422 protein-coding genes, 7 tRNA genes and 2 pseudogenes (2 of these 431 running past the window's edge) are annotated in these 457,299 nt (G+C 63.4%); 229 read left to right on the plus strand and 202 right to left on the minus strand.

The window, feature by feature from the left end:
• From FIU94_RS09330 to FIU94_RS09375, 10 genes are all read right to left on the minus strand, one after another.
• On the minus strand, positions 1-204 hold the beginning of the coding sequence (locus tag FIU94_RS09330; RefSeq protein ID WP_152465547.1) for a DUF927 domain-containing protein. It extends 2,325 nt beyond the left edge of the window; only the first 204 of its 2,529 coding nucleotides appear in the window; it begins with the start codon at positions 202-204; the stop codon falls past the left edge of the window.
• On the minus strand, positions 201-572 hold the full coding sequence (locus FIU94_RS09335) for a CHC2 zinc finger domain-containing protein (RefSeq protein ID WP_254702496.1): 372 nt from the start codon (positions 570-572) through the stop codon (positions 201-203). The genes FIU94_RS09330 and FIU94_RS09335 overlap by 4 nt, the downstream gene beginning before the upstream one ends.
• Before the next feature lie 818 nt (positions 573-1,390).
• On the minus strand, positions 1,391-1,702 hold the full coding sequence (locus tag FIU94_RS09340) for a transposase (RefSeq protein WP_152465548.1): 312 nt from the start codon (positions 1,700-1,702) through the stop codon (positions 1,391-1,393).
• Complete coding sequence (locus tag FIU94_RS09345) at positions 1,699-7,539, minus strand: DEAD/DEAH box helicase (protein ID WP_152465549.1); 5,841 nt, start codon at positions 7,537-7,539, stop codon at positions 1,699-1,701. The genes FIU94_RS09340 and FIU94_RS09345 overlap by 4 nt, the downstream gene beginning before the upstream one ends.
• Positions 7,532-9,571 (minus strand): hypothetical protein, encoded by a 2,040-nt coding sequence (locus FIU94_RS09350; RefSeq protein WP_152465550.1) that lies wholly within the window; start codon positions 9,569-9,571, stop codon positions 7,532-7,534. The genes FIU94_RS09345 and FIU94_RS09350 overlap by 8 nt, the downstream gene beginning before the upstream one ends.
• Positions 9,572-9,573: 2 nt before the next feature.
• Positions 9,574-11,031, minus strand: a complete 1,458-nt coding sequence (locus FIU94_RS09355; RefSeq protein ID WP_152465551.1) for a hypothetical protein — start codon at positions 11,029-11,031, stop codon at positions 9,574-9,576.
• A gap of 165 nt (positions 11,032-11,196) precedes the next feature.
• Positions 11,197-12,192 (minus strand): hypothetical protein, encoded by a 996-nt coding sequence (locus tag FIU94_RS09360; protein ID WP_152465552.1) that lies wholly within the window; start codon positions 12,190-12,192, stop codon positions 11,197-11,199.
• Positions 12,193-12,610: 418 nt separating this feature from the next.
• The gene (locus tag FIU94_RS09365) at positions 12,611-13,009 is read right to left on the minus strand and encodes a hypothetical protein (protein ID WP_152465553.1); all 399 of its coding nucleotides are present in this window, start codon (positions 13,007-13,009) and stop codon (positions 12,611-12,613) included.
• 14 nt (positions 13,010-13,023) lie between these two features.
• Positions 13,024-14,349, minus strand: coding sequence for an AAA family ATPase (locus FIU94_RS09370; RefSeq protein WP_152465554.1), 1,326 nt, complete (start codon positions 14,347-14,349; stop codon positions 13,024-13,026).
• Between the two features lie 128 nt (positions 14,350-14,477).
• Positions 14,478-14,765, minus strand: coding sequence for a hypothetical protein (locus tag FIU94_RS09375; protein ID WP_152465555.1), 288 nt, complete (start codon positions 14,763-14,765; stop codon positions 14,478-14,480).
• Between the two features lie 228 nt (positions 14,766-14,993).
• On the opposite strand from FIU94_RS09375, the gene FIU94_RS09380 reads away from it, so the two are divergent.
• The 3 genes from FIU94_RS09380 (at position 14,994) to FIU94_RS09390 (ending at position 16,838) form a co-directional block, all read left to right on the plus strand.
• Positions 14,994-15,443: a helix-turn-helix transcriptional regulator gene (locus FIU94_RS09380; RefSeq protein WP_152465556.1), complete on the plus strand. Its 450-nt coding sequence runs from the start codon at positions 14,994-14,996 to the stop codon at positions 15,441-15,443.
• On the plus strand, positions 15,424-16,518 hold the full coding sequence (locus FIU94_RS09385; protein WP_152465557.1) for a site-specific integrase: 1,095 nt from the start codon (positions 15,424-15,426) through the stop codon (positions 16,516-16,518). The genes FIU94_RS09380 and FIU94_RS09385 overlap by 20 nt, the downstream gene beginning before the upstream one ends.
• A gap of 223 nt (positions 16,519-16,741) precedes the next feature.
• Positions 16,742-16,838, plus strand: a tRNA-Ser gene (locus tag FIU94_RS09390).
• A gap of 374 nt (positions 16,839-17,212) precedes the next feature.
• Here FIU94_RS09390 and FIU94_RS09395 read toward each other — a convergent pair.
• From FIU94_RS09395 to FIU94_RS09405, 3 genes are all read right to left on the minus strand, one after another.
• The gene (locus FIU94_RS09395) at positions 17,213-18,997 is read right to left on the minus strand and encodes a TRAP transporter fused permease subunit (RefSeq protein WP_152465558.1); all 1,785 of its coding nucleotides are present in this window, start codon (positions 18,995-18,997) and stop codon (positions 17,213-17,215) included.
• Between the two features lie 70 nt (positions 18,998-19,067).
• Positions 19,068-20,027, minus strand: a complete 960-nt coding sequence (locus FIU94_RS09400) for a TAXI family TRAP transporter solute-binding subunit (RefSeq protein ID WP_152465559.1) — start codon at positions 20,025-20,027, stop codon at positions 19,068-19,070.
• Between the two features lie 102 nt (positions 20,028-20,129).
• The gene (locus FIU94_RS09405; protein ID WP_254702497.1) at positions 20,130-23,165 is read right to left on the minus strand and encodes an ABC transporter transmembrane domain-containing protein; all 3,036 of its coding nucleotides are present in this window, start codon (positions 23,163-23,165) and stop codon (positions 20,130-20,132) included.
• Positions 23,166-23,263: 98 nt separating this feature from the next.
• Between FIU94_RS09405 and FIU94_RS09410 the strand changes: the two genes are divergently transcribed.
• Positions 23,264-23,650 carry a DUF3307 domain-containing protein gene (locus FIU94_RS09410; protein ID WP_254702498.1) on the plus strand — a complete coding sequence of 129 codons (387 nt, stop codon included), beginning with the start codon at positions 23,264-23,266 and terminating at the stop codon, positions 23,648-23,650.
• Between the two features lie 21 nt (positions 23,651-23,671).
• Here the strand turns inward: FIU94_RS09410 and FIU94_RS09415 are convergent, their stop codons facing one another.
• The gene (locus FIU94_RS09415; protein WP_172975878.1) at positions 23,672-26,239 is read right to left on the minus strand and encodes an AAA family ATPase; all 2,568 of its coding nucleotides are present in this window, start codon (positions 26,237-26,239) and stop codon (positions 23,672-23,674) included.
• A gap of 323 nt (positions 26,240-26,562) precedes the next feature.
• On the opposite strand from FIU94_RS09415, the gene FIU94_RS09420 reads away from it, so the two are divergent.
• From FIU94_RS09420 to FIU94_RS09430, 3 genes are all read left to right on the plus strand, one after another.
• Positions 26,563-29,850, plus strand: a complete 3,288-nt coding sequence (locus FIU94_RS09420) for a CHASE domain-containing protein (protein WP_254702499.1) — start codon at positions 26,563-26,565, stop codon at positions 29,848-29,850.
• 134 nt (positions 29,851-29,984) lie between these two features.
• Positions 29,985-31,643, plus strand: a complete 1,659-nt coding sequence (locus FIU94_RS09425; RefSeq protein ID WP_152465561.1) for a PAS domain-containing sensor histidine kinase — start codon at positions 29,985-29,987, stop codon at positions 31,641-31,643.
• A 19-nt stretch (positions 31,644-31,662) separates the two neighbouring features.
• A complete protein-coding gene (locus FIU94_RS09430; protein ID WP_152465562.1) occupies positions 31,663-32,031 on the plus strand; it encodes a response regulator in 369 nt (122 codons plus the stop codon).
• Between the two features lie 95 nt (positions 32,032-32,126).
• Here the strand turns inward: FIU94_RS09430 and FIU94_RS09435 are convergent, their stop codons facing one another.
• From FIU94_RS09435 to FIU94_RS09450, 4 genes are all read right to left on the minus strand, one after another.
• Positions 32,127-32,486 carry an Hpt domain-containing protein gene (locus FIU94_RS09435; RefSeq protein ID WP_254702500.1) on the minus strand — a complete coding sequence of 120 codons (360 nt, stop codon included), beginning with the start codon at positions 32,484-32,486 and terminating at the stop codon, positions 32,127-32,129.
• Positions 32,483-33,460: a PleD family two-component system response regulator gene (locus FIU94_RS09440; protein WP_152465563.1), complete on the minus strand. Its 978-nt coding sequence runs from the start codon at positions 33,458-33,460 to the stop codon at positions 32,483-32,485. Before FIU94_RS09440 ends, FIU94_RS09435 begins: the two co-directional genes overlap by 4 nt.
• Positions 33,461-33,642: 182 nt before the next feature.
• A complete protein-coding gene (locus FIU94_RS09445) occupies positions 33,643-34,485 on the minus strand; it encodes an NAD(P)-dependent oxidoreductase (RefSeq protein WP_152465564.1) in 843 nt (280 codons plus the stop codon).
• A gap of 34 nt (positions 34,486-34,519) precedes the next feature.
• Positions 34,520-35,722 (minus strand): FAD-binding oxidoreductase, encoded by a 1,203-nt coding sequence (locus FIU94_RS09450; RefSeq protein ID WP_152465565.1) that lies wholly within the window; start codon positions 35,720-35,722, stop codon positions 34,520-34,522.
• 249 nt (positions 35,723-35,971) lie between these two features.
• Here FIU94_RS09450 and FIU94_RS09455 point away from each other — a divergent pair, with 249 nt between their 5' ends.
• The 6 genes from FIU94_RS09455 to FIU94_RS09480 all read left to right on the plus strand — a co-directional run bounded on the left by FIU94_RS09455 (position 35,972) and on the right by FIU94_RS09480 (position 41,075).
• Positions 35,972-36,514 (plus strand): sigma-70 family RNA polymerase sigma factor, encoded by a 543-nt coding sequence (locus FIU94_RS09455; protein ID WP_152465566.1) that lies wholly within the window; start codon positions 35,972-35,974, stop codon positions 36,512-36,514.
• On the plus strand, positions 36,511-37,203 hold the full coding sequence (locus tag FIU94_RS09460; RefSeq protein ID WP_152465567.1) for an anti-sigma factor: 693 nt from the start codon (positions 36,511-36,513) through the stop codon (positions 37,201-37,203). Before FIU94_RS09455 ends, FIU94_RS09460 begins: the two co-directional genes overlap by 4 nt.
• A 311-nt stretch (positions 37,204-37,514) precedes the next feature.
• Positions 37,515-37,913 (plus strand): DoxX family protein, encoded by a 399-nt coding sequence (locus FIU94_RS09465; protein ID WP_254702501.1) that lies wholly within the window; start codon positions 37,515-37,517, stop codon positions 37,911-37,913.
• Between the two features lie 53 nt (positions 37,914-37,966).
• Positions 37,967-38,947 carry a membrane dipeptidase gene (locus FIU94_RS09470; RefSeq protein ID WP_152465568.1) on the plus strand — a complete coding sequence of 327 codons (981 nt, stop codon included), beginning with the start codon at positions 37,967-37,969 and terminating at the stop codon, positions 38,945-38,947.
• Positions 38,944-40,587, plus strand: a complete 1,644-nt coding sequence (locus tag FIU94_RS09475) for a hypothetical protein (protein ID WP_152465569.1) — start codon at positions 38,944-38,946, stop codon at positions 40,585-40,587. Before FIU94_RS09470 ends, FIU94_RS09475 begins: the two co-directional genes overlap by 4 nt.
• The gene (locus tag FIU94_RS09480) at positions 40,563-41,075 is read left to right on the plus strand and encodes a hypothetical protein (protein ID WP_152465570.1); all 513 of its coding nucleotides are present in this window, start codon (positions 40,563-40,565) and stop codon (positions 41,073-41,075) included. The genes FIU94_RS09475 and FIU94_RS09480 overlap by 25 nt, the downstream gene beginning before the upstream one ends.
• 78 nt (positions 41,076-41,153) lie before the next feature.
• Here FIU94_RS09480 and hrpB read toward each other — a convergent pair whose 3' ends face one another.
• A complete protein-coding gene (gene hrpB, locus FIU94_RS09485; protein ID WP_152465571.1) occupies positions 41,154-43,562 on the minus strand; it encodes an ATP-dependent helicase HrpB in 2,409 nt (802 codons plus the stop codon).
• A 79-nt stretch (positions 43,563-43,641) separates the two neighbouring features.
• Between hrpB and meaB the strand changes: the two genes are divergently transcribed.
• The gene (meaB, locus tag FIU94_RS09490) at positions 43,642-44,613 is read left to right on the plus strand and encodes a methylmalonyl Co-A mutase-associated GTPase MeaB (protein ID WP_152465572.1); all 972 of its coding nucleotides are present in this window, start codon (positions 43,642-43,644) and stop codon (positions 44,611-44,613) included.
• 58 nt (positions 44,614-44,671) lie between these two features.
• Here the strand turns inward: meaB and FIU94_RS09495 are convergent, their stop codons facing one another.
• The 3 genes from FIU94_RS09495 to fsa all read right to left on the minus strand — a co-directional run bounded on the left by FIU94_RS09495 (position 44,672) and on the right by fsa (position 47,160).
• The gene (locus tag FIU94_RS09495) at positions 44,672-45,622 is read right to left on the minus strand and encodes a tyrosine recombinase XerC (RefSeq protein ID WP_254702502.1); all 951 of its coding nucleotides are present in this window, start codon (positions 45,620-45,622) and stop codon (positions 44,672-44,674) included.
• On the minus strand, positions 45,619-46,326 hold the full coding sequence (locus FIU94_RS09500; protein WP_152465573.1) for a DUF484 family protein: 708 nt from the start codon (positions 46,324-46,326) through the stop codon (positions 45,619-45,621). Before FIU94_RS09500 ends, FIU94_RS09495 begins: the two co-directional genes overlap by 4 nt.
• A gap of 180 nt (positions 46,327-46,506) precedes the next feature.
• Positions 46,507-47,160 (minus strand): fructose-6-phosphate aldolase, encoded by a 654-nt coding sequence (gene fsa, locus FIU94_RS09505; protein ID WP_152465574.1) that lies wholly within the window; start codon positions 47,158-47,160, stop codon positions 46,507-46,509.
• Positions 47,161-47,278: 118 nt separating this feature from the next.
• Between fsa and FIU94_RS09510 the strand changes: the two genes are divergently transcribed.
• The 6 genes from FIU94_RS09510 (at position 47,279) to FIU94_RS09530 (ending at position 53,934) form a co-directional block, all read left to right on the plus strand.
• Positions 47,279-49,474 carry a primosomal protein N' gene (locus FIU94_RS09510; RefSeq protein ID WP_152465575.1) on the plus strand — a complete coding sequence of 732 codons (2,196 nt, stop codon included), beginning with the start codon at positions 47,279-47,281 and terminating at the stop codon, positions 49,472-49,474.
• 165 nt (positions 49,475-49,639) lie between these two features.
• Entirely contained in the window at positions 49,640-49,780 is a 141-nt protein-coding gene (locus tag FIU94_RS20875) for a hypothetical protein (RefSeq protein WP_172975879.1), read from the plus strand.
• Positions 49,781-49,981: 201 nt separating this feature from the next.
• Complete coding sequence (locus FIU94_RS09515; RefSeq protein ID WP_152465576.1) at positions 49,982-51,214, plus strand: MFS transporter; 1,233 nt, start codon at positions 49,982-49,984, stop codon at positions 51,212-51,214.
• On the plus strand, positions 51,214-52,608 hold the full coding sequence (locus FIU94_RS09520) for an MATE family efflux transporter (protein WP_254702503.1): 1,395 nt from the start codon (positions 51,214-51,216) through the stop codon (positions 52,606-52,608). The genes FIU94_RS09515 and FIU94_RS09520 overlap by 1 nt, the downstream gene beginning before the upstream one ends.
• Positions 52,608-53,480 (plus strand): 50S ribosomal protein L11 methyltransferase, encoded by an 873-nt coding sequence (locus tag FIU94_RS09525; protein ID WP_152465577.1) that lies wholly within the window; start codon positions 52,608-52,610, stop codon positions 53,478-53,480. The genes FIU94_RS09520 and FIU94_RS09525 overlap by 1 nt, the downstream gene beginning before the upstream one ends.
• Before the next feature lie 109 nt (positions 53,481-53,589).
• Positions 53,590-53,934: a hypothetical protein gene (locus FIU94_RS09530; RefSeq protein ID WP_152465578.1), complete on the plus strand. Its 345-nt coding sequence runs from the start codon at positions 53,590-53,592 to the stop codon at positions 53,932-53,934.
• Between the two features lie 126 nt (positions 53,935-54,060).
• Here FIU94_RS09530 and FIU94_RS09535 read toward each other — a convergent pair whose 3' ends face one another.
• Positions 54,061-54,279, minus strand: coding sequence for a DUF1127 domain-containing protein (locus FIU94_RS09535; protein ID WP_152465579.1), 219 nt, complete (start codon positions 54,277-54,279; stop codon positions 54,061-54,063).
• Positions 54,280-54,609: 330 nt separating this feature from the next.
• On the opposite strand from FIU94_RS09535, the gene ruvC reads away from it, so the two are divergent.
• The 14 genes from ruvC to FIU94_RS09605 all read left to right on the plus strand — a co-directional run bounded on the left by ruvC (position 54,610) and on the right by FIU94_RS09605 (position 67,225).
• Positions 54,610-55,116 (plus strand): crossover junction endodeoxyribonuclease RuvC, encoded by a 507-nt coding sequence (ruvC, locus tag FIU94_RS09540; protein ID WP_152465580.1) that lies wholly within the window; start codon positions 54,610-54,612, stop codon positions 55,114-55,116.
• On the plus strand, positions 55,113-55,775 hold the full coding sequence (ruvA, locus tag FIU94_RS09545; protein WP_152465581.1) for a Holliday junction branch migration protein RuvA: 663 nt from the start codon (positions 55,113-55,115) through the stop codon (positions 55,773-55,775). The genes ruvC and ruvA overlap by 4 nt, the downstream gene beginning before the upstream one ends.
• Before the next feature lie 49 nt (positions 55,776-55,824).
• Entirely contained in the window at positions 55,825-56,844 is a 1,020-nt protein-coding gene (ruvB, locus tag FIU94_RS09550) for a Holliday junction branch migration DNA helicase RuvB (RefSeq protein ID WP_152465582.1), read from the plus strand.
• Between the two features lie 34 nt (positions 56,845-56,878).
• Positions 56,879-57,502, plus strand: a complete 624-nt coding sequence (locus tag FIU94_RS09555; RefSeq protein WP_152465583.1) for a hypothetical protein — start codon at positions 56,879-56,881, stop codon at positions 57,500-57,502.
• Positions 57,499-57,897 carry a YbgC/FadM family acyl-CoA thioesterase gene (locus FIU94_RS09560; protein WP_152465584.1) on the plus strand — a complete coding sequence of 133 codons (399 nt, stop codon included), beginning with the start codon at positions 57,499-57,501 and terminating at the stop codon, positions 57,895-57,897. The genes FIU94_RS09555 and FIU94_RS09560 overlap by 4 nt, the downstream gene beginning before the upstream one ends.
• A 119-nt stretch (positions 57,898-58,016) precedes the next feature.
• Positions 58,017-58,712 carry a protein TolQ gene (gene tolQ, locus FIU94_RS09565; protein WP_152465585.1) on the plus strand — a complete coding sequence of 232 codons (696 nt, stop codon included), beginning with the start codon at positions 58,017-58,019 and terminating at the stop codon, positions 58,710-58,712.
• 3 nt (positions 58,713-58,715) lie between these two features.
• Positions 58,716-59,186 (plus strand): protein TolR, encoded by a 471-nt coding sequence (tolR, locus tag FIU94_RS09570; protein WP_152465586.1) that lies wholly within the window; start codon positions 58,716-58,718, stop codon positions 59,184-59,186.
• Between the two features lie 3 nt (positions 59,187-59,189).
• On the plus strand, positions 59,190-60,344 hold the full coding sequence (locus FIU94_RS09575) for an energy transducer TonB (RefSeq protein WP_152465587.1): 1,155 nt from the start codon (positions 59,190-59,192) through the stop codon (positions 60,342-60,344).
• A 126-nt stretch (positions 60,345-60,470) separates the two neighbouring features.
• The gene (gene tolB, locus FIU94_RS09580) at positions 60,471-61,793 is read left to right on the plus strand and encodes a Tol-Pal system beta propeller repeat protein TolB (RefSeq protein WP_152465588.1); all 1,323 of its coding nucleotides are present in this window, start codon (positions 60,471-60,473) and stop codon (positions 61,791-61,793) included.
• Positions 61,794-61,880: 87 nt separating this feature from the next.
• Positions 61,881-62,408 (plus strand): peptidoglycan-associated lipoprotein Pal, encoded by a 528-nt coding sequence (gene pal, locus FIU94_RS09585; protein ID WP_152465589.1) that lies wholly within the window; start codon positions 61,881-61,883, stop codon positions 62,406-62,408.
• A 16-nt stretch (positions 62,409-62,424) separates the two neighbouring features.
• Positions 62,425-63,246 carry a tol-pal system protein YbgF gene (ybgF, locus tag FIU94_RS09590; protein WP_152467000.1) on the plus strand — a complete coding sequence of 274 codons (822 nt, stop codon included), beginning with the start codon at positions 62,425-62,427 and terminating at the stop codon, positions 63,244-63,246.
• Between the two features lies 1 nt (position 63,247).
• Entirely contained in the window at positions 63,248-64,510 is a 1,263-nt protein-coding gene (gene tilS, locus FIU94_RS09595) for a tRNA lysidine(34) synthetase TilS (protein ID WP_254702504.1), read from the plus strand.
• A gap of 113 nt (positions 64,511-64,623) precedes the next feature.
• Entirely contained in the window at positions 64,624-66,537 is a 1,914-nt protein-coding gene (ftsH, locus tag FIU94_RS09600) for an ATP-dependent zinc metalloprotease FtsH (protein ID WP_152467002.1), read from the plus strand.
• 106 nt (positions 66,538-66,643) lie between these two features.
• The gene (locus FIU94_RS09605; protein ID WP_152465590.1) at positions 66,644-67,225 is read left to right on the plus strand and encodes an MOSC domain-containing protein; all 582 of its coding nucleotides are present in this window, start codon (positions 66,644-66,646) and stop codon (positions 67,223-67,225) included.
• Positions 67,226-67,433: 208 nt separating this feature from the next.
• Here the strand turns inward: FIU94_RS09605 and FIU94_RS09610 are convergent, their stop codons facing one another.
• Positions 67,434-68,204 carry a hypothetical protein gene (locus tag FIU94_RS09610; protein ID WP_152465591.1) on the minus strand — a complete coding sequence of 257 codons (771 nt, stop codon included), beginning with the start codon at positions 68,202-68,204 and terminating at the stop codon, positions 67,434-67,436.
• Between the two features lie 226 nt (positions 68,205-68,430).
• Between FIU94_RS09610 and FIU94_RS09615 the strand changes: the two genes are divergently transcribed.
• Entirely contained in the window at positions 68,431-70,107 is a 1,677-nt protein-coding gene (locus FIU94_RS09615) for a formate--tetrahydrofolate ligase (protein ID WP_152465592.1), read from the plus strand.
• A 116-nt stretch (positions 70,108-70,223) separates the two neighbouring features.
• Positions 70,224-71,126, plus strand: coding sequence for a bifunctional methylenetetrahydrofolate dehydrogenase/methenyltetrahydrofolate cyclohydrolase FolD (folD, locus tag FIU94_RS09620; RefSeq protein ID WP_152465593.1), 903 nt, complete (start codon positions 70,224-70,226; stop codon positions 71,124-71,126).
• 64 nt (positions 71,127-71,190) lie between these two features.
• On the opposite strand, the gene FIU94_RS09625 is transcribed toward folD, so the two are convergent.
• The 3 genes from FIU94_RS09625 to FIU94_RS09635 form a co-directional block, all read right to left on the minus strand.
• Positions 71,191-71,610, minus strand: a complete 420-nt coding sequence (locus FIU94_RS09625; RefSeq protein ID WP_152465594.1) for a PaaI family thioesterase — start codon at positions 71,608-71,610, stop codon at positions 71,191-71,193.
• 8 nt (positions 71,611-71,618) lie between these two features.
• Positions 71,619-72,281 (minus strand): ligase-associated DNA damage response endonuclease PdeM, encoded by a 663-nt coding sequence (pdeM, locus tag FIU94_RS09630; RefSeq protein ID WP_152465595.1) that lies wholly within the window; start codon positions 72,279-72,281, stop codon positions 71,619-71,621.
• Between the two features lie 114 nt (positions 72,282-72,395).
• Positions 72,396-72,926 carry a winged helix DNA-binding protein gene (locus FIU94_RS09635; RefSeq protein ID WP_152465596.1) on the minus strand — a complete coding sequence of 177 codons (531 nt, stop codon included), beginning with the start codon at positions 72,924-72,926 and terminating at the stop codon, positions 72,396-72,398.
• A 121-nt stretch (positions 72,927-73,047) separates the two neighbouring features.
• Between FIU94_RS09635 and FIU94_RS09640 the strand changes: the two genes are divergently transcribed.
• The 4 genes from FIU94_RS09640 to FIU94_RS09655 all read left to right on the plus strand — a co-directional run bounded on the left by FIU94_RS09640 (position 73,048) and on the right by FIU94_RS09655 (position 76,213).
• Positions 73,048-74,139 (plus strand): LLM class flavin-dependent oxidoreductase, encoded by a 1,092-nt coding sequence (locus FIU94_RS09640; protein WP_172975880.1) that lies wholly within the window; start codon positions 73,048-73,050, stop codon positions 74,137-74,139.
• Positions 74,139-74,627 (plus strand): flavin reductase family protein, encoded by a 489-nt coding sequence (locus tag FIU94_RS09645; RefSeq protein ID WP_152465597.1) that lies wholly within the window; start codon positions 74,139-74,141, stop codon positions 74,625-74,627. Before FIU94_RS09640 ends, FIU94_RS09645 begins: the two co-directional genes overlap by 1 nt.
• A gap of 355 nt (positions 74,628-74,982) precedes the next feature.
• Entirely contained in the window at positions 74,983-75,570 is a 588-nt protein-coding gene (locus tag FIU94_RS09650) for a DUF1629 domain-containing protein (RefSeq protein WP_152465598.1), read from the plus strand.
• Entirely contained in the window at positions 75,557-76,213 is a 657-nt protein-coding gene (locus FIU94_RS09655; RefSeq protein WP_152465599.1) for a DUF1629 domain-containing protein, read from the plus strand. Before FIU94_RS09650 ends, FIU94_RS09655 begins: the two co-directional genes overlap by 14 nt.
• Positions 76,214-76,399: 186 nt before the next feature.
• Here FIU94_RS09655 and FIU94_RS09660 read toward each other — a convergent pair whose 3' ends face one another.
• The 14 genes from FIU94_RS09660 to FIU94_RS09725 all read right to left on the minus strand — a co-directional run bounded on the left by FIU94_RS09660 (position 76,400) and on the right by FIU94_RS09725 (position 91,168).
• On the minus strand, positions 76,400-78,853 hold the full coding sequence (locus tag FIU94_RS09660; RefSeq protein WP_152465600.1) for a ligase-associated DNA damage response DEXH box helicase: 2,454 nt from the start codon (positions 78,851-78,853) through the stop codon (positions 76,400-76,402).
• 114 nt (positions 78,854-78,967) lie between these two features.
• Positions 78,968-80,275, minus strand: coding sequence for an ATPase (locus FIU94_RS09665; protein WP_152465601.1), 1,308 nt, complete (start codon positions 80,273-80,275; stop codon positions 78,968-78,970).
• A gap of 72 nt (positions 80,276-80,347) precedes the next feature.
• Entirely contained in the window at positions 80,348-80,842 is a 495-nt protein-coding gene (locus FIU94_RS09670; RefSeq protein ID WP_152465602.1) for a prepilin peptidase, read from the minus strand.
• Positions 80,843-80,846: 4 nt separating this feature from the next.
• Complete coding sequence (locus tag FIU94_RS09675) at positions 80,847-81,695, minus strand: lipopolysaccharide assembly protein LapB (RefSeq protein WP_152465603.1); 849 nt, start codon at positions 81,693-81,695, stop codon at positions 80,847-80,849.
• Between the two features lie 39 nt (positions 81,696-81,734).
• Positions 81,735-82,265 carry a tetratricopeptide repeat protein gene (locus tag FIU94_RS09680; RefSeq protein ID WP_254702505.1) on the minus strand — a complete coding sequence of 177 codons (531 nt, stop codon included), beginning with the start codon at positions 82,263-82,265 and terminating at the stop codon, positions 81,735-81,737.
• Positions 82,266-82,315: 50 nt separating this feature from the next.
• A complete protein-coding gene (locus tag FIU94_RS09685) occupies positions 82,316-83,302 on the minus strand; it encodes a type II secretion system F family protein (protein ID WP_172975881.1) in 987 nt (328 codons plus the stop codon).
• 9 nt (positions 83,303-83,311) lie between these two features.
• Positions 83,312-84,274 (minus strand): type II secretion system F family protein, encoded by a 963-nt coding sequence (locus tag FIU94_RS09690; RefSeq protein ID WP_152465605.1) that lies wholly within the window; start codon positions 84,272-84,274, stop codon positions 83,312-83,314.
• A 44-nt stretch (positions 84,275-84,318) separates the two neighbouring features.
• Positions 84,319-85,752: a CpaF family protein gene (locus FIU94_RS09695; RefSeq protein ID WP_152465606.1), complete on the minus strand. Its 1,434-nt coding sequence runs from the start codon at positions 85,750-85,752 to the stop codon at positions 84,319-84,321.
• Positions 85,753-85,775: 23 nt separating this feature from the next.
• Complete coding sequence (locus tag FIU94_RS09700) at positions 85,776-87,017, minus strand: AAA family ATPase (RefSeq protein WP_152465607.1); 1,242 nt, start codon at positions 87,015-87,017, stop codon at positions 85,776-85,778.
• A gap of 288 nt (positions 87,018-87,305) precedes the next feature.
• Entirely contained in the window at positions 87,306-88,001 is a 696-nt protein-coding gene (locus FIU94_RS09705) for an OmpA family protein (RefSeq protein ID WP_152465608.1), read from the minus strand.
• Complete coding sequence (locus FIU94_RS09710) at positions 87,988-89,424, minus strand: type II and III secretion system protein family protein (protein ID WP_152465609.1); 1,437 nt, start codon at positions 89,422-89,424, stop codon at positions 87,988-87,990. The genes FIU94_RS09705 and FIU94_RS09710 overlap by 14 nt, the downstream gene beginning before the upstream one ends.
• A 232-nt stretch (positions 89,425-89,656) precedes the next feature.
• Positions 89,657-90,514, minus strand: a complete 858-nt coding sequence (gene cpaB, locus FIU94_RS09715) for a Flp pilus assembly protein CpaB (protein ID WP_152465610.1) — start codon at positions 90,512-90,514, stop codon at positions 89,657-89,659.
• A 175-nt stretch (positions 90,515-90,689) separates the two neighbouring features.
• Entirely contained in the window at positions 90,690-90,872 is a 183-nt protein-coding gene (locus FIU94_RS09720) for a hypothetical protein (RefSeq protein WP_152465611.1), read from the minus strand.
• A gap of 110 nt (positions 90,873-90,982) precedes the next feature.
• A complete protein-coding gene (locus FIU94_RS09725; RefSeq protein ID WP_152465612.1) occupies positions 90,983-91,168 on the minus strand; it encodes a hypothetical protein in 186 nt (61 codons plus the stop codon).
• 395 nt (positions 91,169-91,563) lie between these two features.
• On the opposite strand from FIU94_RS09725, the gene FIU94_RS09730 reads away from it, so the two are divergent.
• On the plus strand, positions 91,564-92,394 hold the full coding sequence (locus tag FIU94_RS09730) for a lytic transglycosylase domain-containing protein (RefSeq protein ID WP_152465613.1): 831 nt from the start codon (positions 91,564-91,566) through the stop codon (positions 92,392-92,394).
• Between the two features lie 67 nt (positions 92,395-92,461).
• On the opposite strand, the gene FIU94_RS09735 is transcribed toward FIU94_RS09730, so the two are convergent.
• The 6 genes from FIU94_RS09735 to tldD form a co-directional block, all read right to left on the minus strand.
• Positions 92,462-92,752, minus strand: coding sequence for a GNAT family N-acetyltransferase (locus tag FIU94_RS09735; protein ID WP_152465614.1), 291 nt, complete (start codon positions 92,750-92,752; stop codon positions 92,462-92,464).
• On the minus strand, positions 92,745-93,368 hold the full coding sequence (locus tag FIU94_RS09740; protein ID WP_152465615.1) for a CoA transferase subunit B: 624 nt from the start codon (positions 93,366-93,368) through the stop codon (positions 92,745-92,747). The genes FIU94_RS09735 and FIU94_RS09740 overlap by 8 nt, the downstream gene beginning before the upstream one ends.
• Entirely contained in the window at positions 93,368-94,072 is a 705-nt protein-coding gene (locus FIU94_RS09745) for a CoA transferase subunit A (RefSeq protein ID WP_152465616.1), read from the minus strand. The genes FIU94_RS09740 and FIU94_RS09745 overlap by 1 nt, the downstream gene beginning before the upstream one ends.
• A 159-nt stretch (positions 94,073-94,231) precedes the next feature.
• Positions 94,232-96,820: a type I DNA topoisomerase gene (gene topA, locus FIU94_RS09750; protein ID WP_152465617.1), complete on the minus strand. Its 2,589-nt coding sequence runs from the start codon at positions 96,818-96,820 to the stop codon at positions 94,232-94,234.
• A 322-nt stretch (positions 96,821-97,142) separates the two neighbouring features.
• Entirely contained in the window at positions 97,143-98,300 is a 1,158-nt protein-coding gene (gene dprA, locus FIU94_RS09755) for a DNA-processing protein DprA (protein ID WP_152465618.1), read from the minus strand.
• Positions 98,301-98,423: 123 nt separating this feature from the next.
• Positions 98,424-99,845 carry a metalloprotease TldD gene (gene tldD / locus FIU94_RS09760; RefSeq protein WP_152465619.1) on the minus strand — a complete coding sequence of 474 codons (1,422 nt, stop codon included), beginning with the start codon at positions 99,843-99,845 and terminating at the stop codon, positions 98,424-98,426.
• A gap of 179 nt (positions 99,846-100,024) precedes the next feature.
• Between tldD and coxB the strand changes: the two genes are divergently transcribed.
• The 9 genes from coxB to FIU94_RS09805 all read left to right on the plus strand — a co-directional run bounded on the left by coxB (position 100,025) and on the right by FIU94_RS09805 (position 107,606).
• On the plus strand, positions 100,025-100,951 hold the full coding sequence (gene coxB, locus FIU94_RS09765; protein WP_152465620.1) for a cytochrome c oxidase subunit II: 927 nt from the start codon (positions 100,025-100,027) through the stop codon (positions 100,949-100,951).
• A 126-nt stretch (positions 100,952-101,077) separates the two neighbouring features.
• Positions 101,078-102,013, plus strand: coding sequence for a heme o synthase (cyoE, locus tag FIU94_RS09770; protein WP_152465621.1), 936 nt, complete (start codon positions 101,078-101,080; stop codon positions 102,011-102,013).
• On the plus strand, positions 102,013-102,198 hold the full coding sequence (locus FIU94_RS09775; RefSeq protein WP_152465622.1) for a cytochrome C oxidase assembly protein: 186 nt from the start codon (positions 102,013-102,015) through the stop codon (positions 102,196-102,198). Before cyoE ends, FIU94_RS09775 begins: the two co-directional genes overlap by 1 nt.
• On the plus strand, positions 102,198-102,773 hold the full coding sequence (locus tag FIU94_RS09780) for a cytochrome c oxidase assembly protein (RefSeq protein WP_152465623.1): 576 nt from the start codon (positions 102,198-102,200) through the stop codon (positions 102,771-102,773). The genes FIU94_RS09775 and FIU94_RS09780 overlap by 1 nt, the downstream gene beginning before the upstream one ends.
• A gap of 18 nt (positions 102,774-102,791) precedes the next feature.
• Positions 102,792-103,604, plus strand: coding sequence for a cytochrome c oxidase subunit 3 (locus tag FIU94_RS09785; RefSeq protein ID WP_152465624.1), 813 nt, complete (start codon positions 102,792-102,794; stop codon positions 103,602-103,604).
• A gap of 94 nt (positions 103,605-103,698) precedes the next feature.
• Positions 103,699-104,370 (plus strand): SURF1 family protein, encoded by a 672-nt coding sequence (locus tag FIU94_RS09790; RefSeq protein ID WP_152465625.1) that lies wholly within the window; start codon positions 103,699-103,701, stop codon positions 104,368-104,370.
• A gap of 4 nt (positions 104,371-104,374) precedes the next feature.
• Entirely contained in the window at positions 104,375-105,763 is a 1,389-nt protein-coding gene (gene thrC / locus FIU94_RS09795; RefSeq protein WP_152465626.1) for a threonine synthase, read from the plus strand.
• On the plus strand, positions 105,760-107,022 hold the full coding sequence (locus tag FIU94_RS09800; RefSeq protein ID WP_152465627.1) for a pitrilysin family protein: 1,263 nt from the start codon (positions 105,760-105,762) through the stop codon (positions 107,020-107,022). Before thrC ends, FIU94_RS09800 begins: the two co-directional genes overlap by 4 nt.
• Entirely contained in the window at positions 107,022-107,606 is a 585-nt protein-coding gene (locus FIU94_RS09805; protein WP_152465628.1) for a GNAT family N-acetyltransferase, read from the plus strand. Before FIU94_RS09800 ends, FIU94_RS09805 begins: the two co-directional genes overlap by 1 nt.
• 15 nt (positions 107,607-107,621) lie before the next feature.
• Here FIU94_RS09805 and FIU94_RS09810 read toward each other — a convergent pair whose 3' ends face one another.
• Together FIU94_RS09810 and FIU94_RS09815 are read right to left on the minus strand one after the other, a co-directional pair.
• Positions 107,622-108,098 carry a hypothetical protein gene (locus tag FIU94_RS09810; protein ID WP_152465629.1) on the minus strand — a complete coding sequence of 159 codons (477 nt, stop codon included), beginning with the start codon at positions 108,096-108,098 and terminating at the stop codon, positions 107,622-107,624.
• 192 nt (positions 108,099-108,290) lie between these two features.
• Positions 108,291-109,610, minus strand: a complete 1,320-nt coding sequence (locus tag FIU94_RS09815) for a serine hydroxymethyltransferase (RefSeq protein ID WP_152465630.1) — start codon at positions 109,608-109,610, stop codon at positions 108,291-108,293.
• A gap of 124 nt (positions 109,611-109,734) precedes the next feature.
• On the opposite strand from FIU94_RS09815, the gene FIU94_RS09820 reads away from it, so the two are divergent.
• Positions 109,735-110,562, plus strand: coding sequence for an MBL fold metallo-hydrolase (locus FIU94_RS09820; protein ID WP_152465631.1), 828 nt, complete (start codon positions 109,735-109,737; stop codon positions 110,560-110,562).
• A 37-nt stretch (positions 110,563-110,599) separates the two neighbouring features.
• Positions 110,600-112,021, plus strand: a complete 1,422-nt coding sequence (locus tag FIU94_RS09825; protein ID WP_152465632.1) for an FAD-binding oxidoreductase — start codon at positions 110,600-110,602, stop codon at positions 112,019-112,021.
• Between the two features lie 12 nt (positions 112,022-112,033).
• On the opposite strand, the gene FIU94_RS09830 is transcribed toward FIU94_RS09825, so the two are convergent.
• The 4 genes from FIU94_RS09830 to FIU94_RS09845 form a co-directional block, all read right to left on the minus strand.
• Complete coding sequence (locus FIU94_RS09830; RefSeq protein WP_152465633.1) at positions 112,034-113,314, minus strand: Glu/Leu/Phe/Val dehydrogenase; 1,281 nt, start codon at positions 113,312-113,314, stop codon at positions 112,034-112,036.
• A 63-nt stretch (positions 113,315-113,377) separates the two neighbouring features.
• Positions 113,378-113,908 (minus strand): adenine phosphoribosyltransferase, encoded by a 531-nt coding sequence (locus FIU94_RS09835; protein ID WP_152465634.1) that lies wholly within the window; start codon positions 113,906-113,908, stop codon positions 113,378-113,380.
• Positions 113,905-114,534 (minus strand): LysE family translocator, encoded by a 630-nt coding sequence (locus FIU94_RS09840; RefSeq protein ID WP_152465635.1) that lies wholly within the window; start codon positions 114,532-114,534, stop codon positions 113,905-113,907. The genes FIU94_RS09835 and FIU94_RS09840 overlap by 4 nt, the downstream gene beginning before the upstream one ends.
• Before the next feature lie 135 nt (positions 114,535-114,669).
• Positions 114,670-115,542: an S-methyl-5'-thioadenosine phosphorylase gene (locus FIU94_RS09845; protein WP_152465636.1), complete on the minus strand. Its 873-nt coding sequence runs from the start codon at positions 115,540-115,542 to the stop codon at positions 114,670-114,672.
• Positions 115,543-115,708: 166 nt separating this feature from the next.
• Between FIU94_RS09845 and FIU94_RS09850 the strand changes: the two genes are divergently transcribed.
• The gene (locus FIU94_RS09850) at positions 115,709-116,821 is read left to right on the plus strand and encodes a glycosyltransferase family 2 protein (protein ID WP_152465637.1); all 1,113 of its coding nucleotides are present in this window, start codon (positions 115,709-115,711) and stop codon (positions 116,819-116,821) included.
• A gap of 197 nt (positions 116,822-117,018) precedes the next feature.
• Positions 117,019-118,620, plus strand: a complete 1,602-nt coding sequence (locus FIU94_RS09855) for a SulP family inorganic anion transporter (protein ID WP_152467005.1) — start codon at positions 117,019-117,021, stop codon at positions 118,618-118,620.
• A 54-nt stretch (positions 118,621-118,674) separates the two neighbouring features.
• Here FIU94_RS09855 and rsgA read toward each other — a convergent pair whose 3' ends face one another.
• Together rsgA and FIU94_RS09865 are read right to left on the minus strand one after the other, a co-directional pair.
• Entirely contained in the window at positions 118,675-119,748 is a 1,074-nt protein-coding gene (rsgA, locus tag FIU94_RS09860) for a ribosome small subunit-dependent GTPase A (RefSeq protein WP_152465638.1), read from the minus strand.
• 232 nt (positions 119,749-119,980) lie between these two features.
• A complete protein-coding gene (locus tag FIU94_RS09865) occupies positions 119,981-120,586 on the minus strand; it encodes a flavin reductase family protein (RefSeq protein ID WP_152467006.1) in 606 nt (201 codons plus the stop codon).
• 76 nt (positions 120,587-120,662) lie between these two features.
• Between FIU94_RS09865 and FIU94_RS09870 the strand changes: the two genes are divergently transcribed.
• Complete coding sequence (locus tag FIU94_RS09870) at positions 120,663-121,166, plus strand: GNAT family N-acetyltransferase (protein WP_152465639.1); 504 nt, start codon at positions 120,663-120,665, stop codon at positions 121,164-121,166.
• Between the two features lie 45 nt (positions 121,167-121,211).
• A complete protein-coding gene (locus FIU94_RS09875; protein ID WP_152465640.1) occupies positions 121,212-121,979 on the plus strand; it encodes an EcsC family protein in 768 nt (255 codons plus the stop codon).
• A 24-nt stretch (positions 121,980-122,003) separates the two neighbouring features.
• Here FIU94_RS09875 and modC read toward each other — a convergent pair whose 3' ends face one another.
• Genes modC through modA form a run of 3 tightly spaced genes read right to left on the minus strand, consistent with a single transcriptional unit; the run spans position 122,004 to position 124,494 of the window.
• Positions 122,004-123,092 (minus strand): molybdenum ABC transporter ATP-binding protein, encoded by a 1,089-nt coding sequence (gene modC, locus FIU94_RS09880; protein ID WP_152465641.1) that lies wholly within the window; start codon positions 123,090-123,092, stop codon positions 122,004-122,006.
• On the minus strand, positions 123,089-123,778 hold the full coding sequence (gene modB, locus FIU94_RS09885) for a molybdate ABC transporter permease subunit (protein ID WP_152465642.1): 690 nt from the start codon (positions 123,776-123,778) through the stop codon (positions 123,089-123,091). Before modB ends, modC begins: the two co-directional genes overlap by 4 nt.
• Positions 123,775-124,494, minus strand: coding sequence for a molybdate ABC transporter substrate-binding protein (modA, locus tag FIU94_RS09890; RefSeq protein ID WP_152465643.1), 720 nt, complete (start codon positions 124,492-124,494; stop codon positions 123,775-123,777). Before modA ends, modB begins: the two co-directional genes overlap by 4 nt.
• A 172-nt stretch (positions 124,495-124,666) precedes the next feature.
• Here modA and FIU94_RS09895 point away from each other — a divergent pair, with 172 nt between their 5' ends.
• From FIU94_RS09895 to ptsP, 5 genes are all read left to right on the plus strand, one after another.
• Positions 124,667-125,098, plus strand: coding sequence for an NUDIX hydrolase (locus FIU94_RS09895; RefSeq protein WP_152465644.1), 432 nt, complete (start codon positions 124,667-124,669; stop codon positions 125,096-125,098).
• Between the two features lie 75 nt (positions 125,099-125,173).
• Entirely contained in the window at positions 125,174-125,617 is a 444-nt protein-coding gene (locus FIU94_RS09900; RefSeq protein WP_152465645.1) for a DUF1178 family protein, read from the plus strand.
• Between the two features lie 11 nt (positions 125,618-125,628).
• A complete protein-coding gene (locus FIU94_RS09905) occupies positions 125,629-126,273 on the plus strand; it encodes an SDR family oxidoreductase (RefSeq protein ID WP_152465646.1) in 645 nt (214 codons plus the stop codon).
• Positions 126,274-126,443: 170 nt separating this feature from the next.
• Entirely contained in the window at positions 126,444-127,682 is a 1,239-nt protein-coding gene (locus FIU94_RS09910) for an aspartate kinase (RefSeq protein WP_152465647.1), read from the plus strand.
• A 168-nt stretch (positions 127,683-127,850) separates the two neighbouring features.
• Complete coding sequence (gene ptsP, locus FIU94_RS09915; protein WP_152465648.1) at positions 127,851-130,097, plus strand: phosphoenolpyruvate--protein phosphotransferase; 2,247 nt, start codon at positions 127,851-127,853, stop codon at positions 130,095-130,097.
• A gap of 809 nt (positions 130,098-130,906) precedes the next feature.
• Here ptsP and FIU94_RS09920 read toward each other — a convergent pair.
• From FIU94_RS09920 to FIU94_RS09935, 4 genes are all read right to left on the minus strand, one after another.
• The gene (locus tag FIU94_RS09920; protein WP_152465649.1) at positions 130,907-131,308 is read right to left on the minus strand and encodes a hypothetical protein; all 402 of its coding nucleotides are present in this window, start codon (positions 131,306-131,308) and stop codon (positions 130,907-130,909) included.
• Positions 131,309-131,615: 307 nt separating this feature from the next.
• Positions 131,616-132,749: a CaiB/BaiF CoA-transferase family protein gene (locus FIU94_RS09925; protein WP_152465650.1), complete on the minus strand. Its 1,134-nt coding sequence runs from the start codon at positions 132,747-132,749 to the stop codon at positions 131,616-131,618.
• Positions 132,749-133,972 (minus strand): acyl-CoA dehydrogenase family protein, encoded by a 1,224-nt coding sequence (locus FIU94_RS09930; protein ID WP_152465651.1) that lies wholly within the window; start codon positions 133,970-133,972, stop codon positions 132,749-132,751. The genes FIU94_RS09925 and FIU94_RS09930 overlap by 1 nt, the downstream gene beginning before the upstream one ends.
• A complete protein-coding gene (locus FIU94_RS09935) occupies positions 133,972-135,522 on the minus strand; it encodes a class I adenylate-forming enzyme family protein (RefSeq protein ID WP_152465652.1) in 1,551 nt (516 codons plus the stop codon). The genes FIU94_RS09930 and FIU94_RS09935 overlap by 1 nt, the downstream gene beginning before the upstream one ends.
• 113 nt (positions 135,523-135,635) lie before the next feature.
• On the opposite strand from FIU94_RS09935, the gene FIU94_RS09940 reads away from it, so the two are divergent.
• From FIU94_RS09940 to FIU94_RS09995, 12 genes are all read left to right on the plus strand, one after another.
• Positions 135,636-136,583 (plus strand): LysR family transcriptional regulator, encoded by a 948-nt coding sequence (locus tag FIU94_RS09940; RefSeq protein WP_152465653.1) that lies wholly within the window; start codon positions 135,636-135,638, stop codon positions 136,581-136,583.
• A gap of 119 nt (positions 136,584-136,702) precedes the next feature.
• Positions 136,703-137,629: a tripartite tricarboxylate transporter substrate binding protein gene (locus FIU94_RS09945; RefSeq protein ID WP_172975882.1), complete on the plus strand. Its 927-nt coding sequence runs from the start codon at positions 136,703-136,705 to the stop codon at positions 137,627-137,629.
• A gap of 8 nt (positions 137,630-137,637) precedes the next feature.
• Complete coding sequence (locus tag FIU94_RS09950) at positions 137,638-138,087, plus strand: tripartite tricarboxylate transporter TctB family protein (RefSeq protein ID WP_152465655.1); 450 nt, start codon at positions 137,638-137,640, stop codon at positions 138,085-138,087.
• Between the two features lie 26 nt (positions 138,088-138,113).
• Positions 138,114-139,619: a tripartite tricarboxylate transporter permease gene (locus FIU94_RS09955; RefSeq protein WP_152465656.1), complete on the plus strand. Its 1,506-nt coding sequence runs from the start codon at positions 138,114-138,116 to the stop codon at positions 139,617-139,619.
• Positions 139,620-139,910: 291 nt separating this feature from the next.
• Positions 139,911-140,660 (plus strand): MBL fold metallo-hydrolase, encoded by a 750-nt coding sequence (locus FIU94_RS09960; protein ID WP_172975883.1) that lies wholly within the window; start codon positions 139,911-139,913, stop codon positions 140,658-140,660.
• A gap of 22 nt (positions 140,661-140,682) precedes the next feature.
• Positions 140,683-141,336 (plus strand): recombinase family protein, encoded by a 654-nt coding sequence (locus FIU94_RS09965; RefSeq protein ID WP_152465658.1) that lies wholly within the window; start codon positions 140,683-140,685, stop codon positions 141,334-141,336.
• A 137-nt stretch (positions 141,337-141,473) separates the two neighbouring features.
• Positions 141,474-141,794: a hypothetical protein gene (locus FIU94_RS09970; protein ID WP_152465659.1), complete on the plus strand. Its 321-nt coding sequence runs from the start codon at positions 141,474-141,476 to the stop codon at positions 141,792-141,794.
• A gap of 489 nt (positions 141,795-142,283) precedes the next feature.
• Positions 142,284-143,153 (plus strand): hypothetical protein, encoded by an 870-nt coding sequence (locus FIU94_RS09975; RefSeq protein WP_152465660.1) that lies wholly within the window; start codon positions 142,284-142,286, stop codon positions 143,151-143,153.
• Complete coding sequence (mobC, locus tag FIU94_RS21005; RefSeq protein ID WP_254702506.1) at positions 143,147-143,635, plus strand: plasmid mobilization relaxosome protein MobC; 489 nt, start codon at positions 143,147-143,149, stop codon at positions 143,633-143,635. The genes FIU94_RS09975 and mobC overlap by 7 nt, the downstream gene beginning before the upstream one ends.
• Positions 143,629-145,173 (plus strand): relaxase/mobilization nuclease domain-containing protein, encoded by a 1,545-nt coding sequence (locus FIU94_RS09985; protein ID WP_152465661.1) that lies wholly within the window; start codon positions 143,629-143,631, stop codon positions 145,171-145,173. The genes mobC and FIU94_RS09985 overlap by 7 nt, the downstream gene beginning before the upstream one ends.
• Complete coding sequence (locus FIU94_RS09990) at positions 145,157-145,783, plus strand: hypothetical protein (RefSeq protein WP_254702507.1); 627 nt, start codon at positions 145,157-145,159, stop codon at positions 145,781-145,783. The genes FIU94_RS09985 and FIU94_RS09990 overlap by 17 nt, the downstream gene beginning before the upstream one ends.
• Positions 145,783-146,841: a type IV secretion system protein gene (locus FIU94_RS09995; protein ID WP_152465662.1), complete on the plus strand. Its 1,059-nt coding sequence runs from the start codon at positions 145,783-145,785 to the stop codon at positions 146,839-146,841. Before FIU94_RS09990 ends, FIU94_RS09995 begins: the two co-directional genes overlap by 1 nt.
• A gap of 504 nt (positions 146,842-147,345) precedes the next feature.
• Here FIU94_RS09995 and FIU94_RS10000 read toward each other — a convergent pair.
• From FIU94_RS10000 to FIU94_RS10020, 5 genes are all read right to left on the minus strand, one after another.
• A complete protein-coding gene (locus FIU94_RS10000; RefSeq protein WP_152465663.1) occupies positions 147,346-149,007 on the minus strand; it encodes a response regulator receiver domain in 1,662 nt (553 codons plus the stop codon).
• Positions 149,000-151,966 carry an ATP-binding protein gene (locus FIU94_RS10005; RefSeq protein WP_152465664.1) on the minus strand — a complete coding sequence of 989 codons (2,967 nt, stop codon included), beginning with the start codon at positions 151,964-151,966 and terminating at the stop codon, positions 149,000-149,002. Before FIU94_RS10005 ends, FIU94_RS10000 begins: the two co-directional genes overlap by 8 nt.
• Before the next feature lies 1 nt (position 151,967).
• Complete coding sequence (locus FIU94_RS10010) at positions 151,968-153,002, minus strand: DNA cytosine methyltransferase (RefSeq protein WP_152465665.1); 1,035 nt, start codon at positions 153,000-153,002, stop codon at positions 151,968-151,970.
• Positions 153,003-153,166: 164 nt separating this feature from the next.
• On the minus strand, positions 153,167-153,418 hold the full coding sequence (locus FIU94_RS10015; protein ID WP_152465666.1) for a hypothetical protein: 252 nt from the start codon (positions 153,416-153,418) through the stop codon (positions 153,167-153,169).
• Between the two features lie 25 nt (positions 153,419-153,443).
• Positions 153,444-153,833: a helix-turn-helix domain-containing protein gene (locus FIU94_RS10020; protein ID WP_172975884.1), complete on the minus strand. Its 390-nt coding sequence runs from the start codon at positions 153,831-153,833 to the stop codon at positions 153,444-153,446.
• Positions 153,834-153,990: 157 nt separating this feature from the next.
• Here FIU94_RS10020 and FIU94_RS10025 point away from each other — a divergent pair, with 157 nt between their 5' ends.
• Positions 153,991-154,173, plus strand: a complete 183-nt coding sequence (locus FIU94_RS10025; RefSeq protein ID WP_152465668.1) for a hypothetical protein — start codon at positions 153,991-153,993, stop codon at positions 154,171-154,173.
• Positions 154,174-154,483: 310 nt separating this feature from the next.
• Positions 154,484-155,512: a tyrosine recombinase XerC gene (locus tag FIU94_RS10035; protein ID WP_152465669.1), complete on the plus strand. Its 1,029-nt coding sequence runs from the start codon at positions 154,484-154,486 to the stop codon at positions 155,510-155,512.
• Positions 155,513-155,908: 396 nt separating this feature from the next.
• Here the strand turns inward: FIU94_RS10035 and FIU94_RS10040 are convergent, their stop codons facing one another.
• The 7 genes from FIU94_RS10040 to FIU94_RS10065 form a co-directional block, all read right to left on the minus strand.
• A complete protein-coding gene (locus tag FIU94_RS10040) occupies positions 155,909-156,817 on the minus strand; it encodes an HNH endonuclease (RefSeq protein WP_152465670.1) in 909 nt (302 codons plus the stop codon).
• A 328-nt stretch (positions 156,818-157,145) separates the two neighbouring features.
• On the minus strand, positions 157,146-157,814 hold the full coding sequence (locus tag FIU94_RS10045) for a HEPN domain-containing protein (protein ID WP_152465671.1): 669 nt from the start codon (positions 157,812-157,814) through the stop codon (positions 157,146-157,148).
• Positions 157,811-158,857 (minus strand): DUF262 domain-containing protein, encoded by a 1,047-nt coding sequence (locus FIU94_RS10050; RefSeq protein WP_152465672.1) that lies wholly within the window; start codon positions 158,855-158,857, stop codon positions 157,811-157,813. The genes FIU94_RS10045 and FIU94_RS10050 overlap by 4 nt, the downstream gene beginning before the upstream one ends.
• Before the next feature lie 332 nt (positions 158,858-159,189).
• Positions 159,190-160,197 (minus strand): tyrosine-type recombinase/integrase, encoded by a 1,008-nt coding sequence (locus tag FIU94_RS10055; protein ID WP_172975885.1) that lies wholly within the window; start codon positions 160,195-160,197, stop codon positions 159,190-159,192.
• Positions 160,190-160,471 (minus strand): hypothetical protein, encoded by a 282-nt coding sequence (locus tag FIU94_RS20880; RefSeq protein WP_172975886.1) that lies wholly within the window; start codon positions 160,469-160,471, stop codon positions 160,190-160,192. Before FIU94_RS20880 ends, FIU94_RS10055 begins: the two co-directional genes overlap by 8 nt.
• Positions 160,472-160,771: 300 nt before the next feature.
• Positions 160,772-161,023: a hypothetical protein gene (locus FIU94_RS10060; protein WP_152465674.1), complete on the minus strand. Its 252-nt coding sequence runs from the start codon at positions 161,021-161,023 to the stop codon at positions 160,772-160,774.
• 209 nt (positions 161,024-161,232) lie between these two features.
• Positions 161,233-161,306: transfer RNA gene (locus FIU94_RS10065), tRNA-Cys, on the minus strand.
• Between the two features lie 217 nt (positions 161,307-161,523).
• On the opposite strand from FIU94_RS10065, the gene FIU94_RS10070 reads away from it, so the two are divergent.
• The 3 genes from FIU94_RS10070 to FIU94_RS10080 all read left to right on the plus strand — a co-directional run bounded on the left by FIU94_RS10070 (position 161,524) and on the right by FIU94_RS10080 (position 164,748).
• Entirely contained in the window at positions 161,524-162,177 is a 654-nt protein-coding gene (locus FIU94_RS10070; RefSeq protein ID WP_152465675.1) for a protein-L-isoaspartate O-methyltransferase, read from the plus strand.
• 56 nt (positions 162,178-162,233) lie between these two features.
• Complete coding sequence (locus FIU94_RS10075) at positions 162,234-163,661, plus strand: TolC family outer membrane protein (protein ID WP_152465676.1); 1,428 nt, start codon at positions 162,234-162,236, stop codon at positions 163,659-163,661.
• Between the two features lie 73 nt (positions 163,662-163,734).
• The gene (locus tag FIU94_RS10080) at positions 163,735-164,748 is read left to right on the plus strand and encodes a hypothetical protein (RefSeq protein ID WP_152465677.1); all 1,014 of its coding nucleotides are present in this window, start codon (positions 163,735-163,737) and stop codon (positions 164,746-164,748) included.
• 6 nt (positions 164,749-164,754) lie between these two features.
• On the opposite strand, the gene FIU94_RS10085 is transcribed toward FIU94_RS10080, so the two are convergent.
• Positions 164,755-166,212, minus strand: coding sequence for a cobyric acid synthase (locus FIU94_RS10085; RefSeq protein WP_152465678.1), 1,458 nt, complete (start codon positions 166,210-166,212; stop codon positions 164,755-164,757).
• Positions 166,213-166,354: 142 nt separating this feature from the next.
• Positions 166,355-166,675, minus strand: a complete 321-nt coding sequence (locus FIU94_RS10090) for a DUF6280 family protein (protein ID WP_071972485.1) — start codon at positions 166,673-166,675, stop codon at positions 166,355-166,357.
• A 219-nt stretch (positions 166,676-166,894) separates the two neighbouring features.
• On the opposite strand from FIU94_RS10090, the gene efp reads away from it, so the two are divergent.
• A complete protein-coding gene (efp, locus tag FIU94_RS10095; RefSeq protein WP_152465679.1) occupies positions 166,895-167,458 on the plus strand; it encodes an elongation factor P in 564 nt (187 codons plus the stop codon).
• 57 nt (positions 167,459-167,515) lie between these two features.
• On the opposite strand, the gene FIU94_RS10100 is transcribed toward efp, so the two are convergent.
• Positions 167,516-168,295 carry a folate-binding protein YgfZ gene (locus FIU94_RS10100; protein WP_152465680.1) on the minus strand — a complete coding sequence of 260 codons (780 nt, stop codon included), beginning with the start codon at positions 168,293-168,295 and terminating at the stop codon, positions 167,516-167,518.
• Between the two features lie 64 nt (positions 168,296-168,359).
• Here FIU94_RS10100 and FIU94_RS10105 point away from each other — a divergent pair, with 64 nt between their 5' ends.
• Positions 168,360-169,037 (plus strand): TIGR04283 family arsenosugar biosynthesis glycosyltransferase, encoded by a 678-nt coding sequence (locus FIU94_RS10105; RefSeq protein ID WP_152465681.1) that lies wholly within the window; start codon positions 168,360-168,362, stop codon positions 169,035-169,037.
• Between the two features lie 474 nt (positions 169,038-169,511).
• Here the strand turns inward: FIU94_RS10105 and FIU94_RS10110 are convergent, their stop codons facing one another.
• Positions 169,512-171,368 carry an ABC transporter ATP-binding protein gene (locus tag FIU94_RS10110; protein WP_152465682.1) on the minus strand — a complete coding sequence of 619 codons (1,857 nt, stop codon included), beginning with the start codon at positions 171,366-171,368 and terminating at the stop codon, positions 169,512-169,514.
• A 140-nt stretch (positions 171,369-171,508) separates the two neighbouring features.
• On the opposite strand from FIU94_RS10110, the gene FIU94_RS10115 reads away from it, so the two are divergent.
• Positions 171,509-172,717 carry an alanine--glyoxylate aminotransferase family protein gene (locus FIU94_RS10115; protein ID WP_152465683.1) on the plus strand — a complete coding sequence of 403 codons (1,209 nt, stop codon included), beginning with the start codon at positions 171,509-171,511 and terminating at the stop codon, positions 172,715-172,717.
• An 11-nt stretch (positions 172,718-172,728) separates the two neighbouring features.
• On the opposite strand, the gene rpiB is transcribed toward FIU94_RS10115, so the two are convergent.
• Genes rpiB through FIU94_RS10130 form a run of 3 tightly spaced genes read right to left on the minus strand, consistent with a single transcriptional unit; the run spans position 172,729 to position 174,567 of the window.
• Positions 172,729-173,178: a ribose 5-phosphate isomerase B gene (rpiB, locus tag FIU94_RS10120; RefSeq protein ID WP_152465684.1), complete on the minus strand. Its 450-nt coding sequence runs from the start codon at positions 173,176-173,178 to the stop codon at positions 172,729-172,731.
• A 51-nt stretch (positions 173,179-173,229) separates the two neighbouring features.
• On the minus strand, positions 173,230-173,412 hold the full coding sequence (locus FIU94_RS10125; RefSeq protein ID WP_152465685.1) for a hypothetical protein: 183 nt from the start codon (positions 173,410-173,412) through the stop codon (positions 173,230-173,232).
• A 51-nt stretch (positions 173,413-173,463) separates the two neighbouring features.
• Positions 173,464-174,567: a pyridoxal phosphate-dependent aminotransferase gene (locus FIU94_RS10130; protein ID WP_152465686.1), complete on the minus strand. Its 1,104-nt coding sequence runs from the start codon at positions 174,565-174,567 to the stop codon at positions 173,464-173,466.
• A gap of 108 nt (positions 174,568-174,675) precedes the next feature.
• Between FIU94_RS10130 and FIU94_RS10135 the strand changes: the two genes are divergently transcribed.
• On the plus strand, positions 174,676-175,464 hold the full coding sequence (locus tag FIU94_RS10135; protein WP_152465687.1) for a crotonase/enoyl-CoA hydratase family protein: 789 nt from the start codon (positions 174,676-174,678) through the stop codon (positions 175,462-175,464).
• 78 nt (positions 175,465-175,542) lie between these two features.
• On the opposite strand, the gene FIU94_RS10140 is transcribed toward FIU94_RS10135, so the two are convergent.
• Positions 175,543-178,476 (minus strand): valine--tRNA ligase, encoded by a 2,934-nt coding sequence (locus FIU94_RS10140; RefSeq protein WP_152465688.1) that lies wholly within the window; start codon positions 178,474-178,476, stop codon positions 175,543-175,545.
• A 460-nt stretch (positions 178,477-178,936) separates the two neighbouring features.
• On the opposite strand from FIU94_RS10140, the gene FIU94_RS10145 reads away from it, so the two are divergent.
• On the plus strand, positions 178,937-181,234 hold the full coding sequence (locus FIU94_RS10145; RefSeq protein WP_152465689.1) for a xanthine dehydrogenase family protein molybdopterin-binding subunit: 2,298 nt from the start codon (positions 178,937-178,939) through the stop codon (positions 181,232-181,234).
• Positions 181,212-182,252, plus strand: a complete 1,041-nt coding sequence (locus FIU94_RS10150) for a DUF2235 domain-containing protein (protein WP_152465690.1) — start codon at positions 181,212-181,214, stop codon at positions 182,250-182,252. The genes FIU94_RS10145 and FIU94_RS10150 overlap by 23 nt, the downstream gene beginning before the upstream one ends.
• Positions 182,253-182,285: 33 nt before the next feature.
• Here the strand turns inward: FIU94_RS10150 and FIU94_RS10155 are convergent, their stop codons facing one another.
• Together FIU94_RS10155 and metF are read right to left on the minus strand one after the other, a co-directional pair.
• Positions 182,286-182,768 (minus strand): PaaI family thioesterase, encoded by a 483-nt coding sequence (locus FIU94_RS10155; RefSeq protein ID WP_152465691.1) that lies wholly within the window; start codon positions 182,766-182,768, stop codon positions 182,286-182,288.
• Between the two features lie 62 nt (positions 182,769-182,830).
• Positions 182,831-183,697 carry a methylenetetrahydrofolate reductase [NAD(P)H] gene (gene metF, locus FIU94_RS10160; RefSeq protein ID WP_152465692.1) on the minus strand — a complete coding sequence of 289 codons (867 nt, stop codon included), beginning with the start codon at positions 183,695-183,697 and terminating at the stop codon, positions 182,831-182,833.
• 97 nt (positions 183,698-183,794) lie between these two features.
• Between metF and FIU94_RS10165 the strand changes: the two genes are divergently transcribed.
• Positions 183,795-184,700 carry a LysR family transcriptional regulator gene (locus FIU94_RS10165; protein WP_152465693.1) on the plus strand — a complete coding sequence of 302 codons (906 nt, stop codon included), beginning with the start codon at positions 183,795-183,797 and terminating at the stop codon, positions 184,698-184,700.
• Positions 184,701-184,754: 54 nt separating this feature from the next.
• On the opposite strand, the gene FIU94_RS10170 is transcribed toward FIU94_RS10165, so the two are convergent.
• On the minus strand, positions 184,755-185,795 hold the full coding sequence (locus tag FIU94_RS10170) for an NADP-dependent oxidoreductase (RefSeq protein ID WP_152465694.1): 1,041 nt from the start codon (positions 185,793-185,795) through the stop codon (positions 184,755-184,757).
• A 153-nt stretch (positions 185,796-185,948) separates the two neighbouring features.
• Between FIU94_RS10170 and FIU94_RS10175 the strand changes: the two genes are divergently transcribed.
• On the plus strand, positions 185,949-186,734 hold the full coding sequence (locus FIU94_RS10175; protein ID WP_152465695.1) for an inositol monophosphatase family protein: 786 nt from the start codon (positions 185,949-185,951) through the stop codon (positions 186,732-186,734).
• Here FIU94_RS10175 and FIU94_RS10180 read toward each other — a convergent pair.
• Positions 186,731-187,126 carry a GFA family protein gene (locus tag FIU94_RS10180; protein ID WP_254702508.1) on the minus strand — a complete coding sequence of 132 codons (396 nt, stop codon included), beginning with the start codon at positions 187,124-187,126 and terminating at the stop codon, positions 186,731-186,733. The two genes, FIU94_RS10175 and FIU94_RS10180, sit on opposite strands and share 4 nt — an antisense overlap.
• Positions 187,123-187,866, minus strand: a complete 744-nt coding sequence (locus tag FIU94_RS10185; RefSeq protein WP_152465696.1) for a rhomboid family intramembrane serine protease — start codon at positions 187,864-187,866, stop codon at positions 187,123-187,125. Before FIU94_RS10185 ends, FIU94_RS10180 begins: the two co-directional genes overlap by 4 nt.
• A gap of 71 nt (positions 187,867-187,937) precedes the next feature.
• On the opposite strand from FIU94_RS10185, the gene FIU94_RS10190 reads away from it, so the two are divergent.
• Entirely contained in the window at positions 187,938-188,582 is a 645-nt protein-coding gene (locus tag FIU94_RS10190) for a hypothetical protein (RefSeq protein WP_152465697.1), read from the plus strand.
• Positions 188,583-188,586: 4 nt separating this feature from the next.
• On the opposite strand, the gene putA is transcribed toward FIU94_RS10190, so the two are convergent.
• Positions 188,587-192,009: a bifunctional proline dehydrogenase/L-glutamate gamma-semialdehyde dehydrogenase PutA gene (putA, locus tag FIU94_RS10195; RefSeq protein WP_152465698.1), complete on the minus strand. Its 3,423-nt coding sequence runs from the start codon at positions 192,007-192,009 to the stop codon at positions 188,587-188,589.
• Positions 192,010-192,117: 108 nt separating this feature from the next.
• Between putA and FIU94_RS10200 the strand changes: the two genes are divergently transcribed.
• The 3 genes from FIU94_RS10200 to FIU94_RS10210 all read left to right on the plus strand — a co-directional run bounded on the left by FIU94_RS10200 (position 192,118) and on the right by FIU94_RS10210 (position 193,306).
• Positions 192,118-192,594 (plus strand): Lrp/AsnC ligand binding domain-containing protein, encoded by a 477-nt coding sequence (locus tag FIU94_RS10200; protein ID WP_152465699.1) that lies wholly within the window; start codon positions 192,118-192,120, stop codon positions 192,592-192,594.
• Between the two features lie 30 nt (positions 192,595-192,624).
• The gene (locus FIU94_RS10205; RefSeq protein ID WP_152465700.1) at positions 192,625-193,179 is read left to right on the plus strand and encodes a tetratricopeptide repeat protein; all 555 of its coding nucleotides are present in this window, start codon (positions 192,625-192,627) and stop codon (positions 193,177-193,179) included.
• A 40-nt stretch (positions 193,180-193,219) separates the two neighbouring features.
• Positions 193,220-193,306 (plus strand) — tRNA-Leu (locus tag FIU94_RS10210).
• Between the two features lie 137 nt (positions 193,307-193,443).
• On the opposite strand, the gene FIU94_RS10215 is transcribed toward FIU94_RS10210, so the two are convergent.
• The 7 genes from FIU94_RS10215 to FIU94_RS10245 form a co-directional block, all read right to left on the minus strand.
• Complete coding sequence (locus FIU94_RS10215; RefSeq protein WP_152465701.1) at positions 193,444-193,812, minus strand: hypothetical protein; 369 nt, start codon at positions 193,810-193,812, stop codon at positions 193,444-193,446.
• Position 193,813: 1 nt separating this feature from the next.
• On the minus strand, positions 193,814-194,740 hold the full coding sequence (locus FIU94_RS10220) for a Hint domain-containing protein (RefSeq protein WP_172975887.1): 927 nt from the start codon (positions 194,738-194,740) through the stop codon (positions 193,814-193,816).
• Between the two features lie 744 nt (positions 194,741-195,484).
• Complete coding sequence (locus FIU94_RS10225) at positions 195,485-196,417, minus strand: carbohydrate kinase (RefSeq protein ID WP_152465703.1); 933 nt, start codon at positions 196,415-196,417, stop codon at positions 195,485-195,487.
• A 4-nt stretch (positions 196,418-196,421) separates the two neighbouring features.
• The gene (locus tag FIU94_RS10230; RefSeq protein ID WP_254702509.1) at positions 196,422-197,075 is read right to left on the minus strand and encodes a phosphoribulokinase; all 654 of its coding nucleotides are present in this window, start codon (positions 197,073-197,075) and stop codon (positions 196,422-196,424) included.
• An 11-nt stretch (positions 197,076-197,086) separates the two neighbouring features.
• Positions 197,087-197,851 (minus strand): ATP-binding cassette domain-containing protein, encoded by a 765-nt coding sequence (locus FIU94_RS10235; protein ID WP_152465704.1) that lies wholly within the window; start codon positions 197,849-197,851, stop codon positions 197,087-197,089.
• Positions 197,851-198,912, minus strand: coding sequence for an ABC transporter permease (locus FIU94_RS10240; protein WP_152465705.1), 1,062 nt, complete (start codon positions 198,910-198,912; stop codon positions 197,851-197,853). The genes FIU94_RS10235 and FIU94_RS10240 overlap by 1 nt, the downstream gene beginning before the upstream one ends.
• A 104-nt stretch (positions 198,913-199,016) precedes the next feature.
• A complete protein-coding gene (locus FIU94_RS10245; protein ID WP_152465706.1) occupies positions 199,017-200,036 on the minus strand; it encodes a sugar ABC transporter substrate-binding protein in 1,020 nt (339 codons plus the stop codon).
• Between the two features lie 164 nt (positions 200,037-200,200).
• On the opposite strand from FIU94_RS10245, the gene FIU94_RS10250 reads away from it, so the two are divergent.
• The 4 genes from FIU94_RS10250 (at position 200,201) to FIU94_RS10265 (ending at position 206,614) form a co-directional block, all read left to right on the plus strand.
• The gene (locus tag FIU94_RS10250; protein WP_152465707.1) at positions 200,201-201,388 is read left to right on the plus strand and encodes an ROK family transcriptional regulator; all 1,188 of its coding nucleotides are present in this window, start codon (positions 200,201-200,203) and stop codon (positions 201,386-201,388) included.
• 19 nt (positions 201,389-201,407) lie between these two features.
• Complete coding sequence (locus FIU94_RS10255) at positions 201,408-202,100, plus strand: D-lyxose/D-mannose family sugar isomerase (protein WP_152465708.1); 693 nt, start codon at positions 201,408-201,410, stop codon at positions 202,098-202,100.
• A gap of 228 nt (positions 202,101-202,328) precedes the next feature.
• Positions 202,329-203,489 (plus strand): efflux RND transporter periplasmic adaptor subunit, encoded by a 1,161-nt coding sequence (locus FIU94_RS10260; RefSeq protein WP_152465709.1) that lies wholly within the window; start codon positions 202,329-202,331, stop codon positions 203,487-203,489.
• The gene (locus tag FIU94_RS10265) at positions 203,486-206,614 is read left to right on the plus strand and encodes an efflux RND transporter permease subunit (protein WP_152465710.1); all 3,129 of its coding nucleotides are present in this window, start codon (positions 203,486-203,488) and stop codon (positions 206,612-206,614) included. Before FIU94_RS10260 ends, FIU94_RS10265 begins: the two co-directional genes overlap by 4 nt.
• A 99-nt stretch (positions 206,615-206,713) precedes the next feature.
• Here FIU94_RS10265 and FIU94_RS10270 read toward each other — a convergent pair whose 3' ends face one another.
• Both FIU94_RS10270 and katG read right to left on the minus strand, forming a co-directional pair.
• Entirely contained in the window at positions 206,714-207,718 is a 1,005-nt protein-coding gene (locus tag FIU94_RS10270; RefSeq protein ID WP_152465711.1) for an aminoglycoside phosphotransferase family protein, read from the minus strand.
• Between the two features lie 96 nt (positions 207,719-207,814).
• Positions 207,815-210,046: a catalase/peroxidase HPI gene (gene katG / locus FIU94_RS10275; RefSeq protein ID WP_152465712.1), complete on the minus strand. Its 2,232-nt coding sequence runs from the start codon at positions 210,044-210,046 to the stop codon at positions 207,815-207,817.
• A 96-nt stretch (positions 210,047-210,142) separates the two neighbouring features.
• On the opposite strand from katG, the gene FIU94_RS10280 reads away from it, so the two are divergent.
• Together FIU94_RS10280 and FIU94_RS10285 are read left to right on the plus strand one after the other, a co-directional pair.
• Positions 210,143-211,057, plus strand: a complete 915-nt coding sequence (locus FIU94_RS10280) for a hydrogen peroxide-inducible genes activator (protein WP_152465713.1) — start codon at positions 210,143-210,145, stop codon at positions 211,055-211,057.
• A gap of 153 nt (positions 211,058-211,210) precedes the next feature.
• A complete protein-coding gene (locus FIU94_RS10285) occupies positions 211,211-213,799 on the plus strand; it encodes a methyl-accepting chemotaxis protein (protein WP_152465714.1) in 2,589 nt (862 codons plus the stop codon).
• A gap of 51 nt (positions 213,800-213,850) precedes the next feature.
• Here FIU94_RS10285 and metG read toward each other — a convergent pair whose 3' ends face one another.
• Both metG and FIU94_RS10295 read right to left on the minus strand, forming a co-directional pair.
• Positions 213,851-215,563: a methionine--tRNA ligase gene (gene metG / locus FIU94_RS10290; protein ID WP_152465715.1), complete on the minus strand. Its 1,713-nt coding sequence runs from the start codon at positions 215,561-215,563 to the stop codon at positions 213,851-213,853.
• Positions 215,564-215,627: 64 nt separating this feature from the next.
• Complete coding sequence (locus FIU94_RS10295; RefSeq protein WP_152465716.1) at positions 215,628-216,857, minus strand: MFS transporter; 1,230 nt, start codon at positions 216,855-216,857, stop codon at positions 215,628-215,630.
• Between the two features lie 545 nt (positions 216,858-217,402).
• Here FIU94_RS10295 and FIU94_RS10300 point away from each other — a divergent pair.
• Positions 217,403-218,446 (plus strand): aldo/keto reductase, encoded by a 1,044-nt coding sequence (locus FIU94_RS10300; protein WP_152465717.1) that lies wholly within the window; start codon positions 217,403-217,405, stop codon positions 218,444-218,446.
• Between the two features lie 36 nt (positions 218,447-218,482).
• On the opposite strand, the gene FIU94_RS10305 is transcribed toward FIU94_RS10300, so the two are convergent.
• Positions 218,483-219,442: a GlxA family transcriptional regulator gene (locus FIU94_RS10305; protein ID WP_152465718.1), complete on the minus strand. Its 960-nt coding sequence runs from the start codon at positions 219,440-219,442 to the stop codon at positions 218,483-218,485.
• Between the two features lie 80 nt (positions 219,443-219,522).
• Between FIU94_RS10305 and FIU94_RS10310 the strand changes: the two genes are divergently transcribed.
• Genes FIU94_RS10310 through FIU94_RS10320 form a run of 4 tightly spaced genes read left to right on the plus strand, consistent with a single transcriptional unit; the run spans position 219,523 to position 222,561 of the window.
• Positions 219,523-220,434 carry a 3-keto-5-aminohexanoate cleavage protein gene (locus FIU94_RS10310; protein WP_152465719.1) on the plus strand — a complete coding sequence of 304 codons (912 nt, stop codon included), beginning with the start codon at positions 219,523-219,525 and terminating at the stop codon, positions 220,432-220,434.
• A complete protein-coding gene (locus tag FIU94_RS10315) occupies positions 220,431-220,922 on the plus strand; it encodes a lipocalin (protein ID WP_152465720.1) in 492 nt (163 codons plus the stop codon). The genes FIU94_RS10310 and FIU94_RS10315 overlap by 4 nt, the downstream gene beginning before the upstream one ends.
• Positions 220,919-221,092, plus strand: a complete 174-nt coding sequence (locus FIU94_RS20885) for a hypothetical protein (RefSeq protein ID WP_172975888.1) — start codon at positions 220,919-220,921, stop codon at positions 221,090-221,092. The genes FIU94_RS10315 and FIU94_RS20885 overlap by 4 nt, the downstream gene beginning before the upstream one ends.
• Positions 221,089-222,561: a carnitine 3-dehydrogenase gene (locus tag FIU94_RS10320; protein WP_152465721.1), complete on the plus strand. Its 1,473-nt coding sequence runs from the start codon at positions 221,089-221,091 to the stop codon at positions 222,559-222,561. The genes FIU94_RS20885 and FIU94_RS10320 overlap by 4 nt, the downstream gene beginning before the upstream one ends.
• Before the next feature lie 278 nt (positions 222,562-222,839).
• Here the strand turns inward: FIU94_RS10320 and FIU94_RS10325 are convergent, their stop codons facing one another.
• The gene (locus tag FIU94_RS10325) at positions 222,840-223,700 is read right to left on the minus strand and encodes a helix-turn-helix domain-containing protein (protein ID WP_152465722.1); all 861 of its coding nucleotides are present in this window, start codon (positions 223,698-223,700) and stop codon (positions 222,840-222,842) included.
• Between the two features lie 106 nt (positions 223,701-223,806).
• On the opposite strand from FIU94_RS10325, the gene FIU94_RS10330 reads away from it, so the two are divergent.
• Positions 223,807-224,760 carry a fatty acid desaturase gene (locus FIU94_RS10330; protein ID WP_152465723.1) on the plus strand — a complete coding sequence of 318 codons (954 nt, stop codon included), beginning with the start codon at positions 223,807-223,809 and terminating at the stop codon, positions 224,758-224,760.
• Between the two features lie 13 nt (positions 224,761-224,773).
• Complete coding sequence (locus tag FIU94_RS10335) at positions 224,774-225,691, plus strand: DMT family transporter (protein WP_152465724.1); 918 nt, start codon at positions 224,774-224,776, stop codon at positions 225,689-225,691.
• Here the strand turns inward: FIU94_RS10335 and FIU94_RS10340 are convergent.
• Both FIU94_RS10340 and FIU94_RS10345 read right to left on the minus strand, forming a co-directional pair.
• Positions 225,688-226,383, minus strand: a complete 696-nt coding sequence (locus tag FIU94_RS10340; protein WP_152465725.1) for an NUDIX hydrolase — start codon at positions 226,381-226,383, stop codon at positions 225,688-225,690. The two genes, FIU94_RS10335 and FIU94_RS10340, sit on opposite strands and share 4 nt — an antisense overlap.
• Before the next feature lie 35 nt (positions 226,384-226,418).
• A complete protein-coding gene (locus FIU94_RS10345) occupies positions 226,419-226,820 on the minus strand; it encodes a DUF983 domain-containing protein (RefSeq protein WP_152465726.1) in 402 nt (133 codons plus the stop codon).
• A 199-nt stretch (positions 226,821-227,019) separates the two neighbouring features.
• Here FIU94_RS10345 and FIU94_RS10350 point away from each other — a divergent pair, with 199 nt between their 5' ends.
• The 5 genes from FIU94_RS10350 (at position 227,020) to FIU94_RS10370 (ending at position 230,123) form a co-directional block, all read left to right on the plus strand.
• The gene (locus tag FIU94_RS10350; protein ID WP_152465727.1) at positions 227,020-227,607 is read left to right on the plus strand and encodes an EF-hand domain-containing protein; all 588 of its coding nucleotides are present in this window, start codon (positions 227,020-227,022) and stop codon (positions 227,605-227,607) included.
• Positions 227,608-227,674: 67 nt separating this feature from the next.
• Positions 227,675-228,256, plus strand: a complete 582-nt coding sequence (locus tag FIU94_RS10355; RefSeq protein ID WP_152467011.1) for an RNA polymerase sigma factor — start codon at positions 227,675-227,677, stop codon at positions 228,254-228,256.
• Positions 228,253-228,600: a hypothetical protein gene (locus tag FIU94_RS10360; protein WP_152465728.1), complete on the plus strand. Its 348-nt coding sequence runs from the start codon at positions 228,253-228,255 to the stop codon at positions 228,598-228,600. The genes FIU94_RS10355 and FIU94_RS10360 overlap by 4 nt, the downstream gene beginning before the upstream one ends.
• Before the next feature lie 3 nt (positions 228,601-228,603).
• Positions 228,604-229,125 (plus strand): periplasmic heavy metal sensor, encoded by a 522-nt coding sequence (locus tag FIU94_RS10365; RefSeq protein WP_152465729.1) that lies wholly within the window; start codon positions 228,604-228,606, stop codon positions 229,123-229,125.
• Between the two features lie 506 nt (positions 229,126-229,631).
• Positions 229,632-230,123: a hypothetical protein gene (locus FIU94_RS10370; protein WP_152465730.1), complete on the plus strand. Its 492-nt coding sequence runs from the start codon at positions 229,632-229,634 to the stop codon at positions 230,121-230,123.
• Positions 230,124-230,161: 38 nt separating this feature from the next.
• On the opposite strand, the gene FIU94_RS10375 is transcribed toward FIU94_RS10370, so the two are convergent.
• The 3 genes from FIU94_RS10375 to FIU94_RS10385 are packed head-to-tail and all read right to left on the minus strand — an operon-like array spanning position 230,162 to position 232,727.
• On the minus strand, positions 230,162-230,737 hold the full coding sequence (locus tag FIU94_RS10375) for a TadE/TadG family type IV pilus assembly protein (RefSeq protein WP_254702510.1): 576 nt from the start codon (positions 230,735-230,737) through the stop codon (positions 230,162-230,164).
• Positions 230,734-231,273, minus strand: coding sequence for a TadE/TadG family type IV pilus assembly protein (locus FIU94_RS10380; RefSeq protein ID WP_152465731.1), 540 nt, complete (start codon positions 231,271-231,273; stop codon positions 230,734-230,736). Before FIU94_RS10380 ends, FIU94_RS10375 begins: the two co-directional genes overlap by 4 nt.
• Positions 231,270-232,727 (minus strand): Tad domain-containing protein, encoded by a 1,458-nt coding sequence (locus FIU94_RS10385; protein WP_254702511.1) that lies wholly within the window; start codon positions 232,725-232,727, stop codon positions 231,270-231,272. The genes FIU94_RS10380 and FIU94_RS10385 overlap by 4 nt, the downstream gene beginning before the upstream one ends.
• Positions 232,728-233,069: 342 nt before the next feature.
• Between FIU94_RS10385 and FIU94_RS10390 the strand changes: the two genes are divergently transcribed.
• The 11 genes from FIU94_RS10390 (at position 233,070) to FIU94_RS10435 (ending at position 245,801) form a co-directional block, all read left to right on the plus strand.
• Entirely contained in the window at positions 233,070-234,500 is a 1,431-nt protein-coding gene (locus tag FIU94_RS10390) for a Glu/Leu/Phe/Val dehydrogenase (protein ID WP_152465733.1), read from the plus strand.
• Between the two features lie 138 nt (positions 234,501-234,638).
• On the plus strand, positions 234,639-234,812 hold the full coding sequence (locus FIU94_RS20890) for a hypothetical protein (RefSeq protein ID WP_172975889.1): 174 nt from the start codon (positions 234,639-234,641) through the stop codon (positions 234,810-234,812).
• A 182-nt stretch (positions 234,813-234,994) separates the two neighbouring features.
• Positions 234,995-236,248, plus strand: coding sequence for a sarcosine oxidase subunit beta family protein (locus tag FIU94_RS10395; RefSeq protein ID WP_152465734.1), 1,254 nt, complete (start codon positions 234,995-234,997; stop codon positions 236,246-236,248).
• A 96-nt stretch (positions 236,249-236,344) separates the two neighbouring features.
• Positions 236,345-236,617, plus strand: a complete 273-nt coding sequence (locus FIU94_RS10400) for a sarcosine oxidase subunit delta (protein ID WP_152465735.1) — start codon at positions 236,345-236,347, stop codon at positions 236,615-236,617.
• On the plus strand, positions 236,614-239,547 hold the full coding sequence (locus tag FIU94_RS10405; protein ID WP_152465736.1) for a sarcosine oxidase subunit alpha family protein: 2,934 nt from the start codon (positions 236,614-236,616) through the stop codon (positions 239,545-239,547). The genes FIU94_RS10400 and FIU94_RS10405 overlap by 4 nt, the downstream gene beginning before the upstream one ends.
• The gene (locus FIU94_RS10410) at positions 239,540-240,100 is read left to right on the plus strand and encodes a sarcosine oxidase subunit gamma (protein WP_152465737.1); all 561 of its coding nucleotides are present in this window, start codon (positions 239,540-239,542) and stop codon (positions 240,098-240,100) included. Before FIU94_RS10405 ends, FIU94_RS10410 begins: the two co-directional genes overlap by 8 nt.
• A gap of 13 nt (positions 240,101-240,113) precedes the next feature.
• Positions 240,114-240,416 carry a hypothetical protein gene (locus FIU94_RS10415; RefSeq protein WP_152465738.1) on the plus strand — a complete coding sequence of 101 codons (303 nt, stop codon included), beginning with the start codon at positions 240,114-240,116 and terminating at the stop codon, positions 240,414-240,416.
• 86 nt (positions 240,417-240,502) lie between these two features.
• A complete protein-coding gene (dnaG, locus tag FIU94_RS10420) occupies positions 240,503-242,470 on the plus strand; it encodes a DNA primase (protein WP_152465739.1) in 1,968 nt (655 codons plus the stop codon).
• A gap of 131 nt (positions 242,471-242,601) precedes the next feature.
• Entirely contained in the window at positions 242,602-244,584 is a 1,983-nt protein-coding gene (rpoD, locus tag FIU94_RS10425) for an RNA polymerase sigma factor RpoD (protein WP_152465740.1), read from the plus strand.
• 215 nt (positions 244,585-244,799) lie between these two features.
• Positions 244,800-245,246, plus strand: coding sequence for a hypothetical protein (locus FIU94_RS10430; RefSeq protein WP_152465741.1), 447 nt, complete (start codon positions 244,800-244,802; stop codon positions 245,244-245,246).
• 132 nt (positions 245,247-245,378) lie between these two features.
• Positions 245,379-245,801, plus strand: coding sequence for a secondary thiamine-phosphate synthase enzyme YjbQ (locus FIU94_RS10435; protein WP_152465742.1), 423 nt, complete (start codon positions 245,379-245,381; stop codon positions 245,799-245,801).
• Between the two features lie 6 nt (positions 245,802-245,807).
• Here FIU94_RS10435 and FIU94_RS10440 read toward each other — a convergent pair whose 3' ends face one another.
• Positions 245,808-246,479, minus strand: a complete 672-nt coding sequence (locus FIU94_RS10440) for an SDR family oxidoreductase (protein WP_152465743.1) — start codon at positions 246,477-246,479, stop codon at positions 245,808-245,810.
• Between the two features lie 187 nt (positions 246,480-246,666).
• On the opposite strand from FIU94_RS10440, the gene nrdR reads away from it, so the two are divergent.
• The gene (gene nrdR, locus FIU94_RS10445) at positions 246,667-247,134 is read left to right on the plus strand and encodes a transcriptional regulator NrdR (protein ID WP_152465744.1); all 468 of its coding nucleotides are present in this window, start codon (positions 246,667-246,669) and stop codon (positions 247,132-247,134) included.
• Positions 247,131-248,234, plus strand: a complete 1,104-nt coding sequence (gene ribD / locus FIU94_RS10450) for a bifunctional diaminohydroxyphosphoribosylaminopyrimidine deaminase/5-amino-6-(5-phosphoribosylamino)uracil reductase RibD (protein ID WP_368407125.1) — start codon at positions 247,131-247,133, stop codon at positions 248,232-248,234. The genes nrdR and ribD overlap by 4 nt, the downstream gene beginning before the upstream one ends.
• 9 nt (positions 248,235-248,243) lie before the next feature.
• Here ribD and FIU94_RS10455 read toward each other — a convergent pair whose 3' ends face one another.
• The 3 genes from FIU94_RS10455 to FIU94_RS10465 all read right to left on the minus strand — a co-directional run bounded on the left by FIU94_RS10455 (position 248,244) and on the right by FIU94_RS10465 (position 252,829).
• Positions 248,244-250,286: a capsular polysaccharide biosynthesis protein gene (locus tag FIU94_RS10455; RefSeq protein ID WP_152465745.1), complete on the minus strand. Its 2,043-nt coding sequence runs from the start codon at positions 250,284-250,286 to the stop codon at positions 248,244-248,246.
• Positions 250,287-250,291: 5 nt separating this feature from the next.
• Positions 250,292-251,422, minus strand: coding sequence for a polysaccharide biosynthesis/export family protein (locus tag FIU94_RS10460; protein ID WP_152465746.1), 1,131 nt, complete (start codon positions 251,420-251,422; stop codon positions 250,292-250,294).
• A 114-nt stretch (positions 251,423-251,536) separates the two neighbouring features.
• Positions 251,537-252,829 (minus strand): capsule biosynthesis protein, encoded by a 1,293-nt coding sequence (locus FIU94_RS10465; protein WP_152465747.1) that lies wholly within the window; start codon positions 252,827-252,829, stop codon positions 251,537-251,539.
• A 130-nt stretch (positions 252,830-252,959) separates the two neighbouring features.
• Between FIU94_RS10465 and FIU94_RS10470 the strand changes: the two genes are divergently transcribed.
• The 5 genes from FIU94_RS10470 (at position 252,960) to nusB (ending at position 256,413) form a co-directional block, all read left to right on the plus strand.
• On the plus strand, positions 252,960-253,547 hold the full coding sequence (locus FIU94_RS10470; protein ID WP_152465748.1) for a riboflavin synthase: 588 nt from the start codon (positions 252,960-252,962) through the stop codon (positions 253,545-253,547).
• A complete protein-coding gene (locus FIU94_RS10475) occupies positions 253,544-254,110 on the plus strand; it encodes a hypothetical protein (RefSeq protein WP_152465749.1) in 567 nt (188 codons plus the stop codon). The genes FIU94_RS10470 and FIU94_RS10475 overlap by 4 nt, the downstream gene beginning before the upstream one ends.
• Positions 254,111-254,263: 153 nt before the next feature.
• Complete coding sequence (gene ribB, locus FIU94_RS10480) at positions 254,264-255,388, plus strand: 3,4-dihydroxy-2-butanone-4-phosphate synthase (RefSeq protein ID WP_152465750.1); 1,125 nt, start codon at positions 254,264-254,266, stop codon at positions 255,386-255,388.
• A 3-nt stretch (positions 255,389-255,391) separates the two neighbouring features.
• The gene (locus FIU94_RS10485; protein WP_152465751.1) at positions 255,392-255,943 is read left to right on the plus strand and encodes a 6,7-dimethyl-8-ribityllumazine synthase; all 552 of its coding nucleotides are present in this window, start codon (positions 255,392-255,394) and stop codon (positions 255,941-255,943) included.
• The gene (gene nusB, locus FIU94_RS10490) at positions 255,940-256,413 is read left to right on the plus strand and encodes a transcription antitermination factor NusB (RefSeq protein WP_152465752.1); all 474 of its coding nucleotides are present in this window, start codon (positions 255,940-255,942) and stop codon (positions 256,411-256,413) included. The genes FIU94_RS10485 and nusB overlap by 4 nt, the downstream gene beginning before the upstream one ends.
• A 15-nt stretch (positions 256,414-256,428) precedes the next feature.
• Here nusB and FIU94_RS10495 read toward each other — a convergent pair whose 3' ends face one another.
• The 3 genes from FIU94_RS10495 to FIU94_RS10505 all read right to left on the minus strand — a co-directional run bounded on the left by FIU94_RS10495 (position 256,429) and on the right by FIU94_RS10505 (position 259,222).
• Positions 256,429-256,713 (minus strand): hypothetical protein, encoded by a 285-nt coding sequence (locus FIU94_RS10495; RefSeq protein ID WP_152465753.1) that lies wholly within the window; start codon positions 256,711-256,713, stop codon positions 256,429-256,431.
• A gap of 443 nt (positions 256,714-257,156) precedes the next feature.
• The gene (locus FIU94_RS10500) at positions 257,157-257,912 is read right to left on the minus strand and encodes a hypothetical protein (RefSeq protein WP_152465754.1); all 756 of its coding nucleotides are present in this window, start codon (positions 257,910-257,912) and stop codon (positions 257,157-257,159) included.
• Positions 257,909-259,222: a hypothetical protein gene (locus tag FIU94_RS10505; protein ID WP_152465755.1), complete on the minus strand. Its 1,314-nt coding sequence runs from the start codon at positions 259,220-259,222 to the stop codon at positions 257,909-257,911. Before FIU94_RS10505 ends, FIU94_RS10500 begins: the two co-directional genes overlap by 4 nt.
• 96 nt (positions 259,223-259,318) lie before the next feature.
• Between FIU94_RS10505 and FIU94_RS10510 the strand changes: the two genes are divergently transcribed.
• Positions 259,319-259,807, plus strand: a complete 489-nt coding sequence (locus tag FIU94_RS10510; RefSeq protein ID WP_254702512.1) for an MmcB family DNA repair protein — start codon at positions 259,319-259,321, stop codon at positions 259,805-259,807.
• 3 nt (positions 259,808-259,810) lie between these two features.
• On the opposite strand, the gene FIU94_RS10515 is transcribed toward FIU94_RS10510, so the two are convergent.
• Positions 259,811-260,008 (minus strand): DUF6324 family protein, encoded by a 198-nt coding sequence (locus FIU94_RS10515; protein ID WP_152465756.1) that lies wholly within the window; start codon positions 260,006-260,008, stop codon positions 259,811-259,813.
• Between the two features lie 80 nt (positions 260,009-260,088).
• On the opposite strand from FIU94_RS10515, the gene FIU94_RS10520 reads away from it, so the two are divergent.
• Positions 260,089-260,571: a GNAT family N-acetyltransferase gene (locus FIU94_RS10520; protein WP_152465757.1), complete on the plus strand. Its 483-nt coding sequence runs from the start codon at positions 260,089-260,091 to the stop codon at positions 260,569-260,571.
• A 68-nt stretch (positions 260,572-260,639) separates the two neighbouring features.
• Positions 260,640-260,716: transfer RNA gene (locus tag FIU94_RS10525), tRNA-His, on the plus strand.
• Positions 260,717-260,866: 150 nt separating this feature from the next.
• On the opposite strand, the gene FIU94_RS10530 is transcribed toward FIU94_RS10525, so the two are convergent.
• Complete coding sequence (locus tag FIU94_RS10530; protein ID WP_152465758.1) at positions 260,867-261,169, minus strand: DUF6476 family protein; 303 nt, start codon at positions 261,167-261,169, stop codon at positions 260,867-260,869.
• Here FIU94_RS10530 and FIU94_RS10535 point away from each other — a divergent pair.
• From FIU94_RS10535 to FIU94_RS10545, 3 genes are all read left to right on the plus strand, one after another.
• On the plus strand, positions 261,168-262,199 hold the full coding sequence (locus tag FIU94_RS10535; RefSeq protein ID WP_152465759.1) for a pseudouridine synthase: 1,032 nt from the start codon (positions 261,168-261,170) through the stop codon (positions 262,197-262,199). The two genes, FIU94_RS10530 and FIU94_RS10535, sit on opposite strands and share 2 nt — an antisense overlap.
• Positions 262,200-262,396: 197 nt before the next feature.
• Complete coding sequence (gene rpoH / locus FIU94_RS10540) at positions 262,397-263,293, plus strand: RNA polymerase sigma factor RpoH (protein WP_152465760.1); 897 nt, start codon at positions 262,397-262,399, stop codon at positions 263,291-263,293.
• 127 nt (positions 263,294-263,420) lie between these two features.
• Positions 263,421-264,389: a Gfo/Idh/MocA family protein gene (locus FIU94_RS10545; protein ID WP_152465761.1), complete on the plus strand. Its 969-nt coding sequence runs from the start codon at positions 263,421-263,423 to the stop codon at positions 264,387-264,389.
• Here the strand turns inward: FIU94_RS10545 and FIU94_RS10550 are convergent, their stop codons facing one another.
• A complete protein-coding gene (locus tag FIU94_RS10550; RefSeq protein ID WP_152465762.1) occupies positions 264,390-265,565 on the minus strand; it encodes a dipeptidase in 1,176 nt (391 codons plus the stop codon).
• 110 nt (positions 265,566-265,675) lie between these two features.
• Here FIU94_RS10550 and FIU94_RS10555 point away from each other — a divergent pair, with 110 nt between their 5' ends.
• Positions 265,676-265,945: a DksA/TraR family C4-type zinc finger protein gene (locus tag FIU94_RS10555; RefSeq protein WP_152465763.1), complete on the plus strand. Its 270-nt coding sequence runs from the start codon at positions 265,676-265,678 to the stop codon at positions 265,943-265,945.
• On the opposite strand, the gene FIU94_RS10560 is transcribed toward FIU94_RS10555, so the two are convergent.
• The 7 genes from FIU94_RS10560 to FIU94_RS10590 form a co-directional block, all read right to left on the minus strand.
• Positions 265,848-266,189, minus strand: a complete 342-nt coding sequence (locus tag FIU94_RS10560; protein WP_216643272.1) for a hypothetical protein — start codon at positions 266,187-266,189, stop codon at positions 265,848-265,850. The two genes, FIU94_RS10555 and FIU94_RS10560, sit on opposite strands and share 98 nt — an antisense overlap.
• 161 nt (positions 266,190-266,350) lie before the next feature.
• Positions 266,351-268,171, minus strand: coding sequence for a M3 family oligoendopeptidase (locus FIU94_RS10565; RefSeq protein ID WP_152465764.1), 1,821 nt, complete (start codon positions 268,169-268,171; stop codon positions 266,351-266,353).
• Positions 268,172-268,597: 426 nt separating this feature from the next.
• A complete protein-coding gene (locus tag FIU94_RS10570; protein WP_152465765.1) occupies positions 268,598-269,368 on the minus strand; it encodes a phosphatase PAP2 family protein in 771 nt (256 codons plus the stop codon).
• Positions 269,361-270,959 carry an ATP-dependent DNA ligase gene (locus FIU94_RS10575; RefSeq protein ID WP_152465766.1) on the minus strand — a complete coding sequence of 533 codons (1,599 nt, stop codon included), beginning with the start codon at positions 270,957-270,959 and terminating at the stop codon, positions 269,361-269,363. The genes FIU94_RS10570 and FIU94_RS10575 overlap by 8 nt, the downstream gene beginning before the upstream one ends.
• The gene (locus FIU94_RS10580) at positions 270,956-271,969 is read right to left on the minus strand and encodes a ligase-associated DNA damage response exonuclease (protein ID WP_152465767.1); all 1,014 of its coding nucleotides are present in this window, start codon (positions 271,967-271,969) and stop codon (positions 270,956-270,958) included. The genes FIU94_RS10575 and FIU94_RS10580 overlap by 4 nt, the downstream gene beginning before the upstream one ends.
• A 28-nt stretch (positions 271,970-271,997) precedes the next feature.
• Positions 271,998-272,909 carry an alpha/beta fold hydrolase gene (locus FIU94_RS10585; protein ID WP_254702513.1) on the minus strand — a complete coding sequence of 304 codons (912 nt, stop codon included), beginning with the start codon at positions 272,907-272,909 and terminating at the stop codon, positions 271,998-272,000.
• Positions 272,910-272,944: 35 nt separating this feature from the next.
• Complete coding sequence (locus FIU94_RS10590) at positions 272,945-273,235, minus strand: SCP2 sterol-binding domain-containing protein (RefSeq protein ID WP_152465769.1); 291 nt, start codon at positions 273,233-273,235, stop codon at positions 272,945-272,947.
• 74 nt (positions 273,236-273,309) lie between these two features.
• On the opposite strand from FIU94_RS10590, the gene FIU94_RS10595 reads away from it, so the two are divergent.
• The 5 genes from FIU94_RS10595 to FIU94_RS10615 all read left to right on the plus strand — a co-directional run bounded on the left by FIU94_RS10595 (position 273,310) and on the right by FIU94_RS10615 (position 278,460).
• The gene (locus FIU94_RS10595) at positions 273,310-273,867 is read left to right on the plus strand and encodes a tetratricopeptide repeat protein (RefSeq protein ID WP_152465770.1); all 558 of its coding nucleotides are present in this window, start codon (positions 273,310-273,312) and stop codon (positions 273,865-273,867) included.
• Positions 273,868-273,880: 13 nt separating this feature from the next.
• A complete protein-coding gene (locus FIU94_RS10600; protein WP_152465771.1) occupies positions 273,881-276,853 on the plus strand; it encodes a helicase-related protein in 2,973 nt (990 codons plus the stop codon).
• Complete coding sequence (locus FIU94_RS10605; protein ID WP_152465772.1) at positions 276,854-277,240, plus strand: RNA-binding S4 domain-containing protein; 387 nt, start codon at positions 276,854-276,856, stop codon at positions 277,238-277,240.
• 51 nt (positions 277,241-277,291) lie between these two features.
• Complete coding sequence (gene fdxA / locus FIU94_RS10610; protein ID WP_114273417.1) at positions 277,292-277,630, plus strand: ferredoxin FdxA; 339 nt, start codon at positions 277,292-277,294, stop codon at positions 277,628-277,630.
• Between the two features lie 317 nt (positions 277,631-277,947).
• On the plus strand, positions 277,948-278,460 hold the full coding sequence (locus FIU94_RS10615) for a CarD family transcriptional regulator (RefSeq protein WP_152465773.1): 513 nt from the start codon (positions 277,948-277,950) through the stop codon (positions 278,458-278,460).
• Positions 278,461-278,537: 77 nt separating this feature from the next.
• On the opposite strand, the gene FIU94_RS10620 is transcribed toward FIU94_RS10615, so the two are convergent.
• Complete coding sequence (locus FIU94_RS10620; protein ID WP_368407126.1) at positions 278,538-279,323, minus strand: adenosylcobinamide-GDP ribazoletransferase; 786 nt, start codon at positions 279,321-279,323, stop codon at positions 278,538-278,540.
• 80 nt (positions 279,324-279,403) lie between these two features.
• On the opposite strand from FIU94_RS10620, the gene cobT reads away from it, so the two are divergent.
• Positions 279,404-280,417: a nicotinate-nucleotide--dimethylbenzimidazole phosphoribosyltransferase gene (gene cobT / locus FIU94_RS10625; RefSeq protein ID WP_152465774.1), complete on the plus strand. Its 1,014-nt coding sequence runs from the start codon at positions 279,404-279,406 to the stop codon at positions 280,415-280,417.
• A 22-nt stretch (positions 280,418-280,439) separates the two neighbouring features.
• Here cobT and FIU94_RS10630 read toward each other — a convergent pair whose 3' ends face one another.
• Both FIU94_RS10630 and FIU94_RS10635 read right to left on the minus strand, forming a co-directional pair.
• Positions 280,440-282,359 (minus strand): cation:proton antiporter, encoded by a 1,920-nt coding sequence (locus tag FIU94_RS10630; protein ID WP_152465775.1) that lies wholly within the window; start codon positions 282,357-282,359, stop codon positions 280,440-280,442.
• Between the two features lie 20 nt (positions 282,360-282,379).
• On the minus strand, positions 282,380-282,835 hold the full coding sequence (locus FIU94_RS10635) for an Lrp/AsnC family transcriptional regulator (protein ID WP_152465776.1): 456 nt from the start codon (positions 282,833-282,835) through the stop codon (positions 282,380-282,382).
• Between the two features lie 155 nt (positions 282,836-282,990).
• On the opposite strand from FIU94_RS10635, the gene hppD reads away from it, so the two are divergent.
• On the plus strand, positions 282,991-284,085 hold the full coding sequence (hppD, locus tag FIU94_RS10640) for a 4-hydroxyphenylpyruvate dioxygenase (protein WP_152465777.1): 1,095 nt from the start codon (positions 282,991-282,993) through the stop codon (positions 284,083-284,085).
• Between the two features lie 94 nt (positions 284,086-284,179).
• Here hppD and FIU94_RS10645 read toward each other — a convergent pair whose 3' ends face one another.
• From FIU94_RS10645 to FIU94_RS10655, 3 genes are all read right to left on the minus strand, one after another.
• The gene (locus FIU94_RS10645) at positions 284,180-287,242 is read right to left on the minus strand and encodes a hypothetical protein (protein WP_152465778.1); all 3,063 of its coding nucleotides are present in this window, start codon (positions 287,240-287,242) and stop codon (positions 284,180-284,182) included.
• A 151-nt stretch (positions 287,243-287,393) separates the two neighbouring features.
• Complete coding sequence (locus FIU94_RS10650; RefSeq protein ID WP_152465779.1) at positions 287,394-288,686, minus strand: O-acetylhomoserine aminocarboxypropyltransferase/cysteine synthase family protein; 1,293 nt, start codon at positions 288,684-288,686, stop codon at positions 287,394-287,396.
• 217 nt (positions 288,687-288,903) lie between these two features.
• Positions 288,904-289,908 (minus strand): hypothetical protein, encoded by a 1,005-nt coding sequence (locus tag FIU94_RS10655; protein ID WP_152465780.1) that lies wholly within the window; start codon positions 289,906-289,908, stop codon positions 288,904-288,906.
• A gap of 105 nt (positions 289,909-290,013) precedes the next feature.
• Here FIU94_RS10655 and FIU94_RS10660 point away from each other — a divergent pair, with 105 nt between their 5' ends.
• The gene (locus FIU94_RS10660; protein ID WP_152465781.1) at positions 290,014-290,562 is read left to right on the plus strand and encodes a hypothetical protein; all 549 of its coding nucleotides are present in this window, start codon (positions 290,014-290,016) and stop codon (positions 290,560-290,562) included.
• A gap of 208 nt (positions 290,563-290,770) precedes the next feature.
• Here the strand turns inward: FIU94_RS10660 and FIU94_RS10665 are convergent.
• A tRNA-Tyr gene (locus FIU94_RS10665) sits at positions 290,771-290,854 on the minus strand.
• A gap of 114 nt (positions 290,855-290,968) precedes the next feature.
• On the opposite strand from FIU94_RS10665, the gene rlmB reads away from it, so the two are divergent.
• From rlmB to FIU94_RS10680, 3 genes are all read left to right on the plus strand, one after another.
• Positions 290,969-291,748, plus strand: coding sequence for a 23S rRNA (guanosine(2251)-2'-O)-methyltransferase RlmB (rlmB, locus tag FIU94_RS10670; protein ID WP_152465782.1), 780 nt, complete (start codon positions 290,969-290,971; stop codon positions 291,746-291,748).
• 186 nt (positions 291,749-291,934) lie between these two features.
• Positions 291,935-292,072 carry a hypothetical protein gene (locus FIU94_RS21165; protein ID WP_368407127.1) on the plus strand — a complete coding sequence of 46 codons (138 nt, stop codon included), beginning with the start codon at positions 291,935-291,937 and terminating at the stop codon, positions 292,070-292,072.
• 221 nt (positions 292,073-292,293) lie between these two features.
• A complete protein-coding gene (locus FIU94_RS10680; protein ID WP_152465784.1) occupies positions 292,294-292,761 on the plus strand; it encodes a CoA-binding protein in 468 nt (155 codons plus the stop codon).
• Positions 292,762-292,906: 145 nt separating this feature from the next.
• On the opposite strand, the gene FIU94_RS10685 is transcribed toward FIU94_RS10680, so the two are convergent.
• Genes FIU94_RS10685 through hisA form a run of 3 tightly spaced genes read right to left on the minus strand, consistent with a single transcriptional unit; the run spans position 292,907 to position 294,745 of the window.
• Positions 292,907-293,212 carry a phosphoribosyl-ATP diphosphatase gene (locus FIU94_RS10685; RefSeq protein WP_152465785.1) on the minus strand — a complete coding sequence of 102 codons (306 nt, stop codon included), beginning with the start codon at positions 293,210-293,212 and terminating at the stop codon, positions 292,907-292,909.
• Positions 293,209-293,970: an imidazole glycerol phosphate synthase subunit HisF gene (hisF, locus tag FIU94_RS10690; protein WP_152465786.1), complete on the minus strand. Its 762-nt coding sequence runs from the start codon at positions 293,968-293,970 to the stop codon at positions 293,209-293,211. The genes FIU94_RS10685 and hisF overlap by 4 nt, the downstream gene beginning before the upstream one ends.
• 55 nt (positions 293,971-294,025) lie before the next feature.
• Positions 294,026-294,745, minus strand: coding sequence for a 1-(5-phosphoribosyl)-5-[(5-phosphoribosylamino)methylideneamino]imidazole-4-carboxamide isomerase (gene hisA, locus FIU94_RS10695; protein ID WP_152465787.1), 720 nt, complete (start codon positions 294,743-294,745; stop codon positions 294,026-294,028).
• Between the two features lie 129 nt (positions 294,746-294,874).
• Here hisA and FIU94_RS10700 point away from each other — a divergent pair, with 129 nt between their 5' ends.
• Together FIU94_RS10700 and FIU94_RS10705 are read left to right on the plus strand one after the other, a co-directional pair.
• Complete coding sequence (locus FIU94_RS10700) at positions 294,875-295,264, plus strand: DUF2147 domain-containing protein (RefSeq protein ID WP_152465788.1); 390 nt, start codon at positions 294,875-294,877, stop codon at positions 295,262-295,264.
• A gap of 62 nt (positions 295,265-295,326) precedes the next feature.
• The gene (locus tag FIU94_RS10705) at positions 295,327-296,148 is read left to right on the plus strand and encodes an alpha/beta fold hydrolase (protein WP_152465789.1); all 822 of its coding nucleotides are present in this window, start codon (positions 295,327-295,329) and stop codon (positions 296,146-296,148) included.
• Positions 296,149-296,159: 11 nt separating this feature from the next.
• Here the strand turns inward: FIU94_RS10705 and hisH are convergent, their stop codons facing one another.
• Together hisH and hisB are read right to left on the minus strand one after the other, a co-directional pair.
• Positions 296,160-296,798 (minus strand): imidazole glycerol phosphate synthase subunit HisH, encoded by a 639-nt coding sequence (gene hisH / locus FIU94_RS10710; protein WP_152465790.1) that lies wholly within the window; start codon positions 296,796-296,798, stop codon positions 296,160-296,162.
• A gap of 322 nt (positions 296,799-297,120) precedes the next feature.
• On the minus strand, positions 297,121-297,708 hold the full coding sequence (gene hisB / locus FIU94_RS10715; protein WP_152465791.1) for an imidazoleglycerol-phosphate dehydratase HisB: 588 nt from the start codon (positions 297,706-297,708) through the stop codon (positions 297,121-297,123).
• A gap of 126 nt (positions 297,709-297,834) precedes the next feature.
• Here hisB and FIU94_RS10720 point away from each other — a divergent pair, with 126 nt between their 5' ends.
• Entirely contained in the window at positions 297,835-298,074 is a 240-nt protein-coding gene (locus FIU94_RS10720) for an Lrp/AsnC family transcriptional regulator (RefSeq protein WP_152465792.1), read from the plus strand.
• Positions 298,074-298,424: a hypothetical protein gene (locus tag FIU94_RS10725; protein ID WP_152465793.1), complete on the plus strand. Its 351-nt coding sequence runs from the start codon at positions 298,074-298,076 to the stop codon at positions 298,422-298,424. The genes FIU94_RS10720 and FIU94_RS10725 overlap by 1 nt, the downstream gene beginning before the upstream one ends.
• A 122-nt stretch (positions 298,425-298,546) precedes the next feature.
• On the opposite strand, the gene FIU94_RS10730 is transcribed toward FIU94_RS10725, so the two are convergent.
• The 6 genes from FIU94_RS10730 to lipB form a co-directional block, all read right to left on the minus strand.
• A complete protein-coding gene (locus FIU94_RS10730; RefSeq protein WP_152465794.1) occupies positions 298,547-299,527 on the minus strand; it encodes a PleD family two-component system response regulator in 981 nt (326 codons plus the stop codon).
• A 390-nt stretch (positions 299,528-299,917) separates the two neighbouring features.
• A tRNA-Gly gene (locus FIU94_RS10735) sits at positions 299,918-299,992 on the minus strand.
• 96 nt (positions 299,993-300,088) lie between these two features.
• Positions 300,089-300,478, minus strand: coding sequence for an MAPEG family protein (locus FIU94_RS10740; protein WP_152465795.1), 390 nt, complete (start codon positions 300,476-300,478; stop codon positions 300,089-300,091).
• Positions 300,475-300,861, minus strand: a complete 387-nt coding sequence (locus FIU94_RS10745; RefSeq protein WP_152465796.1) for a YbhB/YbcL family Raf kinase inhibitor-like protein — start codon at positions 300,859-300,861, stop codon at positions 300,475-300,477. The genes FIU94_RS10740 and FIU94_RS10745 overlap by 4 nt, the downstream gene beginning before the upstream one ends.
• A gap of 123 nt (positions 300,862-300,984) precedes the next feature.
• Positions 300,985-302,658 carry a cytochrome c oxidase subunit I gene (gene ctaD / locus FIU94_RS10750; RefSeq protein WP_152465797.1) on the minus strand — a complete coding sequence of 558 codons (1,674 nt, stop codon included), beginning with the start codon at positions 302,656-302,658 and terminating at the stop codon, positions 300,985-300,987.
• Between the two features lie 174 nt (positions 302,659-302,832).
• Positions 302,833-303,507 (minus strand): lipoyl(octanoyl) transferase LipB, encoded by a 675-nt coding sequence (lipB, locus tag FIU94_RS10755; RefSeq protein WP_152465798.1) that lies wholly within the window; start codon positions 303,505-303,507, stop codon positions 302,833-302,835.
• A 137-nt stretch (positions 303,508-303,644) separates the two neighbouring features.
• Here lipB and FIU94_RS10760 point away from each other — a divergent pair, with 137 nt between their 5' ends.
• Positions 303,645-304,526, plus strand: a complete 882-nt coding sequence (locus tag FIU94_RS10760; protein ID WP_152465799.1) for an MBL fold metallo-hydrolase — start codon at positions 303,645-303,647, stop codon at positions 304,524-304,526.
• Between the two features lie 18 nt (positions 304,527-304,544).
• Here FIU94_RS10760 and FIU94_RS10765 read toward each other — a convergent pair whose 3' ends face one another.
• A complete protein-coding gene (locus FIU94_RS10765) occupies positions 304,545-305,219 on the minus strand; it encodes a DsbA family oxidoreductase (RefSeq protein WP_152465800.1) in 675 nt (224 codons plus the stop codon).
• Between the two features lie 162 nt (positions 305,220-305,381).
• On the opposite strand from FIU94_RS10765, the gene FIU94_RS10770 reads away from it, so the two are divergent.
• The 10 genes from FIU94_RS10770 to FIU94_RS10810 all read left to right on the plus strand — a co-directional run bounded on the left by FIU94_RS10770 (position 305,382) and on the right by FIU94_RS10810 (position 317,690).
• Positions 305,382-306,734, plus strand: coding sequence for a peptidoglycan-binding domain-containing protein (locus tag FIU94_RS10770; protein WP_172975890.1), 1,353 nt, complete (start codon positions 305,382-305,384; stop codon positions 306,732-306,734).
• Between the two features lie 123 nt (positions 306,735-306,857).
• Positions 306,858-306,943 (plus strand) — tRNA-Leu (locus tag FIU94_RS10775).
• 157 nt (positions 306,944-307,100) lie between these two features.
• Positions 307,101-307,670, plus strand: coding sequence for a hypothetical protein (locus FIU94_RS20985; RefSeq protein WP_216643246.1), 570 nt, complete (start codon positions 307,101-307,103; stop codon positions 307,668-307,670).
• Positions 307,667-308,329: an ABC transporter ATP-binding protein gene (locus FIU94_RS10780; RefSeq protein WP_216643247.1), complete on the plus strand. Its 663-nt coding sequence runs from the start codon at positions 307,667-307,669 to the stop codon at positions 308,327-308,329. Before FIU94_RS20985 ends, FIU94_RS10780 begins: the two co-directional genes overlap by 4 nt.
• The gene (locus tag FIU94_RS10785) at positions 308,326-309,480 is read left to right on the plus strand and encodes an ABC transporter permease (protein ID WP_152465803.1); all 1,155 of its coding nucleotides are present in this window, start codon (positions 308,326-308,328) and stop codon (positions 309,478-309,480) included. Before FIU94_RS10780 ends, FIU94_RS10785 begins: the two co-directional genes overlap by 4 nt.
• A 38-nt stretch (positions 309,481-309,518) precedes the next feature.
• Positions 309,519-310,283: a DUF4198 domain-containing protein gene (locus FIU94_RS10790; protein WP_152465804.1), complete on the plus strand. Its 765-nt coding sequence runs from the start codon at positions 309,519-309,521 to the stop codon at positions 310,281-310,283.
• Positions 310,280-310,615 carry a hypothetical protein gene (locus tag FIU94_RS10795; protein WP_152465805.1) on the plus strand — a complete coding sequence of 112 codons (336 nt, stop codon included), beginning with the start codon at positions 310,280-310,282 and terminating at the stop codon, positions 310,613-310,615. Before FIU94_RS10790 ends, FIU94_RS10795 begins: the two co-directional genes overlap by 4 nt.
• Positions 310,615-311,490: a metal ABC transporter substrate-binding protein gene (locus FIU94_RS10800; RefSeq protein WP_152465806.1), complete on the plus strand. Its 876-nt coding sequence runs from the start codon at positions 310,615-310,617 to the stop codon at positions 311,488-311,490. Before FIU94_RS10795 ends, FIU94_RS10800 begins: the two co-directional genes overlap by 1 nt.
• Positions 311,491-311,709: 219 nt before the next feature.
• Positions 311,710-313,533, plus strand: coding sequence for an autotransporter assembly complex family protein (locus FIU94_RS10805; protein ID WP_152465807.1), 1,824 nt, complete (start codon positions 311,710-311,712; stop codon positions 313,531-313,533).
• On the plus strand, positions 313,533-317,690 hold the full coding sequence (locus FIU94_RS10810; protein WP_254702514.1) for a translocation/assembly module TamB domain-containing protein: 4,158 nt from the start codon (positions 313,533-313,535) through the stop codon (positions 317,688-317,690). Before FIU94_RS10805 ends, FIU94_RS10810 begins: the two co-directional genes overlap by 1 nt.
• Here FIU94_RS10810 and FIU94_RS10815 read toward each other — a convergent pair.
• Positions 317,684-318,211, minus strand: a complete 528-nt coding sequence (locus tag FIU94_RS10815) for a flavin reductase family protein (protein WP_152465808.1) — start codon at positions 318,209-318,211, stop codon at positions 317,684-317,686. The genes FIU94_RS10810 and FIU94_RS10815 overlap by 7 nt on opposite strands.
• Positions 318,212-318,566: 355 nt before the next feature.
• Between FIU94_RS10815 and FIU94_RS10820 the strand changes: the two genes are divergently transcribed.
• Positions 318,567-319,070 carry a DUF992 domain-containing protein gene (locus FIU94_RS10820; RefSeq protein ID WP_152465809.1) on the plus strand — a complete coding sequence of 168 codons (504 nt, stop codon included), beginning with the start codon at positions 318,567-318,569 and terminating at the stop codon, positions 319,068-319,070.
• 70 nt (positions 319,071-319,140) lie between these two features.
• On the opposite strand, the gene FIU94_RS10825 is transcribed toward FIU94_RS10820, so the two are convergent.
• From FIU94_RS10825 to FIU94_RS10845, 5 genes are all read right to left on the minus strand, one after another.
• Positions 319,141-319,683: an AAA family ATPase gene (locus tag FIU94_RS10825; RefSeq protein ID WP_152465810.1), complete on the minus strand. Its 543-nt coding sequence runs from the start codon at positions 319,681-319,683 to the stop codon at positions 319,141-319,143.
• 19 nt (positions 319,684-319,702) lie between these two features.
• Positions 319,703-321,049 (minus strand): TrkH family potassium uptake protein, encoded by a 1,347-nt coding sequence (locus FIU94_RS10830; protein WP_172975941.1) that lies wholly within the window; start codon positions 321,047-321,049, stop codon positions 319,703-319,705.
• 1 nt (position 321,050) lies between these two features.
• Positions 321,051-321,716 (minus strand): TrkA family potassium uptake protein, encoded by a 666-nt coding sequence (locus FIU94_RS10835; RefSeq protein ID WP_172975891.1) that lies wholly within the window; start codon positions 321,714-321,716, stop codon positions 321,051-321,053.
• A 114-nt stretch (positions 321,717-321,830) separates the two neighbouring features.
• Positions 321,831-323,780 carry an acetate--CoA ligase gene (gene acs / locus FIU94_RS10840; protein ID WP_152465811.1) on the minus strand — a complete coding sequence of 650 codons (1,950 nt, stop codon included), beginning with the start codon at positions 323,778-323,780 and terminating at the stop codon, positions 321,831-321,833.
• 305 nt (positions 323,781-324,085) lie between these two features.
• Positions 324,086-325,177: an AI-2E family transporter gene (locus FIU94_RS10845; protein WP_152465812.1), complete on the minus strand. Its 1,092-nt coding sequence runs from the start codon at positions 325,175-325,177 to the stop codon at positions 324,086-324,088.
• A 200-nt stretch (positions 325,178-325,377) separates the two neighbouring features.
• Between FIU94_RS10845 and FIU94_RS10850 the strand changes: the two genes are divergently transcribed.
• Positions 325,378-327,048, plus strand: a complete 1,671-nt coding sequence (locus FIU94_RS10850; protein WP_152465813.1) for a thiamine pyrophosphate-dependent enzyme — start codon at positions 325,378-325,380, stop codon at positions 327,046-327,048.
• A gap of 144 nt (positions 327,049-327,192) precedes the next feature.
• On the opposite strand, the gene FIU94_RS10855 is transcribed toward FIU94_RS10850, so the two are convergent.
• Positions 327,193-327,657 (minus strand): DUF3237 domain-containing protein, encoded by a 465-nt coding sequence (locus FIU94_RS10855; protein ID WP_152465814.1) that lies wholly within the window; start codon positions 327,655-327,657, stop codon positions 327,193-327,195.
• Positions 327,658-327,743: 86 nt separating this feature from the next.
• On the opposite strand from FIU94_RS10855, the gene FIU94_RS10860 reads away from it, so the two are divergent.
• From FIU94_RS10860 to FIU94_RS10870, 3 genes are read left to right on the plus strand one after another with little or no spacing between them, the layout of a single operon-like run.
• On the plus strand, positions 327,744-328,229 hold the full coding sequence (locus FIU94_RS10860; protein WP_152465815.1) for a MarR family winged helix-turn-helix transcriptional regulator: 486 nt from the start codon (positions 327,744-327,746) through the stop codon (positions 328,227-328,229).
• Entirely contained in the window at positions 328,226-328,999 is a 774-nt protein-coding gene (locus tag FIU94_RS10865) for an SDR family NAD(P)-dependent oxidoreductase (protein WP_152465816.1), read from the plus strand. The genes FIU94_RS10860 and FIU94_RS10865 overlap by 4 nt, the downstream gene beginning before the upstream one ends.
• A gap of 15 nt (positions 329,000-329,014) precedes the next feature.
• Complete coding sequence (locus tag FIU94_RS10870) at positions 329,015-330,808, plus strand: feruloyl-CoA synthase (RefSeq protein ID WP_152465817.1); 1,794 nt, start codon at positions 329,015-329,017, stop codon at positions 330,806-330,808.
• 4 nt (positions 330,809-330,812) lie between these two features.
• Here FIU94_RS10870 and FIU94_RS10875 read toward each other — a convergent pair whose 3' ends face one another.
• Together FIU94_RS10875 and FIU94_RS10885 are read right to left on the minus strand one after the other, a co-directional pair.
• Positions 330,813-331,997 (minus strand): MFS transporter, encoded by a 1,185-nt coding sequence (locus FIU94_RS10875; RefSeq protein WP_152465818.1) that lies wholly within the window; start codon positions 331,995-331,997, stop codon positions 330,813-330,815.
• 358 nt (positions 331,998-332,355) lie between these two features.
• Complete coding sequence (locus FIU94_RS10885; protein ID WP_152465820.1) at positions 332,356-333,660, minus strand: AAA family ATPase; 1,305 nt, start codon at positions 333,658-333,660, stop codon at positions 332,356-332,358.
• 51 nt (positions 333,661-333,711) lie between these two features.
• Between FIU94_RS10885 and FIU94_RS10890 the strand changes: the two genes are divergently transcribed.
• Together FIU94_RS10890 and FIU94_RS21170 are read left to right on the plus strand one after the other, a co-directional pair.
• A complete protein-coding gene (locus tag FIU94_RS10890; RefSeq protein WP_152465821.1) occupies positions 333,712-334,599 on the plus strand; it encodes an IS1 family transposase in 888 nt (295 codons plus the stop codon).
• Positions 334,600-334,998 carry a type II toxin-antitoxin system PemK/MazF family toxin gene (locus tag FIU94_RS21170; RefSeq protein WP_152465822.1) on the plus strand — a complete coding sequence of 133 codons (399 nt, stop codon included), beginning with the start codon at positions 334,600-334,602 and terminating at the stop codon, positions 334,996-334,998.
• Positions 334,999-335,225: 227 nt separating this feature from the next.
• Here FIU94_RS21170 and FIU94_RS10900 read toward each other — a convergent pair whose 3' ends face one another.
• The 4 genes from FIU94_RS10900 to FIU94_RS10915 are packed head-to-tail and all read right to left on the minus strand — an operon-like array spanning position 335,226 to position 339,017.
• A complete protein-coding gene (locus tag FIU94_RS10900; RefSeq protein ID WP_152465823.1) occupies positions 335,226-336,557 on the minus strand; it encodes a TRAP transporter large permease in 1,332 nt (443 codons plus the stop codon).
• A gap of 2 nt (positions 336,558-336,559) precedes the next feature.
• Positions 336,560-337,078, minus strand: coding sequence for a TRAP transporter small permease (locus tag FIU94_RS10905; protein WP_152465824.1), 519 nt, complete (start codon positions 337,076-337,078; stop codon positions 336,560-336,562).
• 59 nt (positions 337,079-337,137) lie between these two features.
• Positions 337,138-338,175 carry a TRAP transporter substrate-binding protein gene (locus FIU94_RS10910; RefSeq protein WP_152465825.1) on the minus strand — a complete coding sequence of 346 codons (1,038 nt, stop codon included), beginning with the start codon at positions 338,173-338,175 and terminating at the stop codon, positions 337,138-337,140.
• Positions 338,176-338,234: 59 nt separating this feature from the next.
• Complete coding sequence (locus FIU94_RS10915; RefSeq protein WP_152465826.1) at positions 338,235-339,017, minus strand: crotonase/enoyl-CoA hydratase family protein; 783 nt, start codon at positions 339,015-339,017, stop codon at positions 338,235-338,237.
• 99 nt (positions 339,018-339,116) lie between these two features.
• On the opposite strand from FIU94_RS10915, the gene FIU94_RS10920 reads away from it, so the two are divergent.
• On the plus strand, positions 339,117-340,004 hold the full coding sequence (locus FIU94_RS10920) for an amidohydrolase family protein (RefSeq protein ID WP_152465827.1): 888 nt from the start codon (positions 339,117-339,119) through the stop codon (positions 340,002-340,004).
• 103 nt (positions 340,005-340,107) lie between these two features.
• On the plus strand, positions 340,108-341,286 hold the full coding sequence (locus tag FIU94_RS10925) for a cytochrome P450 (protein ID WP_152465828.1): 1,179 nt from the start codon (positions 340,108-340,110) through the stop codon (positions 341,284-341,286).
• A 7-nt stretch (positions 341,287-341,293) separates the two neighbouring features.
• Here FIU94_RS10925 and FIU94_RS10930 read toward each other — a convergent pair whose 3' ends face one another.
• Positions 341,294-342,199: a bestrophin family protein gene (locus tag FIU94_RS10930; protein ID WP_152465829.1), complete on the minus strand. Its 906-nt coding sequence runs from the start codon at positions 342,197-342,199 to the stop codon at positions 341,294-341,296.
• Positions 342,200-342,456: 257 nt separating this feature from the next.
• Here FIU94_RS10930 and FIU94_RS10935 point away from each other — a divergent pair, with 257 nt between their 5' ends.
• The 7 genes from FIU94_RS10935 to FIU94_RS10965 all read left to right on the plus strand — a co-directional run bounded on the left by FIU94_RS10935 (position 342,457) and on the right by FIU94_RS10965 (position 350,008).
• Positions 342,457-343,482 carry a LacI family DNA-binding transcriptional regulator gene (locus FIU94_RS10935; protein ID WP_152465830.1) on the plus strand — a complete coding sequence of 342 codons (1,026 nt, stop codon included), beginning with the start codon at positions 342,457-342,459 and terminating at the stop codon, positions 343,480-343,482.
• 107 nt (positions 343,483-343,589) lie between these two features.
• Complete coding sequence (locus tag FIU94_RS10940; RefSeq protein ID WP_152465831.1) at positions 343,590-344,912, plus strand: sugar ABC transporter substrate-binding protein; 1,323 nt, start codon at positions 343,590-343,592, stop codon at positions 344,910-344,912.
• Positions 344,913-345,039: 127 nt separating this feature from the next.
• Positions 345,040-345,906 carry a carbohydrate ABC transporter permease gene (locus FIU94_RS10945; RefSeq protein WP_152465832.1) on the plus strand — a complete coding sequence of 289 codons (867 nt, stop codon included), beginning with the start codon at positions 345,040-345,042 and terminating at the stop codon, positions 345,904-345,906.
• Positions 345,907-345,919: 13 nt separating this feature from the next.
• Positions 345,920-346,750, plus strand: a complete 831-nt coding sequence (locus tag FIU94_RS10950; protein ID WP_152465833.1) for a carbohydrate ABC transporter permease — start codon at positions 345,920-345,922, stop codon at positions 346,748-346,750.
• 12 nt (positions 346,751-346,762) lie between these two features.
• Positions 346,763-347,767, plus strand: a complete 1,005-nt coding sequence (locus FIU94_RS10955; RefSeq protein WP_152465834.1) for an ABC transporter ATP-binding protein — start codon at positions 346,763-346,765, stop codon at positions 347,765-347,767.
• Entirely contained in the window at positions 347,764-348,537 is a 774-nt protein-coding gene (locus tag FIU94_RS10960) for an L-iditol 2-dehydrogenase (protein ID WP_152465835.1), read from the plus strand. Before FIU94_RS10955 ends, FIU94_RS10960 begins: the two co-directional genes overlap by 4 nt.
• 1 nt (position 348,538) lies before the next feature.
• A complete protein-coding gene (locus FIU94_RS10965) occupies positions 348,539-350,008 on the plus strand; it encodes a mannitol dehydrogenase family protein (RefSeq protein ID WP_152465836.1) in 1,470 nt (489 codons plus the stop codon).
• 13 nt (positions 350,009-350,021) lie between these two features.
• On the opposite strand, the gene hutU is transcribed toward FIU94_RS10965, so the two are convergent.
• The 4 genes from hutU to hutI are packed head-to-tail and all read right to left on the minus strand — an operon-like array spanning position 350,022 to position 355,223.
• Positions 350,022-351,686: a urocanate hydratase gene (gene hutU, locus FIU94_RS10970; RefSeq protein ID WP_152465837.1), complete on the minus strand. Its 1,665-nt coding sequence runs from the start codon at positions 351,684-351,686 to the stop codon at positions 350,022-350,024.
• Positions 351,683-352,483 (minus strand): N-formylglutamate deformylase, encoded by an 801-nt coding sequence (hutG, locus tag FIU94_RS10975; protein ID WP_152465838.1) that lies wholly within the window; start codon positions 352,481-352,483, stop codon positions 351,683-351,685. Before hutG ends, hutU begins: the two co-directional genes overlap by 4 nt.
• Positions 352,480-354,018 (minus strand): histidine ammonia-lyase, encoded by a 1,539-nt coding sequence (hutH, locus tag FIU94_RS10980; protein WP_152465839.1) that lies wholly within the window; start codon positions 354,016-354,018, stop codon positions 352,480-352,482. The genes hutG and hutH overlap by 4 nt, the downstream gene beginning before the upstream one ends.
• Positions 354,015-355,223 (minus strand): imidazolonepropionase, encoded by a 1,209-nt coding sequence (gene hutI / locus FIU94_RS10985; RefSeq protein WP_152465840.1) that lies wholly within the window; start codon positions 355,221-355,223, stop codon positions 354,015-354,017. The genes hutH and hutI overlap by 4 nt, the downstream gene beginning before the upstream one ends.
• Before the next feature lie 88 nt (positions 355,224-355,311).
• Between hutI and FIU94_RS10990 the strand changes: the two genes are divergently transcribed.
• Positions 355,312-356,667 (plus strand): formimidoylglutamate deiminase, encoded by a 1,356-nt coding sequence (locus tag FIU94_RS10990; protein ID WP_254702515.1) that lies wholly within the window; start codon positions 355,312-355,314, stop codon positions 356,665-356,667.
• A gap of 46 nt (positions 356,668-356,713) precedes the next feature.
• On the opposite strand, the gene FIU94_RS10995 is transcribed toward FIU94_RS10990, so the two are convergent.
• Together FIU94_RS10995 and FIU94_RS11000 are read right to left on the minus strand one after the other, a co-directional pair.
• Positions 356,714-358,087 (minus strand): HAMP domain-containing sensor histidine kinase, encoded by a 1,374-nt coding sequence (locus tag FIU94_RS10995; protein ID WP_152465842.1) that lies wholly within the window; start codon positions 358,085-358,087, stop codon positions 356,714-356,716.
• Positions 358,074-358,751, minus strand: coding sequence for a response regulator transcription factor (locus FIU94_RS11000; protein WP_152465843.1), 678 nt, complete (start codon positions 358,749-358,751; stop codon positions 358,074-358,076). Before FIU94_RS11000 ends, FIU94_RS10995 begins: the two co-directional genes overlap by 14 nt.
• A gap of 164 nt (positions 358,752-358,915) precedes the next feature.
• Between FIU94_RS11000 and FIU94_RS11005 the strand changes: the two genes are divergently transcribed.
• From FIU94_RS11005 to cyoD, 6 genes are all read left to right on the plus strand, one after another.
• Positions 358,916-359,488 (plus strand): HdeD family acid-resistance protein, encoded by a 573-nt coding sequence (locus FIU94_RS11005; protein ID WP_152465844.1) that lies wholly within the window; start codon positions 358,916-358,918, stop codon positions 359,486-359,488.
• A complete protein-coding gene (gene mprF, locus FIU94_RS11010; protein ID WP_368407128.1) occupies positions 359,485-362,094 on the plus strand; it encodes a bifunctional lysylphosphatidylglycerol flippase/synthetase MprF in 2,610 nt (869 codons plus the stop codon). The genes FIU94_RS11005 and mprF overlap by 4 nt, the downstream gene beginning before the upstream one ends.
• Before the next feature lie 406 nt (positions 362,095-362,500).
• On the plus strand, positions 362,501-363,427 hold the full coding sequence (locus tag FIU94_RS11015) for a cytochrome ubiquinol oxidase subunit II (RefSeq protein WP_254702516.1): 927 nt from the start codon (positions 362,501-362,503) through the stop codon (positions 363,425-363,427).
• Positions 363,424-365,517 (plus strand): cbb3-type cytochrome c oxidase subunit I, encoded by a 2,094-nt coding sequence (locus tag FIU94_RS11020; protein ID WP_152465845.1) that lies wholly within the window; start codon positions 363,424-363,426, stop codon positions 365,515-365,517. Before FIU94_RS11015 ends, FIU94_RS11020 begins: the two co-directional genes overlap by 4 nt.
• A complete protein-coding gene (locus FIU94_RS11025) occupies positions 365,514-366,143 on the plus strand; it encodes a cytochrome c oxidase subunit 3 (protein ID WP_152465846.1) in 630 nt (209 codons plus the stop codon). The genes FIU94_RS11020 and FIU94_RS11025 overlap by 4 nt, the downstream gene beginning before the upstream one ends.
• Positions 366,140-366,445 (plus strand): cytochrome o ubiquinol oxidase subunit IV, encoded by a 306-nt coding sequence (gene cyoD / locus FIU94_RS11030; RefSeq protein WP_152465847.1) that lies wholly within the window; start codon positions 366,140-366,142, stop codon positions 366,443-366,445. The genes FIU94_RS11025 and cyoD overlap by 4 nt, the downstream gene beginning before the upstream one ends.
• Position 366,446: 1 nt before the next feature.
• Here cyoD and FIU94_RS11035 read toward each other — a convergent pair whose 3' ends face one another.
• The 11 genes from FIU94_RS11035 to FIU94_RS11080 all read right to left on the minus strand — a co-directional run bounded on the left by FIU94_RS11035 (position 366,447) and on the right by FIU94_RS11080 (position 375,857).
• Entirely contained in the window at positions 366,447-367,982 is a 1,536-nt protein-coding gene (locus tag FIU94_RS11035) for a DHA2 family efflux MFS transporter permease subunit (RefSeq protein ID WP_254702517.1), read from the minus strand.
• An 8-nt stretch (positions 367,983-367,990) separates the two neighbouring features.
• A complete protein-coding gene (locus FIU94_RS11040; protein ID WP_152465849.1) occupies positions 367,991-368,995 on the minus strand; it encodes an HlyD family secretion protein in 1,005 nt (334 codons plus the stop codon).
• 64 nt (positions 368,996-369,059) lie between these two features.
• Positions 369,060-369,209, minus strand: coding sequence for a DUF3096 domain-containing protein (locus FIU94_RS11045; RefSeq protein ID WP_152465850.1), 150 nt, complete (start codon positions 369,207-369,209; stop codon positions 369,060-369,062).
• Positions 369,206-369,730 carry a DUF1269 domain-containing protein gene (locus tag FIU94_RS11050; RefSeq protein WP_152465851.1) on the minus strand — a complete coding sequence of 175 codons (525 nt, stop codon included), beginning with the start codon at positions 369,728-369,730 and terminating at the stop codon, positions 369,206-369,208. The genes FIU94_RS11045 and FIU94_RS11050 overlap by 4 nt, the downstream gene beginning before the upstream one ends.
• Before the next feature lie 31 nt (positions 369,731-369,761).
• Positions 369,762-370,031: a 3-ketoacyl-ACP reductase gene (locus FIU94_RS11055; RefSeq protein WP_152465852.1), complete on the minus strand. Its 270-nt coding sequence runs from the start codon at positions 370,029-370,031 to the stop codon at positions 369,762-369,764.
• A 25-nt stretch (positions 370,032-370,056) separates the two neighbouring features.
• Positions 370,057-370,839 carry a 3-hydroxybutyrate dehydrogenase gene (locus FIU94_RS11060; protein ID WP_152465853.1) on the minus strand — a complete coding sequence of 261 codons (783 nt, stop codon included), beginning with the start codon at positions 370,837-370,839 and terminating at the stop codon, positions 370,057-370,059.
• Positions 370,840-370,869: 30 nt separating this feature from the next.
• The gene (locus FIU94_RS11065; protein ID WP_152465854.1) at positions 370,870-371,607 is read right to left on the minus strand and encodes an acetoacetate decarboxylase; all 738 of its coding nucleotides are present in this window, start codon (positions 371,605-371,607) and stop codon (positions 370,870-370,872) included.
• Positions 371,604-372,725, minus strand: a complete 1,122-nt coding sequence (locus FIU94_RS11070; protein WP_152465855.1) for a patatin-like phospholipase family protein — start codon at positions 372,723-372,725, stop codon at positions 371,604-371,606. Before FIU94_RS11070 ends, FIU94_RS11065 begins: the two co-directional genes overlap by 4 nt.
• 331 nt (positions 372,726-373,056) lie before the next feature.
• Complete coding sequence (locus FIU94_RS21175) at positions 373,057-373,437, minus strand: aldehyde dehydrogenase family protein (RefSeq protein ID WP_216643248.1); 381 nt, start codon at positions 373,435-373,437, stop codon at positions 373,057-373,059.
• Complete coding sequence (locus tag FIU94_RS11075) at positions 373,332-374,189, minus strand: aldehyde dehydrogenase family protein (RefSeq protein WP_216643249.1); 858 nt, start codon at positions 374,187-374,189, stop codon at positions 373,332-373,334. The genes FIU94_RS21175 and FIU94_RS11075 overlap by 106 nt, the downstream gene beginning before the upstream one ends.
• 39 nt (positions 374,190-374,228) lie before the next feature.
• Positions 374,229-375,857: an FAD/NAD(P)-binding protein gene (locus FIU94_RS11080; RefSeq protein ID WP_172975892.1), complete on the minus strand. Its 1,629-nt coding sequence runs from the start codon at positions 375,855-375,857 to the stop codon at positions 374,229-374,231.
• Between the two features lie 349 nt (positions 375,858-376,206).
• On the opposite strand from FIU94_RS11080, the gene FIU94_RS11085 reads away from it, so the two are divergent.
• Genes FIU94_RS11085 through FIU94_RS11105 form a run of 5 tightly spaced genes read left to right on the plus strand, consistent with a single transcriptional unit; the run spans position 376,207 to position 381,563 of the window.
• The gene (locus FIU94_RS11085; protein ID WP_254702518.1) at positions 376,207-377,061 is read left to right on the plus strand and encodes a c-type cytochrome; all 855 of its coding nucleotides are present in this window, start codon (positions 376,207-376,209) and stop codon (positions 377,059-377,061) included.
• 2 nt (positions 377,062-377,063) lie between these two features.
• On the plus strand, positions 377,064-379,622 hold the full coding sequence (gene ctaD, locus FIU94_RS11090; RefSeq protein WP_152465858.1) for a cytochrome c oxidase subunit I: 2,559 nt from the start codon (positions 377,064-377,066) through the stop codon (positions 379,620-379,622).
• Entirely contained in the window at positions 379,619-380,020 is a 402-nt protein-coding gene (locus FIU94_RS11095; protein ID WP_152465859.1) for a hypothetical protein, read from the plus strand. The genes ctaD (FIU94_RS11090) and FIU94_RS11095 overlap by 4 nt, the downstream gene beginning before the upstream one ends.
• Positions 380,017-380,589 carry a cytochrome c oxidase assembly protein gene (locus FIU94_RS11100; RefSeq protein ID WP_152465860.1) on the plus strand — a complete coding sequence of 191 codons (573 nt, stop codon included), beginning with the start codon at positions 380,017-380,019 and terminating at the stop codon, positions 380,587-380,589. Before FIU94_RS11095 ends, FIU94_RS11100 begins: the two co-directional genes overlap by 4 nt.
• Complete coding sequence (locus FIU94_RS11105; protein ID WP_152465861.1) at positions 380,586-381,563, plus strand: c-type cytochrome; 978 nt, start codon at positions 380,586-380,588, stop codon at positions 381,561-381,563. Before FIU94_RS11100 ends, FIU94_RS11105 begins: the two co-directional genes overlap by 4 nt.
• A 37-nt stretch (positions 381,564-381,600) precedes the next feature.
• On the opposite strand, the gene FIU94_RS11110 is transcribed toward FIU94_RS11105, so the two are convergent.
• From FIU94_RS11110 to FIU94_RS11135, 8 genes are all read right to left on the minus strand, one after another.
• Complete coding sequence (locus FIU94_RS11110) at positions 381,601-383,640, minus strand: ATP-dependent helicase (RefSeq protein ID WP_152465862.1); 2,040 nt, start codon at positions 383,638-383,640, stop codon at positions 381,601-381,603.
• Between the two features lie 151 nt (positions 383,641-383,791).
• A complete protein-coding gene (locus FIU94_RS21010) occupies positions 383,792-384,046 on the minus strand; it encodes a hypothetical protein (RefSeq protein ID WP_254702519.1) in 255 nt (84 codons plus the stop codon).
• Positions 384,043-384,357: a hypothetical protein gene (locus FIU94_RS21015; protein ID WP_254702520.1), complete on the minus strand. Its 315-nt coding sequence runs from the start codon at positions 384,355-384,357 to the stop codon at positions 384,043-384,045. The genes FIU94_RS21010 and FIU94_RS21015 overlap by 4 nt, the downstream gene beginning before the upstream one ends.
• 63 nt (positions 384,358-384,420) lie before the next feature.
• Positions 384,421-384,720, minus strand: a complete 300-nt coding sequence (locus FIU94_RS21020) for a hypothetical protein (protein ID WP_254702521.1) — start codon at positions 384,718-384,720, stop codon at positions 384,421-384,423.
• A gap of 155 nt (positions 384,721-384,875) precedes the next feature.
• Complete coding sequence (locus FIU94_RS11120) at positions 384,876-385,457, minus strand: exopolysaccharide biosynthesis protein (RefSeq protein ID WP_152465863.1); 582 nt, start codon at positions 385,455-385,457, stop codon at positions 384,876-384,878.
• Position 385,458: 1 nt separating this feature from the next.
• Positions 385,459-387,657 (minus strand): xanthine dehydrogenase family protein molybdopterin-binding subunit, encoded by a 2,199-nt coding sequence (locus FIU94_RS11125; RefSeq protein ID WP_152465864.1) that lies wholly within the window; start codon positions 387,655-387,657, stop codon positions 385,459-385,461.
• Positions 387,654-388,625, minus strand: coding sequence for a xanthine dehydrogenase family protein subunit M (locus tag FIU94_RS11130; RefSeq protein WP_152465865.1), 972 nt, complete (start codon positions 388,623-388,625; stop codon positions 387,654-387,656). Before FIU94_RS11130 ends, FIU94_RS11125 begins: the two co-directional genes overlap by 4 nt.
• Positions 388,622-389,146 carry a 2Fe-2S iron-sulfur cluster-binding protein gene (locus tag FIU94_RS11135; protein ID WP_152465866.1) on the minus strand — a complete coding sequence of 175 codons (525 nt, stop codon included), beginning with the start codon at positions 389,144-389,146 and terminating at the stop codon, positions 388,622-388,624. The genes FIU94_RS11130 and FIU94_RS11135 overlap by 4 nt, the downstream gene beginning before the upstream one ends.
• A gap of 516 nt (positions 389,147-389,662) precedes the next feature.
• Here FIU94_RS11135 and FIU94_RS11140 point away from each other — a divergent pair.
• The 6 genes and pseudogenes from FIU94_RS11140 to FIU94_RS11165 all read left to right on the plus strand — a co-directional run bounded on the left by FIU94_RS11140 (position 389,663) and on the right by FIU94_RS11165 (position 396,773).
• Positions 389,663-390,796 (plus strand): annotated as a pseudogene (locus FIU94_RS11140) (IS3 family transposase).
• A gap of 1,037 nt (positions 390,797-391,833) precedes the next feature.
• Positions 391,834-393,219 carry an IS1182 family transposase gene (locus FIU94_RS11145; protein WP_152464641.1) on the plus strand — a complete coding sequence of 462 codons (1,386 nt, stop codon included), beginning with the start codon at positions 391,834-391,836 and terminating at the stop codon, positions 393,217-393,219.
• 153 nt (positions 393,220-393,372) lie between these two features.
• A complete protein-coding gene (locus tag FIU94_RS11150; RefSeq protein WP_152464641.1) occupies positions 393,373-394,758 on the plus strand; it encodes an IS1182 family transposase in 1,386 nt (461 codons plus the stop codon).
• A gap of 382 nt (positions 394,759-395,140) precedes the next feature.
• Positions 395,141-395,512 carry a TIR domain-containing protein gene (locus FIU94_RS11155; RefSeq protein WP_152465867.1) on the plus strand — a complete coding sequence of 124 codons (372 nt, stop codon included), beginning with the start codon at positions 395,141-395,143 and terminating at the stop codon, positions 395,510-395,512.
• A 9-nt stretch (positions 395,513-395,521) separates the two neighbouring features.
• Positions 395,522-396,496 (plus strand): caspase family protein, encoded by a 975-nt coding sequence (locus tag FIU94_RS11160; protein WP_152465868.1) that lies wholly within the window; start codon positions 395,522-395,524, stop codon positions 396,494-396,496.
• 1 nt (position 396,497) lies between these two features.
• On the plus strand, positions 396,498-396,773 hold the full coding sequence (locus tag FIU94_RS11165; RefSeq protein WP_152465869.1) for a RyR domain-containing protein: 276 nt from the start codon (positions 396,498-396,500) through the stop codon (positions 396,771-396,773).
• An 84-nt stretch (positions 396,774-396,857) separates the two neighbouring features.
• Here FIU94_RS11165 and FIU94_RS11170 read toward each other — a convergent pair whose 3' ends face one another.
• The 7 genes from FIU94_RS11170 to FIU94_RS11200 all read right to left on the minus strand — a co-directional run bounded on the left by FIU94_RS11170 (position 396,858) and on the right by FIU94_RS11200 (position 402,896).
• Positions 396,858-397,766: a hypothetical protein gene (locus FIU94_RS11170; RefSeq protein WP_152465870.1), complete on the minus strand. Its 909-nt coding sequence runs from the start codon at positions 397,764-397,766 to the stop codon at positions 396,858-396,860.
• A gap of 3 nt (positions 397,767-397,769) precedes the next feature.
• Positions 397,770-399,611, minus strand: a complete 1,842-nt coding sequence (locus tag FIU94_RS11175) for a caspase family protein (RefSeq protein WP_152465871.1) — start codon at positions 399,609-399,611, stop codon at positions 397,770-397,772.
• Between the two features lie 94 nt (positions 399,612-399,705).
• A complete protein-coding gene (locus FIU94_RS11180) occupies positions 399,706-400,569 on the minus strand; it encodes an SAM-dependent methyltransferase (protein ID WP_152465872.1) in 864 nt (287 codons plus the stop codon).
• 565 nt (positions 400,570-401,134) lie between these two features.
• A complete protein-coding gene (locus tag FIU94_RS11185) occupies positions 401,135-401,407 on the minus strand; it encodes a hypothetical protein (protein ID WP_152465873.1) in 273 nt (90 codons plus the stop codon).
• Between the two features lie 26 nt (positions 401,408-401,433).
• Complete coding sequence (locus FIU94_RS11190) at positions 401,434-401,676, minus strand: pyocin activator PrtN family protein (protein ID WP_152465874.1); 243 nt, start codon at positions 401,674-401,676, stop codon at positions 401,434-401,436.
• Positions 401,677-402,021: 345 nt separating this feature from the next.
• Positions 402,022-402,447, minus strand: coding sequence for a hypothetical protein (locus tag FIU94_RS11195; protein WP_152465875.1), 426 nt, complete (start codon positions 402,445-402,447; stop codon positions 402,022-402,024).
• Positions 402,444-402,896 (minus strand): hypothetical protein, encoded by a 453-nt coding sequence (locus FIU94_RS11200; RefSeq protein ID WP_152465876.1) that lies wholly within the window; start codon positions 402,894-402,896, stop codon positions 402,444-402,446. Before FIU94_RS11200 ends, FIU94_RS11195 begins: the two co-directional genes overlap by 4 nt.
• A 342-nt stretch (positions 402,897-403,238) precedes the next feature.
• On the opposite strand from FIU94_RS11200, the gene FIU94_RS11205 reads away from it, so the two are divergent.
• Complete coding sequence (locus FIU94_RS11205; RefSeq protein WP_152465877.1) at positions 403,239-404,012, plus strand: hypothetical protein; 774 nt, start codon at positions 403,239-403,241, stop codon at positions 404,010-404,012.
• Positions 404,013-404,077: 65 nt separating this feature from the next.
• Here FIU94_RS11205 and FIU94_RS11210 read toward each other — a convergent pair whose 3' ends face one another.
• On the minus strand, positions 404,078-405,343 hold the full coding sequence (locus FIU94_RS11210) for a MobA/MobL family protein (protein WP_152465878.1): 1,266 nt from the start codon (positions 405,341-405,343) through the stop codon (positions 404,078-404,080).
• A gap of 216 nt (positions 405,344-405,559) precedes the next feature.
• On the opposite strand from FIU94_RS11210, the gene FIU94_RS11215 reads away from it, so the two are divergent.
• From FIU94_RS11215 to FIU94_RS11245, 7 genes are all read left to right on the plus strand, one after another.
• Positions 405,560-405,829 (plus strand): hypothetical protein, encoded by a 270-nt coding sequence (locus FIU94_RS11215; RefSeq protein WP_152465879.1) that lies wholly within the window; start codon positions 405,560-405,562, stop codon positions 405,827-405,829.
• A gap of 271 nt (positions 405,830-406,100) precedes the next feature.
• Positions 406,101-407,621 (plus strand): class I SAM-dependent DNA methyltransferase, encoded by a 1,521-nt coding sequence (locus FIU94_RS11220; RefSeq protein WP_152465880.1) that lies wholly within the window; start codon positions 406,101-406,103, stop codon positions 407,619-407,621.
• Positions 407,618-408,901 carry a restriction endonuclease subunit S gene (locus FIU94_RS11225; protein ID WP_152465881.1) on the plus strand — a complete coding sequence of 428 codons (1,284 nt, stop codon included), beginning with the start codon at positions 407,618-407,620 and terminating at the stop codon, positions 408,899-408,901. Before FIU94_RS11220 ends, FIU94_RS11225 begins: the two co-directional genes overlap by 4 nt.
• A complete protein-coding gene (locus FIU94_RS11230; protein WP_152465882.1) occupies positions 408,901-409,668 on the plus strand; it encodes a DUF6615 family protein in 768 nt (255 codons plus the stop codon). Before FIU94_RS11225 ends, FIU94_RS11230 begins: the two co-directional genes overlap by 1 nt.
• On the plus strand, positions 409,669-410,820 hold the full coding sequence (locus FIU94_RS11235; RefSeq protein ID WP_152465883.1) for a DUF4268 domain-containing protein: 1,152 nt from the start codon (positions 409,669-409,671) through the stop codon (positions 410,818-410,820). It abuts the gene before it with no gap.
• Complete coding sequence (locus FIU94_RS11240) at positions 410,820-413,912, plus strand: type I restriction endonuclease subunit R (protein ID WP_152465884.1); 3,093 nt, start codon at positions 410,820-410,822, stop codon at positions 413,910-413,912. Before FIU94_RS11235 ends, FIU94_RS11240 begins: the two co-directional genes overlap by 1 nt.
• A 368-nt stretch (positions 413,913-414,280) precedes the next feature.
• A complete protein-coding gene (locus tag FIU94_RS11245) occupies positions 414,281-415,090 on the plus strand; it encodes a hypothetical protein (RefSeq protein WP_152465885.1) in 810 nt (269 codons plus the stop codon).
• A 75-nt stretch (positions 415,091-415,165) separates the two neighbouring features.
• Here FIU94_RS11245 and FIU94_RS11250 read toward each other — a convergent pair whose 3' ends face one another.
• Positions 415,166-416,320 (minus strand): tyrosine-type recombinase/integrase, encoded by a 1,155-nt coding sequence (locus FIU94_RS11250; protein ID WP_152465886.1) that lies wholly within the window; start codon positions 416,318-416,320, stop codon positions 415,166-415,168.
• Positions 416,321-416,593: 273 nt separating this feature from the next.
• On the opposite strand from FIU94_RS11250, the gene dusA reads away from it, so the two are divergent.
• From dusA to FIU94_RS11270, 4 genes are all read left to right on the plus strand, one after another.
• On the plus strand, positions 416,594-417,631 hold the full coding sequence (gene dusA / locus FIU94_RS11255; protein WP_152465887.1) for a tRNA dihydrouridine(20/20a) synthase DusA: 1,038 nt from the start codon (positions 416,594-416,596) through the stop codon (positions 417,629-417,631).
• Positions 417,632-417,657: 26 nt separating this feature from the next.
• On the plus strand, positions 417,658-418,479 hold the full coding sequence (locus FIU94_RS11260) for a sulfite exporter TauE/SafE family protein (RefSeq protein ID WP_152465888.1): 822 nt from the start codon (positions 417,658-417,660) through the stop codon (positions 418,477-418,479).
• Positions 418,476-419,210, plus strand: coding sequence for a hypothetical protein (locus FIU94_RS11265; protein ID WP_254702522.1), 735 nt, complete (start codon positions 418,476-418,478; stop codon positions 419,208-419,210). The genes FIU94_RS11260 and FIU94_RS11265 overlap by 4 nt, the downstream gene beginning before the upstream one ends.
• Positions 419,211-419,312: 102 nt before the next feature.
• On the plus strand, positions 419,313-419,549 hold the full coding sequence (locus FIU94_RS11270; protein WP_152465889.1) for a hypothetical protein: 237 nt from the start codon (positions 419,313-419,315) through the stop codon (positions 419,547-419,549).
• A 10-nt stretch (positions 419,550-419,559) separates the two neighbouring features.
• Here the strand turns inward: FIU94_RS11270 and FIU94_RS11275 are convergent, their stop codons facing one another.
• From FIU94_RS11275 to ccmI, 3 genes and pseudogenes are all read right to left on the minus strand, one after another.
• The gene (locus FIU94_RS11275; protein WP_368407146.1) at positions 419,560-419,787 is read right to left on the minus strand and encodes a DUF1289 domain-containing protein; all 228 of its coding nucleotides are present in this window, start codon (positions 419,785-419,787) and stop codon (positions 419,560-419,562) included.
• A 28-nt stretch (positions 419,788-419,815) separates the two neighbouring features.
• Positions 419,816-420,280 (minus strand): annotated as a pseudogene (ruvX, locus tag FIU94_RS11280) (Holliday junction resolvase RuvX); the annotation flags it as partial.
• Positions 420,277-421,497 carry a c-type cytochrome biogenesis protein CcmI gene (gene ccmI, locus FIU94_RS11285; RefSeq protein WP_152465892.1) on the minus strand — a complete coding sequence of 407 codons (1,221 nt, stop codon included), beginning with the start codon at positions 421,495-421,497 and terminating at the stop codon, positions 420,277-420,279. The pseudogene ruvX and the gene ccmI, both read right to left, overlap by 4 nt.
• Before the next feature lie 231 nt (positions 421,498-421,728).
• Between ccmI and FIU94_RS11290 the strand changes: the two genes are divergently transcribed.
• From FIU94_RS11290 to FIU94_RS11325, 8 genes are all read left to right on the plus strand, one after another.
• Positions 421,729-422,973: a sarcosine oxidase subunit beta family protein gene (locus tag FIU94_RS11290; protein ID WP_152465893.1), complete on the plus strand. Its 1,245-nt coding sequence runs from the start codon at positions 421,729-421,731 to the stop codon at positions 422,971-422,973.
• Positions 422,974-423,121: 148 nt separating this feature from the next.
• A complete protein-coding gene (locus FIU94_RS11295; protein ID WP_152465894.1) occupies positions 423,122-423,445 on the plus strand; it encodes a hypothetical protein in 324 nt (107 codons plus the stop codon).
• A gap of 111 nt (positions 423,446-423,556) precedes the next feature.
• Positions 423,557-423,883 (plus strand): sarcosine oxidase subunit delta, encoded by a 327-nt coding sequence (locus FIU94_RS11300; RefSeq protein WP_152465895.1) that lies wholly within the window; start codon positions 423,557-423,559, stop codon positions 423,881-423,883.
• 85 nt (positions 423,884-423,968) lie between these two features.
• On the plus strand, positions 423,969-426,986 hold the full coding sequence (locus FIU94_RS11305) for a sarcosine oxidase subunit alpha family protein (protein WP_152465896.1): 3,018 nt from the start codon (positions 423,969-423,971) through the stop codon (positions 426,984-426,986).
• Entirely contained in the window at positions 426,979-427,551 is a 573-nt protein-coding gene (locus tag FIU94_RS11310) for a sarcosine oxidase subunit gamma (RefSeq protein WP_152465897.1), read from the plus strand. The genes FIU94_RS11305 and FIU94_RS11310 overlap by 8 nt, the downstream gene beginning before the upstream one ends.
• Positions 427,552-427,797: 246 nt before the next feature.
• On the plus strand, positions 427,798-428,397 hold the full coding sequence (locus tag FIU94_RS11315; protein WP_152465898.1) for a superoxide dismutase: 600 nt from the start codon (positions 427,798-427,800) through the stop codon (positions 428,395-428,397).
• Between the two features lie 134 nt (positions 428,398-428,531).
• Complete coding sequence (locus FIU94_RS11320; protein ID WP_152465899.1) at positions 428,532-428,741, plus strand: hypothetical protein; 210 nt, start codon at positions 428,532-428,534, stop codon at positions 428,739-428,741.
• Positions 428,738-429,190 carry a host attachment family protein gene (locus FIU94_RS11325; RefSeq protein WP_152465900.1) on the plus strand — a complete coding sequence of 151 codons (453 nt, stop codon included), beginning with the start codon at positions 428,738-428,740 and terminating at the stop codon, positions 429,188-429,190. The genes FIU94_RS11320 and FIU94_RS11325 overlap by 4 nt, the downstream gene beginning before the upstream one ends.
• A 46-nt stretch (positions 429,191-429,236) precedes the next feature.
• Here FIU94_RS11325 and FIU94_RS11330 read toward each other — a convergent pair whose 3' ends face one another.
• Positions 429,237-429,800, minus strand: a complete 564-nt coding sequence (locus FIU94_RS11330) for a TIGR00730 family Rossman fold protein (protein ID WP_152465901.1) — start codon at positions 429,798-429,800, stop codon at positions 429,237-429,239.
• 103 nt (positions 429,801-429,903) lie between these two features.
• Between FIU94_RS11330 and FIU94_RS21025 the strand changes: the two genes are divergently transcribed.
• The 3 genes from FIU94_RS21025 to FIU94_RS11345 all read left to right on the plus strand — a co-directional run bounded on the left by FIU94_RS21025 (position 429,904) and on the right by FIU94_RS11345 (position 434,062).
• Positions 429,904-431,748 (plus strand): LysM peptidoglycan-binding domain-containing protein, encoded by a 1,845-nt coding sequence (locus FIU94_RS21025; RefSeq protein WP_254702523.1) that lies wholly within the window; start codon positions 429,904-429,906, stop codon positions 431,746-431,748.
• A gap of 111 nt (positions 431,749-431,859) precedes the next feature.
• On the plus strand, positions 431,860-433,716 hold the full coding sequence (locus FIU94_RS11340) for an ABC transporter ATP-binding protein/permease (protein WP_152465902.1): 1,857 nt from the start codon (positions 431,860-431,862) through the stop codon (positions 433,714-433,716).
• 4 nt (positions 433,717-433,720) lie between these two features.
• Positions 433,721-434,062: a hypothetical protein gene (locus FIU94_RS11345; protein ID WP_152465903.1), complete on the plus strand. Its 342-nt coding sequence runs from the start codon at positions 433,721-433,723 to the stop codon at positions 434,060-434,062.
• Between the two features lie 62 nt (positions 434,063-434,124).
• Here the strand turns inward: FIU94_RS11345 and FIU94_RS11350 are convergent, their stop codons facing one another.
• The 3 genes from FIU94_RS11350 to FIU94_RS11360 all read right to left on the minus strand — a co-directional run bounded on the left by FIU94_RS11350 (position 434,125) and on the right by FIU94_RS11360 (position 439,818).
• Positions 434,125-434,511, minus strand: a complete 387-nt coding sequence (locus FIU94_RS11350; RefSeq protein ID WP_254702659.1) for a DUF302 domain-containing protein — start codon at positions 434,509-434,511, stop codon at positions 434,125-434,127.
• A gap of 166 nt (positions 434,512-434,677) precedes the next feature.
• Positions 434,678-438,565, minus strand: coding sequence for an efflux RND transporter permease subunit (locus FIU94_RS11355; RefSeq protein ID WP_152465905.1), 3,888 nt, complete (start codon positions 438,563-438,565; stop codon positions 434,678-434,680).
• Entirely contained in the window at positions 438,562-439,818 is a 1,257-nt protein-coding gene (locus FIU94_RS11360) for an efflux RND transporter periplasmic adaptor subunit (protein WP_152467023.1), read from the minus strand. The genes FIU94_RS11355 and FIU94_RS11360 overlap by 4 nt, the downstream gene beginning before the upstream one ends.
• 219 nt (positions 439,819-440,037) lie before the next feature.
• Here FIU94_RS11360 and FIU94_RS11365 point away from each other — a divergent pair, with 219 nt between their 5' ends.
• The 3 genes from FIU94_RS11365 to der are packed head-to-tail and all read left to right on the plus strand — an operon-like array spanning position 440,038 to position 443,671.
• Positions 440,038-440,745, plus strand: a complete 708-nt coding sequence (locus tag FIU94_RS11365) for a tetratricopeptide repeat protein (RefSeq protein WP_152465906.1) — start codon at positions 440,038-440,040, stop codon at positions 440,743-440,745.
• Positions 440,746-440,795: 50 nt separating this feature from the next.
• On the plus strand, positions 440,796-442,151 hold the full coding sequence (locus FIU94_RS11370) for a PQQ-like beta-propeller repeat protein (RefSeq protein WP_254702524.1): 1,356 nt from the start codon (positions 440,796-440,798) through the stop codon (positions 442,149-442,151).
• 56 nt (positions 442,152-442,207) lie between these two features.
• Positions 442,208-443,671: a ribosome biogenesis GTPase Der gene (gene der / locus FIU94_RS11375; RefSeq protein WP_152465907.1), complete on the plus strand. Its 1,464-nt coding sequence runs from the start codon at positions 442,208-442,210 to the stop codon at positions 443,669-443,671.
• Between the two features lie 34 nt (positions 443,672-443,705).
• Here the strand turns inward: der and FIU94_RS11380 are convergent, their stop codons facing one another.
• The 3 genes from FIU94_RS11380 to FIU94_RS11390 all read right to left on the minus strand — a co-directional run bounded on the left by FIU94_RS11380 (position 443,706) and on the right by FIU94_RS11390 (position 446,063).
• Positions 443,706-444,422, minus strand: coding sequence for a tryptophan-rich sensory protein (locus tag FIU94_RS11380; protein WP_152465908.1), 717 nt, complete (start codon positions 444,420-444,422; stop codon positions 443,706-443,708).
• A gap of 76 nt (positions 444,423-444,498) precedes the next feature.
• On the minus strand, positions 444,499-445,791 hold the full coding sequence (serS, locus tag FIU94_RS11385) for a serine--tRNA ligase (RefSeq protein WP_152465909.1): 1,293 nt from the start codon (positions 445,789-445,791) through the stop codon (positions 444,499-444,501).
• Positions 445,792-445,859: 68 nt separating this feature from the next.
• The gene (locus FIU94_RS11390; RefSeq protein ID WP_152465910.1) at positions 445,860-446,063 is read right to left on the minus strand and encodes a hypothetical protein; all 204 of its coding nucleotides are present in this window, start codon (positions 446,061-446,063) and stop codon (positions 445,860-445,862) included.
• 180 nt (positions 446,064-446,243) lie between these two features.
• Between FIU94_RS11390 and yajC the strand changes: the two genes are divergently transcribed.
• The 10 genes from yajC to FIU94_RS11440 all read left to right on the plus strand — a co-directional run bounded on the left by yajC (position 446,244) and on the right by FIU94_RS11440 (position 453,116).
• Entirely contained in the window at positions 446,244-446,522 is a 279-nt protein-coding gene (gene yajC, locus FIU94_RS11395; protein ID WP_152465911.1) for a preprotein translocase subunit YajC, read from the plus strand.
• Between the two features lie 36 nt (positions 446,523-446,558).
• The gene (secD, locus tag FIU94_RS11400) at positions 446,559-448,208 is read left to right on the plus strand and encodes a protein translocase subunit SecD (RefSeq protein ID WP_152465912.1); all 1,650 of its coding nucleotides are present in this window, start codon (positions 446,559-446,561) and stop codon (positions 448,206-448,208) included.
• Between the two features lies 1 nt (position 448,209).
• Positions 448,210-449,178 carry a protein translocase subunit SecF gene (gene secF / locus FIU94_RS11405; protein WP_152465913.1) on the plus strand — a complete coding sequence of 323 codons (969 nt, stop codon included), beginning with the start codon at positions 448,210-448,212 and terminating at the stop codon, positions 449,176-449,178.
• Positions 449,171-449,929, plus strand: a complete 759-nt coding sequence (locus tag FIU94_RS11410; RefSeq protein ID WP_152465914.1) for a sulfite exporter TauE/SafE family protein — start codon at positions 449,171-449,173, stop codon at positions 449,927-449,929. The genes secF and FIU94_RS11410 overlap by 8 nt, the downstream gene beginning before the upstream one ends.
• Position 449,930: 1 nt before the next feature.
• The gene (locus FIU94_RS11415; protein ID WP_152465915.1) at positions 449,931-450,284 is read left to right on the plus strand and encodes an Mth938-like domain-containing protein; all 354 of its coding nucleotides are present in this window, start codon (positions 449,931-449,933) and stop codon (positions 450,282-450,284) included.
• A 71-nt stretch (positions 450,285-450,355) separates the two neighbouring features.
• Positions 450,356-450,973, plus strand: coding sequence for a heme ABC exporter ATP-binding protein CcmA (ccmA, locus tag FIU94_RS11420; protein WP_152465916.1), 618 nt, complete (start codon positions 450,356-450,358; stop codon positions 450,971-450,973).
• Positions 450,970-451,626 (plus strand): heme exporter protein CcmB, encoded by a 657-nt coding sequence (ccmB, locus tag FIU94_RS11425; protein WP_152465917.1) that lies wholly within the window; start codon positions 450,970-450,972, stop codon positions 451,624-451,626. Before ccmA ends, ccmB begins: the two co-directional genes overlap by 4 nt.
• Before the next feature lie 74 nt (positions 451,627-451,700).
• On the plus strand, positions 451,701-452,435 hold the full coding sequence (locus FIU94_RS11430) for a heme ABC transporter permease (RefSeq protein WP_152465918.1): 735 nt from the start codon (positions 451,701-451,703) through the stop codon (positions 452,433-452,435).
• On the plus strand, positions 452,435-452,590 hold the full coding sequence (gene ccmD / locus FIU94_RS11435; protein WP_152467026.1) for a heme exporter protein CcmD: 156 nt from the start codon (positions 452,435-452,437) through the stop codon (positions 452,588-452,590). Before FIU94_RS11430 ends, ccmD begins: the two co-directional genes overlap by 1 nt.
• Positions 452,583-453,116, plus strand: coding sequence for a DsbE family thiol:disulfide interchange protein (locus FIU94_RS11440; RefSeq protein WP_254702525.1), 534 nt, complete (start codon positions 452,583-452,585; stop codon positions 453,114-453,116). The genes ccmD and FIU94_RS11440 overlap by 8 nt, the downstream gene beginning before the upstream one ends.
• Positions 453,117-453,199: 83 nt before the next feature.
• Here FIU94_RS11440 and FIU94_RS11445 read toward each other — a convergent pair whose 3' ends face one another.
• Together FIU94_RS11445 and acnA are read right to left on the minus strand one after the other, a co-directional pair.
• A complete protein-coding gene (locus FIU94_RS11445) occupies positions 453,200-454,483 on the minus strand; it encodes a serine hydrolase (RefSeq protein WP_152465919.1) in 1,284 nt (427 codons plus the stop codon).
• Between the two features lie 308 nt (positions 454,484-454,791).
• Positions 454,792-457,299 carry the 3' portion of an aconitate hydratase AcnA gene (gene acnA / locus FIU94_RS11450; RefSeq protein WP_152465920.1) on the minus strand. The gene runs 282 nt beyond the window's last position, so the window shows 2,508 of its 2,790 coding nt (coding positions 283-2,790); its start codon lies beyond the right edge, outside the window — the gene reads right to left on this strand; the stop codon is at positions 454,792-454,794.

Consider the following 457,299-nt stretch of genomic DNA (forward strand, 5'->3'; position numbering starts at 1 on the left):
CTTGCCCTTGCTCGTCTCGGTCCGCTTGACGACAAAGGCACGCCGGCCATCCGCGTTATGGTAAACGTAGGCCGCCGTCGGGGAGACACCACCCGACGTCAGGTCGGGCTCCGGGAAATCGTCGGGGATCGCGGGCACCGGCTTGGAGCCCTCCGGGACCGTGCGCAGGACGCGGGCAAGGTGCTTGAGATAAGGACGGGTCATCCGCGCACCCCCAGCTTCTCGGCCAGCGTACGGGCTGCCTCGATCTGGCTGACGCCATGGATGTAAGCGTAAAACGAGATGATGTCGCCCCCAGCGTCGCCTGTCGCAAAATCCGACCAGACCCCCTTGCGGATGTTGATTGCGAAAGAGCCGATATTCTTGTCGGCGCGGACGGGATTGAGCGCGAAAAGATTCTCGCCGCTCAGCCGCGTCTTGCCGAGCCAGCTTTCCGCGAGCTGGCGGAGCTGGCCGGCCGCGGCCTCGTTCACGCGCTGGAAGATGTTATTCGTGTCGCGGGTCGTGACGCTGGCCTTGCGCGGCGCGGACGAACGCTTGGGGCGGCGGATGCCGATTTCGGACGGGTGCATTGGGCACTCCCTATCTGTTCCGGAAAAGCGATGCCTTGCCGGGTGGGTTCGATTGTGAGACTGTGCCGATGGAGACTAGGCGGAACGGGCGCTATGTTTGGAAGCTTGCTGCCCGTTCCGTTTCCTCGGATGTTGATCTCGGTTCGTGCCAGTAAATATCGGGCAATTGAGTGTGATCGCATAGAGGGCCGGAGCCCGAGAATGTGGATAACCTCCAAGCCGCCCACGTAAGGTGCTGATATATAATAGAACTATTCCTTACCTTGCCCCATGGGAGACATGACATATGCCTGCATGTTCCCACTGTTACCACTCAACAATTATAGGAATGGTTTCGCATGATGCTCCGATCTGGCCCGGAAAAAACTGAGCTCTGCTTCAGATATAGCCGGGAACAATGGGAACAGGCGGTAAGTCGCAGTATCCTGGCTACACCATATTTTCTCGGTCTACACCCGAAGAGAGAGGCGCGGTAGATCTGGAGCGGCTACTATAGCAAGTGGGGAAGTCGAAAGTTGCGGCGCCATTCCTAGCGGGTAGTATTCCCGAGGAAAGGACTTCGGCGGTCCAGGAAGCCAGAGCTCGGAGATATCAGCCAATCTCTCTCGTAGAGTTCTCTGCTGGTGTTTCGCGAGAGAGCATAGGGCCACGAGGCGGATCCCCTCTGCCTTCAAATGCACCCGGAAAACCGAGCAGACCCATTTCTGGGCTCGATAATACGGGATCGGCGCCTCCATTGCTTATTACCGAGCCTTACAGAAGACTGTCCGCGTAAGAGCGTGGCGCGGTTAATCAGCCTCATACCCTGCGGCGGTGAATTAGTTGTAGCACTCCTCTTCGGAGAAGAGGTCGCAGACTTGGCCGACGGCTGCGCAGAGTTGGTCAAAGGTTAGCGCGGTCGCTTTCCTTATCAGCGCCTTCAGTATCGAGAAAGCCAATTCGATCGGATTGAGGTCGGGTGAGTATGGCGGCAGGAAGAGGAATCTAGCGCCGATTCTGCTCATGGCTGCTGGGGCGCCGGGCGCCTTGGGGCTCGACGAATTGTCGAGAATGACCACGCCGCCTTCGCGTAGCGTCGGGAGCGTGATCTGTGGTCGGCGGTTGGCGCGCTTGTTACAGAACACGCTCATGCATTCGGCACGGATCGCGTGTGATCCACTGCTGTTAGAAGTCTGCGGGACGCCTCGAACGTATCGATTAGATAGAGCGAATGGCCTGGATCCAGATGCTCCGCTAGGCGGTTTGTCAGCATGGCTCGGTCCCAGAACGGATGAACAATCGCGAAAGCTTCTTTATGTCCCGCCTCGTCGCAGAGCACCATAGGCAGAGCATTCGGACCGATTTGATCGATACGCCGGGTCGAAGGTGACAGACGGCGCAGATCCTCGGCGGCGCGGTCGGCAAGCGTCCTCCAATCCGCAAGCTCCGGTACCGAGAAGTCTCCGTTAAGGCCGACGTCATGGGCAGAGTCGTTCAGACAGCGCAGGAAGCTCATCCCGAGACGCCAGTCCAGAAGGCCGTGATAGTGCCGGTTCCCGTATCTCTGGATGCAATGATAGCAAGCCAGGCCGCAGTCCCGACGGTGGGCTTTAGCTTGGAAACGGGAGGTCAGTGGGTCTTCCAGATCGTTCAGCATCGACTGAATTAGGGTAGCGACGAAGGGGCGGTCTCCGATGCTGGTTGCAAGCCGACGGCAGAAGCCTGCACCGTTCACCAGTACATCCGCGATCTGGAGAACTGGGCGATCATCGTTTGATCGTGGCTCCAGAGGCTCGAATTCGTCGGGATCGATGTCGAAGGCCAATGAGGCACGCTGGATCAGCATGTGGGTCGCGCTGATCGCCGCCGCCCGTAGGCTGGTTAAGGTGACATCTTTCCTGTTACCGCCAATCCGGTTGAGGGCTAGACCAGGGGCCATACGCTGCATCGTGATCGTCAGAGCATCTGTGCGCTTGCGCGAGAAGAGTCGGACGGAACGGGGGGCGAACCCGTCCTGCTCCTCAAACCATGAGCCGGACTGACGGGAGGTGGCCTCCAAGATTGCCTGATGCGGTACCCGCGAGACCTTCTGCGGCTTTCCACCTTCCATCTCAAACCACGTCTGTCCCTGTGTCCGGGAAACAAGCGGATAAGGTTCCGGCGTGCCATCCTTCCCGAGCGGACCGCGATTCCGCCGGATGATCTGTGCTTCCGACCCCGACGAAAGGATCATGTTGGCACCGGGTACATCCTTGGCGGTCATCGGCGAAATGATGGAGGCAGTTTCCCGGCGGAGCAGCGGGGGAAACTGTTCCATTCCGTCCGATTTCTGCGGCTTGAAATCCGTCCGGAAGGCAGCAGGGGAATGATAGGTCTCCACGGCTTCGCCGGAGAGAGGATTGCCGCATTCGGCGCAGGTCAGCTCGGAAATGTTCTGACCGGCTTGAATCATCGTGATACCATTGCACTTCTCGCAATCCGCAATCGTCTGCGTCTCGCTCCACCACTCCTTCAGTGGGGCGGGTGTAATTTCCCAGTCTCCATGCTTGCCTCGTCGCAACAGGCCTAGTGGCGACGTGAAGCCGACGGGGGTATGCAACATTTTGTCTCGTGCAAGCGTCTGACCTGGGGCGAATTCGTAGATCGCGAGATCAATTTCTCGGTCCACGGTGTCCCAGCCGGCGGCATCTCGAGACGAGGCCTTCGGGCCGACGTAAAGATTGCGCACGCGGGTTGGCATGCCGAACATCGGCAACAGCCCCGCTTCGGCGAGATGCTCTGCAAGGCCCTCGGGCGCTGCCCTGCCTGCTGGTGGACGCGTGGCCTCGATGGCGTCGATCAGCTCTTTCGGGGACAGGCTCGTCAGGAAGTCGGCTGCGCGGCCTGGGTAGCCGGCGCCGATGCTGGCGGCCAGCCGGTCTCGTGTGTCGATGGAGCGGCTGAGCGCCTGGAGCAGCTGGTCCTGCCAGCCGTTCTCTGTTGCGAAATAGGAGTCGACCGGGACATATTCGCCGTGGATGTCGTGCAGCATGTCGCCGGGATAGCCTTCGCCCAGCGCCGCACGCAGGCCCGCGAATGCCGCCGCAAGCCAGCCCTTTCGTATCAGGCGCCGCCCGATATCAAGGTGATCCTGCGTCAGGAACGGTGGTGGCGGGGCATCTCCGGTGATGGCCTTCGGATTGCGGAAGTAGTGCAGGTCATGGCTGCGCCCGCGGCAGAGAGTTAGCGCGATCGAATATGCCTGACCACGCCGCCCCGCTCGCCCGACCCGTTGTTGGTAGTTGAAACGCTGGGGCGGCATGTTTGCTTGATAGACGGCCTGTAGGGCGCCGATGTCGATACCAACTTCCATGGTCGTGGTCACTGACAGCATGTCGATCTCTCTTGCCCGTCGGATAAGGCTATCGGCAGCCGCATCAACGAAGATCCCCTTGAAGCGCCTCAACCGGTCGGCAGGCGAGCCAGTTTGTCCCGTCAATTCCTCGCACCGAAGCCGGAAGACACCCTGATCTTCGCTCAATGCGGTCTCGAGCCTACGCGAGATGTAGTTGCGCTTCCGAATATCTCGGGCCTGGGCATTAGCCTCCTTCGGGAGCGGATCGTGACATCGGGTGCAAACTCCGAACCCTTTGTGCAGATGAACGCGATGGCAGGTCTGGCATTCGAAGACCGGTGCATCGGGAGGAACGACCTTTACAAAAAGCCGCTCGATCCGGATCATGCCGCCGCTGTGCCCGAGGCCCTTCAACTCATCCAGTAGGCCGGTGATCTCGTCCTCCGGCAGGGCGAGGGCGTTGAGGAAGGCGCGAACGCGACCGCGGCTCGGGATATCCCGCGCCTCGTGCCACTCCTTGAAGTTATCCTGGACCCACTTGTTGGCCTGAACCCTGTAGCTGTCGGCCAGGACGCGCAGCAGGGCATCGAGCCGGTCACTACGAGGACCCGCTTTAGCCGTCAGGCAGGGATAGCCGAGTCCGGTTTCCTCCAGCGCGAAGTAGTTGCGGGAGAAAATTACATCCTCAACCAGTGTGCGTTGTTCACCTGCAACCTGATTGCGCGCAGCGCTCTTATCCTGGACGTCCACGTTCCGCGCCCAAGTGGGTACGCCATCGGGTTCATCGAAAAGCTCGAACCAGTCGTAGAAGCGCCGCGAGCCGTTCTCTCCTCCCTTCAGGCGTTCGACGCCGGTGTCGTCCGTTGGGTGCATGCCGATGCGGACCATGCCTGCAAGCAGCCGCCCTGCCGCTGGTTTGCCGGAGTCGGCGACCTCGATGACTTCGGACAGCGGGATACGATCGGAATCTCTTGTGTTTCGCGCCTGTCTGATATGCTCATTCAGGTCATCCACGAGTTCATCATCGCCGGCGTCCTCAGCCTCGTCCCGCATCCGACGCAAGCTCTTGACGTCCAACACCGGAGTGCTTGCGATGGCTCGCATTTCCTCCACGAGCAGGCGCCGGCGGATGTCATCATGATGCCCACGCTCAACGTTGATGGCCGCGCGCGCTGCATCCTGTCGACTGTCCGAAAACACAACAGCCTTGGGCTGGGTGCCGGACCTCTTCAGGAGTTCGAGCAGTTCAGAAGCTAGAAGTTGCGAGGTTTTGGCGAAACCGGTGCGGAAGCTACGGATCGGTGACTTGCGAAATTTCTCACTGCGCCGGAAATAGTCGGCTCCACAACATGGGCAACCATTGGGGCCAGCGGAACGTGGACGCTGGGCGGCTTGCCCCCTCAGATTGAAGATGCGACCTGGAATGCATCCGTCTTGCGCGGTCGGCGCCTTATCGAGAAGCTGGGCATTGGACGGATCCAGCCAGGCTTCGGGCCACCGCTCATCTTCATTTTCACCTGCTTGCACTTCCGTGAGCCTGGGGAGGAACAGCACAAACTGCTGATGGCTCAGGGCTTCGTAATCTGTTTCGCCGCCAATGTCTGGCAGTCCTTCCAGATCGCTCGTCGTCGGTAGAATTTCCGTCCCAGCCGTAAAATCTGATGTCTTGCCACGTCTTCCGCCGATGAATTCGGCGAAGCAAACCTCGCAGTAGTAGAGCTCGAACATCCTCTGTGTTCCGCGCGAGGTCTCCGCATGGCTCGCGCCGCGCTCCACAGTCAGGTTCTCGTACTCCACCTTGCCTGCATCATTCAGCGTCGGGCTTAGAAATAGACCTTCAAGGTTCCGAAGAAAGAGATGTAGCCGGAAGGCCGGGACATCGTTGGGTAGATCGTCTTGTCCGTCTCCCATCCCTCGCAGGATGGTTAGTCCGCGCAAAGCCAGAAGATCCGCCGTCGTTCCAAAGAGAGACTCGCTGATCTGTCTGGCCGGAGCGGCTTTCAATGCGCCGCTCTTGTCCACACAGGCGGCGGCCAGACGCCGTCCAGCCTGCGTGACGACATCCGTGAAGGCGCCGCTCGGCGTTCCCAATGCGCGTCCGCAGCGAGACACGATCTCGTCTAGGGCCGGTTCCTCGCCCGGCCTGTATATCAGCGCTCCGGTGAAGTGCCCTTCGGGGCATAGGAGACGCGCCAGATCCGAGAAGGGGACCGAATCGAGAAGCCCAGCCCCCCGCTCCGGAAGTTGCATCGTGCCGGGAACCACGCTGCCTGCCCAGTCTTCAGGACTCGTCGCTCCGTTCTCGGCCCCGGCGGAATAGGTGCCGAAGGGACCGAAAAAATCAAACAGGTACTTTAGGCTTTGCTCCCGTTCGGCGCCCTCGAGTGGCAGCGAGGCAGAAGAGGAGAGGATACGTAGTTTGTGCCGGAGCTCTGGTCGGTCCAGTCCGAGACGGGTTATCAACAGGCGCATCAGCGCCGCGGCTTCGGTCCCTGCTGAGCCGCGGATCAGATGGAGCTCGTCGAGAACGAGATAGAAATAAGCATCCTCGTCCTGCGCCAGCCAGTCTCGGGTGGCGTCAAAAATCGGCGCCTCGACCTCACGCGATAACATGGCGCTGAGCATCGAGACGTTCGTGACCAGGATGTCCGGCGGCGTCTGTTGCATGTCCCAACGGCAAACGAGTTCTGCCCCGTCGATAGACGGGAACAGGTAGCGCGTAGGATCCTGGTCCGGATTCTGCTGATCGTAAGTGCGGGCGAGTTCCTGATCCGCAGCGATTTCTCGCAGCATCCGAGCGGCCTTGCGTTTACGCGTCCGCGCCGCGTTTTTCTCACCTTGATCAGTCCGCCGTGGGTGGCTCAGATGGCCGGGAACTGGCGTTGCAGAGGTGTAGCGCCCGAAGAAGATCCGGTTGCCGCGCGCACGCCGGTCCAATGTCGCTTTCGCCTCGGGGCTATCGAGCGTTTTGCGCAGGCGGACCATCTGATCCTCAACCAGTGCGTTCATTGGATAGAGTAGCAAAGCACGCAACGCCGCAGGTCTTCCTGTCCCTTCCGCCCACCTATGCGCAGTGAATTCGGGGGGCTTCTGCTGCGTCTTGCCATCCGGCATAATTGTCTCGTTGCGGGAGGCCTTCCACCAATCGGTATGGCAATAACCGGCCGCCGGCGCTGGCCAGCGGGTCGCCTCTGCCGTGATGCTGGCGAGGATTGGTAATAGGAATGACTCTGTCTTACCCGAACCGGTGCCCGAAGTGACGATGCCGGGTTGTCCGGGGCGGACGCCGCGGGTGAGCATTTCTACCTGATGGCTATAGGGCGTAAAACGGGAGCGGCGTGCCAATCGGCCATCACTATCGTCACCCGGAAAGAGGCCAGAAAGGAACATCTCCACGATCGCCACGCGCTCCTCCTCCGAGAAATCGCACAACGGGGATCCAGCTCCAGCCGTCACCATATCCTCGAAGCTCAAATCGGAGGCACGGTAGCGCGGCACTGGCTCGAGAAAGGGCTCCGGCATAAGCCCATCCGGTGCCGCAAGCAGCTCTCGGCGGGCTGCTGCGAGATCGGATCGGCCTATCCGGAAGGCTGTGTCGAGGTAGGACAGAAATAGGTTCAAGATCTCGCCATGGGCGCCGAGGGGATCAAGCATTTTCTTGCTCCTTTAGAAGGCCGTTCAGCCATGTCTCACCAGTGCGACGCAATCCGTTCAGTCGTGTCACGCGCGTTGAAATAGTCTCCTCCGACGCGCCAAATAGGCAGGCGGCACGGTGGAGACCGATCTCGAACGCCAATTCGACGGGCGTCCCAATTTCACTGTCCGCGATACGGTCTTCAAGTGCGTCCTTTTCCAGGAGATCGTGGGGCGCGTGGGGCAGGAAATGAAGTTGCCGCTCACGTCCCGAAGCCTCTCTCAGCAAGCTCCCCGCCGAGGCAACCCGCAGGGCCGGGGCGAGACAGAGAGCAGACTGGGTCAATTCGGGCCAAGTCATGCCGTGGTCTGCAGGCCGCGCGGAAAGGCTCATAGCGATCAGTAGGTTGCGGGGGCGCTCCGGGCCGCGCAGAATGTCGAGTAGACTCGGCAGCCAGAGTTTCATCGGCGCCATGTCGAGCCCATCAAGCCAGAGTAGGTGATACCGCTCAGGTGTGCGCCGCGCTGCCGTCCATGCCATCCGTAGCCCTCCAGGCTCACCGTTGCCAGGGCGTGTCCAGAGGTCGTCCAGAGCGATTGTGCCGGGGCCGATCACATCGCGGAAGATCTCACCCCCAGTGACTAGACGCGCATAGCCCGGCATCATCCGCTCCGCCGCCGGCGTTGGCAAAACAGCACATGCCCCCGAGCGCAGGGCGAGGTCGAAGTATTCGAAATCATCCTCGCTTATGCCGACCTCGTTCGCGATCCGCTTGAGCTTCTTGGTAAAGTCCTCGATGGAAAGCGGCTCTGCCGCGCCGCGTCGTGGGGCGATCCAGGGGGGAAGGTTCGGGTCGGTCGGAGTTAGAAGTCTCGCATCAGCACCTACAGCTGACCGGAACCGGTCCAGCATGGCTTCGAAGGTTTCGTCACGCTCCATGCTTGCATCCTCCAGTACGCCCCCGAGCGCCAATATCTCTTGGGCGATTTGGCTACGGAGTGTGGCCTGTTGCTCGCGCAGCTCATCAGCCTCCCGACGGCAGAGTTCCAGTAGCGCCTCCTCTTCCTCTAGTATCGCTGCGATCTCGGCACGCCGCGCGACGAGTCCCGCCTCCGCTTCGACCAGTTCCTCCGCAAGCGAGGCCTTCCGGATCTCGAGCTCTGACATCTCGGAGGAGAGGGACGCCCGGATCTCCTGCCGCATCCCTTCTTCAAGCTCCCTCGTCCGAGCAACCACGCTGCGTTCCACCTGCGCGCGCACTTCAGGCGTCTCCAGAAGATGTTCTGCGATCAGTGGAATGGTCGCGACGTGATCTTGGATTCGTCCAATGAAGCCGGTTGTCCAGTCGAGCCACTCGGCATCAGCCCACGTCTCTTTCTGGAAGGCTTCCATGGCTACAAGTTGCCGGATGATGTTTTCTTCCTCACGTCGCGATGGACCGCTTGAGCTCTTCCGGAATTTCTTCAGCAATTCCTCCAGAAGGCTACGGTCATCCAGCCAAACGATGTGCTTGATTTCGATACCGACCGTCTCACCGGGGACCTCTCTCCAACGTCCGTTCAGGCGCATGCCCTCGAACAGGCGGTCATCGAATACATGGATCTTGAATGTTCCCGGTTGCGCGACAAGCCTGTTCGTCAGCACATCGAGAGCAAGTCGGACGGGCACGCATTCGTGCGAGCTCAGAGCCAGGATGAGCTCTTCGGTTCCGTAGGGTAGATCATCAAATCCGGTATCGAGAACCTTGAAACGGATCTCTTCCAGAGGCACCCCCCGCATATCGATAACCTCGCGAGGGGACGAATGCTGGTCGACGATGAACTGATCTCGTTCAGCATCGACGTGACGTGGGTTGGGCTTGGAAGTCACGGCAAGATACTGCCCCTTGCGTGCAAGGGCCAAGGATGGCGCAAAGACCTTTCCAAGAGGCGGCAGGAGGCGCTCCATCTCAGCATTTTGCCAGCCCCCATTCTGTGCGACAGCTTCGCAGATGATCCGGGTGTGATTGCAGGGCTCGTATTCGCAGTAACCGATAAAAAGATTGTCAGACACGTTCATAGACCTTGATGAAGCAGGTTGGGGCGTAGGCCGCGGCGGCGGGCATCCCCAAAAGAGTGCAGTACGGAACGGGCGGGCCGGCCATGTGCCTGGCTGCCGGAAAGGGCAGAGCCATAGACATGGCGCAGGGCAGCGAGATCGGTGGCGCTGGCAGGATAGCGATAGCTCCATGTGCCGTCCGCTTGTAGGACGGGACCGGTCTGAGCAGCATGCCCACGCCGCAGGAAGATGGCCAGTTCCAAAGGCAGGTGACCGTCCTTGCAGATCCGGCTCAGCCCTTCACCATCCGGCTGGAATAGAGCGATGTCACTCCGGCGGTGATGTTCAAGGATCGCCGCCACGCGGGACTCAAGCAGTAGGTCGGCGCCCACCCCAGTGAGGCGGTAGATATCCTGATCGTCATCGCGCCCGAGACGCTCCAGGCGCGCGCCACTGGCCGCAGGGGCGGCCTCTGCAGGCAGGAAATGGCTGTGTTTCTCAGACCATCGACCAACCACCTGATGCCCGATCCCCTCCCGGCGATCTGGCAGCCAGCAATCCGGAGCCGCGGCAAGGGGCATCTGATCGGGAACTGTCTCGAAGGCCCATTTGCCAAAGGTCGCAAGACGGTTCAGCCCGCGCCCTTCGAGGCGGACGAGAGGTGCAGACCAGGGCGCAGACCGGAGCTGCATCATCTTAATGCCGCGTTCGGTCGACAGGGCGTTCAGTTTTTCAAGTTCCGCCTCTCCCCAGGCCCCCTCGCAAATCGCGGTGTTCTCCGAGGTCGTGCTGATCTGTGGCGGTAGCAGGCGCCATTTCCTGCCCCGCCACGTGCGATTTACATCACGCTCCAGCCAACGCGCCTCCTCCAACGAGCGCAGCACATCCCAGACCATGCGCGTCTCCGGCAGCACGCGGCAGAGGAGATCGACCACCTCTCCCTCGCTCCGAGCGGCCTTTCCGCGACAGTAGAGCGCTTCCAGTGCGTGGGTCAGGGGAGACTCTAACCCCTTGCTGTCAGGGGCAGACGCTCTTTCGAACCGCAATGTCGCCACCGGCTGCGTGACATCCGCCTGCATGTCTGTCATCCCCCGCGCCGTGTCTGCCCGGGCGGGCCACTCCGTCCTCATCGTGCAACGAGGCAGCAGGCGCAGCGGCAGCTCTTCCTGCAGCTCGTCCCGGCTCAGCGTCCAGATGCCATGTATTGGTTTCGGCGATACGATCCCGAAGACACCGTCCTCCGCAGTCGCCTCGAAGGTCAGGTTTCGCTGCTCCCGCTCTTCTCCCTGCATAGTGACGCGAGGTGGGAGGCTGCCTGACAGATGCACTGTGGGGAAGTATCCCGGACGACCGAGCAGGTATCCATTGGGCAAACGTATCCCGCCCTCCAGGCGCAGTGGCGGCGGCGTGCTCTCCGCGATCTGTCGGGCGGCCCCTTTCGGATCCTGCAGAGCGCGCGCCTCCTGCAGGCTCATGGGCCTGGTCGCATGCCAGCCACCGCCCACCGGCACCGTGGGGCAGGCCGAGAGGATGCGGGGGAGCCGCGTGAGCAAGAGCGTACATAGATCATCGCGCGGAGGGCGGTGTCCGACTGTCCAGGAAGCGCCGCCGGCCTGCTGGAATAGGACAGCGCCGGAGTTTCAAATGGCCTGCACACGGCTGTCGGAAGTCATGTACCTGTGGAGGTCGGCTGTACCGATGTCCCGGGTCCAGATCGGCTTGGCAAGATCGGCTTCGCGCATGCCGCGCGCGAGCTGGAGGTCCACCTGGTCGCCGTCCCATCCGGAGAAGACGGCCGTAAGCTGCCACAGCGGCGCGCGCCGCTTCTCTCCGCTCCGCAGCATGTCCGACGCAATGCTGGAAATCAGTTGCCACGTCGCATTGCCGAAAAGCGCGGCAGGTGCGGCCCGGTAGCTCTTGTGCAGCTCCCTCACCTCGCTCTTCAGCCATAAGGGAAGCTCCGCTCGGCGGGCATGTATCGCATCGAGCAGAGTGAACCGGTCTTCGAAAGTCCGTTCCGGAAGGCTCTTCATGACGGCGCGTAGCGCACGACGGTCCACCCAGCTCGGCTTGGCAAGGCGCAAGGCATATCCGATGCGGGTTTCCCGTCCGGGGTTGGGGAGAACGATCTGGCGCCATGGCTCACCTTGTTGACGCTTCCCATCTACAGCAGACGCAAGAGCGCGCCACATCAGGTTCACGCCGCGGACCCCCTGTTCACGGTCGCCCCCATCAAGAAGCTCGCCAAGCCGGATACGGAAGTCCTGCGTCGCTCCCGCCCCATGCGACGTGGCCGTGACATGGCAGGTCAGGATGAAGAACCGAAGCGCCCTCAGCGCCCGGATACCGTCGCCAGAGGAGGCATCGGGGGGGAAGAAGTTCCGGACATTGTCACGGGTGAACAATCGGCAGAAGGCTTGGGCGACCTGCTCGGGAGAGAGATCCTCACGACCGATCGCCTGACGCAGCTCTTCTGGAGTCGCATCAACAGATTGCATCGGCGTGTCCCCGTAGGGCCCCAAGGTCAAGAAATAGTGCCTCTTGAGCTTTTTCTCCCAGAAATGCACGTCTCCGAGAGCGCCGTCCTCGTGTATCGTCGAGGCTTTCTTCGAAATCCGGCCTGTTACGACTGCCACTTCAGGCTCGCGGCATTATCTGGTTGCGTCATGACTGCACATAGCTTTTTCAATTGAAGCATACAGTCAAGGATGGCTTCATTTAGGTCAAGTATGGCTCTAGTCAGACATATAGCGGCAAAACAATACTCCACTGGGGAAAAGGTCTTTCGAAGGCCTGAGTGCCCCCTTCCCTGCTTTTTATGCTCGAGCCGATGGCGATTGAAGTTCCGGTGACCTGCGCGGACCGGGAAGAGTGGCAGTGCTCCGGTGAGAGGTGAACATTTCGAATCTGGCTCGGAAACGCGCTGAGGCGATTTTGGCATGACATACAATCATGATATCGGACCCAGTAGTCAAGAATAACAAAGGCCCCGCACTTGCGGGGCCTTTTGCATCACAGAGCACACAGTATCCCTGATAGTGTTAACTGTGTGGATCATTTGAGCAAGACGAAACCGCCCGTCCAGCCGCCGACGATTACGAGAAGCGTCAACAAGCCGCAGACCAGCTCGAAGCTGATCATCTCAAGCGACGCGCCACCGAGCAAAGTGCCTGCGATGAACATGATCACCACCGGAACGAAGTACACGGCAAGGCCGGCAAACGTCACAGCGATCGGGAAGATACCCGGAATGACGACCCAGCTCTGCCCCACCGACCTGACCCGGAATAGGATGGCGGTGCTGCACGAGCAGAAGATCAGCATCAGTACAGACCAGCCTGCGTGCCCGAGCAGCCCTCCATGCAGCGCGGACCAGTTGGTGTAGGCGCCGAGCGCACAAATGGGCGCGGCCCAGCTGACCACGAGGAATAAGATTTTATTGATAAAATTCACAGTTTTGCCTTTCATTAGTGCAAGACAGGACGGCGCGAGATCGCCTCAAATTCGTCTTTCAGGCGACCCAATGCCCGCAGGCTCATGTGCCCAGCCTCGATCCGGAGGCAGACCTCCTCGATTACGTGCGCATCAGCCCCGACAGGGCCGAGCTGGGCGGCTACGACCAGCCGAAGCCCTTCTCCCTGGGGGGCGCTTACTTGGAAGATTTTCATCCGGTCCTTGATCGGATCCGGAACCCTGCGGAGATCGTTGGCGGTCGCAATCCAAGAAATCCAGGAGAGGTCGATGCCCCCCTGCAAATACGGGCACACAAAGTCCCGCGACATATCGCGTTGCAGAAGCGGCAAAAGCGCTTCGACAGGGTCTCCGCCGCCATGCGACGTCCCCGCCTTGTCGATCTCATCCAGCACGATCAACGGATTGGCGTGATCGCTGGCACCGAGAGTCCGGACCGGAATTCCGGGAGAGGAGGACCTCCATACGTACTCAGTTCCGGAAATGTCGAACGCGGAGTTCCGGGCAGACATGTCGATCCGCGCAGTTTTGAGGCCGACAATGTCGCCGAGCAACCGAGCGATGTGGGTCTTCCCGCAACTAGGAGGGCCTACAAGCAACATCGGCGGAAAGCCGACTCTCCTCCACTCATCGTCAAGATTTAGTAGCTGATGCTCCCAGAGCCACTGGATGGGCTCCGCCAACCAGGGGGCGGCGACGTACAACTCGGAGAAAGCCGAGTCGACTTCGCGCCGGTCTTCCCAGGCCTTGATCAAGTATTTGACCGACAGACGCTTCCGGATTTCGCTGCGACCGCGCTCATCTTTGTCCTGGACAGAGTTGCTGGGCGGGGCGGTGTAGATCGTGATTTTATCGGGATCGAGCGCTTTAACCGGATTGAGATCCGGATTGCCAAGCCAGTCCAGCGCCCCTCCGTCAATTTCGCGGTGCTGCTGTTCCGCAAACGCATCAAGTCGTCGATCCCGAAGATCGCCGATAATCCAGTCAAGAGGCTTCCTGGACGCCCATTTCCGGAGATGCACGAATTTATACAAGCTGCGGCCGCCGTTCGGAAGCTTGCTATTCAGCCACGCCCAGCTGTCGATCACATTGAGCAACGCCCGGTTTTCGATGTCTCCGAGCTCGGCGGCAACGGCTCGGGACAGCCTCGGGGACTGCCAAACTTGGTGCTTTTCCCGGACCTGTTGTTCGCGGCTCAGGGTGCGCGACGGAACGACATCCTTCAGTTCGTCATCCGGGATGCCATACTTTGCCCGGAAAAGAGCAAACGCGATGCTCCGGGCGTGCTGACAGAATGGCGAGATCGGGTACTTCTTGGACATCTTGGGATCCCCCTTTCCCGGAGGTTGGATGGTAGGAGTCCACGGTATCGAGCCGGGCCGGACGCGCTTATCTGGCGCCGCGGGGGTATAAGACCCGCCTGCACACCTGTGCTGACTCCCGAAACCTGTTAGATGATGATGACGGATTTTTGTCTGATATCAGACATACGCCAATCTGCTTCAGGGATGTCCGGGAAAACGCTGACCATCAGCCCTGCCTCGAACAAGCCGACATCGATGATCACCGCGCCGCATTCCGGTTTTCCCCGGACATATTCATCAAGCCAGACGCACGCTTCATTCAGCGACGGCACTTGAACATCTGCGATCACGATGCCCGGTTCAAAGTACTGCAAAGGCTGAAAGATATGCTCGTACTTAAGCGCGAGAGCGAGCGCGAGGGGCGACCAAGGCATTGGATTTGACCTTCTTTTATCCGCACGAAATCAAGGTGGGGGCGTGCGGCGTCTCAATATGCATGACGATGATCCGGAGCCCGGATCAGTCGGTCATATGCATATGATGAGTGCATTGGTCATGGGCTTACGCTACCCGGACACTGCCGATCAGGTCAACCCAAAAAATGCGAGTTGACTCCGGATGTTGGATTTTCCTACTTTAATCCAACCTTGCGGAGATGCAGAATGAGCCGAGATCAAGATAACCACTACGACCCGGAACTTTTTGATGGCCCCGATCAGCATGATCAGGCGCTGTCCGACCTCTTTGTGCCGCAGCTTTTCCGAGAGGCGCTGGAGAGGGCGGAACTCACTCAGTCCGATCTTGCTCGCAGAACCGGTCTGAAAAAGGACGCGATCAGCCGCTATGCGAACGGCCGGACGCCTATCCCTGATCACAAGCTTATCGCGATCGCGCAGGCGCTTGGGACCCAGCCTTCGAAGATCGTGCCCAAGCGGCGGAACCTGGACGGCATCCCGCCGCGTAGGCCGGACGATCCTGCGTTTACGATACGGCCATCCCCGGAACCAGGATTGGTCCGGCTGGAGATCTCAGCTGACATTGAACTTGAAGTAGCGACGAAGATCGTCGCGATGATGAGCCGGAAGAAACCGCATGACGAAGACGACGACTGAAGATAGGGCCCCGTACCTGGTCTGGCCGAAAGGCAAGGCCAGCTGGCAGATCCGGGACAAACGTCGCTACATCTCGACCGGGGCAACCCGGAAGTCGGACGCCGACGCCGCGCTGATCGACTACATCAAGCGGAAAGACGAGGGCGCGAACAAAGATAACGCCAGCGCGATGGCGTCGACGACTCTTCGACATGTTCTGGATGTCTGGGCAGACAAAAGGAAGAGTGAGAACCCCGCGACTTGGGCGCGGAAGTGGCGATATACGTACAAGATCATCTACGGGAAGTCCGGGAAACTCCTTCTGACCGCCGTCGACCAGAAATGGGCGGACTGGTACGAGCGTGAGCGTTATTGCGACGGCGTCGAGGAATCGACGGTCAGGCAAGAGCTTGCGACCGTCATGTCAGCCTGGAGGCTCGCCAGGAAGTCCAGCCCGCCGCTGACTGGCTTGCCCGTTCCCGAGTTCGACCTACCCCCTGCCTCCGAGCCGAGGGAGCACTTCCTGACCCGCAGCGAAGCGGACCGGCTTATCAAAGCTGCTGACGCCGACTATCTGGGCCTGTTCATTCGCGTCTGCCTTGCCACTGGAGGACGGCATTCCGCCGTGCTTGGGTTGACTTGGAGCCGTGTGGACCTCGATGCGGGCACTATCGACCTTCGAGACAGGCCTGATCGGTCGGCCCCGGTTGAGCGCGATGAGCGCGGACGGAGGAAGCGATCCGTGCGACAGAAGCCGCGGGCCCAGGTCCGCGTCGAGGGCGTCATCCTCGACGAGCTGAGGGCGGCGCAGGAGCGGGCCGCATCCCCTTTTGTCATCGAGCACTCCGGAAAGGGCCTGGGATCGGTCCACCGAGGATTCAAGGCCGCGGTTGAGCGTGCTGGCTTGGATCCGGACACGATCACGCCGCACGTGCTGCGCCACAGTGCCATCACCTGGTTGATGCAAGCGGGCGAGGACATCTTCAAAGTGGCGGGCTTCGCGGGCCACACATCGACCAGGATGATCGAGCGGGTCTACGGACACCACCACCCCGAGTATCAGACATCCATCGCAAAGCGCCTGGCGCAGCGCTGATGTCTGAGCCCTCCCGACCGGGAGGGCTTTCTTTTGCTGTCAGGTTGCAAGGGAGCAGCCCTGCGACCGCGTGGTAACATTCCGCCGGATTTCACCTCTACAGAAGCGAAATATCCGCCCCAAAAGGCTTCGCTCGCGTAGAGCTTTACGAGCCGGAATCGCCATCTGAAGCCAAGAACGTATTGGAAAAACAATTGCCTAGAGGGAGTATTCCGCCATTGCGGGCGATGAGGCCATGGGCTGAGATACCGCAGGCGCTCCCCTGCTAAGGGAGTAGGCCCGGAAGGGTCTCGAGGGTTCGAATCCCTTCGTCTCCGCCACAAAAGCCAACCATTTAATTTCATTGGCGATTTGGTGGTGTGCTGCACAGTATCCCGTGGTTCAGGACGGACTGCGCAGACACACAACGATCAGCGCCCCAAACGGAACAACCTGACGTGCGGCACTTGGTTTAGCCGCGTGGCAAGGGGTATTCGCTTCGGATGACCACGCCCGAGGCCCTCGTTGGAAAAGATAACCCTCGGACCGGGAAGCTGTTTGTCAGAGAGATCAAGCTGGGTCTCAACACTCGCAGACATGCAGAAGCGGTTCGCATAAGAGACGTCAGGGCGTTCCGCGAATGTAGTCCTGACGCGCTTCGCCTTGCAATCATTGAGGCGACGCCGGTCCGGCGCCGCGTGTGTGCGGAGACGTGTCAGATGTAGATCCCGGAAAAGATCACCATCAACCCCGCGCTGACCAGGAGCGCGGTCCTGAGAGCCTTGCGCGTGCCGATCAGCCCGTAGGACACGAGCGTCAGCCCGACGGCGATCCGCAGCATCGCGATCAGCGCGGGGGCCGGGCTTTCGGCCAGCCGGATGATGTCGGGGTTCGCGATCATGCCCAGCGGGATAAGGTACAGCCCGACCCCCAGCGCCATCGCAGTCAGCGCGACCTTCAGCCAGTTTTCCCCGATCATCCCGGCGGCGATGAAGACGGCGCCGCAGACCGGCGGCGTGATGGTGGAAAGCAGCGCGAACCAGAACACGAAGAGATGCGCCTGCAACGGTGCCAGCCCGAGCTGGGTCAGCGCCGGTCCGGCAACGGACACGCAGATGACATAGGCCGCCGTCGTCGGCACCTCCATCCCCAGAAGCAGGCAGGCCAGCGCGGTCAAGAGCAGCGAGGGCCAAAGCAGACCGCCCGATCCCTCCAGGATGAGAGAGGTGATCTTTACCCCCAGGCCGGTGATCGCCAGGACCCCGATGATGATCGAGGCGCACAGGATGATGGCGGCGATCATCGACACCTGCCGCGCGGCGTTCATCAGGGCGACCTTGAACCGTTCGGCAATACGGGCGGGACGAAATGTGAGCTCGGCATTGAAGAAAAGCAGCAGCGCACCGGCAAGGATTGCCAGCGCGGCGGCATATTCAGGCGTGAACGCGGCGACGAACATCGCCCATAGCAGGACCGAGAAGGGCACGAGGAAGAACAGCGACGTTACGATGACGTCGCGCCGTTGCGGGCGGTCCTCCGCATCGACGCTTTTGAGGTCGAAGCGTGTGGCATAGGCGTTGATGCCGACCCAGACGGCAAGAAAGTAAAGGATCGCGGGCAGGATCGCCGCCGCCATGATCGACGTGTAGGGCACGCCCGTCAACTCGACCATGACGAAAGCGCCCGCACCCATCAGCGGCGGCATGATCTGTCCGCCCGAAGACGCGACGGCTTCGACCGCGGCAGACAGCCGTTTGGGATAGCCCAGCTTTGTCATCGCGGGCAGGGTGATCGCCCCGGTCGATGCGACGTTGGCGGATGCGGAGCCCGAGATTGATCCGAAGAGCGCGGAAGAGATCACCGACACCTTTGCGCCGCCGCCCCTGAGACGTCCGGCCGCGGCGGCGGCCACGTTCATGAACCCCTGACCCGCTTCACCTGCGTTCAGCACCGCGCCGAAGATGACGAAGATTGACACCACCCCCACGGACACGCCGGTAAGCGACCCCCAGATGCCGCCTTCGGCAATGGTCAACGTGCCGAGAAAGCTGGCGATAGGTGTGCCGGAATGGCCGAATTGACCGGGAATGTACTGCCCGAACAGCCCGTAGAGCAGGGCGGCAGCGGCGACCACTGGCAGGGGCCAGCCGATGGCCCGGCGGGCGGCTTCGAGTGTGATCACCAGCAGTGTGACCGCAATGGCGATTTGCAGGTTGCTTTCGAGGAACCCGTATTGATCGCCCAAGCTGTCGTGACTGACCGCGACCCAGACCGCTGCGGCAATGCCCAATGCGGCCAGGATGGTGCCGCTGATCCGCCCCGACCGGCTGCTGCTGCCCAGCACCAGGACGAAGGGCAGGATGAACGCCATGTGGAGCGGGCGGCTGACCAGATTCGGCACAAGGCCGGAAAAGACCAGCGCGAGGTGATAGGCCACGAGCGCGGCGGCAAGGACCAGCCAGAACGCCGTGGCGACGCGGCCTTGGGGGAAGTCAGCCATGAGGGGGGTCTTTCGGGAAAGCAGCATTACAGGCCGGAGACGCTCTCCGGCCTGCCAGGGGTGCCGCGCGTTATTTTTGCGCGTCGCTCAGTGCGATGCCGGCCTCTTCGTAGTAGCGCACCGCACCGGGATGGATCTTGCCTTCGATGTTGCTCAGCATGGCGGGGTCGACACCGTTCCACCATGGCGACGTATCGCCAAGCTTGGCCTTGTTGTCCCAGAACGTCTTGGTCAGCGCGTAAGCGGTGTCATCGTCCATCTTGGTGGTGGTAAAGGCCACGACGGGCAGCGACGTCGTCGCAATGTCACTGTCCTGCCCGGCATAGGTCCCGGCGGGGATCGTCAGCTTGGTGCGCTTGGTCTCGGCGACCTGCGCGTCGGACATGGACAGAACGGTGACGGGGGTCGACGCCGCCGCTTCGATCACATTCGGCGCGGGGTAGGAGCCTGCCGTGACAAAGCCGTCGATCTGGCCGTTCTTGAGCGCGGCGACCGCGTTGGAAAGCTCGGCGTCGGCGATCTCGACCTGGTCGGTCAGACCGAAAAGGTCGAGATATTTCTCGCCCTCCGTCGCCCCGAAAGACCCCTTGCCAAGCAGGATCGTCTTGCCTGCAAGACCCGAGATGTCCGTCACACCGCTGTCGGCGGACATGACGAAATGCATGGTCAGCGACGGGATCGGGAACAGCGCGCGGATTTCGTCGAAGGCCGGGTCGCCCTTGCCTTCGAACATGGCTTTGCCGCCCTGCGCAAGTCCGACCAGCGCCGGGGGCGTGGTAAAGACGTAATCACCGCCACGCGCCCGCACTTCCATCACGTTCTGGACGGACCCCTGGCTTTCCTCGACCGTGACCGAGATGTCGCCATCGGTGCCGGCCTTCATCGCCTCGGCCAGTTCGACCCCCATCTGGTAGTAGGACGACCCGGTCTTGGCCGATTTGTAGGTGACACGCGTTTCCGCGGATGCGGCCGTCAGGGCCATGGTGGTCAGGGCAAATGCCGCCACCGCTGTTTTCAGTCCAAGGTTCATCTGTTCTCCTCCCGAAGTTGGTAAATCTATCTGTACACTCTGCCGTGTTCGATCGTTCCGCAAAAGCGTCGGATCGGCAGCGGGCCGGTCAGCCCCCCGCCATCAGACGTAGCTGGCGACCACCTGCAGGATCTTGTAGGCGGTCGATGCGTCGTTTTCCACCACGGCTAGGAATTCTTCCGCACCGATGCGCAGGCAGGTCAGGTCCGACGCCGCGCGCATGTCGAGCGCGCGGGGCACGTTGCGGATGAGGCCCAGTTCACCCACCAGCGCGCCAGGCCCCGAGGTGGTGATCAGCCGGTCCTCGCCGTCTTCCTGCGGCAGCAACAGGTCGGCCTCACCCGACAGGATCAGGTAGGCCCCGTCGTCCGGGACATCGCCCTTGCGAAACACGTATTCCCCCGCGCTGGTCTCGTGCCAGCGCGCGCCAAAGGCCAGCAGGCGCAGCTGTTTGCGGGCAAGTCCGGCGAAAAGATCGGTCCGTTCCAGCGCGCGCAGCTTGCGCGAAAGGTCCGCGCTGACGGTCTGGTCGGCGCTGTCTTCCATCGCGTCCGCAACAGAGGACAACCGCCCCTGTCGCACCACGAACTGCCGGTCGAATTCCTCGGCGTCGTCAAATTCGGGGGCAAGGCAGATGATCGTGGTTTCCGGCAGTAGCGCGCGCAGCCGGTCGTGCAGCCCGCGGCGCTGATCGGGGCCGTAGCTGGCCAGCACGTTGTCCAGCACCAGAATGTCTGGCCGCTTGATCGCGGCGCGGCTCAGCGCCGATGGTTCGCCCAGCTGTGCCGACAGGTTCGCCCCGCCCAGGCTGAGCGGCAGATCGAAAAGCAGCCGCAGCACGGCGCTGTCCAGCTCTGCCTCGCGCAGCTGCGCCATCACCAGGTTCTGCACCGCTTCGCTGTCGGTGGTCTCGTGCAGTTTGCCGAACAGCGCGTTCTCCAGCACCGTCATGCCCTGGATCGGGGCGGCGCCGTCGAGCGGCTGGAACACGCCCGCCATGCTGTCACGCAGCGCGGCACCGTGCTGCGCGCGCATGTCCAGCACCCGGTCGATGACGTCCTGCGGAAAGGCGGTGCCGATCTTCTCGGCCGGGATCACGAAGGGAACCGCCAGCAGCTGTGCCTTCTGGTCCTGGTTCAGCGGGTCGCCCCGTCTGTGCCGCGGCAGCAGGTCCAGCGCCGCCCCATAGGTCTGCGCATCAAGCCCCAGCTTGCGGAACAGCGGATGGTCGGTGCCATCGTGGCCAAAGGTCTGGCGCAGAAGGTCGACCAGGTCCACCGCCAGGTTCAGCAGGTCGGTTTCAAGGTCAAGCTGGTCCAGAAGGGTCATGAAATCGGACTGCCGCGCCAGCAGATCGGCAGTGACCGGCTCGCGCGGGGTGGCGAACAAGAGGTTCTCCGCCACCGCCAGCGTCGGTGTGTAGGATGCGGGGTCAAAGACGCTGACCTGCGCAGAGAGGTCTTCTGCCGCAAGCCGCCGCGCCAGTGGCGCGCGCAGATCGACCAGTGCCGCGGCGAGCGCCTTGTGACGCCCGCTGTCGAGCCGCAGATCCATCGCCCGACGCAAGAGCGCGTCCTCTATCCCCATGCCGCGCACCAGCCGCATCCACCACGCGCCAAGCTCGTCGGGCGTCGCGGCCCCCGCCGGGGCGATGTCCAGCCAGTCGGCGGCGACAGGGTCCGGGCTGTTGCCTGTGCGCAGGCTTTCCAGGGCCTGGCTTCCCTCTTCGGCTGCGCGTGGAGCACGGCGCAGCGCCATGTTGATGTTGTCGCCCAGGTTGCCCTGAAACAGCACCGGGGCAGAGGAGGCATGCCCGATCCGGGCGGCGATGGTGGCCTGGTGCAACTGGTCCAGAGCGTGCCCCGCGACGACGACGCTGCCGCTGACGGGCATCACTTCGCGCGTCAACAGGGCCGCCAGGGCCTGTCGGTCCTCGTCACTGGCGGCGCTGATCGCCACGGTGCTGCCCTTTGGAAAGGTTGCGGTGATCCCGTCCAGCACGGCGTTGCCGTCCCCGTCCTCGACCGAGACGCCCTTCAGTTCCACGTCGCCCGCCAGCGACGGCAGATCGTCGGGATGGCCTTCGAAAAGCCGCGCGTCGATCATGCCTGCCGGGGCAAAGCGTTCGGTGACGGTTTCCCAGCGCACGGCCATGTCCTGCGACTGGTTGTAGTAGGCCAACAGTTCCTTCCAGGGGCTGGCCAGGTCCTTGTAGGCCGCCAGCGCCGCGACCAGCGCACCGACCGTGATGTCCCCGGTGATCGCGAGGTAGCCGCCGATGCTGTAGAAGAAGAACGGTGTGAGTTGCCCGATGAAGTTGTTGAGGAACTTCATGAAAAACTTTTTCTGAAAGATCTCGAAGCGAATGGCATAGAGCCGCCCCAGCCGGTCCGAGATCAGCGCCAGCCGGTAGCGCCAGCCGCCGTGGGTGCGCAGGGTCGACGCGCCCGCCGCGCTTTCTCCGATTTCGGCGGCCAGTGCACGTACTTCGATCACGCGGCTCTTGTTCAGCAGGTTGATGCGCCGCTGCAGGCGCGGGATCAGCCAAGCTTGCAGCGGGATCAGCGCGCAGGCCGCCAGCCCGAAGGCCACGCTCTGCAGGAAAAGGAACACCAGGATGGTCAGCATCTGACCCGCCTGCAGCACCGGCTGGGCCACGGCATCGCCCATCAGCCCGCCCATCGGTTCGGCTTCGGACGTGACCATGGATACCAGTTCGCCCTGGCTGGTGCGTTCGAAATAGGGGGCGGGAAACCGCAGGATGCGCGCGATCAGCGTATAGCGCAGCCGCCGCAGCAGCCGCTCTGACAGCACCCCTTTCATCGTGTTGATGCGCATCTTCATCACGCCGTGCAGCAGAACCGACAGCAGGAACAACCCGCACAGGATCATCAGAAAGGTGATCTGGCCGACCTCGTAGCCCCAGACATCAACCTGGCCGCTTTCGGCGCCGATGGCATCATTGATGATCCGCTTGGGCAGCTCCAGCGTGAGGTAGAGCAGCGGAAACAGCGTGAGTGTGACAAGCAGCAGGATCAGCTGGTCGCGCTTGGAGTATTTCCAGATGAAGGAAAATAATGAGCGTTCGATTGGAAAATTCCACTTTGAATAGGATAGACACGACCATGCAGCGGGCAACGTGCTGCATGCAAACTAGCAATTCGGCCGCCGGGTGATCAAATGATTTGCGGTCACGGCACCGCGCGATAAGCTGGGGCAGCTTTGGAGGAACCCGCGTGAACACCGAATTGCAGTTGGTGCTGCTGCTGATGACCCTTCTGCAGGCGAAACACCTCTTTGCGGATTTCTTTCTGCAGACGCCGCGCATGCTGACCGACAAGGCCCGGTATCTGCACATGGGCCGGGTCCAGCACGCGGGGTTGCACGCAGGTCTGTCGCTGTTGGCGCTTTTGCTGGTCGGGACCGCGCCCGCGCTGGCCGTGGCAATCTGCGTGGCTGAGTGGATCGCGCATTTTCACATCGACTGGATCAAGGGATGGCACGGCGAAAGGTCCGGCAAGGGGCCGGATCAGGCCGGGTACTGGCGGGCCTTCGGTGTGGATCAGTTCCTGCATCAACTGACCTATGTGGCCATGCTGTGGGCTGTTGCGGTCTGGGCCTGACCGTCGCACAGGCCGATGCCGTCAGGCCAGTGCCGCCAGGTCGGTCCTGATCCGCCGGTCCATGTGCGACCACCGGATATCGGCCACGACGGCCTGTGCCTGTTGCAACGCCGCGCGGGCGGCACCGCGCCTGCGCCGTGCCAGCAGGACCATCGCCCTGCCGTGCAGCGCCTGTGCCGTGACGCCGTGCATCCCTACCGCGCGGCCCAAGGATGCGGCGCTATCGAAATGCGCCAGCGCCCGGGACCTGGCAAACGGTGCCTCGCGCAGCAGGAAACCCATGTTCCCAGCCAGCTTTGAAAACGCGGGCTTTCCGTCCCCCCGCGCCAGCCCGAGATAGAGCGCCCCCAGGGCGATATATGCCATCCCGGCACCATGCGCGTTTCCGGTCGCCGAAGCCTGCCGCGCCGCGCCGGTGAGCGCGGTCACACCGCCGCTCAGGTCGCCCCGCAGCGCCCGGGCCACCCCGAGAGAACCGCAGGTGAAATCGGTCAATGTCCGGTATCCCAGCCGCACTCCCTCTGCCCGGACGCTGGTCAGCAGCTTTTCACCACCCTCCGGGTTGCCGCGCAAAGTCATGGCATGGCCCTTCAACGCCAGCGCCGCCATATGAGCCGCCGTGCCCCCTGCGGCCTCCGCGCCTTCATCGGCGAGGCGGACCGCGCGGTCAAAGTCGTCCGACAGGAGGGCAGTGGCGGCCAGGCAGGCCGCGCCCCGGGCCATTGCATCCGGGGATTTGCCCGCCTTTGCGGCGTCGTACAGCGCGCGTGCCCTTTCAGCCGCCAGGTCGATGTCGCCCCTGATCGTGTGGCTCCAGGCCCGGTAGAGGTCGAGACGGGTGCGGACGCCTGCCGGGGCCGCGCCATCCCACAGCCCTTCGCACTGCGCCGAAAGACGCCGCAGCGCGTCGCGATAGCCGGGCGCGGGGGCCGCGCACTGCCTGCCCATCAGCCCCAGACAGCCAAGCGCGACCGCGTCCGTGTCACCGTGACCTTCGCCCCGGGCGCGGACCTGTGCAAACAGTGCCCCGGCGGCGTCCGGCTGCCGGGTCCGATCATAGGCCGTTGCGGCACGGACGAGAATGCGCGGATAGCTCGGCTGTCCCTTCGCCCGGTCGATGCGGGCGCGCATGGTCTCGAACAATGTGACGACCCGCCCGAACTCCGCCCGCCAAAGCAGGGCCTCGAACCACGTAGAATAGAATGTCCCCGTCAGCGCCGGATCAGGCTCCGCCCCGGTGTCTTCGATCAACCGGGCAGCCCGGTCGAACAGGTCGACCGCCATCCGGGGCAGAAACAGCCCAAGGGCATGGCGGCCCGCCGCGATCAGATGCGGCACCGCTTCGGCGGGCTTTCCGGCCCGTTCGAAATGATCGGCCAGCGACGTCTGGGCTGTGGGGCTGGCAGTCTTGCGCGCCATCGCCTCTGCGGCCCTGGCATGCAACACACGGCGGCTGTCGTCCGGCAAGGCGGCGTAGACGGCTTCCCGAACCGCCGCGTGCTGGAACCGGTATCCCGACCGGTAGGGAAGGATCACGCCTGCGCTTTCGGCCTGCGCCACAGGATCGGGGCCAGAGGAGCATATCGCGCTGGCGATGTCCCGCGCCATCGCGGCATCGAAATCCTCGCCGATGACCGACGCGGCCTGCACCAGCGCGCGGCATCGGGGACCAAGCGCGCCCACCCGCGCCATGATCGTATCGGGCAGGGTCGGGGGCAGGGGCATGTCCTGCTGCGGGGGGATGCGCGCCTGTTGGCCCAGAAAGCGCCCGATCTCCACCGCATAGAGCGGATTGCCGTCCGCCTGCGCCGCGGCGCGTGCGGTCAGGCGGGAGGGCAGGTTGCCGCAGCCAGAGGCCCGCACGACCAGATCCTTGACCGCCGCCTCGCCAAGGGGCCCGAGCTGGACCCGCGTGGTGCGCGCCTGCATCAGCCAGCCGGGGTGAAAGCCGGAACCCGAACTGGCCAGCAGCATCAGCGGCACTTCGACCTTCTGCATCAGCAGCCGCTCCAGCATCTGCAAGGTGCCGGTATCGGCCTTGTCCATATCCTCCAGGATCAGGACGAGGGGCCGGTCCCGGCAGCTGCGCAGGATCAGGTCGGTGATCGTCTGGCGAAGGGTTTCGCCAGCGGTATCCGCAGCTTCGCCCATGACCCCGGCGCGATCACCGGGCCGTCCCAGCAGGGTCAGCAGGCTGTGACCGCGGGTGGCCCCCTCCGGGTCCAGCCGTGCCACGGCCTCTTGCACCTGTGGTTCCGGTGCATCGCGCGGCAGGTCAAGCACGCGGCGCAGTATCTCTGCAAAAGGCCGGAACGGCATGGCAGTGCCATCGGCGCGACAGGCGGTGGCGATCACCCGAACCTGGTCGCGGGGCAGGGTCTGCCGGAACTCTGCGATCAGCCGCGATTTTCCGATACCCGGCGTCCCCTGGACGATCGCCATCGCCATCCGACCATTGAGCAGGCGCTGAAAGGCATCCTCGACCTGCGCCAGCGCAAGGTCGCGTTCCGCAAGGGGAAACGACCCGGCACAGGCTGTATCGGGCGCGCCGCCGCGGTGTTTTCTTTCGATGACGGTATCGGCTGACATGTGATCAGACCCCCCCATCATATTTGCGTGGCGCGCCGGGGGGTGCAAGGTGCCGGCGGGATGTACCGGACCATTTCCGCCGGGGCGGCATGTGTCTGCCCTTTATTGTGCAATATCGCTTTTCGCTGGGCAGAGCCTACGGCCGGTAGCATTTTCATGCCTGAGCGAAGGCGCAATTTTGGATGGTGTCAGGCAGGAATTCAGCCACTTTAGGTTGTGGTGCGAAAACAACACACTTCGTCTGGCGCCAAGGCTATAAAGTTTGACAGAGTCCAGCAATCTACTAATACTAGAATGGACTGAAAGGCTTCAAAACAAAGGCTTTGACAAGAGTCTGGTCCTTTATCGGGTGGTGTTTAGGTTGGGATGTTAGGCCGATGAGGAAACTGGAACTGCTGCTGGGAGCCGCGTGCCTTGTGGTTTCGGTGGCGCTGTTCAGCCTCAGCCTCAATCAGATCCGGCAGAAGGCCGAAACAGAGTTTTCCCATATCACCGAAGAGGGTGTGGAAAGCCTGCAGCACCGGATGCAGACCTACCTGCAAAGCCTGTACGGACTGGCCGCATATCTCAACGCGTCCGAGATCGCCACCGAAGCGGAGTTCGAGACCTTCGCCGAAACCCTCAACCTGGACGAGGTGCTGGTCGGTATCAACGGCGTCGGTTTTATCGAGCCTGTCCAATCCGAAGACATGCAGGCATTTCTCGGACGCAGCCGTGTTCATACGCGGTCGGATTTTGACGTCCATCCAAAGACGGAAGGTCCGGAGCATTTCGTGATCACCCGGATCTCGCCGCTGGCGCGCAACATCGAGGCGTTGGGCCTGGACATCACATTCGAGGAAGGCCGGTACGAAGCGGCGCGCCGCGCCCGCCAGACCGGCGAGCCGCAACTGACGCCCCGTATCCTTCTGGTTCAGGACGAAACCCGGCAGCCAGGATTCCTGTTGCTTCTGCCGCTGTGGGAGCGAGTGTTCGTTCCGGAGCGGGGCGGCAGCGTTCGCGGCGATTTCCGGGGCTGGGTCTATGCCCCCTTCGTGGGGCAACGGCTGCTGACCGACCTTTCGCCCAATCAGGGCCGGGTCTATCAGATTGCGGTCTTCGACGGCCCCGAAGCCGACCCCGAAAAGATCATCTTTGACAGCACCGCGGGTGTTGATCGTGGCGATGGGGCGGCGGCCCCCGCCGTCGGGAAACATGCCAAGACCTATACCATCATGAATCACGGGCGTCCCTGGACACTCGTGTTCCGCAGCACCCCGATGTTCGATTCCTATTTCCCCAACAATCCCGCCTTCGGGATTCTGGCGGCGGGCATTCTGCTGACGGCGATGCTGCTTTTCGTGATCCGTTCGCTTCGGGTGCGCGGCGAGGCTATGGCACAGATCGCCGACCTGCGCGCCCGCCAGGTCAGCGCACAGGAGGAAGCCAACCGCGCCGTGATCCACAATGCGGTGATCCCGGTGTTCATCCTGAATGCCGAAGGCCATATCCTGTTTGCGAACCAGGCGGCGCACGACTGCTTTGGTTATCCGGCGCACGGGTTGATCGACCTGCAATTCGACGACCTGGTGACTGATCTCAAGAACCTGTCGGAAGACCAGATGTTCAACGCGTCGGGCACCCGGCTGGACGGGCAGGGGCTGATCCTCGACCTGCAACGCAACTCTTGGGTGACTTACGAAGGGGCCGACCGGACCACCGCACTGGTCCGCGACCTGACCGCGGAATACGAAGCGATCGAAGAGACAACCGAGATGAAGGCCCGCTACGACAAGGCGCTGCAGGGCGCGCGCATCGGCGTCTTCGACATCGACCTGGCGACGGGCCGGTCCGAAGTCAGCGACACCTGGCGGCAGATCATGGGCTTCGATGACGATAACAGCCCGGCTGACCCGCAACGCGCGTTTCTCGAACGTATCCATCCGGATGACCTGCCGATCCTCGAAAAGTCGGACCGGGACTGTATCGAACAGCGGGCACCGAGATCCATTGCCGAATACCGTGTGAAGGTGGGCGAAGACGACTGGCGCTGGATGCGCTCGGACGCCGTGGTGGTGGAGCGGGACGAAACCGGCCGCGCCCTGCGCATGATCGGGGCGCAGACCGACGTGACCAAGTTGCGCCACGAGCGTAATGCGCTGGAGGCCAGCGAGAACCAGCTTCTGCAGGTATTTGCCTCGGCACCGATCGGCATGGTGCTGCTGGACGAGAACGGCAAGTTTCACAGTGTCAATCCGGCCTTCTGCGCGCTGTGTGGCTACGATGAGGATGCCCTGGTTTCGGCCATGAGGATGTCAAACGTCCTGCCCCGCGCAGAGGTCAAGACCATCGCGTCGAACCTGACCGAGATGCTCGAATCCGGCTGTGCGCAGGTATACAGCGGCCAACACCGCTTTATTCACCGCAACGGTGAGGAAAGATGGTGCCTGCTGCACATCTCGTGGTTCTTCGACAAGAACGCGGGCCGCAATTCCTTTATCGCGCAGGTCAACGACATTACCGAGCTCAAGAAGGTCGAGCAGATGAAGAACGAATTCGTGGCAACCGTCAGCCACGAATTGCGCACGCCGCTGACCTCGATCAAGGGCGCGCTTGGGCTGATCGGCGCGATGGATGACTTCGAAGTCCCCGCCAAGGTGGGGCGCCTGCTTGAGATCGCCCGCAGCAACGCCGACAACCTTGCCGATATCGTCAACGACATCCTCGACCTGGAAAAAATATCTTCGGGCGAGATCGCGTTTGAATTCCACCCGAACTCGATGAATTCGATCATAAGGGACACGGCGGACGAATTGGCACCCTTTGCCGTCGCGCATAAAAATACGCTGATGCTCGACCTGCCCCCGGACGACCTGATGGTCCTGGCAGATCGGGGAAGGACGCGCCAGGTCCTGGCAAACCTGATTTCCAATGCCTGCAAATATTCCGATCCCGGCACCCAGGTCATGGTCAAGGCCGAGGCGGTCTCGGATCAGATTCTCGTCTGCGTCCAGAACATCGGTCCGGCCATCCCCGAGACATTCCGCCACCGCATCTTCGATGCCTTCACCCAGGCGGACAGTTCCGACACCCGCACCAAGGGCGGTACCGGGCTGGGCCTGAACATCGCCAAGCGGATTGTGCGGCGGCACGACGGCGATATCGGCTTCGAAAGCACCGGACAGGGGGTGACAGTGTTCTGGTTCACCTTCCCGCGACACGGTCAGACCAGTGTCGGCCTGACCGGGAAGCGCAAGGAAAAACGGCAGAACCGACCCGGCAAACTGAACGTGCTGCACGTAGAGGATGACAGCGACTTTGCCGAAGTGCTGCAGTCGGGCCTGTCGGATGTCGCTGATCTGCATCACGTGCGCAGCCTGGCCGAAGCGCGGGCCGCCTTGGCCAAGGGGCCGCTGGATGTCATTATTCTGGACTGGTTGCTGCCCGACGGGGACGCCGTCACCCTGTTGGACGAGATCGCCGAGCTTGACTATCCGGTGCGCGTGCTTGGTCTGTCATCGGATGCAGAGCGCGGGCCGGATGGCCGGATCAGCGCCAACCTCGTGAAATCACGCGCGGAAATGGCAACAATTGCAGAGCATGTTTTAGGGCAACAAATAAGGGCATCCTGAAAACAATTAAACGGCGTTTCAATTCTAGTTCGATTTCGCCTTATTTCTGCCAGTTTGATACGGCATCTCTTCGATACGACCGATGCCGACGTTCGGGGAGTTGGCGGAGTTGTGCATTAATCCGAGGCAATTTCATGCGTTCATCCGAGACCAAATTCAATCTTCTCAAGAATGTAGCACTTGGTGGCGGCGGCGCACTCGGTTGGTACGCCGCAAGCCGCGCCCTGATCCCCGGCCCCCTGGGCGAGGTCATACCGGCCGCCAGCGCAATCGCCATCGCCGCCCTTTTGCCGACTTATTTGGGTATGCGGCGGGCGACCCTTGTCAATGACAAGCAGTCGCTGATGCTGGGGCAGCGTATCGATGTCCTGAACGATCATGCCATCGTGAACGTGGTCGACGCCGAAACCAGACTGGTGGAGGTCAACGATCATTTCGTCAAAGCGACAGGCTACAGCAGGGACGAACTGATCGGGGTCTCGATGCACGACTTCTACCAGGACGAAGACGGAGAACTGGCGCCATCCATCCATCGCTGCCTGAGCGCAGGCAAGATCTGGATCGGCGAGACGCCCATTCGCTGCAAGGACGGATCGACACTCTATACCCACACCACCGTGCGTCCGATCTACGATCTGGACGGCAACTGGATCGGGTCGATCTCGGCCCGGACCGATGTCACGGAGACCCACGAGCTGCTGGCCGCGCGGGACACGGCGCAGGTGATGGACGAGATGAAGGATGACATCTGGATCGTCGATTGCGATACGATGGCGGCCTCCTACATGAACCGGGTGGCGCTGGGGCGTCTGGGCCTGCTGGGCAAGGCCGGAGAGGTCATCCCGCTGGCTGATCTGCAAAACTTGGGCGGGGTGTCCAGCATCATCGCAACCTGCCGCGATATGCGCAGCACAGGTGCCGACAACGCTCAGTTTGAAACCGAATTCTGCGGCAAGCCGTTTCACATCAGCGTGAACCGCCTCAAGGTGGGAACGCTGAAAGGGCGTTTCATGATCCTGATGGCCGACATGTCCAAACGTGTGCTCGAAGAGCAGCGCAAGTCGGACTTCATCTCGACCGTCAGTCACGAATTGCGGTCGCCGCTGACCTCGATCAAAGGCGCGATGGGCCTGTTGCTGTCTCGCGCGGCGGGCGAGCTGCCGGACAAGGCGGTCAGCATGCTTGAGATCGCGCATCGCAACTCGGACCGTCTGGTCCTGATCATCAACGACATCCTCGACCTCGAAAAGATCGCCGCCGGACGTATGGAATACGATCGTCAGAACGTGGACCTGACCGAGATGATAGAAGAGACCGAGAGGGCGAATGCCACCATGCAGCAGCGGTTCTCGGTGCAGGTGGAAATCACCGGAGGGAACGGTCCGATCTGGATCAACACCGATCCGAACCGGATCATCCAGGTCCTCAACAACTTTCTCTCGAACGCCTGCAAGTTTTCGCGCCCCGGCAGTACCGTGCGCATTCTGGTAGAAGACCAGGGCGATTCGGTGCGCGTCGCCGTAAAGGATCAGGGCGAAGGCATCCCGATAAAGGACCAGCACAAGATCTTCGAACGCTTTGCCGACATGGAAAATTCGAACAGATCTTCAAAAGGTGGTACCGGATTGGGCCTGAGCATCTGCAAGGCTATTGTCGAAGGGCTGGGAGGCACTATAGGTTTCGAAACGACCGAAGGTGTCGGAACGACATTCTATTTCGTTCTGCCGAAACAAGTAGCCAAAACGGAACACATTGCGCCGGACAATATCGTTAAGATGCGCAGCGTGTCCTGATTAACAATACGAGTGCGCGATGCTAAAATTGATCCATGTAGAAGACGATGCCGACATTCGAGAAATCGCAAAGATGTCGCTCGACCTCGCGGGTGATTTTGAAGTGATCCAATGCGACTGCGGCGAGGACGCCCTGGCCCGCGTCAAGGATTACACACCCGATGTGATTCTGCTGGACATGATGATGCCGGGCATGACCGGTCGGCAGACGCTGGAGGAAATGCGCAAGCTGCCGCATCTCGCGGATGTGCCGGCCATTTTCATGACGGCACGCGCGCAACACGCGGAAATCGACGAGCTGCGCAATGCCGGTGCGGCAGATGTGATCAGCAAACCGTTTGATCCGATGTCGCTGGCGGACCAGATCAAGAACGCGATCCGGAAATAACACCGCGGCGCGCGGTCGCGATGCGCCTCCACCAAATAAACAACTCCGGTGCAGAGGCAGCCGGGGCAGATCGGGAACAGCGGGGCGCGGCGGGATCAGCCGAACTCGCGCAGCGTGTCCTCGCAATGCTTCACGAAAAGGTCCATGTGATGGACGATCTCGCCCGGACAGATCGCCAGGTCAGCGTCCGGTCCTTCGAGATGGGCGATGACCTCGGCTTCGCTGGCGCGGGCGGCCTCGCCCAGATCGGTAAAGCCGAGTGATCCGGCCGTCCCCGAAATCTGGTGCAGGATCGCCTTGGCCGCTTCGAGGTTGCCGTTGATCTCTTCCAGTGTCTCGCCGTCCCAGGCTTTCAGCGCGTGTTCGGCGATCCGGGCCTGACGATCGGCCAGCATCTCGAGGAATCTGGCGCGTACTTTTGCCAGTCCGGGCAGTTCTTCAACCATGTCCTTCATGCAATCTGTCCCATGTTCCAGTAGTCCGTCTGAGATTTGCCATGCGCCGCGCTGGCGGCTTCCGCGGTGGCATGGGCGGTGGCCAGCGCATCCATGACGGCGGAACCGGTTTTCCAGATCAGCCGCACGACGTCGCCGCCACAGACCCGGGGATGCAGGCGCTCCCCCTTGTTGTTGTATAGCTCGGTCCGCGCCAAGGATAGGTTAACCGCATCCATCAGCTGGCCCATGTCGGGCCGCCAGCCGCTTTCGGTGATGCACACAAAGGTACCGTTGCCCGCGTAGGACATCAGGAACTGGTGACCGTGCAGCGTGTCCGAGATGACCTCGGCCACGTCGGACATCAGGCTGTAAAACTCGAACGATGTCATCGACGCGTGGTACAGTTCGATCTCGCGCACGGTAAAGGCAAAGGTCGATGACCCGAACAGCGAGCTGCGGGTCAGTTGCTGAACGTAGTTCTCCATCGCCACGTATTCGATCACGTTGTCCACGTCATGGATGGAAATCGGCTCGTGCAGCTCCACCGCGCCCGAACCGGCGCGCGCGCCGACGGCGGAAGCGGCAAAGATCTTGCGCGTCCGCGACCGGCGGCCTTCGATCATGCCCGCGACCAGGCTCAGCCGGGCCTTCAGCTCGGCCACTTCGAAAGGTTTGGTGACATAGTCGGTCGCGCCTGCGGCAAAGGCGCCGTCGATATAGCGTTTGTCCGCCATCGCGGTCAGCATCAGGACCGGCGTGTCGGCATAGCGGGCCATCATCCGGATACGGCGGGTCAGTTCGATCCCGTCCATACCCGGCATCTGGATATCCAGCATGAAACAGTCGAAGGTGGCGTTCGCATCGCCGCGCAGCAGGTCCAGCGCTTCGGCCCCGGAGCCGGCAGTGGTCAGCTCGTGCCCGCCGACAGCCTCGATGAACTGGGCCAGCAGTTCCACGATGATCGGATCGTCGTCCACCGCTAGAATTCTCATTGGTCTCTCCACCAGATAGTCTATGCCCGGATTGGACGCGGGCTTGGTGTCAACCTTACGGGGAACTGTGGCGTAATTTTGGCGTTTCAGGAAAAGATGCCGAATTTATTAAGAAACTGTTTCCCCCGGCCCGGCAATCGGGCAGGGCGGACGCACCTCGGCGTGGCGCATCCGCCCTTGGTTCAGGTTTTCTTGCGGTCGTCCACGATGGTCATCTGGGCCAGCCCGCTCTGACCCAGATCGACCTTGGCAAAAGGTCCGCCCTGGCACATCTCGGCCGGATCGTTCAGGTCCGGGGCAGGGGTGTCGGCCAGCACCGCTTCGGCAAACTGCTCTGCGTTGTCCTTGGGCCGATACCCCAGAAAGGCCGCCCTGGTGTTGTCTACCGGCGCGCGGTCATTGTTGGACACGCCGTAGATCACGGTAAAGCCGACCGATGGCGTGTCGATGGCACGCGTGACCAGATGGATCAGGTCGTCATAGGACAGCCACGACCCCAGTGCGCGGGCGTTGTTGACCTGTGCGGCGGACAGGATACGCAGATGCACGCTTTCCAGCTGCCGCTTGTCCCAGTACATCGACCCCAGATCCTCGGTAAAGCACTTGGCCAGCCCATAGAACGTGTCGGGCCGGTGAGGCGCGTCGGTGCCGATGAAATCGCGTTTCTTGTGCATGCCGACAGCGTGGATGGACGACGCATAGACGATCCGGCGCACCCCATGCTGATACCCGGCCTCCCAGATGTTGTAGGAGCCGACGAAGTTGGGTCCCAGCAGCTCTTCAAAGGGTTTTTCGTCGACGATGGCGCCAAAGTGGATGACCATGTCAGCCCCTTCCAGCAGCGGAAAGACCTCGTCGTATTTGGCAAGGTCCGCACGGGCGTAGCTTTCGCCGGGGTAAAGCTTGCCGATGTCTTCCGCGATGTCGGTGCTCAGCAGTTCGTCGCACATCTCCGACAGAGGTTCGCGCAGGTACGACCCCAGCCGCCCGGCGGCTCCTGTCAGCACAAGTTTCTTGAATTTCATAGGTTTGGCCTTTCGTTATTTGCCTGTCCGGGGTTCAGATGATCGCCTTTTCGAGAAAGGATCTCTCCTCCGCGATGCGTGAGAAGGCGAAGGGCGCGAGGTCGATGGTGCGATATTCGCCGTGGGTGATCCATTCCGCCACACCGCGTCCGATGGCCGGTGCCTGCTGCAGGCCGTGGCCCGAGAACCCGTTGACGAAGACAAAGTTCGACACCACCGGATGCGGGCCCACAATCGCGTTCTGGTCAAAGGTGTTGTAGGCATAATGCCCCACCCATTCGTTGATGACCTTGACCCTTTCAAAGGCGGGCACGCGGGTCGCGATGGCGGGCCAGACCTTGTTCTCCCACAGGCTGTGGTCAAAACCGAAATCGTCGTAAGCGACATCCGGGTCATCATCCGGCGCGCAACCCGCAAGATAATATTTCCCTTCCGAGTGCATATGGACCCCCGAGGGGTCGATGGTCAGCGGCAGATCCTGCGTCAGCGGCTCCGCCGCTTCGAAGAGAAAGGAAAACCGCTTGCGCGGCGCCACGGGCAGGTCCAGCCCCGCCATCTGCGCCGTGGCCCGCGCGCGGGGACCCGAGGCGTTGACAACCATGCCGCAGGGCACGGCATCGCCCGACCGAAGCGTCACGCTTTCGATCGCCGTACCGGCGCCGTTCAGGGTGATCGCGGTCACTTCGTCGTGAATATAATGCACCCCCGCGCGGCGGGCCATGCGCTTGAACCAGTCGAACATGGTGCCGCCGTCGAAATACCCCTCGTCCACGGTGTTGTGGTTGCCCGCGATGATGTCATCGAGGTTGTAGAAGGGATAAAGTGCTGCGATCTCGTCCCGCGTCATGTGTCTGGTCTGCGCACCCGTGGCGACCTGGATCTGCTGGGCCTGCTGCAAGGCGAGGGCAAAGGCGTCGTTGTCCGCCAGATAAAGATACCCGAAGCTTTGAAGGGCCAGCGCAGGCACCTCCGGGTCGCCGCCCATGAAGTCACGGAAATTCTTGATGAACTCCGCGCCGAATTGCGACACGCGGATGTTCGTCTCGTTCGAGAACTGCTGACGGATGCAGGAATGTGTGTGGCTGGTGGAGGCAAATTCATAGGTGGGGTCACGTTCCACCACCAGGACACGACCGTCAAAGCCGGACAGTCGGGTCAGCCACCAGGCCAGCGCCGACCCATGCATCGCACCGCCGATGATGACGACGTCGTAAGTGCCTTCTGCCGTGGCGGTCATGGCGCGCTCCCTGATTCCCGAAGACCCCTGCAAACACCGCCTACCGCAAAATGCGAGCCCGAGACAACTTTTGTGAAAGCCGCGGCGTCTTGCCGCCCGTGCGCTCTGTGTGGGGCCCGGGGCCTGTGCGGAATGGGCATTTGACATACGCGCCAAATACGCCAGATTGACCAGAGTGCGTGGCAGGTTATCGCACGTTGCGAGTTGCAAGTTGCAGAATGTACTGTTTGGCGGAGACCGATCACGACTATGGACCGCGAAGAGATTGAACGCCTGATTGCGCGGGTGGCCCTGAAGGACCGCGCGGCGTTCGAAGAACTTTACGACAGGGTCAGTGCGAAACTTTTCGGCGTCTGCCTGCGTGTGTTGAACAAGCGCGCTGCAGCAGAGGACGCCATGCAGGATACGTTTGTCAAAATCTGGAACAACGCCGATCGCTACCAGGCGAACGGCCTGTCGCCGATGACATGGCTGATCACGATTGCCCGCAACACCTCCATCGACCGTCTGCGCGCCCGCAAAAAGGGCCATCAGAACATCGACACGCCGGGCATGGAACTGGTCGCGCCCGGTCCGTCCCCCGAACAATCGGCCATCGCCGCCTCCGAAGCCAGCAAGCTGACCGGCTGTCTCGACACGCTGGACCCGGACCGCAGTGCCGCGATCCGGGGCGCCTATCTCGATGGTGAAAGCTACGCCGACCTTGCGGCTCGGTTCGATGTCCCTCTCAACACCATGCGGACCTGGCTCAGACGCGGGCTGATCTCCCTTAGGGAGTGTATGAGCCAGTGACAGACCAACGCCCCCCCACACCCGAAGAGGAAAACGAATTCCTGGCAGCCGAATATGCGCTGGGCCTGTCCGAAGGAGAGAACCTGACGACGGCGCGCGAACGTGCGCGGCGCGATCCGACGTTTGCCGGGATAGTTGCAGCCTGGCACGAACGCCTGGTCGGGATGACCGATTCCATCGCGCCGGTAGAGCCGCCGTCACGCATTCGCAAATCGCTGATCAAGTCGCTTTTCCCCACCCCCGCCGTACCGTTCTGGCAGCGGGTCTGGGTGTGGCAGGGCATCAGCTTTGCCGCGCTGGCCCTGCTGGCTTTCCTTGCCATGCCCATGCTGCGGCCCGATGCGCCCACCCTGGCCGGCCCGATCTACGGCACCCAGATGACCGGCGACATCGACGATCTGCAGGTTTACGCGGTGCTCGACCCCTCGCGCGGGGGGATCGCCGTCACCCGGACGGCAGGGTCCATTCCCGAAGGCCGCGTGCTGGAGCTCTGGGCGTTGTTGCCCGATGCCGCGCCGGTTTCGCTCGGCCTTGTGCCGGAGGATTCCAGCCACCTGAAGCTGCCGCCGGAGATCGCGGACCAGATCGGCCAGTTGACGCTGGCGATCTCTGACGAACCCCCCGGCGGCGCCCCGGACGGTGCCCCCACGGGCCAGATCCGCGCCACGGGTGCGGTCGAAGAAATCTGAAAAACCAATTCCGCTCGACACGATCTGTCGCGTCCCGGTACAGCCATCGCGGCGGTACCCTGACCTCTTGGCGGGCATGAATTTTTTCGACCTCGCCTGAAACTTCCCCGACTTGCCTTCGTGACTTTGCTGAAACCGGATCAGGGGCGGACGGCCACCCCAATCCTGATGCGGTTAAGTCCGGGCGGTTCGTGTGGCGGCCCGGACTTCAGATTGACCAGTACGCGGGTTTACCCGCATTGTAACGAGTAGCGTCGGGCAGGTGGCCAATGCGCCACCGACCCGGCGTCATTTTTTTAACGGAGGACGCTATGATGGCCAATCCGTCATCTCTTTCCCATCGCCGCATCCTGTGCGCCGATGCGCTGTTGCTGATGGGCCGCTTCTGCATCGCCGCCTTGTTCGTGACGGGCGCCGCCCAGAAGATCTATGCCCCCGAGGTCGTGCAGCAGTTGCTGGCAACGCGGGCCTGGCCGGAAATCCTGATCTGGCCTGCCGTGGCGCTCAACCTCGCAGGCGGGGTGCTGCTTGTGACCGGATTCTTTCTGATGCCGACGGCCTTGATCCTGGCGGGCTACTGCATGGTCACCAGCCTGTTCCACTTTCTGCCCGATGACCCGTGGCAGATGTCCATCTTCGTCAAGAACTGGGCCATCGCGGGCGGCCTGCTGGCGCTGGCCGCCGCCGAGCTGCGCACCACCGACAGGTGAGCGCCCGGCAAATTTTCGTTGAGTAAGCAAAGCCGCCGTTCCATGCTGATGCCATGACAACGCCGCTGATCGACAATCTGCAATACGCCAATTTTTCGCCCGCGATTTTCGAACAGATGCGCGCTGGCGGCGTGGATGCGGTGCATGTTACCGTCGCCTATCACGAGAGCTTTCGCGAGATGGTGCTGAATCTCGAACGCTGGAACCGCTGGTTCGAGGACTATCCCGGCCTGATCTTCAAAGGCACAACCGCCGCGGATGTGTCACGCGCGCAGGAAACCGGCCGCACCGCCATATTCTTTGGCTTCCAGAATGCCAGCCCCATCGAGGATGACATCGGTCTGGTGGAAATCTGCCACCAGCTTGGCATCCGCTTCATGCAACTCACCTACAACAACCAGTCCCTGCTCGCCACCGGCTGTTACGAGGCACATGATACCGGCCTTACCCGGATGGGCCGCGCCGTGGTGGCCGAGATGAACCGCGTCGGCATGGTCGTGGACATGTCCCATTCCGCCGAACGCTCGACGCTTGAGGCGATCGACCATTCGACCCGGCCCATTGCCATCACGCATGCGAACCCGCACTGGTGGCACCCCGCGCTGCGCAACAAATCCGACGCGGTGCTCAAGGCGCTGACGCGGGCAGGGGGGATGTTGGGATTTTCGGTCTACCCGCACCACCTGAAGGATGGATCGGAATGTACCCTGGACAGTTTCTGCCAGATGATTGCCGAGGCGGCGTCGCGCTACGGGGCGGCATATCTCGGTATCGGCACGGACCTCTGCCAGGACCAGCCCGACAGCGTGGTCGAATGGATGCGCGTCGGCCGCTGGACCAAGGCGATGGATTATGGCGAAGGCAGCGCAGCCCAGGCGGGCTTTCCACCGATGCCCAACTGGTTCGCGGACAACCGCGATTTCGGCAACATCCGCCGCGGTCTTCTGGCCACGGGCCTGACCCCGACAGAGGTCGATGGCATCATGGGCGGCAATTGGCACCGCTTCTACGCCAGGGGCTTTGGCCCGGCATGAAAGACGCGGCCCCGATCCCGCAAACCGATCTGCGTCCGCCCGACCAGGTGATGCGGCTGGCGCGGATGGGGGCGATGTTTCCCACCCGCCTCAGCTTTCTGCGCAGCCTGATCCGTCGTCTGGCCGATGACCGGGTCACCCTTTCCCGACCGGTCTGGCAGATGGACAAGGCCGGCTTTGGCCACGCGGTCTATACCCTGCGCCTGGGCGGGCATGATTATGCGCTTGTGGCCGTCTCCTCCGACCTGCCGGCCGATCAACGCACCGATCGCGTGATCGCCACCGCCTGGGACAGCGCCTTTGTCCTTTACGACGGGATCCCCGACAGGGCCGAGATCGACCGCATCGTCGCCACCGCGCCTCGGCAGGAAGCCGCCCGCTTCACCGCCCGAGACCTTGTCCTCAGCCGCGCGAACAAATCCCTGCGTCTCTTTGCCCACGTAACGCAAGCACTGCGCGAAGGCCGCCGACCGGACGTGGAGATGGTGCGTGACATCGGCTATCTCATGCGCACCACCGCCGTCTATGGAAACGGCAAGTTCGGCATCGCAGACCGGCACCTGATAGCGACGCGCCCGGGCCTCGAAGGGCCTTTCGGCGCCGAAATGCTGACAGTCTGGCTGATCCGGCACTTCACCCACGACCTGGCCGAACACGTGGGCGGCGGCAGGCTCGACCGCGCCGTCAAGCGGCACCTGGGCATCGGCAATGCCACGGGGCTGGGCATGGCGCCGTTCCTCGTGACCCATCCCGTTCTTCTGAACAACTGGATGATGGCGCGAGAGACGGCGCTCGCGCGGGTGCGCGCCATTGCCCGGCTGACGCCCGACCAGCAGGCCCGGCTGCAAGCACTGGCCGCCCGCGCGGCAGGTCACCTGCGCGACTGGCAGGTGCCTGACCCGGCCCATCAGGCCCGCATCGTCGCCCTGCGCGGCGACTGGGCGGCGGCACAGCAGGCACTGGATTTCACCAGACCGCACCCGCTCGACAGGGCGATGCATGGTGTCGCGCATGCCAGCCTCGACCTGCAGGAACTGATGGCGGCGCTGATCATCGAGCCCTTCGGTGACCTGGTCGATGACCTGGTCGGCACCATGTCCGCCCCCGCAGGCCCGGTCCCCGCGCCAATGCCGGATACAGCCGACATGCGCGACAGGATCGAACGGCAGTGGGACTGGGCGCTTCAGCCCGATTACGAAGCCCCCGCCGCCTGCGCAAGGTTCTGGTACATCTCCGCGGCCAAGCGGGAACCCCGCCTGGGGTGCCGCCTTTCCGACCCGGGGGCAGAACTGGAAACCCCGCTCGACATCGGGCGGCGGATCAAGGCGCTCCATGCCGCGCTGAAAGCGCCGGACGCCGCATTGCACGACGTGTTGACCCGCCATCCCGAACATGCTCTCGCGGCAGAGCGGGTGGCACTCACCGCGCGCTACCCCTACGGAGAAATCCGCGACAACCTGATCGCCGCCGACTGCCAGCCCATCGACATGCTGCGCTGCAAGCTGTCCTTTTTCGGCGCGACCAGGTTCGATCCGAAATCGGACCGGTGGACCCGCATCACCCTGTGTCAGGGCGCGCCGCTGGCCGATGAACTGGGGCCCGGCGCGGACGACTGGTGGCTGCCGGTGTTCGCCCCGTGAAGGCGTCGCTGAACGAGACGATGACGCTCGCGGCCACCGCGGCGCGGGGCGCGGGCGCCCCCCCGGCGCAAGCCATATCATTCGGCCACGCCGCGCTGCGCCATCTCGCGGCCCACAGACCCGCACAGGACCTCACCCGGGCACTCCACGCCCTGCCCGACGGGCCGATCCTGACCCTGCCGCTGATCTTCCTGCACCTGCAGGCGAATCCCCGGACCGGCGTGCCGCTTCCGCCGGACGTGCCCGACACCCTGCTTCAAAGCTATGCCGAGGCCCAGCCTTTCGCGATTGCCCTGCGCCGTACCAGGTTTGGCCCGAGGATGACCAGTGATCCCGCAACCCCCGCTGCCGTACCCGAGGTATCGCGCATCGACCTCCCCGACGACCTCTACAGACTGCTTCGGGAGCACGCCGACCGCGTGCTGGTCCCCGAAAACGACAGGTCGCGCCGCCAGGGGGCGGGGGCCGGCCTCTCCGACAACGACTGACCCCCACGTTCTTTTTGCCAAAAATACTCGGGGGTTTGGGGGCAAAGCCCCCAATCGGCCCGCCGCAGGCGGGGCGTTCTATGTCCTGCGCGGTTTCGCCCGCAAGGTGGGGTCCGCCTGCGTCGGGTCCTCCGGCCAGGGGTGCTTGGGATATTGCCCCCGCATGTCCTTGCGCACATCCGCATAGGACGATGCCCAGAACCCCGGCAGGTCCGTCGTCACCTGAACCGGGCGCTGCGCCGGAGACAGCAGCGTCATCTGCACCGGCTGTCCGGCGACGGTGGGGTGCCGTGTCACGCCAAAGACCTCCTGCAAGCGCAGCGATACCGCGGGCTGTGCGCCGCTGTAGTCGATGGGAATGCGCCGTCCCAGCGGAGTCTCGAAATGCGCAGGCGCGGCCCGGTCCAGCGCCTGCTGCTGATCCCAGTCCAGCCGCGCCCGCAGCGCGGGCAGCAGGTCGAATGCCTTCCAGTCCTCCGCACTGCGCACACCGGCCAGATGCGGCAGCAGCCAGTCGTCCAGCGTCTCCATCAGGTGGGTGTCCGAGAAATCGGGAAAGGGCGCAGGCATCAGCCGCGCCCGGGCCAGGAACCGCCGCGCGGCGGGCCCGGGCGCGAGACCAAGCTGCCGCACCCCCTCCAGCATCGCCAGCGCCACGTCAGCGTCCGGCGCATCGGACCAGTTGCGGTCCTGAAGCACCAGCGCGCCAAACCGTTCCTGCCGGCGGGTCAGAACCCGGTTCTCCCGGCGCGACCATGTGCAGACGTCCTCCCAGGCGATCTGCGGCCCGAACACCCTGCGCAGCTCCGCTTCGTCCAGCGGTGCGGCCTGCCGGATACGGGCCTCGCGCGGGTCGCCGTCCAGATCGGTGGCGACGATCAGCCGGGTCGCCGCCAGCGCATCGCCCTGCGGCATCACCGCCCCCTTGCCACCCGACAGCACGTAACGCGGCGCTTCTCCCTTGCGGCGCAGCCCGATCCGGTCGGGATAGGCCAGCGCGGCCAGCACCGCGATATCGTCCGGGCCCGTCGGGGTCCGGTTCCGGCCAAGGCGCTTCGCCTCCTGCCGGATACGGGCGAGGGTCGGCGCATGGGCCTCCGCCGCGCCGTTCTCGACCGCACGGATGCGCAGCGACAGATCGACCCCGGCACCGCGCATGGGGTCGCGCTCTGCCAGCAGGGCGGCCAGCAGCGGCGCGCGCCTGCCGCCCCGCGCAACCATATGCGCCAGACGCGGATGCAGCGGCAGCCGGGCCAGCGCGCGGCCGTGGTCGGTGATCCGGCCCGCGCCGTCCAGCGCCTCCAGCATCTGCAACACCCGCCGCGCCTCCGCCAGCCGTCCCGCGTGCGGCGGGGTGACAAAGCGCATGTCTTTGGCCTGCCCACCCCAGAGCGCCAGCTCCAGGGCAAAGCCGGTCAGATCGCCCGTCTCGATCTCGGCGGGGGGGTGGGCGGCCAGCGCGCCGTCCTCCCCCCGGGTCCAGAGCTTGTAGGCGACGCCCGGCGCCATGCGTCCCGCCCGCCCCGCGCGTTGCGCGGCTTCGGCGCGGGTGACTTTTTCTGTCACCAGCCGGGACATGCCGGATGCCGGGTCGAACCGCGCCCGGCGCGCGCGGCCCCCGTCCACCACGACCGTCACCCCCTCGATCGTCAGCGAGGTTTCGGCGATGGCGGTGGCCAGGACCACCTTGCGGCCAGACGCGGCGGGCAGGATGGCCGCGCGCTGCGCCTTGAAGTCCATCGCACCGAACAGCGGTGCCACAGTGCAGTCGCCCGGCACCGTCCCGCGCAGCAGCGATTCCACTTTGCGGATTTCCCGCTCGCCCGGCAGGAACACCAGGGCGGAGCCGTCCTGCGCCGCCAGCGCCTGCATCACCAGTTCGGCCACCGCCTGTTCGAACCGGGCCGCGCCCACGGGCCGGTCGAGCCATTGCGGCGTGACCGGGTGGCTGCGCCCTTCGGAGGTGACAACGGGCGCGGCCATCAGATCGGCCACCGGCCCCGCGTCCAGGGTGGCGGACATCGCCACCAGCAGCAGGTCGTCGCGCAGCGCCTCCGCCACCTCCAGGCAGAACGCCAGCCCCAGGTCCGCGTTGAGCGAGCGTTCGTGGAATTCGTCAAAGATCACGGCCCCCACGCCGGGCAGTTCCGGATCGTCCTGCAACATCCGGGTCAGGATGCCCTCTGTCACCACTTCGATCCGGGTGGCGGGGCCGATGGCCGAGGCGCCGCGCACGCGGTATCCCACGGTGCCGCCCACATCCTCGTTCAGCGTGGCCGCCATGCGTTCCGCCGCCGCGCGCGCCGCCAGGCGGCGCGGCTCCAGCATCAGGATGCGCCCCGGCGTCACCCCCGCGTCGAGCATCGCCAGCGGCACGCGGGTCGTCTTGCCCGCGCCGGGCGGCGCCTGCAACACCACGCGGCCCGCATCGCGCAGCGCGGCGATCACCTGCGGCAGGACCGCGTCGATGGGCAGCATCAAGGACATGCCGCCTTATCCGGCATACCGCCCCGCGCGCCAAGAGCCGGGGCTGGACATTTTTGCACCGGCCCGCAAAAGATGCGCCATGGATATCCAGGACCTCGCCACCCGCATTCCCGCCCAGGACCGCCGTGCCCTGGCACGGGCGATCACCCTTGTGGAGTCGGGCCGCGCCGACCACCGGGCAAAAGCGGCCGAACTGCTCGCGGCGCTGCCACCGGAAGGTGAGGCGCTGCGCATCGGGCTTTCGGGAACGCCGGGGGTCGGCAAATCCACCTTCATCGAAAGCTTCGGCATGATGCTGACCGGCATGGGCAAGCGCGTGGCGGTGCTGGCGGTCGATCCGTCGTCGTCCCGCTCCGGCGGGTCGATCCTGGGGGACAAGACCCGGATGGACCAGCTCAGCCGCGATCCCAACGCTTTCATCCGCCCCTCGCCCAGCCAGACCCAACTGGGCGGCGTGGCCCGCCGCACCCGCGAGGCGGTGCGCCTGTGCGAGGCTGCGGGCTTTGACGTGGTGCTGATCGAAACCGTGGGTGTGGGTCAGTCCGAAACCGTGGTGGCGGAGATGTCGGATCTGTTCGTGCTGCTGCTGGCCCCGGCGGGGGGCGATGAGCTGCAGGGGGTCAAGCGTGGCATCATGGAAATGGCGGATGTGATCCTGATCAACAAGGCCGACGGCGAACTGAAGGCGGCGGCCACCCGCACCTGCGCCGACTACGCCGGGGCGCTGCGCCTCCTGCGCAAGCGGCCGCAGGATCCACCGGGCTATCCCTGTGCGATGACGGTGTCGGCACTGGAGGAAAACGGCCTCGGCAAGGCCTGGCAGACGCTGACCGAGCTTGCCGACTGGCGGCGCGAAAACGGCTTCTGGGACCGGACCCGGGCCGCGCAGGCGCGCTACTGGTTCATGGAGGACGTGAAGCAGCGCCTTCTGGCACAGCTGTCGGAGGCGCAGACCAAGGCGCGGCTCGACGCGCTGAGCGACGCGGTGGCAACGGGCGCGCAGGACCCCTCTGCCGCAGCGCAGGATTTCATCGACAGCCTGCGCGCCTGAGGGCGGGCAGACCGGGGGCCGTGAAGAGGCCTCGATGCCCTGCGCGACGCTCTGCCGCCTATCCGGCTTTGGGATGCGCGCGGTTGTAGACCTCCATCAGACGCGCGGTATCCACTGCGGTATAGGCCTGGGTGGTCGACAGCGACGCATGGCCCAGCAGTTCCTGTATCGCGCGCAGATCCCCGCCCGCGTCCAGCAGATGGGTGGCAAAGCTGTGGCGCATCGCATGCGGGGTCGCCGTGGCCGGCAGACCCAGTAGCATCCGCGCATCGGCCATCACCTGCGAGATCGCCCGCGGCCCCAGCGGCCCGCCCCGGACCGCGCGAAACAGCGGGCCGTCGGCCTGATGCGGATGGGGACAGGCGCGCAGATAGGCGTCGACCGCCGCGCGGGCGGCGGGCAGCACCGGAACCACGCGTTCCTTTCCGCCCTTGCCGGTGATGCGCAGCGCATCGGGCAGCGGTGCGTCCGCCCCCTTGAGGGCCAGCGCCTCGGAGATCCGCAGACCGCAGCCCCACAGCAGGGTCAGCACCGCAACGTCGCGGGTGGCGACCCATGCGTGGCGCGATTGCAGTTCGACGCAGTCGATCATCGCGCGGGCCGCATCCACCGCCAGCGGGCGCGGCAGTTTCTTGGAAAATTTCGGCGCGCGGGCGGACAGGACCGCCGTGGGCTCGAACCCCTCGCGTTCGGCGAGCCAGCGATAGAACGCCTTGACCGCCGACAGTTTGCGCGCCATCGACCGCGGCCCCACGTCGGGGCCCCGCGTGCGCGCCATCCATGCCCGCATGTCGGATATGGTGATCTGCGCCAGCGCGCCCAGGCCCTGCGGCTGCGCCTTGTGGGCGGTCATGAAGGCCAGAAAATCGGCCACGTCGCCGCGATAGGCCGTCAGCGTGTTCTCCGCCGCCCCGTGCAGGGCGCGCTGCTGGTCCAGCCAGGTGGCCAGCGCGTCGCGCGCGGCCGGGCTGATCAGCCCGGTCTGTGCTGCTGCGTCGCCGCGCCTCAAGACAGCCAGCGGCGCATCGTGCGCTCGAACACACCGGTAAAGAAGGTCAGCAGGTCGGTGCCCTGCTGCGGGCCGAACATATGCGGGTCTTCGGCCCCCAGCACCAGCAGCCCCGGCAGGCGGCCCGCGCCAAAGTCCAGCTTCAGACAGGCCTCTGACCGGATCCAGTCGGATTTCTCGCCATAGATCCGGTCGGCGCCGTCCTGCACACCGCGCAGAGTCACCTGGCGCGGCGCGCCGCCCCGGCCCTGGGTCAGGTAGCTGTCGATGAACCCCGGCTCGGCCACGCTGAGCACGTCGCCCAGCCTCTGCACGGCCGGGTCACTGTCGTTCTGAACCGATTCCAGCACCAGCTTCACGGCGTCCACCCGCAGGATGTCGGCGACTTCGCCGCCGAGGTCCCGCAGGAAGGGTTCGAATTCGACCGGGTCCATCATCCGCAGGATGGCCCGGTGGATCTGGTTCGTCCCGGCAAGGTTCTCGTAGGCGGCGGCGATGACGCTGCGGTGGGTGTCCTCCAGCCGGTCGAGACGGGATTCCAGCCGTTCCATCGCGATGCCGCGCAGGTCGACGATATTGCCGCCCATCGCCTTTTCATTGGCAGCGATCAGCGCCTGCATCACGTCGGTGTCGTCCAGGATCACGTCGGGTTGCGAAATGATCGCCTCGCGGAGGGCGTCGTCAATCTTGGGGCTGCTGCTCATATCGGTCTCTGGCTGATTTGGTACTGTATAGCATCGCCACACGGCGAATGCCGCCCCTTTTTCGCCCCGGTCGGGGTAAAAACCCGGGCCGTTGCGATTATGTGTCCCCGCGGGGACAGCGCCGGACAAAGCCTTGCCACGGTTGAAAAATCGCCCCGATGTGTCCCGGCGGTGGCCGGTTCAGAGGATTTTCTGACCCGTCTTTTCCCAGTCCTTGGTGAACTGGTCCAGCCCCTTGTCGGTCAGCGGGTGGATCGCCAGCTTCTTGATCACATCAGGCGGCGCGGTCATCACGTCGGCCCCGGCCAGGGCGCATTCGTGCACGTGGTTCACCGACCGGATGGAGGCGGCGAGGATGTTGGTTTCGAAACCGTAATTGTCGTAGATCGTGCGGATGTCGTGGATCAGGTCCATGCCGTCCAGGTGGATGTCGTCCAGCCGCCCGATGAAGGGCGAGATGAAGGTCGCGCCCGCCTTGGCCGCCAGCAGGGCCTGGTTGGCCGAGAAGCACAGCGTCACGTTGACCATCCGGCCCTCGCCGGAAAGAACCTTGCAGGCCTTCAGACCGTCCCAGGTCAGCGGCAGCTTGATGGTGATGTTGTCGGCGATTTCTGCCAGCTTGCGGCCCTCGGCGATCATGGTGTCCGCGTCCAGCGCCACAACTTCGGCGCTGACCGGGCCTGTCACCAGTTCACAGATTTCGCGCGTGACCTCGGTGATGTCGCGGCCCGATTTCAGGATCAGCGAGGGGTTCGTCGTGACCCCGTCAACCATGCCAAGCGCGTTCAACTCGGCGATCGCGTCGATTTCGGCGGTGTCTACGAAAAATTTCATTTCGGTGTCCTCGTGGCTTGGAATGTTGGCGCTAACGGTTATCTCTGTCGCCTTGGCTTTATCGCATGATCTGCGATGCTGAAAGCCTTGAATTGCGAATAGGCGAAGCGGGGCATCGGTGGACGGACCGGAATACTTCGATCAGGGCGAACTTGTGGCGGTGCTGACGACCCAGCCGCTGGGCCGGGCGCTGGATTACCGCGCGCCCGAGGGCGGATGCCACCCGGGCGCCTTTGTCGAGGTGCCGCTGGGGCCGCGCAAGGTGCTGGGTGTGGTCTGGGGGCCGGGGCAGGGCGATTACGACCTGTCCAAGATCCGATCCGTGATCCGGGTGCTGGACGCCGCCCCCATGCGCGACGAGATGCGCAGCTTTCTGACCCGCGCGGCGGCCTATACGCTGACGCCGATGCCCGCGATGCTGCGGCTGGCGACCCGCGCGCCGGGACTGGGCGATCCGCCGTCGATGCGCAGGGTCTACCGCCGGGGCGGGGCGGCGCCGGACCGCATGACGGACGCGCGGCGGCGGGTGCTGGAGACATTGGCGGAATATGGCGATCTGTCCTTCACGCTGAAGGAACTGGCCGAACTGGCGGGCGTGACGCCGTCGGTGGTCAAGGGGCTGGTGGACGCGGGCGCGGTCCTGGAAGAGGACAGCCCCCGCGACCTGCCGTTCCCCGCGCTGGACCCGGACCTGCCCGGCAAGGAGCTGACCGCCGATCAGGCGGCGGGGGCCGGGGTGCTGGCCGAAGCGGTGCGGTCCGAAAGCTATGGCACGACCCTGCTGCGGGGGGTGACCGGGTCGGGCAAGACCGAAGTCTATCTCGAAGCGGTCGCCGCCACCCTGCGTGCGGGACGGCAGGCGCTGGTGCTTCTGCCCGAGATCGCCCTGACCGAGCAGTTCCTGCACCGCGTGGAGGCGCGCTTTGGCGCGAAACCCGCCGAATGGCATTCCGGCGCCACGATGACCGAGCGCCGCCGCATCTGGCGCATGGTCGGGCAGGGCCGGGCACAGCTGGTGATCGGCGCGCGCTCGGCCCTGTTCCTGCCGTTTCAGAACCTGGGGCTGATCGTCGTGGATGAGGAGCACGACACCTCCTACAAGCAGGAGGACGGCGTGCTGTACCACGCCCGCGACATGGCGGTGCTGCGCGCGTCGATCTGCGGGGCGCAGGTGGTGCTGGCCAGTGCCACCCCCGCGCTGGAGACTTGGGCGAACGTGGAGGCGGGCAAGTATCGCAGGCTCGATCTGACCTCGCGGTTCGGGGATGCGGTGATGCCGCGGATGGGCGCCATCGACATGCGGGCCGAGGGGCTGCCCGCCGACCGCTGGGTGTCGCCCGCGCTGAAACGCGAAGTGGACGAGAGGCTGGCGCGCGGCGAGCAGGCGATGCTGTTCATCAACCGCCGCGGCTATGCGCCGGTGACGCTGTGCCGGGCCTGCGGCCATCAGATCGGCTGCGACCACTGCGATGCACGAATGGTGGAGCATCGGTTTCTCAAGCGGCTTGTCTGTCACCAATGCGGCGAGAGCAAGCCGATGCCGCACATCTGTCCGTCCTGCGAGGCGGAGGACAGGCTGGCCCCCGTGGGGCCGGGGGTCGAAAGGCTGGGCGAGGAGGCGGCGGCGCTGTGGCCGGAGGCGCGGGTGGCGGTGCTGTCGTCGGACATGTACGGGTCGGCCCGCGCGCTCAAGGCCGAGATCGCGGGCATCGCGGCGGGGGCGGCGGACATCATCATCGGCACGCAGCTGGTGGCCAAGGGGCACAACTTTCCCAAGCTGACGCTGGTTGGCGTGATCGACGCGGACCTCGGCCTGATGGGGTCCGACCTGCGCGCGGCGGAGCGGACGTTTCAGCTGATGCGGCAGGTGGCGGGACGCGCGGGGCGGGCGGAAGCGCCGGGCGTGGCGCTGTTGCAGACCTATCAGCCGGAACATCCGGTGATCCGTGCGATCCTGGCGGGGAACGAGGAGGCATTCTGGTCCGCCGAGGCGCAGGAGCGGCGACAGGCCGGCGTGCCGCCCTATGGCCGGATGGCGGGGATCATCCTGTCGGGGCCGGACGTGGCGCAGGTGTTCGACGCGGGCAACCTGCTGGCGCAGCGCGATGCGCCGCTCAGACGCATCGGTGCGCAGGTCTTTGGCCCCGCGCCCGCGCCCATCGCGCGGGTGCGGGGGCGGCATCGCGTGAGGCTTCTGGTCAAGGCAGAGAAATCGGCCCCCCTGCAGGAGGCGCTTGCGCAATGGGTGGCGCAGGTGAAGCTGAAAGGCGATCTGCGCCTCGCCGTGGATATCGACCCGCAGAGTTTTTACTGACCCGCGGCGTGCTGTGACGCAACTGATCAAGTTTTGTGAACTGAAGTCGGATAAACATTGATTTCCATGATGTAACGAACGCCCCTATCTGTGCCTGACACAGCACAGGAGTTTACCGTGTCACTTCAGGATCACGTTTTCAGATCGCCGCGGATGCATGTCCGCATGACGGCCCCCGTCGCCTTGCTGATCGGCGCGACATTTGCCGCTTTGCTGGTCTGGGCCGCCCAGGGCACCGACGCCGCAAGCGGCGGTCCGGTGTGGTACGGCAATTCCGGACCCGTCGCGGCGCAGACATCGCTCTGAGCCCGGGCGGGACGTCGCGCGGCGCTGTTGCGCGTTGCGCAAGCCGCCCCGCCCGCCGTCCCGTGGTCCGGCGCTGCTTGGAATGGCATGGCGGGGTGGGGCCTTCCGAGGGAAATGAGAGATATGAATGGTACAATCGGGCCCGTCACGCCTGCGTTTTTGTTCTCGTCTTTGCCCTGATGCAGGGGTATGAGCGCAGGCATGACCCAATACGTGACCCTTGAAGATGCCAAGCATCAGCCCTTCTGGCGGCGGCCGGTGGCGCTGCTGTTCCTGATGGCGCTGGCGATGCCCATCGCCTTCAACACCTGGTCGGCGCTGCTGAACAACTTCGTCATCGAGGTTGCGGATTTCGACGGGTCGGACATCGGGCTGTTGCACACCGTGCGCGAGATACCGGGATTTCTGGCCGTCGGGGTCATCGCCATCATCATTTTCGTGCGCGAGCAGGTGCTGGGGCTGGTGTCGCTGGCGCTGCTGGGGGCGGCGACGGCTGTCACCGCCTGGTTTCCCTCGCTGGGCGGGATCCTGACCATTACGATGCTGTCGTCCATCGGGTTCCATTACTACGAGACGGTGAACCAGTCGCTTCAGCTGCAATGGCTGAAGATCGAGGATGCGCCGCGGATGCTGGGCTGGCTGCTGGCGGCGGGGTCCTTTGCGACGCTGATGGCCTATCTGGCGATCATGGCGCTGTGGGAGACGCTGGACCTGAGCTACAACAGTGTCTACCTGGCGGGCGGCGGCGTCACGCTGCTGATCGCGGTTTTCGCCATGCTGGCCTATCCGCAGTTCGAGGCACCGACACCGCAGGTCAAGAAGATGGTGCTGCGCCGTCGCTATTGGCTGTATTACGCGCTGCAGTTCATGGCGGGCGCGCGGCGGCAGATATTCGTCGTCTTCGCCGGGTTCATGATGGTCGAGCGGTTCGGCTACGAAGTGCATCAGATCACGACGCTCTACCTGGTGAACCTGGTCGCGAACATGGTGCTGGCGCCGCTGATGGGCCGCGCGGTGGGGCATTTCGGCGAACGCCGGACGCTGGGGTTCGAATACATCGGGCTGGTCTGCGTGTTCCTGGCCTATGGCGGCGTCTACTACCTGGGCTGGGGCGTCATGGTGGCGGCGGTGCTCTACGTGCTGGACCATCTGTTCTTCGGGCTCGCGCTGGCGCTGAAGACCTACTTTCAGAAGATCGCGGACCCGGCGGATATCGCGCCGACCGCGGCGGTGGCCTTTACCATCAATCATATCGCGGCGGTTTTCCTGCCCGTGCTGCTGGGGCTGTTGTGGCTGGTGTCGCCCGCGGCGGTGTTTTTCCTTGCGGCGGGGATGGCTGGGGTGTCGCTGAGCCTGGCGATGCTGATCCCGCGTCATCCGGCGCCGGGCAACGAGACGATCTTTGCCGGCGCGGTGCCACAGGCAGCGGAGTGATGTCCCGGGAGGGCCGCTTTCTGACCGGTGGCACCATGGGACATGTGGTCCGTATGACGGTCACAGGGGCGCTGGGCATCACCTTTGTCTTTCTTGTCGATGCAGCCAACCTGGTGTGGATCTCGCAGCTGGGCGACCCGCAGCTGGTGGCGGCCATCGGTTTTGCCTACGCGGTCCAGTTCTTTTCGGTGTCCATCGCCGTGGGGTTGATGATCGCCACCACCGCCGTCATCTCGCGCAGCATCGGTGCCGGGGCCCATGCCCAGGCGCGGCGGCAGGCGTCGGCGGGCACGGTGATCTCGGCCTGCACGCTGACGCTGGTGGTCGCGGCGATCGTCGGCTTCCGTCACGAGCTGGTTGGCCTCGCGGGCGCCACCGGCGAGACCGCCCGACTGGCCGCGCGCTATCTCGCGATCACGATCCCCTCGCTGATCCCGATGTCCGCGTCGCTGGCCTGTTCGGGGGTGCTGCGCGCGCATGGCTATGGCGCCAAGGCGATGTATGTCACGTTATTCTCGGGCGTGGTGCTGCTGGTGCTGGACCCGATCCTGATCTTCTACCTGGGGTGGGGGCTGGACGGGGCGGCGATCGGCCTGGTCCTGTTCCGGTTCAGCCTGCTGGGGCTGGCGCTTTACTTCGCGGTCTTCCAGCTGGGCCTGCTGGACCGGCCCCGCCTGCGCACGCTGCGCAATATCGCGGGGCCTTTCGCCGCCGTGGCGGTGCCTGCGGTGGCGACCCAGATGTCCACCCCCGCGGGCAACTACTTTCTGACCATCGTGATGGCGCAGTTCGGAGATGACGCGATGGCCGCCTGGGCGGTCATCGGGCGGCTGACGGTGGTGGCCTTTGGCGGTATCTTCTCCTTGTCGGGGGCCATCGGCGGGATCTTTGGCCAGAACTACGGCGCGGGGCGGATGAGCCGGGTGCGCAGCACCTACCGCGATGCTCTGGTTTTCTGCGGCATCTATACCCTGGTGGCCTGGGGGCTGCTGCTGATCGCGACGCCGCAGGTGATCGCGCTCTTCGGTCTGCAGGGGCGCGGCGCCGAGGTGCTGCGCGCCTTTACCCTGGTGGGGGTCGGCGGCTTTGTCTTCATCGGGGCGCTTTTCGTGTCCAACGCGGCCTTCAACAATCTCGGGCGCGCGGGCCGGTCCACCTTGGTGAACTGGGTCAAGGACGGGCTGCTGAGCTGGCCTGCCGCGGCGCTGCTGGCGGCGGCCTTCGGTGCGCAGGGCGTGATCTATGGCCAGGCGCTGGCGGGGGCGATCGTCGGCCTTGGCGCGGCGATCTGGGGCTGGTTCTACGTCAGGGGGCTGCGCGATCCGGTGGGCGCCCCCCTTGACCCCGTTCCAACGCAGTCCTACCCGAACATTGACAGACACCGGAGACGCTGATGCCTACTTTTACCGCCCTCACCACTCTCGAAGGCCGCGCACCCGCCTACAAGCTGGGCGAGGCGATGGAAGCGATGACCCCCGCACCCACAGGTGTCGGCGTGTTCGAGATGGAGGACGGTTCGGGCCTTTGGGAGGTCGGCGGCTATTTCGAGGAGGCGCCGGACGACGCGAGCCTCGCCCTGCTGGCAACCGCGATGGGGGCCAAACCCTTTGTCGTGTCGGAACTGCCCGAAACCGACTGGGTCGCCCATGTGCGGCGCGAACTTGCCCCGGTCGAGGCGGGCCGGTTCTTTGTCTACGGCAGCCACGACGCGGACAAGGTGCCCGAGGGCGTCGAGCCGCTGTTGATCGAGGCGGCGATGGCCTTTGGCACGGGGCATCATGGCACAACGCTGGGGTGCCTGCGGGCGCTTGATCGCCTGGCGGCGGGCGGGTTCGCAGGGGCCAACGTGGTGGACATCGGCTGCGGTACCGCGGTTCTGGCGATGGCGGCCGCGCGGATCTGGCCAGAAACGGTGCTGGCCAGCGACATCGACGCGGTTGCGGTCGAGGTCGCCAAGGCGAATGTGGCGGCAAATGGGCTGTCAGGGCGGGTGCGCTGTGTCGAGGCGGCGGGCTTCGGCCACCCCGACCTGTCGTCGGCGGCCCCCTTCGATCTCGTCTTTGCCAATATCCTGAAGGGGCCTCTGATCGCACTGGCCCCCGACATGGCCGATTCGCTGCAACCTGCGGGCTACGCTATTCTGTCGGGCATTTTGAACGAACAGGCCGACGAGGTGATCGAGGTTTATGCACGCCACGGCGTCAATCTGGTGGACCGCGAGAGCATTGTTGACTGGACCACGCTGACCTTGCAAAAAAACACCTGAATTGAAGGGCTTTTGAGGTGTATTTAAGGCGGCTGCCCAGTTTTTGCCACATTTCGCGTTTACCAAGATTTTCGACAGCGGTGGGGGCCGATGTCGAGAGATCACTGCCATGGTTGAAACACACGACCACTTTGTTGCCCGGCTTTCGAAACTGGGAAAAAAGCATGCGAAGATGACGCATGGCTATGTCACCAGGGTGGGACGCGACGGCCTGATCACCGTCACCCCCAGACGCCGCCGCCGCGGCTTTCCGTTCAAGTTGTTGCTGATGTTTGCCTTGGGGTTTCTCGGCCTGAAGACCTTTATGGTCGCTTCGGTCGGGCCTGTGACCTACAACGAACGTCTGGCGAAGCTTGAGAAAGGCACCGTTGTCGAACAGGCCGGTGCCAAGGTGCTTGCCATTGACCCGGTCACTGAAAAGCTGTCCGCGATGACCGGTCCGGTCCTGCGCTGACCTTCACTGCATCGCCCGGACCGGGGCGTTGCCGTCCACGCATGAAAAAGCCGCGCTCCCGGTGTCGGGAGGCGCGGCTTTTGTCTGAAGGGCCGGTCGCGGCTGCGGCGGGGCGCCGCGCCGGGGTCAGCGGATCAGGTTGGATTGTGCAACCAGGTCGATGTCGCCCCGGACGAGGCCGATGTCTTCAAGCTCGCGGTCCGTCAGTGACGAAAGGGCCCGGCGGGTTGCGCGGGCATCTTTCCAGGCGACGAACATCGACGTGACTGCAGTCAGACCGGAGAAGAAGCGGGACACGGCGTTGGTGGAGCCGTATGCGGTGCGGGTGGTGTCGAAAGCTGCCATTGTAGCCGTCCTATTACAGAAGTGGAGCCGGTTTTCCCGGCGGTGTGCCGCGCAAATAGGCGGAATTGAAATCCGGCACAATTGACAGAAGTGCATGTGTGTTCTGCGCCTTTTGCATGGGTTCAAACCGGCATCAGGCAGTTGAAAATATGCGCTTGGCGAGCTGTGCCTTCATGTCGTTTCCGGGTGCTGCGGGGGCGAAAACAGCCGCCGTGATCCAAAAACGACGCTTTGCCTGACGCGTCGGGGTGAGGCGCGAAACATCTTGGTGAATGTTCGCCTTTCGTGCTAGTGCATCAAAAAAACAACAGCAGAGGCGAAAAGGGCGGGATGATACGGGTAATCGGCATTGATCCGGGGTTGCGCAACCTGGGCTGGGGCATCATCGACGTGTCCGGGCCGCGGCTGTCGCATGTGGCCAACGGGGTGATCGTGTCGCAGGGCGACGACCTTGCGCGGCGGCTTTTGTCGCTGCATGCGCAACTGACGCGGATCGTGGTCACATATCGGCCCCAGGCCGCGGCGGTGGAGCAGACCTTTGTCAACAGGGACGGCGCGGGCACGCTCAAGCTGGGTCAGGCGCGGGGCATCGCGATGCTGGTCCCGGCGCAGGCGGGGCTGGAGGTGGGTGAATATGCGCCCAACACGGTCAAGAAGACGGTGGTCGGCGTCGGCCATGCCGACAAGGGGCAGGTGTCTCATATGGTGCGGATGCAACTGCCCGGGATCGAGATCGCGGGCCCGGATGCGGCGGATGCGCTGGCCATCGCGATTTGCCATGCCCACCACGGCGGCGCGACAGGGCTGGCGGCGGCCGTGGCACGGGCCAGCGCATGATTGGCAAGATTACCGGCGTGATCGACTACCGCGCGGCGGATCATCTGCTGATCGACGTGCGCGGTGTCGGCTATCTGGTCTATTGTTCCGAACGAACGCTTGCCGCCCTGCCGGGCGTGGGCGAGGTCGTGGCGCTTTATACCGATCTGGTGGTGCGTGAAGACCTGATGCAGCTTTTCGGCTTCCAGACCCTGGCAGAGAAGGAATGGCACCGCCTGCTGACATCGGTGCAGGGGGTGGGGGCCAAGGCGTCGCTCGCCATCCTGGGCGCGCTGGGGCCGGACGGGGTGAGCCGCGCCATCGCGCTGGGCGACTGGAACGCGGTCAAGGCGGCCAGGGGCGTCGGCCCCAAGATCGCGCAGCGCGTGGTGCTGGACCTCAAGGACAAGGCCCCCGGTGTCATGGCGATGGGCGGCACCCTGGCGCAGGCGCAGGGCGATGCGGAGGCGGAGGTGATCGAGCCCGCCGCCCCCCGTCCCGCCCGCGCCACCCCCGCTGCCAGCTCGGCGCAGGCGGATGCGCTGTCGGCGCTGGGCAACCTCGGCTATGCCCCCGGTGACGCGGCGGGCGCTGTGGTGCAGGCGGCAGGCGAGATGCCCGACGCCGACACTCCCGCCCTGATCCGCGCGGCGTTGAAACTGCTGGCGCCGAAGGGGTAGGGTGCCAGGCAACAGCCCCGCCCGGGGCCGGGAATGGCACGGATGACCGATGACCGAGATTGACCCCACAGTGCGGCCCGAGCCGCTGCCAGAGGATGTCGACCGCGCCTTGCGGCCACAGATGCTGGATGAATTCATAGGCCAGGCCGAGGCGCGGGCGAACCTGCGGGTCTTCATCCAGTCCGCCCGCCAGCGCGGCGAGGCGATGGATCACACGTTGTTCCACGGGCCTCCGGGGCTGGGCAAGACGACGCTTGCGCAGATCATGGCGCGCGAACTGGGGGTGGGGTTCCGCATGACCTCGGGCCCGGTCCTGGCCAAGGCGGGGGACCTGGCGGCGATCCTGACCAATCTCGAAGCGCGTGATGTGTTGTTCATCGACGAGATTCACCGGCTCAACCCGGCGGTGGAGGAAGTGCTTTACCCCGCACTGGAGGATTTCGAGCTGGACCTCGTGATTGGCGAAGGGCCGGCGGCGCGGACCGTGCGGATCGAATTGCAGCCCTTCACGCTGGTCGGCGCGACCACGCGGATGGGGCTGCTGACCACGCCGCTGCGGGATCGCTTCGGCATTCCGACGCGGCTGCAGTTCTACACCGAGGACGAGCTTTTCACCATCGTCGACCGCAACGCGCGGCGGTTGGGCGCACCGGCGGACGAGGGCGGTGCGCGCGAGATCGCCCGCCGGGCGCGGGGCACACCGCGCATCGCGGGGCGGCTGCTGCGCCGGGTCGTCGACTTTGCCCTGGTGGAGGGGGATGGCCGTGTCACGCGGGGCCTGGCGGACATGGCGCTGACCCGGCTGGGCGTGGACCATCTGGGCCTTGACGGCGCGGACCGGCGTTATCTCGGTCTGATCGCCGAGAACTACCAGGGGGGGCCTGTGGGGATCGAGACCCTGTCGGCGGCCCTGTCCGAAAGCCGCGATGCGCTGGAAGAGGTGATCGAGCCCTTCCTGTTGCAGCAGGGGCTCATCCAACGAACCCCGCGCGGGCGCATGCTGGCCGCGAAGGCTTGGGCGCATCTGGGGCTGCCGGCACCCAGGGGACAGAGCGATCTTTTTGGCTGATCCGGCGCGATGTGTATTTGGGGAACAATGAAACATGGAAGCTGAGCAGATCGAAGCCCTGTTCACCCGGGCCGACGGGACATTCGCCTTTGCCCGCTGGGGGCGGCCCGTCTGCCCGGTGGTCTTTGGCGTGGACGATGCGACGCTGGGCGTGGTGAAGGGCGCGGTGGAGGCGGTCTGCGCGCTGGCCGGGCACGAGATGGGCGAGATGGACGCGGAGCTGGGCAGCAATCTGATGCTGTTCTTCTTTCGGGAATGGTCGGAGCTGCCTGAGGTGCCGGGCATGGACAGGCTGTTGCCGGACCTTGAGCCGCTGGTAACGCGGCTGGAGGCGGCGGAGGCCAACCAGTACCGGTTCTTCCGCTTTGACAAGCAGGGCGGGATCAAGGCCTGTTTCGTGTTCCTGCGCATGGATCGTCATCTGAGCGCGGTGCCCGCGCATACCCTGGCGTTGAGCCAGATAGTCCAGTCCATGCTGCTGTGGTCGGATCTGGCGTTTCAGGATCGTTCCGCGTTGGCGGTGTCGGGGGAGACCACCGTGCTGCGGCCCGAGCTGGCGCAGCTGTTGCGCGCCGCCTACGACCCGGTGCTGCCGCATGCGGCAAGCGACCCGTCCCATGCATTGCGGCTGGCGGCGCGGATCGGGGCGCCGCAATGAGCCATGTTTTCCCGGTACGGGTTTTTTACGAAGACACAGACATGGCGGGCATCGTCTATTACGCCAATTATCTGCGCTACATCGAGCGCGCCCGGTCCGACATCGTGGAACAGATCGGCCTCGATCAGCGGGAGATGCGCGCGCAGGGGATCGTGTTCGTCGTCACCCGGGTGGAGGCGGATTTTCTGGGCACCGCGGGCTTTGGCGACCGGCTGGAGGTGCGCACGACGCATTTTGCCAAAGGCGCGACGCGCTGGGTCTTTCATCAGGAGGTCTGCCGTGACGGCAAGGCGATCTTCCGCGCGGTAGTCACTGCCGTCTGCATGACCACCGGCGGAAAACCCACCAGATTGCCAGCAAAACTCCGCTCACTGCCCACGGATGCGGCGGGTTGACGCCAATGTTCTGGCTTTCCCGCTTGCACTGGGATAGGTTTGCGCCAAATAGCGCCCTGGAAAACAGGGCCGCATGAGGCACGCAGCCGCGGCGCGGCAGCAAAACAAGAGCAGGTATAATGGAAGCAGAAACGCTGGCATTGGCGCAGGAGATTGATTTCTCCGTGTGGGCACTTTTCGCGCGGGCGACGCTGACGGTGAAACTGGTGATGATCATCCTGATCATCGCCTCGTTCTGGTCGTGGTCGATCATCGTGCAGAAGCTGCTGCAATACCGCCGGGCACGTTCCGAACAGGCGGCTTTTGACCGGGCGTTTTGGTCGGGCGAGCCGCTGGACGGGCTCTACGACCAGATCGGCCCCGATCCGAGCGGGCCGTCGGAAAAGATTTTCGCGGCGGGCATGACCGAATGGCAGCGGTCGCACCGGGACGATGGCGGGCTGATCCCCGGCGCCACGGCGCGCATCGACCGGTCGATGGATGTGGCCATCGCCAAGGAGGCCGAGCGTCTGCAGGGCGGGCTGACGGTGCTGGCCACGGTCGGCTCCTCGGCGCCGTTCATCGGTCTCTTCGGCACCGTGATCGGTATCATGAACGCCTTTGTCGAGATCGCGGCGCAGCAGAACACCAACCTGGCCGTCGTGGCCCCGGGTATCGCCGAGGCGTTGCTTGCCACGGGTCTGGGCCTGCTGGCGGCGATCCCGGCGGTGATTTTCTACAACAAGCTCAACGCGGACAGCGAGCGTATCATCGGGGCGCACGAGGCGTTTTCCGACGAATTCGCGACGATCCTGTCGCGCCAGCTGGACAGCTGATCCATGGGGGCGGGTGTCATCAGGAAACAGGGGGGCGGGCGCGGTCGCCGTCGCGGGCGGGCGCAGCCCATGTCCGAAATCAACGTCACGCCCTTCGTGGACGTGATGCTGGTGCTGCTGATCATCTTCATGGTCGCCGCGCCGCTGCTGACAGTCGGCGTGCCGGTCGAGTTGCCCAAGACCGCCGCCGGTGCCCTGCCGGCCGAGCAGGAGGAGCCGCTGACCGTGACCGTGAGCGCCGATGGCGCGGTGCAGATTCAGACCACGGAAGTGGCGCGGGACCAGCTGGTGACGCGCCTGCGCGGCATCGCGACGGAACGGGCCAGCGACCGGGTCTACCTGCGGGCGGATGGCGCGGTGCCCTATGCCACGGTGATGGAGGTCATGGGCGCGCTCAACGCGGGTGGTTTTTCCAACATCGGGCTGGTGACGGACATCGGCGGTCCCGCGCTGGATAACGCGGGAACGGAGTGAGCCTTGCGCCGCAGCGATCTTCATATCGGTCACTATGTTTCAGGTGCCGGGCACCTTACGGTGATCGGCTGGCTGCTGCTGGGCAATTTCTTTACCTCCGAGCCGCCGCCTTTCGAGATGACCGAGGTGTCGGTGATCTCCGGGTCCGATTTCGATGCGCTGATCGCGGCGCAGCAGCCACCCGACACGGCGACAGAGGTGGCCCAGCCCGACGCCCCCGAGGTGACGCCCGATGCCCCCGAGGTGGTGGCGGAACCCGATGCCGAGGTGGAACAGCCCGCACCGGAACAGGCGGAGCCGCCCGCCGATGACACCCCGCCCGAAGTGGCGGAGCAATCGCTTCCGCCTCAGGCCGACGTGACCGATACGCCGCCCACGCTGGACGAGCCCGTGGGCGATCAGGCCGTGCTGGTGCCCGAGGTCGCGCCCGAAGCCGCACCCCGCCCGGTCGAGCGGGTCGCCCCCGAACCCGTCGCGCAGCCCGAGCCCGAGGCGACGCCGGACCCGGTGGAGCAGGAGGCCGTGGCGCCGGATGAAACCGGGGATGCCCCGCAGGAAACACAGGAAGCCACCGCGCCGGAGGAGGCGACGACCGAGATCGTGACCGAGGCCACGAAGGCCCCCGCAGCCTCGCCCCGTCCGCCCGGGCGGCGGCCATCGGCCCCGCAGGTCGCGCAAACACCGGTCGAGACCCCGACGGAGACGCCGCGTGTGGCCGAGACTCCGGCCCCGACCGAAACACCGGACACGGATGTGGATGCCGACGCGATCGCTGCCGCCGTCGCCGCGGCGCAGGAGGCGACCGAGGCACCTGCACCCCCCGCGCCGAGCGGCCCGCCGCTGACCGCCGGGGAAAAGGAGAACCTGCGGGTCGCTGTGTCGAACTGCTGGAACGTGGGGTCGCTGTCGTCCGAGGCGCTGCGCACCACGGTTGTGGTGACAGTGAACATGGCGCAGGACGCCACGCCCATCATCTCGTCCATCCAGATGGCCGGCAGTGAGGGCGGATCGCCCGCTGCCGCCAAGCAGGCTTTCGAAGCGGCCCGGCGGGCCATCATCCTGTGCGGATCGAAGGGCTACCAGTTGCCGGCGGAGAAATACAGCCAGTGGCAGGAGATCGAGATGACCTTCAACCCTGAGCGGATGCGGGTGAAATGATGGAACAAACGCCGCCGCACCGGCATTATTTCGCTATGCTGCGAAATCGGGGCAAGTTCATCTCGCATTATCGGCCTTGCCGCGAAATACTTGCCGTACGTATAAGCCCGAAAGGATGCTGACGAGATGAAACTGCGTTTTTTGAGCCTGCTGTTGGCCGTGATCTGCGCCTTCTCCGGGGCGGTGCAGGCCCAGCAGGGGCCGCTGCGGATCGAGATCACGGAAGGCGTGATCGAACCTTTGCCCTTTGCCGTTCCCAGCTTTCAGCCTGAAACCGCCGAGGCGGGGCAGCTGGCCAATGACATCTCGCGGGTCGTGTCCGACGATCTGACCGGCACCGGTCTGTTTCGGGAAATCCCGGCGTCGGCCTTCATCTCGACCGTGAGCGATTTCAACGCGCCGGTGCAATATGCCGACTGGAAGGCGATCAACGCGCAGGCCCTGATCACCGGCGCGGTGAACGTGCAGGGCAATTCCGTGAACGTGAAATTCCGCCTCTACGACGTGTTCTCCGGCGCGGAGCTGGGCGACGGGTTGCAGTTCTCCGGCACGACCGACGCCTGGCGCCGCATGGCGCACAAGGTGGCCGATGCGGTCTATTCGCGCATCACCGGCGAAGGCCCCTATTTCGACAGCCGGGTGGCCTATGTTTCCGAAACCGGCCCCAAGGACGCGCGCCAGAAGCGGCTGGCGATCATGGATTATGACGGCGCGAACGTGCAGTATCTGACCGATTCAGGGTCCATCGTGCTGGCCCCGCGGTTTTCGCCCTCGGGTGATCGCGTTCTCTATACCAGCTACGAAAGCGGCTTTCCCCGGATCTACGTGCTCGACATCGGGTCGGTGCAGCGGCGGGTGCTGGAAAGTGCCGAAGGCACCATGAGCTTTGCGCCGCGCTTCTCTCCGTCCGGTCAAACGGTGGTCTATTCGCTGACCAGCGGGGGCAACACCGACATCTATACGATGGATATCGCCAGCGGCCAGTCCGTGCGCCTGACCAACACGCCGTCGATCGAGACGGCGCCAAGCTTTTCCCCCGACGGCAGCCGGATCGTGTTCGAAAGCGACCGGTCGGGCACCCAGCAGCTTTACATCATGTCCGCCACCGGCGGCGAGGCGACGCGCATTTCCTTCGGCGAAGGCCGCTATGGCACGCCGGTCTGGTCGCCGCGCGGGGATCTTGTGGCCTTTACCAAGCAGAACAAGGGCCGTTTCCACATCGGCGTGATGCGGCTGGACGGGTCGGAAGAGCGGCTGCTGACCGCGTCCTTCCTGGACGAGGGTCCGACCTGGGCGCCGAATGGCCGGGTGATCATGTTTGCGCGCGAAACCCAGGGCGCGGGCGGGTCTTCGACGCTGTATTCGGTGGATATCTCGGGGCGCAACCTGCGCCCGGTGCAGACGCCGCAGGGCGGATCGGACCCGTCGTGGTCTCCGTTACAGAACTGACGTAACCGTGAAGTAGCGAATTTCCCAAGGGCCGCGGCCTGTGTTACCAAAGACCCACAAAAAGACGCCACCAGAGAGAGGCACAAAATGAACAGATTTTTGAGTACCGGTATTGTGATCGCGGCGCTGGCGCTGGGCGCCTGTACGAACCCCGACCGGTTTGGCGCGGACGGGGCAGGCGGTGGCCTGAACGCGGGCGCGGGCGCGGGTGCCGGAGGTGTGGTGCCGGGCAGTGCCAGCGACCCGACCTCTACGGCGTATTTCCAGCAGTCCATCGGCGACCGTGTGCTTTTCGAGGTGGACCAGTCCACACTGACCCCCACCGGGCGGGCGACGCTGGACGGACAGGCGCAATGGCTGCTGACCAACGCGGACTACCAGGCCGTGATCGAAGGGCACGCGGATGAACAGGGCACGCGGGAATACAACCTTGCGCTGGGGGCCCGCCGGGCCAACGCGGCCCAGGAATACCTGATTTCCAAGGGCGTACCGTCGAGCCGTTTGCGGGTCGTGAGCTATGGCAAGGAACGCCCGATCGAAATCTGCTCCGAAGAATCCTGCTATGCCAAGAACCGCCGCGCGGTGACGGTGCTGGCTGGCGGGCTGACAAGCTGAGGCTGAATTGATGAAGATGCGTTTGGTAATGGGCATGGTGCTGGGGCTGACGATCAGCCCCGCCGCCGTGCTGGCGCAGGACGATCAGACCCTGGCGGACATCCGCCAGGAACTGAATATCCTCTATGTCGAAGTGCAGAAGCTGCGGCGCGAGCTGTCCACCACCGGCGGGGCCTCGATCGAGACAGGGGGAAATTCGGTGCTGGAACGCGTGGGCGCGATGGAAAGCGAACTGCAGCGCCTGACCTCGAAGACCGAGGAACTGGAGAACCGCATCAACCGCATCGTGGACGACGGCACGCGCCGGATCGGCGACCTGGAGTTCCGCCTGGTCGAACTCGAAGGCGGCGACCTCGGCGCGCTTGGCGAGACGACCACATTGGGCGGCGAGGGGCAGGCCAGCGTGTCCGCTCCGCTGACCGACCCGGCCACACCCACCGATCAGGCGTCGCTTGCCGTGGGTGAAGAGGCCGACTTCAAGCGGGCACAGGAGGTGCTCGCATCCGGTGACTTTCGCGCCGCCGCAGACCTCTTTGCGACCTTTAATCAGACCTACCCGGGCGGACCGCTAGCGGCGGAAGCCGAGCTGCGCCGAGGCGACGCGTTGCAGGGGCTGAACGACCCCAAGGAAGCGGCGCGCGCGTTCCTGACCGCGTTCAGCACTGCGCCAGACGGGCCGGTCGCCCCGCAGGCCCTGTTCGAACTGGGCCGCGCGCTGGGCCAGTTGGGCCAGACGCAGGAAGCCTGTGTCACACTTTCCGAAGTGGGGGTGCGGTTTCCCGGTGCCCCCGTCGTGACAGAAGCGGAATCCGAAAGGCGTTCGCTGGGGTGCAGCTGACGTGCCGACGGCCCGACTGACCGAAGCGGTCGCCGGGGCCTTTTTGCCACGACCGCCTGACAGTATCGGGGTCGCGGTGTCCGGTGGCGGCGATTCCATGGCGCTGCTGCATTTGATGCACGATCTCGCCAAACGCCACGACACCCGGCTGTTTGCCGTGACCGTCAATCATAACCTGCGCGAAGGCGCCGAAGCGGAAGCCCGCGCCGTGGGCGATTATTGCGCGGCGCTGGGGGTGCCGCATGACATCCTGATCTGGGACGACTGGGACGGAAAGGGAAACCTTCAGGCCAGTGCCCGCGATGCGCGGTACCGGCGGATGGCGGAGTGGGCCGAGCACCTCGGCGTGGGCACCATCGCGGTTGGCCATACCGCCGACGACCAGGCAGAGACGGTGCTGATGCGTCTTGGCCGCCGCGCCGGGGTCGACGGGTTGGCGGCGATACCGCCGCGAACCGTGCGTCACGGCATCGTCTGGGTCCGCCCCTTGCTGTCTGTCACCCGAGCGGACCTGCGGTGGTATCTGCGGCAAAACGGGATCGGCTGGTCCGAAGACCCCAGCAACGACGACAACCGTTTCGTCCGGATCAAGGCGCGTCAGGCCCTGGCGGCGCTGGGCGATCTGGGCATCGACGCCTCGGGTCTTGCCGTCGTCGCCGCGCAGATGCGCGATGCACGGTCGGCGCTGGACTGGCAGACCTTTCTGGCCGCCCGCGAGCTGGCGCATGTGAACGCGGGGGCGGTGGTGTTGCAGGAACGACGCCTGCGCATCCAGCCCGAGGAAATACAGCGCCGTCTGCTGGTGCGGGCGCTGGGCTGGGTCAGCGGCAACGACTACCCCCCCCGACGCACGGCTGTCGCCACCCTGATGGCCGCGCTGCGGGCCGGTCAGGCCGCCACGGTGGACGGCTGCCATGCCCTGCGGGTCGACGAAGACATCTGGGTCTTTCGCGAACACGAGGCCGTGCGCCACCTGCGGAGTTGTCCGGGCGTGCCCTGGGACGGTCGGTGGCGGGTCATGCCCATCCAGGGCCACGAGCGGCCCGCCAAAGACCTGCACATCGCCGCATTGGGTCACGAGGGCATCGCGCAATGCGCGGAATGGCGCGCCGCGGGCCTGCCCTTTCCGGTGGCCCTGTCGACGCCAGCGGTGTGGCGTGATGACACCCTCGTCGCGGCGCCCCTTGTCGGGGCTGCGCAAAACTGGCATGCCGCGCTCCAAGCCGGTGAGGAGACCTTCTTTGCCGGTCTGTTATCGCATTGAATAAACGGCGATGATCCTTATCTTGTCGTTGTGTACGGCCTGTCCCATGGCCTTGCGCGGCACTGCCATGATCGGCGCAACCCGTTGTAATTAGGAGAAATTCCTTGGGAAATATGCGTAACCTCGCGTTTTGGGTCGTCCTGCTTTTGCTGGTTCTGGCGCTGTTCAACCTTTTCAGCGGGTCCAACAACGCGTTGCAGAGCAACGAAATCACCTATTCCGAGTTCGTCAGTTCGGTCGAGAGCGGGGATGTCCGTAACGTCACCCTCGACGGTGAACAGGTCCGCTTTCGCAAGGCGGACGGGGCGGATTACGTCACCGTCAAGCCCGAAGATGCCGAGATCACGTCGCTGCTGATCGCCAACGACGTGCCGCTCAAGGCGCGGCCGCAGGAACAATCCGGTTTCCAGACATTCCTGATGTCGCTGCTGCCGATCGTGCTGCTGATCGGTGTGTGGATTTATTTCATGAACCGCATGCAGGGCGGCGGCAAGGGCGGCGCCATGGGCTTTGGCAAGTCGAAGGCCAAGATGCTGACCGAAAAACATGGCCGCGTGACCTTTGACGACGTGGCGGGCATCGACGAGGCCAAGGAAGAGCTGGAAGAGATCGTGGAATTCCTGCGCAACCCGCAGAAGTTCAGCCGCCTGGGCGGCAAGATCCCCAAAGGCGCGCTTCTGGTGGGTCCTCCGGGCACCGGTAAGACGCTGCTGGCGCGTGCCATCGCGGGCGAGGCGGGCGTGCCGTTTTTCACCATTTCCGGTTCCGACTTTGTCGAAATGTTCGTGGGTGTCGGCGCGTCCCGTGTCCGCGACATGTTCGAGCAGGCGAAAAAGAACGCGCCCTGCATCGTCTTCATCGACGAGATCGACGCCGTGGGCCGGCACCGTGGCGCAGGCTATGGCGGTGGCAACGACGAACGCGAACAGACGCTCAACCAGCTGCTGGTCGAGATGGACGGTTTCGAGGCGAACGAGGGTGTGATCATCCTTGCCGCGACCAACCGCCGCGATGTGCTGGACCCGGCGCTGCTGCGTCCCGGCCGGTTCGACCGTCAGGTGACGGTGCCCAACCCCGACATCAAGGGCCGCGAGAAGATCCTCGGCGTCCACGCCCGCAAGACGCCGCTGGGTCCGGACGTGGACCTGCGCATCATTGCACGCGGCACACCCGGCTTCTCGGGCGCGGATCTGGCCAACCTCGTGAACGAGGCGGCGCTGATGGCTGCGCGTGTGGGCCGGCGTTTCGTCACCATGGTCGATTTCGATCAGGCCAAGGACAAGGTCATGATGGGGCCTGAGCGCCGCAGCATGGTGATGACCGCCGAGCAGAAGGAGATGACCGCCTATCACGAGGCCGGGCATGCGCTGGTCGGTATGACGCTGCCGAAATGCGATCCGGTCTACAAGGCGACGATCATCCCGAGAGGCGGTGCGTTGGGCATGGTGATGAGCCTGCCCGAGATGGACCGTCTGAACATGTTCAAGGACGAATGCCACCAGCGGCTTGCCATGGCGATGGCGGGCAAGGCGGCGGAGATCCACAAGTACGGTCCCGATGCGGTGTCGAACGGCCCTGCGGGCGATATCCAGCAGGCCAGCGCGCTGGCCCGTGCGATGGTCCTGCAGTGGGGCATGTCGGACAAGGTGGGTAACATCGACTATTCCGAGGCCGCCCAGGGGTACCAGGGCAACACGGCAGGTTTCTCGGTGTCGGCCAACACCAAGGAGTTGGTGGAGAAGGAAGTTCAGAAGTTCATCCAAGACGGCTATGACCGGGCGATGAAGATCATCACCGAGAATGAGGAAAAGTTCGAGCGGCTGGCCCAGGGCCTGCTGGAGTATGAAACCCTGACCGGCGATGAGATCAAGCGCGTGATGGACGGTCTGCCCCCCAGCGACGACAGCGGCGATGACGGGTCCGACGAAGGCAGCGCGCCCAGCGTCACCGCCATCCCCAAAGCCAAGGGCAAGGGCAAGAAACTGCCCCCCGCCGATGGCGGGCTGGAGCCGGAACCGTCGACCTGACGCGCCTGGCACGGAACTGAGAGATCGACAGACCCCGCCGCGGCGGGGTCTTTTCTTTTGCGGCGGCGCTGGTCAGAGTGCGCCCGAACCACAAGGAGCCGCAAGCATGCCCGAACTTCTGCCCACCGATCACGTCGGAACCATCCTCTGGATGGGTATGGTGCCGCAAAATCGCGAGAACATCCGCTCGCAGGCCCTCGACCGGGCCCGCGCGACCCATGCCGGGTTCGAAGGGGACTTTCATGCGGGCCTGACGCGGCCTTCCTGCGTGCGGGTCAAGGCGCAGTATCCGCAAGGAACCGAGATCCGAAACACGCGGCAGTTTTCGATCCTGTCGGCAGAGGAAATGGCAGAGATCGCCGCCGAGATCGGAGTGGATACGCTGGACCCCCGGCTGCTGGGCGCCTCCATCGTGGTGCAGGGCATCCCGGATTTCACCCATATCCCACCGTCGTCCCGCCTGCAGTCCGAAAGCGGGACGACGCTGACCGTGGATATGCTAAACGGCCCCTGCAATCTGCCTGCGCGCGAGATAGAGAAGGAGGCCGAGGGCCACGGCAAGGGGTTCAAGGCCGCGGCGATGGGCAAACGCGGGGTCACTGCCTGGGTGGAGCGGGAAGGCGATCTGGCCGTGGGCGACAGTCTGCGCCTGCATGTTCCGGCACAGCGCGCCTGGGCGCCGGAATAGAGCTGCCGCCAGCGGGACACGGCATCGCATGGCCCGCCAGCCGTCCCGCGCATTGAACCGGAACGGATCGCTGGACCCTCGCCGTGCTGCCCGTGTCAGACGAAAACGTCCCCGCAGTCTCCTGCGAGGACGGAACGTCATGCGGTGCCGCCTGCTGTCCGTCACTGCCGGGAATTCCGGCCTGGACAAGACTGCCCGAACCGGCCCGTTACATGGTGTGGGGGTAGCTGTAGTAGACGACCGGCGCGCCCATGTCTGATGCCCCGCTGTCGGATTGCATTTCCGCGTTCTCCATCGCTTCATCCGCACGTTTCTGGTTTGCGGCGGTCAGCTCTGAAGTGGTCAGATCGCCGGACCCGTCAGTGTCCATTTCGTCAAATTCGCGGTTCAGCGTTTCGGAGATGTCGACCATCGGCGGCGCCTTCTCCATGAATTCTTCCTTGGTCAGCGCGTTGTCCTGATCGCTGTCCAGCGCGACAAACATCAGGCCAGAACGCGCACTGTATTCATTCCGGCTCATGGTGGTGACGTCCGGTTGCCCTGCGTCGGCGGGAATGAAGATGAGGTGTGCCGCATCCGTCGCAGCCGTCTGGTCGCCGCCCTTGGCGTTCTCGTAGGTGTCGGCGCTCGCCTTCATGTACTCGTCAAGGCTGATGCTGCCGTCATCATTCAGATCCAGCGCGGCGAGGTGTCGCTCCGTCCGGTCGGCGCTGGCCGATTGCGTGCCGCTCAGGACGTTGTTGCAGTTGACGTATTCGTCCTTGTCAACGGAACCGCTCTGATCGGCGTCCATCTGGCCGATGGCCTTCTCGGCGTAGGCGTTCATCTCTATCGGGCTGACGTAGCCATTGTCGTCCACGTCCGTCACGCTGTAGCCGTCGTTGCAGACCGAATTGTCGTCGGTGTTCTGCGCCTGTACCGCGCCTGTCAGGCTGATCCCTGCAGCGACCGCGGCGGCAAGAGACATATGATATGTCATTCTTGTTCTCCCTTGAGTCTGTTTCAGCTACTTGGTGAGCGAACGCATTCCCTGCAGCGGATGTTCCGACCGACCGGCTGTCGGCATGAACGGGGGTTTCTGAAAAGAAACATTTGCGGCAACGCCGCCGCAAGGAGCGGTGGAAATGTCGGAATTGCAACCTGTCGCCCCGTCACTTGCGGGGTAAGACTGCGCCACGGCTCAACGGTCTTCAGGGAATCTCCACATGGCACATAAATCCGACATCCAAATCGCGCGCGAAGCGCAAAAGCGCCCCATTCAGGAGATCGGCGAGAAGCTGGGCATCTCCAGCGACGACCTGCTGCCCTACGGGCATGACAAGGCAAAGGTCAGCCAGAGCTTTATCAATTCCGTCCAGGACCGTTCCAACGGAAAGCTGATCCTGGTGACGGCGATCAACCCGACGCCCGCGGGCGAAGGCAAGACCACGACAACGGTGGGTCTGGGCGACGGTCTGAACCGCATCGGCAAGAAGGCGGCGGTCTGCATCCGCGAAGCTTCGCTCGGGCCGAACTTCGGGATGAAGGGCGGCGCGGCCGGCGGCGGCTATGCCCAGATCGTTCCGATGGAAGAGATGAACCTGCACTTCACCGGTGACTTTCACGCCATCACCAGTGCGCATTCGCTGCTGTCGGCGATGATCGACAACCACATCTATTGGGGCAACGACCTGGAAATCGACACCCGCCGGGTCGTCTGGCGCCGGGTCGTCGACATGAACGATCGCGCCCTGCGCCAGATCACGACTTCGCTGGGCGGTGTCGCCAACGGTTTCCCGCGCGAAGCGGGGTTCGACATCACAGTGGCCTCCGAAGTCATGGCGATCCTCTGCCTGGCCAAGGACCTTGCCGACCTGCAGGAGCGTCTGGGCAACATGATCGTCGCCTACCGCCGCGACAAGTCGCCGGTCTTTGCCCGCGACATCAAGGCGGACGGCGCGATGACCGTGCTGCTGAAAGACGCGATGCAGCCGAACCTGGTGCAGACGCTTGAGAACAACCCCGCCTTCGTGCATGGCGGTCCCTTCGCCAACATCGCACATGGCTGCAACTCGGTCATCGCGACGACAACCGCGCTGAAACTGGCGGATTACGTCGTGACCGAAGCGGGCTTTGGCGCCGATCTGGGGGCCGAGAAGTTCCTGAACATCAAGTGCCGCAAGGCCGGCCTGTCGCCTTCGGCGGTGGTGGTTGTGGCAACCGTCCGCGCGATGAAGATGAACGGCGGCGTGGCCAAGGCCGATCTGGGGGCCGAGAATGTCGAGGCCGTGAAAGCGGGCTGCGCCAACCTCGGGCGTCACATCGAGAACGTGAAGTCCTTTGGCGTGCCGGTGGTGGTGGCGATCAACCACTTCGTCACGGATACCGACGCCGAAGTGCAGGCGGTCAAGGACTACGTGGCCAGCCAGGGCTCCGAAGCGGTGCTGTCGCGTCACTGGGAACTCGGCTCCGAAGGGTCTGCCGATCTGGCGACCAAGGTGGTCGAGGTGATCGAAAAGGGCGAGGCGAAGTTCGCGCCGATCTACCCCGACGAGATGAGCCTGGCGGACAAGATCAACACCATCGCCACAAAAATCTATCGCGCCGACGAGGCGGTGATGGACGGCAAGATCCGCGCGCAGCTGAAGGAATGGGAAGATCAGGGCTATGGCAACCTGCCGGTCTGCATGGCCAAGACGCAGTACAGCTTTACCACCGATCCCGAGCGGCGCGGGGCGCCCACCGGTTTCGACATCCCGGTGCGCGAAGTGCGCCTGTCGGCGGGGGCCGGTTTCGTCGTGGCGATCTGCGGTGAGATCATGACCATGCCGGGCCTGCCGCGCGTGCCTTCGGCTGAAAACATCAAGCTGAACGCCGACGGCGACGTCGAAGGGCTTTTCTAAACCGCCCGATGCCGGTACGGCGGGGCGTCGCGCGGCTGCGCCGACGCCCCGCCCACCGTCCCGGCAAGCCAGGCGGGGCAGATGCGGCCCGACAAGCAAAACAAGGAGCACCCGAGATGACGGCGACGATCATTGATGGCAAGGAATTCGCGGCAAGGGTCCGCGCCAAGGTGGGCGACCATGTCACCCGGCTGAAGGACGATCACGGGATCACCCCCGGCCTTGCGGTGGTGCTGGTGGGTGAAGACCCGGCCAGCCAGGTCTACGTCCGCTCCAAGGGCAAGATGACCGTCGAGGTCGGCATGAAATCGGTCGAGCACAAGCTTGACGCCGACACGTCGGAGGCCGACCTGCTGGGCCTGATCGACCGGCTGAACAACGATCCGGAAATTCACGGTATTCTGGTGCAATTGCCGCTGCCCGGGCATCTGGACGAGGACCTGGTGATCAATTCGATCAGCCCGGCCAAGGATGTGGACGGCTTCCATATCTCGAACGTCGGGCTGCTGGGCACGGGGCAGAAAAGCATGGTGCCCTGCACGCCGCTGGGCTGCCTGATGATGCTGCGGGATCATCACGGGTCGCTCTCCGGCATGGATGCGGTGGTGATTGGCCGATCCAACATCGTGGGCAAGCCGATGGCGCAATTGCTGCTGAACGACAGCTGCACCGTGACCATCGCCCACAGCCGCACGAAAGACTTGGCGGAGGTGGTGCGCCGTGCCGACATCGTGGTCGCCGCCGTGGGCCGCCCCGAGATGGTGCCGGGCGACTGGATCAAGGAAGGCGCCACCGTGATCGACGTGGGCATCAACCGGCTGGATGCGCCCGAGAAGGGCGAGGGCAAGACCCGTCTGGTGGGCGACGTGGACTTTGACAGCTGCGCCGCGCGTGCGGGGGCGATCACCCCGGTGCCGGGCGGCGTCGGCCCCATGACCATCGCCTGCCTGCTGGCCAATACCGTCACCGCCTGCTGCCGCGCAAACGGTCTGGCCGAGCCCGAGGGGCTGACCGCCTAGGACCCCGGGCCAAGATCCCGGTCAGCCGCAGTTTCCGCCCCGCGGCACGCGAGGCGGGGCTGTCCTAGCCCAGTACCGGCGCCATGGTGCCTTGCAGGATCGCGATCAGCGTTGCCTTGCCTTCGGTCTCGGCAAAAACTTCCGCCGTTACAACGCAGAACCGCTTGCCGGGTCTGATCACCTTGCCCACCGCCACCAGCCTGTCGCCGCGGGCCGGGGCCAGGAGGTTGATCTTGATCTCGGCAGTGACGACCTCGGCCCCCTCGGGCAGCACCGTCAGCGCGGCGTAGCCGGCCGCCGTGTCGCCCAGCGAAAAGGTCAGCCCCGCGTGTCCGTGGCCCTGCTGCTGGCGTGCGCCGGGCAGGATCGGGGCGGCGATGCGCACTTCGCCATGCTCCACGGCGTCCACCGTCGCGCCGAGTGTCGTCATCATGCTTTGCGCGGCGAAACTGTCGTGGATGCGCTGAACGGCCTCTGGCGACATATGGTATCCTATCGTGGCATCGGGATGGGGATCGGCGTTTTGCCGGTCAGGATGGCCTGCGCTTCGGGACGCATCAAGGCGCAAAGCACCTCGGCATGGCTGCGCAGGCCGCCTGTGTAGGTCCCGTAAGCGGGCATGATCAGCCGGTCGCTGTCGTGCAGAAACGCGGGACGGGTGATGCGCGCGCTGCGGGTGGTGACGCTGGCCTTGGGGTGGTAGTGGCCCGATACCTCGCCGCTGGCACCGGGCTGTGCGATGTGGCGAAAGCTGAGCGGCGCGAGGGGCAGTTCCGCCAGGTGGCTGCCGCCAAGGTCGACCGGGCCGGGGTCGTGGTTGCCTTCGATCCAGACCCAGCGCCGCCCCGCCTGCAGCCGCGCGATCCACAGGCGTTCCTCCTCGGGCAGGGCGCGGGCGGCATCCGCGTCGTCAAAGCTGTCGCCCAGGCACACAACCGTGCGCGCATGACAAAGCGCAAGGTCCGCCGCCAGCCGGGTCAGCGTATCGCGGGTGTCGTAAGGGGGCAGCGCCGCGCCACCGCGCCGGGCGATCCGCTCGGATTTGCCCAGATGCAGGTCGCTGACGCAGAGCAGGCTTTGCCCCGGCCACCAGAGCGCCCCGGAACCGAGCGCGGTCAGCTGCGCGCCGGCGAGGGTGAAATCGTATCCGTTCATCCTTTGTTCATGTTTGAAATGCTCAGGTTTGGCAAGGGGATGGATTTCACGAGAGAAGCTCTTGAGGCTCGCCGGAACGCATCGACGTATTGATGACCGCGAGCCGCTGCTACCTCAGCGCCGATGCGTGGCAGCGACACGCGATACTTCTTCATAGATTCCAGCCAATAAATTCAGGCTCTGACTTGCGGCTTTCAGACGTTGATCGAACTCCGGCAGGCTTTTGATCTGCTCGATCAGCAAGCGTCGGCGGATCGCGCCATAATCATCAGTGACCTGTTTGCCTTTCTCCGTCGCCTCATAGGTAACGCCAGTCCTTCCAGACCCATGTTTTTTCACGAAACCTCCGCTGACCAGTTTGCGCATCGAATACTGGATATTCGGTATGTCATCGCGATTGGTCAGACGTGCCAGTTCCTTGATGCTTTTCGTACGGTCATTCATGCGGACAAGATGCAGCAAGGCGTTTTCGGGACCCGTCGCGGCGATACCGCCGACCGACGCCAGGCATTCAGTTTGCCAGCGCCCGAAAGCTTCGAAACAGCGCATCAGGGAAAATTCGAGCTCGGTGCAGGCAACCTCGGTATCACTGCCCGACAAGTGCCAATGATAGTCGAGATCGTGCGGATCCTGATCCATGGTCATCAGTTGCCCCCCTGTTAGTCAAATAGACCTTATAATCGATTTTGTTTGACTGAAAGAAATTTTGGCATACGGTTTAGAATCAATAATCAAATTGAAAATCTATCCAATGGTGAGGGAAGCGATGGCTAAGAATATGATGAAGGATAAGACTGGCTTTAAGTTGGGGACGTTTTCGTCAAACTGCTCCTCTGGCATGACGGTAACGAAATCGCCGGACCGCTGGGTGAACAGTTGGGAAAACAACCTCAAACTCGGAAAGATGCTGGACGAGGCGGGCATTGATTTCATGCTGCCCATCGCCCGCTGGGTCGGATATGGCGGCGAGACCGACTTTCACGGCGGTGTCCTTGAAACGGTTACATGGGCGACCGCCCTGTTGGCGTCGACCAAGAACATCAGCGTCTTTGCGACACTCCATACCGCCGCCAATAATCCTGTTGTTTCCGCAAAACAGATCGCCACGATGGACCAGGTCGGCAACGGACGTGCCGGGCTCAACATCGTTGCGGGTTGGAACAAGCCTGAATATGAGGCGCTGGGGCTGACCCTGCCGGATGATCATGAAACCCGCTACGGCTATGCGCAGGAATGGTTCGAGATCATAGAGAAACTATGGGCGTCCGAAGAATATTTTGATTGGGATGGGCAATACTTCAAACTGAAGCATGTTGCAGGCGATCCCAAGCCGATAGACGGTCGCCCCCCGATCCTGAACGCTGCGGGCTCTGAAACCGGTCGGGCCTTTGCCACGGAAAATGCTGATTACCTTTTCACGCCCGCAATTGATCTGACGCGATCGGTTTCGGAGATCAAAGAGCTCAAGGAACTGGCGAAATCCAAGGGCCGTGATGTCGGTGTTCTGACATTCAGCCATGTCATCTGCAGAGAGACTGAGGAAGAAGCCACTGCGCTGCGGGACCGGCTGATGGGCGATTTGGCAGACTGGGAGGCAGTGGACAATCTGGTGAACCTGCAGTTTGCTCATGCTCAATCGTTCCCTCACGATCTGCTGGCCCAGATCAAAGACCTGTTCGCAATGGGACACGGTGGCTTTCCGCTCGTCGGCACGCCAAGACAGGTCGCGGATGGCATCATCAAGCTGCATGAAACCGGGTTTTCAGGCACGACACTGTCCTTTGTCGACTACGTCGAAGAGTTTCCGTATTTCCGCGATAACGTACTGCCGTTGCTTGCCGAAGCGGGTATCCGGTGATGGAGCTTCCATCCTCCAAGTCGTTCACCAACGCGATGCGCGCGTTGGTGGGCAACTGCTCGGTTATCACGGTTGGCGAAGGTGCCGACATCTCCGGCCTGGTGGTCACGTCAGCGATCTCGCTGAGCGCCGAACCGCCGCTCCTGCTTGCCTGTGTCAACCGAAGCTCATCCAGCTGGCCCCTGCTCGACAAGTACCGAAAGTTCGGCTGGTCATCCCTCGGTGCGGGGCACCAGCAGATTGCCGAGGACTTCTCGGGCTTTCGCGGGGTGAAGGGGCCAGACCGATACAGGCAGGGAGACTGGGAGGCTGCTGAAAGCGGTGCTCTGCTCTTGAAAGGTGCACCGGCTGCATTCGATTGTGAGGTCGAGGAGATGATTGATCGCGCGACCCATTCGATCGTGATCGGCAGGGTACGTGCCATTCGGGAATGTGAGGACGCAGGCGCGCTCGTCTATTGGAACGGATCATTCATACCGATGAACTAGGCTCCGGATCCCTTAATTCGATACGCTCAGTTTGACAGATTTTTCCGCTGACCATGGCCCGGCAGGGCATTGCGCAGGAATGTCCCCAGAGAGGATTGGCCGCACGCCCCGAACCCATTGAAATTTCGTGAAATCGCCGCTGAGCGTATGGAAAGAATGGGTCCAGAGCCTGATCCTTGGTTGCTGTTCTGACACAGGCCAAAGCCGGTTGTCGGGTTGCTGCTTTTCAGTGACCAAGCAGCGGCGGTAAATCACGGAACCGCAGCCGGTTGCGGCTCGAAATACCGGAGCTTTCATGTTGTCCCTGCCTGTCGCTCGGCATTCGTTGCAGATCAATTACAGGTAAGGGCCAGAAATGCAGGTACCGTCGCAATTCATTCTCACGCCCTCCAGCGAACCGGGGATATTCCAGACCGAATGGGCCTCGCCCGAGCAGGCGGATATCGGCCTCTCGTCAGAGCCGGTCGCCTTGCGCCGTGTCGGCGAAACGCGCAGGCCCCGGCATTTTATGTATGGACCCGACAGTAGCACCCGGCTGGTCAGCAGTGCCTTCGTCGCGCTGCTCGAAGATGTCGATCCGGGGGTGCATCACTTTACCCCCGTGGCGCTTGAGATGGCCCCGGGCGAAGTGAATACCGGCGGCTTCTGGCTTTTGACCTGCGGGCGGCAGCTGTCCGCCCTTGCTGAGGAAAGCGTCGACCATCTGACACCGGTGCTGGATCACGAGGGCACGTTGATAAGCATCGACGCGGGGACTTGGCCGATGCTGACCCTGCGGCGTGACGTGGTGGCAGAGGCGCCCTTCTGGATGCAGATGCTGCTGCCCGCCTTCCATTTCTGTTCGCGCAGCTTCCTGCGGGAGATTTCGCTGCGCGGTCTTGAGCCGGTCGCGACGATCGGCTGTGTCAAATTTGAGAGTGAGAGATTCGATGACTTCAGCTGACAAGGCATGGTTGATCTGGACCACGGCTCGCCCGGATATGGCCCACGTCGGATACCACGGCCAAACGGCCGACGATAACATGCGGATCGGGTTCCTGTGGGACCCGAACACGCCGGGCCGTATCCCGGACGAGGTGTTGCCCCTGTCGGTGCGGCAATACGACGGTCATCTGCCGCCGTTTTCTTTCCATTTGTGCAGCACTTCAAGGCAGGTGATGATCGACCGGAAGGTGCGCGATCTGCTTTTGAAGATGGATCCGGATGCGGTCTGGTTGGGAGACATCGTATTTACGGATCCGGACGGTGCCGAGATCCGCGATGCCTACTGGCTGCTGGGGGTGATCGCGCGGGTTGACGCGCTGGTCCCCGAAGAGTCGAGGGTCAGGCGCAATACGGAGAAAGTGTTCCGCACGGACGGAAGTTCGTTCATCCGTGACTTTGGCAATTGGGTAACGACTGGCGGAGAGAGCGAGGATACCTTTACACTGCGCAAATCTGCGTTGGAGGGGCACCATATCTGGCGGCTGAAAGACCTGTCGTCAGACCTGGCGCGCGGGTCGACGTTCATCTCGGACGAATTGCTCAATGCCCTGCTGGACGCGGGATGTGAACCCTTCAGGCGGCTGCCTGTCAGGCTGATCTGAGAGCCGTGATCTCAGCCCCATGCAGGAGCGACAGATCCTTTTACCGGCGGAAGTTTCGCAGCCTGTCATTGCCGGGCCATAGCGGCCATCCGCGCCAAGGCGCATTGAACGACCGCTCCCCACCCACTTCATCCACTGCTTGGCCCCGGTCCTCTGATCCTGACCAGCGCCCCAAGGCTCCCGCCCTTAGAACCCCACCCGCCATTTCGGTTTGTTCGACGGCGCCGGGGTGATCCGGGCAAGGCCGGAGGTTTCCATCAGCCGCGCGGCCTCTTCGGCCAGCAGGCGTTCTTCGGCTTCGCCCTTGACCGGGATGCGGCCCATTTCCAGGAACAGGGGGGCGGCCAGCGGGGTCACGCGGGTCAGACGGCGGTGGTCGATGCGGCCGCCGATGCGGGTCAGCATCTCTTCGATGCGGCCGAAATCCACCAGCCCGCGCAAGGCCTCTTCGCGGGTGATCTGCAGCATCAGGTGGTCCGGGTCGTAGCGCATCAGCGTGTCATAGAGGATGTCGGAAGAAAACGTGGCCTGCCGCCCCGACTTGCGCGCCGAGGGCGTGTTGCGTTCGATCAGTCCTGCGATGGTGGCGGAGGCGCGGAAGGTGCGTTTCATCACCGCATTGCCCGCAAGCCAGGTTTCCAGCCCCTCGTGGAGGGCGGCGGGGTCGAACAGCGGCGCGGGGTCCTCTACCGCCTCCAGCCCCCAGATCAGCGTGGCGTAATCGGTGGCGACAAAGCCCAGGGGATGCAGGCCCAGCTCCTCCATCCGCTTGGTCAGTAAGAGGCCCAGGGTCTGCATCCCGTTGCGCCCGGCAAAGCCGTAGACCACGGTCTGTTCGCGCCCGTCGTGGGGGAAGCTTTCGATCAGCAGGCGGCCCGGCTGCGGCAGCTGGCTGACCTCGCGCTGCAGGTGAAGCCATTCGCCGGTGTGACGCGGCAGGTCGGGCCAGTTGTCCTGGGTGAACATGTCCTGGACGCGGGCGGACAGCTGGGTCGATGTGGCGAATTTCGTGCCCATGAAGGTGGCGATCTTCGGCTTTCTCGCCGCATCCCGGCTGACCTCCACGGTCATGTCGCGCAGGCCCTCGTATTTCACGATCTGGCCGCCGATCAGGAACGTGTCGCCGGGTGTGAGCGAGGCGGCAAAGCCTTCCTCGATCTCGCCCAGGGGCTTGCCGCCGCGGTTCCGTTTCATCCTGACCTTGAGCGTGTCGGTGTCCTGGATGGTGCCGATGTTCATGCGGATGCGCTGCGCCGCGCGGGGGTCGCGCAGCTGCCACAGCCCGTCGGGGCGCTGCATCAGGCGCTGCCAGCGGTCATAGGCGCGCAGGGCGTAGCCCCCCGTGGCGCAGAACTGGAGGCAGGCGTCGAAATCGGCGCGGGACAGGGCGGCATAGGCCCCGGCAGAGGTGACTTCGGCAAAAAGCGCATCGGCGTCGAAGGGGCCGGCGCAGGCGGCGATCAGGATGTGCTGGCAGAGCACGTCGCGGGGGCCGGGTCCGCGCGGGTCGCCGTCCAGTTCCCCCGCCAGTACCGCGTCAAGCGCGGCGACGCATTCGACCACCTCGAAGCGGTTGGCGGGCACCAGCAGCGCCTTGGAGGGGGCGTTGTAGCGGTGGTTGGCGCGGCCGATCCGCTGCACCAGACGTTTGACGTTCTTGGGGGCGCCGATCTGGATCACCAGGTCCACGTCGCCCCAGTCGATCCCCAGATCGAGACTGCCGGTACAGACGATGGCGCGCAGATCGCCGCGGACCATCGCGGCCTCCACCCGCTGGCGCTGTTCGCGATCGAGACTGCCGTGGTGGATGCCGATGGGCAGGCTGTCGTCATTGGCGAGCCAAAGGTTGTGAAAGAAGATTTCGGCCTGGGCGCGGGTGTTGTGGAAGATCAGCGTGGTCCGGTGCTGCCGCACCTGTTCGAGCACGGCGGGGATGGCATAGGCAGCGCCGCCGCCGGACCAGGGCGGGGCTTCTTCGGTGCGCAGCATCCGGATGTCCGGGGCGGGGCCGGGATCGGCCAGCAGGATTTCGCAAGGATCGGGGTGGCGGGCCATCAGATGCGCGATGGCGGCGGGGTCTTCCACCGTGGCGGAAAGGCCCACGCGCCTGAGGTTCGGGCAGAGCGTTTGCAACCGCGCGAGCGCCAGCGTCAGCTGGTCGCCGCGTTTGCTTTCGGCCAGTGCGTGGATTTCGTCGATCACCACGCGTTTGAGGCCGCGAAACATGCGCGGGGCGTCGTCGTAGCTGACCAGCAGCGCGAGGCTTTCAGGCGTGGTGAGAAAGATATGCGGCGGGTCCGCGCGTTGCCGTCTGCGGCGGCTGGCAGGGGTGTCGCCGGTGCGTTCGTCGATGGTGACGGGCAGGCCCATCTCCTGCACCGGGGCGGTCAGGTTGCGTTTGATGTCGGCCGCCAGCGCCTTGAGCGGCGAGATGTAGAGCGTGTGCATGCCCTCGTGCCGGTCTTCGGCGAGGTCGATCAGCGTGGGCAGGAAGCCGGACAATGTCTTGCCCCCGCCGGTGGGGGCGATCAGCAGCAGCGCGGGGTCATCCGCCCGGTCCAGCATCGCCTGCTGGTGCGGGTGGATGGACCAGCCCTTGGCGGCGAACCAGTCTTTGAAATTGGGGGGCAGGGGGCGCATGGAGCGCAAGTTAGCATGGGATGGACCGGGGGCCAGCCCCCGGACCCCCGGAGGTATTTGAAGCATAAAGAAGGGGCGGGCTGCGCGGTGTAGGGGCCGGTCGCGCCTGGCCGGTTATTTCACGATATGTTCGTCCTTGACGAACATGTTCGCCCAGGCGCGGTCGATCAGTTCGGGGGACATCTGGTAGGGGATGCCTTCGAATTCGCAGATGGCGATCATCTGGTCGATCAGAAAGATCGGCTGGTAGTTGGCATAGGTGTTCTGGATCGTGGGGTATTTGACCTTCAGCAGGTGCACCAGCGTCGCCTCGTCCAGCGGCATGCCGCGTTTCTTGGCCACCATGGCGAAGATCTTGAGGAAATTCTGCTGGTTCGGGCCGTCGATCTTGATCTTGAAGAAGATCCGGCGCAGCGCGGCCTGGTCGAAGATTTCGTTCGGGTGGAAGTTGGTGGAGAAGATCACCAGCGTGTCGAAGGGCACCTCGAACTTTTCGCCCGATTGCAGGGCGAGGATGTCCTTGCTTTCCTCCAGCGGGACGATCCAGCGGTTCACGATGGATTGGGGCGGTTCTTTCTGCCGGCCAAGGTCGTCGACGATGAAGATGCCCCCGGTGGATTTCAGCTGCAGCGGCGCCTGGTAGGTGCGCGCGGTGGGGTTGTAGACCAGATCGAGCATGTCGAGCGACAATTCGCCCCCGGTGATCACCGTGGGCCGTTCGCAGCAGACATAGCGCATGTCATAACGGGTGACGCGGCGCAACGAGGTGGGGTCCTGCACTTCGTCCTCGGCCTTGGAATGCACGATGGGGTCATAGACCGTGATCACCTGGCTGGCGTATTCGATGGCGCGCGGCACATAGACCTTGTCGCCCAGGGCGTCGCGGATCCCGTTGGAGATGGAGGATTTGCCGTTGCCGGGTGGGCCGTACATCAGGATCGAGCGGCCTGCGCTGACAGCAGGGCCGAGATGGTCGAGCAGGCTGTCCGGGAGAACAAGGTGGCCCATGGCGCCGGTCAGCTGTTCGCGGGTGATCTGCAGGTTGCGCACCGACTGGCGTTTGACCTGTTCGCGGTAGACGTCGAGCGGCACCGGCATCGGGCCGAAGTATTCGGACTGGGCCAGCGCGTCCAGCGCACGGGCCTTGCCCGCGTCGGTCAGCTGATAGCCCATTTCATTGCCGTTCTGGGCGTTCAGCGTGCCTGTCGCCTCCAGCAGGCGCTGGGTGCGGGCCATGTCCACCAGTTCCTGCGTCACCGGGATCGGCAGACAGATGGCGGCAGAGAGTTCGCTGACACGCTCGACGTTCTTTCGAAAGATCGTCTTGAGCAGGATGTCCCGCATCATCACGATCGGCAGTTTCATGTCTTCGAGCCGCTTGGGCGGCGGCGGCGCCATGACGGCGGTGTTCTGCATGTTCACGGGGGCGGCTCCTCTCGGGCGGGGCGGTATGTCTCTGCTCTGGCGGACGCTAGCGCGCGATTATGGCGTTATTCAGGCGCCATAAAGGGCACCGAGGATCAGATAGATGGCCAAAGCGGGGCCGAGGGCGAGCCCGAGGGGGAACTTCTTGGTCTGTTCCCAGCTGACCCAGTCGGGGGCCATGCGGCGCAGTGGCGAATATTTGGCGCCCCGGTGGGCCACCACCGCGGCAAAGAGGACCCCCATGAACAGGGTCAGCATGAAGCGCAGGTCGCCCAGTGCGATGTAGGGGGCCGCGGCGGCTGCGAATTTCGCGTCGCCCGCGCCAAGCGCCCCGGCGGCGTTCAGGATGATCCCGATCGCCAGCACGATGCCCAGTGCCGCAAGCCGCCAGAGGTAGGCGTCGAAGGGCATCAGGAAGATACCGAGCACGACAAAGATCAGCGCCAGCAGGACCACGGCCTTGTTGGTGATCTTCATCAGCGCCATGTCGGTGTAGGCGACATAGAGGCAGATCGGCAGAACGAAGGGCAGGAACCACAGGGCGGTTGTGGCGGTGATCGCCACGAAACTAGCCTTCGAGCGCGCGCAGCGACCGCACGGCGGCCTCGAAATGCTGCGGGTGGGTGTCGATGGCCTCTTGCAGCAGGCCCTTGCCGATCTCCACGTCGCCTTTCTTGATCGCGGACAGCGCCATGGTGTGCAGAAGCTGTGCCCGCTCCGTCTGATCCATCGGAACCACCGGGAGCGTGTAGTCGCGCTGGGCGGCGCGGGCCAGGATCAGGTTGTTCTTGGCGGTAAAGAGGGTGGTGTCCTGGCGGATGGATTCCGTGAACAGGCGTTCCGCCTCGACGTAGTCGCCGCGGGTCAGCTTGGAATAGCCCCAGTTGTTCATCACCGCACCCGGTGTGGTGGTCAGGCCCACCGCGATCTCGTAAAAGCTGTCGGCCTTCTTCCATTCCTGCTTGCTGTCGGCGACCAGCGCCTCCAGCCGGTACCGCTTGAAGGTCTCGTGGGTCGGCGGCACTGCGTTCAGGACGGTTTCGGCCTTGGCCCAGTCGCCGGCGCGGATCAGCGCATCGGCGTATTCGACGCTGTCGTCGTTGGTGGCGTCCTTCATCCTGGTCACTTTGGCCCAGGCCGCCGCACCTTCGGTCACGCGCTTGGCGCGGATCAGCGAGGAGGCCAGCCCGCGCTGGTGGCTGATGTTGTCGGGCTTCTCCGCGGCCGAGCGGGCAAAGTATGTCACCGCTTCGTTCGGGTCCGCGACGGTCAACATCACGTCGGACAGGTTGGATTCGTCCACCACGTTGACGTCCTTGAAGGCCCGTTCAACGGTGGCGTTTGCATCTTTCTCACCGCAGCCTGCAACAGCGGTAACGCCTGCAATGCAGACGGCCAAAAGAATAGGGTGGCGCATGTTTGCGTCCTTTTCTGCTCTACCTCGATGCCGGTATCGTCAGAGGGGGGCCGTGATCAGAAAGTCACCGCCACCCCGGCGCACCAGCTTATAATCGTTGTCGTCAAGCACAACGTTATCAGAGTTTTGCGATTTTGCGAGTGCCAAGCGAAGATTGTCGCGGATTGCGTCACTTTGGCCATTGTCCAGCGCAAACGCCTTTTTGAAGATCTGCTCGGCCTCGACGGTTTTGCCGCGTTCCATCAGGACCACGCCCAGGTTGTTCCAGACCTCGGGCTGGGTGCCGTCGTCCTTGACCGCCCGGCGCAGCAGGTCTTCCGCCTGGCCGAGCCGCCCCAGCCCCAGATTGGCCGACCCGAGACCCGACAGCACCTCGGCATCGAGACCGTGATCGAGTGCCGCGCGGTTGAAGGACTTGATCGCCAGTTCGTATTGCCCCGCGGCGATCAGGCGGTGGCCGACTTCGATCCCGTCGACAGCCTCGGCCCGCTGGTCGACGCCGGGGGCATAGACGCGGTCGGGTTTGGACGCGGAAAAGCCGCCCGGTGAACAGGCGGCCAGTCCGATCATGGTCGTCAGGGCGAGAGCGCGGCAAGGACCGCGTCCGCATCTTGATGTCATTATTCCGCCAGTCCGCCCATTTTGCCGAGTTGCGTGATGCCGTGCACCGAGGGACCCACGAGGATGATCAGCAGCGGCGGCACCGTGAGCATCATTGTGGCAAGGGTCATCTTGGTTGGCAACTTGTTTGCGGCTTCCTCGGCGCGCATCACGCGTTTGTCCCGCATCTCGCCGGCGTAGACCCGCAGCGCGTCAGAGATCGACGTCCCGAAGGCGGCGGACTGGACCAGAACGGTCACGAAAGACGACACGTCCTGCACGCCGCAGCGTTCGCCCATATCGTTGAGAACGGTGATCTTGTCCTTGCCCGCCTTCATCTCGTAGGCGACGATCTGGAATTCTTCGGACAACGCCCGATAGGACGCGCGCAGTTCGGCGCTGACGCGGACGATGCACTGGTCCAGCGACTGGCCCGCCTCGACACAGACCAGCATCATATCCAGCGCATCGGGGAAGCCGCGGGTGATCTCCTCCTTGCGGGCCTCTACCCGGCGCGTGACCCAGTATTTCGGCAGGAAGTATCCGACCGCCCCCGGCAACAGGGTGTAGATCATTGTTTTCTGCGTGCTCATGCCTTCGCCGCCACCCAAAACGCCGGTGTAGAAGATGCCCGCCGCCATGCCGATCAGGCCCAGCGCCATCTGCGCAAAGTAGAAGATGCGCACCGCGTCGCGCGATTGATACCCCGCCTGGCGCAGCATGAGTTGTTTGGCGGACAGTTCCGCGACATCCTCGGGTTCGAGAAACTTGGCAAACTTCTGCAACTGGGCGTTCTGGTCGGCCTGGCGCAGCTTGGCGCCCTGTGCCGCCTTGCCGGGGTTTGCCGCGGTGCGCTTGAGCTTGGTCAGCGGGTCCTCGGGCTGGCGCATGTACATGATGGCGGCGGTTGCCACCATGACAAAGCCCAGGACGCCGACGATGATGATCAATCCCATCGGGCCGAGGATCCGGGTGATCTGGTCGTTGATCTGCAGAAGGATATCCATGTCCGGTCCCTAAACTTTGATGTCGGTGAGAATGCGCATCACAAAGAGGTTCATCGCAAGGAAGATACCCACGAGGAAACAGGCAGGGATGAACAGGGCGTGGTCGCGCACTTCGTCGTAGTAATGCGGGTCCGAGACGTTGATCACGATCAGCGCGAGGATCGGGAAGGCGGACAGGAACTTGCCCGACCATTTCGCCTCGGCCGTGATCGCCTTCACGCGGCGGAACAGGCGGAAGCGGGCGCGGATCACCTTGGCCAGACCTGCAAGGATCTCGGCCAGGTTGCCACCCGATTGCTGCTGGATCGTCACGGCCACGGCGAGAAAGCGCAAATCCTGCATGTCCAGACGTTCGGCCATGTCCTTGAGCGCCTCGCCCACATCGCGGCCATAGGCGGATTCATCCGCGATCACGCCGAATTCCGAGGCGAGCGGATCCTGAATTTCCTTGGAGACGATCGAGATGGCGTTGGAGAACGGGTGCCCCACCCGCAAGGACCGCACCATCAGTTCCACCGCATCGGGAAGCTGCTCTTCGATCATGCCCATGCGTTTGTTCGCCTTGGACGAAATCCAGAAGTAGACACCGCCGACGCCGATCCCGACCGACAAAAGCGCACGCACCGGCGCGTCGGTTTCGGTGCCGACAGTCAGCGCCATGAAGGCGGCGGCAGACACGCCGCCCATGATCATCAGCAGCTGCTGGGGGGTAAAGGCGATGGCGGCCTTCTGCGCCTTGGTCGACAGCAGCGAATACAGCGGGATGGACTTGGCATCCATGTGCTGCTGCATTTCCTTGCGCAGCTTGTCGAGCACCTCTTCGCGGCGCGTGCCTTTTTCCAGCATTTCGAGCCGCCGGTTCACCCGGCTGTTCAGGCTGATGGACTTGCCAAAAGCCACGAGGTAGAGGCCCTCGACCAGCACCAGCACGCCGATGAAGATCAGGCCGTAGATAATCGGTTCGGCACTCATTGCAGGGGTTCCTTGATAGGCTGACGCATCTGTTCTGGCACGGCCTATTGGGCCGCGATGGGTTCGTAGATGGAGGACGGCAGGTCGTAGCCCCACATGCGAAACCGTTCCGCATAGTGGCTGCGCACGCCCGTCGCCGTGAAGTGACCGATGATCTTGTTGTCGGGGGTCAGGCCGACACGCTGGTAGCGAAAGATCTCCTGCATCGAGATCACGTCGCCTTCCATGCCGGTGATTTCGGTAATGGATGTCATGCGGCGCGAACCGTCCTGCAGACGGCTGGCCTGCACGATCAGATTCACGGCTGACGAGATCTGCGAGCGCACCGCCTTGAGCGGCATTTCGATCCCGGCCATGGCGATCATGTTCTCCAGACGAGAGACGCCGTCGCGGGCGGAGTTGGCGTGGATCGTGGTCATCGACCCGTCGTGGCCGGTGTTCATGGCCTGCAACATGTCGATCACTTCCTCGCCGCGGGTTTCACCCACGATGATGCGGTCGGGGCGCATCCGCAGGGCGTTTTTCAGACAGTCGCGGGGGGAAACCTCGCCCTTTCCTTCGACGTTGGCGGGGCGGCTTTCCATCCGGCCCACATGGGTCTGCTGCAACTGAAGCTCCGCCGTATCCTCGATCGTCAGGATACGTTCGGCGTTGTCGATGAAGGACGACAGGGCATTGAGCGTGGTGGTCTTACCCGACCCTGTACCGCCCGACACGATGATGTTGAGCCGCGTCGCGACGGCGGCCTGAAGATAGGCGGCCATTTCCTCGGTAAAGGCGCCAAAGTTCACCAGGTCGTCGATCCCAAGCTTGTCCTTCTTGAATTTCCGGATGGAAACAAGGCTGCCGTCCACCGCAACCGGTGGGACCATCGCGTTGAAACGTGAACCATCCTGCAGACGGGCATCCACATAAGGGTTGGATTCATCGACCCGGCGGCCCACCGCGCTTACGATCTTGTCGATGATGCGCAGCAGGTGCTTTTCATCCTTGAAGGTGATGTCGGTGAGCTGCAGCCGACCGTCGCGTTCCACGAATATCTGTTGCGGTCCGTTCACCAGAATATCGTTGACCGTATCGTCCTTGAGCAGGGTTTCCAGCGGACCAAGGCCCGTCACCTCGTCGAACAGCTCCGAATTCAGTGTTATCCGGTCTTCGCGGTTCAAAACGATGCTCTTCTCGGCCAGAATTTCCGCGGAAATCGCGTTGATCTCCTGGCGCAGGTCCGCTTCGCTGGCATGTTCCAGTGCCGCAAGGTTCAGGTTGTCCAGCAGGGCCCGGTGCAGCTCCAGCTTGATTTCGCCCATCCGCTGCTTGCGTTTCACATCCTTGTCGACGGGGGCGGCCGCAGCGGGTTGGCTGGCCTTGCGCACAACAGTCTTGGCCGGCTGCGCCGAGGGCGGCGGTGCCAGATCGACAACCGCGGCCGCCTTGCGGGCCGGTGCGGCGTCAGACGTCTTCTTGTATTTGGAAAACATGTGTGTGCTCTTTCGGTTCAGGATCAGGCGGCTTCGGCCTGGTCGCCCTTGAGGTCGTGGATGGACGCCGCAAGCTTGGCGATTTCACGGCGCAATGGGCTTTTCGGCGCGGCATTGGCCAGCGGCATCCCGTGGTCGTTGGCCTGGGTGATCGGCTTGCCCCCGTCGGGCAGTTGCACGTCGATGGAGATGCTCAGCGATTCCGCCATGCGCTTGACCCGGCTCTTGGCGTTCAGGTCGGTGAACTTTGGCCCCCGGTTCAGCACGTAGCGCAGTTTTTCCAACGGCAGGTCTTCCGACTGAAGCGCGCGTTTGAACCGCAGGGTATTCTGCGCCGACCGCATGTCGAGCTCCAGCATGGCGAAATAGACATGCGACTGGTTCAGCACCGTTTCGGACCACTGCACGAGGGTCGACGGCATGTCGATCACCACATAATCGAACTGGCTGCGGGCGATCTGAAGCACCCGGTCGATGTCGTCGGAACCGAGCAGGTCCAGCGGCAGCATGTCGGTCGGCGCGGTCAGCACGTGCAGTCTGTCCTCGTAGGTCAGCATCGCCTGGCCGAAGATCTCCTCGTCCATGCTTTCGGTGTCCGACAGCATCTCGTAGACGGCTTCTCGGCGCGGCAGGTCGAGGAAGGTCGCGACCGATCCGTACTGAAAATCCAGATCCAGAAGACAGACCGACGGCGGCGCTTTCTTGTCCGCGGTGGCAAGCTCCCACGCGAGGTTCACAGCCATGGTGGTGCTGCCGGTGCCCCCGGCCAGACCGTGCACCACGATGACGGCACCGTTCTTGTTTGCGCCTGCGCGCAGGCTCGGCCCGCTGGTTTCAGATGGCGCGGCCTGGGGCTGGCCCGTTTCACGGACCTTGGCAATGGCCTGGGCAAGCTCACCTTCGGGCAGGGGGTAGGGTACGAATTCGTCCGCCCCCTGGCGCAACAGGGAATGCAGCGCCGCGGGGGTCACGTCTTCGGCAATCAGGATCACGCGCACGTCATGCGCCTTGGCCTGAGTGATGATCTCGGACATCAGGGTCAGGTTGTCTTCGTCATCCTGATCTATCGCAAGGGCAATGAACTCCATCGCCGACGCCTCTGGTTGGCTGAAAAAGGCAAGTGCCTCGGAAAACCCGAGATCGCCCCAGCTCTCGCCCATGGTGTCTTCCATGTCCTCGATCAGCAGATCGAAGTTCTGCACGTCACGGCTGACGGTACAGGCGACGATCTGTGCGGCTTCCGGTTGCGGCATTACACTACTCATGACCTTGTTCCTCTATTTGCCAGGGCCAGGCCGGCTGAGCTGCTGCTTGCGTTCTGGTGCAGCTTCGCGTCGCGCGGTCACCCATGTCCGGCATACTGCGCAGACACATTTGTCGTATGAGGAGAATATCACCCCGAACTTGGGCGAGATTGGGGCCAAAACGGACAGATTGTTGGGTTTGTTGAAACGATCAGGCGCTGACGTGGCGATTGATCAGGCGCGCTCCCACCGGGGCCGGGGGGCATTGCCGGATGCGAAAAGGGGGCCGCATGGCCCCCCGTTCCGGTCTTACTGGCCGCCGACCACGGATGTCAGCGTATCACTCAGCTGGCTTGGCGGCACGCCGCTGGCCACGTAGTCGCGGTAGATGATCTGGGCGTATTTGCCATCCAGCACGGTGGGGTGGCGTTTCACAAAGCCGCTGACCTCGGTCACGGTGCGGCGGTTCTTGCGTTCGCGGCCCTGCGTGACGATCAAGGGCTGGGTTTCACCAAAGGAAACAACAGCTTCAAGCCGGCTGCGGCTGATGCCAAGGGTGGAAAGATAGCTGACCACGGCATTGGCGCGCCGCAGGCCCAGGGCCTTGTTGTAGCTGTTCGATCCGACCGCGTCGGTATGACCGTAGACGCGGAAGCGGATTTCCGGGAACTGACGGATCCAGTCGGCCTGCTGACGCAGGATCGCCTGTGCGTTGCCGTCAAGCTGCGCGGAATTGAAGGCGAATGTAACGACCGAGGTCACTTCGCCCGCGAACCGGTTCGCCAGATCGAGCGTGTACTGACGCTCGCCGGTCATTACCAGCCGGTTGTTCAGCGTCGCGTTGCCGAAGTAGCCCGTATCGGTCAGCGCGCCGGATTCGCGGTAGAACTGTGTATAGACAGGGTCGGTACTGGCACAGCCCAGCAGCGCGGCCAGACCTGCCGAAGCAGTGATAAGCTTGAGTTTCATGGCCAGCCTCGGTGTCATCTGTTCAATCCAGTACATAACCATAGGAGCCGCCGAAGTCCTGTTTGGCAACCTCACCCGCAGCGCCCTTGCGGGGGGTGCGGGTACCTTCGGCGGTGCGGCCGTAAAGGAACAGGTCCTTTTCGGTCGGCGGTTTGATCCGGTCGGTGGGCAGCGCGAGCGCCTCGCCACGGGTCGGGGTGACGAGATGCGCGGTGACGATGATCACCAGTTCCGTCTGGCTGCGCTGATAATCCGCCGAACGGAACAGCGCGCCCAGCACCGGCACGTCGCCGATCCACGGCAATTGCCTGGAATTGTCGGTGAAATCGTCTGTCAGCAGGCCTGCGATGGCAAAGCTTTCGCCGTCGCGCATTTCAACCGTGCTGGAGGTTTCGCGCCGGGTGAAGGCGGCGATCGAGATGCCGTTGCCCAGTTCCAGGCTGTTGGTGGGGTCGATGGCCGACACCGCGGCCTTGAGTTCGAGGTTGATGATATCCTTGTCCACCACGCGGGGGATAAAGACCAGTTCGACGCCGAAAGGCTTGAATTCGACCGAGATCCGGTTGTCGGTCTGGGCCACCGGAACGGGATATTCGCCACCGGCGAGGAATTTCGCCTCCTGCCCGGAAAGCGCGACGAGGTTGGGCTCTGCCAGGAACCGCACGACGCCTTTTTCTTCCAATGCTTCCAACAGGATACCGACCTGGGTCGAACCCGCGTTGAAGCCGAATAGCACAGCGCCCGCGTTCTGGTTGCTGGCCGGGATGTTGCCGCCAAGGGCACCCGTAACGCCGCCCGAGGTATTCGTGGTGCCGGTCCCGCCGTTGATCCCGGTGCCACCGATGGCGCCGTTCAGCGCCAGCGAAGACCCCAGCGATTTCGACACGTTGCGCTGCATTTCTGCAAATCGCACCTTCATCATCACCTGCTGGATGCCACCGACGCTCATCAGATTGGAAACCCGTTCCGGCGCGTAGCGTTCTGCCAGATCAAGCGCGCGTTGCAGGCGCTGGGTGGAAGAGACGATGCCCGACAACACGATCCCGTCGTTGGCGGTGCGGACCTCGATGTTCTCGCCGGGCATGATCTGCCGCAGGCGTTCCTTGAACTCCGACACATCCGCAGCGACGCGTACATCGACATTGGTGATCAGCTGGCCACTCGCGTCGAGCAGGGTCAATGTCGTGAGACCGGGGGCCTTGCCAAGCACGTAGATGGTCCGGTCCGAGAGCGAGGAAATATCCGCGATGCCCGGATTGGCGATGCTGAGCTCTGCGAAGGGGATGTCGCTTTCCACCACGACCGCCCGGTTCATCGGCACGTCCAGCGCGGCGTTGGTGCCACGTTTGACGACCCGCAGCGTATCGGCCTGTGCCGTCACCGGGGAGAACACTGCAACAGGCGCAGCGGTCAAGGTCAGGCCCAATAGAGCCGCTTTCAGAAATCTGTCGATTTTCATGTGACCTGCCTTTTTGATCACGCCTCAAGATAGGGTCTTTTCGCCCGTCGTTTGAAGCACTCTGCGTCAGTTTCGATTTTTTTGCAAGAATCAAGGTGTTCGGCAGATTTTCTGCTGTGGATAAATGGCAACATAATAAAATGCGACCCGGCGCCGCATTACTGGGACGCCGGGTCAAGCGATTGTGTGTCAATGATTTAGACGTCTGGGATCCTGGCGTCTGCCAAAGCAATCAGTTGGTGCAGGGGATCGGCAGCTCGACAACTTCGGCACCGCGCCGGGTGCGGATGGTGCATACCTTCTCCTTGGCGACCTCGGCCTTGACCTCTTCGGCTGCGATGCCCAGCAGGGACCGCTGGTCCACTTCGATGGCCGATGCAATGGTATCGTCCTCGGCGCCGACCAGAGACAGCGACAGGTTGCCGGTCGACTGCGCCTGTGCCAGTGCCGCGACCTGCTGCGGGCTGACGGCGACAGTCACGGTGCGGGCGATGGTCGCCTCGCCCAGATCACCGCCAGCGGTCTGGTCGACCGCGATCAGCTGCACACCGGCTTCGATCAGCTTCGTCACTTCGGAAGAGGGGGCATCGCGGTTCACGTTGACGCGGCCGGTCCAGTACACATCAACCCGGTCGCCGGGCCGCAGGAAGCCGGAGACGCCACTGGATACGTCCACCTTGATGGTAAAGGCGCGCTTGCCGCGCTCCAGCCGGGAGGTCAGGCCGGTATCTTCGCCCGGTGCCGTCACCTTGAGCGCCAGTATCGCCTCGTCCTTTTCCATCGCGCGCAGGACCACGCGGGATTCATCCGTGTTCTCGGGGAACAGTTCGGTGCGGTCGGTGAACGCCCCTTCGGGGATCGCGTTCTCGGGCCATGACACCTCCCGCACGTCTTCGGGGGTCAGTTTCTGGCCGTACTTCAAAGGTTTTTCGGCCACGTAGACGCTGACCGTGGGCACGACCTGTGCCAGAGCTTCCTGAGCGCGCGCATTCGCTATCTGGTATTGCGCGATCCGATCCTTGGCCAGGTATACCGCTCCGCCGGCCAACGCGATGCCCACCAGTAGGACCAGTCCAAATACCATCCGCATCTTGTCACCTCTTGCTCATTACTGCCGGTTATCCGGCACCTCTTTGACCCATTCCACTATCGTGCGAATCTGACGATTTCTTGCCGATCAGGTGGTAAGGCTGGGGCAGGGGCAAAGCCCTGGCGAAAAACCCCCAAGGGCCGGCCTGACGGCCGACCTTTGGAAAATGCTTGGGTCAGTTCCCGACTTGTCTGTCACTCAGCCAGTTGCCCGTGCCTTCGCCCACGCTTTCTGCGCCGTTGTGGATCGCGAGTATGATCACCACCGCCAGGGAAACGACCGCGGCTGTCAGCACGACCCAGTCCACCGTAACTGCGCCACGTTCGGACTTTCGGAATTCTCTCAGTTTGCGCAACATCGTAGTGCTCCTCTCGAAGAGCGCGACCCGATCGCTCGACCGGGACGAAAAGGGGGCCGCAGTCTGACATCAGAGTGCGGCCCCCGGCATTTCAAACCGTCAGGTTAGAATTAGCTGCCGCCGGGTGTACGGTTGTCCAGGTAGGTCTGCGTACGGTCGGTCAGGCCCGAAGCGCCGGTCTGGATCGAGGAGTATGCGGCAACGGCCAGGCCCACAACGGCGGCGGTCAGCACAACCCAGTCAACAGTCACGGCGCCGGATTCGTCAGATTTGAAGTTTGCGAAGAAGTTCATCATGTTTTGTCCCTCCAAGGATCAGATTTTAAGGTTACACCCTGCCGTCCGTTGGTGACGCCGTTCTCTCAGTTGAGCGTCTGTCCGACTTGGTATGACGCTATATAGCTGTCTGATTGGGGCGTGAATTTGGCGGCAAATGTGACTTTTCATCTTTTTTGCTGCCCGGAGGCTTAAAAAATCGCAACCACCGGTTTTCAAAAGATATTTTCTTCTATTTAGGCGGCGGTTCTTTCAAATTGGCGTGATACCTGCGGGGATTATGGCGAAATTGCCTCAATCTCTGCCCTGATTGACCCCCGCAAAGGCCTCCGGCAGACCGAAAAGCTGGTTTCGCCAGCGGTTTTGTGGGAAGCTTCCCGAAAATCGAGCCGAGAAATAATAAACGGCAGGCAGGCATGACCCGACTACTCGCAATCGCGCTCCTTTCCGGCGCGCTGGCCACGACGCCCGTGTGGGCGGAAGGACCATCCCCCTTTCCCGACTTCACCGCCAAGCGGGTGAAGGCCCCCAAGCCCGGCAGCAAGCCGCGGATCGGGATCCAGATCGACCCGGCGGTGCAGGCCGCCGCCCTGAAACCGAAGCCGAAGGTCGGCCCGGACGTCGTCGCACAGCCCTCGGGGGCCATCGCGCCGACGCAGCCCGGACAATACGACTGGTTCTGGGAAAAGGTGTCGCCCAATATCGGATCGTCCGGTGCCGGACGGCTGGAAACCGCGATGGCGACGCTGGCAGCAGCGGCGGGCAAGGTCAGCAGCCCGCGCTTGCAGCACATGCAGGACATTGCCAAGGTCAACGGCATCGACATCCTGCGGTCGACCATCGGCACGCAGGTCTCGCCCGCACTGGTGTTGGCGGTGATCACCGTGGAATCGGCAGGCAAGCCCGACGCGATCAGCCGGGCAGGCGCGCAGGGGTTGATGCAGCTGATGCCCGCAACCGCCGAACGCTTCGGCGTGGCGGACAGCCTTGCCGCCGCGCAGAACATTACCGGCGGGGTCAAATACCTCGACTGGCTGATGCAGGAGTTCGACCGCGACCCGATCCTTGTGCTGGCCGGATACAATGCGGGCGAGGGGTCGGTGCGCAAACATGCCGGCGTGCCCCCCTTTGCCGAGACGCGCGACTACGTGCCCAAGGTGCTGGCCGCCTTCCAGGTGGCCAAGGGCCTGTGCCAGACCCCGCCCGAGCTGATTTCGGACGGCTGCGTCTTTGCCGCGATGAACTGAGTGGCGCGAACCGGCGTTCTCGACGTCGCTGGGTCCAGCCTATCGAAAGGCACGGCGCGCCCGGTCTTCAGACCTTGAACGCGTCGGCCCACTCCGGGTGCTTGCGCCGCATCGCATTCACAAAGGGGCAAAGCGGTACGATCCGGAATCCTTCAGCCCGCGCATCCGCCACCAGCCTTTCGACCAGTTTCAGGCCGACGCCCTGGCCCGACAGGGCCTCGGGAACGCCGGTGTGATCCGCGATCACCTGATCGGGGCCGAGCCGGGAATACGTCAGCTCGGCCTCGTGGCCGCTCACGACAATCGTGTAGCGCCCCTTGCTGCCGGTTTCCTCGCGGGAAACCTCGCCCTCAGACAATCGTCGCCTCGGTCGCTGCGCGCAGCTCTTCTTCGGTCACGCCCTCGGCACATTCGACGATCTTCAGGCCGCCCTCCACCACGTCGAGAACACCGAGGTTGGTGATGATCCGGTTCACGACGCCGGTCCCGGTCAGGGGCAGGCTGCATTGCTTGAGCACCTTGCTCTCGCCTGCCTTGTTCTGGTGATCCATCACGACGATGACCTTGCCCACACCGGCCACGAGGTCCATCGCGCCGCCCATGCCCTTGACCAGTTTGCCGGGGATCATCCAGTTCGCCAGATCACCGTTTTCAGCCACTTCCATGGCACCCAGGATCGCCGCCGCGATCTTGCCGCCGCGGATCATGCCAAACGACATGGCGCTGTCGAAATAGCTGGTCCGGCTCAGTTCGGTGATGGTCTGCTTGCCCGCGTTGATCAGGTCGGGGTCTTCCTCGCCCTCAAAAGGGAAGGGGCCCATGCCCAGCATCCCGTTCTCCGATTGCAGGGTGATGTCCTTGTCGCCCACGTAGTTGGCCACCAGCGTCGGGATCCCGATGCCGAGGTTCACGTACATGCCGTCTTCCAGTTCCTGTGCCGCGCGTGCGGCCATCTGGTTGCGATCCCAGGCCATTATGCTTCCTCCCGCTTGCGCGTGGTGCGCTGTTCGATGCGTTTCTCATGGGTGCCCTGGATGATACGGTGCACGTAGATGCCCGGCAGGTGGATCATGTCGGGGTCCAGTGATCCGCGCGGCACGATCTCTTCGACCTCGGCGATGCAGACCTTGCCACACATGGCGGCGGGCGGGTTGAAGTTGCGGGCGGTCTTGCGGAACACCAGGTTGCCGGTGTCATCGGCCTTCCATGCTTTCACGATGCTGAGATCCGCAAAGATCCCACGTTCGAGAATGTAGGTTTCGCCGTCGAATTCCTTGTGCTCCTTGCCCTCGGCGATCTGGGTGCCCACGCCGGTCTTGGTGTAGAAGCCGGGAATGCCCGCCCCGCCCGCGCGCATCCGTTCGGCCAGGGTGCCCTGCGGGTTGAATTCCAGCTCCAGCTCGCCCGACAGATACTGGCGCATGAATTCCGCGTTCTCGCCCACATAGGACGACATCATCTTCTTCACCTGGCGGCTGTGCAACAGAATGCCGATGCCGAAATCGTCGACCCCCGCGTTGTTCGAGGCAAAGGTCAGGTTCTTGGCACCGTTCTCCTTGATCGCCTGAAGCAGAAGTTCGGGTATCCCGCACAGGCCAAAGCCCCCTGCGGCGATCAGCATGCCGTCGCTCAGGACGCCTTCAAGCGCCTCCGTGGCGTTTGCGTATATCTTTTTCATTCAGCCGGCTCCCCTGTCTGCAGTGTTCGCAGAAGTTGTGACGCCGCGTCGCGGCAAAGTCAAATCCTGCCAGCTTTCGCAGGCGCGATGCAGCGGGGCGGGCCGCGCCGTTGGGCTGGCGCTGGACTCCGCGCGATGACCATCACGCGCCTGGCGGCGTCATTTCTTCGCGGCTGTCTTCTTTGCCGCCGGTTTTTTCTTGGCCGGTGCCTTTTTCTTGGCCGCGGGCTTCTTCTTGCCGGACTTCGCCGCCCGTTCTTCCAGCAGGGTCACGGCCTGCGCCATGGTCAGCTCTTCGGGTTCGATCGTGTCGGGGATCGTGGCGTTGATCTTTTCCCATTTCACGTAGGGCCCATATTTGCCCTTCATCACATTGACCGGCCCTCCGGCGTCGGGATGCTCACCAAGTTCGCGCAGGGGTTTGGCCGCCTGGCCGCGCCCGCCGCGGCTGGCAACCTTTTCCGCCAGCAGTTGCACCGCCCGGTTCATCCCGACGGTAAAGACCTCGTCGATGCTTTCCAGATTGGCATTGGTGCCGCCCCGGTGCGAGGTGCTTTCCGCGTGTTTGAGGTAAGGGCCGTAGCGACCGATGTTCGACCAGACCATCACGCCGTCCTCGGGGTGGGGGCCGATCTCGCGGGGCAGCGACAGCAGCATCAGGGCGCGCTCCAGATCAAGCTCTTCCGGCGGCCAGTCCTTGGGAATCGACTGGCGCGGCGGCTTCTTGTTTTCTTCCGTCACCTCTCCGCGTTGCACATAGGGGCCAAAGCGGCCCTTGAAGACGCGAATTTCGTCGCCCTGGTCGGTGCCCAGCAGCTTGCCGTCGGGGGGAATGGCGCTGGCTTCGGCTTCGGGGTCCGGCGGGCCGAAGGGGCGGGTGTAGCGGCACTCGGGGTAGTTGGAGCAGCCGATGAAGGCGCCGCCGGACCGCGCGGTGCGCATGGAAAGCCTGCCCGCGCCGCAATGCGGGCACAGACGCGGGTCGCTGCCGTCTTCGGTGGGCGGGAAGAGATGCGGCTCCAGCACTTCGTTGATCTTTTCGAGCACCTCGGTAATGCGCAGGTCCGATGTTTCCGCGATCGCGGCGGAGAAATCGCGCCAGAACCGGCCCAGCACATCCTTCCAATCCGCATCCGCCGCCGAGACCTTGTCGAGCTGGTCTTCGAGATCGGCGGTGAAATCGTAGCCGATATAGCGGCGGAAATAGTTTTCAAGGAAGGCCGTCACCAGCCGGCCCTTGTCTTCGGGGATCAGGCGCTGGCCCTCGCGGCGGACATACTCACGGTCCTGAATGGTGGTGACGATGCTGGCATAGGTCGAGGGACGACCGATGCCCAGTTCTTCCATCCGTTTGACCAGTGTCGCCTCGGTGTAGCGCGGCGGGGGCTGGGTGAAATGCTGCTCGGGCGTGACGGCCCGCTTGTCCATGCTGTCACCCGCGCTGATCTGCGGCAGGCGCTTGTCGTCTTCGTCCACCACGTCGTCGCGGCCTTCTTCATAGACTCGCAGAAAGCCGTCGAACAGAACAACCTGGCCAGTGGCGCGCAGACCGACCTGACCGTCCTTGCTGCCGATCTCGACCGTCGTGCGCTCCAACCGGGCGCTGGCCATCTGACAGGCCAGGGTGCGTTTCCAGATCAGGTCGTAAAGCTTGGCCTGGTCCGATTCGAGCTTGAGTGACGCGGCATCGCGGGTCATGTCCGTCGGTCGGATGCATTCATGCGCTTCCTGCGCGTTCTTGGCCTTGTTCTTGTAAAGGCGCGGCTCCTTGGGGACATAATCGGCGCCAAAGCGTTCCGCGATGGCGTCGCGCGCCATTGTCACCGCCTCGGGGGCCATGTCGATCCCGTCGGTCCGCATGTAGGTGATGTGCCCCGCCTCATAGAGACGCTGTGCCGTGCTCATGGTCTGGCGCGCGCCCATGCCGAACTTGCGGCTGGCCTCCTGCTGAAGCGTCGAGGTCATGAAAGGGGCGGAAGGGTTGCGGGTGGCCGGTTTCGCCTCCACGTCCGCGACCTTGAGGTCGCGGCTGGTGATCGCCTGCACGGCCAACTCGGCCTTGGTCTCGTCCGACAGGTCGAATTTGTCCAGCTTGTCGCCCGCAAGCGTGACCAGCCGCGCCTCGAACTCCTGCCCGCGCGGGGTCGCAAGCAGGGCCTTGACGGTCCAGTACTCGCGGGGCCGGAAGGCTTCGATCTCCATCTCGCGCTCGACGATCAGGCGCAGCGTCACCGATTGCACGCGCCCCGCCGATTTCGCGCCGGGCAGCTTGCGCCACAGGACCGGGGACAGGTTGAAGCCCACCAGATAGTCCAGTGCGCGCCGGGCCAGATAGGCCTCCACCAGCGGCATGTCGACCTGACGGGGGTTCTTCATCGCTTCGGTCACGGCGGCCTTGGTGATGGCGTTGAACACCACGCGGCTGACCGGGGTGTCCTTCTTGATCGACCGGCGGGCGGTCAGCGCCTCCTGCAGGTGCCAGCTGATCGCTTCGCCTTCGCGGTCGGGGTCCGTGGCGAGGATGAGTTCGTTGTCCTGCTTGAGCGCGTCGGCGATTGCCTTGACATGTTTCTTGCTGTCGCTGGCGACTTCCCATTTCATGTCGAATTCATGCTCGGGATCGACCGACCCGTCCTTGGGCGGCAGATCGCGGACGTGGCCGTAAGAGGCGAGAACAGTATAGTCGTCGCCCAGGTACTTGTTGATCGTTTTGGCCTTGGCTGGAGATTCGACAACGACTACGGGCATGAATTCAGTACCTTAATCAGAAAAACGGGTTCATCCGTGCGTTGTGTCATGTGGGATCGGGGGGTGGATTGTCAATGCGCGACGCAGCCGGTCCGGTCAGGCCGGGGGCGATGAGAGGTGAGCGGAGTGGCGGCCGGGCTGTCGTTCCGTCATCGGTGCGCGCCGGGGCAGAGCGGCCCCTGCCGCGGGGTGCCGACGGGGCTGTGTCCGGCGAACACCACGGGCGAGAGGGGGCAGTTCAGCCACCCTCTGACAATGCGCCGGATCTGGCGATGGCCGCTGAATTCACGACGCCCGATGGTACGAAACGTCGCGCCCGCTGTCACACCACCCGGGTCAACAGCCCGCCGGGCTGACGGGCGATCTGCCCCTCCATTTCCAGATCGACCAGCGCCGGTGCCACCTGCGCGGGCGCAGCCCTGAGATCACGGATCAGCTGGTCTTCCGCCACGGGCGAAGGACCAAGGCGGGCGAGAATTTTCTGGTGCAGCCGGGCGGCTTCCTGAAGTGTGCGGCGCGGTTCCGGGGGGTGGGGCGGCCGCGCCGGAAGCGGCGCCTGCGCCGCGTCGGCAGAGGCGGATGCGCCCTGCAGCACTTCCAGAACGTCACTGGCCGAGCGGACCAGCGTCGCACCGTCACGGATCAGCATGTTGCAGCCGGCGGCGCGGGCGTCCAGCGGATGACCGGGCACCGCCAGCACCTCGCGCCCCTGGTCCAGCGCGTCGCGGGCGGTGATGAGGCTGCCGGACTTTGCGGCTGCTTCGACCACGATCGTGGCGCGCGACAGGCCAGAGATGATGCGGTTGCGGCTGGGGAAATGCCGCGCCATGGGTTGCAGGCCGATGGGCTGTTCCGACAGGCGCAAACCGCGCCGCGCGATGTCTTCGGCAAGCCCGGCGTTCTCTGCCGGATAGATCACATCGACCCCGCCTGCCTGCACCGCCAGGGTGCCGCTGTCCAGCGCGCCCAGGTGCGCGGCAGCGTCGACACCGCGGGCAAGGCCCGACACCACGACAAAGCCCGCCGCGCCCAGGTCCCGCGCAAGGCCCCGCGCCATGCGCGTGCCCAGCGACGACGCGTTGCGCGCCCCGACGAGCGAGATCATCGGCCGCGACAGAAGGTCGGTATCGCCCAGGCACCACAGGAACGGCGGGGCATCGGCAAGCTTTGCCAGAAGCGGTGGATAGGGCGGTTCCATCAGCGCCACCAGACGCGCCCCGGCTGCCCGGGCGGTTTTCAACTCGGCGTGGATCACGCCCTCGGGGCAGGGGGTGTAATTGGAAACGCCCGCGGCGCGCGCCACCTCAGGCAGCGCGGCCAGCGCGTTCTGCGCGGTGCCGTATTCAGTCAGCAGTCGTTTATACGTCGCTATTCCGACCCGGCGCGAGCGCAACAGGCGGAGACGGGCGAACTGTTCGTCTTCCGGGGTGGGTGGGAGTGGGGGGTGAGTGGAAGAAGGATATAGGTCCTCGTCAGTCATCCCGAAACTCCGCCTGTTGCAGAATCAGGTATAGGACCGCGCGGTTAACAGGGAATGAACGGATTGCCGCCGTTTTGGTACAATATTGTCGGTGGCATGGATCAGCGCGGCTGCGGGTCCCGCTCAGGCTGCGCTGCCCCCCACGGTCAGGCCGCCGATCATCAGTGTCGGCTGACCCACGCCGACGGGCACCCATTGTCCCTGTTTGCCGCAGTTGCCCATGCCGGGATCAAGGCTGGGGTCGTTCCCGATCGCCCTGATCTGACGCAGCGCGGTGGCGCCGTCGCCGATCAGCGTGGCGCCCTTCACCGGTGCGCCGACGACACCCTTCTGCACCCGGTAGGCCTCGGTACAGGAAAACACGAACTTGCCGTTGGTGATGTCCACCTGGCCGCCGCCGAAGCCGACGGCATAAATGCCGTCCCGCAGGTCCGCGACGATGTCGCCCGGGGCGGTGTCGCCCCCCAGCATATAGGTGTTCGTCATCCGTGGCATCGGGATATGGGCATAGGATTCGCGCCGCCCGTTGCCGGTGCTCTCCACCCCCATCAGACGGGCGTTCTGGCGATCCTGCATGTACCCCACCAGACGGCCATCCTCGATCAGGACGTTCCTGGCCGACGGCGTGCCTTCGTCATCGACGCTGATCGACCCGCGCCGGTCCGGGAGGGTGCCGTCGTCCAGAACGGTCACGCCGGGCGCGGCGATCTGCTGGCCCATCAGTCCGGCAAAGGCCGAGCTGCCCTTGCGGTTGAAATCGCCTTCCAACCCGTGGCCGATGGCCTCGTGCAACAGGATGCCGGGCCAGCCGGGGCCCAGCACCACGTCCATGATGCCCGCAGGCGCGGGCACGGCATCGAGGTTCACGACAGCGATCCGCAGCGCCTCGCGCGCCTTGGCCTGCCAGTCGGCAGGGTCGAGCAACCCGTCAAGGCCGATGCGTCCGCCGCCGCCCGCCGTGCCGCTTTCGCGGCGGCCGTCCCGTTCGACGATGACCGACACGTTGACCCGGGTCATCGGGCGCACGTCGCGTACCGACGTCCCCTCGGGGCGCAGAATCTCGATCTCCTGAAGCGATGCGGCGATGCTGGCGCTGACCTGCACCACCCGGCTGTCCAGGCCGCGGGCAAAGGCGTCGATCTCGCGCAGGGTTTCCACCTTGACCGGAAAGGCCGTCCCGGCGATCGGATCCGCGTCTGTATAGAGCTTGCGGTTGGTGCCCTCCGGCGCATCGGCCCAGGTGCCGCCGCCGTCGCCGACGGCAAGGCGGGCGGTCTCGCTCGCCCGCTCAAGCGCCGCCTGGGACACTTCGGTGGAATGGGCATATCCCGCCACGTCGCCGCGCACCGCGCGCAGGCCAAAGCCCTCGGATGCGTCGTAGCTGGCGGTCTTCAGCCGCCCGTCGTCGAACATCAGCCCCTCGGACCGGCGCCGTTCAAGGAACAGCTCGCCATCGTCGGCCCCGGCCACCGCCGCGCGCAGTGTCTTCAGGGCCGCGTCGCGGTCCAGCAGGTCGTTGAAGGGCGAAAAGGGGCTGCTGCTCATGAAGTTGTCCTGATTTTGCGCTACAAAACACCTGTCGCGTCTGTTTGCCGCAATCGAAGTGTCTTTATCTTGAGGACAGAATATGATTGTAAGCACCGAGATTACAACGGGCGGGCAGCGATCATCTGGCCTGTCCGGCGAAACCGTAGCCAAACATGGTCACAAGTTCAGGACGACTTATGAAAAAACTTCTCTCACTTAGCGCGCTCTTGGCAGGTCTCGGGGCCATGCCGGTACTGGCCCAGGACAATCTGCGCATTGATGGGCTTGAGGTCATTGGCAAGCCGGTGGACGGCGAGATGGGGTTCCAGCCTGCCGTGACACGACTGGCACAGGACATTCATGATCTCGACTGGCTGATCCTGGTGATCATCACCCTGATCACGCTGTTCGTGACCGGGCTGATCGGCTGGGTGATCGTCCGCTACAGCCGCCGACGCAACCCGAATCCATCGTCATTTACCCACAACACGCCGGTTGAAATTGCCTGGACGGTGGGTCCGATCGTGATTCTCGTGCTGATCGGCGCCTATTCGCTGCCGATCCTGTTCCGCCAGCAGGAAATCCCCGAGGCCGACATCACCATCAAGGCGATCGGCAACCAGTGGTACTGGTCCTACGAATACGTGGACGAGGGATTTGGCTTTGACAGCTACATGATCGGTGCACCGGCGACGCTGACCTCCGAAGATCAGGAAGCGGGCGCAATCGCCAACCGCCTGGACGATGTGATGGTGGCCAAGCTTGAGGCCGCAGGCTATTCCCGCGACGAATGGCTGCTGGCGACCGATACCGCAGTGGTCGTGCCGGTGGGCCAGACCATCGTGATGCAGGTGACCGGCTCTGACGTGATCCATTCCTGGACCATTCCCGCCTTCGGCGTGAAACAGGATGCGGTGCCGGGCCGTCTGGCCGAACTGTGGTTCGAAGCCGAGCAGGAGGGTGTCTACTTTGGCCAATGCTCCGAACTCTGCGGCCAGGCCCATGCCTACATGCCGATCACGGTCAAGGTGGTATCGGAAGAAGCCTACGCCGACTGGCTGGGCAAGGCCAAGGAAGAATACGCCGGTATTCCCCAGACCCTCAAGGTCGCTTCGGTGGATTGATTGTGCAGGCGCGGTGCCCGGCATCGCGCCCCGACTGCAGGCCGGGCGGATGTGTCCACATTCCGTCCAGCCTGATCTCGCAGGGAGGGCATGCGGCCCGCCTGTTTTGCCAGCGAAAGGTGTCTCATGACCGACGTCAGCCAAACGCCAGCCTTGGAGAACGAAGCGGAACTGGGTGATTATTTCGCCCTGCTGAAACCGCGAGTGATGCAACTGGTGGTCTTTACCGCGCTTGTCGGCATGCTGGCCGCGCCGGTTTCGGTGCATCCGGTGATCGGCTTTGCCTCGATCCTCTTCGTGGCGATCGGCGCGGGCGCTTCCGGTGCGTTGAACATGTGGTGGGACGCCGACATCGACGCCGTGATGCGCCGCACGGCCAAGCGGCCCATCCCCGCCGGAAAGGTGGAACCGGGCGAGGCGCTGGCGCTGGGCGTGGGGCTGTCGTTTCTCGCCGTCATGATGCTGGGGCTGGCCGCGAACCTGCTGGCGGCAGGGATGCTGCTGTTCACCATCTTTTTCTATGCCGTCGTCTATTCCATGTGGCTCAAGCGCGCGACCCCGCAGAACATCGTGATCGGCGGCGCGGCGGGTGCCTTTCCGCCCGTCATTGGCTGGATCATCGCCACCGGCAGCTTCTCGGTCGAGGCCTGGCTGATGTTCGCGCTGATCTTCATGTGGACGCCGCCGCATTTCTGGGCGCTGGCGCTGTTCATGCGGTCCGATTATGACGATGCGAATGTGCCGATGCTGACCGTTACCCATGGCCGCCCCGCCACCCGGCGTCATATCCTGGCCTATACCGCCCTGCTGGCGGTCCTTGCCGTGGGCACCGGGTTCACCGCCATCGGCGGCTATGTCTACCTGACCGTGGCGCTGGTGCTGAACGCGCTGTTCCTGCTGGGGGCCTGGCGCATCTGGCAGCGGGACGAGGCGGCGGCGGAAGCCGACAACTACCTCGTGGAGCGCAAGTTCTTCCGCCTGTCACTGTTCTACCTGTTCCTGCACTTCGGCGCGATCCTGGTCGAGGCGACTCTGCGGAGCTGGGGCATGGGGGGCTGGTGATGGCCATTCGCGCAGAACACGAGATTCATGGCCGCCGCAAGGGCCGCAACGTGGGCGTCGGCCTGATGCTCGGCGGCTTCGTGGTGCTGGTGATGGTGCTGACCTTCGTCAAGATCACCCAGACCGATTTCACACGCGCCCCCGGCACCGCAAACCCACCCGCCCCGATGGAGGCAGCAGACTGATGGCACTATCAGGACCACAGAAGACCGTTGTTCAGACCGTATCCGTCGTGGTGATCATGGGCGGCCTTGCCTGGGCGTCGGTGCCGTTCTACGACTGGTTCTGCCGTGTTACCGGTTTCGGCGGTGTCCCGCAGCAGGTCCAGGCCGCGGGCGACGAAATCTCTGATCAGACCATCAAGGTCCGCTTCGACGGCAGCCTCAACAGCGGCATGCCCTGGACATTCAAACCGGTCGAACGGCAGATAGAGGTCCGGCTGGGTGAAACCGCGCTTGCCTTCTACGAGGCGCACAACCCGACGGACCACCCCATCGCCGGGCAGGCGAGCTACAATGTGACGCCCTATTCGACGGGCGCCTATTTCGACAAGATCGACTGCTTCTGCTTCACCGAACAGGTGCTCGAACCCGGAGAGACCGTGCAGATGCCTGTCAGTTTCTACGTCGATCCTGAAATCGTCAATGACGACGACGCCAAGTATGTACACACCATCACGCTGTCATATACATTCTACGAAATTGATCTGCCCGAGGGTTATGCGTCCCTTGATGCAGAGACAGAAACAGACCTGAATTAATCAAGAGGGACCCCCGCAATGGCCCACGCAAAAAACCACGACTACCACATTCTGCCGCCCTCCAGCTGGCCGCTGATCGGCGCCATCGCCGGTTTCGCGATGCTGTTCGGGGCCGTCCTCTGGATGCACGGTGGCACGCCGTTCCTGTTCTGGGGCGGCTTTGTCGCCGTTCTTTACGTGATGTTCGGCTGGTGGCGCGAAGTCGTGTCCGAAAGCCACGTCGGCGATCATACGACTGTGGTGCGGCTGGGCCTGCGCTATGGCTTCATCCTGTTCATCATGTCCGAAGTGATGTTCTTCGTCGCGTGGTTCTGGACCTTCTTCAAGCAGGCCCTCTACCCGATGAACGAATATGCAGGGTCGGAATACGTGCCGCCGATCTTCGAGCCGGTGAATGCCTTTCATCTGCCGCTGATCAACACGCTGATCCTGCTGCTGTCGGGCTGTGCCGTGACCTGGGCGCACCACGCGCTGGTGCACGAGAACAACCGCAAGGACCTGATCAGCGGTCTGGCGATCTCCATCGTGCTGGGCATCGCCTTTACGGCGCTGCAGGCCTACGAATACGCCGAGCTGATCCTGCACTACGACTGGACCTTCGGCGGCGACGCGTTCTTCTCGGCCTTCTTCATGGCCACCGGTTTCCACGGCGCGCATGTGATCATCGGGACCATCTTCCTGACGGTCTGCCTGATCCGTGCCATGCGCGGTGATTTCACGCCCCGCCAGCACGTCGGGTTCGAGGCTGCCGCATGGTACTGGCACTTCGTTGACGTGGTCTGGCTGTTCCTGTTCTTTGCCGTCTATATCTGGGGCGTGCCCGCAGGCTGATCCCGCGCGGGGTTGCATCCGCTGCCCCGTTGCCTAATACCCCAAAGCGCGCGATCCGCTTCGCGCGCTTTTTCGTTGGACCACGGACCCCCGCATGAGCCGCGCCCTGTTTGTCATCCTTATCGGTTTCGGCGGTGCCGCCATCCTGATCAGTCTCGGGATATGGCAGGTGCAACGTCTGTCCTGGAAGGAAGGCATCCTTGCCGACATCAATGCCCGGATCGAGGCGCCCGCGCAGGCGTTGCCCGCGCGGCCCGATCCGAACACGGATGCCTATCTGCCGGTCGAGGTGATCGGCGCCCTGGAGGGACCCACCCTGCGCGTGCTCGTGTCGCAGAAGGACGAAGGCGCGGGCTACCGCCTGATCTCTGCCATGGACACGGGGGCGCGGCGGGTGCTGGTCGACCGTGGTTTCATCCCCACCGCGGCGGACATGCCCGCGCTGCCCGCGGGGCCGGTCACGATCACCGGCAACCTGCAATGGCCGCAGGAGACCGACAGTTTCACCCCGGCGCCGGACCGCGACGGCAACATCTGGTTCGCGCGTGACGTGCCGGTCATGGCGGAAACGCTGGAGACAGAGCCGGTGCTGATCGTGGCACGGGCGTTGTCCGAGGGCGCCGGGGCTGTTACCCCGCTGCCGGTGGACACTGCCCGTATCCCGAACGACCACCTGCAATACGCCATCACCTGGTTTTCGCTGGCGGCCATCTGGCTCGCCATGTCTTTTTACTTCCTGCGCCGCCGTGCCAAACCCGAAAGCTGATCCCATGCGCTATATCTCGACCCGCGGCCAGGCCCCCGCGCTTTCCTTCGAAGAGGCGATGCTGACAGGGTTGGCGCGCGACGGCGGGCTATACGTGCCCGAAGAAATCCCGACGCTGACGCAGGACCAGATCGCGGCGCTGCACGGGCAAAGCTACGAGGACACGGCCTTTGCCGTGATGCGCCCCTTCATCGGCGACACCTTTGCCGACGACGAATTCCGCCAGATCATCGCCCGCGCCTACGCCGGGTTCAACCACGGCGCCCGCGCGCCCCTGGTTCAGCTGGCCCCCGGCCATTTCCTGCTGGAGCTGTTTCACGGCCCGACCCTGGCGTTCAAGGACTTCGCCATGCAGATGATCGGCCAGATGTTTCAGGCGGCGCTTGCCCGGCGGGGCGACCGGGTGACGATCGTGGGGGCGACGTCGGGCGACACCGGATCGGCGGCGATCGAGGCGTTTCGGGGCCTGAGCAACGTGGATGTCTTCATCCTTTACCCGCATGGCCGGGTCAGCGACGTGCAGCGCCGCCAGATGACCACCCCGAGCGAAGGCAACGTGCACGCGCTGGCGGTCGACGGCGACTTCGACGATTGCCAGGCCCGGCTGAAGGACATGTTCAACGATTTCGAGTTTCGCGACGCAGTGAAACTTGCCGGCGTGAACTCGATCAACTGGGGTCGGGTGCTGGCGCAGGTGGTCTATTACTTTTCCGCCGCCGTCAGCCTCGGCGCGCCCGGTCGCGCGGTCAGCTTTACCGTGCCCACGGGCAATTTCGGCGACATCTTCGCGGGCTACATCGCGCAGCGGATGGGCCTGCCGATCCGCGACCTCGTGGTGGCCACGAACCAGAATGACATTCTGGACCGCTGCCTCAGGGGGCAGGGCTATCACAAGTCGACGGTGCATCCATCCATCAGCCCGTCGATGGACATTCAGGTCTCGTCCAATTTCGAACGCGCGTTGTTCGATGCCTACGGGCGTGACGGCAACGCGGTGGCCCAGCTGATGGGGGAACTGGGGCAGGGCGGTTTCGACGTCAGCCAGGGCGCGATGCAGGCGCTGCAGGACATCTACCGGTCCGGCCGCGCCTCGGAAGAAGAGACGTCCGCCACCATCGCGCAGGCGCGCAAGACCATGGGCGAACTGCTGTGTCCGCATTCCGCCGTGGGGGTCAAGGTTGCCGAAGACCAGCGTGATCCGGCAGTGCCGATGGTCACGCTGGCCACCGCGCACCCGGCCAAATTTCCCGATGCGGTGGAGGCCGCGACAGGATACCGTCCCGACCTGCCGCCGCATATGTCGGACCTTTTCGATCGGCCCGAGCGTTTCACGCGCATCGGCAACGATCTCGATGCATTGAAATCCCATATCAAGGAAAACCTCTCCGCATGAGCCTGAACCAGACCCGCCTGTCAAACGGCTTTCGCATCGTCACGGAACACATGCCGGGGCTTGCCTCCGCCTCTGTCGGGGTCTGGGTGAACGCGGGCGGGCGCCATGAAACCGTGCAGCAAAACGGCGTTGCGCATTTTCTCGAACACATGGCGTTCAAGGGCACGGCGCGGCGCAGTTCACTTCAGATTGCCGAGGCGATCGAGGATGTGGGCGGCTACATCAACGCCTATACCTCGCGCGAGGTGACGGCCTATTACGTGCGCGTGCTGGAGAACGACGTGGCGCTGGGGCTGGACGTGATCGCGGATATCCTGCGCAATCCGGTGCTGGACCCCGGCGAGATCGAGGTGGAGCGTGGCGTGATCCTGCAGGAGATCGGCCAGGCGCTGGACACGCCCGACGACGTGATCTTCGACTGGCTGCAGGAAGAGGCCTACCCGGACCAGCCGCTGGGCCGCACAATTCTGGGCCCGAGCGAGTGGGTCTCGCACTTCAGCCGCGAGGATCTGCAAGGCTTCATCGCGGATCATTACGGCCCCGACCAGATGATCCTCGCCGCCGCGGGCGCCGTGAACCACGACGAGATCGTCAAGCTTGCCGAAGACCTGTTCGGCGACATGCCGGCAAAGCCGATGTTCCAGATGCAGGGTGCCAGTTTCAAGGGGGGCGAGACCCGCCAGGTCAAGACATTGGAGCAGGCGCATTTCGCGCTTGGTTTTGAATCGCCGGGCTACCGGGCCGAGGACATTTACGTTGCGCAGATCTACGCCTCTGCCTTGGGGGGCGGGATGTCGAGCCGCCTGTTCCAGGAAATCCGCGAGAACCGCGGCTTGTGCTACACCATATTCGCCCAGGCCGGTGCCTATGCCGACACCGGCATGACGACGATCTATGCGGGCACCTCTGCGGCGCAGCTGCCGCAACTGGCCGAGATCACGATAGATGAGATGAAGCGCGCCGCCAGCGACATGTCGCCCGCCGAAGTGGCCCGCGCCCGTGCGCAGATGAAGGCGGGGCTGCTGATGGGCCTGGAAAGCCCGTCGAACCGGGCGGAACGGCTGGCCCGGCTGCTGGAGATCTGGGACCGGATTCCGCCGCTGGAGGAAACCATCGAAAAGATCGACGCGGTGACGACGGGCGACGTGCGTGACCTTGCCCAGCACATGGCGGAAGCCGCACCCGCGGCTCTGGCGCTTTATGGTCCGGTAGAGCACGCGCCGACGCTGGAGGCGTTGCAGGCGCGCCGCGCCGCCTGATGCTGCTGGTCAAACGGAAACTTCGGATCGAAACCGAACGGCTGACGCTGCGCCCGCCTCAGCATGCCGATTTCCGTGACTGGACCAGCCTGCGCATCCTGAGCCGCGATTTCCTGACCAGGTGGGAACCGGCCTGGGCCGAGGATCACCTGACCCGAAAGGCATTTACCAATCGGGTCTATTGGGCGCAGCGGTCAGTCAATTCGGGAACTGCGCTGCCGCTGTTCCTGTTCCGTCGGGACGATCAGACCCTTGTGGGCGCGATCACACTGGACAACGTCCGCCGGGGCCCTGCGCAATCCGCCACATTGGGCTACTGGACCGGCGAACCCCACGCCCGCCACGGCTATATGCGGGAGGCGATCGAGGCGATGGTGCACCATGCTTTCACCCGCATGGACCTGAGCCGGATCGAAGCCGCCTGCCTGCCAGAGAACGCCCCCTCGCGGGGGCTGCTTGAAAAGACCGGGTTCAAATACGAGGGCGTGGCGCAAAGCTATCTTCAGATCGACGGGCGCTGGCGGACGCATGTGCTTTACGCCGCGCTGCGTGGCGACCGGCGCGGAAAGTCCGATGCAGGGTAGACAGAGGCGCCCGCTCTAGGCAGCGTTGTCGCCTGCCACTTTGCCTCTTGCCGTGGTGGCGGACAACAGCGCGTCCACGTGGTCATCGGCCTGGATAATGGCGTAGAGGCTGTAAGCGACCTTCCAGTCCTCTCCATCCCGCCGTTCCAGCCAGGAAAACGTCTGATAAGGCGGCTGCAACAGCTCGTCGCCCCGGTAGACCCGCGCCTCGTGCAGGGCTTCGACCCGGTTCTTGCTCTTGAATTCGGCCTCCAGGCAGTGCCGCACCACCTGTGTAACGCCGCGCTGGCGATAGTTTTCACGCACCGCGCAGAAAATCTTGTGCAGTGTCTCCCGGTCGTTCACGAAACACCGGCCCTCGAAGGTCTCGATATTCTGGGGCAGGATGAAACAGGATGCGAAGGTATCAAAGTCGCCGCGCATCAGCGCAGGCCCTGAGCGTTGAAGAAGATATTCGGAAACGTCGATCGCATTTTCGAACTCTGGCGGCATCGGAAGCAAACCTCCTGGGGAACTGGCGCAACTGGTAACGGGCGCGTGGTTCATACCGGTCACACGCGCAAACTAGTGTACCGGAGAGGGCACTGACGATTCTCTCCGGTATTCCAGAAAAATCACAAGACTCTGGCAAAACTGTGTTGAAGGCCCGGCTTGGTGCTCATCTGGCCGGAATGAATCCAGAGCCTAGATCCCCCCGACGAAGTGCAACCTGTCGAAGGTCGCCCGCACTGCACGGGTCTCGGCAGCAAGCGCGCCGGGATCGTCGCTGCGCAGGGCGCGGACGATCAGCCTGGCAAGTGTTGGCGCATCGTCGATGCCGACGCCCCAGCGCACCAGCTCGGGTGTGCCGATGCGCAGGCCGTTCATGTCGCCGGGCACGTCGGGAAGGGGCAGACCGATGCCGCAGGCCAGGAAACCTGCGGCGCGCAGTTTCCGTGACGCGGCCTGCCCGCCGCCGAACTCCGCCGCTTCGACCGCGAACTGGTGCGCGTTCGTGAAACCGCGCGCCTTGCCAAAGACCTTCAGCCCCTCGGCGTCCAGGGCCTGCGCCAGCGCCTGCGCCACGGCGATCATCTCGGCGGCATAATCGGCGCCGTAGTCGACCCAGTCCAGCAGGGTCAGCGCCAGTGCCGCGGACTTTGCCGCGTCGAAATTGGCCGTCATGCCCGGAAAGGCGATGGCATCCAGCCGCTCGGCGATCGCCGCATCGTCCGTGACGATCAGCCCGCCCGCCGGACCGCCCAGGCTTTTGTAAGTGCTCATCGTCATCAGATGCGCGCCCTCCTTCAGCGGGTTGCGCCAGGCGCGTCCGGCGATGATCCCGCATTGATGCGCCGCGTCAAAGAGCACCTTGGCGCCCACCTCGTCGGCAATGGCCCGGACCTGTGCCACCGGGTGCTCGAACAGGTTGAGCGAGGCGCCCACCGTGATCAACGCCGGCCGGACGTCGCGGGCCAGCTTGCGCAGACCGTCGATGTCCAGCGTATACCCGTCGGCATCGACCGGCGCGGACACCGTATGCAGCCCGAACAGCCCCGCGCAGCCCGCGCCGTGGTGCGTGACGTGTCCGCCGACCGACGCAGGCGGTGCGATGATCGTGTCGCCCGGTCGGCAGAGCGCCATGAAGCCATAGAGGTTCGCGAGCGCCCCCGAGGGCACGCGTATCTCGGCATAGGCCGCGTCGAATACCCGGGCCGCCAGTTCGGCGGCGATGACCTCGATCTCCTCGATGGCCTCCAGCCCCATCTCGTATTTGTCGCCCGGATAGCCCAGAGACGGGCGCGTGCCGATACCGCTGGCCAGCGCCGCTTCGGCGCGGGGCGACATGACATTGGTCGCGGGGTTGAGATTGAAGCACTCGCTCTCGTGGATCTCGCGATTACGTGCGGTCAGCGCCGCAATGCGGCTGGCGATCTGCGCGGTGTCGGCACCTGCCGTCCGCCCGGCGATCCGCTGCACGAGGGTCTCGCTGTGGTCAGGGACCCAATCTCTCTTGGCAAGCATGGCGCATCCTTCTTCTGATTTTTGTGCACCATGCCCCCGTCCGGCGGGATTTAGCAATTGTGATCCCGCAGGGCGTTCGGAATTTCACGAACCCGTGCTAGCTTGGCTCGAAGGGGGTACCGCCATGCTGTTTCGCCGTTTCGTCTGCATCATCATTGCGCTCATGCTGCCCGCTGTCGCATCCGCGCAGGAGCGCACGCCAAGCCATTGTATCGCCCTGGCGGAAACCACGCCGGGCGTTGCCCATGTGATCCCGGCAAATCTGCCCGACGTGCCGCCCGAAGAAGTCTACCTGCATTACATCGCCCATGCGTCATTCCTCATCCGCAGCCACGGCGGGCTGAACATGGTGACGGATTACACCGGCTTTACCGGGACACTGCCGCTGATCCCCGACGTGGTGACGATGAACCACGCCCACGACAGCCACTGGACCCCCTTTCCGGACCCGGCGATCCCCCATGCGCTGCAGGGCTGGGGCGCGTTCGGTGAAGGCATCGACCACGAGGTCGATCTGGGCGAAGTTCTGATCCGCAACGTATCGACCGACATCCGGTCGCAGTTCTCGGAGGTGGAGCCGCAGGGCAATTCGATCTTCGTTTTCGAGATGGCGGGCCTGTGCATCGGCCACCTGGGCCATTTGCACCACGAACCGACAGAGGCCCAATATGCCGCGCTGGGCCGAATCGACGTGCTGATGGCGCCGGTCGACGGCGGATACACGCTGCCGCTGCCGGTGATGATGCAGGTGATCCGGCGGCTCAAGTCCTCCATCGTGATCCCGATGCACTGGTTCTCCGGCTATGCGCTGGACGCGTTCCTGACCGGTATGTCGGATGAATTCCAGGTGGTGGAGCTGGAAGGATCCAGCCTCAACGTCTCGATCGACCGCTTGCCGTCACAGCCGACGATCATGGTTCTGCGGCCTTCCTACATCAACGTCGTGCGATAGGACTTGCATCCGACGCGGTGAGGACCGATCAAGTGGCATGCTGAACGCCGCTGACAAAGACTTTGAAACCCTGCTGCTGCAACATCTGCCCGCCGAGGTGCTGCGCCCGGTGGAGCCGCGCTACACCGAAGAGCCGCGAAGCTATCACACCGGAAAGGTCGGCCTTCTGGCGCTGCCGCGCACGGTCGAAGAGGTCGCGACCCTGATCCGCTGCGCGAACGAGGCGCGGGTGGGCGTGATCCCCTATGGCGGCGGTACCGGGCTGGTGGCAGGGCAGCTCACACCGGACGGGCCCGCGCCGCTGGTTCTGTCGCTGGAGCGGATGAACGCGGTGCGCGACATCTATCCGGACGAGAATGTCATCGTGGCGGAGGCCGGGGTGATCCTGGCCGATGTGCAGGCAGCGGCGCAGAACGCTGACCGTTTGTTTCCGCTGTCGCTGGCGGCCGAAGGCTCGGCCCGGATCGGCGGCAACCTTGCCACCAACGCGGGCGGCACCGGTGTCCTGCGCTACGGCAACACCCGCGACCTTTGCCTGGGGCTGGAGGCCGTGCTGCCCGATGGCCAGATCTGGAAGGGGCTGACCCGGCTGCGCAAGAACAACACCGGCTACGACCTGCGCAATCTTCTCATCGGGTCCGAGGGAACGCTGGGCGTGATCACCGCCGCGGCGCTCAAGCTCTTTCCCCGGCCGGGAAACACCGGCACGGCGATCATGGTGGTGCCGTCGCCCCGCGCCGCGCTGGACCTGCTGTCGCTGGGGCGCAGCCAGCTGGGCGAGGGGATCAGCGCCTTTGAGCTGATGAACAGGCAGGGCTTCGATTTTCTGACCGAGGTGCTGCCGGACGTGCGCCAGCCCTTTGATACGCCGCCGGACTGGTGCGTCCTGATCGACGTGGGGCTGAGCGGCGGGCTGGACGCCGCCGAGGCGCTGGAAACCCTTTTCATGGCGGGAATGGAGGCCGGGCTGGTCTCTGACGGCTTGATCGCCCAGAACGAACAGCAGGCGACCGAATTCTGGACCGTGCGGGAACAACTGCCCCAGGCGAATCGCCTCATCGGGTCGATTTCCAGCCACGATATTTCCGTCCCGTTGCGTGCGCTGCCGGAATTCATCGAAGCTGGCCTGAAAAAGGTGGCCGAGGTGGGCGATTTCCGCGTCAACTGTTTCGGCCATGTGGGCGACGGCAACCTGCATTACAACGTCTTTCCCCCCCGGGGCAGATCGCGCGACGACTACGCCGAACAGCGCGCAGCCATTCAACGGGCCGTGCATGACCTTGTGGATGAGGTCGGCGGAAGCTTCAGTGCCGAACATGGGGTGGGGCGGCTCAAGGTCGATGACCTTGAACACTACGGCGACCCGGCAAAGCTGTCGGCGATGCGGGCGATCAAGGCGGCGCTCGACCCCAATGGCATCATGAATCCCGGGGCCGTGCTGCGCCCTGCGGCGGGATGACCGGCGCGGCGCCTAGCCCTTGAAATAGCAGGAATCGCCCCGGATGCTGATCGCTTCGGCAATCCGCTCCACCGCGATGGCATAGGCCGCCTGCCGCAGGGTTGAGCCGTCCTTTTCCGCACGATCAAAGACCTGCGGCGTGATCCGGTCGAACCGCGCTTGCAGCCGCTCTTCCACGTCGTGCTCCGACCAGCGTTCGCCGGTTCGCCCCTGAACCCACTCGTAATAGCTGACGGTTACGCCGCCCGCGTTCGCCAGCACGTCGGGCAGGACGGCGATGCCGTTGTCTGCAAGGGTCTGATCCGCGCCCGGCGAAACCGGGCCATTGGCAATCTCCAGCACGCAGCCCGCCTTGACATCGGACACGTTGTCTTCGGTGACAGCATCCTGCAGCGCCGCCAGCGCCAGCACATCCACATCCATCGACAACAGCGCATCCGGTTCGATCGAGGAGTAATCCTCGTTTTCGCCGACCGAGGTGCCCGAATAGACGTCGTCCAATCCCTTGCCCTGCTCCTTTTCCCGGTGCAGCGGTTCGGGGTCGAGCCCGCCCTCGCTGTGAAGGGCGCCACGCGAGTCCGATACCGCCACCACCTTGAAGCCCGCATCATGCGCGCGCATGGCGAAATGCGCCCCGGCATTGCCGAACCCCTGAACCGCCACCGTGATGTCGCCCGGATCCCGGTCCTGCCGGCGCGCCCATTCCTGCAACACCAGCAGCGCCCCTTGCCCCGTGGAGGCGACCCGCCCCGCCGAACCGCCCAGCGGCAGCGGCTTGCCGGTGATCGCGGCCGGTCGGTGCGCGCGGGTGATAACCGCGTATTCGTCCACCATCCATCCCATGATGCGCGGATTGGTGTTCACATCCGGCGCCGGGATGTCCCGGTCGGGTCCCAGCATGTCTCCGAAGCCATCGACAAAGGCGCGCGAAAGCCGTTCAAGTTCCTGACGCGACAGGGTCTTCGGATCGACCTGAACGCCCCCCTTTGCTCCGCCAAAGGGCAGGTCCATCAGGGCGCATTTGATGGTCATCCAGCGCGCCAGCTCTGTCACCTCTTCGAGGTTCACATCGGGATGAAACCGCACCCCGCCCTTGGTCGGCCCCAGCACGTCGTTGTACTGGACCCGCCAGGCCGGATAGACAGCCATCGTTCCGTCATCGCGCCGCAGCCGCAGCGCCACTTCGACGCGGCGTTGCGGGGCCCGCAGCATCTTGCGGGCGTCGTCGGGAATATCCAGACGAGAGAGCGTTTCGTCCAGGATGGGCGTGTCGCTTTTGGAATCTTTGGGCATCGGCGGCGTCCTCGTCGGAATGAGAGTGTCGAATTCCAACGCGGTTGCCGCCGGTCTGTTCCGTCAGGCCCCCTGGAAAGCGCAGAGCGCGTGCACCTCCATGCCCATCGCCTCCAGCTTCGCGCGGCCGCCAAGCTCGGGCAGGTCGACGATGAACGCGGTCGAGACGATCTCACCGCCCAGCCGCTCGATCAGCTTGATGCCCGCCTCGGCGGTGCCGCCCGTGGCCAGCAGGTCATCGACCAACAGCACCTTTTCTCCCGCCTGGATGGCATCGTCGTGGATCTCCACGATGGCTTCACCGTATTCCAGCTTGTAGTCCTGGCTGATGGTGGTGCCCGGCAGCTTGCCCTTCTTGCGGATCGGCACGAAACCGACGCTGAGCTGATGCGCGATGGCCCCGCCCAGGATAAAGCCCCGCGCTTCCAGCCCCACGACCTTGTCGATCTTCACGCCCGCGTAGGGGTGCAGCATCTGGTCGATCGCCATGCGGAACCCGCGCGGGTCGGCGAACAGGGTGGTCACATCGCGGAACATGATCCCCTCGTGCGGGAAATCGACAATGGTGCGGATGTAGTCTTCGACGCGCGTCATGCGGTGGCCTTTCTCAGCGTTGCGGTCAGGACTCCCATGCCGATCAGGGCCGTGCCCCCGGCGCGGGTGATCCATGTCAAAATGGCGGGGCGGCCGATGACCCGGCGCAGACGGTCGGCCAGCAGGGCATAGGCCAGCGCGTTCAGCCCGGCCAACCCCACGAATGTCACGATCAGAATGGCGAACTGCGGCAGGAGCACCGCGTCAGCGGTCACGAACTGCGGCACGAAGGCGATGAAAAATCCGATGCTCTTGGGGTTCAGGGCGGTGACGGCCGCCGCATGGCGAAACACACCCGCCGCGCCGATATCGGCACGGTCGGGCAGATCCAGCCCCTTTTCGGGGGCGGACCGGATCAACCTGATCCCCAGCCAGACCAGATAGGCCGCACCGGCCCACTTCAGCACCGTGAACAGGGTGGCCGAGGCCAGCACAAGCGCCCCCAGCCCGGCAAGCGAGGCGCTCATCGCGACAAGATCGCCAAGCGCCACACCGGCAGCCGAGGCCAACGCCACCGACCGCCCCCTGCTGAGCGCATAACTCAGCACGAGCAAGACCGTAGGCCCCGGGATCAGCAGCAAGGCTGTCGAGGCCGCCACGAAAGCAAGCCAGAGATCGAGTGTCATGATGAGGTCCTTCTCCCGCTTTCAGCCAGCAAAGACAGGATCGCCGGGGGGCCGCAACCCCCCGATTTCATTGTTCCCGAAATACACGAAAGCACCATCTGCCCCGCGGACCGCCGCCCGGGTCCGCGGATCAGCTCACAACACCCGCCCCGCGACCGCGTCCAGCTTGGCCACCATCTGCGGATCGCGCGCATCGGGCTGGGTGATGATCGCGTATTCCAGCGCCCGGTCGCAGCCATGCGGGCAGGGCGTCCGATCCGTCCCCAGAAGGCCGGGCAGGCGGCTCACCATATCGCGGGCCTTGTCGGCATTGCCCATCAGCGTGGCGATGATCTGGCTCACGTCGACCTCGCCGTGGTCCGGATGCCAGCTGTCGTAGTCCGTGATCATCGCGACGGAGGCATAGCAAAGCTCCGCCTCCCGGGCGAGCTTGGCCTCGGGCATGTTGGTCATGCCGATCACATCCGCGCCCCAGCTTTCACGGTACATCCTCGATTCCGCCAGGGTCGAGAACTGCGGTCCTTCCATCGCCAGGTAGGTGCCGCCGCGATGCACCTTGATGCCGCTGTCGCGTGCCGCGGTCTCGCAGGCGTCGCCCAGCCGCGGGCAGGTGGGATGCGCCACGCTCACATGGGCCACGCAGCCGGGTCCGAAAAAGCTCTTCTCCCGCGCCACCGTGCGGTCGATGAACTGGTCCACGATGACGAAATCCCCCGGCGCCATCTCCTCGCGGAACGACCCGCAGGCGCTGACGCTGATCACGTCCGTGCACCCCAGCCTCTTGAGCGCGTCGATGTTGGCGCGGTAGGGCACCGATGTCGGGGTGTGGACGTGCCCGCGCCCGTGCCGGGGCAGAAAGGCCATTTCGACCCCGTAAAGCGTGCCGGTCAGCACCGCGTCGGACGGAGCGCCCCAGGGCGTCTCGATCCGCGTCCATTCGGCGCCTTCCAGTCCGTCGATGTCATAAATGCCCGATCCGCCGATCACGGCGATCCTGGTCGAAATCATTGGCCTGCTCCCCGTACCGGATAGGTTCACCTGTGCGCAGGACCACACAGAATGTGCCAGGGTTCAAGCCCAAACCGGTCGAACCTTGACAAGAGCAACGCCAGAACCGTTTAACAGCTGAAAGGCAAGCCGTTCCGGGCAAAACGGGCGGACCCGAGGTAGATGCATGTTTTACGCCCCCGCTGACGATGATGCGCGTTCCGATTGGGGCGTCGTGTGTACCTGTCGTGAACCGACCCAACTGGTCGTCGCCTGGGCCGCGCATTACGTGGCGCTGGGCGCGGCGGAGGTGCGTATCTTCCTCGATCAGCCGCAACCGCAGCTCGAATCCCTGCTGGCAGAAATCCCCCAGGTCATCGTGACAGTCTGCACGCACAAGTATTGGCGGCAAACCCTGAACAAGCCGCGCCCGGACATCGTGGAATACCGGCAGCTGGTCAACGCGTTTGAGGCCTACAAGGACACGAAACTGTCCTGGCTGGCGCATTTTGACGCCGATGAATTCCTGCATTCTGACGTCCCGATCAGGGACATCCTGCTGGCGCAGCCGCGCGAGATCGACTTTCTCGTGGTGGAACCGCGCGAGCGCGCCTTTGTCGAGGGTCAGCCGCAGGAGGGCCTTTTCGATGGCGTGTTCCGCCAGCCCACGCCGCCGAACTGGGGCCAGGCCCCGTTTCTGTTCGGCAAGGCCATGCGGTTCCTGCGCCAGGGCGTGCTGGGGTATCCCCATGGCAAAAGCTTCATGCGCACGGGTCAGCCGATGGTACCGGGCATCCACACGCCGCGCCGCCCCGCCAGCCACCGCCGCCTGAAACTGCGCGGCTGGGCCGTGCAGCGCATGCGCCTGCTGCATTTCGACGGACTTACCGCTTTTCATTGGTCGTCCAAGCTGCTGCGCGCCGCTGCCACCGGGGGGCATCATCAGTTCACCAAGAAGGCGGCGCGCGACAGCCACCGCGCCAAGCAGATCGTGCATATGCGCAAACTGGAAAATTCGCCCAAGCATGCCTGGAACATGCACCAGATGCTGAAGGTGGTCCCGGCGGACCATCTGGCACGATTACGAACACTCGCACTTGTCGAGGATTACAGCATTGATCCCCGCCGCGACATCGACGCCTTGGGGCTGGGCGGGTCAATCGACCTCAGCCGGGCCGCCTTTGACAAGGCGCTGACCCTCGATAATGAGGACCTTGCCCGGTGGCTCCCCGAATGGGAACGCGTGACCCGTGCCGTGAACAGCGCCGGATCGGCGCAAGGCAAGCGCAGCACGCGCTGAAACACCGCAACAGACGGACGGCGCCGGGACACATCGGGCGATCCCGCCTTTCCATTCCGGACATTCTCCATTAGGGGGGCGCCAACACGGCCTGCCATGCCGGGCCACTTTTCCAACGCCCCTGCAAAGGATGCCTCACCGTGCGCGCCACGCTTCACGCCTTCACAAAGAACCTTGATGTCACCGATCTGCGTTGGATGCCGGGCGAAGGTTTCTCTCCCGGGCGGCTGCGCATCGAACTTCTGTCGGGCCTGACCGTCGCATTGGCGCTGGTGCCCGAGGCCGTCGCATTTGCCTTTGTCGCGGGGGTGCATCCGCTGGTGGGGCTGTATGCGGCATTCCTCGTGGGGCTGATCACCGCGCTGATCGGGGGGCGGCCGGGCATGATTTCGGGTGCGACGGGCGCGCTGGCGGTGGTCATGGTCGCGCTGGTGGCCCAGCACGGGGTCGAATACCTCTTTGCCACCGTGGTCCTGATGGGGGCGATCCAGATCTTCGCGGGCGTCATGCAATGGGGCAAGTTCATCCGGCTGGTGCCGCATCCGGTGATGCTGGGCTTTGTCAACGGGCTGGCGATCGTGATCTTCCTTGCGCAGCTCAGCCAGTTCAAGGTGCCCGGCACGATGGTCGACACCGGGCACGGCATGGGCGGCGGCGAATGGCTGTCGGGCCAGCCGCTCTATCTGATGCTGGCGCTGGTGGCGGCGACCATGGCGATCATCTGGCTGACGCCGAAAGTGACCCGCCTGATCCCGGCGCCGCTGGCGGGCATCGGCATCATCGCGGTGCTGGTCATCGCCACCGGCATGAACGTGCCGCGGGTCGGTGATCTCGCCTCCATCGAAGGCAGCTTTCCCGCCTTCCACAACCCCTTTGGCGAGGGCGTGGGCCTGTACGGCACGGCGCTGGCGCCCCTTACGCTGGAAACGCTTTATATCATCGCCCCTTATGCCGTGATCCTCGCCGCCATCGGGCTGATCGAATCCCTGCTCACCCTCAACCTTGTCGGGGACATGACCGGCACACGGGGCGGTGCGAGCCAGGAGTGTATCGCCCAGGGCGTCGCGAATACCGTCACCGGCTTCTTTGGCGGCATGGGCGGCTGCGCCATGATCGGCCAGTCCATGATCAACGTGAAATCCGGCGGACGCACGCGGGTCGCGGGTATCGCTGCCGCGGTTTTCCTGCTGCTTTTCATCTTGGTCGGCGCGCCGCTGATCGAACAGATCCCGCTGGCCGCGCTGGTGGGGGTGATGTTCATGGTGGTGATCGGGACCTTTGCCTGGAACTCTTTCGGCATACTGCGCAAGGTGCCGCTGATGGATGCCTTCGTGATCCTGCTGGTCACGGTGGTCACGGTCTACGAAGACCTTGCGGTCGCCGTTGTGGTCGGTGTGATCGTCAGCGCGCTGGCCTATGCCTGGAACAATGCCCGTCGCATCCATGCGAAAACCTACGGCACCCCGGAAGGTGCCAAGGTCTATCAGGTTCAGGGGCCGTTGTTCTTCGGCTCTGCCGAAGGGTTTTCAGAACTCTTCGACGTGGCGAACGACCCGTCCCGCGTGATCGTGGATTTTGCCGACAGCCGCGTCGTGGACCAGTCCGCCCTTCAGGCAATCGAAGCGATGGCCGCGAAATACGAGGCCGCGGGCAAGGTGCTTGAACTGCGCCATCTCAGCCGCGACTGTCACCGGTTGCTGACCAAGGCGGGGCACCTCGTCGTGGACAGCGACGATGACCCCGAATATCAGCTTGCGGTGAATTACCAGGTCCGCACGGGCATTCTGGGCGGGCACTGAACCGTCAACCGGGTGACGCGGACGGAAGACACCGGATCTTCCGTCCGCCACCGGCTACTTGCGGTTCTCTTTCACGATGCCGCGCACCATCTTGCCAAAGGCGCGGTCCTTGGCCCGCCGTTGGGCCAGTGTGGCCGAATTGAACGCCTCTTCCGCCAGTAGCTTGCGCCACCGCGTCAGTCGGTCCCTGTCGATCGCGCCGGTTTCAAGTCCCGCTTGCACGGCACAGCCCGGTTCCGTGTCATGCGCGCAATCGTTGAACCTGCAGGATGCCGCCAGCGCGGCAAGATCGGCAAAGGTCTCCTCCAGCCCGGTCGAGGCATCGGTCAGCTGCAACTCGCGCATCCCCGGCGTGTCCAGCACGGCACAGCCCGTACCGGTGATGTGCAACTGCCGGTGCGAGGTGGTATGCCGCCCCCGCGCATCGTCTTCGCGGATGCTTTGGGTCGCGGCCTGTGCTGTCTCTGACAGGGCATTGGTGAGCGTGGATTTGCCCACCCCGGACGAGCCCAGGAAAGCGATGATCTGTCCTGGCTTGCACCAGGGTGCCAGCGCGCTGCGCGCCTCATCCCCCCGTGCATCCAGCGCCAGCACCGTGATCCGGTCGGAAATGCTGCGCGCGTCGGCAAGGTAGGGGGCCGGATCATCGCTGAGATCCGCCTTGGTCAGCAGGATCACAGGCGTGATCTGCGTCTCCATCGACAGAGCCACATAGCGTTCGAGCTGCGCCAGGTTGAAATCGGCATTGCAGGAGGTCACGATGAATGCGGTGTCGATATTGGCACCGATCAGCTGTTCCTTGCGCTCATGGCCCGCCGCGCGCCGTTTGAGCAGGCTCTTGCGGTCCAGAACCCTGCTGCGCTGTGGCTGATCCGGGTTAAAGAGCAACCAGTCGCCCACGGTCGCCTCCGGGCCCGGTGGGATCTCGGTTGCAAAGCCGTCACCGGCCACCCGCAAGCCAGAGCGGTGAACCTCCACCACCCGGCAGGGCGGTGTGGCTGCCAGTTCATCGACGTCGGTCTGCTGGGCAAAGACGCTTTGCCAGCCCAGCCGGACGAGGGGCGAGAGTTCTTGTTTGGGAAGGCCGGCACTGCCAGCCCCGAAAAATTGGGAATAGTCCCGTGTCATCGCTGTGATCTTTCATGTCGCACCGGCAGGCGCCGGTTGGTAATTTTCATGGCTTTCAGCACATCAGCACTTACCCGCGCGCGGGGCGGCAGGCTGTTGCGGTCACAATGTGCATAGGGGTGGCGCGCTGCCGCCCCACATTACCGGGACATGAAATCTCCATTCTTGCTGATCAGAGGATAGAACCGATCCGATCACCGATCAAGCGGGAACGAAACGCCCCCTGCGGTGGTCAGTCATCGGGCCGGGCGAGTTCAAAGACCTCGCGCACGGCAGTATATTCGCGATACCCCATGCGGCTGAGCGGGATGTAGGTCGCGCTTTCGAACTTGCCGTCCACCAGGCAATCGTCGCGCAGGTGAATGCCGATGACCTCGCCCAGCACGACAAAGTTGTTCTTGCCGACCAGATCGACGATCTGTGTCATCCTGCATTCCAAGGCGGCGGGGGCGTGGGCCACGCGGGGGCAGGCGATGGTCTGGCATTCTGCCTTCTCGATGCCGGCATGGGCGAATTCGTCCACCTCGCGCGGCAGCATCTCGGAGGTGGCGTTCATCGCGTCCCGGTCCGCCACCCCCACCACGTTGACGCAGAATACCCCGGTTTCGCGGATGTTGGCGACATTGTCCTTGGTGTTGCCCGCGTCCTCTTTGGTTCCGGTGGATGAAAACATCACCTGTGGCGGAGAATAGGCCGCGCCGTTGAAGAAGGAATAGGGCGCGATGTTGTCGGTGCCGTCCTTGCCCCGGGACGAAATCCATCCGATCGGGCGGGGCGTGATCAGGGCGTTGAACGGGTTGTGAGGCAGGCCGTGGCCGTCTTGGGGGCGGTAGAACATCGGTGTCTCCATGATTGTTTGCCCCTATGGCTAGCGCCATGCTAGGGGCAATGCCACCGCAAACCGGGAAACGCCCTTGTACAAATTCGCCCCCGAAACAGCGCAAGACCACTGGGAGGTCGAAGCCCTGTACGACACCTGTTTCGCGCCTGGTCGAGAGGCGCTGTCCTCTTACCGTCTGCGCGATGGCGTGCCACCGGTCACCGGTCTGTGCCGGGTGGCGCGTGACGCGGGCGGCGTTCTGGCGGGGGCGATCCGGTATTGGCCGGTGCGCGTGGGTCCGGTGGACGTTGATCCGGTGGACGCGCTGCTGCTGGGACCGGTGGCCGTGCACCCCACCCGGCAGGGCGAGGGCCTGGGCCGCGATCTGATCGAGGACAGCCTGGCGCTGGCCGCACCTTTGGGATGGACCCGGGTGTTGCTGGTGGGCGATGCCCCCTATTACGGGCGCTTCGGGTTTACCCGGCTCGATACCGTGGTGATGCCGCCCCCCACCAACCCCGAAAGGGTCCTGGGCCGCGCGCTGGTTCCCGGCGCCTGGGACGGGGTTGTCGGCGACGTGCTGCGCTGGGCGGATTGAAATGGGATATCTAGCCCCCCACATTGACGTGATGGAGGAACGCGCATGGATATCAACACCAGCCTGCCCGCGAAAATAGACGTCGACGCTGAACTGGACCGGCTCGCAAAGCGGTATCGTGCCGCCAACGGACTGGGCATGAACGTGCTGAACCTGATCGGTGGCAGTGCCGAGAATCTGCTGGACCGTCTGCCGGGGGCGATGCGCGCCAATCTCGAACGCGCCACGGTTGCGGCCCTTCAGCAGGCGATGCGCGCGGCCAATTCCAGCCGTGGCATGGTGCGCGACCAGAAAAGCTGGCTGAACCAGGCGGTCTCCGCCGCCATGGGCGCGGCAGGCGGGGCGGGCGGTCTGCCCACGGCCCTGGCGGAACTGCCGGTGACGACCACGCTGCTCTTGCGGGTGATCCAGGGCGTCGCGGTGGAACATGGCTTTGACCCGCAGGCGGAGAACGTGCAGTTCGACTGCGTGCAGGTCTTTGCCGCCGCGGGGCCTTTGACGGGCGACGACGGAGCCGACCTGGGCTTTCTCGCCGCGCGGATGACCCTGACGGGCAAGGCGATGCAGGCGGTGATCCACCGCGTGGCCCCCCGGCTGGCCATCGTGCTGGGCCAGAAACTCGCGGCCCAGACCGTGCCGGTGCTCGGGGCCGTCGCGGGGGCGGCGACCAATTACGCCTACACCAGCTACTACCAGGAAATCGCCCATGTGCATTTTGGCCTGCGCAAGCTGGCCATCGACGCCGACGTGCCCCAGGCCGAACTTCTCAAACGGCTGGAGGCGCGGATGACGGGCCCGGCGGTCAGGACCTAGGGTCCAGAGCCTAGGGTCCCACCCCTAGCGCCCGATGCTGCCGGGGGCCACCGTCGTCGCCTTGAGGATTGCAAAGCACGGCATGCCCGGGGCCAGGTTCATCTCCCGCACCGCGCGGGCCGTGACCCGCGCCAGCAGCCGGTCGCGCCCCGCGCGCAGCCCGATCGCCGCGCCGGGGCCATCGCCGGGGTGGATGCTGTCGATCACCACCGGCAGGACATTGACGGATGACAACCCCTCTGGCCGGCCGCGTGACAGGATCACGTCCTGTGCCAGCACCCGCAGGCGCACCTGTGCGCCGACGGGGGCCTGCACGCCGGGCAGTTCCAGCGTGCCTGCGTCCATCCGCAGGCTGGACAGCCCGTCATCCGCGTGGGCCATGACTTCGGCTTCAATCACGGCACCGGCCTCGCGAACGCCCAGCAGCGGCACCGCCGCCGGATCGGCCAGGACGTCGTAGAGCGGCCCCTGCGCCCGGACCCGACCGTCCTGAAGCAGTACCAATGTATCCGCCAGTCGGGCGATCTCGTCCACCGCGTGGCTGACGTAGAGGATCGGCAGCTTCAGCGGCCCGTCGCGCAGCCGTTCCAGATAGGGCAGGATCTCTTGCTTGCGCGGACCGTCGAGGCTCGCCAGCGGTTCGTCCATCAGCAGCATGCGCGGATGGCTCAGAAGGGCGCGGCCCAGGGCGACGCGCTGTTTCTCGCCCCCCGACAGGGTGGCGGGCGCGCGGTGCAGCAGGTCCGACAGGCCAAGCAACTCGATCACGTCGTCGAAATCCGCGCCCGTCGCACCAGCAGGCCGGTACCGCACACCGAAGAGCAGGTTGGCGCGGGTGTCCAGATGCGGAAACAGGCGTGCGTCCTGGAACACCACGCCAAGCCGCCGCGCGGCGGGGGGAACAAAGACCCCCGCATCTGAATGGAACAGCCGCGCGCCCGCGATCTCGACGTGTCCGGCGTCAGGGCGCAGCAGACCCGCAACCGCGTTGATCACCGTGCTCTTGCCTGCGCCGGAGCGTCCGAACAGCGCGGTGATGCCGGGACCGGCCTTGCACGCAACATCCAGCGCGAAATCCGCGAAGCGGTGGCGGATATGAATGTCGAGGCTCATGGCCCCGCGATCCGGGCCGCCACGCGCCGGGCCAGCGCCTCGGACAGGACGACAGCGCCCAGGGCCACGACACAGGCCATGAGGACCATCGCCACCGCCTGGCTTTCGCCACCGGGAACCTGAAGGGCGGTCCAGATGGCGCTGGGCAGGGTCTGGGTCTGGCCGGGAATATTGGCGACAAAGGTGATCGTCGCGCCGAATTCGCCCATGGCCTTGGCAAAGCCCATGACAGACCCGGCCAGGATGCCGGGCAGGATCAGCGGCAGGGTGACGCGGGCAAAGATCGCGTGACGCGGCGCGCCCAGCGTGGCGGCGGCCTGTTCTATGCGGGGGTCGACCGCCTCGATCGCGAGGCGCATGGCCCGCACCATCAGCGGAAACCCCATGACGATGGCCGCCAGCACCGCCCCGGTCCAGTGAAACGCAAGCGTGAGACCGATGGCATCGAGCATCCGGCCAACCGCCCCGGTCCGTCCGAAGGCGATCAACAGCAGATAGCCCGTCACCACCGGGGGCAGCACCAGCGGCAGGTGGACCAATGCGTTCAGCGCCGACTTGCCCCGAAAGTCCCGGCGCGCCAGAAGCCACGCCACCCAGAGCGCAAGCGGCAGGGCCAGCAGCGTGGCCCAGCAGGCCACCCAGAGCGACAGCCGCAGCGCGTCCCATGCGGCGGCATCCACAGTCACGGGGCGCGGAACCCGTGACGGGCGAAGACGGCGCGTGCCTCGGGGCTTTGCAGAACACGCAGGAAAGGCCGTCCGTCAGGGCGCAGCGCCGCTGCCGGGTAGGTGATCGGGCCGGAGAGCGCCTCGTCCACCTGATAAAGCACCGAAACCCGAGGTTCCGCAGCCGCGTCGGTGGCATAGACCACGCCCAGCGGCGCCTCGCCCCGGGCCACGAGCGCCAGCGCGGCGCGCACGTTGTCGGTTTCGGCAAGATGGGCCTGCAGCGCGTCCCACCGGTTCACCGCGCGCAACCATGTCTGGGCATAGGCCCCCGCCGGAACCGCGTCGCGCTGGCCCATGGCCAGGCGCCGCCCCTGCAACCGCGGCAGCAGGTCTTCGGCGCCCGAAAGGGGGGCAGCGCCCGGCGCGCCGACCACCACCAGTGTGTTGCGTGCCACGCTCACCGCGTCTGCGGCGCCGTCGACACCCTGTTCGGCCAGCCAGGTCATCCACAGCGGACTGGCCAGCACGATCACGTCCACGGGGGCCCCTGCGGCGGTCTGGCGCGCCATGGTGCCGGACCCGCCGTAGGACAGCGCGACCCCGTCGTCGGACAGGTCTGCGACCTCTTCCAGCACGCCCCGCAGCGAGGCGGCGGCGAAAACCGTGATCCGTTCGGCCAGGGCGGGGCCGGCGAAGGTCAGGGCAAGACAGAAAAAGGGGATCAGCCGTATCATCCGGCGCACTATCGGGGAAGGATTCGCAAGGCACAAGTCCTCCCATTGTCGGTGGTGTTTGTCGCCTGAAGCCCTATACTGAGACCAAGGCAGCACGCTTTGGCAGGACACCTTGAAGATACAGAAGATCAGGCAATTGCCCATCTCGCTGCATGGTGCGCGCAAGGATGAGATGCGAACACAATTCGCGGCGCTTTGCTATCGGGTGCGGCGCGGAAAGGTGGAGGTGTTGCTGGTCACGTCACGCGGGTCGAAACGATGGATCGTGCCCAAGGGCTGGCCGATGGATGCCCGGACCCCGGCTGCCGCCGCGCTACAGGAAGCCTGGGAGGAAGCGGGCGTGATCGGTCGGGCCGACGACCGGTGCCTCGGGGTCTATACCTACGCCAAGGAGATCGGCGATGCCCTTGATGTGCCCTGTCTCGCGATGCTGTACCCGGTACAGGTGACGTCCCTGTCCGAACAGTACCCCGAAAGTGCGCAACGCAGGCGCAAGTGGATGTCGCGCAAGAAGGCCGCGCGCCTGTTGGTCGAGCCGGAACTGTCGCGACTGATTCTCGATTTCGATCCGCGCCGGACGCCGGGCCAGAAAGATGCTTCTTGACGCAGGCGGTGCGCGGTCCCATCTGCTGCACAGCACGCCAGCCGGAAAAACGATACAAGGATATTTGACGCGACGATGATCAGCTACACCCTGAAATGCGAGGCCGGGCACAGCTTTGACAGCTGGTTCCAGTCGGCTGCGGCATTCGACAAGCTGGTCGCGGCGCGGCAGGTCGTCTGCGTGGAATGCGGCAGCCATGAGGTGTCCAAGGCGGTGATGGCGCCGCGGCTGGCCAAGGCGGGGGCGCAAAAGGACGAAACCGCGCCTGACACGGCCCCCATGCTTGGCACGCCGTCGTCCGAGGTACAGCAGGCGCTGGCCGAGTTGCGCCGCAAGGTCGAGGCGCATTCGGAGTATGTCGGCGACCGGTTCGCCCATGAAGCGCGCGCCATGCACCTGGGGGAGAAGCCTGAACGCTCGATCTACGGCGAGGCGCGGCTGGACCAGGCGCGCAGCCTGATCGAAGACGGTGTGCCGCTGGTGCCCCTGCCGTTCCGACCGAAACGAAAACTCAGCTGAAGGGCCGGGGCATGACGATTCTCATTACGGGTGCCAACCGGGGCATCGGCGCGGGTCTTGCCGCACATTATCGGGACCGGGGGGAAGAGGTGATCGGCACCGGGCGGTCGGGCGCCGTGCGGATCGAGTTGGACGTGACCCGCCCGGAAAGCCACGCGGCCATGGCGCGGGCCCTGGGCGAGACGGCAATCGACCTGCTGATCTGCAATGCGGGGGTCTATCTCGACAAGGGGGCGGATCCGGAGACGGGTTATGGCGCCGACCTCTGGGCGCAGACCTTTGCGACGAACGTGACGGGGGTGTTCCTGACGGTACAGGCGTTGCTGCCGAATCTGCGCCGTGCGCGGGGCGCCAAGGTGGCGATCATCGCCTCGCAGATGGGGTCTTCCACGCGCGCGCCGGGGGGCAGCTATATCTACCGTGCGTCCAAGGCGGCGGCGGTGAACCTTGGCCGCAACCTGGCCGCGGACCTCAAGGCGGAGGCGATTGCGGTGGGCATCTATCACCCCGGCTGGGTGCAGACCGACATGGGCGGCCCGACGGCCGAGATCACGGCCGAGGAAGCGGTGCATGGGTTGGCGCAGCGTTTTGCCGCGCTGAGCCTTGAGACCACGGGTTGTTTCGAGACATGGGACGGGCTCGCCCACCCGTTCTGAGCAGAGCGGCGCGGCTGCGCCGCATGCGATTCATGGATTTCGGTGCCCGAAATCGGTGCGAGGCGCTGCCTCGCGCTCCGGTGTATTTTTGGAACAATGAAGCAGGGCGCAGGCTTGCGGCGGGTCGCGCTTGGGCGTAAACCCCGCCGGGATTGAAGGGCGGGAGTGTTATGCCTGTTTTGGTGATGAAATTCGGCGGGACGTCGGTGGCGACGCTGGACCGGATCCGGCGCGCGGCCAAGCGCGTGGGCGTCGAGGTGGCAAAGGGCTATGATGTGATCGTCATCGTCTCGGCCATGTCGGGCAAGACCAACGAGCTGGTCGGTTGGGTGAACGAGACCTCGCCGCTTTTTGATGCGCGCGAATACGATGCGGTGGTGTCCAGCGGTGAGAATGTGACCGCGGGTCTGATGGCGCTGACCCTGCAGGAGATGGATGTCCCGGCGCGGTCCTGGCAGGGCTGGCAGGTGCCTGTGCGCACCACGTCGGCCCATTCCGCCGCCCGGATCGAGGAAATACCGCCCGCCAATATCCGTGCCAAGTTCGATGAAGGCATGCGGGTGGCCGTGGTTGCGGGCTTTCAGGGCGTGAGCCCGGAGGGCCGCATCACCACCCTGGGCCGGGGCGGGTCGGACACCACGGCGGTCGCATTCGCCGCCGCTTTCGAGGCGGAACGCTGCGATATCTATACGGATGTCGACGGGGTCTATACCACCGACCCGCGGGTGTCGTCCAAGGCGCGCAAGCTCGACCGGATCGCTTTCGAGGAGATGCTGGAGCTGGCGTCGCTCGGGGCCAAGGTTCTGCAGACTCGGTCGGTGGAGCTGGCCATGCGCTACAAGGTCAAGCTGCGGGTGCTGTCGAGTTTCGAGGAACAATCCGACGAGGCGGGAACGCTCGTTTGCGATGAGGAGGAAATCATGGAAAGCAATGTGGTTGCCGGGGTCGCTTTTTCGCGCGATGAGGCGAAGATGACGATGGTGTCGGTCGCGGACCGGCCGGGCATCGCCGCCTCGATCTTTACCGCGCTCAGCGATGCGGGGGTCAATGTGGACATGATCGTGCAGAACATCGCCGAAGAGGGGCGCACGGACATGACATGGTCCTGCCCTGTGGATCAGGTCAAACGCGCCGAGCGTGCCATCGCCGGGGCCAAGGACAGCGGTGTCATCAACTTTCAGGAGCTGATCGCCGACGAGGATGTGGCCAAGGTGTCGGTTGTGGGCATCGGCATGCGCAGCCACACCGGCGTCGCGGCCAAGATGTTCCAGGTGCTGCGTGACGAAGGCATCAACATCAAGGTCATCACCACATCGGAGATCAAGATCTCTGTCCTGATTGACCGCAAGTACATGGAACTTGCGGTGCAGGCCCTGCACGACGCCTTTGAACTGGACAAGGCGGCCTGAGCGTTCGGGACGTAGCCGCCCCGCCTGATCCGGGTGCCCTGAAAATGGGCGGCGGCCCCGTTCCAACCTGCGTCCTGCCCCCGCTACACGTCAGAGTGGTCAGTCAGGTACTTTCCGTTTTGCGTTGTGTATGCTCTAAGCCGAAGGAGGAACAGGGGGCGCACAGCGATGGCAGAGCGTTTTGAAACCGAAAGCCGCAAGCTGCTGGGACGCCTGCGCGATGCCATGGCGTCGGACGATGCCGGTCAGGCGCGGCTGAACAAGATCACCCATCTCATTGCCACCTCCATGGGCTGCGAAGTCTGCTCGATCTACCTGTTCAGGGATGAGGACACGCTTGAGCTTTGTGCCACCGAAGGGCTGAAGGCCGAGGCGGTGCACGAGACGCGGATGCGTATGGGGGAAGGGCTGGTGGGCCGTGTGGCCAAACGTAAACGGGTGATCAACACGCCCGATGCGCCACAGGCCCCAGGTTTCCGTTTCATGCCCGAGACGGGCGAGGAAATATATTCCAGCTTCCTCGGCGTGCCGATCCAGCGCCTGGGTGAGACTCTGGGTGTGCTGGTGGTGCAGTCCAAGGTGGCGCGCGAATTCTCGGCGGACGAGGTTTATGCGCTGGAGGTCGTCGCGATGGTGCTGGCGGAAATGACCGAGCTGGGCGCCTTTGTCGGCGAGGGCGCGGCAATGTCGGCGCGCCATTCCCAGCCGGTTCTGTTTCGCGGGACCGTGGCACAGGAAGGGGTGGCCGAGGGGCACGTGTGGCTGCATGAGCCGCGCGTGGTGGTGTCGAACCCCATTGCCGACGATCCGGCGCTGGAAGAAGAGCGGCTGAACGACGCGGTGGAGCAGCTGCGCGTGGGGGTCGACCAGATGCTGGCAATGGCGGGCGGCGACAAGGACCAGGCACAGGTGTTGGAAGCCTACCGGATGTTCGCCAATTCCAAGGGCTGGATGCGGCGCATGTGCGAGAGCATCCAGAGCGGCCTGTCCGCGGAGGCGGCTGTGGAAAAGGAACAGTCGCTGGCCCGCGCCCGCATGGGCCAGTCCACCGACGCCTACCTGCGCGAGCGGCTCAGCGACCTGGACGACCTGTCGAACCGGCTGCTGCGCATCCTGACCGGCCAGGGCAATAACACCGGCGCCGAGATGCCGCCGGATCCGATTCTCGTGGCGCGCAACATCGGGCCGGGGGAATTGCTGGACTACGGGCGGTCGCTGCGCGGCATCGTGCTGGAAAACGGTTCCGTCGGGTCGCATGCGGCGATCGTGGCGCGGGCGCTGGCCATTCCGCTGGTTGTTCATGCCAACCAGATCACGAACGACGCGTTGAATGGCGACCATATCATGGTGGACGGCGAACAGGGCGTGGTGCATCTGCGTCCCGATGAAAGCGTGGCCTCGGCCTTTCGCGACAAGATTGCGATGCAGGCCGCAGCGCAGGAAAGATATGCGTCGATCCTTGATCTGCCGGCACAGGCCAAATGCGGCGCCACGGTTGCGCTGCACATGAACGCCGGGCTGATGGCGGATCTGCCCTCGCTCACCTCGTCGGGGGCGGAGGGCGTGGGGTTGTTCCGGACCGAACTGCAGTTTCTGGTGCGCAACCAGATGCCCAAGCGGATGGAGCTTGCGGCGCTTTATTCACGGGTGCTGGATGCGGCGCAGGGCAGGCGGGTGGTGTTTCGGACCCTCGATATCGGGTCGGACAAGGTACTGCCCTACATGAAGCCGAACGATGAGCCGAACCCGGCCTTGGGCTGGCGCGCAATCCGGGTGGGTCTGGACAAGCCGGGGGTGATGCGGATGCAGTTGCAGGCGCTGATCCGTGCGGCCAACGGGCGGCCTCTGACGGTGATGTTTCCCTTTGTCGCGCAATTCGAGGAATTCCGCGCCGCCCGTGCGGAGATGGACAAGACACTGGCGCGGGAAGAGCGGTTGGGCCATGTTCTGCCATCGAAGATCGAGGTCGGCGCGATGCTGGAAACCCCCAGTCTCGCCTTCGCCCCCAGGAAATTCTTCGAAGAGGTGGAGTTTCTGTCGATTGGGGGCAATGACCTCAAGCAGTTTTTCTTTGCCGCCGACCGCGAGAACGAATTGGTCCGCCGCCGTTACGACACGCTGAACCACAGCTTTTTGACCTTTCTCCAGGGCATTGTGGAACGGTGCAAGGAAACCGGCACCGCCGTTTCCTTTTGCGGCGAAGATGCTGGACGGCCGGTCGAGGCGGTGTGTTTTGCCGCGATCGGTTTGCGCTGCCTTTCTATGCGGCCGGCTTCCATCGGTCCGGTGAAAAGCCTGATCCGCCGCTGCAACCTCGACGAGGTGCGCGAGGTGATCGAGAAATCGCGCGAGCAGGGGGACATGTCGGTGCGTCCCGCCGTGATGGAGTACATCCGGGCGCAACATTCCCAGTGAACGCGGGCTTGGCCCGTCAGCCTGTTCGGCACGGCCATCGGCGGGCCGGGGTTTGGCTATGGATTTATCCCCAGAATTGGTAGTCGCCTTGCCGGAATCGCGGGAACCGGGATTGACCATATGCGAGTTTCTTCACGATTTTTTACGCTGAATCCCGTTACGTGCTGTCCAAAAAGGAACATTCCATCAACCTTATCCAGAAGGCGACGGGATGGTTGTGAATATTTGGGCCATGGACAATCATGGGGGATTTCAGCCCCGCCTGAGACGGCATGGCATCGAACCGGTCAAGCGGGTTGCCACCCATTGCGCGGCGAGATGGGGCAGGCTGATGACCACCACACCCGACCCGAGTGCTGACGATCCGCAAAGCTATGAAAGCAAGACAGGTCCGACCCCCTAAGGGAGCCCCGGGTCAAACCGATGTGCCAACCTGAGCGCGAAAACCGGATGCCCGGCAGGCCAAAGCGCAGAACAGCGGCGCACGGGTTCACTTGGGGCGGCAGTTTGGCGATCAGCCGCCTTGTTCGGTTCTTCACCGCCAGACATGTCAGCTGATTACGTCGCCGCACCTGGCAATACCGGGCCATGAGCCCGGATCCGAGCCGACCCGTTCTTGAATGTTTGGCGGCGTGACGGTGACGTAACGATCAAGCGGGCCCCAAAGCTCAAAGGCTCACCAATGCGATCCGGGCATTTGGTTCGGAGAACCACCCTGGCGGAACTAGGCTTTCCGCTCTCAGAGGCCGCGAGGGACCAGCGAAAATGGAAAACGCCATGCCGTGAGAGACTTAGACAGGATGACAACATCATAGGGTGTGTGTCCCACTTTGTGTCACACCCGACCGTTCAGCCGCTATGCCTGTGATTAAGAAGTAATGGAGGCGAGTACCGGAATCGAACCAGTGTACACGGATTTGCAGCAAGGTGCGCCGGGTCTCAAGAGCGTTCTTGCGATTGGCTGTCTTCAAGACATCGAATTCTTTCTCGAAATTTTCCAGCCGAATACCTTCGATCTCGTCGAGCGCATTCTCAAGCCAATCTTCTTCACCGATGATGCGGAAGTTCAGCGGTGTCCGGCTATGATCCACCTGAGGGTAGTTCTCCGCGGTCCGTTCCGCGTGCGCGCGATACTTCGCAAGTTGGTCGGGTGTGATGCCCTCCATCTGCAATACGATGGGGTGGGGGCCGGTGAGCGGATGATGGTACATTTCGAAGCTCCGTTATCGTCTGGAGCTTTGAATGTCGGATCGTATTACCGGAGGTGGGAATCTGGGGTGGAAGGGCGGCCGCGGATAGGATTATCAGAACTGCGCTGGTCCTTCGTCGGAAGTCTACGGGGGGTGCGGTTGGGCTTGAAGGAACGCCACGTGACTTCGATTTCGGCTCAGCAAATGCAAATGGGATGGCTTAGCTGCGACCGACGGTGGGTCAAAATGGGCGGATTGCGGCCCTTCGCTGCAAAAGGTTTCAACGCCGGCTTAGCTCAAAGCACGCATGGTCGCGCTCTGATGATCGCTATTTTGAAAATACAGTCCCATCGTTCGCCGCCTGGATACACAACTTCCGTTCAGGTTCATTGTCTGCCGCATCTTGATCCCGCACACCATTAAAGACGGCCGGAAAACTGGGATAGCGGAATGTGGTATCGTCCTCGACCCACTGGGCTATCGCGCCCCGCCGGGTCAAATGATCGTCATCTAATGCTTCGCTTCCCTCCCATACAGGAACCACAGGAACGCGACCTGATGCAAAGATAAGGATCCAGTCCTCTCTGTCGCGGCTGGCGAAAAGGTCGGCGAGAAGTTCCGCAAGACGTGTTTTGTCAGCATCTCTGCCTTCGCGCGACGCGTAGCGCGCAGACCGCAAATCATGGTCATGTGGGGTGGCCAGCCGAACGAACTCCGCCCAATAGTGATCTTCTAGGGTCGCGATTGCCATTCGTCTTCCATCTCGGCACGTGTAAATGGCGCTATCTGCCATGACTTGCCTTTGATCTTCCGGGGAGCTGTCCGGGGCCGTGCGCGACAGGGACATCGTCAGGCAGGCTGCTGCGGTCGCGTCGAAAATCGAAGTGTCAACGACTTGGCCTTGACCGGTGCGGTCGGCTTCGACAATGGCGGCGAACGCAGCGAGGCTGGCGGCATTCACCGTCAGCGCGTCGGCCAGCCTGATATTGGGTCGGACCACCTTGGGATCCAGTTCGGAGGGAAGGGCGAAATATCCGGCGACTCCCAGGACCGAGAGGTCATGGGCGGGCTGGTGACGATACGGACCCGTCGCGCCGTAGCCACTGATCGACACGATCACGAGCCGGGGCTGGATCCGGTGCAGCCAATCGGCGCCGAGCCCCAGACGGGCCAGCACCCCAGGGCGGAAACTTTCGATCATGACATCCGCATCGGCGACATGACGGGCCAGGTCGGCCTTGCCGTCCTCGGACTTGAGGTCGAGCCTCATGACCGTCTTGCCGCGATTAAGCAGCCGGTAGGTCTCGGGGAACAGCCGTTCCGTCGGGTCACCGGTCGGCGGTTCGATCTTGGTCACCTCGGCGCCGAAGGTGCGCAGCGTGGCGGCCGTGGCGGGACCGGGATAGAGAAGCGAGAGGTCGAGCACCCGCTTCCCCACGAGGGGTTTGGGAAATCCGGGCATCAGCCGGCCCGGTCCAGCAGCGCCTTGGCGACCGTGTTCTTCTGAATCTCCGACGTGCCTGTCACGATCCGGAAGGTGCGCAGGTTGCGGAAGATGTACTCTATCGGGCCGCCTTTGAGCAGACCGACGCCGCCATGTACCTGCATCGCCCGGTCCGCGATGCGGAACCCGTTCTCGGCGCAGAAGAGTTTGCACATCGAGGCCTCGGCACGGATGTCATGCCCCGCATCGAGGCGCCGCGCCGCGTCGAACATCATCGACCGCCCGGCATACAGGTCCGTCGCCATGTCCGCCAGCATGTGCTGGATCGCCTGAAAGCTGCCGATCGGGCGACCGAATTGCTGGCGTCCTCCGGCGCGTTCAATGGACAGGTCCAGCGCCAGCCGGGCGAAGCCCATCATGGTCGAACAATGCAGCAGCCGGTTGACCGAAATCCGGGCCATGCCAAGGCGGAAGCCCGTGCCTTCCTCTCCGATCAGGTTCGCCTCCGGGACAATCACGTCCTCGAAGACCAGATCAGCATGAGCCCCTTTGCCGGACAAGACCTCGTAATCCACCCGCTTCGACGCGCCCTCAGAGTGCAGGTCGATGAAGAAGGCAGAGATACCGCGTGGCCCGGCCTCGGCGTCGGTGACAGCCAGCACAATGGCCACATCGGCAAAACTGCCGCCAGAGATGAAACGTTTGACGCCGTTCAGACGATAACCATCCGCCGTCTTTTCGGCCCGCGTCTTGATCGAGGCCGCGTCGGAGCCCGCCCCGGCTTCGGTCAGCGCGAAACAGACGGCAAGATCGGCGGTCTGGATCGGCTTGAGAAAGGTGTCGACCTGATGCGGGCTGGCCTGTTTGAACAGATGCCCGACGCGCGGCGGGCCGGACAGATCGCCCAGCACATGGGAGGCCAGCACCGAGCCGGTCATGAGCGCCGCCTCGCGCACGGCGCAGATGTCGGCGACGGAAAGGCCCTGACCGCCCAGGTCCTTGGGCAACAGGTAGGAATAAAAGCCCCGCTCGGCGGACATCTTCCACACGCGGCGCAGGGTGTCGTGATCGACCGGCGTATCCCAGTCGATGCCATTCTCACGCTCGAAATCGGCGATCTCGCCTGTCAGGAAATCGATAAGCGGTTCGGCCGCGGCACGGGCCGCATCGCCGCCGCGAAAATCGCTGAGCGCGCGGGCGCGGGCTTTGTCGTCAGCGTCGGTTTGCACGGTATCAGCCATCACACTTTCCTTTCAGCATCCGCCCAATAGGCATCGCGCACCTTGCGCCGGACGATCTTGCCATTGGGATTTCGGGGAAGTTCCTGCGTGAAGTCGAAACTGCGCGGACGTTTGAAGCCAGGCAGGTTTTCGCGGCAGAAGGTTTCAAGAACGTCCCCAGAAACGTCCGCGCCGTCCTTGGTGACGACCACGGCCTTCACGGCCTCGCCCCATTCGCGATCCGGCACGCCGACCACAGCGACTTCGAAGACGGCGGGATGGCTATAGAGAACCTTTTCAACCTCGGACGGATAAACGTTGAAACCGCCGGAAATGATCATGTCCTTCTTGCGGTCGACGATGAACATATAGCCCTCGTCGTCCTGTGTCGCGACGTCGCCGGTGTGGTACGCGCCGTCCTTGAGCACCTCTTCCGACAGCTCCGGCGCGCCCCAGTAGCCCTGCATGATATCGGGGCCGCGCACGACGATTTCGCCCGCTTCGCCCAGCTCGCATTCGCTGCCGTCTTCGCGCAGGATGCGGACATCGTTGTCGAAATAGCTGCGGCCGCAGCTGGCAAGTCGGCTGCGATCCCCAGCCAGCGCATCGACATGATCCTGAGCGGTCAGCACGGTGATGGTCGAGGTCGTCTCGCCTGCTCCATAACCTTGCGACAAGATGGGGCCAAAGGTCTCCATTGCTTCGGCGACGACAGATGGGGCCATGGGCGCCGCACCATAGATAACGCTGGTCAGGCTCGACAGGTCATGCTTCGGAACCTCCCCCGAGGCGAGGATGCGCGACACCATCGTGGGGACAAGGAACACGCGGTTGATCCGTTCTTTTTCGATCGTTGCCAGGAACTCCGAGATGTCGAACCGGTCGAACAGGACATTGCATCCGCCCATGTAGAGCGTCGGCAGAATCGACATGCCAGAGGCATGGGTGATCGGTCCGACATGCCCCATAGTCGTGCCAATGCCGCCGTCGCCACCGGGCCGGACAAGCTGTTTGCGCAGCAGCGCGGCCCGGTTGCCATAGCTTTGCATCGCAGCCTTCAGGACACCCGAGGACCCTGACGTATAGTGCAAAACGGCAAGATCGCTGTCCTGTGTTTCCAGACTTTCAAACCCGGTTTTGCCAAGCTCTAGAATGTCGGAGTAGAGGACATCTCCCGCATCGCCCGAGATCGCCACGATCTTTTTCAGGCGCGGCATCTGGTCCCGACGCTCGGCCAAATCGGCGGCGTGCTTCGGTCCAGCGATGACCACTTCGGCGTGGCTGTCGTTGATGACATGCACGGATTCCTCGGCAGACAGGCGCGCGTTCACCGGGACCTTCACGAAGGCACCCCTGTAGCAGGCGATTTCGGTGGCCAGGATCTCGACGCAGTTCGGCGCCTGCATCGCGACATGTGTTCCCGCCGGGAACCCCGCGGCCATCAGGCCGGTCGCCAGACGGCTGGTTTCTGCATCAAGCTGTGCAAAGTTCAGCCGCCGGGTCTTGTCCACCGCAGCCTTGGCATTCGGCCAATAACGTGCAGAACGCTGCACGACTCGTCCCAAATTCATCGGTCTCCTCCCGAATATGTCTCAGGGCAAACTATCCCCGGCTCTGGCTATTACCGAAAAACAGTTTGCGTCTGGCCTCTATACGGTTTTGATATCGCGAGAGGAGAGAGGTTATGAATTCAAGGCAACTTCAGTATTTCGAAGCCGTCCTGCGGGAGGGTGGATTTTCCGCCGCATCAAGACGGTTGAACGTGGCCCAGCCAGCGCTTTCGGGGCATATCGCTGCCCTTGAGGCAGAACTTGGCGTGAAACTCTTTGAACGTACGAACAAGGGGGTTACGCCCACCTCGGCAGGTATCCGGCTTGGCCAGCACGCCGAAGCGATCCTAAGACAACTGGAGGCTGCCACCGCGGATGTAAGCGGCGGTCAAGACAGCCCTAGCGGAGAAGTCATGGTCGCGTTGCCGCTGACCGCCGCTTATCTGCTCTCCGCTCCGATGTATGAACGCGTTGCGCGCGAACTGCCGCGGGTGAACCTTCGCATCGTCGAAGGCCTGAGCTTTGAGAGCGGCGACATCATGTCCTCCGGTCGCGGAGACCTGGGGCTGGTGCCCAATGCAGCCGACCTGCCCAACCTCGAGTCCGTCACTCTATTTCAGGAGAACCTATACCTCGTTGGAAAGTGGGACGGAAAATCACCTCGCATCGGCGAGGTGCCTCTGAGCAGCATGCCCGACTATCCTCTCATTCAGACCCACAAACGTGTCGTTCTTCGCCGGGCTATCGAGGAGCTTGCCGCGTCACAGGGGGTGCGTCTGAATACAACTTTCGAGATCACCGGTTTGCATGTGCTGTATTCATTGCTGGAGGCCGGTCTTGGGTATGCCATCATGAACTGGGCGTTGCTCGGCAGTCGGTGGGACATGAACGTCCTGGCCGCCTGGAAGATTGTCGAGCCGGAAGCAAAGCGCACCATTTCGCTCACTTGGCCGCGAAATCGGCCGATGACGGACGCGGTGCGCGCTGTTCGGCGCATTCTTGTTGAAGTCTTGCGTGAGGTCGTCATGGATGGCCGGTGGCCTGCCAGCGACGTCGCCTTACACGACGACAGCTGGCTATAGTGTCAATGTATAGCTGGCATGTTGAACCTGTATTTTGGTATTGCCGAAAGCCTGTTTTACCGTGAAGGCCACTTGCAAGGAGGAGGCAAGAAATGACCCAATTGAAATTCTCAGGCGCAATGCGCCGTGTCGCAACCGCGCTGACCCTTGGCCTTGTGGCCACCCCGGCATTCGCAGATTTCCCCGAAAAACCCGTGACCGTTCTTGTCGGATTCGGCGCAGGCGGCGGCACCGACACCCTGGCCCGGCTGATCGGCAAAGAGGCCGAGGCAGCACTTGGCCAGCCTGTCGTGATCGAAAACGTCCCGGGTGGTGGCGGCGTCGTCGCCGCGACGAAGCTGATGACCGCCGAACCCGATGGCTACACCATCGGCATGGCCGTGACATCGACGTTTTCCTACGCGCCGCTGGCCTCGGACAGTGTCAAATACGACGCGGATACCTTTGATTACCTGACCTCGGCAGCAAAGCTTCAGAACGCCGTCGTGGCGGGCAAGGACTCGCCCTTTAACACGTGGGAAGATGTTGTCGCTGCCGGCAAGGGTGGACAGAAGATCTCGTTCGGGTCGTCGTCCCCGGCTGTGAACCTGATGATGGGTTACGTTGCCGCGCAGGACGGTTACGAAATGAAGATCGTCCCGACCAAGGGCGGCGCGGAAATCATGAAGGACGTGATGGGTGGCCACATTGACATGGGCTGGAGCGCCGGTATCCACCAGCGGTTCGGCGAAGATGTAAAAGTGCTTGTCGCGGCTGGCAACGATCGTCTGGTCGGCTCGTCTGACGTACCGACCTTCAAGGAATCGGGTTACGATATCGGCGACGACACCTACTTCCTGTTCTTCGCGCCCAAAGGCATTCCCGAAGACGTGTTCCAGAAATTGTACGACGCCTTCTCGAGCGGCGCGAAAAACGCTGACGTAGTCTCGATGGTTGAAGGCAAGATGGGCTTCCCATCAACGGTCTTGACCCCGGACGAACTGCGCGAAAACGTCGCGAACTCTTCGGCGATTTACGAAAAGCTGATCGCCGCAGCCGGCAACTGAGACCTCAGATGACCTTGCGCATCTTCGAAGCACTCGTGGGGGCCGGCGTAACGCTGCTGGCCCTTGTGATCTGGCTCTGGGGCATTCCGGCCTGGGTCGAACCCAATGATTTTGTCACCGTTGCCCCGGACCTGATGCCGCGCGTCGCGGTCGGCGCGATCGGAGCGCTTGGTGCGATGATGTGCCTGCATCGGCTTTTTCTGGAACCGGACCGCACAAGCCCGGCTCCGATCAACCCCAAAGCAACGCTGCTGACCGTGATCGTGCTGGCCCTGTTCGCCGTCACAGTCACCCTGATGCTGACGGTCGGTTACCTTGTCGGTGGCGTCTTCATCACAGGCGCGCTGACCATCTTCATGGGCCAGCGGTCGTGGTGGGCGATCTTACTCACCGCCGTGTGCCCGCCGCTCCTTCTCTGGGGCTTTTTCGAAATCCTGCTGGGCATACCGCTGCCCTGATCGGGCCCGCCAAAACAGGTGCAGCCATGCTAGACATTGTCATAACTGCCTTCTCCGACGCGTTCACCGCCCAGACCCTAATCCTTATTGTCTCGGGCGTTTTCATCGGCCAGTTCTTCGGGGCGATCCCTGGATTGTCGGCGCTAACTGCCATCGCCATCGCCGTGCCGCTCACCTACTATTTCACACCCGTGGGCGCGCTGGCCTTCCTTGTGTCAATCAACAAGGGCGGCACCGTCGGCGGCTCTGTCTCTGCCATCCTGATGAACACCCCCGGCACGCCCGAAGCGGCCGCGACCGCCTTTGACGGCCACCCGCTGGCCAAACAGGGTAAAGGACTAAAGGCCCTGAAGATGGCGCTGTTTTCGTCGGTGACCGGCGACACGCTGTCCGATTTTGTCCTCTTCGCCGTCTCTGCACCGCTGGCCCTGATTGCCATCAAGATGGGCCCGACCGAAATGCTGTCCGTTATCGTCTTCGCCCTGACGATCATCGCCAGCCTTGTGGGCCGGTCGATGTTCAAAGGCCTGATCGCGGCTTTCCTCGGCCTGCTTCTGGCCACCGTCGGGCTAGACCCCGAAGGCGGCACCAGCCGGTTCATCTTTGGCATGCCGGACCTAATGGACGGACTGCCGATTTCCGCGGTCGGCATCGGTGTGCTGGCCATGGCCGAGGTGCTGCGCCAGCTGGTCATGCTGCGCGGCGCGGCGGGAGACAGCCACCTGCCCCTCAGCTCTGAACGGCCTGAGGACAAGGGCCTTAGCTGGGCCGAATATCGGGGCACCCTGCGCACCATTCTGCGCTCGGCCACCATCGGGACCGGGATCGGCGCCTTACCCGGCATCGGGTCCAGCGCCGCGGCCTTCATCGGCTACAACGCGGCAATCCGCGCTTCCAAAGACCCCAAGTCGTTCGGCAAGGGCAATATCGAAGGCGTCGCCGCGACCGAGGCAGCCAACTCTTCCGTCGTCGGCGCGAACTTCATTCCACTGCTCTCGCTTGGCATTCCCGGCAACGTGGCGGCCGCGCTGATCCTTGGCGCCTTCATCGTGCACGGCATCCAGCCGGGACCGCATCTGATGACCGACCAGGGGCGGCTGGTCTATGCCATGTTTGCGGCCATGGTGATTGCCAACGGCACCAACCTGATCCTGGGGTATTTTGGCCTAAGGGCCTTTGCCCTGGCCGCCCGCGCCCCCGCCATGGTCGTCTTTCCCACCATCGGTCTTGTCTGCCTGACCGGCGCCTTCCTGACCTCGGGCACCTTCGGCCTGCCGCTGGTCGTGGGCTTCGCGTTAATCGGCTACCTGATGCGCGCGCTGGATTTCTCCTTCGTGACTTTCATCATCGGTTTCGTGCTTGGGCCGAGTTTCGAGCTGTCTTTTCGGCAGACCGTCATCCTGGCGGATGGGGAAATCAGCTACCTATTCGACCGCCCGATTGCCCTAGTGATCTTCGGACTGGCCGCCTTCGCGTTGGCCCGGACGGTTTGGCGCCACGTCGCCCATGCGCGGAAGCCAGCAAACACCTGACTGACCAAAGACCAGCACAATAACCGATTTGTTTACTGCGACGCTGCACGAGAAAACGCGCAAGGAAAACGCGGGCGTTGCAAGGCGCCTCCCGCTTGGTGATCAGGCTGATTTCGAACCGTCCCGCCGCGGTTTCATAGCCGCGATGCCAGAGGGCGGGATCAAGACCGGGACCGGATCCAAGTCATGGGACATTGCCGACTGGACTTTCCTGCAAAAAGACTGTCCCGCCACGGTCAATCCGTCCCTGTGGCGCCTGCACAGCTGAACGCAATTTCAGGACTTTTCGAAGTGACGGACGGCGTCTGGCAGGTGAGGGCCGCCGACTATGCCAACATGACGATTGTCCGGGGCGACACCGGCTGGATTGTTATCGCCCCTTTGTCAGTGGCGGAAACGTCGGCCGCAGCGCTCAAGCTGGTGTGCGATCATCTGGGCGACCGCCCCGTAAGTGCCATCCTGGTCACGCATTCCCATGCGGACCACTACGGTGGTCTTCAAGGCGTCATTGCCGACCCCTCTGCTCCACCGCCCATTTACGTCCCTGAAGGCTTTGAGGAGGCCGTCGCATCCGAAGGCGCCCTCGGGGAGGTGCCGATGCTGCGGCGGTCTATCTACCAATTCGGCGGCTTGCTGCGGTTTGGCCCCGAAGGGATGGTCGACGGCGGCGTCGGCAAGACTCTTGCACGAGGTCGCGCAACCTTCGCGACGCCGACAGAGCATATCTCGGAAACCGGCGAGGAACGCGTGATCGACGGCGTGCGCTTCACGTTCTTAATGGCCAGCGGGACAGAGGCACCCGCCGAATTCGCCTTCTATTTGCCCGATCATCGTGTGCTCTGTATGGCCGAAGTCTGTAACCGCACGTTTCACAATCTTCTGCCCCCTCGCGGAGCCGAGATGCGGGACGGAAGGCTTTGGGCGCGGACCATCGACAAGGCGGTCGAGATGTTCGCCGACGACGCGGAGATCGTGATCAACGTCCATAATTGGCCGACCTTCGGCAACGTAGAACTAACGCGTTACCTCATCGAACGTTGAAGATTTGTAAATGGAGGCTGCCGTGGAAAAATTCGTGATCTATCGCCGAGTATCGACAAAGCGGCAGGGTGACAGCGGGCTGGGTCTTGAAGCCCAGGACCGCGACATTCGGATTTTCCTCAACAGCTATGCGGAAGTACCGTTCGAGGTGCTGGGTACGTTCACCGACGTTGAAAGCGGGTCGAAGGCGGATCGTCCTCAACTACAGGCGGCGATGCAACTTGCCCGACAAGAAGGCGCTGCAGTTCTGGTTGCAAAGCTTGACCGGATCAGTCGTTCGGTCGCGTTCATCGCTGGTCTGCTGGAAGATAAGCGCCTTAGCCTTCGTGTGGCTTCAATGCCGTATGCCGACAAGTTTCAGCTGCACATATACGCGGCCCTAGCGGAGCAGGAACGCGAGTTTATCAGTCGCCGGACAAAGGCAGCACTGGCAGAAGCAAGGGCGCGCGGCAAGGTTCTCGGCGGCTTGCGGAAGGGTACTGCCGAGCGCAATGCGGCAGCACGAGCTAAGGCAGATGCATTTGCCGAAAAAGTATTGCCGACGATCAGTGCCCGCAAGGAAGCAGGCGCAAGTCTGCAAGCTATCGCAGATGAGCTGAATGCGCTGGGCGTGGCCACTGCTAGAGGCGGCGCGTGGCATCCATCGACAGTGCGGAATGCCTTAGGTCGAAGCTAGTCGCTACCTGGTAGGTAGAGAAGGTCGGCGCTGGTCAATCGACCCACCAACCTGACTGGTGGAGCGTGACAATCATCCGACACAAACGTCAGTTAATGTGCTAGGACGCAAGCATATTTTGAGGGTAGGAAGAAGTTATGAAGATGCTGACCATGACGATCATGCTCGCAATCTTTCCTACAGGCTCACTGCCCCAGACTGATGTAGGTTGTATCGGCTCCAACGGTTACCGGCTCAATCCTAGGACAAACGAAATTGAGTACAATTCGATCCTGTGTGAGTTTGGTGATGCTGAGGCAACAACGCCAATCCCAATGAATGTCTTACGGCAGAAGTACATTGAGAGCCTATCAGGTGAGCTTAAAGAGCATGCCTTAGCAGTTGAGCGGAAGCGACAAGGCAATCCCAAAGAGGATTGGCAAAAGTTTCTCGATCAGACGGGGCGCTCGTTCGATTGATCCAGCCCACCTTGCTTCAAACTGCACATGTTACCATGACCGCAAGCTGAGCGGACTAGCATCGTATGAAGCTAGTTTCTCCCAAAGCGTCCTTCACAGAAGTTTGTCTGCAAGTTGGCTCGGTATCAAACGCAACCCGCTCGCTTTGCTTACATAGCGCTTACGCGGCGCGCGGTTTTCGCGCCTTTTGTCTGCTAAGTCATTGAAAATGCTTGGAGGCGAGTGGGAGAATCGAACTCCTGTACACGGATTTGCAATCCGGCAAAAAAGTGAAATAAATCAAAGGGTTTTTGTTTCAAATCTCCCCCGGACAGACAGTGAACTTAGCGAGAAAGTTTCAACCGCTTTTCTGCGATCTCATCGTGTCCAGAAGCTAAAAGACCCTGTCGCAGCGGCAACTGCGAGCAGGGTCCAAATCAAAGAAGCCGGTCAGCTTCCCTCCATCCATACCACGCAAGCCGATGTCTCTGCAAACGCTGGAGACGGCGTATGAGCTGGAAGGTTGCAAACCTTTGCGCCGAGAGGCGCTTCGGTAGTCCCGTGCGCAAGCAGATCATCATGTTCCTGGCCGACAAGGCTAGCGACGATGGATCTGGTATCTGGTGCTCGAAGGGGACAGTCCAGCGCCATACCGAGCTAGGCGAGTCGACGGTCAAGCGGACGATCACTGAATTCTTGCGTGAGGGTATTCTGGTCGAGACCGGACGGCGCCCCTGCAAGAACGGCTATACGGTGATTTACAGGATCGTTCTGGGTTCTGTGAACGGCTTGGAAACGATCTCCGAACCGGACGACGAACCTGAGTTTTCGAGGGGGGCCACAGCGGACGGGGTTCCGCATGGCCCTGGAACGGGGGCCGCTGCGGACGGGGTGCCGGGTCCAGAGCGGACCCCAAACCATCCTAAAACCATCCAGAAACCACCTACGCGCGCGGACACGCGCGAGGCGGAGGATCAGGATTTCGAGAAAGCATGGGCCGCCTATCCGCCGGATCGGCGTCGGAACAAGAACACCTGCCGACAACAATTCGAGCGGGCCATCAAGGACGGCACGACCGCCGAGGAATTTATCTGCGCAGTCAATGCCTATGCGACCGAGACCGAAGGCTACACCCGCTCGAAGGTATGCTTCTCCGACAACTGGTTTCGGGACAGCCGTTGGCAACGATTTGTCGAGGAGGCCCGCGACGCGCAGATTGACGCTGCCGAACTTGAGGGAAAGCACTTTCGCCAGCTTGCCGGGTGGGTCCGCGAGCGCAATTGGATGTGCCAGCACATCTCGCGCAATCAGGCTGGTGAACTGCTGATGCGCGGTCTGGTTTCGGAACCGGAGCTTCGCCGTGCGGAGGTGGCATGGTGACTTCGAACATCAAGCAGTCTGGGCAAAGAGCAAGGCGACCCGGTTCTAGGTCTTCGACCGTCGAACCGGGGCCTTGCGAGGGGCGGCAAGCCTCCCCTTCGAACCCCAACCGGACCGCGCGGGGCGCGGTCCCTTCGGAGAAGCAGGAAGCCGTATTCTTCTACTGCTCCTCCGAGGAAAAGGCGCTGATCCGGCAAGCGGCTGCGGATCGCGGGTTGTCCATGTCGGCCATGCTTCGGCAACTCGCGACCGGCGCGTCTCCGAAGCGGCGCAAGCCCGCGCCCCGTGTCGATCCCGCGCTCGTTCTGGCTGTGTCCCGCTATGGCGGCAACCTCAACCAGATCGCGCGGTGGCTCAACACGGCGGCCAGCACGGGCCGGGCCAGCGAGGTCGAGGCCCTGCGCGTGGGGGCGGCGCTGGTCGGCATCGAGCGGCGGTTGGCGGAGATCATCGCCCAGCACCGGAGGCCACCCGGATGCTGATCAAGTTCTTCCCCAACGGCAAGGGCGGCGGCGCGGGGCCGGTCGACTACCTGACCGCCCGCACGGTGCTAGCCTATGACGACAATCGCGATCTGATCCGCGAAGCCTCGGGCCAACCCATGACCGTGACGCGTGAGCCGTTGCCAGAGGTCGTGCGCGGCGATCCCCAAGGCATGATCGACCTGATCGACGCCTGCCCGCACAAGTGGACCTATCGCGCCGGTGTCGTCAGCTTCGCCCGCGAGGACGCCCCGAGCGCGGACCAGCAGCAGGAGGTGATCGACCGCTTTGAAGAGATCGCCTTCGCCGGGCTCGATGCCGACCGCTACGCCTGTCTCTGGGTGCGCCACACCCACGAGGATCGCGTCGAGCTGCATTTCTGCACGCCGCGGATGGAGCTTCACAGCGGACGCAGCCTCAACATCGCCCCACCCGGCTATGAGCGCGCCTTCGACAGCCTGCGCGACCTGATGAACAAGACCCACGGCTGGACCGACCCCATGGACGTGGAGCGCGCGGCCGAGGTCAAGCCGGTCTCGGAAGCCCCGGATCGCGCCGCCGGGCGCGACGGGCTCCATGCCTGGATCGCCGACCAGATTTCCATAGGGCTGATCGAGGACCGCGCCGGGATGCTCGCCGCCCTGACCGATGCGGGCTTCGAGGTGCCCCGCGCCGGCACGAATTACCTGACAGTCAAAGACCCTGAGACCGAAGAACGGTTTCGCCTTAGAGGAGAGATTTTCCATGAAGACTGGAGAGCCGAAGCAACGGCTGAGCGAGAAGCTAAACGCGGACATGGAGCGGATCAGGGCAGAGAACGCCGCCTCGATCGACACACAGTTGCAGAACTTCAGGACCGATTTGACGGTCATTGCCGAAAACGCGCTGGCTACAATCAAGACCGATACGGAAGACTACCTGCTGCGCGTGAGGAAGCACCTCATGCGGCAGAGCGCGAACGCAGCTCGACCGGAATGGAAGGCTCTGATGTGGCCGATGCTGGTGGCCTGCTGCCTGATGATCTGCACCGGGATTTCGACCTGGTCAGTCATGACATGGCTGACGCCGAACTTGAACACGATGGGGCTCAGGGTGATCGAGCGGCCGGAGGCGGTCTATCTGATCCCGCGCAGCGGCCGCGCGGCGCTGACACGCTGTTCGCTGGCAGGGGAACCCGTGGACTGTCTGACGATCCCGAAGGAGTGAGTGATGGATGGCTTGACGCCACTCGAACGCGAATTGTTGGGCTACGTCGAGCAGTTGACGGAAGCCTCGAAGGCATCCGCGCAGGAATTGACCGCCTTTGGGCAGGACAGGCGGACGGAGCTGGATGGGTTACGCGGCTCCATGATCGCTTTGCTCAGGTCGCAGCTCTCATTGGTCGAAGCCTTGAACGGCTGGATGCAGGATGGCCCCGACACCGCGCAGGCACCGTCGAAGCTGAAGGACAGCCTGTCGCTCGCGCTGGAGGCGCAGAAGCGCCTCCGGACGCGGTGACAGACGAGATCGAGGAGGACGTGCATGGCCTACGCCATTGAGGGGCAAATCCAGCTCTCCCCCGGACACGCAACACTGAACAAGCAACACGTAACACTGAACAGGGGACAGGCAGCACGCGACACGCGACACGCGACACGCGACCGTGGCCACTCAACACCGGACAGTCAACACGCAACAGACGACACCGGACAAGCGACAGGCGACACGCAACACCGAACAAACGACGGGAGTAACCGTATGATTTATCGAGCTATCTTGTTTCTGGCTTTGACTACCGATCCGGTGATGGCGGACCAGATCGAGTTGAGAAACTCCATCCAATCCGCAGAGACCGACCGCTACGGTTGCGCAATCCGCCCGCGACCGGAACATCTGACTTTCCGGTCATTTCGAGATTCATGGCGCTCAGTGGCAGCGGACGACCTCTATAGCTTGAAGCGGCATCAGATGGCGCTGGAGGCCGGTTCTTGCGATTGCGAGGCTCTATGGCCCGACTGGGCGATCATCGAGGACGAGTATGCGGAACTGGGTTTTGCCGCCCCGACCGCCACCGACAGCCTGCACATCGCATGGTCGGCGGAAGAGTATTTCCCTGTCATTTCCGATCTTCGGGATCGGTTACGCACTCAGTGCCAGGAGCCTGAGTGATGGGTATCGTTAACTTTATCGTATCAGCCGCAGACGAGGGTCTCGAGAAAGTGGCTACCTCGCAGTTCGCGGCGGTCGCGGAGGTCTCCGGCACGATTGTTGTCGGGGCCGCGACCCTCGCAATGATCGTTTTGTTTATCAACATGGCATGGCAAATCCGGCCCATGGACGGGAAAGAGCTGCTGGTCTTGTCATTCAAGATCGCTTTGATCAACACATTCGCGTTCAATTGGGCAAATTTTAACTTCGTCAGCGGTCATATCATCGACGGCCTCGACGAACTGGCTGGGCGCTTGGTCGGCTCGGCAATCGGTGTAGACCTCGCGGGACCCAGATATTTCGCCCTTCGTTTTGACCTTCAGCTCGACAGGCTGGCGGAATACGGCAACTCGGCCACATCGCATATGGGGGCGGTCAGCAAGGCTGTTATGGGAGTCTTCTTCATGGCTCTTCTGGCTGTAATCGGTGGCGCGGCGGGCGCTGTTCTCGTCCTGGCAAAGATGATGATGACTTTCCTGATAGGTATCGCGCCCACCATGATCCTCTGCTCGATGTTCCCGGTGACGAAGGACTATTTCCACCGATGGGTGTCTGCGCTGGCGAGTTTTGCCCTTTACCCGGTCGTGATGGCTGGCGTTTTCTCGATGGTCTTCGGCCTGGTGAGCCAGCTGGTCGGCCAGATTGGATCGCCCGATTCTGTCAAGCAGGTTGGAGCGACGCTTCCCTTTCTGGCTGTAGTCATACTTTCGCTTGTGATGGTTGTGGCGATCCCGTTCATCGTACCGATGATCTCGGGCAACTTGCAGGCTGGTTGGGCAGCGGCAGCTGTAGGAAGCAGTGTGCGTAAGATGATACCACAGTCTCGCCCACAGCAAGCAAACAACCTATCCTTGAACGCCGCGAGCAGTATGAACCGAAAACCGCCTGCGGGTGCGGATGCAGGCCGTACTTCAATGTCCGCAACAGGTCATCGCCTTTCAGCCGGGACGGGTGCCAAGATGCAACGCGCCATGGATCGCGCCGAGCGGCTTGGCACACAAAATAAGACGCGATTATAGCCCGATGCTCATATTCGATTTCATCTTCCCCACAAAATCCTCGGGGGAGCGCCTCAACGGCGCGGGGGCAGACAGCCCCCATCCTCACTTGACGGAAGAGATCGCACGACCTGCCCAGCCATGTCTTTCTACTGCTGGAAAAGGTCAGTTGCCGCCTTTCCCTTGACTGTAGCTGCGCAAGGCTCAAAAACATGACGCTAAATAGAGATTTAGAACTTCGCCTCCGAAAAGCTATTGAGATCACGAGTGAAAAAGCCTCTTCCCGAGCGCCGATCACTCACCCAGACCAACAGCTATTATTAGATTGGGCAACTTACGGGCCAAAAGGCCCGAACATACAGCACCTTGTATGGCGGCTAGCTCTAGAGCATGACCTCCGCGTTTCGGATATTGAAGAGTTCATCGCGACCTGTCTTGCTCGCAAGTTGCAAAAGCTGGAGCGAGAAAGGTTAACTCGAGCGCACTCTCGACCCAGGCCTTAGAAGCCCCCGGCGTTTCACCAATTCAGGATGATGCCTTCCTCCGGAGCCACTCAAACTTGTTATTACCGATACGTCCACCCTGCGCAGCCAAGGCAGATTGAGCTTCGGCAGCGTAGTGCTCCTTCAGCTCTGCAAGCCATATAAATTTCGAGCCATCAAAGGCCGTAAACTCCTCGCAACTACCCACTCTTACTGATCGTACGTCGTGTGTATCGCCGTTGGGCTCGAAGTCAGCCATGACAATATCCGACAACTTAAATGTGCTCGTTAGATGCTTAAACTCAGTTCCCTCCATAATAGGGAAGCGAAATTTCTTCGTTTGCTCAACGAGCTTAAGCTTAAGTAAAGGGAATGCGGTTCTCTCAACAAGGCGAACAGCATCACAAACAGGTTGAAGGCAAAGAAAATATTCACCTCCTTCCGCTGCTTGATTTCCTTCACCTGCTACATCTTGATCTTGGCCTTGAACCTTTCTCTTTAGTATTGTCCCAGATCGCAGCAGGAAGTGCCCATCAATATTCTTAGGATAGCTGTTTATTTGATCCAAGATAGAAATTTGTGTGAAGCTATTTGGATCGATATCCAGCAGCATCAGAGGCTTCTTGCCTTCTTGGAACCCTCTAGTGTCACTATTGTTCATGCTTAGCTTGCTCTTGACCAGCTCCTTAAAGACTTCATAGTCTTGACCAAAGAAAACGGTTTCCAAGTCTTCGCCCGAAAACGAATAAGCTGAGTTATCGTTCTTATCCGAAATCTTGATGCTTTTGGGGCTGGTTAAAGTTAGGCACCTCGTCAAATCCTCCTTGTCAGTTACGGACGCCACCAACTTTGAAGAGTGCAGTGCTGCAGCGAGATCGTCCAGGACAAGCGTAGTGGTGTACTCGGCAAAGCTTTCCCGCGATGTTGGAAACTCGAGTGTGCTAGATCTTTTGTCGAGCAGATGAGTGCTAATAGCTTTGTCGAGACCGCGATTGAATCGAAAAAGATGTTCATAGGTGCGGTTCCGGACTTCGGCAACCGTCGCCATAACAGTTCGAGGCAAAATACCGTCTTGAAACTCCGCGAAGTCTTTCACCACCGCTTCAGCCAAGGCTTCCTCTTTAACGTCATTTTTTTTGAAATGCTTGATGCGCCAAACCGAAGGCCCAGCGATAACCTTCACATCAACAGAGTCTTCGATTTTGGATGCGGTAATGCCATCGATGCCCCCAAACTCCTCGACGATGGCATCGAGAACGCTGTCAGTACCGCGGTCTGTATAAATGGCGACATACCTAAGGCGCTTACGCCCGTCGAGATCCTCTTTGAGTCTTTGTGCAAGGATATCTAGAGCGGTTCTTTCGGTCTCATCCAGCTTCCAGTCAATGATGATCAAGTCAGCTTTATCAATAGATTTAGGGGGCTGCTTGTGTTCGGCTCTCCATTGATATGTCGAACATATAAGGCCGAGTTCAGAGAAGCCATCGACTACTGCTTCAGCGTTCACCTCAGGAATTTTTGCTTCGGCCGCAGGCTGCTCAGTTTCTTCAAGCCCAACGTCAAATCCGTCGGAATCTGGAGCGACAAGTCCTTCCCCTGCATCTGCAGTGTCTACTTTATTCTTTGGCCAAATGAGCGCATCATCGATGAAAACAGCAGCACCCAAGAACTCCTTGGGAATGTCGAGAAAATCAAACTTAGTCAACTTTAGTCTCCATCGGCCCGATTGCAAACACCGCACCCGCTCTGCTCTCGTCAAGCAGTGAGATGTCGAGCAAATCTTTATTTAGAGAGGTCTTAGCGATGTAGAGACCCATCCCTTGTCCGCCAAATTTCTTTGAATAGCCAAACTCGAAAATGAGATCACGGTCCATCGCAGAAATACCAGGTCCATTGTCACGGATAATGAAGCTGTTTCCATCAGAATCTAGCACGATGCTCCGCTCACCATCTTTGCGGGATAGCCAATGAATAGCGTTGTCAACGAGGTTGACGAAAACCGGCAAGACTACCGATGCGAAACTCTCAAGGTAATGTTCAGCTGCGGTAGAGGTCACTTCGAACCTCACTTGATGTCGCCGGAACCTCTCCCCAAATAGGTCTTGAACAAACTCGGAAATCTGAGTTCCAGTGATCTTCGTCTTCCTCCGCCTCAAACGTCGATCTAGGGGCGTGAAAAGACTTAGGTAATTGTCCAGGTGATCGAAGCCATCTCTGATATCGTTGTATATTTCACGCAGAGCTTCGTTCTTATCAGCCCACCGTTTCATTGCTTGGAGGGACCGTCGTACACCTCTGACGTTTCCTTCAAACTCATGCTGGACGATGCTAACGGCCATCCCTAACTGGGCGAGGTCTAGCGTCTGGGTGTAGTCTTCCTTGAGTACCTCAAGTTCGGTTTCCAGCGCTGCCACCGTGGCGTCGGAGTTGATCTCACTTTGATCGCCGGTATCTCTAATTCTCTTGAGTTGAGAACTGATAGACGCCAAGTTCACCTCGAAAACTTTGCGTGCCTCGAGCAGCTTCCCTTCTATTTCGGCATGAAACGCGTCTAGATCGTCGTCTGAAGCGGTATCAAACGAAAACTCGCTCAAAGAGATATCGACCTCGTCTTTTGTTCTTTGCAGCGCTTCCTTGGCACTTCGGAGTTGGTCGGTAACGTACTTTGATGTCTCATCGAGCTCAGTTTTTGCGTCTTTTCGCTTCTGACTGACTGACTTTTCTGAGAACTCTTCCGCTGCCGAAAGAGCAGCGGCAAGACGCATGCGGGAATCGAGATGCACCTTTGCATCTCTCGCGATGTTACCAATTGTGGCCTCGGCTTCACGCTTCGCATTTTCAAAGTGCGGAAGAACATCTTCCCCGTAAGAGCGCTGATATTGCTCCCATTGCCTAGCAAGCGCCTTATTCAGACCAACCCCGCTGGGGCGAGATATACGGAAGCTATTTAAGTGGCTCTGAAGCTTGAGAAGTAGATCTTTCTCAATCTTTAGAATTTGATCGGCGGCAGTTGCCAGATCTTCACCTTCAACCAGGGAAGAAACACGGGCTTTTGCCGTGCTCACCTCTTCGCTGAAAGCTTTTTGATGTCCTTCATCTGCAACTCTTGAGAAATAGGCCTCAAGGTCAGCGCTGAGCTTCTTTCTCCTGGACCCAGATTGCCGTTCACGCTTCTGACTGAGCGCGAACTCCTTCTGAAGTGCGGTTCTCTCGTTGAGAAACTCATCTGAATAGGCGCCTTCCTCTCGGAAGAAGCGCGCCGCCAACTCCTCAAAAAACGACATCAGTTGCTCGCGGAATTGCCTGTAAGCTCTATTGCTTTGGAAGCCCTCACGTCCCGCTTTTTCCTTCAGATTTCCGTTGGCATCAGCCGTAATGTCGATCGCTCCAAACATTCTGCGGTAGGAAAAGAAATAATACGACGCGCTAAGCGTTCGTCTGCGTTCAATTTCCAGGAAGTCAAAGTCTGAATTTCCGAATGGCAGGACGCGAATGCCATTTCTGTAAATGTAAAGACCGCCGAGCTTGTCCAATTTTAGCCTCAAGGGCTCCCATAAATCACTGGGAACCCTTGTATCTCTTTTTGTTCCTTGCAAGTAAGCAAATGACAACTTGAAGGGACCGCAGTCGCGCTCAGCTCCGGAATCAAATAGAGGTATCTTGACCTCCTTATATTCCCCGCCGTAGATGGATATCTTGCCTGAGAAGTTCCCATACTTATCGAATTCCCCGGAGACCTTATGGTCAGCTAATTCAAACTCTTCTGGAGTAAAAAATTGCTGCTCCGCGATTCGATCTATCGTCTCTCCGTCGGCAAGATGATCGCGAAAGTTGGCGGTCATTGGAGTCGCGCCGGGTTTAGTGAGGCTGTTGGAGAATCCGAGCAACATCTTCTCCAATGACGTAGCTTTGAGCGTACTGTTCGCTTTTTCAGAGCGCGCATCGATATCCGCTGTTAATTCATCATCGACAGGGTGGACGATAAAATGGGTGCCTGAGCCATCGCCTGTTAAAGTTGGCCCACTCAGTGTCTGCAGGCGCTCAATAGGTAGTGTCCACGAACGAAAATCGTTTGCGATTGCAGACGTATAGGGGAGAAGCGCTAGGTTTGACGACAACTGCTCCGTTACTGCGACCAATTCATCACGCATGCTTTCTACGAGGTCTTTTGTCACCTCGGATATTGAGTCGACGGTCTGGAGCGGAATGACAATCTGATCCAGATCGACGCCTGGAATCTCGAACAGACCCCAGTGAATCAAGCAGACGGTTATGGACCCGCTTCCGTCATCAAGCTCGGGCTTTGTGAGGATCAGAACGATTTTTCCGGTTGTGGCAATGGCCAAGCGTCCAATGCCCTTTTCCCCCATTGTGGGGCGATACTCCCTGCCTTTTCGGGCAGGCGGCGGAGATGAGTTTTCGAGGCGTAGCTTGCTCTCCGTGCCGAGCGTGAGCCAACGGCCTTCAAAATCCTCTCTAGACATTCCCACACCGTCGTCCCTAATGAATAGGATATCTTGACGGCGAAAGTAATCGACCGATACTTGGTCGGCGTATGCATCATAAGCATTCTTAAAGAGCTCATGCAGCGCGGTTGGGATGCCAGCAATTTGTTGCTTTCCCAACATATCCAACGTTCGGGCTCGTGCTCGAAACTTCGCCATTCTAGATTTCTTTCACAGAGATCATTAGTTGTTTTCCAAGTGTTTCAGCAAACGAAACCGGAACCGCATTACCTACCTGCCTCGCCGTTTGCGAGACCGTTCCAAGAAACATAAAGTCGTCAGGAAAACTCTGGAGAGCCGCGGCTTCACGCACCGATAGACCTCTGTTCTGATTTGGATGCCCAAATCTACCATTCGATATGGAGATACACTTGGTGGTCAATGTCTTTGCGGGAAGTGACCAGCTGAGGCGCCCGTAGGTATCAGTGTAGCCTGTCTTCTTCTTATGGCATTTAAGTAATAGGTGTTCTGGCCAATCACGCCGATCGCCGCCTTCAGGTGTGTGTCGCAATCTCTCAAGGTTAACCTCTGAGATTTGTGCCGTTTGATGGTTTGGCACTTCGTGGTGGGTGGCACCTGCTTCTAGCTCTGGATAGTGGCTAATTGCATCTCGAACAGTCGCATATTCAATTAGGCCTTCTGCATCGCCGTGAGTCTTCTTGGGAAGTTTAGCTTCACCGTTTCGCGCGGCTACGAGCACGAGCCTCCGCCGAGATTGCGGCACGCCGTAATCAACTGCATCAAGCACTCCGTGATCATATTTGTAATCAAGGCGATCCAATAAATCCGTAAATCTAAAGAAAGGGCCGCCATCTACCTTCTGCATGCCAGGTACATTCTCAAGAACTAGAAAATCTGGCTGAAAGTGCTCTACAAACCTGTGAAATTCGTCCAGCAAGACTACTCTCTTATCCGAGGTGTCCTTGTGGCGGTTCTGGTTTGAGAATGGCTGACAAGGCGCGCAGGCCGAGAATAGCAAGGGCCTTTCTATCTCACCCACTTCCTGCTGAAGCTGTTCGCAAGTTAGATCAGAGATGTTTCTCTGCAGAGCGCTGGCTTCTGGAAAATTATGCTGATACGTCTTGAGAGCGACCCCATCATAGTCGATACCGGCAAGAATTTTCATCCCAGCCTTTCGGAGACCAGCACTGGTTCCGCCGCATCCACAAAAAAAGTCAATTACCGATATTTGCAACTATCTTGCCCAGTTTTTCGATTTCAAGCGAGACCGTTCGCTGTTGGGGTGCTGCTCCTGAAACATTCAGAAGAACGCGTTATATCATGTATGTTTACTTCAGGGTTTGAAACTGCGCTGCCCAATTCCAGAGAAACATTTTCACCAAGTGTGTTCTTGACCGACTAGAACTCCCGCTCGTCTACGCTCGACTTAGCTTTCAAGGCTCGCCAGAAGATGTCTGCAGCAAGGGCGGCTCCGAACCCAATCGCGCCGATAGCAACCAGACTGATGAGGGTCAGACCAGTGGAATAGTGCTCTCCTTCTAGAACTGCAATAATGGCGACAAGAGAAACTGCTAAGGTGAATAATCCACCAATTCTCATTCGATTGGCCATCTTTCCCAAGTAGCGATCGGAACTTTGCCTGTCACTCAAAAGTGGAAGGTCCTTTCCGCTGGGCCTAATCATCATCACCTCTCATAAGTGCGTACACCGCTGTTGCTTCCTCGCTGGGAGGAGAACCTTTGCTGAAGCTCTGCTCCAACACGTAACGGAAGAATTTGGAGTAGCTCTTCATCCCGAGCGGCGGCCCCTCCGACGTAGCGAGTGCATAGGTGGCGTCGCTTGTTTTTCCAGCAAGATCAATTAGTTGTATATCTTTTGGTTGCGTTTCATCCCCGAACACCAACCATCGGAGGTCAACGCCAAACTTTGACGAGAAATCGGCCACAACAGACAAGGGCGGTTCTCGCTTTCCAAGCTCATAGTTCTTGTATGCGCGGTCTGAGAGCTCAAGCATCGCGGCGAACTTGCTTTGCGAGTAGCCGGTTTTCTCACGCTCCTCACGCATCCTCTGTCCAACGAACGCAACTTGGCTTGCCATGGTATCAATTGTGCCCTACGATGGTAACGAACGCGCATACTTTGCCGACTTTGCGCTAGTGTTACCTGAATGTGCGGAAAAGGGAAGAAAGATGTCCGATTGTGCCCTTCTGTCACCGAGAGAGATGGCTGAGAAGAGCGGCTGGCCAGAGAGGCGAATCCGTTCTTTGATTGCGAGCAAGCAGATCAAACACCTCAAGATTGGTAGCACGTTCTACCTACCTGAAGATGCAATCGCCGACTTCGTGCGGCGCAACATGGTGGAGCCTGAGCAAGGGGGGAGCGCTGATGTGCCGGGCCAGGATTGATTGCTACCCTAGCGCCCGACGGCATCAAGAGTGCAATCGCATACCCTCAAGTAAGCGCGCTCTCCGCTGCTGCCCGTCTCGGATACCTAGCGACCTAGATCGATCAAGTGGAGGTGGTGAGAATGGCCGATCCTAGACCACATACGGCAGCAAAGTAGGCTGTTGCTGCATTGCTCCGCGAAGCACGCGAGGCCGGATGGCTGCGGGCAAAATTTGAGATCAGGCCAGATGGCAGTGTGACCGTTGACGCAGGTATGACCGAGCCAGGTGTCTCTGACGAGTTTCTGAGTGGTGATCTCAGGATGGGTCGATGACGCGGAAAATTCTTCCGAAATTCGTGTACCTGGATCGAGGTTATCTGCGCTTCATTCGTCGTGCTCGCGGTCAGTCGATCATGATGAAAGAAGAATACGGAAGTCCCGAGTTCTGGGAACACTACAATATGCTGCTCCGTGGTCGCGAACCTGTCCCCGCGAAGCGCAACTTTGAAGCGTTGATCTGGAGCTACTATGACAGCGAAGCGTTCAAGAAGCTGAAGCCGCGCACCAAGTCGGACTATCGGAAATACATCGAGCACATACGGCTGATTTGGGGGCAAAAGGACCCGGCGAAAGTCGAGCCTCATCACGTCTATGAGCTGCATCGGGCCAACTCTGAGCGGTGGCGACAAGCCAATTATCTGGTTCAGGTCATGATCGTGCTGATGAACCATGCCCGGCTTATCGGTTTCCTTCGCAAGGAGCACGGCAACCCGGCCAAAGGCATCCCGCTTTTCAAACAACAAAGTGAAGGATGGGAGCCTTGGCCCGATGATATCCGTGCCGAATTCGAAGAGGTCGCGACTTCGCGTGCCCGCCTAGTCTACGAACTGTGCATCGGTACCGGTCAGCGCATCGGTGATGTGCTTAGCATTCGGTGGAGCCACCTACAGAACGGGGCCTATGACTGCACCCAAGGTAAAACCGACAAAGAGTTGTGGATTCCACTGACAGACCGTCTCAAGGCATACTTGGCCACGGTAGAGAAAAAGGGGCTGACAGTCGTGACCGACGCATCTGGTCGGCCTGTGAGGTACCGGACCGTTGCCGAAGAAATGCGCAAGGTTAAAGGGAAGATGCAGCACCCTGAGGCCTCAAAGTACGTTACTCACGGGCCGCGCAAGAACGCTACAATCGAACTCTATCGAGCAGGCTGCGACGACGAGATGGTCAAAGCAGTCACGGGGGCTCAGGTGTCGAGATGCTGGAAAAAATATGGTGGGAAGGTACGTCAGCGCGAGTTGGCAACGCGGGCGCAAGAAGCCAGAAACAAGATGGAACAGAACAGGGCCGGAACGTGAAAGTTTCAACGGCTGTTTCAATTTTCAAGAAGGAGACAAGCAGGGTGACGCAAGTGCTTGAAAATATTGGAGGCGAGTACCGGAATCGAACCGGTGTACACGGATTTGCAAGAGTATCTAAGAGACTGTTTCGCATTGATAAAGTGTCTAGATTGCCGCCCGAGATCGGCGGAACATATCAAGAATGTTTAGACGTGAAAGGGTTGTCGCGCGAAGTGGCCGAAACGAGAGCAGAGCAACACCATCCGTCAATGAGGAGGCGAATTATCGGCGTCCGTTGTCTGCCCAATCCTGCCGTTGACTTAAACCATGGAAGCCGCAATGCGGCTTCCCAAAGAACACTTTTACCGCCTAAATTCATGCGACCTGACTAGCAGCATATCTTTGCTGTTTGTCTTAGCCTGAGGGTTCGCTCCCAAATGCTTTCGCAACCTCAGAGATAGTCAATGGGGAAAGCAAATCCGGCGCTTTCACATGCGCCCACCTGTGACATGTCGGGCAAAGAACAACCAAATCATCGGCACGGCTCTCGCGAACGCCAGCAGCAAGGGGTTGGAGGTGGTGCGCGTCGAACATCCCGTCAGATGTATCGCTGAAACCACAAGCTTCGCAGCAGAGCGCGCCGTCATTCTTCGCCCGATTTCGGTCCTTCACCGCGCGTTTCAATCTCGGGTCGCGCTCAATTTCCTTCGAGAGTTTCCAGACCTGTATTCCCTCGGACGATTTGATGTTTAATTTAGGATATAAAGTGCCGATGAGCTTGACGCCACCGGGATCGCGAAAGCCGGAGGGTACCTGCACCTCCCATCTGCGGGAAACAGTGCGGTCCTTCAAGGCATTCCACAGTGCATGAATTTGGTCGGTGTAACGCATAACCCGGTCATATGCGTTGGCAAGGATGTTCATGTCATCGAAACCGAGTTCGTCGACCAACAACGGTTCGCCGTCAATCGCATAGACCTCGGAAAGGACAACAGCGACCGGCCATTGTTCAAGGCGTTTTCGCAGCGGTTCACCTTTAACGAATGCTGTTGTCTCGCCGTATGCTCCAGTCGTGCGGACCAATTCCAAGGCTCGCCCTCGCAATTCTTCTGGGACATGCTTTCCGCCGCCAATCGTCACGAAATAGGGCTGCTCTTGCGCCTTTTCTGCTGTAATCCTTGCCTGAGAGTAGTGGCCTTTGTTTTTCGTCGCAGCGTCTCCTCGCGATCCGAAGCACATGACCGCTTCTTCTGATCTGCCCCAAACGGCTTTAACGCCCATCAGATCGTTTTCGCTTGGAACTACTTCGCTGAACTTGACCATACCGACTTCTACCTAATAATTCGACGGGTGCTAATTTCAGTCAAAAGGAATTTCAGGATAGCTTCAATTAAAATTTCGCAGAGCGAAAGTTATAGACATCACTAGTCGGGCAGGTGCGACACCATTCGCGGCTCATTACGTTCATTCAGCACGTTAGCAATCACTGTGCAGCACCTTCTTTGGAGCAGTCATTCGGAAAAGTTTGCAGGACTAGGGCCCATGCAGTCCGTTGTCACGGCGCAACTCTCCAAGGCGCTGAGAGGTCGCCATCACCCATGCAGAGCGGTATCAAATTCTAATTTCTCCATTGGGCCACTTGAGCGAAACACTACGCACTGTTGAGTTCATAGCCTTTTTGCTCAAAAAAAGCCTGCAAAGCCGAACCGAATCTTTCAACTTCTGTATCCGCTATTGAGTGCATAGTTCGTATTTCACCGAAGGAGAACCTGCCACCGACCTGCACCGAAGATTCGCGGCCGTGAGATACCGCGTTTCGTCGTTCACGGAGATTATTTAGTCGGCCCTTCTCCATTACGCCAATAACGAAGTTGGGCACACCGAGCAACTGGCAGCACTGCTCCATCTGTGAACCGTCAACGTTCTGCAGACGCACCGAGAATGGGTTGCTTGCAACACTGAACTCAAGCTCCTCATTGAGCATAGAAAATAGCTCAATCGACTTGTTGAGTGAATTATCATAGGAGCAATCGCGAAGTGACTGTATTCGCGGATAGTGGAAAATTGCCTGCACCTCCGGGATGCAGTCTTTGACCAGTGGGGCATGCGATGTGGCCACCGCCATTGCCTCTTCAACGTAAGCGTTTACTCCCCGTTCCATCGCAGAATATATTGCTACAAGTAGTAGCCCACGTAACGATTTGTCAGGGTCGGTGGAGGGGATGAGGTTGGGTGGTCCGCCGGGGTCCAGCCGATTAATAACTTGGAGAGTTTCCGTGAATCTGCCGCGCACCTCTAGCTGAGCGTCGGCAAAGCTCATGCAGCAACGGCCTCTCTAACGATTTCAATTCGCCGCAAGAGTTTGGGGTTGCTGTTCGTGCCACCCGAGGTGGCCTTCTTCAACTCCTGGTCGTCAAGAACGGCTCGAAGTGCAACTTCGTTGACTTGGTTCCCCGCGCTGATTACGTCAGCGACTCCAACAGATACGGCTTCAAACAATAGAAGCGGCGTCGTATTCTTTCGTTCGCTTCGAACTACCCCATCCGGGAGCGCACCCGATAAAACGTCCATCGTATTGTCGAACAGTTCAGAAAGCGCTTTCTTGTTTTTGAATTTTTTCGTCTTGTTTTCCATGTAGGTGTTCAGAAATTCCTTAACGGAGTGTTTGAAGTCGCTCCTGCATTCGAAATACGCAAAAAACTTAAGTACAATCTCCTCCATGTTGCCGCGGCCTTCACGTTTTGATTTTCGAAAAACGTTTTCTAATCGCTGATCCGCGGCGCACGATTTGATGAATTCGTTAAATTCCCCTTGAAACACGCAATTTCGGATTTCCTGCTGGTGCAGTATTATGCCTCCGGTGTTCAGCCTCTCAAATAGGTCGAATCTGACTTGATAATCACTCAGATCATTGAGAACTGTTATCCTGACGGGTCTCGTTAGGAAGTTAAGTTTCAGCGTCTCAGGAAGATCACAAAACTTCTTTCCATTTAGACTTGGAATCTTTTCGAGGCCGCTAATCTTTAGCTCGTGTGTCGAGATATCTTCGATCCCCGAACGAAATTGCGGCCTCACGAAGTTTACAAGCGTTGTGATCCTCTGCAGACCGTCGATGCACTCCCAGCTTGAGTCGTCATTTGTAGCCATAAATAGGCTGGGAATAGGAATTCCCAAAAAAACCGATTCAATCAATGCCGACTCTCTATCCGACTTCCAAACGAAGTGCCGCTGGTAGTCGGGTGCCACCTGTATCTGCCCTTCAGCAACCATATCTAGCAGCTGCTTCGCAGTTATGTCGTAGGTGTCAAACCCAACGGTTCTTCGCTGCTGTTTTAACTCCGAAGCTATTTTCGTTGCATTCATTTGGCACCTAAGTGAGCGAAGAGAGTTGTTGATATAGCTTGCAGACTAGCTCCATTCGTGTCGAGCGACAAGTTCACGAAAAGCCAGAAGTGCTTCCGGGGAGGCGCTCGATTGCTGACGGAGTTTGTCGCTGCGGTTGGGTGCCGTCGGTCGAACAGCAAATCTTTGATGGCGATGTTCTTTTGCAGGGTGACGAAGCAACGGTCGCGGTCGTTTCGCGTCCCGTAGACCATCTGCTCGCGCCAGAACACGCCATGTGCTGCTGCGGTGGCGCCGCTTATGCTCGACGCAGCGAATGACCTGTATCCTCCCGACGTTGCCTCTCCTCTTAGCTATCGCCCTTTCCGATTTTCACGCATCTGCTGCGCAGCAATGGCTCTGATCCGTTGACGCACCTTCTTGGTATAGTGCAGCACCATTGCCGGGCTTTGCCCCGTCACAGCTGCGACCAGGTCGTCGCTGCATCCGGCTTCTACCAGCTCACAGGCTGCGTTGTAGCGCCAGCTGTGGATGTCATAGTCGACAGCCCCGATCTGCTCTCTGACCTTCCGCACGGCAGCGGAGGCGCCGCGATAGGACCAGCGGTTGGTTCCGCGTTCGTTTGTGACCATGAAGACGGAATGGCGCTCAGCGGCCTCCAAGGCCTGTTGGAGCTGGGGCAGGATTGGCACCCAGAGTTCCTTTTTGGTCTTGCTCTGCCGTACAAAGACCGCGCCATCCTGAATATCCGACCAGCGCATTTCAAGAACGTCACCGATCCTCTGGCCGGTCCCGACGCAGAGTTCCATGACAAGGCGTTGTCTGGTGCCGAGCGGGCAGGTGGCCCGGTAGGTATCCAGAAGCTCTTGCGGCCACGGCTCGCGTTCGCGCTTGTCGGTCTTGAGTTCGGAAACGCCACGTGCCGGGTTGCTTTCGCGCCAACCGAGATCGACACAGTGTTCCATCAAAACGCGCAGGACGCGCAAAGAGTAATTTGCGAAATAGGCCTTTTCAGCGTTTGAGTCTCGCAGGCGGATCACGTCCTTCCGTTGCAGCTTGGCCGGGTTGCGATCGCCCATGATGGAAATGAAAAAATCCAGATGCTTGTCGTAATCCAGACCAGTACGCGGTTTCAGGTTCCGGTATCTGGGGGACTTCCGGTAGCTCCTGATAAGCGCCTTGAAGCTTCGCGATGCGATGACTTGCGGCTTGTCCTTGGCGGCGAGTATGTCGGCGTATTCCTTCCAGAACGCCGCTGTGCCGAACTCGCTTAGGAATTTTTGCGAGGGCCACCCCCGCCGTTGGAAGTAGATGCCATTGCGTTGGCGGTAGACGTGCTTGGGAAGCTCGCGTTTAGCCATGCCGCATGTCGATCCTGTCAAACTCATCGGCAATCTCGCCAGTAGACAGTTCAAGCTCGATTTTTCGACCATCGATAGAGACACGGGTGACCATTTTGCCTGCCCGCTCGAATGCGCGGAGCAGGCTGAGTGCTTTTTGTTCCATGTTCGTCGCCGCCATCTTCACACCAATCATACAACCTGTGATGGGTTTGCGCGCCTTGGACAGAGCGAATGTGCACTGGGTGCCATGCAAACCGTGTTGATGGTTGGAAAGTAGCTTGGCGGGACTCACGGCTCAAGCACTAGGGGAATTAAGTGCCACCGGCATCACTTGGGTGTCACTAAACGCATATACGGTCTGGTGGCTATGAAGACACACTGAGCGATCAGTGCGAGTCGGGAAGGCTAAAAAGCCATTGACAGTTAATGCCAGTTTTGACGTGGAAAAATGGCGGTCTGCTGCCAGTTATTGAAGTGGCCGGTGTCACTAAATGCATACCTTATCAAGGTAGTGTCAGGGGGTCCGCCTTCCGCCCCCTCCGATATTTGAGTCTACGGGGGCCGAAGGCTCTGGCAGTGCGCCAGGTTGATGTCAGTTCCGTGCGGGAGGCTTGGCGCTGTTACCTGCGATACGCGCCAACAGGCCGATACCGACGCCCACTGCAATCATGATGAAGCCTTGGTCAATCGCTTCGCCGGAAGTTCTCGATCCAAAGTATCGGGCGGTTGCGGCGGCATAGGCCTGCGGTTCCGAAAACATCTGGGCGACGAAAATGCCCATAGCAACCCGCAGAGTGCCAAGAATGACAAGCGCCCACGAGATCAGTTTGCCGAGAAATACCATGCGAATGCTCCAGTTAGGGGGAGCATACGCCCAATGGTCGGAAGCGCGCAACTGGAGCCTGTAGTGGCGGGCTTCCTCTGCGGGACAGGGTCGGCAAAACTATCGGCGGCACTATGATTTAGGAACAGAACAAAAACAGAATGTTTAGACATTTGTTTAGACGCGCGGGCGGTCTAGTTGTCGGCTTGATCTAAGTCTTTGAAAATAAATGGAGGCGAGTAGGAGAATCGAACTCCTGTACACGGATTTGCAATCCGCTGCGTAACCACTCCGCCAACTCGCCGAAATCGCTGTGGTGACCGGCTTTTGCCATGTTCCATCTGAGGCCGCAAGAGGTCGTGGCGAACAGTCCGGCAATCTTTTACCTTCTGAACCGGCTCTGTTCCCCGCTGTGACCGCAATACCCAAGGTGAGCTTAAATCCGTTTCCGGCCCGTTGCCGCGCTCCGAGTGATGTGGCAAACCTGAAAGCCAGAGGATCCGAACAGATGAGTTTAGCTGATGATTGATTTCGCCACGCGCCGGACCATGATGGTCGATACGCAGGTCCGCCCCTCGGATGTGACAAAGTTCCCGATCATCGAGGCGATGCTGACGGTCCCGCGGGAGGATTTCGTGCCGACTGCACAACGCGAGGCGGCGTATCTCGGTGAAAACCTCGATCTCGGGCAGGGCCGTGTTATGCTTGATCCGCGCACGCTGGCCAAGATGCTGGATGCGCTGGCCATCACCGACAGGGAACTTGTGCTCGATGTGGGCGGGGCCATGGGCTATTCCACAGCTGTGATCGCCCATATGGCCGAGGCGGTCGTCACCGTCGAGGAAGACGAATCGATGGCCCACGAAGCGCAAGAGGCGCTGACAGCGGCGGGGGCCGATAACGCAGTGGTCCATGTGGGGCCACTTGCGGAGGGAGCGGCGCAGCACGGGCCCTACGACGCCATCGTTTTGCAGGGCGGGGTGCAGCAGGTGCCCGCCGCGCTGATCGACCAGCTGAAAGACGGCGGCCGTATCTGTGCGCTGTTCATGAACGGCCAGCTGGGCGAGGTGCGCGTTGGTCGAAAGAACTCCGACGACGTAAGCTGGCGCATGGCGTTCAATGCGGCGGCGCCAGTGCTGCCGGGGTTCGGGCGCGAAGCGGTCTTTGAATTCTGAGGGGTAATGGGCCGGCCTGCAGACCGGACTGGCATATTAAAAGAAGGCGAGAACCGATGCAGATGAGTTCCTTGGTAAAACTACGGCGTGCCGCGGGCGTGACCGTGCTGGTGACCGCTTTGGCGATCACGGGGCGTCTGGCCGAGGCCGAAACGCTGGCCGATGCGCTGGTGGGGGCCTATAACCATTCGGGCCTTCTTGAGCAGCAGCGCGCCGTCCTGCGTGCCGCCGACGAGGATGTCGCCGCCGCGGCCTCTGCGCTGAAACCGGTGCTGCGCTGGACCGCGGACCTGACCCAGAGCTACCGTGAAGTGCCACAGTTGAACGTCTTGGCGACTTCGGGCAGCAGCAATTCGTTGACCGCTTCCATCAACCTGATCGCCGAAGTGCTGGTTTATGATTTCGGCGCTTCGGCGTTTCGCGTCGAGGCGACGAAGGAGACCGTGCTGGCGACGCGCGATACCTTGCTGAATGTCGAACAGCAAATCCTGTTGCGGGCCGTCAGCGCCTACATGGGCGTGATCGAAGCGTCCGAGTTCGTGGCCTTGCGGCAGAACAACGTGCGGCTGCTGACGCAGGAACTGCGCGCGGCGCGGGACCGGTTCGAAGTGGGCGAAGTGACCCGCACCGATGTTGCCCTGGCCGAAGCGCAGCTGGCCAACGCCCGAAGCGGGCTTGCCGCAGCCCAGGGCACGCTGCTGCGCGCGCAGGAGGAATACCGCACCGCCGTCGGCCGCAAGCCCGGCCGGCTGAGCGGCCCGCCCAGTCTGCCGACTATCGGAGGGGACATTCAGGCGGCCAAGGCACTGGCCGTGCGCCAGCATCCACTGTTGCGATCGGCGCAACATCAGGTGGCTGCCGCCGAACTTCTGATCCGGTCGAACGAAGCGGCCATGGCACCGCGGGTCACGCTGAACGGCAGTGTCGGCGTATCCGAGGAATTCGGCGGCAGCGACTTCAACAGAAACGCGTCGGTCGGTCTTGGTGTAAACCAGACGATCTATCAGGGTGGCAGGCTGTCGTCGGATGTGCGCAGAAGCATGGCGCAGCGCGACGCGCAGCGCGCCAACCTGCACGTGGTCCGCTTTGACGTAGAACAGGCCGTCGGCGATGCCTATGCCAGTTTCGCAACGGCCCGGGCACAGCTGGAAGCGTCGGAACGCCAGATCCGCGCCGCGCGTATCGCCTTCCGCGGCGTCCGGGAAGAAGCGACCCTCGGCGCGCGTACCACGCTGGACGTGCTGGATGCCGAACAATCTTTGCTGGATGCGCAGTCCACGCAGGTATCCGCCCGTGCGAGCCTTTATATCGCGGCCTATTCGGTGCTTTCGGCGACGGGGCGGCTGACGGCGGCGCACCTTGGCCTGCCGGTCCAGATTTACGATCCGGCGGGCTACTACAACCTGGTCAAGGACAGTCCCGCCAAGAACAGCCGACAGGGGCGTCAGCTGGACCGGGTATTGAGGGCGCTGCAAAAGGACTGACAATTTTCGGCACTCTATTGTGAGAATCTGCGATCCGCGCTAATCTTCGCGCGAGGAAAGAGTGGTAAAATCTATGTCCGACCCCGTCACAAATGCCGAGGTAGAGGATGTTCTGTCTTCGATCCGCCGTCTGGTGTCCGAAGACAAACGCCCTTTGCAAACCAAGACCAAGCCGGTCCAGTCGGATCGGTTGGTGCTGACGCCCGCGCTGCGGGTGGCCGATGCCGAAACGTCGCCCCGGCAAACGGATGCGGCGCCACAGGCCGCGCAAGACTGGTCCGATGAGGACGCGGCATTCGAAGCGGCGTACGGCGAGGGCGCGGCCGATACACCTGCGGATGACCCTGTGCGGGCGGCGACAGCCGAACCCGAGCCTGCGGATGAAAAAGTCTTTTCCGATTTCATTCAACAGATGGAGCAGGACGACCCGGCGCTCGACTACGATGGCGACCCCTACAACTTTTCCGATGACAGCGACGAGGACGGCGAGGGTGGTTTCGAGATGAACAGCGATACCGCGCTGTTCGACGCGGAAACGCCGGAAGCAGACGGTGAAGCCGGTTCGGCGGAACAGGACCGGGGTCCCGAGGGCGCGGCGGATGTGTCGCATGACGCCCAGGCCGATACGCTGAGCGCCAAGATCGCGGCGCTGGAAACCGCCATCGGCAAGATTCCCGAAACCTGGGAACCTGACGGCTCGGGCGAGGGCGATTATTCCGGCACGGATGCCCCCGCCATGGAATGGGAGGACGACGCGGAAAGCAGCGCCACCACCGCCCGCCTGCACAACCTGCCGCGCAATCACCCTGCGGAGGCGGAAGCGGCGAGCTTTTTCCGCGACCGCGACGCGGATCGCACCGCACCGCAAGCCCCCCGGCAGGACAACGGTGGCACCGCACCCGAGGAGGAGCGTTTGGCCCTGTCCGATGACGATCAGGTGCTGGATGAGGAAGCCCTGCGCGATCTCGTCAGCGAAATCGTCCGGGCAGAGCTTCAGGGCGCGCTGGGCGAGCGGATTACCCGCAACGTGCGCAAGCTGGTGCGCCGCGAAATCCATCGTGCCCTGACGGCGCAGGAGCTGGAGTAACCTCGTTCACACCTCTTCGGAGAGCGACAGCAACAGGTCCACATCCATATAGCGTTCAACATGCGCGGCCAGCGCATCCAGGGTCTCTTCGACGTTCCTGTCGAAGACGAGCGAGGACGTGACCCCGAAATTCGTCAGGTAGGCGCGCCGGAAAGCGTCCGAGGTGAAAATCCCGTGCATGTAGCATCCCTGCACGCGGCCATTCCCGCTCATCGCGCCTTCGGGCGTGCCGTCAAAGGTCAGCCAGCCACGCGCACAATCCGGGCCTGTCGTTTCGCCGATATGTATCTCGTAGCCCGACAAGGCCGTGCCGCTGGCCGGATGATGACCGGTCTTGAGCGAAAGGTGCTTTTTCGGTTCCATCACGGTATGAATGTCCAGATGGCCCAGCCCCGCCACATCGGAAGGCGGACCCTCGATGCCGTGGGGATCGGAAATGCTGCGCCCCAGCATCTGGTAGCCTCCGCACAGGCCCAGCACGTGACCGCCCCGCCGGATATGGGCGGCGAGGTCGATGTCCCAGCCTTCCGCCCGCAGCGCGGCAAGGTCTGCTATCGTCGCCTTGGAGCCGACCAGCAGGACCAGATCGGCCTCGGCGGGCAGGGGGGTGCCCGGCATGATCATGCGCAGATCCACCCCCGGTTCCGCTGCCAGCGGGTCGAGATCGTCGAAATTGGCGATGCGCGGCAGACGCGGCACAGCGATCACGCAGCCGGTCCCGCCGGAACGGGCGCGGGCGGGCAGGTCCATCACGTCTTCGGCGGGAAGACGGTGCGCCTGATCGAACCAGGGGATCACGCCCAGGCTGGGCCAGCCGGTGCGTCTTGCGATGTCGTCGCGGCCCGCGTCGAACAGGCTGCGGTCGCCGCGAAACTTGTTGACGGCAAAGCCGCGCACCTGCGCGTTGTCCTCCTCTGACATCACCGCCTGGGTGCCAACGATCTGTGCGATGACGCCGCCGCGGTCGATGTCCCCCATCAGGATCACCGGCACGCCGGCGGCGGTGGCAAACCCCATGTTTGCGATGTCTCCCGCCCGCAGATTGGTTTCTGCGGGGCTGCCGGCCCCTTCGACGACGATGAGGTCGGCCCCGCGTCCCAGCCGATGAAAGGACTCCAGCACGCGCGGCATGAGCGTCTGCTTGTTCCGGCCGAACTCCGCGGCTTCTTGCTGTCCGGCCATCCGGCCCTGGACCACCACCTGCGCCCCGGTGGCGGATTGCGGCTTCAGCAGGATCGGGTTCATGTCGGTGTGCGGCGCCACGCCCGCCGCGCGTGCCTGCAACGCCTGGGCGCGACCGATCTCGCCGCCGTCCTCCGTCACGGCGGCGTTGTTCGACATATTCTGCGGCTTGAAGGGGCGCACCCGCAGCCCCCGCCGCATACAGGCCCGGATCAGCCCGGCGACGATCATGGATTTTCCCACGTTCGACCCGGTGCCCTGGATCATGATCGCCCTGGTCATTTCGCCCCCTCGCAAGTCAGGCGCAAACTGGCGCAAATTGCTGTGGCGGGAAAGGGGGATAGTCTTTGCTGCGGGGCCCAAACGAAAAAAACGCAGCACTGAGGCTGCGTTTGATCCGGTCTGGATAGCGATGTTGGTGGTATCAGGCCGCTTCGGCCTGTTGGGCGGCATTGCGCCGCTCGGATTCTTCTCGGCTGAGGGCGACGGACGTCCGCACACCTTTGCCGACAAATTCCATGAGGCCGGTCACGACACGTTCATTCGGGTCGATGCCGGCACAGCTCAGCACTTCACGACCGTCGCGCGACCGCGCCCAGCGGGCGATCTGCTCAGGTCCGTTGCCGTATTTCTTGTCATCCGCGATCGCGTCATCCAGTGCTGCCAGTACCACGGCAGCGAAAAGTTTGCGGGCCCGATTTCCTTGCTCGTTATTGAAAGCGGTGCCATCAACGAAATCTCTCATCTCGTCGTCCTTTCCGTTATTCTTGCTCTTGTCATTTTGGCGTGCGGCCTCTTATGACGGATATCCCACGATTCGGATACCGATATTTCGCATGTCTCCCATGCAAGGATTGCATGACTTTCGCGGGCGCAGCATACCGTCCGCTCGCCTTGCAGGGAGCCGATACCGCAGATATAGGAGGCGTTGAACACACATCAACCTTTATAGCGGTTTTACCAAATGCCAAAAATCAACGGAAACGAGATCCGCCCCGGCAATGTGCTGGAGCATAACGGCGGCCTTTGGGCGGCGGTCAAGGTTGACCACGTGAAGCCCGGCAAGGGCGGTGCCTTTGCCCAGGTCGAACTGCGCAACCTGCGCAACGGGTCCAAGCTGAATGAACGCTTTCGGTCTGCCGACAAGGTGGAGCGCGTGCGGCTGGAACAGAAAGATCAGCAATTTCTCTATGAAGACAATGGGATGCTGGTTCTGATGGATACCGAAACCTACGAACAGGTGCAGCTTTCCTCCGAACTTCTGGGCGAACGGCGGCCGTTCCTTCAGGACGGCATGATGATCGTGGTCGAGTACCACGAAGCCGAGGCGCTGAACGCCTCGCTGCCGCAAAAAGTGGTCTGCAAGGTCGTGGAAACCGAGCCGGTGGTCAAAGGACAGACGGCTGCGAATTCCTTCAAACCGGCCATTCTCGACAATGGCGTGAAAGTTTCTGTGCCGCCCTTCGTCGGCCAGGACGAGGATATCGTGGTCAATACAGAGACCATGGAATATGTCGAACGCGCCTGACGGCGGCTCAGTTTGACGCGACGTTATGCTGCGGGTGCAAGGCTCTTTGCCCCGCGGCTATGTCGATTCCCCTTGATCGGACGACTCACCGTCGGCGTCTTTCCAAGTCACCTGCGCGTCGCCCGCGGTCATCGGACCCTTGGCGCGATCGAATCTGAGGTAGGCGATGCCCTTGCCCCCGGCCTGGGTCAGCAGTGTCCCCGCCGGTTTCTCGCCTGCCAGCAGATCGGTCCCCACGGGGGCCTCACCCTTGACATCGACCTGGGCCAGGCCCTTGCGTAGCGTCGTCTTGTGCCGCATGCGCGCTGTCACCTCCTGGCCGACGTAGCAGCCTTTGCGAAAGTCGACACCGTTGAGCCGGTCGAAGCCTGCCTCCAGAACAAAGGTGTCCGGCGTCAGCTCGACCCCGGTTTCGGGCACCAGATGGGCCACGCGCAGCGCATCCCAGTCTATGCCGGCGTCGTCGGTCTGGGGTGCGTCGCGGTAGGCGCGCCAGCCCATCTCGGGCGTGCGGGGGTCCGGAAAGCCGTCCGTCGGGGCCTTGCCGAGGCCCCGATGCACATGCAGGCCGGTCTCTTCGATCTGCACGTCTGCACGCAGCTTGTAGAGGCTCAGACGCTGAACCAGCATGTCGCCATGGCTTTCCGCCACGTCCAGAAGGATGCTCCCGTCCGGCGCTTCGGTGATCAGGAAATCGGCCATGTATTTGCCCTGCGGGCTCAGCAGTGCCGCATAGACGGCGCCCTGTGCCAGCTTGTCGATATCGTTGGTGATCAGGCCCTGGAGAAACTCGCGGGTGTCCTTGCCCGACAGGCGCAGGATGCGACGGTGCGTCATGGTGGTGTCCTTTCTGCGGTAGCCATGACATATACCCTCCGTTCCAGGTTCTAAAGGGGGTGCGATGCGCGCGCCGATTTCGGTCATCATTCCCACGCTCGACGCGGCAGATGTCCTGCCGGGCTGCCTGTCCGCGCTGATGGAGGGGCTGGAGGCAGGTCTGATCCGGGAGCTGATCGTCAGCGATGGCGGGTCTTCCGACGCGACGGGTGCGCTGGGACAGGCCTGGGGCGCGCAGGTGCTGCACGGCGACGCTACCCGCGGGGGGCAGTTGCGGCGCGGCTGCGCGGCTGCGCAGGGGGACTGGCTGCTGATCCTGCATGCCGACACGCGGCTGCAGCCGGGATGGAGCGGTCGGATGCGCGATCACCTGATGGCAGACAACCGCGCGGGGTGGTGCCGGTTGAAATTCGATGGTGGCGGTGTTCCGGCGCGACTGGTCTCGGGCTGGGCCAATCTGCGCAGCCGCCTTGGGCTGCCCTACGGCGACCAGGGGCTGCTGTTGTCCAGAGAGCTGTACGATGCGGCTGGCGGCTATCCCGACATTCCGTTGATGGAGGATGTGGCCATCGCCCGGGCGCTGCGTGGACGGCTGACCGGAATTGATGTCACCGCAGTCACCAGCGCCGAGAAGTACCGGCAGCGGGGGTGGCTGCGCCAGGGCGCGCGGAATCTTTGGACCCTGTTGAGGTACCGGGCGGGCGCGGACCCCGCGCGTCTGGCACGGAGCTACCGGGGGTAGGGGGCGGTCTGCCCTGACACTCTGCTGCAGGTGAGGCTGCCCCCCCCCGCGATACCCTGGCGCGTGGGGTCGGTGCACCGGGTGTGGCCCGGATTTCGCGTAAGCAGACATGTCATTTTTGACATGTCTTGGCAGACGGGTCCGAACTCAGTCTGGCGTTTCCGGTCCTGATTTCGGGCCGGTCCATCCTGAAGGGTCCCTGAGATAAGAATGACCAAATGGCGAAACGGGCGCCCTCCGGGGCTGGTTCGTCTCCGGAGCTGGTTTGTTGCGGAGCCTTCCCGCTCACGTTTTCAGCGGCGGGTGGAGACATGTCATTTTTGACATGTCTACGAAGACATGTCTTGCATGACATGTCTTCCTCTGCGCTGCGGTGACAAAAGCCGCTATAAATGTCCCGCTATTCAGAGGCGTCGCTGAGCGGATCGGCGCGTGTCCTTCGCCCGCGTGGTCGAAGGCCCGGGGACCCGCTCTTCAGCCGAACAGACGTTGCCCAATCCGCTGCAACAGGTTCGGGGCCGCGGGCACCAGCCCCCGTTCCCGCGCCCTCAGCGCCCTGACTCCGCGGGCATCTGACACGGTTTTGCCGTCCTCGAACTGCAGTCGGTAGAGGTTCGCGTAGATGCCGCCGCGCGCCAGCAGCTCTTCGTGCGTGCCCTCGTCCGTCACCCGCCCTCGATCCATCACCAGAATGCGGTCGGCGCTGCGGATGGTCGCCAGTCGATGCGCGATCACCAGCGTTGTGCGCCCCGCGGACAACCTGTCCAGGGCATCCTGCACCACCTGTTCGGATTGGGCGTCCAGCGCGCTCGTCGCCTCGTCCAACAGAAGGATCGGCGTGTCGCGCAGCAGGGCCCGGGCGATGACGACCCGCTGCCGCTGTCCGCCGGAAAGCGCGGAACCGCGCGGGCCGACCCGGGTGTCCAGCCCGTGCTCCAGCTTGGGCAGAAAATTGGCCACATGCGCGGCTTCCAGCACCTCCTGCAGGCGCGCGTCGCTCACATCCTCGCGGCCCAGCAGGATGTTCTCGCGCAGGGTCTCGTCGAACAGCAGCGCCTCCTGCGTCACGACCGAAAACAGGCCGCGCAGATCCGCCAGCGTGAGGTCCCGGACAGAGGTGCCGCCGACCGTGACCTCCCCCTCTTGCGGGTCGATCAGTCGGGTGAGCACGTTGAAGATGGTCGATTTCCCCGCGCCGGACGCCCCCACAAGCGCCGTCGTTTCGCCCGCCTTCGCGGTCAGGTTCAGACCATCCAGCACCTTGGTATCGCCAAACGAAAGGGTCACGTTCTTCAGCGCGATGTCAGTGCTGGGCAGGGGCAGTGCCTTGGGGTGTTCCGGGTCTGTCTGGGTCCGCGGTGCATCCAGCAGCTCTTTCAACCGCTCAAGTGCGGCTGCGGCGGTCTGCCACAACCCGCTGACACCGCCCAGACGCCGAAGCGGGCTGAAGGTGAAGCCCATGGCGGTAAAGAAGGTCATGAACTGACCGATCGTCTTGTCGCCCGAGATGATCTGGCTGCCGCCGTAGAGGATGACCGCCATGAATCCGATGCCGGACATGATGTCGATCATCCCCGGGATCGCGGAATTGCCGAAGGCCGCGCGCACCTCGGTGGTGACGAACTTGCGTGTCAGGTCGCGGTACTGCCGCGATTGGTACTGCTCCAGCGCATTCAGCTTGATCTGGACGATGCCGTGAAACACCTCGTCCAGACGGGTCGCCAGATGGGCACCCAGGTCCCGCGCCTCCCGTGCGCGGCGGCGCACGAAACGCTGTGCCGCCGCCGCAGGAAGCACCATCAGCGGCACCCCGACACAGGCCAGAAAAGCCCAGACAGGATCAATGGAAATCGCCACACCCAGCAGCACGATCAGCCCGATGGCATCGCGCCCCGCGCCGGTAATCACCGCGCGCCAGACATCGCCGACCGCGTTCACGTCGGACTGCACGCGCTGGATCAGGAAACCGGGCGGATGCGACTGGTGAAACGCGCCGTCCTGCACCATCAGCTTGTCCAGAAGGTCGATCCGCATATCCGCGGCGGTGCGTTGCGCAATCCGGGTCAGCAGCACCTTCTGGATGACACCGGCCACCGCGCGCAGGGCAAAGATGCCCACCAGGACCAGCCCGACCCATTTCAGCGCGCTGCGGTCGCCCGCGACGAAAACCTGGTCGAACATCGGCTCCATCAGCCGCGCCAGGGCGCCCAGGGTGCTGCCCTCGATCGCCATGAAGATCACGGCGACGATCATCAGTTTGACATGTTTCTTCAGGTATTCCCGCCACAGCCAGCGCAGCAGTTCCCCCGAGGTATAGGTCTGATCGTTCATATGGACGTGGACGTTCCTCTGGGCAGTCTGCCCTCCTGTCTACGCAACCCACGGGGGCAGGGCAAGGCTGACGGGATATTGACGCCGGATCATCCGGGCGTAGTGTCTGCCGGACCATTTCCGCACGACAAGGCAACCTTATGACAGACAGACCCAAACTGGCGCAGGGGCGAACATACCTCGCTATTCCCGGCCCCTCGGTCACGCCGGACGCGGTGTTGAGCGCGATGCACCGGTCCGCACCCAACATTTATGCGGGGGAGCTGCCGCAGATGATGCCCGGCCTCGTTGCCGACCTGAAGCGCGTGGCGCGCACCGAACATGACGTCGCCATGTACATCGGCAACGGCCACGCCGCCTGGGAGGCTGCGCTGGTGAATGTCTGTCAGCCGGGTGATCGGGTGCTGGTGCCCGCGACCGGCCGCTTCGGCATGGGGTGGAGCCTGGTGGCCCAATGCCTCGGGCTGGAAACCGAGATCCTGGACTTCGGCAAGCAAAGCCCGATGGACATGGATCGCATCGCCGAGGCGCTGAAAGCGGATACCCGGCACCGGATCAAGGCGGTGCTGGCGGTCCACGTCGATACGTCCACCTCCATCCGCAACGATATCGCGGCACTGCGCGGGGTGCTCGACACCCTTGGCCACCCGGCGCTGCTGATGGCGGATTGCATCGCCTCGATGGGCTGCGACCGGTTCGAAATGGACGCCTGGGGCGCGGATGTGGCGGTGACAGGGTCGCAAAAGGGGCTGATGATGCCGCCGGGCATGGCGTTTGTGTTCTTCAATGACCGCGCGGCAGAGGCGCGGGCGCGAATGGAACGCGTGAGCTGGTTCTGGGACTGGACCCCGCGTGCGCACCCCGACGAGTTCTTCCAGTATCACGGCGGCACGGCGCCGACCCATCACCTTTACGGCCTGCGCGCCGCGCTAGACCTGATCCATGGCGAAGGGCTGGAACAGGTCTGGGCGCGGCACCGGGTGTTGGCCCGGGCAGTCTGGGCCGCCTGCGAGGCCTGGTCGACGGCGGGCAGCTTCGGGATGAACGTGGCGGACCCGGCAAACCGCAGCTGCGCCGTCACCGCCCTGCGGCTGCAAAGCCCCCAGGCGACCGAATTGCGCACCTGGCTGGAAAGCGAACTGGGCCTGACGCTGGGCATCGGCCTGGGGATGGCCGAACCGGGCGACCCGGCGCGTGACGGGTTTTTCAGACTGGGTCATATGGGCCATGTGAACGGCCATATGATCATGGGCCTGCTGGGCGGGATCGAGGCGGGCATGCGCGCGATGAAGATCGAACACGGCACCGGCGCGCTTGAAGCCGCGGCGGAGGTGATCGGCGGCGCCTAGGATGCGTGGGTTTAACCTTCCAGCGCCATGATCATATCGACACGGGTGGCATGGCGCCCGCCTTCGAAGGCGGTGTCAAGAAAGGCATCCACGATCTCCAGGGCGATTCCCTCGCCGATGACACGCGCCCCGAGGGCCAGCATGTTGGCATTGTTATGGGCGCGAATCATCCGGGCGGAGAAGACGTCGGAACAAACGCCGCAGCGGATCCCCGCGACCTTGTTCGCCGCCATCATGATCCCCTGGCCCGTCCCGCACAGCACGATCCCCAGCGCGCAGTCGCCCGACGCCACATGCCGAGCGGCGGCGGCACCGTGGTCGGGGTAATGTGTGCTCTCGGGGCTGTCGGGGCCGATGTCGATCACCTCGTGCCCGCGTGAAGCGACATGGTCGGCGATGGCGCGGCGCAGCCCGATGGCGGCGTGGTCGCTGGAAAGCACGATACGGAGACTGGAAGACATGGAGCAGGGCCTTTCGAATGGGGTCGCGGCGCACAGTGGCCGCGCAGGCCCCTATTGCCGTGCCGCGGCGATGCGATCAATCACCTTGTTCACCGCCCATCCGGTCGCAGCGGCGGCGATCAACCCCCAGACGATCCAGATCGTCATCAGCACCCATGTCAGGTTGACCCCGAACATGACCACGCAGGCCAGGGTAAAATCCGGTGCGGCAGGGCGGTTGCCGTCGTCGCTCATACTGTCCCTCATCCAGAACCGAAGGGGAGTATAGCGGGCCAGCGGCCCGCGTCAGCCCCCCTTGGCGTCCGCCAGCGCATCGGGCAGGGCGGCGGCAAAGGCGTCCAGATCCGCCGCCGTGCCGCAGCTTACACGAATGCAGCGGTTCTGCGGTGCCGCGAACGGCATCCGCACGAAAATGCCCCGTTCCACCAGACCGTCCAGTACCGCCTTGGCGAAGGCACCGTCCCTGCCGCAGTCGATGGCCACGAAATTCGCGCCCGAAGGCAGGGGCGTCAGCCCGTTTTCCCGCGCAATGGCGCCGATGCGATCCCGCGCGGCGGCAACTTCACCCTGCACATGGGCCAGCCAGGATGTGTCTTCCAGCGCCGCCAGCGCCCCCGCCTGTGCCGCCCGGTTCATGCCGAAATGATTGCGCACCTTGTCGAAGGCGGTGATCAGGTCGGGATGCCCCAGTGCATAGCCGACCCGCGCGCCCGCCAGCCCGTAGGCCTTGGAAAAGGTCCGCATCCGGATCACCCGCGGATCGTCGAACGGCAGGGGCAAGGCCGTGCCCTCCGGCGCGGTTTCCAGATAGGCTTCGTCCAGCACCAGCAGCGTGCCCTCGGGCAGGGTCTCCATCGCGTCGGCGATGTCGGCGCCGCGGTGCCAGCTTCCCATCGGGTTGTCGGGATTGGACAGATAGACCAGCTTCGCATCCACCTCCGCCGCCTTGGCGAAAAGCGTCGCGGGATCTTCACGGTCCTCGACGAAAGGTACCTTGTGCAGAACACCACCGTATCCCGCCACATGATAGTTGAACGTCGGATAGGCCCCGTCCGACGTCACCACCGCGTCGCCCGGCGCCACGAAGAGCCGCACCAGATAGCCCAGCAAACCGTCGATGCCCTCGCCCACGACGATATGCTCCATCGTGGTCGAAAGGTGCCGGGCCAGGGCATGACGCAGGTCGTGGCTTTGCGCATCGCCGTATTTCCAGTGCTCGGTCTGGGCCATCGCAGCGATGGCCTGCGGCGAGGGGCCAAAGACGCTTTCGTTGGCACCCAACCGGGCGACGAAAGGCGATTTGCGCGCACGCTCCTGTGTTTCGGGGCCCACGAAGGGGACAGATGCGGGCAGGGAAAGGGCGAGCGGTGTGAAGCGGTAATGGGTCATGCGGCTTGATAGGCCCGGGCGTCGCGGCGGGCAAGGGGCTGCCGCAGCGTTGCGCTGGCGCGTGGGCGCAGCTTGCGGTCTACTGGGCAAAACAAGCTGGAGGATGCCATGAGCCGCGTTTCGGTCGCTTTCGAAAATCACATCGCCTTTGTCCGCCTGACCCGGGCAGACAAGATGAACGCCGTGGATCAGGAGATGATCGACGCGATCATCGCCGCGGGCACCGAAGTCGCCGCCTCGGACGCGCGATGCGTCGTGCTGTCGGGCGAGGGCAAGGCCTTTTGCGCGGGCATCGACATCTCGGGCCTGTCGGGGATGATCGGCAAGGACCCGGCGGACCTGCTGATGCCCCGCACCCACGGCGAGGGGACCACGAACCAGTGGCAGGAGGTCGCGATGGTCTGGGCCCGCATGGACATCCCGGTGATTGCCGCGATCCACGGCGTCTGCTTCGGCGCTGGTCTGCAACTGGCGCTCGGCGCCGACATCCGGATCGCGGCACCGGACGCCCGCCTCGCGGTGATGGAGATGAAATGGGGCATCGTGCCCGACATGGGCGGTATGGTGCTGTTGCCGAAACTGGTGCGCGGCGACGTGCTGCGCCGCTTGACCTATACCGCGTCACCGGTGGACGCCGCACAGGCGGAACGCTGGGGGCTGGTGACGGAACTGGCCGACGACCCGCTGGCGGCGGCGACGGAACTCGCTACCCTCATCGCGGGCAAAAGCCCCTCGGCCATTCGCGCCGCCAAGCGCCTGATCGCCATGGCCGAGGTTTCGGACGCAGCGGCGGTGCTCGAGGAGGAATCCCGCGCCCAGGCGGACCTGATGGGCAAACCGCACCAGATGGAAGTCGTCGCGGCCGAATTCGGGAAACGCCCGGCCGTTTTCAAGTAGCCGCGGCGCTGAAACATGAAACGCGCGCCTGGGTGATGGCGCGCGCATGTGTATTTTCTGGAACAATGAAAGAGGGGGTCAGCCCATCTCCGCCAGCCGGTCCAGCGCGGCCTGAAGCTGATCGGCTTCCTCCTGCCGCGCGTCGAGGTTGGCCTGCGCCTCGGCCACGACGTCCTCGGGGGCAGAGGCCGCGAATTTCGGATTGTTCAATCGGCCCTTCAGGCCCCCGATCTCCTTGCCCAGCTTTTCCAGCGACTTTGCCAGACGCGCTTTCTCGGCGGCGATGTCGATGATCCCCTCCAGCGGCAGACCCAGGGTCGCCGCCCGCGCGGGGATCGACGCCGTGCCCTTGGGAAAGGTATCGACATTTTCCAGCGAATCGACCCCGGCGCGCCGGGCGATCAGCTCCGCGTTGCGGTCCCAGGCCAGCAGGCCGGCCTCGTCGATGTCGGTATAGACCATCGGCACCTTGAGGCTGCCCGGCACACCCATGGATACCCGTGCGGAGCGGACGCTCTGGATCAGCGCGATCACCCAGTTCAGTTCCGTGTCGGCCTGATCATCGACCATCTCGGCGGCGGTGTAGGTCGGCCAGTCCGCAAGGGCCAACATGCCGGGGCGGTCCTTCTGGCCCCACAGTTCTTCGGTGATGAAGGGCATGATGGGGTGCAGCAGGATCAGGCACTGGTCCAGCGCCCAGCCGTATGTCGCCCGCGTCTCGGCAATGGCCTGCGCATCGTCTCCGTCGAAGATCGGCTTGGTGAACTCAAGATACCAGTCGCAGAAGGTGCCCCAGACAAAGGCGTAAAGCGTGTTGGCCGCATCGTTGAACCGGTACTGCGCCAGCGCCGCATCGACAGCCTCGCGGGTCTTGGCGATTTCACCCTTGATCCAGCGGTTCACCGTCAGGGCCGTCTCGGGCGGCCTGTCCGCATGGGGCAGATCCAGCACGCCGTTGCGTTCGGCAAAGGCGGTGGCGTTCCAGATCTTGTTGCCGAACTTGCGATACCCGTCGATGCGCGCGGTCGAAAGCTTCAGGTCGCGCCCCATCGCCGCCATCGAGGTCAGCGTAAACCGCACCGCATCCGCGCCGTATTCGTCGATCAGTTCGATCGGGTCGAGCACGTTGCCCAGCGATTTCGACATCTTCTTGCCCTTCTCGTCGCGGACGAGGGCGTGGACATAGACGGTATCGAAGGGTTTCTGACCGACCACGGCGTATTGCATCATCATCATCCGGGCGACCCAGAAGAAGATGATGTCGAACCCGGTGATCAGGACGCTGGTGGGGAAGTACTTTTGCAGCTCTTCCGTCTCCTCGGGCCAGCCCAGCGTGCCGATGGGCCAGAGGCCGGAGGAGAACCAGGTGTCGAGAACATCGGGGTCGCGCGTCAGCGTCCTACCGGGGGCCTTGGCCTGCGCCTCGGGTTCCGTGGCGGCGCAATATTCATTTCCGTCCTCGTCGAACCACACCGGAATCTGGTGCCCCCACCAGAGCTGGCGCGAGATGCACCAGGGTTCGATGTTCTCCAGCCAGTGGAAATAGACCTTCTTGTCCTGCTCCGGCAGGATTTCGACGTCGCCGTTGCGCACCGCATCAATTGCGGGGCCGACGATCTTGTCGGTCGCGACGAACCATTGATCGGTCAGCATCGGCTCGATCACCACCTTGGAGCGGTCGCCGAAGGGCTGCATGATCTTCTTGGCCTCGACCAGCGGGATCATTGTGTCCTCGCGTGCCTCGCCACCTTCCTCGGGGGCCAGCGGCTTTTGCGCGGCTTTGCCGAGGCGCGGATCATGGGCCTGGGTCATCACGGCGAGGCCTTCCTCGGTGATGTCCGCCACGACCGCGTTGCGCGCTTCAAACCGGTCCAGCCCGCGATAGGCGTCCGGGACCAGGTTCATGGCGGCGACATCGCTTTCGGTGAAGGCGCGCTCGCCGTTGGCGATGGCCTGCGCGGCGGCGGCTTGCTCGGCGTAGGGCTTGCCGTCGGCACGCATCGCGCCCTTGGTATCCAAAAGGTTGTACATCGGGATGCCGCCGCGCTTGGCGACCTCGTAGTCGTTGAAGTCATGCGCACCGGTGATCTTCACCGCGCCCGACCCGAAGGCGGGATCGGGGTATTCATCGGTGATGATCGGGATCAGGCGGCGGTGCTCTTTCGGGCCAACCGGAATTTCACAAAGTTTTCCGACGATTGGCGCGTAACGCTCATCCGATGGATGAACCGCCACGGCACCGTCGCCCAGCATGGTCTCGGGCCGCGTGGTGGCGATGGAAATATAGTCGCGCTCTTCTTCGAAGGTGACGTTTCCATCCTCGTCCTTTTCCACGTAGGTATAGGTCGCGCCGCCCGCCAGCGGATATTTGAAATGCCACATGTGGCCGTCGACTTCGGTGTTCTCCACCTCCAGGTCGGAGATCGCGGTTTCGAAATGCGGGTCCCAGTTGACCAGCCGCTTGCCGCGATAGATCAGGCCTTTGTCGTACATGTCGACGAAAACCTTGATGACGGCATCGTGGAAGTTGCCTTCCTCGCCCGCGGGGGCGCCCGGCGCGCCGGACATGGTGAAGGCATTGCGCGACCAGTCGCAGGAGGCGCCGAGCCGCTTGAGCTGTTCGATGATCGTGCCGCCCGACTGGGACTTCCACTCCCACACCTTGTCGAGAAAGGCCTCCCGGCCCATTTCGCGGCGGCCGGGCTGCTGGGCCTTGGCCAGTTCGCGTTCCACGACCATCTGGGTCGCGATGCCGGCGTGGTCCTGCCCGGGCTGCCACAGCGTGTCGTGCCCTCGCATCCGGTGCCAGCGGATCAGGATGTCCTGCAGAGTGTTGTTGAAGGCATGGCCCATGTGGAGCACGCCGGTGACATTCGGCGGCGGGATCATGATGGAGAAGGTTTCCGCGCCATCGCGGGCATTGGCCCCGGCCCTGAAGGCCCCGGCCTGTTCCCATGCATCATAAAGGCGCTTTTCGGCGTCCTGTGCGTTGAAAGTCTTGTCGAGGGCCATGCTGATCCATCCTGTCGTCGTTCGGAAGCTGATCTAGCCGAGGATGCGGTGAAGGGAAAGGGTGGCGGTGCGTCGCTCCTGCGCCGGGGCGCAGGTCGCCCCGCCCGCCATCCCGCAGCGCCCTGCCGGGGATCGTGTCGACGGTGGAGGGGTGGGAATGAAGTATTTGAAGCATAAAGAAGCATGGGAAGCGCCCCGATGCAGGTGGATCAGTCGAGTTCACCCCTCGGGACGCTTCTTCTTCATGCACGGTCATCGGCGCTCCCGCCTGTACCGCGTCTTCAGGAAATCACGGGTCGGGTAAAGATTTTCCTAATTCCTCTTCTTTATGCCCAAAATACTCCAATCCGACGCTGCAACTGGTGCTGTCGGCTGAAAAGGCGCGGTCACGGGGTGGGCTGGACAAGCGGAGCGTGTTCTATATCTCTGTCAACGACAGATACGCCAGAGGAGGCCGATCGTGGACAAATTCGGAAAAAGCCAGCCGGTCAAGCGCAGCGAGGATATGCGGTTTCTCATGGGCGAGGGGCGCTATGTGGACGATATCGCGCCGCCGGGGGCGCTGCATGCCTATTTCCTGCGCTCTCCGGTCGGTCATGGGGTGATCGCGGAGCTGGACGTGTCGGACGCCGCCGAGGCCGATGGCGTGCATCTGGTGCTGACCTGCGCCGACCTGGAGGCGGCAGGCATGGACATTTCCATGTCCGGTGCGGTGGTGGAGAACCGCGACGGCACCAAGGGCGCGGCCCCGGTGCGGCCGATGCTGGCGAAGGGCAAGGTGCGCTATGTGGGCGAGCCGGTGGCGGTGGTGATCGCCGACAGTCTGGCGCAGGCGCGGGACGCGGCGGAGCTGATCATGCTCGACATCGACGATCTCCCGGCGCATATCGACCTGGACCAGGGCGGCGAAGCCCTGCACGAGGAAGCGCCGGACAACCGTGCTTTCGACTGGGGCATGGGTGACGAGGCCGCGACCCAGGCGGCTTTCGATGCGGCGGCGCGGACCGTGGCGCTGGAGGTCGGGGACAACCGCATCATCGTCAATTCGATGGAACCGCGCGGCTGCTACGCGGAATGGTCCGACGGGCGGCTGCACGTGGCCAACAACGCCCAGGGCGTCTGGGTGCACAAGGGGTTTCTCAAGACCGCCTTCGGTCTTGATGACGGCGACGTGCGTGTGACCAACCCCGATACCGGCGGTGGCTTTGGCATGAAGTCGATGACCTACAACGAGTATTTCTGCGTCGCGCAGGCGGCGCGGGCGCTGGGTCGTCCGGTGCGCTGGATGTCCGACAGGACCGAGGCGATGTTGAGCGACAACGGCGGGCGCGATCTGACCAGCATGGCGGAGTTCGCTTTTGACGGCGACAACCGCATCACCGCCTACCGGGTGCGCACCCGCTGCAACCTTGGTGCCTATAACTCGCAGTTCGCGCAGCACATCCAGACCACCCTGTTCAGCCGGGTGCTCATGGGGGTCTACGACGTTCAGACCACATGGCTTCAGGCCGAAGGGTATTACACCAACACGGTGCCGGTCGATGCCTATCGCGGGGCCGGTCGGCCCGAGGCGATTTACGTGCTGGAACGACTGATGGACCGGGCCGCGCGCGAGCTGGGTGTCGATCCTTGGGAATTGCGGCGCATCAACTTCATCAAACCGGATCAGTTCCCCTACAAATCCGCCACGGGCGAGACCTACGATGTCGGCGATTTCAACCGTCTGTTGACTCGGGCGGCGCGGGAAGCGGACTGCGCGGGGTTCGAGGCGCGTCGGGCGGCGGATGCGAAACATGGCCTGCTGCGCGGGCAGGGCCTGTGCTATTACATCGAGAGCATTCTGGGCGACCCGTCCGAAGGCGCCAAGGTGGTGTTCGAGGAGAATGGTCGCGTGACCATCCTGGTGGGCACCCAGTCGAACGGCCAGGGGCACGAAACGGTTTATGCTCAGTTTTTGTCGGACCAGACCGGCATTCCGGCGCATCTGATCGATGTGGTGCAGGGCGACAGCGACCTGATCGCCCAGGGCGGCGGGACCGGCGGTTCGCGGTCCGTCACCACGCAGAACAATGCCACCCTTGCCACGGTCAAGGTGATCACGGAAGCTTTCACCGCCTTCCTGGCCGAGGAAATGGGCGTAGCTGCCGACGATATTTCATTCGACGACGAACGGTTCCGCGCCGAGGGGTCGAACCTGACCCCCACCATGATCGAGGTGGCCGAGATGGCCCGCGACAAGGGCCGCGACGACCTCTTGACCCATCACGCGCGCGCGACGCTTGAGGCCCGCAGCTTCCCCAACGGGGCACATGTGGCCGAAGTGGTGATCGACCCGGAAACCGGCATCGTGACCACCGACCGATACACGGTGGTCGACGATTTCGGCAATCTCATCAACCCTATGCTGGCCGAAGGGCAGGTGCACGGCGGGGTGGCGCAGGGCATCGGGCAGGCGATCCAGGAACGGGTCGTCTACGACGAGGATGGCCAGCTGCTGACCGCGTCGTTCATGGACTACGCGCTGCCGCGGGCTGCCGACCTGCCCAATATCTCCTTCATGTCGGAGCCGGTGCCGTCCACCGCCAACGTCATGGGCATGAAGGGCTGCGGCGAAGCGGGGACAGTGGGCGCGCTGGCGGCGGTGGCGAACGCCGTGCAGGACGCGCTGTGGGAGCAGGGGGTGCGGCAGGCGGATATGCCCTTCACGCCGCACCGTGTGTGGGAGATGTTGAACGGTGCCAGGCTCGCCGCCGAATGAACCGGGCAGGGACGCGCCGCGCGGCACCACCCATGTGATCGTCCTGGACGGCACCCTGTCGTCGCTGCACCCCGCAGACCGGACCAATGCCGGACGCGCCTACAAGCTGCTGAGCGAGAATGGCGGGCTGCTGTCGCTTTATTATGAGCCCGGCCTGCAGTGGGCAAGCTGGCGGTCGATCTGGGCCGTGATCACCGGGCGGGGCATCAACCGGCAGATCCAGCGCGCCTATGGCTGGCTTGCCGCGCGCTACCGGCCCGGCGACCGCATCTTTTTGCTGGGGTATTCGCGCGGGGCCTACGCGGTGCGGTCGCTTGCGGGGGTCATGCATCTGGTGGGCCTGCTGCGCCCCGATCACGCCAACCGCGCGACCGTGCAGCTGGCCTACGATCACTACAGGACCGATCCCGGCAGCGCCGCCGCGCGCGCGTTCAGCGCCGCCCATTGCCACCAAAGTGTCGAGATCGACACCATCGCGGTCTGGGACACGGTCAAGTCGCTGGGGTTCAACGCCCCGGTCCTGTGGCGCCTTTCCGAGCGGACCCATGGGTTTCACAACCATGACCTCGGCCCCGATGTGCTGAAGGCCTACCACGCTCTGGCCCATGACGAGACGCGCGTGGCCTATGCGCCGGTGCTTTGGAGCACATCGGAAGAGGATGAAGGCCGGGTGTCGCAGGTCTGGTTCCCCGGCACCCATGGCGACGTGGGCGGGCATCTGGGCGGCTTCGAGGCGGCGCGGCCACTGGCCAATATCCCGCTGGTCTGGATGCTGGACAAGCTGGAGCGCCGGGGCCTGCCGCTGCCCGACGGGTGGCGTGCGCGGTTCGCGTTGGATGCGACGGCCCCGTCGCTGGGCACCTTCCGGGGGCTGGGCAAGCTGCTGATTACCCGCAGGCGCCGCCGGATCGGGCTGGACCCGTCCGAGCGGCTGCACGAAAGCCTGCCCGCCCGGGCCAGGGCCCTGGGTACCGGGCTGGACGCGCACGCGGGCCCTCATGTCGAAGTGACCAGCTGATCAGCTGACCGGATGACCAGCAGGCGGCGCCTGTCAGCCGATCTTCATCACGATGCAGGTGGTCGACCCGGTGGCATAGAGCTTGCCATCCTCCACGCCCCGGATCTCGCCATGTGCGACGCCGGTGGACCGGCCCACATGATCGCTTGTTCCGATACAGTCGATCTGCATGCCCAGCGGGATGCTGCGCAGGATATTCACCTTGTATTCCAAGGTGGTATAGACTGAACCCCGCGGCACTTTGGTCATCACGGCGCAGGCCATCGCGCTGTCCAGCAAGGTGCCGTACCAGCCGCCGTGCACGGTGCCCATCGGGTTGGTCACGTTGAACTCAGGCGTGCCGCGAAACACCACCCGACCGTCCTCCACCGCATGCAGCGTGTACCCCATGGTGCCGCCGATCGGAGGACCGGCAACAACGCCGTCAAGGATGCCCTGCATGAATTCCAGCCCCGACAGCTTCAGGGCGTCCTGCTGGCTGAGCAGGTCTTCGGGGGAGTTTGCGAGCTTCGGCATGGGAAATCTCCGGCAGGGGTCTGCCGGAGAGGGTATTAGGCCAGCGGCATCCAGTGCAAATGTTACGCGACGTCTTCCAGCGTGACCTGCGGCGTTACACCCAGCGCCCGGCAGACATCACGGGTCAGCTCTGCCCGGTTCAGGGTGTAGAAATGCAGGTTCTCGACACCTTCGTCGACCAGTTCGCTGCACATCTCGGTGCATAGTGACGTTGCCAGCAACGCGCTGCGGTCGTCACGCTCCGCCTTGGAGAACGCATCGTCCACCCAGGCCGGGATCGGCGTGCCGCATTTGTTGGCAAAGTTGCGGGCCGATTTCCAGTTCACGATGGGCAGGATGCCAGGGGTGATCGGTTTGTCGATACCGGCTTTTGCGCAGGCGTCGCGGAAGCGCAGGAATGTCTCCGCCTCGAAGAAGAACTGGGTGATCGCCTCGTCCGCGCCCGCATCGAACTTGCGCTTGAGCCATTCGATATTCGCCTCGGGGCTGGCCGATTCGGGGTGCGGGTCGGGGTAGGCGCCGACGCGGATGTTGAACTTGCCGGTTTCGGCCAGCGCGGTGATCAGTTCGCAGCTGTCGCTGAACCCGTCGGGGTGGGGCGTGAAGTGGTCTGCGCCATCGGCGGGGTCGCCGCGCAGGGCCACGATGTCGGTCACGCCGATCTTGGCAAAGCTGTCGGCCACTTCCATCGTCTCGGCCCGGCTGGCGCCCACGCAGGTCAGATGCGCCGCCACCGGCAGACCCGATGTCCGGCGCAGCACATGCGCCGCGTCGTGGGTCAGGTCGCGGGTCGTACCGCCCGCGCCATAGGTCACGGAAAAGAAGCGGGGGGCCAAGGGGGCGAGCGCCTGCGCGCTGTCCCAAAGCTTGAATGCCGCGTCCACGGTCCGGGGCGGGAAGACTTCGAAAGAGACATTTGGCGTGGCCATGAGAGTATCCTTTGGAAAACGAGTTAACACCTTGTCCCACGTTTGGTGATGTGAGACAAATTCATAACTTTCATCTTCAACATGAGCCTTACCTCACATGCATATCGAGTTTCGTCATCTGCGCACCATTCAGGCCATTCACGAGGCGGGCGGCCTCGCGCGGGCGGCGGAAATGATGAACATCACGCAATCCGCCTTGTCCCATCAGGTCAAGGGACTGGAGGATCAGGCGGGGGTGGAGCTTTTCGTGCGCCGGTCCAAACCGCTGAAACTGTCGCCCGCGGGCCAGCGCCTGCTCAAGCTGGCCCAGCAGGTGCTGCCACAGGTGCAGGCATTGCAGGACGAATTTTCGGGCCTGCGCGCGGGCAGCACGGGGCGGATGCACATCGCCATCGAATGCCACGCCTGTTTCGAATGGCTGTTCCCCGTGCTGGAACAGTTCCGCCGCAGCTTTATGGACGTGGACGTGGACATCCGCCCCGGCCTTGCCTTCGATGCGCTCCCGGCCCTCCTGCGCGAAGAGGTGGATCTCGTGGTCTCTTCCGACCCGGAGGAACTGCCCGGTGTCGAATTCGTCGAATTGTTCGACTACAAGGCGGTCTTCGTCGCCGCCAGCGCCCATCCGCTGGCCCAGAAATCCTATGTCGAGGCCGCCGATTTTCGGACCGAGACCCTGATCACCTATCCGGTGGAACGCTCGCGGCTGGATGTGTTCAGCCAGTTGCTGATCCCGGCCAAGGTCGAGCCGGTGGCGATCCGGCAGGTCGAACTGACGGCCGTCATCCTTTTGCTGGTGGCGTCCAACCGCGGTGTGGCGGTGCTGCCCGACTGGGTGGTGCGCGAAGTGAAATACAGTTCCGACTATGTCACCCGGCCCCTGACGCAGGACGGCATCACCCGCAGGCTCTATGCCGCCGTGCGGTCCGACGATCTGGACAAACCCTATATGAAAAAGCTGCTGAGCCTCGCGGGCGAAGAGGCGCGCAAGCTGCAATCCGCCTGAGGCGGCACCAGCGCGGCATAACGAAGGTGGGCGCATGGCCCACCCTCGCCTTGTTCAGCCGACCTTCACGATGGTCTTGCCGGTGTTGCCGCCCGTCAGCATGTCCATGAACGCCTGCGGGGCGTTCTCAAGCCCGTCGGTGATGTCTTCTTCGTATTTCACCCTGCCGTCCGCCACCATGGGCGCGACTTCCTTCAGGAATTCGCCGTAGCGGTCCCAGTGGTTGGCGATGATGAAGCCGGTGACGGTCAGGTGTTTCACCAGCAGTGTGCGCCACAGCTTCGGCCCGGTCAGCCCGTCGCTGCTGGCGCCATCGCCCAGCCCGCCGGCGTTGTACCAGGCCACCATGCCGCACAGGGGGATGCGGCCGAAACGGTTCATCTGGGGCAGGGTGGCTTCCAGTACCGGCCCGCCCACGTTCTCGAAATAGACATCGACCCCGTCGGGCGCGGCATCTTTCAGCGCGCCGCGCAGGCTGGACACGTTGTCATGCGCCCGGTGATCAATGCAGGCGTCAAAGCCGAAGGTTTCAGTCGCCAGTCTGCATTTGTCGGGGCCGCCCGCGACGCCCACGGCGCGCAGGCCCTTTGCCTTGGCCAGCTGGCCGACCATCGACCCCACCGGCCCGGTCGCGGCGGCGACCAGCAGGGTTTCCCCCTCTTTCGGCTTGCCGATCTCGTTCAGCCCGTACCAGCCGGTGAAACCGGGCATCCCCAGCACACCCAGCGCGGTCGTGATCGGCGCCTGATCGGGGTCGAGCTTGCGACACATCTTTGCGTCGGCCAGGCTGTGGGTGGCCCAGCCGAACATGCCGAACACATAGTCGCCCTCCGCGAAACCCGAAGCGTTCGACGCGATGACCCGCCCGACGCCGCCGCCTTCCATCTTGCCGCCCAGCGGCACCGGATCGGCATAGGACTTCGCATCGTCCATCCGGCCGCGCATGTAGGGGTCGAGCGACATATACTCCACCGCGACCAGAATCTGCCCCTCGCCGGGGGTGGGCATGTCTTCGGTCTCAAGCCGAAAATTGTCGGGGGCGGGCGCACCATCGGGCCGGCTGGCCAGGACGATCTGCTGCATCTGTGAACTCATGTGTCTCTTCCTTCTTCCAAGCTGCCCTTACCCTGTGGCATTCCGCCGCAAAGGCAAGGGTGATCGCACGTCAGGTCCCGTGCCGCATCTTGCCCTTGGCATTTCTGGGCGTGACGCCTATACGCAGCGCCTGATCCATCTAAGGGGCGCAACATGGTTGGCAGTGCGAATCTCAACATCATGATCAAGGCGGCACGCAAGGCGGGGCGCGGGTTGATCAAGGACTTCCGGGAAGTTGAGAACCTTCAGGTTTCGGTCAAGGGCGCGGGCGATTTCGTCAGCCGGGCCGACCTGAGCGCGGAAAAGACCCTCAAGGAAGAGCTGTTGGGCGCGCGGCCCACCTACGGCTGGCTGGCCGAAGAGGGCGGCGAAGAGGCGGGTCAGGATCCCACCCGCCGCTGGATCGTCGATCCGCTGGACGGGACCACCAATTTCCTGCACGGCCTGCCGCACTGGGCGATTTCCATCGCGCTGGAACACAAGGGCCAGATCGTCGCGGGTGTCGTCTTCGACCCCGCCAAGGACGAGATGTTCTTTGCCGAGAAGGGCGCGGGCGCCTGGATGAACGAAAGCCGCCTGCGGGTGTCGGGGCGCGGTCGGATGATCGAAAGCATCTTTGCCACCGGTCTGCCCTTTGGCGGCCGGTCCGACCTGCCCGCGACGCTCAAGGACCTGGGCCGCCTGATGCCGGTCTGCGCGGGTGTGCGCCGCTGGGGGGCTGCGGCGCTGGACCTCGCCTATGTCGCCGCCGGGCGCTACGATGGCTTCTGGGAACGCCGCCTGAACGCCTGGGACCTTGCCGCCGGCATGGTGATCGTCAGGGAAGCGGGCGGCCTTGTCGAGCCGCTGAACCCGCAGGGCGATGTCATCGCCGACGGCGAGATCATCTGCGCCAACGAGGCGATCTTCAACAGTTTCACCAAGGTGATCCGCGGTTAGTCTTCGCCGGAAGGCTTGCGGTCCGATGGATGATTCACGCCGTCGACCCAGTCGACCGGCTCGTGTTCCCATGTCCGCACGCCTTCGATGCAGCCCAGGTTGATCCCGCATTGCGCCGGGTCCGACCGGCGCTGGTGATAGACGTAGATGCCGCAGATCTTGCAGAAATAGTGCTTGGCCGTGTGGCTGCCCCAGGTGTACCGGGTCAGGCTCCCGGCCCCCTTCGTCACCTTGACCGAGGCCGTCGTGGCCGTCACCGCCGCCGCCTGCCTGCGTTTGCAGAACGAACAGGTGCAGCGTGTGGCATCCGCCAGCCCGCCGGGCAGATGCGCCGTCACCTCCACCGCGCCGCAATGGCAGGAGGCGGTGATATCCATCGCGCTGCCGGTCATCGCCGCCGGACCTTGGGCACGCGGCTGCGCACCACCGGATAGGTCGCCGCCGGGTGCGGCGGATGACCATCGGTGCGCGACCAGAACCGGACCCCGCCCCGGCGCAACCACAACGGCAAGGTCAGCGCCAGCCCCGCCAGGAACCCGCCGGCATGGGCCCAGTAGGCCACGCCGCCGCTTTCGGGCGTCGCCCCCATGCCGCCGATGAACTGCATCGCGAACCACAGGATCAGGATGATCCACGCCGGGATCGGGAAGATGCGGAAGAACACGATGAATATGATCAGGATGTCGATCTTGGCCTTGGGGAACAGCAACAGGTAGCCGCCCATCACCCCCGCGATTGCACCGGAGGCGCCCACCATCGGCACGAAGGACAGCGGCTCGAACAGCACCTGACCCAGCCCGGCGGCAATCCCCGATGCCAGGTAGAACCCGAGGTAGGGCAGATGCCCCATCTCGTCCTCCACATTGTCGCCGTAGATCCACAGGAACAACATGTTGCCCGCCAGATGCATCCATCCCGCGTGCAGGAACATCGACGTGAAAAGACCGTGCAGCCCGCCCCCCTGAGACACCTCCGCCGGGATCAGCGCGTAGGAGGCAAAGAACAGGTTGATCTGGCGCGGGTCCGACAGGATCGGCACGTAGCTCAGGAAGATCCCGATGTTCAGCGCCATCAGCGCGTAGGTGACATAGGGCGTGCGGCCCGAAGGATTATGGTCGCGGATCGGAAACATGGGCGCACAGTTTGCGATTGGACTGGCGGGGTCAAGTGGTGTTGACTGACCCGAACCCGGAAAGGACCGCGATGAAGATTGCCTGCCTGCACACCGCCGACGTCCATGTGCAGACTTTCGATGCCCTGTTCGCAAAGGCGGGGTTTCAGGGCGTTGTTCATCATGTGGTCCGGGCTGACCTGCTGGCGCAGGCGCGCGAGGAGGGGGCGGCCGCCGTCCGCGCCGATTTGCGGCAGGCCATCGCGGCACTTGGTGACGCGGGGTCGGTGTTGTGCACCTGTTCGACCCTGGGGCCGCTCATTGACGACATGTCGCAGGCCGATCCACGCCTGTTGCGCATCGACCGACCGCTGATGGAGCAGGCGGCCCGGCTTGGCGGCAGGATATTGGTGGTGCTTTGTCTTGAAAGCACTCGCAGGGCGACCTGCGATTTGCTGGCGCGCGCCGCGTCGGAACTGGACCGTAAGGTAGAGCACGAAGTGCTGCTCTGCGCCGAGGTCTGGGCGCTGTTCGAAGCAGGGCAGACGGACGCATTCCTGCGCGAAATCGCAACGCGTACCCGGCAGGCGCTGGCGGAGATCCCCGACATCAGCGCTGTGGTTCTGGCCCAGGCCTCCATGATGGGGGCCGGGGATTATCTGGCAGAGGTGCCCGTGCCGGTCCTGTCCGCTCCGGCTTTGGCGGTGGACCGGGCCATCGGCATCGCCCGGTCCTGATCCGTCAGGCCATGGCCCCCAGAAGCTGCGCGTTGCCACCCGATGCGGTTGTGTCGACGCAGACATGGCGTTCGGCGCGGACGCGGGCAGGGTCCGGCATGCCGGGGATCATGGGGACGATCGGGCCTTTGCGCTGGGCCAGGGCGGTCTCGATCGCGCGGCCTGTGTCGGCATCGCCCCACCACAGCACACCGCCGTACCCCGGGCCGTCCGTCAGGGCGGCAGGGTCGATCCTGCCGCTGGCCTGCACGGCCACACCGCCCAGAGCCTCGACCGCGCGGGCCTGTGCCGCCGCGAGCTCCGGCCCCGGACCCATGCACAGCAGCGCAGGCCGGGGCAGGGTGGTCAGCCGGTTGGATTCACCGGTCGGCCCGGGCATCGACAGGGTCTCGATCGGCTTGTAGCCGACCTGCGCGGGCAGGGTGGGCAGCTTGTCCTGCGCCTTGTCCCAGGCACCCTCGCGCTGCTGCACGTCCGGGGCGCTGAAGCGGGGCAGGTAGTTCGGCCCCCCCGCCTTTGGCCCGGTCCCCGACAGCCCCTCGCCGCCGAAGGGCTGGCTGCCCACGATGGCGCCGATCTGGTTGCGGTTGACGTATATGTTGCCCGCCTCGATCCGCTCGGCCACATGTTGCACCCGGTCGTCGATGCGGGTGTGCAGACCGAATGTCAGCCCGTAGCCGGTGCCGTTGATCGCGTCGATCACCTTGTCCAGATGGCTGCTCTTGAAGGTTGCCAGGTGCAGCACCGGGCCAAAGATCTCACGCTCCAGATCGGCAATGCCCTTCACCCCGATGATGGTGGGCGCGATGTAGGTGCCGCCCTCCGGCGCGGTCAGCTCGGCAATCACACGCCCGTCAGCACGGGCGGCGGCGATATGATCCGCGATCCCCTTGCGCGCGGCCTCGTCGATGACCGGGCCGACGTCGGTGGACAGATGCCAGGGGTCGCCCATGTTCAGCGCCTGCATCGCCCCGATCAGCATCTTGGTGAATTCCTCGGCAATGTCTTCCTGCACATAGAGACAGCGCAGCGCCGAACACCGCTGACCCGCCGATTGGAAGGCGCTTTCGATGATTGCCTGAACCGCCTGTTCGGGCAGCGCGGTGCTGTCCACGATCATCGCGTTCAACCCGCCCGTCTCGGCAATCAGGGGCGTGCCGGGGGCGCAATGGTCGGCCATGTTGGCGCGAATGCGCTGCGCCGTGGCGGTGGAGCCGGTAAAGGCCACCCCATTGATCCGCGCATCCCCCGTCAGCGCCGCGCCCACGTCGCCGCCACCCGGCAACAATTGCAGGGCGGTGCGTGGCACACCCGCCTCGTGCAGCAGCCGCACGATCAGATGCGCCACCAGCGGGGTCTGCTCTGCCGGTTTCGCCAGCACCCCGTTGCCCGCCGCCAGCGCCGCCGCAATTTGCCCGGTAAAGATCGCCATGGGGAAGTTCCACGGCGAGATGCAGGTGAAGAGGCCCGCGGGCGGCTCGTTCATCGCCTGTCCGGCGTAGTAATACAGAAAATCGACCCCCTCGCGCAGTTCCGCCACGCAATCGGGCAGACCCTTGCCAGCCTCGCGGGCGAGCAGGGCAAAAATCTCGCCGTAGTTTTGCTCGATCAGGTCGGCGGCTTTCATCAGCACCCGGCGGCGTTCGTCCAGCGGGGCATCCCAGGGGGCGGCAGCATCCAATGCCGTCGCAACATCGGCCGTCGACGCATGGCGCACCGTGCCGGGGGAGCCATCGGGCAGCGCCGGGTTGGTCACGGCCACGGGATCCTCCGGCGCGGCATCGCCCGCGATCAGCGGCGCGGCCTCCCAGCGGTGCGACAGAAACGGTCCGCGCGCGTCCTCCACCTCGGCCAGGGTCTGGGTGTGAGACAGGTCGAATCCACGCGCGTTCCTGCGCAGGGGCAGGAATACTTCCGGCCCCGTCGGAATGGCGATATTGGTGCGGCCCAACTGCTCGAACGGGTCGGCGGCCACGACCTCGGGCGGCACGTCCTCGTCCACGATCTGGTTCACGAAGCTCGAATTCGCCCCGTTTTCCAGCAAGCGCCGCACGAGGTAGGCCAGCAGGTCACGGTGCGCGCCCACGGGGGCATAGATCCGGCAGCGGGTCTTGTGCTTTTCCATCACCAGAGTGTGCAGCGTCTCGCCCATGCCGTGCAGGCGCTGGAACTCGAAGGCTTCCTTGTCCTTCGCCATGTGCAGCACGGCGGCGACGGTATGCGCGTTGTGGGTGGCGAACTGCGGATAGATCCGGTCGGTCATCCCCAGAAGCTTGCGCGCATTGGCGATGTAGCTCACATCGGTCGCGGCCTTCTGGGTAAAGACAGGAAAGCCGTTCACGCCATCCACCTGCGCGCGCTTGATCTCAGTGTCCCAATAGGCGCCCTTGACCAGACGCACCATGATCTTGCGGTCATGCTTCTGCGCCATATCGTAAAGCGCGTCGATCACGGTGCCCGCACGGGGCCCAAAGGCCTGCACCACGATGCCGAACCCGTCCCAGCCCGCCAGCGCGGGCTCCGACATCACCCGTTCGATCACCTCCAGCGACAGCGCCAGCCGGTCGGCTTCCTCCGCATCGACGTTCAGCCCCATGCCGGCGGATTTCGCCAGCAGCGCCAGTGCCCGCAGGCGCGGCACCAGTTCGTTCATCACCGCGTCCTCCTGCGCCACCTCGTAGCGCGGATGCAGCGCCGACAGCTTGACCGAAATGCCGGGGTTCTTGCGGATGTCCTCGTGCGTGCAGGCGGTCGCGATGGCCGAAATCGCGCGGCTGTAGCTCAGGTGGTACCGCTTCGCGTCGCGTTCGGTGCGCGCAGCCTCGCCCAGCATGTCGTAGGAATAGGTGAAGCCCTTCTTCTCCATCCCCGCCGCACGCTTCATCGCCGCCTCGATGTCCTCGCCCAGCACGAACTGGCGGCCCATTTCCTTCATCGCGCGGGAAACCGCGGTGCGGATCACCGGCTCGCCCAGCCGTTTGATCGCCGCGCGCAGATGGCGCACCGGGCCGGGCTGATCGTCGTCCAGCACACGACCCGTCAGCATCAGCGCCCAGGTGGAGGCATTGACGAGGCTGGAGGTCGAATGACCCATGTGCCGGCCCCAGTCGCTGGGCGCGATCTTGTCCTCGATCAGCGCGTCGATGGTGTCGGCGTCCGGCACCCGCAACAGCGCCTCTGCCAGGCACATCAGCGCGACCCCTTCGTCGGTGGAAAGCCCGTATTCCGCCAGGAACACCTCCATCATCCCCGGCGCGGTCGCCCCGCGGATGTCGCGGACCAGACCGGCGGCGTCCTTGCTGATGGCGGCGCGGTCCTCGGCGCTGAGCGCGGCGGTGCCGATGAGCCCGTCCAACACGGTTTCCTGATCGGCGTACATGTCACCGTCAATGCGGTGGCGCAGGGAGGGGGCGTTCTGGACGTTCATGGCAGTCTCCTTCGGATCATATAGAAAGTATATCGTATCCTTGCGGGTCGTTTTGCCTTATGTTCGGGTAATCGCGGGGTAAATCGACAGGATTTTGGGGCAATCGAAGTGAAAAATGACATTTTTGAGCTGGACCGTTTCGACCGGTCGATTCTGGCCGTCCTCGCTGAGGATGGCCGCATCAGCATCACCGACCTTGCCAAGCGGATCGGCCTGTCCAAATCCCCCACCCAAGCCCGCCTGCGGCGGCTGGAGGAAACCGGGGTGATCATCGGCTACCGGGCGCTGCTCGACCCGATCCGGCTGGGGCTGGATCACGTCGCCTTTGTCGAGGTACGGCTCAACGACACCCGCGAGGCGGCGCTCAGGGCCTTCAACGCGGCGGTGGCCAAAGTGCCCGAGATCGAACAGGCGCATATGATCGCAAGTCACTTCGATTACCTGCTCAAGGTGCGCACACCCGACATGTCCGCCTATCGCAGGTTCCTGGGAGAGACGATATCAAGCCTGCCCCATGTGTCAAACACCTCTACCTATGTGGCGATGGAAGCGGTGAAGGAGACCATGCTGGCGGATAGTGCTTGACGCAGGGTCAAGTCGGGGCAAGTCTGACACATGCGAAATCTTGCTCTTGCCCTCGTTCTTTTTCCCGTCATCGGCCTTGCCGATTGTCCCGCGCCGCCCGATGTGCGGTCGGAAATGCTGAACCTCATCGCCAAATCGCAGGCGGCAGAGACCTACACCGACGGGCGCCGCATCTCAGGCGAAATGTGGCAGGTCTGGCTTCGCGCCCCGGACGAGGCCGCGCAGGAGGTGCTGGACACCGGGCTGCGGCGGCGTGACTCCTATGACTTCGCGGGCGCGCTGGCAGAGTTCGACCGCCTGACGGACTACTGCCCCGACTACGCCGAAGGCTTCAACCAGCGCGCCTACATCCATTTTCTGCAAGAGAATTACGAGGCCGCGCTGGCCGATCTCGACATCGCGCTGGGCCTGCAACCGCTGCACATCGCCGCCCAATCGGGTCGGGCGCTGACCCTGATGAACCTGGGCCGTATCGAGGCGGCCCGCGCGCAGCTTCTGGAAGCGGTCGGCAACAATCCCTGGCTATCGGAGGCGGCATTGCTGGCCGAGGGCGCACCGCTTGGCCCCAGGGGGCGGGACATCTGACCATTTACACCCCGCGCCCAGCGGCTATGGTGCGGCCCGAGCGGGCGTGATGGAATGGTAGACATACCAGACTTAAAATCTGTTGGGGCGTAGCCCCGTGTGGGTTCGAGTCCCACCGCCCGCACCACTTCTATTGGCCTACCGCCTTGGGCCACTTGAGGCCGGTTCGGTTCGAGTATCGTCCTCTCACCTGCACCACATTCCGTCCGTCCCGAGGCACGACCGGGATGTCGGCCCCGGGAAGGTTGCGCTTTGTTTCGTCGGTCAATGGATCCTTTCGGCAGCGATCGGATGCGGTGGTTGCCCCCATGCGGTCCAACTGCTTCCGCCGACGGGGTCGACACCGATCATCAAATCCAGCCTGCCGCCGACCCTCATCAGCCTGCTCGACTGCACGAAACGATCGGTAGCCCACAATGCTTCGTCGAACAGCCTGTGCAGGACATTGATCCGGTACCTCAGTGCTTCGGGCGAATTCTTTCTGCAGCCGAGATTGCGAAGGATCAGGAAATTCAGGTCAGGCAGTCGGGCAATGCTTTCGACACAGGCGGGCGTGAAGACGCCGTATGTGACCTTGGAGTCCCGGGCGTAGACGTCGATCCACTTGGGATAGATCGGAAGGGCTTGTCCCATTTCATGCCCTCCACGTCGTGTTGTGCTGCATGGCGAAGGCATGCATCAGGACAGCCGCTTCGGGCGACTTCATTCTGGGCCTGGCCCGCTGCTTGAACCTATTTTGCACCTGCGCGAGGTCTGGAAAGACGTCGTGAAGTTCCTGCCGGTTCTCGTACCTGATCGTATCGACCGCAAGATCCCCCAGATACAGGCTTTCGACAGGCATCCCGTGTGCCCAGATCACCTGATGCCGGTCGAACAGCAGGTGGCAATAGGTCACGCGCTCGCAATCGTGCATCTGGACGACGCTTGTCCCGTTGACCAGCGCCCTGGCGGGGACCATCGACTCTTCCGTTCCTGTCAGATAGGCCGCTTCCCAGCTGTCAAAGACGATGGCATGCTGCGGCGACACCACGAGATCGCGATAGGGGTGGCCATCGCCAAAAGCGCCCTTGCGGATCAGGATCGGCCTGTGCTTGCGCATTTCAGGCATCCTGTTGAAGTCGATGTCGCGGAGGCCGACCCATTTGACATCCTGCGGCCCCTCATCGACGGTGTCGACAAGATCGCCATGACGGATATCCCCGATCTGACGCAACCCGCCCGGTGTCCTGACAAGAGTGTCGTGGGCCAGACAAAGCGGCACATCGTAATCGTTGGGGAACAGCACGGACAGCGACAGGCCGACCGTGATTTCCGCGCCTTCCGGCAGGTCCGGGAAATAGATGTAGCTGGTGTCGAACAGCCCGGTCTCGACGGTAACGCGGACAGGCGTCAATGACAGTTGAACTTCAACGCCGCCGTCCAGAACGGTGATCAACTGCGCGCCAAGGGCGGTCTGGATGCTGTTGATGGTGACTTCGGTGCCGTCGAGGGTCGCTGTCTGGTTGTCGCCCGTCTGGTCGGGCACCTCGAAAAAGGCATCGTCGTCGTCTTGGAGTGTCAAGGAAGCGTCACCGCTTCCCGAGATGAGACCCAGTAAACCGGGTTCGAAAAGTGTAATCGTACGCTGTGGCATCACTCAACCTTTAACTGTATCGCCTTGTTTCTGGCCAAGGCGTGGTTAATAGTTACAAACTCTCGTTATAGTTGTCTGATTTCTGCGGCTCCCATCGAGGTTCAAACAATATTCCGTATGTAAAAGGGATTATTAACCAAAATACTGGCAACTATTTGGAGTGGTCTGACAAATTTCCATCGAAATTTGAAAGGCTCTACTCTTCTTAAAATTGTGTGCATACATGCATTTTGAGACCGCTTAAGTTGTATTGCTCAGGCGGTCGATCATCGAAATAACGTGCTGGACAGAAGCGAATTTCGGCAATTGCGTCAGCGATGTGAGCTTTTGTGACCAAACTTGGAAGAGCCCGGGTCGCCGATCCCGAAATATGGCAAATGCAAGGCAGCCAGGCTGCGCCAAAGAGCTGGTGGTCGGATCGGATGCTGGGGCAATGCGCCGGAATTTTGGAATGCGCAGCCGTTTGATTGCCGCGATTCGCTGCGGCGTTGCACGGTCAAGGTGCAAGGCGGGACACCTTGAGGCGCGGCGCTCAGACGCTCACTCGAAACGATGCGGCACGGGGTCTGTTGTGCATTCGGGGTCGGGCCGGACGGTTGGCGGATGCCCACCGCCCGCATTGGATTGCCGCGATAACCTGATCACCTTCGGGGTGCCGGTGTCGGAACGTGGCTAACCTGCGACTTCGCTGGCCCAGGGCGGGTTTGCCCCGGCGCGCGATACCGTGATCGCCGCAACTTTGGCGCCAAACTCGATGGCGCGCCGCAGCACCTCCGGCGACATCTCCGATACCCCCGTCTTGGTCAGGTTCCCGGTCTCATGAAGGTTTGCCAGCACGCCCGCGTTGAACGTGTCACCGGCGCCGACCGTGTCCACAACCTCTGCGCGGAGGGCAGGAACATCGACTTCGGCGCCCGATTTCAGATAGCCGGTCGCACCCTTCCCGCCGCGGGTGAGGATTACCGCGGCAGGCCCCCTGTCAAGCAGGGTCATGGCCTTGTCTTTCAGTGGCGCCTGTCCTGAGACCAGCCAGCCAAGGTCCTCGTCGGAAACCTTGACGACATCTGCCTGCGTCATGGCCGTGTCGAGGCGCGCCCGGTAGGCGGAGACGTCATCAATGAATCCCGGTCGGATATTCGGGTCGATCATGACCGGGCGGTTCGGCCCCTCGCTTTTCAGCAGCGCGGCATAGGCATCGGCGCCCGGCTCGCACGCCAGGCTGATCCCGCCGAGGTAAAGCGCGGACACGTCTGCGTTCAGGACCGGCATGTCCTGCGGCGTCAACATCCGCCCCGCAGAGCGTTCGTCGAAGAACGTATAGGTCGCGTGGCCGCCGTCGAGCCGCACGAAGGCCAGCGTCGTCGGCCGGTCGGAGGTGATGATCCGCGACGTATCCACCTGGCTTTCGCCCAGTGCCGCGGCAAGCTGTTGGCCGAACATGTCCGTCGACAGACCGGTCAGCATCCCGGTCGGCGCCCCGAGCCGGCCCAAGGCTATGGCGGTGTTGAATATGGCCCCGCCGACGTGCGGCACGAACCCGTCCGCCCCTGTCAGGGTCGGGGCGGGGATCATGTCAATCAAGGCTTCACCGCAGCATAATATCATCGGATCATTCGACCTTCTTCATGACATTCGGGGTGGGCGGCCCTGCGTTGCAAAGCTGATTGTCGGCAACAACGACATCGCAGGGCAGCCCGTTCTCAAGCACGAGCGCCGCGTTCGGCAGATCGTTGCCGTTTGCCTTTTCTGCCGCCTCCGCCGGACTGTAGCCGTGATCGGCCCAGCGTTGCAGCAGACGATCCCGCAAGACATCAAGCGGGACGTCAATCCGCACGGAGAGGTCCCACAGCGGTGCCAGATCCCGCCACCCCGGCTGGTCCAGCATCAGATAATTGCCCTCCACGAGGACTGTCTGCGTGTCGGGCCTGATCGCCCCCGCGCCGGCGATGGATTGGTCGCGCGCCCGGTCAAAAAGCGGAAACACCACGTCATCCTCGACCCCGAGCCGTTTGACCAGATGCACGAAACCCGCAACATCGAAGGTTTCCGGCGCGCCTTTGCGGCGCAATAACCCGCGATCGGACAGAATGGCGTTGTCCAGGTGGAAGCCGTCCATCGGGACGACCTGCATGGTCTGGTCCTTTTCGGCCAGCGCCTCTGCCAGTGTCGACTTCCCGCTTGCCGGGGCACCGACCAGGGCAACCAGCCGCCGCGTCCCGCTGAAAGGGGTCGCCCTGATCCTGTCGGACAGATCGGTGAGCATGGGCGCAGCCCCTAAGCGGCTTCAGGCACGGCGGCGCCTGTCATATAGGCCACGGCGTCGGACATCGAATGCGCCTTCGGGTCGATCAGACACAGCCGCTTGCCAAGTCGGTGGACGTGGATGCGGTCGGCGACTTCGAAGACGTGCGGCATGTTGTGGCTGATCAGGATGATCGGAATACCGCGGCTTTTGACTTCGAGGATCAGCTCAAGAACCTTGCGGCTTTCCTTTACCCCCAGGGCGGCCGTCGGTTCATCCAGTATGATGACCTTGGAGCCGAAGGCCGCCGCCCGCGCCACGGCGACGCCCTGTCGCTGCCCGCCTGACAGGGTTTCCACCGCCTGGTTGATGTTCTGGATCGTCATCAGCCCGAGGTCCGACAGCTTTTCACGGGCGACTTCCTCCATGCGCTTGCGGTCGAGCTGTCGCAGGACGGATCCCCGGAACCCCGGTTTGCGCAGTTCCCGCCCCATGAACATGTTGTCCGCGATGGACAGGGCAGGGGACATGGCCAGGGTCTGGTAGACCGTTTCGATGCCCGCGTGCCGCGCGTCGATCGGAGAGCGGAAGTGAACCTCCTTGCCCTCCAGCATGACGGTCCCGTCGTCGGGCACGACCGCACCCGAAAGCGCCTTGATCAAAGAGCTTTTGCCAGCCCCGTTGTCACCGATGATGGCCATGATCTCGCCCGGCATCAGATCGAAATCACAGTGATCGAGGGCCGTCACCTTGCCGTAGCGTTTGACCAGTCCACGGGCTTTCAACATCGGTTCCATCAGGCTGCCACCTTTCTAATCCATTGGTCCACCGCGACCGCGGCGATGATCAGCACGCCGATCAGCAGATATGTCCATTGCGCGTCCGCGCCCGCCAGACGCAGACCCAGCGTGAAGACGCCGACGATCAGGGCACCGAAAAACGTACCCAGGATGGACCCGCGCCCCCCGAAGAGGGAGATCCCGCCAATCACGACAGCGGTAATGCTCTCGATATTCAGCAATTGACCCGAGGTCGGAGAGACCGACCCGATCCGCCCGATCAGGGCCCAGCCCGCGAAAGCGCAGATCAGGCCCGCGATGGCGTAAACCGAGATGATCGTTTTCCTGACATCGACGCCGGACAGTTCGGCCGCGTCGGGGTCGTCGCCGACGGCGTAGACATGTCTGCCCCAGGCGGTGTGCTTGAGCACATAGGCAAGCAGGACAACGAGGACCAGCAGGAAGACCACGCCAAGCGTAAAGATCGCGCCGCCCAGTTTGAATTTCATGCCCAGCAGCTGCAGCAGGGGGGCTTCGGCGGCGATCTCCTGGCTGCGGATCGTTTCATTCGCGGAATAAAGGAAGTTCGCGGCCAGCACGATCTGCCACATGCCGAGCGTGACGATGAAGGGCGGCAGCTTCATCACCGCGACGAGCCAGCCGTTGAGGGTCCCGATCAAGGTGCCGAAGGCAAGGCCGCAGGCAACGGCGACTTCCGCGGGCAGGCCATAGCGGAACGTGAACTGCCCCATGACGACAGAGGAAATGACGGCGATGGCCCCGACGCTCAGGTCGATCCCGGCGGTCAGGATGACGAGGCTCTGCGCCGCGGCGACGATCCCGACGATCTGCACCTGCTGCAGGATCAGCGTCAGCGCGAAGGGGGAAAAGAACCGCGACCCCAGCAGCACCCCGAAAACGATGATGGACGCCACAAGGACGATCAGCGGCACAAGCGCCGGGGTCACATGCAGGGCATGGTGTATCCTGGTGACAAATCCGCCAGAGGTTTCATCGAAACGCGCAACATCGGTCGCGCTTTTCGAGGCTGCGGCCTCGTAGTTATCTCCGCTGGACATTGCCCGCTCCCGTTAGGTCGTCTGTGATCAAGAGCCTCGCGCATGAGGCGTCTGCCGGGCGATCGTTTCCGCCCGGCAGGGTCTTGTTGTCGGTCCGGTCGGGATCAACCCCAGCAGAGGTCCTTGCCCTCGGCGACGCTGATGCTGTCGACACCCTCGACCGGCTGGTCCGTGACCAGCGCGACGCCGGTGTCGAAGAAATCCTTGCCTTCCGTCGCCTGCGGCTTTGTGCCGTCCTCGGCAAAGGCCGCGATTGCCTCGATCCCCTTGGACGCCATCAGCAGCGGGTACTGCTGCGAGGTCGCGCCGATCACGCCGTCCTCGATGTTCTGCACGCCGGGGCAACCGCCATCGACGGAAACGATCAGGACGTCGTTCTCGCGGCCGATGTCCTTGAGCACTTCATAGGCGCCCGCCGCGGCAGGTTCGTTGATCGTGTAGACCACGTTGATGTCCTGATCCTGCGCCAGAAGGTTCTCCATCGCCTTGCGGCCGCCTTCCTCGTTGCCGGCGGTCACGTCGTTGCCGACGATACGCGGATCGGTCTCATCGCCCCATTTGCTGGGATCGCCCAGGTCGATGCCAAAGCCCTGCAGGAAACCCTGGTCGCGCAAGACGCCGACGGTCGGCTGGCTGACGGCCAGGTCAAGCATGGCGATCTTTGCGTTCTGCGCTTCGTCACCCAGCGTTGCGGCAGCCCATTTGCCAATCAGTTCGCCCGCCAGAAAGTTGTCGGTCGCGAATGTCATGTCGGCAGCGTCGATCGGATCAAGCGGCGTATCGAGCGCGATCACAAGGATACCGGCGTCGCGCGCCTGCTGCACGGCGGGCACGATGGAGGACGTGTCGGACGGTGTCAGGAGGATCCCCTTCGCGCCGTTGGCGATGCAGGTTTCAATCGCGGCCACCTGCGTTTCATGGTCGCCGTCGATCTTGCCCGCGTAGGTGTTCAGCTCCATGCCCAGCTCTTCGGCCTTGGCCTGCGCACCTTCGCGCATCTTGACGAAAAAGGGGTTGGTGTCCGTCTTCGTGATCAGGCAGGCCGATACGGAATGCGCATCAGCCGATGCGGTGCCTGCCATTGCGATCAGACCCAGCGCGGTCCCGGCGATAAGTTTCTTCATGGTTTTTCCTCCCAGAATGGTTCGACCAGCGCCCGAATCGGGACGTTGCGACGGGTACAAAGTTTACGGAAGGTCGCCCGCTGTCAATTAATAAATCATCTTGACTTATTAATGGGGCGAACGGAGACTTCCCTCGTATCACTGCTTTGGCTAGACCGTATTTGATGAACAAGACTGACCAGATAAGCGCCGCGCGGCGCACGGATCAAAGCGGGCTGCGCAATGTGAACGAGCGGCTCATCCTGTCCCAGTTGCAGCGTCATGGCGCGATGCCCGGCAGCGATCTGGCCCGGCAGACCGGCCTGTCCGCTCAGACCGTTTCGGTCATTCTCCGCAAGCTCAAAAGCGACGGTCTGACACGACAGGGCAAGCCGGTGCGCGGCAAGGTCGGCAAGCCTTCGGTGCCGATTGCGCTGAACCCGCTCGGGGCGCTCTCGGTCGGGTGCAAACTGGGTCGGCGCAGCTGCGATCTGATCGTCATGGACTTCTGCGGCGCAACTCTGTTCAAGCGCAATCTGACCTACGACATCGCCATTCCGCAGACTGTCTTTGCGTTTCTCGCGGACAGCTATGCCGACGCGCGTGCACAGATCGGCCCCAAGGCCGCGGAACGGCTGTGCGGTTTCGGCATCGCGGCCCCCTTCGAAATCTGGAAATGGGGCGCCTCGGACGGCAACACGCCGGAGGATTTCCTGTCCTGGAAGGATCTGTCATTCGAAGAGGAAGTCGCCCGGTTCACCGATCTGCCCGTGTTCATGCTGAACGACGCCACCAGCGCATGCTGGGCCGAACAGCTCTACGGGCGAGGGCGGGACTTCAGCGACTATGCCTATTTCTTCGTCTCCACCTTCATCGGCGGCGGTATCGTGCTGAACCAGTCCGTGTACGAAGGAAGCAGGGGAAACGCGGGGTCCTTCGCGCCGTTGCGGGTCGGAAACCGCGCTGGTCAGACCAGACAGCTGCTCGATGTGGCTTCCGTTCATGTTCTTGAAGATGCCCTTGCCAAGGCCGGAAAAGATTACCGGGAACTTTGGAGACAACCGCAGGACTGGTCCCGCTTCGAGGCAGAGGTCAGCGACTGGATCGACGGCGCGGCCCATGCGATTGCACAGGCCTGCATGTCCGCCTGCGCGGTCATCGACTTCGAGGCGGTGATCATCGACGGTGCGCTGCCTCAGGACGTGCGCCACCGACTGGTCGAAGCCGTGCGCGTCAAGCTCCCCGACGAAGACAGCCGCGGATTGCTCGTGCCGGAGGTCGCCGAGGGCGTCATCGGAGGCGAAGCACGCGCGCTGGGTGCGGCCTGCGATCCGATCTACAGCCAGTTTTTCACCACGACGCAACTCGTCTGACTGACAGGAAGTGGCCCCAATGAAGCGGTCTGAAATCAATTCACGTCTCCAAGACGCCGCCGCGATGTTCGACCGGCACGGCGTCAGCCTGCCGCCCTTTGCGCAGTGGACCCCGGCCGAATTTGTCGCGCGTCAGGACAGCGCCGCGCATCTGATCCGTTCGCGCTGCGGTTGGGATGTCACCGACTACGGCGCGGGGCGTTTTGACGAAATGGGGCTGGTTCTGTTCACTTTGCGCAACGGTCTGTTGAGCGATCTGAACGCCGGGCGCGGCATGTGCTACGCCGAGAAGCTGCTGATCTCGCGCCGCGACCAGATCTCGCCGATGCACACCCACCGCGTCAAAGCCGAAGATATCATCAACCGTGGGGGCGGCACGCTGGTGGTCGAACTCTTCGGCTCCGATGCCGGCGGGCACCTGGACCCGCAGGGCGGCGGTGCCGTGATGTGCGACGGTCTGCCGGTGACGTTCGGGGCGGGTGACAAACTGCGGCTCGCGCCGGGCGAAAGCGTCACGTTGCGCCCCGGCGACTGGCACGCCTTCTGGGCCGAACAGGCGGATGTCCTGATCGGCGAGGTCAGCACCGTCAATGACGACGAAACCGATAACATCTTTCACGACCCGATCTCGCGGTTTTCGCAGATTGACGAGGATGCAGAGCCCGCGCACCTGCTGGTCAGCGACTACGCCGCGTGTTTTACGGCAGAGTGAGCCTAGGCGCGCGGCGCGGCTGAGCCGGTGGCGGATTTGTTACCGGCACCTGTTGGCAAAGCACCGGCATTTTCAGTATCTGCAAAATCAGGAAAACCTGCGAATATGGAACGCGGTGATCGCAACCGCCTCTTTTATCATGCGCGCCTGTACCCAGACAGCGCCGCACCATTGCGGGCAGCGGTGTCTTTTCGAAGGATCGCATGCCCAAAGCCTGACGGAGACCGCATGACCAAGACCGAAGATGTAAAGCAAGAGCGCCAGGTGCTGTCCTTTGAAAGCGACAGGGGGGCGTCCCGTTCGATATGGGTCGCGGCGGGTATTCTTGTCGCCATCGTGGCGTGGATGGGCAGCGGTTTCATCCTGCCGTCCGAAGACGGCGCCAGCCCCGATGCGGCGGCGGAGGATCCCGCACCTGTTGCGGTCGCCATCCGCAAGTCGCAGGCCGAAGCCGTCACGCTGTTCTTTCAGGCCGAAGGGCAGGCCCAGCCCGACCGGGATACCGCGATCCGCGCCGAAGCATCGGGGGACGTGGCAGAGGTGCTGGTCGAAAAAGGCAGCGACGTGTCCCAGGGGGACATCATCGCACGCCTTGCCAGCGACCGTGTCGAAGCCGACCTGAACCGCGCGCTTGAGGAACAAAGCCGGGCGCAGCGGGAATTCGACAATGCGTCGGAACTGCTTGAACGCGGTGTCGGCACGCAGGACCGCTTGTCACAGGCGCAGGCCACGCTCGCATCGGCGAAGGCCGCGGTGACAGCGGCGCAAGAGGCGCTCGACAGCACCAATGTCGTGGCACCCTTCGATGGCCGGATCGAAACCCTCTCGCTCGACGCGGGCGAGTATATTTCAGCCGGCAGCGATATCGGCCGCATCGTCGACAACCGGCCCTTGACCGTCACCCTGCAGGTGCCGCAGCAGGCGTTGCGGCGCATCCAGAACGGTCAGAAGGCCGATGTGTCCTTCATCACCGGCGAAGAACGCGAGGGGCGCGTGACGTTCGTCGGCACCTCCGCCTCGGCTGAGACCCGAACCTTTCTTGCCGAGATCGAAGTGGACAACGAAGACGGCGCCATCCCCGCGGGTATTTCCGCCGAAATCCGCATCCCGACCGGCGAGCGGCAAGCGCATTTCATATCGCCCTCCGTGGTGTCCCTCGCGCCGGATGGGGTGACGGGGGTCAAGACCGTCGAGGACGGCGTGGTGGTCTTCCACGAGATCGAGGTGGTCCGTGCCGAAGTCGACGGCATCTGGGTCACTGGCCTGCCCGAAGAGGCGCGGATCATCACCATCGGACAGGGGTTCGTGCGCAATGGCGAGACCGTCGAAGCCCGCCCCGAACTGACCGCAGAGGCAGACGCGGAACAGGCCGCGGAGACACAGCAATGAACGGTCTGATCGACGCTTCATTCTCGCGCAGCCGTGTCGTGATCATGGCGCTGGTGATGATCCTGAGCGTTGGCGCATTCGCCTATGTCGCGATCCCCAAGGAAGCCAACCCGGAGGTGCCGCTGCCGCTGATCTACGTGTCGACAGGGCTTGACGGCATCAGCCCCACCGACGCGGAGCGGCTGCTGCTGGAGCCGATGGAAAGCGAATTCGGCGGCATCGAGGGGCTGGAGAAAATGTCGAGCGAGGCCGCCGAAGGCTTTGCCAGCGTCCAGCTGGAATTCACCGCCGGCGGGGATATCGACGAGGCGCTGGACAAGGTGCGCGAGGCCGCCGACCGCGTCGAGAGCGATCTGCCGGAGGATGCGCGCGACCTGACGATCACCGAAATCAATACCGCGCTCTTTCCGATCATCACGGCGGTCTTGTCAGGCCCGGTGCCGGAGCGGACGCTCAATGCCTTGTCCGACGATGTCCAGGAAGAGCTTGAAGGCCTTCCCGGCGTGCTGGAGGTGGAAATCGGCGGCAAGCGCACCGAGTTCATGGAGGTGCTGATAGATCCGACGGTCTTTCAGACCTACAACCTCAGCTTTGACGAGGTCATCGGTCAGCTTCAGCGCAACAACCGCCTAATCGCCGCCGGTGCCATCGAAACCGGTGCCGGGCGCATCGTGCTGAAGGTGCCCGGCCTGATCGAGGATGTCGAGGACGTCATGAACATGCCGATCAAGGTGCGCGACGATGCCGTCGTGACCTTTGGCGACGTCGCAACCGTGCGGCGCACCTTCGACGACCCGACAAGCTTTGCCCGGATCGACGCACAGCCCGCGATTTCGCTGGAGGTCAAGAAACGCTCCGGCGCCAACATCATCGAAACCGTGGCCGACGTTAAGGCCAGGATCGCGGAAATGCGTGTCGATTGGCCCGATACCGTGCAGGTGACATACCTTCAGGACCAGAGCGAACAGGTTAAGTCGCTGCTGTCCGATCTCGAAGCCAACGTGATCGCGGCGATCATCCTCGTCATGATCGTCGTCGTCTTCGCGCTCGGCTTCCGCTCGGCCATTCTCGTCGGTCTGGCCATTCCCGGCGCGTTTCTGGCCGGGGTGACGGCGCTCTGGGCCATGGGCTACACCATGAACATCGTCGTGCTGTTTTCGCTCATCCTGGTGGTGGGAATGCTGGTGGACGGTGCGATCGTCACCGTCGAACTGGCCGACCGCCGTCTGCAGGAAGGCGCAGACAAGAAGGCGGCCTATGCCTTTGCCGCCAAGCGCATGGCATGGCCGATCATCGCCTCGACCGCCACGACGCTGTCGGTGTTCTTTCCGCTTTTGTTCTGGACCGGGCTTGTCGGCGAGTTCATGAAGTTTCTGCCGATCACGGTTCTGCTGACGCTCTTTGCATCGCTCTTCATGGCGTTGATCTTCATCCCGGTCGTGGGTGGGGTCATCGGCAAGCGCCAGCCGCAAAGCGCCAGTGCCAAGGCCGCGCTTCATGCCGCCGAGTTCGGCGATCCGCGTCAGATGGGCGGCGCGACCGGCGCCTATGTCCGCTTTCTGGAAAGGGCGATCCTGCGGCCGGGCGCGACATTGATCTTTGCGGTTGCCCTGCTGATGGGGGCTTTTGCCCTGTACGGTGAATTCGGGCGGGGGCTGAGCTTTTTCCCCTCCGTGGAGCCGGAATTCATGCAGGTTCAGGTCCGGGCGCGCGACAACTTTTCGATCTGGGAGCGCGATGCCCTGGTGCGCGAGGTCGAGAACCGTCTGCTGGACTACGATGGCGTCGACAGTGTCTATGCCCGGACCACCATGAACGCGGGTCAGGGCGATGAGGAAACCATCGGCACCATCCAGCTTGACCTGACCGATTGGGACACCCGCGACACCGCGGCGCAGATCGGCGAGCGCATCCGCGCGGACGTCTCTGACATCGCGGGCATCGACGTTCAGGTCCAGACGGAAAGCGGCGGGCCGACCTCCGGCAAGCCGGTGCAGCTTCAGATCCAGGCGCGCAACCCCGACACGCAGTCCGACGCCGTGTCAGAGGTGCTTGCCCTGATGGAGGAGATCGGCGGCTTTACCGATGTGACCGACACGCGGCCTTTGCCCGGGGTCGAGGTTTCGATCCTCGTGAACCGCGAGGAAGCCGCCCGGTATGGCGCGGATGTCAGCTTGCTGGGGCAGGCGATCCAGTTGCTGACCCAGGGCATCACGGTTGCCGACTACCGCCCCGACGATACCGATGGCGAACTCGATATCCGCGTGCGCTTCCCGCGCGAGGAACGATCCCTGTCGCAGCTGGGGAACCTGCGCGTGCCGACATCCGCCGGCCTTGTCCCGATCTCGAACTTCGTGAACTTCGCACCGTCCGAGCGTGTCGGCACGCTGCGCCGGGTCGATGAGCGCCGGGTCGTGACCATCGAGGCGAATGTCGCTCCGGGGGTGCTGGTCAACGACCAGATTTCCGCCCTGCAATCCCGGCTCAACGCTGTCGAGTTTCCCGATGGCGTCAGCTATTCCTTTGCGGGCGAGGCAGAGGACCAGCAGGAGGCAATGACATTTCTGGCGGCTGCGTTTGTCTCGGCGCTGTTTCTGATGGTCGTGATCCTGGTCCTGCAATTCAACAGCTTCTACCAGGCCTTCGTCGTGATGAGCGCAATCGTCTTTTCGGTGGCGGGTGTCCTTTTGGGCCTCATCGTCACGGGCCGTCCCTTTGGCGTCGTGATGGGGGGCATTGGCGTGATCGCCCTGGCCGGGATCGTGGTGAACAACAACATCGTCCTTATCGACACCTACAATGACCTGAAACGCGACGGACAGTCGCCGTTGGAAGCAGCCCTGAGAACCGGCGCGCAGCGTCTGCGCCCGGTGGTGCTGACCTCGGTCACGACCGCGCTTGGGCTGATGCCGATGGTGATCGGGGTGAACCTGAACTTCTTCACCCGCGAGATCGTGTTTGGCGCGCCGTCGACGCAGTGGTGGACGGAATTGTCGTCCGCCATCGCGGGCGGTCTTGTCGTGGCGACGATCCTGACATTGGTCGTCACGCCTGCGATGCTGATGCTCGGGGAAAAGCGCAAAGAACGGGCGGTGCCGCGCGACGGTGTGCCCGCGCGGGCCTGACCGCCTTTCGGGGTAAACGGCTGGCGTGACCTGCGGGCCAGCGGAGGTGCCGCGTCACCAAAGGGCGGACAGAATGTGGCTGAAATCGCCGTCCTGTGCTCACCCCGTCGCAAAGCGCCCTGCCGCCGCGCGCCAGCCGGGCAGGGTGGTGTCGAGGTAATCTTCGATCCCGGTCAGCCCCGCGGCCCGCAGGGCGGTTTGCATCTGGCCCATCACGCGGGGCATGAACCGCAGGTAGCCCGGTTTGCCGTCCCGCCTGTCGAGGCGTGGAAACAGCCCGGCGATGCGCGTGTGACGCTGCGCGCCCAGCAGATGATAGCGGTGCAGGATGCCGGCCCGGTCGTCCGTCCCCGCGGGGACAGCGGCGAGATAACGCTTTAGCATCAAGGCCTCCAGTCCCGGCGCCAGATCCCGGCGGGCATCCTGCAACAACGAGACGAGGTCGTATTCCGCAGGACCCGCGACAGCGTCCTGAAAGTCCAGCAGCCCGCAGCGTGCAACACCTGTGCGGTCTTTGAGCAGCATCAGGTTGTCGATGTGGAAATCCCGCAGCACCAGGGTATGGGGCCTGCCCTCAAGCGGCCCAAGGGCCTGTCGCCACAGGGCGCGCCAGGGGGCGTCGAAATCCGCCGGGGGCATGTCGGGCCGCAGGGCGGGCACGAACCAGTCGGAAAAGATCGTCAGTTCATCCAGAAACGTATCAAGGCTGTAGTCCGGCACGGCAACCGCCGTGGCACCCTGCGCCCCATGCAGATGCGCCAGCGCATCGACCGCCAGCGCATAAAGCGCCGTCTCGTCCGCGTCCGCCCCCAGCAGCGCGCCGTAGGTTGTGGTGCCGAAATCCTCGATCAGCGCAAGGCCCTGTGCCGTATCTTTGGCCAGCACCTCGGGCGCGCTCAGCCCCAGCGCGCGCAGATGCGCGGAAAGACGGATAAAGGCGGCAAAGCCCACGGGATCCTTCGGGTCCTCCATCACAAGCAGCCCCGCCCCCGGCAGGCGGTAATAACGCCGGGCGGAGGCGTCGCCGGGCAGGGCGACCGGGGCGGCATTCTCAAGGCCGTGTCGGGCAAGAAACGCGTGAAGCTGGGGGTGATCCGGTGTCATAGGCGCATATCGGCGATTTCGGGGTCCGCTTGCAAGCGCCGCAAACGCAAACGGCGCCCCGGATGGGGGCGCCGCTGCATCTGGTTCGGGTCAGGCTCAGGCCGCGACGAGGTCGAAGCGGTCGGCTTCCATCACCTTGGTCCAGGCCTTGACGAAGTCGTCGACAAAGCTGTCGTTCGCATCCGCCGCGCCATAGACCTCGGCCAGCGCCCGCAGTTGCGAGTTGGAGCCAAAGATCAGGTCGGCGCGGGTTGCGGTATGGGTGACTTTGCCGGTCTTGCGATCGGTGGCCTGGAACACCTGCTGACTGTCGTCGACAGCTTCCCAGCTGTGGGTCATGTCCAGGATATTGACAAAGAAGTCGTTCGTCAGCGTGCCCGGCTTGTCGGTGAAGACACCGTGATCGCTGCCGCCATAGTTGGCACCCAGCACCCGCAGGCCGCCCACCAGCACCGTCATTTCCGGCGCGGTCAGGGTCAGCAGCTGGGCCCGGTCCACCAGCAGTTTCTCGGTCGGCACCGCGAACTCCGCCTTCAGGTAGTTGCGGAAGCCATCCGCCTGCGGCTCCAGCACGTCAAAGCTTTCCACGTCGGTCTGCTCGGCGCTGGCGTCCATGCGGCCGGGACGGAAGGGAACCTCGATGGTGCGCCCGGCCGCTTTCGCCGCCTGTTCCACCCCGACGTTGCCGCCCAGCACGATCAGGTCCGCAAGCGATACCTTCTTGCCGCCGGAGGCGTTGTCGTTGAAGTCCTTCTGCACGCCTTCCAGCGCGTCCAGAACCTTGGCGAGCTTGGCAGGCTCGTTGACTTCCCAGTCTTTCTGCGGGGCCAGACGGATGCGCGCGCCATTGGCGCCGCCGCGCTTGTCCGAGCCGCGGAAAGTGGAGGCCGAGGCCCAGGCCACAGAGACCAGGTCGGAGGTGCTCAGCCCTGTCGCCAGGATCTTCTCCTTGAGCGCGGCAATGTCGCTCTGGTCCACCAGCGGGTGATCCACTTCGGGGATCGGGTCCTGCCAGATCAGGTCTTCCGCCGGCACTTCCTTGCCCAGGTAGCGGGTCTTGGGCCCCATGTCGCGGTGGGTCAGCTTGAACCAAGCGCGGGCATAGGCATCGGCAAAGACGTCCGGGTTGTCGAGGTAATGCTTGGCGATCCGGGCATATTCCGGGTCGACCTTCATTGCCATATCGGCGGTGGTCATCATCGGCTGATGCGTGCGGCTGCCGTCATGGGCGTCCGGGACCGTCCCGGCCAGAGCGTCGCCTTTGGGCTTCCACTGATGGGCGCCCGCGGGGCTCTTTGTCAGTTCCCATTCGTTGTTCAGCAGCGTTTCCAGATAGGACATGTCCCAGGTCGTGGGCGTCGCCGTCCATGCGCCCTCGATGCCGCTGGTGATGGCGTGCAGGCCGACACCGGATTCAAAGCTGCTCTTCCAGCCCAGCCCCATGTCTTCGATGGCGCCCGCTTCGGGTTCGGCCCCCACGAGGCTCGCGTCGCCCGCGCCATGCGCCTTGCCGAAGGTGTGGCCGCCGGCGGTCAGCGCCACGGTTTCTTCGTCGTTCATCGCCATCCGGGCAAAGGTTTCGCGGATGTCGTTGGCCGAGGCCTGCGGATCGGGGTTGCCGTCGGGGCCCTCCGGGTTCACATAGATCAGGCCCATCTGCACGGCGGCCAGCGGGTTTTCCAGCACACGTTCGCCGGAATAGCGGCTGCCGGGCTTGTCGGAAGTGGCGAGCCATTCCTCCTCGGTGCCCCAGTAGATGTCTTCTTCGGGTTCCCAGATGTCAACGCGGCCCCCGGCGAAGCCGAAGGTCTTGAAGCCCATGGTTTCCATCGCGACGTTGCCGGTCAGGATCATCAGGTCGGCCCAGGACAGGGCGCGGCCGTATTTCTGCTTGATCGGCCACAGCAGGCGGCGCGCCTTGTCCAGGTTGCCGTTGTCCGGCCAGGAGTTCAGCGGCGCGAAACGCTGCGAGCCCGAGCCCGAGCCGCCGCGCCCGTCACCGGTGCGGTAGGTCCCGGCGGAGTGCCAGGCCATGCGCACGAACATCGGCCCGTAGTGACCGTAATCCGCGGGCCACCAGTCCTGGCTGTCGGTCATCAGCGCGGCGAGGTCCTTTTTCACCGCGTCGAGGTCGAGCTTCTTGAATTCCTCGGCATAGTTGAAATCCGCGCCCATCGGGTCGCCCAACGGGGTGTTCTGATGCAGGATCTTCAGGTTCAGCTGGTTCGGCCACCAGTCCCTGTTGGAGCGCATGTCCTGGGTCGTGTGCTTGCCTGCGCCATGCATGACGGGGCAGCCGCCCTTCTGGTCGATATCGTTTCCATCCATGGGTATGTCTCCTCGGTTTCTGAATTAGAATCGTTATAACCGGGCGGACCGGGATTTATAAGTTGGTTTTGCTGATTGCGCTGATAACTTCGCCTTATGAAGAATCTTACCATAAGACAGTTTCGTTATTTTGAAGCAGTTGCGGCGCAGCGCCATTTCGGGCGCGCGGCACAGGTCTGTGCGATTTCGCAACCGGCGTTGTCGGCGCAGATCAAGGAGATGGAAACCGCCCTGGGCAAGCCGCTGTTCGAAAGGGGGCCACGCCATGTGCGTCTGACCGCTTTCGGCGCCGAATTCGCAACCCATGTGCGCCGGGTGCTGGAACAGGTGGACGCGCTGGAGAGTTTCGCGCGCGAAGCGCAGGGCGATCTAACGGGTGAGTTTCGGCTCGGTGTCATTCCCACCATCGCGCCCTACCTGCTGCCGCGTCTGATCGGGCCACTGACGGCGGCCTATCCGGGGCTGGACCTTCAGGTGCGCGAGACGCTGACCTCGCGACTTGTGCGCGAACTGCAGGACGGACGGCTGGATGCCGCCATCGTTGCCTTGCCCGTGTCGGTCCCGTCGCTGGTGGAGGTTCCCGTGTTTTCCGAGACCTTCGTGTTTGTCCGCCCACAAGGGGCCGCAAACCAGCCGGTGCCCAGCGGCCGGGAACTGGCCGACAAGCGGGTTCTGCTGCTGGAAGAGGGGCATTGTTTTCGCGATCAGGCGCTGGCGTTCTGCAACAGGCCCGCATCGGTCCCGCGCACGGGGCTCGACGGCAGCTCGCTTGCCACGTTGGTCCAGATGGTCGGCGCGGGGATCGGCGTGACCGTGATCCCGCGCATGGCCGTGGCGGTGGAAACACGCTCCGCCGCGGTTGACTGGACACCTTTCGCCGGGCCGCAGCCCAAGCGGACGGTGGGGATGATCTGGCGCAAGAGCAGCCCGCTGACGCGCCACCAGGCAGCATTCGCCCGCTTGGTCCGACAGGCTGGCGAAGAGGTGCTCGCCGCCGGTCCGGCGGACTGAAACCGAACCAATTTCCTCAAATCCTAGCTAATCTCTACCCCCTGTCCCGCGCAGCCGGCCGGCAGGCGTTAAGCCGCCCGTAAGACATGTTTTCCTATGGTTCGGACAAGTGCCCCTCGGCGGGCCGAATCTGTTTTTCGAAGGGAAATGCCAATGTCCGAACCGGCCAGGGAAAACCACCGAGTCACTTTCACGCGCAGTCTGTTCTTCAAGACCGCCCTTGTCGTGGCGGTCTGCGCCATCGGTGTCGTTACCGCGATCGAGATCATCAATGCGCGCTCGGCGAAACAGCGGTTGCACCAGGCCATACTGGAACGTGCGACCGAGGTGACGGATCTGCTGGCGCTGCAGATCGGCGGGGCGATGAAGTTCCGCAACATCGAGGCGTTGGATCAGATCGTTTCCGGCAGCCTGGCCAAATCGCGGCCCGATGCCCTTGATGCCGTGATCGTGGACGCCGACGGCGCGTCTCTTCGGTCGGACGAGGGGATGCAGACGGAACCCCAGATGCTGGCACTGGCAGAGGAGGCTATGGCACATCAGGACGTGCGGGTCGACGACGCTCGGTTGATTGTCGCAGTTCCGGTCCTGTTCGGCAGTGCAGAGCAGCCCGTCGGCGCCATTGCGACGCAGTGGACCGACGAGTATCTGCTGGCAGACTACACCGATTCCGCGATCAAGAGCCTGCTTGCGGGCCTTGTGGCGCTGCTCTGCGCATTGGCGGGGGCGTCCTATCTGCTGCACCGTCTCGTCTCAACCCCGCTCAAGGGGCTGGGTCACGCGATGAAGGGCGTGGCGCAGGGCGACTACGACAGCGAGGTGCCCTATTCCGCCCGCCGGGACGAGATCGGCGGCATGGCCGGCCAGCTTGACGCGCTGCGCACGGTTCTTCAGGGCGCACGGGTGGCGGCCCACGAGACCGCCTTCAAGAGCGCGGCCTTCGTCGGCTCTTCCGCCCCCCTGATGATGGTGGACACCGATTTCCGGGTGATTTTTGCGAACCCGGCCTGCGAAGACATGATGACCGCGAACATGCCCGCAATGGCAGATGCCTGGCCGGGGTTGACCGGTGAGACGCTGATGAACGCCGACCTGCGTGCCTTTGCACCCTTGCGCGATGCCATTTCCCGTGCGGAACGCACCGGCATGAGTGCCGGGGCCGAGCCGGTCAGCGAAATGGTCAAGATCGGGGACCGCCTTCTCAAGGTCACGATGAGCCTGGCGGAAGGAGCCGACGGCGAATGGATCGGCTGGGTCATCGAATGGGCGGACCGCACCGAGGCGCAGCGCAACTCGGCCCTGACCCAGGCGCTGGATGCCCAGCAGGTGGTGATCGAGTATGACCTGAACGGCAAGATCATGGGGGCGAACCAGAACCTGCTGGATCTGATCCAGGGCACGGTCGAGGATACCGCGAAATGCAATCTGTCGTCGATGTTTGCCAACAACCTGGAGGGCGACAGCGACGGTCGCAAGTTCGTGGCACAGCTTCTGGCCGGGGAGCCGAAACAGGGTCGGTTCAACGTGTTCAGCGTCCACGCTCAGCAAACCTACATCATAGATGGCAGCTTCGCGACGTTGGAAGACCATCGCGGCCAGCCGCACCGGCTGATCTTTATCGGTACGGATGTGACGGCGGAAGACAAGGCGATGCGTGCCGCCGAGGCTGAGCGCGAGCAGACTGCGGCGGAACAGGCCCGGGTCGTCACCGCGCTGGGCGATGTCCTGAACCGGCTGGCGGAGGGCGACCTGGAGACCGAATTCTCCGTCGATGTGCCCCCGGCCTACGAAAAGCTGCGAAGCGACTTCAACGGCACGGTGCGGGCCCTGCGCGAAGCGATGTCGGCGGTCATGCTGAACGCCGATTCGATCCGCAACGAAACCGCCGAAATCACCTCCGCCGCCGACGACCTGTCGCGTCGCACCGAAAAGCAGGCCGCCACGCTGGAGGAAACCGCCGCCGCGCTGGACGAGCTGACCATCTCCGTACGCTCCGCCGCGGAGGGCGCGGACGACGCCAGCAACATGTCCGCCGAAGCACAGAAGAACGCCCAGCAGGGTGGAGAGATCGCGCGTCAGGCGGTCGCGGCCATGGATGGTATCCGCACGTCGTCGCAGGAGATTTCCAAGATCACATCGGTGATCGACGACATCGCCTTCCAGACCAACCTGCTGGCCCTGAACGCCGGCGTCGAAGCCGCCCGCGCGGGCGAAGCAGGGCGCGGGTTTGCCGTGGTCGCGACCGAAGTGCGCGCGCTGGCGCAGCGGTCATCGGATGCGGCGCGCGAGATCAACGCGCTGATCTCGTCCAGCGGCGAACAGGTCGGCCAGGGGGTGGATCTGGTGGATCGTACCGGCGCGGCGCTGTCGTCCATCGTCACCTCGGTGTCCGAGATTTCAAACCGTGTGTCGAACATCGCCGCCTCGGCACGAGAACAGTCCAGCGGCCTGGCGGAAATCAACACTGCCGTGAACGAGCTGGATCACGTGACCCAGCAGAATGCCGCGATGTTCGAGGAAACCACCGCCGCAAGCCATGCGCTGACGGCGGAGGCGGACGCCCTGGCCGCGGCCGTGGCCCGGTTCCGTATCGGCAAGGAAGGCGCTGTGACGGTGGCATCCCGTCCCGCCGCGGTACAGATGCCCGCACCTCAGCCGCGCGCTGCGATGCCCGCGACCCAGGGCAATGCGGCGCTGGACGTTGCATCGGAGGTCGACGCCGACGGTTGGGAGGAATTCTGAGCCGTCGGGCCCGGCGTGCCGGGCCGTGACCTTATCCTGCGGGCAGGCGGGTCAGTCCCGCTTGCCCGCGAAGCGTTCGGCCCAGGCTGACCGGTCGTCGTCCGAAATCTTGGCGAACAGCACGTCGGGCACGTCGAAACCATGTCCGGCAGGCAAGATGCCCAGGGCCGCGGGCACATCGTCGGGCCATGCCGCGCCCTCCACCCGCATCGCGGTCAGCATCTTGGCCGCCGCATCGGGGATGAAGGGCGCCGAGAGCGTCGCGTAGAGCGGGATCAGATTGAGCGCCAGACGCACCTGCGCCGCCGCCTTGTCAGGATCGGTCTTGAACACGGTCCAGGGTGCCTGCGCCTGCAGGTATTCGTTCCCCGCCGCCCAGATCGCACGCAGCTCTGCCGCCGATTTCCGGACCTCCACCGCATCCATCTGCGCCTGATACCGCGCCATCCGGGCGGTGAGGTCGGCGATCAGGGCCTCTTCTTCCGGGCCATATGTACCGGCCTCCGGCACGGCTTCGCCGAATTTCGAGCGGCAGAACTTGGTGATCCGGCTGACGAAATTGCCCAGCACATCGGCGAGGTCCTTGTTCACCGAGGCCTGGAAATTCTCCCAGGTGAATTCCGCATCCGAGGTTTCCGGCGCGTGGCTCAGCAGCCACCAGCGCCAGTAGTCCGCCGGCAGGATGTCCAGCGCCTGATCCATGAACACCCCGCGCCCCCGCGAGGTTGAAAACTGCCCGCCGTCGTAGGTCAGGTAGTTGAACGACTTGATGTAATCGACAAGCTTCCACGGCTCGCCGCTGCCCATGATCGTGGCAGGAAAGCTGAGGGTGTGGAAGGGCACGTTGTCCTTGCCCATGAACTGGGTGTAGCGCACGTCATCCGCGCCCTTGTCGGTGCGCCACCAGCGTTCCCAGTCCTCTCCCTTGCCCGCGTCCACCCATTCCTGCGCGGACGCGATATATTCGATCGGCGCGTCGAACCAGACGTAGAACACCTTGCCTTCCATCCCCGGCCAGTCCGCGCCGCCGCGTTTCACCGGCACGCCCCAGTTGAGGTCGCGTGTAATGCCCCGGTCCTGCAATCCGTCGCCGTCGTGAAGCCACTTCTTCGCGATGGAGGTGGTCAGCACCGGCCAGTCGGTCTTGGAAGAGATCCAGTCGTCCAGCCGGTCTTTCATCTGGCTCTGGCGCAGCATCAGGTGCTTGGTCTCGCGCATCTCCAGGTCGGTCGCCCCCGAGATCGTGCTGCGCGGATTGATCAGGTCGGCGGGGTCCAGCTGCTTGGTGCAATTGTCGCATTGGTCGCCGCGCGCGTCTTCGAAGCCGCAATTGGGGCAGGTGCCCTCGACGTAGCGGTCGGGCAGAAAGCGTCCGTCGGTGGGCGAATAGATCTGCTTTTGCGAGACTTCCTCGATCAGCCCCTGGTCGGCCAGGACCCCGGCGAAATGCTGGGTCAGCTTGTGGTTCTGCGGCGAGGAAGAGCGCCCGAAGTGGTCGAAGGACAGGCCGAAACCTTCGGCGATGCGGGCCTGGACCGCGTGCATCTCGGCACAGTAGTCGGCCACCGGCTTGCCCGCCTTTGCCGCGGCCAGTTCCGCCGGGGTGCCGTGTTCGTCCGTGGCGCAGAGAAACAGCACCTCGTGCCCGCGGCCCCGCAGGTAGCGGGCATAGAGGTCGGCGGGCAGCTGGCTGCCCACGAGGTTCCCCAGGTGCTTGATGCCGTTGATGTAGGGAATGGCGGAAGTGATGAGATGTCTGGTCACGGGGCAGGCCTCTGGTCAGGGATTGGCGATGCTTTAACAGCCCAGCAAGGCGCATGCCAGCCCGTCAATCCCCCCGCTCGTCGCGCGCCCGCCCGGTCAGGCGCCCGATCAGGAAACTGGTGCGCGGCGCGTATATGTAGCGCGTGCGGTGCGGCGTGGCCCGGCCCCGGCGCATCCTGAGCAGGCCGAAGACCACCAGCACCCCGTGCCCGACGCTGATCATCATGAACAGCGCGGGCGGGCCGAAGCGGTCGATCAGCACCGAGGCGATGTAGGGGGCAAGGATCGCGCCGGCCGCGTACCAGAACATCAATGCCGCAGACAGTTCGACCCTTTCGTCGTCGCTGGCGAAATCATGGGCATGGGCGGCGGCGACCGAATAGATCGGGAAGGTGGTCAGCCCGAACAGGCCGGCGGCGAGGAAGACGCCGACCATGCCCAGCCCGGCGGAGGACACGGTGACGCCGCAGGCCAGCATCGCCGCGACAGAGAGCCAGATCAGCACCCAGCGCCGGTCGAACTTGTCGGCGAGCCAGCCCACGGGCCATTGCGCGATGGCCCCGCCGAGGACATAGGCGGCCAGGAACCAGGCGATCTGGCCCGCGTTCAGGCCGACTTCCTGCCCGTAGATCGGGCCGACCATGCGGAAGGATGCGCCGGACAACGCGGACACGACCACCCCGGCTGCCGCCAGCGGCGAGCGGTCGACGGCAAGGCGGGGGCGCAGGCGCGGCTGGGCGGGGGTGTCGGGCTGCTGCACCTTGCTGAGGGTGATCGGCAGCAGCGCCGCGCAGCAGACGATGGCCAGGATGTTGTAAGAGACATAGGACGCCGGGGCGAGGATGCCGACGATCATCTGCGCGCAGAGCGATCCGGTCATGTCCACGATGCGGTAGACGCCCATGGTGCGGCCCCGGGTCTGGTTGGTGACTTTGGCCTGCAGCCAGGCCTCGATCACCGTGTAACAGCCCGCCACGCAGAGGCCGGAGGCGACCCGCATCAGGGTCCAGGCCAGCGGATCGACAACCAGCATGTGCGCCATCAGCCCGATGGCACCGGCCGCGGTGAAGGCGGCAAAGGCGCGGCTGTGGCCGACCGACCCCATCAGCCGCGGCGCCCACCAGCATCCGATGAAGAAGCCCAGGAAATGCGCCGAGCCGAGCAGCCCGATCTCCTGCCGGGAGAACCCCAGCGCCGTGCCCGACAGCACGTCGAGCGGACCCACCCCGCCCGAGGACAGCTGCAACAGGATGACCGAGAAGAACAGGGCCGCAAAGGAAATGAGCAGACGCATGAAACTTCTTAGGCCCATTCCCGCGCCGAACCCAAGGCAATTCCCGACAGGGCGCGCCGGTTTTCGCGCAGCGCGCCGGAAATCCCCTGCCCATCGTTTCCGATCCAAGGGGGGCATTGGGTCTTGCGGTGCGAGTCTCACCCTTTAGGTCGTGTTGCCATTCATTGTCGACCACCCGCGCGAGACGGATTTTGCCGCTGGCGCCCTGATGTGAGCGCAGCAATGTGATCATTGGAAGTGAACATCCGGGAGGACAGAGGCAAAATCCGCCGCGCCCCGAAGGGGTTTCGCCAAAGTTGCCCATTTCCGCGTTACAGCGTCCCGCCTTTACTTTAAAAATAAATCACGTCGCCAATGTCCCGAGAGCGCGTAGCGCGCAGGGTATTGGCGCTTCAATTTCAAGGCGGGGCGCGCAAAGAGAGCTTGAAATAGCTGGCTATTCCTGCGCTCTCTTGCCTGGAACTGAGCAATTTTGGGCTGAAACGGGTGGCCGAAAATGAATGTCAACACGACCTAGGGTGCGCGGCAAAACGGGGAACCAGAAGATGCAGAAACGCAAACTTGGCGGCAGCGACCTGAAGGTGACAGACCTGTGCCTTGGGTCCATGACCTGGGGCACGCAAAACACCGCCGAGGAAGGGCACGCCCAGATCGACATGGCGCTGGATGCGGGCGTGAACTTCATCGACACGGCTGAAATGTATCCCGTCAACCCGATCAGCGCCGAGACCATAGGCCGGACCGAACGGATCATCGGGTTGTGGTTCGAACGCGACATGCGCCGCGACGAGATTGTGCTGGCCACCAAGCATTCCGGCGAGGGGATGCAGCACGTCCGCGACGGGGCGCCGATTTCGTCCAGGACGATCCCGGAGGCGATCGAAGCGTCCCTGCGCAGGTTGCAGACCGACTACATCGACCTCTATCAGTTTCACTGGCCCAACCGGGGCAGCTACATGTTCCGCAACAATTGGGAATTCGACCCCTCCGGCCAGGACCGCGCGGAAACCATCGCCCATATGGAGGACGCGCTGGGCGCGCTTCAGGCCGAAGTGGCGCGCGGCACCATCCGCGCTTTCGGGCTGAGCAATGAAAGCGCCTGGGGCATGACCCAATGGGCCAATGTGGCCGACCGCGTGGGGGGGCCGCGTCCGGTGGCGGTGCAGAACGAATATTCGTTGCTCTGCCGCATGGCCGATACGGATGTGGCAGAGGCCTGCATCAACGAAAATATCGACATGTTCGCCTTTTCCCCGCTGGCGGCGGGTCTCTTGACGGGCAAGTATCAGGGCGGCGCGGTGCCCGAGGGCTCGCGCATGTCGCTGAACGGCGACCTCGGCGGGCGCAAGACCGATCGTGTCTTTGCCGCGGTCGATGCCTATTTGCAGGTGGCGAGGGATCACGATCTCGATCCGGTCCAGATGGCGCTGGCCTGGTGCCGCGCGCGGCCCTTCATGGGATCGGTGATCTTTGGCGCGACCAGCACCGCGCAGGTGCAGCGGGCGCTGGGTGCGGCGGATCTGACCCTGAGCGACGAGGTCAACGCGGCGCTGAACGCGGTCCACAAGGCGCATCCGATGCCCTATTGAGCGGGCGGAATTTTGGAAAATTCCGCTGCGAGTTTTTCAAAAATTCGCCTGCTGCGACCCGCGTGCGCCCCGGCGCATCTGGCTGGGCGAGACCTGGAACCGGGCCCGGAACGCCCGCGAGAATCCGGCGGGTGAGCCGAAACCGGTGTTCAGCGCGATCTCGTTCAGCGGCAACCAGGTCTCGCGCACCAGCCGCTCTGCCTGCGCCAGCCGCAGCGCCAGGTAATGCGCCTGCGGCGTCACGCCGAGATGGGTCTTGAACTGCTGCTGCAGGGCGCGTTCCGACACGCCCAGGTCCGCCGCGATCTCGCGCAGGCGCAGCGGCGTATCCAGCGCCGCCTCCATCCGCTGCTGGGCGCGGGCGGTCAGCCGGGAATGGCGCGGGTTCTGGGCGCGGCTTTGCGGCCGCGGCGGGGCCGGGTCGAAGATAAAGGCGGTGGCGATGCGTCCGGCCAGTGCCATCCCGTGCCGCGCCCTGATGAGATGCAGCATCATCTCAAGGGCGGGGGCCGCCCCGGCCGATGTCAGGCGCTTGCCGCTGACCTCGTATCTTGTGTTGATCAGCTCCACCGCCGGGAAATTCTGCGAAAACAGCTCGAAATCCTCCCAGTGGCTGGTGGCCCGGTGTCCGTCCAGGATGCCCGCCCGCGCCATCACCCAGGGGCCGCCGTCAATGCCCGCGATCGTGGCGCCCTGTGCTGCGATCCGGCGCAGGCTCGCGGTCAGCTGCGGGGTGGTCTGCGCCTCCACCGCGAAGCCCGCGACGATGATCAGCAGATCGGTGGCGGGCATCTTGTGGATGGGGGCGGCGGGAATCTCCAGCCCGCTGGTCAACTGCACCGCCCGGTCGCGGGGGGTGGCGAAATGCCACTCGTACAGCACCCGCCCCGCCTGCCGGTTCGCCGCGCGCAGCGGGTCCACCGCCGCCGCCAGTGTCAGCGTGTTGCAGCCTTCGAGCACAAGAAGGGTGGTATGGGTAATTTCTGCGGATTTCATCAAGACATGTTCGTATTAGGAAAAGCAGCCTCTGCCAAGTGCCGTCATGATTGCGCCAAGTTGACAGAAAGGACCGCCCCATGCCGTTGACCATGAACCGCGATGTTTTCATCACCTGTGCCGTGACCGGATCGGGCGGTACCCAGGACCGCAGCCCGCATGTGCCGCGCAGCCCCGCCCAGATCGCCGAAAGCGCCATCGCCGCGGCCAAGGCGGGGGCGGCGGTGGTGCATTGCCACGTGCGCGATCCCGAAACCGGCACGCCGAGCCGGGATCTGGCCTATTACCGCGAAGTGACCGAACGCATTCGCGCTGCGGAAACCGATGTGGTGCTGAACCTGACCGCCGGGATGGGCGGCGACATCATGTTCGGCCCGACCGAACGCCCGATGCCGCCCGTGGAAGGCACCGACATGATCGGGGCCTCCGAACGGGTGCAGCACATCGCGGACTGCCTGCCCGAGATCTGTACGCTGGACTGCGGCACGATGAATTTCGCCGAAGCTGATTACGTCATGACCAACACGCCGGGCATGTTGACGGCGATGGGGTCGATGATGACCGAACTGGGCGTAAAACCCGAGATCGAAGCCTTTGACACGGGTCATCTGTGGTACGCCAAGCAGCTTGTGAAAGACGGTGTGCTGGAGGCGCCCGCGCTGGTGCAGCTTTGCATGGGTGTGCCCTGGGGCGCGCCGGACGATCTGAACACCTTCATGGCGATGGTCAACAACGTGCCGGACGACTGGACATTCTCGGCCTTTGCGCTGGGGCGCAACCAGATGGCCTATGTCGCCGCCGCGGTGCTGGCGGGCGGCAATGTGCGGGTCGGGCTTGAGGACAACCTGTGGCTGGGCAAGGGACAATTGGCGGAAAACTGGCAGCTGGTCGAACGGGCCGGGTCCATCATCGAGAACATGGGCGCGCGCATCATCGGCCCCGCCGAGGTCCGCGAGAAGCTGGGCCTGACAAAGCGGGCGCCCGGGGCGTGAGGCGTTTGCGCGTTCTGGCAATCGCCGGTGTGATGGCGCTGGGGGCCTGCGCGGCAGAGCGGGCGGGCTACCCGACCGGCACGCTGCCGCTGCGCAATCCGACGGCCCCGCTGGGCGGCACCGCGCGGTTCGACCCCGGACGCTTTGCCGGCGACTGGGTGACACGCGCCTGCATGGGCCCCTGCGTGCCCTCCGTCAGCTTTACCCAAAGCCTGACCGGCGCGGTGTCCGAGACCGACGCGCGGGGCAGCCGCGCCTATCTGCCCGGCGCACCGGGCGTCCTGCGTTCGACGGCGGGCGACGCCGTGCTGGTGGTGATGTGGGTGGACGAGGGGTTCCGCACCGCCGCCGTGGGGCTGGCGGACGGCAGCCGCGCGGCGATCATCGACCGCAGCCCGACCGGCGGCGCCGACCGGATCGCGGCGGCGCGGGAGATCCTCGATTTCAACGGCTGGGACGTCAGCCAGCTGCGGGGGGTGGCGCCATGATCGGCGTTCTTCTGATGTGCGTGGCGCTGGCCTTTGGGGCCTTCTGGGTCGGCGGCATGGTGCTGGGGGTGCGGGACACACCGCCCTTTGGCTGGAGCGTCCGGGCCTGCGCATCGCTTTGCGCGGGGATTGCACTTGCAGGTGTGATTTTGATGGGATTGGGCATATGACAAGGACAGCGGCAATCATTGGCGGCGGCGTGATCGGCGGCGGTTGGGCGGCGCGGTTTGCGCTGAACGGCTGGAGCGTGCGGGTCCATGACCCCGACCCAGAGGCGGAGCGCAAGATCGGCGAGATCATGGCCAACGCGCGGCGGTCCCTGCCGGGGCTGACCGACGTGGCGCTGCCCGCCGAGGGCGCGGTCAGCTTTCACGGCTCTATCGCGGAGGCGGTCGAAGGGGCCGAGTGGATACAGGAGAGCGTGCCGGAACGGCTGGACATCAAGCATCAGACCTTTGGTGCGATCCAGCAGGCCTGCGATCCGGAGGCGGTCATCGGGTCGTCGACCTCCGGCTTCAGGCCGAGCGAACTGCAGCAGGGCGCGGCGCGGCCCGGGCAGATCATGGTCGCGCATCCGTTCAACCCGGTCTATCTGCTGCCGCTGGTGGAACTGGTGCCGGGCAACGGGATCGACGGCCCGATGGTGGACCGGGCCAAGGAGATATTGACCACGCTGGGCATGTACCCGCTGCATCTGAAGAAGGAAATCGACGCCCATGTGGCGGATCGCCTTCTCGAAGCGGTCTGGCGCGAGGCGCTGTGGCTGGTCAAGGACGGCATCGCCACGACCGAGGAGATCGACAACGCGATCCGCTACGGCTTTGGCATCCGCTGGGCGCAGATGGGCCTGTTCGAAACCTACCGCGTGGCGGGCGGCGAAGCGGGGATGAAGCATTTCATGGCGCAATTCGGCCCGGCGCTGAGCTGGCCCTGGACCAGGCTGATGGATGTGCCCGAGTTCACGGAAGAACTGGTGGACCTGATCGCGGGCCAGTCGGATGCGCAATCCGGCGCGCATTCGATCCGGGAGCTGGAGCGTATCCGGGACAATAACCTGGTGGCCATGATGCGGGGTCTCAAGGCGCAGGACTGGGGCGCGGGTGCGCTGCTGAACGCGCAGGAAAAGATCATGCGCAGCGGCACGGCCATGGGCGCCCGGGCAGAGGACCTGCCCGCCGATGCCCCGGTGCTGACCGCCCGCCGGACCGTGCCTCTGGACTGGACCGACTACAACGGGCACATGACGGAAGCGCGGTATCTGCACGCCTTTGCCGATGCGACCGACCGGTTCATGGAAATGATCGGCTGCGATGCGGCATACATCGCGTCGGGAGGCAGCTATTTCACCGCCGAGACCCATATCCGGCATCTGGACGAGGTCCACGCCGGAGCGGTGATCGAGATCCAGACCCAGGTGATCGAAGGGGCGGGCAAGAAGATGCATCTGTTCCACGAGATGGTGGAGAGCGGCAGGCTGCTGGCCACGGGCGAGCATTTCCTGCTGCATGTGTCGCTGGAGACGCGCAGACCGAGCGCGCCGTCGGCGGAGGTCGAAGCGGCGCTGGTGCGCTTTGCCCAAGGCCATGCGGCGCTGCCGCGGCCACAGGGGCTGGGCCGCGCCATCGGAGCACCGCGGTAGCGCCTGTCCGGCCCGACGCTGTGAGAGCGCGCTTGGGTGTTGCCGGAAGGAGCGCGCTGCGCGCGCATTCGATTCCCGGTTTGCCGCTTCGGGTCTCACCGTCCCAGAGGCCCCGAGCCGCCCGCGATTGATCCCCGGTCTGGCAGCGTCCCGCCCGGCGGTCCAGCAAAATAGCCGTCTCCCCGCCGGGGCGGGGCCCCTCGGCGATTTTGCTGGACAGCCGGTCGGGCCGCCGCCGTTCCGGTCTCAAGCGAGGGCGGCTCCGGACCAGAGGCGGTTCAGCGGATCAGGCCGCGCATGTCGCTCAGGAGGTCGGGGAAATCGCGTGCGGTGGTGGAGGCCTCGCGCACCAGCGTGTCGAAGTCGCGGGTGAAGAGGTCGATCCGGGCGCGGTCGCGGAACGACAGGTAATGACCGCCGGTGTAGAGCACGGCGATGAGCGGGCCGAAGATGGTGACGGGCGCCGAATAGAGCCTGCGCGCGTCGAACTGGTAGAGCCTCAGCCGGGGGTAAAGCTGGCGCGTCAGGGCGATCATCCGGTCGCATTGCGCGCGGCGCACCGCTGCGGGCAGGCCGTGGTAGTAGCCGCTGCCCCGCAGGAAACAGTCGAGTTCAAAGAGGGGCATGGCGATTTCGTATTCCGAGGTCGCATCGAGCATCAGGTCGAGCCGGTCCCGCGATGCGTTGATTGCCTGCTGCGCGGTACGGCGCAGGTGGTGGCCATACTCCCATGCGAGCATGTCGTCGGTTTTCAGCAGATCGGGCAGCGCGGCGGGGACGTGGCGGATCTTGTACCCGCGGGCCTCCTGGTGCCAGACGAACAGCTGGTCGTCGACGACGGCGCGGGGGGCCTGGGACATGGCGATGCTGTTGGAGATCAGGTCGGCCGCGGATTCGGGGCGGTCGGACAGGCCCAGCAGCCAATCGGCGGAGACCCCGAGGGCCTGGGCGCAGGCCCCCACCACCTGGGCGCCGGGCAGGCGGGCGCCGCTGTCGGAGAGGGCCTGGGACAGGGTGGAACGGTCGGCGCCGATGGCGCGGGCCAGGGCGCTTTGGGTGGTGCCCGCGGTCGCGATGGCCTGGGCGAGCCGGGCGCGGAAGGTCTGCGCGCGGCCGATCTTGCTGTCTATTCTCGGCATATGCTGGTTTTTGTCATCAAATGTGCGGTTTGTTCATCACTATCCGAATGGCGTCACGGATCAAGGGGAAGGATGCTGCCGCAAAAGACGTCAAAAGGACCACTGAATGCATCCGAGCGAGGTTGGGCAGAGCCACGCCACCCCGAACACATTTGATCCCAGTCCTGTGCTGCGCCGTCTCGCGCGCTGGGAATGGCCCACGATCGCCCTGTTTGGCGCGGTTTTCGCCGCACTTGGTGTGGCGCTGGTGCTGACCGGCGGCGCGGTGTCTTTCGGAATTCTGGTGTTGGCGCTGACGCTGCATTCCTCGCTCAGCCACGAGATACTGCACGGTGCGCCGTTCCGGTCGGCACGGGCGGCGACGGCGCTGGGGTTGTTCCAGCCGGGGCTGTTCGTGCCCTACCTGCGGTTCAAGGCCCTGCATCTGGCGCATCACCACGATTCGCGCCTGACCGATCCATATGACGATCCCGAGACCAATTATATCGACCCGGACATCTGGCACGGCCTGCCGCGCTGGCACCGGGGGGTGCTGCGGGTGAACAACACGCTGGCGGGTCGGATGTTGATCGGCCCCCTGATCGGGACGGTCTGTTTTCTGCGCGACGACCTGCGCCGTCTTCGCGCCGGGGAGGCGGAGGTCGCCCGGGGGTGGGGGCTGCACCTGCCGGGGGTGGCGGTGACGCTGGCGGTGGTGGCGATGTCGCCGCTGTCGCTCTGGACGTATCTGGCCGCCTGCTATGGGGCGATGTCGGTGCTGAAGATCCGCACCTTCCTGGAGCATCAGGCGCATCCGCGCGCTTCTGCCCGGACGGCGGTGGTGGAGGACCGGGGGCTGCTGGCGCTGCTGTTTCTGAACAACAACTTCCACGTGGTGCACCATATGCATCCGCAGGTGCCGTGGTACCGGCTGCCGGCGGTCTATGCCGCGCGGCGGGGCAGGTTCCTCAGCCGCAATCAGGGCTATGTCTATCGCAGCTACAGGGACGTGTTCCGGCGGCACCTCTTCGCGCCGAAGGATCCGGTGGCACATCCGCTCTGGCGCGGACCGCGGAATTGACCTAATCGGAGGCATGACAGCGCCCTTGCCCGATCTCTGGATTGTCGTGACCCTGGCCGCCGCGGCGTTCCAGACGGTGCGTTTCATGCTTCAGAAACACCTGGCAACGGCGACGCTGTCGGCGGCGGGGGCCACGTTTTCGCGGTTTCTCTATTCGGCGCCGTTCATCCTGATCCTGCTGGCGATCTACCTGGGGATGACGGGCCAGGCGCTGCCTGTCCCGGCGCCGGGGTTCTGGATATACGGGCTTGTCGGGGCGTCGGCGCAGATCCTGGCGACGGTCTGCGTGGTGATGCTGTTCAAGCAGCGCAATTTCGCGGTGGGGATCACATTCAAGAAGACGGAGGTGATCCAGACGGTGCTCGTAGGCTGGATCGTGCTGAGCGAGGGCGTGTCCTGGCCCGGTTTCGCGGCCATCGCGCTGGGCATCGTCGGTTTGCTGCTGCTGTCCGGCGGGCCGGGAGTGACGGGGCTGCACCTGCGCGACCTGCGCAATCGGGCGGCGGGGCTGGGGATCGCGTCGGGCGTGTTGTTCGCGGTTTCGGCGGTCACTTACCGGGGCGCGTCGCTGAGCGTTGCGGAGGCCGACCCGGTTCTGCGCGCGACGGTGACGCTGGCGGCGGTGGTGGCGATGCAGACGGCGATCATGCTGGTCTGGCTGCGTCTGCGCGAGCCGGGTCAGATCGGGGCGGTCTGGGCGGCACGGCGGGTGGCCCTGTGGATCGGCCTGACCTCGATGGGCGGCTCGCTGTGCTGGTTCATCGCCTTCACGCTTCAGAACGCGGCCTATGTGAAGGCGCTGGGGCAGGTGGAGCTGATCCTGAGCGTTCTGGCCAGCACGCTGTTCTTTCGGGAAAGCATCACGGGCCGGGAAGCCGCGGGGATGGCGGTGCTGGTGGTGTCGATCCTGATGCTGATCCTGGTGATCTAGCCTTCCATGGGGCGGCCGCGCAGGCGCAGGAACAGGCTTTCCTCGTCGTTGTTCTTGAAAAACGGGACGGAGGCGGGGGGCGTGCGGTCCCGTGCGCGGGCCTGAACTTCGGCCATCACCACCTCGGTGATGAAGGGCATGTCGAAGGACCGCGCTTCGGACAGGGGGACCCATTGCAGGTGGCTGAGTTCGTCGCAGGCGGCGTCGAAATCGTCGAGATCCGATGCGATATCCTCGGCGTCCACCAGAAAGAAACGGGCGTCGAAGCGGCGCGGGCGGCCCGGCGGGGTCAGCGCGCGAAAGGTGAATTGCAGCGGCGCGGCGTGGGGGACATGGCCGGTGGCGGCAAAGGTTTCCCAATCCGGCGGGGGCGGAATGTCCCAGGTGCCCGGGCGGCCCAGGATCAGGCCGGTTTCCTCCCACAGTTCGCGGATGGCCGCGACGGCGATGGCATGCACGAGACCGGGGTCCGCGTCCTCGGCCATGCGGGCGGCGCAGGTGCCGGGCAGGGGGCTGGCCAGGGGCACATCCGCATCGCCGGGATCGACCGCGCCGCCGGGAAAGACGAACTTGTTTGGCATGAACACGGCCTTGGACCCGCGCTGCCCCATCAGGATGCGCGGTGCGTCGAACCTGTCGCGCAGCACGATCACAGTGGCGGCATTGCGGATCTGGCTTTTGTCGATGGTCATGATGTCCCCTGGTTCAGCGGTGCCGAAGGGGAAGATCAGGTCGAGGGTGCGAAGCCGCCCATGCCCTTGGCCCATTGAAAGCCGATCATGGCCCCCTTCAGTCTGGGCAGAAGGTAAAGGGACAGGCCGACGCAGCCAACCGCAAAAATGGTGAAGAGTGTCAATGGCTCGGGGCGCCAGGTCACGAACACCAGATGCAGCATCGGTGCCATCAGGTGCCCGACGAAAAGGATTGTCAGGTAGGCCGGACCGTCATCCGCGCGGTGGTGGTGGAATTCTTCGCGGCAGACGGGGCAGTCGTGATTCACCTTCAGATAGCTCTTGAGCAGCGGCCCCGATCCGCAGTTCGGGCATTTGCCGCGCCAGCCTCTGCGCATGGCGGGCCAGCGTGCTCGGTCATTGGGGGCGGTCGGGGCGGTATTGGTGGTGGTGGGCATGGCTCTATCCTCGGACACGGCCCCTAGATGCGCCTGTTGGGGGCAAAATGAAAGAGCCGAGAGGGGATTGCGGCGCTGTGTCGCAAAACCCGGCGGGAGGGTGCGGAATTTTTGCGCGCGCCGCGACGGAAAGGAGGGGCCGGCTCGTAAAAAGGAGTATCGCGCCGCACAAAGGGGCGCCGACACAAGGAGAGATTACATGAAACTTCGAGCAACAGTCCAGTTGGCCGCTCTCAGTACGCTGATCGCCGTGGGTGCGGTCGCCGGGGCCAACGCAAAGCCCGGCGACCGGGCGGCCCTGTTCGGTGCGATCGACGCGGACGGCAATGGCGCCGTCACCCGAGAGGAGATCGACGCCCACGCGGCGGCGCGGTTCGACAAGGCCGACACCGATGGCGATGGTTTTCTGACCGCGGCGGAGATGTCGGCGGCGCGCAAGGCCACGCATCAGGCGCGCGCGGCGCGGATGGTCGAAGAGTTCGACGCTGACGGCGACGGCGCGCTCAACGCCGCCGAGCTGGCGGCCCGCTGGGACGGCCGGACCGACGCGGAACGCGCGGAGCGGCGGCAGGCGCGGATGATCGAACGCATGGACAGCGACGACGACGGCAAGCTGAGCCGCGACGAGATGTCCGCGCGCCGTGATCTGGGCAAGATGTTCGACCGCCTGGATGCGGATGGCGATGGCACGCTGACAGCCGAGGAGTTCCGCAAGATGCGCGGTCATGGCGGCCAGGGCGGTCGCTGGCACCGCGGCGACCGGCGCCCCGGTGCCGACAAGGGCTGAGATCGCGGCTGCAAGGACGGCCCGGCACGCTTGCCTCGCGCAGGCGGTCGGGCTAACCGCTGACGGGATGCACCAGTCTTCGCCCGATCCAGGCTCCGACGCGGAAGCCGCGCTGTTGGCCCGCTATGCGTCGGGCGACGCGGCAGCGGCGCGGCTGTTGGCGGCACGGCTGACGCCCCGGCTTTTTGCCCATGCCCGTCGCGTGCTGGGCGATACGGCAGAGGCGGAGGACGTGACGCAGGAGGCGCTGCTGCGCCTGTGGAAGATCGCGCCGGGCTGGCGGACCGGCGAGGCGCGGGTCGGCACCTGGTGTTACAGGGTTGTGGCGAACCTGTGCACCGACCGGTTGCGAAAGCGCCGGTCGGTCCCGCTGGACACGGTGGCAGAGCCGGAAGACCCGCGCCCGGAAGCCGCCGACCGGCTTCAGCAGCTTGCGCGCCGCGACGCGTTGCAGGCGGCATTGGAAAGCCTGCCGGACCGGCAGCGGCAGGCGGTGGTGCTGCGCCATATCGAAGGGCTGTCCAACCCCGAGATTGCGGAAATCCTCGACATCGGGGTGGAGGCGGTGGAAAGCCTGACAGCGCGGGGCAAACGGGGGCTGGCGGCCGCTCTGGCGGGGCGGAAAGAGGCATTGGGGTACGAGACATGACGAAAACGGAACATGACGATGCAGGTCTGGAGGCGCTTTTTGCAGAGGCGCGGGCCCATCCGCCCCGGGTGCCGGACCGGCTGCTTGCTCGGGTGGCCGAGGATGCGCAGCGGTTGCAGCCGCGTGCCGCGCGCGCCACGCAGCGGCGCGGCTGGTGGGCTGTTCTGGGTGGATTGCCGGGCCTTGGCGGGCTGGTGACGGCGACCTGCGTGGGGTTCTGGCTGGGCGTTGCGCCGCCCGAGGGGGTCCCGGATTTCGCCGACCAGATGCTCGGCAGCCAGGCGGTGGCAGAAGAAGCGGTGCCGGACTTCTCCGGCTTTGGATGGGACAGCGAAGAGGGCTGATGGATGGATGAGACACGCACACCCGCAGGGCGCCGCTGGCGCTGGCTGCTGGTCGCCTCGTTGGCGCTGAACCTGGTCTTTGTCGGCTTGATCGCCGGCGCCGTCTATCGCCATGCGGGTGGGCCGGGGGCGCGGGACCACGGCGGCGGACCGGGCGCGCGCAGCTATGCCACGCCCTATGTCCGGGCGCTGCCGCGTGAGGTGCGGCGCGCGCTGTTTAGGGACCTGCGCCGGTCCGGCAGCGGCATGCCCAGCCGGGAAGCGCGGCGCGCGCTTTACGATCAGGTGCTGACGGCGTTGCGGACAGAGCCGTTCGACGCGCAGGCCGTGCAATCCGTCCTGCGGGAACAGGGGCGCATCGCGTTGGAACTGCAAACCGCGGCGGAAGGGGCCTGGCTGGCCGAGGTTGCTGCGATGTCGCCCGCCGAACGGGCGTCTTATGCCGACCGGGTCGCCGAGGAACTGACCCGCCGCCCCGGCAAGCGCGGAAAGAGGACGCGCATGGATGAGGGCGCGAAGCCGTGAGCGAGCCTGGCGTTCTGGCCGATCTGTGCGGGTTGTTCTTTTGAGATCGGGACGGGGCGCACAGCTGGCGGCCCTGTTCTTGGCAACCGATCGCTGTCGGATGACGTCACGGCGAAACAGCTTTGCCGAAGGCGACATTTCTTCCTGCCTGAGAAGAAAGGCGACCTTCCTCCTGACCAAGAAAAAAGGCGACCTTTCCTGCTGACCAAGAAGAAGGGCGACCTTCCTCCTGATCAAGAAGACATGTCATATATGACATGTCTTCTTGAAACTGTCTTTTGCGGCGGCGGCCAAAGTGGGGTGAGGTTGGCAAGAGGGGCGGATCGGGTCATGGGCCAGCAGCAGCTGCGGATCGACAGCGCAATTGGCCACGCCCTGAGGGGATCGCCGGTCCGCCGGATCGTGGCGTCAGGAAAGCGCCTGACGAATGTCGCCCTGTTCCTGCGCTTTCGATTTCCAAGCCCGTGCAAATCCCCTAGTCAGGGCCAAAGCCGAAAGGGACGCAGATGGACCTCGATGACGATACCGAAATACTGGCCACCGTTCAGTCCTCTGCCGGGCGGCGGGTGCTTGGCATCGGCTGCCTGGCCGTGCTGGGGGTGCTGCTGATCTACATGGCGTTCAACAGCCCACCCGCGCTGCCCTGGCAGGTATTCCTGATCCTTGTCGGCGCGGGGGCATTGTGGTGCGCCGACGCCATGCGCCGTGCCACGGCCAGCCGGGTGGAACTGACCCCAGCGGTCCTGCGTGACGCGGACGGTACGGTCATCGCGCGGGTGGACCAGATCACCGGGATCGACCGCGGCTTTTTCGCCTTCAAGCCCTCCAACGGGTTCTTGCTGAAGCTGGACACCGGCGGGGCCCGTGTCTGGCGTCCCGGCCTGTGGTGGCGCATGGGGCGCCGTGTGGGCATCGGCGGGATGACACCGGGCAGCCAGACCAAATTCATGTCCGACGTGCTGTCCGCCCTTCTGGCACAAAAAACCCCGCCCGACTGAAGGTCCGGCGGGGCCTGTGTCGCCACGTCAGGCAGCTGTCAGTTACACTCTTCCCAGCACACGCGCGGGGCGTAGCGCGGGCGGGTGAAGACAAAGTTCTGGATCTCGCGGTTTTCCAGCCCGGTGGCGAAGGGCGGCGTATAGTCGCTCCAGGTCTCCACCAGCACCACCCGTTCGTTGTCGGGCATCACCGGCAGCTTGTCATGCCAGTTCCGGACGTTGCTGCTGGTCAGCGCGGTGACACCGCCGCGTGTCTTGGACCAGTCCGTGCGGTAGCGGTTGTCGTCCGCGTCGAACCAGATCGAACTGACGCGCAGGGCGGACTGGCCTTCGCTCAAGGACAGATATTCGAACAGGCTGTGCATTCCGTTGAGGTAATCGTCGTCCAGCGGCAGCGTCTCGCGCGAGATTGCGTCGCCCACGGTAAAGGCCGCTTTCTGGTTGATCCCGTAGGTGCGGAACGCATCGAAGATCGAGAACATCGCCAGGAAGGCCCAGAACATCACTGGCAGAACGATCATCGCCTCGATGGAGATCGACCCGTCCTGTCGGCGCATGAAATCGCCGTGCAGGGCCGAGCGAAGTCCGGCTTTGAACAAGGTTGCATGCATCATTGGGGCTCCTGAACAAAGGCGGATACCGCGATCAGCCGGGCCCGTCCGCTGCCATCCTTGTCCAGCGCCTTGCCCAGGCCGGTGGTGGCAAAGACCGGCTTGAACTTGACGCAGGCCCGCATGATCATCACCTCGTGCTCGCGGCCCAGAACGAAGCCGCGCACCGGTTCGGCAGGGGCCGAGGTATCCACACAATCGGGCGTCTGGTCGAACGTGGCAAAGGCACGGGGGCGCAGCGGGATCATTTCCAGCCGCAGAGTGCTGTCGCAGTCTTCGATAAAGCCTGCGTTGTCGCAGACGATCTGCTTGATCTGGTCGTGCGCGATGGGCGTGTTGGTGCTGAGCCGGATGTAGCGTACCGCGATATCCACGCCCCGGTCCAGGTACATCTGCCGCATGGAGTAGATGCCCATCTCGACCGCCATCATGAACGCGCCGAACAGGATCGGCACCAGGATGCAGAATTCGACCAGAAAGATCCCGCCTTCTTCGTCCCGGCGAAACCGGAACAGGCGCCGCATGAGGGACGGTTTCATTGCGTCAGCCTCAGCTGGTTGATCTGGCGCGCGATGGACTCGAAGGCGTCTTCGATCTCCACGCCTTCCACCCTGAAGAAGTGGCTGGGCGAGGAGGCGCAGTCGCGCATCACGTTGGCCCCGTGGTCGGTCACTTCAAAGCCGATGGACCAGATGACGATCCGTGCTTCCTTGGCCGCGTCGCAGATGTTGGACAACAGGCGGTCGCCCTGGGCCGCGTCGTACTTCTGGTAGTAGAAGTTCGAGTGGTAGCGGTAGTTCACGTAGCGGTTCATGTAGTACTGAAGGTTGTAGTCGACCCAGTGCATGATCTCGCTGTCGGAGTTGTAGTACCAGTCCGGAATGCGCATCGAACGGTCGTTCTGCCCGTCGGTCATCAGGATCACGGTCTTGAGCGTTTCGGGATCGTTGAGCGCGGAAGGCCGGTTTGCGAATGCGCCGTCGGCTTGGCCCATGTCAGCCAGATTGCTGATGATCGGGCGGAAGTCCGGGTGCAGCATGCCAACGGCCCACTTCATGCCGAGAAAGATCGACGTACCGGCGCGCGGTTTGAACTTGTTGATCTGGGCCTTGAGCGCGTTGGCGTTCTGGCTGAACGCGGTGATCGCCTCGTAATCCTCGCCGGTGTGGCCGTTACGGTTTCCGTTGCGCGGGCAGACCGTGTCATAGCGGGTGTTCTGGTAGTTGCCGCTTTCGATCGAATAATAGTTCCACTGGAAGTACTGCATCTGCTCGTAGCTGCGGGAACGGTCGAACCGCAGTTTGTCGAACTCCGAATCCGGAATTTCGATGCAATGGGAGAACTTGTGCACCTTGTTGACGTTGAGCTGGTCGAAGATTCCGGGCCCGGCGTTCACATGTTCCGAATAGGGGATAAGCGAAACCGAGATCAGATCTTCGTTTTCGGGCTTCAGCACAGTGTCCACAAAGACGCCGGCGGCGTTCTTGAGGTTCTGCATCTTGCCGTTGTCCTTCATCGAGCCGGAAATATCGACGACGAGCGAAATCTCGACCTTTTGGATCTTTTCTTCCGCCTTGGCACGGGCGGGCACATTAAGGTTTTCGACGCCCATTGAATCCATGAACTGCGTCTTGATCGTGTTGGTGGCATCCACCGTCACGGTACGGTAATTCAGACCATCGCTTACGCTAACTGCGGACACGTATTCGGCCATGTTGGCCTTGGCGAAATAGTCACGCACCACCGCTTCGGGGTCGAGCGGCTGATCCAGGTCGGCGGCGGCCAGCACCGCCCGGTCCGAGATCGCCTGAAGCCGGGTCCGTTCCATTTCGTGGCGCATCATGTCCACGCCAATCCCGCCGATCATCAGCATGATGAGGACCATAAAGCAGGCGAACATGGTGATCGAGCCGTCGTCCGACTTTGACAAATGGCGCGACAGTGCCAACAGGTCCCCAGCAGTCAGGCGATTTTCACGTGTAGGACGTTTCATGTTTGTTAACCTTTCTTCCCGAGGCATATTTCGAATGCCGGGCTTCAGACGGGATCCGCCTTTAACTTCTTCTGATTGGGCAACGTGGCGAAATTTGGGCGGAAAAATGCCTAAAAAGCCGGTATGTAACGTAAAATCGTGATCAATTCCGCCGCCGGGTGCCGGTTGTTTCGCGTGCGGAAACGTCTGGCCACTTTGGACCGCGAATCATCTCAAAGGCTTAATTTCAAGGCAGTGTGATGAGCAGGGTCGCGCTTTGAAAAAGCTGGGCTTAGGGTGGGACCAGATATGCGGCGCATCCGAGTCGCGCCCGCCATCGGACCGAAACGACTGGAGAAGACGATGACCCCATCCAACGAGCCGAGTTTCCGCGAGAGCGTCGACATGATGTACAACCGCGCGGTGGCGCTGATGGACCTCTCGCCGGGCCTTGAGGAAAAGATCAGGGTCTGCAACGCGACCTATACGGTGCGCTTCGGCGTCCGTCTGCGCGGCACGATCCACACCTTCACCGGATACCGGTCCGTCCATTCGGAACACATGGAACCGGTCAAGGGCGGCATTCGCTATTCACTGGGCGTCAATCAGGACGAGGTCGAGGCGCTGGCGGCGCTGATGACCTACAAATGCGCATTGGTCGAAGCGCCCTTTGGCGGCTCCAAGGGGGGCTTGTGCATCGACCCGCGCGAATACGACGAACACGAGCTTGAGCTGATCACCCGCCGCTTTGCCTATGAGCTGATCAAGCGCGACATGATCAATCCCGCGCAGAACGTGCCCGCCCCGGACATGGGCACGGGCGAGCGCGAGATGGCCTGGATCGCGGACCAGTACAAGCGGATGAACACCACCGACATCAACGGTGTCGCCTGCGTGACCGGCAAACCCACCCATGCCGGCGGCATCCAGGGCCGGACCGAGGCCACGGGGCGGGGCGTGCAATACGCGCTCCACGCCTTTTTCCGGGACCCCAAGGGAATGAAACGGGCGGGGATGACCGGAGAGCTGGACGGCAAGCGCGTGGTTGTGCAGGGGCTGGGCAACGTGGGCTATCACGCGGCCAAGTTCCTGAGCGAGGAAGACAATTGCCTGATCACCGCGATCATCGAGCGCGATGGCGCATTGTTCGACGACAAGGGGCTGGACGTGGAGCAGGTGCATCAGTGGATCGCCAAGCACGGCACGGTCAAAGGCTATCCCCATGCGCCGTTCGAGCCCGACAGCGCCAAGATGCTGGAAGCGGACTGCGATATCCTGATCCCCGCAGCCCTCGAAGGGGTGATCAACCTGACGAACGCCAATCAGATCAGCGCGGCCCTGATCGTTGAGGCCGCGAACGGCCCGGTCACGGCGGGCGCCGACCAGATCCTGCGCGACAAGGGGGTGGTGATCATTCCGGACATGTACGCCAACGCGGGCGGCGTGACCGTGTCGTATTTCGAATGGGTCAAGAACCTCAGCCACATCCGCTTTGGCCGGATGCAGCGCCGGCAGGAGGAGGCCCGCCACCAGCTCGTCGTGGACGAGTTGGAACGCCTGAGCGCCGACAGCGGCATCGGCTGGCAGCTGAGCCCGAACTTCAAGGAGAAATACCTGCGCGGCGCGGGCGAGCTTGAGCTGGTCCGTTCGGGGCTCGATGACACGATGCAGACGGCCTATCAGGCGATGGCGGATATCTGGCACACCCGCGACGACGTGGACGATCTGCGCACCGCCGCGTACATCTCGGCCATCAGCAAGGTCGCGTCCAGCTACCGGGCCAAGGGGATCTGACACGCCGCGCGGCATTCCGCCGAAGGGGTTTGAAGGCGCGGCGAAGCGGGGAACCGCAGCCGCACGCCAGAGTTGAGGATACGACGGCAGCAGCCGGGGGTGTCCCGGCCGCGCCATCCCCAGAGAACGGAGCAGACGATGACCCGACAGCATCATGACTTCGGTACCACGACACGACCGGACAGCCGGCAGATCCAGCGCAATATCCGCATTGATCAGCAGGAATTCCTGCGCCGGCAGGTCGCAAAGCTGACTGTGCCCGCCGAATGCCGCCCGGCGGCCCGCGCGGAAGCCCCGACCGACCGGCGCTGAGCGACTGCTCGGCTTCAAGCAACCCCAAGGCGGCCTCCGGGCCGCCTTTTTCATGTGCGCCGTCCAGCGGGGGCGTCGCCGACGGGAAAGTTCCTGTCGAAAACAATGGTGCAGCGGTCCGCCGGGCATTGCACCAAGGCGTCGGACTTGGTTCACTCCGACCCAGGTCAGGGGGATAGTCGATGCGGTTTTCAGGATGGCGCGTGTTGCGCGAAGGGTTCACCGGCAACAGGGGCTGGACACGGCACTGGCGAGACCCGGAGCCCAAGGCGGAATACGATGCGGTCATCATCGGCGGCGGCGGTCATGGGCTGTCCACGGCCTACTACCTGGCCAAGAACCACGGCATGACCAATATCGCGGTGCTGGAAAAGGGCTACCTTGGCGGCGGCAACGTGGGGCGCAACACCACCATCGTCCGGGCCAATTACTTCCTGCCCGGCAACTCGGAGTTCTATTCCCATTCGCTAAAGCTGTGGGAGGGGCTGGAGCAGGATCTGAATTACAACGCGATGCATTCGCAGCGCGGGCTGATCAACCTGTTTCATTCCGACGGCCAGCGCGATGCCTTTGCCCGGCGCGGGAACGCGATGATCAACCAGGGCGACGACGCGGAGCTGCTGGACCGCGAGGGGGTGCGCAGGTACCTGCCGTACCTCGATTTCGACAACGTCCGTTTCCCGATCTACGGCGGGTTGCTGCACAAGCGCGGCGGCACCGCCCGGCATGACGCCGTGGCCTGGGGGTACGCGCGGGCGGCGGACCGGCGGGGTGTCGATCTGATCCAGCAGTGCGAAGTCACCGGCATCGACATCGAGAACGGCCGCGTGCGCGGCGTGCAGACCACGCGGGGGGCGATCCGTGCCAAGAAGGTCGGCATCGTCGTCGCGGGCCGCTCGGGCCAGGTGGCGGCGATGGCGGGGATGCGCCTGCCGATCGAAAGCCATGTGCTGCAGGCTTTTGTCACCGAGGGGCTGAAGCCCTGCATCGACCATGTGGTCAGCTTTGGCATGGGCCACTTCTATATCTCGCAGTCCGACAAGGGCGGGCTGGTCTTTGGCGGCGACCTGGATTTCTATGCCTCTTATGCGCAGCGCGGCAACATGCCGATGATGGAGCATGTGATGGAGGCTGGCATGACCCTGATGCCGATGATCGGCAAGGCGCGGGTGTTGCGGTCCTGGGGCGGGATCATGGACATGACGCCGGACGGCAGCCCGATCATCGACAAGACCGGGACCGAGGGTTTGTTCATTGATTGCGGCTGGTGCTACGGCGGGTTCAAGGCGGTACCGGGGTCGGGGTATTCCTTTGCCCATCTGATGGCGACCGGCACCCACCACGAACCGGCGGCGAAGTTCCGGCTGGACCGGTTCCGCACCGGGCGCGGCCTGATGGACGAGGAGGGCACCGGTGCGCAGCATAACCTTCACTGAGCCCCGGCACGTCGGCCGCGCGTCCGTGGCGGGCGTTGTGGTGTGTATTTCGGGAACAATGAAACGGGGCGACGGCACCCCGTCGGAGAGGATGGCATGAGGATCGACTGTCCGCTGTGCGGGTCGCGGGACCGACGAGAGTTCTACTATCAGGGTGATGCGGTTGCGCTGGCGCGGCCTGCGCCGGAGGCGAATGAGGCGGCCTGGGACGGCTATGTGCATCTGCGCGACAACCCGGCGGGGCCGACACGCGAGCTGTGGCATCACGAGGCGGGCTGTTCGGCCTGGCTGGTGGTGACGCGCGACACGGTCAGCCACGAGATTTCCGACGTGGCGCTGGCCGCCGATGCGAAGGAGGCAGGGGCATGAGGATCGCGGGCAGGGGTCTGATCGACCGGGAGAGGCCGGTCAGCTTCCGCTTCGACGGGGCGACCTACGGGGGTTTCGCGGGCGATACGGTCGCATCCGCGCTGTTGGCGAACGGGCAGAAGCTGATGGGCCGGTCGTTCAAGTATCACCGCCCGCGTGGTGTGCTGACCGCCGGGTCCGAGGAACCGAATGCGCTGGTCACGGTGGGAAGGGGCGCCGCGGCGGAGCCGAACCTGCGTGCCACCGTGCAGGAACTGTACCAGGGGTTGGAGGTGCGCAGCCAGAACGCCTGGCCGTCGCTGAGTTTCGATCTGATGGCGGTCAACGATCTGGCGGCGCCGTTTCTGGGGGCGGGCTTCTATTACAAGACCTTCATGTGGCCGAAGACATTCTGGGAGGCGATCTATGAGCCCGTGATCCGGCGGGCGGCAGGGTTGGGTGCGCTCAGCGGCAAGAACAATGCGGACCGCTATGAACGCGCCTATGCCTTTTGCGATCTTCTGGTGATCGGCGCGGGGCCTGCGGGCCTGATGGCGGCGCTGACGGCGGCACGGGCCGGGGCGGATGTGATCCTGATGGACGAGGATGCGCGCATGGGCGGGCGGCTCAATGCCGAAACCGGGGCGATCGGGCACCAGCCCGGTCATGCCTGGGCCGCCGGTGTCGTGGCGGAGCTGGCCGGGATGGCCAATGTGCGGCTGATGCCCCGGACCACGGCGACGGGCGTTTACGACGGCGGGATGTTCGGGGCGCTGGAACGGGTGAACCACCATGCCCCGCGGGCGGGTGATCTGCCGCTGGAGACGTTCTGGCGCATCCACGCGCGGCGCAGCATTCTGGCTACTGGCGCGCTGGAGCGGCCCGTTGCCTTTCGCAACAACGACCGACCTGGGATCATGACGGCAGGGGCGGTGCGGGCCTATCTCAACCGCTGGGGGGTGAGCCCCGGCAAACATGTGACGGTTTTCGGCAACAACGACGATGCGCATCGTACTGCGCGCGATCTGGTGGCGGCAGGTGTTCATGTGGCGGCGCTGATCGACAGCCGCGCCGATGTCACGGTGGAGGGGGGCGACTTCCCGGTCTATACCGGCGCTCAGGTCTGCAACGCGGCGGGCCGCAAGGAGCTGGAGGCGATCACCATCCGGACGGCCTCGGGCGAACAGGCGATCCAGACCGATTGTCTGGCGATGTCGGGGGGCTGGAACCCGACGCTGCACCTGACCTGCCACTTGGGCGGGCGACCGACCTGGAACGCGGATATTCAGGCCTTTGTGCCGACCCCCGGCGCGGTGCCGGGCATGACGGTGGCCGGAGCCTGCAACGGGGTCTTTTCCACGGCGGGCTGCCTGCGGGCCGGTGTCGACGCGGCGACTGAAGCCTTGGCCGATCTGGGGAGGCGGACGGGCGCGGTGGACCTGCCGCGTGCGGAGGATGACGCCTATGCGCTGGAACCGCTTTGGGCGGTGCCGGGCAAGGGGCGCGCCTGGCTGGATTTCCAGAACGACGTGTCGGTCAAGGATGTGAAACAGGCGGCGGTTGAGAACTTCCGCTCGGTCGAGCACATGAAGCGGTACACGACACAGGGCATGGCCACCGACCAGGGTAAAAGTTCGAACGTGGCGGCGCTGGCGATCCTCGCGGATGCCACCGGGCGGGGCATTCCCGAAACCGGGACGACGACCTTCCGCCCCCCCTATGTGCCCGTTTCCATCGCGGCGATGGGCGCGGGCGCGCAGGGCAAGGGGTTCGCACCGCAACGCTTCACCACCTCTCACCGGGCGTCGGTGAAAATGGGGGCGCCGATGATCGAAGCGGGGCTATGGTACCGGCCCAGCTATTTCCCGAAGGCGGGAGAAACCAACTGGCGGCAGTCCTGCGACCGGGAGGTGGGCCATGTGCGCGGGGCGGTGGGGGTCTGCGACGTGTCGACCCTGGGCAAGATCGACATCCAGGGGCCGGATGCGGCGGCGCTTCTGGATTTTGTCTATGCCAATGTCTTCTCGACGCTCAAGGTGGGGCGTGTGCGCTATGGTCTGATGCTGCGCGAAGACGGGCACGTGATGGACGATGGCACCACCGCGCGCCTGGGGGACCAGCATTTCGTCATGACCACCACCACCGCCGCGGCGGGGCAGGTCATGCGGCATCTGGATTTCGTGACCCAGTGTCTGCACCCGGAATGGCGAGTGTCCTGCATCTCGGTCACGGAACACTGGGCGCAGTTCGCCGTCGCCGGGCCAAAATCGCGCGACCTGCTGAACGGCATCCTGGGCGAAGAGATCGACAGCGACCGCTGGCCCTTCATGGCCTGTGGTCCGGTCGAGGTGTGCGGCGTGGCGGGGCGGCTGTTCCGCATCTCGTTCTCCGGTGAACACGCCTACGAGGTGGCGGTGCCCGCGCGCTACGGGGCAAGCCTGTTCGATCTGCTGGTCAAGCGGGCAGAGGCGCTGGGCGGCGGCGCCTACGGCATGGAGGCGCTGAACGTCCTGCGCATCGAGAAGGGCTTTATCACTCATTCCGAGATCCATGGCCGCACGACCGCCTTCGACATCGGAATGGGGCGCATGGTGTCGGACAAGAAGGACTGTATCGGCAAGACGATGGCGGCGCGATCCGGGCTGCAGGACGAGAGCCGCGAGCAACTGGTGGGGCTGAAGCCGGTCGGCGCGGTAAAGCAGCTGACCGCCGGGGCGCATCTATTCGATGCGGGCGCAGAGGCGGTCCGGGAGAACGATCAGGGGTATGTCACCTCTGTCGCGTTCTCGCCCGACCTGGGGCACATGATCGGTCTGGGTTTCGTGAAACGGGGCCTGACGCGCGAGGGCGAGGTGATCCGCATGGTGGATCATCTGCGCGGGCTGGAGGCGGAGGTGGAAATCTGCCATCCGGTGTTTCTGGACCGGGAAGGGGAGCGTGTACGTGGCTGAACTGACGGCAAGGACGCCCTGCGACGGCCTGCTGCCGATCCGCATCGGCGCGGCGGAACTGACGGAACTGGATGCGGGCACCCTGACGCTGCTGGCGCCGCTGGGCGACGCTGCGGCGCTGGGTGCGGCGTTGGAAAAGGCACATGGCCTTGCCTGGCCCGCGCCCCTGCGCGCGACCGGCAAGGCGGGGGCGCGTTGCCTGTGGTTCGGGCGCGATCAGGCATTGCTGATGGGGCCGGTTCCGGATCCGGCGCTGGCCGAACATGCCGCGGTCGTGGATCAGTCCGACGGTTGGGCGGCGGTGCAGCTGAAGGGGGCCGGGGCGGTGGACGTGCTGGCACGGCTGGTCCCGGTGGACCTGCGCGAGGACCGGTTCAAGCGTGGGCACACCCTGCGCACGCAACTCTACCACATGTCCGCCTCGATCACCAAGACCGGGGCTGACACTTTTGTCATCCTTGTTTTCCGGTCGATGGCATCCACATTGGTTCATGATATGAAGACAGCGATGGAAGCCGTGGCTGCACGCGCCGACGTGCGTGGCGGAGATTGAGTGGAGTGATCCGATGGTGAAGTATCTGGTGATGTCGGCGGTTGTTGCCGCGATGGCCGGTCCCGTAGCGGCGGCCGGAAAGAAGGAAGTGGATTGCGGGCACCAGGCGGCGGTTGTCTCGGCGGTGCAGCAGGCGCGGCTTGCGCGTGTCAGCGAACGCAAGGTGGCGGATCATGTGGCGGGCAAGGCGACCTGGCCTGAGCGTTACAACACCGCGATCCCGCTTGTGGCCCCTTGGGTTTACCAGATGAAGCTGCGGGATGTGAAGGCGCAGGACCTTGCGGCGGCCTGGAACGAAATGTGCATGGCGCGCTGAGCGCGGTCCGCACCGGCCCGTCCTGAACCGTTTCGATCATGCATGGCGCCGCTGGACCATCCCGCGTGCGGCGATTAGGATATGGTATGAGCCTGCCACCCGGATTCCTGGACGAATTGCGCAGCCGAGCGAGCCTGTCACAGGTCGTCGGTCGCAAGGTGATATGGGATCAGCGCAAGTCCAATCAGGGCAAGGGGGACATGTGGGCGCCGTGCCCCTTTCACCAGGAAAAATCGGCCAGCTTCCACGTCGATGACCGAAAGGGCTTTTATTATTGCTTTGGCTGTCACGCCAAGGGGGACGCGATCTCTTTCGTGCGGGAAACCGAGAATGTCGGTTTCATGGAAGCGGTAGAGACTCTCGCCCGGGAAGCGGGGATGACCATGCCCGCGCGCGATCCGAAAGCGGCCGAGAAGGCCGACAAGCGCAACGACCTGGCCGACGTGATGGAGCTGGCGGTGCGCTGGTTCCGGCTGCAGTTGCAGACAGGCGGGGCGGCGGACGCGCGGGCCTATCTCGACCGGCGCGGGCTGGACGAAAAGGCGCGGGATCACTGGGAAATCGGCTTTGCCCCCGACGCCTGGCAGGGGTTGTGGGACGCGCTGAAGGGCAAGGGCGTCTCGGACCAGATGATCCTGGATGCGGGGCTGGCCAAGCCTTCGTCGAAGGGGGGTAAGCCCTACGACACCTTCCGGGGGCGCATCATGTTCCCGATCCGCGATGTCCGGGGCCGGGCGATTGCCTTTGGCGGTCGGGCGATGGACCCGAACGACAACGCGAAATATCTCAATTCGCCGGAAACCGCGCTCTTTGACAAGGGCCGCAGCCTCTACAATGTCCGCGAGGCGCGGGCGGCGGCGGGCAAGGGGCAGCCGTTGCTGGTGGCCGAAGGGTATATGGACGTGATCGCCCTGCATGGCGCGGGGTTCGAGGCGGCGGTGGCCCCGCTGGGGACCGCGATCACGGACAATCAATTGCAGATGCTGTGGCGCATCCACCCGGAGCCGATCATCACGCTGGACGGCGACACCGCCGGTCAGCGTGCGGCGCTGCGTCTGATCGACCTGGCGCTGCCGCTGCTGGAGGCGGGGCGGTCGCTGCGCTTTGCCATGATGCCCGAGGGGCAGGACCCGGACGATCTGCTGAAGGCCTCTGGGCCGGGTGCGTTCCAGAAGCTGATCGACGAGGCGGTGCCGATGGTGCGCCTGTTGTGGCAGCGCGAGACGGAAGGCCGGGTGTTCGACAGTCCGGAGCGCAAGGCGGCACTGGACAAGGCCCTGCGCGAGAAGATCATGCAGATCAAGGACCCGTCGATCCGCAGCCATTATGGCCAGGAAATCAAGGACCTTCGCTGGCAGCTGTTTCGGCCCCAGGCGGCCCCGCGCGGCGGCGCACGACCGGCTTTTCGCCCCGGTGGCAAGTGGCAGCAGGCCCCGATGGCGCCTCTTCCCAGCACCAAGGCATCGGTTCTGGTGGGCGGCGATCAGGCCGTGACGGACCATCTGCGCGAGGCGGTGATCCTGGCTGCGGTGATCGGCTGCCCCCAGATCGCGGCCGAGTTCGAAAGCGGGCTGGAGGGGATGCTCTGCCGCGACCGCGACAACAAGGTCATGCGCGACCTGATTCTGCGTCATGCGCAGGACGGCGACGCGGTGTTGCGTGAAAAGATTTCCACCGCACTGGGGCCGGACGCCCTTGAAAACCTCATCTCACAGCGCCATGTCGCCATCACTCCGTGCATCCGCAATCCGGGCGACATCGAAATGGCCACCATGACCGTGGCCGAGGAACTGGCCAAACTGGCGGCGGCACGAGGGTTGAGCGAGGAGATCGCCGAAGCCGAGGAAGACATGGCGGGGGCGGCTGACGAAGGGTTGACCTGGCGGTTGAGCGAGGCCGTGCGCAGCGCGGATCAGGCCCGGCGGTCCGGTCAGGAGGACAAGGCGGAATACGAGGTGAGCGAGAATGGCGCGCGCATCTCCCGCGACGAACGCAGCGCGCTGGACGCGCTGTTGCAGAACATTACGTATGAAAAACCGAAGGGCCGTAACTGAGCCGTGACCTTTTTGGCAGGCCCTTTAGGAAAATGCAGGACGACGGGTTTAAGAATCGGCGCAAACCCCGCATGATTCGCGCTAGTCGAATCGCTCTCACTGATTCGCGCAACCGCGCTGGAGGACATTCAATGGCCGCTAAGGACACCAACGAAGATACCAAACGGGATGATGCCGACAGCGGTCATTCGCTGGATATGAGCCAGGCCGCCGTCAAGAAGATGATCTCTGAGGCGCGGGAAAAGGGGTACATCACCTACGACCAGCTGAACACGGTGCTGCCGCCCGATCAGGTATCGTCCGAACAGATCGAAGACGTGATGTCGATGCTGTCCGAAATGGGCATCAACATCATCGAGGACGAAGAAGCCGAGGAAGAGGACGCGAAGGGGTCCACCGAACTGGCGACCACCGACAGTGCCAAGGAAGTCGCGCTGTCTTCGGGCTCTGCCGAGAAGCTGGACCGCACCGACGACCCGGTGCGCATGTACCTGCGCGAGATGGGCAGTGTCGAGTTGCTGTCCCGCGAAGGCGAAATCGCCATCGCAAAGCGGATCGAGGCGGGGCGGAACACGATGATCGCGGGCCTGTGTGAAAGCCCGCTGACCTTTCAGGCCATCACCATCTGGCGCGACGAACTGCTGTCCGAGGACATCCTGCTGCGCGATGTGATCGACCTTGAAGCGACCTTCGGCAACCAGCTGGGCGAGGATGAGGAAACCGCGCCTGTTGTCGCCCCCGGTGCCGCGCCCGAAGCGAAACCCGAAGAGAACAAGCAGGAACTGGACGCCGACGGCAACCCCATCGCGAACGACGATGACGACGATGACGATGAACAGGCCAACATGAGCCTCGCGGCCATGGAAGCCGCGCTGAAGCCGCAGGTTCTGGAAGCTCTGGACATCATCGCCGACGATTACGCCAAGTTGAGCGAGATGCAGGACAGCCGGATCTCGGCCACCCTGAACGAAGACGGCTCCTTTACCACCACGCAGGAAGAAACCTATCAGAAGCTGCGGTCCGAGATCGTGCTGCTGGTCAACGACCTGCACCTGCACAACAACCGGATCGAAGCCCTGATCGACCAGCTTTACGGCATCAATCGCCGGATCATGCAGATCGACTCTGCCATGGTGAAACTGGCCGACCAGGCACGCATCAACCGCAAGGAATTCGTCGACGCCTACCGCGGCTACGAGCTTGATCCCAACTGGATGGAGCGGATGGCCGAAAAGCAGGGCCGCGGCTGGCAGATGTTCATCGAACGCTCCTCCGACAAGGTGGAACAGCTGCGTTCGGACATGGCGCAAGTGGGTCAGTACGTCGGGCTCGACATCTCCGAATTCCGCCGCATCGTGAGCCAGGTCCAGAAAGGCGAAAAGGAAGCCCGCCAGGCCAAGAAGGAAATGGTGGAGGCGAACCTGCGCCTCGTGATCTCCATCGCCAAGAAGTACACGAACCGGGGCCTGCAGTTCCTCGACCTGATCCAGGAGGGCAACATCGGCCTGATGAAGGCCGTGGACAAGTTCGAATACCGTCGCGGCTACAAGTTCTCGACCTACGCGACATGGTGGATCAGGCAGGCGATCACGCGCAGCATCGCGGATCAGGCGCGCACGATCCGCATCCCGGTCCACATGATCGAGACGATCAACAAGCTGGTGCGCACGGGGCGCCAGATGCTGCACGAGATCGGCCGCGAACCGACGCCCGAAGAGCTGGCCGAAAAGCTGCAGATGCCGCTGGAAAAGGTCCGCAAGGTGATGAAGATCGCCAAGGAGCCGATTTCGCTGGAAACCCCGATTGGCGACGAGGAAGACAGCCAGCTGGGCGACTTCATCGAGGACAAGAACGCGGTCCTGCCGCTGGACAGCGCGATCCAGGAGAACCTGAAGGAAACCACGACGCGGGTGCTGGCATCGCTCACCCCGCGCGAGGAACGGGTCCTGCGCATGCGCTTCGGCATCGGCATGAACACCGACCACACGCTCGAAGAGGTCGGCCAGCAATTCAGCGTGACCCGCGAACGTATCCGCCAGATCGAAGCGAAGGCGCTGCGCAAGCTCAAGCACCCGAGCCGGTCCCGCAAGCTGCGGTCGTTCCTGGATCAATAGCATCAAGAGACGGGCGCGGTGCCCGCGAGGCGTATCAAGTGTGCAAAAGGACCGGCGCTTTGCCGGTCCTTTTCGTTTTAGGGTTTGCAGTACTCGGCGCGGTGCCGTTGTTCTAGTCGCGGCGCGAGGGTGACACAGGTGTGATTAGATTTGGCCCAGCATCGGCATATCTAAATGAAGACAAACCAAGCAAAGAACCAGGCAAAGGAAGTGTCATGCGCATATTCTGCTCTGCCGCCCTTTCGGCGGCGTTATTCACCGGCAGCCTTCCGGTTGCGGCGGCTGCACAATCCTATGAAGCGATCAACGACCTCAAGGTCTATGGGCTGAGCCAGACCTCGTTCGAGGTGATCGAGGACCACGGCGAAGGGGCGCGCGGCATGTGGTGCGCGGCTGCGGATTATGCGATCCATCGGCTGGGCGTGCCCCGGACCACGCGGTTCTACGTCAAATCGCCCCGTGGCCGTTCCCAGACCGGCGCGGGTCGCGTCGGTGTCGTCTTTACAACGGATGCAGCCAGCCTGCCGGTTCAGCCGTCCCGCTCCGTCTCGGTCAGTGTGGAGGTGCCGGGCGAAGGGCTGCCGGTCTACCACGCCCATCAGTTCTGCCGGGACTACGAGATCGAACTCGACAGCATTCTGTTCCGGCGTGGCCGGTACTGACGGAAAACCTGGCGCTGCCGGACGCGGTTGATCTCCGGTTCGCGGCGGCGCTACTGTCGGGAATGTGGACACGCAGCCCTCAGGCTGGCCTGAAAGGGCGCAGGTGGGTTGCGGCGCGGCATGGAAGAATGGATGCAGACGACCTTTGACATCTCGACACGCGGTCAGGGCCTCTACCTTTTTACCCCTGAGGTCGAAACCTGGCTGGCCGGGCACGGCGACGGGCTGCTGACCCTGCTGATCCGCCACACCTCGGCCTCCATCCTGATCCAGGAAAACGCGGACCCCGATGTTCAGACCGACCTTCTGGCCTATTACCAGCGCCTGGTACCGCCAGCGGACGATCAAACCATGAGCTACCTGCGTCACCGGATGGAGGGGCCTGACGATATGCCTGCGCATATCAAGGCCGCGATGCTTCCTGTGAGCCTGTCCATCCCGGTTGCGGGTGGGCGGATGCAACTGGGCACCTGGCAGGGGCTGTACCTGTTCGAACACCGCGATGCGCCCCACCAACGGAGGGTGGCGGCGCATTTCCTGCCCGACGGGCGGTAGTCCCGCTCAGCCGGTGGGCATCAGGTGTATTTCGCGGACCGATGCGCGTGCGGGCGCATCAAGCGCGTGCATCACGGCGTTTGCCACGTCTTCGGGCGCAAGCTTGTCCGGCTTTGCCTCGTCAAAGAACCCGGTGTTGACCATGCCCGGAGAGACGACCATGCAGCGCCCGCCCCATTCGGCCATTTCATCGGCCAGGTTCCCGGCAAAGCCGTGGATGAACCATTTCGTCGCGCCATAGATCGAGCCTTTGATGTGGGTGCGTCCCGCCGCCGACCCGGTGACGACATATTGGCCGGTGGTCTTGCGCAGATGCGGCATCGCCGCGTGCGCGGTATAGAGCGCCCCCATGACGTTGAGGTCCACCATGCCTTTCCAGTCCTCGGGATCGCCGTTTTCGGTGCCCGCCTGCGAGGTGCCGCGCCCGGCATTGGCGAAAACCGCGTCGATCTGGCCGAACTTGCTGGCTGTCTTGTCCATCGCATCTTTTTGCGCGTCGTAGTCGCAGGCATCGCCCGGCAGCGCCAGCGCCGTGTCGCCGATGTCGCTTGCCAGGGCGTCCAGCTTGTCCGCGCTGCGGGCGAAAAGCGCAACATTCCAGCCTGCGTCCGCGGCGGCCTTGGCCGTCGCCGCACCGATCCCGCTGGAGGCGCCTGTGATGAAGAGGGTCTTGGTCATTGGATCGTCCTTTCTGCTCGTAAAGGAGGGCAACGCATGGGCGCAGCGTTGGGTTCAGGTCACAGCTTTGGACACAACATCTTGCGGGGCATTTCGCCACTACCCAAAACCTCGCGTTGCCCCTATAAGTTTCGGCAAGAGGGCGGATAGCCCCACTAGTGAGGCAGGTAAAAAAGGGGGATGGCTCATGCGCTGCCCGTTTTGCGGAAATATAGATACCCAGGTTAAAGACAGCCGCCCGGCGGAAGATCATGTGTCGATCCGGCGCAGACGGTTCTGCCCGGCTTGCGGCGGGCGCTTCACGACCTATGAACGCGTGCAGCTGCGCGACCTTGTCGTGATCAAGACAACCGGCAAGCGTGAGGATTTCGACCGCGACAAGCTGGAACGGTCGATCCGCATTTCCATGCAGAAACGCCCGATAGAGCCCGAGCGCATTGATCAGATGATCAGCGGCATCGTGCGCCGCCTGGAAAGCATGGGCGAAACCGATATCCCCTCGAAACAGATCGGCGAAATCGTGATGGAGTCGCTGAACCGGATCGACACGGTGGCCTATGTGCGCTTTGCCAGCGTTTACAAGAATTTCCAGGCGCCGGACGATTTCGACAAGTTCGTCGCCGAATTGCGTCCCGACCTGCCCAAGGAAGAGTGACCCGCCCGGCGGACAGCGACGCGCGGTTCATGGCGCAGGCCCTGTCCCTGGGGCGGCGGGGGCAGGGCCGTGTCTGGCCCAACCCCGCGGTGGGCTGCGTCATCGTTTCGGCGGGACGGATCGTCGGGCGCGGCTGGACCCAACCCGGCGGACGCCCCCACGCCGAGACCGAGGCGCTGGCCCAGGCCGGTGCGGCGGCGCGGGGCGCGGATGTCTATGTCACGCTGGAACCCTGCGCCCATCACGGCAGGACACCGCCCTGCGCGCAGGCATTGATTGACGCGGGCGTCGCGCGTGTTCTGATCGCGGTGCAGGATCGGGACAGCCGCGTCGACGGCCGGGGAACCGCGATGCTGCGCGCCGCGGGGATCGAGGTCTTCCAGGGCATTATGGCGAAAGAGGCCGCCCGCGACCATGCGGGGTTCTTCAGCCGGGTGCAGCAGAGCCGCCCGCTGGTGACGCTGAAGCTGGCGCAGACCTTTGACGGCCGCATCGCCACCGGCACGGGCGAAAGTCAGTGGATCACCGGACCCGAGGCGCGGCGGGCCACGCATGCCATGCGCGCACGCCATGACGCGGTGATGGTGGGCGGCGGCACGGCGCGCAAGGACGACCCCAGCCTGACGGTGCGCGGTCTGGGCATCGGCTGGCAACCGGCGCGGGTGGTGGTATCGCGCCGGCTGGACCTGCCGCTGCTGAGCAACCTCGCCCGGACGGCGGCAACGGCGCCGCTGATCCTCTGTCATGGGCGGGACGTCGACCCGACGCTGGAGCGGACCTGGCGTGGCCTGGGGGCCACGCTGCTTTCTTGTGCGGCGCGGGGCGGGCAGCTCGACCCGGTCGATGTGCTGCGGCAGCTGGGCGATCATGGGCTGACGCGGGTGTTCTGCGAAGGCGGAAGCGCGCTGGCGGCATCGCTGATCGAGGCGGATCTGGTGGACCGGCTGGTGGGCTTCAGCGCCGGTCTGGTGATCGGGGCGGAAGGCTTGCCCGGGATCGGGGCGATGGGCCTGTCCCGCCTGGCCGAGGCGCCGCGCTATGCGCTGAGCGAGACGCGCCGTGTGGGCGCGGATGCGCTGCACATCTGGGAACGCGCCTGAGCGCGCCTGTCAGCGCCCGCGCCAGAGGTGGCTTTGGCTGGCCAGCAGACCCTGAAGTCTGGACAACGCGCGATTGCCGACGCCCGCCCGCGGCAGCCTGCCGGAGGCCAGCCGCGCCACCACCACCTCGACCGGGCAGGGCAGGCCCGTCACGGGATCGAGATAGCGCGGGTAGTCGATCAGGGTGGCATGGACCAGCCCTTCCAATCCCGGCATCGCCCGTCTGCGCGGCGGCACATCGCCCAGATCGCGGGTCAGCCCCCAGCCAGCGTAGAAAGGCGCGCCCAGCGTCACCACCGGCACGCCCCGCAACAAGGCTTCGAACCCCAGAAGCGAGGTCATCGTCCAGACCGCATCGACCTGAGGCAAAAGCGCGATCGGATCGGCATGACGCAGCACGTGATCGGCCAGCGGGGATGCGTCCTCTCCGCCGTCGCGCAGCCCCGCTTCCACATCGGGATGCGGCTTGTAGAGGATGAGCGCATCGGGCTCCGCCGCCCGCACCGCGCGCAACAGGTCCGCGTTGGTCCGCACCGCGTCCGTGCCGGTGCGGATGGAGGCATCGTCCGCCACCTGTCCGGGCACGAGGATGCGCCGCCGCTTGGGCAGCGTCGACAGGTCTGCGGCGCCGGTCAGGTTGTACTTGCTCAACCCCGCGTCGCGGATCGCGTCGATCAGGTCGCGCGCGCGTCGGTGCTGGTCGGGGCGCAAGTCCGCCCGGCGTTCGATCCATTTTTCCAACCGGCTGGGGCGGGCGGGGTCATAGTAGATGCCAAGGTCGTCGCAGACCAGCGACAGGGGCGGGACCAGTTCAGCCCCCAGCCCGCGCGAGCGCAGAAATCCGTCCTCGATCCGCCAGGCATCCCCGTGGCCCACCTGTGCCTTGCCCGCCCAGACCAGCCAGCGGCGCGGGGCGGCGGCGCGGGCGCGGGCCGGGTCGTCGTCGAACACCATCGGCGTGGTGCGGCCATAGAACCGCTGCAGGGGCTTGCGCTTCCACAAGCTGATCATGGATCCGGTCCAGCCGTGGTGATCCTCGCGCCAGGCGCGGGTCTGCGCCGCCAATGTCTCCATCGCGTCCTCTAGCGGGCACAGGCGGTCCCGGTAGGGGTCGTACCATTTGGGGTAAAGGATCATCGCCGCCGCGAAGAGCTGTGCGCGGGTCAGCGCCCGCTGACGGCGCTGCACCGGGAACTCATCCGTGGTCAGTCCCCAGCCCGCATAGAAGGGCTGGCCAAAGACGCGCGGCTTGTGCCCGGCAAAGATCGCCTCGAACCCCAGTTGCGACGACACGGTATAGACGCCCACCGCCCCTTCGAAAAGCTTCCAGGGGCTGACCGGGGCCTCCAGCAGGCGCACCCGGTCATTGGTGTCCTCGGGGCCGAAATATCCCGCGCGCTGGCCTTGCGTCGCCTCGGGGTGGGATTTGATCACCACGGGGCAGCCGGGGTGTTCTTCCTGCGCAAAGACGAGCATTTCCAGAAACCGGGCCCGGTCGGCCCCCGAGGCGGTGACGGAGGCATCGCCGCGCGTCTGGTCGATCACAAGCACATAGCCGGGGGCGGGCACCTCGGCCTCCGGTTCGAACCCGGTGTATTTGGTCAGATGCGCCTCCTGCATCCGGGCGATGGCGCCGCGCGCGCGGTTCAGCAGGTTGGTGTCGTCCAGCGGATGGGAGGCAAGGATGTCTTCCAGCTCTGAGGGCTGGGCAGGGTCGAAATGCAGGCCCTTGTGGTCGATCAGCAGGCCCAGCGGCGGCTCGCCGCCGGTGCGCCCCGGATGGACCGACCGCAGCAGCGCGTCTTCGATCCAGACCACCGGCGCGCCGCGCTTTTGCGCCACCGACAGGCCCCGGTGCGCGGTGGGCGAATTGCCCCAGACCGCGACGTGATCGCCATCGCGCGGCAGGCCAAGGTGCAGCGAATAGCCCGCAAGGCGCAGGATGCGGCGCACCCGGCGCTGGGTCAGGAAACCGCCGTTGTAGACGAAAAGCCGCCGGTCCTTTTCAGGGCCGGCGGCGGGGGTGTCATAGGTTTCCGGCCCGAGAGCCATTCAGGTCATTCCGTGAGCGAGGTCAGGCTCGCGGCCGACCCGGCGGTGCCGGTGATGGCGGAAATGACCTTGCTCCACTGGGCAAAGGGCGCTTCGGTCACATAGATGGTATCGCCGTCCCGGATGACAAAATCGCGGGCCATGAACATGCCGTTGGGCTGCGTCAGATCCAGCACATAGACCATGCGCTGCACACCCTGCAGGTCGTTGCGGCCCAGGACCTGTTCGGCGATTTCCTCGGGTTCGTTGCGGAAGACGAAAACCCCGGTGGGGTCGGCAAGGCCGGCGTTCAGGCCGCCGACCTGCGCGATGCCTTCCAGCGCCGACAGGTTCTGCGTCTCGAAGGGGACGCGCGCCTGGCCGCCGGTCGCGCCCAAGGCGGTAAAGGCACGGGTGTCGGCCTCGACCAGGATGCGGTCGCCCGCGCGCAGGGCGATGTCCAGCTCGGGGTGTTCATAGAGGTCCTGGAACCAGATCTTGCCCCGCATGCCGCCACGGATGACGGTGATCTGCGCGATTTCAGGCTCGATCGCCACGCCGCCTGCGCGGGCCAGCATCGTCGACAGGGTCCGCGTGGGCCGCTCGATCGGGTAGACGCCCTGCGCGCCGATGCCGCCGACCAGCGACACGGTAGAGCCGTCGCCCGGCGCGCGGCGGACCTCGACCTGCGGATCGGGGGTCTGTTCGCCCAGACGGTTGGTGATGATGCGGCGGATTGCGTCGGGGGTGTTGCCCGCCGCCTTGATGCGCCCCGCGTAGGGGATAAAGATGAAGCCTGCGCCATCGACCTGCACTTCTTCCAGCAGGGTGGCGGGGGCGCCTTCGACGCCCAGCAGCGGATCGTCCACGTTCTCGTAGACCGTGATGCCCAGAACGTCGCCGGGCCGGATCGTATCGGACCCAAGCTGCGCCGCGTTCTTGAAGGCGTCGGAGAATCCCAGCGCAGGAACCACGCCGGTGGCGCGGGTCACGCGGTCATTGACGGAGACGACGAAGGCATCGCCTTCCTTCTGCACGGAACCTGAGAAGATCTGCCGTTTGTTCGGACCTGCCTGCGGCAAGCCGCAGGATGAGAGTACTGCAAGCGCCGCAAGCACCGCGATGGGGCGCGCCCACCGAAATTTTCTGGTTTTCACTGCCCGGTCTCCTCGACCTGTTTTATCTGCCTCGAATTCGCCGGTTTTTTCGGCGTATTTGGGGTCAGGCTACGTCAGGCCGTGCCGAAAATCCAGATGTTCAGGCAGTTTGGCTCAGGTAACGGCGCGCAACTGTTGCCTTGGGGCCGCGGTCCCGAGTTCCAGCGCCTCGTAGGGGTCCTCGGACGCCAGCATCATGTCCACCACCTGCCGCAGCAATTGCCGCCGTCCGCGTGCGGCGTAAAAGCCGCCGGGAATCTGCGAAGTTTCAAGCAGATAGCGTCGGAAATCCTTGTAGGCCCTGTTGTCGGGCCGGCTGGCACGGGCAAAGAACTCGGGCAGGGGCTGGTCCGAGACGAATTCCGGCTTGGCATAGACCGCCCGGCCAAAGACCTTGAGCGGAATTCCGCGCCACAGCACCTGCTGCCCGGCGGTGGAATTCACCGTGACCGCGCTGCGCGCATCGTTGAGCAGCTGCGCCAGCTTGCCGCCGCGCACGTAATGCACCCTGTCCGCCACGCCCAGCTTTCGCGCGAGACGTTTCAGGTCGCGGCGCACCGGCACGCGGCCATCTTCCAGCGGATGCGCCTTGACCACCAGATGATGATGTTTCGGCGCGCCCTTGGCGAAGCCGTCGATCACCAGTTCCAGAAAGTCGCTCATGGTGTCGAAAGGCGAATGCATCTGGAACGCGCTGTCGTGTTCCAGCTGCAGCAGCGCCAGGTGGTAAGGAAAGCCGCCCAACCTGATCCGCAAGGTCGCCGCAAGCCGGTCCGCCGCCAGGGCGGGCATCAGCATCAGCCGTTTGAGGTAGAGCTGGAATTCCTTGGTCACTGGCAGGCTGCGGTGGGGCTGAAAATTGCGGTAGTCACCGTTCCGGAACATCACGAACCAATGGTACAGGGCGCCATAGAAGATGTGGTGGCGCATGTCGCCCCAGTGGCCCGGGGGCAGGGGCGCCTCCATGTCGGAATTGGCAAGTGCCGTCTGCATCTGGGGAATGGTCATATCCATCAGGCGCGAGTTGCCGTTCGATCCGCCGCGTTCGTAAGTGACCCAATAGGGCCGCATGTACCCTTCCTCGAACACATGTACCGTCAGGCCACGCGTCCGTGCCTCTGCCACCGCCTGCGCATGGATCGGTCGGGTGTCGCCATAGAGCACGATGTCGGTCACGCTCTTTTCCGTCAAGAGCGTGCGGAACGTCCGCGGCCAGTCCGCCGCGGTGCCGCGAAACGGGATGTAGCTGCGCGGGTGGAACCAGAAGGCCCGGTCGCCCGCGTTGAACCCCACGCGCCAGACCTCCGCCCCCGTCAGGCGCAGCATCTTGCCCAGGCGGTTGAAGAAGGGGCCATGCGGTCCCTGCAGGAAAAGGAACACCCTGGTTTCGGGGGCGACGGGCGGCATGTGAATCCTCTGGCATCGTCGGTTGCGGCTGTCCTGCCATGCAATGGGGGCGAAAATGTGGCGTCGGTGACACTTGCTGTCCGGTCGGTGTGGCGCTACCTCGGGTAGCGGAACAGTCAAGGAGCGGGCCATGTTCACAGGGATCATAACCGACATCGGAACCGTTGTCGCGCTGGAGCAGCAGGGCGACCTGCGCGCGCGGATCAAGACGGGCTACGCGACAGACGGGATCGACATGGGGGCCTCCATCGCCAGCGACGGCGTGTGCCTGACGGTCGTGGCGCTTGGGCCCGACTGGTACGAGGTCCAGATCAGTGCCGAGACGGTGGACAAGACCAATCTGGGCACCTGGCAACCGGGCAAGCGGCTGAACCTGGAACGCGCGCTCAAGGTCGGCGACGAACTGGGCGGACACATCGTGTCCGGCCATGTGGACGGCGTGGCCGAGGTGATCGCCCTGACGGATGAAGGCGACAGCACGCGCGTCACTCTGCGTGCCCCCGAGGCGCTGGCGCGCTTCATCGCGCCGAAGGGGTCGGTGGCGCTGAACGGCACGTCGCTGACGGTGAACGCCGTCGACGGCTGTGATTTCGGCATCAATTTCATCCCTCACACCAAGGCGGCGACCACCTGGGGCGACGTGGCGGTGGGCGACCATGTCAATCTGGAGATCGACACGCTGGCGCGCTATGTGGCGCGGCTGGGGGAAATGTCATGACGGCGGGGATCGGTCACAACCAGGGTCCGACGCTGGAGGGGGGCCACAGGTGGCGGACCTTTCAGTGGCAGAAGGCGCGCGACGCGGCCATGCCCAAGGCGATCCCGCTGATGGTGGTCCGGATGCATGTGGCGCGAGCGCGGGCGCTGGGGCTGGATTACCCGACCTATGCCGCGGTGCGCAAGGCGACGGGGCGCGACATCACGGGGCTGCTGTTTTCCTCGAACGCGCTGCGGGTCGTGCGGGCCGAAGCGCCGCAGATGCCGGTCGCGCGGGCGGACAAGCTTGCCATGCTGGAGCGGGCGGACAAGCTGGCGCTGGTCCATGCGCCGCTGACGCCGACGCTGATGGCGGCGGCGAACCCGGTGCTGGACGCCGCCGCGCCCGCGCCGAAGTTCACCGACAGCTGGAGCGAGATGCGCAGCCACCTTGGCGATGTGATCGGCGCGCGCGGCCTTCTGCGCGATCAGGTGCTGATCGTGGGAGATACCGGGATGGAACGGGCTTGGACGGCGGCGGCACGGGCGGCGGGCTATGTGGAGGCTGCGCGCTACTTCTCCTGAGCGCGCGCAGGTCCCGCCCTGTTGCTGTCGGCGGTTTGGGACGGCATAGGCCGGATTGGAGTATTTGCAGCATAAAGAAGCGGGGCGGAGCGCAGTCTGGTCAAGCCTTTGCGCCTGGGCTATGTGGTGGCCTGCCAGAGGTGAGGACTTGTGATGAACTACGAAAAACCGGGACCCGTGGAAGCGGAGCTTGCATCTGCCATCTCCCCGATCGAGGAAATCATCGCCGAAGCGCGCCGGGGCCGCATGTTCATCTTGGTCGATCACGAGGACCGCGAGAACGAGGGCGACCTGGTGATCCCGGCGGTGCATGCGGATGCGGATGCGATCAATTTCATGGCGACCCACGGGCGGGGGTTGATCTGTCTGCCGATGACGGCAGAGCGGGTGGCAAAGCTGGGGTTGCCGATGATGGCGGTGAACAATTCAGCGCGGCACGAGACGGCCTTTACCGTCAGCATCGAGGCGCGCGAGGGGGTCACGACAGGCATTTCCGCCGCCGACCGCGCCCGCACGGTTGCGGTGGCGATCGACGAACAGGCGGGCGAGGCGGATATCGCCACGCCGGGGCATATCTTTCCGCTGCGCGCGCGCGACGGCGGGGTGCTGGTGCGGGCGGGCCATACCGAGGCGGCGGTGGACATCAGCCGTCTGGCGGGGTTGCACCCTTCGGGTGTGATCTGCGAGATCATGAAGGAGGACGGCACCATGGCGCGGCTGCCCGACATGGTCACGTTCGCCGCGAAACACGGGCTCAAGATCGGCACGATCAGTGATCTGATCGCCTATCGCCACAAACACGACAACCTGCTGATGGTGCGGGACGTGCGGCAGGTGACTTCAGCCTACGGCGGTACCTGGGAGATGCGCATCTTTGCCGATGAGATCACCGGCACGGACCATGTCGTGCTGGTCAAGGGCGACATCACCACGCCCGAGCCGGTGCTGGTGCGCACCCATGCGATCAATGCGCTGGAAGACATTCTGGGCCTGGGGCCAAGCCCCGCCGACGAACTGCCGCGGGCGATGCAGATCATCGCGGAGGAGGGGCGCGGCGCGGTGGTCCTGTTCCGAGACCCTTATCCGCGCCTGCGGCTGGACGAGGACGAGGACGAAGGCCCCCGGACCGTCAAACGCACCGGTCTTGGCGCGCAGATCCTGACCGAGCTGGGGCTGCACGAGCTGGTGCTGCTGACCGACAATCCCGAGACCCGGTACATGGGCCTTGATGCCTATGCGATTGAAATCGTGGGCACACGCCCCATCACGGAGAGATAGATCATGGCGTCGTCCGAAGAACATACCGTCCTGCCGCGCCCGAGCTTTGACCGGCCGGTCAAGGTGCTGATCGTGGTGTCGCCCTATTACAGCGACATCGCGCGCGGGCTGCTGGACGGTGCCAAGGCAGAGCTGGAGGCGGCGGGCGCGGAATACGATGTGGTCGAAATGCCCGGCGCGCTGGAAATTCCCACCGCCATCGGGATCAGCGACCGGCGCAGCAATTTCGACGGCTACGTGGCGCTGGGCTGCGTGATCCGGGGCGAGACGACGCACTATGAAACCGTCTGCAACGACAGCTCCCGCGCGCTGCAGTTGCTGGGATTGCAGGGGCTGTGTATCGGCAACGGGATCCTGACGGTCGAGAACAGGGCCCAGGCCGAAGTGCGCGCCGACCCCGCCGGCCAGAACAAGGGCGGCGGCGCGGCCGCGGCGGCCTTGCATCTGATCGCGCTCGCCCGTAAGTGGGCGCAAACAAGCAAGGGCATCGGCTTCAAACCGCGCGGCGAGGATACGCTGTTGGCGGGGGAGACCGACGGAAACAGCATCGCATGAACACCTCACTGTCGGGCAACCAGAAACGCAAGATGAAGTCCGCCTCGCGGCTTTATGCCGTGCAGGCGCTGTTCCAGATGGAACATTCGAACCTGACGGTTGAGATGGTGCGCCGCGAATTCCTCGACCATCGCTTCGGCGCGGTCTACGAAGGCGACGAGATGCTGGACGGCGATATCGACCTGTTCGCCTATGTCATCGAAACGGCGGTGAATCATCAGGCCGGGATCGACCAGATGACCGATCGTGCATTGGTGGCGAAATGGCCGATCGCGCGGATCGACCCCACGCTGCGCGCCCTGTTCCGCGCCGCCGGGGCGGAGTTCCGGGACGACAGCACACCCCCGAGAGTGGTGATCAACGAATACGTCGACGTGGCGCGCGCGTTCTTTCCCGACGGGAAAGAACCGAAATTCGTGAATGCGGTGCTGGACCACATGGCGCGCGAGGCCCGGCCAGAGGCGTTCTGAACCGGGCGCCGGACGTCAGTTCAGGCACAGGAACAGGTGGCTTTGTTCATAGGTCTGCTGGTTCGTCCTGGTCGAGGCATATTCGGCCCGTTTCTTCGGGCCCTTGGCACAGATGCGGGACGCCTCTTCCTGGGTCTTCTGCTTGACGCTGGCGGGATCGGCGAAAGCGGACGTCACGATTGTCACGCTGTCGCCGTTGAATTCCGACACGATCGGCGTGGCCGGAATGGCGCAGCCTGCGAGAGTGACGAGTAGGACCGCGCAGAAGCTACGGCGTTGAAATGGCATCATATTTTTCATGTAATATCCAGTTGGTAGCATCGCCGCGTCACCCCTATCCGGGGTGCACGGCCTGGGTCGAGATAGAGATGAATTTATTAAAATTGGGTTAACTGCGTTGTCTCGATGCCGTCATGGGCCGTCAGGCACTGGCAACCTGCAGCGGAAACAGACCGCAAAGTATCGCGCGACGCGCTGCGGACAGGCGACGCGCGGCACCGCCGTCCGGCACGCTGAGATGCATAGAAAGAGAAAGGTGTGACGGGACCGCACCTGCCGGTCAGTCTTGATTCCCGGGGACCTGTTACTACAGGTGGGCGCCAGATAACCGGACCAGGGCCCGGACAGAGCCAGCTCCCTAGGATTTGCTTAAGGCCACTGGAATGCTACGTCACACGAACAGGGCAGAACCCGCCACAGCCCTGAGATAGAGCCGCAACGGCGCAGCGACAAGGGGGCGTGCCCTAATCCCCGTCGATTTCCGGCACGAAACCGTAGGCGCGCAGCTCTTCCGGCAGCAGCACGTAGATTTCGTCAGGCGGCGTGACAAGCGCATGGCGCATCACAAGCGGGTCGATACCCATACTGTCGAGATACGCCATCACCTCGCCTTGCCCGCGCTGGATGTTCTCCACCGCGACAAAGGCGGGCAGGATCGTGCTTTCGCCGAAATAATGCTGATGCACGCCGACGGAGCCGCCTTCGGGAATGTCGCGGTTGACCCCGGCGGCCAGCACGTAGGGGCAGGCGGAATAGCAGATGTCGCCGTCGCGCAGGGCGGTGTCCAGACCGGCGGTGCGCAGGCTGCGGCCCAGGTCCAGCGCATCGCGGACCGATCCGCCGGGCGAGTTCAGGATGACCCGGTCGGGCACCTGCGGCAGCTCTTCGATCTGCTGGGCGATGCGCGCGGCGTCGCCTTCGCTGATCGCGCCTTCCAGAAGGATGCGGCGCCCCGCCTCTATGGCGGTCAGGACCAGCCTGTCGGGCAACGGTGTATCGGGCATCGGTCGGCCCGGTGCGGGGGCGCGGTCGGGCCGGTAGCGGCGGGTCTGGTCGCCGGGGCGGATCGGTTCGGTCAGCGACGGCGCGCGGGGGCCGAAGCCCGGCAGCCGCAGGCCATCGCGCAGATCGCCCCAGAACAGCAACACGCCAAGCCCCAGCTGAAAGATCAGGATGCCCGTCAGGACGCGGGCGACAGGGTTGCGGCGGGCGGTGCTCATGTGGATTTGAGCGGGGTTACACGCACCGTGTCCTTTGGCGCGGCGTCAGGCGCCGCCGATGCCGGGGCGGACGGGGTGCGGGTGGCCTGGGCTGTCTCATCCATCTCTCGCATCACGGTCAGGGCGGCGCGGATTTCGGCCAGGGTCAGCGTATCCTCGATCGCCGCGCCCTCGCGGCCCGAACGGATCGCGCTCTGGGTGATGGCCAGGATCAGCACCAGCACCGCGGGCAACAGGTCGATGGCGATGGCCCCGGCCCAGGACGGCACGAAGTTTCGGGCATAGAGGATCACAGCATCGGCGCTGGAGACCGGGGTATAGGTCGTCTCGGACGGGGGCGGCATGGCCAGCACCGCCTGCGCCGCACGTTCCAGCGTGGTGGCACGCTGAGCGAGGACTTCGAGCACGGAGGTGATGGTGGCGCCCTGCGCGGTGCGGTTCTCGGCGCTGCTCGCGTCGAGTTCCGGCAGCACGACCGAGGCGGACAGATCCTGGGCCGCGCGTTCCACCAGCGAAGCAACGGAGAGCTGGCGCAACTGGGTGATCAGCCCCGCCAGCCGCACGGCCTGTTCGGAAAACTCCACGGATCGCGCCTCGACCGGGCCGGGTTCCACCGTCAGCGCGCGCATCCGGCTGAGAATCTGGTTGCCCTCGGCAAAGGCGGTGGCGACCAGCGGGGTCTGGGTCGCGATCTGCGCTTCGAGTGCCGCCAGTTCCGAGGATTTCTGCCGCAGAACGCGGAACACGGCCCCGCGCCCTGCAAGGCCCGACAGGTTGCCTGTGGCCTCCTGTTCGCTCAGGTCCTCGAAGGACTGCCGCACGCGGGCGACGTCACGTTCCAGACCCTGCGCCGACAGGGCGATCTCGTGCGCGCGCTCCAGCGAGCCCTGATAGTCCTGAACCGTTTCCGCCAGATGCTGTTCGACTGCCGCCGACCCGGCCAGCGCGGCGGCGTTCAGCCAGCTGGACATGGCGACGATGGCGACGGATCCCAGCCCCATCGCCCCCAGAAGGCCCGCACGGGCGCGGGCCGTGCGCACGGCGGGAAACAGGCGCAGCATGTAGGACCAGAAGACGAAGATGCCGACGGAGACGGCGACCGAATAGGCAATGGCGGCAAAGGCGGACATCGCGCCGTTGTCGTCCAGCAGCGACGATACCCCGAGATAGGTATAGATCCCCGAGGCCACGGCCAGCACGCCAAGCGCGGTGCCCGAAAAGGTGTCAAGCCAGCTGAGATGCCCTTCAAGCTCGCGGGCGTAGCGCACGCCGCGCGCCTGTGTCTGGTTCATCGGTTGCCGTTCATCCATTCCCGCCGCTCCCTGCTGGGTCCACCAGAGCTCAAGATAGGGCTGCCGGGCGGGTTTTGCCATTGCCGGGGCAGGGGGGTTGCAAATGTTCACGAAATGTTCATTATTTTCCGTATGACCCAGATCGACCTGTCACCGCCGCCGCCCGCCCCGCAGCCCGGCCAGCTTCTTGCCCGGGGGGTCTGCCGGCACCTGGCAGGACATGGGTTTGCCTGCGTGGAGGAACTGGTCCCGGCGCGCGGGTTGCGGGTGGATGTGATGGCGCTGGGCCCGAAGGGCGAGGTCTGGGTGGTGGAGTGCAAATCCTCCCGCGCCGATTACACCTCGGACCGGAAATGGGAGGGCTACCTTGAGTGGGCCGACCGGTTCTTCTGGGCGGTGGACGCCGATTTTCCGACCGAATTGCTGCCGGATGAGACCGGGCTGATCATCGCAGACGCCTATGGCGCCGAGATCGTGCGCATGGGGCCGGAGACCCGGCTGGCCCCCGCACGGCGCAAGGTCATGGTGCAGAAGTTCGCCTTTTGCGCGGCGCGCAGGCTGCAGATGCTGCGCGACCCGGACATGCTGCCGGATTGGGGGTAGAGGTTAACGCTTCTTGCCCTTGCCGCCGCTGGCGCGGTGGGCCGCGGCCATGATTTCTTCGGCGATTTCCACGGCTTCCTCGGGGGTGAAGTCCATCGGCAACTCAACGCCGCCACCTTCGACGAAAAGCCGCACCATGCCCGCGTCGGTCGGTCCGATCTGCAGGTTAGCCTCGATGTCGCGTTCCGTGTTGATTCCCATGGTGTTCTCCGCCGATGATGGGAAGCAGGGCTATCCCGGCGGGGCCCGATTGGCAAGCGTCAGCCGCGCGGAGGGACGGAATGGACAACATCGAACTGCGCAGATTCGCTGCCGAGGACCGGGACTGGCTGGTGGAGCAGCATGCCGTTCACTATGCGCGGGACGAGGGATTCGACGACAGCTTTGGCGAGCTGGTGGCGCGCATCCTTGATGACTTTCTGGCGCAGAGCGATCCGGGGCGCGAGCGCGGATGGATTGCGCAGGCGGGGGCGCAGCGGCTGGGGTCGATCTTTTGTGTGCGGCTCGATGCGGAAACGGCGAAGTTGCGGTTGTTTCTGCTGACGCCCGAGGCCCGGGGGCAGGGGCTGGGGCGGCGGCTGCTGGAGACCTGCATGGGCTTTGCCCGAGAGGCCGGATACCGGCGCATGGTGCTTTGGACGCACGAGTCGCACCGGGCGGCGGGTGCGCTTTATGCCCGCAATGGCTGGACGCTGGAGAGCACTGCGCCGGTGGTGTCCTTTGGTCAGCCGAACGTGGAACAGCATTGGTCCATCGGCCTGTGAACCTGCTGTGTGGATTGCAGACCTTGGGTCTTGCAATCCGTGGTCCGCTTGGCTAAATCGGCCCCAGTGCCGCCTTAGCTCAGTTGGTTAGAGCGCTTGATTGTGGATCAAGAGGTCCCTGGTTCGAGACCAGGAGGTGGTACCACCCCCGCCCCCCACCGCGCAGAGAAAGTTCGAGGCCTTTGCCGAACGGCATCGCCCCGTGGCGCGGTTGCGGCCCGTGCCCGGCGGTTGCGTTGATGGCGAGCCTTGGGGCGCTGCCCCAAACCCCGGAGGTATTTGGGGCATAAAGAAGTCAGTTGGGTGTAACCTCGACCGTTTGGGTGATTTTGCCGGTGAGACGGTCGAAGATCACGATCTGGTCCCGATCCGTCACCACGGCATACCAGCCGTCGCCCTGGGTGAAGGCGCGGGCGGTGGCGCCGCCGGGCAGGCTGATGCTGGCGGGCAATACCGGTGCGCTGCGTCCAAGGCGGGTGACAAGCAGGCCGATCACCACTAGAACGCCGCAGATCATCACCACGGTCAGCACCGTGACCAGCCGCCGCAGGAACCGCAGGTTAGCCGGTTCGCCAATTTCTTTTTCGGGTTCATTCATGTCGCACCGGACCATCACCTTTATTCTGGCGGAAAGCCCGCCGCCGCGCCTTGATAAGGCGCTGGCCCGCGATGTGCCAGAGGATGCGGCGCTGTCGCGCACCCGGCTGGCGCGGCTGATCGAACAGGGGGCGGTCCGCATCGACGGACAGGTGGTGCGCGACGCGCGTGCGCAGGTCGCGGCCGGGGCGCAGGTGGACATCGGGGTGGAGGAGGCCGAGGAGAGCCATATCCTGCCGGAGGCGATCGCGCTGGACATCGTCCATGAAGACGCGGATCTGGTGGTGCTGAACAAGCCAGCGGGCATGGTGGTGCACCCGGCGCCCGGCACGCCGTCGGGCACGCTGGTGAACGCGTTGATGGCCCATTGCGGCGATGATCTGTCCGGCGTGGGCGGCATGAAGCGGCCCGGCATCGTGCACCGGATCGACAAGGACACCAGCGGGCTGTTGGTGGTCGCCAAGTCGGACGCGGCGCATCACGGGTTGGCCGCACAATTCGAAAAGCACACGGTGGAGCGGTATTATCAGGCGCTTGTCTACGGTGTGCCCCTGGCCGGCGATCCGCGGCTGCGGGGGGTCAGGGGGGTGTCTTTCGAACCGGGCGATATTCTGAAGCTGACGACTCAGCTGGCGCGGCACCGGACCGACCGGCAGCGGCAGGCGGTGCTGTTCCAGGGTGGCCGCCACGCGGTGACGCGCGCGCGCCGGGTCGAAACCTACGGCAACCCGCCTGTGCTGGCGCTGATGGAATGCTGGCTCGAGACCGGGCGGACCCACCAGATCAGGGTGCACATGACCCATGCGGGCCATGCGCTGGTGGGCGATCCCACCTATGGCGGCAAGCGCAAGCTGCCCAAGGGGGCGCTTCCACCGCCGGTGGCGGATGCGGTGCGCGCCTTTCCGCGCCAGGCGCTGCATGCCGCCGTTTTGGGGTTCACGCACCCGGTGTCGGGCGAGGCCCTGCGCTTTGAGGCGCCGTTGCCCGCCGACATGGCGGAACTGCTGGACCGGCTGCGGACGGCGGGATGACGCGCACAAGGTCGTGACCGGTTTGAAAGATAACTGTTCCTTCACCTATCTTGTGCCATTCTTAACGCCGAACGGCAGATGGGGTGAAAAACCGCATGGCGTCGACTTGAAACAGATGTGTGCGCTAACCATATGCATGTTAAGGGCTTAAACATCACGCGAGAACAGGCCCCCCGAGACTGGGAAAGGGACAATTGATGGCAAATTATGCAAACCTGCCGGCACCGACTCCTGAAGGCGGTCTTAACCGGTACATGCAGGAGATTCGCAAGTTTCCCCTGCTGGAGCCCGAGGAAGAATACATGCTCGCCAAGCGGTGGGTGGAAGAGCAGGACACGGAAGCCGCGCACAGGATGGTCACCAGCCACCTTCGGTTGGCCGCAAAGATCGCGATGGGCTACCGCGGCTACGGCTTGCCGCAGGCCGAGGTGATCTCGGAGGCGAACGTGGGCCTGATGCAGGCGGTGAAACGCTTTGATCCCGAAAAGGGGTTCCGCTTGGCGACCTACGCCATGTGGTGGATCCGCGCGTCGATCCAGGAGTACATCCTGCGGTCCTGGTCGTTGGTGAAACTGGGCACGACCTCGGGTCAGAAGAAGCTGTTCTTCAACCTGCGCAAGGCCAAGAACAAGATCGGCGCGCTGGAGGATGGCGATCTGCGCCCCGAGAACGTGACCGAAATCGCGACGCAGCTGGGCGTGACCGAGGACGAGGTGATCTCGATGAACCGGCGGATGTCGGGCGGCGATGCGTCGCTGAACGCGACTGTCGGCACCGAGGGCGAAGGCACGATGCAATGGCAGGACTGGCTGGAGGACGAGGGCGCGGACCAGGCGGGCGATTACGCCGAACGGAACGAGCTGGAGACCCGTCGCGAGATGCTGGCGGAGGCGCTGGAGGTCCTCAACGACCGGGAGAAGGATATCCTGACCCAGCGCCGCCTGAGCGACGAGACCGTCACGCTGGAGGATCTGTCGGCGCAATATGACGTGAGCCGCGAACGCATCCGCCAGATCGAGGTGCGGGCCTTTGAAAAGCTGCAGAAACGCATGCGCGACCTGGCCCGGGAAAAGGGCATGACGGTGGACGCCTGATCCGCCGGTCCGACGTCCTGCCCCCGCCGCCCCGGCAGCGGGGGCATTGTGCCCGGATCCTGCCAAGCGAACTTGTGCCGCAAAACCAGTCCGCTAAGGTCCCGCGGAAAGATCAGTGGAGGCGGATATGACCCATTTGCGTTGGGGCGTCCTGGGGGCGTCCAATTTTGCCAGGCAGGAGATGGCCCCGGCCATCCATGCTGCCAAAGGGGCCGAACTGGCCGCGCTGGCCACGTCTTCGCCGGCCAAGGCGGAAGGCTTCCGGGCGTTTGCGCCGGGCTTGCGTGTCCATCAGGACTACGCGGCGCTGCTGGACGATAGTGAGGTCGATGCGGTCTACATTCCTCTGCCGAACCACCTGCACGTCGAATGGGCGATCAAGGCGCTGGATGCGGGCAAGCATGTGCTTTGTGAGAAACCGCTGGGCCTGAAAGCGGCGGATTTCGACCCTGTGATCGACGCGCGGGACCGGACCGGTCTGCTGTGCGCCGAAGGGTTCATGATCGCGCACCACCCGCAGATGCAGCGGGCGCGGGAGCTTCTGAAGGACGGTAGTCTGGGCAGGCTGCGGCATGTAAGCGTGGCCTTTTCCTATTTCAACGACGATCCGGACAACATCCGCAATCAGGCGCAGGCCGGGGGCGGTGCCATGCCGGACATCGGGGTCTATGCCTGCGGTGTGGCGCGGCTGCTGACCGGGGCGGAACCGGTTGCCATTTCCCATGCCGGGATCGACTGGGACAATGGGGTCGATACGAAGGCGTTGATCGACGCGGATTTCGGTGATTTCACCTACAGCGCCATGGTTTCCACCCGGATGGCGCCCCGGCAGGAGGTGGTGCTGCACGGGGACAAGGGGGTGCTGCGCCTGACCTGTCCGTTCAACGCGGGCGTGTTCGATCAGGCGGAGCTGCATCTTGAGACCGAGGTCGGCACCCGCACCGTTGAGCGGTTTGCGAACGTGAACCACTACGTGCTGCAGGTCGAAGCCTTTGGGCGCAGCGTTCTGCAGGGCGAAGATTACCCCTGTGCCCTGGAGTTCAGCCAGGGCACGCAGCGGATGATCGACATGGTTTATGCCGCGGGCAAGGCCTGATCACTTCAGGCGGGCGCGCAACACGCGGACCATGTTTTCGCCCATGACCTTGGCAATCTGATCTTCGCTCAGCCCTTCGTCCAGAAGCGCCTGCGTCAGCGCCGCCAGTTCTGACGTGTCGAAAGCGGTCGTGACCGAGCCGTCAAAGTCCGACCCCAGCGCCACGTGGTCCGCGCCCAGCAGGTCGACGGCGGTTCGCGTCATCTTGGCAACCCCGGCGGGGGTGAAGTCGCCGCAAGTGACCTCATCCCAATAGCCCATGCCGATGACACCGCCGGTGGCGGCAATCTGGCGCATCACATCGTCCGGCAGATTGCGCGGCGTTTCGCAGTGGGCGGTGACGCCGCTGTGGCTGACGATCAGCGGAATATCAGTGATTTCAATTACTTCCAGGGCAACCGCCGGGCTGGAATGGGCAAGGTCCAGGACAAGCCCGCGCTGCGCCACCTCGCGCACCACCGCGCGGCCAAAGTCTGTGAGCCCCTGTTTGTCCTTGCCGTGCAGCGACCCGCCCAGGGCGTTGTCAAAGAAATGGTGCAGGCCGATGACCCGGTGGCCTGCCGCTTCGATCCTGTCGAGGTTCGCGATGTCACCCTCCAGCGCATGCGCCCCTTCGATTCCCAGAATGCCGCCAACAACCTGTTGACCTGCCGCACGGTCGGCCAGCAGGCTGTCCAGGTCGGCGCGCGTGCGGATGATGCGGAACTGGTCGGGCAGGGCGGCCTCGACGGCTTCCAGTTTCTCGGCCTGATAGATCGCGCGTTGCAGCAGGCTGGTCCAGGTGCGCGGCGGCCAAAGCTGGCCGATGGCCAGCGAGGTGACGTTGTCGAAAGCTTCGGCCGAATTTTCCTCGTAGTTCTGACCGGCGGGCGATTTGGTCACGGCGGTAAAGACCTGCACAGCCACATTGCCCTCCAGCAGGCGGGGGATGTCGACCTGTCCGTAGTCGCCGCGCCGGGACAGGTCGCGGTTCCACAGCAGGGGGTCGGCATGCAGGTCGCCGATGATCAGCCGGTCGTGCAACTGCTGTGCCGCTTCGGACACCGGGTAGGGATCATGCGGCAGCACGGCGTTCCGCGCCTTTTCCACGAATCCCGGGGCGAAGGCGAAAAATGCGACCAGCGCGATCACGACCAGTACAATGAGGGCTGCAAGAAGTCGCTTGATGATACGCATGGTGTCTCCTTCGGCAAATATCAGGCGCAGTCTAACAGCACTTTGTGACAGTCAAAGGGTGACGTGGCGCCCTGCCGTGCTATCCTTGCCGCGAGAGCGGAGGAACGAACATGGCCGGAGGATGGGCGCGCGACGGCGCTGTATCGGAACAGATCGAAGCCTCGATCAGCGACGAGCTGGCGCGGCTCAGGGCGCGCAGGCAACCGACGGGCGAAAGCCTGACCCACTGCGCGGAATGCGAAGAGGAAATACCCCAACGCCGACGAGAGGCGCTGCCGGGGGTCAAACTTTGTGTGGATTGTGCCCAGGAGCGGGCGTCAAAGGCTCAGACGCGGGGTGGGATAAATCGGCGTGGATCGAAGGATTCGCAACTGAAGTGACCGGCCGCCGCCGTCCACGCATCCAGCGCCACAGGGGCAGAATGTCCAGCGCCGCAACATAGAACCCTGCGGGCAGCATCCACAGACCCAGAAAAGGCAGGATGCTGAAGACGCCGCCGATCATCAGCAGGACGCCCAGGATCAGCCGCAGACCCGGCGGAATATGCAGCCGCACCCAGATCAGCACGCGCAGCAGGCGTTTCCTGAAATGGGTTCTGTATAGGTTCCTGATCATCAGGTTCATTTTTCCTGCGCCTTCGCCACTGCACATCTCAACCCGGCAGGGCGGTCGGCGGTTCAGCACCAATTTCTCTGCAGGCGGCCTTTGGCCGACCGGCCCGGATGCCGGTTGTTGCCTGCGTCGCGCCGCGCCACCTCGCGGCGGCGCGGCGGCGCGGCGGTTTTTCAGTCTTCCATGGCCTCAAGTTCGTCGATCAAGCCCGAGATCATGCTCAAACCCTTGTCCCAGAACGCGGGGTCGGTGGCGTCGAGACCGAAAGGGGCAAGAAGCTCCTTGTGGTGCTTGGACCCGCCCGCCTTGAGCATGTCGAAATATTTCTCCTGAAAGCCCGGCTCACCCTCGGCATAGACGGCATAGAGCGCGTTCACCAGACCGTCGCCAAAGGCGTAGGCATAGACGTAGAAGGGCGAATGCACGAAATGCGGGATATAGGCCCAGAATGTTTCGTACCCGTCCATGAATTCAAAGGCGGGCCCAAGGCTTTCCGCCTGCACGGACATCCACAGCGCATTGATGTCGTCGGGTGTCAATTCGCCCCCGCGCCGCGCCGCGTGCAGCTTGCATTCGAAATCGTAGAAGGCGATCTGGCGCACGACCGTGTTGATCATGTCCTCGACCTTGCCGGCCAGCAGGACCTTGCGCTCCGCGGTCGACTTTGCCCCGTCCAGCATCTTGCGGAAGGTCAGCATCTCGCCAAAGACGCTTGCGGTTTCCGCCAGGGTCAGCGGGGTCGATGACAGCATTTCGCCCTGACCCGCCGCCAGTACCTGATGCACCCCATGGCCCAGTTCGTGCGCCAGCGTCATCACGTCGCGCGGTTTGCCAAGGTAGTTGAGCATCACATAGGGGTGCACGTCGGTGACGGTGGGATGGGCAAAGGCCCCCGGCGCCTTGCCCGGTTTCACCGCCGCGTCGATCCAGCCCTTGCGGAAGAACGGTTCCGCCAGTTCGCCCATGCGGGGATCAAAGGCGGTATAGGCCTCCATCACGGTCTTTTCGGCCTGCGCCCAGTCCACGATACGGGGGTCTTCCATCGGCAGGGGCGCGTTGCGGTCCCAGACCTGCATCTTGTCCAGACCCAGCCATTTGCGTTTCAGCTCATAATACCGGTGGCTGAGGCGCGGATAGGCGTCCACAACCGCATTGCGCAGCGCCTCGACGACCTCGGGTTCGACGTGGTTGGCCAGGTGCCGGGAGGTCTGGGCCGTCTCCATCCCGCGCCAGCGGTCGATGACTTCCTTTTCCTTGGCCTGGGTGTTGTGCACACGGGCAAAGGTCCTGATCCGGTCGCTGAACACCTCTGCCAGCGCGCGGGCCGCGGCCTCGCGGGTGTCGCGGTCGGGGTCGGTCAGCAGGTTCAGCGTGCCCTCGATACCCAGAACCTCGCCCATCACCTCGAATTCCAGCCCCGCGATGGTCTCGTCAAAGATCCGCTCCCAGGCGTCGCCGACCACGCCGAGGTCGTGCAGAAAACGCTCCAGCTCGTCCGACAGCTGATAGGGTTTCATCGCGCGGATGCGGTCGAACACCGGCTTGTAGCGCGCCAGATCGGCGTTCTGGTTCAGCAGCTTGTCCAGGTGATCGTCGGGCAGCTTGTTCAGTTCCAGCGTGAAGAACACAAGCGGCGTGGTGAAATTGGTGATCTTTTCCTGCAGGTCGGACATGAATTTGGCCCGGCCCGCGTCGGTGGTCAGCTGATAGTAGCGCAGCCCGGCAAAGGACATGATCCGCCCGGCGATCTGGTTGATCTTCTCATTGCGCAGCACGCAGTCCAGCAGACCGGCGGCGTCGAGTTCGGCAAGCTTGCCCTCGTAATCGGCGGCAAAGCTCGCGCAGGCTTCCTCCAGCCAGTCGAGGTCGCGTTTCAGCTCCGGCGCATCTTCACCGGTGTAGAGATCGCTCAGGTCCCATTCCGGCAGGTCGCCCAGGTTCTTGTCGCCTCCGGCGGCGTTGGCATCATGGACGGGATAGGGAAGCTGGAACATGTCGGACCTTTCTTGTGTGCTGTCGCACATCTAGGTCCGGGCGGGCTGTGGCGCAAGGTGCAGCGGGCTGCGGGGCTAGGCTCTGGACTCATTAGTTCCATACGCTCAGTTTGACAGATTTTTTCGAAGACAAGAAGCACCTGCGCAGGAATAGTGGTTCTATTTCAAGCAGATCTGACGCAGGCTGCGGGAAAATCCGTCAAACCCGTCACGCCGAAGGCGTGCCAGCATGACACGGCGCTCCTTCGGAGCGACGGGCGGCGATTTCACTTCATTTCAACGGCTTGGGTCGCTTGCGAATAGAACCTACCGCTGCCCGGCAGGGCATTGCGCAGCAATGTCCCGAGAGGGGATTGGCTGCACGCCCCAAACCATTGAAATCCCGTGAAATCGCCGCTGAGCATATAGAATTAATGGGTCCAGAGCCTAGTCCTGTGCCAGCGGCGGGGCCATATGGCCCCTGCGGCCCAGGCCCCGCGCGACCAGCAGGCAGACGATGGCCCAGGCCGCGCCGACCAGCCAGCCCGCCAGCACATCCGTCGGCCAGTGCACCCCCAGGTAGACGCGGCTGACCCCCACCAGGATTGTTACCAGCATGGCCACGCTCAGCACGTAGGATTTCAGCCGCCGCTGCGGCAGCACCCGCGCGATCAGCGCCCCCAGGGTCAGGTAGACGACCGCCGCCATCATCGAATGCCCGGAGGGAAAGCTGGCGGTATAGACCATGGACCCATGCGGGACGAGATCGGGCCGCGCACGGTCGAACAGCTGTTTGAACACGGTTGAAAAGGCGATGCCGCCCCCCGTTGCCACCAGCACGTAAAGCATGGTGCCATAGCTCTTGCGGATGGCGAAGAACCCCGCGGCCACGCAGGTCGCAAGGCTCAGCACCACGACGCCGCCAAGCGCGGTCAGATCACGGCCCATTTCCTCCAGGTAGGGCGGGCCGATCGGGTCGGACAGATCGCCCGGCGTCCGCAGAAGAAGCAGAAGGGTCCGGTCGACCCCTTGCGTGCCGCCCTCGATCACCTCGTCGGCCAGTTCGGCGAAGGCCCAGACCGCGACGATTCCGGCGGCAATGACCAGAAGGGTGCTGATCTCGGCGTTCCGCCGGACCCATTTTGCGAGGGCGATCAGCCTGTGCCGATAAGTTTGTGCGCCGTTGGCGGTCGCGGGTGTCTTGGGGGTCTCATCCATATTGGCGCAGCATGTCGTTCAGGTCGTCCAAGGTGTTTGCCTCCTGCAGGGGTTTGTCCTTGCGCCAGCGTTTCATGCGCGGAAAGCGCAGGGCAACGCCGGATTTGTGGCGCGGGCTGGGCTGGATGCCCTCAAATGCGATCTCGAAAACATGGTGCGGTGTCACTCGCCGCACCGGGCCGAAGCGTTCCAGCGTGTTCTTGCGCACCCAGGCCGTGATCTGGCGAAACTCGGCGTCCGTCAGGCCCGAATAGGCCTTGGTAAAGGGCACAAGGTCGTTGCCGTTCCAGACGGCAAAGGTGAAATCGGTGAACAGGTTCGCGCGACGGCCCGATCCCGATTGCGCATAGATCATCACCGCGTCGATGGTCAGCGGGTCGAGCTTCCATTTCCACCAATCGCCCTTCTTGCGCCCGGCAAGGTAGGGGCTGCAGGCCCGTTTCAGCATCAGCCCCTCCGCCTGGGCGTCCCGCGCGGCGGCGCGGCGCTGTGCCAGGTCTTCCCAGCTGTCGAACGCGATCTGCGGCGAAAGCCGCACGGGCGCGTCCGGCGGCAGGTCGGCGCAGGCCGTCTCAAGCAGCTGGCGGCGCTCGGCAAAGGGGCGGTGGCGGATGTCTGTGCCCTGCCACTCCAGCATATCGTAGGCGTGAATGACGACGGGCGCCTCGCGCAACAACTTCTTGGGCACCGTCTTGCGCCCGATCCTGGCCTGCAGCGCATTGAAGGACGACGGCGCCTCGGCACCGGGCAGCCAGACCAGCAACTCGCCGTCCAATACTGTGCCGGTAGGCAAATGGTCGATGGCGCGGGCAAGCTCGGGGAAGCGGTCGGTCATCAGTTCCTCGCCGCGCGACCAGATGTAGTAGTTGCCGTCGCGCAGGATCAGCTGGCCGCGGATACCGTCCCATTTCCATTCCGCGCGCCAGGGTTCGGGGTCGCCCAGGCTTTCGGGTCCGTCCTCCAGCGCGTAGGCAAGGTAGAACGGGTAGGGCCGCGATGCATCGGCGGAGGCGTCCGCCGCCTCGATCAGCGCGTGCCAGGTGGTATCGTCCGGGTGCCAATTGCCCATGAGCCGGTGCGCCAGCTCGGTCTCGGGCTTGCCTGTGGCCTGGGCCAGCGCGCGGGTCATCAGCTTCTGGCTGACGCCGACACGAAAGCCGCCTGTGATCAGCTTGTTGAAGAGGAACCGTTCCGTGCCGCCCAGGCTCTGCCAGGCGGACAGGACAAAGGCCTTGCGCGCCGGTTCTTCCATCTGGGCCAGACCGCGCAGTTCGGTGATCCAATGGGTCAACGGGCGGTCCTCGGTCGAGGGGTTCGGCGGCAGGACCAGCGCAATGGTCTCTGCCAGATCGCCGACGATGGCATAGCTGTCCTCGAACAGCCACAGCGGTATGTCCGCGACTTCGGCCGCCCATTCCCGCAGCCGGGTCGTCGTGACCGCACGTTTGGGCCTGCGGCCGGAAAACAGCGCGACGGTCCACAACCGGTCCTCGTCCGCCGCATCGCTGAAATAGTCAGCCAGCGCGGTAACTTTTACCGTCGTCTTGGTACTTTGGTCGATGGTGTTGAACAGCGCGGCAAACCGTTTCATTCCGCCGCTCCCGTGTCCAGGTTCTCGCCCTCGAACTCCGTGGGGACGACCTGCGCCCGCCAGCCGTTTTCGTTCAAGTATCGCGTGAAGATATCCGTATAACCATGCGTTACATATATATTTTCTGCGCCAGTTTGCGTGATGGCCGACAGCAGGCCCTGCCAGTCGGCATGATCCGATATCACGAACCCCCGATCCCCGGCGCGGCGCCGCCGCACGCCACGCAGCGCCATCCAGCCGGAGGCAAAGGCGCTTTCCTGCGGGCCGAACCGGCGCGCCCATTTGCTGCCCAGGGCAGAGGGCGGCGCCACGACCATCGCGCCGGGATGCGCCTTGGGGTCAACCTCCGCCGTGGCATGGATCGTCGGGGGCAGTGTCAGCCCCTGGTCGCGCAGCACCGCGTTGGTGGCCTCGATCGCGCCGTGGGTCAGGATCGGCCCGATCCCGGTGTCCAGCATCGACAGCAGGCGCTGAGCCTTCCCAAGGGAATAGGCCCCCAGGAACGCGGTCTTGCCCGCCGCCGCGCAGGCTGCCCACCATCCGTTGATCTCTGCCGCGACATCCTCTTGCGGGGTCCAGCGGAACACCGGCAGGCCGAATGTGCTCTCGGTGATGAAGTGATGACATCTGACCGGGGCGAAAGGTTCGGAAAATCCGTCGTCGATCACCTTGTAGTCGCCCGAAACGACCCAGACTTCGCCGCCCACGGCAACCCTGATCTGGGCGGAGCCGGGCACATGCCCGGCCGGATGAAAGGATACCTCGGCATCCCCGATCCTGCGCAGCTCTTCATAGGCGATACCGTCGGCAGAGATATCCCCCAGCCGGTGGCGCATGACCGGCAGGGCGGCGTGGGTGGCAAGGTAATGGCCCATACCGCCGCGCGCGTGATCGGCGTGGCCATGGGTGATCAACGCCCGGTCAACCGGCCGCCAGGGGTCGATGAAAAAGTCGCCAGCAGGGCAGTAGATGCCCTTTTCGGTAAAGGTGAGGACCGGTGCGCGTGTCATGACCGCCTATGTAGGCGGGCGGCATCGCTTAGCGAGTCACCGTGCCCAGAAACAGCTTTTCCAAGCCGTCCATGATCGCGTTGCGCTGGTCTTCGTTGCCCATCAGCACCTCGTGTTCGCCGCCTTCGACGATTTCCAGCCGCCCGCCCTTCCAGTTCTCCATTCGGGCGTGGACATGGGCGGTGTTGACGATTCTTTCGTTGCTGCCCAGCCACGTCACCGCGGGCAGGCTGGGGGCGGCGCGGCCAGCAAGGTGCATGGTCTCGGCCAGCGCCTCGCGCAGCCAGATGTAGCTGGGTCCGCCCAGCGACAGTTCGGGGTGCGCGCGCAGTTGGTCGCGCATCATGTCGTACATCTGCTGGTCGGTGGTCAGCATGTTGTCCTCGAAAGGGGCCGACAGCACGTAGGGCTCGCGCACCGTTCCGGGCGGCAGGTCCAGCCCCCGGCCCAGGCGTGGCATGTTCCGGGCGAGAAGCCCGGCCAGAAAGCGCAGCTGCGGCTTGATGTAGATGCCCCACATCGGTCCGGTAAAGGCCGCCGCCTGAACGCCCAGCCCCTCCATCACCGCGCGCAGCCCGATACAGCCGCCCATCGAATGCGCCAGCAGGAAATAGGGCCGGGGCAGGCCAAGCTCCCGCGCGGCCCGCATCATGGCCGAGACGTCTTTCTGGTAGTCCTGGAAGACATCCACATGGCCCAGAAGCGGGTCCTGCGCCAGCCTGTCGGCCAGCCCCTGGCCGCGCCAGTCAATCGCCATGGTGGCAAGGCCGCGCGCCGCCAGTTCGCTGGCGGTCACGCCGTATTTCTCGATGTATTCGGTACGCCCCGGAAACAGCAGTACTGTTCCTTTTGCGTGGGCCAATGGCCATGACCCGACCCTGATCCGCTTGTCATCGGAAGTCATCGCCCAATGGGCCTGACCGCTGTCAGGCCCCGGCATCACATCCGTGAAGAGGGGGGCGGGCTCCAGCTGCATCAGGCCAGGACGGACGCCAGCTTCATTGCCATGCCCATGTCGCCGTCCACGCCCAGCTTGCCGGACATGAAGGCCGCGGTGGGGTTCGTGTCGCCGTCGAGAATCGACTGGAACGTGTCGGCGTCGGCGCTCAGCGTCACGTCGGCGGGTTCGTCGCCCGCGCGCGCGCCGCTGCTGTCCATCATGATCGCGCCTTCGTTCTTAATGTCGAACTTCGCGGTGCCGTCGAAATCCGCGGTCGAGAGTTTTTCGTTCAGGATGACAACGGCTTGGTTCACAATATCGCTCATTTCGGGCCCTTTTTGGCAAATCGGCTCCGTCACGTCTGGAATTGCGGCGGCAGCCTGTTACATTCACCTTTGTTATGCGTATGTTCAGCGTCAACCTCAAACGTCACCTCGCGGCACTTGGCGCTTTAGTGTTGCTCAGCGGCATGTCCGTGGCTGAATCCGTCTCTCCGGAGCTGATGGAAAAGCTGCGCACCGCGACAGCGGACGAAGCGCCGCGAGTCGCCCGCGAGGTGGAAACCACCTGGGGGCGGTCGGGGTCCGCCGCGATGGACCTGTTGCTCAAGCGGGGGCGCGACGCGATGGAGGAAGAGGAGTATTCCCTCGCCATCGAACATTTCACGGCACTGACCGACCACGCCCCCGATTTCGCCGAAGGATACCACGCCCGTGCCGAAGCGTTCTTTCGCGCCGAACGGTATGGCCCCGCCCTGGCCGATCTTGAGCGCGCGCTGGCGCTCAACCCGCAAAACTACGATGCGATCTTTGGCCTGGCCGTGATGGTCCAGGAATTCGGCGACCCGCGCCGCGCCGCCGAACTGTATCGCCGTGTCCTTGCCATCTATCCACACCATCCCAACGCGGGCGAGGCGCTGACGCGTCTGCAGCGCGACGGGATCGGGCGGGAACTCTGATCGGAGACATCTCGTGGCGAGCGATGCGCGGATCGTGGCCGTTCTGGGCCCGACCAATACCGGCAAGACCACCTATGCCATCGAACGGATGCTGGCGCACCGGACGGGGGTGATCGGCCTGCCGCTGCGCCTGCTGGCGCGCGAGGTCTACGACCGCATCGTGGCGCTGCGCGGCCCTTCGGTGGTGGCGCTGGTCACAGGCGAGGAGCGTATCGTGCCGCCGCGCACCCAGTACTGGGTCTGCACGGTCGAGGCGATGCCCGAGGGCATGGGCGCGGATTTCGTCGCGGTGGACGAAATTCAGCTTTGTGCCGATCCTGAGCGGGGCCATGTCTTTACCGACCGCCTGCTGCGGATGCGGGGCCTGCACGAGACGCTCTTCATGGGGTCGGATACCATGCGCGGCACCATCGCGGCCCTTGTCCCCAAGGTCCAGTTCATGCGCCGTGAACGAATGTCCGAATTGATCTACTCTGGTCAGAAAAAGATAAGCCGGATGCGCCCTCGCAGTGCGATTGTCGGGTTTTCGGTTGAAAATGTATATCCGATTGCCGAGCTGATCCGCCGCCAGAAGGGCGGTGCGGCGGTGGTAATGGGGGCGCTGTCGCCGCGCACGCGCAACGCGCAGGTGGAGATGTACCAGAACGGCGAGGTCGATTTCCTGGTGGCGACCGATGCCATCGGGATGGGGCTTAACCTTGACGTCGATCACGTCGCCTTTTCCAGCCTGACAAAGTTCGACGGCCGCCGGATGCGCCAGCTGGCACCGAACGAACTGGCCCAGATCGCCGGACGCGCCGGACGCGGGTTCAGATCCGGCACCTTCGGCACCACAGGCGATGCGCCCGCGCTGGACGACGGCATGGCGCGGGCGATCATGGATCACCAGTTCACGCCGCAGAACAAGATCAACTGGCGCAATCATGCGCTGCAATTCGGCTCCATCGACAGGCTGATCGAGACGCTTGAGGCAAAGCCCGACGACGACCGTCTTGTCCGCGCGCGTGAGGCGGACGATCTGCGCGCCCTCAAGGCGCTGGGCCAGGTCGACGAAGTTTTTGCCCGCTGCAGCGACGGACCATCCGTGCGGCTGCTGTGGGACGTCTGCCGCATCCCCGATTTCCGGGGGATCAGTCACGCGGAACACGCCGACCTTCTGGAACGGATTTTCTGCGATCTTCACCAGTCAGGCCGCATACCGGACGACTGGCTGGCGCGACAAATCAAGCGAATAGATCGAACCGATGGGGATATTGATGCGTTGTCGAAACGACTGGCCTTCATCCGCACATGGACCTATGTCGCGCAGCGCAAGGGGTGGACCCAGGACGAAAGCCATTGGCGCGGGGCGACCCGTGTCGTAGAAGACCGACTGTCGGACGCATTGCACGAGCGTCTGACGCAGAGATTTGTAGACCGGCGCACATCCGTGCTCTTGCGCCGGCTAGGACAGAAGGAAGCCATGGTGGCCGAAGTAAACGAGACTGGTGAAGTCACTGTCGAAGGTGAATACGTAGGCAAGCTGGACGGTTTCCGGTTCCGCGCCGACAAGGGTGCAGGCGGGGCCGAGGAAAAGACGATCAAGTCCGCCGCTCTTCAGGCGCTTGCACCACAGTTCCATCTGCGCGCCGATCGTTTCTACAATGCGCCCGATACCGAGATCGACTTTACCGAGCAGGGCGGGCTCATGTGGGGCGCCGCCGCTGTGGGCAAACTGGTCGCGGGCAGCGACCCGTTGAAGCCGCAGGTCGAGGTCTTTGTTGACGATGTCGCCGGTCCGGACGTGGCGCAAAAGGTGCAGCGCCGGTTGCAACATTTCATCGACCGCAAAATCGCGGCATTGTTCGAACCGCTGATGGGGCTGTCCAAGGATGAGACACTGACCGGCCTTGCACGGGGCTTTGCGTTTCAGTTGGTCGAAAACTTCGGGCTCCTCCCGCGCGCCCAGGTGGCCGATGACGTCAAGGCGCTGGATCAGGACGCGCGCGGCGCGCTGCGCAAGCACGGCATCCGGTTTGGCCAGTTCACCATTTTCATGCCGCTGCTGCTGAAACCCGCGCCGACACGGCTGCGGCTGGTCCTGTGGTCGCTGTCCCGAGAGTTGGACGAATTCCCCGAATCCCCGCCGCCCGGGCTGGTGACGATTCCGGTCGAGGCCGACGCGCCGCAGGGGGCCGACACGATGTCGGGCTATCGCAACGCGGGTGCGCGGGCGATCCGCATCGACATGCTGGAGCGGCTGGCCGACATGGTGCGCGCCGAGGATTCCCGCGGCGGGTTCGAGGCCAAGGCGGACATGCTGTCGATCACCGGCATGACGCTTGAGCAGTTCGCCGGCCTGATGCAGGGGCTTGGCTACAAGGCCGAGAAGGGCGAGCGCGAAAAGGTCAAACCGGTCGATACCTCCACGCCCAAGGACGGCACCCACAAGGTGATGGATGAGACCGCCGATACCGAGGTGCCGGAAAAGACCGATCTCGACACACCGACGGACGATGCACCGGACAAGCCGGTGATGGACGTCGCGGCGGAAGAGCCTGCCGGCGGCATCATCGAAAAACCCGCTCCGGCGACACCGGACGACACCCCGGGCGCCGTCTCTGACATGCCGGACGACGGGATCGCGCCGCTGGCCGAAGAGCCTGCGGAGACGCCGCTTGCAGAGGACGGCATTCCCGACGTCCCCGCCGAGGAAACACCGCAAGGCACCGCACCCGATGCAGAGGTCGCGGGCCCCGAGACTGAGGTGTACTACATCTTCACCTGGGCCCGCAGCGGCCGTGGTGGCAACAATCCGCGCCGCAACGCGGGCGGCGAAAAGCCCAGGGGCCGCAGCAAGCCGCGCAAGGGCGGTCCGCGCGGTGACAAGGGCGAAAAGGGCGGCAAGGCGCAGAATTTCTCTGCCCGTCCGCCCCGCAAGGAAAAGCAGATCGACCCCGACAATCCGTTTGCCGCCGCCCTGATGGGGCTGAAGGACAACAAGTAGGTGAACACCGCGCCGCCAAAGCTTCGAATCGACAAGTGGCTTTGGCACGCGCGTTTCTTCAAGACCCGCTCGCTGGCTGCGGCGCGGGTTTCCGACGGGGCGGTGCGGATCAACGGCACGGCGACCACGAAACGGGCCAGCATGGTCTCCGCTGGCGATGTCCTGACCTTTGCCATCGGCGAGCGGGTGCGCGTCATCCGGATCGAGGCGCTGGGGACGAGGCGCGGTCCGGCGGTCGAGGCACAGGGTCTTTACACCGACCTGTCCCCGCCCGCCCCCCGACCGGAGGACAAACTGACTGAAAATCCGGCGTTTGACGGAAAAGGTCGCCCCACCAAGAAGGACCGCCGCAAGCTTGATCTTTCTAAGTCCCGGCACCTTGAATGATGACGGATGCTGATTTACTCAGGCCCACAGCGACCCTGACAGAGATCCCCCATGACCTATATCGTGAACGACGCCTGCATTGCCTGCAAATACACCGATTGTGTCGAGGTGTGCCCGGTTGACTGCTTTTACGAAGGCGAGAACATGCTGGTGATCCACCCGGACGAATGCATCGACTGCGGCGTCTGCGAACCCGAATGCCCTGCCGATGCGATCCGTCCGGATACAGAGCCGGACATGGAAAAGTGGGTCGAATTTAACCGAAAGTATTCAGAGCTTTGGCCGGTGATCATCACCAAGAAGGATCCGCTGCCCGAGGCCGAGGAACGCGACGGCGAGACCGGAAAACTCGAAAAGTACTTCTCGGAAAGTCCCGGTGAGGGCGGGTGATTCGCCGCCTTTCTTCATGTGCTGCATGAATAAGACCCTGTAAGTGCCTGCAATAAAAGGTTGCACATAGAGTTTACCCCGGGTCATCTTTCGGATGCCCTGTTTTTGTGCTATGATGCAGCAACGCTGGATATGACTGTCAACTCTTTGGGTGCGGACGTTTGATCATTCTTCCGCCAACAGAGGTTCAAAGCAGTAAATCACTACCACGCACAGTTGGATGTCGGCATGCACCGCCGCATCGCGTTTGTGTTTTCGACCGTCGGATCAGCACATGGATTAACAGCGGGTGAACCCCGCGCTTCAGGAGCCGCCAAATGACTAAAACGAAAAAGCACGATTTCCGCCCGAACGAATTTGTCGTCTATCCCGCCCATGGTGTGGGACAGATCGTTTCGATCGAAGAGCAGGAAGTCGCCGGCATTTCGCTGGAGCTGTTCGTGATCTCCTTTGAAAAGGACAAGATGACCCTGCGGGTTCCGACCCACAAGGCCTCCGAAATCGGGATGCGTGCGCTGTCTTCGCCCGATGTCATCAACCACGCGATGAAGACGCTCAAGGGCAAGGCCAAGGTCAAACGCGCCATGTGGTCCCGCCGGGCGCAGGAATACGAGCAGAAGATCAATTCCGGCGACCTGATCGCCATCGCAGAGGTCGTGCGCGATCTGCACCGCACAGACGATCAGCGCGAGCAAAGCTATTCCGAACGTCAGCTTTACGAAGCCGCGCTGGAGCGTCTGACGCGCGAAGTGGCCGCGGTCAGCGGTGGCGACGAGAATGCGGCGGCCAAGCAGGTCGGCGATGTTCTGGACAGCCGCGTCGCGGCCTGAGCCCCCAAGCGATCTGATAGGGCGCCGCGTCTCCCGGGGGGAGGTGCGGCGTTTCGCGTTTCAGGTTGTTTCCCGGTTCACGGCAGGGCGGCGGCGCAAACCACCATCAGCACCGTGCATTCCACAATCTGCTGGGTGGCCCCCAGTACATCGCCGGTCTGACCGCCGATCTTGGCCCCTGCGACCGCGCCCGTGGCCAGTGTGGCCGCCAGGCTCATCACGATCACGCCCAGCCAAGCACCGGAAAAGGCCGCCGCGAGCACGCCGATACCAAGGGCACCGATCACGGCCGCGCGCGGCGGGGTGCCGGTCTGGCGTGAGAGCCCGCTGTTCCGGGCGTGGGGCAGCCGCTGCATGGCCCACACCATGCAGGCGCGCGATACCATCGCCGCAGGGATCAGGGCCGCCGCCAGCGCCCCGGCGCCGATCAGCAGCGCGATCAGTTGCCAGCGCAGGATCAGCGTCAGCGCCAATGCGATCACGCCATAGGTTCCGATCTGGCTGTCCTTCATGATTTCCAGCCGCCGGTCCCGGGTCCAGCCGCCCCAGAACCCGTCCGCGCAATCGGCCAGCCCGTCTTCGTGCATGGCACCGGTCAGCAGCACCGTGACCGCAAGCGTAATGAGGGCGGCAACGGCAGGCGGCAGCCCGGCCCCGGATGCGAGCGCCGCCGCGATCACCCCCGCGCCACCAATCACCAGGCCGACCAGCGGATAGGCCCAGGCCGCTTGGGCGGGGGCGCGGGTGTCATGCGCCGCAAAGCCAGAGGCAGGCAGGGGAAGGCGGGTCAAGAGCCCCAATGCCATGATGACATCACGGGGATGAAAGGCACGCTGCGGCCCGGTGGTGTCGCTTCTGTCCAATATTCCGCCCCTCGCGCCCTTTCCAGCATTCGGCGCTCTCGCTAGACAGGGCCAGTACCGAATTCAAGCCGAGCATGCCCATGACCCAGCCTTTTGCAAGCCTCTCCGCCTTCCGCGCCCTTCTGACGGATCTTCCGGGGGTGGACGAGGACGCCACCCAGGCGGCGGCGGCGCATAACGGCCAGTTGACCAAGCCACCCGCGTCGCTGGGCCGGCTGGAGGACCTGGCGATCTGGTATCGCGGTTGGCGGGGCGGCGACAGGGCCGAGATCACGTCGCCGCAGGTCATCGTCTTTGCAGGCAACCACGGGGTCGCGGCGCGGGGTGTGTCGGCCTTTCCAGCCGAAGTGACCGGCCAGATGGTCATGAATTTCCAGGCCGGTGGCGCAGCGGTCAACCAGCTGGCGCGCACTGCGGGCGCGTCGATGACGGTTGTGCCGCTGGACCTCGACCGTCCGACAGCCGATTTCACCGAAAGTCCGGCGATGACGGAGGAGGATCTGCTGGCGGCCCTGACCGCGGGCTGGCAAGCGGTGGATCACACTGCCGATCTGTTGGTGGTAGGCGAGATGGGCATCGCCAACACCACCAGCGCCGCCGCCATCGCCTGCGCCCTTCTGGGCGGCGATGCGGCAGACTGGACCGGTCGCGGCACCGGGGTCGATGACGCGGCGCTGGCGGTGAAAACGGACGTGGTGCGCCAGGGCGTGGCGCTGCACGGCGGGCAGGGCGACGGGCTGGACATGCTGCGCCGGCTGGGCGGGCGTGAGCTGGCCGGTATGGCGGGCGCGATGGCGCGCGCGCGCAGTCTGCGCATCCCCGTCATACTCGACGGTTTTATCTGCTGTGCCGCAGCACTTTGCCTTCAGAAAACGGCAGAGGCGGCGCTGGATCATACGGTGGCCGGACATCTGAGCACCGAGAACGGTCACGCCCGCCTTCTGGCGGCGATGGACAAGACGCCGCTTTTGCAGCTTGGCCTGCGGCTGGGCGAGGCATCGGGTGGCACCCTTGCAATTCCTGTGCTCAGGGCCGCGCTGGCCTGTCACGCGGGCATGGCGACCTTTGCACAGGCAGGCGTCAGCGACGGCTGAGGGCGCTGGCCCCCGCTGGCCGTCAGGCGCGCTTTTCTTCCTCTTCCTCGTCGCCGCGGTTCAGAAACGCGGTTTCAAGGTCTTTTTGCAGCTCTTTCGCGCGGGCCACGTAAGCCTTGTTCTGCGAGGGCGGCACATCGGGCCGCCACAGCGCGGCAAGCTCGCGCACCGACTTGCGGTCATGGGCATAGAACATGCGCTGCGCCTCGGCGGCCTCGTATTCCGACAGGCCGAGGTTTTCCAGCACATAGCGTCCCGCGCGCAAGGAGCTGTCGAACATCTCGCGGACGATGTCGTTGGCCCCGGCCTGGAACTGGCGATAGACATCCGTGCGGTCGTGGGCGCGGGCCACGATGTGCAGGTCGGGCCGTTCCTTGCGGGCATAGGTGATCAGCTGCAGGGCCGACCGGGGATCGTCCAGCGCCACCACCAGCACGCTGGCATCCCGCAGCCCGGCCTTGCGCAGGATGTCGGGCCGGGTCGGGTCGCCCAGAAACGCCTTGAAGCCAAAGCGCCGCATCACCGCGATGGTGTCCGGGTTGTGGTCCAGCACGACGGTCTGGAACCCGCTGGCCTGCACCAGCCGGTTCACGATCTGGCCGAAACGCCCGATCCCGGCGATGATGACGGGGCCCGATTCGTCGATCTCGTCCGGGGGCTGCGGCCCGCTTTTTTCGTCCATGCGGCGGCTGATCCGGTCATAAAGGATGAACAACAACGGCGTGATCAACATGGACAGGGCAATCACCAGCAAGAGCGTCTCGGCGATGTCGTTGGGCATCACGCCGGTCGCCACGGAAAAGCTGACCAGCACGAAGCCGAATTCACCCGCCTGCGCGAGGCTCAGCGCAAAGAGCCACTGGTCCCGCCCCTTGAGCCGGAAGATGCGGCCCAGAACGCCCAGGATCACGCCCTTCACGATGATCACCAACACCGCCATGCCCACCAGCAGGATCGGACGGCTGAACAGCAGATCAAAGTTGACCCCCGCGCCCACGGTGACAAAGAACAGGCCCAGAAGCAGCCCCTTGAAGGGTTCAAGGTCGGTTTCCAGCTCGTGCCGGAACTCGGAGGAGGCAAGGACCACCCCGGCGAGGAACGCCCCCAGTGCCGGAGAAAGGCCGACCAGCATCATCAGGAACGAGATCCCGACCACGATCAGCAATGCCAGCGCGGTATACATCTCGCGCAGGTTGGCGGAGTGGATGAAGCGGAACACCGGTCGCGTGAAGAAGACGCCGACGATGATGATCGACAGCACAGCCCCGATGGTGACAAGGGTGACACCCCATCCCGGCAGGTTCTGGACAAAGTCGAAAGCCGCGTTGGCCCCGGCGGGGCCGTGATGGCCCGCGTCGGCGTCGTGGGCGGCCTCGACCTGTTCGGCACTGAGAGAGATCGACCCGTCGGGCAGGATGCCCCCCATGTTCCCGGTCGCCAGCAGCGGCAGCAGCGCCAGGATCGGGATCACCGCGATATCCTGCGTCAGCAGGACGGAAAAGACGCTGCGCCCGCCCCCGGTCCGCATGAGGTTCTTTTCCGACAGGGTCTGCAGCACGATGGCGGTAGAGGACAGCGCGAGTGTAAGCCCGACCGCCATGGAGACGTTCCAGGACTGGCCATAGGCCATCGCCACCCCCATCAGGGCCGCTGTGGTCAGGATCACCTGCAGGCCCCCGAGCCCCAGCAACCTATGCCGCATGTCCCACAGCGCGCGCGGCTCCAGCTCCAATCCGATGAGAAACAGCATCATCACCACGCCGAATTCCGCGAAATGCTGCACATCCTTCGTCTCGGACCCGACAAGCCCCAGCACCGGCCCGATCAGGATCCCGGCGGCCAGATAGCCCAGCACGGACCCCAGCCCGAGACGCGCGGCGATCGGCACCGCGATCACAGCCGCGGCGAGGTAGATCGAAGCCTGAAACAGGAAGCCTTCCATTTCGGTCCTTTCGAAAAGGTTCAGGTGGGCAGCGGCCCATCCCGTTTGAGCTGGTCCATCACGATCTGACTGTGCACCCGCGACACGGCGGGATGTGGCAACAGCACCTCGTGAATCAGCCGGTTGAGGCTGGGTAAGTCTTCACAATAAACGCGCAGCAGATAATCCGCATCCCCCGTCATGGTCCAGACGCTGACAATCTCGGCCCGGGTGGCCATAAGTTGCGCAAAACTGCGTGAATGATCGGGGCCGTGGGTGCCCAGATGCACCTGGACGAAGCCCTGCACGTTCAGGCCCAGGCGCACCGGGTCCAGTCGGGCGAAATAGCCGTGAATGTACCCTTCGGCTTCCAGCCGTTGGCGGCGGCGCCCGGCCTGTGACGGCGACAGGTTCAGTGCTTCGCCCAGTTGCTGCGCCGTCAGATGCGCGTCGCGTTGCAGTGCGGCCAGCAGCCGCGCGTCTGTTTCATCCAGCATCTTCGCTCTGCCTTGTGCGGAGTTTGCGCGCCCTTGTGGGAAACTATGCGTCATTCCCGCAAGAATTACCATTCGCTTTATGAAATTTGCGCAACATCAGCACGCATTGAACCTTATCTTTCCAGTAACCGTTTACCCTGCAAAGGAGGCATCTCATGGGACCTTTCCCGCATGACGCAGCGAAGTCGAAAATTACCGCTGAAAACCCTGCCGGAACCGACGGTTTCGAGTTTGTCGAATTCGCGTCCGAGAACCCGCAGGAACTGCGCGATCTGTTCACCCGCATGGGCTATGCCCACGTGGCCAACCACAAGAGCAAGCAGATCGAGCTTTGGCAGCAGGGCGACATCACCTATGTTCTGAACGCCGACCCCGACAGCTTTGCCGCGAAGTTCGTACAGGAACACGGCCCCTGCGCGCCCTCGATGGGCTGGCGCGTGGTCGATGCGAAGCACGCGCTGGAACACGCCGTTGCCAACGGCGCCGAGGAATACACCGGCGACGGCAAGGTGCTGGACGTACCTGCGATCATAGGCATCGGCGGGTCGCTGATCTATTTCGTGGATCACTACTACGAAACCTCGCCCTACAACTGGGAATATGACTGGATTGCCACCTCCAAGCCGGACGGCGTCGGGTTCTACTATCTCGACCACCTGACCCACAACGTGTTCAAGGGGAACATGGACGTCTGGTTCAAGTTCTACGGCGATCTGTTCAACTTCCGTGAAATCCGCTTCTTCGACATTGAAGGCAAGTATACGGGCCTGACCAGCCGCGCGCTCACCTCGCCCTGCGGGCGGATCCGCATCCCGATCAACGAAGACCGGGACGAGAAAGGGCAGATCGTCGCCTATCTCAGAAAGTACAATGGCGAGGGGATTCAGCACATCGCGGTCGGGGCGCGTGACATATATGACGCGACCGACGCGATTGCCGACAACGGGCTGAAGTTCATGCCCGGTCCCCCGGACACGTATTACGACATGAGCAAAGACCGCGTGACCGGCCATGAAGAGCCGCTGGACCGGATGAAGAAGCACGGTATCCTGATCGACGGCGAAGGTGTGGTCGATGGCGGCGAGACCCGTATCCTGCTGCAGATCTTCTCGAAAACGGTGATCGGTCCCATCTTCTTTGAGTTCATCGAACGCAAGGGCGATGACGGCTTTGGGGAGGGCAACTTCAAGGCGCTGTTCGAAAGCATCGAACAGGAACAACTGGAAACCGGCGAACTCAAGGCGTCTTGATCAAGGCGCGAAGAATTCGCGGAGTTGTCGGGCGGCACGTCAGCGTGCCGCCTTTTTCATGTCCGGCTTCCTCGTATGCCGCCCGGATGGGCCGTCAGCTGCGGGGCATGGTCAACACGACCGACCGCCCGCCCTTGGTGTAGCGCAGTTCGCTGTCGCCGATGGCCGACACGCGGCCCCCGTCGATCCGGTCGCCCACGACGACCTTCTGGTACCGTCCGTTGCTCAACCGGATCAGCGCGCGGCGGTTGGACGGCTTGCCATAGACACCGATCAGGTTGATCCGGCGCAGGTTGATCGCGTTCTTCACCGTCGCCTGTTTGGCGACAGATGTTTTCGACGGAATACTGGGCGCGACCGCACGGGGGGCCACGCTGGCCACACGGGTCTCTTCTCTGGGCGCGGCCCGTTCCGCACGGCGTACGATCCGGTTGAAGTTGCGCGGGCGCGGATCGGGTCGCGCCGAGGCTGCAACGGCGAATTGGGTCGGATTTTCAAAGGCCGCAGGCCGCGCCGGGGTTTCCAGCGCCTCGGCCACCGCCTCTGCCGTGTCTGCGGGGTCCACGGGGGGGGCTGCTGCGGCAGCGGCCTGTTCCTGCACGGATTGCGGGCGCAGGGCAGGGCGATACTCCGCCAGTTCATCCAGGGTCAGCCCGTCGAACTGCGCGCGCTCTGCGGTTTCGACCAAATCGCCGGGCCGTGTGCGCGGCCGTACCGTGGCCAGGATGTCAAGTTCCGGTGTTTCCTCGGTGGCATCTTCGCCGGTTTCGCCGGTCTGGGGCTGGTAGCGCGCCATGATGGCGTCGGGCGGGATGAGCTCGGGGCGGCCGAGATAGATGGTGATGCCATCCGGGTTCACGGTGCCCGCGGCTGTCGGGATCACAAGCCCGTTCGGCCCAAAGGCAAACCGGGTGCCCGCCGCCGCCGGATTCGGGATGTCATCCATCGCCGCATCGGTCAGCATGTCTTCCAAAGCGGGCAGGGCAATGGCATCCGCCGCGGTACTGATCGGGTCGATGCTGGTCAGATAAAGGTCTTCGATCACGACTTCGCCCGCCGGTTCGGGTGGCAGGACGGGCGCGCGGGGCCAGATCCCGGTGGCGGCATACTTGGCTTCCAGCTCTGCCTCGGTCAGATCCTGCGCCGGGGCCGGGGCCGGTTCACGCAACGCATCCAGCACCGCGCCGTCCTCTTCGGTCAGGCCGCTGTCAAGCGCCGCTGTCTGCACCGGATCTTCCGACGGGGTGGCCGGGGCCTCGGGCACCGGCGTGTCGGGCGCCGCGGCGACTTCGGGCGTGCTGCGGGGGCCGAACAGCCGAGAGAGGTTCAGCCCGTCATCCAGGAAAACGGATGCCCAGGCCGCGACACCGGCGAGGAACACCAGCAAGGCGGCAGTCAGGATCAGGCCCAGAAAGCGCGGCTTTCCCCCCACATCGGCTTTGCGCGCGCCGAAGATGGTCATGCGCTCGGCCTCTGAAACCGCGCCCCCGGCGGGTTGCGGCGCAGGGGTCGACGGAATGTGCTTGCCCGGGGGGGGGGCGGCCTTGCTGCGCCGGCTCAGGAAACCGGTTTTGGCTGGCGCGGCGGCAATGGAAGGCCCGGGCGGAGGGCTGTCCAGCGACGAGCTGTCGGGCCGCATCACGGCGTCGTCATCCGGTGTCAGCGCGGCGGCGGTGGCCGCGGGTGTCGCGACCTTTGGCTCGCGGCGCGCGCCTTCCAACGCGGGCGGTGTCGCAGGGGCGCGGCGGCTGGAAAAGCCTGCCGGTTCGGCACGCAACGGCGGCAGCGGCGCGGCTGTCGGCTTCTTTTCGATCCGGTTGGCCCGCAAGGGCGGCATGACCGGCACGTCCGGCGTGTCAGCAGCCGTTTCGGGCAGATCTTCGGCCCCGTCGCCCTTGTGTTCGTCAGTGGCGGCTGCACCTCGGTCAGCATTGCCGGATGTGACGTCCGAAACACTGTCGGGGGCGTCCTTCGTGCGCACCACCGGCGCCGCGCCCACGGGCGGCGTCGCTGCGGCCGCTGCGGCCACCGGCGCGGTCGGAATCTGCACTGTGACGTCTTCTGCCGCCTCCTCGGGCGGCTCCTCCGCCAGGGCGGGCGAGGACGATGAGCTGGCCCTGGCCGCTTCGCCCGTTGTGGGCTCGGGGTGCGCGGCCTTGGGTGTCGGAGCCTGCAAGACCGTTTCAGCATCCTTGGCAGGCGCGGAAGGTTCGTCCGCCTTTGCGACCGGTTCGGGGGGCCGGGCCTGCGGTGTCCTGGCCGAAGCGGCAGGGGCAGAAGCGGCGGGGGCAGAGACCGGGCTGTCTGCCGCCCCGTCCTTGGCCGCTTCCGTCGGGGTCTTTTCGGCCTTTGGCGGCAAGGGAGTGGCCGATGCCGGTGTTTCCGGCGCGAATGTCTCATCCGGCTTGGGCGGCTCATTCGGCGTGGCCGGTTTTTCCGCTCCCGGGGCGGGGCGTTCCGGCGTGTCGGCAGGATCGACCCTGGCGGGCGCGGCGGGCGCGTCGGCAGTGGTATCCGACGCGGGTGCGGCCGGGGGTGTTTGTTTTTCGGCCTTCTCGGGCTTGGCCGGTTCGGATGCCGCAGCTGCAACCGGGCCATCGGGGACCTTGACGTCGCCGATCACGACAACGGCGATGCCGTCCGCCTCGACGCTTTCGCCGTTCTCCAGCAGGGTCGCCGCCGCCTCGGTCTCGCCGAAAAAGGGTTCGCCCAGATAGGGGCTTTCGCCCGGCGTGGCGGCAAAACTGACAGGGTGGAACCGATGCTCAACGGCAAAGCTCTCCGCCTCAGCCAGGGTTTCCAGCGCCACGGCGGCGATATGGGTGCGAGGGCCGTCCTGGCTGATATCAAAGGCCAGGTCATCGACCGCGTAGGGCGTCGCCCCGTCGAGCGCGGCGCGGGAGGCCTCGCGGCGCTCGGCCTCAGACATGTCGGGTGTGTCGATGGTCAGATACTTGATCTGCTCGTCCGGCAGCAGCAGTTTCGTGCGCAGGCCGCCGGGTTCAAGCGCGGTGGCGGATTTCCGCAACACGGCAAGATCGGCGTTCAGGTCATCGGCATCCAGGGCCACTTCGCCGACGATACGCCAGCCACCGGCCGCGCGGTGCAGCAGCCGAATCCCTTCAAAAGACAGCGAAAGTGCAAAATCTGGCTTCATGTCACAACATTAACACATGGGATCGGTGCTTTACAGGCGGCTTGCCCGTCAAACCTAGGTGAGGGCGGGGTCCCGCGCAAGAACCGCGCGTGGGCCACCGGGCTTTCGCGGTTGGCAAGGCCTGCGGGCCCCGCCAACCCTGCGGGCGTGGTCAGCCCACCGCCTTGCTCAGCGCCTGGTCGAGGTCCGCGATCAGGTCGTCCGCGTCCTCTGTCCCGATGGAGATTCGCACCACATTGGGTCCGGCCCCGGCAGCCACCTGCTGTTCCTCGCTCAATTGCCGGTGGGTGGTGGAGGCGGAGTGGATCACCAGCGATCGCGTGTCGCCCAAGTTGGCGACATGGCTGAAGATTTCCAGCGATTCGACCAGTTTCACGCAGGCTTCGTAGCCGCCCTTGACCGCGATGGTAAACAGCGCGCCGGCCCCTTTCGGGCAGACCTTGGCCACCCGGTCGGCATAGGGCGAGGATGCCAGCCCGGCGTAGGTCACGGCCTCGATCCGGTCGTCCTGCTCCAGCCACGAGGCGATCTTGCCGGCGTTGGCCACGTGCCGCTCCATGCGCAGCGACAGGGTTTCGATGCCCATCAACGTGTAATGCGCGGCCTGCGGGTTCAGCGTCATGCCGAGGTCGCGCAGCCCGATGGCGATGCCGTGGAAGGTGAAGGCCAGCGCGCCGAAGGTCTCGTGGAACTTGAGACCGTGATAGGCCGGTTCCGGCTGGCTGAGAGAGGGGAACTTGTCGTTCGCGGACCAGTCGAACTTGCCCGAGTCGATCACGCAGCCGCCTGTCACGGTGCCGTTGCCGGTCAGGTATTTGGTCATGGAGTGAACCACCAGCGTGGCGCCGTGTTCGATCGGGCGACACAGGTAGGGGGTGGCGGAGGTGTTGTCGATGATCAGCGGCACGCCCGCTTTATCCGCGATATCGGCCACCGCGCGCACATCCATGATGTAGCCGCCCGGGTTGGCGATCGCCTCGCCGAAGATGGCACGGGTGTCGTCGTCAACTGCGGCACGAACCGCGTCGAGGTCATCGAAATCCACGAATTTGCAGGACCACCCGAAGCGTTTGATGGTCTGGCTGAACTGCGTGACCGTGCCGCCATAGAGCCGCGTGGAAGCGATGATGTTCTTGCCCGGCCCCATCAGCGGGAACAGCGCCATGATCTGTGCGGCGTGACCGGAAGAACAGCAGACCGCGCCGACGCCACCTTCGAGCGTGGCCAAGCGTTCCTGCAGCACGGCAACGGTCGGATTGGTCAGGCGCGAATAGATAAAGCCCACTTCCTGAAGGTTGAACAGCGCCGCGGCGTGGTCCGCATCGCGGAAGACATAGGCCGTGGTCTGGTAGATCGGCGTCTGGCGCGCTCCCGTGGCGGGGTCGGGGCGCGCACCGGCGTGGATTTGCAGGGTGTCGAAGCCGTAGGTGGGTCCGTCGGTCATGGTGTCTCTCTCCCGGGATGTTTGCGATATGGGTAAGCCATTGGATCAGACCGCACAAGGGATGGAAGGGGCCGGATCAGGACAGGCGGAGCGTGATCCCAAGGCGCGGCTGCGCCGCACGACAGACCTGGCGGGGATGTCCGGCCTGAGCCAGAGGGGGCGAGGGCGCGCCGGGTGGCACCGGAGGATTTGTGTATTTTGGGAACAATGAAGCGGGTCAGCGAATCCAGAAGCCGTTCTTCTTGATCCGGTTGCGGATCGCCTGTTCCTTGCGCGGCAGATCGTTCTGATCGAAGAGGGCACGGACCTTGTGCCCGCGGCCCTGGTAGATCGTGCGTTTGATCGCTTCCGATCCTTTCAGCACCTTCTTGAGCTTGTTCGGGGCGGTGACGCGTTCCAGCACGTCGATGGCCTGTGCGCTTTCGCGGGCGTAGAGCAGGGGCAGCAGGCGATAGTGGCAGGTCACGCTGCCATCGAGCAGCCCCGGTGGCAGTGTGTCGCGGCCGCCGCCCAGGGCATGGATCACCAGCGGCAGGGCGATCTGGTCGAGCCAGGGATCGAAGCTTTGCGCGCAGAGTTCGACCGGGGGGCTGTCCCGGATCGCCAGGGCGTAGTGCAGGAATTTTTCACCGAAGACATGCGGGCAGCGGTAGTAGAAGTATCCGGCGTTGAAATAGAGATAACGCTGCCAGTATTCGTCCGGCTGGCTGAGGTCCAGGCTGCTTTCGAAGTCGAGGCCGAACTTGTCATAAAGGCTTTGCCACAGTCCGGTGTATCCCGGACCGTAGAGCTGGGGGATCGGCCAGGTCCCTTCGCGCCGGAGCGAGGCGCTGGGGCGGTCGAAATCGAAGGGCACCCCGGCCAGGTCGCCGGTGATCAGCGTATCGGTGTCGAAAAAGACGAAGGGGTCGCCCTGGGGCAGGGCGGTAAGCATCTCGATCTTGTTGCCGTAGGGGTAGCGGCTGCCGAAATGGCGCGTCTCGAACGGCACGATCTCTGCCCCCAGGTCGGCCAGCGCGGCGCGGACGTCTGCCGCCTGGATGCGCGGATCGGACTTCCACAGGGGGCCGGGCTGGGGTTCCATCACCAGCAGGCGGCCGTCGAAGCCGGGGCTCATCTCGCGCAGGGAGGCGGCGAAGATCAGGGCCTCGTAGGAGAGCCGACCGCCCTGGCCGACGATGGCGATGTTGTAGGTTTGCGGTTTCACGGGGTTGCGTGCCATACTTTGCCTGTCTCTGGGATCGCCCGTTTTTATGTGGGCCAGTATAGGGGCATATGGAGGGTTGAAAAGGCCGGCATTTCCGCCGGGAGTGGGGGGATTTGAGGGATGTTGGATATTTTCTTTGCCATGCTGGCGGCAGGCATCAACGGGACAGGTGAAGGCGCACCGGCGGGCGGCGGCGCAGTGACGGCGCAGGTGCCAGAGGCCGTCGCGCCGCAGGCGCCGCCACCGCCGAGCGGGCCACAGTTCAACATGGCCGTGGTACCGGCGGGGCTGGTCGCGGAGAGCCAGGTGCCGAGCGGGAAGTTCACCACAGCGGCGGAGGTCAAGCCGATCCTGAATGCGACACGGGGCAACTGGGTTGCCCTGCGGGAGTATGACGGCAAGGATCTGCTTTATGTCACGCACCTGTGGAGCTGGCGGTGCGGCCTGTCCGCGCTGGCCATCTCGGTCAACGATGAGCCGATGCAGAACTGGCCGTTGCCGCCCTGCCACGGGGATACCGCCACACCCAATGCGATCCTGGAAGCGGACGGTCTGCCCTACCTGTCGCTGCGGGGCGGCGGGGTGGCGCGCGTCACCGTGCAGATCGTCTATGACGACCTGAGCATGGACGCGCAGACGTTTCAGCGCGCGCAGGTGCTGATGCCCTGAGCCGTCCCGGCTGTCCTTCATCAGCCATCGGTCGGGGGTTAGTGTGCCGTCCCATTCCGGCAGGTCGCGCGGAAAGTGGCCGGTGGTCATGTCGGAAGGTGCAGCAGACGTCAGTGCAGCAGATGTCCCGGAGCAGGTCGCGGCCTGCCAGTTGTCCTTGCGACCCGCGCGGCGCGCGGCATGGGGTTGGTGAATTGCTGCTGGAAAGTGGTGGGCGACCCTGGAATCGAACCAGGCGTGCGTCTCCGCGAGGGAGTTACAGTCCCCTGCCACACCTTGCGGCCTGTCGCCCACTTTCGCCTGATGCATTGCGCCCGGCGTGGGGGCGTGATTACAAGCGACCCTGAGAGGCGTCAAGGCGAAATTATTGTCGGGCCGCCCTGTCAGTCCGAACGGGGAAGATGCGATGAAAAAGCCGAAGTGGGTGGTCCGGAAAGAACAAGACAAGAAGTCCGAGGCGCAGGCCACGGTCTGGCTGTTCGGACTGCACGCGGTGCGCGATGCGCTGGTGAACCCGGCCCGCGAGAAGCTGACCCTGATGGTGACCCCCAACGCGCTGGCCAAGCTGGAGGATGCGGTTGCCACAGCGGGGATCACGCCGCAGGTGGTGGACCCGCGAAAGTTCCGCCCGCCGCTTGATCCGGCGTCGGTGCACCAGGGCGCGGTGCTGGAGGTCAGGCCGCTGAACTGGGGTCGGCTCGAGGATGTCTGCATCGGCGACAGCCCGGCGCCCCGCGTGCTGCTGCTGGACCGGGTGACAGACCCGCATAACGTGGGCGCGATCCTGCGCTCTGCCGAGGTGTTGGGCGCCTCTGCCGTGATCGGGACGCGGCACCATTCCGCGCCGGAAACCGGGGCGCTGGCCAAGACCGCCTCGGGGGCGCTGGAACGCCAGCCCTATCTGCGGCTGCGCAATCTGGCCGATGCGATCCGGGCGTTGCAGGGGATGGGATACCTGGTGCTGGGTCTGGACGGGGAGGCGGACACCACCATCGAGGCCGCCGTGGAAGGCCGCCGGGATCGGCCGGTGGCACTGGTACTGGGCGCCGAGGGGCCGGGCCTGCGCGACAAGACCCGCGAGACCGTGGATGCGCTGGTACGGATTGACGCAGCCGGGCAGTTCGGGTCGCTCAATGTGTCAAATGCCGCCGCGATTGCCCTATATGCCGCCAGAGTGAATGGCTGAAGGAGCGGACCGCTGAGCTATCCGACCAAAATCGCGACCTGCTGCTATTGCGGGACACGGGCGGCGCTGACGCTGGATCGCGGGCGGCATGAGCTGTCCTGTGCCCAATGCGCGGCGCCGCTGCACGATCTCAAGGCGCTGCCGGTAAAGGAAAAGCCGAAAAAGACCGGCGTCAGCCACCAGCCGGTGCTGCGCCGTTTTCCCGGCGGGCAGAAGGCGGCGGAGGTCCGGCATCGCAAGCCGAAAAAACGCAAGCCGCGCAAGTCGCTTTGGCGCCGCATGGCGGAAGAGGCGTTCGATGTGGTTGAAGATATCTTCGATTGACCGGGATCGGCGGAAAGATGCCCGTGAGGCGGCAGGCCATCACAAACCGCGCTGGTCCCTTTAACGGCAGCGGGGAATACCTATGTGAGGTAGAGGACGGCGGGCACGGAACGCCCGGCGTCACTTTACTGTCCCTCGTTCCGTACCTGATGCGCCCCCTGATACATTCAGGAGGGCGCTTTTTTATGTCGAAACCTGATTTTACGCGATAGGGTCTGCGCATGATGTATTCGGACACGATGCTCAGGGAGGTATTGGCCCGCGCCCGCCGGATCGCGGTGGTTGGCGTATCGCTCAACCCGGTGCGGCCCAGTTACTATGTGGCGCGGTATCTGGGGCTGAGGGGATACGACGTGATCCCGGTGAACCCGCTGCACGCGGGCGAGACCGTGTTTGGCCGGCGCGTGCAGGGATCGCTGTCGGTGATCGAAGGCGGCGTCGATATGGTCGATATCTTTCGCCGCCCGGAGGCGGTGCCGGAGATCGTGGAGGAGGCGCTGGCGTGTTTTCCGGACCTGCAGACCATCTGGATGCAGATCGGCGTCGAACATGCCGAGGCGGCGGCAAGGGCGGAGGCGCGGGGGATCACCGTGATCCAGAACCGCTGTCCGAAGATCGAGTACCAACGTCTGCACGGCGAATTGCGGATGGGCGGTTTCGCCACGGGTCGGATATCGAGCAAGTTGTGATGAGCGCGGCGTTTGGTCGGCGTTTGGTACCGGTCCCGACTGGCCGCGCTGCGCGCGACGCGATCCATTTTGCGGATGAGGGGGCTTTGCCCCCTCAAACTCCCCCGAGTATTTCGGGCATAAAGAAGCTGGGGTTCGGGTGAGGTCAGCGGGAGGCTTTCTCCGCGAGCCCGGATTGCGACTGGCGGCGGTCGAGTTCGGCCAGAACATCGCTGAGGGGCACGTCGCGGGCGGCGAGCATGACCAGCAGGTGGTAGAGCACGTCTGCCGCCTCTGAAGTGAGCGCGGGGCGGTCGCCTTTGACGGCCTCGATGATCGCCTCCACCGCTTCCTCGCCGAATTTCTCGGCGCATTTTTCGGGGCCTTTGGCCAGCAGTTGCGCGGTCCAGCTGCTGTCGGGGGCGGCGTTCTTTCGGGTGAGGATCGTCGCAAAGAGGTCGTCGAGGGTCATGTGAGCCTCATCGGGATGCCGGCGGCGGCCATGTGCTGCTTGGCCTCGTGGATGGTGAATTCGCCGAAGTGGAAGATGGACGCGGCCAGCACCGCGGAGGCGCCGCCCTGCAGCACACCTTCGGCCAGGTGATCCAGCGTGCCCACGCCGCCCGAGGCGATGACGGGGACGCTGACGGCGTCGGAGATGGCGCGCGTGAGCGGCAGGTTGAAGCCCTGTTTCGTGCCGTCGCGGTCCATCGAGGTGAGCAGGATTTCTCCGGCGCCCTTTTCGGTGACGGTGCGGGCGAATGCCACCGCGTCGATGCCGGTGGGGCGGCGGCCGCCGTGGGTGAAGATCTCCCATTTGCCGGGCGCCGTGGTCTTGGCGTCGATCGCCACCACGATGCATTGACTGCCGAACTGGTCCGCGGCACGGGCGACGACGTCGGGGTCGGCCACGGCGGCGGAGTTGAAGCTGACCTTGTCCGCCCCCGCCAGCAACAGGGCACGCACGTCCGCCGCCGTGCGCACGCCACCGCCCACGGTCAGCGGGATGTAGCAGTGTTCTGCCGTGCGGCGCACCAGGTCGAACATGGTGCCACGATTCTCGTGCGTCGCGTGAATGTCGAGAAAGCACAATTCGTCCGCGCCCGCCGCGTCGTAGGCGATGGCGGCATCCACCGGGTCGCCCGCATCGCGCAGGCCGACGAAATTCACACCCTTGACGACGCGGCCATCGGCCACGTCGAGGCAGGGGATGATGCGGGTCTTCAGCATGTCTTTGGTCCGGGCACGGGGCGGAGGTCGACTGTGTATTTCGGGAACAATGAAATCATCGGGACAGGGTTGTCAGAGCGGCGGCAAGGTCAAGTGCCCCGTCATAGAGAGCGCGGCCCGAAATGGCGCCTTCGATCACGCCGGTGTCGCGCAGGGCGATCAGGTCATCTAGGGACGAGACCCCGCCGGAGGCGATGACGGGGATCTGCACAGCGCGGGCGAGGTCCGCTGTCGCCGCGATGTTGGGGCCGCCCATGGCGCCGTCGCGGTTGATGTCGGTGTAGATGATGGCCGCGACACCGTCGTCTTCGAACGACTTTGCGAGGTCGGTGACTAGCACGTCGGTTTCCTCTGCCCAGCCCTTGGTCGCCACGCGGCCGTTGCGGGCGTCGATGCCCACGGCCACCTGGCCGGGAAAGGCCTTGGCGGCCTGGCGCACGAGGTCGGGGTTTTCCACCGCGACGGTGCCGAGGATCACGCGCGCCAGCCCCTTGTCGAGCCAGTTTTCGATGGTGGCCATGTCGCGGATGCCGCCGCCGAGTTGCGCGGGCACGTTGCAGGCTTCGAGGATCGCCTCAACCGGGGCGGCATTGACCGGTGCCCCTGCAAATGCGCCGTTGAGGTCGACCAGGTGCAGCCACTGGCATCCCGCCGCGACAAAGCTGCGGGCCTGGGCGGCCGGATCGTCGTTGAAGACGGTCGAGCGGTCCATATCGCCGTGGACCAGGCGCACGGCCTGTCCGTCCTTGAGGTCGATGGCGGGGTAGAGGATCATGGGCGGGTCCCTGTGCTGTAACGAGATGCGGTTTTGCACGGGCGGGCGCGATTTGCAACGCGACCCGAGGTCTGGCTTGCCAGAAAACGGGGGCTGGTACAGACTGAGCGGCAAAGCGGAGGAACTTTGATGACGAAACTGATGATGGCTTCATTGCTGGCGTTTGGTCTGGCTGGTGCGGCACAGGCGGCGGATCCGGCAGTGGGCACCTGGCAGACCCAGGTCGACGACGGGGCCTATGCCCATGTGAAGATGTCACCTTGCGGCGCCGCAGTCTGCGGCACGATCGCGCGGACATTCAATGACAGCGGCGAATACAAGTCCCCCAATCTGGGCAAGACGCTGGTGATCGACATGACGCCCGAGGGTGGGGGCAAATACGCAGGCAAGGTCTGGCGACCGTCCAATGGCAAGATCTACATCGGCAAGATGACCGTGTCGGGCAATACCCTGCGGCTGTCGGGTTGTGTGGCGGGCGGGCTGATCTGTTCCAAGCAGACCTGGCAGCGGGTGAAGTAGCCCGCCGGAACAATGCGGTCGGTGCAGTCGTTCTCCTCAGGAGCAATCAGAGGAGACTGCCCATGCCCATCGTCACGACGTCAGATCAGACCGAGCTTTACGTCAAGGATTGGGGCGCCGGACAACCGGTCGTGCTCATTCACGGCTGGCCGCTGAACGCCGACTCCTGGGAGACGCAGGCGCTGGGCCTGGCAGAGGCGGGGTACCGTGTTGTCAGCTACGACCGCCGTGGTTTCGGACGTTCGGGGCAACCATACACGGGCTATGATTACGACACGCTTTCGGATGATCTTGCCGCGGTGATCGACGGGCTGGGGCTGAAGGACGCCGCGATTGCCGGATTCTCGATGGGCGGCGGCGAGGTCAGCCGCTACATGTCGCGGCATGACGGGCGCGGCGTGGTCAAGGCCATGCTGATCTCTTCCATCGCGCCCTTCATGGCCAAGGCGGACGACAATCCCGATGGGGTGCCCGACGATGTTTTCAGCGACATGAAGGCCGGGCTGCGCGAGGATCGTGCGGGTTTCCTGAGCGGGTTCTTCAAGGGGTTCTACGGTCGGCGCACGAAAGGTGGCGGCGTCAGCGACCCGGTGCTGGACTGGACGTGGAACATGGCAATGATGGCAAGCCCGAAGGCGACGCTGGATTGCGTCGACGCCTTTGGCAAGACCGACCTGCGCGGTGACATGGACGCCTTTCGCGTGCCGACACTGGTGGTGCACGGAACGGCGGACCAGACGGTTCCGATCGACACATCGGGCAGGCAGGCGGCAAAGATGATCAAGGATGCCGAGTTCAAGGAATACAGTGGCGCGCCACATGGATTGACCGCCACCCACGCAGACAGGCTGACGCAGGATATGCTGGCCTTTCTCAAACGCTAGCAGCTGTAAGGTCAGGGCGCCCAGGACAGGAAATTGGCGATCAGCCGCAGGCCGGTGGTCTGTGACTTTTCGGGGTGGAACTGCATCCCCAGCATGGTGTCCCGACCGATCATGGCCGTCACGTCTCCGGCATAGTCCACATGGGCGAGACGTTGTTTCGGGTTGTTGACCGCCATGTGGTAGGAATGGACGAAATAGGCGTGATCGCCGGTCGCGATGCCGTCGAAGACCGGATGCGGATGGTCGATCACCAGATCGTTCCAGCCCATATGCGGCACCTTCAGCGCGGCATCGGTCGGCGTGATCCGGGTGACTTCCCCCCCGATCCAGTCGAGCCCCGGTGTATCACGGTATTCCCGGCCCAGGCTGGCCATCAGCTGCATGCCGACGCAGATGCCAAGAAACGGGCGGCCACGGTCCTCGACCGCCTCGACCATCGCGTCAAACACGCCTCCCGCGCCTTTGAGGGCCGCCATGCAGGCCGGAAAAGCGCCGTCTCCCGGCAGCACGATACGGTCGGCGCGGGCGACCACCTCGGCATTTGAGGTGACAACGACCTCTCCGGCGTCGACCTCGCGCGCCATGCGCTCGAAAGCCTTGTGGGCAGAGTGCAGGTTGCCGCTTTCGTAGTCGATGATGGCAGTCAGCATGGGATGGCGGCCCCTTTTGAGCGGAAAGAAAGCAGATGCCCAGGGGCTTGCAAGCTGCCGGGGCGGGCGGACGGATCGCGCGGCCGCCTCAAATGCAGACATGTCATATATGACATGTCATCCTGAAACCCTCTTGAAGGGGGGAAGGACGGGGCGGCGATGCGACGGACTTGGACCACCTCGAAGAACTGCGCTCCGCTCGGCCGCAATTGCGCCCGGAAGGGCAGGGGGCGTTCGCCTGCGGATGCAAGTCCGACACCATATTGCCGCACCTTGCTGGCCTTTGCCGCGATGCCCTGCGCGAAATCCATAAGCATCAGGTTCAAAGCGCGCCCTTGGTGGACGGAATATCGCCGGATTTGCGCGGATCGACCTCTACCGCTTCGCGCAGCGCGCGGGCAACCGACTTGAACGCGGCTTCGACGATGTGGTGGCTGTTCAGGCCATGCAGCATATCCACATGCAGCGTGATGCCGCCCTGCGTGCCGAAGGCCTGGAAAAACTCGCGCACCAGTTCGGTGTCGAACGTGCCGATCCGGGCTGTCGGCAGATCGACATTCCATACCAGATAAGGCCGCGCCGAAAGATCCAGCGCGCAGCGGACCAGGGCATCGTCCATCGGCAACAGGCAGGCACCGTAGCGGCGGATGCCGCGCTTGTCCCCCAGCGCCTTGGCCAGCGCCTGGCCCAGGGTGATGCCCACGTCCTCGACCGTGTGGTGGTCGTCAATATGCAGATCGCCTTTCGCCCGAACCTTGATGTCGATCAGCGAATGGCGCGCCAGTTGATCCAGCATGTGATCGAAGAACCCCACACCGGTCTGATTGTCGTAGGTGCCGGTGCCGTCAAGATTGATCTCGACGCTCACATCGGTCTCTGCGGTGGTGCGGGTCAGGCTGGTCTGGCGCATGTCGGGCCTCTCTGGCTGGCGTCTGCCGCCTTATACCAGTGCTGGCCCCGACGCCAAGACCGGATGAGGGATTGCAGCCGCCGGGGCCATGTGCGACTCTGATATCAGTCTATGTTCGAGGGCCCGATGACCACCTGCGTTTTTGTCCAGATCAGATGCCGCCCCGGAACGACCTACAGCGTGGCCGAGGAAATCGCCCTGCGCGAAATTCATTCAGAGCTCTACTCCACCTCCGGGGACTACGACCTGCTGATGAAGCTCTACATCCCCAGCGGGCAGGATGTGGGCATGTTCATCAATGAAAACCTGCTGACCATCGACGGTATCGAACGGTCCCTGACCACAATGACGTTCAAGGTCTTTTGATGCGGTGGCTGGGCCATCTGCGCGCATTGACCTTGATCCCGGTCCTCGCAGCCGGGCCCGTCGCCGCAGCGGAAAAGGTCTATGAAGGTCAGGAGGCCGCGGCGCTGCGGTGTTCCAACACGCTGGCGCTGACGGCGGTGGCGCTGGCCGGGGCCGACCTGATCGGCGAGGCGGAAAAGGAAGTCATGCTGGGCGTGACCATCCTAATCCTCGAACGCCACGTCAGCGGCACCTGGGCACAGAAAAAGGCCGCAATGGCCGTGATCCGCGATCGCCGGTCGGTCGAGGATACGCTGGACGATTACCGCCGGAACGCCGCGCGCTGCCTGTCACAATTTCCGATCAACTAAAGCGTTTCGGAATAAACCTGAAACATCCCATATCACTTTTCGCGTTCGACCGCAGGGAGAGGCAGCGAACAAGTGATTCAAGTATACTCGAAACTCTATAAGGTGCGAACCGGCTTGTCGGATCAGAACATCCCGACAGGAGAGCCCTTGCCGCTCTTCTGGCGCTGCGCGGCATTGGAGCGGCTGCGCATCCGGGCCCGGTCGATGGCCCGATCAAAGGTCTTCTTCACCCGCTGGTTGCGGTTTGTATAGGGCGGGATCGGATTGCCGATCGACACCCGCAGGTCCATTGGCCTGCCGTCCGCAAAAATCGCAGATCCCTCGTTGAGCAGAACATGCGTGCGGTCTTCGATCAGCGGCCATTCCGGCGGTTCCGCGCCCTGGCTGATCGCCAGCAGGATGCCGTCGCCTTCGTAGGCCATCAGCAGGTTCGGATGGTCCACCACCTCGACCACTGCGTCGACGATCTCGGCCAGTGCGATGGCGAATTCATGGGTTGTGCACTCGGCATAGAGTTTTTCGATGTCTTCGATCCTGATGGCAAAGACACAGCATTGATCCAGTGCCTGCCGCGACAGCTGCGACAGGTAGTTGCCCAGAGAAAATGGCAGGATCAGCTGCTCTTGCTGGTTCAACCGCACCGGGCAGGTGATCTCGAAGTCATGCACGCCCGCCTCGGCGTCCGGCGCAGGCGACAGCGGGTCGAGCCGCGGCGCGCGTTCCGTGGTTTCCGACATCCGTTTGGCGACCCGGATTCGGGTGATGATCTCTTTCACGTCGAACGGCTTGGTCACATAGTCCGTGGCGCCCGCGCCAAAGGCGCTTTCGATCTCGATCCGCTCGCGTACCGAGGTCAGCATGACAATGGGTGTGTCGTGATAGGCGGGCAGTCTGCGTATTTTTCGGCAAAGCTCGATCCCGTTCATGCCCGGCATCTCGATGTCCAGGATCAGGCAGTCGAAGCCTGCCTCGTCTTCCTCCAGCAGGGTCAGCGCCTGTCCGGCGGATTGCGCGCAGGTAATGCCCGGCAGATCCTCCTGACCGAACACGACTGTCAGCAGGTCGAGCACGACCGGATCATCATCAACAGCGAGAAGTCGCATGGGGTCACCTATCCTTGCCAGGGGTGGTATTTATTTCTGGTTTCCGTCTTCGGATTAAATTGAATTAAGCGGCCAAAGCGGGCGAAATTATGACCGAAATGCAATTAAAGATTGTGCTGCCTATTCGTTTGCTGAGGTATGGGGCCGGTCGGCAGAAACCCGCGCACGGCGCATTTCCCCAAGTTGGCCGCGATTTTCGCCATCGCACCCGCGTTTCGCAAATTGGTACGGCGGATTGGACCCCGAGACTGCTAATGCCGCGGTGCGGCAGCAATGGGGCAGAGGTTGGGGGTAAACCGGGCCGCCCGACATCTGCGAAATGTGCCGATGGCAACACGCCCCTGAAATGAAAAAGGCCGCCTTGCGGCGACCTGTTTCAAAAGGACCCATTGGAGCGGGCGAGGCGATTCGAACGCCCGACCCTAACCTTGGCAAGGTTATGCTCTACCCCTGAGCTACGCCCGCATCCTTGGGTGAGGGGGAGATACCCATCCCGGCGGTCCGCCGCAAGGGGGAAAAGACGTTTTGAGGTGAAATTTTTTCGATCTCCCCCCTGATCGTTCAGAGTAGCGCATGTCCGATCAGGCCAAGCGCGGTCAACAGGATCATGCCCAGGGTCATGACCATGCCGACCTGCCGCAGGATCAGCTTTTGCGGGGTGGCGGAAAAACCCAGCGCATGCAGCAATCGCCCCGCCAGCAGGGTCATGCCCATCAGATGAAGCGCGATGGCCGGGGCGCCGCTCAATTCGGCGACCAGCAGCAGAATCAGACCGATGGGGGCATATTCGCCGCAATTGGCCTGCGCGCGCATGCGTTTGATCAGGGCCTTGTCGCCGGCATCCCCCAATGAGATCAGGTTGGCGCGCCGGTACAGGATGACCCGCGCGCTCAGCACCAGAAACAACAACGCCACCAGCGCCGTGTAAAGCGACGTGACAGGAACGGTCACGGGTATTTGCGCGCGGCCCGCGTGGTGGCCAGCTTGCCGCCATTTTTTTTGGTCTGCGCCGTGGCGGTCCATTCGTAGGTGTGGCTGCCGCTGGGCGGGCAGGGGCTTTTGTACTTGAACGCCCCGCGCGGGATCACCTGCTGGTCGTTGAAGGCGACGACACCGCCACCGTGGTTGTAGTTCGGCACGTCCCGATCGGTCAGCTTGAACCGGATGAACTTTGTCCCCGCAGGGACACCGCTGAGGGTAAAGGCAGGGTTTGCGACGGTGTTGGGCCGTCCGTTTGTACAGGACTTCAGCCCGGACCAGTCAAACCCGATGTCGAATGCAAGCGCCGGACCGGCGGTCAGGAGGCAAGCGCCGGCGAGTAATGCTGTTCTCATGAAAGATACTCCAAATATATGGGATCAAGGTTCAACCAACCGGTAATTCTGTCAATCTGGTTTTTTCGCCTGAAACGCAAAAGGCCCCGACGCTGGTCGGGGCCTTTCGTAGGTTCTGGCGGATCAGTGGCTGTGCCGCTTGTCCCAGTCTTCCTGTTTCGGAAGCTGTTCGAACGTGTGCTCCGGCGGCGGGCTGGGCAGGGTCCATTCCAGCGTGTCCGCATATTCGTTCCAGGGGTTGTTCGCCGTCACCCGCGCGCCACGGGTCAGCGAATAGGCGATAACCCCGAAGAAGAAGATGAAGGAGGCGAAGCTCAGGAACGCACCCAGCGACGACCAGTGGTTCCAGTAGGCGAATGCCTCCGGATAGTCGATGTAGCGGCGTGGCATGCCCTGGCGGCCCAGGAAGTGCTGCGGGAAGAACGTCAGGTTGGCCCCGATGAACATCGCCCAGAAGTGCAGCTTGCCGGCCCATTCGGGGTACATCTTGCCGGTCATCTTGGGGAAGTAGAAGTAGATCCCCGCGAAGATCGCGAACACGGCGCCAAGGCTCATGACGTAGTGGAAGTGTGCCACCACGTAGTAGGTGTCATGGTAATAACGATCCACGGCGGCCTGGCTCAGCACGATACCGGTCACACCGCCCACGGTGAACAGGAACAGGAAGCCGAAGGCCCAGAGCATGGGCGTCTTGAACTCGATGGAGCCGCCCCACATCGTCGCGATCCAGCTGAACACCTTCACCCCTGTCGGCACCGCGATAACCATGGTGGCCAGCATGAAGTAGGCTTGCTGGTTCAGGGTCATGCCGACGGTGTACATGTGGTGCGCCCAGACGACGAAACCCAGCGCGCCGATGGCGATGATCGCCCAGACCATCGGCAGGTAGCCGAAGATCGGCTTGCGCGAGAAGGTCGCGATCACGTGGCTGATGATGCCGAAACCGGGCAGGATGATGATGTACACCTCCGGGTGGCCGAAGAACCACAGGATGTGCTGGTACAGAACCGGGTCGCCGCCACCTGCCGGATCAAAGAAGGCAAAGCCGAAGTTGCGGTCCATCAGCAGCATCGTGATGGCACCGGCCAGCACGGGCAGCGACAGCAGGATCAGCCATGCGGTCACGAAGATCGACCACGAGAACAGCGGCACCTTGAACAGGGTCATGCCGGGGGCACGCATGTTCAGGAAGGTGGTGATCATGTTGATCGCGCCCAGGATCGACGAGGCGCCCGAGACGTGAACCGCAAAGATGGCAAGGTCCATCGACATGCCGCCTTCCTTCACCGAAAGCGGCGGATACAGGACCCAGCCCACCCCGGACCCGGCCTGACCATTGCCGCCCGGTGCCAGTACCGAACAGACGGCAAGGGTCGTGCCTGCAACGTAGAGCCAGAAGGACAGGTTGTTCAGACGCGGGAACGCCATGTCCGGCGCGCCGATCTGCAAGGGCATGAAATAGTTGCCGAAACCGCCGAAGAGTGCCGGAATCACGACAAAGAACATCATCAGGATACCGTGGCCGGTGATCAGCACGTTCCACAGGTGCCCGTTCGGCGTACAGGGCGAGGCCGCATCGGCGAACAGCCGGGAGCCTTCCATGCACATGTACTGAACGCCCGGGTTCATCAGCTCAAGCCGCATGTAGACGGTGAAGGCCACCGAAACAAAACCGGCAAGCGCGGAGACGACAAGGTACAGAATGCCGATGTCTTTGTGGTTGGTGGACATGAACCAGCGGGTGAAGAAACCGCGGTCATCGTGGTGGTCATGGCCTTGAATGGCTGCGTCTGCCATGCGGTGCCTCCTGAAACTTGAACTCATGGGTCACACCACGCCTGTTGGCTGTCACGCGGTGCGGATTGTGGCCGTTCTAAAGCGGCTTGGCGCAAGGGGCAATGGGCGAGGTGTCGCAGGCGCGTGTTTTTCGCCCCGGCATCCTGGCTGTGGCTTGTGGCGGGGCCGGTCCCTTCAGGTCCCTGTGCAACGTCCGGCGGTGTCGCCGAACACCCGGTCGAAAGCGGCGCGCAGCGCCACATCCACGTCCGGCATGCTGACCGGCAGGCCAAGGTCCACCAGTGACGTGACCCCGTGGTCGCTGATTCCGCAGGGCACGATGCCCGTGAAATGATCCAGTTCCGGCTCCACGTTGATGCTGATGCCGTGAAAGCTGATCCATTTGCGCAGGCGGATGCCGATGGCGGCGATCTTGTCCTCGGCGGGGCTTCCGTCGGGCTGGGGGGGCTTTTCGGGGCGCTGTACCCAGACACCCACGCGCCCCGCGCGCACCTCGCCGGTGACGTTGAATTGCGCCAGCGTGGCGATCACCCAATCCTCCAGCTGCCGCACGAAGCAGCGCACGTCGCGCCCCCGCCGCGCCACGTCGAGCATCACGTAGGCCACACGCTGGCCCGGCCCGTGATAGGTGTACTGCCCGCCGCGCCTGGTGTCGAAAACGGGAAAGCGGCCCGGATCGGTGAGGTCCTCCGCCCGCGCCGAGGTGCCGGCGGTGTAGAGCGGCGGATGCTCGACCAGCCAGATGCATTCATCCGCCTCGCCCGCCGAGATCGAGGCCGCGCGCGCCTCCATCCACGCCTCGGCGGCGCGGTAGTCGGTCAATCCGTCCGTGACGATCCATTCCACCATGGGCGATGTCTATGCCCGAAGCGGCAGGGCGGCAAGTGTCAGAGGATGCTTGCCGGTATGCGAAACAGGTCTATCATGCGGTGAAGGTCGCTCTGCCGACGGGCCGGGCGATCAAGCCTGTTGGAGGAGGAGTTTCGATGACCTATCCCGTGGACATGAAAGTGAAACCCGATGTTTCGGCGCATTTCGACGATGCGACCAATACGATCAGCTACATTGTCAAGGATCCGGCCAGCGACCATTGCGCGGTCATCGACAGCGTGATGGACATCGACTATGCCGCCGGGCGCATCACCTATGACCACGCCGACGCGATGATCGCCGAGATCGAGGATCGGGGCCTCACGCTCGACTGGATCATCGAGACGCATGTGCACGCCGACCACCTCAGGGCCGCGCCTTACATCCAGCAGAAGCTGGGCGGCAGGATCGGCGTGGGCGAAAAGATCATGGTGGTTCAGGACACGTTCGGCAAGATCTTCAACGAAGGGACCGAATTTCAGCGCGACGGTTCGCAATTCGATGCCTTGTTCAGCGAAGGGGATACCTATCAGGTGGGCGAAATGGCCTGTTTCGCCATCTATACGCCGGGTCACACCCCGGCCTGCATGGTGCATGTGATGGGCAACGCGGCCTTTGTCGGGGATACGTTGTTCATGCCCGACGGCGGCTCTGCCCGCGCGGATTTTCCCGGCGGGGATGCGGGACAGCTCTATGACAGTATCCAGAAGGTTCTGGCGCTGCCCGACGACATGCGGCTCTTCATGTGCCACGACTACGGGCCCAACGGCCGCGACATCCAGTGGGAAACCACGGTGGCCGACGAACGCGCCCACAACATTCATGTGGGCGGCGGCAAGACCCGGGAAGACTTTATCAAGTTCCGCACCGAACGGGATGCCCAGCTGGCGGTGCCCAGGCTCATCATCCCGTCGCTTCAGGTGAACATGCGCGCGGGTACGCTGCCACGGGACAAGGACGGCAATCTGATGCTCAAGGTGCCGGTCAACGGCATGTGACCGGGGCAGGGCGCCGGATCAGGCGGCGTCCTTTTCGTCGAGTATCCTGGCCAGGATCTGCGCATAGGTCTGCGCGCCCTGCGCCCCGGTCAGCAGGTGGCGACCGTCAAAGACCATCGACGGCACCCCCGATATCCCCCGCGACGTCCAGAACGATTGCCTCTCGCGGGTCCGTGCGGCATGGCTTCCCGTCTCAAGCACCACGCGCGCCGCGTCGGGGTCCAGCCCCACGCCGCCCGCCACGTCGATCAGCACCTCGGGGTCCGACACATCGCGCGCTTTGGTGAAATGCGCATCGAACAGCGCCATCTTCAGCGGGTGCTGCAACTGCGCCTCTGCCGCCCAGTCCAGCAGTTGATGGGCTGCGAACGTGTTCACGATGCGGCTGTCTGCATCGAAGTTGAAGGCGAAACCCAGCCCCTCTCCGATCTCGACCAGCCGTTTGCGGTTTTCGTCCGATTGCGCGACGCTCGCGCCATATTTCTCGACGATATGTTCGGTCAGGTTCTGCCCTTCGGGCGGCATGTCGGGGTTCAGCTCGAACGGATGCCAGCGGACGTAGGCCCCTGCGCCCACCACGGCGAGCGCCTGTTCCAGCTGTTTGTATCCCACGATGCACCAGGGGCACATCACGTCGGACACGATATCGACCTGAACGACCCTGTCCTGAGCGGTCTGTGCATTCTCGGTCATCTCGGCATCCTTTCGCGTTGGTTAACGCCCTTAGATCTGTACGGGGCGGGGCTTTTTCAAGGCCTGCGCCGCGGATCGGGTCAAAAAGAGTCCCGCACGGAATTATGTTGTGTTAGCTTTTCAGGCGATACCCATAAAGCGATTCATATTCGGAGTGCATTCATGATTTACAAGGCAATGACAGGGGCGGTTCTTGCCCTCTCGGTGGCGGTGATCCCGGCAGAGCGGGTCGAGGCGGACGCGGGCGACTTCATCGCCGGGGCGATCATCGGCGGTATCGTCGGGGCGAACGCCAAGAAACAGCGGCGCACCACCACCAAACGGACATACCGCAAGAAATCCACCCGGTCTTCGCTGCCCTCCACCCAGGAAGGCAGGAACATTCAGGCGTCACTGAACTATTTCGGGTTCGACGCGGGGGCGGTAGATGGCCAGCTTGGCCGCCGCACGCGAAACGCCGTGTCGCAATACCAGGCCTACCTCGGCTATCCGGTGACAGGCAATCTGTCGGCCTTTGAACAGAACCTGCTGATTTCCAGCTACAACCGCGCGCAGGCCGGCGGCTATGCCGTTCAGCAACAGGTCGCCGCGACGCCGGACGGCACACGCGGCCTGCTCAAGACCTACCGTGCCGAGATGGCTGGCCAGTCGCCCGCGGGCAACGTGACCGCACCGTCGACCACCATCGTCGTGGCGCCGCAGCAGGTGCCACAGACCGGGGGCACCGCAGCCGCCGCGCCACTGGCCGGTGCGGCATCGCTGGCCGCGGCGGTCGCGCCGAAAGCCGAAAGCGGCGCTGGCGGGCTGCCGAACTTCCTGGGCGCAGGCACGCAGGCGTCGCTCGCATCCCATTGCAACACGGTGTCGCTGATCACCAACACCAACGGCGGCTTTACCACGCTGGCCACGATGTCCGACCCCAATGTGGCGCTGAATGAACAATTCTGCCTCGCGCGGACCTATGCCATCGCCAAGTCCGAAGAACTGGCAAGCCAGGTCCAGGGCTTTACGCCCGACCAGATCGCCCAGCAATGCACCGGATTCGGCCCCGCGATGAAGGACAAGGTCGCCGCGCTGTCGCTGAAATCCCGCGATGCCGTTGTGCAGGACGTCTCCTCCTTTGTGCTGACGACCGGCATGTCGCCCGCTCAGCTTCAGGGCACCGCCAAGATCTGCCTTGGCGTCGGCTACCGCACCGACAACATGGATGTGGCCGTGGGCTCTGCCCTGCTGCTTTATGCGATGGGTGAAGGGGTCTATGGCGAACTGATGGGCCACCACCTGAGCCAGGGCTTCGGTCCCGCCAAACGTGCCGACATGGCGCAAAGCTGGTACGAGGCTGGCCTTGCCGCCGCCGATTCCGGTGCCGCGGCGGTGTTTGTCCCGGGGCAGCCCGAGCGGACGGAGTTGATCCGCGCCGCCGCGACCCGGTCGGGCGGGGGCCAGGCCAGCACCCTGCCGACCCCGCAACCGGCGTCGGGCAGCGCATTGCCCAGCTTTTCAATCAGCGAATAGGCTGACATCGCAACCAGCCTGACGGGCCCTCGCCGCGGATCTACGGCGAGGGCTTTTTTTGTTTTCTTTTCCTCTTCACAAGTCGCCTGCCTTTGTCTAAACCGCCCACACCATCCATGGCGTGCGGTCGTGGCGGAATGGTAGACGCGCAGCGTTGAGGTCGCTGTGGGGTAACACCCGTGAGAGTTCGAGTCTCTCCGACCGCACCACCGGCTCTTCCGAAGGAAGATGCCGCAACTCTCGAAACAATGTTCTGGACGGCAGTCGCTCTGAAAGTGCGATGAGAGCGTCGACGCCAGCGGTTGCATGCCAACGGCACCGCACTATGCTTGACCAGGTAAATGAGTAAGGCGGTACTGTCGCAACATGGTCAGAAATCTTGTCGTCGCGGTACTTCTGGTCAGCGGCATCGCCATTCTGGCGTGGGCCTACATGGGAGCGGGGCAGGACGGCCCCCTCTCACCTGACAGCATGTCGCCGCAGGAATTTTCGCGCGAAAGCCCCCTGCTGCTGCCCGGCATCCTGGCGAAGGTCTACGACGCCTTTGGCGAAACAGATGAAACGGCGATCTACGATCGTCTGGCCGAGGTGGCCAGCGGCCCCGCGCTGGAGCAGCTCTACCTTGAACGGGTCGGCGCGATGGCGGGGGGCGGGTTGAACCCGGATCAGGAAATTCACGAGGTTTCCCTGTCGGGCATGAGCGCGCGTCCGGTGGGAGATACCGTCGAGATTGCCGCGAAATGGCGCGTGCTGGGGGTGGTCGGCCATGCCGAACACATGCACATGCGCGGCAACGCCTACGCCGCCGATCTGGCCATGACCTCGGACGGGGGCGTGTGGAAGATCACCGCATTCACCCTGACGGACGTGGACCGCAGCGATGCGGGCACCCTGGAACGCAATGCCGACGCGCCCCTCGCGGAGGAGGACAGTTGATCGCGGCGCGCGACCTTGCCTTCGCCTACCCGCGGGGCGGTTTTGCGCTGAAGGTCTCCGCGCTCGACGTGGCCGAAGGCGCGCGGGTGGGCGTCATCGGCCCCAGCGGCACCGGAAAGACGACCCTGCTGAACCTGGTCGCGGGTCTGGCGCGGCCCGACGCGGGCAGCCTGGAGGTCGCCGGAACAGATCTGACCGCGCTGGACGAGGGGGGCCTGCGGCGATTCCGGGCAACCCATGTGGGGTTCATCTTTCAGAACTTCGCGCTGGTCGATTACCTGAACGCCTACGAGAACATCCTCTATCCCTATCGCGTCGGCCCTGGGCTGAAGCTGGACGCACAGGTGCGGGACCGTGCCCGCGCGCTGGCCGATGCCTGCGGCATCGCGCGCCGGCTGAAAAGCCATCCCGCCGCGCTATCGGGCGGGGAGCAGCAGCGCGTCGCGATCTGCCGCGCGCTGGTCGCGCAGCCGAAACTGATCCTTGCAGATGAGGCCACCGGCAATCTCGACCCCGAGACCAAGGAGGCCATTCTCGATCTGCTGTTCGACCGCGCGTCCGAGATGAATGCGACGGTGCTGGCCGTCACCCATGATCACGACCTGCTGCCCCGCTTTGACCGGGTGATCGACTTTGCCACGCTGAGGCAGATGTCATGAACGCGCTGTTCCTGGCCTTTGCGCATCTGCGCTGGACCTGGGCGCGCAGTCTGGTGCTGGTGGTGGTCGGCGCGCTGATCCTCTCGGTGCCGCTGATTACCCAGATCCTGCTGCGCGGATCCGAAGACGCCCTGACCCGGCGTGCAGAGGCGACGCCGCTGGTGCTGGGCGCCAGGGGCAGCCAGCTCGACCTGGTGATGAACGCGGTGTATTTTTCGCAAGATCGCGCACCGCCGGTGACACGCGCGGCCGAGGATGCGGTCTGGGACAGCGGGCTGGCCCTGCCGATCCCGCTGCACACCGCCTTTCAAAGCAACGGCGCGCGCATTGTCGGCACGTCGCTCGACTATTTCGATTTCCGGGGGGTCAGCATCCACCAGGGCCGGCAGATCGCGCTGCTGGGCGAGGCCGTGCTGGGCGCAGAGGTGGCGCGCCGGCTGTCGCTTGGCCCCGGTGACACGCTGGTATCGGCGCCCGAGAACCTGTTCGATCTCGACGGTGTCTATCCGCTGGAGCTGCAGATCACTGGGGTTCTGGCCCCGACCGGCACGCCGGACGACGAGGCGATTTTCACCGACGTCAAGACCGCCTGGGTGATCGCGGGCATCGGCCACGGCCATGACGATGTGGTCACGGCGGACGAAGAGGGCAATGTCACCGCGAACGCCGCAATCACCGAGTTTCAGCGCATCACGCCCGAGAACATCGACAGCTTCCATTTCCACGGTGCGGCGCGCGACTACCCGCTGTCCGCCGTGGTGGTGGTCCCCAATGACACAAGATCCGGCACCATCCTGCGCGGGCGGTACCTCGATCCGGAGAACCCGGTGCAGATGACGGTCCCGGCGGAGGTGATCACGGGCCTGGTCGACCGGATTTTCCGCATTGCGGCCCTGCTGGACGCGGTCACGCTGGTCATCGGGGTTGCGGCGTTCGGGGCCATCGGCCTTGCGCTATACCTCGCGTGGACGCTGCGCGCACCGGAAATGCAGACCGCCAGACGGCTGGGGGCGGGGCGCTTTGTGATCGGCCAGTTGGCGGTTGCGGAAATCGCCCTACTGTTGGGCCTGTCGGGGATGATTTCAGCTGCGATTGTCACCTTCGTCACATATCGGGGTGACAGGATCGTATCCTGGATCCTTGCGCTTTGAACGAGTGCCTTTTTGCAAACCAACGGGGAGAATAACCAATGAAAATTCTGATCACTGCCGCGACGATGGCCGCGGTCGCCACGACGGCCACGGCCCATTACGGGATGATCATCCCCTCCGACAACATGGTCAGCCAGGAGGATGGCCGCAGCATCGACCTGACCCTGTCGTTTTCGCATCCCTTCGAAGGGATCGGCATGGTGCTGGACCGGCCCGAAACCTTTGCCGTGACGCATGGCGGTGAAACCACCGATCTGCTGGGCGACCTGCAGGACACGCAGGTCATGGATCACGCGGGATTCTCCACCGAGTACCGGCTGGAAAGGCCGGGCACCTACGTTTTCTCCATGACCCCGCAGCCCTATTGGGAGCCGGAAGAGGATGCCTTCATCACCCATTACACCAAGACCTATGTTTCCGCCTACGGCGATGACGAGGGGTGGGACGCGGAACTGGGCCTCAAGACGGAAATCGTGCCGTTGTCGAAACCCTTTGCCCTGTGGGAGGGCAACCTTTTCCAGGGGATCGTGAAGCTGGACGGCGAAGCGGTGCCCTATGCCGAGGTCGAGGTCGAGTATTACAACGAGGACGGCACGGCCGCCGCGCCCTCCGATCTGATGATCACCCAGACGATCAAGGCCGATGCCGACGGTGTCTTCAGCTATGCCGTGCCCGCCGCCGGCTGGTGGGGCTTTGCCGCGCTGAACACCGCCGAAGAGCCGATGCAGCACGAGGGCGAGGACAAGGCGCATGAGCTGGGCGCGGTCATCTGGGTCCATTTCGAACCCTGGAGCGCAGAATGATCCGCGCACTGACCTTTGCCTTGATTCTCGCGGCGTTGCCTGCGGCGGCGCACGGGTTGCGGGTGTTTGCCTCGGTTTCGGGGCAGATCGTCACGGTGGAATCCACCTTTTCCTCCGGTCGGGTGCCGACCGGGGGGGATGTGCGTGTGCTTGATGCGCAGAACAAGCTGCTGATGACGCTGGACATAGGCGATGAGGGAAAGACCGAATTTCCCCTGCCCGAAGGCGCCGCCGAAACGGGGCTGATCATCGAGGTGGACGTGAACGACGGACATTCGAATTACTGGGTGCTGACGCCCGACGACATCTCGCACGGGCAGGGCGGCAACTGATGCTGAAACGTCTTGTCCTGAGCCTCGTCGTTCTGGCCGGTGCCGCCGGTGCGCAGGAACGGCCCGTCGTGGCCGCCGTGAACTATCCGCTGGCCTGGATGGCGGAGCGGTTGGGCGGGTCTGCCATAGAGGTTCTGTTTCCGGTGCCCGACGGGCAGGACCCTTCTTTCTGGCGCCCGGGCCTGTCCGAGATCGCCGCCATTCAGCGTGCGGATGTCATCGCGCTGAACGGGGCGGGCTTTGCGGGGTGGACCGCCCGCACGTCGCTGCCGCGCTCGCGGGTGGTCGATACCTCTGCCGGGTTTTCCGACGCCTATATCGCGACCGAATCGGTGACTCACAGTCATGGCGCGGACGGGGAACATTCGCACACCGGGATCGCCAGCTACACCTGGCTGGACTTTGCGCAGGCGGCCCGCCAGGCAGAGGCGCTGGCGGCTGCAATGCAACGGCGCATCCTTGCGGCGACCGACGGCGTGGCGGCGGCCTTGCCCGCCTTGACCGCCGATCTGGAGGCCCTGGATGGCGAGACCCGAAAGGCCCTTGCAGGCCTTCAGGGCACGACGATCCTCGCCACGCATCCCCGCTATCAGTACCTTGCCCGAGCCTACGGCCTGAAGATCGACGCATTGGACTGGGAGGCCGGTGCGATGCCCGACGCGGATCAATGGCAGGCGCTGAACGACCGCGCCGCCGAGACCGGCGCAACCCTGCTGATCTGGGAGGCCGCGCCGCCGCCCAAGGCGATTGACCGTGCCGCCGACATGGGGCTGCGGTCCGTCGTGTTCGCGCCTCTGGCCACCCGACCGACCGACGGCGATTTCCTGTCGGTCATGCGTGCGCAGGTCTCTGATCTGGCGGGCAACGCCCCATAGCGGTTGCTGTTGCGGTTGCACAGGTATGGGCGAAAATTCGCCCATGACCCTTTGACCGATCACGATTTCGCAAGGAACACCACATAATGCGGCCTGTTGGCAACGCATCCCCCAGAGACGGATTGCAGCCCAAGGCTAAATATCGCTTACTTGGCAAAAGCGTTCAGAAGAACAACCCGTGGCAATCGCGGGACGACGGTGTGAGTAGGGGGCGTTGGCGTGACGCAATTTCGGGTAATTTCAAAGGGCATTTTCAAGGTAGCAACGGGCATCGTGGCGCTGGTCATTGCGGCGGGGGGGCATGTTGCCTCGGCTGCGGATCTCAGGATCACCGGCATCGAGGAGGGCACCGACCTCTACGAGACATTGGCAGGCGGGTCGCTGCTGGTTGAACAGACGGCAGAAGACGCGACACCCAGCCCGCAGGAACTCGTTGCCGCGGCGCAGGCGGATTACGAACGGCTTCTCGCAGTGCTCTATGACAACGGTTATTTCGGCCCCGTGATCCGGATCTCGCTGGACGGGGTGGATGCGGCGGACATTCCGCCGGTGAACCCGCCCGGCCAGATCCGTCAGGCGGTCATCGCCATCGACCCGGGGCCGCAGTTCCGCTTTGGCCCCACCCGGATCGCGCCCGTGGCCCCCGGCACAGAACTGCCCGAAGAGTTCGCCCCCGGCCAGACCGCAAGCCTTGGCGTGCTGAAGAATACGGTTTCCGCCGGGATCGACGGCTGGCGCGATCAGGGGCATGCCAAGGCGGACCTTGCCAGCCAGGACCTGACCGCGCGTCACGAACAGCGCACCATTTCCGCCGATCTGCGGCTGGCGCCCGGACCGCGCCTGCGGTTCGGCCCGCTGATCGTCGAGGGCAACCAGGACGTGCGTACCCAGCGCATCATCGACATCGCAGGCTTGCCCGAAGGGCAGGTATTCTCGCCCGAAGAATTGCGTCTGGCCCGCGAGCGGTTGCGCCGGACCGGCGCGTTCGATGCCGTGGCGCTGCAGGAGGCGGAAGAGATCGGCCCCGGTGATACGCTGCCCATCACCGCGCAGATCACCGAAGCGCCCAAGCGCCGCTTCGGCTTTGGCGCGGAGCTGTCGTCGCTCGAAGGGCTGACGCTGTCGACCTACTGGATGCATCGCAACCTGCTGGGCGGTGCGGAACGCCTGCGGCTGGAGGCCGAGGTGCGCGGCATCGGGGGCAACTCCGGTGGCGAGGATTACCGGCTGTCGGCGCGGTTCGAACGCCCCGCGACCTTTAACGAGGATACGAACTTCTACGCGCTGGGGGTGATCGAACAGCTGGACGAGGTGAACTTCTTTTCCCGCCAGATCGACCTTGAGACAGGCATCACCCGCATCGCCAGCGAGCAACGCACCTACCGGCTGGGCATCGGCCTGCGCGCCGCCGAGACGCGCGATGCCTTCGGCACCAACCGCTACACGCTGCTGACCCTCCCGCTGGGCGTCGAATTCGACTACCGCGACAAGGAGCTGGACGCGAAGGAGGGATATTTCATCAATGCCTCCGTGACACCCTTTGTCGCGATCAGCGGTGCCGACAACGGGGTGCGCAGCTATCTCGACGCGCGCTATTACAAAACCTTCGGAGAGGCGCGACCGGTCACTTTCGCCCTGCGCGGCCAGCTTGGGTCGGTCTTCGGGCCGGACCTGTCGGTGGCGCCCGCCGATTATCTTTTCTACTCCGGCGGTGGCGGCACGGTCAGGGGGCAACCCTATCAGTCGCTGGGGGTGGACCTGGGCGGCGGCCAGACCGTCGGCGGGCGGTCCTTTGTCGGGGTCTCGGCGGAGGCGCGGGTGAAAGTGACCGATGCCATCGGCATCGTGGGTTTCGCCGACGCGGGTTACATCGGTGCCGAGGAATTCTATGACGGGTCCGGTCAGTGGCATTCGGGCGCCGGCCTTGGGGTGCGCTATGACACCGGCATTGGCCCGATCCGGCTGGATCTCGCCGTGCCGACCTCCGGTCCCGAGACGGGGGAGAACTTTCAGGTGTACATCGGCATAGGGCAGGCGTTCTGATGCGGTTCTTGCTTTCCATTCTCGCGGCCTTCACGCTCATGATCGCCATTCCCTGCGCCGCTCTGGCACAGGAGGACGACAAGGGGTTCCTGACCCGCACCATCCAGGACGCGCTCAGCGGTGCCGGGCGGACGGTCAGCATCGACGGTTTCCGCGGTGCGCTCAGCTCGACCGCCAGTTTCGACCGCATGACCATTGCGGATGACGAAGGCGTCTGGCTGACGCTTGAGGACGTGACCCTTGACTGGACCCGCTCCGCGCTGCTGCGCGGACGCCTCGAAGTGCAGAGCCTGACCGCCGCGCGGCTGGACCTGCCGCGCCTGCCGGTCCCTTCGGACGAGGTGGACCTGCCGGATGCGGAGGCCCAGCCTTTCAGCCTGCCGGAGCTGCCCGTGTCGATCAACATCGCGGATTTCGGCGTGGACCAGATCAACCTCGGCGCGCCGCTTCTGGGTGAGGCGGCCCAGCTGAGCGTCAGCGCCACGGCGCAATACACGGACGACCTGCTGGACGTGGACATTTCGGCCAACCGAACCGACGCCAAGCGCGGCGAATTCGCCATCCGAGCCAATCTGGAAAGGGCCGACAACGTGCTCGACCTGCTCGTCCGGCTGAGCGAGGGCGAGGAAGGGATCGTGGCCAAGCTGCTGAACCTGCCGGATCAGCCGTCGGTCGATCTGACCGTCGAGGGCAATGGACCGTTGAGCGATTTCGTCACCGACCTGGACCTTTCGACCGATGGTCAGGAACGGCTGGGCGGCCAGATTACCCTGGGAACGCAGGCACCGCGCAGCGGGTCGGGCGCGCCCGACCGGCGCATTCAGGCCGACATCGGCGGCGATGTGACCGCGCTGTTCGCGCCGCGCTACCGCGAATTCTTTGGCGAGAACGTCCGCCTCAACCTCGATGCGCTGGTCGAAGGCAACGGCGCCATCGACGTCAGCGATTTCGGGCTGGATGCGCAGGCTGTCGACCTCGCGGGGCGCGTCACCCTGAACGCGGACAACTGGCCCACCTTCATCGACATCACCGGCACGGTCGCCAACCCCGATGGCACCACCATTCTGCTGCCCGTGGGCGGCGAGGGCACGACGGTCAACCGGGTGGGTCTGCGGGTCAATTACGATGCCGACGACGGCGATGCGCTGGACGCCGCGTTCGACATCGACGCGCTGCAGATGGCGGGCCTGTCCATCGACAGCACCCAGCTGGGGCTGGACGGCACGCTGCGCGGCGATGTGGGCACGCTGGGTGAATTCCTGGGCGACGTGACCTTTGCCGCCGACGGGCTGGCGCTGACCAACCCCGCGAGCGGCGAGGCGATCGGCCGCCGGATCGAAGGCCGCGCCAACATCGCCTATGTCGAGGGGCAGCCGACCCGGATCACCGGGCTAGAGCTGACCGGCACCGATTACGGGTTGGCGGGCGACATCGTCATCGCCGGACCGCAGAACAACTTTCAGACCGAACTGGACGCGCGGCTGACCGCCGACGACCTCAGCCGCTTTTCCGCGCTCGCGGGGCGCGAGCTGGACGGGCGGACCGAACTGGGACTGCAGGGGTCGGTCACACCGCTGGGCGGGATGTTCGATCTGCGGGCCACCGGCAGCACCGAAAACCTGGCACTGGGCATTCCGCAGGCCGATGCGGTGCTCGATGGCCGGACGGAGCTGAGCATGCAGGCCACCCGGAACGAGACCGGGACCTTTCTGCGCGACCTGTCGTTGCAGAACGACGCGCTGAGCCTGACCGGCGCGGCCGAGCTGCGCACCGATGACAGCCGCGTGCAGGCCGACTTCCGGCTGGAGGACGTGGGGCTGGTCCTGCCACAATACGAGGGGCCGATCACCGTCAGCGCGACCGCGACGCAGGACGCGCGGGGCTGGGTGGTCGATGCCGCGACCGACGGTCCCTATGGCGCAGCCCTGACCGCGCAGGGGTTGGCCACGGGGCCCGACGCCGAGATCGCGTTCACTGCCGATATCCCGGACGTCAAACCGTTCGCCGAGCAGATCGAAGGACCGGTCAGGGCGCGCGGCACGCTCAGCCAGACCCCGGACGGCTGGCGCATCCATACCGATGCCACCGGCCCCTATGATCTGACCGCCGCGGTCGATGGCTTGGTCAGCCCCATGCTGGACATTGATTTCGACCTCTCCATCCCACAGGTCAACCCGCTGGTACCGCAGGTCAGCGGCCCGCTATCGGCACAGGGCAACCTGCGTCAGACGGCAGAGGGTTTCGTGATCGACACCACGGCCAACGGCCCCTACGACGTCCGTGCGGCGGTGCAGGGGGCGCTGACCCCCGCGCTCGACATCCGTTTCGACGTGTCGGTGCCCAACGTGCAGCCCGTGGTGCCGCAGGTGAACGGTCCGCTGAACGCCACCGGCACCCTGCGCCAGACCGAGAACGGGTTCGTGGTGGACACACAGGCGACAGGTCCCTACGGCGCGGAAGCGACCGTGGCAGGGCTGGCCACTGGCCCGGACATGTCGCTGAACTTCAACGTCGCCGTGCCCAACGTGAACCCGCTGGTGGCCACGGTGAACGGGCCGCTGTCGGCCAACGGCACGCTTTACCAGACGCCCGACGGGCTGGCGTTGGAAACGCAGGCAAGCGGGCCCTATTCGGCGCGCGCCACCGTGAACGGCGTGGTCACAGGGCCGAATGCGGATGTGGACTTCACCCTGGCCATGCCGAACCTCGCCGCGATCGTGCCGCAGTTGAACGGGCCGCTCAACGTGGATGGCTCGGCGCGCAAGCAGGGCAGCGCCTGGCGGATCGACACCGATGCGCAGGGGCCGGGCGGCACGCAGGCCAATGTCTCGGGCCAGGTGGCCGAGAACGGCACGCTGAACCTCGATATCGCGGGCACGGCGCCCCTGGGCCTCAGCCGGCCCTTCATCGACCCGCGCAGCCTGCAGGGGCAGGCGCGCTTCGATCTGACGGTCAACGGTCCTCCGGCGCTGTCATCGCTCAGCGGGACCATCTCGACCTCGGATGCGGCGCTGTCCGCCCCCAACCTGCGCATCGCGTTGGAGGGGATCGACGCGAACATCCGTCTGGGCAACAACCGCGCCAACATCGACCTCAGCGCCAATGCCGTCGGCGGCGGCAGGCTGCGCGTCGGCGGTGGCGTGACCCTGACCGGGTCGCTGCCCGCCGATCTGCAGGTCGCGCTGGAGGGGCTGGTCCTGACCGATCCCAAGCTGTACCGCACCAGCCTGGGCGGCACCCTGCGCATCGCGGGGCCGCTGGCCGGGGGCGCGGTGATCAGCGGCCAGATCAACGTGGGCGAGACCAATGTGAACGTGCCCTCCACCGGGCTGACCACCATCGGGGACATTCCCCAGATCACCCACATCGGCGCCGATCCTGCCGTCATCGCGACGCGTCGCAAGGCAGGGCTGACCGGCGCTGAGGCGGGCACGGACCCGGCGGCGGACAACCCCGGCGGCGGCTTCGGGCTGAACCTGCAGGTGAATGCGCCGAACCGTATTTTCGTGCGGGGCCGGGGGCTGGACGCGGAACTGGGCGGCGGGCTGAGGCTGACCGGCACGACCAACAACATCATCTCCGCCGGACGGTTCGAGCTCATTCGCGGCAGGCTGGATATCCTTGGCAAGCGTTTTGACCTGATCGAGGGATCGGTCCAGTTCCAGGGCGACCTGATCCCCTACCTGCGGTTCGTTTCCTCGGCCACCACCAGGGCGGGCGAGGTGCGGGTCATCGTGCAAGGGCCCGCGGATGAACCCGAAGTCCTGTTCGAGGCGACCCCGGCGGCCCCGCAGGACGAGGTGCTGGCGCAGCTGCTGTTCGGCCGCAACATCGCCGACATCTCGGCGTTCCAGGCGCTGCAACTGGCATCGGCGGTGGCGACACTGGCCGGACGCGGCGGTGGCGGCGTGATCGGCAATCTGCGCGACAACTTCGGGCTGGACGATCTGGACGTGACCACGACGGACGATGGCGCGACTGCGGTACGTGCGGGCAAGTACATCTCGGAGAACGTCTATTCCGACGTCACAGCGGCATCCGACGGCTCCGCCGACATTTCGCTGAACATCGACCTCACCCCCAACCTCACCGGCAAGGCGACACTGGGCTCCGACGGCAACAGCGGCATCGGCCTGTTCTTTGAAAAGGACTACTGACCGGTCTTCTGCGGCAGGAAGGTCCCGAAACGTCCGCGGTCGAACAGCAGACCGGCGCCTTCGCTGTCCCCATGGCGCTGCGCCGCGTGCCGGATCCGGCCCAGAATGACCGAGTGATCGCCCGCCGGATGCACCGCGTGGGTTTCACAGTGGAATGTCGCCAGCACGCCTGCCAGCGTCGGCAGACCTTCGGGGCCTTCGTGCCAGTCAAAGCCTGAAAAATCATGGCCCTGGCCCGCGAAATGCAGCGCCAGGGCTGCCTGATCCTCGGCCAGGATATGAATGCAGAAATGCCGCGCCCGGGCAAAGGCGTCATGGCGCTTGGACCGCAGGGCGGCGGACCACAGGACCAGCGGCGGCTCCAGCGAAACGGAGGAAAAGGAATTCGCCGTCATGCCCAGCGGGCCGGTTTCCGTCTGCGTCGTGATGACGGTGACACCGGTGCCGAAACGGCCGAACGCTGCCCGCAGCGGCGCGCCGTCTTCCGCCTCGGGCGCAAAGGAAATCAAGTTATCGTCCATCCGGCTCACCGGTGCCACGGCCCCGCCGATTTGTCCAGCGACCCCCATCATAAGGCCAGCCAAGAAATGGTGTTTGCGTCGGTTTTCATCTCTTCCGGCTACACATCCATCGCGACCAAAGCATGGCGCGATGGCGGCACTGGCGCGAAAATCCGCCGGGTCGCCGGCCCCGGCACCGAAACCGTGGAACCAGCCCCGGCTGAGGGGGTTGGTGCCGCAAGAGAGGCATCGCCGCGCCACCGCGCGCGGCGCTGGCTGTCGGAGAGAGGGGCGGGGCATGGTGCCGCGCCCATGACCCAGGCACCCGAATGCCGCAGAAAAACGGGCAATAACCAGCGCCCGACAGGAGAAGACGATGACACGCAAAACGACATTCACCGCCGCCGCCATGATTGCCGGGATCGCCCTCGGGACAAGCGCCTACGCCGATGACCAGGAAACCGTCGATCACACCGAGATCGGGTCGCTGTCCTGCGACGTGGGCGATGGTACGGGGTATGTCTTCGGGTCCACCCGCGAACTGACCTGCACCTTCAACCCGGTCGAGGAAGGTCTGGCCGACGAGACCTACGTGGGCGAGATCAACCGCTACGGCGTCGACATCGGCAAGACACAGAACGGTCAGATGTCGTGGCTGGTGCTGGCACCCACCGAATCCGAATACGCCGAGGGCGGGCTGAACGGCAGCTACAAAGGTGTATCGGCAGAGGCGACACTGGGCGTGGGCCTTGGGGCCAACGTGATGACCGGCGGTTCCGAAAACACGCTGGCGCTGCAACCTATCAGCGTGAATACGCAGACCGGCGTGAATTTCGCGCTGGGCGTTGGTGAGATCAACCTCACCCGCGTGGAAGGGTAATTTCCCCTGCCTGACCCGTGAAAGGCCCTCCGCAAGGGGGGCCTTTCGTGTATCGGCCCCGTGGTTCCTGTCAGTCCAGATGCGACACTACGAGATCGGCCCGTGCGGCAACCGTCGTCCGGGGCAGGATGATCGGGGTATAGCCCAGCCGCCCGAACGCATCCCGCAGACGGTCATATTCGCGGGTGGCTTCGGCCAGATCATGCTGGCGCTCTGCGTCGGTGGCAAAGATCTCCGGCCAGGGCGGGGTCAGGAAAACCTGCTCATGGAAGCGCGCCTGCCCGATGAGAAGGTCCTCCACCTGTTGATCGGTGGCATGGCTCAGCGCCGCTGCGGCGTCGATCATTCCACGGTCAAAAAAGGTCCATTCCTCCGACCCTTCCAGCGCCGCGCGGTCGGCGATCGCCATATCGAGCGCCCGGCGGGCAAATGCGCCCAGATCGCGCCAGGGCAGGGCACGCCCGCTGCCGCGCATCTCTTCGGCGACGATCCGGCGACCCGGTTCGGGCACGGTGCGGTATCCGCGCCGGGCAAGCTCTGCCATCAGCGTCGTTTTCCCCCCGCCGGAGCATCCCGACAGGATCACATGGCGGGTGGTTTGTGCGGCTGGCATCGCGGACTCCTGTGAATCGTCAGCCCAGGTACACCTGCCCGGGCGGGTATTTGACTCGTGGCACGGTGCGGGTGGCCAGAAAGAACCCCAGCGCGAGCGGACCGACCCGGCCAATGAACATGATCATCATGATCAGCGCCCGACCGATCCCGTCCAGTTCTCCGGTGGCGCCACGCGACAGGCCCACGGTTCCAAAGGCGGACGTGACCTCGAACGCGAGGTCCAGGAATTGACCGTCATGGCTGATCGACACAACGAAGATGCCCGACAACACCAGCAACATCGAGATCACGGTCAGCGCCAGCACCTTCAGCACCTCCTCGACCCCAAGGGCGCGGCCAAAGGCGTGCAGCGTGGTCTGCCGACGGAAAAAGGCGACAGTGGCCAGCATCAGCACGGCGAGTGTTGTCACCTTGATCCCCCCGGCGGTGGATGTGCTGCCGCCGCCCACCAGCATGAGCGTCATGGTCATGACGGTCGTTGAATCGTGCATCCCCGCCGTGTCGATGGTGTTGAAACCGGCGGTCCGCGGCGTGACACCCTGGAACCAGCTTGCCCAAAGCTTGTCACCCGCCGACAGCCCGCCCAGCGTGGCGGGGTTGGTCCATTCCAGCACCGCGAACCAGACGCAGCCCCAGACGATGAGAAGGGCGGTACCCACCAGCATCAATTTGGAATGCAGGGTCAGCTGCCGCCAGCGGCGGGCCTGGTAGATGTCGCCCACCACGATAAAGCCGATGCCGCCCATGATGAACAGCAGCGTGATCACGATGTTGATCAGCGGATTGCCGACCCATTGCGACAGGCTGTCGGGATGCAGGGCAAAGCCCGCGTTGTTGAACGCGGAGACCGAGTGGAAGATCGCCTGCCAGATGCCGTTCAGCCCGTATTCGGGCACGAAGACAAACGCCAGCAGCAGGGCGCCGACGGCTTCGCAGATCAGCGCGACCACGATGATGACGCGCACAAGCACGGTGAGATTGCTGATCGAGGTCTGGTTGAGGTCCTCGCGCAGGATCAGGCGCTGCGGCATGCCCACCGGAATACCCAGTGCGCTGAGCACCAGCACGGCAAAGGTCATCAGGCCCAGCCCGCCCAGCTGGATCAGAGCCGCGATCACCGCCTGTCCGAAACCGGTAAAAGCCGCGCCGGTGTCGGCCAGCACCAGCCCCGTCACCGTGACGGCGGAGGTGGAGGTGAACAGCGCCTCCGACAGGCCGATGCCGCCGTTGTGAGACACAGGCAGCCACAAAAGCAGGCCGCCGATGACGATGAAAACGAGGTACAGCAGCCCAAGCACCGCCGGCGGCGGCAGGGCAAGGCCGTTCCTGCGGTGGTTCTTGACCCGTTGCGCGCCCCCAATCATTTCAAAGGCTGGCCGCAAAGCTGCGCAGGTCCTTGCGCTGTCCCAGCAACAGCAGCAGGTCGTCGCTTTGCAGGGTGCAGGAATTGCCGTCCTGCCCAACGAATTCACTGCCGCGCATCACGCCGATGCAGCGCAGCTTGAATTTTTCCGTGTGCGGCAGGTCTTCCAGCCGCTTGCCTTCCAGGCTTTTGGGAATGCGGAAATTCACCACATGGTAGCCGTTGCCAAGGCTGACGTAGTCCCGCACCAGCGGGTTGTGCAGGACCTGCGCGATGTGCTGGCCCACTTCGATTTCGGGGTGGATCACGCGGTCCACGCCGAGTTTGGACAGGATGCGGTGGTGGGTCTTGGTCTTGGCCTTGGCCCAGATCTGCGAGACGCCGATCAGTTTGAGGTTCATCGCGCTCAGGATGCTGGCCTCAAGGTCGGTGCCCATGGCGACGACGCCGATGTCGCATTCCGCGAACCCCGCCTCGCGCAGCGCGATGTCGTCGCGTGCGTCGACGATCACGGCCTGGCTGAGCTGTTCGGCATGGGCCGACACGCGCTTTTCATCCATGTCCACGCCGATGACGTGGTTGCCGAACCGTTGCAGTTCCGTCGCGACAGTGCTGCCGAAGTTTCCCAATCCGATCACGCCGACAGTACGCGTGCTGTGCCGAGCCATAGCAATACCTTTCCGAGTCGCAGTGCTGCAAGCTAGGTAGAGCGTTCGGCGGAAAGGGGAAATGGCTGCCCGCGAAATGTGATGAGGGCCGCGGCGTGCGCGGCCCGCGTCCAATCAGCGGTTCATGCGGTTTTCGATCAGATCGTCCACAACCGATGGATCGGCGAGCGTGGACGTGTCGCCCAAAGCGCCATAGTCGTTTTCGGCGATCTTGCGCAGGATGCGGCGCATGATCTTGCCCGAGCGGGTTTTGGGCAGGCCCGGCGCCCACTGGATCAGATCGGGCTTGGCAATCGGGCCGATCTCGTTGCGCACCCAGCCTTCCAGCTCCTTGCGCAGGTCCTCGGACGGTTCTTCGCCGCCCATCAGCGTCACATAGCAATAGATGCCCTGGCCCTTGACCTGATGCGGATAGCCGACGACGGCCGCCTCGGCCACCTTCTTGTGAGCGACCAGCGCGCTTTCCACCTCTGCCGTGCCCATCCGGTGGCCCGAGACGTTGATGACGTCGTCCACCCGACCGGTGATCCAGTAATCGCCATCCGCGTCGCGCTTGCAGCCGTCCCCGGTGAAGTAATAGCCAGGGTAATCGGCAAAGTAGGTCTTCTCGAAGCGTTCGTGATCGCCCCAGACGGTGCGCATCTGGCCCGGCCAGCTGTCGGCGATGACCAGCACGCCCTCTGCCGGGTTGTCGGTGATGATCTCTGCCGATGTCGGCTCCAGGACCATCGGCTTGATCCCGAAGAACGGTTTCATCGCCGCCCCCGGCTTCGTGGCGTGGGCACCGGGCAGGGGGGTCATCAGGTGGCCGCCGGTTTCGGTCTGCCACCATGTATCGACGATGGGGCACCGCCCGCCGCCGACGACCTCATTGTACCAGTTCCAGGCTTCCGGGTTGATCGGCTCGCCCACGGTGCCCAGCAGCTTGAGGCTGGACAGATCGCATTTGGTGACAAAATCGTCACCTTTGCCCATCAGCGCACGGATCGCTGTGGGTGCGGTGTAGAACTGGTTCACCTTGTGCTTCTCGCAGACCTGCCAGAAGCGCGAGGCGTCGGGGTAGGTCGGCACGCCTTCGAACATCAGCGTGGTCGCGCCGTTGGCCAGCGGGCCGTAGACGATATAGCTGTGCCCCGTGACCCAGCCCACGTCCGCCGTGCACCAGTAGATGTCGCCATCGTGGTAGTCGAAGGTGATCTCATGGGTCATCGCGGCATAGACCAGATAGCCGCCGGTGGTATGAACCACGCCCTTGGGCTGACCGGTGGAGCCGGAGGTATAGAGGATGAACAGCGGGTCCTCGGCGCCCATCACCTCGGGTTCGCAGCTGTCGGAGGCGTCTTTCGCCAGCGCGGTATAATCCACATCGCGCGTGTCGTCCCAGGGCACGTCTCCCCCGGTGCGGCGCACCACCAGGCATTTGACCGAAGCATCGCAGGACGCCAGCGCCTTGTCCGCGTTGGTCTTGAGCGGCGTGTTGCGGCCCCCGCGCGGGGCCTCGTCGGCGGTAATCACGACCTTGGCCTCTGATCCCTTGATCCGCGCGGCCAGCGCGTCGGGTGAAAAACCGGCAAAGACAATGGAATGAATGGCGCCGATCCGGGCGCAGGCCAGCATCGCATAGGCGGCTTCCGGGATCATCGGCAAGTAGATGATCACGCGGTCGCCCTTTGCCACGCCCTGATCGCGCAGGATGTTGGCCATCTTGCAGGTGTTGGCGTGAAGCTCATTGTAGGTGATGTGCTGCGCCTCATCATCCGGGCTGTCCGGTTCCCAGATGATTGCGGTCTGGTCGCCACGGGTGGCCAGATGCCGGTCAACGCAGTTTGCACTGACGTTCAACTGACCGTCCGCGTACCAGTTGATGCTGACCTGACCCAGCGTAAAGTCGACATCCTTGACCTGTGTGAAGGGCTTGATCCAGTCGACCCGCTTGCCCTGTTCGGCCCAGAACGCTTCGGGATCGCTGATCGACGATTCATACATCTGCGCGTATTGCTCGGCGTTCACATGCGCGCCTTTGACCATGGCGTCGGATGGCGGATAGGTTTTGGCGTCAGACATTCGGGCGGTTCCTCCTTGATCGTTCCCTGCGGCGCGCGACATGGGCAGGGCCTGTCAAACGCGCGCCTCCTCTTGCGCGGGATCATAGCGCGCTGTGTAAGGATTGAAATAACCATATGGAATGGCTTGATTTTGTTGTAAAACTATTTCCCCGCTTTTGACCCCGGTGTAAAGCGGACAAGATTTTCCAGAGTTTTTTCAACCGATTACATGCTCAAACGTGTAAATCCGACGGGCCGGACCGATCCGGAATCAGATGTAGCGACACGGCGTCGCAGCCAGCGCCGCCCGTGCTGCGGCTGCTTTCAGCTCTCGGCGGTTTCAGCTTCGTCCTCGTGCTCCGGCAGGTGGCGGTCTTCGGACGACAGGAACAGGCCGATCGTGTGCAGCGGCTCGAAATTCTCGCAGACGGCCTTGAACACCACCAGGAACGGCACCGCCACCAGCGCGCCGGGCACGCCCCACAGCCAGCCCCAGAACACGACCGTCAGAAACACGGCCACCGTGTTCATCGCCAGCCGACGCCCGACAAGGAGGGGTGTCACGATCTGCCCCTCCAGGCTGGTCAGCATCAGGTATCCCAGCGGTGCAAGAAGCGCGTAGCTGACCGTATCGAAGGTCACGATGGCAAAGGCACCGACCAGCGCCGTGCCGATCATCCCGCCCAGATAGGGCAGGAAATTCAGCAGGAAGGCCGCGATGCCCCAGACATAGGCCTGCGGCATCCCCAGCGCCGTCAGGTAGGCGAACAGACTCAGGCCCAGCCCCGCGTTGATCAGCGTGATCGTCAGCAGATAGCGTGAGACCCGTCTTTCGATATTGTAAACCGTCGTCAGGATACGCTTCTTCCCGGCCATGGTGGGAAAGGCCTGCACCATCTTGAGATAGAACAGCTCGCCCGAAGACAGCAGGAACAGGGCCAGGACCAGCGTGACGATCAGCGACGCGCCGATCCGCGTCACGGTATCCATGGCAGAATCGAGCAGGCCGGGCTGTTGCACGATGACCTCCTGGCTGCCGTCCTTCGCCTCGGTGATCTTCTCGACTTCTTCGGTGGCGGTGCGCACCCCTTCCATCGCGTCGGTCATGACCCGCAGCTTCTGCTGAATCTCGGCCCCCATCCTGGGCAACTCGTCGCTCCACAGGGCGACGGTCCCGGCGGTGCCGAAGACGATCGTCATGATCAGCAACGCGGTCAGCGTCACCAGCACGCTTGCGGAAACGGCATGGGGAACACCGGCCCGGAACAACCCCCGTGCCAGCGGGCTGAGCGTCAGCGCCAGCAGGAAACCCAGAAGGATCGGCAGGATCAGGTCGCGGGCAAAATAGCAGGTTCCAAACAGCGCCACGAGCACGAGAAACTGCAGCGAACGGCGGATCGAAGTGAGGTTGTCCAAGTGGGTCTCCGGCAGCGGCAGGGCAAGGCGCACTCTTTACGTAACAACTTACCCAACCGCCATGGCGGCACAAAGGTTCCTGCGCCGCCGAAATCGGGGGGGCATTTGCCTGCGATTTCGCGGTTTCACTACCGGCGCTTTGGGGGCAGCTTGGGTGAAACCGGGAATCGCGGGCGCACCGCAGAAAGGACAGATGCATCATGGCACGACATGGCGGAAAATTACTGGTGGACAGCCTTGTGGGGCTGGGGGCCACGAAGAGCTTCGGCGTGCCGGGTGAAAGCTATCTCGCGGTGTTGGACGGGATGCACGACACCGACGGAAAATTCGATTTCGTCCTGTGCCGGAACGAGGGCGGCGCGGCCTTCATGGCCGCTGCCTGGGGCAAGCTTACGGGCAGCCCCGGCATCTGCATGGTCACGCGCGGGCCGGGGGCCACGAATGCGTCCATCGGGGTGCACACGGCGTTTCAGGACAGCGCCCCGATGATCCTTTTCGTGGGGCAGGTGGGCACCGACATGCGGGGCCGCGAAGCGTTTCAGGAGGTCGACTACCGCGCCTATTTCGGCCCGCTGGCGAAATGGGCGGTCGAGATCGACCATGTGGACCGCATCCCGGAAATCCTTGCACGGGCCTGGACCATGGCGACCACGGGGCGTCCCGGCCCGGTGGTTGTGGCCCTGCCGGAGGACATGTTGACTCAGGCGTCAGAGGCCGCGCCGCTGACAGCCCCCGCCCGGATCGAGGAACCCGCCCCCACCCCCGCGGCACTGGAGGACGCGCTGGCGATGCTCGCCGCGTCGGAGCGGCCGCTGATCCTGACCGGCGGTTGCAACTGGACCGCCGAAGGTCGCACGGCGCTGGAACGTTTTGCGGAAGCCTCCGACATACCGGCGATCGTGGCCTTCCGTTTTCAGGACCGGTTCAACAATCACTCGCCGGTTTACTGCGGCGAGGCCGGGGTGGGCATGCCCGCCCATGTGAAGGCCCTGATCTCGCAGGCAGACACGATCCTGGCGGTCAACGTCCGCTTCGGCGAGATGACGACCGATGCCTATACGCTGCTGGACGTGCCGCACCCCAGGCAGAAGATCATCCATGTCCACGCCTCGAACGATGAGATCGGCAAGATCTACGTTCCGGCTTTGGGCATCACCGCCGGGCCGAACGCCTTTGCCGCAGCACTTCGCCCGGTCGAAGGCGGCTGGGCTGACTGGCGCGCGCAGGGGCGCGCGGCCTGGGAGGCGGGGTTCGACGCGCCGGCGCAGCCATCGCCCGTCGACATGGTGCAGGCCACTGCCTACCTTCGCGATGTGCTGCCCGAGGACGCGATCCTGACCAACGGGGCGGGCAATTTCACCGTCTGGCCGAACAAGTTCTACAAGTACGGCCCCGACGCGCGGCTGCTGGCCCCGCAATCCGGCGCGATGGGCTACGGCCTGCCCGCGGCTGTCGCGGCCAAGGTGGCGCATCCGGAGCGTACCGTGGTCTGCTTTGCGGGGGACGGCGATTTCCAGATGAACTGTCAGGAACTGGCCACCGCCGCGCAGGCGGGCGCGCAGCCGATCGTGCTGATCGTGAACAACGGCATCTACGGGACGATCCGCGCCCATCAGGAGAGGAACTATCCCGAACGGGTGTCCGGCACGACCATGGTGAACCCCGATTTTGCCGCGTTGGCCCGCTCTTATGGCTTTTATGCCGAACGCGTGGAAACCACCGCGGACTTCAACGCCGCCTTCGACCGGGCGCTGGCATCAAAGACCGGCGCGGTGCTGGACCTGAACGTATCGGCCGAGGCGCTGACGCCGCGCATGACACTGTCGCAGATGCGCGAGGCGGGGCTTGCCGCTGCAAAAGGCCGGGGCTGAGGGGGGCACAAACGCGGATCGGGGCCGTCTCGGCTGCGGCGGTGGCCTTCCGGTGTCAGCACGGCAATTGGCTTGCCCTGCTTTGGCAGCACCTCCTGCCGGTCAGGCACGCGATTTGGACCAAACCGCCGCGCCCGGGCTGTCCTAACGGATCGCGTAGAGCCGCACCTGCACCTGTTGCAGGTGCCGCGCGCCCACGCCCAGGAACAACGTCCGGTTCACCCAGGCATAGCGCGGATCGCCGGTCTCCAGCCGTGCATGGGTGCGCATGTAGTAGCTGTCGGCTGACACCTCTTCGCCCCGCATGATCGCCTCAAGCACTTCCGGCGGGCCGTGCCGCAGACCGTAGTTGACGATCTCGATGGTGGCGCCGTCATGGGTTTCCATCGCGTAGCGGGTATCGAGTTCTGCCAGACCATCGGCGAATATGGTCTGCCAGTCGGCCCCCAGGTTCAGCAACCTGCCCTGCAACAGCGGCCCTGCCACGGTGCCGCCCACGATGGGGATGATGCGCCGCTGTCCCGCGCGGCCCGGGCCCATCTCGCGGATCGGGTCCAGCTCGACCGTCAGGTCGCAGGCATGTTCCAGTCCGGGTTCCGGCAGCATCATGGGCAAACTCCTTGTCTGACTAAACTGTTTACCAGGTAAACAATATCCTGTAAACTCGCGAGAGAAGCCAGGGGAGGAATTGCGCGATGACACCACAGCAAAGCGCCAGTGATCACAACAGCGATGATGACGACACACACGCGATTTCCGATCTGGAACAATTCGTCGGCTACAACCTCAAGCGGGCCTATGTCATCCTGCAGGCCGATTTCCGCAACGCTCTGGGTCAGGACTCTCTCGCGCCCCGTGTCTTTTCGGCCCTGTCGCTGGTGGTGCAGTTTCCGCATATCACCCAAAGCAAGCTGGCCCGCAGGCTGGGGATCGAACGCTCGGGCCTTGTCGCAATCGTCGATCAGCTTGAGGGGCTTGGCTACCTGTCGCGCGACACCGTGCCGGGCGACCGCCGGGTGCAGGCGCTGGTGCCGACGGACCTGGGCCGCGAGGCCTATGCCGATGCGCTCGCGACAGTGCGTGCCCATGAACGGGCGCTGCTGGCGGACCTGACAAAGGAAGAACAGCGCACATTGATCAGCCTTTTGCGCCGCATCCGTGTGAAGGGAGAGGTATCATGACCCTGCAGGACTGGAGCGGTCAGGGGACCATCGTCACGGGCGGGGCGTCCGGCCTCGGGGCTGCCACGGCGCAGCGGCTGGCGCAGGCCGGGCTGCGGGTGACGCTCTTTGATCTGAACGCGCAAGAGGGCGAAGCCCATGCCGACCGGATCGGCGGCGCGTTCAGCCGGGTGGATGTGTCCGACCCGGCCTCCGTGGCCGCGGGCATCGCGGCGGCAGAGGCGGCCTTTGGCGTGCCACGCGTGCTGGTGAATTGCGCAGGCATCGGCGGCGCGGCCAAGACCGTGTCGCGCGGGGCGGCACATGATCCGGCGCTGTTCCAGAAAACCCTCATGGTGAACCTGATGGGCAGCTTTAACTGCGCCTCGCAGGTGGCGGCGCGCATGGTTGCCGCGGACCCCGTGGACGAGGACGGCGCGCGCGGCGTGATCGTGAACACCGCTTCGGTCGCGGCCTTCGACGGGCAGATCGGGCAGGTGGCCTATGCCGCGTCCAAGGGCGGCATCGTGGGCATGACCCTGCCCATGGCCCGCGATCTGGCCGACAAGGGCATTCGCGTCTGCACGGTGGCACCGGGCCTGTTCCTGACACCGCTTCTGGATGAACTCCCGCAGGAGGTGCAGACCGCGCTGGGGGCGCAGGTGCCGTTCCCCTCGCGCCTGGGCGACCCGCAGGAATACGCCGAGATGGTCAATCACATCACGGGGAACAAGATGCTCAACGGCGAGGTGATCCGCCTGGACGGCGGTATCCGCATGGCCCCCCGGTAAGGACTGGATCTGGACATGAACAAGCAGACCGGATTGAACGCTTCGGACTTCTGGCAGCCGGAGTTCGAGTACGAGACGCGGCCCGACGGCACGATCCTGATGCGTCAGCGCGGCGCGCTGGGCGACTTCGAGGCGACGCTGGCGGATTACTTTGACACATGGGCGGATGCCACGCCGGACAGCACATGGATTGCCCGCCGCCACGAAGGCGGCGACTGGCGGCGCATCTCCTACGGCACCGCACGGAGGCAGATCCGCGCCATCGGGGCGTCGCTGCTGGCGATGGGGCTGGGACCGGACAGGCCGCTGCTGATCCTGTCGGAGAACAGCCTGGAACATGCGCTGCTGGGCATGGCCTGCGCCTATGTCGGCATCCCCTATGCGCCGGTCTCACCCGCCTATGCGCTGGTGTCCAAAGACCACGGGAAACTGCGCGACATCGCCGCCGCGCTGCGTCCCGGCGCGCTTTATGCCGATGACGGCGATGCCTTTGCGCCCGCGTTCTCGGCCATCGCCGAAGAGGGGCGGCAGGTCATTGCCCTGCGCAATCCCGGTGCGGGGGCGATCAGCTTTGACGACCTGCTGGCAGGTGATCCGTCAGGGGCAGGCAGCGCGCGGGCCGCCTTGACCGATCAGACGGTGGTGAAATACCTGTTCACCTCCGGCTCCACCGGGGCGCCCAAGGCGGTGATCAACACCAACCGCATGATCTGCGCCAGCCAGGCGATGATCCGCGACTGCTATCGTTTCCTGACGCACCAGCCGCCGGTGGTGCTGGACTGGGCGCCGTGGAACCATACGGCTGCAGGCAACAAGGTGTTCTACATGGTGACGACCAATGGCGGCACCTATTACATCGACGATGGCCGCCCCGTACCGGGCAAGTTCGACCAGACCCTGCGCAATCTGCGCGATGTCTGCTGCAGCTGGTATTTCAATGTCCCCGTGGGCTACGACATGCTGGTGGCAGAGCTTGAGAATGACCCGGCCCTGGCCGAGAATTTCTTTCGCGACCTCGGCATGATGTTCTACGCGGGTGCCGGGATGGCGCAACTGACCTGGGACCGCCTGCGCGCCGCCGGACGCAAGGCGACGGGGCGCGAGGTGCTGCTGGCCACCGGGCTTGGGGCCACTGAAACCTCGCCCTTTGCACTGGCTTGCACCCATGTTCAGGAGAAATCCGGCAACATCGGCGTGCCGGCGCTGGGGCTGACCCTGAAACTGGTGCCCAACGGCGGCAAGCTGGAGGCGCGGCTGAAGGGGCCGACGATCACGCCCGGATACTATGGGGACCCCGCCAAGACGGCAGAGGCCTTTGACGACGAAGGGTTCTATTGCCTTGGCGACGCGCTGCGTCCTGCCGACCCGGACGATTATGCCAAGGGGTTCTTCTTTGACGGGCGGATCGCCGAGAATTTCAAGCTGACCACCGGCACCTGGGTCGCGGTCGGCGCGGTGCGGGCCGGTCTGGTCGATGCGCTGGGCGGCCTTGTCCGCGACGCGGTGATCGTTGGCGAAGACCGCAGCGAACTGGGGGCGCTGCTGCTGCTGTCGGACAAGGGGGCGGCGATGGGGAACGACGCGCTGCGCGCCGCCTTGGACGAAAAGCTGACCCAGGTTGCCAGATCCGCGACGGGGTCCGCCGCGCGGGTGCGCCGCGCGGTCGTCCTGCAGGATGCCCCCAGCTTTGACCGCGGTGAGGTCACTGAAAAGGGGTCGCTCAACCAGCGCGCGATGCGGGCGCATAACGCGGCTCTGATTGACCGTCTCTATGCCGATGATCCGGGCGAGGATGTGATCAGGGTCTGAGGCGTCAGACCTCGGCGCGGGCCGCGCTGCGCCGCGCCAGACCCCGGCGCAGGGCAAGCGCCGCCTCGATCATGGCCAGCAGGGTGATCCCGATCAGCAGGGGCGTCGTGCCCAGCTCGACGATCATCCAGCCCGCGACAAGCGGAAAACCGAAGATCCCGATGAAATAGGTCAGCGCGAACAGCTGCAGGGTCTGCGCGCCCAGATCGTCATCCGCATCGTCGGCGGCCATCGCCACCAGCACAGGGTAGGATACCCCGTAACCCAGTCCGAACAGCACCGCGACAAGCACATACAGCGGCAGGCTGTCGCCGCTGACCACGAACAGCGCCAGCCCCGCGCACATCAGGCATTGCAGCAGGGCGATGGTCAAATAGGGGTTCGACCCGCCGGTGAACCGCGCCATCACCAGCCGGAACACCACCGCCGTCAGCGTGTAGCTCATGAAGAACCAGGCGTAATCCAGGCCCCGCGCATCGGCAAAGACGGTCTGGAAGTTGTTCAGCCCGGCAAAGATGCTGGCGCCCAGAAAAACCATGAAGACCGGCAGCCGCGCGGGCGATCTGACCACCCCCGCGACCGCGGCCAGCGTGATGCGCGAAGGGGCTTCGGGGCGCGCGTTGACCGCCTGCGCCTTGATCGGACGGTCCAGCGCAAAGAACAACGCGGCGCTGACGAGGCAAAGCGCGCCATTCAGCACAAAGGCGTCGCGGATGGCAAAGCCCGCATCCTCCATCGCCGAGACGATCACCGGGGCCGATCCGAACCCGGCCATGACAAACACCGACAGCAGGGTGAAATAGCGCACCCGTTCGTCCGCCCGCACCAGCCGTGACATGACGATGGGTCCCAGCGAATAGGTCAGCCCCCAGCCGAACCCCAGCAGCAGGCTTGCCGCCGCCAGTCCCGGCCCCACGCCCGGCACGGTGCCATAAAGGAAAAGGGAGGCGGAAATGGCGATACAGGCCATGCCCAGCGTGCGCAGGCGGCCCAGAAAATCCGAGAGGTGCCCGGAGAAATAGACCGTGATCACCGTCGCGATGGCCGTCATCAGCAGCATGGCGCCCACGACTTTCTCGTTCGCACCGAAGCTGTCGAAAAGCCGGGGCAGCATGAAGGTCAGCCCGTAGGCCCCGGCCTGGAACAGGATCGCGGCGTAGTAAAGCGGGAAGATCAGTTTGCGGGACATGGCCAGACCTGCATGACGGCTGTTGTCCGCCGTGCTATCACCCGGCGCGCCGACGGGCCACCCCCGGGGCGACCCCGGTAGTGGGTCAGTTTGAAATTAGAAAGTGAACCCTCGCGCGAGGCACCATTTGCACGGCGAGGGGATCGGTACTATCTTATAAACATGACAGACAAACCCAAGAGACCCCGTGACGCCAACCAGCTTGCCAAGTTTATCGTGGACATGGCGACGGGTGAAGAGGCTGAGTATAACCCTGATACGTCGGCCCAGCGCAAAGGTGGGTCAAAAGGTGGAAAGGCGCGGGCAAGAAATCTGACTAAAGCTGAACTCAAGGCAATTGCTCGTAAAGGTGGCGAAGCTAAATCGCAAAAAGCTCCCCCTGCTCAGGAGACGAAAGAGCGTTCATAGCATCTTGAGGTATGATTTCAGCTTGAATCCCCTTCATGAGAACATAGGGCTGCATTGCTGGTTCGGAAAATCTAAATCGGAAATTCCTGACTGATCCTTTTTGTTGAAGAATCTTACCCCTTTTATCGGAAGCAAAATCTGTCAGATTGCCGTTAAAGTACTCAACCGTCCGTTTTTCTCCGATAATACCGCTGAATGGCTGTTCTACATCTTTGGGCATAAACCAGCCACTTGCGTCTGTCTTAGTTAAAGCACATGCAGTCAGAAGCTGGCGAAACGTAGCTCTAGCCTGGTTACTGTTCGTGGCCGCTTCATAGGCACTTTTCAGTGTGTATTGAGAACTCTCAATCGCCGCCAATATGCCGTTGTCTATGTCCACCTCAGCTATTTTCAAACTACGTCGTTCAATTGCGGAATAAACGGAAGCCCGCCCCAATGCATGGGCGAAAGAAGGCAGTCCCTTCGAAAGCCCTGTGATCTTCCATTTTGCATCCCCTTCAAGCGACATACCAAGTTGCTTAACTCTTTGACTTAGCAGCAACTGAATTTCCTCTGTTTTCATACGAGGCATCAAAACTTCTTCGGAACATCGTATGATAGAGCCATGCCCTCGCACCAGTTCATCGACGTTATCTCCAACTCCTACAACCACAATGGTCGCAGGTGTACCTTCGTCGGAAACAGCCTTTACAGTCTCTGACATAAGGCGAGCTGCTTCATCATCTTTAAGTTGCTGGAACTCATCAATAACGATGATCGGAATCACGGACTCCCCAAAATAGTTCAGTTCCCTCACAACATCCGAGGGTGTTATGTTGTCGGGGTAAAGGTCCGCAACGTTGTACTCTTGATAAATGCCGTCTCTGTGCGCTTGAAACTTAATGCTTCTAAAAACATTCTCCCAGATTGAAGTAAAAGTGTCAGTACTAACAACTGCTTTCCGTACGTATTGCACGCTCTTCAATCCCCTAGGAACAAAGTATTGCAATAGCTTAGCAATTGACGTTTTCCCTACTCCGGGTTCGCCAAACAAAATCGCATGACGCCCACGCTCCGCCACGGCCTCTACCAGCTTATCTATCTGAGCCGACCGCCCCGCGAAAAGCTCAGTGGTTGTCACGGGGCTTGATGGCGTAAAAAGATCCGCAGCTAAGAATTTCAATGTTCGCCAATCATCTTCTGTTCTACTAACCACTAGAGCTAATCCCTGCCTTACTATCCTTAGTCTGGCTTTTACTAAGGATAGTAGTCGCATTCAAGGTATCTTTTTCTTGACTGTCGGTCAGTTTGAATTTAGATTGGAGGCATGAGAAAACTTGACACCAAATCCCGCGCCCTGATCCTCCGCCTTCTCGTGGAGGGCAACTCTATCCGCGCCACAGCACGCATTGCTGACGTGTCCAAGAACACCGTCACAAAGCTGCTTGAGGATGCTGGCAAGGCATGTGCGGCCTACCACGACGCAAACGTACGCGGCGTAGAGGCAAGCCATGTGCAGGCTGACGAGATATGGGCTTTCTGCTATGCTAAAGAACGCAATGTGAAGGACGCTAAAGCGGCACCTGCGGACGCTGGCGATATCTGGACGTGGACCGCGATGGATCGCGATAGCAAGTTGATGATCTCCTACACCGTGGGCGACCGTTCGCAGGCGACAGCGCGTGAGTTCATGTTCGATCTGGCGGGGCGTCTTGCTGGTCGCATCCAACTGACCACGGATGGCCACGGTGGCTACCTCAAGGCGGTTACAGATGCATTCTCCGGCGATGTAGACTACGCCATGCTGATCAAGCAGTACGGCGACCCCACAGGCCAGAAGGGCCACGAGCGCAAGTATTCGCCCGCCGAATGCACTGGTGCGAAGAAAGAGGCGATCTTTGGTAAGCCCGACATGGATCAGGTCGGCACCAGCCACATTGAGCGCCAGAACCTGACAATGCGGATGGGAATGCGCCGATTTACGCGCCTAACCAACGCTTTCAGCAAGAAGGCAGAAAACCACGCATACGCGGTTGCGCTACACTTCATGCACTACAACTATTGCCGTATCCACAAGACGCTGCGGATCACGCCAGCGATGGCCGCAAACCTTGTCGCATCGCCTTGGACCGTTGACGAAATTGTCGCACTGGTTGAAAAGGAAGAGGAAGCAAAGCCAAAGACGCGCGGTCCTTACAAAAAGAAAGCGGTTTGATTGCCCATTAATTTCCATCCCCGCGCTGGTCAGATTCTAATGTGTGACTTCAAAGGGTTCGTAGAACCCGAAATGGTGAAAGTCAGACCGGTGATGGTGATTTCCCCGAAATTGCCCTATCGATCTGAGATCGCTGCCATTGTGCCTATCAGCCTGAGCGCGCCACGACGTGATCTCCCCTATGTGGTAAAGCTGTCCAAAAACTATCACCCAAAAGAGAGTGACAACCTCCCTTGCTGGGCTAAGTGCGACTTGGTCATGAATATCGGACTATATCGCCTTGAAGGCTTCAAGATTGGACGCCGCCAGTGGGCTACACCACAAGCCACTCCGGAGGATTTACACGCCGTTAGGAGTGCTGTGCTACACGGGTTGGGTGTTCACAATTTCGGGCAGTAGCCACTTCTGACTTGATTTGGTGGCAGGTGGTCACTAGTTAATGAGATGTATCCCGTTTATCGGGCTTTAAGACCTAGATCACTAGGCAGGCTGATCACTGGGCGATGACAAGCCTCGATTAGCCTAGATATTGTCAAAGTCCTTGAAGGCCCCGCTTCGGCGGGGTCTTCTTGCATCTGGCCCATCAAAATAAGATATTTCAAACTGACCCACTACCGCGACCCCTGTCATCCAAGGCTGTCGATGAACCAGACCAGCCAGAGCGTCACCGCCGGAAAGGCGGCCAGGATAACGACCCGGACCAGATCGGTGAGGACAAAGGGGAGGGCGCCCTTGTAGGTCTCCGAAATGGGGGTCTGCTTTGCCATCGAGTTGATGATGAACAGATTCATCCCCACCGGTGGCGTGATCAGCCCCACTTCGACCACGATCAGCACAAGGATGCCGAACCACAGGCCAAAGTCGTTGGCGGACATCCCGAAATCCAGCACCACCATGATCGGAAAGATGATCGGCACCGTGAGCAGCACCATCGACAGTGAATCCATCACGCAGCCGAAGACGAGGTACATCAGCAACACGATCGAGAGCACGAACCAGGGCGAGAATCCCTGTTCGCCCACCCAGGTCGAGGCCGATTGCGGCAGCTGCGTCAGCGACAGGAAGTTGTTGTAGATGCCCGCGCCCAGGATGATGAGAAAGATCATCGCGGTCGATCCGGCCGTGGACAGCACCGCCTCGCGCAGGCGGTCCCAGGACATCTGCCCCGATACCAGGGCGATCAGCCCGGTGCCCGCCGCCCCGACGGCGGCAGCCTCGGTCGGGGTGAAGATGCCCGCGTATATGCCGCCGACCACGACGATGAAGATCGTGATCACCGGCCAGACCTTGCCCAGGGCGACCATGCGCTCGCTCCACGGTACGCGGTCGCGCACGGCGGCAGAGTTGGGCGACACCCGGACCCAGATCGAAATGGCGATCATGTAGCCGATGGCGGCCAGGATGCCGGGGATCAGGGCCGCGACGAACAGCTTTTCGATGTTCTGTTCGGCCAGGATGGCGTAGATCACCAGGATCACCGAGGGCGGGATCAGGATGCCCAGCGTCCCGCCCGCCGCCAGGGCGCCCGTTGCCAGCGAACCGGGATAGCCGTAGCGGCGCAACTCGGGCAGGGCGACCTGGCCCATCGTGGCGGCGGTGGCCAGGGACGACCCGCAGATCGCGCCGAAACCCGCGCAGGCCCCCACGGCCGACATCGCGACGCCGCCGCGCCGATGCCCCAGAAAGCTTTCGGCCGCCTTGAACAGCGAGGCGGACATGCCGGACAAGGTCGCGAACTGCCCCATCAGCAGGAACAGCGGAATGATGGAGAAGGAGTAGTTTGAAAACGTCCCGTATGTCAGCGTTTTCAGCTGGTTCAGCGTCATCATCGGTGTGCCGATGACCAGATAGGTGCCGCCGACGCCGACGCCGATCATCGCCAGCGCGATGGGGGCGCGCAGGAACACAAGGATCAGCAGAACCGGAAAGGACCACAGGGCGAGTTCAAAGTTGGACATTTCTATACCTGTTGTTCCATGCCGATCAGCCTTCGGGCCGCGCGCCAGATGCAAAAGACCGAGACGATCACGAAACCGACGGCACCGACCAGCGATGCGGCGAACCCCTGCCAGACCGGGATCTGTGCGATCAGGGTCGTCTCCCCGTAGGACAGTTTGTCCAGCATCCCCAGGTACAGCCGCCAGCTGCCCACGATGGCGACAAAGGCCATGCCGATGTTGAACAGCAGGTCCAGCGCCAGATCCACCCGCCGGGGCAGGGCGGCCTGAAACAGGTCCACCCGTGCGTGGGTCTCGCGCAGCTGCGCCCAGGGCAGAAAGGCAAAGATGGCGGCGGCCATGCCGATTTCGGTGATGTCGTAGATGCCGCGGATCGGGCCGATGCCGATGTCCAGCGGCACAAAGGCGCGTCCGGCGATCGACACGCAGGTGATCAGCGTGATCAGGATCAGGATGCCGCCCCCGGCAAAGGCGAGCCCCCGCGCGATAAGATCCGCCACCCTGTAACTTGCCGCGTACATCTGCCCGTCCTCCAGGTAAGACAGAGGGCCGGGTGGCCCTCTGTCGTCATGTGTCGTGCTCAGGAGGTCTTTTCGGCGATCAGGGCCTTGGCCCGGTCGATCAGGCCCTGTCCGTCCAGGCCCTTGCCGTCCATCTCGGCCACCCAGCGGTCGATCACGGGCTGCGCGGCGTCCTTCCAGAGGGCGATTTCGGTTTCGTCCAGCTGGATGATGTTGTTGCCGTTCTGCACGGCCAGCTCGCGTCCCGGCGCGTCATTGTCCCACATCACCTGTGCCGCGAATTCCGACAGCTTGGCGCCGGATTCCGCGTCCAGGATCGCCTTGAGGTCGTCGGGCAGGGCATCGTATTTCGCCTTGTTCATCACCAGAACGATGGTCGCGGTATACAGCGATTCCTCGCCCGAGAATTCGGTGTGGTTCGATACCAGTTCGGACAGGCGCACCGCCGGCGTGACCTCCCACGGGATCACGGTGGAGTTGATCACCCCCTTGGAAAGCGATTCAGGGATCGCGGGCAGGGGCATGCCGACGGGGGTGGCCCCCAGTTCGGACAACATGTCGTTGATCACGCGGGTGGGGCCGCGCACGGTCTTGCCCTTCATGTCCTCCAGTTTCTCGATCGGATCGGTGGAGTGGATGACGCCGGGGCCGTGCACCCAGGCGCCCAGCACCTTGAATTCGGCGTATTCGTTGGACTGGAAATCTTCCTCGACCATCTGCCAGAAGGCCAGCGAGGTGGCCACCGGGCTGGTCATCATGAATGGCAGCTCGAACACCTCGGTGCGCGGGAAGCGGCCGGGCGTGTACCCCACCACCGTCATCGACAGGTCCACCACCCCGTCGCGGGCCTGGTCCATCAGTTCGGGTGGCCGTCCGCCCAGTGACATCGCGTCAAAATGCTGCACGTTCAGCCGTCCGTCAGACGCCTCTGCCAGGCGCTCGCCCCAGGGCTTGAGGATCTTGGCCGGGACGGTCGCCACGGGGGGCAGGAACTGGTGCAGCCGCAGGGTCACTTCCTGCGCCAGTGCGGCACCGGGCATGGCGGCCATCATCGCCGTGCCTGCTGCGGTCGTTTTCAGAAAATCTCTTCTTTTCATTGTCTTCCTCCCTGTTGTTTATGTGGTCTGCGCCGTGCCGGGCTCCCTCCCGGCGGGCGTCATCTGAACTTTGGCTCGCGTTTCTCAAGGAATGCGCGCAACCCCTCCTTTGCGCCATCCGAGGTCTGCGACATCGCTGCCGCCAGGCTTTCGGTGAACAGGCCGTCGCCACGCGACATGTCGCCGATGCGCGAAATCGCCTGGATCATCAGATAATTGGAAAACGGCGCATTGTCTGCAATTTTCCGCGCCAGCTTGCGGGCCAGCGGCAGGGCTTCACCGGCACCGACGCTGTAGTGCGCCAGCCCCATCGCCAGGCCTTCGTCAGCGCCATAGTTCCGGCCCGTCAGCATCATTTCCCGCATCCGGTCCGCGCCGATGATACGGCTTACCCGCACGGTGGCCCCGCCGCCGACAAAGATGCCGCGCCTCCCCTCGGGCAGCTGAAACCTTACGTCCGGTTCCGCGATGCGCACGTGGGTCGATGTGGCGATCTCCAGCCCGCCGCCGATCACAGCGCCCGTCATGGCAGAGATCACGGGCAGGGGGCCGAATTCGATCAGGTCCGCCACACGGTGCCAGTTGCGGGAATGATAGACCCCCGCGACCGGCGCGCGCTGCTCATGCTCCGCCAGGTCGAGACCGGAACAGAAATGCCCGCCTGCGCCGGTCAGGATGACGGCATTCACGCCGTCCGGCGGGTTGGAAAAGAACGCATCAAGGTCTGCGACCAGCGCGTCGTTCATCGCGTTGCGCTTTTCCGGGCGGTCGAAGGTGATCGTCGCGATATCCCCGTCGATCTCCACGCGGGTGGCCTTGCCCTTGGTCTGGCGTGGCGGCATCGGAATCTCCCCTCGTGCTTGGTCTGGATTTATGTTGTACAGATTAACAGTTTTCTTGTATAGCGGTTTTTAGCGTCAACGTTCGGGGAGGAGAAGGCGATGGTCGATTTCAGCAAGGTGAAAGCGATCGACTTTCACACCCATGCCGAGGAGCCGTGCTGCGATCACCGCGATGACGGCTACAACGAATTCCAGGCGGGGATGGCGGCCTATTTCAAGAACCCGGCGGGTGCCGAAGGCATGCTTCCCACCGTTCAGGATACTGCCGCCTATTACCGCGAACGCAACATCGCGGCGGTGATCTTTCCGGTGGATGCAGAGCGCGAGACCGGTTTTCGCCGCTACTCGAACGAGGAAGTCGCGCAGATCTGTGCCGAGAACGACGATATCCTGATCCCCTTCGCCTCGGTCGATCCGCACAAGGGCAAGGCCGGTGCGCGCGAGGTGCGGCGGCTTGTGCGCGACTTCGGCGTGCGGGGGTTCAAGTTTCATCCGACCATGCAGGGTTTTTATCCCAACGACCGCGAGGCCTGTTACACCGTGCTGGAGGCCTGCGCGGAGGAGGGCGTGATCACCCTTTTCCATACCGGTCAGACCGGTGTCGGCTCGGGGATGCGGGGCGGCATGGGGATGCGGCTGAAGTATTCCAACCCGATGTATCTGGATGATGTGGCGGTGGATTTCCCCGACCTCAAGATCATCCTGGCGCACCCCAGCTTTCCCTGGACCGAAGAGGGGCTTGCGGTGGCGCAGCACAAGCCCAACGTCTATTTCGACATGTCCGGCTGGTCGCCCAAGTATTTTCCCGAGATCTTCATCAAATACGCCAATTCGATCCTGAAGAAGAAGATGCTCTTCGGCTCGGACTGGCCTGCGATCACGCCCGACCGTTGGCTCCGGGATTTCGAGGCGGCCCCATTCAAGGACGAAGTGCGCCCGCTGATCCTCAAGGAAAATGCGATGCGGCTTCTGGGGGTTGCGGGCTGACGTCAGCCGGCCCCTGTTTTCGCTCGCCGGACTTGTGCGGGCGACAGACGTATCGCTAATGTGGCCGGGCGTGCCACCGTACAAATAATGAAGGCATCCCCACATGGCCGATCTTGCCCCAATGGACGAGAAAATCACCCTTCAGGATCTGGATCGCGACCCCTATCCGATCTATCGCCGCCTGCGGCGCGAGGCCCCGGTTCTGCGGGTGAAATCCGCCGGGCGCACGCTGCTGACCAAGGCCGAGGACACCAAATACGTCAAGGATAACCCGGAGATTTTCAGCTCGGACGATCCCAACACCCCGATGAAGCGGGCCTTCTGGGCGCATACCCTGATGCGCAAGGATGGCGAGGAACACAAGCGCGAGCGGATGGCGATGGCCCCGGCCTTTTCCCCAAAGGTCATCAAGAACGACTGGATGCCCCAATACACGAAGATCGCCGAGGAATACGTGTCGCGCCTGCCGCGGGGCGAGATCGTCGATCTCTTCTCGATCCTGTCGGGCGCCTATGCCGCGCGCGGTCTGGCCATCCTGCTGGGGATGCCCGAGGCGTCGGATGAGGACATGATGGAGTGGTCGCAGGCCCTGATCGAGGGGGCGGGCAATTTCGGCTGGGCCGATGCGCCCTTCGAACGCGCCGACCGTGCCAATACGCAGATCCATGCGCTGCTGGACAGCATCCAGGACCGCCACCGCGCCGAGCCGGACAATTCGGCCTTTTCAGTGATGCTGAATGCCGACGATCCGATCGAGGAAAAGCAGATATATGCCAACATCAAGATCGCCATCGGCGGCGGTATCAACGAGCCGCGCGATGCGCTCAATACCATTCTTTATGGGTTGTTGACCCACCCCGACCAGCTGGCCGAGGTGCGTCGGCACGATCATTGGGAACAGGCGTTCGAAGAAGGCGTGCGCTGGGTCGCCCCGATCCAGGCGTCCTCGCGGCTGGTCACGCAGGATACCGAACTGCGCGGCTACATGATCCCCAAGGGCGACACCGTGATGACCATTCAGGCCAGCGCCAATCGGGACGAGGACGTCTATCAGGATGGCGAAAGCTTCAATGTCTATCGGGACAAGACGCCGCACCAGGCCTTTGGAAACGGGCCGCATTTCTGCCAGGGCACCCATGTGGCCCGCCGCGCGGTGGGGCAGATCATGCTGCCGATGCTCTTTGACCGCTTCCCCAAGATGAGCATCCCCGACACGGACGACGTGATTTGGAAGGGCTTCGGCTTTCGCGGGCCGATCCAGATTCCGGTGCGGCTGAACTAGTCGGCGCTCAGGTCAGAACGTAGTCTTTGGGCACCAGCGGTTTCGGCGCAGGTTGCCCCAACGCTTCGGACACCGAGATTTCAATCGTCCTGCACATGGCATCGAGCGGCAGGCCGTTGTGTACGTTCTGAAAGGGCAGCTCCAGCTCGTTGGTGACGGTCTGCAGGCCGAAGAACACATAGGCGACTACCGCCGCGAGCAAGGGGGCGAAGGCGCCGCTTGGTTCGATCAGGGCAAAGGGCAGAAGCCAGCAATAGAGATAGGTCGTCCTCCGGATCAGGAGCGAATAGACAAAGGGCAGGGGGGTCGATTTGATCCGCTCGCAACCCGCTTGTGCCAGCGCCAGCGAAGAGAGTGTCTGTGATATGGTCATCTGGCCGAAGCCGCTGATCGCCTGCTGGCCTGTCAGGCTGCCGATCTGGTCGGCCATCGACCGCAGCGCGGCATCCGCCGGGTTCTGATGTGCCAGCAGGTCCGACGCAGTCCCGGCGCCGACCCAGCCGGTGATTTCCGCGCTCACGTCCACGTCGCGCAGGGCGCCCCGGTGCAGGTGCGCAAAGGCGACCGCCCAGGACAAGATTTGCGCCCGGTCGGCGCCGTTGCCGACAAAGATGCACATGTGCCGCCCCAGGTTGCGCAGGTCCGCGATCATCGAGCCCCAGAGCTTGCGTGCTTCCCACCACCGGTCATAGGCGGCGTTGTTGCGGAACCCCAGAAACAGCGAGAGCGCGATCCCGAAGATGCTCATCGCCGCTATCGAGATGTGGGGCAGCTCTGCCACATGGGTGTCGATCAGGATCACGACCGTCGTCAGGAACGCGATGCCGACGATTTTCCCGATGATCTTCGGAACGATCGACCCCTGCATCACGAGGAAAAGCTGCAGGGTGGAGGGGTGGTCGCGGACGATCATGGCACGGAACGTGCGATGCGGCGCATGTCATGGACGCCGCTGTGAAATGCCCGAGGATGAGTCGAATCTGCGGATGTGCTGCTCATGCGCAATTCTGTAGTTGGTAGCAGGAAGCTCGGCAATGCGGGGCGCGCGCCGCGTGGTGCCGCCGCGGCGCCCAACAACGATGCCTTTCTGACGTATTTACCGACGAAAAGGTTGATACTTTTCGCGCGGAAAGTAACAATTGCCGATGTAAACATACCGAAGGTAAGCGCATGGCGGTCAAGACCATCAGGAATATGGAAGAGTTCGCCTCTGTCAGCGGCATTTCCCGCCCGACGGTGTCGAAGTATTTCCACGACCCGGACAGCGTTCGCGCAACCACGCGGGCGCGGATCGAGGCGGCGATCGAGAAATACGACTACCGCCCGAACCTCTATGCGATGAATCAGAACCGAAAGCTGACCAAGAATGTCGGCATTGTCGTTCCTCTGCTGACGGACCCCTATTTCGCCGAGATCGCGCGCAAGCTTGAGCAGCATTGCATCGAGGCCGGCTATCACCCGACGCTGTTCAGCGCCCACGGTGATCCGGTGCACGAGATCGAAGCCCTGAACACGCTGCGCTCGATCAAACCCGCCGGTGTCCTTCTGGCCCCGCTGGGCCGCGCCTCGGACAGAAGCGCGCTTGAACGGTTCTGCGCCGAGGTTCCGACGCTGCTGTTCGACAGTAATGTGGACGAAATGGGCCTTGCCTTTGTCGGGTCGGACAACATGCAGTTCACCGCCCATATCACCGATTACCTGTGCCGGACGGGCGAACCGCCCTGCTTTTTCGAGATGAAGCGCCCGACCAACCCCAACGCGCACCGCCGCCGCCAGAGCTATCTCGACGCGATGGCACGGTTCGGGCACACGCCGCATGTGATCTCGGTCGAGGGGGACGGCTGGGATTTCGAGGAAATTGGCCGGCTGGGCGGCCACACGGCCTTTGCGGAGGGGCTGTTTCCCGGCAACACCATCCTTTGCAGCAATGATCGGCTGGCGATCGGTCTGTTGACCGCCTGCTACGAGAACGGTGTGAGCGTGGGCCGCGGCGAAGGCTGCCAGGTGCGTGTGGCCGGTCAGGATAACCATCCCCATTCCCGCTATACCTGTCCGCCGCTGACCACGATTTCGCATGACTACGATGCGGTTTCCAAACATGCCGCCGATGCGCTCTTTGCCGCCATTGACGGCCAGGCCGCGCCCTGGAGCAGCACGCGACTGGAAGGGCGGCTGATCCTGCGGGATTCCGCCTGACTGCCAGCCTGACCGCCAGATAGTTTACGCGCGGGAAATTTTAGTTGACGTCGCGTATATTTTAGCCCTAGGCTCCGGGTAGAACGTCCAATCAGGGAGGATACCGGATGTCTTTGAAAAGCACGCTTAGTGCTGCAACCGCGCTCGGGCTGATCGCAGCTGGCGGCGCCTACGCAGACAGCCACACCGCAACGATCACCATCGCCACCGTGAACAACGGCGACATGATCCGCATGCAGGGCTACACCGATCAATTCACCGAAGAGACCGGCATCGCCGTGGAATGGGTCACGCTAGAGGAAAACGTCCTGCGCCAGCGCGTGACCACCGACATCACCACCAACGGCGGTCAGTTCGACATCATGACCATCGGCATGTACGAGACCCCGATCTGGGGGGCAAACGGATGGCTGGTGCCGCTGGACGACCTGTCCGAAGACTATGACGTGGACGACATTCTGCCCGCCATGGCGAACGGGCTGAGCAACGATGGCACGCTCTACGCGGCGCCTTTCTACGGCGAAAGCTCGATGATCATGTACCGCACCGACCTGATGGAAAAGGCCGGACTGGAGATGCCCGAAGGGTCCCCCACCTGGGAATTCATCCGTGACGCGGCGGCCAAGATGACCGACCGCGAGAACGAGATCAACGGCATCTGCCTGCGCGGCAAGGCCGGCTGGGGTGAGGGCGGCGCCCTCATCACCGCGATGTCGAATTCCTTTGGCGCGCGCTGGTTCGACGAGGACTGGAATGCCCAGTTCGACACCGACGCCTGGAAGGACACGCTGACGTTCTATACCGAAATGATGAATGAAAGCGGCCCGTCGGGCTATGCGACAAACGGGTTCAACGAGAACCTGTCGCTGTTCCAGCAGGGCAAGTGCGGCATGTGGATCGACGCCACCGTGGCGGCGTCCTTTGTGACCAACCCGGACGATTCGACAGTGGCGGACAGCGTCGGTTTTGCTCTTGCGCCGCACAGGGATGGCGTTGACAAGAACGGCAACTGGCTGTGGGCCTGGGCACTGGCGATCCCGGCAGGCACCCAGAAAGAGGCCGAAGCCAAGCAGTTCATCGAATGGGCGACTTCCAAGGACTACATCGAACTGGTGGCCGAGAACGAAGGCTGGGCCAACGTACCGCCGGGTGCGCGCACCTCGCTTTACGAGAACCCCGAGTACCAGAAGGTGCCCTTTGCCCAGATGACGCTGGACTCGATCCTGACGGCAGATCCGAACAACCCGACGGTCGACCCGGTTCCCTATACCGGTGTGCAGTTCGCGGCGATCCCGGAATTCGCGGGTGTCGCGACAGAGGTGAGCCAGGAGTTCTCGGCCGCCTATGCAGGCCAGCAGTCCGTCGAAGACGCACTGGCCAAGGCGCAGGACATCACCAACGAAGCGATGGAAGCTGCCGGCTACCGGTAAGCCCGCGACCTGATCCCATGGGGCGGATGGGTCCGCCCCGTGGTTTCCCCGACCCGCCCCGCACCAAGAACCGACGTCCAGCATTCGGACGCCCTGCGGGCGGACCGAGCATGAAGGAGACGTATCCATGGCGACCAAGGCTTCCCGATCCGCCGCCAGACTGATGATGGCCCCCGCCGTGATCCTGCTTTTGGGCTGGATGCTGGTGCCGCTGATGATGACGCTGTGGTTCTCGTTCCGGACGTATCTGCCGCTGCGCGGCGGCGACAAGGGGTGGACCGGTTTCGACAACTACGTCCGCTTTGTCACCTCCAGCTCTTTCTGGCCCGCGGTTTCGACCACGTTGATTATCGTCGCCGGGGTTCTTGCCATAACCATCGCGCTGGGCGTGCTGCTGGCGATCCTGCTGGATCAGCCGATGTGGGGGCAGGGGGTTGTCCGCATCCTGGTGATTGCCCCCTTTTTTGTCATGCCCACCGTTTCGGCGCTGGTGTGGAAGAACATCTTCATGGACCCCACCAACGGGCTTTTCGCCCATCTGTGGCGGTTCTTCGGGGCCGACCCGGTCAGTTGGCTGTCGAATGCCGCGACCCCGTCCATCATCCTGATCGTCAGCTGGCAGTGGCTGCCCTTTGCGACGCTGATCCTGCTGACCGCGATCCAGTCGCTGGACAGCGAACAGCTGGAAGCCGCCGAAATGGACGGCGCATCACCTCTGGCGCGCTTTTTCTACATCACCCTGCCGCACCTGTCGCGGGCGATCACCATCGTGCTGCTGATCCAGACGATCTTTCTGCTGGCGATCTTCGCCGAGATATTCGTGACCACCGGCGGCGCCTTCGGCACCCGCACGCTGTCCTACCTGATCTTCCAGCGCGTGCTGGAAAGCCAGAACATCGGCCTGGGGTCGGCGGGCGGTGTCTATGCCATCATCCTTGCCAATATCGTCGCCATCTTCCTGATGCGCATCGTCGGCAAGAACCTGGATACCTGAAGGGGGGCGACACATGGCACGTTCTGTCACCACACGGCGCAAGTCGATCAACACCGCCGCCGCCTGGATCATCGGGCTGCTGATCTTCTTCCCGATCCTCTGGACGATCCTGACCAGTTTCAAGACCGAGGCGCAGGCGATCAGCGACCCGCCGGTGTTCCTGTTCTTCGACTGGACCACCGAGAACTATTCAACGGTGATGGAGCGGTCGAACTATGCCCGCTTCCTGTGGAACTCGATCATCATCGCGGGCGGCTCGACCCTTCTGGGGATCATCATCGCGGTGCCCGCCGCCTGGTCGATGGCCTTTGTCCCGTCCAGGCGGACCAAGGACATCCTGCTCTGGATGCTCTCGACCAAGATGCTGCCGGCGGTCGGGGTGCTGTACCCGATCTACCTGCTGTTCATCCGGCTCGGGCTGCTGGACAGCGTCGTTGGCCTGACCGTGGTGCTGATGCTGATCAACCTGCCGATCATCGTCTGGATGCTCTACACGTATTTCCGTGAAATTCCCGGCGAAATTCTGGAAGCCGCCCGGATGGACGGGGCCACGCTGAAGGAAGAGATCCTCTATGTGCTGACGCCCATGGCGATCCCCGGCATCGCCTCGACCCTGCTGCTGAACTTTATCCTCGCCTGGAACGAGGCGTTCTGGACGTTGAACCTGACCGCGGCGCAGGCCGCGCCGCTGACCGCCTTCATCGCCAGCTACTCCAGCCCCGAAGGTCTGTTCTACGCCAAGCTCAGCGCCGCATCGACCATGGCCATCGCGCCGATCCTCATCCTTGGCTGGTTCAGCCAGAAGCAACTCGTCCGGGGCCTGACCTTTGGCGCCGTGAAATAGGGAACCGGAAATATGGGACAGATTGAACTCAAACAGGTGACGAAATCCTTCGGCGACGTGCAGGTCATCCCGCCGCTGGACCTGACCATCAAGGATGGCGAATTCACCGTCTTCGTCGGCCCGTCGGGCTGTGGCAAGTCGACCCTCCTGCGGCTGATCGCGGGGCTGGAGGACATTACCACGGGCCATATCGAAATCGACGGAAAGGATGCGACGGACGTGGTTCCCGCACGGCGGGGGCTGGCGATGGTGTTCCAGTCCTACGCGCTTTACCCGCATATGACGGTGCGCAAGAACATCGCCTTTCCGCTGAAGATGGCCAAGATGGACCAGGCCGAGATCGACAAGCGCGTGGATGCGGCGGCGCAGGTGCTGAACCTGGCCGATTACATCGACCGCCGTCCCGGCCAATTGTCCGGCGGCCAGCGCCAGCGTGTCGCCATCGGCCGGGCCATCGTGCGCGAACCGGCGGCGTTCCTGTTCGATGAACCGCTGTCGAACCTCGATGCCGCCCTGCGTGTGGGCATGCGCATGGAAATCTCCGAACTGCACAAGAAGCTGGCCACCACGATGATCTACGTCACCCACGACCAGGTGGAGGCGATGACGATGGCCGACAAGATCGTGGTTCTTCAGGCCGGTGTGATCGAACAGGTGGGCAGCCCGCTTGAACTCTACCGGGCGCCGCGCAACACCTTCGTCGCGGGTTTCATCGGTTCGCCCAAGATGAACCTGATCACCGGCCAGGAGGCGGCAAAACATGACGCCCACACCATCGGTGTCCGGCCCGAGCATATCGACGTGGTCGAAAGCGACGGTGTCTGGCAGGGGACGGTCGGCGTGGCCGAGCACCTGGGGTCCGACACGTTTTTTCACGTCCATGACACGGGCCTGGCCGAGACCATCACCGTCCGCTCCATCGGGAACGTCAGCCTGCGTCACGGCGATACCATTCACCTGACGCCCCGCGCCGGGGAAATCCACCGTTTCGACAAGGCCGGGCTGCGCGTCGCATGAACCGGCTGGCAGGCAGGACGGCGCTGATCACGGGCGCGGCACGCGGGATCGGGCATGCCTTTGCCCAGGCCTACCTTCGCGAGGGCGCGCAGGTCGTGATCGCGGACATCGACAAACAACGGGCAGAGCAGTCGGCCACGGCGATGGGTGAAAACGCCTGCGCCGTGGTCATGGACGTGACCGACCAGACCAGCATCGACGCCGGCGTGGCGCAGGCGGTCGACCGTTTCGGGCGCATCGACATCCTGATCAACAACGCGGCTGTCTTTACGGCGGCGCCGATCGCCGAGATCACCCGCGAGGACTACCAGCGCGCCTTTGACATCAATGTCTCGGGGTGCCTCTTTACCATGCAGGCGGTGGCACGGCAGATGATCGCGCAAGGCGGCGGCGGCAAGATCATCAACATGGCCAGCCAGGCGGGCCGCCGCGGCGAAAGCCTGGTGGCGGTCTATTGCGCGACCAAGGCGGCGGTCATCAGCCTCACGCAGTCCGCGGGGCTGAACCTGATCGAACACGGCATCAACGTGAACGCCATCGCCCCCGGGGTGGTGGACGGCGAACACTGGGACGGCGTCGACGCCTTCTTTGCGAAATACGAGGGCAAGGCGCCCGGCCAGAAGAAACGCGAAGTCGGGCAGGCGGTGCCCTATGGCCGAATGGGCCGGGCAGAGGACCTGACCGGCATGGCCGTCTTCCTTGCCTCTTCCGAGGCCGATTACATCGTCGCCCAGACATACAATGTCGACGGCGGACAATGGATGAGCTGACATGAAACTATCCAACGCGACACTGGCGCAATTGCCAGAGGGCATCGAGCGGCCCGCCTACGACCGCGCGGCACTGACGCCGGGCATCCTGCATATCGGCGTGGGCAATTTCCACCGTGCGCATCAGGCGTGGTATCTGCACCGCCTGATGCAGGAGGGCGTGGCGCTGGACTGGGCCATCGTCGGCGCTGGCGTGCGCCCCTACGACGAGGCGATGCGCCTGCGTCTGGCCGAACAGGACTACCTGACAACGCTGATCGAACTGTCACCGGACGGGCTTTCGGCCGAGGTGGTCGGGCCCATGATCGACTATGTTCCCATCGCGGAGGGCCACGGCCCGCTGATCGCGCGCATGGCGCAGGCCGACATCCGCATCGTCGCGCTGACGGTGACGGAAGGGGGGTACTACATCGACCCCGTGACCAAGGCATTCGACGCGTCCCATCCCGACATCGTCCATGATGCCGCGCATCCGGACAGTCCGCGCACCGCCTTTGGCGCGATGGTCGCGGCCCTGCGGCGGCGCCGGGATGCGGCCACCGGACCCTTCACCGCGCAAAGCTGCGACAACCTTCAGGGCAACGGCGATGTCCTGCGCCAGACGGTCGTGGGGCTGGCCCGCCTGCAGGACACGGACCTCGCGGAGTGGATTGACGCGCAGTGCAGCTTTCCGAACTCCATGGTGGATTCCATCGTGCCCGCAACCGGCCCCGTCCAGATCGCCCAGGCCCGCGCGCTGGGCGTCGATGATGCCGCCCCGGTTTGCCACGAAAACTTCCGCCAGTGGGTGATGGAGGACGACTTCTGTGCGGGCAGACCGGACTGGGCGCGCGCGGGCGCGGTCTTTTCGGACGATGTCCACGGCTACGAGACCATGAAAATCCGCATCCTGAATGCCGGGCATCAGGTCATCGCCAACGCGGGCGAGGTGCTGTCGCTGCCGACCATCGCCGCCTGCATGGCCGACCCGGATGTGGGGGCACTCTTCCGCAGGGTGGCGATGACGGAGATCGTGCCGCATGTGAAACCGGTGCCGGGCATGCCCCCCGAAGCCTATGTCGAGCTGATCGACGAACGCTTCTCCAATCCCCGGATCGAGGATACCACCCGCCGCGTCGCCTTTGACGGCAGCGCGCGCCACACCGGTTTCGTGCTGCCGCTGGTGCGCAAGGCACTGGCAGCCGGTTTGCCGCTGGACGGTCTCGCGCTGGTGGAGGCATGCTGGGCGCGGATGTGCGAAGGCACCCGAGAGGACGGCAGCACGATCGAACCGAACGACCCCATGTGGGACCGCCTGACCGCGACCGCGCAGGAGGCCCGCACCCGCCCCGCCGCCTGGCTGGAGATGACGGGGATCTACGGCGACCTCGCGGGGCAGGCGGCCTTTGCCACCCGGTTCGAACATTGGTTGCAGCTGATCTGGCAACAGGGCACTCGCGCCGCGCTGCAATCCTACAACGGCGCCGCCTGAACTGGCCCCCGTCTCAGAGGATGCCCGGCAGGTTCAGCCCATGTTCCCTGGCGCAGTCCTTTGCGATGTCATAGCCCGCGTCGGCGTGGCGCATGACACCGGTGGCCGGATCGTTCCACAGCACATTGGCCAGCCGGCGGTCGGCATCCTCGGAGCCGTCGCAGCAGATCACCATGCCGGAATGCTGGGAGAACCCCATGCCGACGCCGCCGCCGTGGTGCAGTGACACCCAGGTGGCGCCGGAGGCGGTGTTGAGCAGCGCGTTCAGCAGCGGCCAGTCGGACACGGCGTCGCTGCCGTCCTTCATGGCCTCGGTCTCGCGGTTGGGCGAGGCGACGGAGCCGCTGTCGAGGTGATCGCGGCCGATCACCACCGGGGCCTTCAACTCGCCGTTGCGGACCATTTCGTTGAAGGCGAGGCCCAGCTTGTGCCGCACGCCCAGGCCCACCCAGCAGATCCGCGCGGGCAGACCCTGGAAGCTGATCCGCTCGCGCGCCATGTCGAGCCAGTTGTGCAGGTGCGGGTCGTCCAACAGTTCCTTCACCTTGGCGTCGGTCTTGTAGATGTCCTCCGGGTCGCCCGACAGCGCGCACCAGCGGAACGGCCCCACGCCGCGGCAGAACAGCGGGCGGATATAGGCTGGCACGAAGCCGGGGAAGGCAAAGGCGTTTTCCAGCCCTTCCTCCAGTGCCACCTGCCGGATGTTGTTGCCGTAATCCAGCGTCGGCACGCCCGCGTTCCAGAAATCGACCATCGCGGCGACATGCACCTTCGTCGAGGCGCGGGCGGCTTTTTCCACCGCCTCGGGGTCGCTTTCCTGCTTGGCGCGCCATTCGGCCACGGTCCAGCCCTGCGGCAGGTAGCCGTGGACCGGGTCATGGGCCGAGGTCTGGTCGGTCACGATATCGGGCCGCACGCCGCGCTTGACCAGCTCGGGAAAGACATCCGCCGCGTTGCCGATCAGGGCCACGGATTTCGCCTCGCCCGCCTTGGTCCAGCGGTCGATCATCTCCAGCGCCTCGTCGATGGAATGGGTCTTTTCATCCACGTAGCGGGTGCGCAGGCGGAAATCGGCGCGGGTTTCGTCGCATTCCACGGCCAGACAGCAGGCCCCGGCCATCACCGCCGCCAGCGGCTGCGCGCCGCCCATGCCGCCAAGGCCCCCGGTCAGGATCCAGCGGCCCTTGAGGCTCCCGTCGTAATGCTGGCGACCGGCCTCCACGAAGGTCTCGTAGGTGCCCTGCACGATCCCCTGCGACCCGATATAGATCCAGGACCCGGCGGTCATCTGGCCGTACATCGCCAGACCCTTGCGGTCCAGCTCGTTGAAATGCTTCCAGGTGGCCCAGTGCGGCACCAGGTTGGAGTTGGCGATCAGCACGCGCGGCGCGTCGCGGTGAGTGCGGAAGACGCCAACCGGCTTGCCCGATTGCACCAGCAGGGTCTCGTCGTCTTCCAGCTCTTTCAGGCTGGCGACAATGGTATCGAAATCCTGCCACGTCCGTGCCGCGCGCCCGATGCCGCCGTAGACGACCAGCTCATGCGGGTTCTCGGCCACATCGGGGTGCAGGTTGTTCATCAGCATCCGCATCGGCGCTTCGGTCAGCCAGCTTTTCGCGGTGATCTCGGGACCGGTGTCGGGATAGACGTCGCGGATGTTGTGGCGGGGGTTGGTCATCGTTTGCCTCCAAGGGTCGGGGCCAGATCGGCCAGTGTGGTCAGAATGTCGGAAAGGTAGGCGCGCAGCCTGTCGGATTTGGCCGGGTCATAATCCCAGGGCGCGGCCTCATCGGTCAGGTAGACGGATTGCGCCAGCTCCATCTGGATGGCGTGATAGCCCTTGGACGGCTGGCCGTAGTGGCGCGTGGTCCAGCCGCCCTTGAAGCGTCCGTTGAGAACCGATGTGTAGCCTTCGGCGCGGTCGCAGATGTCGCGCACCGCTGCCTCGATGGCCGGGTCGCAGGTCGTGCCGCCGTTGGTGCCGATGTTGAAATCCGGCAGGGTACCGTCGAACAGAAAGGGGATAAGGCTGCGGATCGAATGGCAATCGTATAGGATCGCGACGCCATGCACGGCCTGCACCCGTGCCAGTTCGGCCTGCAAGGCGGCGTGATAGGCCGCATGGTAGGCGGTGCGCCGCGCCTCGATCTCTTCGGCCGTCGGTTCGTTTTCCCAGATCGGGCGGCCGTCGAAATCGGTCAGCGGCACGAGGCCCGTGGTGTTCTGTCCGGGATAAAGGCTTTGCCCCGAAGGATCGCGGTTGGCGTCGATCACGTAGCGGTGGAACGTGGCGCGCACCGTGGTCGCGCCGGGCAGCAGCGCCTCATAGAGGGTGTGGATGTGCCAGTCGGTGTCGTCGAGCCCGCGCCCGCGCGGGTTAAGCTGGGCGATCACCTCGTCGGGCAGCCAGGTGCCGGTATGCGGCAGGCCCAGGACAACGGGGCCGGTGCCTTGGGTAACTTCGACGGGGGTCATGCGCCCAGCTCCGGCATGTCGACTACAGTCGCCTCGTTCAGGGTGCCACTTCTCACAAGCGTGGCAGCGCGTTCCAGATCGGGGGCAAGGTAGCGGTCCTCGACCACCGAGGGCACGGTTTCGCGCAGCCGGTCCAGCACGGCGGCCAGCGGTGCGCTGGTCTTCAGCGGCGCGCGGAACTCGATGCCCTGCGCGGCGCAAAGCAGCTCCACCCCGAGGATGCGTTCGAGGTTGGCGACCATGCGGCCCAGTCGCACGGCGCCGTGGGCGGCCATGCTCACGTGGTCTTCCTGGTTGGCCGAGGTGGGGGTTGAATCCGTCACGCATGGATTGGCCAGGTGCTTGTTCTCGCTCATCAGCGCGGCGGTCGTGACCTCGGCGATCATCAGGCCCGAGTTCAGCCCAGGGTTCGGCGTCAGGAATGGCGGCAGGTCGAAGCTCAGCGTCGGGTCAACGATCAGCGCGACACGGCGCTGCGCGATGGCGCCGATCTCGGCCACGGCCAGCGCGATCATATCGGCGGCAAAGCCCACGGGTTCGGCGTGGAAGTTGCCGCCCGAGACGATCAGCCCCGCCTCGCTCAGCACCAGCGGGTTGTCGGTGGCGGCGTTGGCCTCGATCTGCAGTGTGCGGCCCGCCATGCGCAGCATGTCCATGGCCGCGCCGGTGACTTGCGGCTGGCAGCGGATGCAGTAGGGGTCCTGCACGCGGGTGTCGCCCTCGCGGTGGCTTTCGCGGATCTCGGAGTTGTCGAGCAGCGCCCGCATTGCCGCCGCCGCCTCGATCTGCCCGGCATGCCCGCGCAGGGCGTGGATTTCCGGCTGCAACGGGGCGGTGGAGCCCATGATCGCATCGGTGGACATGGCCGAGGTCACAAGCGCCGCCTGCATCGCGGACCAGGCGTCGAACAGCCCCGCGAGCGCGAAGGCGGTGGAGAACTGCGTGCCGTTGATCAGCGCCAGCCCTTCCTTGGCGCCCAGCTCGACCGGTGCCAGCCCGGCGCGGTTCAACGCCTCCGCGCCCGGCAGCGTCTCGCCCTCGTATTCCGCTTCGGCATGGCCCATCATCACCGCGGCCATATGCGCCAGCGGCGCCAGATCGCCCGAGGCCCCGACCGAGCCCTGCACCGGGATCACGGGCGTCACGCCGCGCGCCAGCATCTGTTCGATCAGGGTGATCAGCTCCAGCCGCACGCCCGAGGCACCGCGCCCCAGCGACAGCAGCTTGAGCGCCATCATCAGCCGCGCATGGCGCCGCGGGATCGGATCGCCCACGCCGCAGCAATGCGACAGGATCAGGTTGCGCTGCAGCGTCGCGGTGTCGGCGGCGGCGATCTTGACCGAGGCCAGCTTGCCGAAGCCGGTGTTGACGCCATAGACGGCGTCCGTGCCGCTGGCCGCCGCTTCGATCTGCGCCGCCGCCTGTTCGATGTCCGCGTGGCAGGCGGGGACGAGGGCGACGGAAGCCTCTTCGCGGTAGATCCGGACGAGGTCGGCCAGGGTCGCGGCGCCGGGGGTCAGGGTCAAATGCGTCATGCCGGATCTCCGTAAATGCGCGAATGCAGCGGGTTGAAACCGATGCGGTAGGAAAGCTCCGCCGGGTGTTCGATGTCCCAGACCGCCAGTTCGGCGCGCTGGCCCGCGGCGATGGTGCCCACATCCGACAGGCCCAGGGCCCGGGCGGCGTTCACGGTGACGCCGCGCAGCGCCTCTTCGGGCGTGAGGCGGAACAGGGTGCAGCCCATGTTCATGGTCAGCAGCAGGGAGGTCAGCGGCGAGGAACCGGGGTTGGCATCTGTCGCCAGCGCGATCGGCACGCCGTGATCGCGCAGCGCCTGCACCGGCGGGGCCTGGGTTTCGTGCAAGGTGTAGAAGGCGCCCGGCAGCAGAACCGCGACCGTGCCTGCCCGGGCCATCGCGGTCACGCCCGCGTCGTCGAGATATTCGATATGATCGGCAGACAGCGCCCCGTAGCCTGCCGCCATCGCCGCGCCACCGAGGTTCGACAGCTGCTCGGCGTGCAGCTTGACCGGCAGCCCCAGCTCCTGCGCCACGTCAAAGACACGGGCGATCTGGGCGGGGGAAAAGGCGATGCCCTCACAAAAGCCGTCCACCGCGTCCACCAGCCCCTCGGCGTGTGCCGCGCGCAGGGCGGGGATGCAGACCTCGTCGATATAGGCGTCGGGGCGGTCCTTGTAGTCGGCCGGCAGGGCATGGGCGCCAAGGAACGAGGTCTTTATCCGCACCGGGCGGTGCGCCGCGACGGCACGCGCCACCCGCAGCATCCGCAGCTCCGTCTCAAGGTCGAGCCCGTAGCCCGATTTGATCTCAAGCGTGGTGACGCCTTCGGCGATCAATGCATCGGCGCGGCGCAACGCCGCCTTGAGCAGCGTCTCCTCGCTGGCGTCGCGGGTCGCGGTGACGGTGGAGACGATGCCGCCGCCCGCGCGTGCGACCTCTTCATAGCTGGCACCCTTGAGCCGCATCTCGAACTCCGCCGCGCGGTTGCCGCCATGCACCAGATGCGTGTGACAGTCGATCAGACCCGGCGTGACCAGCCGTCCGCCCATGTCGCGCGGCGTGCCGCCTGCGAGGTCCTGCGGCAGGTCCTGGCGGCGTCCGGCCCAGGCGATCCTGCCCTCCGCGACCGCGATGGCGGCATCCTCGATCAGCCCGTAATGGCTGTCGCCGGTCAGTGTCGCGGCGGTCAGATTGGTCATCAGCTGGCGAGCGTCTGGCATCCGGGCATCCCTCCATATTCTGCTTTTCTCCTACCGTTGGTTCGGTTATATGTCTAGACATAAAATCTATAAGCGTGGAGATAAGGCCGTGATACATGCAAAGCAGGCGCTTCTGGCCGAGGGCTGGGCCGACAATGTCCGACTGACCATCGACGCCGGAACCATCCTGCGCATCGAAACAGATGCCGCTGCGCGGACGGGCGACGCTCGCGTCGACACGCTGCTGCCGTCTCTGGGCAATCTGCACAGCCACGCCTTTCAGCGCGCCATGGCGGGGATGACGGAATTCCGACAGGCGGGCCGGGACAGTTTCTGGACCTGGCGGGACCTCATGTACCGCTTCATGGACCGCATGACGCCCGAGCAGATCGAAGCCATCGCCGCGCAGGTCTATGTCGAGATGCTCGAAGCCGGGTTCGCCAGCGTGGGGGAGTTTCACTATGTCCACCACCAGCCGGGCGGGAGGCCTTACGATAACCCCGCCGAACTCTCGGAGCGGATTTTTGCCGCCGCGGCGCAGACGGGGATCGGGCTGACCCACCTGCCTGTGCTCTATACATATGGCGGCGCGGGGCAGGCCGACCTGACCGCCGGGCAACGGCGCTTCGGCAACGATGCCGACAGTTTCGCGCGGCTGACCGAACATGCGGCGTCGGCGCTGCGCGACCTGCCGCCGGATGCGCGCATCGGCATCGCACCGCATTCTCTGCGTGCCATAAGCCCCGAGGACCTGGCGCGCGTCGTGGCGGCGCAGGGGCAAGGGCCCATCCACATCCATATCGCCGAACAGCCGCAGGAGGTGCGCGACATCGAGGCCTGGCTCGGCGCGCGGCCCGTGGCCTGGCTGCTCGACAACCAGCCCGTAGATGACCGCTGGTGTCTGATCCACGCGACCCACATGACCGACGCCGAAACCGACGCGCTGGCCGCCTCGGGCGCGGTGGCCGGTCTGTGCCCCATCACCGAAGCCAACCTGGGCGACGGCCCGTTCAACGGCCCCGGTTATGCGGCTGCGGGGGGCAGGTTCGGGATCGGCTCGGATTCCAATATCAACATCTCGTTGACGGAAGAACTGCGCACGCTGGAATATTCCCAGCGCCTGCGCGACACACGCCGCAACGTCATGATCCCCGCACAAGGCGCCGTCGGGGCGTTCCTTTACACCGCGGCGGCGCGCGGCGGGGCACAGGCGCTGAACCGTGACGCCGGCGTGATCGAAACGGGCAGACTGGCCGACCTCGTCGCCATCGACAGCCAGACACCGGCGCTTTGCGCCTTGTCCGGCGACGGCATCCTCGACTGTCTCGCCTTCGCCGCCAAGGACGGCGTCGTCACCGACGTCTGGGCCGCCGGACGCCATGCCGTCTTAAACGGGCGGCACCCGAAGCGCGAGGAAATCTTTGCCGCCTACCGCAAAGCAGTCGCACAGTTGATAAGAGACTAGCACGACCAGCAGGGTTTCCTGAGCATGGAGTTGCCACCACGCGGGGTCAGCCCGCGATGCCAGGCAAAACCACCTCGACAATCAGACCCGGTTCGTTGTCGCCGAGCGCGACACGGCCCCGGTGCCGTTCGGCAATCGCCTGCACCAACGCCAATCCCAGACCACTGCCCGGCTTCGACCGGCTGGGATCAAGCCGGTAGAACGGCTCGAACACGCGCTGTCTTGCATCGGCCGGAATGCCGGGACCCGTGTCCGTAACCGCCAGCCGGATCTCTGCTTGCGACCGGTCCAGGCGGACGGAGATCCTGTTGCCCTCGGCGCCGTGGGTCACGGCGTTCTGGAGCAGGTTCACCACCATCTGTTGCAGCATCTGGCCGTCACCCGAGATGCCGTAATCCTGATCCCGTTGCACGTCGAACGACAGGCTCTGACCGGCGTCATCTGCGATCATGGCAAAGGTTTCAACCAGATCGGTCGTCAGGTCGCGCAGATCGACGCGTGCGCTGAACTGCGCGCGTCCTGCCGCTTCGATGCGCGAAAGCTGAAGATAGGAGTCGAAGATGACCCGCATCTTTTCCAGCTCGTCCTGCGTATCCGTCAGTGCCGCATCGGGGTCTTCGCCCCGGTCCACCTGTTCAATGGCTTTCCCGAGTGAGAGGTAGGCGCGGCCCAGCGGAGATTTCAGATCGTGCGCGGCGGCGGCAGCGGTGTTGCGGGTCGTTTCGATCATCCGTGACAACCGATCCAGATGCAGGTTCATCTGCCGGGCAATCCGGTCGATCTGCGTTCTGCCGCCTTTCTCCGCGATCCGGATCGCTGTGTCGCCCTCGCTGGTTTTCGACAGCGCGGTTTCGATGTCCTGCAACCGACGCAGGCTTTGACGGCTGAGGTAGTAACCGACCGCCAGCATCGTCACGACGACAAGAAAGCCGCTGAGCGTCAGCGCCCTGAAAACAAGGACCTTGGTTCGGTACAGTAGATCCAGCCGCAATCCGACGACCAGCGTCCTGTCGTCCACAGGACCGGTGAAATGTATGTAATCGACGGTAACATCATCAGGCGATGCGGCAGCATGATCCAGCGGTCCAACCTGCAGGCCCAGCCCCTTGGGCCGTGTGCGGATATTCCCGGCAACAAGCGCATCCGCCTCTCCGAAAAGCGCCGCGGCATGATGTCCGCCCGTTCCACCCTGTGCGAGGTCGGAGATCGCCTGCACCATGTGGTCTTCTCCCTCGCCGGCATGCTCCGCCGCGATGATGTTCCAGCGCTGCTGCACATCGTCGCCCAGTTCCGTGATCAGGCTGCGTTCGATATAGTTCAGCGCAACCCAGCCGAACAGCACGAGCATGACGATGAAAGCCAGGGCAGAGCGAAAGACCGCGGAAAACGCGGCCCCGGAAAGGATGTCACCGCGGTCCATGCATCGAATACCCGGTGTTCCGGATCGTGTGGATCAGAGGCGTGTCGAAGGGTTTGTCGACCTTGCCGCGGAGCCGGCTCATATGGGTTTCGACCACCGTGGTGTTGGGCTCGAAGTTGAAGTTCCATACCCGCTCCAGCAGCAGGGTACGGGTCACCACCCGACCGGCATTGCGCATCAGGATTTCCAGGATGCTGAATTCCTTGTTGTGCAGGTCGATGACGCTGCCCTGCCGCGTCGCGGTGCGGGCCAGCAGATCAAGCGTCAGGTCATGCACGTTCAGGGTTGAGACGGTCTTTGTGTCGGTCTTGCGGCGCACGATGGCGTCGATCCGGGCGACAAGTTCGGAAAAGTGAAAGGGCTTCGTCAGGTAGTCGTCCCCGCCAGCGGCCAGCCCTTCGACGCGGTCGTCGACCTGCCCGAGAGCGGTCAGGAACAGCACCGGCAGGGAATTGCCCGACGCCCGCAGCGCCTTGACAACTGACAGCCCGTCCATTCCCGGCAACATGCGGTCGAGGATCGCCAGATCGCAGTCGTTGTAAAGGCAATAGCTGAAGGCGTCCCGGCCATCGGCCAGGTGATCGACGGAATGGCCCTGTTCCGACAGTCCGGCGACGATGTAGTCGGCCACCTTGGTGTCGTCTTCGGCAAGCAGGATCTTCATGTGCGTTTGCTCCTTGCCGTCATTTAAGGGGAACCGGACCTGCTGCGCCAGCGAAACAGCGTTCCTTGCATAGATGTAAGGTTCGCGCGAATTCCGGGCGATCGCGCGCGCCTAGGTTCCGCTCATGCCCGTCCGGACCCGGCGGGTATAAAGGAGCGGCTTGCATGCATACATATCTCTCATCGCTGAAAGGCCCGACCCATCCGCCTGCCGGCGGCACGGGTGTCAGGCGTTTGAAACTGGTCGGTGTCATCCTGCTGCTGATCGGTGTCTTTGCCAGCCTGCTGCCGCAGGTCGCGACCGTCGGGGCGGAACAGCTGGTGGCCTGGACGCTGACGATCTGGGGGGCCATCGGCCTGTGGTTTTCCTGGGCGATACGGCCCGCGTCGGAATGGCGCTACGGATTTGTGGCCTTTGGCATTCTGCTTCTTGTCGGCGTCGTGCTTGCTCTCTTTCCCGTTGCGGGGATTGCCGCGCTGACGGTCATGATGATGCTGTCGTTCCTGATGGAGGGGATCCTGTCTATCCTCTTTGGCCTGCGCAGCAGCACACATGTCTCGAACTGGGGTTGGCTTGTATTCAGCGGCCTGTGTTCCTTTGCTGCGGGCATGGTGATCCTGTTCGGTTGGCCCTGGACGGCGAGCTGGACGCTGGGCCTGATGATGGGGCTGAACTTTCTCTCGACCGGCCTGTCGCTCGTGATGCTGGCACGACCGGCAAAGGGCGCGGTGACATGACAATGACGACCGCTCAGTCCCGGACCTTTCCTGCGCGCGTGCTGAACGTGATCGACTCCCCGGCGTTCAGGATCGCGATCCCATTGGCCATCGGCATCATCGCCGTGGTCGTGCTGCACAAGCTGGCAAGCCACGTGCGGTGGCAAGACGTGAAGGCCGACCTGGCGGCGGCGCAGCCGACGGTGCTTCTGGCGGCGCTGGGAAGTACGGTCCTGAGCTTTGCAGGCATCTCCGCCTACGATTTTCTTGCCATGCGGGTTGCCGCGCCGGGGCGGATGCCCGCGCATGTTCCGTTGGTGGCCGGTGCCGCGGGCTATGCCGTATCAGGATTGTTGGGCGCCTCGTATCTGACCGGAACGGCTGTAAGGTATCGGGTCTATTCCGCCTTCGGGCTCGATCTGGTCACGATCACGGCGATTGTCGGGATCGCCTGGTCCGGTTTCCTCTCGGCGCTGGTCCTTGGGTTTGGCGCGCTGCTGACGCTTCACGCCGCCGGGCTGAGGCCGCTGGCCCATGTCGCACCGGCCTATCAGACCGCCCTCGGCGTCATCCTGTTGGCCGTGTGGGGCGGCTATCTGATCTGGCTGGCGTCCGGCAAGAAGCGGGTGAGATCGGGCGACTTGACCCTTGATCTGCCCAAGCCCGTTCAAGCTTGTGGGCTGACGCTGGCGGGTGTTCTGGATTTTTGCGGCGCGGCCATGACGTTATATGTGCTGCTGCCCGCCGATCTGGCGCCAAGCCTGCCCGTCTTCGCGGTCGTTTTCATCATGGCCATCGGAATTGGGTTGCTCAGCCATGCGCCCGGCGGACTGGGCGCGTTTGAGGCGACCATCATCGCCGGATTGGGGGCCTCCGGGCGTTCGGATGTGTTGGCGTCGCTGCTGATTTATCGTCTGGTCTACACTCTCCTGCCATTCGCGGTTGCCGCACTCGGCCTTGCCGGTGCCGCGGCATTGGCCCATCACGGACGATTGAAAGCGACGTCGAGCGTGCTTTGGCGCGCCCTCAAACCCGTGGTGCCGATCCTGGCCGCAGCCCTTGCTCTTTTTGCCGGTGTCACCCTGCTGGTATCGGGCAGTCTGCCTGCCGATGGCACGCGGCTTGCCATACTGCGCGACATTCTTCCGCTCAGCGTGATCGAGGTGTCTCACCTTGCCGGAAGCCTGGCCGGCGCTCTGCTGGTCGTTGTGGCGGCGGGGCTCTACCGCAAGCTGTATCGCGCGTGGCTGTTCGCGATGGCGCTGATCGGGGTCGGCATCGTCGTGTGGTTGGCCAAGGGGCTGGACTGGGTCGAAGCGGCATCCATGACCGCGATACTGACGATGCTGGGGCTGATGCGCCCCGCCTTCTACCGCGCCGAGGACGTGTCGGTGTTCCGGCTCGACCGGCGATGGATCCTCAGCGTCCTCATGCTTGGCGCGGCGGTCTTCTGGATCGGGCTTTTCGCATATGATCATGTCGACTACCGCAACGACCTGTGGTGGCAATTCAGCTGGAACGGCGACGCGCCCCGCTTTCTTCGGGCGAGCCTGCTCGTCGCTGTCGTTCTGTCGGCTGTGGTCGTGAATTCCCTGATCAGCCATCGGCCCACAGCGCGCCAACCGCAGGAAATACCGGACGTGGTGCGGCGGCTGGTGGCGGAAAGCAAGGGCACCGAAGCCAACATCGCCCTGACGGGTGACAAGCTGTTCCTTGTCTCAAGGGACGAGACAGCCTTCATCGCCTATGCAGACACCGGGACGTCACTGATTGCCAAGGGTGATCCCGTTGGGAATGAAACGTCCGGCCAGGCACTGATATGGGCCTTGCGGGAACGCGCGTACCGCGCGGGCAAGCGGGCGGCGTTCTATTCGGTGTCGCGCGCCTATCTGCCGACCTACCTCGATCTGGGGCTTTCGATCCTCAAGATCGGCGAGGTCGCGCGTGTCGATCTGCGGCGTTTCACGCTTGACGGATCCAGACGCAAGGACCTGCGACAGGCGCGCAACCGTGCGGCGCGTGACGGATTTGTCTTTGCCGTGGTTCCGCGCGCCGGGGTGGCGACGATCCTGCCGGAGTTACGGCACATCTCGGATGCCTGGCTGGCGCGGAAACACGGCCGGGAAAAGGGCTTTGCCCTGGGGGCCTTCACCGAGAGCTACATGCGCAATTTCGATGTCGCGGTGTTGAAAGACCCCGAAGGCCGGATCGTCGCCTTTGCCAATCTGTTCAGGGGAGCCGACCGGCACGAGATTTCCGTCGATCTCATGCGCTATCTGCCCGACGCGCCGCATTTTGCCATGGACGCGCTGTTTGCCGAACTGATGCTCCGGGGCGCGGCAGAGGGGTATCGCTGGGCCTCGCTGGGGGGCGCACCCTTCGCGGGGGTTGAAAACCGCGCGCTTGCACCGCTCTGGAACCGGATCGGCGGTTTCATATTCGAGCATGGAGAACACTTCTACCGTTTCGAGGGGCTGCGCGCCTACAAGGAAAAATTTGATCCGGTCTGGTCGTCCAGTTACCTCGCCTGCCAAGGCGGACTTGCCGCGCCGAAAATTCTCTACGAGGTCAACGTACTGGTATCCGGCGGGCTTCGCGGCGTGATGGAACAGGGGGGCGGTCTGTGATCGTCGATGTCGACAGACATGCACCCAATGAGAGGACATTCCCGGGGCGAGGGTGCGGACAGCGACGACCATTGCCGGTTTTGGCCTGGCGGCGGCCCGTCTCAATGCGTGTCCGGTTCCCCTTTGGTCCACCTGCCTGTTCTTTGGCGATTGCGGTGAAATCTCCCGTCGCCCCTGACCCGTTTTCGGAGGCCGTGCGGGTCATCGCGCTGATCCCGAGAGGGCGCGTCGGCTTGGCCTTTTTGCGGTCTCTCACACTTGCCAAAAGCTCCGAAGTCGTTCAGCACCTGAACCCATCGGGGCGGACCGCGAAATGTATCGTCGAAGGCTGGCCCCGAAAACCTTCCGATGGACGGCTGCGGGGCAGAATTTGATGACTTTTCGGCAAATTTCCAGGGCCTTGCCCTTGGCTGGCTGTCTGGTCCTCGCGGCGTGCAGTCAGACGCGGGATACCTTCCTTGTGCCCGGCGGGCCGATCGCAGAGGCGCAGCGCGCCGAATTGATCCAGATCCTGGGGTGGACCCTGATCGCGATCGTGCCGGTTTTTCTGCTCGTGCCCATCCTCTTGCGCCGCTACCGCTATGGCAACGGTTCCGCGCGCTACACGCCGGACTGGGAAAGGTCGCCGCTGCTCGAAACGCTGATGTGGGGGGTGCCGCTGGTCATCGTGACGATCCTGTCGGTACAACTCTACCGCACGACCCACGCGCTTGACCCCTACAAGCCCATCGCATCCGGCAATCCGCCCCTGCGGGTCGACGTTGTCGGGCTTGATTGGAAGTTTCTGTTCATCTATCCCGATCTCGGCATCGCCACGGTCAATGAACTGGCCTTCCCCGAGGAAACCTCGGTCGCATTGGACCTGACGACCGACACGGTGATGCAGTCCTTCCTGATCTCGGCCCTGGCGGGGCAGATCTATACAATGCCGGGGATGCGCACCAGGCTGCATATCCTCGCCGACGACCCCGGCAGCTTTGAGGGAGAGAATACGCAGTTCAACGGCGACGGCTTTGCGGATCAGAAGTTCCGTGCCATCGCAATGGCCCCGACCGATTTCGACGCCTGGGCGGCACGGGTCAGGTCGGGCGGCCAGCCGCTGACGCAGGCCAGCTATGCCGAGCTTGCCGAAGCTTCCTCCGGTGCAGAGGCGCAGCGGCGGCTGGGGGCAGAGGGACTGCCCGAGGGCGTCGTTCATTTCTCATCCGTCGAGGGCGACCTCTTTGAGACCATCCTGCACCGCTACATGCACGGGACGGCTGTGCCGCCCTCCGCCCAACCCGGCGCGGTCGGTTACGATCCGCAGACCACCCTCGGGAAGCAGACCCAATGACCGACACCCTATTTGGCCGCCTGGACCTGTCGTCCTTGTCCCTCTGGCATGCCATCCAGACCCCGACGCCCAGCGAGCTGATCGCGGCAGGGGCTGCGATGGCAGTCATACTGGGCGGGTTCGGGGTGCTGGCTCTGTTGACCTGGTTCCGGCTGTGGGGGCCGCTGTGGCGCAATTGGCTGACCAGCGTGGATCACAAGCGCATCGGGATCATGTATTGCGCGCTTGCGTTGATCATGCTGGCCCGCGGCGTCATCGAGGGTGTGCTGATGCGCAGCCAGCAGGCATTCGGCCTGCATGGCGGATTCCTGACGCCGGAGCACTTTTCCCAGCTCTTCAGCACCCATGGCACGATCATGATCTTCTTTGTGGCGATGCCCTTCATCGCCGGGGTGATCAACTATGTCATGCCATTGCAGATCGGCGCGCGGGACATGGCCTTTCCGGTGATGAACCAGATCAGCCTCGGGTTGACGGCGACAGGCGCGGCGCTGGTGATGATCAGCCTTGTGCTGGGCCAGTTCTCGACCGGGGGCTGGGCCAACTACCCGCCCTACACGGGCGCTGATTTCCAACCCGGCCCTGGGCCGGACTATTGGATCTGGTCCATCGTGCTGGCGGGGATCGGGACAACGCTGTCGGGGATCAACTTTGCCGTCACGATCTACAAGGAGCGGGCGCCGGGGATGCAGTTCCTGCGCATGCCGATCTTCTGCTGGACCGTGATCTGCACCTCTATCATCATGGTTTTCGCCCTGCCGCCATTGACCGTGGCCGCACTGATGCTGGCCGCCGACCGGTACCTCGACTTCCATTTCTTCACGAACGACCTTGGCGGCAACATGATGAACTACGTCAATCTATTCTGGCTGTTCGGCCATCCGGAGGTCTACCTGCTGGTCATCCCCTGCTACGGCATCTTTTCCGAGGTTATCCCGACATTTTCAGGCAAACGGATCTATGGCTACATGTCGATGGTCTATGCCACCATGTCGATCGCCGTGCTCAGCTTCTGCGTCTGGCTGCACCATTTCTTCACCATGGGGCAAAGCGCCAATATCAATGCCGCCTTCGGCATCGCGTCGATGGCCATCGCCGTGCCTACGGGCGTAAAGACCTACAATTGGCTGGCCACGCTCTTTCGCGGGCGGGTGCGTATGACGGTGCCGATGATTTATGCGATCGGGTTCTTCTACCTGTTCGTAATCGGCGGCCTGACCGGGGTGATGCTGGCCAACCCGGTGATCAGCTATCAGGTTCACAACACGCTGTTTCTGGTGGCGCATTTCCACAACGTGATCATTCCCGGCGTGCTTTTCGGGCTGCTGGCGGGCTATCATTTCTGGTTCCCCAAGGCATTCGGTTTCCGCCTGGATGAACGCTGGGGAAGGGCGGCGGCGTGTCTATGGATTGCGGGGTTCTCCTTTACCTTTCTGCCGCTTTACTGGCTGGGCCTGCAGGGCATGCCGCGCCGGTCGGCCACCTTCAGCGATCCGGCATTTCAGCCGGTCATGTGGCTGGCGCTGTTCGGCGCGGCGCTGATCCTCGCGGCGCTGACCTGTCTGGCGGTGCAGCTGTGGGTCAGTATCCGGAACCGCGACCATCTGGCCGTACCGCTGGGCGATCCGTGGAATGGCCGTGCGCTGGAATGGTCGATCCCGTCGCCGCCGCCGGCCTACAATTTCGCCGTGCTGCCGCAGGTCGCGGCGCGCGATGACTTCGCCATGGCCAAGGCGGACGGCCGCACCTTCGCTGAACCCGACGCATACGAAGACATCGAGATGCCCGACAACACCGCAATCGGGATGATCGTCTGCGTCTGCGCGACCCTGATGGGACTGGCGCTGGTGTTCTGGATTTGGTGGCTGGCTGTCCTGTCCTTTGCCGTGATGCTCGTCGCGCTGATCGGGCGCACCTTCCGGGTCGTCACCACACATGTCATCCCCGCGGCCGAAATTGCCGCCGCGCATCGCGCGTGGCTCGCCAGGGTTCAGGCCGCGCCAGCCGTGAGCCGGCGTGACGAAACCCGCGAGAGAAACCGAGGCCGCGCAATGCTGGAACGACCCACCACACCGGAGGCCGCGGAATGACGACGTCGAACTTGCACCCCGGACCCAACCTCGGCGATCATCACGGCGAGGCGCACTACGGGGCCGAAGCCATCGTCTTCGGCTTCTGGGTCTTCCTGATGAGCGATCTGGTGATCTTCGGTCTGGTCTTCGCCTCCTATCTCACGGTTGCAAACCAGATGGGCATGGCGGGCGGCCCCGGACCTGCCGAAGCCTTCGACCTGCGCAGCGTCTTTGTCCAGACCATGATCCTGCTCACCAGCAGCCTGACCTTCGGGTTCGCCACCCTGGCGATGCGGTGCAATCACGGGCGGGCGGCGATTGCGCGCTGGTTGGCCGTTTCGCTCTTGCTGGGCATAGGGTTCCTCACGTTGGAACTGCGCGACTTTGCCCATATGATCGACGTGGGCGCGGTGCCCCAGCGCAGCGGTTTCTGGTCCGCATTCTGGGGGCTGGTGCCGCTACACGGGGTGCATGTCGCGTCGGGCTGTCTGTGGATCGGCGTGATGCTGGCGCAAATGGCGGTGCTAGGTATGATCCCGGCGGTCAAGACGCGCATTTTGCGGCTTGGCCTCTTCTGGCATTTCCTCGACCTCATCTGGGTCGCGATCTTCTCCATCGTCTATCTCGGAGGGCTGATGCCATGAGCGATCCCGATTATCGCCGCGAAATGCGCTTTTACCTCGCCGGTTTCGGTCTCGCGCTGACCCTAACGCTGGTGCCCTTCGGGCTGGTTTATTGGGAACTGATGCAGGGCAGGGCACTGGCGGCGACCATTGCCGTGCTCGCCGTGGCCCAGATCGTGGTCCACTTGCGGTTCTTCCTGCATATCGACCTGTCCAGCCAGAAGCGTGAAGACCTGCAACTGATCCTGTTCACCATCCTGCTTCTGGGTATCATGGCGTTCGGGACGATCTGGATCATGGGCAACCTCGCAACGCGAATGTAGCTCAATGTGCCGCCACCGGGGCGGCGGCCGCCCTGGGCCTTTGCAGGATCAGAACCACCGGCAACATCGCAAAGGCCGCAACCCCGGTCAGCCAGAAGGCGTCCTGAAACGCCAACAGGCTGGCTTGCTGCTGGACCAGTCCGGCGATCCGTGCGGCCCCCTCGGCCGAGCCCGGGTCGAGGTTCAGCGGCGCAAGATAGCTGCGGGCGGCGGCGTCGAAGGGCGTGATGCCCGAGGCCAGCGTGGCGTAGTGAAACTGCATCCGGCTGGCGACCTGCCAGCCCACCAGCGCGATCCCCACGGACGAGCCGAGCGAGCGGGTCACGCCGTAAATGCCCGAAGCTTCGTCCTGCCGGTCCGAGCCGATGTTCTGGAAAGCGAGGGTGGACATCGGCACAAAGAACAGCCCCATCCCGAGGCCCGACACCACGCCGGGCCAGGCCAGGTTCCAGAAGCCGGCATCAAGGTTCAGCAGGCCCAGCAGGATGTTGCCCGCACCCGTCAGGATCAGCCCCATCACCAGCAACTTGCGCGGATCGAACCGCGTGACCAGCACCGACCCGGTCAGCACCATCGAGAACCCCGCCGCGATCCCGCGCGGGATGAACAGCATCCCGGCGTCCAGAACCGGATAGCCCAGAAGCCCTTGCACGAATAGCGGCAGGATCGCGATGGACCCGAACATGGCCACGCCGAAACCCAGGATGGCGACGTTCGCCCCGGCAAAGCTGCGGTCGCGAAACAGCGAGAAGTCGATGATGTTGTCAGATTTGCGCCGACCGCGGACAATGAAGCTCACCGCGCAGCCGATCATCGTGATCGCGGCGACCTGGATAAGCTTGGACGCAAACCAGTCGTGGGTTTCTCCCAGGTCCAGCATGAGTTGAAGCGACGCGATGGCGCCGACCATCAGTGCCAGACCCAACCAGTCGACTTCGATCCGCTTGGTGTCCTCCGACCTCAGCTCGCCCGACATCATGGTCAGCGCGAAGGCGGCGATGGGAAGGTTGACGTAGAAGACCGCCCGCCAGGAGAAATACTCGGTCAGAAGCGCGCCGATGGTCGGCCCCAGCACCGGGGCAACAACCACACCGAGGCCGAAAAAGGCCATGGCCTGACCGCGTTTCTCTCTCGGGAAGCTGTCGAACAGGATGGATTGCGACAGCGGGATCAGGAAAGCGCCGAAGATGCCTTGCCCCAAGCGGCAGGCGACCATGATCTCGACGCTCCATGACAGCCCGCAGAGCGCCGAGAAGGTGGCGAAACCGACAATGGCCGAGATGATCAGCCGCCGCCGCCCGATCCGGCGGACGAAGAACCCCGTCAGCGGCATGACCACGACGGAGGCGACGATATAGCTGGTCAGGATCCAGACGGTCTGATCGTTGGTGATGCCAAAGGCCGCCTGGATCTGCGGCAGTGCCACGTTGACGATGGTACTGTCGAGCACTTCGAGCACCGCGGTCAGCACCACGGCCAGCACGATGGTCCAGCGCACCGCCGGGGCGGTGCCGACCGGGGAATCGGGTGTCGTCAAGGCCGGGGTCATTTTCCGTCATCCAGCCCCGAGGTGTCCACGGTCACGCTGGTGCTTGCTCCGACGCGCAGTTGCATCGCCGGATCGTCCGGGCGGCCATCCAGGCTGATGCGGACAGGAAAACGCTGTGTGACCTTGACCCAGTTGCCGCTCGCGTTCTGTGGCGGCAGCAGCGAGAACACCGCGCCGGAGCCCGCGCCGAGGCTTTGAACCTTGCCGTCAAGAGTCAGTCCGGGGTACATGTCGATGTCGATCTTCACCGGCTGATCTGGGCGCAGGCGGGTCAGATCGGTTTCCTTGAAATTCGCGTCGATCCACCAATGGCCGTCTTCGACCAGAGAGAACAGCGGTGCGTTCGGGGCCACCAGCCTGCCGGGGCGCAGGTCGAGGTTGGCGACCCAGCCAGCAACGGGCGCCGTCACCTGCGCCCGCGCAAGGTTGATTTTTGCGAGGGTCAGTTCGGCATCCGCGGCCCGCACGGCGGCATTGTCCTTGCCGGGATCGCCGGCCCGTTCCTGTGCCGCCGCCAGCGCGGATTGCGCGTTGTCGAGCGCGGCTTTTGCCTGATCCCGCGTGGCGGTCGCCTGATCCATCGCAGCCTGCGCCACGTCGCCCAGCTTGAAGAGCTTTCCTGTCCGGTCGTAAGCGTCCTGTGCATCGGTCAGGACCGCGCGGGCGCTGTCGACCTGCGCCGATACTGCGGAAAGATCGGTGATCGCGGCGCTGCTTTGCTGGACGGCGGCGTCGTAACTGGCCTGTGCCGCCATCACCCGCGCCTCCAGGTCGTCAGTGACGATCTGGAACAACAGGTCGCCCGCGTTCACATACTGGTTTTCGGACACGGCGACCGTTTTGATCTCGCCGCCGACCTGGGGTGCGATGGTCAGCACATTGGCCTTGAGATAGGCGTCGTCCGTAGAGGGATGGATACGTTCGTGCTGCCACCACATCCATAATCCGCCAGCGACGGCGGCAACGGCGACAAGCAGGAAGATCGACTTGAGGTGTTTCATCGCGGGACCTGTCGAAAACGGGCGGGCCCCGTTGCTGGGGTCCGCGACCGGGTGAGTCGGGCGCTCAGGCGCCGAAGAGATGGGGGAACAGTCCGGCCAACCCAAAGAGGATCAGGTAGCCGGCGATGACGTAGTTGAGAACCCTCGGGACGATCAGGATCAGCACCCCGGCAATCAGTGCCAGCAGCGGCTGGACAAGCACAACAGTGGTCATGCCTGTTCCGGCGCCTTCGCACCGACCTCTGCCTTGTGCGCGTCGTCAAAGGCGCGCCGCAGGTGGTTCTCGGCGTCCCGGTCAAGATTGGTGCGCAGCACCCGACCGCCATGTTCGCCCAGCCGCTCGATGACCCTGTCCGACGCATTGGCACGGACCATCATGAACAGCGCGGCCTGACCCGGTTTCAGGACCTCGCCCACCTGCTTCATGAAGTCGTCATTGATCCCGTAGTCTGTCAGCGCGCCCGACAGCGCACCCGCTCCGGCACCGACTGCCACGCCAAGCAGCGGGTTGAAGAAGATCATCCCGACCAGCAGGCCCCAGAAGGCGCCCCCCGCTGCCCCGGCGGTCCACATGTTGACCATCTGGTTCAGTTTGACGTTGCCGTCCATGTCCGCGACGGCGACGACCGCGTCGGCCACGTCGACCAGATATTCGCGGGCCATGTTCATGAGGTCCGTGCGGGCCTCTTCCGCTTTTTCGGGTGTTTCGTACCCGATGACGATCAGTTCGGACATGATATTCTCCTTTTCAGTCCTTGTTCGAATTTCAGTAGGATGCGGTATGGGTGGTGTCGAAACTGTCGATCCACTGCCGCACGGAGCGTTCAAGGTTGCTGATGCGCTGGCCGTGGGCTTCGGCGTCCGCGATGTCGCCGTTCAGGCGCGCCTGCAGTCGGTTGTAGCGGTCCCTCAGCTCCTTCGCGGTCAGGTGCATAGAGTCGTGGTGCAGATGCGCCTCTTCGCGAAGCCTTGCTTCCGCCGCATGGATCTTGGTGCCGAGCGTTTCGAGACGCTCGTGGAGGGTGTCGTCCGTCATGTCAGGTTTCCTTGTCCCGAAAGGATCAGTTCATGTACCAGCCGTGGCTGACGACCAGCGATTGGCCGGTCAGCGCGTTGGTGGGGAAGGCGGCAAAGAAATGCGCCACTTCGGCCACGTCCTCGATGGTGGTGAACTCCTGATCGACGGTCTCGCCCAGCATCACCTTGTTGACGACCTCCTCTTCGGAGATGCCCAAATCGCGCGCCTGCTCGGGAATCTGCTTCTCGACCAGCGGCGTCTTGACGAAACCGGGGCAGATCACGTTGGCGCGGATGCCGTGCTTCGCCCCTTCCTTGGAGATGACGCGGGCGAGGCCCAACAGCCCGTGCTTGGCGGTTACATAGGCCGATTTCAGCGCGCTGGCTTCCTTCGAATGCACAGAGCCCATGAAGATGATCGCCCCCGATCCGGCCTTCTGCATATGCGGCATCACCGCCTTAGAGGTCAAAAAGGCACCGTCCAGGTGGATCGACAGCAGTTTCTTCCATTCGCCCAAGGGGAAATCCTCGATCGGGTGGACGATCTGCACGCCCGCATTGGAGACAAGCACGTCGATCCTGCCCCATGTCTCGATGACCTTCGCCACCCCGGCGTTCACCTGGTCCTCGTCGGTCACGTCCATCTCGACGGCCATTGCTTCGCCGGGACCTGTCGCGGTCAGGTCGTCCGCGGTTTTTTGCGCCGTGTCCAGTTTCAGGTCGGCAATGACGACCCTGGCCCCGTCCGCAACATAGCGTTTGGCGATGCCGTGGCCGATGCCGCTGGCGGCGCCGGTGATGATGCAGACTTTGTCTTTCAGGTTCATGATCCTGTCTCCTTGTTTTGATGTGATGGTTCAGGCCAGATAGTCGTGAACGACGTCGCCCAGGCCCAGTGTCAGATCGGTCATCAGGTGAACTGCGCCGAGGACCTCGCGCACCGGCAGATCGGCCACCGGGGCCAGCGCGTGCTGGTGCAATTCCAGGCCCGCCGGTCCTTCCCACGCGCCTTTCAATGTCACGTCCACCGTGTAGTAGCGCACCAGTTCACAAATGCGCGGGGTGCAATCCACATGCGGAATGATCTTGAGCATGAAGTTCGGCGCCGCGAACCCCTTCAGAACGGTGTCGTGGTCCAATTCGCGGTGCTTGTAGCCCATCGTCCCGGTCGCCACCCGGACAGAGCCGACGTCGAGCGTGCCGACAAGCGTGTCCTTTTCGACCCGCAGCGCCGGATCGGCGAGCTTTTTCGGGAAACCCCAGATCTCGCGGCCTCCGGCGATCGGCGCATCATCGTTCAGGAACATGGAATGGACGTAGCCGCCCGCGACGCCGTCTAGCGTGACCGGGATCACCTGGCCGCTTTCGGTGTAATCGCCAAACCCCGTGGAGTCCGGCATGCGGATGAATTCATATTTCACCAGCGGCTCGGGGATCTCCAGCGGCTCGGGCACGACGCGGCGCAGGGCCTCCATGTCGGTGCAGTAGGTGATCGTCAGGAATTCGCGATTGACGAAACGATAGGGCCCCTTCGGATAGGACGGGCTGGTTACGGGCATCGCAAAGGCATTCGCGACCAGGTCGGACATTTTCATCGGGAGGCTCCTTGTTCTTCGCGTGTTCCGAGGTCAAAGACCTGAAGACCGTCGGTTCCCACGCAGCGTGATTTCCAGGTTTGGTGTGACAGCGTGCGGGCGACATCCTCGCGGCCCGCGGCCCAGTGGTCGGCCATCGACTGGCGCGAGAATTCGTAGTCCTTGCCGCTGCCCTCGAACCCTTCCTTGCGGTGGATGAGATGGACCAGAGTGATCGGGCAGGACGGACCGGCCCCGCGCAGGACCGCCAGATCGGGATCGTCCTGTAAGGCTTCGGGCAGTTTTGCGGCAAACCGTTCCGCCGCGCTGCGCAGCGCGTGCAGATCGCGGTAGCGGTCGGTGGTAAGGCGGGTCCGGCTGGAGTAGCGGATGTCCTTCTCGCGCTGCTGGACTTCGATGATGTCCACAGGCAGCCTGTCGCGGGCATTGAAGAGATCGACCTGAAAAACGCAGAGCGGTTTTTCGCCTTTGGCCTCTTCCATCACGTATTGCAGCGGCGTGTTCGACACGAGGCCCCCGTCCCAGTACCAGCGCCCGTCGATCTCGACCGCCGGAAAGCCCGGGGGCAGGGCACCGCTGGCCATGATATGGCGCGCGTCGATACGGGAGGTGCGGCTGTCGAAATAGGTGAAGTTGCCGGTTTCGACGTCGGTTGCGCCGACGCAAAGCCTGGGACCGCCGTTGTTGAGAAGATCGAAATCGAACAGTTCGTTCAATGTCGCCGCAAGGGGGGTGGTGTCATAAAAGCTCAGGCTCGGATGCGGTGCGAAGGGCCAGTAGGTCGTGGGCAGTCGCGGCGCGAAGAAACCGGGCGCGCCGGCCATGGACACTTCGGCAGCTGCCAGTTCCGAAAAGGCACGCCGGAGGGTGCCGCCATGAAACGGGACGGTCATGGCCAGATTCGACGTGATCCTGTTCCAGAACGTCTCCAACGCGGCAATACGGCTGCCCTGGCGGTTCCCGCATATGAGCGCGGCATTGATCGCGCCGATTGAAATCCCGGCCAGCCAGTCAAACGAGAACCCGGCCTCGTCGAGGGCCGAAAACGCCCCGGCCTGGTAGGCACCAAGCGCGCCGCCGCCCTGAAGGACCAATGCATTCAATTCTGTCGAGGGCATGTCGATCAATCCTTTCAGGCGTGGCATCTTGCCGGTGACGGACATCTAGGATCGCACTTCGGCGCCAACCTTTCGGCAAGTTTACATTCGCGACAGGTTCGCCAAATGCTTTGAAAAAAAAGAAAAAACCCGCCACCTTCGGTGACGGGCATTCGCGGTTCCGGGCCGGGCACGGGTCAGTTCCCCGTCAACCACCCTCGCCGGTTATCGTCGGATGGCGGGACCCCGCCATATACCGCGTCACAGGCTTTCTGTTCGAAGGCGCTGACATTTGCCTCGTGCCGGTGATTGGCCGGCGCGTCGGAGTTGAGTTAGCTGCAGAATGCCGTGATCATAATATCTTTGACGTCCGCATGCGTGGCGTCTGGACAGTGGGCGCGGATGTGTTGGGCCAACTCATGAAGCGAATGAACGTCAAGCTCGCCGGTTCCGACGGTCCTGGCCAGCTTTGAAGGTCAAGAGGTCTTGCCGAGGCGGACGCACGGATCGCCGGTCGGTGACGGCGTTCGCTCGCCCGTTTCACGTCCGTCGAGAAGATACCGCCACCAAGGCCATAGCGGCTGTCGTTGGCGATCCGCGTCGCATCCCCGTCATCCTTGGCCCGGATCACCGAGGCCACGGGGCCGAACAACGCGTCTTCGCAGGCGGGTTGACCGGGCGCGACGTCGACAAGAACGGTTGCAGGATAGTATGTGCCTTGACCGTCTGGCACTTCGCCGCCGCACAAGCACCTTCACGCCTTTCGCCACACTTTCCTCGACCTGCTGGGCAACGACGCCCGGCTCGCTCGCTGCCAGTCATGGTGGCGCCGCGCACCTGATCATTGGCGATGACCCGGTCGGACTGGTCGTAGGCGACCACCAGAGCGGTGAACAGGGTCTCCGGCAGATTGGCGCGGCCCATCAGGTTGCGCAGGAACAGACCGCTTCCCGTGCAGCTCGAACCGTGTTTGAGCAGGACGTCGTTTCCGATCATCAGGTTGGCGACGGCGTATCGGATGACTTGGCAGCACGGGAAATTCCAGCACTGAATGCCATGGATCGTGCCGATCGCTGCATAAGTGATGACGCCCTGACCTTCGGGAATGCCGCGTTTCTCTTCCGCCAGTTCTTTCGAACCCTGCCCGGCTGTGAAATCGCGGATCGCTGCGCAACGGTCGAATTCATTGCGGCTGTCGCCGATCAGCCTACCGATCTCGCGGGTCATGAGCTGCGCAAAGTCCTCCTTGCTGTCACGACGTGCTTCCCCGATCGCCTTGATCTTCGCTGTCCGGTCTTCCCGCGAGACAAGGCGCCGTCGATCGAAGGCGTCGTGGCAGGCCTGGATCGCGGCTTCGACCTGTTGACCCGACATGAGATCATAGGTGTCGATGACGTCGCCGTTGGTGGGATTGATGGTCTTGATTGCGTGTTCCTCGTTCGCTGTGGTCAGGAGGCCAACCCGACCCGGTCGAGATGTTTCCATGACAGTCGCGAAGGTGACCCGAGTGGGCAGCACGTATCGTTAGTAGAGCCAAGAAAGAACGCCCCTGGCCCATCTTTCAGACGACGCGCCGAAGCAATCGTGCAGGCTGTCCGCCGCGATTACGCTGCCAAGGGCGAGACGTCCCAGAAGGCTCAAGCCTTGCACGGGCTTGCCGTCGTCGCCAATCAACCGCCCGTCGGACGCCGTGTGGGCCCCCAGGTCTTCCAGCGTCGTGAGGTTTCCATCCGCGATCAGCCCGCAGATCAGGGCTGACTCCACCCGCTGCGGAACCGGAGGGGGCAGGACGGCGTCGATCATGACCGTCGCGGTCACGCTGCGGTCCCGGACTTTCAGCTGCCAGCCGGTGTCTATCGGCGAAATATCGGGGTCGCGGGCCCATTCGGTGGATACGATACCGGCGTCCATCAGAGCCATCAGTTCTCGGCAGGCGCTGACCGGCGGCCCGTAGGAGTAACGCTTGAGGCCCTCATCGAACCCCACAATCGCCGCGGCCGTGGCAGGGGGCGTATCCGTCGGGTTGTAGGCCTGCCGCAACGGATCCTGCCACTTGCGCCAGAGTTGACCGACGCCATAGCCAATCGACGGCGGGCTGACGCCCTCCGCCATTGCCACCCCGTTCATCAGGACTTCCAACGCCGAGGCATCCTCCTGGCAGCCTGGATCTGACCATTCACGCCCCAGCCAGTCGCACACGGCAGAATGGCTGTCTTCTGTTCCGAAGGTCGCCAATATGCGCGATACGGGCGAAGCGAGCGCTCCTGTCAAATGGGCCTGCGCCGCTTCAGCCGTGCCTGTCGAAGCTTTGGACACGGCCTTTCTGAAGACGCCTGTTTCGTCTGGTGTCGGCTCATATCGGACGTCGATTTCACCGGTGGCAGGTTTGGGATAGGGCGGTTTGCCGTCTATCGAAAAGGGCACGATGCAGGCCGGTTCCCGACCGGACGCGACGTACTGCCCGCCGATGAAGCGGCCGCCCTGACCAACTGTCAGAACGCGGATGACGTCGAAGGATGACAGGGCAAAGCCCCTTATCGCGACTGCCTGACCGGACCACTCGTCGGCCGCCTTTTCCAGCAACCGTGCCGGATAGGCAGCGGCGAGCGTTCCGCCGTGGTCGGCTGCATGGGCCTTCCATTCGGCCAGTTGATCGTCGGGCCGGGTCGGCGGCTGGCCCGGGACCATCAGTATTTCTGCGTAAGGTCCGTGAGTGCTGGACCCCGCGCGGACATGCCAGGTAGCGCCGTCGCGTTGAAGGCTCTCAACCTGTTGGGGGTAGTGCCGGATCTTCAATGTTGTCGCAGCGTCTTTCAGCTTGGCAAATCGCTGTTCAAGATACTGTCCCAACTCTGCGCGCGGCGGAAAGTCATCTTCGCCGATCCGGCGGCCCAGCCATTGTGCAAACGGGGCAAAGTCGAGCGCCTCTGGCCGACGCAGGTCAATCTCCCGCAGGGGAGTATTCAGCAGACAGTGCCGAGGCTCCCGCGGGTCGAAATTGGGGCCCGCGCCCGGCTCGGGATAGATATCGAAGATGTCGACTTCTACACGAACCCCGCGCGCCGTCGCGCAGTCGGCGAGGGCTTCCAGCGCCCCCAGACCGCGAGGACCCAGCCCGATGATCGCAATTTTCTGAAATGCCCGTTTCGCCAAACGTCCTGACCCAATGTCGAATGTCGCAGGCTGTTCGAGTGTCGCCGCGAGATTGATTTGCTTCGCCCCGTCATAGCATGGCCGAGATAGAACACGTATCGTTCGCTTGGAAACAAGGCTAGTCCGCAGGCAAAGCCGACAATCGCTCGGTCTTGGAACTTTTCGCCCGCTTGTTCGTTTCGAAGGGATGAGCGCACGCTGGCACGGGCGGGACACGGGCTGTCATCCGACGGGTAGGACACTTTTCGTTATCTTTCTTTTCACCGCGCTGGCAGGTTGCGGACGCGAACAGTCTGCTCTCAATCCTGCCGGCTACGACGCGTCCTCCATATCTTTGCTTTTCTGGACCATGCTCGGCGGGGCAGTCGTCCTGTGGCTGCTGGTCAACGGTGCCTTCTACTACATGTCCAGCGTACGGCCCGGTGCGGTCGACAAGCGTCATGCCCGCCACATCCTGATCGGCGGCGGGATCATCCTGCCCGTGGTCGTCCTCACCGCCCTGCTGGCTTGGGGACTGAGTATCCTGCCGGACCCACGGCGCCCGGGCGACGGCCTGGTCGTAAGGGTGACGGGTGAACAATGGTGGTGGCGGGTCGAATACTGGCCGAAAGGGGCAGATAGGCCGGTGGTCTCTGCCAACGAAATCCGCCTACCCGTCGGACAGCGGACCGAAATCCATTTGACATCCGACAAGGTCATCCACTCCTTTTGGATCCCTGCGCTTGGCGGAAAGATGGACATGTTTCCGGGCCGCGACACGATGATCAGCCTGCTACCCGAACGGGCGGGCACCTATCGCGGCCAGTGCGCCGAGTTCTGTGGTGCGTCGCATGCTTGGATGGCGTTCGCCGCAGTGGCGATGGAGCCTGGCGAATTCGATGCTTGGCTTGAGGCGGAGGCCGCCGATGCGGCGGCCCCTCAGGAAGAAGCGGCGCAGCGGGGCCAAGAGGTGTTTCTTGCTGAGGGGTGCGGTGCCTGTCATGCGATCCGCGGCACAGCGGCGGTCGGGCTGGTCGGGCCGGACCTGACGCATGTCGGCAGCCGCAAGACACTCGGGGCCGGACGTTCCAGCATGACGCTGGAAAACCTCGAAGCCTGGATCGCGCATACAGAGGATCTGAAGCCCGAGGTCAAAATGCCCAGCTATGACCTTTCCGGAACGGATCTGACAGATCTGTCCCAATATTTGAACGGATTGAAGTGACGATGCGAAAGAGCGGGCTGCCCGAACCGACAGGACCCTATCCGCCAACGGAGGCAATGCTGGCGGAGCCGGTGCCGGATGACGTGCAGCGTGCGCAGGAGGATCGCCTTCGCAAAGTATGGGAGACGCCGAAGGGCTGGCGCTATTGGTCGGCCGTCAACAACTCCGAGGTCGGCAAGTGGTATTGCCTGACGGCTCTGGCGTTCATGTTGCTGGCGGGCGTCATGGCGCTTGTGATCCGGCTGCAGCTAATCGTGCCCGAGAACGACCTGATCTCGGCCGACCGATTCAACCAGCTCTTCACGATGCATGGGTCGGCAATGATGTTCTTGTTTGCCGTGCCGATGTTCGAGGCCATCTCGATCCTGTTGCTGCCGGGCATGCTGGGGGCGCGCGACATGCCGTTCCCGCGGCTATCGGCCTTTGGTTACTGGTGCTTCCTGATCGGCGGCGTGTTCGTGATCGGGTCGATCTTCTTCGATGTCGCCCCGCGCGCGGGCTGGTTCATGTATCCGCCGCTGGCGACGAAGGATCCGGGTCCGGGGTCGGACATCTGGCTTCTGGGCCTGTCGTTCATCGAGGTCGCGTCGATCGCGGCAGCGGTCGAACTGATCGTTGGCACGCTAAAGTGCCGCCCGCCGGGGATGCGGGTCAACATCATGCCGCTTTATGCGTGGTATGTGCTGGTTGTCGGCGGAATGATCCTGTTCGCTTTCCCGCCGCTGATTGCGGGCGACTTCCTGTTCGAACTGGAACGGTCCTTCAACTGGCCCTTCTTCGACCCGACGCGGGGCGGGGACCCGATGCTCTGGCAGCACCTCTTCTGGATCTTCGGGCACCCGGAGGTCTACATCATCTTCCTGCCCTCGATCGCGATTGCGGCCATGGTGATCCCGACCGTCGCACGCCGACCGATCTTCGGCTATTCGTGGATCGTGCTCTCCGCTGTGGGCACAGGGTTCCTCTCGTTCGGGCTCTGGGTCCACCACATGTTCACCACCGGGCTGCCGTCGATCTCGCTCGGTTTCTTCTCGGCGGCGTCAGAGGCGGTGGTGATCCCGACCGGCATCCAGATATTTGCCTTTCTGGCAACGCTAATGGTCGGGCGGGTGAAGATGACGTTGCCGATGCTGTGGATCTCGGGCGCTCTGGCGATCTTCACCATGGGCGGGCTGACCGGCGTGATGCTGGCGCTGGCGCCCTTCGACTTTCAGGCGCATGACACATACTTCATCGTGGCGCATCTGCACTACACGCTTTTCGGGGGCATGGTCTTTCCAGTGATTGCGGGGGTCTATTATTTCTTCCCGTTCATCCAGAAGAAGAAGCTGTCGGACCGGCTGGGAAAGTGGGCATTCTGGCTGACCTTCACCGGGTTCAACCTGACTTTCCTGCCGATGCACCTGACCGGCCTCTGGGGCATGCCGCGGCGGGTCTACACATATCCGACCGGCCTTGGATGGGATGGGTTGAACATGATCTCGACCGTGGGGGCGTTCATCGTTGCCGCCGGCTTTGGCGTGTTCGTCTGGGATCTGATTCGTCCGAAGAAGGACCAGCCGCAGATCGAGCGGAACCCATGGGACGCCGGCACGCTTGAATGGTCGCATGACATCCCCGAGGAAGCTTGGGGCGTACGGTCCATCCCGCATGTCACCACGCGCTATCCGCTATGGGATCAGCCCGACATGGCCGCCCGGATGGATGCGGGTCGCTATTACCTGCCCGACGCCGAGGAGGGGAAGCGCGAGACGCTGATTACCTCCGTGATCGATGCGACGCCGGTGCAGGTGCAACGGGTCACGGGGCCTGCTTGGATCACACTGGCGGCGGCGGGGTTCACCGGCGGGGCGTTCATCTTTCCGACGTTCCACATGTATCCGCCCGCCATTGTCTGCGGCGCCTTCGCGGTGGTCTGTATCCTCTACTGGCTCTGGACCTCGACTGCGCGCCCGCCGGAAGCGGACGCCAAGGACGTGGGGCTGGGCCTGAAACTGCCGACCTATGCTGCCGGGCCGTCCTCGGTCGGGTGGTGGGCGATGTGGATCACGATGCTCGGTGATGCGACCGCCTTTGCCTCGCTCGTCTTCGGCTTCTTCTTCTATTGGACCGCCCAGCCGGACTTCCCCCCGGAAGGGGCCCTACATGCGGTGCCCGGTCTGGTCGCCCTTGCGGCGATGGGTTTTGCGGCAGGCTGGGGCCTGACCGTCTGTGCGCGACATCTGAACCGGGGCGGTGCCGTCATGGCCGCCCGGCTGTGTCTGGGGCTGTCGTCTTTGGCAGTGGCGGGCGGTGCGACCGCGCTGATCGGGTCGGTCACTCCGCTCAACCCCGAAGCGCATGTCTACCCCGCAACGCTCTGGGCGCTGGCGATCTGGATCGCCGTGCATGTCGGCGCCGGGGTCATCATGCTGCTTTACTGTCTGGCAGGGTCGATTTTTGGCAAGCTGACGCCGCGCTATGACGCGGATATCTGGAACGTCACGCTCTACTGGCACTTCGTCACGATCTCCGCCTTGGTGGTCTGTGCGATCCTGGGACTTGCACCGGGGGCGCTATGACCGACGATCAGCCGGAACGCCGGGAAGACGAGGCCGAGTTTTCGGAAGAACAGTCGAGCCTTCTGAAGATTACCATAGCCCCCACGCTTTGGGCCGGGCATTTCGTGATCTGCTATGCGCTGGTTGCCGTGACATGTGCCAAGGGATGGGATTTCCCGACCGTGCGTGCGGGGCTTCTGGCGATCAGCTGTCTTGTCGTCTGCGGGATCGGGTTCGTCGGTTGGAGGGCCTGGCGGCAGTGGAACGTCGAAGAAACCGGTGATTTCATCAACCGCCGGGGCAGGGCGGAAGACCGCCACCATTTTCTGGGACATGCGGCGTTCCTGCTGTCAGTGATCTCGGTCATCGGCGTGGGCTTCGTGGTCCTGCCGCTCTTCTTCATAGGGGGCTGCCAGTGAGACCGCTCTACCTCCTTCCTGCGGGTGCTCTGTTGGCTGGCATATGGCTGCTGCCCCTGTCGGGGGCGATGCCGGACTTTGCCCTTCACATGTTGCGGCACATGACACTGGTCGCACTGGCGGCGCCCCTTATCGTGATGGGCCTGCCGCAGCTGTTCCGGCGTATCAGGGTCGCGCCCCTCGCAGCGGCGCTGGTCGAATTCATCGTCGTCTGGGGGTGGCACCTGCCGGCCGCCCACGCGCTCGGGCGTTTAGGCGGCGTCGGGCTTGTCGTCGAACAGGGTAGTTTCCTGATCGTCGGGCTTTTCGTTTGGGCAGGGTGTCTGCGGACGGATCAGCCGTTGGCCGGGGCCGGGGGGCTTTTGCTGACCTCGATGCATATGACCCTGCTGGGCGCTTTGCTGGTGTTGGCCCCGCGCGACCTCTACGCCGAGATCTGCGGGACCGTGCCGAACCTGTCGGGTCAGCAGATCGGCGGGATGCTGATGCTGGCGATCGGGACGCCGGTCTATCTGGTCGCCGGGCTATGGCTTACGGCACAGGCGCTGAACGAAAGGGCTGCGACATGAGGAGGGTTCTGCTGACGTTTGCGGTCCTGGCGGGTTTCGGTCTGACCGGGGCGGCTGCGGTGATCGGGTTCGGGCTCTACAACGTGTCGGCCCACGCCGGGCATTGGCCGGGGGTGTCATGGGTCCTGCACACCACGTTTCGAAGTGCGGTCAAGCTGCGGGCCCCGGCGATGGAGGAGGTGCCGCCGCTGGACGATCCCGATCTGATCGCGCTTGGCGCCGGGCATTATGCGACAGCCTGCGCGATGTGCCACGGGGCACCGGACCGGCCGCGCAGCGCGACGATCCGGGCGATGGTCCCCGAGCCGCCGGAGATTGCCGAAGCGGTCAAGGACTGGCAGCCGAACGAACTGCACTGGATCGTGCAGAACGGTGTGAAGATGAGCGGGATGCCGGGGTGGCCGGTGACGGACAGGCCTGATGAGGTCTGGTCGGTGGTCGCGTGGCTGATGACGGTCCGGGGCGGAACACCGAGCCCCGTGCCGCAGACCTCTGAGGCGGAGGCATATTGCCGGACCTGTCATGGCACGATCAGCGGGCCGGTGCCACGTCTGGACATCCTCGGCCCCGACTACATCGCGGATCAGATGGCTGCTTATCGCGGTGGTTTCCGTCCAAGCGGGATCATGGAGCAGGCGATGTCCATGGTGCCCGAGGATCAGGACGCGGAGCTTGCTGCGGCCCTGTCGACGCGCGGGGCGGGTGACTCACCGTCCGGGCCTGGTGTGGCCAACAGCAAGGGGGCCGTTCTGGCGGCCAAGGGATCGCGGGACGTTCCCGCCTGCGTCGCGTGTCACGGCGCGGATGCCTCCAAGGGGCCGCGACTGGCCGGTCAGAACGAAGCCTATATCGCCGACCAGCTTCACCTCTGGCGGGATGGCGTGCTGGATCACAACAAACTGATGGCCGCCGCAGCCATCGAATTGACGGATCAGGAGATCGCCGATCTCGCGGCGTATTTCTCCGGCCGTTGACCGCAGTTGGGGCGCGGGGACTACGCGATAAACCGGGTCAATCCCACATCGCCGTCATCTGCGCCGCCACGTTGATCCGCCCGGGCGCGGTGGCAGAGGCTCCTGCGACTGGGGCGGGTGCCCAGCTGAAGCACTCGAACTTGTCGAGCATGGTCTTGGGTATGAACCGTGTCCGCATCGCGTAGACATGCCGGTCGCCGTTGCGGATCTGCTGAGTGACATAGAACCGAAGCGGAACGGCGAGGGTCAGGCGATCCTTTGCGCGGGTCATCGCGACATAAAGCAGGCGACGTTCCTCTTCGAGCTCGGCGGTTGAACCGGTGCCAAGATCCGAGGGAATGCAGCCGTCGACCGCGTTGAGAAGATAGACGGATTTCCATTCCTGCCCCTTCGCGGAATGGATCGTCGACAGGACAAGGTAATCCTCGTCCTTCAGCGGAATGCCGGATTGATCGCTGGTCGCATCGGGCGGATCGAGCGTGAGCTCGGTCAGGAACTTTTCGCGCGACGGATAGCCCGCAGCGATCTGTTCCAGTTGCAGCAGATCGGCGCGCCGCGCCTCGGCGTCTTCGTGGAGACGGTCGAGATGCGGATCATACCAGGCCCGCGCCAACCCGATGGCCGCGGGCCAGTCGGCCTTGGTCATGACGGCCCCGACAAAGGCGGGCCAGTCGGCGGCGGCCCGGGCAGGAGGCTCGACCGTGTCCAGGACCAGCCCGGTATCCGCGGAAAGGTCGATTGCGTCGAGGATACGGCCCGCCGCGACCGGCCCGATGCCCGGCAGGAGGTGCAGGACACGGAACCCAGCCACGCGGTCGCGCGGATTCTGGGCGAACCGCAGCATGGCCAGCAGGTCCTTGACGTGTGCGCTGTCAAGGAACTTGAGCCCGCCGAACTTCACGAAGGGCACATTGCGCCGGGTCAGTTCAACCTCCAACTGGCCGGAATGGCTGGCAGTGCGGAAGAGGACGGCCTGATCCTTCAGGGCCGTGCCCCTTTCGCGGTCTTCCAGCACCTTATCGACGATATAGCGGGCCTGTTCGGTTTCGGACTGGACGGTGACGAGCCGGGGCTTCTCGGATGAAGCGCGTTCGGTCCAGAGATCCTTGGTGAACCGCTCGCGTGCCTCGCCGATCACCGCGTTTGCTGCGTCGAGGATCGGCTTGGTTGCCCGGTAGTTGCGGTCGAGGGTCACGACATCGGCTGCGGGCGTGTAGGCGGACGGAAAGTCGAGGATATTGCGCACGGTCGCGGCCCGGAAGGCATAGATCGACTGCGCATCGTCGCCCACGACCGTCAGCCCCCGACCATCCGGCTTCATCGCCTTGAGGATGCGCGCCTGAAGCCGGTTTGTGTCCTGATATTCGTCAATCAGAACGTGGTCCCACTGTGCCCCGATGAAGGCGGCAAAATCCGCGTCGGACATGACCTGTGCCCAGGCCAACAGCAGGTCGTCGTAGTCGAGAACGTTCTGTTCCTGCTTGGCACGGACGTAGGACCCAAAGAGCTGTTTCAACTCGGCCTCCCAGGTGATGCACCATGGGAAGTGATCCTTCAGTGTGTCCACCAGCGGCTCCTCTGCGTTCACGACGCGAGAATAGATGGCGAGGCACGTGCCCTTGGCCGGGAAGCGCTGCTCGGCCTTCGATAAGCCCAGCCCGTGACGGCAGAGGTTCATCAGGTCGGCGCTGTCTTCCCGGTCATGGATAGTGAAATCCGGGTTCAATCCGATCCCCAAGGCGTGTTCCCGCAGCAGGCGGGCGCCGATGGCGTGAAAGGTGCCGGCCCAGGCCAGCGCCCCGGCAGCATAACCGGTGCCCATGGCGTGGGTCGTGATCCGTTCGACCCGGCGGGTCAGTTCTGTTGCCGCGCGGCGGGAAAAAGTCATCAGGAGGATGCGCCGGGGGTCCGCCCCGTTTACCAGCAGATGTGCCACCCGGTGCGCCAGCATGTTGGTCTTGCCGGACCCGGCGCCGGCGATGACCAGCAGCGGAGGGGGCAGGGCGGCATCGCCGACCCCATGGCACACGGCCTTGCGCTGGTTATCGTTCAGCTTGTCCAGATAGCCTGTCTGCATGGTCCTGCGCCCGCCCCGCCCCGCTTCGGTTTGCACGCAGGTTAACAGAGATCGAACATAGGGTGAACATTAATGTGGCAACGGTCACGCTGATATTAGTGCCCGTGGCGATCAAAGGATGCGGCGAGCCTTGGTTGTCGAGCGTCGCGACCTATTGCTCCGGAAGCGCCCAAGTCATCACCGCGTGCCCACCGGGCGTCTCCATGAAGTGGTGACCCCTGGCGGTCACCATCACATATCGCCGCCCATCGACTTTGTAGATGATTGGGGTCGCCTGACCACCGGCAGGCAGGACGGTCGACCAGAGTGTCTCGCCGGTTTCGATGTCGATGGCCCGGATGCTGCCATGGGGCGGGGGGGGGCACGGCACGCCGGTCACATCGTTGCGTTGTTGCCCGGCGTTCACGGCGATGCCGTAGGTGGATTTGGCCTGCGGATCGGCGGGCCCTCCAGTGCCACCTTCGCCTGCGCCCCGCTGCTCGGTTTGGAAACGAAATCAGGCTCGATCTCGCCCGTGGGCAGATCGGTCAATTCGCCAACAGGAGTCAGCGGCGCGCCGGTTTCGCGGTTCAGGATGTAAATGTCGTCCTGTCTGGACGGCAGCAGCACGGCGGGGGTGGCCCGATAGTCCAGCAGCGTCGCCTGCAATCCAAGGTCATAGTCCCAGACGTCTTCGCCGGTTGTCACATCGATGGCGACGAGAGACAAGCCAGTCATTTTCGGCCTCGCTGCGATCCGAGCTTGGTCGTCGGCGGAGGGGTTGCCGAACGGAAGGTAAACCTAGCCCAGCTCTTCTTCTGCCACGCCTGCGCTCCACATGTTCGGGGTGCCGCGGGTGTAGGTTTCGCCTTCGGTCGGGCCATCGCGGTTCTGCTCTGGCGCGGCAAGGTCACATGCCCGGGCCAGGTCGCCGGTGATGGCGTCGTAGCCGAGGATGACGCCCGAGCGTGCATCCTTGGACTGGCCGTCCTTGACCTGTGCGCCGGTCACGATGACGCCACGCGTGATCTGCGACAGCGGCGAACAGTGGGTCGTGCGGGTGTCGCCGCCATAGTAGGGCCAGTCGGCCCCGACCGTCATGTCGGGCTGCGGACCGTCAGTGGCCGACGCTTCGGTAGCGGTGTCGCCGCGAAGAGGCCGCGCGCGGGAACGAGGCCTCGCGACGCCTCAAGGGGTGAACGGCAGCGTAACGGAGTGGTTCCGCACGGCTACGTTTGGGACGCAAGGATCGCGGGTCAGAGCAAGTAGAAGGTCACCGGGACAACGCTCAGGAAACACAGGGCAATCAGCAGCAGGATTCCGTCGCGGGTGAGGAGGCCCGCCGCGAAACAGGCGATGACGGCCGATGCGATCGAGCCGGATGTAGGCACGACCTCCATGAAAGGCATGAAAAGGGTCAGGCCAAGGACGAGGATCATGGGAAGCCATAACCACGGTCGGTGAAACAGAAAGGACATGCGCGGTCTGAGAACCTTTTCGATCCGCAGGACGACGGGTCGTAGCCAGCGGATGCCCTGTTGCAGTTTGTCGGTGTCAAGACGGCGTTTCGTGATCAGATGGGGCAGCCAGACGCTTCTGCGACCGACCATCATCTGCACCACCAAGATGAACGCGATGACTGCCACCACGGCGGTGACGCCGGGAATTGCGCTGGCTGGAGAGGTGGAGATCAGGCTGAAGACCAGCAGAAGCGAGGCAAAAGACGCATGGCCCAAGGCGTCGATGATCTTCTCGACACTCACCTTGTCGCCATCGGCGACGCCCTCGAGCTTGTCGAGAACGTCGCTTATCGCGTGATCAGAAGTGTCTTGCTGCACATCAGTGTCCCGCGCTGATCATTGCGGCGATGACCCTGTCCGGTGTCGCGGGAAGGTCCCTGACCCGCGCCCCGGTGGCGTGATGGATCGCGTTGATGATCGCGGCACCCGCGCCGCAGATGCCCAACTCGCCAATTCCCTTGGCCTGCATTGGCCCCGCCCAGTCGTCTCGTTCGTCGACGAAGAGCACCTCAAGGTCAGGCACATCCGCGTTCACCGGGACGTGGTAGCCAGCCAGGTCGCGATTGACGACATGGCCATCGCGGCGGTCATGGGTCAGCTCCTCGGTCAGCGCCATGCCGATGCCCCATGTCATGCCACCGTGGCATTGTGACCGAGCAGTCCGGGGATTGAGCACGCGACCGCAGGCAAAGCTGCCAAGCATGCGACGGACGCGAACCTCGCCGGTGACTTCGGAAACGGCCACTTCGGCAAAATGTGCTCCGAACGTCGCCTGTCGAACCTTCTCGAAGGCGTCGCCCGGCTCGACATGGCCGTGGCCGGTGATCTCATCGGACTTCAGAAGATCGCTGAGCGCGGTTCGGGTATTGCCGCAGGTTGCGGTGCCGTTCTGCAAGGTCAGATCACCCTCTGGACAGCCAAGTCGGTCTGCGATCTGCTGTCGGATCTCCATGGCGGCAAGCCACACGGCGGTGCCAGTGGAGGCGGCGCCAAAGCTGCCCCCGGACCCGGACCCGGGCGGGAACCGCGTGTCGCCCAGTTCGACGGTGACCTGGCCCATCGGCTGGCCCAGCAGTTCGGCGGCGATCTGTTGGAAGATCGCGTAACTGCCAGTGCCGATATCGGTCATATCGGATTGAACGGTTGCGCCGCTTTCGGAGAGCATGATTCGGGCTTCGGCCTCTATAACCATGTTTACGCGGAAGGCGGCGGCCATGCCTGTTCCAATCCACCATTCCCCGTCGCGGTGCTGACGCGGCTTGTCGGGACGAGAGCCCCATCCGAAGGCTTCAGCACCCTGTTTTAAAGCGCTTGCGAGGCGATGCGATGAGAAGGGCTTGCCGGACTCGGGGTCCTTGTCGGGGATGTTCCGCAACCGCAGCTCGACCGGGTCGATGCCACTAGAAACAGCCAGTTCGTCCATGGCGATTTCGAACGCGGTGACGCCGACGGATTCACCCGGGGCGCGGACGGACCCGGCAGCGGGGCGATGGATGCGGGCGATTTCGAGACCAAGTTTCCTGTTCGCCGCTGCATAGGCAAAATGGCTGCCTTGGATAACCGGTTCGGAAAAGTCTTCCTCCGGCAGTTGCGAGACCAGTGCTTCGTGACCGAGGCCAGAAAGCTTGCCGTCATGCGACGCCGCCAGCCGGATGCGCTGGCGCGTCTCGGACCTGCGCGTATTGACTTCGAACACCTGACGCCGATGCTGCACCACACGGACAGGTTGGCCAAGTTCTATGGATGCCAGTGCCGCAGCCACGCAGTCCGCGGATATCCCGAGCTTGGAGCCGAAACCACCGCCCACATATGCCGCGAGCAGACGCACCTTTTCGGGAGGCAGCCCGACCGAGTCGGCCAGTTCGTTCTTGTTGAACTTCAACATCTGAAGCGCGCCGCGCAGGGTCAGGGTATCGCCATCCCAGTCGGCCGTGGCCGCGTGCGGTTCCATCGCAGCCGAGGCCATCGCGGGCGTGGTGTATGTCTCGTCGATCAGGACATCTGCGTCGGCAAATGTGATATCGGGGTCACCCAGGATTGCCTGTTTGTCGTCAGGCCTTTCCGGGGTGACTTCGTCGGGGTTTACCGGCTTGACCACGCCGTCAACGGATACGATCAGCGCATGTGCGGCATGGGTTGCGGTTTCGAATGTTTCGGCAACGACCAAGGCAACCGGCTGTCCGACGTAATCGGCGTGATCCGCGCCCTGAACCGGCGCTTCATTGGCGGTCCCCTGAGCGGCGTTGCGGATCATCTTGGGATGGCTCATGATTTTTCTGACGCCCGGCATGGCCTCGACCTCGGCGAGGTTCGACAACATCACCGCGCCCGTCGCCGGGGCACGCACGAGAACACCGTGCAAGAGCCCATCCGGATCGGTTTCGGCCGCATAGGTCGCGCGGCCCGCGACTTTCAGCCATCCGTCCGGTCGGTCCTGTTCCGTCCCGAGGACGCCTTGAGACATCTCGTCAGCGCGGTGGTCTTCGAATGGCGTATCGAGTTTGAGATCGAGGGTCATTGCACAGCCTCCGTCAGGGTTGAAGACAACAGGCGGCGAACCAGGCCGGTCTTGAACTCAAGGCCCTCCAGCAGCCGCGCGTCCGAGAGCAGCAGGTCGCCCGCCTGCTGGATCAGCTGATCGTCGACCGTCTGGCCGCGCAGCATGTCCTCGATCCGTGTGTCGCGCCACGGACGGGCGCCGATGCCGCCGAAGGCGAGCGCAATGTCCTCGATCCGACCGTCACGGGCGGTGACGACGCCGGCGATTGACACGAGGGCGAAGGCATAAGATGCCCGGTCCCTGATCTTTCGATAGGACTGCAGGCCGCCGGTCGGCGCGGGCAGGACTACACCGGTTATAATATCCCCCGGCGCAAGGCTCGTTTCGATATGCGGGGTCTTGCCGGGGAGGCGGTAGAAATCGTCCAAGGGTTGCAGGTGCCGCGACCCGTCGAGCGACTCGATCTCGACCTGCGCATCGAGGACCCGCAAGGCCACGGCCATATCGGACGGGTGCAGGGCAACGCAGTCGTCGGACGTGCCCAGTATGGCGTGGTTGCGCAGCTCACCTCCGATGGCCGAACATCCACTGCCCGGCCTGCGCTTGTTACAGGGCGTGTCCGTGTCATAGAAATAAGGGCAACGCGTTCTTTGCAAGAGGTTGCCGCCAGTCGTTGCCTTGTTCCGCAACTGTCCCGAGGCCCCCGCCAGCAACGCGCGAGAGAGCACAGGGTAATTGCGTCGGACCCGCGGGTCCGCGGCGAGGTCCGAGTTGGTGACCATGGCGCCAATATGAAGGCCGCCGTCGTGATCGCGAACCTCGGACAGATCCAACCGCGAGATGTCGACAAGTGCGCTGGGCGTCACGACCTCAAGCTTCATAAGGTCGATGAGGTTGGTGCCGCCCGCAATGACAGTCCCACCCTGATGCGCGGCGCGTCTGGCGGATTGCAGATCTTCGGCGCGCATGTAATCGAACGGCTTCATTCTTCGGCCTCCCGGTGAACGGTGTCATCCTCGGCCACGCTTAGAATTGCTTTGTTGATGCCGGGGTAGCAGGAGCAGCGACAGATATTGCCGCTCATCCTCTCGGCCAGCTCTTCGCGGGTCAGGTCGAACGGGCCTTCGAGGTCGGCGCTGACATGGCTTGGCCAGCCTTTCGCAATTTCGTCGAGCACCCCGGTGGCAGAGCACAACTGGCCAGGAGTGCAATATCCGCATTGCATGCCATCGTGCCGCACGAAAGCTTGCTGAAGCGGCGACCTGCCGTCGGGTGACAGACCTTCGACGGTCGTGATTTCGTCGCCGTCATGCATGACTGCAAGGCTCAGGCAGGCATTGACCCGCGTGCCGTTCACGAGCACGGTGCAGGCACCGCACTGGCCATGATCGCAGCCCTTCTTGCTTCCCGTCAGGTTCAGGTGATCGCGCAACGCATCCAACAGCGTGACACGTGGATCGAGATCGAGCGCGTGATGCCGACCGTTCACGGTCAGATTTGTGTTCATTGTGTCATCCTTCATGAAGTTAGATAGCAAACGACCGAGAGAGCGTGATGTTCCGTTTTGTTTTTCGCGAAGCATCAACATTGGCGGACGCTATTGGTGCTTTCGGCACGAGGTCCGCACGGCGGTCATCCACGGTGGCTGGCCCTGATCGTGTCCGTAAACAGGTCATCGAGTAGGGCGGCGAGGCGTTGCTCGAATTTGCACCCCGAAGTCCGACCCCTTTTTCGGGCTCGGGCATGCCACCTTACCGGCGGCCAAGAGGAAACGGGGCGTGACCCTCTGGTTCAACCGGTCCGGTCCGTGGCCCAATCCGACGTACATGCCCATGCTGAACTGGTTGTGGTCAAGGCGACAACTGCGCCCATGGCGCCGGAGCTTAACATATTTCAGTAGCCGTGGTGCGAGCAGCGCCCCTGCGGGGTGAGGAAATTAGGTAATGACAGACGAAGCCTTCTGAGGTGCCCCTAGATTTCTGGACGCTCTGCTTGGTAGTTTTGGACCCAAGGAGAGCGATGGATGTCAGCGCAAAATCGGTTCAGCGACGAGGTCAAGAAGGATGCGGTCAGCCAGGTTGTGGATCGGGGCTATCCGGTCGTCGGGGTGGCTGAACGCCTCGGGGTGAGCACGAAGTCGATCTACACGTGGAAGGCGCAGTTCTCGCGGCCGGGCAAGGCTCGGGAACGTGAGGACGAACAAGCTGCGGAGATCCGCCGGTTGAAGCGGGAACTGGCGCGGGTCACCGAAGAGCGCGACATCCTAAATTGAAGCCGGGTCAGAAAAGGCCTCAGTGGGGCGCATCGCGCGAAGTACGCCGTCCGGGCCATGTGCCGGGTGCTGCGGGTTCATTTCTCCGGCTTCTACGCATGGCTTAAGGAACCGTTAAGCCACCGTGCGCAGCAGGATGCGCGCCAGACCGAGCTGATCCGATGGGCCTGGGCGGACAGCGGCAAGGTGTATGGCTATCGCAAGTTGACGGACGATCTGCGTGATCAGGGCGAACAAATTTCAGAGAATCGTGTGGCGCGCCTGGCGTCTCTGGCCGGGATCTCTGCCCAGGTGGGCTACAGGCGCCGTCCGGGCCGATACGGCGGCAAACCTGCGGTGGTTGCCGAGAACAGGCTGGAGCGAAAGTTCAGAACGACCGCACCCGATCAGGTCTGGGTAACCGACATCACCTACATCAATACCCACGAAGGTTGGCTGTATCTGTGTGTCGTCATCGACCTGTTCTCGCGTCGTGTGGTCGGCTGGTCTGCACAATCCCGCATGACCACGGACCTCGCCCTGCAAGCCCTGTTGATGGCCGTCTGGCGACGAAAGTCCGCCGGCCAAGTCATGGTGCATTCCGATCAAGGTTCCCGGTTCACCAGCCGGGAGTGGCAGACGTTTCTCTGCCAGCACCATCTGGAACCCGGCATGAGCCGGCGCGGGAACTGCCACGACAATGCCGTGGCAGAAAGCTTCTTCCAGCTCTTGAAGCGCGAGCGGATCAGGCGGAAAACCTGTCCAACCCGCGATGACGCGCGGCGGGACGTGCTCGAATACATCGATCTGTTCTACAACCCGAAACGCAAGCACAAGAGCAACGGCATGCTGTCGCCCGTTGACTTCGAAACCAGACAGCAGAAACTGAGCGAGGCAGGCGTCTAGGAAACCAAACCAGGGGCTATTCAGAGTACATGTCTTCAACCAGGTCAACTGCTGCACCGCAGAGCGACCGAGGTGGCTTTGTTTTGAAAGCCGTGCTGAGATCGCATCGGCGACCGTCGTTTCACTGGACGCAAATGCTTCGACACCGCCGATTTCGATCTCGGCCAGCTTCTTTTTCTTCCATTTCCGAGCCAGGGCGAGTTTCGAGAACGTCTGGGTGACGTTCGCAGTCTGCCCGGCACTCGTCTTCCGGATCTGGACGCGGTAAGATATGCGGCCGTCGATGCCGGTGAATTCCCGGATGTTGGGTTCTATGGCGCGAGACTTCGCATCCTGTTTGCGTCGCCCTTCCATCTTCGGACCAGGGTTCTTTTCCCGGATGGGCTGGGGTGATACGTCGTTCTTCGGTGGTTGCGTGTGGACTTCTTGGCGCGATGGGGTGGATACGCCGTCTTGAGCGAGCGGAAAGGTGAAGATTTTGGCAGACACGTTCGAGCTTCCTATGTTGATCGCGAGCGGAAGGTGGGTTCGAGTTCCGGCGCCCGGAAATCGGGCGGGCAGGAGCGTGTCGGCGGACCCCTTGACCGTGCTGCGGGCCGTTCTGAGAAAATGCTACGCCGTAGCAACTCGGCCTGCGAAACCGGGAAGAACCCGGCAAAACCCAGAAACATACGGTGATCTCGAGAGGTCTCGGGGACACCGGGATTGCAAAAAATGTTATTGAAATCAGATGTTTGCAAAGCTGCCCGCCTGTCCGTCGCCCCGATGATGGATGGCGTCGATAGGGCCTGAGACACCATATTTTATTGGCTATTTTGACAGGCACGAAATTTGTTGCACCAAATGTTGTTCCTTACCCAATGTAATCAAACTCGCTTCCTTTAGGCGATAGTGCAAATCATGACATTCAGGCCTTTGTTGAAAACCCATGGGGACCTTTTCAGACGGCATTCACGGGCCTATTTTGTTGAAAAACTCACGCTTGATCGATGGGCATCCTGCTGATTCAATTCCGACATTGGGCGGGAGGAATGGCGATGATGGGACCGAGGCAGGAAGCGCAGCCGGCGTTGTTCTACGAGTTCTCGCTGGAAGATCACGTCCCGCAAGATCACCTGCTTCGGTCCATCGACCGCTTCGTCGACCTGAGCAGTATCCGTGCCCATCTTGCAGAGTTCTACAGTCACACGGGCCGCCCCTCGGTCGATCCCGAGTTGCTGATCCGGATGCTGCTGGTCGGCTATTGCTTCGGCATCCGGTCGGAGCGGCGGCTGTGCGAAGAGGTGCATTTGAACCTGGCATATCGCTGGTTTTGCCGCCTCGACCTCGCCGACCGAGTTCCCGATCACTCGACATTTTCCAAGAATAGACACGGGCGGTTCCGGGACAGCGAGTTGCTGCGCCATCTGTTCGAGGTGACGGTCGCACGGTGCATCGCTGAGGGCCTGGTCAGCGGGCAGCGCATGGCGGTCGACGCAAGTCTGATCGAAGCGGATGCCAACAAGCAGAACTCGACGCCGAAAGAGGATTGGGACGCCGGGCAGATCGACCCTGCCGACGCGCCCCGGGCCGTCCGTGAGTATCTGGAGACCCTGGACGAAGTCGCCTTTGGCGCGGCCAGCGAGGTGCAGCCCAAGTTTACCTCGCATTCCGACCCGGCCAGCCAGTGGACGGCGGCCCGTAAAGGTCCGGCTTTCTTCAGCTATTCCGACAATTACCTGATCGATACGGACCATGGCGTGATTGTGGACGTGGAGGCCACGAGGTCGATCCGTCAGGCCGAGGTCGGATCGACGAAGACCATGCTTGAGCGGGTGAAGGCCAAGTTCGACTTGCACCCAGAGCGCCTGATCGCGGACACGGCCTATGGCACCGCGCCGATGTTAGGATGGCTGGTTGACCGCAAAATTGCCCCGCACATCCCTGTCTTCGACAAGTCGGGGCGCAGCGACGGGACCTGGACCCGGGCCGACTTTGAGTGGGATGCCGAGAACAATCAATACATCTGCCCGGAAGGCCACGAACTGAAGCAATTCCGCCGGAACTACTCCGATCCGAACCGCGGGCCGACCGGCAAGGGCGTCGCCAAATACCGGTGCCTGAAGCACACCTGCCAGGCCTGCCCCTCGAAGTCGCGTTGCTGTCCCAACATGGACTTCCGGTCGATCACCCGCGAGGAACATGAAGACGCCCGCCAGGTTGCCCGCGACATTGCGAAAACCGAGCAATACGTGATCTCGATGAAGCTGAGGAAGAAGGTCGAAATGCTATTCGCCCACCTCAAGCGCATCCTCGGCCTGAACAGGCTCCGATTACGTGGTCCATGCGGGGCAAAGGACGAATTCCTCCTCGCCGCCACCGCCCAAAACCTCAGGAAACTGGCCAAGATATTTCCTGCACCGCAGCAAGTGCGGACAGCCTGACAGGTAAGGCGCTTGCGCCGCTTTCGGATGCCAGAATTCTGCGCTCGCGAACGGGTGTTTTTCCACAGAATGGGCGTATTTTGTTGAAAAACTCACGCTTGATCGATGGGCATCCTGCTGATTCAATTCCGACATTGGGCGGGAGGAATGGCGATGATGGGACCGAGGCAGGAAGCGCAGCCGGCGTTGTTCTACGAGTTCTCGCTGGAAGATCACGTCCCGCAAGATCACCTGCTTCGGTCCATCGACCGCTTCGTCGACCTGAGCAGTATCCGTGCCCATCTTGCAGAGTTCTACAGTCACACGGGCCGCCCCTCGGTCGATCCCGAGTTGCTGATCCGGATGCTGCTGGTCGGCTATTGCTTCGGCATCCGGTCGGAGCGGCGGCTGTGCGAAGAGGTGCATTTGAACCTGGCATATCGCTGGTTTTGCCGCCTCGACCTCGCCGACCGAGTTCCCGATCACTCGACATTTTCCAAGAATAGACACGGGCGGTTCCGGGACAGCGAGTTGCTGCGCCATCTGTTCGAGGTGACGGTCGCACGGTGCATCGCTGAGGGCCTGGTCAGCGGGCAGCGCATGGCGGTCGACGCAAGTCTGATCGAAGCGGATGCCAACAAGCAGAACTCGACGCCGAAAGAGGATTGGGACGCCGGGCAGATCGACCCTGCCGACGCGCCCCGGGCCGTCCGTGAGTATCTGGAGACCCTGGACGAAGTCGCCTTTGGCGCGGCCAGCGAGGTGCAGCCCAAGTTTACCTCGCATTCCGACCCGGCCAGCCAGTGGACGGCGGCCCGTAAAGGTCCGGCTTTCTTCAGCTATTCCGACAATTACCTGATCGATACGGACCATGGCGTGATTGTGGACGTGGAGGCCACGAGGTCGATCCGTCAGGCCGAGGTCGGATCGACGAAGACCATGCTTGAGCGGGTGAAGGCCAAGTTCGACTTGCACCCAGAGCGCCTGATCGCGGACACGGCCTATGGCACCGCGCCGATGTTAGGATGGCTGGTTGACCGCAAAATTGCCCCGCACATCCCTGTCTTCGACAAGTCGGGGCGCAGCGACGGGACCTGGACCCGGGCCGACTTTGAGTGGGATGCCGAGAACAATCAATACATCTGCCCGGAAGGCCACGAACTGAAGCAATTCCGCCGGAACTACTCCGATCCGAACCGCGGGCCGACCGGCAAGGGCGTCGCCAAATACCGGTGCCTGAAGCACACCTGCCAGGCCTGCCCCTCGAAGTCGCGTTGCTGTCCCAACATGGACTTCCGGTCGATCACCCGCGAGGAACATGAAGACGCCCGCCAGGTTGCCCGCGACATTGCGAAAACCGAGCAATACGTGATCTCGATGAAGCTGAGGAAGAAGGTCGAAATGCTATTCGCCCACCTCAAGCGCATCCTCGGCCTGAACAGGCTCCGATTACGTGGTCCATGCGGGGCAAAGGACGAATTCCTCCTCGCCGCCACCGCCCAAAACCTCAGGAAACTGGCCAAGATATTTCCTGCACCGCAGCAAGTGCGGACAGCCTGACAGGTAAGGCGCTTGCGCCGCTTTCGGATGCCAGAATTCTGCGCTCGCGAACGGGTGTTTTTCCACAGAATGGGCGGTTAGCTGCCCTTCGCTGCAGACGCGAGCGGATCTCTTGTCACGCCGGAAGCTAACATTCAGCCCCAATGCCAAGCCAACGCCTGACCGACCTACATGACAGGTTGAAAGCGGTCGCTCATTGCGCTTTCCAAGAAAGTCGGCGGCGCGCAAAAAGTGCTCACATCAAGTAGATTCAGAAAAAATTGATTTGCCCCCCCTTGAATCGTCTATGGCGAGGCCCAATATATTCTACCATATATTGTTCCTTCAGCTTGATCTTGTGCGAGAGTCGGAGTTGAGAGGAACGCCAAGTAGCGAGGGAATAATGGCTGATAAAAAGACGATTTTCGTAGCATTTGCGATTGAGGACAAAGCGTGCCGTGACCTGCTGAAAGGTCAGTCGCTTCAGACTGACTCGCCTTTCGAGTACGTCGATATGTCAGTGAAGGAGCCGTACGACACCGGCTGGAAGGATCGCGTACGGACCCGGATCAAGCGTTCGGACGGAGTGATCGTGCTGGCAAGCAAGAACTCGCTAACGTCTACTGGGCAAAAGTGGGAGATCGCCTGCGCAAAGGAGGAGAAGGTCCCGCTGCGCGGCTTCTGGTGCTATAAGGACGATCGGACCGATCTCGTTGGCGTCAATACGAAGGTCTGGACTTGGGACAATGTTGCTGCCTTTATCGATAGCCTCTGAGGAGTGGGCATGCGGAAAGCACTGGTCGTCGGGGTCGATTACTACGACCACATCAAAGCGCTCCACGGCTGCGTCAACGACGCCCACAGCGTCAAGTCGATGCTGGATCGGGACTCAGACGGTTCGGTCAATTTCCACGTGAAGATCCTGACGGCGACCGGTCCAGGTCAGTTGGTCCCGCGCAAGAAGCTTCGTGAAGCTATTCAGGAACTCTTCCAGGATAAGCATGAAATTGCCCTGCTGTACTTCGCTGGCCACGGGTACGTTGAGGCGACCGGTGGGTACCTCTGCCCCTCTGACTGCGAGACAGGCGACGATGGCATTCCTCTGGCCGAGATAATGACGATGGCGAACAAGTCGCCGTCCGAGAACAAGATGATCATCCTCGATAGCTGTCATAGTGGTGTCGCGGCAATGAACCCGCTTGTGCCGGTCGCGGAGATTAGCGAAGGTGTAACCGTGCTGACGGCATCAACTGCCGAACAATACGCCGACGAGTCGAATGGTTCAGGAATCTTCACAACTTTGCTGGTCGATGCCCTAAGCGGCGCTGCTGCGAATTTGGTCGGAGACGTGACGCCCGGCAGTGTATATGCCCACATTGATCAATCTCTCGGCGCGTGGAAGCAACGCCCTGTCTTTAAGACCAACGTTACGACTTTTGTGTCACTCCGTAAGGTGCGCCCACCTATCGCACTTGGAGAACTGCTACAACTGGCGGAATTCTTCCCTGAGCCGGGCTATGAATACCAGCTCGACCCGAGCTATGAGCCCCATCGATCAGGGGCGGAGGGACCTGATGTCCCGTCTCCCAATCCCGAGAAAACGGAGATCTTGCGGATTCTTCAGAACTACGTCCGGGTGAACCTTGTGGTCCCTGTCGGTGCCCCGCACATGTGGCACGCTACCATGGAGAGTAAGACCTGCACACTAACCGCACTCGGCGAACACTACCGCCGTCTGGTCGCAGAAGATATGATTTAGGATGGATCGACAGCAGATAACTACGCGACTCGACGACATTATCGACGAGCTCGCGGACATTGAGCATGAGCGCTGGGCGCATTGGCAGCGCTATATGCACGGCAAATGCGAACATCGGCCGGATGGGGCGCTTGTGATCCCGCCTAATCTGGTTACGAAGTGGGAGCGGCAGATCGCCACGCCGTACTTTGAGCTGTCCGAAAAAGAGAAGGAGAGTGATCGGGAGCAAGTTCGGAAATACCTTCTAACTATCGTGGATGCACTTTCCGATCCGTGACCGCGTTTGTTATGTCTTTTGTTAGCTCCGCCTTGCGGTCTATGCTTAATGAATGCCGAGGTTAGACTGGCTCATTCTGCACGGTCATTTTAGCCCTGCGTAGATAGCTTCTGCAATCTCGGAATGTGCGAGGTATCGCTGGATCGAATGGGCATCCTCGTGTCCGTTTTCAAGTTTCGGATAATTGACGATCTCCGCAGGGCCGAAACTGTTCTTGTCAAGACTGGGTCGAAGTGCCACGAAATCCTCCGGATCGGCACCATTAACCCATCGCGCAGCAACAGGAGGCGTCATCCGGGGATGACCTACGCGGTTGCGCACGATGTCTATACCGAGCGGTGAGCCAAGCGTGACGAAAACCGGCAACTTGTTATCCCCTATCATCCCGCGCAGCAGCACGTAGCTGACGATAGTGCCGAGCGAATGGCCGATGACGACGGTCCGGTCAAGCGGATCCAGGTCGCCGAAAACCTGTTCATTCACCATTTCGTTGATCTGATCGAAAACCCCTGGCTTGTTAAGATAGGTCGCGGCCTGCGCGAGGAACTTGCGAGCCAGCCCGTCAGCGGCCGAGGGAATGACCTTTTCAAGCGTGAGGGCGATGGCCTTGAGCCATTTCTTATGGATGCCGGCAGCCATGCGCGTCGCCGCCGCGAGCTCGTCGCCGGGGTTAAGTTCCTGTGCCACGCGATCATCGCCTATGCCGTACGCCCGCTGTAGAGCGAGGTAGAGTGCCGCAACGTCGTCCTCCGCGTAATCTGCGTTGGGAGAGTCCACACTCATTCGGGTGCCGGCAGCCTCCATCTCGTCCCAGTCCGCCGTTTCCCGCGCCAGCGTCTTAGCATAGTAGGCGGTGCGAACCTCCACTTCGTTCCACCATGGGTCGGCGCGCGACCCGATCGATTGTCGCAGCGCCCCGCACCATAACTTGGTGATGTCTTCGCGGGTACGGCTCTCATTGTTGATGCCGTGAATGAAAATCAGACGTCGCATGGACTAAATCCCCTCTCTGGTCAAATCACGGATAACATACGAAAAATGCTCTTGAATGGTGGGCATGGCGCTGTCGGGCAAGACAACGGCGGAGTAGCCCTCGGTCATATGCGCCAGTTGTCGCAAGACGTCCGGCATGCTGCTGTAGGAAAGCTCGGCCATCCGGCGCCAACCCTGCCGGAACACCGGGAACAGCGTGTTGACCGGCACGTTTGACCTCGCTTCCATCTCCGTATTCGCGAAATCGGGACGCAGTGGGTCGTCGTCGCGCTCCACCGCGGGCAGGTCGGCATGTATCTCCCAGCCGTTTTTGCCATACGACCACCGCAAATCCGTCGCCGAGAGACATGCCAGATCGCAGGTCAGGAAACCGACCTGGGCCATGTAGTGCGCGGTGCGGACGATGTTTTCGGTATCGCCAACCATGTGATAGATATACCCTGCCTGATCGGCATGCAGCGGCTGACGTTCCTTGCCAAAGCGCAACTGATCAGCGGCGCGGATCTCGTCTTTCATGCGGCGGTGTTCCCGCCGACTGGTGGCGGCGGAGGAACTGAGCGTGCTGTCCCAATCCGTCTCGCGCATCTCGTCCCGAGTGTTGACCAAAACGTCGCCGGGGTTCTGCGGCTGCAACACCGTCACACTGTAAGGATAGACTGGGGCGAGCGTCCAGTAATCGCGCTGCCTGACGAAAATCTGCGGTGCCGGGTGGGCGTTTTCGGGCAGGAACTTCCAGCGGTACGCATCAACCGCCAAGTGTTGTGCCGCCGTTTCCGGAAGGGCGACCCGTTCATCGAATTCGGAGACGACCGCGCCTGCGCGGCGCGGGCTGACACCCAGCTTGTCCATAAGATGGGCACCGCGGCCGATCGCATAGCCAAAGTTACTCGACCGTCTTTCAGCGGGTGCGAGGCCAAGAGCGGAGATATCGCGGACCATGCGTTTGCCGATTGCCGGGTGGTGTAGCCCTTTGGTGAAGTTCGTTGCGAAGGCAGTGCCGCCGGTGGGGTCTTTATCATTGCCCGCCGGTGCCGGGGGTATCAGGTCGTAGAAGTTAAAGTCGCGCCGCAGACCGCTGATAGTGTCAGGCGTCATCTTCTCGTTGTATTTCTTCGCCCTTTTTGGGACTTCGTCGTCGAGATAGGTAGCCAATTTCTGGTTGTCGATGACCGTACCGAAGGCGTGAGAAGCGTCGATCACACTGGGCACACCGCCTTCAAGCGCCTCGCACAGAACATCGGAAAACAGGCACGAAGCGCGCCCTCCCGCGACTGCGGCGGGCTGATACGCAAAATCGCCCAGGGTCGTGGCAAGGAACATGTCCGTGTCCATCGGGTTGACCTTTGCGGCGGACGTTAGGATCGGATCGCCGATAAAACTGATTGCGTCACGGCTGGTGTCGCGGCACGCATCTGCGATGATGCAAAGCTGTCCCTTCTTCAGATGGGGATTGGAAGCACCGATGCTGTAGCGCTTCAACCCGTCGATGAAGGGCATCAAATCGACGCCCTCTCGCCGATCCTGTGCAGCATTGGTCAGCAGCCAAAACTGATCGGTGGCTGATCGCACGAGGCCGTGACCGGCGAAATAGACCACCAGTCGGTCGATAAACGTGGTCGCAAGCAACGCGTCGATCTCCTTGCGCAACCGATCTACCGTGACGGGCTTGTTGGCTGCATCGGTGATCTCGAGCACCTTATAGTTTCGACCCGGCGCAGGATCCTTTGCCCAGTTAGCCAGCCTCGCAGCACTGGTTAGTGTGCCCGGCAACTGCGCGTAGGCGCCCGCGTAGTCAGAGACGGCTATAACAATCATTGCCTTGCGGATCGTTGGAACGGCGGGCATCTCGAAATTCCTAAGACTTTGTATCGGATACGCAAAGCTTACCCAAGATAGTGTAAGATCGCTACAGGGAACTGGAAACCAAGGGCGTAGTGCTTCAACACAAATCAGCCTTTAGCGCGGAGTAAAGGGCAACGATCTCCGTCTTCGCGATTGAAGCTTGGCCCGCCGTTCTCACCTTAGCTTCAGAAAAATCGATCGCGCGGAAGGACGCAAGTAACTCCTCAGCAGATTCAATCGCGCGTAGAAAATAGTGCGTGTTCTCGTTAACATCGTGAACGTTCGTCTTAACAGCACCTGCACGAGAGCCAACTCGCCGAACAGCAAAGTCTGCCTCTTCGCGGGTAACGAATTTGAAATCCCGATGGACAATCGGCAATTCAACTTTAGGTCGCAGATCCGCACCTCGCCGCCAAACCTGGAAGACGCAATCAACAGGGTGGCTCTTACCCTCGAACATAAAACTATCCCGCTCAAGCACACGTTGATTAAGTAAATGAAATTGAGGATCGAGGCGGTTTTGTATGCTGATCTTCTCAAATGTGCGCGGAACGATGAACGCTATTTGATCGGCGAATGTTGCCGCGTGATTGAAAAACTGGATTGCGAGGCAGCAGCTCCTTCCAAACGGGGGGTTGCCGATTACGATGGCAGGCTTGCTACGCACCAGTTTCAAGAAGTCTTTTCGCGCAATCCTTGGGTCTTCTGGCAGGAGGTCATAGGCCAGCGTGCGCGAAGGCAAGAAGTCGAGGAACGCGCCTGCGCCAGCGCTCGGCTCCAGGAGGTCAGTTTTCGTAGTATTCAAAACTATACCAGTCCAACTTTCAAAGTCGTCTACACACTGGCGTGCTACCTCCGGCTTTGTGTAAAACTTATCAAGATTTCGCGACAGCTCTTTACTGCTGATCGGGAGATCAAACGGGGCGGGTATAAATGATTTTTGCTTCTGAAAGATGGACATGGAGAGGACTTGGGTCCATGTCGTTCTGGGCGGAAATCTGATAATGCAGTTAAATGCGACCTGCCAAGAGGACTGCGCCAATGAACTTATTCGAGATGTTGATATCGGCTGGGAGTGTCGTTATCGCAGTCTGCGGCCTTTGGTATGTTCGAAAAATTGTCCGTACGAGCGGGCGGGATCGCCCCAATAATCCAGAGCGCGTTCGGCGTTTGGTTGAGAGAACAAAACGTTGGCGTAGTTGATTTTAGGGTGTTCTTCGATCATTGTAGGTACGCATAATAAGCTTATGGCATACGTGATGTGCGACGCTCCCAGCGCATACCGTCGCAGATGGATAGATTTTCAGTCTTGTCCCAAATTGCGGAAACGGTCCGCGGCCCGTCCATAGGAGGCCGCGGTGCAGCTTTCGCAATTTGCAGATAATACACCTTGGGCTCGGAACTGCCGTTTGCTGCCGGATCCGCAAAGATCCGTTGAGGGCCGTTACTAATCGCGGAGAAGGTTATTTTCGGTCACGAAGTTTTCGAGGGACAAGAGGTTTTGCCTGTTGCCGACCAGAAGAATCTTAAGCTTTAAGGGGGCTTGCGCCGTCCAAGTTGAGTTCCGCCGAGGAGTTCATTGCCTCTCGCGCCAAATCACGTCGACTATCAATTAGATCAGCGATCCATGGAAGAGGTACACCAAACGTTTTTAATCTTTTGGGGTTTTCCCTCAAAGGGCAAATTTCTCCAGATTTCAGCTGTTTCAAGAAACTGGTCGGAGCCACGCCAAACAGATCTTTTGCGACCATTTGAAATGGTAAGGTTTCTCTCGGACCGTATTGCGCAATCAAAATCATGAGAGTCGTCATTTACCCATGTCCCCTCAAAGCCGCTTGCTCGCGTCGCCACGCCTTGAGTCGATGTACTCAACAAGGTCCAGGATATGCACGCCCCTTGGGCTTTTTTGGCTGTTGCTCATCTGTATGACCGGTATGCAAATCTCTTTCCGGTTCACCATTTCGAAGAACTTTGACTTCGAAAGCCCGAAAAAATCCCGAGCTACATCTTCGGCGGGGATAATCGGTTTAGGGCCATACTGACTCATAATCATGAAAACTGTGTTCATACTTTTCTCTTCCGTGAATGTTAAACGCCGTCAATGCGCCTACGAAGGAAGTGGGTGCGGATTACTTGCTGAGGTGTCATCTGTGATTAAGGTTCGATATCTCTATCCGGGAGGGGTCTTTTGTCGGCAATGGCTGATCTCGACGTTGATCTTTCTTTCATGATCGACCTCGACATCAGCCTTTACGGGGGTTGAGAGCAATTGTTCGGCTTCAAAGGTCAAAAGCATGCCTACAGGAGCAGCAGAGAGGGGGGTAGGCATGCTCGGTCACCGTAGTCTAAGCGATGACCGTGGGCGTCTACGCCCTCAAGAGTGCAGTGCCAAAAAATGCGGCACCGCAAAATTTCATGCCCCGCTCAAGTCTTCGATCAGACGCTCAGCCTCAACTGAATCGATCAGTTCAGCGATAATTTCGAATAAATCAATAAAATGTCCGACTGCCACCGCGAGTGTTCGAGCATGTGCATCGAAAATACGCTGTTCGTGGCCTCCATGGACATTGTATTCGTCCGGGACCCAAATCGTCTCAATACCCTTTTCGATCTCGATCCGAAGAAACTCAATCAGTGCGCCGAGCTCATCCAAGAAATCTTCTGAGAGGAAGGTGCTTGCTGTGAGACCACGTCTCACGGTGACAGCGAGCGAACGCCGGTGCGGTGCAAGTTCAGGGATCACAATATCAAACAACTGATCGCGGACGATCCGTGCTTGAATGACTGCATCGGCCGTCAAAGCCAAAACAAACTCGCGGTGGGAAAGTTCTTCGATCATTGTGTGCCTCCGATAGCAGGGATCGCAAAGGGGGAACCGCGGTGAGAGCCACATTGGGTGCACACCGCAGCGATGTCAGGAGAGTCGATTGCAATGTTGAGAGCTTCCCGCAGACCATCCGCGAGCATGCAGATGTCTTCGACAATCGGTTCGTCCGGGGCAATCGAGGCGAACAGCCCAGCCTCAATGCTGTCTGGGTCATCTACATTCTGAAGGAACAGAAGGTTCTCCAGCCGAATCAGACGCCGCAATGTCTGCTGCGACGGCACCGGCTCCGCCTGCAGTGCTTTCATGATGTCGGCAACGAGAGTTACCGCTATATCTCCACCCAGCAATTCTGCCGCAATGCGAAGCGATTGGCCATGGTTTAGGAAAAAACGGTGGACGGTCGTATTTGGTTGTTTGGCTTGCGACGTTGGCTTGAGTAACCAAGGGGTGGCGATGTTCATTATTGTTCTCCAGCAGTCACTGGGAAGGTGTCCCAGCTTTCAAGATCTCTCAGCTGCCGGCTGCGCGATCATTCCGTTCGCGGTCTCGCAAAGAAGACCGCGAACGGAATGAATGCGCAGCAATCCTACTCTCAGGGCCCCTCCTCACATTTTCATCGGTCAGTTTTTCGTCGTCGAGCTCGGTCCGCATGCAGTCTTTGAAATGAATAGAACTATCGAAGAGACACTGGATTGGATTTTTTTTGCGAAAGTGAGCTCCGCCATTTCCGCTGATAGCGCGACGACTCCATCTGTTTAAGAGAGGCGGCTGCGCCCGCCTATTCAAAAACAAAGGATTCAACGATGCTCGCTCTCCCAATTGCCTTGCCTGTCACGCTCGAAGGACAAGTCAGTCTCGAAAGCGCGAAGATGAAGCGCGAAGTGGACACTGCACTCCCTGCAAAATTTCGTTCATCGATGGCTGGTCTGAAACTAAATCTCTGGGGCACGTTTCAATTCAACACGGACGATCAGTTTGAAAAGTTCTCTCTCTCTCCCGATAGATTATCAAAAACATCCTTCCCATTGGAGTTCGATAGTAGAACCTTCTCGCATGCAAAAAATTGTTTAGAACGTAAGGCGATTGCCGCTTGGTTAGATATCGCGGTCCAGAGACGCATCCGTTGGGGGCGCGAACTCGCCCATTTGTCCGACGAGGAACTCGAAAACCGATCATTTAATTACTTGGTTGAAGACTTTACAATCGCCTACGAGCACCTGCCATTACAAGAGGCGTTCCTCTTCCGCCTGCGTAAAGCAGAGCGTGACCTGCGCCAGATTGCCCATTCAAATCATGATAAATTTAATGCTATCAAAAAGGCTAAACCTCTTCGAGTACTGCTGGATAATGAAAGAGTGTGGGCTGAGAAGTGGGCGGATACAGCCAATGAAGATGATGTTAAATTGGACTACTATGGCGCTGACAAAATTCCTGAAGCTGTTCATCCAATCTATGCCTATCGCCGCTATCATATGGATAGGCAGGAGGGCTTCCCACTTTTCAATCTCTGGGGCGAACCTATGAGTAGCGGTGGGCAGGCTAAGGGCGCATCAAAGGCGGCAACCCGAGGAGCATAGCCTTTTCAACGAGCGACTGTAGCTCTCAGGCTCCATGCGCTCGCCGAACCGGACTTTTCAGATAACTAAGAACTATTGTTCCGTGTTCGTTGACGCTGTCGTTGTCGTTGTCGTTGTCGTTGTCGTTGTCGTTGGGGGCTAAATCTTTTCAAAGATTTGTTGTTCAATTCAAGCAGTGGCGGAGCACCAGAAGAGGGAGCGGCGGCAGTTTCTCTTTCCGGGTCCAGTCGAGTGTCTGTCTCTGGATCAATCTCGTTGTCACTGTCACCTTTCGCCCAGTTCAGCGCTGCTGCGTAAGGATTTAGAGCGTCAAGGTGTGGTGCTTCCGCTATCGCTGATGCTCGTGTTGATCGGTTTTTTTCCGCTGCGATCTTGGCATCGGCTGTCTCAGCTTCCTTGCGCCTTGCAGTTTCCATTTGCTCAGCATATTGGGCCGAACGCTCTATTCTGTCTTTCTCGCGTTTAAGGGCTCGCAGTGTCAGCCAGCTGTCCCAGCATTTGGCGTTATGTTCCAGAGTTTTTGCTCGGTCTACACCAAGATAAGTCGTATCTTTGCCGAGCTCCAATTCTCTCCGACGTGCCCGGGCAGCATTTTTAGGCCCCATCTTTTTTTGCGGCAGCAATCCCTCGGGCGCATCGCCGGAAACCGCCATTTTTTTGTAGCTGCGCAGGTCGACCTTCTCTTTGATATTGTGTTTGCTGAGAAGCCGATTGACGCGTCCCTGCCATTCGTCCCGCGCGGATTGGACAAACAACGGGCCCTTAACGACATCGTCGAGGTCGCGCAGTTTTCCGATGAACTGTCCAGTTTCGGAGCACCAGCGCCTTGTGGGGCAAAGAATATGGACATGCTGGTTCAAGGGGTTTCCGCGCTCGTCCTTCCGGAGCTTGATGGGCTGTTTCCTTCCCTCGGTCTTTGGGCTGAGGTCGGATTGGATCTCCTTGTCCAACCCGTCTGCCAGCGGGTGATGGATTGAGGCCATGGATGAAATGCCGTGGTGTTCATGAAGCCAAAGGCAGTACCCCCGCACCAATTTTCGTTGGACGTCGAGCGGTAGCTCGGCGGGCAACGATATGACAAACTCCCGGGCCAGCCGAGCGCGCGGATGCTTTTCTACGACATCCGCGGCATTCCAGACACGCTCGGGATCATGCGGCATCTTGATTGACTCGACTGAGACCACGTCGCGGCGGCGTTCGTAGTTTTTCAGGCGTCCAGTACGGTCACAGCGGTAGCGGCCGCCTGCACAATAGGCGGCGGCCGCAACGATGGAGGCGCAGTTGCTGCGGTTGCGGATCTTGATTTCAAGTCTGGAAGCTTTGTGTATCATAAAGATTACTTGGTGCTCCCAGCCAGGGTTCGCTCCTGGAAAAAGCCCGCGGCAGGCGCGCGGCAACTCCACCAGAGTTGCGTAACCGCGCCCTTCGCCCTTTCGGGCTGTCGGGTTTTGACACCCGCCTGATCGATCTCACATGCAAAAAAATGTAGCGATCAAACCATTCGAGCGCGATTTCCTCTCCAGGATATCAACGAAAAGGCGAAACACATGTCCAGAACAGAGAAGAAAATCGAAGCACTGGCCCGCGAGATTGAGCAGAAGACCTCCATTCTCTCGGACCTGAATCGCAAAGCAAAAGAAGAACAGAGGCGCGCTGATACGCGCAGAAAGATTATCTACGGTGCGGCTTTCCTGGCCTACGCGAATGCGCTTCCTCCAGAAAAGTCCGAAAAGGCGTTCTCAGGAATTCACAAACATATCACCAACAAAAAGGACCGCCAGTTTCTTGAAATCGCTGATTTGACAATTTCAAAATAGCTGCGAGGCATTTTTGATGAGTTTGCTGAAGGCGAGCGCGAGTGATGCGCGGGCTTCAATTTTTTATGTCCAAAGAACCGCCTGTTCAGAAGGCGAGGTAACTGCCGTCCCGAACCGGTCTCAGCTGGAGCACAGGCACAAGGGCCGATTGCCGCGCCACCCAAAGACAAAACAAAATACCTACCAGCAATTGAACCACACCTTGAACATGTGAATAGTGAGGAAAATAATTTCAGCCATCTGGCGGGCCTGCGCCAGGAAGGAACATCAGATGACAATCGAAAAGACGCTCTTTGCTGCAGCGGACAAGATGCGCGGCTCCATGGATCCGGGCGAGTACAAGCACGTGGCCCTGGGCCTGCTGTTTCTGCGCTACATCTCGATTGCCTTTCAACGCAAGTATGATGAGCTCTTGCCTGAGGGCCAGGAGGTGGCCGAAGATGTCGATGAATACATGGCCGAAGGCATCTTCTGGGTGCCCGAGGCGGCGCGCTGGCGGACCCTATCGGCGCAGTCCAAGGACCCCAAGATCGGCGTCAAGGTTGATGACGCCATGCGCGCCATTGAGGCGGAGAACGATCAGCTCAAAGGCGCACTCCCCAAGGTATTTGGCCGCGAGGCCTTAGGAAGCCATGTCGTCACTGGCCTGATCGACCTGTTCTCGAACATTGAATTCGAAGGCACCCGCAAGGACTTCGACCTCATCGGCCGGATCTACGAATACTTCATCTCCGAATTCGCCTCCAACGAGGGCAAGCGCGGCGGCGATTTCCACACGCCCAAACCCGTGGTCGAACTGATCGTCGACATGATAGAACCGATGAAGGGCCGCATGTACGAGCCTTGCTGCGGCTCCGGCTCCTTCATGGTGCACTCCGAACGCTTTCTCGACCACCACGCAGGGCGGCGCGAGGATCTGGCGATCTACGGGCAGGAACTCAACCACACCACCTACGGCCTTGCCCGCATGAACCTTGCCATCCGTGGCATCGTCGCCCGCATCGAATGGAACGATCAGGGCACGCTGCTGCGCGATGCTTTCCCGGATGAGAAGTTCGATTTTGCCATGGCAAACCCGCCCTTCAACATCTCGGACTGGGGCGGCGGCATTCTGGCCGAGGATCGGCGCTGGACATTCGGCACGCCCCCGGTCGGCAACGCCAACTTTGCCTGGATGCAGCACATCTATGACAAGCTGGGCAGCACCGGCATTGCGGGCGTGGTGATGGCCAACGGCTCCATGTCGTCGATGTCGGGCGGCGAGGGCGACATTCGCCGCGCCATGGTTGAGGGCGGCGCGGTGGACGCCATGGTCGCCCTTCCGGGGCAGCTGTTCTATGGCACACAAATTCCGGCCTGTGTGTGGATTCTGGCCAAGGATAAATCCAACGGCATCGCCAAGGATGCCAAGCTGCGCGACCGGCGCGGCGAGGTGTTGTTCATCGACGCCCGCAAGATGGGCGCGCTGGTGCCAGGCTCGCGCAAGCAAAAGGAACTGTCGCAGGATGAGATCGCGCGCATCGCGAACCGCTATCACGCATGGCGGGGGGAGCCGGACGCAGGCACCTATGAAGACGAGCCCGGCTTCTGCAAGGCTGCGTCGCTGGAAGAGATCACCAAGCACAACTTTGTGTTGACCCCGGGCCGCTATGTCGGCGCAGGCGCGGCAGAGGAAGACGACGAGCCTTTCGAGGAGAAGTTCGAACGCCTGAAGGCGGAGTTGCGGGGGCAGTTTGCCGAGGGAAGGCGGCTGGAGGCGGAGATCGAGGCGCGGCTGGAGCGGTTGGAATGACCTTGGAGGTTCAGACCACAACCATCGGCGAGATATTGGAAACTCTCGGAGGTGAGGTCAAAACAGGCCCCTTCGGAACCGTCTTGAAGGCGTCTGAATATACCAACAGCGGCGTCCCGGTAATCTCGGTCGGCGAGATCGGACATGGAGAATTCCGTATCCACGGTCGAACCCCGTATGTGGATAAATCCGTGACTGACCGTCTCCCAGAATTCGTGCTGCGAGAGAATGATATCGTCTTTGCTCGTAAAGGAAGCGTCGAACGCACCGCACTTGTTGGGCAGACCCAGGTAGGCTGGTTCCTCGGTTCTGACGGCATACGGCTAAGACTCCCTAAATCGATATCAGCGCGCTTTGTTCGGTATTGGATCAGTTCTTCAGAAACACGAGACTGGTTGCTTCAAAACTCGACCGGTTCCACCATGGCATCATTGAATCAGGCGACGATCAAACGTTTGCCGATTGTTTTGCCGTGTTTACGGGTCCAAACCGAGGTCGCATCCATCCTCGGTGCCCTCGACGACAAGATCGAGTTGAACCGCCGGATGAGCGCGACGTTGGAGGAGATGGCGCGGGCGCTCTATCGGTCTTGGTTCGTGGATTTCGACCCCGTCCACGCCCGCGCCGCAGGCCTTTCCCCTGCCCACATGACCCCCACCACCGCCGCCCTCTTCCCCGACAGCTTCGGCCCCGACGGCCTCCCGAAGGGGTGGGAGAATGCCGAAATTGGACAAGATCTGCTTATCTTGGACTCAAAGCGAGTACCGCTTTCGAAACACCAACGGCAGAAGCGACAGGGATCGGTGCCGTACTACGGTGCCACTTCGATCATGGACCATGTTGATGAGTATATTTTTGATGATGTACTTCTTCTGGTTGGCGAAGACGGCTCGGTGGTGAAACCAGATGGAAAGCCCTTCACACAGTATATTTGGGGGAAATCGTGGGTGAACAACCATGCCCATGTTCTTAAAGGCAAGAAATTCTCGGTAGAGCAATTGAAGTGCTTCTTTGAAACGGTGAGCATCGCTGAATTTATTACTGGCGCCGTTCAATTGAAGCTGAACCAAGGCAACATGAAAAAGATACCTTGGGTGAAAGCTGCGGACACGGTCCACTACGCTTTCGATGAGTTAATCAAGCCGTGGCATACCAAAATTCGATTGCTTGAGGATGAGACCGCAAATCTCGCCGCCCTTCGCGATGCCCTTCTCCCCCGCCTCATGTCCGGAGACCTCCGCATCCGCGAGGCTGCGCAACAGGTCGAGGGGGTCGTCTGATGGCGTCCCTCGGTCAAGGCGTGCGACCCTACCTGCGAACTTTGGCTGGGTGGAACTGGAATCGGCAGAATGAAGCGCTGAAGCTCGGTCTCTCTTTACAGGAAGAGACTTTGACCGAGATGCTGCTCCTCCAGATTGCGCGTGACTGCGCGCCGCTGGGTTTGAAGGTCCGGATGTTCACTCGTGCCCAGGAACACGCAAATGGCGCAGACTGGGAATGGACCTTCAAAAGCACTCATTGCACCATCGCTCTGCGGGTCCAAGCAAAGCGTCTCTATATGTCGGGCCCAAATGCTGGGCGTTATGGCGGTTGGAAACATCTTGGTACTCAGGCGACAAAATTAATTGCCGATGCTGGAACCGACTACTTCCCGATTTTCGTATTCTATAACAACTACGCGTCACAAGTTTTCTCGCGAAAACCCTCGCACGGTTTTCACGGACCGAGCCAGTGGGGCTGTGCGTTCGCCAACGCCCAAGATATCGAAAAGTCGCTGTCCAACTGGCCTGAAGACATCGTCGATAAAATGCACCCATGGCATGAATTGTTTGACCTATGTACGGTGGCCGGTCGACGTAATCGCCTTCCCGGAGAAGAGCGCGGCCCGGAGGCTGAAAAAAGTAGTGCAGTAAGTGTCCGGAACCCGCTCTGGCTTGAACCGTATGGGGATCAGCAAGGTGTTGAGGAATATCTTGAAGAGAGAGGTCTTGCAGGCGTCGCATATTTTGATGCGTCCGAGGCCGACGTGAATTGGAGTTCCGAATAGATGTTCCAGATCGACCGTTCCGCCAACCGCCTGCGCAAGCTTGAACGCACCAGTTTTTCCGAAGTGGGGTTCCGAGAGAGGGAGCATCTGCAGGAATGGCTTGCCACCATGCCGGATGCACTCTGTGAGGCCATGAGCGAGGGGGAGGATGGTCTGCTGATCATCCAGAAGGAGTTTGACGGGTTCGACGGCACCCGCGAACGGCTCGACCTTCTGGCGCTGGACAAAAGCGGGCAGTTGGTGGTCATCGAGAACAAGCTGGACGATTCCGGCCGTGATGTCGTCTGGCAGGCCCTGAAATACGCCGCCTATTGCTCCAGCCTGAAAAAGGCCGAAATCGTGGGGATCTTTCAGCAGTATCTGGACCGTCACGGCTCCGGCGATGCCGCCAGCACCGTCTGCGAGTTCCTGGGGGAGGATACCCTGGATCAGGTTGTCCTGAATGACGGAACAGATCAGCGGATCATCTTTATTGCCGCCAATTTTCGACGCGAGGTGACGGCGACAGTGCTGTGGCTGCGCGAACACCAGATCGACGCGCGCTGCATCAAGGTGATGCCCTACAAGTTCGAAGAAGAGCTGTTCATCGACCTGCAACAGGTTATCCCGACGCCAGAGGCCGCCGATTACATGATCCGGATGGCCGAGAAGGACAGCGAAGAGAAGAATGCAAAAGGTGCACAACGCTGGAGCCATCAAATGCGGATGGAGTTCTGGGAGCAGGCACTTGAGGGCCTAAGAGGGGCTGGCCTTGAGCGATGGCAGAACATCACGCCGTCCAAGGATCATTGGGTGAACTCCAGTATAGGGGTGTCGGGTTGCACTCTGACATTGATCTTCCTTCGTCACGAAGTGCGGGTGGAGTTCCAGCTCAACCGATCCAGCCGTGATGAAAACAAGTGGTTGTTCGATCAACTGGCATCTGAGAAAGAACGATATGAGGAGGTTGTTGGCGAACCTTTGGAATGGCGGCGGATTGACGACAAAAAGGTCAGCATGATGGTCTGCAAAACGTCAGTCCAAGGGTACAGCAAAGAGCACTGGCCAGAGATGATCAAATGGCTGATTGAGCACTATCAGAAGATGGATGCCGCATTCTCGGAGCCTGTCCGGTCGCTTGCTACGAAGATCCCTCAGGGCGGGGTGAGCTGATGGCGTGGAACTCAGAATCCGACCTCGAAGATTGGATGATGGAAAAACTGGCTGGGCTGGGATACGCGACCGCCTCTGGTGCTGAGATATCGCCCGAGAAGCGCGACCCTGAACGCCGGAGTTTCCATGATGCCGTGTTGCGAAAGGTTCTGGCCAAGGCCGTACAAAAGCTCAATCCGGATCTGCCAGATGGTGCGGTGCAAGAGGTTATTGCGCGTGTGACGGATGAGGTCTTTGCAGGTGATCTGATTGCAGAGAACCGCCGCCTGCACGGCCTGATGACACGGGGCGTTCCGATCACATATTTCAGCCAAGGAGAGGAGCGTAATGACCGCGCCCGCCTCGTGGATTGGGGTGATCAGGAGAACGCCTGGCATGCTTTCAATCAGGTGGACATGGTCGGACGGACGCCGCGGATCCCGGATATTGTTATTTACCTGAACGGGCTACCCTTGGTGGTCGTTGAATTGAAGGGCACCGAGGGTGCGAACATTGAATCAGCGTTCAACCAGATCGAGACCTACAAGCAGGATATACCCAACCTGTTCCGTACTTCCCTGATCTCGGTAATTTCGGATGGTCTGAACGCGCGGTACGGGACATTATCGGCGGGGCTGGATCGCTACATGCGGTGGAGGACCGTCGATGGCGAAACCATCCTGTCCGAACGCGAAGGGCTGGCCCTTAATACGCTGACTGATGGCTTACTGAACCGTGCTGTCCTACTGGATCTATTGAGATGGTTCGTCGTCTTTGAGGATGATGGGAAAGGGCCGATCAAGAAGGCGGCCGGATATCATCAGTTTCACGCCGTCAGGAAAGCCATGGCTTCAATCCTGAGTGCGCGGGATGATGATGGTAAGGGCGGCGTGATCTGGCATACTCAGGGCTCTGGAAAGTCGCTGTTGATGACATTCCTGGCTGGCAGGGCCATGCATCTGAAGGAGCTCGAGAACCCGACCGTTCTGGTGCTTACCGACCGCAACGATCTTGATAACCAACTCTACACGACCTTTGGGCGCTGTAGGGATCTTCTGGGCGAAGACCCAACCCAGGCGGATAGCATTGATGATCTGAAGACCCTCCTGAACCGTCAGGTCGGGGGCATCGTCTTCTCGACAGTGCAGAAATTCCGGCCGGGACGGGGAGAGACCTTCCCGGAACTCACAGACCGTTCGAATGTCATTGTTATGGTCGATGAAGCGCATCGTACACAATACGGTTTCGATGCGAAAATGGATCAGGCAACCGGCGAGGTACGCCATGGCCTGGCCCATCACTTGCGCTCAGCCTTGCCAAATGCCGTCTATGTCGCCTTTACCGGGACGCCGGTTGAGTTGGTCGGCGCAAATACCCGATCTGTTTTCGGGGATTACATCGACGTCTACGACATTGCCCAAGCAGTCGAGGACGGTGCCACCGTTCCGATTTACTATGAAGGTCGGGTCGCACGCGTGGAAATCGCCGATGACGTTCAGGAAAGCCTTGATGAGGAGTTCGACGAAGCGACCGAGGCGCTCGAAGAAGACGAGGCAACGGCCACCGCAAAGAAATGGTCTCAAATCGAAAAACTTGTGGGGGCTGGGCCGCGTCTGGATGCTGTTGTCGAGGATATCCTCAAGCATTTTACCGCCAGGCTTGAGGCGATAGACGGTAAAGCGATGATCGTCTGCATGAGCCGTCGGATCTGCGTCGAAGTCTACGATCGGATCGTTGAGGCCCATCCTGATTGGCACTCGGACACAGATGAGACTGGTGCGGTCAAAGTTGTCATGACCGGAAATGCGACAGACCCGTTGGCGTTCCAGCAGCACATCCGAAGCAAGACGAAGCTGGAAGCGCTTCGTAAGCGCTACAAGAACACTTCCGACCCGCTGAAGCTCGTCATCGTTCGGGACATGTGGCTGACGGGGTTTGACGCGCCTTGCATGCATACGCTTTACGTCGACAAGCCCATGAAGGGGCATGGCCTCATGCAGGCGATTGCTCGGGTTAATCGGGTCTTCGCTGGGAAACCAGCCGGGTTGGTCGTCGACTATATTGGCTTGGCGGCTGACCTAAAAAAGGCCCTGGCTCACTATTCACAAGGTGACCAAGAGCAAACAGGGGTGGATGAAAGAGAGGCGGTATCCGCCTTTTTGAGCGCCCTCGATGTAGCGCGCGGTCTTTTCCACGGCTTTGACTATTCCCGTGTTTTGGGAGGCACTGCTGCCGACCGGATCGAGATTTTGCCAGCAGCAGCGGACCATGTGTTGACCAGGGCACGAGAGGACGGTCAGGAGGGCGACAAAGATTTCGGGAAGAGGTTTCATGATGTTATCGCCGCGTTGGCGAAGGCATTCAAACTGGCTGCAGGATCACCTGAAACTTCCCGAAATGCCGAAGAAGTTGCCTTCTTCCTGGCAGTGCGCGCAGCCTTGCAAAAATTGGACGTGAAGGGTGGCGCAGGGCGTAATTCCTTGCCTGATTTCGCGATTGAACAACTGTTAAATCGAGCAGTGGCATCCACCGAAGTCGTGGACATACTGGAAGCCTGTGGTTTCGATCGACCTGATATCAGTGTGCTCTCAGAAGAGTTTCTCCATGAAATTCAGAACATGCAGCACCGAAACCTGGCCGTTGAAGCCCTGAAGAAGCTCTTGAATGGTGAGATCAAGGCTCGCACACGCGGCAATGTTGTTCAAAACCAGAAGTTCTCTGAGCGCCTCACCAGTGCAATTGCCCGCTATCACAATCGCAGCATCGACGCATTGCAGGTCATCCAGGAATTGATCGGGATGGCCAAGGATCTCAGTGCTGAGCCCCAAGACGATATGTCAGAGGCTGAGCGCAGCTTTTACGATGCACTGGCGCAAAACGACAGTGCAGTCGAGGTCATGGACAATGATAAGCTCAAAATCATTGCCGCCGAGTTGGTGAAATCCCTTCGCGAGAATTCGGGTGTGGATTGGTGGCAGAGGGACGATGTCCGAGCGAAAATGCGCGTATCCGTAAAGAGGATATTGCGCCGCTTCGGCTATCCACCTGATCTTCAGGCGGACGCGGTCAAACTTGTCATCAAGCAAGCTGAGGCGATGGCGCGTATGATGTAGCTTGGTGAGATTAACCCTGCAGACTCCAGAAATCCAAATGATCAATCTCTTCTACTGGGGTTATATTTTAGGTTGATAGGTTCTCGCAGGTTCTACGCCCAACTAATATTTCATTTTCAGATACTTGCGGCTGTGTTTCCAAAGTTTTTCCGGTCGGTCATCCCAATTTCACGGCCAATTCGAAGTGTTCCCCGATCATAATTTCAGAATTTACGGTCACTCAAACGAATACTTTGAATGTTTGGCCATTGATACGGAGGCATCTGTTTTTTTGACGGTAAAGTCGGGGAGAAAAGCGGCCGATTTCGCATTTTGCACGGCGCAAGTATGAACCCAGATCCTCTTTACATCAAAGAAGAGGACTGGGGATGTCAAAACTGAGCGAATATCTGTGCACTGAGCGCGTTGTTACAAGACTTGAGAAAGCGGACCTATCACTTGACGGCCTTCGTTTGGCTCATGGATGCCACTTTTACATCGACTCGAGAAGAGAATTGAATATTCAAAATATGGCGGCACCCAAACGAGCCAACTTTACGGTCAGGTGCAGCACACTTTTGGCAATAACCGGATCCCCTGGTGCCAAGGACTATGACATGATTTCAAGGGGCATGAAGGCCCATACGAACCTGCAAGCTCAAGGCGGAACGGCTATTTTTGATTTTCTCAAAAGAAGGGAAGACAGAAGAAAGATTACATTCAGGTTCTCAGATGGTTATGTTCGAGACAGTTTGCGCAGATCCAACGACCGAACGAGCAAATTTGCAATGATTGACGTCGACACGATCGGTCGATTGAGCACCCCTAAGCAAATTCTTTTTTATACACGGGCCGTAATGGCACAGGGAAGCACCTTCCCCATGTTCACTCTGCCGTGGTCAGCAGAGAGAACTGCGCCTTGGAGGGACGTCAAAAGGTCGTGGCTCAGTGCTGCAGAGCGCCTGAGCAAACTCTTGTGCCAAGACTATCTCCTTGAACCGATGGTCGATGCCGAGACGGATGAGGTTTCCCGAGTCAAAGTGAAAATCGTGAAGAAAGTCTCCGCCTGGGGACCTGAGAAGCTGTTTCCCAGACAGGCTGACCAATCTGTATGTACTGTCATTTCTGGAAAGGCGCGGTCGTTGTCTAAGAGTGAATTGCAGGAACGTCGAAAGTGGACCCGCGCCGATAGTCCATAATGTCTCACGAAGAAATAGAATTCGCGTAAAATGCCGCCCACTTGAGTGTGGGCGGCATTGTTTTTAATCAGTCACTCAGAGTGGAGCAAAAAGAAGGGGCCACCACCTCCACTGCTCGTATTTGTCGCCTTCCTGCTCGACATGGATGTAGCGGCTCAGACTTCCGTCTGGCGAGTGCCCAGTGTACTTAAGGATTTTATCCCGGCTGCCGCCGCCGAGACCGATTTCGAAGAAGCGCGAAATTGCATCGTGCCGAAGATCATGGAAGTGCAGGTCGTCGATTTTCAAGATCTTGCAGGCTTCAGTAAACAGACGGCTGATCGTATCTGAATGGTAAGGAAAAATACGCTCATCGGATCGCGGCATTGATGAGATGATTTTCATCCCTTCTTCGGTGATCCAAGTCTCTTTATCGTTCCCGACCGTCTCACGAGGATGCTTCATATCCCGGACTACAAGGCGCGCGTTACTTGCATCGAAATCACTCCAAGCGACCAAAGACAACGCCTTTTGACGATGAGCCAGAGCGATAGCTGCACCGATCAGCTTGTGCATCGGGACGCGCCGCGTGTCGGCCATGTAGTTATCGTGGAAATACGCCATCAGCCGATCCATCTCATCGAACGTTGGTCGACGGTTTCTCTTGGCTGATCGTGCGACGTAACCTTGGTGCGTGAGTGTAAGTTTAGCAGTCTCGAATTCGGCAATTGGCATTTCAATCCTGCTGATCGGTCCACCGTACCGAACGACTGTGCGTAAGGTTGCCATATACGAATTGACTGTTTGTGGCTCGCGAGGCTTCAAATCATAATGTTCCCGGCAATCCAAATCCTTATCTGCTGGCGGGGCTTGTATGCCCCTGAGTAAATCTTGGGCCAGTTTGAAGAAAGTATGATCGTCCGTATCCTCTACTGCGATTTGTCCGAAATCAAGGCGCTGGAGGTATGCGAGATTGGCTGTTTTCGTCTTTCCGAATCCATTCGGAGACGCAGCGCTATAATCGGCGATCACATCGGACCATGTCTTGCGTTGTTTTGAGTGAATTGCTTTGTCCAACGCGCCTTTAGCATTCAGATCGCTCTCGCGTTGTTTGATCCAACGCTTTGCTGATCGCTCATTGGGGAATGTTTCGGTCAGTGTCAGGACGACTTTGCCCTTTTGCTTCTTTCTAATGGTAGCGGTATAGCTCTGTGATCCGTCCTTCTTTGCGCGCGTCATAATGGTTCCCATGGGAATTTCCTCTCAGATGTGTGTTTCGATATCCGGAAAATCGGCTCAAGAACCGGTGGGTGGTTGGATCCATGATTAAGGTTCGATAACTCACCGCTGTTGCGTTGACGTGGGCTGTTGCGATGCGGGAGGTTGCGGCCGTTTCCATGATGGAAAAACGGCGCGGAGGACCGCGTGCGCGGCGGTGCAACATTTCGGGTTGGGTGCAACATTTTGTTGCACCATTGGCAGAAACGGGGGCAAACAGGCCCCAAATAAAGGAAAACGAACCGGATGGCTGAGCAGGAAAACCCCATAAAAAAAGGGAAATCGGACGTTGTCCGCGCCGCACGCCTATCCGTGGCACCCATGATGGACTGGACCGACCGTCATTGCCGGTACCTGCACCGGCTGTTGAGCCGGCATGCGCTGCTTTACACAGAAATGGTGACTGCGCCTGCGTTGGTGCGGGGCGGGGCGGTGCATCTGCTGGAGCATGACGTCAGCGAGCATCCCGTGGCGCTGCAGCTCGGTGGGTCGGACCCCGTTGAGCTGGCGCAGGCCGCGCGGCTGGGGGCGGATGCGGGATACGATGAGATCAACCTCAACTGCGGCTGCCCGTCGGACAGGGTACAGTCGGGCACCTTCGGCGCGGTGCTGATGAAGGATCCCGCGCGCGTGGCCGATTGCGTCGCGGCGATGCGGGCGGCGGTGGATATCGACGTGACGGTGAAATGCCGTATCGGCGTGGACGACCAGGACCCCGAAGAGGTACTGCCGGACTTTCTGGCGCGGATCGTGGCGGCGGGTTGTACCCGCGTCAGCATCCACGCGCGCATGGCCTGGCTGCAAGGGCTCAGCCCCAAGGAGAATCGCGATATTCCGCCCCTGAACTATCCGCTGGTCCACCGGATGAAGGCGTATTTTCCCAACCTGCATATCTCGGTGAACGGCGGGATCGGATCGCTCGACCAGGCGGAGGCGTTTCTGAAAGGCGGGCTTGACGGTGTCATGGTAGGGCGGGCCGCCTATCACAACCCGGCAGACATTCTTTGCGGCGCGGACAGGCGGATCTTTGGAACGGGTACGGACGCGACGCCCGAACAGGCCGTGCGCGACATGCTGCCCTATATCGAGGCGCACCTGAGCGCGGGCGGCAGACTGCATCAGATCACCCGGCACATGCTGGGCCTCTTCGCCGGTCGCCCCGGCGCGCGGGGCTGGCGGCGGGCGCTGTCCGAGGGGGCGGTGAAACCCGGCGCGGGGCCCGAGCTGGTCCAGACCGCGCTGGAAGAGATTGAGGCGCTGGCGCAGCAGGCGCAGGCGGTATAGCAGGGTAGCAACAAAAGGAGAGACCCATGCCAGAGACCGCTTTACTTATCCAGATGGGGGGGCTGCTGGCATTCATCGGCGCCTTTGCCGGGGTGCTTGCGGGGCTCTTGGGGGTCGGCGGCGGCATCGTGCTGGTCCCTGCGTTCTTCTATGCTTTCCAGACGCTGGGTTACGACGGGCCGCAGCTGATGCAGATGTGTCTTGCGACCTCTCTGGCGACGATCATTGTCACCTCCGTCCGCTCGGTGCTGAGCCACAACCGCAAGGGCGCGGTGGACTGGTCCATCCTGCGCGGCTGGGCACCCGGCATCGTGATTGGCGCGGTGGCCGGGATGCTGGTGGTGGCGCAGCTGCGGTCCACCACGCTGCAGGGCATTTTCGGGGCACTTGCGCTGATCATCGGCCTTTACATGGGGTTGGGCCGGTCCGAGTGGCGCCTGGGCGCGGCGATGCCCACCGGCCTTCTGCGCGCCGCGTTGTCGCCTGCCGTCGGGTTCCTGTCGGTCCTCATGGGCATCGGCGGGGGCAGCTTCGGTGTGCCGCTGATGAGCCTTTACGCTGTCCCGATCCACCGTGCGGTCGCCACGGCGGCGGGCTTTGGGGTGCTGATCGCCGTGCCTTCGGTCATCGGTTTTCTGCTGGTGCCGATGACGGTCAATGCGCCGCCCTACACCTTGGGCACGGTAAATCTCGTGGCTTTCGGAATCGTGATCGCGATGACGCTGATCACCGCGCCGCTTGGGGTCAGGCTGGCCCATGCAATGGACCCCAAACCGCTCAAGCGGGTGTTCGCGGTTTTCCTGATCCTGGTGGCGCTCAACATGATCCGCAAGGCGCTGGGCTGGTGACGGGCTACCGGGTCTTCGGCCCGGACCCTGCCACGTGCCGATGGGCCGGGGCGGCTCACCGCGTTGCGCTGAAGCTCGCCGCCGATCCCGAGGTGCGGGCGCAGAACCTGCGCCACGGTGCGACCTGGTTCGTCGGGGTGGATGCGCTGCCCAACGCGCCGGACGGCAGCATTGACGGCGTGCCGCTGGCGGGCCGGTGGCGGAAGGCCGTCACGCCGCCAGAAAACTGGCACCCCGCGCAGCTCTCCATCGTCTATCCCGGCTATCCCCGTCAGGACCCGGAAGAAAGCGACGCCAACCACCGTTTTCGCGTGGTCCGGCATGCCGCGCATGTCGACGGGCTGCTGCCCGAAGGCGCGGCCCGGCGCCGTTACCTGCGAGAGCCGCACGGCTTTATCCTCGGCCTGCCGTTGAACAGCGCCACCGCCGCGCCGCTGATGGTCTGGCCCGGAAGCCACCTGATGATGGGAGAGGCGCTGCGCCGCGCGATCGGACGCCATGACCCTGCCGACGTCGATCTGACCGACGCCTACGCCGATGCACGCCGCGCCGTTTTCAAAGCCATCGCGCCACTCGCCGTTTCCGCCGACCCCGGTCAGGCGATCCTGATGCACCGGCACCTGCTGCATGGCGTCGCCCCCTGGTCCGCCCAGGCCACTGCGCCACCCGAAGGCAGGATGATTGCCTATTTCCGGCCACAGATCGGGGCTGCAGACTGGCTAAAAGAGTAGCAGTTTCGCATTTTATCAAATAATCACCCCGCCTTTGCCCCATTGTTGCCTTTTCGTGGCGCAAGTCATGGATCATTAATTCTTGATCTCTAGGAGGTCGGTATGAAGATCATTTTCTCAGGACCGAACGACACGGTCGCATACTGGAACGGGGTAAAAACGGGCAGCGGGGCGCGGATGTTCTGCGCAGGCCGCGCCCGCGCCCTCGACATCGAACGCGGCTTTGCCCGGCTCAGCGCCTTTGGCGCGAACGGCAACCATGCCCCCAGCGGGGCCGAAGGCGCGATAACCGCCGACTGCGGCATCGGATTGCTCTATCAAATCGCCGGCTGCGGCTGAGCCCGCCGTTTCAGGGCTCCCGCCGCGCCAGCTGCGCGGCCCGACCGCCGCGCCGCTTGGTCAGCTGACCGGCACGGGATGGCAGCTCTGCCATGATCGCACGCCTTTCATCCGCGCCCATTCGTGACCAGCGTGCGATTTCATCGGTCGTCCGCAGGCACCCGGTGCAGAGGCGCGCGTCGGGGTGTATCACGCAGATCTTGACGCAGGGGCTTTCGATCTCGGATCTCTTCCAGATGCCGTCACTCATGGTGCTCTCCCTGCCTGCGCAAAACCGCGAGCCGGTCCAGCACGCCCTGCAGGATATACCCGGCGGCCACATGATCAATCACCTCGGCGCGACGTTTCCGCGTCGTATCCGCCTCCAGCAGCGCGCGTTCGGCGGCCACCGTGCTCAGCCGCTCATCCCAGAAGGTGATGGGCAGCGGCGACAAACGGTCAAAGTTGCGCGCGAAGGCGCGGGTGGACTGGCACCGCGGCCCTTCCGAGCCGTCCATGTTGCGCGGCAGGCCCAGCACCAGCCCGCAGATCCGGCGGTTGCCGATGATGTCCGTGAGCCGCGCGGCGTCCAGTCCGAATTTCTTGCGCCGCACGGTTTCAAGCGGCGTCGCCACGCTGCGAAAGCTGTCGCTCACCGCGACGCCGATGGTCTTTTCCCCAAGGTCGAGGCCGATGATTGCCCCCGTCTCAGGCAGCGCGGCGGCAAAGCCGTTCATGTCGTCAAGGATCATTCCGCGACCCCCGCCTGTTGGCCGGCCCGGCGGATGATGTCGAGCGACCCGGTATCGCCCGCAAACACCTCGGTCGCGTTGTCATAGATGGTGCGGGCCTCTTCGGTCCGGTCCAGCACCGCGAGCGATGTAATGAGCCGGGCCCAGTCCGTCGCCGGGCCGCCCTGAGTGGCAAGCCGGTCGGAAAGGCCCGCCACCATGCCGCCGATCATCGCCATACGGTCTTCGGCGCTCATGTCGCCCGCGGCTTCGATGTCGGCGGCAGAGGGGCCGCGCGCCCCCGTCGGCTGGGGCATTTCGTAGTCCACCCCGGCCAGTTCCGATACCGGCATGATCTGGGCGCGGATCGGGGCGATCCAGGGCGCATCCTCCGGCCCGCGCCGCAACAGCCCGTCCCAGATGCGAAAGGCGATGTCGGGCCGACCGGTCTGTACCATCATCAGCCCCACGTAATAGCGTGCGCGTCCGTCCTGTTCGTCGCGCCCCAGTGCCGCGCGCAGCGCCGTTTCCGCCTCGGGCGAGACATATCCCCCCGCCGCCAGCACGAGGAATTCGCCGTAGTCGCTGTAATCCGACGCCGTGGCGCTGTCGCCTTTCAGCCGCAGCAAGTCGGCCTGCGCGCGGGCGGCGGCCCTGAAATCGCCGAGCCGCGCCTCGTTCGTGGCCAGCAACTGGTGGCCCTGTACATCGTCGGGCCGCGCGGCGACGGTTTCGCGCAGGCGGGTCATCAGGGTGCGGAATTCTTCGGTGATGCCGTCGGGCGGCGGCATCGGCGGCAGGCTGTCTTCGGCGGCCTGCTGATCGGGCCGGGTCTCGCGCATCCGCTCGGCAAGGGCGATGCGATCCTGCAGGCCCAGATCGCCGTAGCCCGGCGCGCCCACGCTGCGATAGACCAGCAGCGACCCGGCAAAGACCACGACGGCCAGCAATCCGTACACCAACATGGGGGCGCCCCGTCCGGTGCCAGTGGTGCCCCGCGCGCCGGTGTCGAGCGCGAGAATCCGGCGCGAGATCTCGACGCGGGCACGCTCTGCATCCTCGGCGGGCACCACGCCACGGGCCACGTCACGCTCCACTTCGGCAAGCTGGTCGCGATAGACCTGCAGATCGTAGGCCGCCGCATCTTCCGGTGCGTCTTGCGCCCCGCGCGCCATCGCACGCCCCAAAAGCGCCGCAACCAGCGCCGCCATGGCGCAGGTGATGATCCAGAATGTCATGCCGACCCCAGCAGTTTCATGTTCACGCTTACCTAGTGGTTCCCGAGCATCGGCAAAAGAGGACATTTTGCCCCCGGTCAGGCCGGCCCTGCGACAATTGCGACCCATGTCGTAAAATTGCCAAGGAATGCCGTGGCCAGTATCCTTTTTTTGACCAAGGGCTTCAGAAGGGGGTAAGCCACGGCGAAGGCCCCGAATCTGCCCAAAACAGCCATCAGGAACCCAAAGCGCATGAAGAAATATTCCGTTTTTGCAGTGGCGCGCGAGGCGATGCGCCATCACACCGGCTGGTCCCGCGCGTGGCGGGATGCAGAGCCGAAGAAGCGGTACGATGTGATCATCATCGGGGCAGGGGGCCACGGGTTGGCCACCGCCTATTACCTCGGCAAGAATTTCGGCATCACCAATGTCGCCATCCTTGAAAAAGGCTGGCTGGGCGGGGGCAACACCGGCCGGAACACGACGATCATCCGCTCCAACTACCTGCAGGACCCGTCCGCCGCGATCTACGAGAAATCGCGCAGCCTGTATGAGACCATGAGCCAGGATCTGAACTACAACGTGATGTTCAGTCCCCGTGGCGTGATCATGCTGGCCCAGACCGAACACGAGGTGCGCGGCTACAAGCGTACCGCCCATGCCAATGCGCTGCAGGGCGTGCAGACCGAATTCATCAGCCCGGCCCGGGTCAAGGAACTGGTGCCGATCATCGACCTCGACGGGCCACGCTATCCGGTGCTGGGCGGGCTGTGGCAGGCCCGCGGCGGCACGGCGCGGCACGATGCCGTGGCCTGGGGCTATGCCCGGGCCTGTTCCGACATGGGCATGGACGTGATCCAGAAATGCGAAGTGACCGGCATTCGCCAACAGAACGGCAAGGTCACTGGCGTCTCCACCACGCGCGGCGACATCGACTGCGACAAGCTGGGCATGGTGGTCGCGGGCCATTCGGGGCATCTGGCCGACATGGCCGGTTTCCGCCTCCCGATCGAATCCGTGGCCCTTCAGGCGCTGGTCAGCGAACCGATCAAGCCCTGCATGGACGTCGTGGTGATGGCCAACACCGTGCACGGCTACATGAGCCAGTCCGACAAGGGCGAGATGGTGATCGGCGGCGGCACCGACGGCTACAACAACTACACCCAGCGCGGCAGCTTCCACCACATCGAGGAAACCGTGCGCGCCCTGATCGAGACCTTCCCGATGGTCAGCCGCCTCAAGATGCTGCGCCAATGGGGCGGGATCGTCGATGTAACGGGTGACCGGTCCCCGATCCTGTCGAAAACCCCGGTCGAGGGCATCTTTGTCAACTGTGGCTGGGGCACCGGCGGGTTCAAGGCGATCCCGGGGTCGGGCTGGGCCATGGCCGAACTGATGGCCAAGGGCCGTTCCCCGATGACCGACGCCTTTGGCCTGAACCGCTTTACCGAAGGCCGCTTCATCGACGAATCCGTGGCCGCCGGGGTGGCACACTGATGGCTGTCCGCGCCGTGTTCTTTGGCCCGGTCCTGCGGGTTGGCGAATATCTGCCGATGCCTCCTGGCGTCGCCGATGGTCGCGGGAACCAGTCCCATGCTTCCTTCGTTAAGATCCTGAAAAATGGACACGAAGGAAAGCTCGACCCATGGCACAGCCTGAACACAATTCATCGGAACGCCACACCACGACCACGACGACCACAACCTCGGGCGGCAACAACATCGGCATCATCGTCGCGGCCCTGGTCCTTGTCGTCGCGGTTCTGGCCTATTTCGTCTTCGGCGGATTTGACGGTGCGCCCGCAACCACCGGCACCGATGGCGGTGACGTCAACGTCACGGTCGAAGGCTCCGAGTCTACGGCGCCCGCTGCCGACGCGCCCGCTGCCACCGATGCGCCCGCAGCCGACAGCGGCACAGCCGCGCCTGCGGATGGCGGCGGCGAAACGGCACCTGCCGCAACCGAATAAAGCACTCCACATTCGTCTCAGTCAGGCTGATGCCCCTTCGGGCATCGGCCTTTCTGCGTTCGGGTCGTCCTTTCCGCGCAGCCGCGCATCACAGTTTCACGGGACATCGCCATGCTGACCATTCATTGCCCCAATTGCGGCGTCACCGCCGAAGAGACAGAATTCCACGCCCACGGCGAAGCGCATCTGAAACGCTTTGGCCCCGGATCGTCCGAGGATGACTTCGAAGGCTATCTCTTCATGCGCAAGAACCCCAAGGGCGTGCATTTTGAACGCTGGCGGCACCAGTACGGCTGCGGCAAGTGGTTCCACGTGGCGCGCTGCACCATGACGCTTGAAGTGTTCGGCAGCTACAGCGCCCAGACCACCGAACCCCCGCAGGAGATCGTCGAGATCATCCGTGACCGCCGCCCCGATTTCGGCAGCGGCGCCGCATGACCATGACGGCCCCCTGTTTCTTTTTGCCCGTAAATACTCCCGCCGGAGGCTCCCGCAGCTTCCCCCTGCACAAAGGTTCGCGTTCATGAGCACCAGACTGGCCACAGGCGGCCGCCTGCTGAACACCTCCAAACCCGTGAGCTTCACCTTCAATGGCAAGCAGCTGCGCGGATATCAGGGGGACACCCTGGCCTCCGCTCTGCTGGCGAACGACCAGATGCTGATGGGACGTTCGTTCAAATATCACCGCCCGCGCGGTGTGGTCGCGGCAGGCCCCGAAGAGCCGAACGCGCTTGTCAATCTCGGGCGGGAGGGTCGCTTCGAGCCGAACCAGCGTGTCACCACGACCGAGCTTTTCGAGGGGCTGGAAGCCACCAGCCAGAACCACTGGCCGAGCCTGGAATTCGATGTCGGCGCGATCAACGCGCGGCTGTCGCGTTTCCTGCCCGCAGGGTTCTACTACAAGATGTTCATGTATCCGCGCAGCTTCTGGAAACATGTCTACGAGCCCTTCATCCGCAAGTCAGCCGGTCTGGGCAAGGCGCCCAAGGCCCGCGACGAGGACACCTACGAGCACTTCCATGCGTTCTGCGATGTGCTGGTGATCGGCGGGGGCGTGGCCGGGCTTGAGGCGGCACGCACCGCGGGGCGCAGTGGCGCACGGGTGCTGCTGCTGGAGCAGACCAACCACTTCGGCGGACGCGCGCCGGTGGATGGCGGCACCGTCGATGGTGCGCCTGTGGACAAGTTCGTGGAAGAAATCATCGCCGAGCTGCAGGCAATGGACAATGTCCAGCTGCGCCTGCGCACCATGGGGGCAGGGGTCTATGATCATGGCTACGTCCTGGGCTACGAACAGCTGACAGACCACGCGCCCGGCACACCCGGCCCGCGCCACCGCCTGTGGCGCATCCGTGCGGGCCATGTGATCACCGCCACGGGGGCGATCGAACGCCCGCTGAGCTTTGCCGGAAACGACATTCCCGGCGTGATGCTGGCAGGTGCCGTGCGCGACTACGTGGTGAACTTCGGGGTCTCGATCGGGGACCGTACCGTCGTCGTCACCAACAACGACAACGCTTACCTTACGGCAATTGCGCTCAAGCATGCCGGGCTGGATGTGCCTGCCGTCGTCGATGCCCGGGTGTTGCCCCAGGACAGCGAGCTGATGGCGCAGGCCCGCGCCCTGGGCATCCGCATCCTGATGGGCCACGCGATTTCATCGGTGAAGGGCGGCAAGCGTGTGACCGGCGTAGCGATCTGTTCACAGGCGGGCGAAGGCGCGGTGCTGGAAGAGATCGCCTGCGACGCGGTCGCCATGTCCGGCGGCTGGTCGCCGGTGGTGCATCTTTGGTCCCATTGTGGCGGCAAGCTGCGCTGGGACAGCAAACTGGCCTGTTTCAGCCCGGATGTGGATAATCCGCCGAAAGGCGCCGACGGCGTAGGCTTCGTGACCACCGCCGGTGCGGCCTCGGGCATGTTCCCGCTGGACGACGTGCTGCACGACGCCCATGCTGCGGCGGACGGGGTGCTGACCACGCTGGGTTTCAAGACCCCGCGCGAGGTCTCGGCCCCCTCTGCCGCCCGGCGCGAGGAAGCGCCGATGGCGCCGGTGTGGATGATGCCCCATGGCGCGGGCGTGAAGCTGCGGGAAAAGACCTGGCTGGACTACCAGAACGACGTCAAGGTGTCCGATGTGCGGCTGGCCGCGCAGGAGGGCTTCGTCAGTGTCGAACACGCCAAGCGGTATACCACGCTGGGCATGGCCACCGATCAGGGCAAGCTGAGCAACATCAACGGCCTGGCTACGCTTGCCGGTGCGCTGGACGCCGAAATCCCTACAGTGGGCACCACGACGTTCCGCCCGCCCTATCACCCGATCTCCATGGGGGCCATCGGCGGCGAGGCGCGCGGCGCGACGTTCCAGCCGCTGCGCCGCACCCCGCTGCACGACTGGCACGACGCCAACGGTGCGGTCTGGGAACCGGTCGGCCAGTGGCGCAGGCCCTATGCCTTCAAGCGTGGCAGCGAAAGCACCCATGACGCGGTGATGCGCGAAGTGAAAAACGTGCGCGAGAAGCTCGGCCTGCTCGACGCGTCGACACTGGGCAAGATCATCGTCAAGGGCCCCGACGCGGGCCGTTTCCTCGACATGCTCTACACCAACATGATGTCGACGCTGAAACCGGGCAAATGCCGCTATGGCCTGATGTGCAACGAAAACGGTTTCCTGATCGACGACGGCGTGGTTGCCCGCATCGACGAGGACACCTGGCTGTGCCACACCACCACCGGCGGTGCGGAAAGCATCCATGCTCACATGGAGGAATGGCTGCAGACCGAATGGTGGGACTGGCAGGTCTATGTCGCCAATGTGACAGAGCAATACGCGCAGATCGCCGTGGTCGGCCCCAACGCCCGCACGGCGCTGGAGCACCTGGGCGGCATGGACGTCAGCAAAGAAACCCTGGGCTTCATGGATTGGGCCGACGGTACGCTGGGCGGATACCCCTGCCGGGTCTACCGGATCTCCTTCTCGGGCGAACTGAGCTACGAGATCGCAGTGGATGCAAGCCACGGTCAGGCCCTCTGGGACGCGCTGATGGTGGTGGGTGCGGATCTCGGCGTGATGCCCTACGGCACCGAGGCGCTGCACATCCTGCGTGCCGAAAAGGGTTTCATCATGATCGGCGACGAAACCGACGGCACCGTGATCCCGCAGGACCTGGGGCTGAACTGGGCGATCTCCAAGAAAAAGGAAGATTACCTGGGCAAGCGCGCACAGGCCCGCAGCCACATGGCCGACCCCGAACGCTGGAAACTGGTGGGGCTGGAAACCACCGACGGCAGTACCCTGCCGGACGGCGCCTATGCGGTGGGCGAGGGCACCAACGAAAACGGCCAGCGCAACACGGTGGGCCGCGTGACCTCCAGCTATCATTCGCCGAACCTCGACCGGGGCATCGCCATGGGGCTGGTCCTGCACGGACCGGATCGCATGGGCGAGGTGCTGAGCTTCCCGGGGACGGACGGCAAGACCTACGAGGCGCGGATCGTCGATCCGGTATTCTACGACAAGGACGGGGAAAAGCAGAATGTCTGAACCAGTAAGCGCACTGCACCACGCCACTGACGACAGCGGCCTGGTCGCCATCCGCGAGGTTGGCCCGCTGGGCATGATCACCTTGCGTGGCGATCTGGCGGACAAGACGCTGGGCAAGGCCGCCGTGGTCGCGGGCGGGGTCAACCTGCCCGAGCAGCGGCATTGCAACACCGAAGGCGAGCAGGGCATCGCCTGGATGTCGCCGGATGAACTGTTGATCATGTGCCCCTATGCGGATGTGCAGGACCGTCTGGCAGATCTGCGCGACAAGCTGGCGGGCAGCCATGCGCTGGTGGCCAATGTCTCGGACGCGCGGGCGGTCTTCGACATCTCCGGCGACCGCGTGCGCGAGGTGATCGCCAAGCTGGCCCCGGTGGACATGCATCCGGATCAGTTCAACGGCACCATGTTCCGCCGCACCCGCTTTGCCCAGGTGCCTGCCGCCTTCTGGATGCCGGACGACCGCAGCGCGCGGATCGTCTGCTTCCGCTCGGTAGCGCAGTACATGTTCGACCTGCTGAAAGTCGCGGCACAGCCGGGGTCCGAGGTGCGCCACTACGCCTGACGGCGTTCTTGATCTGCGCCACGCTTCCTGCTGCGCGAACCGGTAGCGCAGCGGGCGCGGATGGGATCAGGTGACTGTTCCCCCGGCGCCCACCTGCGCGTGTCCTTCGGCGGTTGGCTGCCAAAGGCGCCTGCAAACGCCGCGCATCCAAGAAATAGACGGCAAGACCAGCCCAGCCCTCTTGACCTTCCGGTTCAGCGCGCTTTGTTGTGGAACAGGAAATTTGAATAAAAAGGAGGCCTGATCATGGCTTTTTCTCTTCCCGATCTTCCCTACGCCCACGATGCGCTTGCACCCAAGGGCATGTCGAAGGAAACGCTGGAATATCACCACGACAAGCACCACAATGCCTATGTCACCAACGGCAACAAGGCAATTGAAGGTACGGAGTGGGAAGGCAAGTCCCTTGAAGAGATCATCAAGGGAACCTACGACGCCTCCGCGGTTGCCCAAAGCGGCATCTTCAACAACATCAGCCAGCTGTGGAACCACAACCAGTTCTGGGAAATGATGACCCCGGAAGACAAGGGGATGCCCGGAGAGCTGGAAAAGGCGCTGACCGAGAATTTCGGTTCCGTCGACAAGTTCAAGGACGAATTCAAGGCCGCCGGCGGCGGGCAGTTCGGCTCCGGCTGGGCCTGGCTGGTCAAGGACACCGATGGCAGCCTCAAAGTCACCAAGACCGAGAACGGCGTGAACCCCGTCTGCTTTGGCCAGACCGCGCTGCTGGGCTGTGACGTTTGGGAGCATTCCTATTACATCGACTTCCGCAACGCGCGTCCCGACTATCTGTCCAACTTCCTGGACAATCTCGTGAACTGGGAAAACGTCGCCTCGCGCATGTAATGCCGACGGTATATTTCTGAGTAAGATTAGATTACTACGCCCCGCAGTTCAAGCTGCGGGGCGTTTTGCGTTCGGAACTTCGGCCTGCCCGCTGCGTTGATCAGACAAGCAACGCAAGATGTAGGAGGCATCCCATGGCAGAGCGCAAAAGATCCAAGGACGGCAGCAAGGATTCCGAAAAGATCATCGGTGAAGCTGCGGACATCAGCCATCAGGGCCGCGCGGGGGGCAACCTCGAACGCGATGTTGGAACGCAAGACGAAGCAAAGCGTGCCACCGAGAAACCCGCCGGCGTAACCCGTGTCACCGGACAGGACAAACGCAATCACGGAGAAGACGAATGACCAAGCTGACCAACGGCACATGGGTTCTTATCGCCGACGGTGAAAAGGCTCTTTTCCTTGTGAATCAGACAGATGGCGAGGATCCGTACCTTGAGGTGTTCCGCGAGGAAGAACAGGAAAATCCGCCGAACAGAGAACAGGCCGCCAACCGCCGGGGGCGATTCAACGACGGCCCGAGCGTTCATCGGTCAGCCGTTCAGGACACGGACTGGCACCAGCTGGCCAAGGATCGGTTCGCCTCGGATCTTGCTGATATCCTCTACCGCAAGGCGCACCAGGGGGCATTCGACCGGCTCGTGGTCGTCGCACCGCCGAACACGTTGGGTGAGCTGCGCAACGAGGTCCACAAGGAGGTCGCGGACAAAATCGTTGCCGAGGTGCCCAAGACGCTCACCAACCACCCGATCGACGAGATCGAAAAACTGGTCGCCCAGGAAATCGCTGCCTGATCAGCGAGTTGCACCGCAAAGCTGAAGCGTCGCATCAAGCGGCGCTTCAGTCGCGCAGGGCTTTCAGGCCCGCCAACGCCGCCGCTGCGTCGGGGACGGGGGTCACGTAGCCTGCCAAAGTCTCGTCCGCGAACCCCTGATCCACGACATGCCTGATCAGCTGCATCAAAGGGTCCCAGTAACCCGCTGTATTGACCAGGAAAACTGGCTTCTGGTGCAGGCCCAGCTGCCGCCATGTCAGCACCTCGAACAACTCGTCCAGCGATCCCGCGCCGCCCGGCAGCACGGCCACCGCGTCGCAGTTCATGAACATCACCTTCTTGCGTTCATGCATCGTCTCGGTCACGACATAGCGGGTCAGATCGGTCTTGCCGACTTCCCACGCCACGAGGTGCTGAGGGATCACCCCGAAGGTTTCGCCGCCTGCCTGCTGCGCGGCGCGCGCGACACTGCCCATCAACCCCACATCCCCCGCGCCATAGACCAGCCGCAGTCCCGCCTCGGCCAGCCCCTTGCCCAGGTCTTCCGCGTCGCGGGCGTAGGCGGGATCGGCCCCGGGGCGCGAACCGCAATAGACGCAGACGGACTTCAGGACGGGGGGCTGCGTCATCTGGGCACCTCTTTCTCAGAAAAGACAGGCCACCGGCGGTGGCGTTTTGACCCGTGTTATCGCGGCTGATAGAAAGGCTCAACCTTGGGGAAGGATGGTTTGCATGAACAAGTTTCTGGCCGGTGCCGGCGGCAAGACAGGTGCGCTGACGGGTTTGGCTGTCGTGGCGGTGGCGATCGTGGCGGCGGCATTGTTCCAGAGCCAGGATACCCCGACGCCCGACAATGCCGATACGCCGGTGGCGCTGGTCCCGCAATCCTCATCCCCCGAAGCGTCCGACCCGCTGCCGCAGGCCACGCCCGATGCGGGCCAGCAGACTGTGTCTGAAGCGCAGGACGGCACCGGTGCACCGGCCCCCGCTGAGACGGAAGCACCCGCTGAGACGGAACAGGCGCAGGATAGGCAGGCGGCTGTCCGGACCGAGGCTGTCAGCCAGCCCTCCGCCGACGCCGCCTCCGACGCCGCGCCCGCCTTTGACGAGGTGCGCCGCGAGGCGGACGGCATGACCGTGATCGCGGGCCGCGCCGCGCCGGGGGCCGAGGTCGAGATCCTGCAGAACGGCACCGCCATTGCCACCGCCCGCGCAGACGGCGGCGGCAAGTTCGCCGCGCTGGCGATCATCCCGCCCGATGGCAAAGGTCATGTGCTGAGCCTGTCCCAGAAAGGCGACGCAGGGCAGCACATTTCATCGCGCGACAGCATTATCCTGGCCCCCACCACCCCGGCGGAGGCGCAAGTCGCCCAAGCTGGCACGCAGCGTCAGGCCGGGATCGAAGAACAGGGCGACGGTGCAGAAGAAGGCGCGGCGGAGGCGGAACAGCCGGACACAGGGTCCATTGTCGTGGCCGAAGCGAACACCGGTGAGGCCGACGCGCCGGTCGCGTCCGAGGCTGTCCGTCCCGGCCTGGATGCGCAATCTGTCCAATCATCCCCTTCCACCGCCACCGAGCAAGCGGACAGCACAACCGACACCGCGCGTAACGGTGCAACGCCCCCGGCGCCTTCTGCGTCGCAGTCCGGCGACACCCCATCAGATGACCAGCCCGCGGCCCCAGCCGCCCCGGCCCAGACGGCCGATGCGCCCCTATCCGAAAGCAGTCCGGCCGATGCCGACAGGCCGACCGCGACTGGCGCAGCCGAGGCGCCACAAAGAACCGCACAAAACGAAACCGGCGCCCAGGACGCGGTTGCGGGCGACGCGGCGCCCGCCGTGCCGGACGCGCAAGCCCCCGTGACCAGTGCCGCGCTGTCGCAAACCGGCAGCGCCCCGCAGGCGGCAACACAGACGCAGACCATGCCGGCGGCACCGCAAAGCCCGCAGACCGAGGCGCCAGAGGCGCTGGCGTCGGGGTCCGCCGCGCCGCCGCCGCCCGAACCCGGTGGCAGCAGCCCCGCCGCACCTGCCGAACCCGCCCCCGCCGTTGCCATCCTCAAGGCGACCGATGACGGGGTGGAGCTGCTGAATGCGCCGCGCCCCGAGGCGTTGCAATCGGTCGCGCTCGATACCATCAGCTATTCCGACGCGGGGGCCGTGCAGCTGGCCGGTCGCGCGCGCGCCGACACCCAGGTCGTGCGGGTCTATCTCGACAACCGGTCGATCGTCAGCCTGCCGGTGGACGCCGAAGGCCGCTGGCGCGGGGACCTGCCTGACGTGGACGCGGGGGTCTATACGCTCAGGGTCGATGAGGTCGCGGGCGACGGCGAGGTGTCCAGCCGGGTCGAAACCCCGTTCAAGCGCGAATCCGTCGACACGCTTCGGGCGGCGGCGGCGGGCCAGGAGGGGCCGGTCAAGGCGATCACGGTGCAAAAGGGCAATACGCTTTGGGGCATTGCCAGCGACCGCTACGGCGACGGGCTGCTGTATGTCCGCGTGTTCGAAGCCAACTCGGACGCGATCCGCGATCCCGACCTGATCTATCCGGGCCAGGTCTTTGATCTGCCGGACTGACCGGGACCGGTTTCGCGCAAAAATCAGGCCCGGTGTTCTGGAAATTATCGGTTCCGGTGGTACCCGCTGCCGTCCCGGCCTATGTAGGGTGCCAAGCCTTTAGGACCATCCATGTCGTCAGATACCGCCAGCCCCGCCGTCAAGGGGCCAAATACACCGACCGTCCCCTTGACCGACGAGCAGCTGGCCGATCAGGCCGAGCGTCAGTCCGCCCTGCGGGTGCTGCGCAAGGTCGCGCCCTATCTCTGGCCGCGCGACATGCCTTGGGTCAAGCGACGGGTCGTGTGGGCCATGGTCGCGCTGGTGGTATCCAAGCTGGTGTCCGTGGCCACGCCGCTGTTCTACAAGGATGCGGTGGACGCGCTGGCGGGCGAGGGGACGCCGATGCTGGCCCTCGGGGCGGTTTCGCTGACGCTGGCTTACGGCATGGCGCGCCTGATGAACGTGGGCTTCCAGCAGCTGCGCGACGCGGTGTTCGCGCGGGTCGGCCAGCGCGCCCTGCGCATGTTGGCGCTGGAAACCTTCCAGCATATCCACAAGCTGTCGATGCGCTACCATATCACCCGAAAGACAGGGGGGCTGAGCCGCATCATCGAACGCGGCGTCAAGGGTGTCGATTTCCTTTTGCGCTTTCTGCTGTTCTCCATCGGGCCGCTGATCCTTGAGCTGCTGCTGATCGCCATCGTCCTCACAGTGCTTTTCGACGTTTGGTACACGGCGGTCGTGGCGATCACCATCGCGCTCTATGTCTGGTTCACCTTTGCGGTCACTGAATGGCGGGTGAAGCTGCGCCGCCAGATGAACGACCAGGACACCGACGCCAACCAAAAGGCCATCGACAGCCTGCTGAACTATGAGACGGTCAAGTATTTCGGTGCCGAAGCCCGCGAGGCCGAACGTTATGACACGGCCATGGCGGGCTACGAGGAAGCGGCGATCAAGACGAATTACTCGCTCGCCTTCCTGAACTTCGGTCAGGCCCTGATCATCACCGCCGGGTTGGTCGGGGTCATGGTGATGGCCGCCATCGGCGTGCAGAACGGGTCGCTGACAGTGGGCGATTTCGTCATGGTCAACGCCTACATGATCCAGATCACCGTGCCGCTGAACTTCCTCGGCACGGTCTACCGCGAAATCCGCCAGGCGCTGGTGGACATGGGCCAGATGTTCGGCCTTCTGGAACAACCGGCCGAGATCACGGACAAGCCCGGGGCTGCGAATCTCAAGGTGACGGGCGGACGGATCACGCTGGATGACGTGCGCTTTGGCTACGATCCGGATCGGCAGATCCTCAAGGGCGTCAGCCTGGAGGCGCAGCCAGGTGAGACGGTGGCCATCGTCGGCTCGACCGGGTCGGGGAAATCCACCATCGGGCGGCTGCTGTTCCGGTTCTACGACGTGCAGGGCGGGGCGTTGCGGATAGACGGTCAGGACATCCGCGAGGTGACGCAGGACAGTCTGCATCGCGCCATCGGCGTGGTGCCGCAGGATACGGTGCTGTTCAACGACACGATCCGCTACAACATCGCCTACGGTCGCGAAAACGCCACGCGCGAAGAGATCGAGACCGCCGCCCGCGCCGCGCAGATCCACGACTTCATCCTGTCCCTGCCGCAGGGCTACGAGACAGCCGTGGGCGAACGGGGGCTGAAGCTGTCGGGCGGAGAGAAACAGCGCGTCGGGATCGCGCGCACCCTGCTGAAGGACCCGCCGATCCTGCTGCTCGACGAAGCGACCAGCGCGCTCGACAGCGACACCGAGGGCGAGATTCAGGATGCCCTGCGCCGGGCCGGGCAGGGGCGTACCGTGCTGACCATCGCGCACCGGCTGTCCACGGTGGCCGAGGCGGACCGCATCATCGTGTTGGAAAAGGGCGAGATCGTCGAACAGGGGACCCACGAGGCGCTGTTGGCGCGGCAGGGGCGTTACGCGCAGCTCTGGCAGCGGCAGCAATCGGACGAGGACTGATCCGATGGCGCGGAAGGATTATCCGCACACGCCGGATGGCCGCTATTTCGTGGCGAAGGCGCGGTTGTGGCGCTGCACCGATCCGTCCTTGCCCGATGCCGAACGCCGCGCCGCGGTCAAGGCGCTGATGCAGGCCCGACGGGCCGTCGGTCAGGCCGGAACGGAGGCCGAAACCGCCGAAGCCCGCACCGCCGTCGATGCCGCGAAACGCAGGCTGGGCGAACGCGGCCCGGTCTGGTGGGACGACGGTGCCCCCGACGAAGGGGGAAAGCACCCCAGGAACACCAGCTATGCGGATTGGTGGCACAGCCTGCCTGCTGCGACGCGCACCGCCGCCGAAGGCTGAGCGGTACCGCCGGGCCTTCAGCTCCCCCCGGCGCAGAGGGCTCGGACGGTCTGCCGGGCAGTCTATTCCGCGCTGATCGCCTTTTCCGTCAGCTGGTCCAGTGCCTCGGTCATCTTTTGCAGATACGGCCCATCCTCCGGCAACCCATGCGTCAAGGCCAGCGCCGCGGGGTCGTGGTAGGTGACATGCACCACACCTTCGGCATCGGCATAGGCCAGCACCCGCATCGGCAGGTCCAGGCCCGCGGTCTGGCTGTCCTGCATCGCCGGCGTCCCCAGCTTGGGGTTGCCGAAGATCAGCACCTCGGTCGGGCGCAGCTCCATGTCGGCATCTGCCGCGCCCTCGGCATGATCGACGCGTGCGAAAACGGTGGCGCCTGCGTCCTCCGCCGCGGTCTGCAACCGGTCTATCGTCGCGGGCACGGAATGCGGGCTGAGCTTGTCGATCATCTGCGCGGCGGCAGGAAAGGCGAGCCCGACAAGAAACAGGGGGGCGGCAACGAGGTGAACGAGGGGGCGAAACATGGGGATTCTCCTGTCTGTGAGGGCAACAGGATAGTCCGAACTTCACAAAGGGCGAGGGCGCGGCCCTCACGTCCGCTTGATCCGGCCGCTGTTATTCCGCCGCCGACAGCTGGGGTGTTCTGACCGGGACAGGGGCGCTGAGATCGTCCCAGATGATCTCCGTCAGCCTGGTGCGGCGCGCGTCCCGCGCCAGTGCCCAGTCCCGCGCGGCGCTGCTTGCCCGGCCCAGCGACATCCGCGCCAGCAGCCGTGCGAACCAACGCACATAGGTTGTCGCCCAGACCCGGATCGCCAGCATGGATGGCGTGACCATCAGCGTCAGCACCGTTGCGATGCCCAGACCAAAGACAACCGCCGTCGCAAGCTGTTTCCACCACAACGCGGTGGGGCTGTCGATGGTGTATCCGCCCGCGGCGAAATCGATGCTGAGACCGAACATCATCGGGGCCAGCCCCGCCATCGTGGTGATGGTGGTCAGCAGCACCGGGCGGATGCGCGCCTGGGCGGTACGGATGATCGCCTCGATCCGGGGCATGTAGCGTTCGTATTCCTGATAGGTGTCGATCAGGATGATGTTGTTGTTCACCACGATCCCCGCCAGTGCCACGATCCCCGTGCCGGTCATGATGATGCTGAAGCTCTGGTCCATCACCAGCATCCCGATCAGCACCCCGGTCGTGGACAGCACCACCGCCAGCAGCACCAGGACCGAGTTGTAGAAGCTGTTGAACTGCGCAAGCAGGATGATGAACATCAGCCCCAGCGCGGCGGTAAAGGCGGAGGACAGGAACGCTTCGCTTTCCGCCTGTTCTTCCTGATCGCCGGTCCATTCGGTGGTGACGCGGTCGGGCAGCGGGTCGGTTTCCAGCCACTTGGTGATCTCGGCGATGCGTTCATTGGGGTTGATCGGCACAAGGCGCAGATCCCCACTGTCGAGCGCGGCCTGCAGGTCCGTCCCCGCGCCGGCCTCGGTCCGGTCGATGACGGCGTAGCCTGTGCCGTCCCGTGTCGTCAGCTCCGGTCTGGTGTCTGCCGGGGCGGGCCGCAGGGTCGCCATCGTGGTTCCGCTGGTGGCGTCGCCCTGCACGACCTTCATCAGGCCGGGGGCCACGTCCGCCTTGACGTCGAGATAGCGTTTCTGGTCGATCCTGTTGATCTCGGCCAGCTTCGGCACCGGGGTCCGGGTGATGAAGTTGGACAGCGGCACCAGACCGTCGGTCGTGCGCACCTTGAGCGTATCAAGGGTGGACAGCACGCGGTCCTCTTCCGGCAGGCGCACGCGGATCTCGATCTCTTCGTCCGAACTGTCCACGCGCATCGTGTCCAGCAGCAGGCCCCGCGTGACCAGTTGCACCATCGCGCCAACCGTCACCACGTCGGCGCCGTAGCGTCCGGCCTTTTCCACGTCCACGTCGATCTGCCAGTCGATGCCGGGCAGGGGGCGGGTGTCTTCGATCAGGGTCAGGCCCGGCGTCTGTTCATAGTGGCGGCGGACCGTCTCGGTCGCTGCGATCAGGTCGGTATAGCTGTCGGACTTCAGCCGCAGGTGCACCGGTTTGCCCGACGCGGGGCCACGGGACTGCGCCAGAATCTCGATCCGGATGCCGGGGATCTGCTCAAGCCGCTCCGTCAGGTCCTGGATGATGACGTCTCCGTCATAGGCCGGGTCCTGGCTGTGCCGGGTCACGGTGGCCCCCAGAAACGGAATGGTGAACCACGGCTCCACGGTTTCGGGCCGGTCTTCCCACGGGATGGTTTCGAGCTGGATCTGCCCGATGCTGTCCTTGGGCGTCTGGGCACCGCCGGTGTTGCTGTCGAGCCCGCCCTCGCCCGCAAAGGCGAACGCCGTCTGTACGCCGGGGTTTTCCAGCACGATATCCTCGGCCCGCTTCATCAGCGCGTCCTTTTCCGCCAGCGACAGGTTGCCGCGTGCCAGAACATAGACGATCGCCTGCTCGGGCTCGGATTCGACGAAAAAGTCGACGCCTTTGGAATTGTTGGAGAAATAGATCAGCACCGAACCCACAAAGACGAACACCGCCCCCGCCATCACCAGCGGCATCAGCGGATTGCCCGCGATAAAGGCCATCAGATAGCCAAAGCCGTTGCGGCGATAGCCTGCATGGATGCGGTCCGGTTCGCGCCGGAACATGCGCGCGGCCAGCCAACGGCCCGCGCGCCCCAGCCGGGTCATCAGCGCAAAGAGGCTGATCAGCGCCAGCATGAAGCCCCCCAGCGCCAATGCGCCGACCGCCGCGGCCGCCACCACCAGCGCAAAGACCACGGCAAAGGTTCTGGCCACCGAAAGAACTGACAGCGCATCCATCCCGGCGAAGGCCGCCGTCATCCATTGGAACAGAAGGCCGGGGTCGTCGGCGCCGGTCGGCCCCATCAACAGGCCCGCCGGCGCGAAGAGGATTGCCGCCCCGGCGAACAACAACAGGTGCAGCACCAGCGGCAGCGCGGCGACCGCCTTCATTTGCCGCGCCATCCAGCCTTCCAGCCGCCCGGTCACACCGCCGAGCACCGGCAGATAGATCAGCGCCACCAGCAGGGAGGCCGAGAGCACGAAGATCAGCGTGACCGGCAACATGCCCATGAATTCACCCGCGATGCCGGGCCAGAACAGCATCGGCAAAAAGGCGCAGAGCGTCGTCGCCGTGGACGAGATCACCGGCCAGAACATCCGCCTGGCCGCCTCCACATAGGCGCGCATCGGGCCTTCGCCCTCCTGCTGGCGCTTGTCGGCGTATTCCACCACCACGATGGCGCCGTCCACCAGCATCCCCACGGCCAGGATCAGGCCGAACATCACGATGTTGGAGATCGAGATGCCCATCAGCGCGAGAAAGGCGAAACACAACAGGAATGAGGTGGGGATCGCAAAGCCCACCAGCAGGGCGGCGCGGATGCCCAGGGCGGCAAGCACCACGATCATGACCAGCGCCACGGCGGTAAAGACCGACCCCAGCAGTTGCTGCACCATGCTGTCGACCACGCGGCTCTGGTCGTTCGAGGTGCCCACCGTCACCGCCGCGCGCAGCTCGCTGGGCCAGTCGGCGGCGCGTTCGTCAACGATTTGCTTTACCTGGGCCGCCGTGTCGATCAGGTTGAAGCCCTTGCGCTTGACCACCTGCAGGGCCAGCGTCTTTTCCCCGTTGAACCGCGCGGTGCCCTTGCGGTCCTCGAAGGTCAGGTTGATCTGGGCCAGGTCGCCCAGCGTGACGACGCGGTCGCCGTTTGTCTTGACCGGCAGGCTGTAGACGTCCGCCGGATCGTCGAAGGATGACGGAATCTTGACCGAGAACGTCCCCTGGTCGGTTTCGATCTCGCCCGCCGCGATCAACTGGTTGTTGTTCTGCACCACGTTGATCAGCTCGCCCGCGGTGACGTTGTAGGCCTCCAGCCGCAGCGGGTCGATCAATACCTCCAGCATCTCGTCGCGGTCGCCGGCCAGACCGGCCTCCAGCACCGCGTCCATCGCTTCTAGGTCGTCCTGAAGGTCGCGGGCGACCCGCGCCATGGTGCGTTCCGGCACCGGGCCGGTGAGGTTGACGATGATGATGGGAAACTCGGAAAAATTGATCTCGTTGATCGTGTAGGTTTCCGCCCCTTCGGGAAAATTCGCCTGGGCGGTGCCCATGGCGTCGCGCACGTCGGCCATGACCTTGGTCTTGTCCCAGCCGAATTCGAACTCCAGCGCGATCCCGGCGTAGTTCTCAGCCGCGGTGCCGGTCATCGTCTTCAGGCCGTCTAGATCGGCCAGTTCGGTCTCCATCGGCTTGACCAGCAGCGTTTCGCTGTCCGCAGCCGAGATGCCGGGGAATTGCACCGACACGAAGAGGGCGGGAACTTCGATGTCGGGCTCGCCCTCCTTGGGCAGGGTGGAATAGGCATAGCCGCCGACCACGAGGCTCAGCAGGATAAAGGCCATCACCATGCGGGCCCTGCCTGCGGCCCAGTCGACGATGCCGCTCATTGCGTGACCTCCTGGTAGGTCGGATCGACCTTGACCCCTTCGGTCACGTATTCCTGGCCGACGACGATCACATTCGCGGTATCGGGCAGCCCCGTGACCCAGACGCCGGTGGCGGCGTCGCGCATGATGCTGACCGGGACGAAGGACACCACATCCTCCGCGTCAACCGTGCGCACCCCCAGCGTGCCGTTGTCGTTCAGTGTCATCGCGCTTTGCGGGATCATCTGCGCCTGCACCCCGGCGGATGCGATGGCGATCTCGGCGGTCTGGCCGTCCCTTATGGCCAGATCGGGGTTCGGCACCTCGATCTCGACCCGGAAGGTGCGGGTCTGCGGATCGGCGGAGCGCGACAGGAAGATGACCTTGCCCGTCACCTGGCCGCCGCCCGCCGCCAGCCGGGCACCGGCCCGCGCGCCCAGGCTGACGCGGTTGACTTCGGTTTCCGGCACGAAGCCGACCAGCTTGATCGGGTCAAGCTGGATGATCGTGGCGCACAGGCCGCCGGGCTGCAGCAGGCTGCCCAATTCGGCGGTGTCGCTTTCCAGCAGACCATCGAAGGGCGCCGTGATGGTCAGACGCTCGATCTCCTTCTCTGCGCTTGCGACGGCGGCGGTGGCCGCTTCGATGCCCGATTGCGCCGCACTCAGCCCGGCGGTTGCCGAGGTGATCGCCGCCCGCGCCGTGGCCACCGCCGCGTCGGACGAGGCCACCCGCGTCTGCGAGGCAAAACCGTCCTCGCTGAGCCTGGAGGCGGCGTTCTGGTTGATCTCGGCTTCCTCCAGCTGTGCGCGGGCCTGTTCGACGCGCGCTTCCGCTTCGGGCACGCGGCTCTGCGCTTCGCTCAGACGGGCGCGCGCCTCTTGCAGGGCCGAACCGCGGGTGCCCGGGTCCAATTCGCACAGCGGGTCGCCCTGCGAGATTTCGGCCCCCTTGCGCAGCGGGGCAGAGGCCACCACGGCAGAGGTTTCGGCCCGGACATCGACCTGCCGAACCGCCTGGGTCTGGCCGCGCAGGACCACTGCGCTGTCGACCTCCTGCGCTTCGAATCGCCTGACGCTGACCTTGACCCGCCGGGTCCGCTGTGTTGGCTCGGCCACCTTTGCTGCGCCTTCGGCATCGGCCTGTTCGGGCTGGGGCGTCTCCGCCTGGGGCGCGTCCATGCCCAGCATCGCCATCAATTGCGGACGCGCGAGGATCGACAGGGCAAGGATCGCAGTCACCGCAACTGCAGCAAGGATCGAGAAAAAGCGCATCATGCGGCCTCTTGCTTGGGGCGGAGGGCCCCAAGCTTGGCCAACCGCGTTTTGCGCTATGTAATACTTTCAAACTGAACTGCCTAGTTTAGTTGCGCCATTTTTGCCGGAATTGTTGCCTGAATTGGCCAAAACGCTGAATTTCAGGCAGACTGCTAGCCCTTGGCTTGGCCCTTCGTGCGGGTTAAGAGGTGAAAAACAGCGATCAGGGGCAGCCGGATGAGCGACACAGACAGCTTTATCGACGAAGTCAACGAAGAGGTGCGGCGTGACCGGCTGTACCACTTGTTGCGCCGCTATGGCTGGATCGCGGCGCTGGCCATCGTTCTGATTGTCGCGGGGGCCGCCTGGAACGAGTACCAGAAGGCACAGTCGCGGGCCCAAGCGGAAGCTCTGGGCGATGCCATGCTGGCGGCGCTGTCCAACGACGAGATCGCCGCGCGGGCCGAGCAGCTGTCGCAGATCGACCCGCAGTCGCCGGGGGCCGCGGCGGTGCTGCGCCTGCTCACGGCCGCGGAACAGGTCGAGGCGGGCGAGACCGCCGCTGCCGCCGCGACGCTTGAAGCCCTGGCGACCGATGGCGCGGCGCCGCAGATTTACCGCCAGCTTGCGAATTTCAAGTCGCTGACCCTGCCGGACACCGACATGTCCGTCGAGGACCGCCGTCAGGCGTTCGAGGCGATGGCGCAGCCGGGCAATGCGCTGCGCCTGCTGGCGAGCGAACAGCTGGCGCTGCTGGACATTCAGCAGGGCCAGCCGGATGCGGCAATCGCCCGCTACCAGTCGATATTGCAGGACGCCGAAATCACCTCGGACTTGCAACAGCGCGCCCTACAGGTGATTGTGGCGCTGGGTGGAGAACCTGAACTGGATGTCAACGCGATCGCGGAGAATGACGGGATCGGCGCGCAGCCGGTGGGAAACTGATCAGAACCGGCAAACCGGTTTGACGTGATGGCACGAGGATGGGCAGGACCATGATGCAAGATCGAAACCGCGGGACAGCCCGGATGGTGTGCGGTGCGCTGACGGCGGTGCTGCTGCTGGCAGGCTGCGCCGAAGAGGAGACCTTTCTGCCGGGCAAGCGCGAGCCGGTCCGTTCGGTCCTGCAGGACCCGGCACTGGCCGCCCCGCTTGAGGGCGAGGAAGAAACCGTCAACACCAGCCGCCCCATCGCGCTGGGCGCCGCCGCGAACAATGTCTCATGGACCCACAGCATAGGCACGCCGCAGTACCGCACCACGCATCCCGCGCTGCGCGCGACGCTGCAGCCGGTCTGGTCGGTCGACATCGGCGCGGGCGACAGCCGCAAGCAGCGCATCACCGCCGATCCGGTGGTCTCTGGCGGGCGTATCTTCACGCTGGATGCCGATGCGCGGGTCACAGCGACCTCCACCGGGGGGCAGGTCATGTGGACCCGTGACCTCACCCCCGTCACCGACCGCTCGGGCCAGGGCACCGGCGGCGGCCTGGCGGTAGAGGGTGAAACGCTTTATGTCTCAATCGGCTACGGTGTGCTGGCGGCGCTGGACGTGTCGACCGGCGGCGAACGCTGGACCCAGAAACTGGATGCTTCCGGTTCCGGGACGCCGACGATCTACGGCGATCTGGTCTATGTCACCTCGGGTGACGATACCGGCTGGGCACTGGACAAGAGCAACGGCCGCATCGAATGGCAGGTCGGCGGCAGCACCAGCATGAACAACGTGCTGGGCGCACCGGCACCGGCAGTCACCGACAAGTTCGTGATCTTCGCCTACGGCACCGGAGAGGTGCAGGGCGTCTTCCGCCGCGGCGGTCTGCCGCGCTGGGACGCGTCGGTCGTGGGCAAGCGCGCGGGCCGCGCGCTGTCTGCCGTCTCTGACGTGACATCGGCACCGGTCGTATCGGGCGGCACCGTCTTCGTGGGCAACCATTCCGGGCGGCTTGCCGCGCTCAACGTCGAAAGCGGCCAGCGGCTATGGACGGCGCGCGACGGGGCCATCGGGCCGGTCTGGCCGATCGGTGATTCCGTCTTTGCCATCACCGACCTGAACGAACTCGTGCGGCTCGACGCGGCGGACGGGCGCCGCATCTGGGGCATTCCGCTGCCGAACTTCGTCAAGGAAAAGCCGCGGCGCCAGTCAGAGGTCGTGGCCCATCACGGTCCCGTCGTGGCCGGGGGCCGTGTGATCATCGCGTCCAACGACGGTCTGCTGCGCAGCTTCGATCCCACCAATGGTGCCCTGACCGGCACGGTCGAAATCCCCGGCGGCGCGACATCTGCACCTGTCGTGGCGGGCGGCAGCCTTTATGTCGTCTCCACCAAGGGGCAATTGCACGCCTACCGCTAATGGTCTAAAGCGCGAAGTTCAGGGGCCGTACCGGCCCCGGCGGAGCGTTGTGAGCCATGTCCTTTTCCCTTGCCATCGTGGGCCGTCCGAATGTCGGCAAATCCACGCTGTTCAACCGTCTTGTGGGCAAGCGCCTCGCGCTGGTCGACGACCAGCCCGGCGTGACCCGTGACCTGCGCGAGGGCGCGGCGCGGCTGGCGGACCTGCGCTTTACGGTGATCGACACCGCCGGACTGGAAGAAGTCACCGACGACAGCCTGCAGGGCCGCATGCGCCGCCTGACCGAGCGCGCGGTGGACATGGCCGACATCTGCCTTTTCATGATCGACGCCCGCGTCGGTGTGACCCCCTCGGACCTTGTCTTTGCCGACATCCTGCGCAAACGATCGGCCCATGTGATCGTGGCCGCCAACAAGGCCGAGGGCAAAGCCGCCGACGCCGGCGTGATCGAGGCCTATTCGCTGGGCCTGGGCGAGCCGATCCGCCTGTCAGCCGAACATGGCGAGGGGCTCAATGATCTCTACACGATCCTCATGCCGCTGGCGGACGCCTACGCCGAAAAGGCCGAAGGCGACTCCCCCGAAACCGATGTGGATGTCCCCGAGGACGATGGCGAAATCACCGATGACATTCCGGTGCCGACCCATGCCAAGCCGTTGCAGGTCGCGGTCGTGGGCCGCCCCAATGCGGGTAAATCCACCCTGATCAATCAGATCATGGGCGAGGACCGGCTGCTGACCGGCCCCGAAGCGGGGATCACCCGCGACGCGATTTCCCTGCGCACCGACTGGAACGGCGTGCCGATGCGCATCTTCGACACCGCAGGGATGCGCAAGAAGGCCAAGGTCCAGGAGAAACTGGAAAAACTCAGCGTCTCCGACGGGCTGCGCGCGGTGAAATTCGCCGAAGTCGTCGTGGTGCTGCTGGACGCCGAGATTCCCTTTGAACAGCAGGACCTGCGCATTGCCGACCTGGCCGAGCGCGAGGGGCGCGCGGTGGTGGTCGCCGTGAACAAATGGGACATCGAGGAAGACCGCCAGGCCAAGCTGAAGGCGTTGAAGGAAGCCTTCGAACGGCTTCTGCCGCAACTGCGCGGGGCGCCGCTCATCACGGTCAGCGCCAAGACCGGCCGCGGGCTTGACCGCCTGCACGACGCCATCATGCGCGCCTATGAGGTCTGGAACCGCCGCGTGACCACCGCGCAGCTGAACCGCTGGCTGTCGGGCATGATGGAGGCGCATCCGCCCCCCGCGCCGCAGGGCAAGCGGATCAAGCTGCGCTACATGACACAGGCCAAGACGCGTCCCCCCGGTTTCGTGGTGATGTGCAGCCACCCCGACAAGGTGCCGGACAGCTACAACCGCTATCTGGTCAACGGCCTGCGGATCGACTTTGACATGCCCGGCACGCCCATCCGCCTCTGGATGCGCGGCCAGAACGACGCGAACCCCTACAAGGGCCGCAAGAAGGCAGGCCCCTCGAAGTTGCGCAAACATACCGAAGGCCGTCGCAAGGACTGAGCGGGACCGATGCGTTCAGCCGGTCCGGCTCCCGTCACAGGCGCCGCGCCGCGCGGGCCGTCGGCACCAGCAGGATCACGATGCCGCCCAGGGCCAGGTAGGCGACCGAGGGGGCCGTGCCCCAGTTCGCCACCGCGACCGCCGCCAGCGCCCAGATCACGGCGACGCCGTAGGTCGGCGCACGGCGCAGCGACGCCTGTACGAAACAGCCGATGAAGATCGCCAGCCCGACAAAGACAATCGCCGCCGCCTGTTGGTCCAGCCAGCCATATCCGGCCGCCAGCAGCCCCAGCGACACGCAGGAGGCCGCGGACAGCCACCCGGCATACAGCCCCACCGGCAGCGCGGCCCAGGGGGTGTCGGCCACGGGGGCCATGAACAGGGCCGCGAGGGCCGCGATCAGCATGACCCAGATCAGCACCGTGGCCCAGATCGGGCTGGCCACCGCCACCGCCAGCCATGTCGTGCCCACCGCGAGCGACAGGCACAGCGGCAGGCGCATGTCATGCCATTGACCGTCCCGGGGGGCGCGGAGCATGCCCCAGCCCAGGCCCAGGATCAGCCAACCGTAGATCACGCTCCAGATCGCAAAGGCATAGCCCGCAGGCTGCACCGGCGGGTCCTCTTGCGGGATCGGGAATTGATCGGGGTCGAAGCCCGCGAAGCCGTCCACCAGAAACGGCGTGGCGGCAAAAGCGACGGCCAGCAAAAAGCAAAGGACGGCGATGGCGGGGCGCAGGGCAGGGGTCATCAAGGGGCCTTCTGTTCGGGATCATTTCCCACAGATAGCGGCCCGCCACCCCAAGGCAACGTGCCCGCGCGCCGGCTCAGCGCAGGGTGCCGTCCGCCGCCAGCAGGGTCTTGCCGCCCAGATAGGGCGCCAGCGCCTCGGGCAGGACAACCGACCCGTCTGCCTGCTGGCCGTTCTCCAGCACCGCGATCAGGCAGCGCCCCACGGCCAGACCGGACCCGTTCAGCGTGTGCAGGAACTGCGGCTTGCCGCCGTCCCTGGGCTTGAACCGCGCGTTCATGCGCCGCGCCTGGAAATCGCCTGTGGTCGAGACGGAGGAAATCTCGCGGTAGGTGTTCTGTCCCGGCACCCAGGCCTCGATGTCATAGGTGCGCCGCGCGCCGAACCCCATGTCGCCGGTGCACAGGATGACGGTGCGGTAGGGGATCCCCAGCGCCTCCAGTATCCCCTCGGCGCATCGCAGCATGCGCTTCTGCTCCGCGTCACTTTCATCGGGATGCGTGATGCTGACCATCTCGACCTTTTCGAACTGGTGCTGGCGCAGCATGCCCGCCGTGTCGCGCCCCGCGCTGCCCGCTTCGGACCGGAAACACAGCGTATGCGCGGTGTAGCGGCGCGGCAGATAGCTTTCCTCCAGCACGTGATCGGCCACGATATAGGTCAGCGGCACTTCGGAGGTCGGCACCAGCCACATGCCCTCTTCGGTGCGATAGCTGTCTTCGCCGAACTTCGGCAGCTTGTCGGTGCCATACATCGCATCGTCCTTGACCAACACCGGCGGGTTCACCTCGGTCAGCCCGTTCTCGTCCACGTGGGTGTTGATCATGAACTGCGCCAGCGCCCGGTGAATGCGGGCCACCGCCCCCGACAGCAGCACGAAACGGCTGCCGGAAATCTTTGCCGCCGTGTCGAAATCCATCGCCGCCGCGACGCCTTCGATCTCGTAATGCTCCTTGGGGGTGAAATCGAACGCGGGGATGTCGCCCCAGCGGTTGACCTCGACGTTGTCGTTTTCGTCCGCCCCGTCCGGCACGTCATCGGCAGGCGTGTTGGGAATGCGCGCCAGCATGTCGGTCAGCTGCGCGTCCAGCTCCTTGGCCTCGGCCTGCATGGCGGCCACCTCGGCCTTCTTTTCGCCCACCAGCGCGCGCAGACGCTCGAATTCCGCCTCGTCGCCCTTGGCCTTGGCGGCGCCGACCTGCTTGGAGGCGGCGTTCTGTTCCGCCTGCGCCGCTTCGGCGGCCGAGATCTTGCCCCGCCGCGCCGCGTCCAGTTCCAGAACGGCGGCAGAGACCGGCGCATCGCCGCGCCGGGACAGTGCGGCGTCAAGGGCGGCGGGGTTCTCGCGGATGGCGCGGATGTCGTGCATGGGATGCGTCCTTGGGCAATTTGAGTCGTTGCGCCGCCTTATGCCGCAACTCGGGCCGGAACGGTAGGCTATTTGGGGTCGTCCGGGTCCTGACCGATGGAGCGCTGGAAGTCGCGCCATGCGGGGGCGAGGTCGAACCAAGGGTCGAATTCCAATTCAAGCTGTGTCCCGCTGGGTGCCGACAGCGGCAATTTCGCGATCAGGTAAGCGGCAAGAACGATGCCGATCAGCAGCACCAGATATGCCGGAACTTCGATCATGGTATGTGTCACGCAGGCAAGGCCCCCTGTTCCTTGAGTGTACCCGCCCCACGTTCATCCACCCTGCGCCCATCTGTCCACCCATTCATTCCCCTTTCCGCCTTGCACACGGCCCGCACCGCGCTTAGGTTCCGGCAAAATTCGCGGTCGCGCCTTTGGGGTCGGCCGGCCCCACCCAGAAGGACCATCTCCATGCAAGGTTTTGAGCAATTCGTGCCGCTGATCCTGATCTTCGCGATCATGTATTTCCTGTTGATCCGCCCGCAGCAGAAAAAGGCCAAGGAACATCAGGCGATGGTTGCGGGCCTGCGGCGCGGCGATCAGGTGGTCACGCAGGGCGGGCTGATCGGCAAGGTCGTCAAGGTCAAGGAAGACGGCGAGATCGAGGTGGAAATCGCGGATGGCGTAAAGGTCCGCGTGGTGCAATCGACCATCGCCACCGTCGTGTCCAAGACCGAACCGACGAAGTAATCCCGCCGCCCCACGCCGTCACGCAAAGGCCATACCATGCTCCAGATTGATCTGTGGAAGCGGATACTCATCATCCTGACCTGCGCGGCGGGCCTGTGGGTGGCCCTTCCGAACGCGTTCTACGGCCCCGTGGAGCAGCACAACGACGCCGCCCGCGCGATTGAGCAGGGCGGGGCGTCGCAGGAACTGGAGGCGCAGCTGGCGCTCTGGCCGGAATGGATGCCCTCCGGTCTCGTCAACCTCGGCCTTGACCTGCGGGGCGGTGCGCATCTGCTGGCCGAGGTGCAGGTGCAGGACGTCTACAAGAGCCGGATGGAAGCCACCTGGCCCGAGGTGCGCGATGCGCTGCGCGATCTGACGCCGGTCCGCCGTCAGGATGCACCGGACGGCCAGCTGCAGGTGCGGCTCCAGGATGCTTCCGTCATGCCCGAGGCGATGCAGATCGTCCGTGACCTGTCGCGCCCCGTGCAGACGCTGACCGGCGCGGGGGCGAGCGACATCGACGTGACCGGGAACGAGGGGCTGATCACGATCACCCTGTCCGAGGCCGAGAAACAGGCGACGGACGAGCGCACGATGCAGCAGAGCCTCGAGATCATCCGCCGCCGCATCGACGAGGTCGGCACCCGCGAACCCACGATCCAGCGGCAGGGCGCGGACCGCATCCTGATCCAGGTGCCCGGCATCGGTTCGGCGTCCGAGCTGAAAGAGATCATCGGGACCACCGCGCAGCTGACCTTCAACCCGGTCATCAGTCGCGGCACCGACGCCAACGCCAGCCCCGGCATCGGCAACTCGCTGCTGCCGTCTCTCGACAACGAGGGCGAATACTACACCATCGAGACCGCGCCGGTCGTCACCGGCGACGAGCTGGTGGATGCGCAGCCGTCCTTCGACCAGAACGGATCGCCCGCTGTCAGCTTCCGCTTTGACACCACCGGCGCGCGCAAGTTCGGCAATTACACCGCCGAGAACATCGGCTCGCCCTTCGCGATCGTGCTGGACGACGAGGTCATCAGCGCCCCCGTGATCCAGAGCCATATTCCCGGCGGGTCCGGCATCATCACCGGCAATTTCACGGTCGAGGAATCGACCAATCTGGCCGTGCTGCTGCGGGCGGGCGCGTTGCCTGCGGGCCTGACCTTTGTCGAAGAGCGGACGATCGGGCCGGAACTGGGGCAGGACAGCATCGACGCGGGCAAGCTGGCGACGATGGTGGCCTTTGTCGCGGTGCTGCTGTTCATGGCAATGACCTACGGGCTGTTCGGCCTGTTCGCCAATATCGCGCTGATCATCAACGTCGGTCTTATCTTTGGCCTGCTCAGCCTGATCGGCGCGACGCTGACGCTGCCGGGCATCGCCGGGATCGTGCTGACCGTGGGCATGGCGGTGGATGCCAACGTGCTGATCTTCGAACGTATCCGCGAAGAACTGAAGACGGCAAAGGGCCCCGCGCGGGCGATTTCGCTGGGCTACGAACGCGCGCTCAGCGCCATTCTGGATGCCAACATCACCACGTTCATCATCGCCACGATCCTCTTCGCGCTTGGGTCCGGCCCGGTGCGGGGGTTCGCGGTGACACTTGGCCTCGGGATCGTGACATCGGTCTTCACCGCCTATTTCGTGACGCGCCTGATGGTGGTCATCTGGTTCGAACGCCGCCGTCCCAAGACGATAGAGGTCTGACATGCGCCTGAGACTGATCCCCGACGACACCAGCATCGACTTTTTCAGATACGCGCCCGCAACCTTCGGCGCGTCCTGCGTGGCCATGGTTCTGGCGCTGGTGGTCTGGTTCTTCATGGGCCTGAACTACGGCATCGACTTTCAGGGCGGCACCAGCCTGCGCACCGCCAGCGACACGCCGGTGGATGTGGCCGAGTACCGCGCGGCGCTGGACCCGCTGGAACTGGGCGATGTCACCATCTCCGAGGTATACGACCCCACCAGCGACGGCACCCGCCACGTGGCCATGGTGCGCATCCAGTCGCAGGAAGGCCAGGAATCGGCCACGCCCGAGCTGATCGCCAGCATCCAGACCGCGTTGCAGACCGTGGCGCCGGACATTCAGTTCACTTCGGTCGAATCTGTCGGCCCCAAGGTGTCGGGCGAATTGATCACCACCGCGCTGATTGCGGTCGGGGCGTCCCTGGGGGCGATCCTGATCTACATCTGGTTGCGCTTCGAATGGCAATTCTCGGTCGGCGCGGTCGCGGCGCTGTTCCATGACGTGATCCTGACCATCGGCATCTTTTCACTGTTGCAGATCCGTTTCGACCTGCCGGTGATCGCCGCGATCCTGACCATCATCGGGTATTCGATCAACGACACCGTGGTGATCTTTGACCGGTTGCGGGAAAATCTGCGCAAGTACAAGAAGCGCGCGCTGCGCGAGGTGATGAACCTCTCCGTCAACGAAACGCTGAGCCGGACGATCATGACCTCGGGCACGACCCTGCTGGCGCTGATCGCGTTGCTGGTGCTGGGCGGCGACGTGATCCGGGGCTTTGTGTTTGCCATCACCTGGGGTGTGATCGTCGGGACCTATTCATCGGTTTACGTGGCCAAGAACGTCGTGCTCTACCTCGGGGTCAAGCGCGACTGGTCCAAGCCGGACGCCAACGCCGGGAACCAATACGCCAACATTGATGCCTGATGTCCTCGCCGCTGCCGGATCGACCACGGGTCTGATCTGGCTGGTGGCGGCGGTAATCGTGGCGGGGCTGGTCCGGGGCTTCTCGGGCTTTGGCTCGGCGATGATCATCATGCCGGTCGCGGCCTCTGTGCTGAGCCCGGTGCAGGCGGTCATCTTCCTTGCCGCCACCGAACTGCTGGGGCCGCTGCCCAATCTGCGCGCGGCCTGGCGGGACGGTGCCCCGCGCGACGTGGGATTGCTGATGATCGGCGTCATCCTTGCCCTGCCGCTGGGGCTGTGGTGTCTTTCGCGGCTCTCTGCCGACGGATTCGGGTGGTTCATCTCGGGGGTGGTGCTGCTGCTGCTGGCGCTGTTGATCTCCGGCTGGCGCTACCGTGGCAGGCTGACGCGCGGCCTGACCGTGGCCACCGGGGCACTGGGCGGCTTCATGACCGGTTTTGCCGGTATCGCCGGCCCGCCGGTCATCATGCTTTACATGGCAAGCAGCCTGCCCATCGCCACCATCCGGGCGAATTTCCTTCTCTACCTTCTGGCGGTGGATGTCCTGCTGTTCGCCCTGCTCTGGCTGAGTGACCTGATGGTGTGGGAGATCATCGTGCTGGGCCTGCTGATCGGCATTCCCAACCTGATCGCGAACCGCCTGGGGGCGATGCTGTTCGATCCGGCGGCCGAAGGGGTTTTTCGCCTGGTGGCCTATCTCGTCATCGCCGCATCAGCTATCATCGGGCTGCCGATTTGGAAGGGGATGTGACATGCGCCTGAACGAGATCGTCTTTAACGACGCCAAACCCGTCGAGGGCTACGGCCCCGGCTTCTTTCGCATCGGTGGCGAGGTGATCCACGGCCCGCTGGTCGCGGGGCCCGACGGCATCCGCACCTGGGCGGGGCTGGAGGATATCGAACCTCTGCTGGCATTGCGCGGGCAGATCGACGTCCTGTTCGTGGGCACCGGGGCGGACATCGACCACCTGCCGGAAACGCTGTCCGGCCCGCTCGACGCGGTGGGAATCGGGGTGGAGGCGATGGCATCGCCCGCCGCGTGCCGCACCTACAACGTCCTGCTGAGCGAGGGCCGCCGCGTCGCCCTCGCGCTGCTGCCGGTCTGAGCCATGGGGCGGATGTCGTGCCCCGGGCTGCCGGTTGCCCATGCCCTCAACGAACGGGTTGTCCGCAGATCATGACGTTGCGTGCCACCGACCTTACCGTTGCCCGCGGCGGCCTGCCGGTGCTGACCGGCCTCGGCTTCGTGCTGGAGCCGGGGCAGGCGCTGATCCTGCGGGGGCGGAACGGTGCGGGCAAGACGACGCTGCTGCGCGCCATCGCGGGGCTGCAGCCCGTGCTGGCGGGCCGCATCGAAGGGGCGGAGGACCGGGTGGCTTATGCCGCTCATGCGGACGGGCTGAAGGCGATGCTGACCGTGACCGAAAACCTCAGCTTCTGGGCCAGGGTCTTTGGCACCGATGACATCGCCGCCGCGCTGAGCGCCTTTGACCTGGGTGGGCTGGCCGACCGCTTGGCGGGGACGCTGTCGGCGGGGCAGAAGCGCCGTCTGGGTCTTGCGCGGCTGCTGACCACCGGGCGGCCCGTCTGGGTGCTGGACGAACCTACCGTGTCGCTCGACACCGGGGCGGTGGCGTTGTTCGCCGCAGCGGTGCGCGCGCATCTGGGGCAGGGCGGATCTGCCCTGATTGCCACGCACATCGACCTGGGGCTAGAGGCGCGGGAGCTTGACCTCACGCCCTTCCGCGCCAGTGCGACCACCCGCGCCGGGGCCAGCGACGAGGCGTTCCTGTGAGGGCGCTGCTGTGGCGCGACCTGGCGCTGGCGCTCAGGGCGGGGGGCGGCTTTGGCCTCGGTCTCGCGTTCTTTCTGATCGTGACGGTTCTGGTCCCTTTCAGCGTCGGCCCCCAGCCCGACCTCTTGCAGGCCATCGCCGCCGGTGTGCTGTGGCTGGGTGCGCTGCTGGCGTGCCTTCTGTCGCTGGACCGCCTGCTGGCACTGGATTTCGAGGATGGCACGCTTGAACTGCTGGCCACCGCCCCGCTGCCGCTGGAGGCGGCATTGAGCGTCAAGGCGCTGGCCCATTGGCTGACCACAGGGCTGCCGCTGGTTCTGCTGGCCCCGGTGCTGGGCGTTCTGTTGAACCTCGCGCCGGCGGGATACCTCTGGCTTGTGGTGTCGCTGCTGCTGGGCACGCCTGCGCTTTCGGTGATCGGCTGCTTCGGCGCCGCGCTCACGGTGGGGGTCAAACGCGGGGGGCTGCTGCTGTCGCTGCTGGTGCTGCCGCTGTACGTGCCGACGCTGATTTTCGGGGCCGAGGTCGCCCGGCGGGGCGCGTCGGAACAGGACGTGACGTCCCCGCTGCTGATGCTGGCCGGGATCACATGTGCCGTGATCGCGCTGATGCCTTTTGCATCCGCGGCCGTCCTGCGCATCGGGCTGCGCTGAAGATGCCGCGCCTCGGTCAATCCGTCGCGCCGTCGTGTATTGAGCAGCGCCGCGCGGCAGAGTAGGAGTAGCCCATGTCGATCTGGAGTTATGCAAACCCGGTGAAGTTTCTCACCCTCAGCGCGCGGGTTCAGCCTGTGCTCTGGGTGGTGTCGCTGGGCTGTGTCGCCGTCGGGCTGATCTGGGGCTTCTTCGGCACGCCGGACGATTACCGGCAGGGGTCGACGGTCAAGATCATCTATCTGCACGTACCGGCAGCCCTGATGGCGATCAACGCCTGGTTCATGATGCTGGTGGCCTCGCTGATCTGGCTGGTGCGCCGCCACCACGTCAGCGCCCTGGCGGCCAAGGCCGCGGCCCCCGTGGGGGTCGTGATGACGGTAATCGCCCTGCTGACCGGCGCTCTCTGGGGGCAGCCTATGTGGGGCACGTGGTGGGCCTGGGACCCGCGTCTGACGTCGTTTCTGATCCTGTTCCTCTTCTATCTGGGCTATATCGCTTTGTGGGAGGCGATTGAGGACCCCGACACCGCTGCCGACCTCACGTCGATCCTTTGCCTTGTCGGGTCGGTCTTTGCGGTGCTCAGCCGCTATGCCGTCCGGTTCTGGAATCAGGGGCTGCACCAGGGCACTTCGGTCCCTGTGGCGACCGGCGGGCGCAGCGTGTCAGATGTGTTTTTCTACCCGCTGGTGATCTGCATGGTGGGCTTTGGACTGCTGTTCGTGGCGCTGGTGCTCTACCGCACCGGCACGGAAATCCGGCTGCGCCGCGCGGCGGCACTGCGCGCGCGGGCGGAGAGGACGACATGATGCCCGACCTGGGAAAATACTCGGCCGAGGTGCTGTCGGCCTATGGCATTTCGCTGTTGCTGCTGGCGGTTCTGGTGGTCTGGACCCTGCGCCGGGGCCGTGCGGCCCGCGCCACGCTGGATGCCGCCGAGAAGGAGACAGGGCGCCATGGTTAAACCTCTGATGATCGCGCCGCCCTTGGTCTTTGCCGGCTTCGTGGCGCTGGCCGCTGTCGGCATGTTCCGGGATGATCCAGAGGGGCTGCCCTCGACCCTCGTGGGGCAGGCCGCCCCCGGCGTGCCAGAGGCACCGCTGGACGGCTTTCCGCCCGCCACGGCAGAGATGTTGGCCTCGGGCGAGGTCACGCTGGTCAACTTCTGGGCCAGCTGGTGCCCGCCCTGCCGCGCGGAACACCCCAAGCTGCTGGAAATGGCGGAGGGCGGCATGCCCATCATCGGCATCAACTTCAAGGACCAGAAGGGCACCGCGCGCAAATACCTCGAAGACGATGAAAACCCCTTTGTCGGCGTGGGGTTCGACCCGCAGGGGCGCACCGCGATCGACTGGGGCGTGACCGCCCCGCCCGAGACATTCATCCTGGACGGCGACGGCACGGTGCTGTTCCGGTTTGCCGGCCCATTGGTCGGCAGCGATTACGAGCAGCGGTTCCTGCCCGCCCTGAATGCGGCGCGCGGCGATTAGGGGTGCTGAACGGAAGCATAAAGGCCCGGAGCCCATCCCCCGAAAGCCCTTCCAGGCCCCGCGCATGACGGGGCCCGAACAGATCAATCGTCAGCGCGGCTGTCGATGATCGTCGGATAGACCAGGTTCTTGAAAATGATGCGCAATGGCCCGCGATTGGCGGGAGACTGGATCATCAGCAAGGCGATCATGTCCTCTTTGGGGTCGGTGTAATAGGCCGTTCCGGCGGCGCCGCCCCAGTTGAATTCACCCGCTGAGCCGTAGGACGGCGCGTTGCCATCTTCCAGACGCACGGCATACCCCAGGCCAAACCCGTAACCGGGACCCGGCAAATAGTATTTTCCGGGCTGGATGTCGCCCGTATGGCTCGATGTCATCAATTGCACGGTTTTCGGTGAAAGCAGGCGCACGCCGTTCAATTCACCACCATTCAGCATCATCTGGGCGAATTTCGAGTAATCGTGAACTGTCGACATCAGCCCACCGCCGCCCGATTGGTTCGGCTTGCGCACGCGCGGGTCGAAAACGCGGCCCTCGCCGAGCTGTGCCTGATCCTCGAAAGGTTCTGCGATGCGCGGATGGTCCGCTTCGTCATCCACATAGAACGCCGTGTCGGTCATGCCCAAGGGCTCGAAAATGCGTGTGGTCATGAACTCTTCGAGGCTTTGGCCCGAAACGGTTTCAACCACCGCCCCAAGCACGTCCGTCGACCGCGAGTATTCCCATGTGGTGCCGGGATCATGTTCGAGCGGCAGGCTGGCCAGCAGGTTTGCCTGTTCGATGCCCGTGTTTTCGGCGCTCCAGACATCCGCTTTGTTGTAGGCTTCCCGCGCAGGTCCGGCACCAAAGAAGCCGTAGGTCAGCCCCGAGGTATGCCGCATCAGGTCGAGAACCGTCATCGTGCCTTTCGCAGGCCGGGTTTCAGGATTGCCATCGGCGTCCGTCTCGCCGGTCACGACGGTCAGGTCCTTGAACGCGGGCAGATAGGTGGAGACCGGCGCGTTCAGGATCAGCCGCCCTTCTTCCACCAGCATCATTGCGGCAACGGTGGTGATCGGTTTTGTCATGGAATAGATGCGAAAGATCGTGTCCTCCGTCATCGGTTCGCCATCCGGCGTGCGGTTTCCCATGGTCGACAGATGCGCAATCTGGCCATCCCGGATGAGCATGATCACCGCGCCTGGCGTCATCCCTTTGTCCACGAGCGCGCCGAATGTCGCATCCATGCGCGCCAGGCGTTCGGGATCGAAGCCTAGCTCTTTCGCGTCGCCTCGCGGCAAATTTTCGGCCCACGCGGCACCCAGGCCCGATAAAGCGGTCCCGATGCTGATGGCCCCGATGGCCAAACCCAGTTTTAATCTGTTCATTCTCAGTCCTCCCATTGATGTACCGCCAGAGGGGTACACCGACAGGGTAGGCAACCGGATTGAAGGCTGGCAAGTGTTGCGGGGCGCTTATCCCGCCGGTCTTTGTCAGTGACGCAGGGTTATTGTGCCTGTCAAACGCCATGAACCAATGCTTTTACGGTAACGCGAGATGCTGCACCGGAGCTTGACCGGTGACCGTCAGATACCATCGGGATGACCGCCCCGAGATCCTGCCGAGCGTTTCATAAAAAAGGCCCCCCGCTGCATTTCGCGGCGGGGGGCTTTGCGTCACGCGCCTGAAAGCGTGCTTACTCCGCCGCGATGGCGTCCCCCTTGGCCAGGTCGCGCAGCACGTAGTGCAGCACGCCGCCGTGTTCGATGTATTCGATCTCGATCGCCGTATCGATCCGGCATTTGATCATGATCTCCTTCTTTGACCCGTCGGCCATGATGATCTCGCAGGGCACTTCCTGCAGCGGCTTGATGGTGTCCAGACCGCTGATGCTTACCGTTTCTTCCCCGGTCAGGCCCAGCGTCTTGCGGGTGTCGCCATTGGTGAACTCGAAGGGGATCACGCCCATGCCGACGAGGTTCGAGCGGTGGATGCGCTCGAAGTTCTCGGCGATCACCGCCTTGACGCCCAGCAGCGCCGTGCCCTTGGCCGCCCAGTCGCGCGATGAACCCGCGCCGTACTGTTCGCCGCCGAAGATCACCAGCGGGGTGTCCTTTTCCTGCCAGGCCATCGCCGCGTCGAAGATCGAGGTCTGCTCGCCGTCGGGGCCCTTGGTGTAACCGCCTTCGACGCCGTCGAGCATCTCGTTCTTGATGCGGATGTTGGCGAAGGTGCCGCGCATCATCACCTCGTGGTTGCCGCGACGCGACCCGTAGGAGTTGAACTCGCGCACGGGCACCTGACGTTCGACCAGGTACTGGCCGGCGGGGGTGCTTTCCTTGAACGATCCCGCCGGGCTGATGTGGTCGGTGGTGATCATGTCACCCAGCACCGCGAGGACGCGGGCGTTCTCGATATTGGTGATCTTGCCCGGCTCCGGCGACATGTTCTGGAAGTAGGGCGGGTTCTGGACGTAGGTGGATTGCGGAGGCCAGTCGTAGGTCTTGGCGTCCGTGGTCTCCACGCTCTGCCACTCTTCGTCGCCCTTGAAGACGTCGGCGTATTTCTCCTGAAAGCTCTCGCGCGTGACGGTCTGTTCCACCAGCTCCGCGATTTCCTGGGTGGAGGGCCAGATGTCCTTGAGGTAGACATCGTTGCCGTCCTTGTCCTGGCCCAGAACACCATTGGCCAGATCGACGTTCATGTCGCCCACCAGCGCATAGGCCACCACCAGGGGCGGGGAGGCGAGGTAGTTGGCACGCACGTCGGGCGAAATCCGCCCTTCGAAGTTGCGGTTGCCGGACAGTACGGATGTGCCGATCAGGTCATAGTCGTTGATCGCCTTGCTGATGGCGGGTTCCAGCGGGCCGGAGTTGCCGATGCAGGTGGTGCAGCCATAGCCCACGAGGTTGAAGCCGATCGCATCCAGGTCTTCCTGCAGGTTGGCTGCCTCAAGGTAGGCGCTTACCACCTGTGAGCCGGGGGCGAGCGAGGTCTTGACCCAGGGCTTGCGGGTCAGGCCCAGTTCGCGGGCCTTGCGCGCCACCAGACCGGCCCCGATCATCACATAGGGGTTCGAGGTGTTAGTGCAGGACGTGATCGACGCGATCACGATGGAGCCATCGTGGATCTGGTAGTTGCCGTCCTCGGTCTGCACATAGCCGCGCTTGTGGTTGCCTTCGTCGCCGGGGATGTCGCGCGGTTCGGGCTGGCCGCCTTCGCCTTCCCAGCGGACTTCCGAACTGGCGGACGTGTCTTTGCCCTCGCGCACGCCCTTGACGTATTCCGCGAATGCCGTGTGCGCTTCGGTCAGCGCGATGAAGTCCTGCGGGCGCTTCGGACCCGAAATCGCGGGGACGATGGTGCCCATGTCGAGCTTCAGCGTATCGGTGTAGACCGGCGCGTAGTTTTCATCCCGCCACATGCCGTTCTCCTTGGCATAGGCTTCGACCAGCGCGATGCGGTCCTCTTCGCGGCCCGTGGTGCGCATGTAGCGCAGGGTCTCGCCGTCGATCGGAAAAAAGCCGCATGTGGCGCCGTATTCGGGGGCCATGTTGGCGATGGTCGCGCGGTCGGCCAGCGGCAGCGTGTCGAGCCCGTCGCCGAAGAATTCGACGAACTTGCTGACCACGCCCTTTTCGCGCAGCATCTCGACAACCTTCAGCACCAGGTCGGTACCGGTGGTGCCTTCCACCATCTTGCCGGTCAGCTCGAAGCCGACGACTTCGGGGATCAGCATGGAGATCGGCTGACCCAGCATCGCGGCTTCCGCCTCGATCCCGCCGACGCCCCAGCCGAGCACGGCCGCGCCGTTGACCATGGTGGTGTGGCTGTCGGTGCCCACCAGCGTGTCGGGGTAGGCGACCTCTTCACCGTTCTGGTCCTTGTCGGTCCAGACGGTCTGGGCGAGGTATTCCAGGTTCACCTGGTGGCAGATGCCTGTGCCCGGCGGCACCACGCGGAAGTTGTTGAACGCCTTCTGGCCCCACTTGAGGAAGGTATAGCGTTCGATGTTGCGTTCGTATTCGCGGTCCACGTTCATCTGGAAGGCGCGGGGGTTGCCGAATTCGTCGATCATGACCGAGTGGTCGATGACCAGGTCGACGGGGTTCAGCGGGTTGATCTTGTCCGCGTCGCCGCCCAGCGCCACCAGACCGTCGCGCATCGCGGCAAGGTCGACCACGGCGGGCACGCCGGTAAAGTC

This window comes from Sulfitobacter sp. THAF37 (assembly GCF_009363555.1).
Taxonomy (GTDB): domain Bacteria; phylum Pseudomonadota; class Alphaproteobacteria; order Rhodobacterales; family Rhodobacteraceae; genus Sulfitobacter.

Bases quoted from the DNA above. Each gene is read 5' to 3' on its own strand.
- FIU94_RS09730 (WP_152465613.1), top strand. From the start codon at position 91,564: ATGACCCGACTACTCGCAATCGCGCTCCTTTCCGGCGCGCTGGCCACG.
- FIU94_RS10940 (WP_152465831.1), top strand. From the start codon at position 343,590: ATGTCTTTGAAAAGCACGCTTAGTGCTGCAACCGCGCTCGGGCTGATC.
- FIU94_RS09745 (WP_152465616.1), bottom strand. From the start codon at position 94,072: ATGAAAAAGATATACGCAAACGCCACGGAGGCGCTTGAAGGCGTCCTG.
- FIU94_RS10485 (WP_152465751.1), top strand. From the start codon at position 255,392: ATGGCGTCGTCCGAAGAACATACCGTCCTGCCGCGCCCGAGCTTTGAC.
- FIU94_RS10165 (WP_152465693.1), top strand. From the start codon at position 183,795: ATGCATATCGAGTTTCGTCATCTGCGCACCATTCAGGCCATTCACGAG.
- meaB (WP_152465572.1), top strand. From the start codon at position 43,642: ATGGATATCCAGGACCTCGCCACCCGCATTCCCGCCCAGGACCGCCGT.
- ruvA (WP_152465581.1), top strand. From the start codon at position 55,113: ATGATTGGCAAGATTACCGGCGTGATCGACTACCGCGCGGCGGATCAT.
- FIU94_RS10825 (WP_152465810.1), bottom strand. From the start codon at position 319,683: ATGCCAGCCGCACAAACCACCCGCCATGTGATCCTGTCGGGATGCTCC.
- FIU94_RS10050 (WP_152465672.1), bottom strand. From the start codon at position 158,857: ATGAATGCAACGAAAATAGCTTCGGAGTTAAAACAGCAGCGAAGAACC.
- rpoD (WP_152465740.1), top strand. From the start codon at position 242,602: ATGGCCGCTAAGGACACCAACGAAGATACCAAACGGGATGATGCCGAC.
- FIU94_RS10655 (WP_152465780.1), bottom strand. From the start codon at position 289,908: ATGGCACGCAACCCCGTGAAACCGCAAACCTACAACATCGCCATCGTC.
- FIU94_RS10345 (WP_152465726.1), bottom strand. From the start codon at position 226,820: ATGCCCACCACCACCAATACCGCCCCGACCGCCCCCAATGACCGAGCA.
- FIU94_RS10965 (WP_152465836.1), top strand. From the start codon at position 348,539: ATGAAACTATCCAACGCGACACTGGCGCAATTGCCAGAGGGCATCGAG.
- fdxA (WP_114273417.1), top strand. From the start codon at position 277,292: ATGACCTATATCGTGAACGACGCCTGCATTGCCTGCAAATACACCGAT.
- FIU94_RS10155 (WP_152465691.1), bottom strand. From the start codon at position 182,768: ATGCCGAAGCTCGCAAACTCCCCCGAAGACCTGCTCAGCCAGCAGGAC.
- FIU94_RS10435 (WP_152465742.1), top strand. From the start codon at position 245,379: ATGCAGACGACCTTTGACATCTCGACACGCGGTCAGGGCCTCTACCTT.
- FIU94_RS09455 (WP_152465566.1), top strand. From the start codon at position 35,972: ATGGACCGCGAAGAGATTGAACGCCTGATTGCGCGGGTGGCCCTGAAG.
- hisA (WP_152465787.1), bottom strand. From the start codon at position 294,745: ATGATCCTCTACCCCGCCATCGACCTCAAGGACGGACAGGCCGTGCGC.
- FIU94_RS10910 (WP_152465825.1), bottom strand. From the start codon at position 338,175: ATGAAAAGAAGAGATTTTCTGAAAACGACCGCAGCAGGCACGGCGATG.
- tolQ (WP_152465585.1), top strand. From the start codon at position 58,017: ATGGAAGCAGAAACGCTGGCATTGGCGCAGGAGATTGATTTCTCCGTG.
- FIU94_RS09380 (WP_152465556.1), top strand. From the start codon at position 14,994: ATGAGCCGAGATCAAGATAACCACTACGACCCGGAACTTTTTGATGGC.
- ccmI (WP_152465892.1), bottom strand. From the start codon at position 421,497: ATGACATTCTGGATCATCACCTGCGCCATGGCGGCGCTGGTTGCGGCG.
- FIU94_RS10295 (WP_152465716.1), bottom strand. From the start codon at position 216,857: ATGCGTCTGCTCATTTCCTTTGCGGCCCTGTTCTTCTCGGTCATCCTG.
- acs (WP_152465811.1), bottom strand. From the start codon at position 323,780: ATGTCTGACGCCAAAACCTATCCGCCATCCGACGCCATGGTCAAAGGC.
- putA (WP_152465698.1), bottom strand. From the start codon at position 192,009: ATGAACGTCCAGAACGCCCCCTCCCTGCGCCACCGCATTGACGGTGAC.
- FIU94_RS10080 (WP_152465677.1), top strand. From the start codon at position 163,735: ATGTCCGACCCCGTCACAAATGCCGAGGTAGAGGATGTTCTGTCTTCG.
- ctaD (WP_152465858.1), top strand. From the start codon at position 377,064: ATGCGAAAGAGCGGGCTGCCCGAACCGACAGGACCCTATCCGCCAACG.
- ptsP (WP_152465648.1), top strand. From the start codon at position 127,851: ATGGCAGAGCGTTTTGAAACCGAAAGCCGCAAGCTGCTGGGACGCCTG.
- FIU94_RS10170 (WP_152465694.1), bottom strand. From the start codon at position 185,795: ATGAGTTCACAGATGCAGCAGATCGTCCTGGCCAGCCGGCCCGATGGT.
- FIU94_RS11290 (WP_152465893.1), top strand. From the start codon at position 421,729: ATGAAGAAATATTCCGTTTTTGCAGTGGCGCGCGAGGCGATGCGCCAT.
- FIU94_RS09355 (WP_152465551.1), bottom strand. From the start codon at position 11,031: ATGAGCCTGCAGGAGGCGCGCGCTCTGCAGGATCCGAAAGGGGCCGCC.
- ccmA (WP_152465916.1), top strand. From the start codon at position 450,356: ATGACGTTGCGTGCCACCGACCTTACCGTTGCCCGCGGCGGCCTGCCG.
- FIU94_RS09970 (WP_152465659.1), top strand. From the start codon at position 141,474: ATGAAGATGCTGACCATGACGATCATGCTCGCAATCTTTCCTACAGGC.
- FIU94_RS11330 (WP_152465901.1), bottom strand. From the start codon at position 429,800: ATGACGCAGCCCCCCGTCCTGAAGTCCGTCTGCGTCTATTGCGGTTCG.
- FIU94_RS10045 (WP_152465671.1), bottom strand. From the start codon at position 157,814: ATGAGCTTTGCCGACGCTCAGCTAGAGGTGCGCGGCAGATTCACGGAA.
- FIU94_RS09370 (WP_152465554.1), bottom strand. From the start codon at position 14,349: ATGTCCAAGAAGTACCCGATCTCGCCATTCTGTCAGCACGCCCGGAGC.
- FIU94_RS10890 (WP_152465821.1), top strand. From the start codon at position 333,712: ATGAGAAAACTTGACACCAAATCCCGCGCCCTGATCCTCCGCCTTCTC.
- FIU94_RS20875 (WP_172975879.1), top strand. From the start codon at position 49,640: ATGACGGCCCCCGTCGCCTTGCTGATCGGCGCGACATTTGCCGCTTTG.
- FIU94_RS10020 (WP_172975884.1), bottom strand. From the start codon at position 153,833: ATGCGTGAGGAGCGTGAGAAAACCGGCTACTCGCAAAGCAAGTTCGCC.
- FIU94_RS10215 (WP_152465701.1), bottom strand. From the start codon at position 193,812: ATGGGACAAGCCCTTCCGATCTATCCCAAGTGGATCGACGTCTACGCC.
- FIU94_RS09695 (WP_152465606.1), bottom strand. From the start codon at position 85,752: ATGTTTTCCAAATACAAGAAGACGTCTGACGCCGCACCGGCCCGCAAG.
- FIU94_RS11340 (WP_152465902.1), top strand. From the start codon at position 431,860: ATGTCGTCAGATACCGCCAGCCCCGCCGTCAAGGGGCCAAATACACCG.
- FIU94_RS10505 (WP_152465755.1), bottom strand. From the start codon at position 259,222: ATGGATGAACGGCAACCGATGAACCAGACACAGGCGCGCGGCGTGCGC.
- FIU94_RS11065 (WP_152465854.1), bottom strand. From the start codon at position 371,607: ATGAAAATGTCCGACCTGGTCGCGAATGCCTTTGCGATGCCCGTAACC.
- FIU94_RS10090 (WP_071972485.1), bottom strand. From the start codon at position 166,675: ATGAGAGATTTCGTTGATGGCACCGCTTTCAATAACGAGCAAGGAAAT.
- FIU94_RS09560 (WP_152465584.1), top strand. From the start codon at position 57,499: ATGAGCCATGTTTTCCCGGTACGGGTTTTTTACGAAGACACAGACATG.
- FIU94_RS11145 (WP_152464641.1), top strand. From the start codon at position 391,834: ATGATGGGACCGAGGCAGGAAGCGCAGCCGGCGTTGTTCTACGAGTTC.
- FIU94_RS10905 (WP_152465824.1), bottom strand. From the start codon at position 337,078: ATGTACGCGGCAAGTTACAGGGTGGCGGATCTTATCGCGCGGGGGCTC.
- FIU94_RS09930 (WP_152465651.1), bottom strand. From the start codon at position 133,972: ATGGCTGATACCGTGCAAACCGACGCTGACGACAAAGCCCGCGCCCGC.
- FIU94_RS10570 (WP_152465765.1), bottom strand. From the start codon at position 269,368: ATGGATGAGACCCCCAAGACACCCGCGACCGCCAACGGCGCACAAACT.
- modA (WP_152465643.1), bottom strand. From the start codon at position 124,494: ATGATACGGCTGATCCCCTTTTTCTGTCTTGCCCTGACCTTCGCCGGC.
- nusB (WP_152465752.1), top strand. From the start codon at position 255,940: ATGAACACCTCACTGTCGGGCAACCAGAAACGCAAGATGAAGTCCGCC.
- FIU94_RS09640 (WP_172975880.1), top strand. From the start codon at position 73,048: ATGGCTAAGAATATGATGAAGGATAAGACTGGCTTTAAGTTGGGGACG.
- FIU94_RS09650 (WP_152465598.1), top strand. From the start codon at position 74,983: ATGCAGGTACCGTCGCAATTCATTCTCACGCCCTCCAGCGAACCGGGG.
- FIU94_RS09775 (WP_152465622.1), top strand. From the start codon at position 102,013: ATGGCCATTCGCGCAGAACACGAGATTCATGGCCGCCGCAAGGGCCGC.
- FIU94_RS10510 (WP_254702512.1), top strand. From the start codon at position 259,319: ATGTTCATTATTTTCCGTATGACCCAGATCGACCTGTCACCGCCGCCG.
- FIU94_RS09520 (WP_254702503.1), top strand. From the start codon at position 51,214: ATGTCCCGGGAGGGCCGCTTTCTGACCGGTGGCACCATGGGACATGTG.
- katG (WP_152465712.1), bottom strand. From the start codon at position 210,046: ATGGATGGAAACGATATCGACCAGAAGGGCGGCTGCCCCGTCATGCAT.
- FIU94_RS10125 (WP_152465685.1), bottom strand. From the start codon at position 173,412: ATGAGCGACGACGGCAACCGCCCTGCCGCACCGGATTTTACCCTGGCC.
- ctaD (WP_152465797.1), bottom strand. From the start codon at position 302,658: ATGGCAGACGCAGCCATTCAAGGCCATGACCACCACGATGACCGCGGT.
- FIU94_RS09430 (WP_152465562.1), top strand. From the start codon at position 31,663: ATGCTAAAATTGATCCATGTAGAAGACGATGCCGACATTCGAGAAATC.
- ftsH (WP_152467002.1), top strand. From the start codon at position 64,624: ATGCGTAACCTCGCGTTTTGGGTCGTCCTGCTTTTGCTGGTTCTGGCG.
- FIU94_RS10590 (WP_152465769.1), bottom strand. From the start codon at position 273,235: ATGAGCGATATTGTGAACCAAGCCGTTGTCATCCTGAACGAAAAACTC.
- FIU94_RS10800 (WP_152465806.1), top strand. From the start codon at position 310,615: ATGCTGAAACGTCTTGTCCTGAGCCTCGTCGTTCTGGCCGGTGCCGCC.
- FIU94_RS11170 (WP_152465870.1), bottom strand. From the start codon at position 397,766: ATGCGACGTCTGATTTTCATTCACGGCATCAACAATGAGAGCCGTACC.
- FIU94_RS10005 (WP_152465664.1), bottom strand. From the start codon at position 151,966: ATGGCGAAGTTTCGAGCACGAGCCCGAACGTTGGATATGTTGGGAAAG.
- FIU94_RS11245 (WP_152465885.1), top strand. From the start codon at position 414,281: ATGTCAAAACTGAGCGAATATCTGTGCACTGAGCGCGTTGTTACAAGA.
- FIU94_RS09785 (WP_152465624.1), top strand. From the start codon at position 102,792: ATGGCCCACGCAAAAAACCACGACTACCACATTCTGCCGCCCTCCAGC.
- FIU94_RS09830 (WP_152465633.1), bottom strand. From the start codon at position 113,314: ATGCCCAAAGATTCCAAAAGCGACACGCCCATCCTGGACGAAACGCTC.
- thrC (WP_152465626.1), top strand. From the start codon at position 104,375: ATGCGCTATATCTCGACCCGCGGCCAGGCCCCCGCGCTTTCCTTCGAA.
- FIU94_RS10185 (WP_152465696.1), bottom strand. From the start codon at position 187,866: ATGTTTCCGATCCGCGACCATAATCCTTCGGGCCGCACGCCCTATGTC.
- FIU94_RS10960 (WP_152465835.1), top strand. From the start codon at position 347,764: ATGAACCGGCTGGCAGGCAGGACGGCGCTGATCACGGGCGCGGCACGC.
- FIU94_RS11225 (WP_152465881.1), top strand. From the start codon at position 407,618: ATGACCTTGGAGGTTCAGACCACAACCATCGGCGAGATATTGGAAACT.
- FIU94_RS10745 (WP_152465796.1), bottom strand. From the start codon at position 300,861: ATGAGAACAGCATTACTCGCCGGCGCTTGCCTCCTGACCGCCGGTCCG.
- FIU94_RS10245 (WP_152465706.1), bottom strand. From the start codon at position 200,036: ATGAAGAAACTTATCGCCGGGACCGCGCTGGGTCTGATCGCAATGGCA.
- FIU94_RS09500 (WP_152465573.1), bottom strand. From the start codon at position 46,326: ATGAGCAGCAGCCCCAAGATTGACGACGCCCTCCGCGAGGCGATCATT.
- FIU94_RS10635 (WP_152465776.1), bottom strand. From the start codon at position 282,835: ATGCTGGATGAAACAGACGCGCGGCTGCTGGCCGCACTGCAACGCGAC.
- FIU94_RS10335 (WP_152465724.1), top strand. From the start codon at position 224,774: ATGACAGCGCCCTTGCCCGATCTCTGGATTGTCGTGACCCTGGCCGCC.
- rpiB (WP_152465684.1), bottom strand. From the start codon at position 173,178: ATGTCTTCCAGTCTCCGTATCGTGCTTTCCAGCGACCACGCCGCCATC.
- FIU94_RS10700 (WP_152465788.1), top strand. From the start codon at position 294,875: ATGACGAAACTGATGATGGCTTCATTGCTGGCGTTTGGTCTGGCTGGT.
- FIU94_RS11130 (WP_152465865.1), bottom strand. From the start codon at position 388,625: ATGAAGCCGTTCGATTACATGCGCGCCGAAGATCTGCAATCCGCCAGA.
- FIU94_RS11000 (WP_152465843.1), bottom strand. From the start codon at position 358,751: ATGAAGATCCTGCTTGCCGAAGACGACACCAAGGTGGCCGACTACATC.
- FIU94_RS10330 (WP_152465723.1), top strand. From the start codon at position 223,807: ATGCATCCGAGCGAGGTTGGGCAGAGCCACGCCACCCCGAACACATTT.
- FIU94_RS09605 (WP_152465590.1), top strand. From the start codon at position 66,644: ATGCCCGAACTTCTGCCCACCGATCACGTCGGAACCATCCTCTGGATG.
- FIU94_RS09790 (WP_152465625.1), top strand. From the start codon at position 103,699: ATGAGCCGCGCCCTGTTTGTCATCCTTATCGGTTTCGGCGGTGCCGCC.
- FIU94_RS10390 (WP_152465733.1), top strand. From the start codon at position 233,070: ATGACCCCATCCAACGAGCCGAGTTTCCGCGAGAGCGTCGACATGATG.
- FIU94_RS10820 (WP_152465809.1), top strand. From the start codon at position 318,567: ATGACACGCAAAACGACATTCACCGCCGCCGCCATGATTGCCGGGATC.
- FIU94_RS09840 (WP_152465635.1), bottom strand. From the start codon at position 114,534: ATGACACTCGATCTCTGGCTTGCTTTCGTGGCGGCCTCGACAGCCTTG.
- FIU94_RS09990 (WP_254702507.1), top strand. From the start codon at position 145,157: ATGGCCTACGCCATTGAGGGGCAAATCCAGCTCTCCCCCGGACACGCA.
- FIU94_RS11365 (WP_152465906.1), top strand. From the start codon at position 440,038: ATGAGCGACACAGACAGCTTTATCGACGAAGTCAACGAAGAGGTGCGG.
- FIU94_RS10720 (WP_152465792.1), top strand. From the start codon at position 297,835: ATGACCACCTGCGTTTTTGTCCAGATCAGATGCCGCCCCGGAACGACC.
- FIU94_RS09910 (WP_152465647.1), top strand. From the start codon at position 126,444: ATGCCTGTTTTGGTGATGAAATTCGGCGGGACGTCGGTGGCGACGCTG.
- FIU94_RS09610 (WP_152465591.1), bottom strand. From the start codon at position 68,204: ATGACATATCATATGTCTCTTGCCGCCGCGGTCGCTGCAGGGATCAGC.
- hppD (WP_152465777.1), top strand. From the start codon at position 282,991: ATGGGACCTTTCCCGCATGACGCAGCGAAGTCGAAAATTACCGCTGAA.
- FIU94_RS11175 (WP_152465871.1), bottom strand. From the start codon at position 399,611: ATGCCCGCCGTTCCAACGATCCGCAAGGCAATGATTGTTATAGCCGTC.
- FIU94_RS10555 (WP_152465763.1), top strand. From the start codon at position 265,676: ATGGCCGGAGGATGGGCGCGCGACGGCGCTGTATCGGAACAGATCGAA.
- FIU94_RS09810 (WP_152465629.1), bottom strand. From the start codon at position 108,098: ATGCCGCCAGAGTTCGAAAATGCGATCGACGTTTCCGAATATCTTCTT.
- FIU94_RS11445 (WP_152465919.1), bottom strand. From the start codon at position 454,483: ATGAACAGATTAAAACTGGGTTTGGCCATCGGGGCCATCAGCATCGGG.
- FIU94_RS10925 (WP_152465828.1), top strand. From the start codon at position 340,108: ATGGCCGATCTTGCCCCAATGGACGAGAAAATCACCCTTCAGGATCTG.
- FIU94_RS09400 (WP_152465559.1), bottom strand. From the start codon at position 20,027: ATGAACCTTGGACTGAAAACAGCGGTGGCGGCATTTGCCCTGACCACC.
- FIU94_RS10100 (WP_152465680.1), bottom strand. From the start codon at position 168,295: ATGACGCACCGTCGCATCCTGCGCCTGTCGGGCAAGGACACCCGCGAG.
- FIU94_RS10110 (WP_152465682.1), bottom strand. From the start codon at position 171,368: ATGAACGATCAGACCTATACCTCGGGGGAACTGCTGCGCTGGCTGTGG.
- FIU94_RS20890 (WP_172975889.1), top strand. From the start codon at position 234,639: ATGACCCGACAGCATCATGACTTCGGTACCACGACACGACCGGACAGC.
- FIU94_RS10795 (WP_152465805.1), top strand. From the start codon at position 310,280: ATGATCCGCGCACTGACCTTTGCCTTGATTCTCGCGGCGTTGCCTGCG.
- FIU94_RS10545 (WP_152465761.1), top strand. From the start codon at position 263,421: ATGACCCATTTGCGTTGGGGCGTCCTGGGGGCGTCCAATTTTGCCAGG.
- hutH (WP_152465839.1), bottom strand. From the start codon at position 354,018: ATGACGCATTTGACCCTGACCCCCGGCGCCGCGACCCTGGCCGACCTC.
- FIU94_RS11295 (WP_152465894.1), top strand. From the start codon at position 423,122: ATGGCACAGCCTGAACACAATTCATCGGAACGCCACACCACGACCACG.
- FIU94_RS20885 (WP_172975888.1), top strand. From the start codon at position 220,919: ATGATCGGCGTTCTTCTGATGTGCGTGGCGCTGGCCTTTGGGGCCTTC.
- FIU94_RS09530 (WP_152465578.1), top strand. From the start codon at position 53,590: ATGGTTGAAACACACGACCACTTTGTTGCCCGGCTTTCGAAACTGGGA.
- FIU94_RS10615 (WP_152465773.1), top strand. From the start codon at position 277,948: ATGACTAAAACGAAAAAGCACGATTTCCGCCCGAACGAATTTGTCGTC.
- FIU94_RS10135 (WP_152465687.1), top strand. From the start codon at position 174,676: ATGAGCCGCGTTTCGGTCGCTTTCGAAAATCACATCGCCTTTGTCCGC.
- FIU94_RS09920 (WP_152465649.1), bottom strand. From the start codon at position 131,308: ATGTACCATCATCCGCTCACCGGCCCCCACCCCATCGTATTGCAGATG.
- cyoD (WP_152465847.1), top strand. From the start codon at position 366,140: ATGAGCGATCCCGATTATCGCCGCGAAATGCGCTTTTACCTCGCCGGT.
- FIU94_RS10280 (WP_152465713.1), top strand. From the start codon at position 210,143: ATGAAGAATCTTACCATAAGACAGTTTCGTTATTTTGAAGCAGTTGCG.
- FIU94_RS10260 (WP_152465709.1), top strand. From the start codon at position 202,329: ATGACCAAGACCGAAGATGTAAAGCAAGAGCGCCAGGTGCTGTCCTTT.
- FIU94_RS10440 (WP_152465743.1), bottom strand. From the start codon at position 246,479: ATGACCAAGACCCTCTTCATCACAGGCGCCTCCAGCGGGATCGGTGCG.
- FIU94_RS11095 (WP_152465859.1), top strand. From the start codon at position 379,619: ATGACCGACGATCAGCCGGAACGCCGGGAAGACGAGGCCGAGTTTTCG.
- FIU94_RS10870 (WP_152465817.1), top strand. From the start codon at position 329,015: ATGAACAAGCAGACCGGATTGAACGCTTCGGACTTCTGGCAGCCGGAG.
- FIU94_RS10810 (WP_254702514.1), top strand. From the start codon at position 313,533: ATGCGGTTCTTGCTTTCCATTCTCGCGGCCTTCACGCTCATGATCGCC.
- FIU94_RS11355 (WP_152465905.1), bottom strand. From the start codon at position 438,565: ATGAGCGGCATCGTCGACTGGGCCGCAGGCAGGGCCCGCATGGTGATG.
- FIU94_RS20985 (WP_216643246.1), top strand. From the start codon at position 307,101: ATGGTCAGAAATCTTGTCGTCGCGGTACTTCTGGTCAGCGGCATCGCC.
- FIU94_RS09645 (WP_152465597.1), top strand. From the start codon at position 74,139: ATGGAGCTTCCATCCTCCAAGTCGTTCACCAACGCGATGCGCGCGTTG.
- rlmB (WP_152465782.1), top strand. From the start codon at position 290,969: ATGAAAAAGCCGAAGTGGGTGGTCCGGAAAGAACAAGACAAGAAGTCC.
- FIU94_RS10520 (WP_152465757.1), top strand. From the start codon at position 260,089: ATGGACAACATCGAACTGCGCAGATTCGCTGCCGAGGACCGGGACTGG.
- FIU94_RS10945 (WP_152465832.1), top strand. From the start codon at position 345,040: ATGGCGACCAAGGCTTCCCGATCCGCCGCCAGACTGATGATGGCCCCC.
- FIU94_RS10300 (WP_152465717.1), top strand. From the start codon at position 217,403: ATGCAGAAACGCAAACTTGGCGGCAGCGACCTGAAGGTGACAGACCTG.
- FIU94_RS09945 (WP_172975882.1), top strand. From the start codon at position 136,703: ATGCGCCGTGTCGCAACCGCGCTGACCCTTGGCCTTGTGGCCACCCCG.
- FIU94_RS11125 (WP_152465864.1), bottom strand. From the start codon at position 387,657: ATGACCCTCGATCTCAAACTCGATACGCCATTCGAAGACCACCGCGCT.
- FIU94_RS11345 (WP_152465903.1), top strand. From the start codon at position 433,721: ATGGCGCGGAAGGATTATCCGCACACGCCGGATGGCCGCTATTTCGTG.
- FIU94_RS09900 (WP_152465645.1), top strand. From the start codon at position 125,174: ATGATCAGCTACACCCTGAAATGCGAGGCCGGGCACAGCTTTGACAGC.
- FIU94_RS09425 (WP_152465561.1), top strand. From the start codon at position 29,985: ATGCGTTCATCCGAGACCAAATTCAATCTTCTCAAGAATGTAGCACTT.
- FIU94_RS10340 (WP_152465725.1), bottom strand. From the start codon at position 226,383: ATGACCATCGACAAAAGCCAGATCCGCAATGCCGCCACTGTGATCGTG.
- FIU94_RS09710 (WP_152465609.1), bottom strand. From the start codon at position 89,424: ATGAAAATCGACAGATTTCTGAAAGCGGCTCTATTGGGCCTGACCTTG.
- FIU94_RS10595 (WP_152465770.1), top strand. From the start codon at position 273,310: ATGCGTATGTTCAGCGTCAACCTCAAACGTCACCTCGCGGCACTTGGC.
- FIU94_RS11325 (WP_152465900.1), top strand. From the start codon at position 428,738: ATGACCAAGCTGACCAACGGCACATGGGTTCTTATCGCCGACGGTGAA.
- FIU94_RS10730 (WP_152465794.1), bottom strand. From the start codon at position 299,527: ATGCGACTTCTCGCTGTTGATGATGATCCGGTCGTGCTCGACCTGCTG.
- FIU94_RS09440 (WP_152465563.1), bottom strand. From the start codon at position 33,460: ATGAGAATTCTAGCGGTGGACGACGATCCGATCATCGTGGAACTGCTG.
- FIU94_RS11380 (WP_152465908.1), bottom strand. From the start codon at position 444,422: ATGACCCCTGCCCTGCGCCCCGCCATCGCCGTCCTTTGCTTTTTGCTG.
- ruvC (WP_152465580.1), top strand. From the start codon at position 54,610: ATGATACGGGTAATCGGCATTGATCCGGGGTTGCGCAACCTGGGCTGG.
- FIU94_RS10835 (WP_172975891.1), bottom strand. From the start codon at position 321,716: ATGGCTCGGCACAGCACGCGTACTGTCGGCGTGATCGGATTGGGAAAC.
- FIU94_RS11045 (WP_152465850.1), bottom strand. From the start codon at position 369,209: ATGACCACTGTTGTGCTTGTCCAGCCGCTGCTGGCACTGATTGCCGGG.
- FIU94_RS10175 (WP_152465695.1), top strand. From the start codon at position 185,949: ATGGTTGGCAGTGCGAATCTCAACATCATGATCAAGGCGGCACGCAAG.
- FIU94_RS11160 (WP_152465868.1), top strand. From the start codon at position 395,522: ATGCGGAAAGCACTGGTCGTCGGGGTCGATTACTACGACCACATCAAA.
- FIU94_RS10305 (WP_152465718.1), bottom strand. From the start codon at position 219,442: ATGAAATCCGCAGAAATTACCCATACCACCCTTCTTGTGCTCGAAGGC.
- FIU94_RS10495 (WP_152465753.1), bottom strand. From the start codon at position 256,713: ATGAAAAATATGATGCCATTTCAACGCCGTAGCTTCTGCGCGGTCCTA.
- FIU94_RS10430 (WP_152465741.1), top strand. From the start codon at position 244,800: ATGCGCATATTCTGCTCTGCCGCCCTTTCGGCGGCGTTATTCACCGGC.
- FIU94_RS10055 (WP_172975885.1), bottom strand. From the start codon at position 160,197: ATGGCTAAACGCGAGCTTCCCAAGCACGTCTACCGCCAACGCAATGGC.
- FIU94_RS10660 (WP_152465781.1), top strand. From the start codon at position 290,014: ATGTTGGATATTTTCTTTGCCATGCTGGCGGCAGGCATCAACGGGACA.
- FIU94_RS10650 (WP_152465779.1), bottom strand. From the start codon at position 288,686: ATGACCGACGGACCCACCTACGGCTTCGACACCCTGCAAATCCACGCC.
- FIU94_RS10035 (WP_152465669.1), top strand. From the start codon at position 154,484: ATGACGCGGAAAATTCTTCCGAAATTCGTGTACCTGGATCGAGGTTAT.
- FIU94_RS09470 (WP_152465568.1), top strand. From the start codon at position 37,967: ATGACAACGCCGCTGATCGACAATCTGCAATACGCCAATTTTTCGCCC.
- FIU94_RS09525 (WP_152465577.1), top strand. From the start codon at position 52,608: ATGCCTACTTTTACCGCCCTCACCACTCTCGAAGGCCGCGCACCCGCC.
- FIU94_RS09825 (WP_152465632.1), top strand. From the start codon at position 110,600: ATGCTGAACGCCGCTGACAAAGACTTTGAAACCCTGCTGCTGCAACAT.
- FIU94_RS10630 (WP_152465775.1), bottom strand. From the start codon at position 282,359: ATGGAAGGCTTCCTGTTTCAGGCTTCGATCTACCTCGCCGCGGCTGTG.
- FIU94_RS09895 (WP_152465644.1), top strand. From the start codon at position 124,667: ATGCGAACACAATTCGCGGCGCTTTGCTATCGGGTGCGGCGCGGAAAG.
- FIU94_RS10500 (WP_152465754.1), bottom strand. From the start codon at position 257,912: ATGAGCACCGCCCGCCGCAACCCTGTCGCCCGCGTCCTGACGGGCATC.
- FIU94_RS10310 (WP_152465719.1), top strand. From the start codon at position 219,523: ATGCCGTTGACCATGAACCGCGATGTTTTCATCACCTGTGCCGTGACC.
- FIU94_RS11150 (WP_152464641.1), top strand. From the start codon at position 393,373: ATGATGGGACCGAGGCAGGAAGCGCAGCCGGCGTTGTTCTACGAGTTC.
- FIU94_RS10830 (WP_172975941.1), bottom strand. From the start codon at position 321,049: ATGATTGGGGGCGCGCAACGGGTCAAGAACCACCGCAGGAACGGCCTT.
- FIU94_RS10325 (WP_152465722.1), bottom strand. From the start codon at position 223,700: ATGCCGAGAATAGACAGCAAGATCGGCCGCGCGCAGACCTTCCGCGCC.
- modC (WP_152465641.1), bottom strand. From the start codon at position 123,092: ATGAGCCTCGACATTCATATCCGCCACCGCTTCGCGGATTTCGCGCTG.
- FIU94_RS09800 (WP_152465627.1), top strand. From the start codon at position 105,760: ATGAGCCTGAACCAGACCCGCCTGTCAAACGGCTTTCGCATCGTCACG.
- FIU94_RS11370 (WP_254702524.1), top strand. From the start codon at position 440,796: ATGATGCAAGATCGAAACCGCGGGACAGCCCGGATGGTGTGCGGTGCG.
- FIU94_RS10365 (WP_152465729.1), top strand. From the start codon at position 228,604: ATGGATGAGACACGCACACCCGCAGGGCGCCGCTGGCGCTGGCTGCTG.
- FIU94_RS09815 (WP_152465630.1), bottom strand. From the start codon at position 109,610: ATGCTTGCCAAGAGAGATTGGGTCCCTGACCACAGCGAGACCCTCGTG.
- FIU94_RS10760 (WP_152465799.1), top strand. From the start codon at position 303,645: ATGACCTATCCCGTGGACATGAAAGTGAAACCCGATGTTTCGGCGCAT.
- FIU94_RS09725 (WP_152465612.1), bottom strand. From the start codon at position 91,168: ATGATGAACTTCTTCGCAAACTTCAAATCTGACGAATCCGGCGCCGTG.
- FIU94_RS09625 (WP_152465594.1), bottom strand. From the start codon at position 71,610: ATGTCGCCAGAGGCCGTTCAGCGCATCCACGACAGTTTCGCCGCGCAA.
- FIU94_RS11135 (WP_152465866.1), bottom strand. From the start codon at position 389,146: ATGAACACAAATCTGACCGTGAACGGTCGGCATCACGCGCTCGATCTC.
- FIU94_RS09940 (WP_152465653.1), top strand. From the start codon at position 135,636: ATGAATTCAAGGCAACTTCAGTATTTCGAAGCCGTCCTGCGGGAGGGT.
- der (WP_152465907.1), top strand. From the start codon at position 442,208: ATGTCCTTTTCCCTTGCCATCGTGGGCCGTCCGAATGTCGGCAAATCC.
- FIU94_RS11180 (WP_152465872.1), bottom strand. From the start codon at position 400,569: ATGTCCATCTTTCAGAAGCAAAAATCATTTATACCCGCCCCGTTTGAT.
- FIU94_RS09335 (WP_254702496.1), bottom strand. From the start codon at position 572: ATGCACCCGTCCGAAATCGGCATCCGCCGCCCCAAGCGTTCGTCCGCG.
- FIU94_RS10515 (WP_152465756.1), bottom strand. From the start codon at position 260,008: ATGGGAATCAACACGGAACGCGACATCGAGGCTAACCTGCAGATCGGA.
- FIU94_RS10725 (WP_152465793.1), top strand. From the start codon at position 298,074: ATGCGGTGGCTGGGCCATCTGCGCGCATTGACCTTGATCCCGGTCCTC.
- FIU94_RS10255 (WP_152465708.1), top strand. From the start codon at position 201,408: ATGAAGCGGTCTGAAATCAATTCACGTCTCCAAGACGCCGCCGCGATG.
- FIU94_RS10235 (WP_152465704.1), bottom strand. From the start codon at position 197,851: ATGGAACCGATGTTGAAAGCCCGTGGACTGGTCAAACGCTACGGCAAG.
- FIU94_RS10930 (WP_152465829.1), bottom strand. From the start codon at position 342,199: ATGATCGTCCGCGACCACCCCTCCACCCTGCAGCTTTTCCTCGTGATG.
- FIU94_RS09415 (WP_172975878.1), bottom strand. From the start codon at position 26,239: ATGTCAGCCGATACCGTCATCGAAAGAAAACACCGCGGCGGCGCGCCC.
- FIU94_RS10115 (WP_152465683.1), top strand. From the start codon at position 171,509: ATGACAGACAGACCCAAACTGGCGCAGGGGCGAACATACCTCGCTATT.
- FIU94_RS10475 (WP_152465749.1), top strand. From the start codon at position 253,544: ATGACGGCGGGGATCGGTCACAACCAGGGTCCGACGCTGGAGGGGGGC.
- FIU94_RS11305 (WP_152465896.1), top strand. From the start codon at position 423,969: ATGAGCACCAGACTGGCCACAGGCGGCCGCCTGCTGAACACCTCCAAA.
- FIU94_RS10075 (WP_152465676.1), top strand. From the start codon at position 162,234: ATGCAGATGAGTTCCTTGGTAAAACTACGGCGTGCCGCGGGCGTGACC.
- FIU94_RS09635 (WP_152465596.1), bottom strand. From the start codon at position 72,926: ATGACCATGGATCAGGATCCGCACGATCTCGACTATCATTGGCACTTG.
- FIU94_RS10685 (WP_152465785.1), bottom strand. From the start codon at position 293,212: ATGACCCTCGACGACCTCTTTGCGACGATCCTCACCCGAAAGAACGCC.
- FIU94_RS09450 (WP_152465565.1), bottom strand. From the start codon at position 35,722: ATGACCGCCACGGCAGAAGGCACTTACGACGTCGTCATCATCGGCGGT.
- FIU94_RS10230 (WP_254702509.1), bottom strand. From the start codon at position 197,075: ATGCTCACCGATCTGTCCGACAGGATCAGGGCGACCCCTTTCAGCGGG.
- FIU94_RS10550 (WP_152465762.1), bottom strand. From the start codon at position 265,565: ATGCGTATCATCAAGCGACTTCTTGCAGCCCTCATTGTACTGGTCGTG.
- FIU94_RS10855 (WP_152465814.1), bottom strand. From the start codon at position 327,657: ATGATGCTGCCGGAACCCGGACTGGAACATGCCTGCGACCTGACGGTC.
- FIU94_RS10085 (WP_152465678.1), bottom strand. From the start codon at position 166,212: ATGACCAGGGCGATCATGATCCAGGGCACCGGGTCGAACGTGGGAAAA.
- FIU94_RS10040 (WP_152465670.1), bottom strand. From the start codon at position 156,817: ATGGTCAAGTTCAGCGAAGTAGTTCCAAGCGAAAACGATCTGATGGGC.
- FIU94_RS11185 (WP_152465873.1), bottom strand. From the start codon at position 401,407: ATGATTTTGATTGCGCAATACGGTCCGAGAGAAACCTTACCATTTCAA.
- FIU94_RS09955 (WP_152465656.1), top strand. From the start codon at position 138,114: ATGCTAGACATTGTCATAACTGCCTTCTCCGACGCGTTCACCGCCCAG.
- FIU94_RS11270 (WP_152465889.1), top strand. From the start codon at position 419,313: ATGAAGATCATTTTCTCAGGACCGAACGACACGGTCGCATACTGGAAC.
- FIU94_RS09465 (WP_254702501.1), top strand. From the start codon at position 37,515: ATGATGGCCAATCCGTCATCTCTTTCCCATCGCCGCATCCTGTGCGCC.
- FIU94_RS11110 (WP_152465862.1), bottom strand. From the start codon at position 383,640: ATGCAGACAGGCTATCTGGACAAGCTGAACGATAACCAGCGCAAGGCC.
- FIU94_RS10770 (WP_172975890.1), top strand. From the start codon at position 305,382: ATGATTTACAAGGCAATGACAGGGGCGGTTCTTGCCCTCTCGGTGGCG.
- FIU94_RS10645 (WP_152465778.1), bottom strand. From the start codon at position 287,242: ATGAAGCCAGATTTTGCACTTTCGCTGTCTTTTGAAGGGATTCGGCTG.
- hutG (WP_152465838.1), bottom strand. From the start codon at position 352,483: ATGACCCCCGTCGAAGTTACCCAAGGCACCGGCCCCGTTGTCCTGGGC.
- ruvB (WP_152465582.1), top strand. From the start codon at position 55,825: ATGACCGAGATTGACCCCACAGTGCGGCCCGAGCCGCTGCCAGAGGAT.
- dprA (WP_152465618.1), bottom strand. From the start codon at position 98,300: ATGACTGACGAGGACCTATATCCTTCTTCCACTCACCCCCCACTCCCA.
- FIU94_RS09435 (WP_254702500.1), bottom strand. From the start codon at position 32,486: ATGAAGGACATGGTTGAAGAACTGCCCGGACTGGCAAAAGTACGCGCC.
- FIU94_RS10765 (WP_152465800.1), bottom strand. From the start codon at position 305,219: ATGACCGAGAATGCACAGACCGCTCAGGACAGGGTCGTTCAGGTCGAT.
- dusA (WP_152465887.1), top strand. From the start codon at position 416,594: ATGGCTGAGCAGGAAAACCCCATAAAAAAAGGGAAATCGGACGTTGTC.
- FIU94_RS11440 (WP_254702525.1), top strand. From the start codon at position 452,583: ATGGTTAAACCTCTGATGATCGCGCCGCCCTTGGTCTTTGCCGGCTTC.
- FIU94_RS10395 (WP_152465734.1), top strand. From the start codon at position 234,995: ATGCGGTTTTCAGGATGGCGCGTGTTGCGCGAAGGGTTCACCGGCAAC.
- FIU94_RS10575 (WP_152465766.1), bottom strand. From the start codon at position 270,959: ATGAAACGGTTTGCCGCGCTGTTCAACACCATCGACCAAAGTACCAAG.
- topA (WP_152465617.1), bottom strand. From the start codon at position 96,820: ATGCCCGTAGTCGTTGTCGAATCTCCAGCCAAGGCCAAAACGATCAAC.
- FIU94_RS10190 (WP_152465697.1), top strand. From the start codon at position 187,938: ATGAAGATTGCCTGCCTGCACACCGCCGACGTCCATGTGCAGACTTTC.
- FIU94_RS10585 (WP_254702513.1), bottom strand. From the start codon at position 272,909: ATGCCGGGGCCTGACAGCGGTCAGGCCCATTGGGCGATGACTTCCGAT.
- FIU94_RS10560 (WP_216643272.1), bottom strand. From the start codon at position 266,189: ATGAACCTGATGATCAGGAACCTATACAGAACCCATTTCAGGAAACGC.
- FIU94_RS09820 (WP_152465631.1), top strand. From the start codon at position 109,735: ATGCTGTTTCGCCGTTTCGTCTGCATCATCATTGCGCTCATGCTGCCC.
- hutU (WP_152465837.1), bottom strand. From the start codon at position 351,686: ATGACCAACCCCCGCCACAACATCCGCGACGTCTATCCCGACACCGGT.
- FIU94_RS10470 (WP_152465748.1), top strand. From the start codon at position 252,960: ATGTTCACAGGGATCATAACCGACATCGGAACCGTTGTCGCGCTGGAG.
- FIU94_RS11040 (WP_152465849.1), bottom strand. From the start codon at position 368,995: ATGAAACACCTCAAGTCGATCTTCCTGCTTGTCGCCGTTGCCGCCGTC.
- FIU94_RS09850 (WP_152465637.1), top strand. From the start codon at position 115,709: ATGTTTTACGCCCCCGCTGACGATGATGCGCGTTCCGATTGGGGCGTC.
- folD (WP_152465593.1), top strand. From the start codon at position 70,224: ATGACGGCGACGATCATTGATGGCAAGGAATTCGCGGCAAGGGTCCGC.
- FIU94_RS10415 (WP_152465738.1), top strand. From the start codon at position 240,114: ATGGTGAAGTATCTGGTGATGTCGGCGGTTGTTGCCGCGATGGCCGGT.
- FIU94_RS09875 (WP_152465640.1), top strand. From the start codon at position 121,212: ATGGATATCAACACCAGCCTGCCCGCGAAAATAGACGTCGACGCTGAA.
- FIU94_RS11155 (WP_152465867.1), top strand. From the start codon at position 395,141: ATGGCTGATAAAAAGACGATTTTCGTAGCATTTGCGATTGAGGACAAA.
- FIU94_RS11315 (WP_152465898.1), top strand. From the start codon at position 427,798: ATGGCTTTTTCTCTTCCCGATCTTCCCTACGCCCACGATGCGCTTGCA.
- FIU94_RS10105 (WP_152465681.1), top strand. From the start codon at position 168,360: ATGCGCGCGCCGATTTCGGTCATCATTCCCACGCTCGACGCGGCAGAT.
- ybgF (WP_152467000.1), top strand. From the start codon at position 62,425: ATGCGTTTGGTAATGGGCATGGTGCTGGGGCTGACGATCAGCCCCGCC.
- FIU94_RS09680 (WP_254702505.1), bottom strand. From the start codon at position 82,265: ATGATCGGACTGGCCGCCTGTTCACCGGGCGGCTTTTCCGCGTCCAAA.
- FIU94_RS11005 (WP_152465844.1), top strand. From the start codon at position 358,916: ATGCATACATATCTCTCATCGCTGAAAGGCCCGACCCATCCGCCTGCC.
- FIU94_RS11235 (WP_152465883.1), top strand. From the start codon at position 409,669: ATGTTCCAGATCGACCGTTCCGCCAACCGCCTGCGCAAGCTTGAACGC.
- FIU94_RS09515 (WP_152465576.1), top strand. From the start codon at position 49,982: ATGACCCAATACGTGACCCTTGAAGATGCCAAGCATCAGCCCTTCTGG.
- FIU94_RS21020 (WP_254702521.1), bottom strand. From the start codon at position 384,720: ATGACGGTCGGGGCCGACTGGCCCTACTATGGCGGCGACACCCGCACG.
- FIU94_RS10580 (WP_152465767.1), bottom strand. From the start codon at position 271,969: ATGACACGCGCACCGGTCCTCACCTTTACCGAAAAGGGCATCTACTGC.
- hisH (WP_152465790.1), bottom strand. From the start codon at position 296,798: ATGCTGACTGCCATCATCGACTACGAAAGCGGCAACCTGCACTCTGCC.
- FIU94_RS11215 (WP_152465879.1), top strand. From the start codon at position 405,560: ATGTCCAGAACAGAGAAGAAAATCGAAGCACTGGCCCGCGAGATTGAG.
- lipB (WP_152465798.1), bottom strand. From the start codon at position 303,507: ATGGTGGAATGGATCGTCACGGACGGATTGACCGACTACCGCGCCGCC.
- FIU94_RS10205 (WP_152465700.1), top strand. From the start codon at position 192,625: ATGCGAAATCTTGCTCTTGCCCTCGTTCTTTTTCCCGTCATCGGCCTT.
- FIU94_RS09975 (WP_152465660.1), top strand. From the start codon at position 142,284: ATGAGCTGGAAGGTTGCAAACCTTTGCGCCGAGAGGCGCTTCGGTAGT.
- FIU94_RS11200 (WP_152465876.1), bottom strand. From the start codon at position 402,896: ATGAACATCGCCACCCCTTGGTTACTCAAGCCAACGTCGCAAGCCAAA.
- cpaB (WP_152465610.1), bottom strand. From the start codon at position 90,514: ATGCGGATGGTATTTGGACTGGTCCTACTGGTGGGCATCGCGTTGGCC.
- FIU94_RS10950 (WP_152465833.1), top strand. From the start codon at position 345,920: ATGGCACGTTCTGTCACCACACGGCGCAAGTCGATCAACACCGCCGCC.
- FIU94_RS11055 (WP_152465852.1), bottom strand. From the start codon at position 370,031: ATGACGGACGACACCCTCCACGAGCGTCTCGAAACGCTCGGCACCAAG.
- FIU94_RS10535 (WP_152465759.1), top strand. From the start codon at position 261,168: ATGTCGCACCGGACCATCACCTTTATTCTGGCGGAAAGCCCGCCGCCG.
- FIU94_RS09720 (WP_152465611.1), bottom strand. From the start codon at position 90,872: ATGTTGCGCAAACTGAGAGAATTCCGAAAGTCCGAACGTGGCGCAGTT.
- serS (WP_152465909.1), bottom strand. From the start codon at position 445,791: ATGCACGACATCCGCGCCATCCGCGAGAACCCCGCCGCCCTTGACGCC.
- cobT (WP_152465774.1), top strand. From the start codon at position 279,404: ATGACCCAGCCTTTTGCAAGCCTCTCCGCCTTCCGCGCCCTTCTGACG.
- fsa (WP_152465574.1), bottom strand. From the start codon at position 47,160: ATGAAATTTTTCGTAGACACCGCCGAAATCGACGCGATCGCCGAGTTG.
- FIU94_RS10350 (WP_152465727.1), top strand. From the start codon at position 227,020: ATGAAACTTCGAGCAACAGTCCAGTTGGCCGCTCTCAGTACGCTGATC.
- FIU94_RS10370 (WP_152465730.1), top strand. From the start codon at position 229,632: ATGGACCTCGATGACGATACCGAAATACTGGCCACCGTTCAGTCCTCT.
- FIU94_RS10875 (WP_152465818.1), bottom strand. From the start codon at position 331,997: ATGTCCCGCAAACTGATCTTCCCGCTTTACTACGCCGCGATCCTGTTC.
- FIU94_RS10935 (WP_152465830.1), top strand. From the start codon at position 342,457: ATGGCGGTCAAGACCATCAGGAATATGGAAGAGTTCGCCTCTGTCAGC.
- efp (WP_152465679.1), top strand. From the start codon at position 166,895: ATGCCAAAAATCAACGGAAACGAGATCCGCCCCGGCAATGTGCTGGAG.
- FIU94_RS09655 (WP_152465599.1), top strand. From the start codon at position 75,557: ATGACTTCAGCTGACAAGGCATGGTTGATCTGGACCACGGCTCGCCCG.
- FIU94_RS09835 (WP_152465634.1), bottom strand. From the start codon at position 113,908: ATGACGCGCGTCGAAGACTACATCCGCACCATTGTCGATTTCCCGCAC.
- tolB (WP_152465588.1), top strand. From the start codon at position 60,471: ATGAAACTGCGTTTTTTGAGCCTGCTGTTGGCCGTGATCTGCGCCTTC.
- cyoE (WP_152465621.1), top strand. From the start codon at position 101,078: ATGACCGACGTCAGCCAAACGCCAGCCTTGGAGAACGAAGCGGAACTG.
- FIU94_RS09690 (WP_152465605.1), bottom strand. From the start codon at position 84,274: ATGAGTGCCGAACCGATTATCTACGGCCTGATCTTCATCGGCGTGCTG.
- FIU94_RS09705 (WP_152465608.1), bottom strand. From the start codon at position 88,001: ATGTACTGGATTGAACAGATGACACCGAGGCTGGCCATGAAACTCAAG.
- FIU94_RS11260 (WP_152465888.1), top strand. From the start codon at position 417,658: ATGCCAGAGACCGCTTTACTTATCCAGATGGGGGGGCTGCTGGCATTC.
- metF (WP_152465692.1), bottom strand. From the start codon at position 183,697: ATGGCCACGCCAAATGTCTCTTTCGAAGTCTTCCCGCCCCGGACCGTG.
- FIU94_RS10860 (WP_152465815.1), top strand. From the start codon at position 327,744: ATGACACCACAGCAAAGCGCCAGTGATCACAACAGCGATGATGACGAC.
- pdeM (WP_152465595.1), bottom strand. From the start codon at position 72,281: ATGAACGGATACGATTTCACCCTCGCCGGCGCGCAGCTGACCGCGCTC.
- FIU94_RS10530 (WP_152465758.1), bottom strand. From the start codon at position 261,169: ATGAATGAACCCGAAAAAGAAATTGGCGAACCGGCTAACCTGCGGTTC.
- FIU94_RS09845 (WP_152465636.1), bottom strand. From the start codon at position 115,542: ATGATTTCGACCAGGATCGCCGTGATCGGCGGATCGGGCATTTATGAC.
- FIU94_RS11250 (WP_152465886.1), bottom strand. From the start codon at position 416,320: ATGGGAACCATTATGACGCGCGCAAAGAAGGACGGATCACAGAGCTAT.
- FIU94_RS10355 (WP_152467011.1), top strand. From the start codon at position 227,675: ATGCACCAGTCTTCGCCCGATCCAGGCTCCGACGCGGAAGCCGCGCTG.
- FIU94_RS09740 (WP_152465615.1), bottom strand. From the start codon at position 93,368: ATGGCCTGGGATCGCAACCAGATGGCCGCACGCGCGGCACAGGAACTG.
- FIU94_RS10375 (WP_254702510.1), bottom strand. From the start codon at position 230,737: ATGATGCATGCAACCTTGTTCAAAGCCGGACTTCGCTCGGCCCTGCAC.
- secD (WP_152465912.1), top strand. From the start codon at position 446,559: ATGCTCCAGATTGATCTGTGGAAGCGGATACTCATCATCCTGACCTGC.
- FIU94_RS10405 (WP_152465736.1), top strand. From the start codon at position 236,614: ATGAGGATCGCGGGCAGGGGTCTGATCGACCGGGAGAGGCCGGTCAGC.
- FIU94_RS21025 (WP_254702523.1), top strand. From the start codon at position 429,904: ATGAACAAGTTTCTGGCCGGTGCCGGCGGCAAGACAGGTGCGCTGACG.
- FIU94_RS11220 (WP_152465880.1), top strand. From the start codon at position 406,101: ATGACAATCGAAAAGACGCTCTTTGCTGCAGCGGACAAGATGCGCGGC.
- FIU94_RS09865 (WP_152467006.1), bottom strand. From the start codon at position 120,586: ATGTTCTACCGCCCCCAAGACGGCCACGGCCTGCCTCACAACCCGTTC.
- FIU94_RS10850 (WP_152465813.1), top strand. From the start codon at position 325,378: ATGGCACGACATGGCGGAAAATTACTGGTGGACAGCCTTGTGGGGCTG.
- FIU94_RS09660 (WP_152465600.1), bottom strand. From the start codon at position 78,853: ATGCGCCCCCTGCCCCCCAATTTCAAAGACTGGTTCGCCGCCAAGGGC.
- FIU94_RS10995 (WP_152465842.1), bottom strand. From the start codon at position 358,087: ATGGACCGCGGTGACATCCTTTCCGGGGCCGCGTTTTCCGCGGTCTTT.
- mprF (WP_368407128.1), top strand. From the start codon at position 359,485: ATGACAATGACGACCGCTCAGTCCCGGACCTTTCCTGCGCGCGTGCTG.
- ccmD (WP_152467026.1), top strand. From the start codon at position 452,435: ATGCCCGACCTGGGAAAATACTCGGCCGAGGTGCTGTCGGCCTATGGC.
- FIU94_RS09345 (WP_152465549.1), bottom strand. From the start codon at position 7,539: ATGCTTGATCCCCTCGGCGCCCATGGCGAGATCTTGAACCTATTTCTG.
- FIU94_RS10915 (WP_152465826.1), bottom strand. From the start codon at position 339,017: ATGCCGCCACGCCAGACCAAGGGCAAGGCCACCCGCGTGGAGATCGAC.
- FIU94_RS09615 (WP_152465592.1), top strand. From the start codon at position 68,431: ATGGCACATAAATCCGACATCCAAATCGCGCGCGAAGCGCAAAAGCGC.
- FIU94_RS10380 (WP_152465731.1), bottom strand. From the start codon at position 231,273: ATGAAACCGTCCCTCATGCGGCGCCTGTTCCGGTTTCGCCGGGACGAA.
- FIU94_RS10455 (WP_152465745.1), bottom strand. From the start codon at position 250,286: ATGGCTCTCGGGCCGGAAACCTATGACACCCCCGCCGCCGGCCCTGAA.
- FIU94_RS09925 (WP_152465650.1), bottom strand. From the start codon at position 132,749: ATGCCCGGATTTCCCAAACCCCTCGTGGGGAAGCGGGTGCTCGACCTC.
- FIU94_RS10070 (WP_152465675.1), top strand. From the start codon at position 161,524: ATGATTGATTTCGCCACGCGCCGGACCATGATGGTCGATACGCAGGTC.
- FIU94_RS11075 (WP_216643249.1), bottom strand. From the start codon at position 374,189: ATGGAAACATCTCGACCGGGTCGGGTTGGCCTCCTGACCACAGCGAAC.
- FIU94_RS11085 (WP_254702518.1), top strand. From the start codon at position 376,207: ATGCTCGGCGGGGCAGTCGTCCTGTGGCTGCTGGTCAACGGTGCCTTC.
- hisF (WP_152465786.1), bottom strand. From the start codon at position 293,970: ATGCTGAAGACCCGCATCATCCCCTGCCTCGACGTGGCCGATGGCCGC.
- FIU94_RS10025 (WP_152465668.1), top strand. From the start codon at position 153,991: ATGGCTGAGAAGAGCGGCTGGCCAGAGAGGCGAATCCGTTCTTTGATT.
- ribB (WP_152465750.1), top strand. From the start codon at position 254,264: ATGAACTACGAAAAACCGGGACCCGTGGAAGCGGAGCTTGCATCTGCC.
- pal (WP_152465589.1), top strand. From the start codon at position 61,881: ATGAACAGATTTTTGAGTACCGGTATTGTGATCGCGGCGCTGGCGCTG.
- FIU94_RS11360 (WP_152467023.1), bottom strand. From the start codon at position 439,818: ATGCGCTTTTTCTCGATCCTTGCTGCAGTTGCGGTGACTGCGATCCTT.
- FIU94_RS21015 (WP_254702520.1), bottom strand. From the start codon at position 384,357: ATGACTGGCTTGTCTCTCGTCGCCATCGATGTGACAACCGGCGAAGAC.
- FIU94_RS11165 (WP_152465869.1), top strand. From the start codon at position 396,498: ATGGATCGACAGCAGATAACTACGCGACTCGACGACATTATCGACGAG.
- FIU94_RS10130 (WP_152465686.1), bottom strand. From the start codon at position 174,567: ATGACCCATTACCGCTTCACACCGCTCGCCCTTTCCCTGCCCGCATCT.
- FIU94_RS11350 (WP_254702659.1), bottom strand. From the start codon at position 434,511: ATGATCGACAAGCTCAGCCCGCATTCCGTGCCCGCGACGATAGACCGG.
- FIU94_RS09375 (WP_152465555.1), bottom strand. From the start codon at position 14,765: ATGCCTTGGTCGCCCCTCGCGCTCGCTCTCGCGCTTAAGTACGAGCAT.
- FIU94_RS11210 (WP_152465878.1), bottom strand. From the start codon at position 405,343: ATGATACACAAAGCTTCCAGACTTGAAATCAAGATCCGCAACCGCAGC.
- FIU94_RS10180 (WP_254702508.1), bottom strand. From the start codon at position 187,126: ATGACCGGCAGCGCGATGGATATCACCGCCTCCTGCCATTGCGGCGCG.
- FIU94_RS11195 (WP_152465875.1), bottom strand. From the start codon at position 402,447: ATGATCGAAGAACTTTCCCACCGCGAGTTTGTTTTGGCTTTGACGGCC.
- FIU94_RS10140 (WP_152465688.1), bottom strand. From the start codon at position 178,476: ATGGCCCTCGACAAGACTTTCAACGCACAGGACGCCGAAAAGCGCCTT.
- FIU94_RS10360 (WP_152465728.1), top strand. From the start codon at position 228,253: ATGACGAAAACGGAACATGACGATGCAGGTCTGGAGGCGCTTTTTGCA.
- FIU94_RS10565 (WP_152465764.1), bottom strand. From the start codon at position 268,171: ATGTTCCAGCTTCCCTATCCCGTCCATGATGCCAACGCCGCCGGAGGC.
- nrdR (WP_152465744.1), top strand. From the start codon at position 246,667: ATGCGCTGCCCGTTTTGCGGAAATATAGATACCCAGGTTAAAGACAGC.
- FIU94_RS10920 (WP_152465827.1), top strand. From the start codon at position 339,117: ATGGTCGATTTCAGCAAGGTGAAAGCGATCGACTTTCACACCCATGCC.
- FIU94_RS10885 (WP_152465820.1), bottom strand. From the start codon at position 333,660: ATGCGACTACTATCCTTAGTAAAAGCCAGACTAAGGATAGTAAGGCAG.
- FIU94_RS11415 (WP_152465915.1), top strand. From the start codon at position 449,931: ATGCGCCTGAACGAGATCGTCTTTAACGACGCCAAACCCGTCGAGGGC.
- FIU94_RS10705 (WP_152465789.1), top strand. From the start codon at position 295,327: ATGCCCATCGTCACGACGTCAGATCAGACCGAGCTTTACGTCAAGGAT.
- FIU94_RS10400 (WP_152465735.1), top strand. From the start codon at position 236,345: ATGAGGATCGACTGTCCGCTGTGCGGGTCGCGGGACCGACGAGAGTTC.
- FIU94_RS11300 (WP_152465895.1), top strand. From the start codon at position 423,557: ATGCTGACCATTCATTGCCCCAATTGCGGCGTCACCGCCGAAGAGACA.
- FIU94_RS10785 (WP_152465803.1), top strand. From the start codon at position 308,326: ATGAACGCGCTGTTCCTGGCCTTTGCGCATCTGCGCTGGACCTGGGCG.
- FIU94_RS11025 (WP_152465846.1), top strand. From the start codon at position 365,514: ATGACGACGTCGAACTTGCACCCCGGACCCAACCTCGGCGATCATCAC.
- FIU94_RS10865 (WP_152465816.1), top strand. From the start codon at position 328,226: ATGACCCTGCAGGACTGGAGCGGTCAGGGGACCATCGTCACGGGCGGG.
- FIU94_RS09445 (WP_152465564.1), bottom strand. From the start codon at position 34,485: ATGAAATTCAAGAAACTTGTGCTGACAGGAGCCGCCGGGCGGCTGGGG.
- dnaG (WP_152465739.1), top strand. From the start codon at position 240,503: ATGAGCCTGCCACCCGGATTCCTGGACGAATTGCGCAGCCGAGCGAGC.
- FIU94_RS10320 (WP_152465721.1), top strand. From the start codon at position 221,089: ATGACAAGGACAGCGGCAATCATTGGCGGCGGCGTGATCGGCGGCGGT.
- FIU94_RS10955 (WP_152465834.1), top strand. From the start codon at position 346,763: ATGGGACAGATTGAACTCAAACAGGTGACGAAATCCTTCGGCGACGTG.
- secF (WP_152465913.1), top strand. From the start codon at position 448,210: ATGCGCCTGAGACTGATCCCCGACGACACCAGCATCGACTTTTTCAGA.
- FIU94_RS10240 (WP_152465705.1), bottom strand. From the start codon at position 198,912: ATGTCCAGCGGAGATAACTACGAGGCCGCAGCCTCGAAAAGCGCGACC.
- tldD (WP_152465619.1), bottom strand. From the start codon at position 99,845: ATGAGCAGCAGCCCCTTTTCGCCCTTCAACGACCTGCTGGACCGCGAC.
- FIU94_RS09700 (WP_152465607.1), bottom strand. From the start codon at position 87,017: ATGAGTAGTGTAATGCCGCAACCGGAAGCCGCACAGATCGTCGCCTGT.
- FIU94_RS09675 (WP_152465603.1), bottom strand. From the start codon at position 81,695: ATGCGCCACCCTATTCTTTTGGCCGTCTGCATTGCAGGCGTTACCGCT.
- yajC (WP_152465911.1), top strand. From the start codon at position 446,244: ATGCAAGGTTTTGAGCAATTCGTGCCGCTGATCCTGATCTTCGCGATC.
- FIU94_RS11310 (WP_152465897.1), top strand. From the start codon at position 426,979: ATGTCTGAACCAGTAAGCGCACTGCACCACGCCACTGACGACAGCGGC.
- FIU94_RS10680 (WP_152465784.1), top strand. From the start codon at position 292,294: ATGATGTATTCGGACACGATGCTCAGGGAGGTATTGGCCCGCGCCCGC.
- FIU94_RS10285 (WP_152465714.1), top strand. From the start codon at position 211,211: ATGTCCGAACCGGCCAGGGAAAACCACCGAGTCACTTTCACGCGCAGT.
- FIU94_RS11190 (WP_152465874.1), bottom strand. From the start codon at position 401,676: ATGAACACAGTTTTCATGATTATGAGTCAGTATGGCCCTAAACCGATT.
- FIU94_RS09995 (WP_152465662.1), top strand. From the start codon at position 145,783: ATGGGTATCGTTAACTTTATCGTATCAGCCGCAGACGAGGGTCTCGAG.
- FIU94_RS10060 (WP_152465674.1), bottom strand. From the start codon at position 161,023: ATGGTATTTCTCGGCAAACTGATCTCGTGGGCGCTTGTCATTCTTGGC.
- FIU94_RS09385 (WP_152465557.1), top strand. From the start codon at position 15,424: ATGACGAAGACGACGACTGAAGATAGGGCCCCGTACCTGGTCTGGCCG.
- FIU94_RS11410 (WP_152465914.1), top strand. From the start codon at position 449,171: ATGCCTGATGTCCTCGCCGCTGCCGGATCGACCACGGGTCTGATCTGG.
- FIU94_RS09395 (WP_152465558.1), bottom strand. From the start codon at position 18,997: ATGGCTGACTTCCCCCAAGGCCGCGTCGCCACGGCGTTCTGGCTGGTC.
- FIU94_RS09535 (WP_152465579.1), bottom strand. From the start codon at position 54,279: ATGGCAGCTTTCGACACCACCCGCACCGCATACGGCTCCACCAACGCC.
- FIU94_RS11070 (WP_152465855.1), bottom strand. From the start codon at position 372,725: ATGCCCTCGACAGAATTGAATGCATTGGTCCTTCAGGGCGGCGGCGCG.
- FIU94_RS11320 (WP_152465899.1), top strand. From the start codon at position 428,532: ATGGCAGAGCGCAAAAGATCCAAGGACGGCAGCAAGGATTCCGAAAAG.
- FIU94_RS09780 (WP_152465623.1), top strand. From the start codon at position 102,198: ATGGCACTATCAGGACCACAGAAGACCGTTGTTCAGACCGTATCCGTC.
- FIU94_RS10465 (WP_152465747.1), bottom strand. From the start codon at position 252,829: ATGCCGCCCGTCGCCCCCGAAACCAGGGTGTTCCTTTTCCTGCAGGGA.
- FIU94_RS11230 (WP_152465882.1), top strand. From the start codon at position 408,901: ATGGCGTCCCTCGGTCAAGGCGTGCGACCCTACCTGCGAACTTTGGCT.
- FIU94_RS10250 (WP_152465707.1), top strand. From the start codon at position 200,201: ATGAACAAGACTGACCAGATAAGCGCCGCGCGGCGCACGGATCAAAGC.
- FIU94_RS11060 (WP_152465853.1), bottom strand. From the start codon at position 370,839: ATGAACCTGAAAGACAAAGTCTGCATCATCACCGGCGCCGCCAGCGGC.
- FIU94_RS09685 (WP_172975881.1), bottom strand. From the start codon at position 83,302: ATGGATATCCTTCTGCAGATCAACGACCAGATCACCCGGATCCTCGGC.
- FIU94_RS10815 (WP_152465808.1), bottom strand. From the start codon at position 318,211: ATGGACGATAACTTGATTTCCTTTGCGCCCGAGGCGGAAGACGGCGCG.
- FIU94_RS10225 (WP_152465703.1), bottom strand. From the start codon at position 196,417: ATGATATTATGCTGCGGTGAAGCCTTGATTGACATGATCCCCGCCCCG.
- FIU94_RS09475 (WP_152465569.1), top strand. From the start codon at position 38,944: ATGAAAGACGCGGCCCCGATCCCGCAAACCGATCTGCGTCCGCCCGAC.
- FIU94_RS11105 (WP_152465861.1), top strand. From the start codon at position 380,586: ATGAGGAGGGTTCTGCTGACGTTTGCGGTCCTGGCGGGTTTCGGTCTG.
- FIU94_RS11020 (WP_152465845.1), top strand. From the start codon at position 363,424: ATGACCGACACCCTATTTGGCCGCCTGGACCTGTCGTCCTTGTCCCTC.
- FIU94_RS10265 (WP_152465710.1), top strand. From the start codon at position 203,486: ATGAACGGTCTGATCGACGCTTCATTCTCGCGCAGCCGTGTCGTGATC.
- FIU94_RS11205 (WP_152465877.1), top strand. From the start codon at position 403,239: ATGCTCGCTCTCCCAATTGCCTTGCCTGTCACGCTCGAAGGACAAGTC.
- tolR (WP_152465586.1), top strand. From the start codon at position 58,716: ATGGGGGCGGGTGTCATCAGGAAACAGGGGGGCGGGCGCGGTCGCCGT.
- FIU94_RS10790 (WP_152465804.1), top strand. From the start codon at position 309,519: ATGAAAATTCTGATCACTGCCGCGACGATGGCCGCGGTCGCCACGACG.
- coxB (WP_152465620.1), top strand. From the start codon at position 100,025: ATGAAAAAACTTCTCTCACTTAGCGCGCTCTTGGCAGGTCTCGGGGCC.
- rsgA (WP_152465638.1), bottom strand. From the start codon at position 119,748: ATGACACGGGACTATTCCCAATTTTTCGGGGCTGGCAGTGCCGGCCTT.
- FIU94_RS11240 (WP_152465884.1), top strand. From the start codon at position 410,820: ATGGCGTGGAACTCAGAATCCGACCTCGAAGATTGGATGATGGAAAAA.
- hutI (WP_152465840.1), bottom strand. From the start codon at position 355,223: ATGCCAGACGCTCGCCAGCTGATGACCAATCTGACCGCCGCGACACTG.
- FIU94_RS11430 (WP_152465918.1), top strand. From the start codon at position 451,701: ATGTCGATCTGGAGTTATGCAAACCCGGTGAAGTTTCTCACCCTCAGC.
- FIU94_RS09905 (WP_152465646.1), top strand. From the start codon at position 125,629: ATGACGATTCTCATTACGGGTGCCAACCGGGGCATCGGCGCGGGTCTT.
- mobC (WP_254702506.1), top strand. From the start codon at position 143,147: ATGGTGACTTCGAACATCAAGCAGTCTGGGCAAAGAGCAAGGCGACCC.
- FIU94_RS09340 (WP_152465548.1), bottom strand. From the start codon at position 1,702: ATGAGCGTGTTCTGTAACAAGCGCGCCAACCGCCGACCACAGATCACG.
- FIU94_RS10270 (WP_152465711.1), bottom strand. From the start codon at position 207,718: ATGACACCGGATCACCCCCAGCTTCACGCGTTTCTTGCCCGACACGGC.
- FIU94_RS09555 (WP_152465583.1), top strand. From the start codon at position 56,879: ATGGAAGCTGAGCAGATCGAAGCCCTGTTCACCCGGGCCGACGGGACA.
- FIU94_RS09855 (WP_152467005.1), top strand. From the start codon at position 117,019: ATGCCGGGCGAAGGTTTCTCTCCCGGGCGGCTGCGCATCGAACTTCTG.
- FIU94_RS11050 (WP_152465851.1), bottom strand. From the start codon at position 369,730: ATGTCCGAACTGATCGTCATCGGGTACGAAACACCCGAAAAAGCGGAA.
- FIU94_RS09935 (WP_152465652.1), bottom strand. From the start codon at position 135,522: ATGAATTTGGGACGAGTCGTGCAGCGTTCTGCACGTTATTGGCCGAAT.
- hisB (WP_152465791.1), bottom strand. From the start codon at position 297,708: ATGCGCCAGACCAGCCTGACCCGCACCACCGCAGAGACCGATGTGAGC.
- FIU94_RS09985 (WP_152465661.1), top strand. From the start codon at position 143,629: ATGCTGATCAAGTTCTTCCCCAACGGCAAGGGCGGCGGCGCGGGGCCG.
- FIU94_RS09805 (WP_152465628.1), top strand. From the start codon at position 107,022: ATGCTGCTGGTCAAACGGAAACTTCGGATCGAAACCGAACGGCTGACG.
- FIU94_RS09950 (WP_152465655.1), top strand. From the start codon at position 137,638: ATGACCTTGCGCATCTTCGAAGCACTCGTGGGGGCCGGCGTAACGCTG.
- FIU94_RS10385 (WP_254702511.1), bottom strand. From the start codon at position 232,727: ATGAAACGTCCTACACGTGAAAATCGCCTGACTGCTGGGGACCTGTTG.
- hrpB (WP_152465571.1), bottom strand. From the start codon at position 43,562: ATGTCCTTGATGCTGCCCATCGACGCGGTCCTGCCGCAGGTGATCGCC.
- rpoH (WP_152465760.1), top strand. From the start codon at position 262,397: ATGGCAAATTATGCAAACCTGCCGGCACCGACTCCTGAAGGCGGTCTT.
- FIU94_RS10900 (WP_152465823.1), bottom strand. From the start codon at position 336,557: ATGTCCAACTTTGAACTCGCCCTGTGGTCCTTTCCGGTTCTGCTGATC.